The sequence below is a fragment of the Dyadobacter sp. BE31 genome (genome assembly GCF_031457695.1).
Taxonomy (GTDB): Bacteria; Bacteroidota; Bacteroidia; order Cytophagales; family Spirosomataceae; genus Dyadobacter.
The window spans coordinates 173,015-634,387 of record NZ_JAVDXA010000003.1; the positions used below are offsets into that span (position 1 = coordinate 173,015).

The 461,373-nt window shown below is 50.4% G+C and carries 398 protein-coding genes and 1 tRNA gene (2 of these 399 only partly in view); 213 read left to right on the forward strand and 186 right to left on the reverse strand.

Annotated features, from left to right (window positions below; translation table 11 throughout):
- The 3 genes from J2Y43_RS16420 to J2Y43_RS16430 form a co-directional block, all read left to right on the forward strand.
- Positions 1-6, forward strand: the 3' portion of a protein-coding gene (locus tag J2Y43_RS16420) for an MBOAT family O-acyltransferase (protein ID WP_309984590.1). It extends 1,398 nt beyond the left edge of the window; 6 of the gene's 1,404 nt are visible here — the last part of the coding sequence; its start codon lies beyond the left edge, outside the window; its stop codon occupies positions 4-6.
- Between the two features lie 3 nt (positions 7-9).
- Positions 10-1,098, forward strand: coding sequence for a hypothetical protein (locus J2Y43_RS16425; protein WP_309984592.1), 1,089 nt, complete (start codon positions 10-12; stop codon positions 1,096-1,098).
- Between the two features lie 97 nt (positions 1,099-1,195).
- Complete coding sequence (locus J2Y43_RS16430; protein ID WP_309984594.1) at positions 1,196-2,359, forward strand: AI-2E family transporter; 1,164 nt, start codon at positions 1,196-1,198, stop codon at positions 2,357-2,359.
- A 59-nt stretch (positions 2,360-2,418) separates the two neighbouring features.
- Here the strand turns inward: J2Y43_RS16430 and J2Y43_RS16435 are convergent, their stop codons facing one another.
- Entirely contained in the window at positions 2,419-3,432 is a 1,014-nt protein-coding gene (locus J2Y43_RS16435; protein ID WP_309984596.1) for a ScyD/ScyE family protein, read from the reverse strand.
- Between the two features lie 166 nt (positions 3,433-3,598).
- Here J2Y43_RS16435 and J2Y43_RS16440 point away from each other — a divergent pair, with 166 nt between their 5' ends.
- Both J2Y43_RS16440 and fdhA read left to right on the forward strand, forming a co-directional pair.
- The gene (locus J2Y43_RS16440) at positions 3,599-4,177 is read left to right on the forward strand and encodes a class I SAM-dependent methyltransferase (RefSeq protein ID WP_309984598.1); all 579 of its coding nucleotides are present in this window, start codon (positions 3,599-3,601) and stop codon (positions 4,175-4,177) included.
- Between the two features lie 179 nt (positions 4,178-4,356).
- The gene (gene fdhA / locus J2Y43_RS16445) at positions 4,357-5,544 is read left to right on the forward strand and encodes a formaldehyde dehydrogenase, glutathione-independent (protein ID WP_223404073.1); all 1,188 of its coding nucleotides are present in this window, start codon (positions 4,357-4,359) and stop codon (positions 5,542-5,544) included.
- 91 nt (positions 5,545-5,635) lie between these two features.
- Here fdhA and J2Y43_RS16450 read toward each other — a convergent pair whose 3' ends face one another.
- From J2Y43_RS16450 to J2Y43_RS16475, 6 genes are all read right to left on the reverse strand, one after another.
- Positions 5,636-6,529, reverse strand: coding sequence for a Nif3-like dinuclear metal center hexameric protein (locus tag J2Y43_RS16450; protein WP_309984600.1), 894 nt, complete (start codon positions 6,527-6,529; stop codon positions 5,636-5,638).
- 254 nt (positions 6,530-6,783) lie between these two features.
- Entirely contained in the window at positions 6,784-9,480 is a 2,697-nt protein-coding gene (locus J2Y43_RS16455) for an ABC transporter permease (RefSeq protein ID WP_309984602.1), read from the reverse strand.
- Positions 9,473-12,103, reverse strand: a complete 2,631-nt coding sequence (locus J2Y43_RS16460; RefSeq protein ID WP_309984604.1) for an ABC transporter permease — start codon at positions 12,101-12,103, stop codon at positions 9,473-9,475. Before J2Y43_RS16460 ends, J2Y43_RS16455 begins: the two co-directional genes overlap by 8 nt.
- On the reverse strand, positions 12,096-14,720 hold the full coding sequence (locus J2Y43_RS16465) for an ABC transporter permease (protein ID WP_309984606.1): 2,625 nt from the start codon (positions 14,718-14,720) through the stop codon (positions 12,096-12,098). Before J2Y43_RS16465 ends, J2Y43_RS16460 begins: the two co-directional genes overlap by 8 nt.
- 3 nt (positions 14,721-14,723) lie before the next feature.
- The gene (locus J2Y43_RS16470) at positions 14,724-15,044 is read right to left on the reverse strand and encodes a helix-turn-helix transcriptional regulator (protein WP_309984608.1); all 321 of its coding nucleotides are present in this window, start codon (positions 15,042-15,044) and stop codon (positions 14,724-14,726) included.
- A 155-nt stretch (positions 15,045-15,199) separates the two neighbouring features.
- Positions 15,200-19,495 (reverse strand): T9SS type A sorting domain-containing protein, encoded by a 4,296-nt coding sequence (locus J2Y43_RS16475; protein ID WP_309984610.1) that lies wholly within the window; start codon positions 19,493-19,495, stop codon positions 15,200-15,202.
- Positions 19,496-19,562: 67 nt separating this feature from the next.
- Between J2Y43_RS16475 and J2Y43_RS16480 the strand changes: the two genes are divergently transcribed.
- The 5 genes from J2Y43_RS16480 to J2Y43_RS16500 all read left to right on the forward strand — a co-directional run bounded on the left by J2Y43_RS16480 (position 19,563) and on the right by J2Y43_RS16500 (position 25,409).
- Positions 19,563-20,456, forward strand: a complete 894-nt coding sequence (locus J2Y43_RS16480) for a LysR substrate-binding domain-containing protein (RefSeq protein ID WP_309984612.1) — start codon at positions 19,563-19,565, stop codon at positions 20,454-20,456.
- A 116-nt stretch (positions 20,457-20,572) separates the two neighbouring features.
- On the forward strand, positions 20,573-23,215 hold the full coding sequence (locus J2Y43_RS16485) for a c-type cytochrome (protein WP_309984614.1): 2,643 nt from the start codon (positions 20,573-20,575) through the stop codon (positions 23,213-23,215).
- A 372-nt stretch (positions 23,216-23,587) separates the two neighbouring features.
- Positions 23,588-24,331: a HEAT repeat domain-containing protein gene (locus tag J2Y43_RS16490; protein WP_309984616.1), complete on the forward strand. Its 744-nt coding sequence runs from the start codon at positions 23,588-23,590 to the stop codon at positions 24,329-24,331.
- Positions 24,332-24,342: 11 nt separating this feature from the next.
- Positions 24,343-24,966, forward strand: a complete 624-nt coding sequence (locus J2Y43_RS16495) for a hypothetical protein (RefSeq protein ID WP_309984618.1) — start codon at positions 24,343-24,345, stop codon at positions 24,964-24,966.
- An 86-nt stretch (positions 24,967-25,052) separates the two neighbouring features.
- Positions 25,053-25,409: a nuclear transport factor 2 family protein gene (locus J2Y43_RS16500; RefSeq protein WP_309984621.1), complete on the forward strand. Its 357-nt coding sequence runs from the start codon at positions 25,053-25,055 to the stop codon at positions 25,407-25,409.
- Positions 25,410-25,421: 12 nt separating this feature from the next.
- On the opposite strand, the gene J2Y43_RS16505 is transcribed toward J2Y43_RS16500, so the two are convergent.
- Together J2Y43_RS16505 and J2Y43_RS16510 are read right to left on the reverse strand one after the other, a co-directional pair.
- A complete protein-coding gene (locus J2Y43_RS16505) occupies positions 25,422-25,760 on the reverse strand; it encodes a hypothetical protein (protein WP_309984623.1) in 339 nt (112 codons plus the stop codon).
- A gap of 69 nt (positions 25,761-25,829) precedes the next feature.
- On the reverse strand, positions 25,830-26,696 hold the full coding sequence (locus tag J2Y43_RS16510; protein ID WP_309984625.1) for an AraC family transcriptional regulator: 867 nt from the start codon (positions 26,694-26,696) through the stop codon (positions 25,830-25,832).
- A 99-nt stretch (positions 26,697-26,795) separates the two neighbouring features.
- On the opposite strand from J2Y43_RS16510, the gene J2Y43_RS16515 reads away from it, so the two are divergent.
- Entirely contained in the window at positions 26,796-27,797 is a 1,002-nt protein-coding gene (locus J2Y43_RS16515; RefSeq protein WP_309984627.1) for a zinc-binding dehydrogenase, read from the forward strand.
- A gap of 128 nt (positions 27,798-27,925) precedes the next feature.
- Here J2Y43_RS16515 and J2Y43_RS16520 read toward each other — a convergent pair whose 3' ends face one another.
- Together J2Y43_RS16520 and J2Y43_RS16525 are read right to left on the reverse strand one after the other, a co-directional pair.
- Positions 27,926-29,059 (reverse strand): family 16 glycoside hydrolase, encoded by a 1,134-nt coding sequence (locus J2Y43_RS16520; RefSeq protein ID WP_309984629.1) that lies wholly within the window; start codon positions 29,057-29,059, stop codon positions 27,926-27,928.
- Positions 29,060-29,088: 29 nt separating this feature from the next.
- Entirely contained in the window at positions 29,089-30,105 is a 1,017-nt protein-coding gene (locus tag J2Y43_RS16525) for a hypothetical protein (RefSeq protein ID WP_309984631.1), read from the reverse strand.
- A gap of 139 nt (positions 30,106-30,244) precedes the next feature.
- On the opposite strand from J2Y43_RS16525, the gene J2Y43_RS16530 reads away from it, so the two are divergent.
- Positions 30,245-31,510, forward strand: a complete 1,266-nt coding sequence (locus tag J2Y43_RS16530) for a hypothetical protein (RefSeq protein WP_309984633.1) — start codon at positions 30,245-30,247, stop codon at positions 31,508-31,510.
- A 33-nt stretch (positions 31,511-31,543) separates the two neighbouring features.
- On the opposite strand, the gene J2Y43_RS16535 is transcribed toward J2Y43_RS16530, so the two are convergent.
- Genes J2Y43_RS16535 through J2Y43_RS16545 form a run of 3 tightly spaced genes read right to left on the reverse strand, consistent with a single transcriptional unit; the run spans position 31,544 to position 34,819 of the window.
- Positions 31,544-32,635, reverse strand: coding sequence for an Ig-like domain-containing protein (locus J2Y43_RS16535; RefSeq protein WP_309984635.1), 1,092 nt, complete (start codon positions 32,633-32,635; stop codon positions 31,544-31,546).
- Between the two features lie 34 nt (positions 32,636-32,669).
- Entirely contained in the window at positions 32,670-33,347 is a 678-nt protein-coding gene (locus tag J2Y43_RS16540; protein WP_309984637.1) for a hypothetical protein, read from the reverse strand.
- Positions 33,348-33,400: 53 nt separating this feature from the next.
- On the reverse strand, positions 33,401-34,819 hold the full coding sequence (locus J2Y43_RS16545) for a hypothetical protein (protein ID WP_309984639.1): 1,419 nt from the start codon (positions 34,817-34,819) through the stop codon (positions 33,401-33,403).
- 196 nt (positions 34,820-35,015) lie between these two features.
- Between J2Y43_RS16545 and J2Y43_RS16550 the strand changes: the two genes are divergently transcribed.
- Positions 35,016-35,801 (forward strand): HipA family kinase, encoded by a 786-nt coding sequence (locus J2Y43_RS16550; protein WP_309984641.1) that lies wholly within the window; start codon positions 35,016-35,018, stop codon positions 35,799-35,801.
- A complete protein-coding gene (locus J2Y43_RS16555) occupies positions 35,791-36,177 on the forward strand; it encodes a DUF3037 domain-containing protein (protein WP_309984643.1) in 387 nt (128 codons plus the stop codon). The genes J2Y43_RS16550 and J2Y43_RS16555 overlap by 11 nt, the downstream gene beginning before the upstream one ends.
- A gap of 4 nt (positions 36,178-36,181) precedes the next feature.
- Here J2Y43_RS16555 and J2Y43_RS16560 read toward each other — a convergent pair whose 3' ends face one another.
- The gene (locus J2Y43_RS16560) at positions 36,182-36,937 is read right to left on the reverse strand and encodes a LytTR family DNA-binding domain-containing protein (RefSeq protein WP_309984645.1); all 756 of its coding nucleotides are present in this window, start codon (positions 36,935-36,937) and stop codon (positions 36,182-36,184) included.
- Between the two features lie 46 nt (positions 36,938-36,983).
- The gene (locus tag J2Y43_RS16565) at positions 36,984-40,562 is read right to left on the reverse strand and encodes a histidine kinase (protein WP_309984647.1); all 3,579 of its coding nucleotides are present in this window, start codon (positions 40,560-40,562) and stop codon (positions 36,984-36,986) included.
- Between the two features lie 275 nt (positions 40,563-40,837).
- On the opposite strand from J2Y43_RS16565, the gene J2Y43_RS16570 reads away from it, so the two are divergent.
- The 7 genes from J2Y43_RS16570 (at position 40,838) to J2Y43_RS16600 (ending at position 47,590) form a co-directional block, all read left to right on the forward strand.
- A complete protein-coding gene (locus J2Y43_RS16570) occupies positions 40,838-41,122 on the forward strand; it encodes a hypothetical protein (protein ID WP_309984649.1) in 285 nt (94 codons plus the stop codon).
- Positions 41,123-41,444: 322 nt separating this feature from the next.
- Positions 41,445-43,610, forward strand: coding sequence for a hypothetical protein (locus J2Y43_RS16575; protein ID WP_309984651.1), 2,166 nt, complete (start codon positions 41,445-41,447; stop codon positions 43,608-43,610).
- Between the two features lie 14 nt (positions 43,611-43,624).
- The gene (locus J2Y43_RS16580; protein WP_309984653.1) at positions 43,625-44,830 is read left to right on the forward strand and encodes a T9SS type A sorting domain-containing protein; all 1,206 of its coding nucleotides are present in this window, start codon (positions 43,625-43,627) and stop codon (positions 44,828-44,830) included.
- Between the two features lie 120 nt (positions 44,831-44,950).
- The gene (locus tag J2Y43_RS16585) at positions 44,951-45,328 is read left to right on the forward strand and encodes a hypothetical protein (RefSeq protein WP_309984656.1); all 378 of its coding nucleotides are present in this window, start codon (positions 44,951-44,953) and stop codon (positions 45,326-45,328) included.
- Positions 45,329-45,959: 631 nt separating this feature from the next.
- Positions 45,960-46,337: a response regulator gene (locus tag J2Y43_RS16590; protein WP_309984657.1), complete on the forward strand. Its 378-nt coding sequence runs from the start codon at positions 45,960-45,962 to the stop codon at positions 46,335-46,337.
- Positions 46,338-46,512: 175 nt separating this feature from the next.
- Complete coding sequence (locus J2Y43_RS16595; protein WP_309984659.1) at positions 46,513-46,983, forward strand: hypothetical protein; 471 nt, start codon at positions 46,513-46,515, stop codon at positions 46,981-46,983.
- A gap of 22 nt (positions 46,984-47,005) precedes the next feature.
- Positions 47,006-47,590, forward strand: coding sequence for a DUF4202 domain-containing protein (locus tag J2Y43_RS16600; RefSeq protein WP_309984661.1), 585 nt, complete (start codon positions 47,006-47,008; stop codon positions 47,588-47,590).
- 79 nt (positions 47,591-47,669) lie between these two features.
- On the opposite strand, the gene J2Y43_RS16605 is transcribed toward J2Y43_RS16600, so the two are convergent.
- Positions 47,670-49,529 carry a von Willebrand factor type A domain-containing protein gene (locus J2Y43_RS16605; RefSeq protein ID WP_309984664.1) on the reverse strand — a complete coding sequence of 620 codons (1,860 nt, stop codon included), beginning with the start codon at positions 49,527-49,529 and terminating at the stop codon, positions 47,670-47,672.
- A 134-nt stretch (positions 49,530-49,663) separates the two neighbouring features.
- Here J2Y43_RS16605 and J2Y43_RS16610 point away from each other — a divergent pair, with 134 nt between their 5' ends.
- From J2Y43_RS16610 to J2Y43_RS16625, 4 genes are all read left to right on the forward strand, one after another.
- Positions 49,664-50,254 carry a sigma-70 family RNA polymerase sigma factor gene (locus J2Y43_RS16610; protein WP_309984665.1) on the forward strand — a complete coding sequence of 197 codons (591 nt, stop codon included), beginning with the start codon at positions 49,664-49,666 and terminating at the stop codon, positions 50,252-50,254.
- Complete coding sequence (locus tag J2Y43_RS16615; protein WP_309984667.1) at positions 50,241-51,266, forward strand: hypothetical protein; 1,026 nt, start codon at positions 50,241-50,243, stop codon at positions 51,264-51,266. The genes J2Y43_RS16610 and J2Y43_RS16615 overlap by 14 nt, the downstream gene beginning before the upstream one ends.
- A gap of 340 nt (positions 51,267-51,606) precedes the next feature.
- On the forward strand, positions 51,607-51,996 hold the full coding sequence (locus J2Y43_RS16620) for a response regulator transcription factor (RefSeq protein WP_309984669.1): 390 nt from the start codon (positions 51,607-51,609) through the stop codon (positions 51,994-51,996).
- Positions 51,997-52,010: 14 nt separating this feature from the next.
- Positions 52,011-53,222 carry a sugar transferase gene (locus J2Y43_RS16625; RefSeq protein ID WP_309984671.1) on the forward strand — a complete coding sequence of 404 codons (1,212 nt, stop codon included), beginning with the start codon at positions 52,011-52,013 and terminating at the stop codon, positions 53,220-53,222.
- Between the two features lie 16 nt (positions 53,223-53,238).
- Here J2Y43_RS16625 and J2Y43_RS16630 read toward each other — a convergent pair whose 3' ends face one another.
- On the reverse strand, positions 53,239-53,799 hold the full coding sequence (locus tag J2Y43_RS16630) for an acyltransferase (protein WP_309984673.1): 561 nt from the start codon (positions 53,797-53,799) through the stop codon (positions 53,239-53,241).
- A gap of 158 nt (positions 53,800-53,957) precedes the next feature.
- Between J2Y43_RS16630 and J2Y43_RS16635 the strand changes: the two genes are divergently transcribed.
- From J2Y43_RS16635 to J2Y43_RS16665, 7 genes are read left to right on the forward strand one after another with little or no spacing between them, the layout of a single operon-like run.
- A complete protein-coding gene (locus J2Y43_RS16635; protein WP_309984675.1) occupies positions 53,958-54,635 on the forward strand; it encodes a TolC family protein in 678 nt (225 codons plus the stop codon).
- Positions 54,632-56,812 carry a lipopolysaccharide biosynthesis protein gene (locus tag J2Y43_RS16640; protein ID WP_309984677.1) on the forward strand — a complete coding sequence of 727 codons (2,181 nt, stop codon included), beginning with the start codon at positions 54,632-54,634 and terminating at the stop codon, positions 56,810-56,812. Before J2Y43_RS16635 ends, J2Y43_RS16640 begins: the two co-directional genes overlap by 4 nt.
- Complete coding sequence (locus J2Y43_RS16645) at positions 56,809-57,981, forward strand: glycosyltransferase (RefSeq protein WP_309984679.1); 1,173 nt, start codon at positions 56,809-56,811, stop codon at positions 57,979-57,981. Before J2Y43_RS16640 ends, J2Y43_RS16645 begins: the two co-directional genes overlap by 4 nt.
- Before the next feature lie 12 nt (positions 57,982-57,993).
- Positions 57,994-58,140 carry a hypothetical protein gene (locus tag J2Y43_RS16650; RefSeq protein WP_170118753.1) on the forward strand — a complete coding sequence of 49 codons (147 nt, stop codon included), beginning with the start codon at positions 57,994-57,996 and terminating at the stop codon, positions 58,138-58,140.
- Positions 58,140-59,606 carry an O-antigen ligase family protein gene (locus tag J2Y43_RS16655; RefSeq protein WP_309984681.1) on the forward strand — a complete coding sequence of 489 codons (1,467 nt, stop codon included), beginning with the start codon at positions 58,140-58,142 and terminating at the stop codon, positions 59,604-59,606. The genes J2Y43_RS16650 and J2Y43_RS16655 overlap by 1 nt, the downstream gene beginning before the upstream one ends.
- Before the next feature lie 17 nt (positions 59,607-59,623).
- Positions 59,624-60,481 carry a beta-1,6-N-acetylglucosaminyltransferase gene (locus J2Y43_RS16660; RefSeq protein WP_309984683.1) on the forward strand — a complete coding sequence of 286 codons (858 nt, stop codon included), beginning with the start codon at positions 59,624-59,626 and terminating at the stop codon, positions 60,479-60,481.
- A gap of 53 nt (positions 60,482-60,534) precedes the next feature.
- Positions 60,535-61,707, forward strand: a complete 1,173-nt coding sequence (locus J2Y43_RS16665; protein WP_309984686.1) for a glycosyltransferase — start codon at positions 60,535-60,537, stop codon at positions 61,705-61,707.
- On the opposite strand, the gene J2Y43_RS16670 is transcribed toward J2Y43_RS16665, so the two are convergent.
- The 4 genes from J2Y43_RS16670 to J2Y43_RS16685 form a co-directional block, all read right to left on the reverse strand.
- Positions 61,694-64,303 carry a response regulator gene (locus tag J2Y43_RS16670; protein WP_309984688.1) on the reverse strand — a complete coding sequence of 870 codons (2,610 nt, stop codon included), beginning with the start codon at positions 64,301-64,303 and terminating at the stop codon, positions 61,694-61,696. The genes J2Y43_RS16665 and J2Y43_RS16670 overlap by 14 nt on opposite strands.
- A gap of 63 nt (positions 64,304-64,366) precedes the next feature.
- Positions 64,367-65,134, reverse strand: a complete 768-nt coding sequence (locus J2Y43_RS16675; protein WP_309984691.1) for a glycosyltransferase — start codon at positions 65,132-65,134, stop codon at positions 64,367-64,369.
- A 9-nt stretch (positions 65,135-65,143) separates the two neighbouring features.
- The gene (locus tag J2Y43_RS16680) at positions 65,144-65,920 is read right to left on the reverse strand and encodes a glycosyltransferase (RefSeq protein ID WP_309986663.1); all 777 of its coding nucleotides are present in this window, start codon (positions 65,918-65,920) and stop codon (positions 65,144-65,146) included.
- Between the two features lie 4 nt (positions 65,921-65,924).
- Entirely contained in the window at positions 65,925-66,791 is an 867-nt protein-coding gene (locus J2Y43_RS16685; RefSeq protein WP_309984693.1) for a glycosyltransferase family 2 protein, read from the reverse strand.
- 157 nt (positions 66,792-66,948) lie between these two features.
- Here J2Y43_RS16685 and J2Y43_RS16690 point away from each other — a divergent pair, with 157 nt between their 5' ends.
- Both J2Y43_RS16690 and J2Y43_RS16695 read left to right on the forward strand, forming a co-directional pair.
- On the forward strand, positions 66,949-68,298 hold the full coding sequence (locus J2Y43_RS16690) for a lipopolysaccharide biosynthesis protein (protein WP_309984695.1): 1,350 nt from the start codon (positions 66,949-66,951) through the stop codon (positions 68,296-68,298).
- Positions 68,299-68,464: 166 nt separating this feature from the next.
- Complete coding sequence (locus J2Y43_RS16695; protein ID WP_309984697.1) at positions 68,465-69,676, forward strand: glycosyltransferase; 1,212 nt, start codon at positions 68,465-68,467, stop codon at positions 69,674-69,676.
- Between the two features lie 116 nt (positions 69,677-69,792).
- Here the strand turns inward: J2Y43_RS16695 and J2Y43_RS16700 are convergent, their stop codons facing one another.
- The 5 genes from J2Y43_RS16700 to J2Y43_RS16720 are packed head-to-tail and all read right to left on the reverse strand — an operon-like array spanning position 69,793 to position 73,525.
- Complete coding sequence (locus tag J2Y43_RS16700) at positions 69,793-70,911, reverse strand: acyltransferase (RefSeq protein WP_309984699.1); 1,119 nt, start codon at positions 70,909-70,911, stop codon at positions 69,793-69,795.
- Positions 70,908-71,483, reverse strand: coding sequence for an anti-sigma regulatory factor (locus J2Y43_RS16705; protein ID WP_309984701.1), 576 nt, complete (start codon positions 71,481-71,483; stop codon positions 70,908-70,910). Before J2Y43_RS16705 ends, J2Y43_RS16700 begins: the two co-directional genes overlap by 4 nt.
- A 3-nt stretch (positions 71,484-71,486) precedes the next feature.
- Positions 71,487-71,825, reverse strand: a complete 339-nt coding sequence (locus J2Y43_RS16710; RefSeq protein ID WP_106595091.1) for an STAS domain-containing protein — start codon at positions 71,823-71,825, stop codon at positions 71,487-71,489.
- Positions 71,826-71,831: 6 nt separating this feature from the next.
- On the reverse strand, positions 71,832-72,989 hold the full coding sequence (locus J2Y43_RS16715) for a response regulator (RefSeq protein ID WP_309984703.1): 1,158 nt from the start codon (positions 72,987-72,989) through the stop codon (positions 71,832-71,834).
- Positions 72,986-73,525 carry a hypothetical protein gene (locus J2Y43_RS16720; RefSeq protein ID WP_309984706.1) on the reverse strand — a complete coding sequence of 180 codons (540 nt, stop codon included), beginning with the start codon at positions 73,523-73,525 and terminating at the stop codon, positions 72,986-72,988. Before J2Y43_RS16720 ends, J2Y43_RS16715 begins: the two co-directional genes overlap by 4 nt.
- A gap of 183 nt (positions 73,526-73,708) precedes the next feature.
- On the opposite strand from J2Y43_RS16720, the gene J2Y43_RS16725 reads away from it, so the two are divergent.
- Positions 73,709-74,626: a glycosyltransferase family 2 protein gene (locus J2Y43_RS16725; protein WP_309984708.1), complete on the forward strand. Its 918-nt coding sequence runs from the start codon at positions 73,709-73,711 to the stop codon at positions 74,624-74,626.
- Positions 74,627-74,629: 3 nt separating this feature from the next.
- Positions 74,630-75,802 carry a glycosyltransferase family 2 protein gene (locus tag J2Y43_RS16730; protein ID WP_309984710.1) on the forward strand — a complete coding sequence of 391 codons (1,173 nt, stop codon included), beginning with the start codon at positions 74,630-74,632 and terminating at the stop codon, positions 75,800-75,802.
- A gap of 36 nt (positions 75,803-75,838) precedes the next feature.
- Here J2Y43_RS16730 and J2Y43_RS16735 read toward each other — a convergent pair whose 3' ends face one another.
- From J2Y43_RS16735 to apaG, 11 genes are all read right to left on the reverse strand, one after another.
- The gene (locus J2Y43_RS16735) at positions 75,839-76,207 is read right to left on the reverse strand and encodes an Hpt domain-containing protein (protein WP_309984712.1); all 369 of its coding nucleotides are present in this window, start codon (positions 76,205-76,207) and stop codon (positions 75,839-75,841) included.
- A gap of 104 nt (positions 76,208-76,311) precedes the next feature.
- On the reverse strand, positions 76,312-77,337 hold the full coding sequence (locus tag J2Y43_RS16740) for an MlaD family protein (RefSeq protein ID WP_309984714.1): 1,026 nt from the start codon (positions 77,335-77,337) through the stop codon (positions 76,312-76,314).
- A 2-nt stretch (positions 77,338-77,339) separates the two neighbouring features.
- Complete coding sequence (locus J2Y43_RS16745; RefSeq protein WP_309984715.1) at positions 77,340-78,104, reverse strand: ATP-binding cassette domain-containing protein; 765 nt, start codon at positions 78,102-78,104, stop codon at positions 77,340-77,342.
- Position 78,105: 1 nt separating this feature from the next.
- Positions 78,106-78,894: an ABC transporter permease gene (locus tag J2Y43_RS16750; RefSeq protein ID WP_223404177.1), complete on the reverse strand. Its 789-nt coding sequence runs from the start codon at positions 78,892-78,894 to the stop codon at positions 78,106-78,108.
- Positions 78,895-78,923: 29 nt separating this feature from the next.
- On the reverse strand, positions 78,924-79,691 hold the full coding sequence (locus J2Y43_RS16755) for an EcsC family protein (protein ID WP_309984717.1): 768 nt from the start codon (positions 79,689-79,691) through the stop codon (positions 78,924-78,926).
- Positions 79,692-79,910: 219 nt separating this feature from the next.
- A complete protein-coding gene (locus J2Y43_RS16760; RefSeq protein ID WP_309984719.1) occupies positions 79,911-81,890 on the reverse strand; it encodes a sialate O-acetylesterase in 1,980 nt (659 codons plus the stop codon).
- Positions 81,891-81,961: 71 nt separating this feature from the next.
- Positions 81,962-82,960, reverse strand: a complete 999-nt coding sequence (locus tag J2Y43_RS16765) for a glycoside hydrolase family 43 protein (protein ID WP_309984721.1) — start codon at positions 82,958-82,960, stop codon at positions 81,962-81,964.
- 57 nt (positions 82,961-83,017) lie between these two features.
- Positions 83,018-84,160, reverse strand: coding sequence for a hypothetical protein (locus J2Y43_RS16770; protein WP_309984723.1), 1,143 nt, complete (start codon positions 84,158-84,160; stop codon positions 83,018-83,020).
- Entirely contained in the window at positions 84,157-85,137 is a 981-nt protein-coding gene (locus J2Y43_RS16775; protein ID WP_309984725.1) for a DUF2157 domain-containing protein, read from the reverse strand. Before J2Y43_RS16775 ends, J2Y43_RS16770 begins: the two co-directional genes overlap by 4 nt.
- A 108-nt stretch (positions 85,138-85,245) precedes the next feature.
- A complete protein-coding gene (locus tag J2Y43_RS16780; RefSeq protein ID WP_309984728.1) occupies positions 85,246-86,022 on the reverse strand; it encodes a class I SAM-dependent methyltransferase in 777 nt (258 codons plus the stop codon).
- 41 nt (positions 86,023-86,063) lie between these two features.
- The gene (gene apaG, locus J2Y43_RS16785) at positions 86,064-86,450 is read right to left on the reverse strand and encodes a Co2+/Mg2+ efflux protein ApaG (protein WP_090386807.1); all 387 of its coding nucleotides are present in this window, start codon (positions 86,448-86,450) and stop codon (positions 86,064-86,066) included.
- A 107-nt stretch (positions 86,451-86,557) separates the two neighbouring features.
- On the opposite strand from apaG, the gene ung reads away from it, so the two are divergent.
- Positions 86,558-87,223: a uracil-DNA glycosylase gene (gene ung, locus J2Y43_RS16790; protein ID WP_223404189.1), complete on the forward strand. Its 666-nt coding sequence runs from the start codon at positions 86,558-86,560 to the stop codon at positions 87,221-87,223.
- 70 nt (positions 87,224-87,293) lie between these two features.
- On the opposite strand, the gene J2Y43_RS16795 is transcribed toward ung, so the two are convergent.
- Positions 87,294-87,698, reverse strand: a complete 405-nt coding sequence (locus J2Y43_RS16795) for a Dabb family protein (protein WP_309984733.1) — start codon at positions 87,696-87,698, stop codon at positions 87,294-87,296.
- 346 nt (positions 87,699-88,044) lie between these two features.
- Here J2Y43_RS16795 and J2Y43_RS16800 point away from each other — a divergent pair, with 346 nt between their 5' ends.
- A complete protein-coding gene (locus tag J2Y43_RS16800) occupies positions 88,045-89,079 on the forward strand; it encodes a zinc dependent phospholipase C family protein (RefSeq protein ID WP_309984735.1) in 1,035 nt (344 codons plus the stop codon).
- Positions 89,080-89,116: 37 nt separating this feature from the next.
- On the opposite strand, the gene J2Y43_RS16805 is transcribed toward J2Y43_RS16800, so the two are convergent.
- The 3 genes from J2Y43_RS16805 to ald all read right to left on the reverse strand — a co-directional run bounded on the left by J2Y43_RS16805 (position 89,117) and on the right by ald (position 93,038).
- Entirely contained in the window at positions 89,117-89,641 is a 525-nt protein-coding gene (locus J2Y43_RS16805) for a DinB family protein (RefSeq protein ID WP_309984737.1), read from the reverse strand.
- Between the two features lie 65 nt (positions 89,642-89,706).
- On the reverse strand, positions 89,707-91,485 hold the full coding sequence (locus J2Y43_RS16810) for a DEAD/DEAH box helicase (protein ID WP_309984739.1): 1,779 nt from the start codon (positions 91,483-91,485) through the stop codon (positions 89,707-89,709).
- Positions 91,486-91,925: 440 nt separating this feature from the next.
- Positions 91,926-93,038: an alanine dehydrogenase gene (gene ald, locus J2Y43_RS16815; RefSeq protein ID WP_309984742.1), complete on the reverse strand. Its 1,113-nt coding sequence runs from the start codon at positions 93,036-93,038 to the stop codon at positions 91,926-91,928.
- A gap of 173 nt (positions 93,039-93,211) precedes the next feature.
- Here ald and J2Y43_RS16820 point away from each other — a divergent pair, with 173 nt between their 5' ends.
- The 8 genes from J2Y43_RS16820 (at position 93,212) to lepB (J2Y43_RS16855) (ending at position 100,590) form a co-directional block, all read left to right on the forward strand.
- Positions 93,212-93,673, forward strand: coding sequence for an Lrp/AsnC family transcriptional regulator (locus J2Y43_RS16820; RefSeq protein ID WP_106595107.1), 462 nt, complete (start codon positions 93,212-93,214; stop codon positions 93,671-93,673).
- Between the two features lie 66 nt (positions 93,674-93,739).
- A complete protein-coding gene (locus tag J2Y43_RS16825; RefSeq protein WP_309984744.1) occupies positions 93,740-94,762 on the forward strand; it encodes an SPASM domain-containing protein in 1,023 nt (340 codons plus the stop codon).
- Positions 94,763-94,926: 164 nt separating this feature from the next.
- Positions 94,927-95,712, forward strand: coding sequence for a ParA family protein (locus J2Y43_RS16830; protein ID WP_223404203.1), 786 nt, complete (start codon positions 94,927-94,929; stop codon positions 95,710-95,712).
- A gap of 21 nt (positions 95,713-95,733) precedes the next feature.
- On the forward strand, positions 95,734-96,651 hold the full coding sequence (locus tag J2Y43_RS16835) for a ParB/RepB/Spo0J family partition protein (RefSeq protein ID WP_309984746.1): 918 nt from the start codon (positions 95,734-95,736) through the stop codon (positions 96,649-96,651).
- 3 nt (positions 96,652-96,654) lie between these two features.
- A complete protein-coding gene (locus J2Y43_RS16840; protein WP_309984748.1) occupies positions 96,655-97,350 on the forward strand; it encodes a DUF5683 domain-containing protein in 696 nt (231 codons plus the stop codon).
- A 34-nt stretch (positions 97,351-97,384) separates the two neighbouring features.
- Positions 97,385-98,098 carry a 4-hydroxy-tetrahydrodipicolinate reductase gene (gene dapB, locus J2Y43_RS16845; protein WP_309984749.1) on the forward strand — a complete coding sequence of 238 codons (714 nt, stop codon included), beginning with the start codon at positions 97,385-97,387 and terminating at the stop codon, positions 98,096-98,098.
- Positions 98,099-98,122: 24 nt separating this feature from the next.
- Positions 98,123-99,259, forward strand: a complete 1,137-nt coding sequence (gene lepB / locus J2Y43_RS16850) for a signal peptidase I (protein WP_309984751.1) — start codon at positions 98,123-98,125, stop codon at positions 99,257-99,259.
- A gap of 152 nt (positions 99,260-99,411) precedes the next feature.
- Positions 99,412-100,590 carry a signal peptidase I gene (gene lepB, locus J2Y43_RS16855; RefSeq protein ID WP_309984753.1) on the forward strand — a complete coding sequence of 393 codons (1,179 nt, stop codon included), beginning with the start codon at positions 99,412-99,414 and terminating at the stop codon, positions 100,588-100,590.
- Positions 100,591-100,704: 114 nt separating this feature from the next.
- On the opposite strand, the gene J2Y43_RS16860 is transcribed toward lepB (J2Y43_RS16855), so the two are convergent.
- A complete protein-coding gene (locus J2Y43_RS16860; RefSeq protein ID WP_309984756.1) occupies positions 100,705-102,528 on the reverse strand; it encodes an alpha-amylase family glycosyl hydrolase in 1,824 nt (607 codons plus the stop codon).
- Positions 102,529-102,635: 107 nt separating this feature from the next.
- On the opposite strand from J2Y43_RS16860, the gene dprA reads away from it, so the two are divergent.
- Complete coding sequence (gene dprA / locus J2Y43_RS16865; protein WP_309984759.1) at positions 102,636-103,763, forward strand: DNA-processing protein DprA; 1,128 nt, start codon at positions 102,636-102,638, stop codon at positions 103,761-103,763.
- Positions 103,764-103,767: 4 nt separating this feature from the next.
- Positions 103,768-104,397, forward strand: coding sequence for an ATP-binding protein (locus J2Y43_RS16870; protein WP_309984761.1), 630 nt, complete (start codon positions 103,768-103,770; stop codon positions 104,395-104,397).
- 58 nt (positions 104,398-104,455) lie between these two features.
- On the opposite strand, the gene J2Y43_RS16875 is transcribed toward J2Y43_RS16870, so the two are convergent.
- Complete coding sequence (locus J2Y43_RS16875) at positions 104,456-104,884, reverse strand: peptidylprolyl isomerase (RefSeq protein ID WP_309984764.1); 429 nt, start codon at positions 104,882-104,884, stop codon at positions 104,456-104,458.
- Between the two features lie 69 nt (positions 104,885-104,953).
- Complete coding sequence (proS, locus tag J2Y43_RS16880) at positions 104,954-106,429, reverse strand: proline--tRNA ligase (RefSeq protein WP_309984766.1); 1,476 nt, start codon at positions 106,427-106,429, stop codon at positions 104,954-104,956.
- Between the two features lie 190 nt (positions 106,430-106,619).
- Here proS and J2Y43_RS16885 point away from each other — a divergent pair, with 190 nt between their 5' ends.
- Entirely contained in the window at positions 106,620-107,888 is a 1,269-nt protein-coding gene (locus J2Y43_RS16885) for a hypothetical protein (protein WP_309984768.1), read from the forward strand.
- 103 nt (positions 107,889-107,991) lie between these two features.
- The gene (locus J2Y43_RS16890; RefSeq protein WP_309984770.1) at positions 107,992-109,551 is read left to right on the forward strand and encodes a hypothetical protein; all 1,560 of its coding nucleotides are present in this window, start codon (positions 107,992-107,994) and stop codon (positions 109,549-109,551) included.
- Between the two features lie 56 nt (positions 109,552-109,607).
- Here the strand turns inward: J2Y43_RS16890 and J2Y43_RS16895 are convergent, their stop codons facing one another.
- Genes J2Y43_RS16895 through J2Y43_RS16905 form a run of 3 tightly spaced genes read right to left on the reverse strand, consistent with a single transcriptional unit; the run spans position 109,608 to position 111,861 of the window.
- The gene (locus J2Y43_RS16895; RefSeq protein WP_309984772.1) at positions 109,608-110,111 is read right to left on the reverse strand and encodes a shikimate kinase; all 504 of its coding nucleotides are present in this window, start codon (positions 110,109-110,111) and stop codon (positions 109,608-109,610) included.
- A 22-nt stretch (positions 110,112-110,133) separates the two neighbouring features.
- Positions 110,134-111,225 (reverse strand): BT_3928 family protein, encoded by a 1,092-nt coding sequence (locus J2Y43_RS16900; RefSeq protein ID WP_309984774.1) that lies wholly within the window; start codon positions 111,223-111,225, stop codon positions 110,134-110,136.
- A 33-nt stretch (positions 111,226-111,258) separates the two neighbouring features.
- Positions 111,259-111,861, reverse strand: coding sequence for a DUF1599 domain-containing protein (locus tag J2Y43_RS16905; RefSeq protein WP_409014438.1), 603 nt, complete (start codon positions 111,859-111,861; stop codon positions 111,259-111,261).
- A gap of 27 nt (positions 111,862-111,888) precedes the next feature.
- On the opposite strand from J2Y43_RS16905, the gene folP reads away from it, so the two are divergent.
- The 5 genes from folP (at position 111,889) to J2Y43_RS16930 (ending at position 117,143) form a co-directional block, all read left to right on the forward strand.
- Positions 111,889-112,740, forward strand: a complete 852-nt coding sequence (gene folP / locus J2Y43_RS16910) for a dihydropteroate synthase (protein ID WP_309984776.1) — start codon at positions 111,889-111,891, stop codon at positions 112,738-112,740.
- Positions 112,741-112,777: 37 nt separating this feature from the next.
- The gene (gene cdaA / locus J2Y43_RS16915) at positions 112,778-113,581 is read left to right on the forward strand and encodes a diadenylate cyclase CdaA (protein WP_223404235.1); all 804 of its coding nucleotides are present in this window, start codon (positions 112,778-112,780) and stop codon (positions 113,579-113,581) included.
- Positions 113,582-113,684: 103 nt separating this feature from the next.
- A complete protein-coding gene (gene rpsT / locus J2Y43_RS16920) occupies positions 113,685-113,948 on the forward strand; it encodes a 30S ribosomal protein S20 (protein WP_019944067.1) in 264 nt (87 codons plus the stop codon).
- A 168-nt stretch (positions 113,949-114,116) separates the two neighbouring features.
- Positions 114,117-115,391 carry a WD40 repeat domain-containing protein gene (locus J2Y43_RS16925; RefSeq protein ID WP_309984781.1) on the forward strand — a complete coding sequence of 425 codons (1,275 nt, stop codon included), beginning with the start codon at positions 114,117-114,119 and terminating at the stop codon, positions 115,389-115,391.
- Between the two features lie 138 nt (positions 115,392-115,529).
- A complete protein-coding gene (locus J2Y43_RS16930) occupies positions 115,530-117,143 on the forward strand; it encodes an ABC-F family ATP-binding cassette domain-containing protein (RefSeq protein ID WP_106595128.1) in 1,614 nt (537 codons plus the stop codon).
- 81 nt (positions 117,144-117,224) lie between these two features.
- Here J2Y43_RS16930 and J2Y43_RS16935 read toward each other — a convergent pair whose 3' ends face one another.
- The 4 genes from J2Y43_RS16935 to J2Y43_RS16950 form a co-directional block, all read right to left on the reverse strand.
- A complete protein-coding gene (locus tag J2Y43_RS16935) occupies positions 117,225-117,956 on the reverse strand; it encodes a methyltransferase domain-containing protein (protein ID WP_309984783.1) in 732 nt (243 codons plus the stop codon).
- A 62-nt stretch (positions 117,957-118,018) separates the two neighbouring features.
- The gene (locus J2Y43_RS16940) at positions 118,019-119,461 is read right to left on the reverse strand and encodes a T9SS type A sorting domain-containing protein (RefSeq protein WP_309984786.1); all 1,443 of its coding nucleotides are present in this window, start codon (positions 119,459-119,461) and stop codon (positions 118,019-118,021) included.
- 190 nt (positions 119,462-119,651) lie between these two features.
- Positions 119,652-120,287, reverse strand: coding sequence for a gluconate 2-dehydrogenase subunit 3 family protein (locus J2Y43_RS16945; protein ID WP_309984788.1), 636 nt, complete (start codon positions 120,285-120,287; stop codon positions 119,652-119,654).
- A 29-nt stretch (positions 120,288-120,316) separates the two neighbouring features.
- Positions 120,317-122,056, reverse strand: a complete 1,740-nt coding sequence (locus tag J2Y43_RS16950) for a GMC family oxidoreductase (protein ID WP_309984790.1) — start codon at positions 122,054-122,056, stop codon at positions 120,317-120,319.
- Positions 122,057-122,226: 170 nt separating this feature from the next.
- On the opposite strand from J2Y43_RS16950, the gene J2Y43_RS16955 reads away from it, so the two are divergent.
- A complete protein-coding gene (locus J2Y43_RS16955) occupies positions 122,227-123,180 on the forward strand; it encodes an L-threonylcarbamoyladenylate synthase (RefSeq protein ID WP_309984792.1) in 954 nt (317 codons plus the stop codon).
- Positions 123,181-123,186: 6 nt separating this feature from the next.
- Here J2Y43_RS16955 and J2Y43_RS16960 read toward each other — a convergent pair whose 3' ends face one another.
- Positions 123,187-124,614, reverse strand: a complete 1,428-nt coding sequence (locus tag J2Y43_RS16960) for an AAA family ATPase (protein ID WP_309984794.1) — start codon at positions 124,612-124,614, stop codon at positions 123,187-123,189.
- Positions 124,615-124,770: 156 nt separating this feature from the next.
- Here J2Y43_RS16960 and J2Y43_RS16965 point away from each other — a divergent pair, with 156 nt between their 5' ends.
- The 4 genes from J2Y43_RS16965 to coaD all read left to right on the forward strand — a co-directional run bounded on the left by J2Y43_RS16965 (position 124,771) and on the right by coaD (position 127,249).
- Positions 124,771-125,193, forward strand: a complete 423-nt coding sequence (locus tag J2Y43_RS16965) for a CBS domain-containing protein (protein ID WP_409014459.1) — start codon at positions 124,771-124,773, stop codon at positions 125,191-125,193.
- 75 nt (positions 125,194-125,268) lie between these two features.
- Entirely contained in the window at positions 125,269-125,814 is a 546-nt protein-coding gene (locus J2Y43_RS16970; RefSeq protein ID WP_309984800.1) for an NUDIX domain-containing protein, read from the forward strand.
- A 36-nt stretch (positions 125,815-125,850) separates the two neighbouring features.
- Positions 125,851-126,756, forward strand: a complete 906-nt coding sequence (locus tag J2Y43_RS16975) for a DUF3822 family protein (RefSeq protein WP_309984802.1) — start codon at positions 125,851-125,853, stop codon at positions 126,754-126,756.
- 10 nt (positions 126,757-126,766) lie between these two features.
- Positions 126,767-127,249, forward strand: a complete 483-nt coding sequence (gene coaD, locus J2Y43_RS16980) for a pantetheine-phosphate adenylyltransferase (protein WP_309984805.1) — start codon at positions 126,767-126,769, stop codon at positions 127,247-127,249.
- A 17-nt stretch (positions 127,250-127,266) separates the two neighbouring features.
- On the opposite strand, the gene J2Y43_RS16985 is transcribed toward coaD, so the two are convergent.
- Positions 127,267-127,956, reverse strand: coding sequence for an NUDIX domain-containing protein (locus J2Y43_RS16985; protein ID WP_309984807.1), 690 nt, complete (start codon positions 127,954-127,956; stop codon positions 127,267-127,269).
- 101 nt (positions 127,957-128,057) lie between these two features.
- Here J2Y43_RS16985 and J2Y43_RS16990 point away from each other — a divergent pair, with 101 nt between their 5' ends.
- Together J2Y43_RS16990 and pyrE are read left to right on the forward strand one after the other, a co-directional pair.
- Positions 128,058-129,362, forward strand: a complete 1,305-nt coding sequence (locus tag J2Y43_RS16990) for a hemolysin family protein (RefSeq protein WP_309984809.1) — start codon at positions 128,058-128,060, stop codon at positions 129,360-129,362.
- Between the two features lie 2 nt (positions 129,363-129,364).
- Complete coding sequence (gene pyrE, locus J2Y43_RS16995) at positions 129,365-130,006, forward strand: orotate phosphoribosyltransferase (protein ID WP_309984811.1); 642 nt, start codon at positions 129,365-129,367, stop codon at positions 130,004-130,006.
- A gap of 83 nt (positions 130,007-130,089) precedes the next feature.
- Here the strand turns inward: pyrE and J2Y43_RS17000 are convergent, their stop codons facing one another.
- Complete coding sequence (locus J2Y43_RS17000; protein ID WP_309984813.1) at positions 130,090-131,112, reverse strand: aldo/keto reductase; 1,023 nt, start codon at positions 131,110-131,112, stop codon at positions 130,090-130,092.
- 142 nt (positions 131,113-131,254) lie between these two features.
- Between J2Y43_RS17000 and ppk1 the strand changes: the two genes are divergently transcribed.
- Both ppk1 and J2Y43_RS17010 read left to right on the forward strand, forming a co-directional pair.
- On the forward strand, positions 131,255-133,354 hold the full coding sequence (ppk1, locus tag J2Y43_RS17005) for a polyphosphate kinase 1 (RefSeq protein WP_309984815.1): 2,100 nt from the start codon (positions 131,255-131,257) through the stop codon (positions 133,352-133,354).
- Between the two features lie 206 nt (positions 133,355-133,560).
- Positions 133,561-134,154 (forward strand): TetR/AcrR family transcriptional regulator, encoded by a 594-nt coding sequence (locus tag J2Y43_RS17010; RefSeq protein ID WP_223404271.1) that lies wholly within the window; start codon positions 133,561-133,563, stop codon positions 134,152-134,154.
- On the opposite strand, the gene epsC is transcribed toward J2Y43_RS17010, so the two are convergent.
- A complete protein-coding gene (gene epsC, locus J2Y43_RS17015; protein ID WP_309984817.1) occupies positions 134,147-134,980 on the reverse strand; it encodes a serine O-acetyltransferase EpsC in 834 nt (277 codons plus the stop codon). The two genes, J2Y43_RS17010 and epsC, sit on opposite strands and share 8 nt — an antisense overlap.
- A gap of 196 nt (positions 134,981-135,176) precedes the next feature.
- On the opposite strand from epsC, the gene J2Y43_RS17020 reads away from it, so the two are divergent.
- Positions 135,177-136,088, forward strand: coding sequence for an alpha/beta fold hydrolase (locus J2Y43_RS17020; protein ID WP_309984819.1), 912 nt, complete (start codon positions 135,177-135,179; stop codon positions 136,086-136,088).
- Between the two features lie 164 nt (positions 136,089-136,252).
- On the opposite strand, the gene J2Y43_RS17025 is transcribed toward J2Y43_RS17020, so the two are convergent.
- Both J2Y43_RS17025 and J2Y43_RS17030 read right to left on the reverse strand, forming a co-directional pair.
- Positions 136,253-137,353, reverse strand: a complete 1,101-nt coding sequence (locus J2Y43_RS17025) for a T9SS type A sorting domain-containing protein (RefSeq protein ID WP_309984822.1) — start codon at positions 137,351-137,353, stop codon at positions 136,253-136,255.
- Between the two features lie 91 nt (positions 137,354-137,444).
- Entirely contained in the window at positions 137,445-138,530 is a 1,086-nt protein-coding gene (locus tag J2Y43_RS17030; protein ID WP_309984825.1) for an isoaspartyl peptidase/L-asparaginase, read from the reverse strand.
- Positions 138,531-138,710: 180 nt separating this feature from the next.
- Here J2Y43_RS17030 and J2Y43_RS17035 point away from each other — a divergent pair, with 180 nt between their 5' ends.
- The gene (locus J2Y43_RS17035; protein WP_309984827.1) at positions 138,711-140,576 is read left to right on the forward strand and encodes a sugar-binding domain-containing protein; all 1,866 of its coding nucleotides are present in this window, start codon (positions 138,711-138,713) and stop codon (positions 140,574-140,576) included.
- A 94-nt stretch (positions 140,577-140,670) separates the two neighbouring features.
- On the opposite strand, the gene J2Y43_RS17040 is transcribed toward J2Y43_RS17035, so the two are convergent.
- From J2Y43_RS17040 to J2Y43_RS17075, 8 genes are all read right to left on the reverse strand, one after another.
- Entirely contained in the window at positions 140,671-142,944 is a 2,274-nt protein-coding gene (locus tag J2Y43_RS17040) for an NADP-dependent malic enzyme (RefSeq protein WP_309984829.1), read from the reverse strand.
- Positions 142,945-143,058: 114 nt separating this feature from the next.
- The gene (locus J2Y43_RS17045; protein ID WP_223404285.1) at positions 143,059-144,249 is read right to left on the reverse strand and encodes an MraY family glycosyltransferase; all 1,191 of its coding nucleotides are present in this window, start codon (positions 144,247-144,249) and stop codon (positions 143,059-143,061) included.
- Positions 144,250-144,398: 149 nt separating this feature from the next.
- The gene (locus tag J2Y43_RS17050) at positions 144,399-145,142 is read right to left on the reverse strand and encodes a glycosyltransferase family 2 protein (protein ID WP_309984832.1); all 744 of its coding nucleotides are present in this window, start codon (positions 145,140-145,142) and stop codon (positions 144,399-144,401) included.
- Positions 145,139-145,705: a putative colanic acid biosynthesis acetyltransferase gene (locus tag J2Y43_RS17055; protein ID WP_309984835.1), complete on the reverse strand. Its 567-nt coding sequence runs from the start codon at positions 145,703-145,705 to the stop codon at positions 145,139-145,141. The genes J2Y43_RS17050 and J2Y43_RS17055 overlap by 4 nt, the downstream gene beginning before the upstream one ends.
- The gene (locus J2Y43_RS17060; RefSeq protein WP_309984837.1) at positions 145,662-146,588 is read right to left on the reverse strand and encodes a glycosyltransferase family 2 protein; all 927 of its coding nucleotides are present in this window, start codon (positions 146,586-146,588) and stop codon (positions 145,662-145,664) included. Before J2Y43_RS17060 ends, J2Y43_RS17055 begins: the two co-directional genes overlap by 44 nt.
- Before the next feature lie 64 nt (positions 146,589-146,652).
- Positions 146,653-147,807, reverse strand: coding sequence for a glycosyltransferase (locus J2Y43_RS17065; RefSeq protein WP_309984839.1), 1,155 nt, complete (start codon positions 147,805-147,807; stop codon positions 146,653-146,655).
- Positions 147,808-147,848: 41 nt separating this feature from the next.
- On the reverse strand, positions 147,849-149,003 hold the full coding sequence (locus J2Y43_RS17070; protein ID WP_309984841.1) for a glycosyltransferase: 1,155 nt from the start codon (positions 149,001-149,003) through the stop codon (positions 147,849-147,851).
- Entirely contained in the window at positions 149,000-150,043 is a 1,044-nt protein-coding gene (locus J2Y43_RS17075) for a hypothetical protein (protein ID WP_309984844.1), read from the reverse strand. Before J2Y43_RS17075 ends, J2Y43_RS17070 begins: the two co-directional genes overlap by 4 nt.
- A gap of 285 nt (positions 150,044-150,328) precedes the next feature.
- On the opposite strand from J2Y43_RS17075, the gene J2Y43_RS17080 reads away from it, so the two are divergent.
- On the forward strand, positions 150,329-151,207 hold the full coding sequence (locus tag J2Y43_RS17080) for an alpha/beta hydrolase (protein ID WP_309984846.1): 879 nt from the start codon (positions 150,329-150,331) through the stop codon (positions 151,205-151,207).
- A 56-nt stretch (positions 151,208-151,263) separates the two neighbouring features.
- Here J2Y43_RS17080 and J2Y43_RS17085 read toward each other — a convergent pair whose 3' ends face one another.
- From J2Y43_RS17085 to J2Y43_RS17105, 5 genes are read right to left on the reverse strand one after another with little or no spacing between them, the layout of a single operon-like run.
- On the reverse strand, positions 151,264-151,632 hold the full coding sequence (locus J2Y43_RS17085; protein ID WP_309984849.1) for a VOC family protein: 369 nt from the start codon (positions 151,630-151,632) through the stop codon (positions 151,264-151,266).
- A 27-nt stretch (positions 151,633-151,659) separates the two neighbouring features.
- Positions 151,660-152,169, reverse strand: a complete 510-nt coding sequence (locus J2Y43_RS17090; protein ID WP_309984850.1) for a cupin — start codon at positions 152,167-152,169, stop codon at positions 151,660-151,662.
- A 19-nt stretch (positions 152,170-152,188) separates the two neighbouring features.
- Entirely contained in the window at positions 152,189-152,776 is a 588-nt protein-coding gene (locus J2Y43_RS17095) for a nucleotidyl transferase AbiEii/AbiGii toxin family protein (protein WP_309984852.1), read from the reverse strand.
- Positions 152,773-153,081: a DUF6922 domain-containing protein gene (locus J2Y43_RS17100; RefSeq protein WP_309984854.1), complete on the reverse strand. Its 309-nt coding sequence runs from the start codon at positions 153,079-153,081 to the stop codon at positions 152,773-152,775. The genes J2Y43_RS17095 and J2Y43_RS17100 overlap by 4 nt, the downstream gene beginning before the upstream one ends.
- A 7-nt stretch (positions 153,082-153,088) precedes the next feature.
- Complete coding sequence (locus J2Y43_RS17105) at positions 153,089-154,432, reverse strand: amidohydrolase family protein (RefSeq protein ID WP_309984856.1); 1,344 nt, start codon at positions 154,430-154,432, stop codon at positions 153,089-153,091.
- 115 nt (positions 154,433-154,547) lie between these two features.
- On the opposite strand from J2Y43_RS17105, the gene J2Y43_RS17110 reads away from it, so the two are divergent.
- Together J2Y43_RS17110 and J2Y43_RS17115 are read left to right on the forward strand one after the other, a co-directional pair.
- Complete coding sequence (locus tag J2Y43_RS17110) at positions 154,548-154,724, forward strand: DUF6496 domain-containing protein (protein ID WP_012779878.1); 177 nt, start codon at positions 154,548-154,550, stop codon at positions 154,722-154,724.
- Between the two features lie 203 nt (positions 154,725-154,927).
- Entirely contained in the window at positions 154,928-158,806 is a 3,879-nt protein-coding gene (locus J2Y43_RS17115) for a PAS domain S-box protein (protein WP_309984860.1), read from the forward strand.
- On the opposite strand, the gene J2Y43_RS17120 is transcribed toward J2Y43_RS17115, so the two are convergent.
- Positions 158,803-159,660: an SDR family oxidoreductase gene (locus J2Y43_RS17120; protein ID WP_309984862.1), complete on the reverse strand. Its 858-nt coding sequence runs from the start codon at positions 159,658-159,660 to the stop codon at positions 158,803-158,805. The two genes, J2Y43_RS17115 and J2Y43_RS17120, sit on opposite strands and share 4 nt — an antisense overlap.
- A 228-nt stretch (positions 159,661-159,888) precedes the next feature.
- On the opposite strand from J2Y43_RS17120, the gene J2Y43_RS17125 reads away from it, so the two are divergent.
- From J2Y43_RS17125 to J2Y43_RS17140, 4 genes are read left to right on the forward strand one after another with little or no spacing between them, the layout of a single operon-like run.
- Positions 159,889-161,160, forward strand: coding sequence for an NAD(P)/FAD-dependent oxidoreductase (locus J2Y43_RS17125; RefSeq protein ID WP_309984864.1), 1,272 nt, complete (start codon positions 159,889-159,891; stop codon positions 161,158-161,160).
- A 46-nt stretch (positions 161,161-161,206) separates the two neighbouring features.
- Entirely contained in the window at positions 161,207-162,109 is a 903-nt protein-coding gene (locus tag J2Y43_RS17130; RefSeq protein WP_309984866.1) for a CorA family divalent cation transporter, read from the forward strand.
- 55 nt (positions 162,110-162,164) lie between these two features.
- Positions 162,165-163,622, forward strand: coding sequence for a fibronectin type III domain-containing protein (locus J2Y43_RS17135; protein ID WP_309984868.1), 1,458 nt, complete (start codon positions 162,165-162,167; stop codon positions 163,620-163,622).
- 29 nt (positions 163,623-163,651) lie between these two features.
- Positions 163,652-164,794: a glycoside hydrolase family 18 protein gene (locus J2Y43_RS17140; protein ID WP_309984870.1), complete on the forward strand. Its 1,143-nt coding sequence runs from the start codon at positions 163,652-163,654 to the stop codon at positions 164,792-164,794.
- Here the strand turns inward: J2Y43_RS17140 and J2Y43_RS17145 are convergent.
- Positions 164,791-168,192 carry an SNF2-related protein gene (locus J2Y43_RS17145; RefSeq protein ID WP_309984872.1) on the reverse strand — a complete coding sequence of 1,134 codons (3,402 nt, stop codon included), beginning with the start codon at positions 168,190-168,192 and terminating at the stop codon, positions 164,791-164,793. The two genes, J2Y43_RS17140 and J2Y43_RS17145, sit on opposite strands and share 4 nt — an antisense overlap.
- 58 nt (positions 168,193-168,250) lie before the next feature.
- On the opposite strand from J2Y43_RS17145, the gene J2Y43_RS17150 reads away from it, so the two are divergent.
- The 3 genes from J2Y43_RS17150 to J2Y43_RS17160 all read left to right on the forward strand — a co-directional run bounded on the left by J2Y43_RS17150 (position 168,251) and on the right by J2Y43_RS17160 (position 171,814).
- Positions 168,251-169,132, forward strand: coding sequence for a DUF481 domain-containing protein (locus J2Y43_RS17150; RefSeq protein WP_309984874.1), 882 nt, complete (start codon positions 168,251-168,253; stop codon positions 169,130-169,132).
- A 118-nt stretch (positions 169,133-169,250) separates the two neighbouring features.
- Complete coding sequence (locus tag J2Y43_RS17155; protein ID WP_309984876.1) at positions 169,251-170,414, forward strand: Gfo/Idh/MocA family oxidoreductase; 1,164 nt, start codon at positions 169,251-169,253, stop codon at positions 170,412-170,414.
- Positions 170,415-170,458: 44 nt separating this feature from the next.
- Complete coding sequence (locus J2Y43_RS17160) at positions 170,459-171,814, forward strand: amidohydrolase family protein (RefSeq protein WP_309984877.1); 1,356 nt, start codon at positions 170,459-170,461, stop codon at positions 171,812-171,814.
- Here the strand turns inward: J2Y43_RS17160 and J2Y43_RS17165 are convergent, their stop codons facing one another.
- Positions 171,815-172,564 carry an SDR family oxidoreductase gene (locus tag J2Y43_RS17165; RefSeq protein WP_309984879.1) on the reverse strand — a complete coding sequence of 250 codons (750 nt, stop codon included), beginning with the start codon at positions 172,562-172,564 and terminating at the stop codon, positions 171,815-171,817.
- A 2-nt stretch (positions 172,565-172,566) separates the two neighbouring features.
- Complete coding sequence (locus J2Y43_RS17170) at positions 172,567-173,412, reverse strand: aldo/keto reductase (protein WP_309984881.1); 846 nt, start codon at positions 173,410-173,412, stop codon at positions 172,567-172,569.
- A gap of 190 nt (positions 173,413-173,602) precedes the next feature.
- Between J2Y43_RS17170 and J2Y43_RS17175 the strand changes: the two genes are divergently transcribed.
- Positions 173,603-173,845, forward strand: a complete 243-nt coding sequence (locus J2Y43_RS17175) for a transcriptional regulator (protein WP_309984884.1) — start codon at positions 173,603-173,605, stop codon at positions 173,843-173,845.
- A 2-nt stretch (positions 173,846-173,847) separates the two neighbouring features.
- Here the strand turns inward: J2Y43_RS17175 and J2Y43_RS17180 are convergent, their stop codons facing one another.
- A complete protein-coding gene (locus tag J2Y43_RS17180) occupies positions 173,848-175,974 on the reverse strand; it encodes a DNA topoisomerase 3 (RefSeq protein WP_309984886.1) in 2,127 nt (708 codons plus the stop codon).
- 589 nt (positions 175,975-176,563) lie between these two features.
- Here J2Y43_RS17180 and J2Y43_RS17185 point away from each other — a divergent pair.
- The gene (locus J2Y43_RS17185) at positions 176,564-176,818 is read left to right on the forward strand and encodes a hypothetical protein (RefSeq protein ID WP_309984888.1); all 255 of its coding nucleotides are present in this window, start codon (positions 176,564-176,566) and stop codon (positions 176,816-176,818) included.
- 115 nt (positions 176,819-176,933) lie between these two features.
- Positions 176,934-177,905 (forward strand): Fic family protein, encoded by a 972-nt coding sequence (locus J2Y43_RS17190; protein WP_309984890.1) that lies wholly within the window; start codon positions 176,934-176,936, stop codon positions 177,903-177,905.
- Between the two features lie 51 nt (positions 177,906-177,956).
- Here the strand turns inward: J2Y43_RS17190 and J2Y43_RS17195 are convergent, their stop codons facing one another.
- Positions 177,957-181,640, reverse strand: a complete 3,684-nt coding sequence (locus tag J2Y43_RS17195; protein ID WP_309984892.1) for a BamA/TamA family outer membrane protein — start codon at positions 181,638-181,640, stop codon at positions 177,957-177,959.
- Positions 181,641-181,781: 141 nt separating this feature from the next.
- Between J2Y43_RS17195 and J2Y43_RS17200 the strand changes: the two genes are divergently transcribed.
- The 4 genes from J2Y43_RS17200 (at position 181,782) to J2Y43_RS17215 (ending at position 185,412) form a co-directional block, all read left to right on the forward strand.
- Complete coding sequence (locus J2Y43_RS17200) at positions 181,782-182,501, forward strand: response regulator transcription factor (RefSeq protein WP_409014439.1); 720 nt, start codon at positions 181,782-181,784, stop codon at positions 182,499-182,501.
- On the forward strand, positions 182,485-183,846 hold the full coding sequence (locus J2Y43_RS17205) for a HAMP domain-containing sensor histidine kinase (protein ID WP_309984894.1): 1,362 nt from the start codon (positions 182,485-182,487) through the stop codon (positions 183,844-183,846). Before J2Y43_RS17200 ends, J2Y43_RS17205 begins: the two co-directional genes overlap by 17 nt.
- A 153-nt stretch (positions 183,847-183,999) precedes the next feature.
- Positions 184,000-184,452 carry a hypothetical protein gene (locus J2Y43_RS17210; protein WP_309984896.1) on the forward strand — a complete coding sequence of 151 codons (453 nt, stop codon included), beginning with the start codon at positions 184,000-184,002 and terminating at the stop codon, positions 184,450-184,452.
- A gap of 51 nt (positions 184,453-184,503) precedes the next feature.
- Positions 184,504-185,412 (forward strand): bestrophin family protein, encoded by a 909-nt coding sequence (locus J2Y43_RS17215; protein WP_223404346.1) that lies wholly within the window; start codon positions 184,504-184,506, stop codon positions 185,410-185,412.
- A 156-nt stretch (positions 185,413-185,568) separates the two neighbouring features.
- On the opposite strand, the gene J2Y43_RS17220 is transcribed toward J2Y43_RS17215, so the two are convergent.
- Positions 185,569-186,456, reverse strand: a complete 888-nt coding sequence (locus J2Y43_RS17220) for a hypothetical protein (RefSeq protein ID WP_309984900.1) — start codon at positions 186,454-186,456, stop codon at positions 185,569-185,571.
- A 180-nt stretch (positions 186,457-186,636) separates the two neighbouring features.
- Here J2Y43_RS17220 and J2Y43_RS17225 point away from each other — a divergent pair, with 180 nt between their 5' ends.
- Positions 186,637-190,494 (forward strand): PVC-type heme-binding CxxCH protein, encoded by a 3,858-nt coding sequence (locus J2Y43_RS17225; protein WP_309984902.1) that lies wholly within the window; start codon positions 186,637-186,639, stop codon positions 190,492-190,494.
- A gap of 488 nt (positions 190,495-190,982) precedes the next feature.
- On the opposite strand, the gene J2Y43_RS17230 is transcribed toward J2Y43_RS17225, so the two are convergent.
- A complete protein-coding gene (locus tag J2Y43_RS17230) occupies positions 190,983-191,210 on the reverse strand; it encodes a hypothetical protein (protein WP_223404352.1) in 228 nt (75 codons plus the stop codon).
- Positions 191,211-191,282: 72 nt separating this feature from the next.
- Positions 191,283-191,867 carry a YdeI/OmpD-associated family protein gene (locus J2Y43_RS17235; RefSeq protein WP_309984906.1) on the reverse strand — a complete coding sequence of 195 codons (585 nt, stop codon included), beginning with the start codon at positions 191,865-191,867 and terminating at the stop codon, positions 191,283-191,285.
- Positions 191,868-192,041: 174 nt separating this feature from the next.
- Between J2Y43_RS17235 and J2Y43_RS17240 the strand changes: the two genes are divergently transcribed.
- The 4 genes from J2Y43_RS17240 (at position 192,042) to J2Y43_RS17250 (ending at position 194,945) form a co-directional block, all read left to right on the forward strand.
- The gene (locus tag J2Y43_RS17240; protein ID WP_309984908.1) at positions 192,042-192,242 is read left to right on the forward strand and encodes a hypothetical protein; all 201 of its coding nucleotides are present in this window, start codon (positions 192,042-192,044) and stop codon (positions 192,240-192,242) included.
- On the forward strand, positions 192,220-192,492 hold the full coding sequence (locus tag J2Y43_RS33605; protein WP_409014440.1) for a putative toxin-antitoxin system toxin component, PIN family: 273 nt from the start codon (positions 192,220-192,222) through the stop codon (positions 192,490-192,492). The genes J2Y43_RS17240 and J2Y43_RS33605 overlap by 23 nt, the downstream gene beginning before the upstream one ends.
- 292 nt (positions 192,493-192,784) lie before the next feature.
- Positions 192,785-193,909 carry a redoxin domain-containing protein gene (locus tag J2Y43_RS17245; RefSeq protein WP_309984911.1) on the forward strand — a complete coding sequence of 375 codons (1,125 nt, stop codon included), beginning with the start codon at positions 192,785-192,787 and terminating at the stop codon, positions 193,907-193,909.
- Between the two features lie 28 nt (positions 193,910-193,937).
- Positions 193,938-194,945, forward strand: coding sequence for a TIM barrel protein (locus tag J2Y43_RS17250; protein ID WP_309984913.1), 1,008 nt, complete (start codon positions 193,938-193,940; stop codon positions 194,943-194,945).
- Between the two features lie 309 nt (positions 194,946-195,254).
- Here J2Y43_RS17250 and J2Y43_RS17255 read toward each other — a convergent pair whose 3' ends face one another.
- Positions 195,255-195,476 (reverse strand): DUF2080 family transposase-associated protein, encoded by a 222-nt coding sequence (locus J2Y43_RS17255; RefSeq protein WP_309984916.1) that lies wholly within the window; start codon positions 195,474-195,476, stop codon positions 195,255-195,257.
- Between the two features lie 86 nt (positions 195,477-195,562).
- On the opposite strand from J2Y43_RS17255, the gene J2Y43_RS17260 reads away from it, so the two are divergent.
- The 3 genes from J2Y43_RS17260 to J2Y43_RS17270 all read left to right on the forward strand — a co-directional run bounded on the left by J2Y43_RS17260 (position 195,563) and on the right by J2Y43_RS17270 (position 199,287).
- Positions 195,563-195,943: a BlaI/MecI/CopY family transcriptional regulator gene (locus tag J2Y43_RS17260; RefSeq protein ID WP_309984919.1), complete on the forward strand. Its 381-nt coding sequence runs from the start codon at positions 195,563-195,565 to the stop codon at positions 195,941-195,943.
- A gap of 27 nt (positions 195,944-195,970) precedes the next feature.
- Positions 195,971-198,025 carry a M56 family metallopeptidase gene (locus J2Y43_RS17265; RefSeq protein ID WP_309984921.1) on the forward strand — a complete coding sequence of 685 codons (2,055 nt, stop codon included), beginning with the start codon at positions 195,971-195,973 and terminating at the stop codon, positions 198,023-198,025.
- An 80-nt stretch (positions 198,026-198,105) separates the two neighbouring features.
- Entirely contained in the window at positions 198,106-199,287 is a 1,182-nt protein-coding gene (locus J2Y43_RS17270) for a cellulase family glycosylhydrolase (protein ID WP_309984923.1), read from the forward strand.
- 1 nt (position 199,288) lies between these two features.
- Here J2Y43_RS17270 and J2Y43_RS17275 read toward each other — a convergent pair whose 3' ends face one another.
- Positions 199,289-199,786 carry a VOC family protein gene (locus tag J2Y43_RS17275; protein WP_309984925.1) on the reverse strand — a complete coding sequence of 166 codons (498 nt, stop codon included), beginning with the start codon at positions 199,784-199,786 and terminating at the stop codon, positions 199,289-199,291.
- Between the two features lie 106 nt (positions 199,787-199,892).
- Between J2Y43_RS17275 and J2Y43_RS17280 the strand changes: the two genes are divergently transcribed.
- Entirely contained in the window at positions 199,893-200,810 is a 918-nt protein-coding gene (locus J2Y43_RS17280) for a sugar phosphate isomerase/epimerase family protein (RefSeq protein WP_309984927.1), read from the forward strand.
- A gap of 32 nt (positions 200,811-200,842) precedes the next feature.
- On the opposite strand, the gene J2Y43_RS17285 is transcribed toward J2Y43_RS17280, so the two are convergent.
- The gene (locus J2Y43_RS17285; RefSeq protein ID WP_309984929.1) at positions 200,843-201,844 is read right to left on the reverse strand and encodes a phosphotransferase; all 1,002 of its coding nucleotides are present in this window, start codon (positions 201,842-201,844) and stop codon (positions 200,843-200,845) included.
- Positions 201,845-201,873: 29 nt separating this feature from the next.
- Between J2Y43_RS17285 and J2Y43_RS17290 the strand changes: the two genes are divergently transcribed.
- A complete protein-coding gene (locus tag J2Y43_RS17290) occupies positions 201,874-202,212 on the forward strand; it encodes a GNAT family N-acetyltransferase (RefSeq protein WP_106595193.1) in 339 nt (112 codons plus the stop codon).
- 11 nt (positions 202,213-202,223) lie between these two features.
- On the opposite strand, the gene J2Y43_RS17295 is transcribed toward J2Y43_RS17290, so the two are convergent.
- Positions 202,224-204,626, reverse strand: a complete 2,403-nt coding sequence (locus J2Y43_RS17295) for a PAS domain-containing protein (RefSeq protein ID WP_309984932.1) — start codon at positions 204,624-204,626, stop codon at positions 202,224-202,226.
- A gap of 182 nt (positions 204,627-204,808) precedes the next feature.
- On the opposite strand from J2Y43_RS17295, the gene J2Y43_RS17300 reads away from it, so the two are divergent.
- On the forward strand, positions 204,809-205,450 hold the full coding sequence (locus J2Y43_RS17300) for a DUF1080 domain-containing protein (RefSeq protein ID WP_309984934.1): 642 nt from the start codon (positions 204,809-204,811) through the stop codon (positions 205,448-205,450).
- A gap of 45 nt (positions 205,451-205,495) precedes the next feature.
- Here J2Y43_RS17300 and J2Y43_RS17305 read toward each other — a convergent pair whose 3' ends face one another.
- Entirely contained in the window at positions 205,496-205,978 is a 483-nt protein-coding gene (locus tag J2Y43_RS17305) for a DinB family protein (protein WP_309984935.1), read from the reverse strand.
- Positions 205,979-206,106: 128 nt separating this feature from the next.
- Between J2Y43_RS17305 and J2Y43_RS17310 the strand changes: the two genes are divergently transcribed.
- The 10 genes from J2Y43_RS17310 (at position 206,107) to J2Y43_RS17355 (ending at position 219,465) form a co-directional block, all read left to right on the forward strand.
- Positions 206,107-207,486 carry a Gfo/Idh/MocA family oxidoreductase gene (locus tag J2Y43_RS17310; RefSeq protein WP_309984937.1) on the forward strand — a complete coding sequence of 460 codons (1,380 nt, stop codon included), beginning with the start codon at positions 206,107-206,109 and terminating at the stop codon, positions 207,484-207,486.
- Between the two features lie 76 nt (positions 207,487-207,562).
- On the forward strand, positions 207,563-208,423 hold the full coding sequence (locus J2Y43_RS17315; protein ID WP_309984939.1) for an alpha/beta hydrolase-fold protein: 861 nt from the start codon (positions 207,563-207,565) through the stop codon (positions 208,421-208,423).
- A 5-nt stretch (positions 208,424-208,428) separates the two neighbouring features.
- Positions 208,429-209,214: a glucose 1-dehydrogenase gene (locus J2Y43_RS17320; protein ID WP_309984941.1), complete on the forward strand. Its 786-nt coding sequence runs from the start codon at positions 208,429-208,431 to the stop codon at positions 209,212-209,214.
- Between the two features lie 566 nt (positions 209,215-209,780).
- Positions 209,781-213,020 (forward strand): TonB-dependent receptor, encoded by a 3,240-nt coding sequence (locus J2Y43_RS17325; protein WP_309984943.1) that lies wholly within the window; start codon positions 209,781-209,783, stop codon positions 213,018-213,020.
- Positions 213,021-213,030: 10 nt separating this feature from the next.
- A complete protein-coding gene (locus tag J2Y43_RS17330; protein WP_309984945.1) occupies positions 213,031-214,911 on the forward strand; it encodes a RagB/SusD family nutrient uptake outer membrane protein in 1,881 nt (626 codons plus the stop codon).
- 250 nt (positions 214,912-215,161) lie between these two features.
- On the forward strand, positions 215,162-215,506 hold the full coding sequence (locus tag J2Y43_RS17335; protein WP_309984947.1) for a hypothetical protein: 345 nt from the start codon (positions 215,162-215,164) through the stop codon (positions 215,504-215,506).
- Positions 215,507-215,620: 114 nt separating this feature from the next.
- Positions 215,621-217,333, forward strand: coding sequence for a PQQ-dependent sugar dehydrogenase (locus J2Y43_RS17340; protein WP_309984949.1), 1,713 nt, complete (start codon positions 215,621-215,623; stop codon positions 217,331-217,333).
- 112 nt (positions 217,334-217,445) lie between these two features.
- Positions 217,446-217,808 carry a hypothetical protein gene (locus J2Y43_RS17345; protein WP_309984950.1) on the forward strand — a complete coding sequence of 121 codons (363 nt, stop codon included), beginning with the start codon at positions 217,446-217,448 and terminating at the stop codon, positions 217,806-217,808.
- Between the two features lie 36 nt (positions 217,809-217,844).
- Positions 217,845-218,549, forward strand: coding sequence for a hypothetical protein (locus tag J2Y43_RS17350; RefSeq protein WP_309984952.1), 705 nt, complete (start codon positions 217,845-217,847; stop codon positions 218,547-218,549).
- Between the two features lie 13 nt (positions 218,550-218,562).
- Positions 218,563-219,465 (forward strand): hypothetical protein, encoded by a 903-nt coding sequence (locus J2Y43_RS17355; protein ID WP_309984954.1) that lies wholly within the window; start codon positions 218,563-218,565, stop codon positions 219,463-219,465.
- 6 nt (positions 219,466-219,471) lie between these two features.
- On the opposite strand, the gene J2Y43_RS17360 is transcribed toward J2Y43_RS17355, so the two are convergent.
- On the reverse strand, positions 219,472-220,197 hold the full coding sequence (locus J2Y43_RS17360; protein ID WP_223404412.1) for an esterase family protein: 726 nt from the start codon (positions 220,195-220,197) through the stop codon (positions 219,472-219,474).
- A 15-nt stretch (positions 220,198-220,212) separates the two neighbouring features.
- Positions 220,213-220,830 (reverse strand): GDSL-type esterase/lipase family protein, encoded by a 618-nt coding sequence (locus J2Y43_RS17365; RefSeq protein ID WP_309984957.1) that lies wholly within the window; start codon positions 220,828-220,830, stop codon positions 220,213-220,215.
- A 222-nt stretch (positions 220,831-221,052) separates the two neighbouring features.
- Between J2Y43_RS17365 and J2Y43_RS17370 the strand changes: the two genes are divergently transcribed.
- Together J2Y43_RS17370 and J2Y43_RS17375 are read left to right on the forward strand one after the other, a co-directional pair.
- Positions 221,053-221,475 (forward strand): hypothetical protein, encoded by a 423-nt coding sequence (locus J2Y43_RS17370; protein WP_223404417.1) that lies wholly within the window; start codon positions 221,053-221,055, stop codon positions 221,473-221,475.
- A gap of 135 nt (positions 221,476-221,610) precedes the next feature.
- Positions 221,611-222,543: an aldo/keto reductase gene (locus tag J2Y43_RS17375; RefSeq protein ID WP_309984960.1), complete on the forward strand. Its 933-nt coding sequence runs from the start codon at positions 221,611-221,613 to the stop codon at positions 222,541-222,543.
- On the opposite strand, the gene J2Y43_RS17380 is transcribed toward J2Y43_RS17375, so the two are convergent.
- A complete protein-coding gene (locus tag J2Y43_RS17380) occupies positions 222,544-224,673 on the reverse strand; it encodes a PQQ-binding-like beta-propeller repeat protein (RefSeq protein WP_309984962.1) in 2,130 nt (709 codons plus the stop codon). It abuts the gene before it with no gap.
- Between the two features lie 32 nt (positions 224,674-224,705).
- Positions 224,706-226,661, reverse strand: coding sequence for a sialate O-acetylesterase (locus tag J2Y43_RS17385; RefSeq protein ID WP_309984964.1), 1,956 nt, complete (start codon positions 226,659-226,661; stop codon positions 224,706-224,708).
- 129 nt (positions 226,662-226,790) lie between these two features.
- On the opposite strand from J2Y43_RS17385, the gene J2Y43_RS17390 reads away from it, so the two are divergent.
- Positions 226,791-227,720 carry a glycosyltransferase gene (locus J2Y43_RS17390; protein WP_309984966.1) on the forward strand — a complete coding sequence of 310 codons (930 nt, stop codon included), beginning with the start codon at positions 226,791-226,793 and terminating at the stop codon, positions 227,718-227,720.
- Here the strand turns inward: J2Y43_RS17390 and J2Y43_RS17395 are convergent.
- Genes J2Y43_RS17395 through J2Y43_RS17405 form a run of 3 tightly spaced genes read right to left on the reverse strand, consistent with a single transcriptional unit; the run spans position 227,635 to position 231,439 of the window.
- The gene (locus J2Y43_RS17395) at positions 227,635-228,681 is read right to left on the reverse strand and encodes a glycosyltransferase family 2 protein (RefSeq protein ID WP_309984968.1); all 1,047 of its coding nucleotides are present in this window, start codon (positions 228,679-228,681) and stop codon (positions 227,635-227,637) included. The two genes, J2Y43_RS17390 and J2Y43_RS17395, sit on opposite strands and share 86 nt — an antisense overlap.
- Positions 228,682-228,688: 7 nt before the next feature.
- Positions 228,689-229,615, reverse strand: coding sequence for a glycosyltransferase family 2 protein (locus J2Y43_RS17400; RefSeq protein WP_309984970.1), 927 nt, complete (start codon positions 229,613-229,615; stop codon positions 228,689-228,691).
- On the reverse strand, positions 229,616-231,439 hold the full coding sequence (locus J2Y43_RS17405; protein WP_309984972.1) for an ABC transporter ATP-binding protein: 1,824 nt from the start codon (positions 231,437-231,439) through the stop codon (positions 229,616-229,618).
- A 252-nt stretch (positions 231,440-231,691) separates the two neighbouring features.
- Between J2Y43_RS17405 and J2Y43_RS17410 the strand changes: the two genes are divergently transcribed.
- Positions 231,692-232,876: a putative sensor domain DACNV-containing protein gene (locus J2Y43_RS17410; RefSeq protein ID WP_309984974.1), complete on the forward strand. Its 1,185-nt coding sequence runs from the start codon at positions 231,692-231,694 to the stop codon at positions 232,874-232,876.
- Here J2Y43_RS17410 and dinB read toward each other — a convergent pair.
- Positions 232,871-233,989, reverse strand: coding sequence for a DNA polymerase IV (gene dinB, locus J2Y43_RS17415; protein ID WP_309984977.1), 1,119 nt, complete (start codon positions 233,987-233,989; stop codon positions 232,871-232,873). The genes J2Y43_RS17410 and dinB overlap by 6 nt on opposite strands.
- A 165-nt stretch (positions 233,990-234,154) precedes the next feature.
- On the opposite strand from dinB, the gene J2Y43_RS17420 reads away from it, so the two are divergent.
- Positions 234,155-236,296, forward strand: a complete 2,142-nt coding sequence (locus tag J2Y43_RS17420) for a M43 family zinc metalloprotease (protein WP_309984979.1) — start codon at positions 234,155-234,157, stop codon at positions 236,294-236,296.
- Between the two features lie 88 nt (positions 236,297-236,384).
- Here J2Y43_RS17420 and J2Y43_RS17425 read toward each other — a convergent pair whose 3' ends face one another.
- Positions 236,385-236,780 carry a hypothetical protein gene (locus J2Y43_RS17425; protein WP_223404439.1) on the reverse strand — a complete coding sequence of 132 codons (396 nt, stop codon included), beginning with the start codon at positions 236,778-236,780 and terminating at the stop codon, positions 236,385-236,387.
- Between the two features lie 366 nt (positions 236,781-237,146).
- Between J2Y43_RS17425 and J2Y43_RS17430 the strand changes: the two genes are divergently transcribed.
- From J2Y43_RS17430 to J2Y43_RS17445, 4 genes are read left to right on the forward strand one after another with little or no spacing between them, the layout of a single operon-like run.
- Positions 237,147-240,671 carry a SusC/RagA family TonB-linked outer membrane protein gene (locus J2Y43_RS17430; protein ID WP_309984980.1) on the forward strand — a complete coding sequence of 1,175 codons (3,525 nt, stop codon included), beginning with the start codon at positions 237,147-237,149 and terminating at the stop codon, positions 240,669-240,671.
- A 23-nt stretch (positions 240,672-240,694) separates the two neighbouring features.
- Entirely contained in the window at positions 240,695-242,284 is a 1,590-nt protein-coding gene (locus J2Y43_RS17435) for a RagB/SusD family nutrient uptake outer membrane protein (RefSeq protein ID WP_309984982.1), read from the forward strand.
- Between the two features lie 48 nt (positions 242,285-242,332).
- Positions 242,333-243,085 (forward strand): 5'-nucleotidase, encoded by a 753-nt coding sequence (locus tag J2Y43_RS17440; RefSeq protein WP_309984984.1) that lies wholly within the window; start codon positions 242,333-242,335, stop codon positions 243,083-243,085.
- On the forward strand, positions 243,060-244,004 hold the full coding sequence (locus tag J2Y43_RS17445; RefSeq protein ID WP_309984986.1) for a metallophosphatase: 945 nt from the start codon (positions 243,060-243,062) through the stop codon (positions 244,002-244,004). The genes J2Y43_RS17440 and J2Y43_RS17445 overlap by 26 nt, the downstream gene beginning before the upstream one ends.
- A gap of 207 nt (positions 244,005-244,211) precedes the next feature.
- Here the strand turns inward: J2Y43_RS17445 and J2Y43_RS17450 are convergent, their stop codons facing one another.
- The 3 genes from J2Y43_RS17450 to J2Y43_RS17460 form a co-directional block, all read right to left on the reverse strand.
- On the reverse strand, positions 244,212-245,825 hold the full coding sequence (locus J2Y43_RS17450; RefSeq protein ID WP_309984988.1) for a Na+/H+ antiporter: 1,614 nt from the start codon (positions 245,823-245,825) through the stop codon (positions 244,212-244,214).
- A 20-nt stretch (positions 245,826-245,845) separates the two neighbouring features.
- Complete coding sequence (locus J2Y43_RS17455) at positions 245,846-247,171, reverse strand: cytochrome P450 (protein WP_309984990.1); 1,326 nt, start codon at positions 247,169-247,171, stop codon at positions 245,846-245,848.
- A 102-nt stretch (positions 247,172-247,273) separates the two neighbouring features.
- A complete protein-coding gene (locus J2Y43_RS17460; protein ID WP_309984992.1) occupies positions 247,274-247,753 on the reverse strand; it encodes a DNA starvation/stationary phase protection protein in 480 nt (159 codons plus the stop codon).
- A 235-nt stretch (positions 247,754-247,988) separates the two neighbouring features.
- Here J2Y43_RS17460 and J2Y43_RS17465 point away from each other — a divergent pair, with 235 nt between their 5' ends.
- The 3 genes from J2Y43_RS17465 to J2Y43_RS17475 all read left to right on the forward strand — a co-directional run bounded on the left by J2Y43_RS17465 (position 247,989) and on the right by J2Y43_RS17475 (position 251,839).
- On the forward strand, positions 247,989-248,642 hold the full coding sequence (locus J2Y43_RS17465) for a lipid-binding SYLF domain-containing protein (protein ID WP_309984994.1): 654 nt from the start codon (positions 247,989-247,991) through the stop codon (positions 248,640-248,642).
- A gap of 8 nt (positions 248,643-248,650) precedes the next feature.
- A complete protein-coding gene (locus J2Y43_RS17470; protein ID WP_309984996.1) occupies positions 248,651-248,866 on the forward strand; it encodes a KTSC domain-containing protein in 216 nt (71 codons plus the stop codon).
- 426 nt (positions 248,867-249,292) lie between these two features.
- Positions 249,293-251,839 carry a TonB-dependent receptor domain-containing protein gene (locus J2Y43_RS17475; RefSeq protein ID WP_309984998.1) on the forward strand — a complete coding sequence of 849 codons (2,547 nt, stop codon included), beginning with the start codon at positions 249,293-249,295 and terminating at the stop codon, positions 251,837-251,839.
- 102 nt (positions 251,840-251,941) lie between these two features.
- On the opposite strand, the gene J2Y43_RS17480 is transcribed toward J2Y43_RS17475, so the two are convergent.
- Both J2Y43_RS17480 and J2Y43_RS17485 read right to left on the reverse strand, forming a co-directional pair.
- Positions 251,942-253,654: a GMC family oxidoreductase gene (locus J2Y43_RS17480; RefSeq protein ID WP_309985001.1), complete on the reverse strand. Its 1,713-nt coding sequence runs from the start codon at positions 253,652-253,654 to the stop codon at positions 251,942-251,944.
- A gap of 182 nt (positions 253,655-253,836) precedes the next feature.
- Positions 253,837-255,015, reverse strand: coding sequence for an alpha/beta hydrolase-fold protein (locus J2Y43_RS17485; protein WP_309985003.1), 1,179 nt, complete (start codon positions 255,013-255,015; stop codon positions 253,837-253,839).
- A gap of 178 nt (positions 255,016-255,193) precedes the next feature.
- Between J2Y43_RS17485 and J2Y43_RS17490 the strand changes: the two genes are divergently transcribed.
- Positions 255,194-255,880, forward strand: coding sequence for a hypothetical protein (locus J2Y43_RS17490; RefSeq protein ID WP_309985005.1), 687 nt, complete (start codon positions 255,194-255,196; stop codon positions 255,878-255,880).
- Between the two features lie 431 nt (positions 255,881-256,311).
- Here the strand turns inward: J2Y43_RS17490 and J2Y43_RS17495 are convergent, their stop codons facing one another.
- The 3 genes from J2Y43_RS17495 to J2Y43_RS17505 all read right to left on the reverse strand — a co-directional run bounded on the left by J2Y43_RS17495 (position 256,312) and on the right by J2Y43_RS17505 (position 261,632).
- The gene (locus J2Y43_RS17495) at positions 256,312-257,826 is read right to left on the reverse strand and encodes a DUF1501 domain-containing protein (protein ID WP_309985007.1); all 1,515 of its coding nucleotides are present in this window, start codon (positions 257,824-257,826) and stop codon (positions 256,312-256,314) included.
- Between the two features lie 2 nt (positions 257,827-257,828).
- A complete protein-coding gene (locus J2Y43_RS17500) occupies positions 257,829-261,053 on the reverse strand; it encodes a DUF1553 domain-containing protein (protein ID WP_309985009.1) in 3,225 nt (1,074 codons plus the stop codon).
- A gap of 351 nt (positions 261,054-261,404) precedes the next feature.
- The gene (locus J2Y43_RS17505; protein WP_309985011.1) at positions 261,405-261,632 is read right to left on the reverse strand and encodes a hypothetical protein; all 228 of its coding nucleotides are present in this window, start codon (positions 261,630-261,632) and stop codon (positions 261,405-261,407) included.
- A gap of 305 nt (positions 261,633-261,937) precedes the next feature.
- Between J2Y43_RS17505 and J2Y43_RS17510 the strand changes: the two genes are divergently transcribed.
- Positions 261,938-262,783: a neutral zinc metallopeptidase gene (locus tag J2Y43_RS17510; RefSeq protein WP_309985013.1), complete on the forward strand. Its 846-nt coding sequence runs from the start codon at positions 261,938-261,940 to the stop codon at positions 262,781-262,783.
- A gap of 10 nt (positions 262,784-262,793) precedes the next feature.
- Here J2Y43_RS17510 and J2Y43_RS17515 read toward each other — a convergent pair whose 3' ends face one another.
- Positions 262,794-263,024 (reverse strand): DUF4287 domain-containing protein, encoded by a 231-nt coding sequence (locus J2Y43_RS17515; protein ID WP_309985015.1) that lies wholly within the window; start codon positions 263,022-263,024, stop codon positions 262,794-262,796.
- 129 nt (positions 263,025-263,153) lie between these two features.
- Here J2Y43_RS17515 and J2Y43_RS17520 point away from each other — a divergent pair, with 129 nt between their 5' ends.
- From J2Y43_RS17520 to J2Y43_RS17560, 9 genes are all read left to right on the forward strand, one after another.
- On the forward strand, positions 263,154-263,534 hold the full coding sequence (locus tag J2Y43_RS17520) for a response regulator (protein ID WP_309985017.1): 381 nt from the start codon (positions 263,154-263,156) through the stop codon (positions 263,532-263,534).
- A gap of 54 nt (positions 263,535-263,588) precedes the next feature.
- Positions 263,589-265,295: a PAS domain-containing protein gene (locus J2Y43_RS17525; protein ID WP_309985020.1), complete on the forward strand. Its 1,707-nt coding sequence runs from the start codon at positions 263,589-263,591 to the stop codon at positions 265,293-265,295.
- Between the two features lie 98 nt (positions 265,296-265,393).
- On the forward strand, positions 265,394-268,657 hold the full coding sequence (locus J2Y43_RS17530; protein WP_309985022.1) for a SusC/RagA family TonB-linked outer membrane protein: 3,264 nt from the start codon (positions 265,394-265,396) through the stop codon (positions 268,655-268,657).
- A gap of 21 nt (positions 268,658-268,678) precedes the next feature.
- Positions 268,679-270,121, forward strand: coding sequence for a SusD/RagB family nutrient-binding outer membrane lipoprotein (locus J2Y43_RS17535; RefSeq protein WP_309985024.1), 1,443 nt, complete (start codon positions 268,679-268,681; stop codon positions 270,119-270,121).
- A 120-nt stretch (positions 270,122-270,241) separates the two neighbouring features.
- Complete coding sequence (locus J2Y43_RS17540) at positions 270,242-270,502, forward strand: hypothetical protein (RefSeq protein ID WP_309985027.1); 261 nt, start codon at positions 270,242-270,244, stop codon at positions 270,500-270,502.
- Between the two features lie 19 nt (positions 270,503-270,521).
- On the forward strand, positions 270,522-271,781 hold the full coding sequence (locus tag J2Y43_RS17545; protein WP_309985030.1) for a hypothetical protein: 1,260 nt from the start codon (positions 270,522-270,524) through the stop codon (positions 271,779-271,781).
- A 157-nt stretch (positions 271,782-271,938) separates the two neighbouring features.
- On the forward strand, positions 271,939-272,892 hold the full coding sequence (locus tag J2Y43_RS17550; RefSeq protein WP_309985032.1) for an alpha/beta hydrolase: 954 nt from the start codon (positions 271,939-271,941) through the stop codon (positions 272,890-272,892).
- 180 nt (positions 272,893-273,072) lie between these two features.
- Positions 273,073-273,288 (forward strand): hypothetical protein, encoded by a 216-nt coding sequence (locus J2Y43_RS17555; RefSeq protein WP_309985034.1) that lies wholly within the window; start codon positions 273,073-273,075, stop codon positions 273,286-273,288.
- A gap of 108 nt (positions 273,289-273,396) precedes the next feature.
- Positions 273,397-273,648, forward strand: coding sequence for a hypothetical protein (locus tag J2Y43_RS17560; RefSeq protein ID WP_309985035.1), 252 nt, complete (start codon positions 273,397-273,399; stop codon positions 273,646-273,648).
- 46 nt (positions 273,649-273,694) lie between these two features.
- Here the strand turns inward: J2Y43_RS17560 and J2Y43_RS17565 are convergent, their stop codons facing one another.
- A complete protein-coding gene (locus J2Y43_RS17565) occupies positions 273,695-274,735 on the reverse strand; it encodes an NAD(P)-dependent alcohol dehydrogenase (RefSeq protein WP_309985037.1) in 1,041 nt (346 codons plus the stop codon).
- 447 nt (positions 274,736-275,182) lie between these two features.
- On the opposite strand from J2Y43_RS17565, the gene J2Y43_RS17570 reads away from it, so the two are divergent.
- From J2Y43_RS17570 to J2Y43_RS17600, 7 genes are all read left to right on the forward strand, one after another.
- Positions 275,183-276,019: a DUF6268 family outer membrane beta-barrel protein gene (locus J2Y43_RS17570; RefSeq protein ID WP_309985039.1), complete on the forward strand. Its 837-nt coding sequence runs from the start codon at positions 275,183-275,185 to the stop codon at positions 276,017-276,019.
- Between the two features lie 90 nt (positions 276,020-276,109).
- Complete coding sequence (locus tag J2Y43_RS17575; RefSeq protein WP_309985041.1) at positions 276,110-277,405, forward strand: esterase-like activity of phytase family protein; 1,296 nt, start codon at positions 276,110-276,112, stop codon at positions 277,403-277,405.
- A 12-nt stretch (positions 277,406-277,417) separates the two neighbouring features.
- Positions 277,418-277,573, forward strand: a complete 156-nt coding sequence (locus J2Y43_RS17580) for a hypothetical protein (RefSeq protein WP_309985042.1) — start codon at positions 277,418-277,420, stop codon at positions 277,571-277,573.
- 167 nt (positions 277,574-277,740) lie between these two features.
- A complete protein-coding gene (locus J2Y43_RS17585; protein ID WP_309985044.1) occupies positions 277,741-281,073 on the forward strand; it encodes a TonB-dependent receptor in 3,333 nt (1,110 codons plus the stop codon).
- 12 nt (positions 281,074-281,085) lie between these two features.
- Positions 281,086-282,627, forward strand: a complete 1,542-nt coding sequence (locus J2Y43_RS17590; RefSeq protein WP_309985046.1) for a RagB/SusD family nutrient uptake outer membrane protein — start codon at positions 281,086-281,088, stop codon at positions 282,625-282,627.
- A gap of 98 nt (positions 282,628-282,725) precedes the next feature.
- The gene (locus tag J2Y43_RS17595; RefSeq protein WP_309985049.1) at positions 282,726-283,298 is read left to right on the forward strand and encodes a Crp/Fnr family transcriptional regulator; all 573 of its coding nucleotides are present in this window, start codon (positions 282,726-282,728) and stop codon (positions 283,296-283,298) included.
- A gap of 78 nt (positions 283,299-283,376) precedes the next feature.
- Positions 283,377-284,117, forward strand: a complete 741-nt coding sequence (locus tag J2Y43_RS17600; RefSeq protein ID WP_309985051.1) for an SDR family oxidoreductase — start codon at positions 283,377-283,379, stop codon at positions 284,115-284,117.
- Between the two features lie 20 nt (positions 284,118-284,137).
- Here J2Y43_RS17600 and J2Y43_RS17605 read toward each other — a convergent pair whose 3' ends face one another.
- A complete protein-coding gene (locus J2Y43_RS17605) occupies positions 284,138-284,896 on the reverse strand; it encodes a DeoR/GlpR family DNA-binding transcription regulator (protein ID WP_309985053.1) in 759 nt (252 codons plus the stop codon).
- Positions 284,897-285,039: 143 nt separating this feature from the next.
- Here J2Y43_RS17605 and J2Y43_RS17610 point away from each other — a divergent pair, with 143 nt between their 5' ends.
- Positions 285,040-285,405: a DUF4406 domain-containing protein gene (locus tag J2Y43_RS17610; RefSeq protein ID WP_309985055.1), complete on the forward strand. Its 366-nt coding sequence runs from the start codon at positions 285,040-285,042 to the stop codon at positions 285,403-285,405.
- On the opposite strand, the gene J2Y43_RS17615 is transcribed toward J2Y43_RS17610, so the two are convergent.
- Complete coding sequence (locus tag J2Y43_RS17615) at positions 285,406-286,605, reverse strand: HAMP domain-containing sensor histidine kinase (RefSeq protein WP_309985058.1); 1,200 nt, start codon at positions 286,603-286,605, stop codon at positions 285,406-285,408.
- A 255-nt stretch (positions 286,606-286,860) separates the two neighbouring features.
- On the reverse strand, positions 286,861-289,278 hold the full coding sequence (locus tag J2Y43_RS17620; protein WP_309985060.1) for an outer membrane beta-barrel family protein: 2,418 nt from the start codon (positions 289,276-289,278) through the stop codon (positions 286,861-286,863).
- A 120-nt stretch (positions 289,279-289,398) separates the two neighbouring features.
- Between J2Y43_RS17620 and J2Y43_RS17625 the strand changes: the two genes are divergently transcribed.
- Positions 289,399-293,181: a two-component regulator propeller domain-containing protein gene (locus J2Y43_RS17625; protein WP_309985062.1), complete on the forward strand. Its 3,783-nt coding sequence runs from the start codon at positions 289,399-289,401 to the stop codon at positions 293,179-293,181.
- A gap of 278 nt (positions 293,182-293,459) precedes the next feature.
- On the opposite strand, the gene ytxJ is transcribed toward J2Y43_RS17625, so the two are convergent.
- Entirely contained in the window at positions 293,460-293,792 is a 333-nt protein-coding gene (ytxJ, locus tag J2Y43_RS17630) for a bacillithiol system redox-active protein YtxJ (protein WP_309985064.1), read from the reverse strand.
- Positions 293,793-294,009: 217 nt separating this feature from the next.
- On the opposite strand from ytxJ, the gene J2Y43_RS33610 reads away from it, so the two are divergent.
- Positions 294,010-294,174, forward strand: a complete 165-nt coding sequence (locus J2Y43_RS33610) for a hypothetical protein (RefSeq protein WP_409014460.1) — start codon at positions 294,010-294,012, stop codon at positions 294,172-294,174.
- Here J2Y43_RS33610 and J2Y43_RS17635 read toward each other — a convergent pair.
- Positions 294,143-295,069, reverse strand: coding sequence for a trypsin-like peptidase domain-containing protein (locus J2Y43_RS17635; RefSeq protein WP_309985066.1), 927 nt, complete (start codon positions 295,067-295,069; stop codon positions 294,143-294,145). The genes J2Y43_RS33610 and J2Y43_RS17635 overlap by 32 nt on opposite strands.
- 111 nt (positions 295,070-295,180) lie before the next feature.
- Positions 295,181-296,137: an NADP-dependent oxidoreductase gene (locus J2Y43_RS17640; protein ID WP_309985068.1), complete on the reverse strand. Its 957-nt coding sequence runs from the start codon at positions 296,135-296,137 to the stop codon at positions 295,181-295,183.
- A 95-nt stretch (positions 296,138-296,232) separates the two neighbouring features.
- On the opposite strand from J2Y43_RS17640, the gene J2Y43_RS17645 reads away from it, so the two are divergent.
- Complete coding sequence (locus J2Y43_RS17645) at positions 296,233-297,093, forward strand: AraC family transcriptional regulator (RefSeq protein WP_309985070.1); 861 nt, start codon at positions 296,233-296,235, stop codon at positions 297,091-297,093.
- Between the two features lie 7 nt (positions 297,094-297,100).
- Here the strand turns inward: J2Y43_RS17645 and J2Y43_RS17650 are convergent, their stop codons facing one another.
- On the reverse strand, positions 297,101-299,101 hold the full coding sequence (locus J2Y43_RS17650; protein WP_309985072.1) for a T9SS type A sorting domain-containing protein: 2,001 nt from the start codon (positions 299,099-299,101) through the stop codon (positions 297,101-297,103).
- A 239-nt stretch (positions 299,102-299,340) separates the two neighbouring features.
- Between J2Y43_RS17650 and J2Y43_RS17655 the strand changes: the two genes are divergently transcribed.
- From J2Y43_RS17655 to J2Y43_RS17685, 7 genes are all read left to right on the forward strand, one after another.
- Complete coding sequence (locus J2Y43_RS17655) at positions 299,341-299,727, forward strand: DUF2958 domain-containing protein (protein WP_309985075.1); 387 nt, start codon at positions 299,341-299,343, stop codon at positions 299,725-299,727.
- A 105-nt stretch (positions 299,728-299,832) separates the two neighbouring features.
- Positions 299,833-300,771: a ring-cleaving dioxygenase gene (locus J2Y43_RS17660; protein ID WP_309985077.1), complete on the forward strand. Its 939-nt coding sequence runs from the start codon at positions 299,833-299,835 to the stop codon at positions 300,769-300,771.
- Positions 300,772-300,988: 217 nt separating this feature from the next.
- The gene (locus J2Y43_RS17665) at positions 300,989-301,612 is read left to right on the forward strand and encodes a dienelactone hydrolase family protein (protein WP_309985079.1); all 624 of its coding nucleotides are present in this window, start codon (positions 300,989-300,991) and stop codon (positions 301,610-301,612) included.
- Between the two features lie 2 nt (positions 301,613-301,614).
- Complete coding sequence (locus tag J2Y43_RS17670; RefSeq protein WP_309985081.1) at positions 301,615-302,331, forward strand: pirin family protein; 717 nt, start codon at positions 301,615-301,617, stop codon at positions 302,329-302,331.
- 26 nt (positions 302,332-302,357) lie between these two features.
- Complete coding sequence (locus tag J2Y43_RS17675) at positions 302,358-302,663, forward strand: response regulator receiver protein (RefSeq protein WP_309985083.1); 306 nt, start codon at positions 302,358-302,360, stop codon at positions 302,661-302,663.
- Between the two features lie 11 nt (positions 302,664-302,674).
- Positions 302,675-303,256, forward strand: coding sequence for a Crp/Fnr family transcriptional regulator (locus tag J2Y43_RS17680; RefSeq protein ID WP_223404542.1), 582 nt, complete (start codon positions 302,675-302,677; stop codon positions 303,254-303,256).
- A 144-nt stretch (positions 303,257-303,400) separates the two neighbouring features.
- Positions 303,401-303,862, forward strand: a complete 462-nt coding sequence (locus J2Y43_RS17685) for a PA2169 family four-helix-bundle protein (RefSeq protein WP_309985086.1) — start codon at positions 303,401-303,403, stop codon at positions 303,860-303,862.
- 89 nt (positions 303,863-303,951) lie between these two features.
- Here the strand turns inward: J2Y43_RS17685 and J2Y43_RS17690 are convergent, their stop codons facing one another.
- Entirely contained in the window at positions 303,952-304,206 is a 255-nt protein-coding gene (locus tag J2Y43_RS17690; protein WP_309985088.1) for a hypothetical protein, read from the reverse strand.
- Between the two features lie 68 nt (positions 304,207-304,274).
- Positions 304,275-304,667: a hypothetical protein gene (locus J2Y43_RS17695; protein WP_309985090.1), complete on the reverse strand. Its 393-nt coding sequence runs from the start codon at positions 304,665-304,667 to the stop codon at positions 304,275-304,277.
- A 300-nt stretch (positions 304,668-304,967) separates the two neighbouring features.
- On the opposite strand from J2Y43_RS17695, the gene J2Y43_RS17700 reads away from it, so the two are divergent.
- The 8 genes from J2Y43_RS17700 to J2Y43_RS17735 all read left to right on the forward strand — a co-directional run bounded on the left by J2Y43_RS17700 (position 304,968) and on the right by J2Y43_RS17735 (position 317,272).
- Entirely contained in the window at positions 304,968-305,339 is a 372-nt protein-coding gene (locus J2Y43_RS17700; protein WP_309985091.1) for a hypothetical protein, read from the forward strand.
- Between the two features lie 328 nt (positions 305,340-305,667).
- Positions 305,668-306,468 carry a glycerophosphodiester phosphodiesterase family protein gene (locus J2Y43_RS17705; protein ID WP_309985092.1) on the forward strand — a complete coding sequence of 267 codons (801 nt, stop codon included), beginning with the start codon at positions 305,668-305,670 and terminating at the stop codon, positions 306,466-306,468.
- An 86-nt stretch (positions 306,469-306,554) separates the two neighbouring features.
- Positions 306,555-307,109 carry a sigma-70 family RNA polymerase sigma factor gene (locus J2Y43_RS17710; RefSeq protein WP_309985094.1) on the forward strand — a complete coding sequence of 185 codons (555 nt, stop codon included), beginning with the start codon at positions 306,555-306,557 and terminating at the stop codon, positions 307,107-307,109.
- A 20-nt stretch (positions 307,110-307,129) separates the two neighbouring features.
- A complete protein-coding gene (locus J2Y43_RS17715; protein ID WP_309985096.1) occupies positions 307,130-308,131 on the forward strand; it encodes a FecR domain-containing protein in 1,002 nt (333 codons plus the stop codon).
- 119 nt (positions 308,132-308,250) lie between these two features.
- Complete coding sequence (locus tag J2Y43_RS17720; RefSeq protein ID WP_309985098.1) at positions 308,251-311,688, forward strand: TonB-dependent receptor; 3,438 nt, start codon at positions 308,251-308,253, stop codon at positions 311,686-311,688.
- Between the two features lie 35 nt (positions 311,689-311,723).
- Positions 311,724-313,166: a RagB/SusD family nutrient uptake outer membrane protein gene (locus J2Y43_RS17725; protein ID WP_309985100.1), complete on the forward strand. Its 1,443-nt coding sequence runs from the start codon at positions 311,724-311,726 to the stop codon at positions 313,164-313,166.
- Between the two features lie 92 nt (positions 313,167-313,258).
- Positions 313,259-313,723, forward strand: coding sequence for a hypothetical protein (locus tag J2Y43_RS17730; protein WP_309985103.1), 465 nt, complete (start codon positions 313,259-313,261; stop codon positions 313,721-313,723).
- A 12-nt stretch (positions 313,724-313,735) separates the two neighbouring features.
- Complete coding sequence (locus J2Y43_RS17735) at positions 313,736-317,272, forward strand: VCBS repeat-containing protein (protein WP_309985106.1); 3,537 nt, start codon at positions 313,736-313,738, stop codon at positions 317,270-317,272.
- 217 nt (positions 317,273-317,489) lie between these two features.
- Here the strand turns inward: J2Y43_RS17735 and J2Y43_RS17740 are convergent, their stop codons facing one another.
- Positions 317,490-318,929 carry a glycoside hydrolase family 30 beta sandwich domain-containing protein gene (locus J2Y43_RS17740; protein ID WP_309985108.1) on the reverse strand — a complete coding sequence of 480 codons (1,440 nt, stop codon included), beginning with the start codon at positions 318,927-318,929 and terminating at the stop codon, positions 317,490-317,492.
- A 251-nt stretch (positions 318,930-319,180) separates the two neighbouring features.
- On the opposite strand from J2Y43_RS17740, the gene J2Y43_RS17745 reads away from it, so the two are divergent.
- Entirely contained in the window at positions 319,181-322,180 is a 3,000-nt protein-coding gene (locus tag J2Y43_RS17745; protein ID WP_309985110.1) for a triple tyrosine motif-containing protein, read from the forward strand.
- 39 nt (positions 322,181-322,219) lie between these two features.
- Here the strand turns inward: J2Y43_RS17745 and J2Y43_RS17750 are convergent, their stop codons facing one another.
- The 4 genes from J2Y43_RS17750 to J2Y43_RS17765 all read right to left on the reverse strand — a co-directional run bounded on the left by J2Y43_RS17750 (position 322,220) and on the right by J2Y43_RS17765 (position 330,647).
- Positions 322,220-323,749 (reverse strand): RagB/SusD family nutrient uptake outer membrane protein, encoded by a 1,530-nt coding sequence (locus tag J2Y43_RS17750; RefSeq protein ID WP_309985112.1) that lies wholly within the window; start codon positions 323,747-323,749, stop codon positions 322,220-322,222.
- Positions 323,750-323,767: 18 nt separating this feature from the next.
- Positions 323,768-326,878: a TonB-dependent receptor gene (locus J2Y43_RS17755; RefSeq protein WP_310226571.1), complete on the reverse strand. Its 3,111-nt coding sequence runs from the start codon at positions 326,876-326,878 to the stop codon at positions 323,768-323,770.
- Between the two features lie 248 nt (positions 326,879-327,126).
- A complete protein-coding gene (ligD, locus tag J2Y43_RS17760) occupies positions 327,127-329,853 on the reverse strand; it encodes a DNA ligase D (RefSeq protein WP_309985116.1) in 2,727 nt (908 codons plus the stop codon).
- A 32-nt stretch (positions 329,854-329,885) separates the two neighbouring features.
- Complete coding sequence (locus J2Y43_RS17765) at positions 329,886-330,647, reverse strand: DUF72 domain-containing protein (protein ID WP_309985118.1); 762 nt, start codon at positions 330,645-330,647, stop codon at positions 329,886-329,888.
- A gap of 164 nt (positions 330,648-330,811) precedes the next feature.
- Between J2Y43_RS17765 and J2Y43_RS17770 the strand changes: the two genes are divergently transcribed.
- From J2Y43_RS17770 to J2Y43_RS17790, 5 genes are all read left to right on the forward strand, one after another.
- Complete coding sequence (locus J2Y43_RS17770) at positions 330,812-332,212, forward strand: ATP-binding protein (RefSeq protein WP_309985120.1); 1,401 nt, start codon at positions 330,812-330,814, stop codon at positions 332,210-332,212.
- A gap of 35 nt (positions 332,213-332,247) precedes the next feature.
- A complete protein-coding gene (locus J2Y43_RS17775) occupies positions 332,248-333,909 on the forward strand; it encodes a response regulator (RefSeq protein ID WP_223404578.1) in 1,662 nt (553 codons plus the stop codon).
- A complete protein-coding gene (locus tag J2Y43_RS17780; protein ID WP_309985124.1) occupies positions 333,909-334,178 on the forward strand; it encodes a UBP-type zinc finger domain-containing protein in 270 nt (89 codons plus the stop codon). The genes J2Y43_RS17775 and J2Y43_RS17780 overlap by 1 nt, the downstream gene beginning before the upstream one ends.
- A gap of 196 nt (positions 334,179-334,374) precedes the next feature.
- On the forward strand, positions 334,375-335,283 hold the full coding sequence (locus J2Y43_RS17785; RefSeq protein WP_309985126.1) for a helix-turn-helix transcriptional regulator: 909 nt from the start codon (positions 334,375-334,377) through the stop codon (positions 335,281-335,283).
- A 92-nt stretch (positions 335,284-335,375) separates the two neighbouring features.
- Positions 335,376-336,140: an SDR family oxidoreductase gene (locus J2Y43_RS17790; protein WP_309986670.1), complete on the forward strand. Its 765-nt coding sequence runs from the start codon at positions 335,376-335,378 to the stop codon at positions 336,138-336,140.
- Positions 336,141-336,195: 55 nt separating this feature from the next.
- Here J2Y43_RS17790 and J2Y43_RS17795 read toward each other — a convergent pair whose 3' ends face one another.
- Positions 336,196-336,819 carry a YceI family protein gene (locus J2Y43_RS17795; RefSeq protein ID WP_309985128.1) on the reverse strand — a complete coding sequence of 208 codons (624 nt, stop codon included), beginning with the start codon at positions 336,817-336,819 and terminating at the stop codon, positions 336,196-336,198.
- 188 nt (positions 336,820-337,007) lie between these two features.
- On the opposite strand from J2Y43_RS17795, the gene J2Y43_RS17800 reads away from it, so the two are divergent.
- The 5 genes from J2Y43_RS17800 to kdpB all read left to right on the forward strand — a co-directional run bounded on the left by J2Y43_RS17800 (position 337,008) and on the right by kdpB (position 342,923).
- Positions 337,008-337,433, forward strand: coding sequence for a response regulator (locus J2Y43_RS17800; RefSeq protein WP_309985129.1), 426 nt, complete (start codon positions 337,008-337,010; stop codon positions 337,431-337,433).
- 41 nt (positions 337,434-337,474) lie between these two features.
- A complete protein-coding gene (locus tag J2Y43_RS17805; protein WP_309985132.1) occupies positions 337,475-338,812 on the forward strand; it encodes a sigma-54 dependent transcriptional regulator in 1,338 nt (445 codons plus the stop codon).
- 272 nt (positions 338,813-339,084) lie between these two features.
- Positions 339,085-339,162: a potassium-transporting ATPase subunit F gene (locus J2Y43_RS33615; protein ID WP_090379866.1), complete on the forward strand. Its 78-nt coding sequence runs from the start codon at positions 339,085-339,087 to the stop codon at positions 339,160-339,162.
- Positions 339,163-339,177: 15 nt separating this feature from the next.
- Entirely contained in the window at positions 339,178-340,866 is a 1,689-nt protein-coding gene (gene kdpA / locus J2Y43_RS17810) for a potassium-transporting ATPase subunit KdpA (protein ID WP_309985134.1), read from the forward strand.
- Between the two features lie 17 nt (positions 340,867-340,883).
- Positions 340,884-342,923, forward strand: a complete 2,040-nt coding sequence (kdpB, locus tag J2Y43_RS17815) for a potassium-transporting ATPase subunit KdpB (RefSeq protein WP_309985136.1) — start codon at positions 340,884-340,886, stop codon at positions 342,921-342,923.
- A gap of 2 nt (positions 342,924-342,925) precedes the next feature.
- Here the strand turns inward: kdpB and J2Y43_RS17820 are convergent, their stop codons facing one another.
- Complete coding sequence (locus J2Y43_RS17820; RefSeq protein ID WP_309985138.1) at positions 342,926-343,162, reverse strand: hypothetical protein; 237 nt, start codon at positions 343,160-343,162, stop codon at positions 342,926-342,928.
- Positions 343,163-343,200: 38 nt separating this feature from the next.
- Between J2Y43_RS17820 and J2Y43_RS17825 the strand changes: the two genes are divergently transcribed.
- The 5 genes from J2Y43_RS17825 (at position 343,201) to J2Y43_RS17845 (ending at position 348,337) form a co-directional block, all read left to right on the forward strand.
- Entirely contained in the window at positions 343,201-343,761 is a 561-nt protein-coding gene (locus tag J2Y43_RS17825; protein ID WP_309985140.1) for a K(+)-transporting ATPase subunit C, read from the forward strand.
- Between the two features lie 89 nt (positions 343,762-343,850).
- The gene (locus tag J2Y43_RS17830) at positions 343,851-344,948 is read left to right on the forward strand and encodes a porin (protein ID WP_309985142.1); all 1,098 of its coding nucleotides are present in this window, start codon (positions 343,851-343,853) and stop codon (positions 344,946-344,948) included.
- A gap of 51 nt (positions 344,949-344,999) precedes the next feature.
- The gene (locus tag J2Y43_RS17835; RefSeq protein WP_309985144.1) at positions 345,000-345,365 is read left to right on the forward strand and encodes a hypothetical protein; all 366 of its coding nucleotides are present in this window, start codon (positions 345,000-345,002) and stop codon (positions 345,363-345,365) included.
- Positions 345,366-345,486: 121 nt separating this feature from the next.
- Entirely contained in the window at positions 345,487-346,602 is a 1,116-nt protein-coding gene (locus J2Y43_RS17840) for a universal stress protein (RefSeq protein ID WP_309985146.1), read from the forward strand.
- A gap of 1 nt (position 346,603) precedes the next feature.
- Positions 346,604-348,337, forward strand: a complete 1,734-nt coding sequence (locus J2Y43_RS17845; RefSeq protein WP_309985148.1) for an ATP-binding protein — start codon at positions 346,604-346,606, stop codon at positions 348,335-348,337.
- A 6-nt stretch (positions 348,338-348,343) separates the two neighbouring features.
- Here J2Y43_RS17845 and J2Y43_RS17850 read toward each other — a convergent pair whose 3' ends face one another.
- Positions 348,344-350,233, reverse strand: coding sequence for a CocE/NonD family hydrolase (locus J2Y43_RS17850; RefSeq protein ID WP_309985150.1), 1,890 nt, complete (start codon positions 350,231-350,233; stop codon positions 348,344-348,346).
- A gap of 227 nt (positions 350,234-350,460) precedes the next feature.
- Between J2Y43_RS17850 and J2Y43_RS17855 the strand changes: the two genes are divergently transcribed.
- Entirely contained in the window at positions 350,461-350,868 is a 408-nt protein-coding gene (locus tag J2Y43_RS17855) for a hypothetical protein (RefSeq protein ID WP_309985152.1), read from the forward strand.
- 349 nt (positions 350,869-351,217) lie between these two features.
- The gene (locus J2Y43_RS17860; RefSeq protein ID WP_309985154.1) at positions 351,218-353,560 is read left to right on the forward strand and encodes a T9SS type A sorting domain-containing protein; all 2,343 of its coding nucleotides are present in this window, start codon (positions 351,218-351,220) and stop codon (positions 353,558-353,560) included.
- 3 nt (positions 353,561-353,563) lie between these two features.
- On the opposite strand, the gene J2Y43_RS17865 is transcribed toward J2Y43_RS17860, so the two are convergent.
- The gene (locus J2Y43_RS17865) at positions 353,564-355,675 is read right to left on the reverse strand and encodes a metallophosphoesterase (RefSeq protein ID WP_309985156.1); all 2,112 of its coding nucleotides are present in this window, start codon (positions 355,673-355,675) and stop codon (positions 353,564-353,566) included.
- Positions 355,672-357,453, reverse strand: a complete 1,782-nt coding sequence (locus tag J2Y43_RS17870; protein WP_309985158.1) for a cytochrome c peroxidase — start codon at positions 357,451-357,453, stop codon at positions 355,672-355,674. The genes J2Y43_RS17865 and J2Y43_RS17870 overlap by 4 nt, the downstream gene beginning before the upstream one ends.
- Before the next feature lie 100 nt (positions 357,454-357,553).
- Here J2Y43_RS17870 and J2Y43_RS17875 point away from each other — a divergent pair, with 100 nt between their 5' ends.
- Positions 357,554-358,426 carry a helix-turn-helix transcriptional regulator gene (locus tag J2Y43_RS17875; protein ID WP_309985160.1) on the forward strand — a complete coding sequence of 291 codons (873 nt, stop codon included), beginning with the start codon at positions 357,554-357,556 and terminating at the stop codon, positions 358,424-358,426.
- Positions 358,427-358,431: 5 nt separating this feature from the next.
- Here the strand turns inward: J2Y43_RS17875 and J2Y43_RS17880 are convergent, their stop codons facing one another.
- The 7 genes from J2Y43_RS17880 to J2Y43_RS17910 all read right to left on the reverse strand — a co-directional run bounded on the left by J2Y43_RS17880 (position 358,432) and on the right by J2Y43_RS17910 (position 366,784).
- A complete protein-coding gene (locus J2Y43_RS17880; RefSeq protein ID WP_309985163.1) occupies positions 358,432-358,812 on the reverse strand; it encodes a DUF983 domain-containing protein in 381 nt (126 codons plus the stop codon).
- 103 nt (positions 358,813-358,915) lie between these two features.
- Positions 358,916-359,497 (reverse strand): chemotaxis protein CheB, encoded by a 582-nt coding sequence (locus J2Y43_RS17885; RefSeq protein ID WP_309985165.1) that lies wholly within the window; start codon positions 359,495-359,497, stop codon positions 358,916-358,918.
- Complete coding sequence (locus J2Y43_RS17890) at positions 359,479-360,288, reverse strand: protein-glutamate O-methyltransferase CheR (protein WP_309985167.1); 810 nt, start codon at positions 360,286-360,288, stop codon at positions 359,479-359,481. The genes J2Y43_RS17885 and J2Y43_RS17890 overlap by 19 nt, the downstream gene beginning before the upstream one ends.
- A gap of 4 nt (positions 360,289-360,292) precedes the next feature.
- Positions 360,293-360,658, reverse strand: coding sequence for a response regulator (locus tag J2Y43_RS17895; protein ID WP_223407870.1), 366 nt, complete (start codon positions 360,656-360,658; stop codon positions 360,293-360,295).
- Between the two features lie 8 nt (positions 360,659-360,666).
- Positions 360,667-364,269 (reverse strand): response regulator, encoded by a 3,603-nt coding sequence (locus tag J2Y43_RS17900; RefSeq protein ID WP_309985169.1) that lies wholly within the window; start codon positions 364,267-364,269, stop codon positions 360,667-360,669.
- Positions 364,270-364,278: 9 nt separating this feature from the next.
- Entirely contained in the window at positions 364,279-365,877 is a 1,599-nt protein-coding gene (locus J2Y43_RS17905; RefSeq protein ID WP_309985171.1) for a response regulator, read from the reverse strand.
- 334 nt (positions 365,878-366,211) lie between these two features.
- Complete coding sequence (locus J2Y43_RS17910) at positions 366,212-366,784, reverse strand: hypothetical protein (RefSeq protein WP_309985173.1); 573 nt, start codon at positions 366,782-366,784, stop codon at positions 366,212-366,214.
- Positions 366,785-367,109: 325 nt separating this feature from the next.
- Here J2Y43_RS17910 and J2Y43_RS17915 point away from each other — a divergent pair, with 325 nt between their 5' ends.
- Both J2Y43_RS17915 and J2Y43_RS17920 read left to right on the forward strand, forming a co-directional pair.
- Positions 367,110-367,361 carry a type II toxin-antitoxin system Phd/YefM family antitoxin gene (locus J2Y43_RS17915; RefSeq protein WP_309985175.1) on the forward strand — a complete coding sequence of 84 codons (252 nt, stop codon included), beginning with the start codon at positions 367,110-367,112 and terminating at the stop codon, positions 367,359-367,361.
- 91 nt (positions 367,362-367,452) lie between these two features.
- A complete protein-coding gene (locus tag J2Y43_RS17920; protein ID WP_309986672.1) occupies positions 367,453-367,629 on the forward strand; it encodes a Txe/YoeB family addiction module toxin in 177 nt (58 codons plus the stop codon).
- A gap of 377 nt (positions 367,630-368,006) precedes the next feature.
- Here the strand turns inward: J2Y43_RS17920 and J2Y43_RS17925 are convergent, their stop codons facing one another.
- From J2Y43_RS17925 to J2Y43_RS17935, 3 genes are all read right to left on the reverse strand, one after another.
- Entirely contained in the window at positions 368,007-369,170 is a 1,164-nt protein-coding gene (locus tag J2Y43_RS17925) for a THUMP domain-containing protein (protein WP_309985177.1), read from the reverse strand.
- 135 nt (positions 369,171-369,305) lie between these two features.
- Positions 369,306-370,214 carry an NAD(P)/FAD-dependent oxidoreductase gene (locus J2Y43_RS17930; RefSeq protein ID WP_309985179.1) on the reverse strand — a complete coding sequence of 303 codons (909 nt, stop codon included), beginning with the start codon at positions 370,212-370,214 and terminating at the stop codon, positions 369,306-369,308.
- A 51-nt stretch (positions 370,215-370,265) separates the two neighbouring features.
- Entirely contained in the window at positions 370,266-370,820 is a 555-nt protein-coding gene (locus J2Y43_RS17935; protein WP_309985182.1) for a hypothetical protein, read from the reverse strand.
- A gap of 177 nt (positions 370,821-370,997) precedes the next feature.
- Here J2Y43_RS17935 and J2Y43_RS17940 point away from each other — a divergent pair, with 177 nt between their 5' ends.
- Complete coding sequence (locus tag J2Y43_RS17940) at positions 370,998-372,023, forward strand: hypothetical protein (protein WP_309985184.1); 1,026 nt, start codon at positions 370,998-371,000, stop codon at positions 372,021-372,023.
- 65 nt (positions 372,024-372,088) lie between these two features.
- Here J2Y43_RS17940 and J2Y43_RS17945 read toward each other — a convergent pair whose 3' ends face one another.
- The 3 genes from J2Y43_RS17945 to surE (J2Y43_RS17955) form a co-directional block, all read right to left on the reverse strand.
- The gene (locus J2Y43_RS17945; RefSeq protein ID WP_309985187.1) at positions 372,089-374,410 is read right to left on the reverse strand and encodes a c-type cytochrome; all 2,322 of its coding nucleotides are present in this window, start codon (positions 374,408-374,410) and stop codon (positions 372,089-372,091) included.
- Between the two features lie 48 nt (positions 374,411-374,458).
- Complete coding sequence (locus J2Y43_RS17950) at positions 374,459-375,757, reverse strand: MFS transporter (RefSeq protein ID WP_309985189.1); 1,299 nt, start codon at positions 375,755-375,757, stop codon at positions 374,459-374,461.
- Positions 375,758-375,983: 226 nt separating this feature from the next.
- A complete protein-coding gene (gene surE / locus J2Y43_RS17955; protein ID WP_223407897.1) occupies positions 375,984-376,718 on the reverse strand; it encodes a 5'/3'-nucleotidase SurE in 735 nt (244 codons plus the stop codon).
- Positions 376,719-376,802: 84 nt separating this feature from the next.
- Between surE (J2Y43_RS17955) and J2Y43_RS17960 the strand changes: the two genes are divergently transcribed.
- The 3 genes from J2Y43_RS17960 (at position 376,803) to J2Y43_RS17970 (ending at position 379,146) form a co-directional block, all read left to right on the forward strand.
- Positions 376,803-377,705 (forward strand): diacylglycerol kinase family protein, encoded by a 903-nt coding sequence (locus J2Y43_RS17960; RefSeq protein ID WP_309985192.1) that lies wholly within the window; start codon positions 376,803-376,805, stop codon positions 377,703-377,705.
- Positions 377,706-377,815: 110 nt separating this feature from the next.
- Positions 377,816-378,820, forward strand: a complete 1,005-nt coding sequence (locus tag J2Y43_RS17965; RefSeq protein ID WP_309985195.1) for an NAD(P)/FAD-dependent oxidoreductase — start codon at positions 377,816-377,818, stop codon at positions 378,818-378,820.
- Between the two features lie 2 nt (positions 378,821-378,822).
- Positions 378,823-379,146 carry a 2Fe-2S iron-sulfur cluster-binding protein gene (locus J2Y43_RS17970; RefSeq protein WP_309985197.1) on the forward strand — a complete coding sequence of 108 codons (324 nt, stop codon included), beginning with the start codon at positions 378,823-378,825 and terminating at the stop codon, positions 379,144-379,146.
- Positions 379,147-379,219: 73 nt separating this feature from the next.
- On the opposite strand, the gene J2Y43_RS17975 is transcribed toward J2Y43_RS17970, so the two are convergent.
- Both J2Y43_RS17975 and J2Y43_RS17980 read right to left on the reverse strand, forming a co-directional pair.
- Positions 379,220-379,921, reverse strand: a complete 702-nt coding sequence (locus J2Y43_RS17975; protein WP_309985199.1) for an SGNH/GDSL hydrolase family protein — start codon at positions 379,919-379,921, stop codon at positions 379,220-379,222.
- A 52-nt stretch (positions 379,922-379,973) separates the two neighbouring features.
- On the reverse strand, positions 379,974-380,795 hold the full coding sequence (locus J2Y43_RS17980; RefSeq protein ID WP_309985201.1) for a maleylpyruvate isomerase N-terminal domain-containing protein: 822 nt from the start codon (positions 380,793-380,795) through the stop codon (positions 379,974-379,976).
- A gap of 106 nt (positions 380,796-380,901) precedes the next feature.
- Here J2Y43_RS17980 and J2Y43_RS17985 point away from each other — a divergent pair, with 106 nt between their 5' ends.
- Positions 380,902-381,624, forward strand: a complete 723-nt coding sequence (locus J2Y43_RS17985; RefSeq protein ID WP_309985203.1) for a peptidase — start codon at positions 380,902-380,904, stop codon at positions 381,622-381,624.
- Between the two features lie 96 nt (positions 381,625-381,720).
- Here J2Y43_RS17985 and J2Y43_RS17990 read toward each other — a convergent pair whose 3' ends face one another.
- From J2Y43_RS17990 to pdxA, 7 genes are all read right to left on the reverse strand, one after another.
- A complete protein-coding gene (locus tag J2Y43_RS17990; RefSeq protein ID WP_309985205.1) occupies positions 381,721-383,103 on the reverse strand; it encodes a M28 family peptidase in 1,383 nt (460 codons plus the stop codon).
- Between the two features lie 102 nt (positions 383,104-383,205).
- Positions 383,206-385,527, reverse strand: a complete 2,322-nt coding sequence (locus J2Y43_RS17995; RefSeq protein ID WP_309985208.1) for an MMPL family transporter — start codon at positions 385,525-385,527, stop codon at positions 383,206-383,208.
- Positions 385,528-385,598: 71 nt separating this feature from the next.
- Entirely contained in the window at positions 385,599-386,783 is a 1,185-nt protein-coding gene (locus J2Y43_RS18000; RefSeq protein WP_309985210.1) for an SAM-dependent methyltransferase, read from the reverse strand.
- Between the two features lie 72 nt (positions 386,784-386,855).
- Positions 386,856-388,658 (reverse strand): sensor histidine kinase, encoded by a 1,803-nt coding sequence (locus J2Y43_RS18005; protein ID WP_309985213.1) that lies wholly within the window; start codon positions 388,656-388,658, stop codon positions 386,856-386,858.
- A 70-nt stretch (positions 388,659-388,728) separates the two neighbouring features.
- Entirely contained in the window at positions 388,729-389,352 is a 624-nt protein-coding gene (locus J2Y43_RS18010; protein WP_309985215.1) for a DNA-3-methyladenine glycosylase, read from the reverse strand.
- A complete protein-coding gene (locus tag J2Y43_RS18015; protein ID WP_309985217.1) occupies positions 389,352-390,239 on the reverse strand; it encodes a YicC/YloC family endoribonuclease in 888 nt (295 codons plus the stop codon). Before J2Y43_RS18015 ends, J2Y43_RS18010 begins: the two co-directional genes overlap by 1 nt.
- Before the next feature lie 137 nt (positions 390,240-390,376).
- Entirely contained in the window at positions 390,377-391,483 is a 1,107-nt protein-coding gene (gene pdxA, locus J2Y43_RS18020) for a 4-hydroxythreonine-4-phosphate dehydrogenase PdxA (RefSeq protein WP_309985219.1), read from the reverse strand.
- A gap of 8 nt (positions 391,484-391,491) precedes the next feature.
- Here pdxA and J2Y43_RS18025 point away from each other — a divergent pair, with 8 nt between their 5' ends.
- Complete coding sequence (locus tag J2Y43_RS18025) at positions 391,492-392,505, forward strand: 2-hydroxyacid dehydrogenase (protein WP_309985221.1); 1,014 nt, start codon at positions 391,492-391,494, stop codon at positions 392,503-392,505.
- 60 nt (positions 392,506-392,565) lie between these two features.
- On the opposite strand, the gene J2Y43_RS18030 is transcribed toward J2Y43_RS18025, so the two are convergent.
- From J2Y43_RS18030 to J2Y43_RS18050, 6 genes are read right to left on the reverse strand one after another with little or no spacing between them, the layout of a single operon-like run.
- Positions 392,566-393,132, reverse strand: coding sequence for a 50S ribosomal protein L25/general stress protein Ctc (locus J2Y43_RS18030; protein WP_309985223.1), 567 nt, complete (start codon positions 393,130-393,132; stop codon positions 392,566-392,568).
- Between the two features lie 35 nt (positions 393,133-393,167).
- Positions 393,168-394,112: a ribose-phosphate pyrophosphokinase gene (locus tag J2Y43_RS18035; RefSeq protein ID WP_106595328.1), complete on the reverse strand. Its 945-nt coding sequence runs from the start codon at positions 394,110-394,112 to the stop codon at positions 393,168-393,170.
- A 38-nt stretch (positions 394,113-394,150) separates the two neighbouring features.
- Positions 394,151-394,729, reverse strand: a complete 579-nt coding sequence (locus J2Y43_RS18040) for a phosphatase PAP2 family protein (protein WP_309985226.1) — start codon at positions 394,727-394,729, stop codon at positions 394,151-394,153.
- The gene (gene trpS / locus J2Y43_RS18045; protein ID WP_309985228.1) at positions 394,726-395,703 is read right to left on the reverse strand and encodes a tryptophan--tRNA ligase; all 978 of its coding nucleotides are present in this window, start codon (positions 395,701-395,703) and stop codon (positions 394,726-394,728) included. The genes J2Y43_RS18040 and trpS overlap by 4 nt, the downstream gene beginning before the upstream one ends.
- A gap of 16 nt (positions 395,704-395,719) precedes the next feature.
- A complete protein-coding gene (locus J2Y43_RS33620; RefSeq protein ID WP_409014443.1) occupies positions 395,720-396,013 on the reverse strand; it encodes a type II toxin-antitoxin system RelE/ParE family toxin in 294 nt (97 codons plus the stop codon).
- Entirely contained in the window at positions 396,010-396,231 is a 222-nt protein-coding gene (locus J2Y43_RS18050) for a hypothetical protein (RefSeq protein WP_309985230.1), read from the reverse strand. The genes J2Y43_RS33620 and J2Y43_RS18050 overlap by 4 nt, the downstream gene beginning before the upstream one ends.
- Positions 396,232-396,347: 116 nt before the next feature.
- Between J2Y43_RS18050 and J2Y43_RS18055 the strand changes: the two genes are divergently transcribed.
- From J2Y43_RS18055 to J2Y43_RS18070, 5 genes are all read left to right on the forward strand, one after another.
- A complete protein-coding gene (locus J2Y43_RS18055; RefSeq protein WP_223407935.1) occupies positions 396,348-397,019 on the forward strand; it encodes a DUF2461 domain-containing protein in 672 nt (223 codons plus the stop codon).
- Between the two features lie 49 nt (positions 397,020-397,068).
- Positions 397,069-400,719, forward strand: a complete 3,651-nt coding sequence (gene dnaE / locus J2Y43_RS18060; RefSeq protein WP_309985233.1) for a DNA polymerase III subunit alpha — start codon at positions 397,069-397,071, stop codon at positions 400,717-400,719.
- 85 nt (positions 400,720-400,804) lie between these two features.
- A complete protein-coding gene (gene trxA, locus J2Y43_RS18065) occupies positions 400,805-401,137 on the forward strand; it encodes a thioredoxin (RefSeq protein ID WP_090157505.1) in 333 nt (110 codons plus the stop codon).
- 109 nt (positions 401,138-401,246) lie between these two features.
- A complete protein-coding gene (locus tag J2Y43_RS33625; RefSeq protein WP_409014444.1) occupies positions 401,247-401,429 on the forward strand; it encodes a type II toxin-antitoxin system HicA family toxin in 183 nt (60 codons plus the stop codon).
- 7 nt (positions 401,430-401,436) lie between these two features.
- Entirely contained in the window at positions 401,437-401,832 is a 396-nt protein-coding gene (locus J2Y43_RS18070; RefSeq protein WP_309985238.1) for a helix-turn-helix transcriptional regulator, read from the forward strand.
- A 207-nt stretch (positions 401,833-402,039) separates the two neighbouring features.
- On the opposite strand, the gene J2Y43_RS18075 is transcribed toward J2Y43_RS18070, so the two are convergent.
- The 9 genes from J2Y43_RS18075 to J2Y43_RS18115 form a co-directional block, all read right to left on the reverse strand.
- Entirely contained in the window at positions 402,040-402,798 is a 759-nt protein-coding gene (locus J2Y43_RS18075) for a hypothetical protein (RefSeq protein ID WP_309985240.1), read from the reverse strand.
- Between the two features lie 16 nt (positions 402,799-402,814).
- Entirely contained in the window at positions 402,815-403,411 is a 597-nt protein-coding gene (locus J2Y43_RS18080; protein WP_309985242.1) for a Crp/Fnr family transcriptional regulator, read from the reverse strand.
- Positions 403,404-404,282, reverse strand: coding sequence for an aldose 1-epimerase family protein (locus tag J2Y43_RS18085; RefSeq protein ID WP_309985244.1), 879 nt, complete (start codon positions 404,280-404,282; stop codon positions 403,404-403,406). Before J2Y43_RS18085 ends, J2Y43_RS18080 begins: the two co-directional genes overlap by 8 nt.
- 23 nt (positions 404,283-404,305) lie before the next feature.
- Positions 404,306-405,517, reverse strand: a complete 1,212-nt coding sequence (locus tag J2Y43_RS18090) for an aminotransferase class III-fold pyridoxal phosphate-dependent enzyme (RefSeq protein WP_309985245.1) — start codon at positions 405,515-405,517, stop codon at positions 404,306-404,308.
- A gap of 1 nt (position 405,518) precedes the next feature.
- On the reverse strand, positions 405,519-406,712 hold the full coding sequence (locus J2Y43_RS18095) for a hypothetical protein (protein ID WP_309985247.1): 1,194 nt from the start codon (positions 406,710-406,712) through the stop codon (positions 405,519-405,521).
- Positions 406,705-407,547 carry a glutamine amidotransferase-related protein gene (locus J2Y43_RS18100; RefSeq protein WP_309985249.1) on the reverse strand — a complete coding sequence of 281 codons (843 nt, stop codon included), beginning with the start codon at positions 407,545-407,547 and terminating at the stop codon, positions 406,705-406,707. Before J2Y43_RS18100 ends, J2Y43_RS18095 begins: the two co-directional genes overlap by 8 nt.
- 122 nt (positions 407,548-407,669) lie before the next feature.
- Positions 407,670-408,770, reverse strand: coding sequence for a carboxylate-amine ligase (locus J2Y43_RS18105; protein WP_309985250.1), 1,101 nt, complete (start codon positions 408,768-408,770; stop codon positions 407,670-407,672).
- A 27-nt stretch (positions 408,771-408,797) separates the two neighbouring features.
- Positions 408,798-410,129: a glutathione synthase gene (locus tag J2Y43_RS18110; protein ID WP_309985252.1), complete on the reverse strand. Its 1,332-nt coding sequence runs from the start codon at positions 410,127-410,129 to the stop codon at positions 408,798-408,800.
- Positions 410,130-410,155: 26 nt separating this feature from the next.
- Positions 410,156-410,869 carry an alpha/beta fold hydrolase gene (locus tag J2Y43_RS18115; protein WP_309985254.1) on the reverse strand — a complete coding sequence of 238 codons (714 nt, stop codon included), beginning with the start codon at positions 410,867-410,869 and terminating at the stop codon, positions 410,156-410,158.
- A 151-nt stretch (positions 410,870-411,020) separates the two neighbouring features.
- Here J2Y43_RS18115 and J2Y43_RS18120 point away from each other — a divergent pair, with 151 nt between their 5' ends.
- Positions 411,021-411,791: an alpha/beta hydrolase-fold protein gene (locus J2Y43_RS18120; protein WP_309985256.1), complete on the forward strand. Its 771-nt coding sequence runs from the start codon at positions 411,021-411,023 to the stop codon at positions 411,789-411,791.
- Here the strand turns inward: J2Y43_RS18120 and J2Y43_RS18125 are convergent.
- On the reverse strand, positions 411,788-412,813 hold the full coding sequence (locus J2Y43_RS18125) for an acyl-CoA reductase (RefSeq protein WP_309985258.1): 1,026 nt from the start codon (positions 412,811-412,813) through the stop codon (positions 411,788-411,790). The two genes, J2Y43_RS18120 and J2Y43_RS18125, sit on opposite strands and share 4 nt — an antisense overlap.
- Before the next feature lie 129 nt (positions 412,814-412,942).
- Here J2Y43_RS18125 and J2Y43_RS18130 point away from each other — a divergent pair, with 129 nt between their 5' ends.
- From J2Y43_RS18130 to J2Y43_RS18140, 3 genes are all read left to right on the forward strand, one after another.
- Positions 412,943-413,290 carry a 4Fe-4S binding protein gene (locus J2Y43_RS18130; protein ID WP_083769031.1) on the forward strand — a complete coding sequence of 116 codons (348 nt, stop codon included), beginning with the start codon at positions 412,943-412,945 and terminating at the stop codon, positions 413,288-413,290.
- Positions 413,291-413,636: 346 nt separating this feature from the next.
- A complete protein-coding gene (locus J2Y43_RS18135) occupies positions 413,637-414,833 on the forward strand; it encodes a porin (protein WP_409014446.1) in 1,197 nt (398 codons plus the stop codon).
- A 60-nt stretch (positions 414,834-414,893) separates the two neighbouring features.
- Complete coding sequence (locus J2Y43_RS18140; RefSeq protein ID WP_309985261.1) at positions 414,894-416,213, forward strand: ammonium transporter; 1,320 nt, start codon at positions 414,894-414,896, stop codon at positions 416,211-416,213.
- Between the two features lie 199 nt (positions 416,214-416,412).
- Here the strand turns inward: J2Y43_RS18140 and mtaB are convergent, their stop codons facing one another.
- Together mtaB and J2Y43_RS18150 are read right to left on the reverse strand one after the other, a co-directional pair.
- Entirely contained in the window at positions 416,413-417,741 is a 1,329-nt protein-coding gene (gene mtaB, locus J2Y43_RS18145) for a tRNA (N(6)-L-threonylcarbamoyladenosine(37)-C(2))-methylthiotransferase MtaB (protein WP_309985264.1), read from the reverse strand.
- Between the two features lie 36 nt (positions 417,742-417,777).
- Positions 417,778-419,613, reverse strand: coding sequence for an LTA synthase family protein (locus J2Y43_RS18150; RefSeq protein ID WP_309985267.1), 1,836 nt, complete (start codon positions 419,611-419,613; stop codon positions 417,778-417,780).
- A gap of 148 nt (positions 419,614-419,761) precedes the next feature.
- On the opposite strand from J2Y43_RS18150, the gene J2Y43_RS18155 reads away from it, so the two are divergent.
- Together J2Y43_RS18155 and J2Y43_RS18160 are read left to right on the forward strand one after the other, a co-directional pair.
- Positions 419,762-421,948 (forward strand): glutamine synthetase III, encoded by a 2,187-nt coding sequence (locus tag J2Y43_RS18155; protein ID WP_309985269.1) that lies wholly within the window; start codon positions 419,762-419,764, stop codon positions 421,946-421,948.
- A 30-nt stretch (positions 421,949-421,978) separates the two neighbouring features.
- Positions 421,979-422,530, forward strand: coding sequence for a hypothetical protein (locus J2Y43_RS18160; protein ID WP_309985271.1), 552 nt, complete (start codon positions 421,979-421,981; stop codon positions 422,528-422,530).
- Between the two features lie 128 nt (positions 422,531-422,658).
- Here the strand turns inward: J2Y43_RS18160 and J2Y43_RS18165 are convergent, their stop codons facing one another.
- A complete protein-coding gene (locus J2Y43_RS18165; protein WP_309985273.1) occupies positions 422,659-423,669 on the reverse strand; it encodes a glutamine synthetase beta-grasp domain-containing protein in 1,011 nt (336 codons plus the stop codon).
- A gap of 394 nt (positions 423,670-424,063) precedes the next feature.
- Between J2Y43_RS18165 and J2Y43_RS18170 the strand changes: the two genes are divergently transcribed.
- From J2Y43_RS18170 to J2Y43_RS18180, 3 genes are all read left to right on the forward strand, one after another.
- Positions 424,064-424,771 carry an RsmE family RNA methyltransferase gene (locus J2Y43_RS18170; protein WP_309985275.1) on the forward strand — a complete coding sequence of 236 codons (708 nt, stop codon included), beginning with the start codon at positions 424,064-424,066 and terminating at the stop codon, positions 424,769-424,771.
- A 166-nt stretch (positions 424,772-424,937) separates the two neighbouring features.
- On the forward strand, positions 424,938-425,597 hold the full coding sequence (locus J2Y43_RS18175; RefSeq protein WP_309985277.1) for a DUF4159 domain-containing protein: 660 nt from the start codon (positions 424,938-424,940) through the stop codon (positions 425,595-425,597).
- Between the two features lie 131 nt (positions 425,598-425,728).
- Positions 425,729-426,475: an acyl-CoA desaturase gene (locus J2Y43_RS18180; RefSeq protein WP_223407981.1), complete on the forward strand. Its 747-nt coding sequence runs from the start codon at positions 425,729-425,731 to the stop codon at positions 426,473-426,475.
- 418 nt (positions 426,476-426,893) lie between these two features.
- Here the strand turns inward: J2Y43_RS18180 and J2Y43_RS18185 are convergent, their stop codons facing one another.
- The 5 genes from J2Y43_RS18185 to J2Y43_RS18205 all read right to left on the reverse strand — a co-directional run bounded on the left by J2Y43_RS18185 (position 426,894) and on the right by J2Y43_RS18205 (position 432,124).
- Positions 426,894-428,276, reverse strand: a complete 1,383-nt coding sequence (locus tag J2Y43_RS18185) for a HAMP domain-containing sensor histidine kinase (RefSeq protein ID WP_223407983.1) — start codon at positions 428,274-428,276, stop codon at positions 426,894-426,896.
- 3 nt (positions 428,277-428,279) lie between these two features.
- Entirely contained in the window at positions 428,280-428,957 is a 678-nt protein-coding gene (locus J2Y43_RS18190; protein WP_309985281.1) for a response regulator transcription factor, read from the reverse strand.
- Complete coding sequence (locus tag J2Y43_RS18195; RefSeq protein WP_223407987.1) at positions 428,954-429,487, reverse strand: 5' nucleotidase, NT5C type; 534 nt, start codon at positions 429,485-429,487, stop codon at positions 428,954-428,956. The genes J2Y43_RS18190 and J2Y43_RS18195 overlap by 4 nt, the downstream gene beginning before the upstream one ends.
- The gene (locus J2Y43_RS18200) at positions 429,487-430,788 is read right to left on the reverse strand and encodes a dihydrolipoamide acetyltransferase family protein (RefSeq protein ID WP_309985283.1); all 1,302 of its coding nucleotides are present in this window, start codon (positions 430,786-430,788) and stop codon (positions 429,487-429,489) included. Before J2Y43_RS18200 ends, J2Y43_RS18195 begins: the two co-directional genes overlap by 1 nt.
- Before the next feature lie 64 nt (positions 430,789-430,852).
- On the reverse strand, positions 430,853-432,124 hold the full coding sequence (locus J2Y43_RS18205; RefSeq protein WP_309985285.1) for a competence/damage-inducible protein A: 1,272 nt from the start codon (positions 432,122-432,124) through the stop codon (positions 430,853-430,855).
- A gap of 107 nt (positions 432,125-432,231) precedes the next feature.
- Between J2Y43_RS18205 and J2Y43_RS18210 the strand changes: the two genes are divergently transcribed.
- Together J2Y43_RS18210 and gldC are read left to right on the forward strand one after the other, a co-directional pair.
- Positions 432,232-432,957 carry a DUF4197 domain-containing protein gene (locus tag J2Y43_RS18210; RefSeq protein WP_309985287.1) on the forward strand — a complete coding sequence of 242 codons (726 nt, stop codon included), beginning with the start codon at positions 432,232-432,234 and terminating at the stop codon, positions 432,955-432,957.
- Positions 432,958-432,991: 34 nt separating this feature from the next.
- Positions 432,992-433,333 (forward strand): gliding motility protein GldC, encoded by a 342-nt coding sequence (gene gldC, locus J2Y43_RS18215; protein ID WP_106595357.1) that lies wholly within the window; start codon positions 432,992-432,994, stop codon positions 433,331-433,333.
- Between the two features lie 33 nt (positions 433,334-433,366).
- Here the strand turns inward: gldC and J2Y43_RS18220 are convergent, their stop codons facing one another.
- The 3 genes from J2Y43_RS18220 to ispG are packed head-to-tail and all read right to left on the reverse strand — an operon-like array spanning position 433,367 to position 435,914.
- Complete coding sequence (locus tag J2Y43_RS18220) at positions 433,367-433,726, reverse strand: MmcQ/YjbR family DNA-binding protein (RefSeq protein ID WP_309985289.1); 360 nt, start codon at positions 433,724-433,726, stop codon at positions 433,367-433,369.
- Entirely contained in the window at positions 433,723-433,902 is a 180-nt protein-coding gene (locus J2Y43_RS18225; RefSeq protein ID WP_090379576.1) for a DUF6728 family protein, read from the reverse strand. Before J2Y43_RS18225 ends, J2Y43_RS18220 begins: the two co-directional genes overlap by 4 nt.
- Before the next feature lie 8 nt (positions 433,903-433,910).
- Positions 433,911-435,914 carry a (E)-4-hydroxy-3-methylbut-2-enyl-diphosphate synthase gene (gene ispG / locus J2Y43_RS18230; RefSeq protein WP_309985292.1) on the reverse strand — a complete coding sequence of 668 codons (2,004 nt, stop codon included), beginning with the start codon at positions 435,912-435,914 and terminating at the stop codon, positions 433,911-433,913.
- A gap of 316 nt (positions 435,915-436,230) precedes the next feature.
- On the opposite strand from ispG, the gene J2Y43_RS18235 reads away from it, so the two are divergent.
- The 3 genes from J2Y43_RS18235 to J2Y43_RS18245 are packed head-to-tail and all read left to right on the forward strand — an operon-like array spanning position 436,231 to position 438,478.
- Positions 436,231-436,959, forward strand: a complete 729-nt coding sequence (locus tag J2Y43_RS18235; protein WP_309985294.1) for a hypothetical protein — start codon at positions 436,231-436,233, stop codon at positions 436,957-436,959.
- A 24-nt stretch (positions 436,960-436,983) separates the two neighbouring features.
- Positions 436,984-437,388, forward strand: coding sequence for a hypothetical protein (locus tag J2Y43_RS18240; protein ID WP_309985296.1), 405 nt, complete (start codon positions 436,984-436,986; stop codon positions 437,386-437,388).
- A 4-nt stretch (positions 437,389-437,392) separates the two neighbouring features.
- Positions 437,393-438,478 carry a T9SS type A sorting domain-containing protein gene (locus J2Y43_RS18245; RefSeq protein WP_309985299.1) on the forward strand — a complete coding sequence of 362 codons (1,086 nt, stop codon included), beginning with the start codon at positions 437,393-437,395 and terminating at the stop codon, positions 438,476-438,478.
- 22 nt (positions 438,479-438,500) lie between these two features.
- Here J2Y43_RS18245 and J2Y43_RS18250 read toward each other — a convergent pair whose 3' ends face one another.
- Genes J2Y43_RS18250 through J2Y43_RS18260 form a run of 3 tightly spaced genes read right to left on the reverse strand, consistent with a single transcriptional unit; the run spans position 438,501 to position 442,227 of the window.
- Positions 438,501-439,583 carry a galactokinase family protein gene (locus J2Y43_RS18250; protein WP_309985301.1) on the reverse strand — a complete coding sequence of 361 codons (1,083 nt, stop codon included), beginning with the start codon at positions 439,581-439,583 and terminating at the stop codon, positions 438,501-438,503.
- 6 nt (positions 439,584-439,589) lie between these two features.
- Positions 439,590-440,816: a sugar MFS transporter gene (locus J2Y43_RS18255; protein WP_309985304.1), complete on the reverse strand. Its 1,227-nt coding sequence runs from the start codon at positions 440,814-440,816 to the stop codon at positions 439,590-439,592.
- Between the two features lie 58 nt (positions 440,817-440,874).
- Entirely contained in the window at positions 440,875-442,227 is a 1,353-nt protein-coding gene (locus J2Y43_RS18260) for a Gfo/Idh/MocA family oxidoreductase (protein ID WP_309985306.1), read from the reverse strand.
- A 305-nt stretch (positions 442,228-442,532) separates the two neighbouring features.
- On the opposite strand from J2Y43_RS18260, the gene J2Y43_RS18265 reads away from it, so the two are divergent.
- Both J2Y43_RS18265 and folE read left to right on the forward strand, forming a co-directional pair.
- Complete coding sequence (locus tag J2Y43_RS18265; protein ID WP_223408017.1) at positions 442,533-442,949, forward strand: 6-carboxytetrahydropterin synthase; 417 nt, start codon at positions 442,533-442,535, stop codon at positions 442,947-442,949.
- Complete coding sequence (gene folE, locus J2Y43_RS18270; RefSeq protein ID WP_309985311.1) at positions 442,909-443,598, forward strand: GTP cyclohydrolase I FolE; 690 nt, start codon at positions 442,909-442,911, stop codon at positions 443,596-443,598. Before J2Y43_RS18265 ends, folE begins: the two co-directional genes overlap by 41 nt.
- A gap of 110 nt (positions 443,599-443,708) precedes the next feature.
- On the opposite strand, the gene J2Y43_RS18275 is transcribed toward folE, so the two are convergent.
- Together J2Y43_RS18275 and J2Y43_RS18280 are read right to left on the reverse strand one after the other, a co-directional pair.
- Positions 443,709-444,632 carry a sugar phosphate isomerase/epimerase family protein gene (locus tag J2Y43_RS18275; RefSeq protein ID WP_309985313.1) on the reverse strand — a complete coding sequence of 308 codons (924 nt, stop codon included), beginning with the start codon at positions 444,630-444,632 and terminating at the stop codon, positions 443,709-443,711.
- Positions 444,633-444,658: 26 nt separating this feature from the next.
- Positions 444,659-445,672 carry a cation diffusion facilitator family transporter gene (locus tag J2Y43_RS18280; RefSeq protein WP_309985315.1) on the reverse strand — a complete coding sequence of 338 codons (1,014 nt, stop codon included), beginning with the start codon at positions 445,670-445,672 and terminating at the stop codon, positions 444,659-444,661.
- Positions 445,673-445,710: 38 nt separating this feature from the next.
- On the opposite strand from J2Y43_RS18280, the gene J2Y43_RS18285 reads away from it, so the two are divergent.
- Together J2Y43_RS18285 and J2Y43_RS18290 are read left to right on the forward strand one after the other, a co-directional pair.
- Positions 445,711-446,265 carry an NUDIX hydrolase gene (locus J2Y43_RS18285; RefSeq protein ID WP_223408026.1) on the forward strand — a complete coding sequence of 185 codons (555 nt, stop codon included), beginning with the start codon at positions 445,711-445,713 and terminating at the stop codon, positions 446,263-446,265.
- A 1-nt stretch (position 446,266) separates the two neighbouring features.
- Positions 446,267-446,881, forward strand: coding sequence for a LysE family translocator (locus J2Y43_RS18290; protein WP_309985317.1), 615 nt, complete (start codon positions 446,267-446,269; stop codon positions 446,879-446,881).
- Positions 446,882-446,883: 2 nt separating this feature from the next.
- On the opposite strand, the gene J2Y43_RS18295 is transcribed toward J2Y43_RS18290, so the two are convergent.
- Positions 446,884-448,452, reverse strand: coding sequence for a GH3 auxin-responsive promoter family protein (locus J2Y43_RS18295; protein ID WP_309985319.1), 1,569 nt, complete (start codon positions 448,450-448,452; stop codon positions 446,884-446,886).
- Positions 448,453-448,466: 14 nt separating this feature from the next.
- Positions 448,467-449,234: a 5'/3'-nucleotidase SurE gene (gene surE / locus J2Y43_RS18300; protein ID WP_106595373.1), complete on the reverse strand. Its 768-nt coding sequence runs from the start codon at positions 449,232-449,234 to the stop codon at positions 448,467-448,469.
- A gap of 119 nt (positions 449,235-449,353) precedes the next feature.
- On the opposite strand from surE (J2Y43_RS18300), the gene J2Y43_RS18305 reads away from it, so the two are divergent.
- Positions 449,354-449,848, forward strand: a complete 495-nt coding sequence (locus J2Y43_RS18305) for a GNAT family N-acetyltransferase (RefSeq protein WP_309985322.1) — start codon at positions 449,354-449,356, stop codon at positions 449,846-449,848.
- 5 nt (positions 449,849-449,853) lie between these two features.
- On the opposite strand, the gene J2Y43_RS18310 is transcribed toward J2Y43_RS18305, so the two are convergent.
- Positions 449,854-450,840: a rhodanese-related sulfurtransferase gene (locus J2Y43_RS18310; RefSeq protein ID WP_309985324.1), complete on the reverse strand. Its 987-nt coding sequence runs from the start codon at positions 450,838-450,840 to the stop codon at positions 449,854-449,856.
- 154 nt (positions 450,841-450,994) lie between these two features.
- Here J2Y43_RS18310 and J2Y43_RS18315 point away from each other — a divergent pair, with 154 nt between their 5' ends.
- Entirely contained in the window at positions 450,995-451,609 is a 615-nt protein-coding gene (locus tag J2Y43_RS18315; protein WP_309985326.1) for a deoxynucleoside kinase, read from the forward strand.
- An 8-nt stretch (positions 451,610-451,617) separates the two neighbouring features.
- On the opposite strand, the gene J2Y43_RS18320 is transcribed toward J2Y43_RS18315, so the two are convergent.
- Positions 451,618-452,088, reverse strand: coding sequence for a hypothetical protein (locus J2Y43_RS18320; protein ID WP_309985329.1), 471 nt, complete (start codon positions 452,086-452,088; stop codon positions 451,618-451,620).
- Between the two features lie 159 nt (positions 452,089-452,247).
- Here J2Y43_RS18320 and J2Y43_RS18325 point away from each other — a divergent pair, with 159 nt between their 5' ends.
- A complete protein-coding gene (locus J2Y43_RS18325; RefSeq protein WP_223408042.1) occupies positions 452,248-452,457 on the forward strand; it encodes a hypothetical protein in 210 nt (69 codons plus the stop codon).
- The gene (locus J2Y43_RS18330) at positions 452,448-452,816 is read left to right on the forward strand and encodes a hypothetical protein (RefSeq protein WP_309985332.1); all 369 of its coding nucleotides are present in this window, start codon (positions 452,448-452,450) and stop codon (positions 452,814-452,816) included. The genes J2Y43_RS18325 and J2Y43_RS18330 overlap by 10 nt, the downstream gene beginning before the upstream one ends.
- On the opposite strand, the gene J2Y43_RS18335 is transcribed toward J2Y43_RS18330, so the two are convergent.
- Positions 452,817-453,152, reverse strand: coding sequence for a helix-turn-helix transcriptional regulator (locus tag J2Y43_RS18335; protein ID WP_309985334.1), 336 nt, complete (start codon positions 453,150-453,152; stop codon positions 452,817-452,819).
- Between the two features lie 185 nt (positions 453,153-453,337).
- Between J2Y43_RS18335 and J2Y43_RS18340 the strand changes: the two genes are divergently transcribed.
- Positions 453,338-453,598, forward strand: coding sequence for a hypothetical protein (locus tag J2Y43_RS18340; RefSeq protein ID WP_309985336.1), 261 nt, complete (start codon positions 453,338-453,340; stop codon positions 453,596-453,598).
- A 75-nt stretch (positions 453,599-453,673) separates the two neighbouring features.
- Here J2Y43_RS18340 and J2Y43_RS18345 read toward each other — a convergent pair.
- From J2Y43_RS18345 to J2Y43_RS18355, 3 genes are all read right to left on the reverse strand, one after another.
- Positions 453,674-453,757 (reverse strand) — tRNA-Leu (locus tag J2Y43_RS18345).
- A 287-nt stretch (positions 453,758-454,044) separates the two neighbouring features.
- Positions 454,045-455,745, reverse strand: coding sequence for a selenocysteine synthase (locus tag J2Y43_RS18350; RefSeq protein ID WP_309985339.1), 1,701 nt, complete (start codon positions 455,743-455,745; stop codon positions 454,045-454,047).
- Positions 455,746-455,951: 206 nt separating this feature from the next.
- Positions 455,952-457,289, reverse strand: coding sequence for an amidohydrolase/deacetylase family metallohydrolase (locus J2Y43_RS18355; RefSeq protein ID WP_309985341.1), 1,338 nt, complete (start codon positions 457,287-457,289; stop codon positions 455,952-455,954).
- Between the two features lie 196 nt (positions 457,290-457,485).
- Here J2Y43_RS18355 and J2Y43_RS18360 point away from each other — a divergent pair, with 196 nt between their 5' ends.
- The 5 genes from J2Y43_RS18360 to J2Y43_RS18380 all read left to right on the forward strand — a co-directional run bounded on the left by J2Y43_RS18360 (position 457,486) and on the right by J2Y43_RS18380 (position 461,337).
- Positions 457,486-457,716 carry a hypothetical protein gene (locus tag J2Y43_RS18360; RefSeq protein ID WP_309985343.1) on the forward strand — a complete coding sequence of 77 codons (231 nt, stop codon included), beginning with the start codon at positions 457,486-457,488 and terminating at the stop codon, positions 457,714-457,716.
- An 87-nt stretch (positions 457,717-457,803) separates the two neighbouring features.
- Positions 457,804-458,358, forward strand: coding sequence for a dihydrofolate reductase family protein (locus J2Y43_RS18365; protein ID WP_309985345.1), 555 nt, complete (start codon positions 457,804-457,806; stop codon positions 458,356-458,358).
- 159 nt (positions 458,359-458,517) lie between these two features.
- On the forward strand, positions 458,518-459,729 hold the full coding sequence (locus J2Y43_RS18370; RefSeq protein ID WP_309985347.1) for an acyltransferase: 1,212 nt from the start codon (positions 458,518-458,520) through the stop codon (positions 459,727-459,729).
- A 35-nt stretch (positions 459,730-459,764) separates the two neighbouring features.
- A complete protein-coding gene (locus tag J2Y43_RS18375) occupies positions 459,765-460,118 on the forward strand; it encodes a YciI family protein (RefSeq protein ID WP_309985349.1) in 354 nt (117 codons plus the stop codon).
- A complete protein-coding gene (locus J2Y43_RS18380; protein WP_309985351.1) occupies positions 460,108-461,337 on the forward strand; it encodes a DUF6596 domain-containing protein in 1,230 nt (409 codons plus the stop codon). The genes J2Y43_RS18375 and J2Y43_RS18380 overlap by 11 nt, the downstream gene beginning before the upstream one ends.
- A gap of 10 nt (positions 461,338-461,347) precedes the next feature.
- Here J2Y43_RS18380 and J2Y43_RS18385 read toward each other — a convergent pair whose 3' ends face one another.
- Positions 461,348-461,373 carry the 3' portion of a WG repeat-containing protein gene (locus J2Y43_RS18385; protein ID WP_309985353.1) on the reverse strand. Its footprint extends 1,324 nt past the window's final position, so the window shows 26 of its 1,350 coding nt (coding positions 1,325-1,350); the start codon falls outside the window, past its right edge; the stop codon is at positions 461,348-461,350.

Consider the following 461,373-nt stretch of genomic DNA (forward strand, 5'->3'; position numbering starts at 1 on the left):
TTTTGAAATATGAAAACTCTGTTTTCCGGTCTGCGTATTGCCATCATGCTGGTGTCGGGTATCGTACTCTGGATAGGGCTGTCTGATCGACTGCAGCGTAAATTGTATTCCCGCGGCTTCATTCCGGATCAATACCGCTTCGGCGATCTCTATAATATTACCAATTTGGAGCAATTCAAGGAAACGCATTGGGCGGAAGCCGACGGCCTCGATGAAAACGACAAGCCGCGAATCCGGTCAAATAATGTGGACCTGTACACGATCGGCGATAGCTTCACCACCATGGATACCAGTTTTTATGCCGGCCGCCGCAACCACCACATCTGGCTCGGTACCGGTGTGGATACAGTGGCCCTTGACCCGGAAGTACATTCCATTCTGGTGATCGAGGTGATTGAAAGAACAATCCAGGAACGTTTGCGCGAGCATTATGCAGAACTTTATATCGATCGCGGGTTTCAGATTCGAGGCAAAAACCGGCCGGTTACCAATGCAGCCTCCAACACCGGCCGCAGTTTTTGGGGGAATACTTTAAACCGTCAGATCAACGAGCGATTGGAATTCCTGCTGTTCAATTCCGAGGCCGCATTGAAATGCAAGGAAGTGAAAGCCGGGATGATGCTTTCCTGGTTCGGTCGCACGCATCCGGGCTCGCTCATTTCGCGCGACAGGCAGTTCCTGTTCTATGAAATCGAAGCCGATCCGCAAAGCATACTATCCCCATTTACGCCGCTCACCAATGCCGATATCGACAGCGTCGTCATCAATATGAACCGCATTCGCGCGCATTACCTGCGTGCGGGTTTTGCTGAGGTATACTTTTGCCTCATTCCCAATAAAGTGACGGTGTGTGAGCCGGAACGTCACCCACACAACCGCCAGATCGCCCGGATAGAACAAAACCCGCACCTGAAAGCCCCGCTGTTAACATTGAGCAGGCAGCTCCGGCATCATCCCGAATGGTACCACAAAAGCGACGGCCACTGGAACGCAAGCGGAAAACGCCTGTGGTTGAAATATGTTAATGATATGGTTATGAGGTGGTCTACTACTCTTCGCTCACGGCGTCGCGGACGCAATCCTGTGGAGCAGAAATGATCTGGAAATCGGGTGCGTTCAAGTTAGTGTCCGGCACGCTTATTGATGGTAGTTTGCTAAGCGTTAAGCTGCGCAGATCATCCATCAAACCGTATTTATGGGATTATTTTTCAAAAGCCGCAAACATGCTCCTGCACCCGAGTTGCCCGATTGGCTTTCGGTGCGGGATGGTTTTCCTTTTTACATCAAAGCGCCGATGGTGCTCATCGGACTTTATCTGTTTTTTTACATTCTCAACCAGTTGCAAGAGATCATCGTCCCATTCGCATTTGCCGGGCTGATCGCCGTGTTGCTCAACCCCGTCTACAACCGATTTCAGAAATGGAAGTTCAATAAGATCCTCGCCATCGTGCTTACGATTTTCATCGCCGTTCTCGTGGTGGCTGGTATCATGTTCTTTCTTTCGTCTCAGATCGTCCAGTTCGGTGATATGATTCCACAATTGGAAAAAAAGACGATTAAGCTGCTGGGAAATTTGCAGGAATGGCTTTCATCAACATTCGGTATTTCGACCGAAAAACAGATGAGCATGCTCGACGAGGCAATCAACAACAGCCGCACATATGTGGGCAAGACGGTGAACACGCTTTTTGGTATTATCAGCTTTTTTGTACTTATACCGCTCTACATCTTCCTGCTGTTGTTTTACAAGCCGTTGATCCTGAACTTTATATTTGAGGTTTTTGATGAAAATAACTCGGAGCAAGTAGCTGAAATTTTGCAGGAAACCAAGGGCGCAGTTCAAAGTTATATTGTAGGGCTGATGATCGAAACGACGATCGTTGCTACGCTGAACTCCATCGCGTTGCTCATCCTGGGTGTGCCGTACGCCTTGCTGCTGGGCGTGATTGGCGCGATCCTGAACCTGATCCCTTACATTGGCGGTATTATCGCCATTGCATTGCCGGTGCTGATCTCGTTCATTACCAAGGACGGATACACTACACCGTTACTGATTATCGGTGCTTATACGGTGATCCAGTTTCTGGATAACAACATCATTGTGCCCCGTGTAGTGTCTTCCAAAGTGTCTGTCAATGCATTGATTTCCATTTTGGTCGTGCTGCTTGGCGGCACACTCTGGGGTGTGAGCGGGATGTTTTTGTCGATCCCGTTCGTGGCGGTGCTGAAAATCATTTTCGATCGCATCGACGAGCTGAAACCGTGGGGGAAACTGCTGGGCGACACCATGCCCGATGATCCGCCCGCCAAGGTGGTGAATCCGAATGAGGCCGAGGACAAGGAACGAACATTGTTCTGAAAACAAATAGGCGAGCATTCGTTCGAATGCCCGCCTATTTGTTTGAAACACATGGTAAATCAATAATCCAGTTTCTTGATCGTACCATCGCCAAGGCTGAGAACGTAGAATGTGCGGTCGCCCCAGCGTTTGATGTCAGTCGGTCTGTCGAGCCCGCTGAACAGCACGGTCCCGTCCTCGTTCAGTACCGAACCGGTATTGGCTTTGAAACCCGGTGGATTGCCCGGACCACCCGGAGGCATTGTGAAGTCGGCGTAATGTAGTAGGAGCGGCTTGTTGTTGACAGTCAGAGTCAAATGGGTAAGGGTCGTAAAGCCGGATTTGTAAGGAACCATCACGCCACTGGTATTCACTTGATAAATATTTGCTGCGCCCGGCGAGAACGGAAAGCCGGTAAGACTGCTGAGTACGAATTGAGTACCATCAAATACGATACCGGTAGGAACCGGATCCCTGTTGGGCGCTACTGGCGGGAAAGTGGTGAACAGGCTGAGCGTGTGTGTGTCCTTATCGCGCTTGATGACCGCGTTGGCGCCAGCGTCGGCAATGTAAAGGTGCCCATCAGGCCCTTTGGTCAGGCTGAAAGCGTTGGAGTTGTTGTCAAACGTAAGATTGAGGGTTGATACATAGGCCCTGATATTCTCTTTGGGGATCGTATTCTTGTCAATAGGCGGATTTCCTGAGGCAAAACCAGACACGTCGATAATATAGAGAAAGCCTTCCACACCATGAAGCAGATATATTGTGCCGTTTTCATAATATAAATGGCTGATGCCCTCCACATTGCCCTGGTTGAAAATGGATTGAAAACCTGCCACAACGGTGGTCTTGACACCCTGGGGCGTGATCATTACCAATGCGCCGTCGTTAATCCCGGTACCGCCTTCGGTAACCCAGAAACGCCCTTGTTCGTCGATTACCATTCCGATGGGCGCACGCAGCCCGTTAACAAAGGGTGAAACGGCGAACTGGGTGGGTTCCGGAACCGGCTCGCCGTGGTCGGTACAGGCGTCGATGGCGACCAGGCCCGCCATCAGTGCAAATGCAATTAAAGAGAGGAAATGCTTTTTCATCGCGGTTGAGTTTTGAGTGGATGTGTAGAAAAGCAATGGTAGAAGTTGTGGGCAAAAGTAGAAGTTGGCTCCACTTTACTATTGTATAAATGCGTCATTATCAATGGAATTTAGTAAGCGGTAAAGTTTGTAACTTGCAATCCAGATATCCACCACCAAACCGCTCATGAATCAGGACATTCGCCAGCCGTTACCGGCCGCTTACCTTTCCATTGACGAGGCTACCAAAGCCTCAGGTTTCACAATGGCTTCCGACATTTACACCTGCTCATTGCTCAAAACCCTGGCCGCTTCCAAACCCGGCGGCAAGTTCCTCGAACTCGGCACAGGCACGGGCCTTTCTACCGCCTGGATACTGGACGGGATGGACGCACATGCCACGCTTGTATCGATTGATAACGATGCCCGCTTCCTTGAAATCGCTGAAAACCACCTCGGCGGCGACCCGCGCCTTACCCTGGTGCACACCGACGGTGAAGATTGGGTGAATGCGCACCTGGGCGAGCGGTACGACTACATTTTTGCCGACACCTGGCATGGGAAATACCTTATGCTCGACCAAGTGCTCAACATGCTCAATCCCGGCGCATTTTACATCATCGACGACATGCTGCCCCAGCCCAACTGGCCGGAAGGACACGATCAGAAAGCATTGAAGCTCATCGAATACCTCGATAGCCGTTTGGATCTGTCTGTTACCAAACAAGTGTGGGCGACGGGCATTCTCCTCGCCGTGAAATACTGATTGCTAGCATTCTTTCCAATCATTCCCTGAAATCACCCTCTGGCTCAATCGGAGGGTGATTTGTAACTTTTTATGGTTTGTGTAGGAGTAAATTAAGGGTTTCGCGCGCTTGACTTTGATAATTGTAAGATGATCTTGTAATGATCAAAGATTGAGTACTAACCCTTAAATCTTAGCTTATGTGCCAAAACCATGGAGTAGCTTACATCCGGCCCGGTGAGGTCGAAGTGCAGGAGATCGAGTACCCGAAACTCGCGCTGGGTAACCGCAAGTGCGAGCATGGGGTAATCCTGAAAATTGTTTCCACCAACATTTGCGGCAGCGACCAGCACATGGTCCGTGGGCGCACCACCGCTCCGGCCGGGCTAGTGTTGGGGCATGAGATCACCGGTATTGTGATCGAAGCCGGCAGCGACGTCGAATTTATTAAAGTCGGCGACCTGGTGTCCGTACCTTTTAATATTGCCTGCGGCCGATGCCGTAATTGCAAGGAGGGTAAAACCGGCATTTGCCTCAACGTAAACCCCTCGCGCCCGGGCGCTGCATACGGGTATGTGGACATGGGCGGCTGGGTAGGCGGGCAGGCCGAGTACGTAATGGTGCCCTATGCCGATTTCAACCTCCTGAAATTCCCCGATAAAGACCAGGGAATGGCCTACATCAAGGACCTCACCCTGCTTTCCGATATTTTCCCGACAGGCTACCATGGTGCCGTTACCGCCGGAGTAGGGCCCGGCTCGATCGTGTATGTAGCAGGCGCGGGCCCGGTGGGTCTGGCGTGCGCAGCCTCGTGCCACCTGCTCGGAGCCGCGGTCGTGATCGTCGGTGATATGATTCCCGAACGCCTTGCGCAGGCCGCCAGCTTCGGCTGTGAAGTAATCGACCTGACCAAGGATACGCCATTGGAACAAGCAATCGCTGAGATCATAGGCGTACCGGAAGTGGATTGTTTTGTGGATTGTGTCGGCTTCGAAGCCCGCGGTCACGGAGCCCACGCTGTGGAAGAGCGCCCGGCCACAGTACTCAATACTGCCATGGCCGTTACCCGCGCCGGCGGCGCTATTGGTATCCCGGGCCTTTATGTCACCGGCGACCCAGGCGCCCGCGATTCAGCCGCGAAAGAAGGTAGCCTCAGTATACGCATAGGTCTTGGTTGGGCCAAGTCGCACTCATTCTACACCGGCCAATGCCCCGTGATGAAGTACCATCGTAACCTGATGAATGCGATTCTCTATGACAAAATTAAGATCGCCAAGGCAGTGAATGTAGAGGTGATTACATTGCAAGACGCGCCGAGAGGCTATGCCGATTTTGATAAGGGTGCGGCTAAGAAGTTTGTGATTGACCCGCATGGGATGATTGTTTGATTTCGCAAGTGATATAATGGCGGCGGCTCCTGACTTCTTTTTTTGATTCAGGAGCCGCTGCTGCTGCTGTGGCGGCAGGTGCAGCGCATCGCTAGATCCATTGAAACGGATCCCCCGACGCCACGTGCGTCATTTTGAGCCCTGCAAGTTTTGGCTGCAACCACTCCACAAAATACTCCATTCCCGGCTCTTCGCTCACGGCGTGTCCCAGCACGATTAATGCCATTTTCGAGCCTAGCAGTCGCCCGTCGCGGGCATATTCTACGCCTTCCCATTCCGGCGTTTCGCCTACGATGAGCACGTCCGGCTTTTCTGCAACCGCCACAGATACTTGCCGTTGGCCGCCGGCTGCACCGGGCATAATGGCCAGCTTGGAGCAGGGTTGGCTCAGATCGCCGACGACACGAAGTTTCTGAATGCCGAGTTTGGTTTTGAGATGTTTCACCAAATCGCCTAATGTGGTAGCGGGTATGGTCAACGCCGGTGTTTCGTTTTTGTAGTACTGCGTCCAACCGGCTTTTTTAACCACGCCATAGCGGATTGCATCCGGTTTGAGGGAATGGCAGTAGTCGTGGAAACGCCAGACGGTGATTTTGTGCTTTTCGAGCAGGGCCTGCTTCTTTTTGACCACGTCGTTGCCCTTTGCCCAGTCCGGATCGTCACGGTGGTTGTAGAAGGTTGGTTCGTGGGCGATGATGAAGTTGGCTTTCAGCTTGGCGGCCTGCTCGATGACCGTCGCCGTGGCGAACATCGTGGTGACAATGCCTGTCACAGTCTGGTCGGCGCTTCCGGATTTGATGGTGTCGACCGTGTCCGGGATCGGTTTCAGATTACCTTCTTTGAGGATCAGATCGATGATCTGCTGAACAGTATAGGATTTGGGTGCTGCACCGAAGAGCATTTCAGGTGTCAGGAATGTGAATGCGCCGCCGGATAATGCGGCCTGGCCGAGGAAGCGGCGACGGTTGGGATCGGATGTGGTCATAAGTGGTCAGGAGTAGTCGGGAATGGTCAAGTTTAGTCGGGAACGGTCAGGCGTTGTTAGGGGTAGTCAAGTGTTGTCAAGTATTGTCAGAGGTAGTCAAGTGTTGTCAGGAATGGATCATTGATTGAATACTACGTAGATTTTACCCAATATAAAATAATAATAACCATTTCTGACCACTCCTGGCCATTTCTGACCACTCTTGACCACTGCTGACTCCTCCTAGACCACACCTGACCACGTATGTCATCAGCCTATTCGCTCCTGAGCGATTTCACCGGGTTCATCAATGCCGCGCGGATGCTCTGAAAGCTTACCGATACGAATGCGATAGCGATGGATAATGCTGCGGCAATCACAAACATCCACCATTCGATTTCAACCCGGTAAGCGAAGTCGTTGAGCCAAAATGCTACGCCGTACCAGGCAATGGGCGCTCCGATGAGGACAGCGAGGAGCACCAGTTTGAGAAAATCTTTGGAAAGCAGCGCTACAATGCCTGAAACGGTGGCACCCAGGACTTTTCGAACGCCTATTTCCTTCGTGCGCTGCGCGATGGTGTAGGACGAGAGCCCGAAAATACCGAGTGAGGCGATGAGCACCGCCAGCAGCGAGAAGAAGCTGGAAATCTGGCCGAAAATGCGGTCGTCTTTGTATTGCTCGTCGAAACGTTGGTTCATGAAAAAGTAATTGAAACTGTTGCCGGGGAAAAATTCGTCGTACTTTTTGCGCACCATAGCAATGCTCTGCGCGGGGTTTGAAGCACTAATTTTTACCGAAATAAATCCGGACAACGTATAAAAAGGTGCAAACACGATGGGCTCGATGCTGTGTTTCAGGGATTGCTGGTGAAAGTCGCTGACAACACCCACAATGTCCCATTCTTTGTTATTGAATACGAATTTCTGCCCGGCAGCGTCGGCGGCATTCTCGAAACCCAGCAGCTTTGCCGCCGATTCGTTCAGAATTGCATTTTTTACTTTGTCGCCGATCGGGTTGGAGTCGGTGGGAAGGAAGTTGCGGCCGGCAAGAAGCGGAATTTTGTAGGTTTCAAAAAAGTCGGCGTCGATAGACATTCGGTTGAATGTAACGCCTTTGGGGTCATTGGAGCCGACACGCCGGAAATTGAAACTGCGGCTCAGCCGGTTGCCGAACACACTTCCCGAGGCGCTTGCCATTTGTACCGATGGTATGCGTTCGAGCTCGGTTTTGAAGCTGTTGATCCGGTCGATGGACGTGGAATCCCAGCGTGTTAGCTCTGGCCCGCGCATCACAAGTACCTGGTCCATATCAAAACCCAGTTTCTCTTCGCGCATGAACTGGATTTGTTTAAAAACGATGAATGTACCCACAATCAGGACCATCGAAGCCGTGTACTGGAATACCACAAGCGATTGCCTTACCCATATCCCCTTGACCGAACGTTTGAAAGAGCCTTTCAAAACCTGTACGGCTTTGAATGAGGACAATGCAAATGCCGGATAAAAGCCCGACAGCAGAATGCCGAAAAGGAAAATACCTGCCACTGCTAGCGCAAAAACAGGGCCTCCGTATCCTGAGCCCGTCAGCAGGGCGAACGACAGCGGCTTTTCAATCAATTTGTTCAGTACAGGTTGTAATAGTAATGTCAACACAATGCCGAGAGCCAGTCCCACGATGTTGAGCACGAGGGATTCGGACATAAATTGGCTGATGAGCTGCCCCTTGGTTGCGCCGGCAACTTTGCGGACGCCTACCTCACGTGCGCGTTCGAGCGACCGCGCAGTGGCGAGATTAATGTAGTTGATCCAGGCAATGAGCAGGATAAATACAGCGATAATGAGCATCGTCAAGACTGCTTTCCCATTGCTGACCTGCCCGATTTCATATTCATAATTCGAAAACAGGTGCGCTTTACTAAGCGGTTGCAGGAAGAATTGCTCTACGCTGCCCGAGATCTTATTGCCCTGAAAATGCCGGTCGCTGAATGCAGGCAATTTTTTGGTCAATACAGCCGCATCGGCGCCAGGCCGCAGTTTGACATAATGCCAGACGTCGGAGCTCTCCCAGCTGTTTCTGATCCACTCGCCCCACGTCTGCGGAAGCGTTGCAAAGGACATCAGCACGCCATGCTGTAAATGGGACGCCGCCGGAAAATCCTTCATAATGCCGGTGATCTGGTAGGGCCTGGTGTCAAGGTCGACTACAATGGGTTTCCCGATGAGCGCCGCATAATCGGCCGGAGTCGCGTTGAAAATCCGTTTGGCATTGGTTTCCGAAATAACAATGGAATACGGCGCTTTCAGCGCGGTTTGGAAATCACCGGCCACGAGTGGAAATGTGAAAAATGATAGAAAACGCTCGTCGGTATAGACACCTTTTTCTGCAAATATGCGGCGATCCTTTTGCAGGCTGAATGTGCCTGGATTGGCCATGGTCGTATAGGTTTCGACTTCGTTGAAATCGCTGGCCATGGCAGCCGCTACCGCTGGGTAGGTGATTGTGCCGTGCTGGATCAGTTTACCCTGCTGGAAACGATCGTTGGTGACGCGATAAATGCGCTCGAAGTCCCGGTTGAACCTGTCAAAGCTCAGCTCGAAGCTCACGTATTGCAGGATCATCAGACATGCGGTGATACCGGCGACCAGTCCGGTAATGTTCATGGCGGAAAATCCCTTATTTTTCCACATGTTACGCAGGGCGATTTTAAAATAATTACGGATCATAGTGGTTCGAAAAACAGATGGTTGTGGGAATTTCGGAGCCTCTTTTCTGAGCGCGAAAGGCCTGGCGAGACTGAAAACGTCACGCACATAGCGGGCACGTGCATGCTTTAAGCCGTACACGCGTCTACGTTGCGCGAAAAGCTCGTGGAGGTCGCCTTCGAGCTCTTCCAACAAATGCGGCGCACAGAACAACCGCAATAATCGGCCCGGCCAGCGCGGGGGCTGGATGTTTGAAAGATCATTCACTTCGCAGACTTTTTACAGGGTTCATCAATGCGGCGCGAATACTCTGGAAACTGATGGTAGCCAGGGCAACGAACGTGGAAAACAATCCTGCCGCGACGAAGATCCACGCACGGATATCCGTTTTGTAGGCAAAACCTTCCAGCCAGCGGTGCATGGCAAACCATGATAGCGGCGCGGCAATCACGAATGCAATACCCACCAGTTGAAGGAAGTCTTTAGACAGTAAACCCACAATGCTGGCTGCCGAAGCGCCCATCACTTTACGTACACCAATCTCCTTCGTGCGCTGAACGGTCGAGAAAGATGCCAGTCCGAGCAGACCAAGGCAGGAAATGACGATTGCAAGCACCGCAAAATGGATGAAAAGCTCCTGAAAGCGAACATCTGTGCGGTATTGGCGGTCGTAAAACTCATCAAGGAAAAAGTAACTGAACGGACGCTCGGGCCGCTGGATTTTCCACTGGGCTTCAATGGCTTCCAATGTTTGGTGTACTCGGTTTCCATTCATCTTAACAGACAGCCAATTGCCGTTCCAGGCGTCGAGCAGGCGGAAGGTGAGAGGTCTTACTTTTTCACGTAAAGATTTGAAATTGAAATCCTTCACCACGCCGATGATGATGCCCTCGCGGTCCCACTGGCTGAATTTTTTGCCTATCGCCTGCTCGGGCGAAGCGTAGCCCAGCAGTTTTGCAGCTGCTTCGTTAATAACCAGTGCTTTGGTGCTATCGGTGGTAAACTCATTCGAAAACGGCCTCCCGGCCACCAGTGTCAATCCATACTGAGGGATAAAGTCAAAATCGACCTGGTACACATCCAATGTAGCCACCTGCATTTCGCCCTGGCTGTTCTCGATCTTTGAATGAGCATCCGAGTTTTCGCCACCCGGCACCGATGACGATGCGGCCACCGACCTTACCCCATTCAAATGCTGCAACGCGGCCTTCAATGCCTGGCGAGCGCTGCCTGTGCCCGAGGGAATTATCAGCGTTTGGTCTTTGGAAAAGCCCAACTCGTGACTGCGCATATAATTGACCTGCGTGTAAACGATCATCGTGCCGATAATCAATGCGATGGAAATGGCAAATTGCACGGTCACAAGTCCTTTTCTCAGAAAGTTGCCCTTCCCACTTGTCGTAAATTTGCCTTTCAGTACTTTCACCGGCTCGAACGACGATAGTACCAACGCCGGATAAATACCCGAAGCCAGCCCTATTAGCAACGAGGCCCCAAACAAAATTCCCACAAACGGCAGCTCATCCGAGATGCCATTGCTGATCGTTTTGCCCGAAAGTCCGTTGAAAAGCGGGATTAATGCGGCCGAAAGTAAGACGGCAAAAACAAAACTGAGTGAAGACATCAATAACGATTCGGAAATAAATTGGCGCGCCAATGCACTTTTTGCCGCGCCAATCGCCTTGCGCACCCCTACCTCACGGGCGCGCTCCAGCGAGCGGGCGGTGGTGAGGTTCACGAAATTGATGCAAGCAATAAGCAGGATAAAGACGGCGATAATAGTGAACGTGTAGATATTAGTGAGGTTACCCGATTGCTCAGCTTCGCGATCGGAATGGAGGTAAATGTCCAGAAGTGGTTCGAGAACGAATGCGAACGATACTTTTTCCCGCCGGAGGAAAGTGCCGACGTGCCTTTCGAGAAATGCCGGAAATTTGCTGGCAAGTACTGCCGGATCAGTGCCGGGTTTCAATAACAGGTAGGTAGTGGTGCCAAAATTCGCCCATTCCTCATTTACTGCGGTGTTATAGTGCCGGGTGTGGGTGGTCATGGAAATAAAAATATCGCCATTGATCTGGGAGTTGACGGGGGGCTCGCGGATAATGCCTGTCACCTGTGCGGCGTCCCCGGCGTCACCGACGAGCAGCGTCTGACCCATTGGGTCGCTTTCTCCGAAATATTTTTTGGCGGTGCTTTCGGTGAGTACCACGCTGAATGGCGCTTGCAATGCGGTTTTAGGGTTGCCTTGCAGGAGTTCTAAATCAAATATCTGAAAAAGCGATGAATCGGCGAGGATGGTTTGCGTTTCATTGAATTTCAGATCTCCCTTGCGGAAAAGATAGTTCTCCTTGCTAATGCGGGTAAATGCTTCTATGTCGGGGAAATCGTTTTGCAGGTTCGGTCCGAATGGCCAGGAACTGATGCTGTAGTGCAGGGTGCCGCCACTGTACCCGATATCGGTGGAGAGCCGGTAAATGCGGTCGGCCTTTTTGTTGAATGCATCATAGGTAAGCTCGAAATGTACGTATAAGGCAATGAGAAAGCAGGCCGTCATACCGGCAGACAATCCCATCAAATTAATCATCGAGAACATTTTGTGCTTCGCCAGGTTGCGGAAAGCGATTTTGAAGTAACTGCGGATCATGGCTGTATGGATGAATGCAGGTTTGGGATATTTTCCGGTTTCTTTTTTCCATGCAAAAGGGCGCATCAGACTAAACACGTCGCGGATATAGCGCCTGCGCGCCTCACGTATTCCGTAGGTACGCAGGCGCTGCGCAAAGAGTTCGAGCAGATCCCCCTCGAGCTCGATGACCAGATGCCGGGCGCAAAATGCACGCAGGAGCTGTGTCGCCCATTTGGGCGGTTCGCCGTGGGGCCTGTTATTCACTTCGCAGACTTTTTACAGGGTTCATCAATGCGGCGCGAATACTCTGGAAACTGATGGTAGCCAGGGCAACAAAGGTGGAAAGCAATCCTGCCGCGACAAAGATCCACGCACGGATATCCGTTTTGTAGGCAAAACCTTCCAGCCAGCGGTGCATGGCAAACCATGATAGCGGCGCGGCAATCACGAATGCAATACCTACCAGTTGAAGGAAGTCTTTAGATAATAAGCCCACGATGCTTGCTGCCGAAGCGCCCATGACCTTCCTGACACCGATCTCCTTTGTACGTTGAATGGTGGAGTAGGAGGCAAGGCCCAGCAGCCCCAAGCAGGATATGAAGATCGCCAATGCGGCAAAATTCAGAAACAGCGCTTCAAAACGCTCGTCGGCACGGTACTGCCGGTCGTAGAACTCGTCGAGGAAATAATAGATGAACGGCTTGTCGGGATTAGCCTGTTTCCATTGATTTTCAATCGCTGAAACGGTTTGTTTCACATCGCCGCCGTCGATTTTGACGGAGAGCAGATTTCCATTCCAAAAATCAGTAATGCGGAAAGTCAGTGGTTTGATATTTTCCTGTAATGATTTGAAATGGAAATCCCCGACCACGCCAATGATCACCCCTTTCCGGCCCCATTGCTCGAACTTTTTGCCTACGGCCTCCCCGGCCGAACGGTAACCGAGTACTTTTGCCGTCGCTTCATTGATCATCAGCGATTGAGTACTGTCGGTCGAATATGCTTTGGAGAATGCCCGCCCGGCTACTACCTTCAATCCGTATTGCCGGATAAAATCGAAATCCACGCGGTAGACGTCCAGGTTACCGGCCTGCATTTCGCCGCTGATATTTTCGACTTTCGAATATGCCTGCGGGGTCCAGCTTCCGGGTACGGCGGCCGAGGCCGCTGCCGATCGCACGCCAGCAAAATTCAGAATGGATGCCTTGAAAGCATCGCGGTCGCGGCCGGTACCTGCCTGAACAACCAGCATCTGGTCTTTGGTAAAGCCCAGCTCGTGGCTTCGCATGAAGTCGAGCTGCGTGTATACGACGATGGTGGCGATGATCATGACGATGGAAATAGCAAACTGCACCGTTACCAGGCCTTTTCGAAGCATAACCCCCTTGATGCTCGTTGTAAAACGGCCTTTCAGTACTTTCACGGGCTCGAAAGAGGAAAGAACAAATGCGGGGTAAATACCTGCTGTTGTTCCAACCAAGGCCGCGATGACCAACCCCATCGCAACAAAAGGTAATTCATGTATAATTCCTTTGCTGACCTGTTTACCGGCCAATGCATTGAAAAATGGCAGCAACGCAGCTGCAATGGCCATGGATAACACAAATGCGATCATGCACATCAGTGCCGATTCGGTGATGAACTGCCTCGCCAAAGCACTTTTGGGAGCGCCCACTGCCTTGCGCATACCCACTTCCCGCGCCCGCTCCACCGAACGCGCGGTGGTAAGGTTCACGAAGTTAATGCAGGCAATGACCATAATGAAAAAGGCTACGGCGCTGAAAATATAGAGGTTATCAACATTGCCCGATTCATCTGCCGGACGTGTCGAGTGCAGATAAATGTCCCTTAGCGGTTCGAGGCTCAGGCTGATCTGCATTTGCTGTTCGGCCATCATTTTCCCGGCATGGTTTTGAACAAATGCAGGAAATTTCCTTTCCATTGCAGTCGCCACTGTACCTGGTTTGAGCAGTACATACGCGATAGCGCCGAAGCTGCCCCACTCGCGCTCGATGTTTTTATCCTGATGAGCGGTGTAAGTACTCATCGAGACGAAAATGTCACCTTTGATTTGCGAGTTTGCCGGCGGGTCCTGCATCACACCGGTAACCTGTGCCGGCTCACTAGGATCGCCCAGCATCAGTGTCTGGCCCACCGGATCGGCGTCGGCGAAGTATTTCCGGGCGGCCGTTTCGGTCAAAACAAGGCTCAGTGGAGCCACCAGGGCAGTTTTGGGATTGCCTTTCAGCAATTTTAAGTCAAAAACACGAAAGAGGGTCGAATCAGCAAGCACCGTGTTTTCCTCAATGAATTTGAGGTCACCCTTCCGAATCAGCGTTTCTTCTTTTTGTACCCGTACAAAAGCCTCCACTTCGGGAAAATCATTTTGCATATTGGAGGCCATTGCCCACGGGCTGATCGCGTAGCGCAGCGTTTCGGAACTGGTTTTAATATCCGCTGCGACGCGGTAAATGCGGTCGGCTTTTTGGTTGAAAGTATCATAGGTCAACTCGAAATGCACGTACAATGCAATGAGAAAGCAGGCCGTCATGCCCGCCGATAGTCCCAGTACATTAATTATGGAGAACATTTTGTGCTTCGCAAGGTTGCGGAATGCGATTTTGAAATGGTTGCGAATCATGGCTGGCTGGATTAATGCGGGTTGGGGATATTTTTCTCGTTTTTCTTTCATGGCGAAAGGCTGCATCAGCGAAACCACATCACGCACGTAACGCCGGCGGGCTTCACGTATTCCGTAAGCGCGTACGCGCTGCGCGAAGAGTTCAAGCAGATCGCCTTCGAGCTCGTTTACCAGGTGTGGCGCGCAGAACCAATGCAGCAGGCGTGCGGCCCATTTGGGCGGTTGAATGGGGGCTTTCATGGCTCAGGCAGGTTTGGGAATAGCGTTCCACATGCGGTTACGGATCTCACGGATATTGTCGAGTGCTTTCGTACCGGCCATCGTCACGGTGAAAAATCGTTTGCTCCTCCCGCCCCGCTCGGCCGTGGCCCCACCCAGGCGTGACGACAGCAGGCCTTTCTCTTCCAACCGGTGCAATGCGGCATGTACGGCACCGAGGTTCACTGAGCGGCCCATTTGCTGTTCGATCTCGTTGGTAATCGAGGCGCCGTAGGCATCCCCGGCCAATATCGCAACGGCCAGCAGCACTACCTCCTCAAACTCTCCCAGATAGGTTCCTTTCATAAGGCTTTTATTATTTCTGTAAATGTATAACAAATGGCGTGCCTGATATGTAGTGTATTGATTTTGAGAAATATATATAAAATTTAAAGCAAAAAATGTCCGCATTCGGACATTGGTCATGCCGGATGCGGACAGTAGCGGATGTTTTGAAATGGCTATTGGCGGATAATCCTGAATGTACTTTTCTGCGGTCCCGATTCCACATTCAGCAGCAAAATGCCCGACGGATGTTTACGGAGGTCTAGATGCAGTGTTTCGTCGGTGGTGTGAAACGAAGCGAGCAGCTTGCCGGAGATATCAGACAAATGCACGTAGTGTTTTCCACGTTTTCCAAAATTCACTGTCACGAATTCCCTGGTTGGGTTTGGAAATGCTATCATGGCAGGCAAGGCCGGTTCGGTAGCAGTAATCAATTCAATCGTTACGGAAGCTGGCGCCAGTACCTGCCCCGGGCCGCAGCCGTTGCTCACGCTACGCAGCGTGTAAACTTCGCCAGGGGCCGGGCTATGCAATGATATGGAGTCGTTTGTTGCTAACAGATGAGCATTAAAGGTGGATTTTGAAGTGGCATAATTGATTTGCCAGGGACTGTCACCGGTAAGGATGACGGCCGCTCGCGGAATAGCATTTCCTTGTTGATACACCTTGTCGGTTGCAAATCGCACAGTTGGCTTGTAGCGTAGGGCGAGCGGATTGCGGAAATCAGCAACCGCCACATCGGGATCCGTGGCGATGACGCGAACCCGGTAACCGTCCGAACGGGCCATGCCGCCTGGTATGATGGCAGTAAGCGGCGATGCGGATCCTGTGGTGGGCAATGTTTTGAAATTCAGTCCAATGGAATCAGAAAGTTGTACAAGGAATTTATTGGATGAAGAAAATGTCCCGATGCTAGTAAAGTAGACCTGGACGGTATCTGTTGTACAGAGGAAATTATACTGGCGTACCGAATTCCATTTTGTGACCTCCACCGATTTCGCAGAAGCCGGATTGACGGTAACAGTAGCGCCTTCGCCGACGATCGTACCGCTGCCGCACTGGTTGTTCGCCGACACGATCTGATAATGTGTAGTGACCTGAGGAGCTACCATGATCGCACTGCCGATGTTACCTGAGGGGGCGTACTCACCCGAAACTCCATTTGAAAGAGTGTAACGGATAGTCTGTCCCTGCGAACCATTCAGCGACCTGATAACCAGATTGGTTTGTCCGCCCGGATTAATGGTGGTATTGCCAAGTAGCGTCAGGCGCGGTTTCTGATCGATTATAATAAATGCGTCCGTCTGTATTTTGTATTTCTGAATGTTACCTCTCAGGATGTAAAAGCCGGATTCGAGCCCTTGCGGTAGCTGAAAATAAGGTGTTCCCTGCGGAGCGCGGGTGGAATCGAGACGGATCGTTTCGTTTGTGCTGATGTTGATCAGGGAGAAACGGATATAATCGTCGGAAATATCGAAATCGCCTTGCAAAACATAGGAGAAGGTGAAACCCTGTTCCACGCAAAGCGTATTTGCGAATGTTTGCATCGTAAGCTTGGGTAGAACCTTGTAGCTCACCGCGGCTGGTACCGGGCCGTATCCGCAAGAGTTGCTGATAGATTTGATAGCGAATGTTCCGCTCTTGAACGGATAAATTGAGGTAGAGAACTTGTTCTGATTGCTATTGTAATCGTACAGGCCGTCAGCAACAATCCATTGCGGCACAGTTCCGGTAGTCTCTATATCGAATCGCATCTGCCGGCCGGCTTCAACTTCGAACGGGCCGCTCCCCGGGTAAGAAACCGAGGTAATGGTGGCCGTCGGGGCGCTTCCAATGTCCAGACTAAAACTGTTCGAAAAGACGCCATCAGAGGATATTACACGCATGTAGTAATTGCCTGCCGCGTAGTCGGCCGGGACGTGGTATTCGGCTACGCGCGAGGTGGTATTTGAGCCGGCATCGGTGAAAGTGGCATTGTCTTTGGATATTTGAAGTTTAAAAGTGGTGGAAACCAGGGTCGTGTCCATTACTTCAAAGGGTACCCTGATGGTACTTCCTGTGCAAATGAGCATATGCCAGTTTTCCGATGGAACGATGACACGATAACGATCCACGAAAATATTGGCGGGAAGATTGATATTCTGCACTCCACAGGCCGATCGGATCGACTTTACTACGAAGTGATTGGCGCCATGCTTCACATTTACCGAAAACCTGGAACTGTACCAATTGCCATCCAAAATGACGGAATGGTCCTGCTTGCCATCCGAATAGGTGAGCGACCACGGTGTTCCTCCCAGGTGGCTGAGCTCCATGTCGACGGCCTTTGAACCGGCACCTGATAAGCTTGTCCTATCTGAATAAGCCAGCCGCAGATTGTAGAAGGGGTAATAGGTTTCAAGGTTAACCTGTTCGCTGGCTACCCCCGTTTTCTTGGAAACCACCTTGATATAATAGGAGGCCGTGCCCGAACTGATATTCCCTTGTTCGTCGTAAGGTATCGGAACTTTTATTTTTCCGGCTTTTGTAACCGTTTTGATGGTCTGAAACTCACAGCAACTGCTCGATTTGTTGAGCTGGATCATAAATTCATCATCGTCGGGAAACTGCCCGGTGGTTCCGATTTCCATATCCAGGGTGTCGCCATAGCAGGCAGGATATTTGATAGAGGTAGCGACGATGGTCAACTTAGAAGGGGATTCATCCAGCACCTTTACATTTAGGGGCGTTGGTGAGTCGTTGGAAAAGCAGCTGTTACTGATTGACTTCAATGCATATTGTCCCGATTTAGTGATGTAAAAATTCCCATAACCAATATCATTGTAAATGTTGGAAATCCATGAGGTGCCATAAGCTGCGTTTAAAGAATAGGGGCCTCCTCCCTTGTAATTAAAAGCAAATGAGTGAACCGCAGGAATGGGAACCTCTCTATTCGGTTCTGTCCATACCACCTCAGGTTTTCCCTGTATCGTAACATCTGTAAACAAGTTGGATTCCAGACGCGGATTTTCAGAGATAAGCTGAAAAGAAAATGACTTCTGCCGCCAAATACGAATGGGGGACTTTGACCAAATATCTGGGATCTTGAATTCCATTTCCGATCCCACACGCTGCGCTGGAACAATGACGGTGTCAAGAGGGGACCGAATTTTCATGGAGTAACGTGCATTTGCCGGAAGGTCGACATTTGCCGAGAAGGGCAGGCGGACCGTTGCCCCTTCGCAGTACGGCGCGGTGATGTCACGTTTCGGTAATATCAGGCCGGAAGGAACCGTCGCTACCACTTTGTTTTGTGACAAGGCCGCAGCGGCGCAGCTGGACTGAATGGCTTTAATGGTATACTCGGTAGTCGCGGTCGGGTATGTTTTGAGGTCATGATTTCTGATCTGCCCTACATCACTGACGCCCGGTATTTTGGTGCCATCGCTCAGGACAATAGTGTATGGATCCGGGCCAATATACCGGACGGTAATATCGAAGCCGTCGCCCGCAAGCACTTTATTGCTGGTTGAGGTAATTTCGGCAAAAGGTTTGGGATGAATCCACAGGTAGACGGCACCTGCTTCGCCCACGGTGCCGGGATTTTGTGTCATTACCGACACAGTAAACACCTTTCTGGTCACCAGCGAAATGTTCTCAGGAATAGTTGCCAGCAATTCCCCGTCTTTCAGTGTGGCTTGAGCATAATACTTTTTGGCATTCGCAGGCGACCCGGAATCCACGGATTCTGTGAGCCTTACGGTGTAGCTTGTACCATCATTCAATTTACCGTTATCTGCCGAAAACCGAACCCTGATCTGTGAGCCGGGACATGCAGCCCGCGGCGTAATGAGGGTCGTCTGGATCGACACGGGGTTTACGTACACCCTCGCTGCGCCGCTGACGGTCATGGCTCCGCATACATTCTCGGCATGCGCAATGGTGTAATTGACTGATTTTTCGGGATACAGGCGACGAATTTGCTGGAACGCCGCATCACGGTCAGCGTTGAAACTTACCTTGCTGCTGTCATTGAGCGTTACAATGCCGGACGAAGTGCTGTTTGCATTCAGGTAGAATGAAAATTCCTTGTACTGGTTGATAGTATCGCTTAGCGCGGGGGAAATCGTTACTTGGCCTTTCGTGTGAAAATAGGTGGCATAGCTCCAGTTACTGGTTATTGCAGGTGACGATGCGGTAATCTGGACCTCCTGGCTGTTGCCCGTGCTTCGTAAGTTTTCGGGCAGGGAGACTTCGAATTTGCCGTTTTTTAAAACGGCGGGAAACTCTGTCACCTCAGCCTGGTAAGATTTTCTGATGCGGGCTTTGAATACATTGTCTTTGCCAAATGTACCGCTAACCGTGGCGTCGATTTTTAAGGTCGGATCTGCACAACGATCACCATCGATAGAAATATTGATAGTAGGGGATTGGGCTAAAGAATGGAAGGTGACTGAGAAAAAGATAAACAGTGCAACGTAAAATCGATTCATTAGAGGTAGTTTGCTATTGGAATTGCAAGTAAAGATTCAAATCTACAACTAATTTTATACGGGATATATGGTTTTTGACTTTCGGTTACAAGTTTTCCAGACCGTCGCCCGCCGGTTGAGCTTTACCAAAGCCGCCGCCGAGCTTTTCATTACACAGCCTGCGGTGACAAAGCATATTCATGAGCTGGAAAATCAGTTAAAAACCAAATTGTTCGAGCGGAATGGTGCCAAAATCAGCCTGACGCCCGCAGGAGCAATACTGCTGCATCATGCCGAGCAGATTTTCGATATTTACAGAAACCTGGAATTTGAAATCAACAGTCTTTCGCAGCGGAATAGCGGTAAACTAAGACTGGGGGCCAGCACGACGGCGGCGCAATATATCCTGCCACCGATTCTGGCCGCATTTCACCGCAAGTTTCACAATATCGAGGTTACACTTACAACCAAAAACACCGAGGAGATCGAGCAAGCATTGCAGCACAAGGAGATCGATTTGGGCGTGATCGAAGGCTTCTCCAAGAATGCTGCCATTAAGTATACCGAGTTTTTGAACGATGAAATCGTGCTTGTGGCCAATAGCAAAAATCCGCTGGCGGCTACGGGCGTGGTGAATGCGGGGCAGCTGCGCGGCATTCCGTTGCTGCTCCGTGAACCGGGTTCGGGCACGCTCGAAGTGATCTCGCATGCCCTGAAGTCGATCGGACTGGGGCTGGGCGATTTGAATGTGGAAATGCAGCTGAGCAGCAGCGAGAGCATGAAATTGTATATCCTGCATTCGGATAGTATGGCGTTCATTTCGGTGCACGCAGTATTGAAGGAGTTACAGAGCAAGGAATGCCGCATTGTCGATGTGGAAGGGCTGTCGATTAATCGCCACTTCCATTTCACTACTTTGCATGGTCAGCAGGAGGCGTTACCGGAGCTTTTCATGCGCTTCGCGCTTTACCAAAGAAAATAGACGGCTATATTGCGTGTTTTACGAGTAGTTCTGATCTGCATCCTATTTTAAGCATCTGTGTACTGTACCAATCAACGCTTGATGAAAGTGTTGAAATTATTTTTGTTAAACTATTTATGTTAAAAATCACATTAAGCGTCTCGGCGTTCCTACTTATGCTATGGTCGACGACGGGCACCCTTCAAAAAGAGGAAAGATCCGAACCCCGGAATCTGGCCAAAGCCGACTCCCTTCCTAACGCTGCCGCATGGCCGGCAGAACTGAATGTAACGCATTTTGCAGGGCACGATCTTACGCCAAGTCCGGCCTGTTTGGCTGTGGCACCTACCGGTGAGGTATTCGTTGGGGTCGATATGATCGGCTCCCTGGGAAAAACACCCGGAAAAGGTAGCATTGTGCGCCTTGTTGACGCGGATAATGACGGTAAAGTAGACCAGCACACCACATTTGCAATGCTGGATAACCCGCGGGGGATTATTGCGCAGGGAGACCAGGTGTTTGTTTTGCATACTACTTTCTCCAAAGAAACCGGAAAGGCTTCCGGAATGGATCTGGTGGTGCTGGAAGACAAAAACCACGACGGGGTAGCAGACGGACCGGCCAAGCCGTTAGTAGAAAATATATGTTCGCCAAAGTTCCTCCAAAGCCGTGGTACCGACCATGCTACCAATGGTATCCGCATGGGTATCGACGGGTGGATCTATATTGCCGTGGGTGACTTCGGTTTCCACGACGCGCTCGACCGCTCGGGCAAGAAAATGACCCAATTGGGGGGCGGTATCGTTCGGGTACGCCCCGATGGTACCGAAATGGAGGTTTATACCCACGGATTACGTAACATTTACGATGTGGCGATTGACCCTTACATGAATATCTTCACCCGCGACAACACCAACGACGGCGGCGGCTGGAACATCCGTTTCAGTAACCAGATCCAGTCGGGGGAATACGGTTACCCGGTGCTGTTCAAGAATTTTACCGAAGAAATCATCCCTGCGTTGATCGACCTCGGAGGAGGTTCGGGAACAGGTTCGCTCTTTATGGACGATCCAACCTGGCCGGCCAAATACAACCGCGTACCGATGATGGCCGACTGGGGCCGCAGCCAGGTGTACGTGCACCGCGTGACGCCGGATGGTCCTACTTTCCAGCAGAAAGAGGAGGAATTTATCAAGCTTTCACAGGTTACCGACCTTGATATCGATGCTTCGGGACGTGTTTACCTGGCGGCATGGGATGGCGCGGGATATTCGGGTAACCCGGGTAAAGGCTTTATTTCCCGTGCAGTACCACAGGGATGGCAGTACAAGGAATTCAAAGACATCAGCAAATCGTCGGTGAAGCAGCTGGCGGCATTGCTGCGGTCGGAAAGTGCTGTGCAGCGTCTGGCGGCGCAGCAAGAGTTGCTGAAACGCCCGGCAAAGGATGCGGCAAAAGCGGCATGGACTGTTGCCGAGGACAAGAAAGCCCCTTTGTATGTACGTGTGGCGGGTATGTACACCTACGCGCAGGCCTCCGGCCAGGACGGTATTGATAACCTTGCCAAACTGGCGTCCGAAAGTGATATGCGTGAACATGCATTGCGCGCATTGGCCGATCGTAAGCCATATGTAGCCAAAGTGCCGGTAGAGCCGTTCCTGAAAGCGCTCGAAAATGGTAATGCGCGGGAGAAACTCGCTGCGGCAATCGGGTTGGGCCGTTTGGGCAGACCGGAAGGCGCGGCAGCATTGCTGAAAGTGAAAGTGCCGGGTTCATTTGTAGCACCCGTCAAAGGTAGCGAAGGACCCCACGCAACACCGAACTCGGCTATCGTAACTCCGCACATTGCGGTCCGCGCGCTTGTGGCGCTAAATGCGGTAGACGCGTGCGTGAAAGCAATCGGCACGGAAAACTCCACGATCGCATTGTGGGCGCTGCGTTACATGCACGATCCAAAGGCCGTCGACGGCTTAATAACTGCCTATGGTAAAACCAGCGATAAGGTGTTGAAAGAGCAAATCCTGACGACATTAGGAAGAATCTACAAAAAAGAAGCTGATTACGACGGTTCCTGGTGGTGGAGCACCCGTCCGGATACGCATGGTCCTTATTATAAGGCCGTTGAATGGGAGTCGTCGGCGAAGGTCAAGGACTTTTTGACGAAAGAATTTAACGCTTCAAGCGACAAGCAATTCTTCGCCGACCTGAATGAGCGCAACCGAATGGGTATTAGCGAGTTCGGTGGGGAAGAAGTGGTGGCTGCCAAAGAGGAAGTGAAAGTCGACCTGGAAAAGATCCGCAATAAGAAAGGACAGGTGGGGGAGTCGTCGATTGAGGATGTGATGCTGGCCATCGCGAAAATCCAGGGCGATCCGGCCACAGGACGGAAGCTGTTCACCAAACAGGGTTGCGTAGCGTGTCACAGTCTGAGCCGCAGCGAGGTAATGAAGGGACCATTCATGGGCCAGATCGGCTCGATCATGAACCGCGAGCAGATCGCTGAGTCGATTTTGAAACCCAATGCGTCCATTTCTCAGGGCTTTGCTTCGGTGATGATCACTACCAAAGGCGATAAAACTTATATGGGTTTTGTTTCGGAAGAGTCCGCCGAAAAGCTGGTGATCCGTGACATTACCGGTCAGGTGAATACCATTAAAGTAGCCAACATCACTTCGCGCAAGGAAATGGAAACATCGATGATGCCTCCGGGGCTGGCCAATGAGCTGTCCTATGAAGAGTTTGCCTCACTGATTACTTTCCTGTCACAGCAGAAGAAATAGATGGCACGTGAATAGCTAAAAGCCGGCCCGCGATTTCACGGGCCGGCTTTCTTTTTTGGACAAAACCAAGGTTGCAATTTTGAAGATTTTGGGTGCTAAAAGTGCAAAATGGCGCTTTTCTGACGAATTTTTATGCGTTCGTGCCCATTTTTTTGCAGAATCTACAATTTTTGCGATAAATTAGTAGTCTGATAGAAGTAATTTGTAGTTGTTAAGTTGATTAATATTTGCACCCATCGTCTCTTACTCAACGTTTGTTTATACAGCATCCCCCGGCAGGCCCACTTTCGCCGGGGATTTTTTTGACCAGCTTCTTCGAGTCCCGTGGCATTTTATGATTTATCAAAGTCCGAAAGAGCCGATCGCGTACGCGTGATCAAAGGTGAAATTAAGGATGCATTGCTAAGCTATAGTCTTCAAAAATCACATGTATGCTATTCAGATGAGGATACCTATATACGGAAATCGGCCTACCTGGTAACGGGACGGCTGTATTCAGAGGACGCCACCCTGCGCCCGGCAATCCTTGCGATGCTTTTCAAATTCATGTCCGATCCGGATTTTAAAGTCAGACAAACGGTGATTAATGCTGCTGGTGAAATCGGTAAACAGGATTTCGAAGGAGTTCGATTCTATTTCGACGAAGGATTGAAAGACCCGCACCATTCGCCGAGGAATGCCGTGATTGGCTCGGTGAAAAAAATGGGAGAGGTAAACCCCGAGGCGGTTCTTGCTTGGGCGAGGGAATATCTGCACCACGAAGACAAGGAAATCCGAAGGGAAATCTGCCATGGTATAGAACTACGAGGCCGCAAATATCCCGAAGACATTCTGCCGTTATTGGCCGAGCTCCAACACGACCACACCTCACGCGTACGCAATACGCTCGTGCATGTGATCGGGCAGATTGCCTACAAAAAAGGTTGCCTTGCCAAAGTACTCGCACATCTGGAAAGCTGGGAGAACCGCCCGCTGGTCGACGCCGCACTCGAAGAAATTATTGATGTACATCACCGTTATCGTAACTTCACAGCGCTTACTCAGGCAGAGGCGATCACACTAATCGATGCGCATTATCCCGATCGTAAGCGTAAAAGTGGTAGAGTGGCGAATTAACACGAAAGATTATGACCGTAATATCCCGACTTGCGACGTCGTTGGGCCGTCGCGATGAAGTGCCTAATCAGGACTTGGCGATTGAAATTGCTGCAAATGCTGATGATAAGGCAGTCGCTGAGCTGGTCGAAAATCTGAGCCATAGAAGTAAGGATGTCCGCCATGATTGCATGAAGGTCCTTTATGAAATAGGTGAGCGGAACCCATCGTTGATAGCGTCTTACGCGGATCAATTTGCCGCGTTGCTCGACAGCAAGGACAACCGCATGCAATGGGGCGCTATGACGGCCCTGAATACCATTGTGCATGAAAACCCGGAGATTGCATTTGCCGCAATCCCACAACTCGCCGCGGTCGCCGGCAAGGGCTCGGTTATCACTCGCGATAATTTTGTCGCTATTCTGATCAAACTCAGTGGCATTCCTGCCTACGCAGACCAAGCGCTTTCCTTGCTGAATGAGCAAATGCTAAGCTGCCCATCCAACCAGCTGCCGATGTACGCTGAAAATGCGCTACCGGTGATTGGCGGTGTTCAAAAGGCAACATTCGTGAAAACGCTTACCAGCCGCCTGGGTGATTTCGAAAAAGAATCAAAACGTAAACGCGTGGAGAAGGTTTTGAAAAGGCTTGGGTAGTACGATAAACTGGACTAACTGGGACGTTGGATGCTACCCTCTGGCATCATTTTCGCTGGCGTTGCTCTCAACAACTAGATGTAACCATGGAACAAATAAATAGGCATTTGGGTATGGTAGAAAGTGCGGTAACGGTATCCGCTTTTCTGAAAGCATTGAACAATAGTGACTTCGAGGAAGCGGGAGAGCTGATGGACGAAAACGTGAAGTTCGAGGGAGTGCTTGGGAATGTGGAAGGAAGGAACGAATACGTCAGGCAAATGGCGAAAATGAAGCTACGCTATGATGTGAAGAATTTGCTCTACGATGAGCACTTCGTTTCGGTTCTTTATGAGATCGATATGGGCGCTAAGAAAGTGCTCACCTCCGGCTGGTACGAAGTGCGTGACGGTAAAATCACGCACATTCGTGTGATTTTCGATCCGAGGCCTGTTTTGTCTTAAGTGCCTGAGGACTTATGGTTTCTTAATAACAGTCCTTTTGCGCTTTACTGTGTAGGAGGTGGCAGTGTCTGCCTGAGGCCGGCCGGTGCTGCTGCGATTGCCATCGATGCTGCCCGATGAGTTGATGGTGCCGTTATCATTCAGTATCGGGCCCGTTTCGGCGTTGGCCGAATCTTTCAGAATAGCATTCAGATCGGACGAATCGGCAGTCTTTACCTGGTGTCTTTTCGTTTTGCGCTGATATTTCTGTTCATGTCTTGAAGATCGCGTCGATGCGTCGCCGGATTGTGCGAACCCCCAGGCGGGAATAGTCAGCAAAAGGGCCATTAAGAGCGTTTTAGGCAGTTTCATGGAAAGAGTGTCTTTTCGTTTGATGATTTGATTTTCACCTCAAATACCGTTCCAGAACCATATTAGAATCTACACCGCCCCTGCCACCCGGTGCTTGCGGCGGAATTCGCCCAGGCTCATTCCCTTACTCTTTTTGAAGAACCGGTTGAGGTGGCTTTCGTCGGTGAATGAAAGTTCGGACGCGATTTCGTTCATACGCATGTCGCTATGGAGCAATCTGGTTTCTACGAGCTTTACCCTCGAATTGACGATGTATTCCTGCATTGTTTCATTGGTGTGTTTCTTAAAATACCTTCCCAGGTAGGATTCCGATATCCCAAAGTGGCTGCTGATGCGGGCGGCCTTGATCTTTTCAGGGTGATAAATGTTGGCCTGGATGTATTGCAGGATGTCAATAGCCTTTTCCTCGCTGCATTCGGTGATTTTCTCGGGCAGGTACATAGCGATGTTGCGGGCTACGAGGATAATCATCGTATTGATGTATTGCCTGATAAGCTCCTGGTTGTACATGTCGCGGTTGACGTACTCGCGGATTATTGCTTCCACCAGCGGCTTGACAATGCTCTTGTCTGTCTGGTTTTTGAGAATGCACCCGGGTTGGTGGCTGGCATTCTGTAAGATAAATTCCAGCCTTTGAAGCAGGTCTTCCCTATGCGACGCGCTTACAAGCGACGTATTCCGTTTGATATACACATCGTTGAAACGGATAAAAACAAACTTGGTGGTTGTCTGAATGTCGAAGGAGTGGGTGTCTTCGGGTGTGAGCAGAAACATATGGCCGGCATTGTACCGGAAAGTATGCTGGTTGATCTCTTGCACACCGGTACCTTCCATAATGTAGATTAATTCAAAAAAGTTATGCTGGTGCGTTGGTTTGGGGCATTCGTTGAGCTCTTTGTAGATAATTTCGAAGGGCTCGTGAAGATTTTCTTTCATCGCTGTGAGAAGTGTACCGGATTTTGGAAAAATTGTACTGTAAAACTACCTGAAAATCGGTACAAATTTGCATTGTCAAACACAAAATCATTGTAGTTCATGAAAGCAACATTTTTGACCGATACAAATGCTCCGCTCATTATCAAAGAAGTGGAAACGCCTGTTCCTGGCACGGATCAGGTGCTTGTTAAACTGGCCTATTCCTCGCTGAACCATCGAGATGTATGGATTCAGAAAGGGCAATATGCCGGGCCGAAAGCAGGGCTCATCCTGGGTTCCGACGGCCTGGGTACTGTGGTCGAAACCGGAGCTAATGCAGACCCCGCCTGGATCGGGAAGGCGGTAATCATCAATCCCAGCCACGATTGGGGGGATAACCCGGCGGCATTTGGCGACCAGTTCAAAATCCTGGGCAATCCCGAGCCCGGCACCTTTGCCGAATACATTGCCGTAGACGAGCGGTATATTCACGAGAAGCCGGGGCACCTTACCGACGCAGAAGCGGCAGCGCTGCCACTAGCAGGCATTACCACCTACCGTGCCTTGTTTACGCGGGCTGCGCTGCAACCCGGCGAGCAGATATTGATCACCGGCATAGGCGCGGGTACGGCTTTGCTGGCCTTGCAATACGCGATCGCAGCGGGTGCGAAAGTGTATGTAACTTCCGGCTCGCAAGACAAGATTGAGAGAGCCAAAGCGCTTGGCGCGACCGATGGTTTTAACTACAAGGAAGAAAACTGGTTCCAGAAAGCGAAACAGGCAACAGGCGGATTCGACGTCGTGCTGGACAGCGCCTCGGGCAAGGGATTTGGGAACCTGATCGAGACGGTGAAGCCCGGCGGCAGGATCGTGTTTTTTGGCGGAACCGACGGCCCGATCGGTAACATTATCCCGAACAAGGTGTATTGGAGAAACCTGTCGATCCTCGGTACGACGATGGGAACATTGCAGGAGTTTCGGGATATGCTCGAGTTTACTGCCAGGCATCAGGTTAAACCCATTGTGGACAAAGTCTATCCCTCATTGGCTGACGCGCAGCAAGCTTTCGATTACATGCACGAAGGCAAGCAGTTTGGTAAAATTGTGCTGAAAAATCAGTAAGGAGGAAAGGGAGAATGGAGGAAAGGGAGGATGGAGGAAAGGGAGAAAAAACAATCAATGACTCAATGACTAAATCCTCCTCCATCCTCCATCCTCCTTTCCTCCCCTTCCTCCCTTTTTTCCACTTTTTACTCGACCGTAATTCCGGTCATATCTTCGAGGCGCGCTATTAATGCCCATCCGTAGAAATCGTTGGCCAGCGCTATCGTGAGCTCGTTTTTGCCTGCTTTGAAGGGGACGACAAATGAGGTGTTTTCAATAGAGCATCTACCGGCGGGTTCTTTCATGATGGGCGCTGCAAAAGTGTTTTTGTCAACATACAGATAGCGGCCGTTGAGAAATACCCACACATCGTCGCTGAAACCCATTGCCATCTTCTTCTTCTGGTCGGTTTTGGAAATGATATTAACCTTCATCCACACTACGCGGCGCTCCTTGCTCATCCCGAATTTACGGGTAAGGTTGATCATACCCCTTCTTTCCGCCCAGATCGGCTCCCACATCGTTTCAGCTTTGGGCGCCTGGTCGAGGCTGAAATCCACGTTTTTGGGAAGTACAGCTGGCTCGCTGATCTGCCATTTGCGCAAGTAGCGGGGGTCGTGCGCGACCGGGTCTGTGCCTTCGTAAGCGGGAAGCCCCTCTGTTTGTCCGGGTTTGATCACCAGATTTGAAACAATCCCTTCGCCTTCAAATGCCAGGGTACCCTCAGTGACATTGCCTTCCATTCTGGGTACTTCCATCGTAGGGCGCTGCGTATCGTTCACAAATACCCGCAGTTGGTGCCCCGAAGCGATCAGCTTCACGTGGTTCCAGGTTTTATTCTGGAAATTGGCTTTTCCCTGATATTGCGGCAGCAGGTCCCACAGGTTGACCCCGTCGATGGCAGGCGAATATTGCACAGCTTCGATGGCCGTAGAATCACCCGCCAGCTGCGTGCGGAAGTAGAACAGTTCCGTTTCCTTACTATCCTTATACCTGAAATAGAAGGACGAGAACCGCTGATCGGTGGGAATGTAGTCGAACTCGATGGTGCCGTTGGAAAACTTCGTGTTTTTTAAAACAACCTGGCCTGGTTTGGGAAGTATCTTCAATGCGGGTCGTCCCTCGTGGGTTAAAAACTCTGCATTGGCGCCAGGCGCGTCCCAATTTTCGGCGGTAAGGGTTACCCAGATGCTGGGGGCTTTTTCGGCGGTTTTAGCTTTCTTTTGACCAAATACAGTAAAAGTAATGCCGCAGAGAGCAGCTAGAATTAATTTTTTCATGGCTAATAATGCAAACGTGTTAAAGGAGCCTATTTTTTGAAAATGCCGGCGTTGAGCTCTTCTCCGGCTGAATTGGGTAGTGGATGAAGATAATCGTGTGGTAAACCCTTGGTCGCGACTTCGCTGAGCAGCAGCTTGCCCGTGCGTGAGACGTTTTCTTGGGAATGTGCATTACTGTCGGCCGGTACTGCGCCGTTAGAGCCATAATAACCCATTTCGTGCTGCATCCTGGAAAAAAGGCAGTTTTTGAAGCGATATTTCGGGTATGTCTTTTCCGCTCGAAGCCACAGATATTCAGAGTCGGCAACAATGTTGTTTTCGAATACGAACGGCTCATGGAAAGTCCCAAACCAAATGGCCGACTCATAAGCGCCGACTATGATCGAGTTTTTGAGCGAAAAGTCCCTGATCGCCATAAAAAGCAGCAGTGCGTTCTTGGTACCATAAAAAACACAATGGTCGACGTGAATGCCCGCGCCGTGCGCCCAAATGCTCCCCTGAATGGGCGTTGAATTACGCTCTCCAATGAAATAGCATTGCGAAACGTCCAGTCCGGTCAATGTCGAATCCTTGCGGCTCACGGGATAATAGTACTGCACTTCCGGATTGCCATTGCCAATAAATTTCAGTCCACGGATACGCACATGGTCGGCTGCCACCAGCAACCCGACCGCGTGCTGGAACTGCGTTTTGTTGTTGTTCGCCGATATCGATTGGATAACTGGCATTTGTCCGGGCTTCCAATCTGCGTCATCCGGCATGGAAGTCGCTTCGATTGTGAGCCACGCTTCCTCGGTATTGCGCTTGTCGATCACCACCTGATCGCCCAACGTGTAAAGCCCCGGCGCAATCTTGATGGTAACGCTTTCACCCGGTGTGAATGCCTTGGCCAGTTCAACGGCCCGCTGCAACGTGGCCACCGGTGTTGCGACTTTACCATCAGCTGCATCGCTGCCTGTGCCTGCGTTGACATAAACCGTTTGTGCTTGCAGCAGGCGAACAGCGAGCAATAATATAATGGACAATAAATAGCTTAATTTGTGCATCTTTTAAATATTTGTTGGTCGTTTAGAGTACGCGGCCAGCCGGCTGGTTGCTTTGTTACTTCAAACATAATGAGGCCGCGTTGAACGCCGTTTTCAAGTTCTGTTCAAATTTTGTCAAGTTTTATCACGCTCATCCACAATGGTTTCTGAAATAAATGAATTGCAGCGTTGCAAGGCGGTCATTGAAGATAAGCTGGGCTGGGGCCCGGCCGACAGCTGGCAGACGGTCGATTTCGAGAACCTGAGCGAGCTGATCTTGAAAGAGACCGGTGTGTCGCTCAGTACGAGCACGCTCCGGCGCATATGGGGCAGGACAGAGTATAATCATCTGCCGAGCGGAACGACACTGAATACCCTGGCGCGCTTCGCAGGCGCGAGCGACTGGCGTGCATTTGTAAAGCAAAATAAGGCCATTACCGCCGAGCCAGACGAGCAGCATCTACCGGCGGCCGCACCTCAGAAAACGGGGAGATGGAAGAAGCTGGCATGGATCGCGTCTGCGGTAGTGGCGGTTATTCTAGCCGGTACGTTCGCATTCGATAAAGGAGAGCCGCAATTGGAAAAAAGTGCCTACACTTTCGAAAGCCGCTCGGTAACACGTGGTATTCCCAATTCCGTCATATTTACCTATGATGCATCTGCTTCACCGACCGATTCTGTGTTTATCCAGCAATCCTGGGACGATACCCGGCGAGTACTTGTTGATAAAAATCTCCATAAGCATACCTCGGTGTATTACGAGCCCGGCAGTTATAAAGCCAAATTAGTGATCGGGGACCAGATCGTGAAGGAGCATAAGCTGCTCGTGGGAACCGATGGCTGGTCTGCATTGATCGACCAACCCAAAATGCCGGTTTATTTGAAAAACGAAGAATTTCTCCATGCAGACGGCATCGGAACGAGTACTAAATCGATTGAGCAGAAAAATATCGCGTTGCAACCCGAGCCGCCTTTAATTAAGTATTTCAATGTCGGTAATTTCGAACCGGTGGCGCTCAATGATTTTTCTTTTTCAACCGAAATCAAAAACGAATACAATGAAGGTGCGGCAGCCTGCCAGCTGAGCTATATTTCTTTGCTTACCGATGATGCGCCGATTGTGATACCATTGTCGGCGAAAGGGTGTGTTTCGGACCTCTATCTGATGAGTTTGGATGACTACGTGTCCGGCAAAAAGGCGGATCTGTCGGCGCTGGGAGTTGATTTTTCGGATTGGGTGCGTGTATCGTGCGCGGTCTCCGGCGGTAGGGTCCGCTATGCTATCAATAACAGGCCGGCTTTTGAATTCCCTATTCCGAATCGCCCGATCAGGATACTCGGCCTGGCGTTTGGCTTCCGTGGCACCGGCTCGGTTCGGAATGTCAGCCTACGGTCGGGCAGTAAACTGGTTTTCGAAGCACCGTGAAAATCAAAGCCCCGGCACGAGCCAGGGCCTGATTTAATTATGCATCAACTTGAATATCTTGACAGCTCCGTCGGCCTGTTCGAAATGAATGTAGTACATCCCGATTGGGAACTGTTGCATGCTAATCGTAAAAGCAGGCGATGTGACAGGCTGTGAGAGCCTCACAATTCCGGAATGGCTAATTACCCTTACATTGTCCACCTTGCGGTTACGGATTACAATGCGTAGCAGATCGTCGACAGGGTTAGGGTAAACTTCTGCCCACGAAAACTCGGGAAAGCTCACCGAACGGATACCGCTGAATGCAAAGCTGCCATCGGCGTCAACCATTTTTAACCGGTAGTAATTCAATCCCGGTTCGGGGATGCTGTCGGTGAAAGTGTAGTTCAGCGTTGTATTACTTTCAAATGCTGCATCCGTCGTGCCGATCACGCGCCAGACCCGAACGTCGGTACTGCGCTGCATATCGAAATGGGCACTGTTGAGCTCTTCGGTAGTTCGCCATTCGAGCAATGCTGTGACTTCTTTTTTCTCCACATCGAAATACGCCAACGTTACGGGCAGCGGGTCGGAAACGATATCGACTTTAACTTGCGCAACGTTCGAAAGCTGCCCGGCTTGGTCGCTTACAGTATAGCCGATTGTCACACGGCCTTTGAAATCACTATCAGGGGTATACGTTATCAGTCCGTTCGCGCTTGCGACTGTGCCCGAGGCCGGACTTTGCACGACCACGAGCGAGGCCGGGTTGAATGCCGAGCATTCAGAAAGGTCGTTTTTCAGCACATCGATCACCAGCGGCGTATTTACTTTTCCCATCGCAATATCATCGACTGCCGAGGGTTTGTGATGTTTGACCACGATATAAACCGACTCCCCGGATTCGCAGCCATCGGCATTGACGCCTATTGCTTTATAGGTGCCCTCATTTTTCACGAGCAACTCGGCCGTAGACGTTCCTGTGATTACCTGATTATCCAGAAACCATTCGTAACGTACCGCGCCGGTAGATTCCGCCCTGATCCGCAATGTGGCATCCTTGCACATGAATACTTTCCTGGCCGGGCTTTGCGCGGAGGCCCGGCCGGAAAACAGAAGCATCCATATGAAAACGTAATAGCGCATGACTGCCGCTTTTTGCTTTTTTAGTTCAACCAAGCTAGTTAAGTGTGATGGCAGGGACGGTCGGTACCGGCAGGTTATGCAGGATTTCTTTCGTTCCACCGGTCACAGAGCCAGTTAGTTTCGAAGCCGTAGCAATAAAATCACCCGTGGTAGGAAGCACATAGCTGACGAGTGCGCTGTATGTGCCAGCGTCGGTAACATTCAGGGTCGAGCCCGTTTGGCCGCTGATCACCGATCCGCCTTTGCTCCATGCAAACGGGGAGATTGTTACGCCGTACGTATCCAGGCCGGTTGTAGCCGAGACCGTCGCTGACAAGGTTGCGGCTACTGATTTATCCGTACAGAAATTCTCTTTGTCGGCCGTAATGCTTACAGTGAGGGTAGGGAGGACGATAATCGTGTGTTCCACCACATTGGACAAACAGCCATCAAGCACTTCAATAACGCCTAGCGTGATTTTGTGAATGCTGGGTGAACCAACGGCATCCGAGAAAGTGTGGGTGAGTACTCCGCCACTAGCTTGGTCGAGCGTTTCGATAACCTGACCGGCACCGGGATCGAGTGTCCACAGGTATTGGTAGAAATTGGAACCGGCCGCAGGCGATAGCGAGAACGATTGCCCGTTCACTACATAGTAAGTGCCGGCTTTGGAAACTTGCGTCGCGCAGGAGAAGAATGCAACTGCAAGGAGGGTGGTAAACAGTTTTTTCATGATGGTAATGATAAAAATGAACAGTTATAAAGGATGGTTTGAATTCTGAGTAATCAGGGATTGAGTGCCACGCCTGGTGAAACTGGTGGGCTCGACACGGCTATATCCACTCTCTTGCGGGGGGAGGCAATACATCCGGAGCCCGACTTGGTTATATCTACATAATAGGAGATTGTGCCAGGTGTTGTGAGGCCGCTGGCTGTCCAGTTTTGTGTGGTAGAAACAGCCGTGGTGCCGTGCGCTGTGGTATACCATGTGTACGAAAAGCTGCCGATTCCCGAGATGCCCAATTGGGGCGCCAGGGCCGATAATGCTGCCGTGCCGATATTGCTGCAAGCTTTTGGGGCTGTGGCGGTCGGTACATCGGGTGAGCGCCTCACATCGTGGATGTTCAGGCCATTGCTGCCAAGTCCTGCGCCGAGCGCGCCGATGTTGAGATCGAGCTCAACTCTGTCAAATATCACCGAGGTGCCGCCTGCACTTTTGGGGGCAAAATAGAAAGCAACCTGGTTGTTGTTGCCGCCCAGAAGCCCCAGTAAGTCAGCATCCAACAGCGCGTTGACTAGCGTAGAAGTCCCGACCGGCGTGCTGCCGTTGTAGGCTTGCAATGTAATACCCGAAGCCAGGTTCACGGCCAGGAACGACCCGCTTTGCGAGAGGATAACCCGCACCGCGTCGGCATTGTTGGACACCCCATTGAAAAAGAATGATTGTTTAATATGGCCGCTCACCAAGGCCACACCTGTGGAGACAAACGAGGATTTGGAATTCAGGTCATTATCAATGGCATTTCCGGCGTTCACTACATCGAAGCTTCCCAGTGTAAGGCCGGAATAATCCTTGGTGGACACATTGGGACTACCGCAATCCGCCACGTTGAAAGGATAGGGATTGGATGTATTAGTGGCTCCCGGCCCGTAGAAGGCATAATATACCTGCAACGTGTTGGTGCCGAGTGCGACAGGTGACGATAGTTTAGTTTTTATGTACTTAAATGTGGCAGTCGGCGTAATGGCCAGAAAAACGGAGCCATCAGGTGTGTAGTAGGTCTTATAGTCGGTTGACTGAACGCTTACCAGCACCCCATTTTTGTCGAGCGCGGTAAGCTCCACGCCCCCGCCGAGCAATGCGCTGGTATTATTGTTGGTACGCACGTACACAGTCACAGGAGCGCCGGTACTGGCCGTGACTTCCGCGGGGAATTCGAGCTGAATCCACGCCGAGGAAGTTCCCACCGTACTCGTGGCCGTGAGCAGTGCATAATTGTTGTTAGGTTTGATATTCCCGGCCACGTTTCTGGCATTGTCGGGGTTGGCCACCGAGAAACTCCCGGTCAGGCCACCTCCTGAGGCGGAGCCACCGTTAGTTTGCTTATCGGGATATACCGCATTGGAGGGTTGCGCATTGCAAAAAGGCACAAATCCTCCACAGCAGACCAGGGCCAGCAGTAGTTTCAGGTAGAATTTTGTCAAATGATAAGGAAGGTTTCGTGTTTGGTAACTAGTTCTACAAATTTAACAGGAGCGATGATATATCCAAATTATTTCTACAAAATGAAAGCGTGGAATTAATATAAATATCTTTTCACCTCTGCCTGAGGGTTGCATCTGCTGAAAAAGAGCTCAAAATGACTAACTTCGCCGCTTTCAACAGACTTAGCTGCTTCCAGTGAACAACGATTTTTTCAGCCTGCGAACCGTGAATGTGCTTCGCTACCTGACCCCACTCCGGGAAGGTGGTTCGCTTCCCGCTATTGCGGAGGCCGATGACGACTTTCTTTACGTACTGAAATTCAGAGGGGCCGGGCAGGGTACCAAAGCATTGATTTCTGAACTGATAGGAGGGGAGCTGGCTCGTTTCCTGGGACTTAAAGTGCCCGAAATCGTGTTCGCGAACCTTGATGAAGGCTTCGGAAGGACTGAACCCGACGAGGAAATACAGGATTTGCTGAAAGCGAGCACCGGTCTCAATCTTGCAATGCATTACCTGTCGGGCGCGATCACATTTGACCCGGTTGTGACCAAGGTGGAACCACGGCTGGCGTCCGAGATTGTCTGGCTCGACAGCTTTCTTACGAATGTGGACCGTACCGCCCGCAATACAAATATGCTCATGTGGCATAGGGAACTCTGGCTGATTGACCATGGTGCAGCGCTTTATTTTCATCATTCATGGCAGAACTGGGGGGAACAGGCGAAAAGGCCATTTGCCCAAATAAAGGACCATGTGCTCCTGCGAAGCGCGTCCATGCTGGAAGAGGTGAATGATGAATTCAGCGAACGGTTGGCTGGTGGTATTATTCCGGCTGTCGTGTCTCTTATTCCCGACGATTGGTTATTGAAGGACTCACCGTTTGAATCTGCCGATGAGCACCGGCAGGCCTACATTTCTTATTTGCAGGCCCGCCTGTCAGCATCTGAAGTCTTTGTGAAAGGAGCCCGGGATGCCAGATAGACTTTTATACGAATATGCGGTTTTGCGCATTGTTCCGCGCGTAGAACGGGAGGAGTTCATGAACGTGGGCATTGTGTTATATTGCCCTTCGCGTGGTTTTCTTGCATGTATTTCGGAAGTCGACAGGGATCGTATGAGCGCCTTCGCACGCGAGACCGATTTAGCCGAGGTGGAAGATTATCTCAGCGCATTCAGGCAAATCTGCGAGGGTAACCGGCAATGCGGAAGCCCCATTGCTGCACTGCCCGCTGCATCGCGCTTCCGGTGGCTTACCGCCACACGCAGCACCATTTTGCAGACGTCCAAAGTACATCCGGGCTTTTGTACAGATCCCGAAGATACATTGAAGCGAATTTTCGAGCAGCAAGTAAAATAGAATATCATTTCAGTTTCAGGTATTGCTGCACAAGCTCCTTTTTGCGGCGTGAAATCTCGATCCGCGAACCGTCGGAAAGCAGCAGGAACTGGTTATTATGCGTTACTTGCTTGATGTACTTGGGGTTCACGAGGTGTGATTTGTGTGTGCGGATGAAATTGAATTCCCCTAGCATCTCGTCGAAGTGTTTCAGGGTTTTGCTGGCAAGAAATGGCCGTTTCCCAACCAGGTGAATGGCTGTATAGTTCTTGTCGGCTTCCAATCTCAGGATTTCGTCTAGTGTAAAAAAGAAAACACCCTCGCTGGATGGTACCGCCAGCCGGAATTCCCTGATATTCTTCTTCTCGATGTTATGGACCAGGTTGTCGTACAGCTGCTGGGTATCCTGTTTCGGTTTAGCTTTTACTTTTTCGATATGGCGATCGACGGCCGTTTGTAGTTCTTCCGGGTCGACCGGTTTCAGCAGATAATCCAATGCGCTGAACCGGATCGCCTGAATGGCATATTGATTGAACGCCGTAGTAAACACGATGTCGTAAGGCGGGTTTTTACGAGCCAGCAAAAACTCGAAGCCATTCTGGTGGGGCATTTCCACGTCCAGGAAAACGATATCGGGCTGGAAGCCGTCCAGCACTTTCAGGGCTTCTTCAACCGATTCCGCATGCCGGACGTCGAATTCCTGCGAAACCGAATTGCTGAGGTAATGATTCAGAACATTGCGTGCCTTCTGTTCGTCATCGATGATTAGTGTTTTAAGCATAGTTCGGGGATATTTATGGTGTAAGATGGGTGTTTAAAGTGCTAAATCAGGTATGTTCCAGTGATGTGGAGAGTTCGATCACGATGACGGTGCCGGTGGCAACGTCGTTGGGATCATATTTGTCGACGATTTCCACCGAAGCATGCTGGCCTTGCCGGTCTATCAGCATGAGGCGGTCTTTGGCAATTTGCAAGCCTTTGGATTTGTGCCGTTTGGTGGTGGCATTACGCTCTTTGATTTCAAAGGACTTCTTTCGTCCGATTCCATTATCATCGATCGTACATCTGAATATTTCTTCATCAATGCGCTCAAAGGCGATTTTCAATTCGCGGTAACCATTTTTGTGCATCAGCCCATGCCAGATGGCATTTTCGACGTACGGTTGCAACAGCATCGAAGGCAAAAGTATATCGTCCGCTTCCAGGTCGTCGTCAATATCGATGGTATACACGAAACTCTGTTCGAACCGCATTTGTTCGAGTTCCAGGTATAGTTGAAGTACGTTTTTCTCCTCCTCGATCGACACAAGGTTCCGGTCGGAATTGTTGAGCACCATCCGGAAGAGCTTCGAGAATTTGTTGAGATACTTGCTGGCCTCTCCGTATTTCTGCGTGACAATGCACTCCTGGATGCTATTGAGACAGTTGAATACGAAATGCGGGTTCATCTGTGCCCGTAAAGCCATCAGCTGGCTCTCCGCCAGCATCCGGTTGATTTCAAGTAGCATAATCTCCTTCCTGGCTGCTTCCTCTTCTGCCTGTGCTTCGGCGATTTTATTCGCATTTATGGAAGCGATCGTCACTAACGTGCGCGCCTGCTCCTCCGTGAAGAAGTTCTTTTTGGTGTGTTCGGAGTCCAGCACGCCGATGAGCTTTCCTTCATGGAGAATTGGGACTGCGATTTCGGAGAACTTATTGGCATCCTGTCGTATGTACCTGGGGTCGCGCGAGGTGTCAGGTATAATTAATGTCTTTTTGATTTTGGCCGCTACGCCAACGATGCCTTCTCCCAATTCGAGCTCCAAGGGGTTCACGATTTCATTTTCGATCAAGCCCTTTGACCCATATGTAGCTTTCTGAATCAGCTTTTGTTTATCGGCGTCCCATAGAAAAACAGTACAGTCCTCAAAGTGCAGCTGCGCCGTACAGCTGCGGACAATGTCCCAGCATATTTCGTTAACAGAGTTTTCACCATACACCGAGTTCACAAAGTACTCGATTGTTTTGGCAAGTCCCCGTTTATGTTTCCGGTTTAAGTAGCTGTTGTAAGTCAGGTAAAGAAACGCTCCTGATACGCAACCTACCAACAATAGGAACCACCAGCTCTGCCACCAATAGGGCAATATTCGAATTCTCACCGTCGCAACCTGATTCATCCACCGCTCGTGCTCGTCTGTACTCCGGACTTTGAAAACGTAATCACCAGCCGGAAGGCTGTTGTAGCTAACTGTCATACTCCTGCCCGCATTCACCCAATCATCATCAACACCTGTGAGCTTGTAACTGTACTGCAACGACGGGACGTCCCGATGTTTTATGGAAGCATATTGGAATGTGATAAAATCCCTTTCAGGTGGTAGAACGAACGATGTCGGGAGGAAGTCGGAAATTTCTTCTCCCAAAACTCTCACAGAGGTAATATGCGGGGGCTTTTTAACAGGTATCCGGGCAAACTTCATGGGATCTATTACAACAATGTGATCCAGCATCGCGGCATAGATATGATCCGGTGTAGCCAACACGTAATTCCAGTAGTCTTGCAACGTCTTACCCAGGTTGATGCGGACGCGTGTCACTTTCTTGGTATTCGGGAAAAAGAACAGTAACCCGCTCGGGCCGGCCGCCCATATGGCTCCGCGTTTGTCCAGTGCAATGCTATTGATTTGTGTTGTGACAAATCCGTTTCGCGGCGTCAGGCTGTCAATATACTGGCCTTGGTCGTTAAGTTTATATAGCCCGCGCTCCCAGACCGCCGCCCACCAGTTCCCGGCCCGGTCTTCAAGAAGCTGCATGGCGTGGAAGCTGTTCTTGTCGGGAACAGGAATAACAGAAAATCGCTGAGTCCGCTCAGAAAAGCGGACAATACCCTCGCCTTTAATGGCGAACAGGATATCACCATTGCGCAGTTTTAGCGCACTCCGGCAAAATTTGTAATTGAAGTGGCCAAACCGGTCGTCGGTCCCATCGAACCGGTCACAGATATTCGTCTTGGGGTCGAACCTGTACAGTGCGTCCTTAAAGACCTGGAACCAAACTCTTCCCTGGTTATCAATGACCACGAAATTGCCGGGAGAGAAAGCTTTGGGGAGCTTGCTGTGCGTAAACCTGCGGAGTTCTTTATCGCCGTTGCGAAGGCTGTACAAGCCTCCGTCCCCGCCAAACCACCATGTCCCTGCTGAATAGGCGCAGCCCGAAAATCTGTTTCTTAAAAGTACTTCTTTTGATGCGATGTATTGTTTGAAGATCTTTTCTCTTTCGGTAAACAGCACAATTCCGTCTTCTTTCATGGCCAGAATAGTATCACCCCTGGCTGCCAACGTGTTATTGCTCGCAAAATTCACCTGAAGAAAGAATGGCCTGCTGGGCAATCGGTAAACGGTCTCAAATGGATTGTTGTAAGTCAGTTTGCTCAGCCCGTTTAATGTGGCGAACCAGAGATCTTTTTCATCGTCCTCGATAATGTGGTAAAAGAATCCGTAGCCGATGGAAAACGCATCATCCTGACTGTAAAATAGCTTACGGATAGGTTTTCCCGGTTCTTTCATATAAGCTGCATACATCCAGGTCGAAATCCACAGTCTGTTCTGGCTATCAACAAAGAGGTAATTGGCGCCATCGGTGGAGCGGACATTATCCAGATAGAGGTAGGAAGTGTCACTCGCGATGTCGGGCTTGGAGAAGTGGAGCGAGAAACCGGCGCTTGTGCTGTACCATAAATTGGCATCTTTGTCGAGCGCAATGGCTGTCACCCATTTTTTCTTTAAGATCGGCCATTGGTGCGGGTTATCGGTGCTGTCATAGACTGCCTTGTTCTTGAAATCGATGAAAAAGCATTGATAACCACCCACCCAGAATCCCTTTCTTCTGGCGTCCCAGCAAAAAGCGCTCTCAGCCGCAAAAGAAAGGTCTTGGCCGGACATGCGTTCGGCCCACGGAAGCAAATCCGTCAATTTCCACATTTTCGCGCCGTCGTAGATAAAGATTTCGGAGCGACAGATAAACCAGAGCCTGTGCTCCCCATCTTCTTTAACTGAAAGGATAGGCTTACCTGCAAGCGGCTTCCAGCGTTCGTCGGCCCTGTATTTCCCGGTTGCCTTGTTGAAGAGTTTCAGGCCGCGTGAAGTGGCGACGAGCAAATTATTGCTTCCGTCTATCGGGAGAATGCATTTCACATCCACATGACGGTCCGTCCGCAGGTCGTCGTAGTACTTGATAGTGTTCCCATCGAAACGGTTAAGCCCATTCGCTGTGCCGATCCAAAGAAACCCATCCGGATCTTTATATAAGCAATGGACATCTTTTGCGCTGAGCCCGTCTTCCTCTCTAAGATTCTGAAAGACAAACTGCGCTTCGGACGTAAATGACCAAAGTAAGCAAACGAGCCAAGTAAGCTGATTATGACGCATGTAAGGGATGGATTTTTCGCAGGTTATGTAAGGTAACCATAAGAAAAATCAAAGTAAATATTGATGAATAAAAGGTAGGTACGAGTTGATTAACGGAAATCTGGCTGCTGCCGGCACTCGTCAAACCCCTTTTTAAGGCAGCCCAACTAATTTGACCATTCAATCAATGATAGCTCACCGTTCACACATCCTATTTTTATTACCTGCCCATCTGGACAACATTTGTTTAAGACACCAGTGGTAACCTAACCATTCATCAAAAACGAACTATCGTCATGGGACTCTATCTGACAGGCCTTCTAATCGATTGCGCCGCGGTACTCGCGGTGGGCAGCTACTACTTATATTATATAGTCATGAAGAGAGAGCCCGACGAACCCCGGCATTATTTCTGGATCGTAATGATCTCGATCGGCGTCGTCGTCTTAGCCTCCATATACTACATATATATAGGAGATCTGACCACGGCATCCATCCTCGCATGGGTGATGGCCGTACCGGTCGTGATCACAGCCATCTTTATCGTGCTCATCATCATATTCCGCCCCAACTGGAATTAGACGCGCCATCGGCTCCGCATCATAATTGTTATAGGGTATAAAGTTAAGCAACGCCGCGGCAATTTTGCCGCGGCGTTCTTTTTCGAAATGTAAATCAATAATGCAGTTTCTATTGATAATTACGGTCTTCGAATTACAGATTTTACAAAAAATACCGATGGTTTTTTAATCGCTACCAGTTACTCATCGGATTCTTTTTGGGAGGGATGGTGGATGTAGATTTGAATCAATAATTTAAATGAAGCCGAAATTGAATCGCCCGAATTATCATGTGTAGAGCCGCGATTGTGTAAAGTGTATTCAATTAAAATGCAATATAATTATGAAAAAGTATCTGCTATCCTTCACACTATTACTGGTGAAATTATTGCTGAGCAGCACGTTTACGTTTGCCCAATTTTTTCCGGAGACCGTTAATGATCCTTGTGACAATTGTGCGCCTTCGGGTTACTCGGTTGTTTCTGGGATGCCGTCAGTTTCAAATGTTACATCAAAAGGTGGGCAGTTCCCATGGAGGAACCAGCAAGGATCAGTTATCCAACTACCCTCGCCCGCTTCTGTATCCCAAGGTTATACAACAGTTGACTCCGACTCTCCACAATATGGTACATTCCTTACCTTACTAAGCGGCCCTGTCGGAAAAGATAAAGTTGAATTTATTGTCTCTGGGTTTATTCCCGGAATGCAATACACAATGGAGTATGCAGTTTCCTCATCCCGGACGCTGTCGACAAATTTTGGTTCTTCTGCAACTTTACAGATTGGAAGCGTGGGGCCTGTCCCGACTTTATTAGCAACCAGTAAAACGGATTTCGGCAGCAATGTAAATCAATGGCTTAAAAAATTCGTTCAATTCACCCCTACCACTACCGAAGTTTCCTTCGCGTTATCCGGAAACACAGATATAGGATCGGGGTTTGTAAACTTCGATATCTGGACCAAACCACTGCATTGCATTCTGCCGAAGGACAAGCAAGTTGTTTTGACTAGTACTCAGGTGAATACAAGGTTTCCGGGGCCGTACAAAACCGTTGATTTAGGGACTACTGTTGATACGGGCTCAATGCCCGTCGGCGCAAGTGTAGTATGGAAATTAACTAATTCAATCAATGGCGCAATCATCCCAAATACACCGGATGGTACGTTTGTCACTCCCGGAGAATATTACGCATTCTACTATCACGTTGCCAATACTTGTTATGCTCTCGAATCAGTAGTCTCCACAGCTGAGGTGACGGTGAATTATGTACCTACCCAGGTACCTCTCAAATTGGGTGGTACGCTCACGATAAAGTGTCCGGACTCAACTTATAGCCTTATTAATAAATTGGTTAATCCTGCGGATGCAGGCATTGTAAAGTGGTTTAATAATAATAAGCACTTAGGTCAGCCAATAGAGAATGCAATAATTAGCCAATCCGGCACTTATTACCCATTTTATTATAGCAATTCGACGGGAGCATTCTCAGTAGCCACGTCAACGTCATTTGTCACAGTTAATTTTGAAACCCCTTGCTGCAAAGCAGGTAAGGACCAAGTAGCAGTGCAGCCCAGTTCAATAACAAACACCTGTCCATCTATGACAGCAGATTTAACGACGACCGTCGCCAACGTTCCTCTTAACACTCAACTTGTATGGTTTAATAATCCCGCGCACACGGGCAATGCCGTAAGCAATGCTTCGGCGGTGGGGGCAGGGACTTACTATGCTTTCTTTTACGATCCTGTACTAAACTGCTATAACACAGACAACTCAACAGCACAAGTGAAGGTTACAACCACGCTCTGTGCCAGCAACGTTCAACTTAGCCTTAAAGCTGCCCTGCAAGGCGCCATATCGGGAGGGGCTCTGAAAATGAAAAATGATTTGCAGACGTATGGCGGAACTGGGCTCCTCCCGACAAGCGCTCCGTATGCTGCTTCCAGTTCCTATCCAAGCATCAACAACCCCGCGGGAGCCGTTGGTGAAGTGGTTGACTGGGTTTTTGTGGAAATCCGAAGCGGTTCATCACCTCAAACTGTGTTGCAGTCGAAAAGCCTCCTGCTCAAACCGAACGGAAGTATTGTAGACAGGAATGGACTCCCCACGACATTTAACCCTCAATCTGAATCCGTCAGAGTGGTAGTGAAGCATCGCAATCACCTGGCAATCATGAGCAACCCCATTCCGAATTTTAGCGCTGGTTCCACGCTTAACTACGACTTTACAACTGCGCTTTCGCAAGCATCCAATGCATTCGGCGATCCTCCTCAAATGGTTCAGAAGAATGGAATATGGTGCATGTGGGTAGGTGACATAAATTCAAATCAGGACTTAATAATTGACGCCTCCGATTTCAATGATGTGTATGAAGTTAACAAAGTAGCGCCGTTCGATGTCTATTCAATTGCTGATTTGAATATGGATGGTATCGTCGACGCTAGCGACTATAACTTGGAATACTTTAATAATGTAGTAGCACCATATTCTTCACTTATTAACTATTAAATCGAACACCCTGTATGAAAAAAATCTCTAAAATTGTAATTGGTTTGTTGTGCATGAATTTAACATCAGAATTTTGTGCAGCACAGACAACTCCAATCGACAACGTTGCCCCTGGACCGCATATATTGGTTGAAACCCGAAACTTCGTGGTAACCAACAGTCCAAGTGGCTCCATGTCACCAACCACGTTGAAATTCGATCTATACATGTCTGCGAGCCAGGCTTATGTTAACTATCTGGTCGCAAATGGGACAGAGTTTGGCTTCCAAAGTGGAGATGTAGCTTTTGATCTTGACTTTGGTACTGATGGGACAACAGTCTACACGTTGCCAATCGGCTGGCAGGCTGTCAAAACAAATAATCAGCTTAGTGACATACAAGCTCCACAAAATTTAGCTCCTGGGACTCTCCCAGCTGGTTACGATACAAGATTTAAATTTACACCGATTAGAACAATGCAATCGGATCCGTTTACTACAACGCCTACGCATGTAGCCACCGCTACGATGTCATGGCCAGCAGGAACTATTATCGGGACACCCGGTACAGGCTCAGGTGCAAAAATACAGTTACGCTGTGCTGCCTCCGGTTTCGGAACGGGCGGAACGGGATCCAAATGGGGGGATTTAAATGGCAATAGTGCGAACACGATAGGCCCAAGTTCGACTCTTGCAACGCCATTACCCGTAAAGTTGGTAAACTTCTCTGCCGTCCGTGAAGGAAACACTGCTACGTTGACGTGGTCAACATCCGAGGAGTCAAACAGTGACTACTTCGAAGTGCAGCGTAGCGCAGATAGCAAAGTTTGGGAAAAGTTGAAAACTGTTGCCGCAAAAGGAGAAAGTTCGGTGGAGGTACATTACTCGGCAGTGGATGACAGCCCGATGAACGGCAACAACTTCTATCGCCTCAAAATGATTGACAAAGACGGGACCTTCGCACTTAGCAAGATTCGGAATGTTGAATTTGAGTTCAAAACAGGATATACGCTCTTCCCGAATCCGGTGAGTGACAAACTCAATTTCAAATCGACAGAAGACTGGAACACAGTAGCCAGTATTAAAATATACAATGCACAAGGCGTTGAAGTATATACATCACCGTCAGTGCCGGTGAAAGAGGTTGATGTCAAGAATCTTCCCTCTGGCACCTATGTAGTGAAACTTTCGCGTAAACAAAGTCGACAATCTCAGAGCTATAAGGTTGTGATAGCCCGATAGTATAGGATTGTGTGTAAGTAATTGGTTCAGGCTGATAGCGTGAGTGCCTTTTCCTTCCCTGTTCACTTTGAGGCACCACGCTGTCACTGAATTCTATCTTCAACATTTACTTCGTTACAAATGAGAACTGGATTTTTATTAACCTTATTCATAGTATCGTTTACGACCGCTTGTCAGAAGGATAAAGAATGTGTTCCGCCACCTTTGGCACAGCAAATTATAAATAGTTGGAATGCTAAATTGGTTTCGGAGAAAGATAAATCACAAGAAATGACATTTAAGAGTGACGGAACTCTGAAAGAGAGCAAAGGTTTGATATTTGGAGCATATGGAAATCCAACTTGCAATTGGGAACTTGATCAAGACCTTGTGATATTAAATGCGAGGTTTTCTAATGGAAATATCGAAAGATATGAATGCTCGGTAATTAGCAGAAGTTGTGATCAGATTATTTTGGATGTTGAGGGGCTTGATCAAATGGAATTAAATAAAAAATAAATAAATTATCGATATGAAAAAAATACTATTAATAGGTTTAGTAATAACGGCAGTTACTTCTATCATTGTAGTTAACTTGTATTCGTCAAAGCCAAAACCTATTTATTGAAGATAAACCAACGCTTCGGTTTAATATATTTTTTACTCAATTCGTGCATAAAGATGAAACATCGTATTCAGCGTTGGCTTGGGTTGTTCTACCTGGTTATACTGAAGAACAAAATTAAGTACTTCTAATAGCCTGTGGAGCTCTATCATTAAGTGTGTGTTAGTGCATATTCCGAACGCCGTTTTGTGCGTTCGGAATTTTTTGTTTATCTTTTACATTCAGTAGCCCCTTCTGTCAGATCTCACCACTCAACGATAGCCGTGCAATAGGCCGATGAAGAAATAAGGCACTGACCGCTCGCGGGCAATTGATTGTACTATCCGGCATATGTGACCGAATTTGTACTAAAACCATGGCTCGGCGAAAGTATTAAGTCATATTTGCCGATTTTTCAGTTAGATTTAGAACCTTTGTAGCTTATTTGCGACAACTATTTCTACAAAAACAATAGTATGTAGAGTAGGAAGAATCCAGTTGTCTTGGGTTGTTGTGTGATATTCTGTACCCTTCTCTTACTAGAAAATGGAATTTATTATCGTAGACGACAGTGTTTTCGATCAGTTTACCCAGGAAAAGCTGCTGCTCAAAAGTGGTTTGACCGAAACGGTAAGGACGTTTAGCTCAGCGCAGCAGGCGATAGAATACCTCCGTACCCAGGACTCGGACATGCCTGATACGGTGATCCTGCTCGATCTTCAAATGCCTGGGCTCAACGGCTTTGAATTCACCGAGCAGTATGGCCAATTACCTAAGGCGGTCCGAAAGCGGATTCGCCTGTTTATGATTTCGTCTACCGTAGATGTTTCCGACATCGAACAAGCCGAGGCCAATCCCTACATTATCCAGCTTTTGCCCAAGCCCCTTGAAATACCGCTGCTCAGAGAGCTTCTCAAATCATAATGCTTTTCTACCGCCGTCAATTCCATTAGGCATTTTACATCAGGACTTCGAACGTCCGGTCTGCTACTTTCACAGGTTTCTACGCCTTGGCTGGTGATAAAATTCCCGCGACTTAAATCGAAAGTCCGGTGAGGTTGTGGCTATATTTGCGCCTAGCCATTAACCAGAGATCATCATGCCTTTCCGGAGATTCTTCGTTTTTGTACTCCTTGCTTTTACAACCGCTTTGGCCAGCTCCTGCAACCGTCCCGCCGGCACGCCACAAGAGGCAGCCGATTTGCTTACCGCCGTTTCTCAATGGAAAATCGAGGAAATTGTTGTCAACGACGCAGTTACTTTCAAGGATGGTAAAATGACGCAGCAATTCGGCGGCATCGATTTTCAGCGGTACATGGAAACTGTCCAGGTGAAAAAGGGCGGCGTTTTTTCCGGAGTTTTCAAGGGAGAGGCCACACCTTTTTTGCTCAAATGGCAGGTCAACGAAAGCGATATTACGATTGGCGCGCCGGAAGGAAACGGCAAAGGAGCATGGACGGTGCGGCCAGATGATGTCCGAAAAGGATCTTTCGTCATGAAAACACAAAGCACCGCCTACGATTATCCGCGAATGACTACCATTGCCCTGAAATTCAAGGCGGCACCATAACATTTACCTATACTAAATCACCATGAGCAAGCTCGACAAGGCTTTTGAACTTTTTGACGACTACAATAAACGCTCTCCCGAGCGTGTCGTGTGGGAAAATGTGGAATATCCTATTGAATATTTCTATGCGCTCAAACTCTACGAGTGGGTTACGAAGCTGGACCCGGAGGCGGACGAAAGCCTGCTTCTGGCATCGAGGTGCCAGCATATCGGGCGCTGGGAAATTGCGCGCAAAAGTTATCCGGATGGCCGCGTAGGTTATCTCAAATGGCGTAGCGACCTGTCAAAGTACCACGCGGGCATCGCTGCCGAAATTCTTGCCAGCGTAGGTTACGATGAGGAGGTGATCAACCGCGTAAAGCAGATCGTCCTTAAACAGCGCCTCAAAAGCGATACCGACGTGCAGACCATGGAAAACGCCCTCTGCCTCGTTTTTCTTCAATATCAATACGACGACCTGATCGCCAAAATGACCGAGGAGAAAATGATCGAGATCCTCCGCAAAACCTGGGGCAAAATGAGCGATCCCGGCAGGGAAGCAGCTTTGTCTTTACAGTACAGCAATGTCGGTAGGGATCTGATATTGAAGGCGCTCAAAGAAGATTGACGTTAAGTTAATATATAGTCTCAGCCAGTAATGTCAGCGAAAAAGCCAGGTGGAAGTCTACCTGGCTTTTTCGCTTATTTCATTTATGGGCCGTTTCCTGCGAACCATCCAGGCTTTGCGCAGTTTTTACCAATTGCACAAACTCAGAGCGATACCCTTCATTGTCCTTCCCGAATGCGCCTCGGGCGCGCTGGATCACATCCGCATAGGTGGCTTTCCCCTTGTATTCAGAGCCCCGCAATAGCAAACCAAACTCCGCTACGGCGCTGGCAAAGCGCAGATTTTCAGAGCATTTTTCAAAGGCAACAGATGTGGCTTTTACCGGCAGATCGAAAAGAATGCTCTTTTCACTTTCCGGCTTTTTGTACCGGACTTTGACAGTCATCATTTCATCGCCGTTGCCGGTTGTGTTCGCATTATTCTGCTGGTATTTCAAAGGATGGGTTGCGCCGGTGTATGAACTGTGGACGTCTTTGGGCACAATTTCATAAATGGCCGTAACGATGTGCCCCGAGCCCATATCACCGGCATCTTTCTTGTCATCATTGAATTCGTCGTTACGTAATGCGCGGTTTTCGTAGCCAATCAGGCGGTAGGCCTGTACATACCCAGGGTTAAACTCGATCTGGATCTTCACATCCTTGGCGACGGTAAACAGCGTACCACCAAATTCCTGTACAAATTCCTTTCGAGCCTCCTGAATGTTGTCGATGTAAGCATAATTGCCGTTGCCCTTGTCGGCCAGGGTTTCTACATGGCTGTCTTTGTAGTTACCCATTCCAAAACCCATTATGCTGAGGAAAATACCGGCCCTGCGTTTTTCCTCGATCAGTTTTTGTAACTCTGATTCGTTGGAAATGCCCACATTGAAATCACCATCGGTGGCAAGGATCACACGGTTGTTACCTTTCGGCAGAAAGTACTTTCTGGCCAAATCATAAGCGAGCTCTATGCCTTCGCCACCTGCTGTCGAGCCGCCTGCTTCCAGTTTGTCGAGCGCGTCTTTAATCACTTTCTTCTCGCTTCCGGCAGTTGGCGGCAATACCAACCCCGCAGAACCGGCGTATGTTACGATCGAGATTTTGTCTTCCGCACGCAACTGGTCCACGAGTAGTTTGAAGGCTTGTTTGAGTAGCGGAAGTTTGTTCGGGTCGCTCATAGAGCCGGATACGTCGATCAGGAAAACCAGGTTGGAGGCAGGCAGGTTTTCGGTGGATACGGTTTTGGCCTGTAATCCGATGTGCACCAGTTTCAAGCCCGGATTCCAGGGAGAGTCGGTGGTTTCGGCAGTGATGGCCAGAGGGTGCTCGCCGGTAGGTTGCGGATAGTCATAATCAAAATAATTGATCATCTCCTCGATCCTGACAGCGTCTTCGGGTGGCATTTGGCCGTTGTTCAGGAAACGGCGCACATTACTGTATGCGGCGCGGTCGACGTCGACGGAGAATGTGGTCACGGGCTGCTGGCCGACGGACAAGAAGCCGTTCTCGTTAATCGGTTTGTAACTTTCCGTAGCAACCGGTATTTGCGTGACAGTTCCCGAAAACGTCGAAGGTGCGGCGGCAACCCGGTTGAAAACCAGCGACTTTTCCACGCGCCCGGGTTGACTAGGATGCACTAATTCTTGATCTGCTATTTCTTCTGTTCTCAGCGTGTGGGTTAAAATGACATTCAAAACAGAATCTGAGGTGAGGGGCATTGTCAAAGTTTTATACCCGATTTTTTTGAACATCAACGCCCTGGCCAGCTTGGACACTTGAATCGAAAAACGGCCGCCGTGGTCGGTTACCGTGCTGGCGCCGCTGCCCTGGATAGTGACGTTCACGCCCGCTACGGGTAAGTTTGAGCCGTCTGTAACAGTACCTTTGATGATGCGGTCGGGCAACAATGCAAAGGCACTCAAAAAGACAGCTAACAGAATGATTACTCTTGTTTTCATGGTTTTCGGATTTTGATATTTATCCGCTGGATGCGCGCCGGCAGGTAATTCCATAAAAGTTCTTAAGTTTTTTTTATGGAATTTTGATTAACCCGCATCCAGTAACAAGAAGGCGGAAAAGACTCCCCACGCACGTGAAATTTTTGAAATTCTTTCAGGGTAAGGTAAACGAACCGGTACCGGAAGCCGAGCGGCTTGCGGAGTACCGGCGCCGTGGCGATGTTGCGCTATTGGGAGGGTTGTACGAGCCTTACATGGATATGGTTTTTGGAGTCTGCTTTAAATACCTGCGCGATGAAGAGGAATGCAAAGATGCCGTCATGCAGATCTTCGAGAAATTGGTCTTGGATTTACGGCAGCACGAAGTTTCGAATTTCAAAAGCTGGCTGCATAGCGTCGCGCGGAACCACTGCCTGATGAAGCTCAGGATGGCGCGGGCGACGGCAGGGCAGGAGGAAGCCGATGAACAGGCACAAGAGCTGGAAGTTGAAGCAGACATCGGCGATGATGCATTTATGCTGAACGGGCAGTTGGATGCGTTGGATGAATGCCTTCAAAAGCTCACAAATGAACAGCGGCTGAGCATCGAGTTGTTTTACTTGCAAGATAAATGCTACCGCGATATTGCCGGACAAACCGGTTTTGACATAGGTAGGGTCAAAAGTTATATTCAGAATGGAAAGCGGAAGTTGAAAATCTGCATCGAAAGCAATGGCAGCTACTAACGATCACACACCGGATTTCGAAGATTTCGAACGCTATTGTAGCGGCGAAATGCCGCCGGCTGAACAGCGTTTGCTGGAAGGGAGGATGCTCGCCGAGCCCTTGTTAGCAGAGGCTTATGATGGATTCCTGGCGTGGCGAGAGCGTGACGGCCGCATGGCGGACACCCGCGCAGAACTGAGGGAGCGCTTAAATGCGCGCGTGAGGCGCGCCGACCGGAACACATTGCCGCTATGGGCTTATGCGTCGGCCGCCTCGGTGTTGCTTGCGGTGTTCAGTTACTGGTTTGTGTTTTTGCGCGACCAGCCGGAGGCACTGCAAAAACCTTCGATTGCTGTGAAACGCGAGGAAATAAAGTCTCTGCCGGCTGCGATCGTACCGAAGTCCCCAGCGGAGTCTGCGTCAGTTTTGAGCAGCGCCCCACTAAATGCCCCCCATTCCAATGCAACATCCAAACCGAAAACAACATTGACACCCTCCGGCCTTGCCGATGCGAAGGTGCAGCAAGAGGAGAACGAAATTGCATTGGAAGATTCTTCCCCAATTAAAACGGAGGAGATTCAGGCGGTGCCACAGCCTTCTCAGGTTTTGGTGATGCCCAGTGCCGCTCAGGCCGTCGGTAGGTCCGTGGCAGGCCGCGAGAAAATGGAGCGCGAAAAGGCCGATACGCAATATCTGGTTGCTTCAAAGCCAGTGTCTGCCAATGCTAAAACTTACACTGTAACTGTTCCTGGCGATACAATGCCGGCTGCGCCTGCCCTGGGGTGGGCCGACTACCGTACCTACCTCGAAAAGAATACGGGCTCTGCTTCTACAACCGGACAAATAGTGGTGACATTCTCCGTCAGTTCCACAGGCACATTGTCCGATTTTGTAACCAATGGCCCCGAGCAGCTTTACAAAGAAGCAATCCGCATTATCAGTAGTGGCCCCGCCTGGGCGCCCGCCCGCAGGAGAGGGATTCCCGTAACATCGCGGGCCGAGATACGACTTCAATTTAGGCAAGCACAATAATTCTGTCCAAATCAGACGGTTAACCGGTTACTTGTAGAAGTAATTTTAAAATATTTCCAAAATTGGACGTTTATTTTTTGCGATCTACGCCACAGTATTTAATTTTACTACAAGCTCTTGACTACTCATCTCTTGATTTTTTACTAAATCTGAACTTGTAATTTTTCCCAATAGTGCTTCGTGTCCATTTCCTGACCTGGTTCTGTCCGATGCGCTGGTGGGTGATACAATTTTTTGGTTTAAATTTTGTTATGGCAAGTATTATGACTAATTCTACGAAATAATTACCTGCTGTTTTAAACAGTAATATACCGAATATTTGCCCACTTATACTCAACCCATGGACAATAGAAAAAGTCTGTTGATTATAGACGACGAACCCAGCATTACTAAAATACTGGAACATTTTCTTAAGAAGGACTTTGATGTGGTGATCAAAAGCGACGGCTCGGAGGGAATGCTGTGGCTCGAAGAGGGTAATCAGGCTGATCTCATCATTGCGGACCTCCATATGCCGAACCTGAGTGGAAAAGAGTTCCTGAAAGTAGCCAAGGCGAGTAATCTGTATTCGGAGATTCCCATTATCATTCTTTCAGGTTCCGACGAAAGCAGCGAGCGCATTCAATGCCTGAATCTCGGTGCCGACGATTTTATGGTCAAGCCGTTCAACCCAATGGAGGTGCACGCGAAGATCAACGCCGTATTGCGGCGCAGTAAACGCTTCTCTTAAAAGATGACGATATCATGGAACTGGCCGGCACAACGACAGAAACGGTAACGGCAGGCAAGACCTACGTTGCCCAGTTCAGGGTTATTTATGTCCACCACAATTTTCAGGAATACCTCCGTTTTACCGAGCGCTTCGAGGAATATCTTCAGGTGGAGTATTTCGATACCCCCTCCGGTGCATTAGGTGCATTAAAGGAGAACTATCCCGCGGACGTGATCGTCGCGCACGATGGAAGCGGCGGTGTGGAGCTGCTCGACACGATCCGGAACAGTGCCGGCTTCGGTAATATCCCATTCGTGTTGCTGGTCGACAGACTTTCCCGCCAGGCTATCGATTTAGCGCGGGCCAAGCATGCCGACGATGTTTTTTCGGCCAATTTCGATGATGGGGATCTTATTACCCGTATCAAATACTTCAAAAAAAGGCAGTGGTACGTGGCCAATAAGGCCTCGCAGAAAATCGGCTCCCAGGGGCATAAGACGCCCCTTTGGAAACGGGCGATTGATGTTGCTGCGACAGGTACGGCTGTCATTCTTCTGTTACCGGTGTTCATTATCGTGGCGATCCTGATCAAGCTGGACTCGAAGGGGCCGGTCTTTTATAAATCCAAAAGGGTAGGGAGCGGCTACAAGATTTTCGATCTGTACAAATTCAGAACCATGCGCACCGACGCCGACCAGCTAATCCGGAAAATGGCCGCATTGAATATGTATTCCAAAGCCGAGCCGGCTGTCCAGATCGAAACGCAGGGGCTTTGCGACGATTGCCTCGCTGGAAATCAATGCAAAAGCCTGCTCTTCCATGACGGTAAGGAGATTTGCGAAAAGCTTTACCAATTCCAGAAGGATCAGAAGGCGGCATTCATGAAATTTCAGAACGACCCGCGCATCACACGCCTGGGAAGCTTCCTGAGAAATTCGAGCATTGATGAGCTCCCGCAGTTGATCAACATTCTCAAAGGCGATATGTCGCTGGTGGGTAACCGCCCGCTGCCTTTGTACGAAGCAGAAAAAATGACCACCGACGATAAAATCCTGCGTTTTGCGGGGCCTGCGGGCCTTACCGGCCTGTGGCAGGTGACCAAACGCGGCAAGGGTAAGTCTGACATGACCGAGGAGGAGCGTACGCAGCTCGATATTACCTATGCCCGCGAATTTTCGTTTAAAATGGATATGGAAATCATCCTGAAAACATTCCCCGCGCTGTTGCAGTCGGAGAATGTGTGATGGCGCAAAACGTATGTCAGGACGCTTTCACCCAGTCTTTGTATTCGGGATCGTATTTTTTGATGACACGTGCGGGGTTTCCCACGGCAACCGAATAAGGCGGGACATCTTTGGTAACCACGGCCCCGGCGGCAATTACCGAATGCCGGCCGATGGTAACACCCGCGGTGACTACCGCATTGGCCCCGATCCAGCATTCGTCTTCAATGACGATGGGTGCCACGCTGACGCCCTGCATGTGAATCGGCTGCTGAATATCCTGATAGTTGTGATTCAGGCCGCTGGCAACAATATGCTGTGCCAGAATCACATCGTTGCCGATCGTAACCGGACCGATAATGACGTTTCCCAGGCCGACAAGCGAGTTGGCGCCAATACTTACAGCCCCCACACCATTATTAATTGTACTGAAATCCTCGATCATCGAATTGTCGCCGATCGAAAAAGGATTGAAAGGCAGCACGTCCATCCTTACCCACCGACGGACGATGACATTTTTGCCCCTTTTATGAAAGAAACGGTTCAAAAATATCCGGACCCAGAGCCTTGGACGAGCCTGATTAGTTGGGATCAGCATCCAGTGGACAATTTTTTTTAGCCCCGGACTATTCCGGATTTGGGCGGATAACGACATTTTGCCTAGATTAGTAAGATGTAGTAATATTTTTACCAAAAGTATTTTGTATTGCCGCAAAGTCAAGCGAAACCGATTTTAAATAAATTTTTTGTCCTTATATGCCGATAAAACATGCCGCTTTTGGGCTCTTGCTTTTTTTGACGTTCCAAAGCGCCCGTGCTCAGGAATCTTTGAGCAAAGACGTGGACTACGCGTACCTGGATAAGTTGATAGCCGTATGCAAGGCCAATTATCCCAAAATCAAGATGTATCAGGCGCATATCAGTGCCGCCGAAACGAGCGTCAAAAAGGCGAAACTATCGTATTTCGACATTTTCAACTTCTCGTATCTGTACGTTCCCAAGAATGATCGTGCGACGCCGGTATCGGCCTCGTTCCCTTTTACTTATCAATTTGGTTTTTTCGTCAATATAGGGGCCATCCTGCAAAAGCCGGCCATGGTGAAGCAGGCAAAGAGCGAGCTCGCCTCGGCGGAGTACGACAAGCAGTCGTTTGATTTGAACATGGAAGCGGAGGTGAAGAAGAGATATTTCACTTATATCCAGAAAAAGGCGGTCTACCGGGTACGCTCCAATGCGGCGCTCGACGTCGAAAGCATGCTCGAAAACGTAAAAAAACGCTTTGTAATGGGGCAGGAGACGCTGGAAAAATACAACCAGGTGCTGGTGATGCAGACCGATCACGCGCAGAATCTGCTGAATACCGAAAGCGAGGTTTTGATTGCGAAAAGCAGTCTGGAAGAATTGTTAGGACAAAAATTAGAAGATATCAAATGACGGAGGTTGTACAGTTTTTAAGATTACTGCAAAGGAATAAGATCACTCTCATACTGGTTCCGCTGATCACCGTTATTGTCTGCTACTTTCTCGTGCGGCGGTTGCCGGACACCTACGAGTCGCATGCGCGCATCGCGACCGGGTTGGTTGATAAGACCGATCAGGTGGTAACCCGCGCCAAAGACGAGCAGGATCAGCAGATTGCGCGTAAATTCGAGAGCCTGATTCAGGTCATGCGATTGAAAAGAACACTCGATCAGGTGTCCTATCGTTTGATTTTGAATGACTTAAAAGGATTGAAGGACTCGACCTGGCGCGAGCCCGTCCGTGAGCTGGAAGAAATGAGCAAGGCAGATAAAGCGAAGGCCGTTGCCCTGATTACCCAAAAATACCAGAAACACGAAGAGCTGTTTTTGTGGAAACAGGAAGAGAAAAAGCTGAACGATATCATTGTGGAAATGGGCTATGGTGCCAATACGCTCCGTGAGAAGCTCATCATTTACCGCACAGGTGTGAGCGACTACATCGACGTCGAATTCGAAGCCGAGCACCCCGACCTGGCCGCATACGTGATCAACACGCTCGCGCAGGAGTTTATTTCCGATAACTCTTCTCGCGTGGTGGGCAACAATAAGAAGACAATTGACTTCCTGGCCAGTTTCATGCAGCAAAAGCTGCAAGCCTTGAATGACCGGATGAATACGCTGAAAAACTTCAAAATACAAAACAGGGTATTGAATCTTAACGAGCAGGCGAAGAGTATTTACGGGCAAATGGCCGATTTCGAAACACGCCGTCAGATTGCCCAAAAGGACATTATTGCTTACACGGCCGCTATCGGTAATATCGACAGACGCTTTAATCCGACCGAGCGGAAGTATTTCGAAAGCGCATTGACGGACATTAACCAGAAGATCATCGCTACCAAAAGCAACCTGAAAGCGCTGAACGAACGCTACATTCTGAGCAATTTCGACAACCGCATGAAATTCAGCCTGGATTCGCTGCGGAGTCGGCTTTCGGAGGAAATCAATGAAGCCACCGATAAATATGCCTACAACCCGATGGTGGTGAAGCAGGATCTGGTGACACAGAAGCTGAGCATGGAAATATCGCTGGAACTGGCGAAAAACAGCGTGGCATCGATCCAGGGCGAGCTCGACCGCCTGAACCGCAAGTTCGACGGGCTGGTGCCGAACGAGGCCAGGATTCAGGAATACGAGACCTCCATAGACATTGCAAGCAAGGAGTACATCGAAGCTTTACAGCGCTACAATGAGGCCAGTCTCGAATTTAGCTTTCCCATATACCTGCGCCTGATCGAGCGCGCGATGCCCGGCGAGGTGCAGGCTTCCAAGAAAATGGTGCTGGTGATCCTGTCCGGGGTGATCAGTTTCACATTCTGCGTTTTTGTGTTCTTTATTCTTTTCTACCTCGACAAATCGATCCGGTACCCGCTGCAACTCGCCAACGAAACAGGCAAGCCTGTGCTTGGTTACCTGAATGCGCTCGATAAGGATTCGAACCTGAGCCTTTCAGGTATGAATACGTCTGACGACAAGTCCGTAAGGCTTTACAAGAATCTGGTGCGATCGATCCGGTACGAGCTCGATAATGAAATGAGTGATCCGAAGATCATCGCTGTTACCAGCCTTGGTTATGGAGTAGGCAAAACCCCATTTGTGATCGCATTGGCCTGGGCATTCTCGAAGATTAACAAGACGGTGCTCATTATAGATGGAAATTTCGCCCAGCCGGACATTTCCAAGCTGAACCCGGACAGCACGCCGTTTGAAAATTTTGTCAAATCCAATAACCTGCCGGAACCGACGCCCGGGCAGATTACAATCCTAGGCGCCAAGACCGGCGATATTTCTGTGCTCGAACTGGCCGATGAAAAAGTGATCGGCCAGCGTTTGCAGGCGCTGAAAACTCGTTTCGACATTATTCTGATTGAAACCGATTCATTGCGTGCGATGAACAGGGCCAAGGAATGGGTGTCGTTCTCGGATCTGGTTGTTGCCGTTTTCGCCGCGGGTCGTTCCATTGGATCGGAGGATCAATCCAAAATACAATACCTTGATGGCTTGAACGGAAAATTTGCAGGCTGGGTGCTTACCAATACCGAAAGCATTCCCGAACAGGCCGGAAAAGTGGCTAAACCGGTAGAAGTATGAAAATCCTGGAATGGATAGGACTGGCGATTCAGGCGGCGATCGGGTACAACCTCGTATTTCCGGTGTTTCTGCTGTTGATTTACGGTTTGAGAAAGGTTGTAACATCCCGCCGGCCTGCTACCGGCGGCGGGCTTCCCGATTACGGCATTATTGTGACGGCCTACGAGTATACCGCGCAATTGCCAGCCGTGGTGGGCTCGCTGCTGCAATTGAATTACGACCGCTACCATGTTTATGTGGTTGCCGATAAATGCGACATCAGTAATCTGCGTTTCCCGACGGATAAAGTGCTGCTGCTCCGTCCGGAGGAAGTTCTCGGAAGCAATACCCGTTCGCATTTTTATGCCATCCGCCGGTTCGTCCGTCCCCACACGCACCTGACGATCATCGACAGCGACAACCTCACCGATCCCCAATATCTGAACGAGCTTAACGTCTATTTCAACCGGGGTTATGAGGCGGTGCAGGGCGTGAGAGAGGCCAAAAACCTGGATACTACCTACGCTTGCCTGGATGCTGCGCGCGATATTTACTACCATTTCTACGATGGGAAAGTCCTTTTCGGCGCTGGCTCGTCGGCTACCCTGGCAGGGTCGGGGATGGCATTCAGCACGGCACTGTATGAGAAAGTGCTCGGGCAGCTGGACGTTACTGGTGCGGGTTTCGACAAGGTGCTGCAAGAAGGGATTGTCAGCCGCGGTTACCGCATTGCATTCGCCGAGAAGGCGATTGTTTATGATGAAAAGACGACGGGCTCCGACCAGTTGGTCAAGCAACGTGCCCGGTGGATCAACACATGGTTCAAGTATTTTGCCTACGGATTTAAAATCCTGTTCAAGGGCATTGCCCGTTTCAGTCTCAACCAGGTACTTTTCGGATTGGTATTGCTGCGGCCGCCTTTGTTCATATTCCTGCTGCTTTCGGTATTTTTTATGCTGCTCAATCTGCTGATCGCGCCGGTGTTATCATTGGTATGGCTGATCGGTCTGGTAGTTTTTGTACTCGGTTTTTACATTTCGCTGAAAAGCTCGCCCACCGATCCGAAGATCTACCAATCGCTAGTGAATATTCCGAAATTCATGTTCTATCAGCTCACAGCGCTGGTGAACGCGCGCCGTGCGAACAAGATTTCGGTAGCTACACGACAGGAGGACAAGACTCAGGGTTAACGCTCGGCTATTATGAAAATTTATCCGGATAAAAAGGTCAGCGAGCGGAAACGGGGCTTCAACGAGCTTACGCCCATGCAGCAAAAAATACGCCAGGCAGCACTATTGCTCGCTTTGGTAAGCGTATTTATCTGGTTTTTCAAAATCCTGTTTTTTTAGTGGAAAACATTCAGATTCATCTTCCCGGGAAAAGCAGCGAAGGGTTGGGCCGCGTGGAAAGATTGCGCGCGCTCTTCGATCGCAAACTCACGGGGCTGCTTATTTTGCTGTTAATATCGGTTGCACTCGGGGCGCTGATCGCTTACCAGGGTATTATCGCCGGGGTAGGCATTTTGGCGCTGATGTTTGGACCGCCTATCGTGTATGGCATCGTGGCATTTCCCGAATTCGGGATTACCGTGCTGCTCCTGTTAGCCTATTTGCTGTTTTTTGTAGGGCGGCTCGGCGTGAATTTCCCGCTTGGGACCGTCATGGATGGTATTCAGGGGCTGCTGATCCTCGGTTTTTTCATTCACCAGAAACGAAGGCCCAACTGGAAAGTTTTCAAAGGGCCTATCAGCGTGATGATCCTGATCTGGATCGTTTACAACCTGATTCAGGTGGCCAATCCATCGGCTGAGTCGCGACTGGCCTGGGTGTACACCATTCGTGCGGTGGCGATCGTGATGCTGACCTACTTTGTTTTCATGTACCAGATCCGCACTATTCAGTTCTTGCGATTTTTGCTCAAACTCTGGCTCGGACTGGCGCTATTCGCCGCCTTGTATGCTTACAAGCAGGAATATATCGGTTTCTCCGCGGCGGAGCAGGCCTGGCTCGACTCGGAAGGCGTTGCCGACCTGCTTTTTATCTCCGGGCACTGGCGAAAGTTCTCCATCTTCTCCGATCCGGTCGCATTCTCCTACAACATGGTGGTGAGTAGTATTATCTGTATCGCATTGCTGACCTTCGTGAAGAAAACCTGGCAGAAAGTAGTACTGGCCATGATGATCGCGCTGTTTTTCTCGTCGATGCTGTTCTCGGGTACACGCGGCGCGTATGTGCTCATACCCGCGGCGATGGTGCTTTTTGTGATTTTGCGGATCAACCGGCAAGTACTCATCTTCTCGGGTGTTGCCGCTTTGTTTTTTGTATTCCTGATTTTCGTACCTACCACCAATTCCAACATCGTCCGCTTCCAGACGGCTTTTAAACCGAACGACGATATTTCGTTCCAGGCTCGGAAAAACAACCAGAAGCGGATTCAACCTTACATTCTCACGCACCCGATCGGGGGCGGACTGGGTGCTACGGGCGCGTGGGGGCAGCGGTTCGCGCCGCAATCGTACCTGGCTAATTTCCCTCCTGACAGCGGGTATGTCCGCATTGCGGTGGAGCTGGGCTCGGTAGGCCTTTTCCTGTTCTGTTTGCTGATGTTCTTTATTTTAAGAGAAGGTATCAACAACTATTTCCTGATCAGGAACCCCGAGCTGAAAACCTATTGTCTGGCGATGCTGTTGGTGGTGTTTGCCTATAATGTCGGCAATTACCCCCAGGAAGCGCTGGTGCAATTTCCTTCGAATATCTATTTCTACCTGGCAGCAGCCATTATTAATATCACCCGCATTCTCGACGAGCGGGAATAGAAAGCGAACCACAGCGTATGAAAATCGCTCACCTGATACTTGCACATGCGGCACCGGAGCAGCTGTCGAAGCTCATCGGCTCGCTCGAACACCGGGATGCATGGTTTTTTGTTCATCTCGACGGGAAAGCGGATATCCGGACATTTCCCTTTTTGCAGGACCGCGAGCGGGTAGTACTTGTGCCTGATCGTGTGGATGTCGGCTGGGGTGCGTACAGTATTGTCGAAGCCACGCTCCGAGGGTTTCAGGCTGTCGTAAATTCGGGTATTGATTTTGGATATGTAAACCTGCTCAGCGGTGCCGATTATCCGCTGCGGTCTCCATTGGAAATCCATGATTTTTTCGCGCGGAATAACGGGAAGAACTTCATGGAATACTGTTCCGTCCACAATGAATGGACGGAAGCGATTCCGAGATTGACCGAATACCACCTTACCAATTACAATTTCCCGGGCAAATACCTGGTGCAGAAATGGGTGAACAGGCTGCTACCCATGCGCAAAATGCCCGCCGGGCTCGAACCGGTAGGACGCTCGCAGTGGATGAGCCTGACACTGGATGCAGTGCGTTACATATTGGAGTATCTGGACGGTCACCCAGTGGTTAAGAAGTTTTTCAAGCTCACCTGGGCTCCTGATGAGATTATATTTCAAACCATTTTGTATAATTCCCCATTCCGCTCCTCGCTCGTGAACGATAATTTGAGGTATATTGACTGGTCGAAAGGCCAGGCGAGCCCGAAAGTACTCACAGAGGAGGACCTGGAACATATGTGGGCATCAGGAAAACTGTTTGCCCGTAAGTTCGATCTTACGCAGTTTCCGGCGGTGATCGGCGAGCTCGACAGAAAAATTCAGGATCATCATTATAAGTAACCGAATCTCAACGAGGGTGGGGACCTTTGACCCCACACATTACCTACTGCAATATGGATATTGTCATTACGGGGCAACAGGCCTGGGACGTGGAAATCGGGAGTAACTGCAAGAACATCGCCCTGGAATTCAGCAAAAACCACAGGGTATTGTACGTCAATTCCCCTCTCGACCGCATTAGCCTGCTCAAAAATGCCGGGGATCCTAAAATCGCGAAACGCAAAAATGTGGTTTCCGGCAAGGCCGACGGCCTGGAAGAGGTGCAGCAAAACCTGTGGGTGTTGTATCCCGACAAAATGATTGAGTCGATCAACTGGCTGCCGGAAATGCTGTTTGATATTTTAAATAAGAGGAATAATCAGCTCTTCGCGGGATCGATTGCCCGTGCAGCGAAGCGGCTGGGCTTTACGGACTATATTCATTTCAACGACAATGATATGTTCCGCAGCTTTTTCCTGAAAGACCTGCTCAAACCGCGCCTGTCTGTTTACTACTCCCGCGATTACATGCTGGCAGTCGATTACTGGCGCAAGCATGGCGCTCGGCTGGAACCGCAGTTGATCGCTAAAAGTGACATTTGCGTAGCCAATTCCACCTATCTGGCCAATTACTGCGCCAAATACAATCCGCGCTCGTTTTACGTCGGGCAAGGTTGCGACCTGGACATTTTCATGGCTGGAAACCAGGCTCCCGAGCCCGCGGACATAGGCGCGATCGCCCGCCCGCGTATCGGATACGTGGGAGCGCTGCAAAGCATCCGCCTGGACATGGAACTACTGGAATATATTGCACAGCAGCGCCCCGACTGGAATATCGTGCTGGTAGGACCGGAAGACAATGAGTTTCTACAAAGCAGCCTGCACAAGCTCTCCAACGTGACCTTCACCGGCTCCCGCAACATTGCCGACCTGCCGGCTTATATCAATGCATTCGACGTGTGTGTGAACCCGCAGCTGCTTAATGAGGTCACGATCGGTAATTATCCCCGCAAAATCGATGAATACCTCGCAGTAGGCAAGCCGGTGGTTGCTACTGCCACGGATGCCATGAGCGTATTCGCCGACCATGTGTATCTCGGAAAGGGAAAAGAAGACTACGTGCGGCTGATTGAGCTTGCGTTGACTGAAAATTCGGAAGCGCGCACCGAAGCACGGCGTGCATTTGCGAGCTCACATACCTGGGAAAACAGCGTAGAAGAGATCTACAATGCCATTAAAGCAGTTTAAGCTGCGTTAAACCCGTTTCCGCTTCTGCTTTCAAATCGATCAGCCTCTGGTTCAGATCGTCGGTCCATTTGCCCTGTTTCAGGGTTGCTTCAAGTTCCTTGTACTGGTTGGCAGTATTGAGCAGCCCGACCGAGAATAATGAAGAGCGGAATTTATGGATAGCCTGACGGAGTCGTTCCAGATCGTTGGCCTGAGATGCCTCGCCGATGCTTTTGAGTTGTATCTGGCTGTCTTTTTCGAACATTGCGATCAGCTCGTCGCGTAATTCCTGATCACCTCCGGTGATTTCGGCGAGATAGTCGAGATTTAGGATAGAGTCTGTCATTTTAGTTTGAGAAGGTTGCTGAGTAAAATTTGGAGGTTGAGGTGTTTCGTAATGCTCTTTGTTTCCAAGATGTGCGATGGTATATAAAAGTTCACTTTCCTTAAATGGTTTAGAAATATAGCTGTTGGCGCCGATACTGAGGCATTCTTCTTTCTCACCGACCATCGCATGAGCGGTCATGGTGATGATCGGGATGGTGGTGGAAATGGTCCGGCGAATCTCTTTAATTGCCGTGTAGCCGTCCATCACCGGCATTTGAATATCCATTAAAACCAAATCGAAGGTACCTTCCCGCAGCTTGTCGAGTGCTTCCTGGCCATTGTTTACGATTGTCAGAGGGATATTCAGTCTCTCGAAAATAGCTTTCAGGAGCTTCTGGTTAAGTGAGTTATCTTCCGCCGCCAGAATGTGCAGGGCTGTGACGGAAGCGGTAACATCGATCTCTTTTTCCAGCTCTTCTTCCAGTTCGGCCTCTTTGACAATCCTGAATGGAAAATCCATCGTGAAAACCGTACCCTTGCCCAGCTCGCTTTCGAGGTTCAGGGTTCCCTCAAAAAGTTGTACCAGCGATTTTACAATGCTCAGTCCCAGACCGGTTCCGCCAAATACCCGGGTGGTGCTTTCGGTAGCCTGCACGAAGCGGTTGAATACTTCTTTCAGTTTATCCTTGGGAATGCCGACGCCTGTGTCCACTACCCTGAAACGGATATTCTGCACCTCGTTTACCGGCTCGCCGATCGGTTCGACGTGCAACTTCACACTGCCGCGCTCTGTAAATTTGACGGCGTTGCCGCATACATTGAGCAATATCTGCGTAAGCCTCAACTTATCGGTTTCAATGAACTCGGGCAGCCCGTCTTCGAGCACGGCTTCGTAGGCAATGCCCTTCTCCACGGCGCGGTGGTGCATAATCGCCGAAATCGAGTCAGCCAGTTCGTGGATCGAAACGGGCGTTTTTTCGAGATGGATCTGCCCGGCTTCGATCTTGGAGAAATCCAGGATGTCGTTGATCAGTTCCAGCAGGTTTTTGCCGGCATACTGAATGTAGCCTACATATTCGAGACTTTTGGGGTCGGTAACCTCGCCCAGGAGCAGGTTCGTAAACCCGATGATCGCATTCAGAGGTGTCCTGATCTCGTGGCTGACATTGGAAAGGAATATGTCCTTCACGCGTACCGATTTCTCGGCCAGAATGCGCGCTTTTTCAAGCGTTGCCTCGTAATTAGCCCGCTCTGTAATGTCCCTGAAAACCGTAATGGCGCTTTTGATCTGCCCATCAAGGCCGATTACCGGTTGCACGCTCGTTTCGAGGTGGTAAATTTTATCATTCTTGACAAGGTCAATCTTGTTGCCGGCAAGTTTTTCGCCTTGCAATGCCCTGGCAACCGGCAAAGTGTCGGCCGAAAACCGGACGTGGTACCGTGTCGGATCGAGGAGTTTGATGCGTGTGACCTGCTCTTCGAGCGTTTCGGGGCGTTCGCCAGCTACACCCAGGATTTCCCGTCCTGATTCATTCAAAAGCTCGATTTTCCTTTCACTATTGATAACCATCACGCCGTCTGGAATGGCTTCCAGGTATTGGCTCATTGTGCGCTCCCTCTCCTTGATTTCCTTCTGGAACTGGCGTTGCTTGCGTTTGTCGAGGTTCAGGAACACAATGGAAAGGATGGTAAGAATGAACCCCACGGCGCCCGTCAGCAAAATGAAAAGGACCGAATTCTGCTGGGTATCGGAAACCAGCTTGCGCCGCTGGTCCATATTGTTTTTCTCATAATCCTCTATCTCGTTGATCTTGCGCGTCAGCAAATTGTTGAGCCGGATGCCTTCGCCCTCCTGTATTTTGGTAAAAGCCTGCTCGGTGCCCTGGGTGCGGTAAATGCTGATCACATTCTGCGAATAGAGCACGATCTGGCTGGATATTTCAAGCAGGTCTTTAACGCGCTTGGTCTGGATATCGTCGTCCTTTACGAGGTTGAAGAGCGTGTCGGTAATGCCTACGAGCTGGACCTTTTTGTTGTAGTTGTCTGTCAGCAGGTCGTTGTTCTGCGTGATCAGGTACCCGCGCATGTTCGACTGAAAATCCTTCGTTACCAGCCCGAAGTTGGCCGTCTGGTTCAGTACGCCGATCGTGACGTTCAGCCGCTCGTTGTTTAGCGAGAGGTCGCGGACATTTTTGTAAGTAAAATACTGGGAACCGAAGATCATCGCCAGTCCAAGGTAAATGCTCGCGTAATACCATCTGAATGAGTCATTTGTTATACGGGTTGGCATATCTTAGGAGTGGAAACGTTGGGTTTTTGTGGCACCAAGATCGGAATAAACCGAGACTATATTTCAGGTCAGGTAATCAAAATTAAATTTCAGGTGGCGGTATAGGTCGCGGATTTGTTTCACAGGAAACCGGTCGGTCTGCCGCCAGTTTTCGCGCGACATGGTACTGGGTTCGGATTCCGAGTTTTTCTGTACAAACAGTCCGGTATAATCCTTGTAAAAATAGGCCTTGCCATGGTTTTTGAGGAAAGACATCATCATACTGTACTCGGTGAAGTCACCTTTCCGGCCTTCAATATACCTTCCGAATTTCTCAAAAAAACTGCTCCTGCGCAGGTGCGGGTGGTCGCTGTAAGCATAAAACTTGCGGTAACCCGGTTTCCATACTTTGAAATCCATTTCGTAATAGCCGTTGCGGGGGTTTTTCAAATAGGGGTATTCAAAATAGGCGTAGAACCTCACCACATCGTTTTCGGGTTTTTCTCGCATAATGTCCAGCGCGTTGGTAAAGCTTTCCGGGAAAATGGCGGTAGGCGTGAAATCTTCCTGCACGTACAGGGTTAGAGGCGTTAGAACGGCATCCTGGCCTTTGTTGATATTATTACCCAAGCCCCTGTTCTGAGGCGTTGTAATGAGCCTGAACTCATGCTTTTTCTGTAATTGAAGCAAGTAGTCGATATGTTCGGGTTTGCTGCCGTCGTCGGACACGACAATGTCGCCGAACGCGCAGCCCAACGCTTCAAATGAAAGGAGCAACTGTTCCAGCGACTGGCTCCGGTTGTAATGGGTAATGAGCAGTGTCACCTCCCCGAAGAAATATTCCTTGTTCATGTGGGCAGTCTATTTCATGAAAACCAGGTCCAGCGTATTTTTCAGCCAGCGATAACGGAGGTAGCCCAGCCGGGCAAGCTTCACCAGTGGGTTCTCGCTCAGTTTCCAGTCGGCACGCTCCATGGTACTGGGTTCGTCGGAGGAGTTTCGTTGGTAAAATAATTGGGTGAAGTCGTTGTAAAACAACCCTTTCCCCTTTTTCTGTAAAAAGCTGACAGCCATTTTGTATTCTGTCAGATCGCCTTTAATGCCTTCGGGATAACGGCCAAACTTTTGCAGGAACGTGCTCCGGCGCAAATGCGGGTGGTCGCTGTAATAGTAGAATTTCAAATGGTTCATGTCCCAGAACCGGTATACCATTTCGGAATAACCCTTCTTGAAAGGTTTCAGGGTAGGGTAGGCGAAGTAGGCGTAAAACCGCACAATGTCCCATTTGGGATCCTCGCGCATGAATGTGAGCGCATCCTGGAAATGCTCCGGGAAAATGTCGGAAGGCTGGAAATCCTCCTGCACATATAAGGTATATTCCGATTGCACCGCATCCTGGCCTTTATTGATATTGTTGCCCAGCCCACGATTTTTCGGCGTGGTAACGAGCCGGAACCGGAAGCGGCCGGCGAGCGCCTGCACCTTTTCGAGGTGTTCGGGTTTGCTGCCATCGTCCGAAACCACAATATCCGCAAACTGGCAGCCGAGCGATTCGAATGTCGCCAGCAGCCGTTCGAGCGAGCCGCTGCGGTTGTAATGGGTGATCAGCAAGGTCGTATCGGGGAAATGGTGCTGCATCATATTACGAGAGATAGTCACGCATGCCTTGCAGTTGTCGCTTGGCCCGATTGAAGAATGCTTTGGAAATGCTGCCGTCGTCGAGCAAACGGCGCGGCGAGGTGAAAACCGTTGCTTTGGAGCTGGTAACCTGTTTCAGTTCACCTTCTTTTTTGAGGTTCAGAGCCATGCGGCCGTCTTCGGCCTCGTTCTGGAAATCACTTCCCACGATATTGGCATACACCCGCGAGCCACTCACCTTGAATCCGCCGGTTCTGCGGCCTACCTCAGTTACAAATCCCATATTAAAGCCGTAGACATTCAGGTATTCGCGGTTTTTCTTCCGGATCTGGATCATCAGGCCGGCAAACTTTTCGTAAAGCCAAAGACCTGTACGTCCATGCCCGGCAGGTGGCATGAATGCGTAATTTCCGTAAACACCGGTAATATCCGCGTTTTTTGCCATCGGTTCCACCATCAGGTCGATCCAGTCTGGCGGATAGAAGGTGTCGGAATCAGCGCAGAGGTGGAATTTGCCGCGCGCATGGTCGAGGCCCATTTGCCGGGCAAAAGGTGTTCCCTGGACAGTTTGCAGGTAATTCCGTACGCCCAGCGTATCGAGGACCTTCTGTGTGCCGTCGGTAGAGTTGTTGTTGACGACGATGATCTCGACTTTGTACCGCGTGTTGCTCGCCGAAAGCGACGACAGGGTCCGATAGATGTTGTTCTCCTCATTCCAGGCCGGAATGACCACCGAGACTTCCGGGGTTTCATCCTTGAACCGGCTGATCCGCTCCCGTAAGGCCTGAATTTCGCCTTCGGTAAGGTCTGCGAAGCGCTTGTTTGTAAAAAGGTGCGGTAAAATCCATTTAGGTAAGCCCAATAAGCTCATATTCTGGCAATCAGTAGGTTTTGTACATCTTCACAATCAAGCTGGCCCATGCGGCGGGCAGTTGGGAGGAAAGTTAAAACATTATTCCTGCTTTGCGCAAAAATATTGTAAAATTACTTCGCATATTGCGTTTGGTTCCAATCTTGCCCACGACCTGATGGCCTTTCAGCTTTTACAGAAATTAAGGAACAAACATTTTCTTTCACTGGCCGGAAACGGTATTATGTCTGTGCTAGGGATGCTCAATATGATCATCCTGTACCGCGCATTGCCTGTGGCGAGTATAGGGATGTGGGTGTTCTTTTTGTCGATATTACTCCTGGTCGACACATTCCGGTCGGGTTTCCTGACCACGGCTTTCATTAAGTTCTACGCGGGCGCCAACGACGCCCGAAAGCGCGAGGTGGTAGGTTCTGCCTGGTTTATTGGCGGTGCCATCACAGGCATTCTGGCGCTGATCAACATTCCGGCATTCCTGTTTTCGGATTGGTTTAAAAACCCTTCGGTGGTATTGTTCGTCGAATGGTTCGGCATTATTTACATCGCCTCGCTGCCGTATTTCATTGCTTCCTGTGTAGTGCAGGCCGAGCAGCGGTTCGACCAATTACTTTGTATCCGTTTTCTGAGCCAGGGGTTTTTCATCCTTTTTGTGATGGTGATGGCATTTACCAAAACCGCAAATCTGCAAAACATCATCTATGCCTATTTGGGGGGAGCGGCGCTTACAAGCATTTTTACGATCGTTATGGGCTGGTCCAAGCTCGCCAATTTCAAGGACCGCACCACCGAATGCATTAAGGAAATATTCCATTTTGGTAAATTCTCGGTAGGTACCACATTGAGTTCCAATCTCTTCGGAACATCCAATACCATGATCATCAACTTCATGCTCGGCCCGGCTGCATTGGCGGTGTTCAATCTGGGGCAGCGGCTGATGGAGATCATCGAAATACCGCTCCGCAGCTTCGCCGCCACGGGCATGCCCGAGCTCTCGGCCGCCTACAATGAAGGCAACCGGCCCAAGGTGATCGACACGATGAAACGTTACGCGGGGCTTATCACCATGGCATTGTTACCGGCCTGCATTGGTGCGGTAATCCTGGCCGACGTCGCGATTCATATTATAGGAGGGGAGAAATACATCAATTCCGAGGCCGCCAACATCATGCGCTTGTACATGACCTTCGCGCTCCTGTACCCGCTCGACCGCTTTTTTGCGCTGACACTCGACGTTATCCATCAGCCTAAAATCAATTTTATCAAGGTACTGATCATGCTTGCGGGCAGTGTTATCGCCTCTGTGAGCGGTATTTATCTTACCGGCAGCATTTACGGCGTGGCGATTGCCGGCGTGGTGCCAACGCTCATTGGTGTGGGGATCGGATACTGGGGACTCAACCGTTTTCAGCCTTTCAGCATTCTCAGCGTATTCACGACGGGCTATGCCGAGGCCGTTAACCTGGCCAGGGTGTGGTGGGGAAAGCTGATGGTTCACAAGGCACAATAGTGGATCATACTGGATAGGTGTTGCGTCTGGGCTATTGATGCGATACGGAAAATGGCTGCGGAAGGCGCACTATTGGTTTGCGGATATATTGTAAAAATTTCTAAATTACCACAGCGCCCGGCTCCGGGCCGACGATCTGCCGTAAATCTACCAATACGCCTTGCCAATGAAACTGAAAGGACATCAGATCATTATCTTTGGCCTATCCCGGTTTGACGCACCTATTGAAGCCGCTAATTACACGACAGCCAAGCTGCTCGCGCGGGAGAATGAGGTGTACTATATCGAGAATCCATTGACGCTGGGGGACTTTTTCAGGCTTCGCAAAAAGCCTGAATACCAGTTGCGCAAGGGGCATTTTTCGCTCACCCGCCATTCGATGATCGAAACCGACATTCCTAATCTGAAAGTTATCATTCCGCCGATATTGCTGCCGGCCGACTTCCTTCCGGAAAACGGGATGTTTCGTACTATATTGAAATTCAACGAGCTTTTGATCCGTACCAAGTTGAAAAGCATTCTCCAAGCGTACAAGATCAGGGATTATATTTTTATCAACTCATCCAACTTCCATTACCCTACGGTTACCGATGGTCTGATGCCCAGGCTGAAAGTGTACCACCGCCTCGATCCGGTGCTCCCGTTTAACCTGCGGCATGGGGTGGTTTCCGAGGATATTCTGGTCAAACAGAGCGATGTGGTGATTTGCAGCAGCAAGAAGGCATACAAGGAAAAGAAAAGGCAAAACCCGTACAGCTATTTTGTGGCCAACGCCGCCGACCTGGGCCATAGCAGCAAGGCGTTAAATCCGCGTTTGCCGGTCAACCCGGCTATTGCCGCATTGAAAAAGCCCGTAGTCGGTTATCTGGGGGCGATCGAGCGGCAGCTGGATTATGATTTGCTGCAAAAGGTCATATTGTCCAACCCCGACAAGAGCTTCGCATTCGTAGGCCCGGTTTCCAGAGAATTCGTGCCCGATTGGTTTTTTACCGCCGAAAACGTGCATTTCTCCGGCCCGGTCGACCACGAAGATATGCCGGCGGTGATCAAGGGTTTCGATGTGGCGCTGATTCCGTTCAAAAAGGATGAAGAAAATAGCAGTATTTTTCCGTTGAATCTCTTCGAATACCTGGGAGCAGGCAAGCCGGTGGTGGCCACCGACTTTAACCCGGATTTAAAAGAGCTTTCCAAAGGCGCGGTGAAGTTCTGCGAAAATGCCGGAGGTTTTTCGCAGGCCATTACCACAGCATTACAAACCGACGATGCGGAGCAACGTAAAACGCGGGTGACGATTGCCGCAGAAAATACTTGGGAAAGCCGCGTTGATGCCATTGGCGACATCATCTATTACCACCTCGAAGAGGTGATTCAGCCTTGATAGTTGCTGATCGCTAGATACTGACGATGGACTACCGACCACCGACCGCCGACGGCTGACGGCTGACGGCTGACCGCCGACGATAGACCATGGTTGGCGGTCTGCTGGTCGATGGTCTATCGTCTATGGTCGGCCGTCAGCGGTCGGCGGTCACTTCTCGATTTGTACTGAAAGCGCATTTCGATGTGCTTGTATGTCCATGCCGAGACGAAATAGATGAGTATGAAGTTGAAAACGAAGAGGTAGGAATAGGCTTCGGGCGGGAATTTCAATATGCGGATGAACAGCACGTTGAAAAGACTGATCAACAGGGCGTGCGTCATGTAGATCGAGTAGGAGTATTGTCCGAGCTTGTGCAGCAGCTTCACACTTTTGAATGCTTTTGAAATGATGCCTTTCTCAAATGAAAAGGTATAAATGCAAATGAAGAACAGTATTTCAAAAATAGCGCCCCAGGGCTTCATGACCTCGCCGTTGTAAATGCTGAGGGTGATCAGGGTAAGCGATAGGATCTCGCTGATTGAAAACAATACGGGCGACCATTCACGTACCCGCATATGCGTGTTGCTGAAAAGATTAAAGCAAAGTACACCTGTGAAAAAACCGAGTATACCCCGCAAAAAGCCGTAATCGAAGCTGTAATTGATCTGAAAACTGTTGGATACCGACCAGAGCGCGGTGAGTGACACGACGATCATCAGCCCATACCAGGCGTTTCGGCTGCGGAACTGGTTGCTGCGGTGAATGTAAACGACCAGGCTTCCGAAAACAAGGTAAGCCATCATTTCAGCGCTGATAGACCAGCTCGGGATGTTCCAGCTGACGTCCTTTACGCCCGGTACCGGGGTGGAGTTGACCAGGAAAAGCGACGTGAAAAAAGTGTAGATATTGTTCGCCGGGTTCACCAGGTTGTTCACCTTAATGTACGGGCTGAGCATGTTTTTAGCTACTTCCATTCCTACAAATGCCAGGAGCATTACCAAATGCAGCGGATAAATGCGGTAAACGCGTTTTTTCAGAAACAACCTGAACTGCGCCCAATCGGCCAGCGACTGGTAACTGTACGCGATCACAAACCCGCTGAGGACAAAAAAGAAGTCCACGAACATATCCGAATTCTCAACGAAACGGTTGTTCAGAACGGGCGTATTGGCAAATGGCCCCAGGTGGAACAGGAAAACGAGTGAAGCAAACAGGCCCCGAAAAATATCCAGAACTTCGAAGCGGTGTTTCATGGGAGTGGCTGGTTGAAATAGAATGTGCTGATAAACCGGTTGAGGCCTGTGTCGGGCTCGTGCTCGTAGGCGAATTCGTCGGAAGCCTTGGTCATAATGAGCAGCCCGAAATGCTCGCTGGTATCCGATAGCAACGCGGGCATTTCCAGCTCGGCGAGTTGTTCGATGAAGAATATCGCCCGGCCCGTCTCGTCGGTGCGCACGCAGAGCGAATCCATGCCATTGTGGTAAATAGGGAAATCCAGCGGCCGTACCATTTCTTCCAGCGGCCACATAATCTTTTTCTTATCCTGGCCGGTAAGCACGAGCGGCTTGCCGTAATCTTCTTTTTCGAGGATGACTGCATCCATCGTCAGCCCGATTTTGAGCACCGATTCCCGCTCTCCCGAATGCTTCACGGCATTGGTAAGCAGCTCCATGATGACCCATTTGATTTTGGCCATCAGGTCATCGTGAAGCGGGGAATTGCCCGTCTTTTGCCGGATGTGGTCGAGGCACAGCTGCAGCGTGCCCGGAATACCCTCCCGGTTACTTTTGAAAACTATCGTGATCTGATCCGAATCCTCCCTCATAAACTAGCTAAGTGTTCCCAGCGCCTCTTCATAGTCGTTAAATATCCTGAATACCTTGTCCATCCGGATGAGCGTGAGCAGGTTCTTCACATCCGGCTTCAGAGAGACCAGGTAAATATCGACGTTGCGCGGCATGGCGTATTTCAATGCGACTACCAGGCTGCCCAGAAATGAGCTGTCGATGTAGTTCACGTTTTCAAAACTGACGATCACCAGCCGCACACCGTTGCCGATGATTGTGATCATTTCCTCCTTGAATGCTTCTGCATTGGAGAGGCTGGCCTCTTCCGGTAAAATCGTGGCCTGTACCACGCGATTTAATTCCTCAACTTTCAGTATCATAAAGGGCTATTGTTTTTCTATAAAAATGATGCTCGCATCATCCATTTGGTTACTATCGTCGATCAGGTCAAGCACATGCTGCCTGATCAGCCCGAAACTGTCGGGCGTGCCGAGATACGGGGTTATTTTCTCTACAAAAAACGGGTAGTCGCTTTTCTTTGAGCCGTTGGATGGAATATCGATCATGCCGTCGGTGAAAATGGCGAGCTGATCGCCCCGCTTCATGGTCATTACCTGCTTGTCGTAAAGGCCGTCTTCCAGCAAGCCCAGCAGCAGCCCGGTGGACTGGATGGTGGAAGTGCTTCCCGTCTCGCGGGAGAAGCTCACAAGCGGAAGATCGCCCGCACCTGTATAATGCACTTCGCCGGTGTGCGTGTCGAGCAGCAAAAGCGAAAGGCTCGACAGGATATTCTGCAAGCTTTCGTCGAGGTAAATCAACTTGTTGATCTTTTGTACGATGGTCACTAGATCAAAATCCTGGTCGAGCACGCAGAAGCGGATCGCAGCGCGGATGTAGCTCAGAAAGCCGAATGTGAAGAACCAGGCTTTCCACTTCTTACCCATGATATCGCCTAGAAATGCGAAGCAGAAACGGCTGTCGGCCTGCACGAAATCGATGAAATCACCACCGGGATAGCCACGGTAACCCTTGTGCCAATAGAAAATACGGTAACCGGTAACGGCCGGCGCATGCGTCGGGATTGATTTGACATTGAGCGTTTCAGCAGCGACCTTCAATTCCCTTACCGACCTTAGGTGTTCGTTTTCAAGGGTTTTGATGATGTTGTTGAGCTTGGTGATAATTACCGGGATCGGCGTTTCCTTGTTGATGAAGTCCAACGCGGACATATTCAGACCTTCCAGCACCAGCTTGTTGTCGGTAAACGAAGTCAGGAAAACGAACGGTATATCACTGATATTCGGATTGAGCAACACGGCCTGCCTGAAATCGAAACCGTTCATTTCGGGCATGTCGTAGTCGGACAGGATCAGGTCCGGGGTTTCCACGAGCAGCATGTTCAACGCCTCGGTTGCCGATTCGCAGAGCACGCAGTTGTATCCTGCTTTCAATAGGGCATGTTCGATAACCTTGCGGAAAAGCAGGTTATCCTCCACGAGCAGGATCTTTTTGACGGTAGTTTGCGGCTCGACGAAACTGATCATTTTTTGTTGAAGTTTAATACAAACAAAAGGACTCCACCAAAAATAATCAGCAGCGAGACAAGGTCCATGATTGTGACGCCGTCATTGATATTGAAATAGTAAACCGTAAAAAGCTCGAAACTGGGCGGTGCTGGCATGATGATCATCGCAAATCCGACGATGATCAGCAGGATCGCCAACACGAACATCACACCTCTCTGCACGATTCCGCTTCGCTTGGGTGTATTGATCCGGCTGTCGAACTGGTTTTCGGCCAGAAGCTTTTCGAGACCTTCGAGGAGCTCTTCGCGAGAAAGGTTGTTGTCCTGATCCAGCTCCCTGAATGGCGCCAGCTTTTTCTGAGTAGCCGCCGAGCGCTGGAATGCATCCGCGATCTCCTTCTGGTAATGTTTTGAAAGGTGCGTGTCGACATCAGCCTGCTCAATCGCTTCGATCAGCTCGCTAACCTTCTTTTCCAGTCGGGCAATATCCTGTCCCTGAGGACTGGATAGATTAGAGCCGGATTCTTGGTTGTTGAGCTTACGGTTGAGTTGCACGCTGGGATAGTTTTTTCGTAAGAAAGGCCGTCAGGAACGCATTCAGGATGTTTTTTGTAAAAAACCGCGATCATTCCCGGATTTTGGTTAAAGCTATGTTTTTATTGTTAAATTTGAAATAGTTCTACAAATCAATAAAAATATTCCTTTGTTTTCGGCAACCCGAACGGCCCAGTTTTGCGCATGAAAAAAGTGTCCATCGTAACGGTGAATTTCAATCAGCCGAAGGTTACCGAAGACTTATTGAAATCGCTGGCGGAGGTGAATACCTATCCGGGTCTGGAAATCATCGTCGTCGACAATGGGAGCAAAGCAAACCCCGTGCCTGAATGGCAGGAGCGGTATACGGAAATCATTTTTGTTCGTTCGGAGCTTAATACCGGCTTTGCAGGAGGGAACAATATCGGCCTGGCGCAGGCCACGGGCGACTACCTTTTCCTGATCAACAATGATACCGAGGTCACCGCAGACCTGATCGGTAAGCTGGTGGACACCATGGAGGCCAACCCGAAAATCGGCATGATTTCTCCCAAAATCCATTACTTCGATCAGCCCGGTATGCTGCAATACACCGGCTACACCCCAATGAACTACTACACCTGCCGTAATGCATGCATAGGGCAGTTCGAGCAGGATCGGGGGCAGTACGATTTTCTCTCCGGCCCGACCGGCTACGCACATGGCGCTGCGATGATGATCAGCCGCGAAGCCTGGCAGAAAGCGGGTGGAATGGCCGAAAACTATTTCCTTTATTACGAGGAGCTTGACTGGTGCGAACGCATCAAACGGGCAGGATATGAAGTCCACGTGAACCTTGATGCGTTGATTTACCACAAGGAATCGGTATCAGTAGGCAAACGGACTGCCTTGAAGGAGTTTTTTATGAACCGTAACCGCATTTTATTCATCCGAAAAAATGCGCCCGGTTTCAGGTTCTTCGTGTTCTGCTGCTATTTTATGCTGGCGGTGGTTCCCCGGAATATTATTCAGTATATCAAAAACAAAGAATACGGTTTCATCCCTGTTTTTTGGAGCGCCATCACCTGGCATTTCAAAAATGATCCCGATAGCACAAACCTAGGCTTCCCGTTGACCCGCTGATTTATGGAAATACTTTTCTGGCTCAGTCTGTTTATTGTTTTCTACACATTCCTCGGTTACGGCATCGTGCTGTACATACTCGTCCGCATTCGCAGGGCATTCAAAGGAAAGAGGCTGGCTCCCGGGATGGATCAGGATTTTCCGACACTTACGTTGGTGATCGCGGCTTATAATGAGGAGAGTATTATAGAGGAAAAAATCGCGAATACGCTGCAACTCTCATACCCCGCTGGTAAGCTGAGCCTTATTTTCGTCACCGACGGCTCCTCCGACCGCACCCCCCATCTGGTGGCCAATTACCCTCAGATCAAGCTCATGCACACACCTGTGCGCAGCGGCAAGATCCTGGCGATGCACCGCGCCATGGATGAGGTAGATACGGAGGTGGTTGTTTTCACCGACGCCAACACGTTTTTGAACAAGGAGGCATTGCTGCTGATCGCAAGGCACTATGCCGATGCCAAAGTGGGGGCAGTCTCCGGGGAAAAGCGGGTGATGCAGGATGCATTGTCGGATGCCACGGCGGGCGAGGGATTTTATTGGAAATACGAGTCGACACTCAAAAAGTGGGATTCTGAGCTGTACTCCGTGGTAGGGGCGGCAGGGGAGCTATTCAGCGTCCGGCGGTCGCTGTACCGCTCGGTGGAACCCGATACGATCCTGGACGACTTTATGATTTCCATGCAAATAGCCGAACAGGGGTATCGCATTGTTTACGAGCCAGATGCTTATGCTTCCGAGCTGTCGTCGGAGAATATCAAAGAGGAACTGAAAAGAAAGGTGCGCATCGCGGCGGGCGGGATCCAGTCGATCCTGCGGTTGCAGAAATTGATGAACCCGTTCCACGATCCGCTGCTTTCCTTCCAATACATCAGCCACCGCGTGCTCCGTTGGACGGTGACCCCGTTTCTGATGATACTGGCATTAGCTCTCAATATATTAATTGTAATCCAATCCGGCGGTGTGCTTTACCAACTTCTGCTGGCTGGACAGGTCGGATTTTACGGGCTCGCTTTGGCAGGCTGGATACTCGAAACGCGGAAGATCAAGGTGAAAGCGCTTTTTGTACCTTACTACTTTTGTATGATGAACTATGCCGTGCTGGCTGGTATCAGGCGGTATTTCAAAGGTTCGCAAAGCGCGGCATGGGAGAAATCCAAAAGAAAAAGCGCATAGCCTCAGACTATGCGCTCATTCATTCCTTCAATTAATTTAGAGTTGTTTCAGCCGTTCGGATTCCGATTCAAGAATAGGGATCAGTTCTTCGATCTCCACTGAAATGTTATGGTACATTTCCAGTAGTTGTTCAACGGGATCGTCGTTCTTAATGGCCTTTTCGAGCACTTCTACCTTCGGACGCACGTGCGTCAGGCCGGTCATCGTGAACGAAGGTTTTAATCCGTGCACGATACTGGCCGATTCTTTGAGGTCGCCCGATTCGAGTGCACCTTGTAAGGACTGCCAGCGAGGCACAGAGTCGCTCAGAAATGCATCAAAAATCATGTACAGGATTACAGGATCTTCTCCGTAGGCCTGGTCGATGTAGGCAAGGTCCAGGGCGGGGTTGAGTTGTAAGGCCATCGTTTTGTGTTAAAGTTTTTGCAGAAGCTCAATTAGTGGGATTGGTAAGGTATTATTCGAAGAAATACTTCGACAATATAACCGCTTTCTGCAAAACTATCACATTATTGTTGGTTCTCCTGCTCTTTTATCTCTTCTTTGGCCGGCTGCTTGGCGTCCTCCTTTGCATTCTGCCGGGCTTTTTTGCGGAAATACCTGCGGAAAAGGAAGTTGGAGCGAAGCGCAGTCATATTTTCGTCCAGTTTTTCGGTAGTGCTTTCGAGGTTTTTCAGCGTTTCTTTCAGGTTTGCAGCTGTTGCTTCGTCGTGTAGTAGTACGCCCAACGGGCTGGTTTTGTTCGAGTTAAGGTCTGCGCTGGCCGTTTTGAGGTTATTAACCATCACATTGGCCGAGGAGACGGTTTCGTTCAGGCGTGCGATTGTCCCGCGCAGGTCTTTCATGATCACCGTGTCGGTGGCGAAATCGTTGGCCAGACCTCCTTTTTCGTTCAGTTTGGAGGTATAACCGGCCAACGAGGCGGTCAATGCTTGTGCATTTACAGACGCTTTTTTCATCGCACCCAGGGTCTGGTCCAGGTCGTTGTAAAGCCGCTCGTCGTTTAGCAGCATCCCTACGGTGCCTTTTCCGGCCAGGATATTCTTGCTGATCGTCTTGAATGCGCTGGTAATGCCCAGCAAATTCTTGTTGTTTTCCGAAAGCACAGCCAGCATTTCTTCCGTACTCTCTATTTTTTCGACCGCTATTTCATCACCGTCCTCAATGGAAGGCACTTTTTGCGTACCACCGTAAATGACGATGATTTTGTTGCCGATCAGACCGTCAGTGCTCACTTTTGCCTTGGCATTCTTACGGACAAACTCCTGTGATTTTTCCTCGATGTTCAGCATTACCTCCACTTTGGAATTGGCCAGGAAGCGGATGCTTTTTACGGTCCCGATCTTCACCCCGGAGTACCAGATGTTGTTTCCGATTTTCAACCCGTTCACATCGTCAAAAATGGATTTGACGGTAATGGCCGAGGAAAAAACCTTTTTCATACTCCCGATCGTGAGTATCCCCACCACGAAAATGAGAATGCCGATGATGACGAAAAGGCCTACGTTAATGGATCGTTTGGTTGATGTTGCCATTATTACTGAATAAAATTATAGTCGTAAAAACTCTTGATCCGCTCTTCGTCGGTATCAAATACTTCTTCAAAAGTGCCTGTTTTCAGAAACTTGCCGTCAAGCAGCATCGCTATGCGATCGCCTGTCTCCCGCGCGCACGTGAGGTCGTGTGTGATGATGATCGAAGTCGTTTGGTATTTCTCCTTCACTTCGTTGATCAGCTGGTTGATTTCCAGACAGGTGATCGGGTCCAGCCCGGCTGTCGGCTCGTCGTAGAGCATGATTTCCGGTTTCAGTATGAGCGTCCGGGCGATACCGATCCGCTTGCGCTGGCCGCCTGAGAGCTCTGCCGGCACCTGATTAATCGTTTGCAGCAGGCCCACCGCGTCGAGCACGTATTCCACCTGCTCGTCGATCTCCGCGCGCGTGAGGTTCGGAATGTTGCGTACGAGCGGGAATTCAAGGTTTTCGCGGACCGTCATGCTATCGTATAACGCGCTGTTTTGAAACGAAAACCCGATTTTAAGACGCAAATCGCGCAGATCGTTGCCTTCCAGCCGGGAGACTTCCTTGCCAAGTACGATACAATCACCGCGGTCTTGTTTGAGCAAACCCACCATAATCTTGATCAGTACCGATTTCCCGGTTCCCGACCGGCCCAGCACGACCATATTTTCACCTTTGTTCACAGTAAGGTCCACGCCCTGCAATACATGCAGATCGCCGAATGACTTATACAGGTCGCGTACCTCGATAACCGGCTCGCCGGGTTTGAAATCTTCTTCCATTTTAGATTCTGAAATAATTGGATACCTGTACGATGATCACCTCCTCAATGAAAATGAGGAACATAGAGGTCACCACCGCTGAGTTGGCCGCCTTACCGACACCCTCGGTACCTTTGCTGGCGTTATAACCCTGGTAGCTGCCCACGATCCCGATCGTGAACCCGTATGCAATCGCCTTTGCGACCGACGTCCAGATGTCCAGGAACGTGATCTGCTCGAATGCGTTCTCGAAGAAGGCGATGAAACTTGTTCCTTCATTCAATGTCACGTTCAAGAACGCGCCGAGCAAGCTGACGAGCGCGCAGTAGAACATCAGCACGGGGATGGCTATCGTGCAGGCCAGCACCCGGGTTACCACCAGAAATTTGAATGGGTTAACGGCCGAAACCTCCATCGCATCGATCTGCTCGGTAACACGCATCGATCCCAGCTCGGCGCCGATGCTCGATCCGATCTTACCCGCACTGATGAGCGCGGTTACCAGCGGCGCCAGCGCACGCACAATCGCGATCGCTACCAGCGACGGCAGCCAGGAAGTAGCCCCGAATTCGGACAATGACGGACGCGATTGTTTGGTGAACACCATTCCGGTAATGAATCCGGTGAGGCTGATCAGGAGCAAGGACCGGTTTCCGATCGCATAGCATTGCCGGACAATCTCCTGGAATTCCATCCGGCCCCGGAAAACCTCGCGGAAAAAACGGATGAAGAAAACATACGCATTATAAACCGCCAGTAAGGCATTGTCCAGATTCTTGCCGTATACAAATTGCTTTTTTTTAGCGCTCATTCAATCGGTACAATTGTATTAAACTTTATTTATCGGGCGGTTGTGGTCAGCGCGCCCGTAAGTCCCAGCATTCGTTCTTCAAACCATCGCATCCGATAGGCGTTCATCGCGTTTTTGCCGAGTTGGTCCAGCAGCCGGTAGTTGACGATCACACCGACCGCCGCCCCGATTCCCGGGATCAGCTGAGCCATTTTTGCCAGGTCGATGTAGTCGCGGTATTCCTGCTGGAATGTCTTCCAGTTGAACTCGTGAATGTCCGCTGGAAGGTCCTTGCTGCGTAAATCCCATTGGATCATTCGCGAAAACACCTCTTGCCGGCCTTTCTGGCTCGAAAACGTCAGTTGAAAAATATGGAGTATAAAAAGCCGTTCCCTATAATCGTTGATCGGCCTTCCGTACAATGCTGCAATCTCGAAAAGTAGTTTGATTTTAATGCCTATCAGGATAGGAAATTCTGCCAATGCGAGCCAAAAACCTCCCGCGCCGGTAATACCTCCCTCCGCAGCCCCGGCCTTTTTATAAAATTCGATCTTTTTGCGAACCGCTGTTTCCATTTCTTCCAGCGAGGCGCCCGGGATAGATTGCGTGGTGGTATATTCGGCCCCGGTGAGCACGCCGCGCACCATTTGTTTGATGGTACCGGTGATCACGTCATGGATTTTGTCGGGAATGATGTCGTTGATTTTATCCTGAAATCTCTTGGAGGTCCTGTCGATAAAATTCGGCCGCTTCTGCATTTTCAGCTGCCACTTGGTCAATTCAGGTTTTATCTGCTCTTCATAACTGTTGATGTGCATATCGTTCAGGGCTATTGTCGGACAGGATAGAGAAACGTTGGCCTTTGCTACCGGATAGCAAAAATCATTCCATTATCGTATAAAGTCAAAAGCAGCTGTAAGAATTCCCGGAATGGAGGGCCGCTCGGGGAATTACCGATGGACGGTCGGGAAGATGTGCAGGTGGTTGCCTCTGTCCGGGAGCCCAATACTAACAACGCTTACTATTATATGTTCAAATTATCTGACCCATAGTTTTTTAGTGAAAAATTTGCCATTCGATTCAAACCGGATTAAATGCATTCCCGAAACTTGCTTTGGGACTGTGAATGAGGACTTCGCACTGCCCGAGATCTTTCGGTTCGCTAAAAACTGACCATTCAGGCTAATCAGTCTGATCATGCCTGTTTGCGGCCTGTCAAAACGAATCGTTACCTCGTCACCACGAAGGGTGGGATTTGGAAAAATGTCAAAAGGTGCGTTCTGGTCTTGTTCTACACCTAATACCAATGTGGGTGCTACTTCTGCGTAGGCGGGCATGGATTCGGCTGCGTCGTTAATGGCTATCAGCCTGTACAGGATAGGGGCCGCGGATTCCCCCGGTTGGTCAAGCCACTCCACAGTACTGCCGGCTACCCGCGCCACGAGGGCATAAGCAGTTGCATCGCCCATCTTACGTTCCAGAATATAGCCTTTCGCGCCGGAAACCGGCTGCCACGAAAGCCTGATGTTACTTTTTTCTCCGTTGAGAGCGGTCAGGCTGGTTGCCGGTAATGCGCTGGCAATGGGCACATCAAAGAAGGTAAATGCGCGCATGCCCTTCGCATTGGTAATGTATGGCCCCGTGAAAGGGTAGTAAGAGCTCTCTTTTTCGAGATAGGGCGGCAGATAGTTGAGCGTTGCAGCGTTTTGCGCAGCTCTCAGGTCCAGGGTAACCCGGTTACCTTCCGCTTTTCCGCTTGTTACTCCTCCTGATTGGTGATCGAGGTAGAAGAAGTCTTTCAAATCCAGTACTTGCCCGCCCTGATGTTTGTAGGGTTCGGGGTATTTCAATTCCTGGCCTTCGTCGAACACGAGCGTCAGGCTCTTCTTTTCCGCAGAATTGTAAAATGCCTTTCTGAGGTTGGGGGAGGCGATATTGACCGTATCGCTGGATGCGTAAAAGTCGCGGAGCATCAGGCGCGAAAGCTCGGTACCGCTTTGCCTGTTGCCTTCGCGGTTGTAGTGCAGGCCATCGAAACCGGTGGTACCGACAGTTGCGATACTCGTAATGTCGGGATAGATAGCCGCAAGCCGTCGTTGGTAATCCCGTATCAGAACGCCGATGAGCGAAGGGTGGTAAATAATGTCGATCTGGAAAACATACAGCTTTTGCAGGCTTGGGAAATCCATTTTCAGGTTTTTGCGCAAAACATCGAAATGTCCTTCCCAATTACCTCCCTCGCCGTAAGCCTCACTTTCGCCTTGTCTGAAAATGTAAGCCTTCACCGCGTGGGCGACGCCCGCCTTTCGCGTGCGGTAGAGCATTCTGCCATAGCCGTTGTTGAAATCAGTAGGGTTGCTTTCGGTGCGCTGTGAATGCGAATAGGCGGAAGACCAGTGGTAGCCTGCATTGATAAGGCAGTTGGGGATCCCCGATTTTTCCATGAGCTGCTTTTGGATTTCAAAACCCATGGTCCCCACGCCATTGTTGTAGGAATGCATGTTGGAAAGCGTCCAGAGCGTGTCCGCTTCTTTATAAGTTTCAGTATTGAGCGTGCCAGTGATCTTTCCAAAAGTCCGGCAAAACATGCTTGTGTCGCCCTCGCCGAAAAAACCGGTCGAATTGGATTGGCCCGACAATATATAAACGTCGCCGCTCACCACGCGGGTGCGGGTAACAAGCAGCGACGAGTCGGCATCCTTGCAAAGGAAAACCTTGAAATCATAATTCGCACGTTCGGCTTTGATACTCGCTTCCGTGCTGAAAGTGCCTTTGGTGTTGGCTCCGTACTGAATGCCCGCCCGCCGGTATTGATAGGGCTGGCCGTTGCGTAATACCTGTACCGAGACATACTTCCAATCCGGCGCTTCTACCACACCAGCTATGGGCACGTGCGCCTGGCTTGCGGCATCGCGCGGGTAAAGCTGGTAATCCTGCGGCAACTTGCCGAACGATACCGGGTTGAAACGCTGAGCATTGGAAAAAGTAACCGACAATAGCGTTAGAGCAAATGACAACAAGCAGTGTGTGGCGGCTCTTTGAGAGATCCTACCAGGGAGGAGAGTTTTCAGCACAGGGTTTAGTTAGTTTATTTTAATCGAACAGGTTTGACCCCTTCACGCGTGATTTTCACTGGGTTGATCATCCCTTTTTCATCGAAGGACATGACGTCTATACAAGTTTCGCGGTGGTTGCCGTCTGTTTCGGTCAATGGGCGGCGGTGGTACACAATATACCATTCATCCTTACCCGGAATCTGAATCACCGAGTGGTGGCCGGCGCCGGTCGCTACCGCGGGATCCTGTTGCAGGATTTTACCTACACGCTTGAACGGCCCGAAGGGCGAATCGGCAATGGCGTAGGCCACAGAATAGTTAGGACCTGTCCAGCCGCCTTCCGACCACATGAAGTAGTATTTACCATTGCGGATAAACATGAACGGCCCTTCTACATAGCCTTCCGGTGTGATTTCACGGAATGTTTTGCCGTCTTCGAAAGGAATGAAACCGGTAAAATCGCTTTTCAGTTTAGCGACATTGCAATGCTTCCAGCCACCATAAAACAAGTAATGCTGGCCGTCTTTGTCTTTGAAAACAAACTGGTCGATAGGCTGGGCACCATTGTGGAACTTGTCGATGAGCGGTTTGCCCAGGTAATCCTTGAATGGGCCCTCGGGGCTGTCGGCGACAGCTACGCCGATACCTCCTTTTTCATTGTCGTTCTGAATATCGTTGGCCCCGAAAAACAGGTAGTATTTTTTATCCTTTTCGATGATCGACGGTGCCCACATGGCGCGCTTGGCCCACTTCACGGCCGATGTGTCGATGATACTCGGGTGTTTTTCCCAGGTTACCAGGTCTTTGGACGAAAACGCATCCATATGTACCTGTTTGTTGTAGGGAGCGGAGTAGGTGGGGTAGATCCAGTATGTCTTATTGAAAATGATACCTTCGGGATCGGCATACCAGCCGGGGAAGACGGGATTGCCACTTGTCGGCTGGGCGGCGGTCGGCTGGGCGGCAGTCCGCTGGGCGAAGGAATGGTAGTAGCAAATGGTTAGGAGTGTTAAGGCAAGCAATTTTTTCATGATCAAAGTTTCGGTGATTGGTAATGTAACCGCTGCAAGATCCAAATTTTTGTTCAATTAATAACCCTCGCCAGCGCCTCCTCCGCCGAATGTACCACCTCCGAATTCGAGCCCCGGGCTGGTCGGCGTTACCCCAAGTTCCTGGGCAGCAATGACCGCTTGCAGGTTTTCAAGGCTGTTTTTACGGTTTTGCTCGTCGGAAATACCGTGTTTAGCCGTATGCAGATATTTGATCAGCATTATAGCCGTTGCGATCATGAGCGTACCCCCGAGCACGAGCTCCTGTGAGGCTGTCAGTACCCCGAAATAATGTACATAGGTATAAGCAGAGAATGCAAAGGCTATTAATCCGATGATAAACAGAATGCGGTCTGCCTTTTTTAACCCAAAGAATACATAGCAGACCGGGATGATAAATGTAAAAAAGTAGAACAAGGGGGCGAATGCGATTTGTGGAGCTACCGACACGTTCAGGCCATTGATCAGCGCATTCAGCTCTCTAACCACCAGGTAATTCCCGCCGAGATAGAAGGTGACCAACGCCAGCACTTCGAAGATCTGGCGGCATTCGTGGTAATAGATGTCTTTGTTTTTTCGGACCAGCGCATAAATCAACGCTGCTAGCACCATCACCGCAAACGGCAGCAGGGCTTTGCCAAGCGGGAACTTCATCATCAACTCGGCCATAATCGTGAATATCAACCCAAAAATCACGACCGGACCCAGCAGATCGGCGTAACGCAGGGTAGCAGGGACGATGATAGCCAGCGCTATCAGGCAATAGGCCCAAACCGGTGCGTGCTCAAAAAGCAGGAACACAGGCACCATTGCCGCCGTAATGGCCGCATACAGCAATGCATTATCGACACCAGAATGGAAGAGGTTTTTGGTTTTGATTAAATATTCCAGCATGAATACGAAGCATGCGCAGCAGATCAGGCTAAGCGTTGAAAACCCTACTTCGGAACTGGTGTCATAAATAAACAGCGAGAGGAAGCCCACAAAAAACGAGCAAGCGACTACGCCGAAAAGGAAGAGTCCGATTTTGACAAATATGCCGGGGCGGTAAAATTTCTCGGCAAAGTGCGCCTTTACCTCCTCTTCCTGTTCACTGGTGAGAAGATTTTTTGATTTCCATGCTGCTGCCTGGCGATGAACATACAGGTTTTCGACCCAGGTTTGGTTGTATGCCTTTTTCATTTTTTGATCGCCGGTTTGATTCCAAGGAATTTTTTAAAGTTCAGCAGGAAGTAAATCACGCCGATGCTTGAAAAGAAGAAGTAGAATATGCCTAACCCAAATGCGGCGTCAGGCCCGAGGTTATCAAAAATGGTGTAGGTGATAATGCTATACCCATACACCGTTCCCATCAGCAGGAACAGTAGCGATTGCGCATGCCGCGCGCGATGGATAAAGAAGTAGCAAAGTCCGATGCCGATGAAAAAATAGAGGATTTTAGGGCCATGGCTAAACAACCCGATCTGCGCCGCGATGCAGGCCAGGTTGCCGCCCATCAGCATGTAGGTGAATGCAAAGTGTTTTTTTACATTCTGCGTTTCCGAAATCCAGCCGACCACCGTGAGCACGCACCCGAGCGCGATAGCGGGCATGATCAGCCTGCCGTCTGAAAAGTCGTTATCGGCCAATACGGAAAGCGGGGCGATCGTAAGCCCGAGCCATGAGGCCAGCCCCGTGATGGCCATCGATAAGGCACCGCGGTGATCGAAACGGTAGGCGCAGAGAAAAAAGGCGACGGTAGGAATAATCACGGCCAGCCCGTACCGCGTGCCGAAAAGGTTGTACTGATATTGCAGATAACCTTCAAGCGCCAAAAATGTGGAACAGCCCAGCAGCAGCACGTAATCGATCAGCTTGTTGGGATTTTCGACTTTTTCACGCGAGTAGGGGAGGCTGTTTTTATAAGTGTAGTAAAAACAACCGGCGGTAATGAGCGCTATGACTGCTATGATCGCCTGATGACCGATCGTGTCGATATTCTCATAGATAAGGATCCCGGCGCCGGAGCTGAAAAACAGGATACCCAGGTAGAGTACAGATCGTAGTTCCCAGTGAATGGAAAATGCCTTTTCGCTTTCAAAAGAAGCGACGTTGTCGGCCTGCTGGTCAGAGATAATCCCCTTGCTTACCAGGGAATTAAGGATGGATTTTGTTGTCATGGAAGCTGAGACGAGGGAAAGTAAAGTTAGCAAACTTTGCCATGAACCGCGCTTCGCTTCGCTTTTTGAATTATTTAAAGGGGCATCGGAATATTTAACGGTACAATATTAAAAGCGCAGGGTGAAATCCTCCTTTACCTGCTCGCTGCGGAAGAATACAAGTCCTATCCAGAACAGATCGACTGTGACCGTCACGCGCGGATGCGCTTTGATGTACTGCCAGGCTTTTGTCATTTCCTCCGACCAGTAGATGTCGTCAAAAATGAACAACGAGCCGTTCTGAGCATGCGGAAGGCATTGTTCGAAATAGCGTACAGTAGGCTCGTAACGGTGGTTGGCGTCGAAATAAGCGAAATCGATCGGTTGGTTGAGTTTTTCCAGGCGTTTGGGAAGCGTTTCGTCGATATTGCCCAGCACGACTTCGATATTATCGGCATGCTGGCGCTCGAAATGCTGCCGGGCCTTTCCGGCCGTTTGCGGACAGCCTTCGAAGGTGATCAGCTGAGCATCGGGCTTTGCTTTCGACATATATAATGTAGTAAGCCCGAGCGAGGTGCCGAGTTCGAGAATGGTCGCCGGTTGAAAACGCCGGATGAGCCGGTAAAAAAGCCGGCCGAATTTGGCGGGCTTTTCTGCATTTTTCGCGATCGTACTGATTTTGCGCAGGTTTGATTTGTTCACACGAGAGCCCGCGCCCAGGTCGAGAATCTCGATTTGCTCATCGGAGCGCAGCAATTCCTTACGCAGTGAACGGATGGCTTCATATTCGGGATTGTCGTCCTTCCGGACGGCGATCACATTGTTATAAAGCTCGAAAAGGAATGGGGAATGAATGGAATGCTCGTTTCCGGAGCGCAAAAGGTACTTGATATAAGCAGCAATCAATGCAATGGAGTTTTAAAAGAGGCCGTTGCCCGGCCGGTGATTTAGTTGAGGCGATAGGGTGCTACCAGCGAAAACGCGGGGATAACGACGCGGAACTGCCGTCCGTCGAGCACCCGTTCCATCAGGTAAGTGCCGGCCATTTTGCCCATGTCGGTACGCAGGTTGCATCCCGAAACGTAGTCGTGCACATCGCCTGGTTCCAACACAGGTTGCAGCCCCACGATACCTGCTCCTTCCACTTCGCGCACGGTCCCGTTGGCGTCGTAAATCAGCCAATGCCTTCTCAAGAGCTTGACAGTATGCTCACTATGGTTTTCAATCAGGATCTTGTACGTAAATACAAAATGATCCTGACCCGGATTAGAATAGTCGGGCTGATATTCCGTCAAAACGGTGACTTTGACACCATCTGTAACTTTGGAAACCATATAGATCGAGGGTGTTGGAAAGTATTAAGAACGAAAATAGTAATCAATTGCTGATAAAACCAAATCAAAAAACACATAATTTGGTTTTCCAAAACAAATTCAACAGCATGGATGTAAAAATTGAGCAGTCGTGGAAAGAGCGGCTCGCCCCTGAGTTTGAGAAGCCTTATTTCGCCTCGCTCACGGCTTTTGTAAGGGAAGAGTACCAGACCAAACAGATATTTCCGCCTGCCAAGCAGATATTCAACGCATTCAATTATTGCAGCTTCGACGAGTGTAAGGTGGTGATCCTTGGGCAGGACCCCTACCACGGTCCCGGCCAGGCACATGGCCTTTGCTTTTCGGTCAACGACGGTGTTCGGATGCCGCCGTCGCTGATCAATATCTTTAAGGAGATCCAGCAAGACCTGGGCAAGCCATTTCCACAATCGGGTAACCTCGAACGCTGGGCGAAGCAGGGCGTGCTGCTTTTGAATGCGACACTAACTGTGCAGGCGGCAGCGGCAGGCTCGCACCAGGGTAAGGGCTGGGAGCGGTTTACGGATGCGGTGATCAAATGTATTTCCGACGAAAAGAGTAACGTCGTTTTCATGCTCTGGGGCAGGTATGCGCAGGAGAAGGGGGCGGTGATCGATGCTTCGAAGCATTATGTATTGAAGGCCAAGCACCCATCGCCGATGTCGGCCAATGGCGGCGGCTGGTTTGGTACCAAGCATTTCAGCAAAGCCAACCAATATCTGGAAAGCAAGGGACTCGACCCGATTAACTGGTAATCGTGCAAATAAAAAGAGAGCCGGGATACCCGGCTCTCTTTAAGATTTTCACTCCTATTACTATTATTAATTATTTCTCGATGTTGGAATTCATCTCCAACACCTTGTCCCAGTGACCTTCGTTGGCCTTCACAAATGCCAATCTGTCGGCATTCAATGTGTATTCCTGGGCAGCTTCGTTGGTGCGGAAAGTCAGGTAGTGAATCACGTCAAATTGTTCACTGGTGTTATCCGACTTCTGCACATGTCCAGCCGAATAGGCTACGACATCTTTTACAGCTTTCTTCATTGTCGCAAAATCGCGCAGGTGTTTTTCAACTTCCTGAGGAGTTGTACCGGGTTTAAACTTGATACAAACCACTCGCTGAATTTCGGCTGGCTTATGAGGTACATAAGCACCGTAAATGATCAGCATAAATACGCAAAGCGCGAAAATAGGGACTAAATATCCTAATGTTTTATTTCTCGTTCTCATTATAGCAAATTCAATAAATGCAATTATCTATTTCTCTTGCTACAAAGGTAAAACTTTAATCGATTATTGTATTATTTGGATATTAAATATAAATAATTTTGAAAATTTAATATTTAAGAAAAGAAACATCCTCCCAAAATCTACTTTCCAAAATAATATTCTGAGCATAAGTTTTTGTAAAATTTTCTATTAATGCTGTCCCTCAGCTAGCTACGGGCGCCGTTCGGATGCGAAAATTGGCCGTTTGGGAAAAACAAGTTTCAAAAAGGCCCGTTTATGTTACCTTTTTTTGTAAATGACGTCTCAATAGGTGTAAAAACTGTTATAAACACCTTCCGAAGATTGTATGGCGTCATTTGTTCTTTTAGCGCAGAAAAAACCTGAAAAAAATCGGTTTTTTTTCAAAAATGCATTGAATTTCAGCTTGCTCGCCCTGCTTTTGCTCCCTGCAAGCGGCGAAAAAGGCCATTGGGGTTTCTGGGCACACAAGCGGATCAACCGTTTGGCCATTTACAGGCTGCCGGTTGAAATGCAGGTATTCTATAAAAAGTACATGGATTACCTATCGGAGAATGCCGTCAATCCCGACAAGCGGCGGTATGCCGTGGTAGGGGAAGCGGAGCGGCACTTTATCGACCTGGATGTTTACGGTGACAGCGCGCTTGCCGTGCTTCCCATACATTGGCAGGCCGCAGTGCAGAAAATAGGAGAGGATAGCCTGCGTAAACACGGTGTTGTGCCTTGGTATGTTCAAACTGCCGCTTCCCAGCTCACAGCCGCATTCAAAGACAAGAATGTTTCCCGCATTCTCCGTGTTTCGGCGGACATCGGCCATTACATTGCCGACGCCCATGTGCCGCTGCATACCACGCGGAACTATAACGGCCAGCTTACAGGCCAGGAAGGTATTCACGGTTTCTGGGAATCAAGGCTGCCGGAGCTGTTTGCGGAAGATTATGATATGTGGCTGGGGCCGGTAGTCTACCGGAAAGACATTGCGCACGACATTTGGAGAGCTGTCGCGGACTCGCACGCTGCCATGGATTCGGTACTGCTGTTCGAAAAGCAACTAACAGAAGGTTTGAAGGCTGACAAAAAGTACAGTTTCGAGCTGCGGAACAACGTGCTTACCCGAATGCATTCGCGCGAATTTTCTGAAAAGTACCACCGGATGCTAGCCGGGCAAGTGGAGCGGAGAATGCGGGCTTCGGTGCAGATGGTGGGTGATATTTGGTACACGTGCTGGATCGACGCCGGACAACCGGATCTGGGCGTGCTGGCCAGCGTGGCGCCCGACGATGCGGAGAAAAATGCAGAAGCCGCCGAAGAGCAAAGCTGGTTACAGCGGCTTTTGCATGTGCGGCCGGAGCCGGAAAATTAAATGCGGTGCGATCGCTGCTAAGCGGTGATTCCAAGTATTAATCGGCATGATTGGTCATCAATACCTTGGCAGTCACGAGCAGTTGGCCTACATGCCGCTGCGTGTGCTCGGCCGCATGGAAAAGCAGCCCCAAATGTGTGGAAGGTACCATCGCACGGCCCACGTAGCGTATTTCGGTTAAGGTATCCGGATTCGTTTCGCGGAGTTGTTTCAACGCTTTATCGAGCTGGCTGCTGAACTGGTCCAGCAGATGATTATATGTACAATCCTCCATCGGCTCCTGCCCTTCGCTTTTCAGAAATACCATTTGGCTTTCGCTAAGCGATTCCTCGCGTGCATACGTGAACAGGCGATCGAGCACGCCTGCGAGGTGCTGTAAATGGAAGCCTACCGAGGCTACATTGGCCGGTTTTTCCCAAAGTAGTTTGGATGGGAATGTGTTGGCGAATATGCCCAGTTCTTCACGCGCCTGTAACAATGCATGCGCAACGGGTTGGAGCAGGTCGGGTATTTCGGGAAGCGGCCCGCGGAGCCATACTTCGAGTTGGTCGTTATTTTGCATGGCTGAAAATAAACGAAAAAGGGGCCTTTTTACAAGCCCCTTTTCGCACTAATTGTTGTCAGAATTTATTTTGCAATGTCGATCTGTACCGGCTTGCCTTTGATGGTGTTGCCATCCATCGCACGCAATACCGCGCGTGCGTCGCGCTCAGGTACGTCTACGAACGTGAATTTGTCATAAATGTCGATCGCACCGATGGTTTTACCCGGAATGTTGGCTTCGCCTGCGATAGCGCCCACGATGTCTTTCGGCATAATGTGGTCTTTGCGGCCAAGGCTCAGAAACAAGCGGGTCATACCAGCCTCGGGAGCCGATTGACGACGCTCGCCACGGTCACCTCTTTCGCCGCGGTCACCGCGCTCGCCACGAGGTGCATAACGGTCGCCACCGCGATCTCCGCCGAAACGGCTGCCGCCTTCACGACGGTCGCCAAAGCGGCCGCCTTCACGGCGATCACCGCGACCAAAACGGTCACTGCCGCCTTCGCGACGGTCACTGCGACGCTCTTCCCATGCGAGGTTGCTGTCGGAGTATTCGTTTTTCTGAACGCCCATGATCTGCTTCGCCATCGCGCCTACAATTTGCTCGGTAGTAAAACCGCTGTGGTGCAGCATTTCGAGTACGTCGTTGTACAGTTCTTCGTCGTTGCTTTCTTTGATAGAGTTCGAAATATTCTCTACAAAACGAGCCTTACGAACGCCTACGATGTCTTCGAATGAAGGAATAACCCCTTTTTCGATTTTTACTTTCGTATAACCTTCAATCGATTTCAGACGGTATTTTTCGTCACGGGCTACGAGTGAGAACGCCTTACCCGACATCCCCGCGCGGCCTGTACGACCGATACGGTGTACGTAATATTCTTCGTCCATCGGGATGTCGTAGTTGATCACGCCATCCAGGCCGCTTACGTCGATACCGCGTGCCGCAACGTCAGTAGCAACAAGGATAGTAGTAACACCGGCCTTGAATTTGCTCATTACATTGCTGCGCTGCTGCTGGCGCAGGTCACCGTGGATACCTTCGGAAGCATAACCGCGCAATTGCAGGTCTTCTACGATCTCGTCCACTTTGCGTTTGGTATTACAGAACACCAAAAGGGACTTAATGTGGTGCATATCGATCAGACGGGTCATTACTTCGACTTTCGCCTGTGGTTTCACCTCGAAATAAACCTGCTCGATATTCTGGTTGGTCAGCTCGTTACGAACGACTTTGATCAATGTAGGATCGTTCAGGAAGCGCTTGGTGATCGACATGATCGGCTTCGACATGGTTGCCGAGAAAAGGATCGTCTGACGCTCTTCCGGCATATCGGCCAGGATGCTCTCGATGTCCTCACGGAAGCCCATATCGAGCATTTCGTCAGCCTCGTCGAGTACCATCATGCGTACTTCGTCGAATTTCAGGGTGCGGCGCTCCATGTGGTCCATGACGCGGCCCGGAGTTCCTACTACTATATGTACCCCTTTTTTCAAAGAGCGGATCTGACGGTCGATCGAATCGCCACCGTAGATGGCTTCGATGCGCACGCCACGCATAAATTTGGACAGACGGCCGAGTTCTTCCGATACCTGCACCGCTAGTTCACGGGTAGGGCAAAGGATCAGGGCTTGTACTGCATTAACAGATGGATCTATTCTTTCCAGCACGGGAATACCGAATGCCGCAGTTTTACCGGTACCGGTCTGAGCCTGACCAATTACGTCAGAACCCTGCAAAACTGCCGGGATTCCCTGTGCCTGTATCGGTGAGGGTTTTTCAAAACCCATTTCTTGCAAGGCTTTCAGGATGTTTTCGTTGAGTCCAAGCTCTTCGAAAGTTTGAAAAGTTTCAGTAGTCATTCTATTGCTTTTAGTATTAATTCTTGATTTGAACGGTTGGTCCGGTCTGAGAGGCAATTGGGCAAATAACATAATGATCCTGCGGGACAAGCCCAACACATGCATTAGTCCCGATGAAATCGGACCACATTACCGGCATTCCGGTTTATTTCGTAAAAAATTGAAAGGGATTGCACAAAGCCCACCACTAACCATCCGTGGGGCTCTGCGTGTGAACGGTAGGTCCAGCCGGGACAAATTTTGAGGCTGGCAGGTGATCTATAATGTACTAGACCGTTTATGAGCAGAGAAGCGAACGGATGTTCCTTCAAATTGTGACGCAAAAGTAAGAACAATAATTGGTAATCGCAACGGTTTAAAGAAAGTAATTGTAATATTTTTAGAAAACAAAAACCCGGCGCATTAAAAATGGCCGGGTTTATCTAGTCAGGTTTGCTGATTCAGAATAATTCCTTGACGTCCGTATAAGGCAAATGCCATGCTTCGGCAACACCTTTAAATACTACTTTTCCGTGAACGACATTTAATCCCTTGCGCAGCTCCTCGTTGGTCGAGCAAGCTTGTTTCCAGCCCTGGTTGGCCAGTTGCAATGCGTAGGGGAGGGTTGCGTTGGTGAGTGCCAATGTGGAGGTATAAGGCACCGCGCCGGGCATGTTGGCCACACAATAATGTACGACGCCGTCCACTTCGTAGATCGGATCTTCGTGTGTGGTAGCTTTCGAAGTTTCAAAGCATCCGCCCTGGTCGATGGCCACGTCCACCATCACCGTGCCGGGCTTCATCAGTTTGAGCATATCGCGGGTAATGAGTGACGGTGCTTTCGCGCCGGGGATCAGCACGCCGCCGATGATCAGGTTCGCACCCTGGATCAGCTCGCGGATATTGTATTCATTGGACATAACCGTGTCCACGTTCGCAGGCATAATGTCTTCCAGGTAGCGCAGTCGCGCCAGACTGATGTCCATGATCGTTACATTTGCTCCTAATCCGGCTGCCATCTTCGCGGACTGTGTGCCCACAATCCCGCCGCCGAGTACCAGTACATTCGCCGGTTTTACACCGGCTACGCCGCCCAGCAGGATACCGAAGCCACCCATCGGTTTTTCAAGGTATTTGGCCCCTTCCTGGATCGCCATGCGACCTGCTACCTCGCTCATCGGAACGAGCAATGGAAGGCTTCTGTCTGTTTTTTCGACTGTTTCGTATGCGAGGCAAACTGCTTTGCGCTCGATCATCGCGTGGGTGAGGGGCTCGGAGGAAGCGAAGTGGAAGTAAGTGAAAAGGAGCTGGTTTTCTTTAATTAGTGGGTATTCACTGGCAATAGGCTCTTTTACCTTTATAATCATTTCGGCAATGCCGTAAACTTCTTCTATTGTTGGGAGAATGCTGGCGCCTGCTTGTGTGTATTGCTCGTCGGTAAACCCGCTGCCTTTGCCCGCTTCTGCCTGCACGTACACCGTGTGTCCGTGCTTACGTAGCTCTGTGACTCCTGCGGGCGTTAAAGCTACCCGGTTCTCGTTGTTCTTGATTTCTTTAGGGACACCAATGATCATCGGTATGTGCAGTGTTTATAGTTTAGATTAATGGGTCCAAAATTAATTTTTGGCAGAAAAACATACTATAAGGGCCAGAAAAGACAGAAAAGAAAACTATTTTTGATCTCATTGATAAGAAAAATTTCTGCCGGTAACGCCCACAGCCTATACACAGCCACAAAAAATACTTTATGCAACCCGACCAGACCGACCGCAAAATCCTAGACCTGTTGCAGCAGAACGCCCAAATGACGATCAAAGAGATCGCTAGTAAGATCAATTTGTCGGTCACACCCGTGCACGAACGCATCCGGAAGCTTGAAAAAGAGGGTTTTATCGACAAATATGTGTGCTTGCTGAACCGGCGGAAATTGGGGAAAAGCCTGGTAGTGTATTGTAATGTGACACTCGATAAGCAGCGGAAAGAGAGCTTCGAGGACTTCAACCAGGCCATTGTAAAAATGCCCGAAGTGCTGGAATGCTCGGTCGTTTCGGGTAACTTCGATTACATGCTCAAAGTGGTCGTCGAGGACGGCGAGGCTTACAATCAGTTTTACCAGCATAAACTTTCTGCCCTGTCGAGCGTGTTACACATCAGCAGTTATTTCGTAATTTCCGAGATCAAGTACACCACCGGAATCGCTGTATTGTAATTATCAACGCTATTTAAACTGATCATCAGGCCGGTAGGCGCGCGCTGATCGCTGAATGCACAGCATATGAACAAGAATTTTAAGGATGGTCTGAACCTGATGTCGAAAGTGACGCCGAGGCGTGCCTGGAATGCGATGCAGATATTGGGGAGCTATTTTTATTCCAAAATGACGGGTAACCCCGTTCATTGGGGAATGCCGATCGCCATTTCTTTCGAACCGACCACTTCCTGTAACCTCCGTTGCCCGGAATGCCCCAGCGGCCTTCGCTCATTTACGCGGCCGACGGGTATGATGGAGGAAAAGTTGTATAAAAGAACCATTGACGAGCTTGCGGATACTTTATTATACCTGATATTCTATTTCCAGGGTGAGCCGTATCTTCATCCGAAATTCTTCGAACTCGTGCAGTATGCGCATAAAAAAGGCATTTACACTGCCACTTCCACCAACGCGCATTACCTCACCGACGAGAAGGCGCGTAAAACCGTCGAATCGGGCCTGGATCGCCTGATCATTTCCATTGACGGAACTACCCAGGACGTTTACCAGCAATACCGCGTCGGTGGAAACCTGGAAAAAGTACTGGAAGGAACACGCAACATCATTAAATGGAAGAAGGAGCTCAAATCCGCCACTCCGCATGTGATATTCCAGTTCCTGGTCGTGAAGCCGAACGAGCACCAGATCGAGGACGTGAAAAAACTGGCGGAGGAAATGGGCGTGGACGAAGTGGGTCTGAAAACGGCTCAGATTTACGACTATGAAGAGGGCTCGGATTTGATCCCTACTATCGAAAAATACTCCCGCTACCAGGCTCAGGCGGACGGTAAGTATTCCATCAAAAACAAATTCGTAGACCACTGCTGGAAAATGTGGCACTCGTGCGTGATCACTTGGGACGGTGCGGTTGTGCCTTGCTGTTTCGACAAGGACGCCGAGTACAAGCTGGGCGATATGAAAACTTCGACTTTCCGCCAGCTCTGGAAGGGAAAGAAGTACCGCGATTTCCGGGCTTCGCTGATCCGATCCCGTTCAGAGATAGAGATGTGCAAGAACTGTACGGAGGGAACGCAGGTGTGGGCGTGAAACATTCGCCTTTTTTCAGTCCAAATTATTTTTAATTAAATAATAATATCATTTAAATATCTCATTTTCAATTACTTTGGTGTTTTATTTAAAACTCCGTGGAACATTTTTTGGTAGATTGCCCCGAATAATAGAAATTTGACATTGGTAACTCAAATGAATACATGGGCAAAGTAATTGCAATTGCAAACCAAAAGGGAGGCGTAGGGAAAACCACCACTGCTATTAACCTTGCGGCCAGTTTGGCCGCGCTAGAATTCCGCACACTCATCATCGACGCTGACCCTCAGGCCAATTCAACCTCGGGACTTGGATTTAATCCGCAGGAGATGGAAAACAGCATTTACGAATGCATGGTGGAGCAGGCGAAGACTTCCGAAATTATCCTGCAAACCGATTTTCCTAACCTGGAATTGCTGCCGTCGCACATCGACCTGGTAGGGGCGGAAATCGAGATGATCAACCTCAAAAACCGGGAACACCGGATGAAGGACGCTATTGAAGAGGTCCGTAATGAGTACGACTTCATCATCATCGACTGCTCGCCTTCACTCGGCCTCATCACGATCAACAGCCTTACCGCCGCCGACTCGGTGATTATTCCCGTGCAATGCGAGTATTTTGCATTGGAGGGGTTGGGTAAACTGTTGAATACCATTACAATTATCCAGTCGAGACTGAATACCAACCTGATCATCGAGGGCATCCTGCTCACGATGTACGACCTCCGCCTGCGTCTGTCCAACCAGGTGGTGACCGAGGTTACCAATCACTTCGAATCTCTTGTTTTCAATACCATTATCCCTCGTAACGTACGTATCAGTGAGGCGCCGAGCTTCGGGATTCCTGTGATGGCGCAGGATTCGGACAGCAAAGGGGCTGTTAGCTACCTGAACCTTGCAAGAGAGATTCTCAGTAAAAACGGTTTGCTCTCCGACAGGGTAAACTGATCACGATAGTACGAACAGGCAATGGAGAATAGCAGCAAGACGAAAAAAATGACCGGACTGGGAAGAGGATTAGGCGCTCTTCTGCAAGACTCCGAGAAAATCAATACGCCCAGGTCCAACACACGTATTTCGCCGGCCGAAATCATCGGTTCGATGAACGAGATCGACGTAAGTCAGATCGAAGCGAACCCTTACCAGCCGCGGACGAAGTTCGACCAGGAGTCACTGGAAGAACTCGCCGACTCAATCCGCGTCCAGGGGATTATCCAGCCGATTACCGTGCGGCAGCTTTCCGAGGACTCCTATCAGTTGATTTCGGGAGAGCGTCGTTTGCAGGCGTCCCGTTCACTGGGCCTGACCACCATTCCCGCATACATCCGCACGGCCAACGACCAGCAGATGCTGGAAATGGCGCTGATCGAGAACATTCAGCGCGAGAACCTGAATGCGATCGAAATCGCATTGAGCTACCAGCGGCTGATTCTCGAATGCAGCCTGAAACAGGAAGAACTCGGTGCGCGCGTGGGCAAGAACCGCACGACCGTCAACAACTATATCCGTCTGCTCAAACTGCCGCCTGTGATCCAGGCTTCCTTGCGCGACGACAAGATCAGTATGGGCCACGCCCGGGCATTGATCACGATCAACAGCGATCAGAGCCAATTGAAAATTTTCAACCAGATTATCGAAGAGGGATGGTCGGTGAGGAAGGTAGAGGACGAGGTACGGAAGCTCGGAATGATGAGCAATATCCCCGTTGAGTCGAAAAAACAGCCGACAATTAATCAGGAAATAAAGTCGTTACAGTTCCAGCTTTCGTCCTTTTTCGGGGCAAAAGTGTCTGTTAAGAGCAATGAGCAGCATAAAGGCGAGATCAAGATCCCTTTCGGCTCTCAGGATGAACTGAAAAAGATTTTAGAAACACTGAAATTCAAATAAACGTTGAAAAACTGGGTATTGTTAGGGTTGATTTTGCTGGTTTCGAGTCGGATTTCAGCACAGACAGAGGGTAAAAAGGATAGTCTGAAAACCGAAAAATTGCCGGCTGTCGCATTGGACAGCACTACTCTGGCCCAGGCAGATTCGTTAAAAAACGTTAAAAAGAAGTGGATGCCGGTGCCGAAAACGGCTACCAAGCTGGCATTGATACCGGGTGCCGGGCAGATTTACAACCGTGATTACTGGAAGGCGCCTATCGTCTACCTGGCGTTCGGAGGAGGGCTTTATACCTATTACCTGAATACGATCAAATACCACGATTTTCTCGATGCGTATAAGTCGTTTTATGTGCTGGATAAGAGCGATCCGAATTACGGCAAGCGCAAAAAGGAGCTGGCTAGCGACGATGCCACTGTGAATGTGAGGGTCAGAAACCTATTGAATACGAGCAGCGAGTACCGGGATGCGACACACAGCCAGATTGTCCGCCAGAAGAATTACTGGCGCCGGAACCGCGGTTTTGCCATTATCGTAACGGGCCTGATTTACACGCTGTCGATCATTGAAGCCAATGTGGCGGCGCATTTGAAGACATTCGACCTTTCGGACGATCTGTCTTTGAACATAAGCCCGAAACTGAACCAGCCCGCCATGCAGACCCCGACGCCGGGTTTGCGTATGGTTTTTAATTTTAAGTGATTTAAAAGAGTACTGATTTTCAAATAACAGATTAATGAGAATACTATTACTGGGGTACGGAAAGATGGGGAAGACGATCGAACAGATTGCCATTGAAAGAGGGCATTCGATCGTAGGGAAAATTGATGTGCAAAACCGTGCGGATATGGAGAAGCTTCAAACTGCTGACGTAGATGTAGCCATCGAATTCAGTTCACCAGAGTCCGCATTTGAAAATATCATCTATTGCCTCAAAAAAGGCTGGCCGATCGTGTGCGGTACCACAGGCTGGCTCGACCGCCGCACAGAGGTGGAGGCGCTTTGCAAGGCTCAGTCGGGTTCGTTTTTCTACGCTTCCAATTACAGCATCGGCGTTAACCTGTTCTTCCGGCTCAACCGCATGCTGGCGCGCCTGATGAACGGGCACGAGTACCAGAGCTCGATGACCGAGATTCATCATATTCATAAGCTCGACGCGCCAAGCGGCACGGCTATTACGCTTGCGGAAGGCATTATCGAGGAAATGGGGAATGTCGACGGGTGGAAGCTGGCTCCTGAAAATGAAGAAGGTTACCTGCAAATCCTGGCCGAACGCCGCGGTGAAGTGCCTGGTACCCATATTGTTCGCTATGAGTCGGAAGTCGATACCATCGAAATATCCCACACAGCCCACAACCGCCAGGGTTTTGCGCTTGGAGCGGTGGTGGCTGCCGAATGGCTTCCTGGCAAATTCGGGGTGTTCGGGATGAATGACCTCCTCAAAATTTAAAGTATTCTAACTATCAATCATCGCATGGCTGTTAATAAAGAGTTGACTTCCAGTTCAGTTGAGTCCAAAAAGAAGAAGTCACCGGCAAGGGAATGGTTTGACTCCATTCTATTCGCGGTAGTAGCGGCAACGCTGATCCGCTGGCTGTTTTTTGAAGCATTTACCATCCCAACGCCATCGATGGAGAACAGCCTGCTTGTGGGCGATTTCCTTTTCGTGAGCAAGCTGCATTACGGAACCCGCACGCCCAAAACGCCATTGCAGGTGCCGCTTACCCACCAGACGATCTGGGGAACCAACATTCCTTCGTACACAAGCCTGATCCAACTGCCGCAATACCGTCTGCCGGGTTTCAGCGAGGTGAAACGGGGCGATGTGGTGGTGTTCAACTATCCTCCCGAATTGCAGCATCCGGTTGATTTGAAAACCAATTATATCAAACGCTGCGTCGGTATTCCGGGCGATAAGGTAGAAGTGCGTGATTTGCAGGTCTATGCAAATGGACAAGCCATGGAGAATCCTCCCAGAATGGAGAATGAGTACTTCGTGGCTACTACCACCGCAGTGAATGAAGAAAAAGTGTTCCGCGACAACGGTATTTCGGAATTCAACTCTTTTACCGACGGCGAGAATGATACGATCAAAGGGAATGAGCAAATGGGCTACCTGGTTTTCACCACTACCGAGATTGCTGCGAAGCTTAAAACTTATGACTTTGTGAAAAGCATTACGCTAGTGAAAACGGACAACGGTATCACTGAGCCGATGTTATACCCTAATTCGTCGCTTTTTAAATGGAATCGCGATAATTATGGGCCCATTACCGTTCCGAAAGAGGGTATGACCGTGCAGCTGACACCTGAAAATGTGGCGATGTACGGCCCTGTTATCAAAAACTACGAGGACAATGAAGATGTAGTGGTCGAAGAAAAATCAGTGAAAATAGGTGGCAAGGCCATTACCAGCTACACCTTCAAGCAGGACTATTATTTTATGATGGGGGATAATCGCCATAACTCAGCCGATTCTCGCTATTGGGGCTTTGTTCCGATGGACCACATCGTGGGTAAGGCGGTGTTCGTATGGATGTCAATCGATCCGAACCCGACCAGCTTCTTCAACAAGATTCGTTGGAGCCGCATTTTCAGGGTGATTAACTAGGCATTTTGAAATGGCCATTAGGCAAGGGAAGGATCTGACGGTCTTTCCCTTTCTTTTTAATATTATATATAAATTAATATTATATACTTATTGTAGAGTTATGGAGATTAACGGTATATTGCGTTGTAAATGCTTCGCTAACCGATACTTCCATGTCCGTTGCAGAAATACTCTTAAAGCCCACAAACACCCCGAAAAAGAAGTCGGCCTTCCGCGAATGGTTCGACTCGGTATTATTTGCCGTGGTTGCGGCCACATTGATCCGCTGGCTGTTTTTCAGCGCATTTGTAATCCCCACGCCTTCGATGGAGAACAGTCTGCTGGTGGGCGATTACCTGTTTGTGAGCAGGCTGCATTATGGCACAACCACGCCCATTACACCGTTGCAGGTGCCGCTCACGCACCAGACAATATGGGGCACGAGCATTCCTTCCTATCTCGACTGGATCCGGCTGCCGCAATACCGCCTGCCAGGTTTTACCGATATTAAGAATGGCGATGTGGTGGTGTTTTACCTGCCGGTCGAGCACCCTGATATGTACCAGAAATATAGTCGGGTACTTCCTGATTTGCATCCTCACCCGACGGATCTGCGATCCAACTACATTAAACGCTGCGTGGGTATTCCCGGCGATAAACTGGAAGTAAGGCTCGGGCAGGTCTATGTGAACGGACGCGCGCAGGCGTCGCCCGTACGTATGCAGAATGAGTATTTTGTTTCGGTGAAAACGGCTGTGAATGAGGAAAATGTGTTCCGCAAGAACGGGATTGTAGACTATGCTCAGTTTACTGAAACATTCGGAGATAGCATCCCGGCGAACGACGAGGCTGGGTATGTGGTGAAGACGACCGCCGCATTGGCGGAAAAGCTTAAAACCTATGATTTCGTGAAGAGGGTACAGCCCGTACTGATGGAAAAAGGCCTGAAAGAGTCATACCTGTTTCCGTCCAGTGATGCAATCGATTGGAATAAGGATAATTATGGCCCCATTGCGGTGCCGAAGGCGGGGATGACCGTACCACTCACAGAGGTCAACATTGCGCTTTATGGCGATATCATCCGGAATTTCGACGGTAATGAAAATGTCGTTGTAGAAAAGGAGAGAATCACGATTGGCGGCAAGCAGATTGCCAGCTATACATTCAAGCAGGATTACTATTTCATGATGGGGGATAATCGCCACGATTCGGCCGACTCGCGTTATTGGGGGTTCGTTCCCAAAGATCACATTGTAGGAAAAGCGGGTTTCGTGTGGATGTCCATCGATCCAAACCCGACGAGCTTCGTGAAAAAAATCCGCTGGGACCGTATTTTCAGAAGCATAAATTAAAGGGATGAAGGAGGAAAGGGAGGATGGATAAAAGGGAGGATGGGAGGATGGAGTAAGGGACTCAATTTTCCCTTTACTCCCCTTCCTTCATCCTCCCTTTCCTCCCTTTAAAAATTACTCCTCCTGCGAAAAGATCAAAGCTGAGTAGGGCGGGATTTGCAGGGATGCGAACTGTCCGCAGCCGTCCATTTCGCCGTCCATGGTATCGATATCGAAGACGCCCAGATTCGAGAAATCCGCGTCGTAATATTCGTTGTCGCTGTTCAGCCGCAGGTGCCATTTGCCAGGCCGCGGGAACCCGACTTTGTAATCGGAAAACGTTTCGGTCGAAAAGTTAAATGCAACTACGACGCTGTCTTTGGGCCCGCCTTCGTCCCAGCGGTGCATGACGATCACTTTTTTCTCATTGTCTTGCCTGATTATACCGACGTTCTGCCCTTGGAGGCCCTTGGTTACACCAAACCAGTTTCTACGGATGTGGATCATGTCACGGTGTAATGCTGCGAAGCCGCTGAATTTTTCAAGCCTTGACCAGTCGATCGGATCGCTATCCGAAAACCATTTGTCTTCCAGCAATGGCTGTCCCTGAAATATCATAGGGATACCAGGCGAGGTAAGCACCAGCGCCACGCCCAGCGCCGCCCGTTTTTTGGAATACCAGTTATTGACATCGCCATCGGCGATTTCCTCTGCCACGCGCGCCTGGCCGTTAGCTACTTCGTCGTGTGATTCGGTGTAGATAATGCGCTGAAAAGCATCGTCATTGTAGCGATTGGTAATAGCTGCCACGACGCTGTCCATATTGCGGTCCTGGTCGTTGGCTGTGATAATGGCCTCGCGGATCGAATGCACAAACTCCGCATCCCATTGAGAGCCGTACCCCAAACCACCATTTTCGACCGAATTGGTGATGAAATCCAGTGAATGCATGTCCTCGGCAATGGTAATACAGTTGCCGCAGCTGTCGCGGATATCCTTGTTGATCCACTGCATGAGCGAAATGCCTTCGGCGATATCGTCGCCCGGGTTACCGTTGGCCTTTACATTTCTTATGTAAGGAACCATGTCCATGCGCAGGCCGTCGACGCGGTAATCGCGCAGCCACATCAGGGCATTGTCGTGGATGTACTGCCGCACTTCGCCGCGGCCGTAGTCTGGGCGGGTATTGCCCCAGGGCGTTTCAGAGCGCCAGTCGTTATAGAAATAAATACCTCCGCCATCGTTCTCCTGCCAGCCGTCGAACTGCCAGAGATCAAGGTCCGACGGGCCGAAGTGATTGTACACCACATCGAGGATTACCGCGATACCGGCCTCGTGTGCGGCTTTCACAAATGCCTTCAAGCCATCCGGGCCGCCATAGTCGGATTCGATAGCAAACGGATTGGCCGGGTTATACCCCCACGATCTCGAACCGGGAAACTCCGAGCAAGGCATTAGCTCCACGGCATTGAAACCCATGTCTTTTAAATAATTAATGCGCTCAATTGCCGTGTAAAATGTGCCGACCTGCCCTTGTTCTTTCACATGGAAAGTGCCTACATGGAGCTCGTAGATAACCAGTTCATGCCAGCCGGGCATTTGAAAAGTTACGTCATGCCAGTCGAAAGATTCGTGGTTGTAAACGATGCAGTTGCCAGCCGAATTGGTCATTTTTAAAGCATAGGGGTCATTTCGGTGCAACTCCCCGGCAGGAGTTTTGATAACGTATTTGTATTCATCCCCTTCCTTGGAATTTTCAACCAGCGCGCCCCACATGCCGTTCTCTTCGGGTTGCAGCGGAGTAGCGGAGGTATCCCAGTCGTTGAAACTTCCCGTGACCGAAACGCTTTCGGCGTGCGGCGCCCATACGCGGTAATACACTCCTTCGGGATGGCAGGTAGCGCCCATGCCTTCGTAATGTTGTTCGGTTTCGGCTACTTCGGTTTCGAGGTTTTCCATATAGCGGTTTTCAGATTATTGTTTATTTTTGAAATAGACTGTTGACGTATACTCGCAAAATGCATGCCAGGCGTCGGCAAGCACCAACTCAACCTACACACTATAATATGCAACCATCCTCAGACGCAGAGAAAACCTGCATCCTTGCACTCATGCACACGCCCGGAATCGGGGCTGTGACGATCCGCCAGCTCATCAGTTACTGTGGCAGCGCTTCCCAGGTTTTTCAGGCGGATTACAAAAAGCTCATCAAAATCCCGGGGATCGGCGACAAAATCGTGAAGGCGGTTTTGGCAAAAAACGCGCTGGAACTGGCGGAAAGAGAGCTCGCGCAATGCCGGAAAACCGGAACGCAACTACTTTTTTTCAATGAGCCGGAATACCCCGCGCGCCTGCGGCCGCTTTACGACGCGCCCATTGCCTTGTATGCCAAAGGCAATACTGACTTTAACTGGCCGCGTACGGTGGGGATCGTGGGCACGCGGAATATTAGTGACTACGGCAAGGCCGTGACGGAAAATATCATTCGGGAGCTGGTACCCTATCAGCCGCTTGTGGTCAGCGGGCTGGCCTATGGTGTGGATATCACTGCACACCGGCATTGCCTGCGCAACAACCTGGCTACACTGGGGGTTATGGCGAGCGGGCTGGATGTGATCTACCCGGCCGTGCATCAGCGTACCGCTTTTGAAATGCAGGACAATGGCGGGATCGTCACGGAAAGTGCATTGGGGACCAAGCCGGATTTTATGAGATTTCCCGCCCGGAACCGAATTATTGCGGGGCTCAGTGATGTTACCATAGTAGTGGAATCGGGGCGGACGGGCGGGAGCCTTATCACCGTTGAATTTGCACAGAACTACCACCGGGAGGTGTTCGCAGTGCCGGGCGCTATCCATGAACCGCAATCAGAGGGCTGTAACTTCCTGATCCGCGATCATAAGGCTTCGATTTTTACATCGGTGGCGGATATGGCGGCGGCCCTGGGTTGGGGCGAGGGAATGCCGGACGTCGCGCAGGCGGGTGCTTGTGACCAGGCGGTATTAACTTTCGAGGGTTTTACCCAGGACGAGGGCCAGGTGCTTTCGCTGTTAAAGCAACGGGGAGCGATGCAAATCGACGAGCTCGCGTGGCAATCGGGGATTCATTTAAACCGCCTGGCTACGTTGCTGCTGAACCTCGAATTCCAGGGGATGGTCCGGTCGATGCCGGGCAAGAAATACGGGTTGATTTAAATGCATGGATAAGAGTATCATTCAGTTAATTAAGGAAGGGGAGGGGCTCACCATTGAGTTCAAGAGGACAATAGACAGTCCCTTTAAAATTGCCAAAACCATTGTTTCTTTCGCCAATACCTCCGGGGGCAATCTGCTGATTGGCGTGGCCGATCATGGCGCCATTATGGGCGTGCAATCGGAACTGCGGGAGTTGCAAAAGCTTGAAAAGGCGCTCGTGAAGCTGATCGAACCAGAGCTGGTGGTCCAGATCAAGACCGAGAATCTGGACAGCAAGAAGGTATTACGGGTGACCGTTAATGAAAGCGAAGACAAGCCGCATCACGCATTGAATGAGAAGGGCGAACGCATTATTTACATTCGTGTGAAGGATAAAAGCATGCCTATTCCGAGACTGTTGCTTTACAATGGGGCCGATACTGAAACGGAGAAGCTTCTGGCAACGCGCCACGTAAAGACATTGATCACCTACCTGAAAGAAACGGACTCGGTCACGGCCAAGGTGTTTTCCAAAATCATCAATATCTCCGAAAAAAGAGCTGAACGGATGTTGCAGGACCTGGCAGCGCGCCAGATTTTGCTTAAACTATCCAGAGGAAAGCCTGAAAGTTTTAGTTTGAAATGGCACGAATGAAAAACGCGGCTGGCATCCGTAGCTCCGGTCGCCAGCCGCGTTCGGACGAATGGGTTGATTAGTTGATACCTACCAATTCCAGTTCAAAAATAAGATCCTGACCTGCCAACGGGTGGTTAGCATCCAGTACCACGTAAGTTTCAGTTACTTCTCTTACAACAACCGGGATAACCTGGCCGCCGTCCTGATGCATATTCAGTGTACCGCCGATTTCCAGAGGAATATCAGCCGGGATCTGCGCGCGGTCGAATTGGATGATCATTTCATCATTTACCGGGCCATATGCTTCTGCGTTCGGGATATGGATGGTCTTTTTTGCGCCGATTTCCATGCCCGTCACACCATCGTCAAATCCTTTGATCACCTGTCCGCTTCCCAATGTGAAGCTCAAAGGCTCACGTCCTTCGGAGGAATCAAAAAGTTGTCCGTCCGGCAGGGTACCTTTGTAATGTACCTGCACTTTGTCACCAGCCTTTGCCTGACTCATAATTCTATATTTAGATGGTTTGAAAAAGCATTCGTGAATATTTTCTTCACGAATGGATGAGAATGAAAATTAGTATGCCCGGGCAAATACCACACGCCCTTTCGACGGCTTACCCGAGTAAATGCAAACGCCCTCTTCCGCTTCCTGGTTGAGAGGAATACAGCGGATGGTCGCTTTCGTTTCTTCCTTGATCTTCTCTTCGGTCTCGGAAGTGCCGTCCCAGTGAGCGAGGATAAACCCGCCTTTGGTATCGAGGATATTGTTGAATTCTTCGAAAGAATCTACTTTATGGGTATTCTCTTCGCGGAATGTAAGTGCTTTCTTGTAGATAGACTCCTGAATGTCGTCGAGCAGATTTTGCACATAAGCTGCAATCCCTTCCACCGAAACCGTTTCCTTGGTTTTTGTATCGCGGCGGGCTACTTCTACTGTACCGTTTTCGAGGTCGCGGCCGCCCATCGCCAACCGCACGGGAACGCCTTTCAATTCATATTCAGCAAATTTGAAACCTGGCTTCGCATTATCGCTGCTGTCGTATTTGACACTGATACCCAGCTTTTTCAAATCCTTGGTGATTTCCGCTACCTTTTCAGAAATCTGCGCAAGCTGCTCGTCATTACGATAAATAGGAACGATCACCACCTGGATAGGTGCCAGTTTGGGAGGTAATACAAGGCCGGCGTCGTCGGAATGCGCCATGATGAGCGCACCCATCAGGCGCGTACTTACGCCCCATGACGTTCCCCAAACGTAATCCAGCTTGCCTTCCTTATCCTGGAATTTTACGTCGAATGCATTCGCGAAGTTCTGGCCCAGGAAGTGGGAAGTACCGGCTTGCAATGCTTTTCCGTCCTGCATCATCGCTTCGATACAATAGGTATCTTCCGCACCCGCGAAACGTTCGTTAGCTGTTTTCACCCCTTTGATAACGGGTACTGCCATCCATTCCTCGGCAAACTGCGCGTATACTTCCAGCATTTGTTTGGTTTCGGCTACCGCTTCCTGCGCTGTTGCGTGCGCCGTGTGGCCTTCCTGCCAGAGGAACTCAGCTGTACGAAGGAACAGGCGCGTACGCATTTCCCAACGCACTACGTTTGCCCATTGGTTGATGAGCAGCGGAAGATCACGGTAGGACTGGATCCAGTTCTTATAAGTGCTCCAGATGACCGTTTCCGAAGTCGGGCGCACGATCAGTTCTTCTTCCAGTTTCGCCTCCGGGTCAACGACCACGCCCTTGCCGTTTGGGTCGTTTTTGAGGCGGTAATGTGTCACAACGGCGCATTCCTTCGCAAATCCTTCCACGTGTGAAGCCTCCTTGCTCAGGTACGATTTCGGGATGAAAAGCGGGAAATAGGCATTGGTATGGCCTGTTTCTTTGAACATGTCATCCAGCGCTCGCTGCATTTTTTCCCAGATAGAGTATCCGTACGGTTTGATCACCATACAACCTCTTACCGGTGAGTTTTCGGCCAGGTCGGCGCGTTTCACTAATTCATTGTACCATTCGGAGTAGTTTTCACTTCGTGTTGGCAAGGCTTTACTCATTACTTTGTATTATTTTGGAATTGAAATGGAGTATTACGTTAATCCAGGCCTGTTTTTCAAGGGAGTTGCAAAGATAGTTTTTTATGTTAACTTTGGAATTAATGTATAGTTACGGACGTTTACTTCATAGGGAGAATGCGTTTTTATACCTATATTAGCAACAAACTTTTAATCCTTAAAAGCCATGAGTATGTTCAATAAAGCAAAATATTTGTCTTTGCTGGTGCTGTTGGGAGCTTGGGGATGTACTTCAAATCAGTATGCATCACGCTCGGGTGGTGGCTATGACGATCTCTACGGGGGAAACTCCGGCGGAGGCCTCGCATTGGCAGACCGGGGAGGTGATCAGGAAGTATCCCGTTCGGGCAATCCGGACTATACCTACACAGGTAACAATTCCGAAAACGGCACAGCAGACTATTACGACGAAAATTATCTTTCATCCAGAGCCGTAAAACGTCAGGTTTCGACAGATGTAGGCTATAATGCCGGCTTTGTCGACGGCTACAATGCAGCGAATTTTAATAGCCCTTATTACGGTGGTTTAGGCTCGTACTGGCCTGGCAGCTATGCAGGCCTGTCGCTCAACTTCGGTTACGGCGGTTTCAGAATGCGTCCTTCTTTCGGGTTCGGCTTCGGATCGATGATGGGATATTCTCCATGGGGTTATTCGCCATGGGGCTACGGAAGCATGCTGAGCTATGGTTATGATCCGTTTTACAGCCCGTGGGGGTATAGTCCATGGGGTTATAATAGCATGTACGGCTGGGGTGGAGGCTACTACGATGGCTTCTACGGTGGTTACGGCTATTCACCATGGGCTTACAGCCGTCCGGTGATCGTGATCAACAATTCGGACAGAGGTTATACCAGAACTTACGGCCCGCGCGTAGTGGATGCAAGCAGGAACCGCAGCAGCGAGCGTTACAACTCTAACTTTGTAAACTCCTCACGTAACCGTTCTGAAACTGCTACAAGAGGAAGTCGCGATGGTGGCCGGGTGATCTCGGGCGATACATATTCATCACCAAGATCTGGCCGCGGTAATGCAGTGGCAAATGGCGGAAGAACCAGCGGTGAATCCTCCTACGGTTCACGTGTGGTGGATGCCGGCGGCGGTAACGTGTATTACTCACGTCCGCGTTCGGCCAATTCGAGCAACTACTCTTCCGAAAGTGGAAACAACAATGGCGCAAGCTACTATTCGTCTCCGCGTTCTTCGAGAGGTTCTTCTTCCTCGTCTTACAGCGCACCAACATACAGTACGCCAACGAGAACTCAAGACTACGGAACGCCTAGCAGAAGCTATTCGAACCAGAGAAGCGAATCATACAGCGCACCGACCAGGACTTATAGCCAGCCGTCGTATAGCGCCCCTTCAAGAAGTTACAGCGCCCCATCCAGCGGTGGCGGCGGTGGCGGCGGAAGTTCAAGCCGCTCTTCGAGAGGTCCAAGATAATTTACAACTATCCTGAAAAAGAGATAGTCATGTCAAACCCTGCAAGATGTCATAATTTTGCAGGGTTTTCGTTTAAATTGTATTGAAATAAGTATCAACCGCCATGTCGAAAACATCCTCAGGAATTGCGCTCCTCTTTTCGCTGCTCACTTCATCAGCGACATTCGCACAATACGCTACCGACGCACTTCGCTATTCAGAAATCAACCAGAACGGATCCGCACGCTTTCAGGCGCTGGGCGGAAACCATGCTGCCATTGGCGCTGACGCCAGCTCTATTTACGGAAACCCGGCAGGCTTGGGATTCTATAATCGTTCGGAATTTACGTTGAGTCCGGCCGTGACGATTGCCGGCACGAAAGCTAACTACCTCGGCAACGAAGACAAGCAAAGCAGTAGTCTGTTTAATATTCCGCAGGCTTCGGTCGTGTTTGCGAGCCAGCCGGGATTTCAGCGGAAATGGAAGCGGTCGTCATTCGGGGTTTCTTTTTCCCGCCAGCAATCATTCCAGAACGGTTACCTGTATGGCGGCCGCAACAACAACAGCGCCTATATTGATAATGTATTGGAGACGGTCAACAACGCGAACCCTCCCTACACTATCAAGGAACTGGAAGACGGTCTGAAAAACGACGCCGCGGGCAATCCGATCGCCAATTCGATTCCGGTAGCCTACTACCAGATGTACCTGATCAACCCTACAACTGCTTCCGGACCTCCGTTTGCTGCGATCGACGGGCAAAGCGTGGTGGATCAGTCGGGTGACTTTACTTCCAAAGGAGCCACATCGCAATGGACATTCGCTTACGCGGGCAACCTGGACGATAAATTTTACCTAGGGGGAAATATCGGGTTCAGCAGGATTAAATATGACTATTCTTCACGGTTTAGCGATGACTATATCAACAGTCCTTCACTGACCTACATTGATCAGTTTGAGGATTTTACAGTTCGTGGTAACGGGTTCAATGCCTCGCTGGGTGCTATTTACAAGTTCAATCCGATGTTCCAGATCGGTGGAACGCTGATCAGCCCGACCATCAGCGCGATTAAGGAAACTTACAGCCAAAGCGTAGCTGCGGGCTTCGTGGGCGGGAAGGTGAAAGATGGCAATGGAAACCTAATTACACCACCATACAGCTCACTTCCCATTGCAGCAAATGATTTTGAATACACACTAATTGGTCCGATGCGTGGTAATTTGGGAGGTACGGTGTTTTTTCAAAACAAGGGGTTCCTGACCGCTACAATTGAATATGTGGGTTATAGCGGCATGCGGGCAACGACGAGCTTTCTGGATGCCGACGGTAACCGCACCTTCAAGAATGATACGAAGGCGGAAATCAAAGACACGTTCCGTAATACCGTCAATTTCCGATTGGGCGGGGAGGTTAGGGCTAATATTTTCCGTGCGCGCATAGGTGGCGCTTACATTGCAGATCCTTATCTTGACCGGACGGACGGCATCGATCGAAGCAAGCTATTGTTTTCGGCGGGTGTCGGCGTGCGCACCGATCGCTTTTTTGTGGATTTGACCGGAACATTTACCACTTACAAATCTGCTTATACACCTTATTATCTGAACAACCCGAACAACTATGCATCAGTAGAGATCACCAACAGGCCGGTTAATGTGATGTTGACAGGCGGAGTATTTTTCTGATACTGTTTTTGGCTCGGTTATAACTGAAAAAACCTGCTTAGCGCAGGTTTTTTCAGTTATAACAAAGGCGTAAGCACTTCCAGTAAGTGACTGACGTCTATTTCGCCCCTTAGTGTAAAATCTGCTTGTGTGTAATAGGGCAGCCTGTCGGTAATGCGGTTTTGCAGCGTGTCGACCAGCGAGGTGGCGCCGGAGAGAATAGGGCGGTCGTCTTTGCCGTGGTTTTCGATCCTTCTTGCAAGGTCTTCGGCCGGGACATCCAGGAAAATGCTGACGCCCATTTTTTTAATCACCTCCATATTGTCGAAAAAACAGGGCGTGCCGCCGCCTGAGGCGAGTACAATACCTTTTTGTGTGGAGGTTTCCTTCAAAATCCGGCTTTCGACTTCCCGGAAATAGGTTTCCCCTTGCTGCGAAAAAATGGCGGAAATCTCCATGCCCTGGTCTTTCTCGATCAGCTTGTCAAGGTCTACGAACTGGTAATTCAATGCACGCGCAAGTTTTTTGCCGAGCGTAGTTTTGCCGGAAGACATCATCCCGACGAGTATTACATTCTTCATTTAATATTGGGTGTCAGTCACATTATTTGACAAGGCTCAACACTTCTTCGGCAGTCGGAGTGTCGTTGTAATGCCATTTGCCTTTCACAATGCCGTCTTTCAAAAGCCACAGGCCGGGGTTGGAGCGCGAAATGGTTTTCAAAACTGTCGCGTCTACATAATAGTACGGCGCAGTGAGCTGGTGCTGCGAGAGGAAGTTCTCGATATCGGCGCTGTTTCCGGAAGTGAGGATGACCGGCTCCACGCCTTTGTTTTTCACAGCATTGATCAGCTTATTGATATCCGGCAATGCGGCGGTATTAATGTCTGTAAGGCTTTTAATGATCAGGAATAGCTTTTTGCCCTGGAAAGTTCCTTCCGTGAAATCACCCGCATCATTCCAGACCTTGTAATCCGTGATTTTCGGTTTCGCGTCCTCATTCAGCACCACCATTTCTTTGAATTTCAGCGTAGTATCACTCGGATATTGCTCATATTCCAGTGTTTTGCCGTCCTTTTCAAATATATACTGATATCGCAGGGGCTCGGAAGGCTTCATTTGCGCGGGAATGCTCGCGCCTACACGATAAGGCAACAGATCAATGATCGGTAAATGGCGAAGTGAGTAAATGGCCACACCGAGAGAAACCAGTGTCGAAATAACAACAACAATACCGGTAGGGTAGGATTTGAACTTCTTTCGGTAATATACGATCACCAGGATTAGCACCAGTAGGAATATATCCTTACCAAACGAGGTCCACGGCGTGAGCTTAATCGCCGCGCCGAAGCAGCCGCAATCGGTCACTTTGTTGAAATAGGCCGAATAGAATGTCAGGAATGTAAAGAAAACGATGATCGCCAGCAGCAGCCAGGATATGGTTTTCGGCTTGTAAGCAACCAGTAATGCGATGCCCAGAACAACCTCCGCTGTGCACAGAAAAACCGAAAAATACAGCGCCAGCGGCACCAGAGCCATAAAGAAATCATGCAATGCAGGAAGATCGGTCGCGAAGACCTCGAAATATTCTTCCAGCTTGTACTGTGTCCCGATCGGGTCGTTCAGCTTGATGATTCCGGAGAAAATGAACAATAATCCTACTACGACTCGTGAGATCTGGGCAAAGATTTTCATTGCAAACTGGACGGCGGTTTGGGTGTGTCTTTGTTAGTTGGTCTGTAAGGCATTCGATTTAATCAGACAGAACACCGAATAGTTGATAATATCCTGGTATCCGGCTTTTACGCCTTCGGAAACGAGTGTAAGGCCTTGATTGTCTTCGATTTGCTTGATCCTTAGCAGTTTCATGAGAATGATGTCTGTCATGGAGCTTACACGCATGTCGCGCCACGCCTCGCCATAGTCATGGTTTTTATTAAACAACAATTCCTTCACTTCGTTCACCTGAGAATTGTAAAGAATTGTTAATGCTGAATCGTCGATGTTCTGACTTTGCTCTGTGGCGGCGATCTGGATCAGCGCCATCACGCAATAATTGATGATTCCGATGAATTCGGACGACACGTCCTCATTGACTTTCTGTACACCCTTGTCCTGGATGGTGCGGATGCGCTGGGCCTTGATGAAGATCTGATCGGTAATCGAAGGGAGCCGAAGGATACGCCAGGATGTTCCGTAGTCCTTGTTTTTTTTTGTAAAAAGATCTTGGCAATACTGAATGATTTCCTGATATTCCGATTCTGTGGATTTCACTGTTTCAAATGAGTTAGAGACTTTCAGACGGTAGGAAGAGAATGCTTTGATATTCATTCCTTTGCCTGTTTTTGAAAAGAATTTATGTTGCAAGTTAGTAAAAAAACGCTCAATATCCGGGGCACGCTGCTCGATCTGTCTACGCCCGCGGTAATGGGGATTATCAATATCACGCCCGACTCTTTTTACTCAGGAAGCCGGGTCGCTGCGACGGAAGAGATCGTCGAAAAGGCCGGTCAGATGCTGTCGGAAGGCGCTGGTATGATCGATATCGGCGGTTACTCCACACGTCCGGGCGCACGGGAGGTGAGCGCAGAGGAGGAGGGCGACCGCATCGAATCCGCCGTGGAGCCATTAGCTAAATTTTTCCCCAACCTGATCATTTCTGTCGATACCTTTCGGGCCGAAGTAGCCGAAAGGGGCATTCGCAAAGGCGCACATATTATAAATGATGTCGCCGGCGGAACGCTCGACGACGCCATGTTCGAGACCGTCGCCCGACTGCGCGTGCCGTACATATTAATGCACATGCGCGGGACACCGCAAACGATGAACAGTCTGACCGACTACGAACGCCTCGTGCCGGATATTCTCACAGATTTAAGGCAGAAAGTCGCCGTGTTGCAAAGCAAGGGAGTCGCCGACCTGATCATCGATCCGGGGTTCGGATTTGCGAAGACCATCGCGCAGAATTTTGAGCTGATGCGCGAGCTGAAACAGTTCCAGTTGCTAGGGTACCCGGTGCTGGTGGGCATTTCGCGCAAGACGACAATCTACAAAACCTTGCATATTTCGCCCGAAGAAGCGTTAAATGGTACAACGGTGCTCAACACGCTGGCATTGGAGCGCGGAGCGTCGATCCTGCGTGTGCACGATGTGAAACCTGCCGTGGAAGCGGTAAAACTGTGGATGGCCGCAGGTAACTATCCGAATTAAAATAGTAATTTAGTCGCTGTAAAATATCACCTTTCGTATGCGTGTGGGTTTTCTGAACATCAATTGGGCTGATATCCTGGATGTTTTTTTAGTGTCCATTCTTCTTTATCAGGTATATACCCTAGTTCGGGGAAGTATTGCAAGCAGGGTTTTTCTCGGGTATTTGTTCGTTTACGTCTTCTATCTGGTGGTCAAAGGGCTTGGTTTGGGGTTGCTTACAGCTATCCTGCAATACTTCATGGGTGTCGGTGCTGTGGCGTTGATCGTGATTTTCCAGCAGGAGATCCGGCGTTTTCTGCTCATTATCGGCAAATCGACGATTTATACCAACAATGGTTTCCTCAAAAAGATTATCGGCAATTCGATGCGCGACTTTAAGGTGAAAAACCTGAAAGAGGTGATCGACGCGAGTAAAACCATCGCCGCAAACTTTACGGGAGCATTGATCGTGCTCAACAAGCGCGATGATCTGGGTAAATATGTGGAAACCGGTGAAATGCTGGATGCGCGCGTTTCCAAGCCGTTGCTGGTGTCGCTTTTCAATCAATACAGCGAGCTGCATGATGGCGCGGTAATCATCGTGGACGGCGTGCTAAAAGCGGCACGATGTGTGTTGCCCGTTGCGGACGGCGTGGATGTGCCTTCATCATTGGGCTTCCGCCACCGGGCGGCCATGGGTATGAGCGAGGCTACGGACGCGATCGTGATCGTGATTTCGGAACAGACCGGTAAAATATCGTTAGCCGTTGAAGGCGAGCTGCACAGCAATATCCCCTACAACGAGCTGGAATCGCGGATCGAAGAGTACCTGGCCTCGGACGTGCAGCGCATGCCGAAGTAGGTTTATTTTAATTAAAATATATTTTGGAAGGAAATTTGGCGTTTTGGGAAGCAATTTCTATTTTTGCAGACCGAAATGAGAAATAGAAAAATATTCATTACCAATGGCAAATCATAAATCAGCTTTAAAAAGAATCCGCGCCAACGAAACTAAGCGTTTGCGTAATCGTTACCAGCACAAGACTACCCGTTCATACATCAAGAAATTGCGTGAGACGACTGATAAGGCAGTAGCTGTTGAAGTTTACAAAACTGTATCTTCAATGTTGGATCGTTTGGCAAAGAAAAATATCATCCACAAGAAGAAAGCTTCCAATCAGAAGTCTAAACTGGCGAAATTCGTCAACGGACTTGCTGTTGCAGCGTAATTTTTACTTCCTGTGACCCGAAACCCCGGCAAATGCTTGCCGGGGTTTTTCTTTTTATTGTATATTGCGCATTCTGAAAAGAACCTTGCACGGGTATAAACACTCCTGCAAGGTTCTTTTGGTGTAAGCTCAAATTGTTCAAACCACCTAAAACTTAAATTCTTTTCCATGAAGAAAGTTGCATTATTTGCTGGTTTGGCTGCGTTGGGAAGCATCCCTGCGATAGCCCAATCACCCATCACCTTCAATGCCCGTGGTCTGGTTGTAGTGTCCGATGCCGATCTGGCAGCTTCCGCATTGGTTGATGGTAAGCTATTAAGAGACAACACATCAAAAGACCAGCTTACTACCATCAAATTCCCAATAGAACGGGGTAGTAAAGGCCTGGGAAGTGCGCTGGTGTCGAATTCAGCGCTGGGATACTCCAAAACGCTGGCCGTGTCGCCGACCGGGACGCTTGCATTTGTACTGGAAAACCGGATCAGACCGGAGGATGGTGTAGGGGAATACAAAGACATTTCAAAGGAATTTCCGGTCGGAGAGAAGCTGTTTGTAGTTGATATCAGCAATCTGGCGGCGCCGAAAGCCAAGTTTGGCTTTCCTGTTGGTAAAAAGCCGACTTCGATCGACGTCAACAAGAACGAGCTGATTCTTGCGACTAACGATACCGGCAAGGAACTCGTGTTCATTGAGGCCGGCCCGGACGGCAAGCCGGCGCGTTTTTTGAACCTGCCATCCGCATTGGACAGCACTAACCGCATTGTAGACATTTCGTGGCACCCGTCCGGCGATTTCATCGCGTTCAGCCTTGATAATTCCAATGAAGTAGGTTTGTACAAAGTGATCCGCGAGGCCGGAAAGCTCAAAAATGTGGAAATGGTAGGAAAGCCTGTGAAAGTGGGCGTAGATCCTACTTTCGGTAGATTTACGGCTGATGGCAAACATTACCTCGTTCTCGACGCCAAAGGCCCGCAGGGCAAAGGTGCTGGCGAAGGCGAGGTATTTGTGGTCGACTTCTCGATGGACGGTGCGGTTGAGCACAAAGTGGCAGGCCAGGCGCCGGTTGGTTTGAATACCGGCTCGTTCGCGTTGAGCCCTGATGGTACGTTGCTCGTGACGGCCAACGCAGGCAAGAGCGGCTCGCCGTGGGCAGAAGCAGGGGCGGGCTCAGGCGCGTCGCTATCATTATATAAGGTAGCCAACACCGGCGCACTGACCAAAGTTACGGACTATCCATTCGACGGCATCTATCCTCAGAGCGTAGCCTTCGATAAAGACGGCTCGAATCTGGCGGTTTCCGTGTTTGAATACCTCGAATACGGCAGCGGCAATGGCGGTGTGGAATTTTGGTCGGTGACCAAGGGCGATACCCCGGCGTTGAAAAAGCAGGGGGCGAAAGTCAGCGTGGCCAAGGGTGCGCACACCTTGCGTGTGATCCCCTGATTGTGCGAAATCTCAAATTTTAATAGGCAGGCCGGTTTGTTACCGGCCTGTTTTGTTTGCATTTAGTTTGCCCAAGGATGCTAAATCGGCCTGATTTTCGTAATTTTGCGGTCTCATTCATAAATAATCAATTTACAGATGATTACGGTTCAGAACGTATCGCTGCGATACGGTAAAAGGGTATTGTTCGACGAAGTAAATATAAAGTTTGTCCCTGGTAACTGCTATGGCGTGATCGGCGCTAACGGAGCCGGGAAATCCACTTTTTTGAAGATTCTTTCAGGCGAAATTGAGCCGCAAACGGGTAATGTAAGCATGAACCCGGGCGAGCGCATGACGTTCCTGAAACAGGACCAGTTCGAGTTCGATGCGTACACTGTGATGGACACGGTAATCCTCGGCCACGAGCGTCTTTATAAAGTAATGAAGGAGCGTGAAGCCATTTACGCGAAAGAGGATTTTACAGACGAAGACGGTGAGAAAGCCGCCGACCTGGAAGCAGAATTTGCGGATTTGAACGGTTGGGAAGCTGAAACCGAAGCCGCGCAGCTTTTGAGCGGTCTCGGTTTAGGCGAAGAGCTGCACCATTCACTAATGGGCGATTTGAATGCGAACGATAAAGTACGCGTCCTGCTCGCACAAGCGCTTTTCGGTAATCCTGATGTGCTCCTGCTCGATGAGCCTACCAACAACCTTGACGTTGAAACGGTATTGTGGCTCGAAAACTTCCTCGCAGATTTCAAAAATACGGTGATCGTGGTTTCTCACGACCGTCACTTCCTCGATGAAGTTTGTACGCATGTGGTGGACATCGATTTCAGCAAAGTTCAGTTGTTCTCCGGTAACTATTCATTCTGGTACCAGTCCAGCCAGCTGGCATTGAAGCAGCGCCAGGATGCCAACAAGAAGGCGGAAGACAAGCGCAAGGAATTGGAAGATTTCATCCGCCGTTTTAGCGCGAATGCTTCGAAATCAAAACAAGCTACTTCCCGCGCCAAATTGCTCGAAAAACTGACTGTTGATGATATTAAGCCATCTTCCCGGAAGTATCCCTACATCGCATTCAAATCCGAGCGTGAGGTGGGTGACCAGATTTTGCGCGTAGAGGGCCTTTCTAAAACTGCCGAGGATGGTACCAAGCTGTTCGACAACATTAGCTTCACCGTCAATAAAGGTGATAAAATCGCATTCGTGAGCCGGAATGTGCTGGCGATCAGCGCATTGTTTGATATTGTAAGTGAAGTGGATAAGGCCGATAAAGGTGATTTCACCTGGGGCGTTACCATTACGAAATCTTATTTCCCGAAAGACCCGGGACAGTTCTTCGATGTGGATTTGAACCTGGTTGACTGGCTGCGCCAATATTCCGATGAGAAGGACGAAAGCTTTATCCGCGGTTTCCTGGGCCGTATGCTTTTCTCCGGTGAAGAGTCGTTGAAAAAGGCGAAAGTGCTTTCGGGAGGTGAAAAAGTACGCTGTATGCTCTCACGCACGATGCTCTCGGGCGCCAATGCACTCGTGCTCGATGACCCTACCAACCACCTCGACCTCGAATCGATCACCGCACTAAACAACGGCCTGATCGATTTCACAGGATGCTTGTTGTTCTATTCCCACGACCACCAGTTCGTGGAAACCGTAGCGAACCGCATTATCGAGATCGGACCAAAAGGAATCCTCGACAAGTTGATGACGTACGACGAGTTCCTGACCGACGAGACAGTGAAGCAGCAGCGTCAGAAACTGTATTGATTTTCGGTTAAATCATTAAAAAGAGAGCCCCGTTTCGGTTTTGAAACGGGGCTCTCTTTTTACATAGGGTATGTGGTGAACCTAAAAGATTGAGAGCTGCTTCTCCGTTTTTTGGGTCAAAACCGCGTAGGAACTCGGCTTGATACCCCGCAGATAAGGTACCATGCTGAGGATCGCAAACTTGATTTTTGTGATGTAGTAGGCGGAGTTTTTCTTTTTAAACATGAGCTGCAACACTTCATCGTCATACAGGTAGTTGATATCCCTGATCACTTCAAAGTTTTCGGACTTCAATAAAAACCTGAACAGTGACGGCGTGTAAATGTTAATGTGGCCGTAAGAGAGAAAGTGGTCCAATTTCCTGTCCACGTAAAAGGAGAAGTCTATCGGTACCTCAAAAATCTGGTGCTTCGATACCCGCTTAATTTCTCTCAACAGTATCCGCTCGTGCTCCACATGCTCCAATACGTGGGAGCAGATGACCAGGTCAAAATGATTGTCAGGATAGGGAATTTTGTATCCGTCAAAGAGGAGAATACTTTTGAGGTTCTTGATATTCTTGGATTTGATCAGCTCAATGCCGCTTTCGGAAATTTCAATGCAATTCAGATCGTCGCAAAAATTCCATTGGGATAGCCAGCTTAGAATGCTTCCCTCACCAGCGCCTACTTCCAGCACATTTTTGAACCGGATCGATTTGGAGAGCTCCACGATGTTAAGCGCTTTGTAACGAGCCCCTGTGTTACGCCATTTTACGGAATTTTCATCATATTGGTTTGAATATGAATCCTTTATATTATCGGATAATTGCATGTGGCCGAATGCGGATTTTGTTTTAAAGTGTGCAAAATAAATGAATCGAATCCAGAAGTTTTCTAGTCATTAGCTACTAAAATCTTAAATACTTCGGAGCCGACAGTGAGAAAGTAGATTCCGTCCTGTAATGATTCAGTTGATATCTCCTTTTCCGGAAGCACGGAAGATGCCATGACCGTAACGCCTTGCCCGTTTTTAATGCTATACGGCTGGTTCTGATTTTGAGCACGGATAGTCAGATGGCCGCGAGAGGGGTTCGGATATACCGCGACAACCTGCTCCTTGCTCTGTACAACGATTATTTTAGAATAGGTGGAAGTTCCATCCCAGTCAATCTGTTTGAGGCGGTAGTAAGTTAATGAATGCGGAGCCGGGTCGGTAAATGAATAGTTTAATGCTTGCCAGCTATCCGTATTACCCTCCACAAAGCCAATTTTTTGGAACAACTTGCTATTTGAACTCTTTTCTATCTCAAAGCCTTTGTTGTTGATTTCAGAGGCTGTTACCCATTTGAGTACATTCCCCTCTATTTTACTTTCACCTGAAAAACTAACCAGCTCGACGGGTAATGTAGCGCATTCGGTTGCTAATTCACCTAAGGAATTACAGCCCGGTGCATTTGAAGTCACGTTGAAAGGTGTTGAATTTGCTTTCAGGATTAAGCAAATGGGGCGGATTGCGCATTCGGATAGGTTCGTGTTGTTCTGAATCTGGACTTGCCCCGCCCGTTCGAGGCTGTCCAGGCCGGTTAGCGATGTAAGGGCATTGTTATTGGTGATGTTTAAATAGTCACCGATGCTTTTTAGTCTGCTGAGGCCCTGCAAATTAGTCAGCAGCGGATTGTAGCCAATGTAGAGATAGCCTGTTGTATTTGTCAGTGAGTTCAGACCGTCGAGGTTCGGTAACTTGTCATTCAAGGCTATCGAAATTGAGCTGGCGGTGGTGATGTTACGAAGACCTGATAAACTTTCCAACTTTGGATTAGCACCCACTGATAAGAAATAGGTGACGGAAGTGATTTTATTAAATACTTCAACACTTGTTAGGACCGGATTATAAACGACCCTGAGATAACTCCCTACATATGAAAGGGATTGTAAGCCCGAGAGATCTGTAAGCGATTGATTCCCATCTATATCAATCCCATCGTAAATGTTGGTGAGGGCACCGAGTCCGTCAACATTTGAAAGGAGGGAGTTGTTATTGATCGTAAGACGACCATTTATGTCCGTCAACGCGCCCAACCCATTCATGTTTGGAAGTGTTGGATTGTTAACTATCGTCACATCGCCAATAACACGGGTTATATTAGAGAGTCCGTTCAAATTTGTAATGTCGGCGCCAGTAATCGTCACACTTCCTAAAATTGTCTTGCACCCGGGATTTTGAATCTTGAAATTATCAAGCTGTTGCTGGCTTGTGAAATCGGAGACGTCGCAGGATTGAGCATTGGCGTATTGAGAAAAAAAGCAAATTGAAATTAGCAGATAAAGTTTTTTCATTTAGTGGGTCGGCGATGTGTAAGTTAATTGATTGCTAAACTAGTAACTTTAAGATACCATCTTGCGACCAGCGCCTAAAATAATATTAGAAAGGCCACTAATTTGCCTGCTGAGATAAATCGGGCTTATAACAAAACAGCCCCGCTTCAATAGAAACGGGGCTGTTTTGTTTGGTATGAAAACAAAGTGCTTAATCGTAGCTCAAACCATATTGCTTCAACACATCTTCGGGAACACCTTCCCAGACATTCGGCGTGTTGCCTTTGTAGCCAAGATCAGCGATACCGATTTTGGAAGTGTAAAAGCCGGAAGCTGTCAGGTTGCGCATCATATTGAAGAATGCAACACCCTGGCTGTGGATTGGCTTCGCTTTTTGAGGATAGGCGATATCGTCGATGATCTGGATCTGCTGCGCCTTGGTGGCTAATGTAAATCCTTTGCCGAAACGGCTGATCGACTCTCTTTCGAGCCATCTCAAACCTCCGCGCAATGGCGTCTGATGTTGCGGCATGTCTTTCACGATGAAGTCGATAAACTCCACCACACCTGCCTGGGACGCGCTGGCCGAAGTGGCGTCGGCCGGAATGATAATGTCCACCAAAACTTTGATCGTCGCTAGTTCGGCCATTGTCAGAAATTTCTCTTTCGCAATTTTGGCATCGCGAATGGCCTCCTCCTTTGTTCTTCCTCCCGGAATTTTAAGCGGGGTTTCCGGCGGGGTTTGCGTTTCGAGGTCCCGCTGTTCGGCAAGGGCCACCTGGGGGCTCAATGCGGCTAACCCCAACGAGCTCAGGGTTAATGACTTTAATGAATCTCTGCGTTTCATATGCTTATGATTTGAACAGGGTTCAAATGTTAGATATTTTTCTGTTTAACCTGATTGATAATGTACTCCGAAGCACGCATCGAGAGCGCGAGAATCGTCCAGGTCGGGTTTTTATCAGCCTGCGACACGAACGAACCACCGTCGACTACAAATACGTTTTTAGCGTCGTGAGCCTGTGAGAACTTGTTCAACGCCGACGTTTTCGGATCGTCACCCATACGCACGGTTCCTACTTCGTGGATGATCCGTCCTGGAGCCGCCAGCCCGTAGTTGGTATCCGCGCCCGGCTTGGTACCGTTCGCTACACCTCCCAGTGCATGGATGATCTCTTCGAAAGTATCATGCATGTGTTTCGCCTGTTTGATTTCGTAATCGGACCATTTGTAATGGAAACGCAGTACCGGAATACCGAATTTATCCACCACATTCGGGTCGATTTCGCAGTAGTTGTTATAATCGGGCACCGCTTCACCGCGTCCTGCCATACCGATGTTTGCACCATAGAAACGGCGGTAATCCTCTTTCAGTGACGCACCGTAACCTCCCGCCTCTTTCATCACACCCGCTTTGGTCGGATACTTACCATTCAGGTTTTCGATACCTGAACCGAACCCGTAGCTCGGCATTCCCATCCCGCCGCCGTACTCGATGTGGTAACCACGCGGGAAGTCGAGTTTTTTGTTGTCGAGCCACCAAGGAGTGTACACGTGCATACCGCCTACACCGTCCTCGTTGTAACGCTTGCGGTCCATCAGGTGGGGTAGGAATGCGCCGCGTGAAGCACCCGTTGAGTCGTGGAGGTAACGACCTACCACGCCGCTGGAATTCGCCAGACCATTCTGGTGACGGGCCGATTTCGAGTTCAGCAACAAGCGTGAAGATTCTGCGGCCGAAGCGGCGAGTACCACCACTTTCGCTTTGATGGTATGCTCGGTGAGTTTCTCACGGTCAATGTACGAAACGCCGGTTGCCAGTCCTGTTGAAGGGTCGGTCAACACCTCGCGGCACATCGCATTGTTGATCAAGGTTACGTTACCGGTTTTAATCGCAGGAATACACAATACCGACGATGATGAGAAATCCGCATAGGCCTGGCACGCGCGTGAGCACTGGCTGCAATAGAAACAAACGCCGCGCTGGTCATTGATAGGCTTGGTAAGGATCGAAAGACGTGACGGGATCACAGGAATGTTCGCCTTTTTACCTGCCTGTTTGAGGAAAAGCTCGTGCAGGCGTGGCTTCGGCGGAGGAAGGAAAATGCCGTCCGGTTCGTTATCAAGGCCCTCTACGGTCCCGAAAACGCCGATCAGCTTGTCTACCTGATCATAATAAGGTTTTACATCGTCGTAGCTGATCGGCCAGTCGTCGCCAAGGCCGTCGATGCTCTTACGTTTGAAGTCTTTCGGGCCGAAACGAAGGGAAATACGTCCCCAGTGGTTGGTACGGCCTCCGAGCATACGGGACCTGAACCAGTCAAATTGCGTTCCGTTTTTGTGTGTATAGGGTTCTCCCTCGATTTCCCATCCACCCCAGGCTGCATCGAAATCACCGAAAGGGCGGTGGGTACTTGCGCCACGACGTGGCGATTCGTAAGGCCATTTCAGCTGAGTAATGTATTTTGGATCGGCAGGGTCGAAATACCCACCTGCTTCCAAAAGAGCCACCTTGGCACCCGCTTTGGCAAGTTGATAAGCTGCCATTCCGCCTCCCGCACCCGAGCCGATGATCGCGACGTCGAAAACGGTAGGTTGTTCTTTGATTTGAAACATAGTAAAGGGTTGTTTAGATAGTACTATTTAACCAATAAATATAAACACGTATCAGGTAACGCAGCGCCAAGTTTCCGACATTCCAGAGTTATTTAAAAACAATCTAAATGCGGATATTCGGATTTCTTCCGCGCCGCCGTATTTTTGTATTCTAAAAACAGAATTATATTTTGGCAGTTACCGGCAGCGACCTTCGCGTCGCAAAAGAATTTCTGATAAAAGGCGAATTAGTAGCCATTCCTACCGAAACCGTTTACGGGCTGGCGGGCAATGCATTGAACGAAAAAGCGGTACTTTCTATTTTCGAAGCAAAGAACCGGCCCGCGTTCGACCCACTCATTATCCATACTGATTCCATCGAGAAAGCGGCTATTTACGTGTCGGACATCCCCGAAAAGGCGCGTGTGCTGGCTAGCCGCTTCTGGCCCGGGCCGCTGACTTTGCTCTTACCTAAAAAGGATATTGTACCCGATCTGGTGACTTCGGGGCTCGATACAGTGGCGGTACGGATTCCCAATCATCCGCTTACACTCGAACTGCTGAGCCAGCTCAGCTTCCCGCTTGCAGCGCCAAGCGCCAACCCCTTTGGCTACATCAGCCCGACCAAACCCGAGCATGTAGCGCAGCAACTCGGTGACCGCATTCCTTATATTCTCGACGGCGGCGAATGTGAAGTTGGGATTGAATCCACGATTTTGGGTTTCGAGAACGATGAAACGATCGTGTACCGGCTGGGCGGGCTCGATATCAATGAAATCGAGTCGCTGATCGGGCCGGTCGCGCTGATGCCGCATTCCACCTCCGATCCTAAGGCGCCGGGCATGCTCAAAAGCCATTATGCCCCCCGAAAGCCGCTGCATTTGTACAGAAGGGATGAGATCGTGCCTGGTGACGCGGAAACGGGATACCTGATGTTTGATAAATACCTCGAAGGAGCCGACAGGAAATACCAGCGTTTGCTCAGCCCGAATCGTGATTTGAAAGAAGCTGCGCATAACCTTTTCGCATACCTGCGGGAGCTGGATGCATTGCCCGTTTCGGAAATCAAAGCGGAATTGGTGCCTTCCAGTGGGCTGGGCCTGGCCATCAACGACCGCCTGCAACGCGCTTCGGTGCCTGCCTGATAGCGGTTATTTGAAAAATTGCTGGTGGAAATTCATCAGGAAAACCTCGTCGGTGGCGCGGGTAATGGCCGTATAAAGCCACCTGACGAACTCGGCGTTGATTTGCTCCTCGGGTAAATATCCCTGATCGATAAAAACCGCGCTCCACTGGCCGCCCTGCGCCTTGTGACATGTGAGCGCGTAGGCGAACTTTACCTGCAATGCATTCAGATACGGATCTTTTCGCAATGCTTCGACGCGGTCTTTTTTGGATTTGATATAAAAATAGTCCTGCTGGACGCTCTCGTAGAGCTTCTTATTGTCTTCCGCGGACATCGATGCCGACGGTGAATGTAGCGTATCCAGGAAAATCTTCGCGTCGAACTCGGGTTGCTTTTCGTAGTCAGTCAGCCTTAATGTCACGTCGGCGAACCGGAAGCCGTGCATTTCCTGGGTTTTGCGGATTTTCAGAAGCTCCACAAAATCGCCGTTGGCGATGAAGCCGGCGGGGGAGTCTTCATCGAGGATATTGTAATTGTTTCTTACGACCATCAGCCGGTCACCGGCATCGAGCTCGTCTTCCGAAAAGTTAATGACCCTGCGAATGTATTCATTGTACTGAACGGCCGCTTTGTTGGATCGGGTCAGAATAATCGAGTTCTCAGTACCATATTTATCGTAAGCATATCGCAGTCCCTCCTCCAATTTCTCGCCCGTCATTTTGAAAACATCGCGGTAGGAACGGGTAGTAATATGAATATCGGCCGCCTCGGCACCGAGTTGGTTGCGCAACTGGGTAGCATTGAAAAGAATGCCGGACTGCTCGTCCTGGCGCATGACCTCCTTTAATTCTTCTTGGAAAACAGACATATAGAATGTCCTTTCCAGGTAATCACCGTCCAGTGCGGGGCTCAGTTCTTTTCCGACGGGAGGTAGCTGGGCAGTGTCGCCGACGAGCATCAGCTTGTTGCCAGGGTTTTCAAATACAAATTCCACCAGGTCGGCCAGCAGGCTGCGGCTTCCGAAATCCGCGTCGTCGGTGATCATCGAAGCCTCGTCGACGATGAACAGGGTGTTGTCGTGGTAATTTTTCTGGCGCTGGAAAGTTAATGTGCCTGAAAACGCATCGGCTGTCTGCTTGTAGATCTTCTTGTGGATCGTAAGCGCGATCTTTTCGGAGTAGCCCGACATCACCTTTGCCGCCCGGCCTGTGGGTGCCAGCAGCACCGACTTATAGCCGAAGTGTTTCAACACCTTAATGAGCGTGCTGATGATCGTCGTTTTACCGGTTCCCGCGTAACCTTTGAGCAAAAAACAGTCCCTGTAACGTTCAAGGCCCTTCTCTTCAATCAGAAAATCATTGGTCTTCTCGAAGAAACGAAGCTGACCGTCAGTGGGCCTGAAAGGGAATTGTCTGCGCAGTAATTGGGAAGGCAAAAGTTTGTCGGTGTCCATGGAACGAATCTAACGCAAGGATTTCGATTATCAAAAACCGATTTTTTAACAAAATAATACTCATATTTTATTGGACTTTATTAGGTCAAATCCATATATTAGACTCCCTTATCTGAAAATCCCCAAACCTAAACATCTATGCTGGTACAACATGTAATGGGCAACAAGCCTGTCAATGCGATTTGGTCGGTTACGCAGGACAACACAGTGTTTGAGGCTCTGGAACTCATGGCCGAGAAGAACATTGGGGCAGTTTTGGTACTTGAAGATAATGAATTGATCGGCATCTTTTCCGAGCGCGACTATGCACGCAAAGTGATTTTGCAGGGGCGCGGTTCGAGGGACACGCTGATCCGCGATGTAATGACCAGCAAGGTGATTACCGTGGAGACGGACGAGAAGATCGAGCAATGTATGCAGATTATGTCGGACAAGCACATCCGCCACTTGCCTGTGAACCGCGACGGCCAGCTGGTAGGCATTATTTCGATCAACGACATCGTTTCCGCGATCATACACGAGCAGAAAGAGCATATTAATACGCTCGAAAGCTATATTTCCGGAAGTCCGTACTCCTGATCCTTCTTTCGTTTTCAGGCAGAATAGCCATTTTACCGCCCGTAACCGCCCTGCCGGAAGCGGGGAGGTAGAATTATGTCTTGCCTATTCTGGTCGGATGGTTATCTTTGCCCGTTCAAAAAACAGGTTTTGCAAGCGCTAAATGCAGACATAGGGACTATTTACGGAGGCTCCGTGCGTGTGCGCGTGTGCGGGATCTGCGTGCACGAGGGCCGCATTCTGCTTGTGAACCAGGCGCTCTATGGACCCGCCGGCGTATTTTGGGCGCCTCCCGGCGGTGGCGTCTATTTCGGCGAAACAGCAGCGCACGCACTGGTCCGTGAGTTCCGCGAAGAAACGGGCCTGGACGTCGTGGTTGGAGAGTTGCTATTTGTCAATGAGCATATTGCAGACCCGCTGCACGCGGTTGAGCTGTTTTTTGAAATCAAATCCTTTGAGGGAACCCTGATGTCGGGTTTCGACCCGGAGCTGGCAGCAGACGGGCAGATTATCCGTGAGGTCCGTTTTTTGAGCTGGGAAGAAATCACCACTTTCAAACCGGAGCAGCGGCACCGCATCCTAAATATCGCAGGCTCGCTGGCAGGAATTTTTGAACTCAACAAGTATATTTCCGGAAACTAACACCGGCATAAACATTAAACAACACCACCTAACGACGTGGCAAATTCTGAAAACCAGTTAATAGAAGTTATTCCGACGCTGTTGGTAGGAGATAATTCCTTCGATGCGGCCAGTATTCCGCTTTGTACGCTCTGTATCGAGCTCGACGAGCGACGTATCCGCTTTTGCATCGTGAGGGACGAGAATATGGAATGCATCTGGCTGGAAGACTATTTTTTTGAGAATGCGCTCACGCCCACGGAAATTTTCGAACGGCTGAAACGGATTTTCAGTGGACACCTGTCCTGGTCGTCCAATAACTGGAACAATGTCCGAGTGACAGTGAATTCGCATGCTTTCACGCTGGTGCCGAATGTTTTGTTCCAACCTGAATCGGCCTACGAATACCTTTCTTTTGCATTGGGCAACCCGGTTTCGAAGCATGAAAAAGTGCTTTGGCATGATTTGCCGCTTGTGCACGCGCAGAACGTTTTCAGCGTTCAGGAGCTTTGGTATGACTGGGTTGTGAACCATTTCAGCTCGTCGACGGTCACATTCTATCATCTTACGAGCGCGCTGGCGATAGGCTCCCTGGTGAACCATGTGGAGCACCAGGAAATGCGCATGATGTCGTTGTATTTTGAAAAAGACCATTTCACCCTGGTGGTGAGCGAAAGCCAGCAGTTGCTGCTTTGCAACCGCTTTAAATATGCTCAGGTTCAGGAGCTTGCTTACATTATCCTGTTCACATTGAGCCAGCTGAATATCCTGCCGGAGGAAATCAAGGTGCTTTGCTACGGAGAAATCGCGCCGACGTCGGAATCTTACCAGGAGCTTTCAAGGTTTTTCCCGAACTTGCATATGGGTACCCGGCCGACAACGCTGAAATACAGCCCGCAATGTGCGGAGGTACCCGGTCACCGGTATTTCGGATTGTTCAATACTTATCTCATTTCCTCCTAAAACGCCTCCTATGACTCGTATCGCATTATTTCCGGGATCTTTCGATCCGTTCACCAAAGGGCATGAGGATATTGTCCTGCGCGGGCTGAGGCTGTTTGATGAGGTCGTTATAGGGATCGGTAACAATGCTACCAAAAAGCGTTATTTCCCGCTGGAAGTGATGAAGGAGATGATCGAAAAGACGTTCTCTTCTGAGCCGAATGTGAAAGTGATTACCTACGACGACCTGACGGCCCATACTGCCCGGGAGCTGGGCGCGAGGTTTCTGTTGAGGGGACTGCGGAACACGACCGATTTTGAATATGAGAACGGCATTTCACAGGTAAACCGGTATTTATACGAAGAGATCGAGACCGTCTTTCTGATCACATCGCCCAGTCTGGCACCGATCAGTTCGAGCATTATCCGCGACCTGCACCGCTACGGACAGGCCGTGGACAATTTTCTTCCCTATTCATTATCCGAACTGAAAAAGGCTGAGCAGAACATCTGAGTGCCCTGAGCGCGGTTTCAGGATTCTTTCAGGTTGTGGATCTTATTCAGGCTGTCGACCACGTAGCGGATCGAGCTGTATGATTGTATGAGCAACGGTTTTACATCCGAAGGCTCGTACCAATCCAGCTTCTCGATCTGCTCTTCGGCTTGCGGGCTCATTTGAGAATCGTCGAGACAATCGAGCAGGTACCATTTCGTGCGTTTCAGGATGCGGCTGTTATTCAGCGTGTAGGTATGCCAGGTAGTACATATTTTGTCGCGGATCAAGGCTTTTACACCGGTTTCCTCTTCGATTTCGCGGATAGCGGCCACTTTGGAATTTTCGCCTTTGTCGAGCTTGCCTTTCGGTAAATCCCACATTTTGCGGCGGTACATGAAGAGCCATTTGCCATCTTTCACCACCACGCCGCCTGCGGCCTTGATCACCTTGTACTGTGCCTTGATTTTGTCCTCAACCTCCGATTTTTCACGGGTAGCCATCGTGATCGAAAGCATGTCTTTCGGAAATTCCTTTTCGAGCATCTGGATCACCTGAATCGCGCTGGTAGTAGTGGAATTCAGGAACAGGACGTGACCTGTCAGCATGCTTCTCTGCAACTTTTCCAGCCTGAGATCTACGATATGTTCAAAACGCGATGTTTCGGCGGCAGACAACTGATTGGTCCGTACAATTCTGACTGGACGGTCGTCGAAAAAAATGATCATTTTGGAATGGGTACGTGAATGGATCGCAAAATTAAGTAAAGAGTTTAGTTTAGGCAGAGATTATTATTGATAAATTTGTATTTGTAACAACTAAACAGTTCTTGGAACTCCTTATAATTCTACTGCTGGTGCTGCTCAATGGCCTTTTTTCCATGTCTGAGATAGCACTGGTTTCTTCCCGAAAATCGCGACTGGAAGCAGCAGCCAAGAATGGCGATTCGAGCGCGAAAGCAGCATTAAACCTCGCGAATTCACCTACCAAATTTCTTTCCACCGTTCAGATCGGCATTACGCTCATCGGTTTGCTGACCGGTATGTACAGTGGCGACAATATTACCGCCGATTTTGAGCAAATAATTTCCCGCGTACCTGCGCTGGTGCCTTACGCACATTCGCTCGCCGTGGGTACAGTACTGGTGGTGATTACCTATTTGTCGCTTGTGCTGGGTGAGCTGGTGCCTAAACGCATCGGGATGTCCAACCCCGAAGCGATTTCAAAGGTAATGGCCACGCCAATGAACCTGCTTTCAAAGGTAACCGCGCCGTTCATCGCTTTGCTGGGTTTTTCCAGTGACTTGATCATCCGTGTTTTGAATATCAAACAAAGTGAGAATGCGGTGACCGAGGAGGAAATCAAAAGCCTGATCCAGGAAGGGACTTCGGGCGGCGTATTCGAGGAGATCGAGCAGGAAATCGTGCATAATGTGTTCCAGCTCGGCGACCGCAAGGTGACCTCGCTGATGACCAACCGGCAGGAAATCGTCTGGCTCGACCTGGAAGATACCGTCGAAGAGAACAAAGCTAAGATCCTCGACGCGCGCCACTCCATTTACCCGGTTTGCCGGGGTAATGTCGACGACGTGGTGGGGTTGGTATACGTTAAAGATCTGATTGCAACTGATCTCGAAGTACAAATGGCGCATTTGAATGCTATTGTGCGCGATCCGGTTTACCTGCCGGAAAGTAACCGGGCTTACCAGGCGCTCGAAAAGTTCAAGGAGCAGCGCGTGTATTACGGCATTATCGTGGACGAATACGGCGGTACGCTCGGTGTGGTGACCATGCATGATATTATGGATGCATTGGTGGGCGACATTTCCGAGGATATCGAGGAGGCATCGGAAATCGTGAAGCGCGAGGACGGTAGCTACCTCATCGATGCACAGCTACCATTCGACGATTTTATTCAGTATTTCAATATCAGTATCCAGGAAGCCGAGCGCCGGGAGCTGGTGGGCTTTAATACACTCGGTGGTTTTGTGCTGCACGTTCTGGAAAACATTCCCCAAACCGGCGAGAAGTTCAATTGGAGGCATTTCGAATTCGAGGTCATCGATATGGATCGCAGCCGCATAGATAAGCTTTTAGTAACCAACCATAATAAACAGGAAGAATCCGAAGATTAATAATGTCGAACGATCTGGATATTACCAAACGAATCGCCGAGCTGCTATTGGAAGCGCAGGCCATCAAACTCAGTCCCGCAAAGCCGTTCCAATGGAGTTCAGGCTGGTTTTCACCGATTTATTGTGACAACCGCGTGGCATTGTCGTACCCTGATACCCGCACCTTTATCAAAAAGGCGCTGGCTGAGCTGATCCGTGCGAAATATCCTAACGCGCAGGCGGTGGTAGGCGTTGCAACCGGCGGTATTGCGCAGGGTGCATTGGTAGCCGACCTGCTTGAATTGCCCTTCGCGTACGTACGTCCTGAGCCTAAAAAGCACGGAATGGGCAACCAGATCGAAGGCAGATTGGAAAAAGGACAGTCGGTGGTGATCGTAGAAGACCTGATCTCGACCGGTGGAAGCTCGCTGAAAACGGTTGACGCGCTCCGCGAAGCCGGTATTGAAGTCGCCGGGATGGTGGCGATATTTACCTACGGTTTCCAGGTTGCAACCGACAATTTCACCGCTAAAAGTGTACAGCTTGACACGATCAGCAATTACAACGCATTGATCGAGGTTGCATTGGAGCATAATTACATCGACGCTTCGCAACTTGAAAGCCTCGCCGAATGGAGAGTTGCGCCGGAGCAGTGGGGGAAGTAAATAAACTTCGGCTATCGGCAATCGGCCGTCGGCTTTAAACTATTCGGAAGCCGAAAGCCGACGGCCGATCGCCGAAGTACACTCTACCCTCTATGATTATCAAGGCTTTCGTACAGTCCGCCAAATGCTTCTTCTTTTACTCCGTCGGATTTCAGGAATTCGTGCGGGAAGCCCAGTTCAATTTTACTAACCTCATGTAGTTTTTGCAGGGCTTCCTCCGGGAGGCGGAAGTCGAGGCAGCCGAGGGAATCCACAAGCTGGCTCTCTTTGGAGGCGCCGATGATCGGGATCATGACCTGATCGCGATGACGCGTCCAGTTGATTGCCACTTGCGCCGGAGTTACGCCAAGTTCTGCTGCAACGTCCACCACTGTTTGGGCAATAAGGCTGCTGTGGTCACTTCTGCGGGTGCTATGGTCGGGCACGCGGCCGGACTCACCTCGCAGGTACTTGCCCGTCAGAGCGCCGCCGCCGATCGCCCCCCAGGGCGTTACGGCAAGGTCCAGGGCTTTTGCCATGGGCAGCAGGTCGCGCTCGGGCGTACGTTGCAGGAGAGAGTATTCGAACTGAATGGCCGCAAAGGCGTTCCAGCCGCGGAAATCGGCAATGGTGTTGGCTTGCGAGACAATCCAGGCCGGTGTATCGGAAATACCGATGTAATGCACGAGCCCGCGTGTGACCAGGTCGTCCAGGCCACGCATTACTTCTTCGGCAGGTGTGGTGTTGTCCCACATATGAACCCACAGGAGATCAATGTACTCGGTATTGAGGCGTTTGAGGCTTGATGTTACCGAGCGCATCATGTTTTTACGGTGGTTACCGGCGAAATTCAGATCGTCGTTACGGTCTTTGAGCGTGAATTTGGTGGCTAGTACCCAGTGGTCGCGGTCGCTTTCGATGAATTCGCCCACATATTTTTCCGAGGTGCCCTCGGTATACCGGTTCGCGGTGTCGATAAAATTGCCGCCTGCGTTGGCGAAGGCCTCGAAAATCTTAAAGCTTTCATGCTTGTCCGCTCCCCAGCCCCATTCTTTTCCGAACGTCATAGCTCCAAGGCAAACTTCCGATACCCGTAAACCCGAGCGGCCTAATAATTGATAACGCATAGTGATTTAATGATAATTTTAATTGAGGATATAGCTTCGTAAGCTTAGCTGACAACGGTGGTTTTTGTATCGCAAAGTTATACCCTTACCCGCCAAATGTATTTATATTGTACCAAATTTTGGATCTTTTACACCACACTCAATGATCGACGTTGCCTATCCTTACTTTGATACCAATCTCAGTTGGCTTTCGAACAATTACAGGTTGCTGCTGGAAGCAAATGACGAAACGGTACCGGTAAGGGAGCGGTTGCGATTTCTGGGCATTTACGCCTACCAGACGAAGGAATTCTACCGCGTACGCATCCCAAACCTGCTCGCAATGGGGGAGGTCAGCAACGACATCCGTTCCAAACTGAATATTTTTCCCGAGTCGCTGCTCGAACACGTATATGAAACGGTTGAAAACCAGCTCCGTGAATTCAACGATATTCTGATATCCGGGATCCTGCCCACACTGCTCGAACAGGGCGTGCATCTGTATTACCGCGAAGCATTCGTGTCCGAACATGCCGCATTTGTGAGGCGTTTTTTTCTCGATAAGCTGTTTCGCTATTTGCAGCCGGTGTTCCTCGACAGCCGCCGCACGCTTAAAACACCGGCTTTTGAATCCAAGCAATTATACCTGATCGTGCGCATGCAGCACCGGGAAGATGCCGAAGAAGATTGGTATGCGTCGGTGAATGTGCCAACCGAGCCTTACGGTCGTTTTCTGGAACTGCCCGAGTGGGAGGGAAAGCGCCACGTAGCATTTTTGGAGGATGTGATCCGCGAAAACCTGCCGGTGCTGTTTCCGGGCTATAATATCCTGGAAAGCTATGCATTAAGGGTCGAAAGGGAGACCGAGCTGACGATCGAGGACGAATACCCGATGCAGGTTGCACAACGTATTCTGAAACAGCTTGAAAAGCGCAATTTTGTGCAGCCATCCCAGTACTTCTATGAATCGGGAATGCCGCTGTACGTCAGGGAATATCTGGTAGGAAAGGTCTCGATCCCGATGAACGACTTCCATGAACGCGGTGATTACCTGTTCATGCAGGATCTTGCCAAATTTCCGGTACTATCCAGGCGGCTCGACTATCCCTATCAGCGGCCGGTTCAGAATCCTGAGTTCGAGGAAACGAAGTCGGTTTTCGAGGCCATTCAACGGGCCGATCAGATGCTGCATTTGCCCTACCAGTCCTACGAACCGATTGTGCGGTTTTTCAATGAGGCAGCTGTGGACCCTCACGTGCGCGAGATCCATGTTTCGCTGTATAAGATTAGTCCTAATTCATTTATACTGAACTCGTTGATCAGCGCCTCCAAAAACGGGAAGCGTGTCACGACATATGTGGAACTGAATACCAAACTGGATATCCAGGAGAACCTGCAATGGTCGAAAAAGATGCGCGATGCAGGGGTGAAGATCCTGCTGAGCGTGCCTGGCCTGAAAGTACATGCGAAAATGGCGCTGGTGAAGCGCAAGGTGCACAAAGGGTGGGAGCGTTACGCATTTCTCGGTACCGGCGGTTTCTACCGGCTGACCAGCCGTGAGATCGTCGATCACGCGCTGCTTACCTCACATCGTGAACTGACCAATGAGCTGGAACTGCTTTTCGGGTACTTATCTACGCAGGATGAGCCAAAGAAGTACAAATACCTTCCATTCAATACTTTACAGGTCACGCAGTTCAACCTTCAAAAGCGGCTGCTCGACCTGATGGACCGCGAGATCGCCAATTGTAATGCCGGGCTCAAATCGTTTATTACCATTAAAATCAACCAGTTGCAGGACCACATCCTGATCGATAAGCTTTATCAGGCTGGTCAGGCGGGCGTACCCGTGCATGTGATCGTAAGCGAGAGCTGCGGGCTGATCTCCGGCCTGCCGTCTATCAGCGACAACATCGTGGTGAGCAGGCATGTCGACCGGTATATTGAAAACACACGGATATTCCATTTTGGCAACCGTGGGAACGACGAGATTTACGTCACATCCTGCGACTGGACACACCGGAATTTGCACCGGCGGATAGACATTTGCTTCCCGATTCTGGACGAAACATTGAAAAATCAAATGCGGACTGTACTGAGGAACTACATGAATGACAACCAGAAATCGGTGAGGCTGGATCTGTATCAGAACAATTTGCGCATTGCCGACGATGCACGGGGGAAACTGCGCGCGCAGGAAGCAAATTACCGGTTAGTGGAGAAAATTGAGCGAAACGGGCCCTCGCGACGTTCAGAAATATAAGCTTTCCAACGGCTTAAAAAAATTTTATCAGCATTAAATTTCTGAATCGGCTGTCAGATTTAATGGACGGCATTTGTAGAAAAGGTAAAGAAATTTCGAAGGACTTTTTTCGTTGTCACCGCTTGCATGGTCTTGAAGTGTAAGGGGTATATCATTATATTTGAAAACATATCATTCTGAATCAATCCTAAAAGACATTTTTAAGCATGGGAATAGTAGAGCGAAGAGAGCGGCTTAGAATACAGGTACGCTCAGACATCGTGAAGACAGCCAAGGATATAGCCCGCGAGGATGGCTGGACGGCTGTTTCGATTCGCAAAATTGCTGATGTGATTGAATACAGCCCGCCTATTCTCTACGAGTATTTTGAAAGTAAAGACAAGCTCCTGGAAGCCATCAGAATGGAAGGTTTCGACTATTTGCAGACGGAGTTTGTGAAAATAAAAGGGCATTTCAGCAATCCCCAGAAACAGCTTGTGGAGGTTGCGCAGACAATCTGGCATTTTGCGGTCGAGAACCCGGAAGTTTTCCAGGTAATGTTCAATCTCGAAGGGGCCTATTGCGATTCGAAGAAAGCCTATTCGCAGGCGATGAGCATCAAGGACAATCCCGTTTGGGAAATGATCGCAAGTCTTCGCCCGAAGTCGGGGGAGCTCGTTACCAAAACATATTATGAGTGGTGGTGCCTTACCTTCGGGTTTATCAGCATTACCATGACCACCCAGCCTCGTTACGCATTTCCACAGGCGGAGCCCGTGTATATGGAAGGCATCCGGAGATTCATCCGGAGCATTATGTAACAGAAGGCGAAGAATGTTGGCGTATCTCTATTTTACTTTGGTGATAAACCAGTGAATATGGAGGTACGCTTTTCGTTAGCCAGGCATTTCCGCCGATGATCGAGTCATGGCCGATCACGGTTTCACCTCCCAGGATAGTCGCATTGGCATACACCACCACATTATCTTCAATTGTAGGGTGCCGCTTGTGTGATGCGAGCGACTTCGAAACGTGCGTCGCGCCGAGCGTAACACCCTGATAGAGCTTCACATTATTGCCAATATGGGTCGTTTCACCGATCACAACCCCTGTGCCGTGGTCGATGAAGAACGAATGGCCTATGGTCGCGTTCGGGTGAATGTCGATGCCCGTCTGGCTGTGCGCAAACTCCGTGAGCATACGTGGGAGCAATGGGATGCCGCTCTTGGCAAAAGAATGCGCAAAGCGGTAGGTAGCAATGGCCATAAACCCAGGGTACACCGAAATCACCTCCTCGATGCTTACCGAAGCCGGATCGTTGTCGGTAATGGATTTGGCATCGGTGAGCAGCGCCTCATAAATACCGGGGATTTGTGTAAACACTTCGTCCAGTATTTCCTCTGTATCGCGTTCTAGCTGAGGCAAGAGCGGTTGCAGCATGCAGTCCAGATCGTGGCGCAAATCGGCATATTTCATAGCCAAATCCTTGGCCGGGCAGCTCGGGCAATCCTTGCTGATCGGGAAGAGGAAATTGATCAGGTTCTGGATAAATTTCCCGGCGTCCTGCCTTGAAGGCAGCTTGTACCGGTATTTTTCGTTCTGCGCGGACAGGCGCTCAAAGAAAAGTGCTTGCTGGGTGGCTGTCATTAAAATAGAGGTTAACCTATACCGTTAAACCATTGCTGGCATTGCTTTTGAGTATCAAACAACGAAATGCACCGAAAAATTTTGAGAGTGGCATCTTCTTTTTTAAAAAGGCCATTTATCAGTTTTTTCTCCCGATAAAATCGTATATTGAAATATCCTGTGAATTTAGGAAATAAGGCAAGATTCTTTACGGCGTATGTTAAGTTTTAAATTACTTCGTTCGGCTATCCTGTTCCTTTCCTTATCCGTTTCACTGAGCTCCTGCTTTTCGCGGTACATTATTTCAGCCAAGGAAGTGCGGAGGCATTATGCTGATAAGAAGGTCAAGCCGAAGGAAATCTTCATCAAGAACGACACACTTTCTCTCTCGCTGGCCAGCATGGGGCCCGATACGCTTCCGATGCTGCTGCTCATTCATGGTGCCCCCGGATCGCTATGGGGTTACATGAATCTGATGGACGATGAGGACCTGCAAAAGCACTTTCATATTGTTTCGGTCGATAGGGTAGGCTATGGCAAGTCCCGGCTCAAAAAACGGCGTTATGTGACCTCGATCGAAACTCAGGCCAATGCATTGCTTCCCGTGCTTTCGCTCAATAAAAGTGACCAGAAAGTGATCATCCTGGGCAGGTCCTACGGTGCTCCCATTGCCGCCAGGCTAACCTCGCTGGCGCCCGACAAGGTGAAAGAACTTATTATGGTATCACCGGTAATCGACCCCGAAACGGAGCGGTTCTTTTGGTTCTCCAAATGGGGGAGGATGAGTTTTGTGCAGCTTTTCCTGCCTGCGGCTTTTAATGCAGCTACTGCCGAGAAATACAGTCACGCCGCCGAGTTACGTAAAATGCTGCCGGTTTGGGAGCAGCTCAGCGTGCCCACGACAGTGATTCAGGGGGGCAACGACTGGATCGCCGACCCGACCAACATCGATTTTGCTAAAAAACACATCAAGAGCAAACGCGCCCAGTATATATTCCTATACAATGCGGGCCATATGATTACCTTTTCTCATGCGTCGATGATCAAGGAAATGCTGCTGAAAAGCAGGTTATTTCAGGATAAGATCACCGCATTGGAGCCGAAGGGCGAGGGAATGGAACGCGAATAGGTTACTATCAAATGGGCATTCAAGAAGAAAGCGGCAGGTCACAGGACCTGCCGCTTTTCTATTTAATAATTAACCTATGGTAATACGTGAAATTGCATTTCACCTAAAACAACTATATTCCATAGGACGATATTCAGGCCGGGTACCATTACAAGCAGGCCGCATTATCTCAATACTTTTTGCGTCACGGAGTCTTTCGTATTGCTTGCGCGGATCAGGTACATGCCTCGCGCGAGGTTACGCATATCAAATACTTCCTGAACGGATATTTCTGGCGTTTTGCTGGCGATTTCCGTCAGAATGCGGCCATTCATATCGATTAGCTGCAAACGAATGACATCCCGCTGTTTGCTGTACGCTTTAACCGTCACGAAATTCTCGGTAGGAACCGGGTAGGCCTGAACGGCCATTGAAACTTCCGAAGAAGAAACAACGGGCGTTGAAGTGATTACACCGCCGTATTCCGACGATTCGTAGGGCGGTACTTCAACTGTATCTCCGGGTCTGTCGGTCACGGTAACCATTCCCTCGCGATAACTTTCGGAAATTTTGATACCGTCGCGCCATTCGGTTACCACCATGGCAAAAAGGTAATTACCAACCACTTCTGGCGCAGTCCATACCAGCTTTTTCTGCGCGGCATCTACCTTGAATGTTCCGGTGGCACTCACTTCATTCGGGAACCGGTAGCTGTGATCGAGCATCCGAACGCCGCAGGTGCCAGGTGAGGGCCGGCTCAGCCGCACTACCCTCACGCCCATGCTGTCGTTGTCGGCGATGATTGGTTTAAGGTCAATGGAAAAAACCTGGCGAACACCCGCTTCAAATTCAAGATCGGGCAGTACCGGCGTTGAATTGGCCGACTGCGTGTCAATCACCGTCCACAGGAACTGCGAGGTCAGCCCGGCCTGTGGTAAGTTCAGGATTTGATTCGTTCGGGTGTCAAGGGCCGTCGAAATCTGATAAATGCCTGCGGCAGGATAGGTGTAATTGAGCTGATATTCGCCTACGGACACGCCCTTGGAAATGGCCGTCATTGAAAGGCGGGATGCTTCTTTGACGGCCCCGTCGCCCATACAAATGGTAACGGAATTTAGTGCCTCGGCCGCACTTTGGCCGGTTTGGGTATCCAGGTAAATCTTTACTCTGATATCATAGGTCTGGCCCGACAGATGCCTTGCCAGGATTTCCCCGCCTCGCAGGTGCGACGCATGGGCGTACGCAGAAAGCAGGACCAGTAAGAGAATGCGGTAAACTGATTTCATATAGAGGAAAAAGAAGCCGTGAGGTTACATAGTATATATGTTCAAAACGCGCAGAGGACGTGTTTTTGTATGGCTTCCTGAAAACAAACTGCTAGTCCTTATAAATCAATATTTCACGTTTGCCGTCACTTTTGATGTAGCCGCGGTACATTCCCTCACTATTGAATGGCATCGCCACGTTGCCGTTCCGGTCGACAGCGATAATACCCCCTTCGCCACCTCTCTCTACCAGCTTTTTCATCACCACTTCGTTGGCAGCATCTTTCAGGGAGAGTCCTTTGTATTCCATCAACGCAGAAACATCGTGCGCTACTACCGAACGGATGAAGTACTCGCCATGACCTGTTGCCGACACTGCGCAGGTTGCATTGTTGGCGTAAGTGCCGGCGCCGATGATCGGCGCGTCACCGATACGGCCGTACCGCTTGTTGGTCATGCCGCCGGTAGAAGTCCCCGCCGCCAGGTTGCCATATTTATCCAATGCCACACAGCCCACCGTTCCGAACTTTTTGCCTTCGGTGAAAATCAAATCTTCCCCGGAGCGAAACCCGGTCTTAGGCTCTTTTTTTAAGGAGGAAGGGCCTTTTCCCTTTCCTCCATTCTCCCTACTATTATGGTCCAACTCGGTTTTCTCCTGCGCTTTGGCGCGCTCCAATGCTTTGTATCGCGCTTCGGTATAGAAATACGATGGATCTACGATTTCCAGCCCTTTTTCTTTGGCAAATTGTTCAGCACCCTTGCCGGCCATCATCACATGCACCGACTGGTCCATGACCGCGATAGCGGCTGAAATCGGGTTTTTGATGGTCGTAACGCCGGCTACCGCACCTGCTTTCAGTGTTTTGCCCTCCATAATGGCCGCATCCAGCTCATTTTTGCCTTCGTTGGTAAACACAGCACCCTTGCCGGCATTGAAAAGCGGAGAATCCTCCATTACATGAATGGCCGCTTCGACGGCCTGTACGCTGGTACCGCCCTTTTTGAGTACTTCATAGCCTTTCTGCAATGCCAGGTCGAGTCCCTCGCGGTAGGCCTTTTCGCGTTCAGGGCTCATGTTTGCGCGTGTAATGGTGCCCGCGCCACCGTGTATGACGAGCGTGATCTTGTCTGAAAAATCCTGCGCGAATGCAGCAAAGCAAGAGCAGGTAATCAGCAGGATAAGGGAAAGCTTTTTCATGAAATAGTAATTTGAGTGATGATTTCAAATCTAGTAACTAAAATCCTATATCCCTATCGGGCTGATAATGGGTGGGGTAGGTATTGCATGCGCGAAAAGCGCGTTTTTTTAGCAGTAGAGCACATTCTGGTGTTACTTTTGGTAGTTCTGATTAAAATTTATTTAAAAAACCGAAAACTGATGAAAAAAGTAGTGCTCAGCCTGGGAGTTCTTCTGGGCAGCCTGTATGGTCCGGCCTATGCGCAGCAAACTGCTGACTGGAAGTATGTGCAAGGCAAGATCGTAACGCCGTGGGCGGAAAAAGTGGTGGCCGCCAACCCGCTTCCAGAATACCCCCGTCCGCAAATGACACGCCCCAACTGGCAAAATATCAATGGCCTGTGGAACTATGCCATCGTTCCCCAAAGTGCCGGCGACACCAAGCCTTCTGCCTTCGATGGTAAGATATTAGTCCCGTTTGCCGTTGAATCCGCATTGTCGGGCGTAGGTAAAACGGTGGGCAAGGATAGCGTTCTCTGGTACCAACGCTTAATCGATTTTGCACCAAAATTGAAAGACCAACGTGTGCTGATCCATTTCGGTGCCGTTGACTGGAAAGCAGAAGTATTTGTGAACGGTAAACCCGCCGGAAGCCACCAGGGTGGATACGATCCGTTCAGCTTCGATATCACCGACTTGCTCGTGAAGAAAAAGCAGCAGGAGATCGTCGTGAAAGTGTGGGATCCGAGCAGCGACGGCCCTCAGCCGCGTGGTAAGCAAATCAAGAATCCGCACGGGATCTGGTACACGCCGGTAACCGGAATCTGGCAGACGGTTTGGCTGGAAACTGTTGCGACCAGCCATATCACCAGCGTTACCCCAGTCGCCGATATTGATAAGCAGACGCTTACCGTAAATACAGCGGTTGCCAGTGCAGGAGCAGCTGATAAGGTGAAAATTACCGCATGGGATGGTGTGAATAAAGTGGCTGAACAGGAAGTAGCGCCTAACCAGCCTGCTATACTGAATATCAGTGATGCGAAACTCTGGTCACCGGATGCACCTAACCTTTACAATCTGACCGTAACGCTTACCCGCAACGGAAAGCCGGTCGATGAGGTGAAAAGCTACGCTGCCATGCGTAAAATCGGCGTGCAGGTGGACGAAAACGGCATTCAGCGCATGACCCTGAATAACAAGTTCTTGTTCCAATACGGTCCGCTCGACCAAGGCTGGTGGCCTGACGGCCTTTACACAGCGCCTACTGACGAGGCATTGAAGTTCGATATCCTGAAAACGAAGGAAATGGGCTTTAATATGATCCGCAAGCACGTGAAAGTGGAACCTGCCAGATGGTACCGCTATTGCGATGAGCTTGGAATGCTTGTATGGCAGGATATGCCGAGCGGCGACCTGGGTAACAACTGGGAAATGCGCCCGGGCATTACAGGTAACGAAACCGACAAAAAGCGTACGCCGGAATCTGAGAACATTTACAAAACAGAATGGAAGGCAATTATGGATGCCAACCGTTTCTTCCCATCGATCGTCGTTTGGGTGCCGTTCAATGAAGCATGGGGGCAGTTTAAGACAGCCGAAATCACTAATTGGACCATGCAATACGATCCCTCGCGTCTCGTAAACAGCGCCAGCGGCGGTAACTTCGAGCCGGTAGGGCATATCATCGATTTACACAACTATCCGGCGCCTGTAATGCCGCGTCCGGATCTGTTCGGTCAGAAGCAAATCATCGTTTTGGGAGAATTTGGTGGCCTTGGCTTGCCGGTGGACCAGCACGTTTGGCAGCAGAAAGATAACTGGGGTTATCAGAGCTTCAAAAATCAGGAGGAGCTCTACAACCGTTACGCGACGTTCATCGACCGCTTCGAGCCTTTGATCAAAAAAGGCCTTTCAGCAGCGGTTTACACGCAGACTACGGACGTGGAAGTGGAAACCAATGGTTTGATGACTTATGATCGCAAGGTGATCAAGTTCCCTGAGACCAAGTTGAAGCAGATCCATTCGAAGCTTTACGACCCTTCATTTGTGAAGTTGAGGGGTAAATGATGATTGACCGCCGACCATAGACCGCCGATTCTGTCTTCTTGAAATCGGCCGTCAGCGGTCAGTGGTCGGCGGTCATTTTAAAAAAATCGGCCGTCTATTTCCCTTTCATCTGTGCTTCCACAACGGCAATCGCCACCATGTTTACGATCTCCCGTACCGAGCTACCCAATTGCAACACGTGTACCGGCTTTTTGAGGCCGAGAAGGATTGGTCCGATGGTTTCGAGTTCCGCAGCTTCTTTCAGCAGGTTGTAAGCGATGTTGCTGGCCGAAAGGTTAGGGAATATCAAGGTATTCGCGCCGCCGTCGACAAGGTCGCTGAACGGGTGATTTTCCTTCAATAATGTGGTATTGAATGCGAGGTGCGCCTGTAATTCGCCTTCCACGATCATCGATGGGTTGCGTTTTTTCAGGATCGCGGTCGCATCCCGCATTTTTTCGGCGTCGGCACCTTTGGCGCTGCCGTAGTTGGCATAGGTCACCAATGCAATGCGCGGCTGGATATTGAAGCGCTCCACGGCTTTGGCGGTCAGCTCGGTAATTTCCACGATATCATCGACGGTCGGATCGAGGTTAACGGTCGTGTCGGAGAAGAACAACGGGCCTTTCGGTGTGAGCAAAATGTACATACCGGCCACTTTGTTGACGCCTTCCTGTTTGCCGATCACTTGCAGCGCAGGGCGGATCGTGTCGGGGTAAGTTCTGGTCAGACCGGATATGAATGCATCCGCTTCGCCAGTCTCGACCATCATCGAGCCGAAATAGCTTTTGAAATACATCGTGCGACGTGCTTCAATCGGTGTGAGGCCTTTTCTCTGCCGTTTTTCGAACAGTTTTGCTGCATACTTTTCAATCATCGGATCGCTTTCCGGAGCACGTGGGTCGATGATCGACACATCGGCCAGGTCGAGCTTGCTTTCGCGGATCAAATGCTGAATGGTTTCCTTGTTACCGAGCAGGATGGGCGTTGCGATACCCTCGTCGCGCACCTGCTGGGCCGCACGCAGTACCTGGATGTTCTCCGCATCTGCAAAAACGACCTTTTTAGGAGCGAGCTTCGCTTTGTTGAGGATCACGCGCGAAATCTGCTCGTTGCGCCCCAGACGGCTCGAAAGCTCCTGCTCGTAAGCGTCCCAATCAGTGATTACCTTTCGAGCCACGCCGGTTTCAATGGCTGCTTTCGCCACAGCGGGTGCTACGGTTGTGAGCAGGCGAGGATCCACCGGTTTTGGGATAATATAATTTTTACCAAAAACGATATTTGTCTCATTGTAAGCGAGGTTGACGATGTCAGGCACCGGTTTCTTGGCAAGATCGGCCAATGCATGTACCGCTGCGAGTTTCATTTCCTCGTTGATTTCCGTCGCGCGTACGTCGAGCGCTCCCCTGAATATGTATGGGAAGCCGAGGACGTTGTTCACCTGGTTCGGATAATCGGAACGGCCGGTGGCCATAATCACGTCTTCGCGTGCTGCTACGGCGTCCGGATAAGGGATTTCAGGATTCGGGTTAGCCATTGCCAGTACGATCGGATCTTTTGCCATGGATTTCACCATTTCCTTCGAAACGATATCAGCCGTCGAAAGTCCCAGGAACAGGTCGGCGCCTACCATCGCTTCTTCCAGCGATCCATATGCTTTGTCGGTAGCGAATTGCTTTTTCATATCCGACAAATCCGTCCGGCCATTGTGGATGTGGCCTTTGGTGTCGAACATCGCGATGTTCTTTGGACTAGCACCCAATGCGAGGTACAGTTTCGTACACGATACCGCGGAAGCGCCGGCACCGGACACCACTACGCGGATGTCTTCGATCTTTTTGTCGACGAGCACCAATGCATTCAGCATAGCCGCGGCACTGATGATTGCCGTTCCGTGCTGGTCGTCGTGCATGACGGGGATATTGAGCTCTTTTTTAAGTCGGGCTTCAATATCAAAACACTCAGGGGCCTTTATGTCTTCGAGGTTGACGCCTCCGAAAGTAGGTTCGAGGATTTTGACCGTTCTGACAAACTCGTCCACATCCTTGGTGTTGAGTTCTATGTCAAAAACGTCGATATCCGCATATATTTTGAAGAGCAGCCCTTTACCTTCCATGACGGGTTTGGAAGCTTCCGGTCCGATATCACCCAAACCAAGTACGGCGGTCCCGTTGCTGATAACAGCTACCAAATTGCCCTTGGCGGTGTATTGATACGCATTTTCTACATTATCCGCGATTTCCAGGCAGGGCTCTGCCACGCCGGGCGAATAGGCAAGCGAAAGGTCGCGTTGGGTACTCGTTTCTTTGGTGGGGATAACCTGTATTTTTCCTGGCCTACCCTTGGAATGGTAGTATAGCGCGTCTTCTTTTCTAATCTTTTTGTTCATACCTAGTTGACGATGTTTCGTGCAAGGTACAAACAATCGGTTCACCGCAATGAATTCTCAGAAGGTATTCGTGAGAATTTCATCATGGTTTTTTGAGACGCGCGGTTACACTATTTATTGGAAAGTAGAGAGGTCGTCGTCGGCTAATGATGGGCTATTGACCAATTTTTTACGCTCTTTCACAGAAGCAATGCGTTTTTTGAGAAAATAGGCAAACACCATGTACAATCCGAACATTCCGATGTAAATGTACAGCGAAGCAGTATTGGTAATGTCGCCGTGGAATGTGAAAAACAATGCGGTATTCACGATCGTCACCATCCAGAGTGTGAACGATGCCCAGAAGTGGTTCAGACCGTTGTCGATCAGAATATGGTGCATGTGGTTGCGGTCGGCCACGAATGGCGAGCCACCTTTGAAAATTCGGACAATGAAAACGCGCAGGGTATCGAAGATCGGTACAATCAGGAGCACCATGACGATGATCGGCGCGTTGAAATAGGCGTTAGGATCGTGCAGATAACCTACATTCAGCGAGAGGAATTCCACCGCGAAGATCGAAAGCAGATAGCCGACGATCAGCGATCCGGTATCGCCCATGAAAATCTTGCTGGTTTTGGAAAAATTGAAGCGAAGGAAACCGAGCAATGACCCCGACATCGCAAATGCAAGGCAGCCGAAAGAGAAATGGTCGTTGGCGATGAACCATATCCCGAACCCGAGGCCGGCGATGAGGCTGATACCGCCCGCCAGGCCATCGATCCCGTCGATGAGATTGATCGCGTTGATAATCGCGATGAATATGAAAACGGTAAGTGGAATGCTGATGAAATCCGAAACGCCGTGAATGCCGAAGATGCCGTAGAAGTTATCGACTTTGAAGTTGCCCATCGCGACGAGGATCAGCGACGCGAAAATCTGGATAATGAGCTTCTTGGTCGGGTCTACCGCGAGAATGTCGTCCTTAATTCCGAGGAAGAAAAGGATGATCACACCGGTCATGGCCAGGCTGATCAGGTTCGAATCGAGGATGTTCTCTGAATGCGGCCACAGGAAGTAGGCGATCAGCGTGGCTGCGAATATGGCAATACCGCCCAAAGTAGGCGTTTCCGTCTCATGTGAACTTCTGAAACCCGGCTTTGCAGTCAAATGCAGCAGGTTGGAGAGGTTAATGATGATGGGTATCGAAATGATCGAAAGAAAGCATCCGATCAAAAATGAGAGAAGGCATTGATAAATGTCGTGGTGGACAAGCGTATTGACGTTTCCTTCGGTCAATATTTGCAGAGGTAGTTGTAGTTCCATGAGCTTGTCAAAATTAGGAAGTGCGTTGAGGGCGGATTGAAAAATCCAAATCAAATGTCGAAATATAAACCAATAAATTAAATATGCAAATGCCTGAATATCAAAATATTTACTATCTGGTTTAAGGTACTTAAGTTGACTTCCGGACCCTAAATAAATTGTATAATTTTTCTCAAAGGTTTTAACCACAAAGTATAAAACCGGGGTTTCAAATTGTTGATTTTCCAGGCCAGCCGGTCGTTCTGGTTGGCCGCGATACGGTTCTTGAGTGTGCTGTTGCTAACCCCGCCGGCCCGCATTTTCACGAGGACTTTGGGTAAGTAAGCAAGCCTGATGTTTTCGCGATGTACAAAGCGAAGCATCAGTTCGTAATCTGCTGCGCTTCCCAAATCGAGGCGGAAGTGCCCGTGTGTGTTGTAGACCTCTTTTCTGACGAAAAAAGTAGGGTGTGGCGGCATCCATCCATTCAAAAACGCGCCAACCTTGTATGCACCAGAGACCCATTTTCTGCGTACTAGCGTTGCATCATTCGCATCAATATATTCCAGATCGCCATAGGAAGCGTCGGCGTTGCTGGATGCCAGCACCTCCGCCACATCGCTGACTACCGACGGGTATGCGTAAAAATCGTCGGCATTCAGGATCCCTATCACGTCACCGGTTGCTAATTGTATGCCTTTGTTCATGGCATCATAGATACCGGCATCGGGTTCACTCAAAAAACGGGCGATTTTGTCACCGTACGACCGCACAATGTCTTGGGTACCATCCTTGGAGTTTCCATCCACGATAATGTACTCGATGTCCGGGTAGTCCTGTCCGAGAACCGATTCAATGCTGTGGCGAATCGTCGCCGCGCCGTTATATACAACTGTAAGTATGCTTACTTTCAACTGGTTATTGTTCTTGTTTTAATATATTTCGCAGGGTTTCCCTGGTAAATTCCATAAGGCTCCATATGGCTTGTGGCCACCGATCCGACAGTCAGCAGCGCGTGTGAGCCAACATTTACCCCCGGGCAGACCGTCGCCTGCGCGCCGATCCATGAGCCTGCGCCAAGCGTTATGGGCTTCACAATCAGGTCAAAAGTGCTTTTTCTGTAATTATGGTTGCCCGTCAGAAGCATCGCTCCCTGCGACAGGCACGCATTTGATTCAATAGTCACCAATGTGAGGTTGTCGATCCACACATTTTCGCCGATCCATACGTGGTCGCCTATCTGCAGAAACCACGGGTATTTCACATTCACTTTGGGCTTGATCACCACTCCTTTGCCGATCTTCGCGCCGAACAGCCGCAGCAGCGCCACCTTGAATGCAGACGGGTAGGGAATGTGTGTATGGATGAACAGCCGGTTCAGTAAATACCAGATCACCAGCTTCGGATAACCGCCCGGATTGTACCAATCGTTGTTATAAACGGACAGATTGGTTTGGGTTTCTGAGGTCTTTTCCATATTCCGTCCTGAAATGTGATATAATAGCTTCCTTGTCGCGTCCTACCCGGTGATACACTTCGTAAATCTTGGCATCCACCAGGAAGCGGTACCAAAACCCCTGTAAAACGTGCCATATGAGCCCCTTTGTTCCATCCAGGAAACCTAATTTGACAAAATACCTGTATGTAAAGTAGATAAATGGCCTCGTAAACAGCGGCATATTAGCATACTTGATTTTCAGGAAACGCGTACGTTGTTCCTGAGTACCCCAGAAGCTCGGTTCGACAGTTTCCTTGTTATCAAAGTTATATTTAATGTTCAATAGGTCTATGACCTCCCGGATTGCGTAATTGTTATGCTTCTGCGTCCACCAGGTGAGGTTGTTGAGCGTATGATCGACGATATCGTGCTGCAATTGAGCGGTGGTGCCGCTGCTGAGTTTGATATGTTCGTCCATCCACAGTTCCTCACAAATCCCCAGCCCACGCCGCCACACGCGCAGGAGCCAGATCGGGTAGTACCCGCCACGGCGGATCCATTTTTCCATGAAAATCACCCTGCGTTTCACGTAAAGTCCCGAAACATTCTCCGGCACTTGCGAGAGCGAGTTGTTTAGTTCCTGGGCAAGCTCCGGCGTAATGTACTCGTCCGCATCCATGCGCATGAGCCATTGAGTCTGGAAAGGGTTGTTCCGGATGCCGAAATTGAACTGGAAAGCATAGGAAACCCAGGGATTTTGCACCACGGTAGCGCCAAGGCCTTCGGCAATCGCGACGGTATCGTCGGTGGAAAACGAATCGACGATGAAAATTTTATCGGTAACCTGTAACAGGCTTTGAATGCACCGGCCGATGTGCTTGGATTCGTTGTGCGTTAAAATGATGACGGATAAATCGATCATATTCGGATTAAAACAGACCTGTATCTGGGTGCCTGTCAGCGGTTACATTCGGGGGTAAATGTAGTTACTTTTTTTGAACTTTCTTGTATTCTTCCAATAACTGGTTGGCAACCACACGAATGTCGAAATTTTCGGTTACCATCCTGTAAGCTCGATTTGCGATGTCTTCCGCGTAAGGCTTGTCTTGTAATATTTTAAGAAGCCCATTCGCAACGCCATCGCTGGTCAGCGGGGTCAGGTAAGCTGCATCGTAGCGTGCAATGTAGTCGCCAAAGCCTACGCGGTCGGACACGAGTGCGGGCACGCCCGAGGTCATCGCTTCCAGCACTGCGATCGAAAAACCTTCGGAATAGGAGGGGGAAACGAACAGATCCGCGTCGGCCAATGCCTCTTTTTTGATCGTGTCTGTCAGCATTCCCACCAGTTTAATGCGGCCTTCGAGGTTATGCTTGCGGATGAACTCTTCGGTTTCGGCTTGATAGCCGTCGTCGGGGCCGGCCAGTATCAACTGTGCATTCGGTAGTTGTTCGTGAACCTTTTGAAATGCGGGCAACAGCAGGTCGAGGCCCTTTTTAATATTCAATCTTGCCAGGAACAGCACCATCTGCTGGTCGGGCGAAATGCCGTGTTTGGCCCTGAAAATACCTTTGGCGGGTAGATTAGCCCGGTTATACTCGTCGAGTTTCATTCCGTTGGGCACGATCACCATATTTTTCGGGCGGTAACCCAGGTAGCGGATCACGTCCTCTTCCTCGTCGGTGTTATTGATCTGGATCAGATCGGCTTTACCAAGCAGCCTTTTTTGGTATAACAAAGTCACCAGGTCCTTCTTCCATTTACTATGCGCGACCGCCCATTTGTCGAGCAGGCCGTGGATAGTGATGACTTTAACCGCCTTTGAGGGGATCAGGAACGGCGCCAGGCTACCGAAATGCCAGATTCCGTGCATATGTACGACGTCGTACTCGTGGATGTGCTTTTTCAGGTATTTGTACAATTCGACGGAGAACTCCCGGTAAAAGTTGCTCACGGGCGTCGTACGCGCGACCGCGATCAGGCGCGCCCCCTCGGGCACGGGGTACATTTTCTCGCCGGGGGTCATCGGGCTCAGGATATCGACCTGGTGGCCTTGCTTGACGACCTCGGTGGTGTGGTCGTAGATAATGCGGGCCGGGCCTCCGATCGCCCATGTATATGCACAAATATTCAGTATTCGCATGCTTGGGTTTTAATGTATAGTTGTGTTCGTTATGCTTCCTGTCATCGGGTGGCCAGGTCGCGGTACGTTTCGGCCATTTGCGCGGCCACCGGGCCGGACGCGAATGGAGCGATCAATTTCAAAGATTCCTGCCCCATTCCGGTAATACGGCCGGGGTTTTGGATGAAAAACGTTAGATGCTTTTCCAGATCGGCTTGCTGAGTGTGATTAAATGTAAATCCGTTCACGCCATTCCGCACCAGATCGTCGGTGCATCCGCAGGTATCAGACACGATGACGGGCATCCCGCACACCATCGCCTCATTCACTACCAACCCCCATGGCTCCGACTTGCTGGGTAACACCAGCACATCGCTTTGCGCCAGCCAGCCCGGCACCTGGTACCAGGGAAATCCCCCTGCGAAAATGACCTTGCCGGTAATGCCCAGGTCGTTTACCAGCTTTTCCAGAATCTCCTTTTCGGGGCCGCCTCCTACTAAAAGCAGCTGCCAGCCGGCGCCGGTTTGTTTCACAGTATCAGCAAATGCGCGGATTAGCATATCCAGATTTTTTTCCGGTGCGAGTCTCCCCACGTAGATAAATTTCCTCGAAATGGCCCTGGCAGCCGTATCAAGCCCTTTTTTTGCCTCATCGTACCGCTGGCGGACCACCTGCTCATCGATTACCGCCGCATTACGCACTCTGATAGCGCTTTTCGCGACGCCGAGACTTTCCAGGTATTCGGCCGATGTTTTGCCAAAGCAAAAAAAAGCATGGGCGCGGCCCACGATTACTTTCTTGATTGCTTCCTTCCAGCCGGAACGGTTATGGTCTGCCGAAGACGACTCCGAAGAAATCACCACTTTCACGCCTTTTGCACGTGCAAAAAACGTGAGCAGCACCTGTGCCCAGTCGAAATAGCCTGTGATATTAAGGACGTCGGGCTGGTACTCATTAAATACCCTGAAAAGCGCTTTACGCCGTTCGCCGAAGCTTACCTGGTCGAGGCTGCGCTCGAAAAGGACCTTATAAGGGTAATCGTAAATGATCGTATCGTCATTTTGCATGACTTTCCGGCTCGCCTCGTACAATGCGATCTGCGCAACAAGCAACTCGTCGGCGGGATTGGCCCGCTTCATAGCGAGGTGGATCTCACTGAAAAGCTTTGATTTGTAATGCGCCCATAATTGGTTGTGAACAATCATTACACGCATCATTTCCGAAGGTTAAGGTATTCCTGAAACAATGGGTACAGATTGTCGGCCAGGAAAACCTGCCCGTCGCTGTTGAAATGCACGACGTCCATCTTCCGGTAGCGTGCCTTCGAAACACCGAACTGGAACTCGTCGATCAACCTGATGTTCTTTTCTTTGGCAAATGCGATGATCTCCTGACCCTGGTCATTGAAATGGCCGAGATCGATCTCGGAAATTTCGGGGTGCAAGTAAATAAACATCGGGATATTCTGCTGTTTGGCGATTTCATAAAGCTGCTCATACCCCGGATTGAATATCAGGCCCGGCTTGCGGATACCCGCCTCGTTAAGCTTCTTGGCTTCCACGGTGTCCTCAACCGCTTTGGCGTCGGCTGCGACGTGCGCGCTGTCGGTCACGTCGGGCTTCACAATGGCAATATGCTCTTCCTTTTTCTCCGCTTCCGGCGTCAGGAAAAGGGTATCCAGGAAATAAAAGAACATCCAGCGGTACCGGTCCCAAAGTTCATAGAGCGCTACTTTATATTGTTTGTCGGGCCATCCGGGATCGACACCCACCGGGCTCTGGTGGGACATAATGTCGTGGGCATCGTGGCTGCTCGTCACCAGGCAAATCAGTTTGGCCTTGAAAGTTCCGTATTTTTTCAGGTAAGCGGCGATATTGTCCGGCCCCCACGATCCGGCGGAGATGTTCAGCACGCGCACGCGTTTGTTGAAATCCTTTAAAAAACGTTTTTCGAGCAGGGTGGAGGCAATGCTATCCTGGTCGGTGAGGCTCCCGCCATTGACAACCGAATCTCCAATGAGCAATATAACGAGGCTGTCGGTAGGCAGCACTTCCTCGTTGCGCATGGAGAGGCTGTTGGTACGCAGCACCTGACCGAACCGTTTTACGTCCTGGTTAGGCGCATATATATATTCAAAATCAGGATCCGATACGTAGAGCGGCGAATTACAAAAGCCATATTTTACCCTTAATACAACCTCGGTAATCCCCGCAAGAATGACAATAGCAATTAAAAAACCGTAAACAAACTTTAACATCAAGTGAACGTCTTCTGCGTCGAAAGTGACTGCAAATTTAGGATTACTTTTTCCATTTACTGCTTTTTCAGTTTTCGTTAACTAAATAAGTCGGTATTTAATCTGCCATCACTCGGCTGCTGACCTTCCTCCCCGGTGTTCATATACATCCCCAATGGCCACTCCAATAGGGACAATGCCGGAATAGCCCAAAGCATTTTGTTTTCAATGACCATCACCTGGCACAGGTCTTGATCAGGGTGTGGTTTCAGTTTTGTATTAATCAAAACCTAAAAACGAAACATCATGGGATTTATAGAATCAAAAACGGGCATTAACGCGGAGCCGGTAAAGCTCTTTGTACAAGAAGTCGGGCAGGGCAAACCCGTCGTGTTCGTTTCCGGCTGGCCGCTTAGCCATGAAATGTGGGAGTACCAGTTCAATGTTTTGCCCAAACACGGGATTAGCTGCATTGGCTACGACCGACGGGGCTTTGGCAAATCGGACAAGCCGTGGAGCGGCTACGACTACGACACGCTGGCCGCAGACCTTAAATCGGTGATCGATTCGCTGGGTTTGGAGGATGTGACCCTCGTCGGATTTTCGATGGGAGGAGGTGAAGTAGTGCGCTACCTGAGCAAATATGGCAGCGGCAAAGTTTCGAAAGCCGTCCTGATCAGTACCGTGCTTCCTTATATGCTCAAAACCGACGACAATCCCGACGGCGTGCCGCAGGACCTGTTTGATGGATTTGTGAAAGATATAGAAGACGACCGGCCGAAGTTTCTGGCCGGCTTTGCCAAAGATTTTTATGGAAATGCATTTCTGAACAATGCCGTTAGCGACGAACTGCTGCAATGGCACAGTATGCTGGCTTTGCAGGGTTCAGGGCGTGCTACTACGCAGTGTATCCGCAGTTTCAGTGCTACCGATTTTCGCAACGAAATATCGCTGCTGGATGTACCTGTGCTCATTATTCACGGAGAGGATGATAAGACGGTGCCCGTTCATGTAAGCAGCGAGCGTACGTCCCAAATGCTGCCGGGAGCCGAATATATTGTGTACGAAAGTGCGCCGCATGGCCTGTTCGTCACACATAAGGAGCGCTTGAATGAGAACCTGATCCAGTTCATCAACCAGGAAGTTGTGACGATCAGTAATCCGTACACCGACATTTCGACCTAGTATCGAAAAACCGGTTGTAATCATGCAGGGGCGATACCAATGGTTCGCCCCTGCTTTTATGCGATCATTTCGATCAGTTCAATGCGGTTTCCAAATGGGTCGCGGAAAGAGAAGCGGTTGCGGTCGGGGATTTTGCTATCGTTTTTAATGGTAATGCTGTGCTTTTCAAGCAATGCCCTGGCTTCTTCCAGATTGTCCACCTCAAATGCCGGATGACGCTGCGAAATAGCGTGCACGTCTTCGGCCCGGATATGTAACTGGATATCGCCGATTTGGTACCATATTGCGCCGTGAGGCAGTGGGTAGCCCAGGTCAGTAAGTTCTTCAAGGCCCAATACCCCGCCATAAAATTCCCGCGCCTGCTGCTCGGTGCCCGGCGGGATACAGAGCATAATATGGTCGAGTCTTTTGAATTTAATGTTCATCACCAGGAGTGTTTTTGCGCATCAAATCTAGCGCCATATTTTGGATAAACCTTTCTCGACGCCCCAAATCGGGTCAAAGAGTGGAATGGGAACCTTACTGATATTTTCCAACGCACGTGGCCGGTCACCGGGCTCACCGCGGAGAATGTCATAGTCGCGGCCATCGGGATAAGCGCCTACTACGGCGAAATCCGCCGATGCTTCCAGTTTCTTATGGCCGACCCCGGCAGGTATTACCAGCACATCGCCTGCTGTCACGTGCAGCTTGTCACCACGCTCGCCGCCCATATGCAGCAATGCGCTGCCCGCGTATACGCCCAGGACTTCATGGGTGATGCTATGGTAATGGTGATAGGGAAATACGCCATTTCGCCACGAATTAGTCCAATTGTTCTCAGCAAAGCGCTTTTCAAGCCAGGCCGCGCCTTCCTGGCCATTGCCCGTGAAAGCGCCATGGTAAACGAGCAGCGGATATTTGCTGTTGGGAATGCTGCCATCGTCCTCGAACTGGTATGTGCGGGGTTGTGTGATGTTCATGGTTTGCAGTGTGTTAAGGTTATTCCAAAATGCTCCGCGTGTAATCCCTGATATGATCCCGCAGGTTTTCCTTTACTTCCAACCAGGTGATGTTTAACAAATCAATGGGATCCTGTTGAGGATCGGCGTCCTCGAAGTACACAAGTGACCGTACAACTTGGGCGGGATCACTTGAAGGATATTTGAGCACATAAAAGTGAATCATTTCTTTCACACTAAAATGCTTTAAAAGCGCGTGTACATCCCAAAAGTCTTTTTTTGCACCCCTGCCCGCCACGGCTCCAAGCTTCATCGCGATGACATCGGGCAGCGAAGCAAAACGTATGCCATCGAAGTTTTCAGCCTCCGAGATTTCTGGATACTGATGTCGGATTAGGTCCGTTTTTATGCCGTTGATTTGATATAACAATGTCTGATTACGAGCGCTTAGTTCGATGGCATTCGGACATGCTTCGGCGATAGCATCCTTAACTTCGATCAGATTAAACGCGCTGGTTGTGAACAAGTCGATATCCACCGAAATACGGTGGCCGAGCCGTAATGCGAGGTTTGTTCCGCCTACAAGGGAAAAGGCAGCCAATTCAGGCAATGCCAGGAGTCGCCTCAAAAGTTCCAGGGTTGGTTCCGCGACTGTCTCCGAGTGTAACATTTAAAATCGTTTATATGGAGGTCGAATGCGACACAAATGAAATTGAGAACATCCTTTTTCAGATAGGCAGCAAAAACGATCCTTTCCTTGAACCGATTGACGCCATAAAACCGGACTATTTTTATAAAGTCGTCCCAGGTGCCGTAATTGGCGACTTTTTCCATTACAAATAAGTCCTTTTCCTGGAAATCGATTTGGTCGAAATCGACGTCCCAAAATGCGGTTCTGGATATTGTCGGCTTAGTCATCAAAGAGTTTTCCATTTAGCTGTCAGTTTTTTACAGGCCCTTTACTCACCTCTTTCCCTTCCTTCCAAACGGATTCGATCTTTCTTGTGTTCCGGATGTCGTCGAAAGGATTGGCAGAGAGGATGAGCAGGTCGGCTTTTTTGCCCCTTTCTAGGGTACCTTTTTCCTGATCGATGTACAACGCCGCGGCCGCATTACGCGTGCTGATGGTGATGGCTTGCGCGGGCGTAAGACCGGCTTTGACCATCAATTCCATTTCCAAATGCTCCGTAAATCCCTGGGTACGAACTGGAAATGCGCCGGAGTCGGTGCCGAGGGCTACTTTGATGCCTGCGTCATGGATTTTCTTCAAATTGACCATCGCCGTTTTAAATGCGGCCATATTGCGCTGGTAATCGGGCGAATTCCTGATTTTTTCTCCATAAGCCTTATCGGTGATCATTTCGAAAACACCGGGTTCGAGCGAGGCTTTGAAAAATGCGTCGTTGATCCAGTCGGGATTGCCGGCGTAGACAAACTGGTATTCGTCCAGGGACAGGGTGGGAATATAGGTCACGTTTTTCTGCTTCATTTTGGTCAGCAGGTCCTGGTCAACCTCTTTGTCGCGGATGCTGTGGGCGATAATGTCTATGCCTGCTTCGGTGAGCTTGCGGGCGTCTTCGACGTAGAAAAGGTGTGCCGCTACGCGGATATTGCGTTTGTGCGCCTCGCGGATAATGGCCTGATAAATTTCCGGTTTCATTTTTTGTGCATTACCGCCATGGTCATCGACCCAGATTTTCACGACCGTAGGTTTCACGGCAGCCAGCTTCTCCATCATTGCCGGCACCTCTTCGGGCGTGTTGGGGCGCAGCAACAGGTTCATCCACGAGCCGGGGTTCGGGTCGGGCGTATTGAAACCGTAGCCTGCGGAATACAGCCTCGCGCCCGGAAGCAACCCTGCTTGGGTGGAGTCGATCAGCCCGTTGAATATCATTGGACGGTCTGTGCCCATGGCCAAAACGGCGGTCACGCCATAATCCTCGTATTTTTTGAGGTGCCGCAGCAGATTTTCGCGGGTGTAATTGTCGGCTGAGGAGGTCGTTCCTTTGAGCGTTCCCACGTGTGCGTGTGCGCAGATGAGCGAAGGCATGACGGTCTTGCCGCTCAAATCGATCTCGCGCGCGCCGTCGGTTTTAATACCTTTTTGAATGGCGGTGATCAGCCCGCCGGTGATCAGGATATCGGTTTGCGTGCGCGGTGCAGAGCCAGTCCCGTCAATTACCGTGGCGTTTTTGAGCAGGATCGAACCGGCATTTTGAGCCAATACCCCCGCAGAGCACAGGGCGATGGACATTTGAAATAGCAATAGTAATTTCTTCATCATTTATGGATTTAGGATTCAAATTGCCAACCGGTGGATTGGTACGTATTTTGATAGTAAAAAGCCGCGCCGGCCAGGTGCGAAAATTAAAAAACATCAACACCTAAAAAATAATATCATGGCTAAATATTCGAAAAAAGCTGGTGAAAAGGTGGAAGAGGCCTTACATGAGCAAAAAGAAGGAAAACTAAAATCCGGTTCGGGAAAGAAGGTAACTTCCAAAAAGCAAGCCATCGCCATTGGCTTATCCGAAGCCCGTAAAGAAGGAGCGAAGGTCCCGAAAAAGAAAGATTAACAGCGTGTTAGGAAAAAGCCCTTCTTTCGTAGTCCGGAAAGGGGCCTTTTTTGTAAATAATATAAAGTGAAAGATGCCGGCGCAGAATTTGCTTTGTATTATGATAAATTAATTCCTGCGCTGGTTTTTACTCCTTAAAATAGTTGAATAACTGCTATATTGTACGGATACTACTGACGTTTCTAATTGTAAGTTTTTTGAAAATGAATGACCTGAGGAAGGAGCTCTTGAAGCTGCTGCAAAAGGATGAACGTGTTTTCGACTTTATCCAGGACTCGGCCACAGACGGATTACTCATATGGAAGTATTCAAATCCGGAAGATTGCTGGGCTGACAAGAAATTGCAGCAAACGATCGCATCCGGTCCGGGGTTTCAGGAAGGTAACGATATACCCGCTTCGCTTTTTGAAAATGCTTCCTTTTCATTCCATATAAAGAATGTATGCGCGGGCCTTCCCGAAAGCCGCGAACCGCGCCACGGTACTGTAAGAATCCCTCGCGATAACGTACACGGATTACGGTTGGCTGTAACTTCTATTTACGCATTTGCCGAACCGCACGGTTGGCTCGTTTTGTCGGGCTTTCAACGGGACACATTGTTGCCCGACCTACCGGGATTGATCACCAGTACAGAGCTGTATCAGTCGTTTCTGAATAGCAACGCGATTTATGTGACGAGCATCGATCTGGAAGGAAACTACAAGTATGTCAACGATCATTTCTGCGAATTTTACGGGCTGGAGCGAAATGCGATCATCGGCCAATCGTCGCTCAGGGGCGTTGTGGCGGAGGATATCGAGAAATGCCTGCAAGTCGGTGAGCAGTGCTTTGTGAATCCGGGGACGCCTCAGCCGGTAGTCCTGCGCAAGTACTCAACGCTCGACGGCGTGAAAACGACGCAGTGGGAATTTACCGGGATTGCCGACGAAAACGGGGTGGTGGAGGAAATACTATGCATTGGCTACGACATTACCCAGCAGCTCAAAGTGCAGGAAGACCTCTCTGTGCTGGTATCCAATATGCAGGATGTCCTGTTCACGATCTCTCCCGGGGGCGTTTTCAGTTATGTATCGCCAAGTTGGACGTCGATGTACGGGCATACTGTTGAGGAAACCGTTGGGAGGCCGTTCACCGAATTTATCCATCCCGACGATTTTCATATCTGTTTCGAGGCTTTGCGCATTACCACGGAAACCGGTGTGCCCGTGCCGGGTGGTGTGGAACACCGGATCAGGCACAAGGATGGGTCGTGGTCGTGGAGCAATACCAGTGCCAATATCGATCCGGTGAGCAAGGAGATCATTCTGACAAGCCACGACATTACGGAGCTGCGAAACTCCCGTGAGCGTCTCAAAGAGTTGGCCATTGTTGCCTCCAACACCACAGATTATATTGTTATAACAGACAGCAAAGGGTATATAACATGGGTTAACAAGGCCTACGAAACACACACCGGTTACGAACGGAAGGAGGTCAAGGGGATGAGCCCGCTGGTTTTACTGCGCGGGCCAGAGACCGATCCCGATACCCTCGACCGGATTTTGCTGCAATGCAAAGAGAAGCAGGTTGTGCGGGAGGAAGTGCTTTGCTATACCAAGGCCGGGGTAAGCTATTGGGTTGATCTCAAAGTAACACCTGTTTTCGATGACTACGGTAACTGCACCCATTTCATAGCCGTGGAAAGAGACATTACCGCCCGCAAAGCGGCAGACCAGGAACTCAGGCGGATCAAGGACATCCAGGAACAGACCAACAGTGTGGCGCGCGTAGGAGGGTGGGAGCTGTACCCGCGCACGGGTGAGCTGTATTGGTCGCCTACCACCAAGGAAATCCACGAAGTGCCGCAGGATTATGTGCCCAATACCGATACGGCCATCCATTTTTATAAAGAAGGATACAGCAGGGATGTGATCACCAGGGCTGTGGCCGCGGGGCTCGCCGATGGAACGCCCTGGGATAGTGAACTACAATTGGTAACGGCCAAAGGCAATGAATTGTGGGTCAGATCGATCGGGAAGGCCGAAATGGTGGATGGCGTATGCGTTAGGGTTTACGGGGCGTTTCAGGATATCACGCACCGAAAGCAGGCGGAAATGGATATCAAGAACTCGGAAGTCAAATTCCGGACTTTGTACGATTCCACGAGCGACGCGGTGATCCTTTTTGACCATACAGGCTACCTGGATTGTAATGAAGCCGCGTTGAAAATGTTTGGGATTGATTCTGTGGAGATGTTTCGGCAAATGCCCATGGGCGACTTGTCGGGCTTGAATGAGCCAGGCATGGAGGAACATAGGAATGAGGGCAAGCGGCACGTGCAAATGGTCTACGAAAAAGGCACACACAATTTCGAATGGAAATACAAGCGCTTCGGCGAGTCGAAGGAGTCGTTTATTGCGGAGGTTTTGCTTAACCTGATGAAAATTAACGACTCGGAGATTATTCAGGCGGTGATCCGGGACATTACGTTGCGGAAACGTGCAGAGCTCGAACTGCTCGAGGCCAGGGAACATGCGGAAGCGGCCAGTAAGCTGAAATCGGAATTTTTGGCTAATATGAGCCATGAAATCCGTACGCCGCTGAATGGCGTGGTCGGGTTTACCGACTTGCTGATGAAGACGAATCTGGACGAGACCCAGCAGCAATACATGTCGATGGTCTTTCAGTCGGCCAATTCGCTGATGGACATTATCAACGACATTCTTGACTTCTCTAAGATAGAGGCGGGCAAGCTCGAACTGACCCCGGAGAAAACCGATCTTTTGGAAATTTGCGGCCAGGTGGCCGATATGGTAACTTACCAGGCGCAGCAAAAGCACCTGGAAATGCTGCTCAATATCCCTGCCGACATTCCGCAGTTTGTCTGGTGTGATTCGGTGCGGTTGCGGCAAATCCTGGTGAATTTGCTCAGCAATGCCGTCAAATTTACGAGCCGGGGCGAGATCGAGCTGAAAATTGAATTGTTGCAAAAGGTAAGCGGCCTGGACTACACATTCCGGTTCTCGGTCCGCGATACCGGCATTGGTATTGATCCTCAAAATCAGCGCCGTATTTTCGAGGCATTTTCACAGGAAGATTCCTCTACCACGAAGCGGTTTGGCGGTACGGGACTGGGCCTTACGATTTCCAATAGCCTGCTGGGGCTGATGGACAGCCGCCTGCAACTGGTGAGCAAGCTCGAAAACGGCAGTACTTTCTTTTTCGACGTCACATTCCGGGCTATCGAAGGTGAAGACCGGTTTGACTGGGAGAATGTGGAGCAGATCGAAAATGTGCTGGTCGTGGACGATAATCTTCATAATGGCCAGATTTTGAAGGATATGCTGGCCAACAAGCGCATCGCGGCTGATTATATCCGAAGCGGAGAGGAAGCTTATGAAAGGCTCGCCGGCGGCAAAACATATGATGTGATATTGATGGATTGTCAAATGCCCGGATGGGACGGGATCGAAACGATCCGCATGCTGCGGAAACTGGAAGGCAAGGCAGCCCATCAACCTGTGATATTGCTGAACGATTCGTTCGACGAAGAGGCGCTGAGTGATTTTGGTAACGAATTGGATATCAGGTGCTTTTTGGTGAAACCAGTTAAAATACAGCAGCTTTTTCATGCGCTTTCCCATCTCGGGCTCAAAGCCAAAGCCCCGGAAAAGCCTGCAAAAATAGTGGCACAGGAAAAATTATCCGAAGAAACTTACGAACCAGGCGACGTGAAAATACTCATAGCGGAAGATCACAAGATCAATATGCTGCTGGTCAAATCAATGCTGGGTAAAATATTGCCCGGCAGCGAGCTGATCGAGGCGGCCAACGGGAGGGAAGCGATCGAAGCATTCCGCAGGACCAGGCCCGATATCGTTTTTATGGACATCCAAATGCCGGAGATGAACGGGTACGAAGCCACGCGCGAGATCAGACAGGCGGGTAGCCCGCACGTACCGATCATCGCGCTTACGGCCGGTACCGTCGTGGGGGAGCGTGAAAAGTGCATCGAAGCCGGTATGGACGATTATCTGACCAAACCGGTTTTGAAGGAGACGCTCGAAGCGGCGGTCCGGAGGTGGCTTCAAAGGACGGATTAGCCGTTCACGACCTGTCCGCCGTTCGGGTGCAATACCTGCCCGCTCATGTAGGAGGCGTCCTCGCTGGCCAGGAATACGTAGCACGTGGCCACCTCGCAGGGCTGGCCCGGGCGCTTGAACGGCGTGTCTTTACCAAATTTTTTCACCCGCTCCGAATCAAAAGTGGAGGGGATGAGCGGCGTCCAGATCGGTCCCGGCGCGACCGCGTTCACCCGGATGCCCTTTTCAGCCAAATTATCTGCCAGCGACCGTGTGTAGGCTACAATTGCCCCTTTGGTAGATGAATAATCCAGCAACGAAGGATTGCCGTGATAAGCTGTGATGGATGTGGTGTTGATGATAGTGTCTCCCTGCTGTAAATGCGATAATGCCGCTTGCGTGAAGTAGAAAAAGGAGAAGATGTTCGTCGCAAAGGTATTGTTCAGCTGATCCGGTGAAATCTGGTCGACGCTTTCTTTTGGATGCTGCTCGGCCGCATTGTTGACAAGGATATTCAGTTTCCCGAACTCGTTGACCACGCGGCTTACTGCTTCCCTGCAAAATGCCTCGCTGCGGATGTCGCCCTGAATGAGCAGGCAACTTTTTCCTTCGGCTTCGACCATGGACCTGGTATCGGCCGCGTCCTGACTCTCATCGAGGTAAACAATGGCCACGTCGGCGCCTTCTCGCGCGAAATGTACTGCCACCGAGCGGCCAATGCCGCTATCGCCACCGGTAATGAGGGCCGTTTTACCTTCCAGTTTGCCGCTGCCGCGGTAGTTCTCGCGGATCACGACCGGCGCCGGATCCATGATTTCTTCTATGCCAGGCTGTGCGCTTTGCGTCTGCCCGCGGGTGTCTATATCGAAACTCATAATGCTTAAATGTTTTTTTGATGCGGCTCATCGTCAAAAAGGATATGCCAACGGCCGGCGTGGGTCGAAAGCACGGGCTGCTGCTGGAAATGAGTAAAGATTTTCACAGTGTAGTGTATGTGTTTGGACCGCAAAAGCCTGTTTTGATGCTTGGAAAGGCGATCGGCATGGTTATTAATACAAGCACGCGATACGGCCGCAAATGTTGGCCGCCAAACGTATCGTGCTATGGATTCGAAAAAGGTGGTGATCATAGGCGGAGGTTTCGGGGGGATTAACCTCGCCCAGAAGCTAGCCCGGAATAAGTCGTTTCAAATTGTGCTGGTGGATAAGAACAACTACAATTTCTTTCCGCCATTGCTGTATCAGGTTGCGACCGGTTTTCTGGAAGCTTCCAATATCAGTTATCCGTTCCGCAAGTTTTTTCAGGACAAATCCAATCTCCGGTTTAGTCTGGGAGGCTTTGAAAAGGTTTTTCCGGAAGAAAAGAAGGTAGCGACCGAAAGCGGCGATATCTACTACGACTACCTTGTATTCGCCACTGGTACGGAAAGCAATTATTTTGGCATGGAGAACGTCCGGAAAAACGCGGTACCGATGAAAACCGTGCAGGATGCGCTCGCGTTGCGGAATCACATCCTGAGACTGAAAGAAAAAGCCACCAAAGAAACCGACACCGAGGTCCGTAAAAAGCTGCTATCCATTGTGGTGGCCGGCGCAGGGCCGACGGGCGTGGAAGTTTCGGGAATGCTGGCGGAAATGCATAAGAGTATTTTTAAAAAGGATTATCCTGAACTGAAAAGGGAAGAAGTACAAATCTATCTCGTCGATGCGCTGCCCGTGGTATTGAATCCTATGAGCAAAAAATCGCAGGAGGAAACGCTTGCAGAGCTGAAAGGCCTGGGAATAGAGGTGCTGCTGGATCATGCAGTGAAAGATTATGACAATGGAATCGTCACATTCGCTAACGGCAATACCATCGAAACCGAAACGCTGATCTGGACCTCGGGTGTGACTGCTACTGCATTGCCCGGCTTGCCCGAGGAAGTTTTCGGCAAAGGCCGGCGTGTGCTGGTGGACGCCTACAACCGTGTGAAAGGTTTTGAGGATATTTTTGCCATTGGCGATGTGTGTTTGATGACCTCCGATTCGGAATTTCCGAATGGGCATCCACAACTCGCCCAGGTAGCCATCCAGCAGGGAAAGAACCTGGCACATAATCTGTCGCAGTGGCAGGAAGGGCGTTTGCCCAGGGCATTTGAATATAACGATAAAGGCACGATGGCGATCATCGGCGTCAATAAGGCTGTGGCCGATTTGCCGGGCTTGCATTTCAAGGGCTTTATCGCTTATTTTCTGTGGTTGGTAGTGCATTTGTTTTCACTGATCCGCTACCGGAACCAGGTGAAAACCCTTTACAACTGGATGGTTGCATTCTTCACAAGGGACCAATCCCTGCGTTTTATCCTCGATTCGAAGCCGGAGAAGCCTGTGCATTGACCCTATCTATTCAGTTGACCATCATGAATTTTAGCCGCATTTCTTTATGATCAAGACAATTGCCGACCCTTCCCAATACCCGTTCGAATGGCTTGATGTGACGGACCCCGGCGAGGAGGAGGTAAGGCGGCTCACGGAAAAATATGGCTTACACGCCTCGTCCATCAAGGACTGGCTGCAACCCGACCATTTGCCGAAATATGAAGATGTAGGCAGCTATGTGTTTATTATTTTCAGAATGCACAGCGAGAAAGTGGGGACCGAGGCCGATACCGTCACCGAGCTGACCGACAAGCTGGCGATTTTCATGACTAAGGAGAGGGTCATCACCATGCACAAAAAGGATTGGGGCGCCCCGGAAGTGATCCGGGAAGAGCAGGTCGACCAGCATTCGTGCGAGGATACGGTACATCTGGTGAATGAGATCATCAAAAGCTGCATTGCGACCTACGAGGCGCCGTCGCTGAAACTGACCAAGGATATTGAATACTATGAGGAAAACATGTTCCTCAAAAACCGTAAAGCATCGCTTTTGAAGGGTTTGTATTACCTCAGAAGAAGGGTGGAAGTTACACGGCGCATTCTGATGCTTTCCCACGAAATTGTGGATAAAATAGATGCGCCGGGCCATTCCAACACCTACACCCGCGACACGCGTGACCTGTATGTGAAGCTGCACAATATTTATGACACGCTGTTTGAAAATATGAACCACCTGGTGATGGTCTATTTCTCGATTTCCTCGCAGCGTACCAATGAGATTGTGCGCGTGCTCACGGTGTTTTCAGTCTTTTTTATGCCGCTTACGTTTATCGTCGGTATATATGGCATGAACTTCGATTTTATGCCTGAATTGCGACTGAAATGGGGTTATCCGGGCGTTATGATCCTGATGGGCGGGATTACTTTCGGGATTTATGTGTGGTTTAAACGGCGCGGATGGCTGTAAGGGGTAGCATAAATGCATTTAACCTCTATTTTTGCCTCCCTATTGTCCTGAATTTATGAACCGAACCTTTACCAGACACGCATTTCCGTCGTTAGCATTATTTTGCATTGCGCTTTTGTTTCCCCGCGCCATTTTCGCCGCTATCCCAAAAGCGCCGGCCACGCTCGTTGCAGTAGCAGCTTCCGGAAGCCAGATTAACCTCGGATGGCTGGACCTTGCGACGGACGAAACCGGTTTTGAAGTGGAGCAATCTACGGATGGGACCAGGTTTGTAAAAATTGCCGATCTGGCGGCCAATACCATCACTTATCAGGATAAATCGCTGAAATCGGCCACCAAATACTGGTACCGGGTGCGCGCTAAGAATGCTTCCGGGGCGTCGGCTTATTCCAATGTCGCCAATGCCACAACGCTGGTAATCATCACTATTCCAAAGGCACCCTCTGCACTTGTTGCCAACGTGGCCTCTTCCACGCAGATCAATTTGAGCTGGACGGATAACGCGGGCGATGAAACAGGCTTTGAACTCGAACGCTCAACGGATGCATTGTCATTTACCAAAATCGCCGACCTCGGCCCGAATGTGACGACCTACCAGCACACCGGCCTCGCGCCCGCAACACGCTACTGGTACCGTGTGCTCGCGAAAAATACCGCCGGGAAATCGGGTTATTCCAATATTGCCAACGCGACTACACAGGACGTAGCGCCTAACCCGCCTTCGGGCCTGACCGCGGTGGCTGTTTCGGCTTCTCAAATTGACCTGAAATGGGTCGATAATGCCAACAACGAAAGCGGTTATCAGGTTGAGCGTTCACAGAATGGGGCTGCTTTTACGAAAATTGCCGACCTCCCCGCCAATGTGACCGGCTATCAGAGTACCGGTCTGGCTGCTGCGACAAGTTATTCCTACCGTGTCCGGGCAGTAAATGCAGTTGGAGCGTCGGCATACAGCAATACCGGTTCGGCCAAAACGCAGAATGTTCCCCTGCCCGACGCGCCCACAAACCTTACGGCCGTGCCTACCGCCCCAGACCTGATCCAGCTGCGTTGGGCGAAACCCACGGGCAATGCCACCGAAATCGTGATCGAACGTGCGAAAGGCGAAGGTAACTTTGTCCAAATAGGCAAAGTTGCAGCGGCAGTGCTGCAATATGAGGACCGAGCCGAGCTCGAAGCTGCCGATTATTTCTACCGCATTAAGGCTGTGAATGCAGGGGGGGAATCGCCTTACAGCCTGCTCGCGATCGTGCGCGCGACTTCCATCATTACAGCAGTGGAAACCCCGCATGACCAGCATTTGATTTACATGGCAGGGCGGACGCTCGTTGTCGATCTTAACCGTGCAGTAGGGGCGTGGGTGTCGGTTTATGACCTTGCCGGGCGGGCACATCAGGTGAGGAAAATCAGCCGGGAAGGGCGGATAGACCTCAGCGGGCTTCCGGCGGGCGTTTATGTGGTTGTAACCGATATGGGTAAGGAAGTAATATCGAAGCGAATATTCCTTTATTGATATATCCTGAACCTAAATTACTGACCTCTATGAAATGCTGTTTTTTGAAGCCGTTTTCGGGCTTCTCCTGCATGGCACTTGCCCTGTGCCTGCTCATTTCCGGTGCCGTTTCGGCGCAAAAGAAGAAAAAATACATTGTAAACGCCTACGTAGGCGGGTTCCGCGGGCTTGTGAATGTGGAAGAAATTGATGCGGAAAAGCTCACGCACATTAACTATGCATTTGTAAATGTGCAGGACAGCCTGGCCGTCCTTACCAACCTCGCCACCGATTCCACCAATTTCAGGAAGCTGAATGGGCTTAAAAAGAAAAATCCGGACCTGAAAATCGTGATCTCGATCGGCGGATGGGCGTGGAGCGAGAACTTCTCGGATGCGGTGCTGACAGAATCTTCGAGGTTGAAATTTGCGAAATCCAGCGTCGACATCGTACGCCAATATGATCTGGACGGTGTGGATATCGATTGGGAATATCCCGGTATGCGCGGCGAGGAAGGCAACATCTTCCGGCCGGAAGACAAGCAGAATTTTACCCTGATGTTCAAAGCGATCCGTGAGGAATTGAATTTGCTCGAAAAAGAGAAGGGCAAAAAGTACCTGCTCACCACGGCTGTGGGTGGTTCGAAATCGTTTATCGAGCATACCGAAATGGCCCTCGCGCAGGTGTACCTCGACTACGTGCTGATCATGACCTACGACTACGGCGGCCGCAACGGCACGGTCGGCCACCATACCAACTTGTATGACTACGATCCATCCGGCGAAGGCTCATCCGCCGACCGCTCGGTGAAGAATTTTATTGCCGCGGGCGTGCCTGCGAGCAAGATCGGGCTCGGAGCGGCCTTCTACGGCAAAGGCTGGGAAGCCGAAACCGCCGACAATCACGGATTAGGTGCAAAACGCGTAAAATCGGTGCAGGGAGGCGGCTATACCAAACTGAAAGACACGACGATCAATCAGAATGGCTATAAAAAGTATTATGATAAAAAGGCCAAAGCCCCGTACCTGTTCAACGACTCCACCAAAGTGCTCATTACCTACGAAGACGAGAAGTCGGTGAAGGGGAAATGCAAGTATGTGAAAAAGAACAAGCTGGCAGGCATATTCTTCTGGGAGTATTTCAATGATCCGAAAGAATACCTGATCAACGAAATCCACAAAAATCTCGACTAGCGCGCGACCAGCCGCAGCAGATCATCCCTGGTCAGTGATTTGAGAATATCAGAATCTGTTTTGATCAGATCATTGGCCAGGTCCTTTTTCGTTTCCTGCAATTCCATGATTTTTTCTTCGATCGTGTCCGGGCAAATGAGCCGCACGGCGATCACATGCTTGTCCTGCCCGATACGGTGAGAGCGGTCGATGGCCTGGTTTTCAACGGCCGGATTCCACCACGGATCGATCAGGTACACATAGTCGGCTTCGGTGAGGTTGAGACCGGTACCGCCGGCTTTCAGCGAGATCAGAAAAACGCGCACGTCGGGGTTGGTCTGGAAGTTCTCCACCTTCGCCGCCCTGTCGCGCGACTGGCCCGTAAGGTATTCGTACCCGATGCCGCGGCTTTCCAGTTCAGGGCGGATCAGGTCGAGCATGGACACGAACTGCGAGAAAATCAGGATCTTATGCTGCGTCGCTTTACTTTCGATCTGCTCCACAAGCGTGTCGACTTTGGCAGAAGCATTGCCGTAAAACTTTTCGTCGCGGAGCAATGCGGGCGAATCGCATATCTGACGCAACTTGGTAAGTCCTTGCAATACATGCAGTTGGGAGCGTTTGATGTCGCCTTCGCTGGTGGTGTTGAGGTAAATGTAAAATTCCAGTTCGTACGCATTATACACGCGCCGCTGTTCTTCGCCCATTTCGCAGTAGATCACCATTTCCGTTTTTTCGGGAAGCTCCGAAGCCACTTGCTGCTTGGTGCGCCGCAGTATAAACGGATTCACCCGCTTTTGCAGTTCCGCGGCCCGCTCGGCGTCCTTGAAACGGTCGATAGGCGCCGAGAAATGGTTGCGGAACTGCGTTTTGTTGCCCAGCAGGCCGGGGCAGGCGAACGAAAGCTGTCCGTACAAATCGAAAGTATTGTTCTCCACCGGCGTACCGGTCATCACAATGCGGTTGCGCGCATTGAGCAGTCTCACGGCTTTATAGCGCTGTGATTCAGGATTTTTGATGGCTTGCGATTCGTCGAGGACGATGTAGTTGAAATGGTATTTCTTTAAAAAATTCACATCCGAAAGCAGCGTACCGTAGGAGGTGAGGATGATTTCGTAATTGTCAAAATCGCTAATTTCCTTCACGCGGTCGGCACCGTAAATGGTCAGCATCCGGATGTCCGGCGCGAACTTAGCGACCTCGGCCTGCCAGTTGAAAACCAGCGAGGTAGGCACGATGACGAGGTTCGTGTTCCGTACCTGTTTTTTTCTTTGCAATAAAATGAATGCGATGATCTGCAAGGTTTTACCCAGACCCATATCGTCCGCCAGGCAGCCGCCGAAATTGAAATCATCGAGGAAATTGAGCCAGTTGAGCCCCTGTTTTTGATATCCGCGCAGGCTTGCTTTCAGCTTTTTGGGCACTGGTACCGGCTTGATCGCATCGAAATCCGTGAATTTGGACTCGTAAAATGCGATCTGCTCCTGCGCCTCGCGGTCGAGCATTTCGGCGTCGTACATGTCGTGCACAGCCGCGAAACTAATTTTCGGCGTATGAATTTCCTCGCCCACGATCTCGCCGACTTCGAAGAACCGGGCAAATTTTTCAAGCCATTGTTCCGGTAAAATACCCAATGTGCCGTCGCTGAGTTCGACATATTTATTGCGGTTTTTGGCGGCCTTATGCAGGTTTTTGAGCGTCACTTTCTGCGAACCGAACTGCACCGTAGCGGTGGTATTGAACCAGTTAATGCCGCTATTGACGTGGATCGAAACCTTTGCCTTGTTTGCATTGAGGCGGTTTTTGGTGAGCTGATTAAAACCAAGAATGGTAATGCCCTGATTTTTCCATTCGTCGAATGCATCGGGAAACCAGTTTTCGTCCAGGAACCGGGCGCGGTGCAGGTAAAAGAAATGCTTGTCCTCAATACCCTCTGCAAGCTGGTACTCGAAATCCGGGTGCTGGCGCATCATGGCGGCCATATAGCGGAGCTCCTCCTCTTCGTCACGCTTTACCATGAACGGATTACCATGTCCGTCTACCGAATAAATGTCGTTTTTGGAGTAGAGCGGCACTTCTACGCTGCCGTACCTTACCACCGGCGTGATGAGCACGTAATTGCCGAAATCTTCCAGGTAAATGATCTTTTCCACGCGCCCGTCGAAGCCCTGTTCCTCGCGCTGCGCAGGCGTAGCGGGCTTTACGTACGTGTACGATATGCGTATGCGCGGGGGAAGTTTGGCGAGCAGGTTCTGGCGAAAGTCCTCGAATTTGGTTTCGTGGATGTAAATGCGCTGGTTGTGCTGTCTGAAAAAATGCAGCACTTTCAGAATGTCTTCGCTTTCAATCAGGTGCAGCGAATCTTTGTACAAGACAAAATAATCGTAGCGGATCTCCACATTTTCGATGTCAAGGTGGACGCTATCGATGATCAGCTGGCCGGAAATGCGGAAAAACGGGTCCTTTTTATCGATCACCAAATGCACGTCCACATCCGACTGCGCGAGTTTCACGGGTACCAGCGAGGCTGCATTCACGTTGTCGGATACCAGTGGGGCATGGTAGTAAAAATCCAGTTTTTCAGGATTTTTGAGCACTGCACGCAGGCCGGCGAGGTCGGTTTCCGGGTTTTTCTTCCTGAAATTATTGCTGAACGACGCAATTGCCGTGTAAAATCGCGACAGGTCGTGGTCCTGCGTTTTCCAGAGCTGCTCCAACGGATTGAGCTGCACGAACGGGTTTTTCAGCTTGCCGTCGCGCGTCACCGGCGCATCATACATTTCCAGGAAAAAGTGGTCGTAGTACTTGTTAAGGCCGATCGCGACGATCGTGCGGGTGTTGGCGTCGGCGGGTTTGGCCTCGGGTAAATGCCGCGCCGGATCCGTAAAAAGCTGGTCCTGCATAGCCGAAACAGCCGCCTGGTTGATCGGGATAAGCTCCTTGATCAGCGGCAGCACACGCAACTCCCGGTTGACGTATTCAATCGTAAAGTATTGGTTCAGATCTGGTTCGGCTTCCATGCCGTAGTCGGCGGCGAGAGCGCGGAGGCGGTCGTTACGGATGTTTTTGTCGAAAAACGCGCGGAAATCCCTGCGGTTCATAATGTTGTACAGCACCTGCACCTGGTGTTCACAAAGCTTTCGTTTGGGACGGCTGCATTCGCAGTAGAGGTTCACCATGCGGTCGTTCTGCTTCACCACCACCTTGAAAGCCTCGCCGCCCCACTGAATGCGGAATGCGGCATAATCCACCACCATATCGTCGGGCTGGATCTCGAAATAACCCCGGCGCTCGGTAGCGGGCATGTCGGCGCTGTGGTTGAGAATGTGTGTGGTGGAGAGCTCGGCGAGGTTAAAATCCAGGAAAATATAGTTGTGCTGGCTCGGCGCGGCTCCCACGGCTGGTTCATCCTTTTTCATAAAGCAAATTAACAACTGCGGGTACGTTTGGCACCATTATTTTGCAAAATTTGCGTTAATGAAAAATCTGACCTGCTTCCGTTTCTTCACGTTTACCACCTTTTTGTTCCTGCTGATATCGGCCTCGGCGCGGGCGCAGGACGTCAAACCCGACACTTTGAAAGTACTTCCGGCCGATTCGGTCGCCGTTCCGAAGCCGGACACGACAAACCTGAAATTGCTCCCGGCCGACTCGGTAGCTACGACCATGCCCGATACGATCGTCCAGCCGCCGCGTGTGTTGGTCGATACCATTCGTTACCGGCTCATCGGCGACGGTAATTTTACAAGAGGAAATGTAAACCGGAGCCTAATGGTCCTGCGTGCCGAACTGATTTTCAGCGGGCCGGTGATCAACATCGCTACCAACCCGCGGTTTACCTACGGAAAGCAGAATGGTGTCCTGGCCGAGCGCGACAGTTATGTGGATCTTTTCGTAGATGTTTTCAAAAAGCGCAAAACCTATGTTTTCGGCCTGGCTGCGTTGGAAACCAGTAACCTGCGGCGCATCGACCTGCGGCAGATGGCCGGCGCGGGGATAGGGTACCGGGTGATCAAAACGAAGTCCCACGACCTGAGCCTGACCGACGCGCTGCTCTACGAATCGACCAACTTTTTTGAAAAAGCCACGGTAACAACTGTGCGTAACTCATTTAGAATCAAGGGTAAGCATTCGTTTTTATCGGATAAATTCCGGTTCAATCACCTGACATTCATCCAGCCTGCATTGAACGACCTGTCGAACATGCGCTGGAATACGATCCTCTCGGCGGAAATGCCGCTCAACAGATGGGTGACGCTGCGGACGAGTTTTGAAAACTCCTACGAGAGTGTGGTAGAGGTAGGCCGCAAGCGCACCGACTCACGCATTACTTTTGGGATTTCGGTAGGAAATAAATAGACGATTCCGATACTGCGGTTGTAAGGGAAAGAGGCGTAGAATACTGTCCATATCACCAGCACATTATATCTGTCCAAAATGTGCTTTACTAAGTATTCACTACATTCCAAATCGAGCAATGAGAGACCAACAGGACAATCGCCGTGACTTCCTGCGCAATTCGCTTTATTCAGCCGCCGGCCTGGCGATGTTTCCGCAACTGACCCCCAATGCATACGGGTCCATCAAAACCGTCGTAGCCGAGCAGCCTTTTATACCGGTAGCACCGTCCCGGATCAAGTTTGCGGTGATCGGGATGAACCACGGCCATATTTATGGGCAGGTGGAGGCGGTGACGCGTGGCGGTGGTGAGCTGGTTTCTTTTTTTGCCAAAGAAGCGGACCTCGCTGCCGCATTTGCCAAACGCTACCCGAATGCGAAACAAGCTAAATCGGAAGCGGAAATCCTCGACGATAAATCGATTCAACTCGTGCTCAGCTCGGGCATACCTGACGAGCGAGGTCCCCTGGGCGTTCGCGTGATGAAGGCGGGCAAGGACTATATGGTGGACAAACCGGGCCTTACCACACTCGAACAGCTTGCCGAAGTCCGTAAAGTGCAGAAAGAAACCAAGCGTATTTATTCGATCATGTACAGCGAGCGGCTCGAAAACCGCGCGACGGTGAAGGCAGGCGAATTGGTGAAGCAAGGCATTATCGGCAAAGTGGTGCAGACGATCGGCCTTGGTCCTCACCGGATGAATGCGAACACGCGCCCAGAATGGTTTTTTGACAAAAAGCGTTTCGGCGGTATCATATGCGATATTGCTTCTCACCAGTTTGATCAGTATTTGTTTTTTACCAACTCCACCAAAGCACAGATAGTGGCCTCTCAGGTAGGTAACGTCAATCACCCGCAGTATCCCAAATTTGAGGACTTCGGTGATGCAATGCTGCGCGGGAATGGAGGCTCGGGCTATATTCGTGTAGACTGGTTCTCACCCGACGGCCTGAAAACCTGGGGCGACGGGCGCCTTACCGTGCTTGGTACCGAAGGTTTTATCGAGATCCGTAAGAATATCGATATCGGAGGCCGCGAAGGCGGTAACCACCTTTTTGTGGTGAATAATAAAGAAACAACCTATGTGGATTGCAGCCAGGTGGAACTGCCTTACGGCCGCCAACTGGTGGACGACGTGCTTAACCGTACGGAAACGGCCATGTCGCAGGAGCATTGCTTCCTGGCAACGGAACTATGCTTGAAAGCGCAGAAAAACGCGCAGAATGTTTCGACTGTGAGCTAATGCAACGCTCCCGTTCCTGATCACTTTTAAACACTACACAAACTATGATACGCAGACTGATTTTCATTTTCGGATTAATGGGCGCCCATGCTGCTTTTGCGCAGGGGCCGGTCAGCAACGTCGACCGTGATATTGTCTTCAAATCGGTGAATGTGATCCCGATGGACCGCGAGACGGTTTTAAAGGATCAGACGGTGGTGGTCAGGAACGGAAAAGTTGTTTCCATTGGTAATAGCGCAAAAGCCGCCGCAAATGCGTTGGTGGTAGATGCCAAAGGCAAATACCTCATGCCGGGTTGGTCGGAAATGCACGCGCACGTGCCTGCGATCGAGGATTTCGGGCCGATGAAGGATGTGCTGACGCTTTACCTGGCCAACGGCATTACAACTATCCGCGGAATGCTCGGTAATGCCAAGCATCTCGAACTGCGCGAGAAAGTGCGGAGCGGGGAAGTGCTGGGACCGAATTTCTACACTACCGGCCCCGCATTCAGCGGACAAACTGTGAAAACGGCCGCCCGTGGCATCGAAATGGTGAAGGAGGAAAAAGCGGCGGGGTACGATTACCTGAAACTGCTGCCCGGACTGACCAAAGAGACCTTCCCGGGTATTGCCAAGACCTCCAAAGAGCTGGGTATCGGAATGGTAGGTCACGTTTCGTTCGCCGTCGGAGTTTGGGCGGCCATCGATGCCGGGTATTCTTCCATTGACCACCTCGATGGTTTCGTGGAAGCCATTGTGCCCGGTACCGACACACTCGCCGAGCAGGAAACCGGTCTTTTCGGCACCTGGATCGCCTATGCTGCCGATACTACCCGTATTCCGAAGCTAATCAAGGGTTTGAAGGATAAAAACATCCGGGTAGTGCCCACGCAGGCCATTGCCGAGCGCTGGCTTTCGCCGTTGCCCGCATCGGCCTATGAAAATGACCCGGAATGGAAGTATATGACTGCCAAAGAAAAGGAGAACTGGCTGAATGCGAAGAGCAGTTATGTCAATAACCCCAAATTCAACAAAGAACGAGCGGAGGCATTTGTGAATATCCGCCGCAAACTGATTTTGGCTTGCCAGAGAGGCGGCGTGCAGCTCATGCTCGGATGTGATGCGCCACAGGTACTGAATGTGCCCGGGTTTGCTACCCATCATGAATTGAAATACCTCGTAGACGCCGGACTGACGCCTTACGAGGCATTGAAAACGGGTACTGTGAATGTGGCGAGCTACCTGAACAAACCCGATTCAGGCTCGATCAAGGCCGGCAATGTGTCCGATCTGGTGTTACTTGCCGCCAATCCGCTGGAAAACATCGGCAATACCAAAACCATCGAAGGCGTGATGATCGGTACGAAATGGCTCCCGAAAAGCTTCCTGGACAGCGAGTTGAAAAAGATCGAAAAGTAACTATTCTTCGTAAATCATTTTGCGCGTCATACCGCCGTCGATGATCAGGTTCGTGCCGGTGATGAAATCATTTTCAGGATTGGTCAGATACAGGCACGCTCTGGCAATGTCGTCGGGCTTACCAACGCGGCCGGCCGGGTGCTGGGCGTGATCCGAGGCTTTTAATTGGCTGTAATCGCCCGTTTCGATCCATCCGGGGCTGATCGCGTTCACACTAATGTGATCGGGACCGAGCGAGATAGCCATTGCGTGTGTTAATGCCAGGATCCCGCCTTTCGAAGCCGCATATGCCTCCGTGTTGGGCTCGGACATGAGCGCCCGTGTGGACGCGATGTTCACGATCGCGCCCCTGCCTTGCGTACGCATAACCCGCGCGGCCTCACGTGCGCAAAGAAAACTTCCTCGCAAGTTGGTGTTCAATACATAGTCCCAATCGTCCACAGCCAGGTCATAGGGGGATTGACTACGGCCCAAACCGGCATTGTTGATCAGCACGTCTATTCTTCCGAACGATGTCTTTACCTGTTCGATACCCGTCACGATTTCGTCGGGATTGGTCAAATCGATGACCAGGGAACTGGATACGAAGCCTTCCTTTTCAATTGTTTTCTGAATAACCCGCAGCCCGTTCGGGTCGCGGTCCCATAATGCTACGCTCGCCCCTTTTCGGGCATAATAGGTAGCTACGACGCTACCGATGCCGTTTCCGGCACCGGTTACAATCACTACTTTGTTTTGATAGTCGCTCATGATCAGGATAATGCTTTGAAATCCGCTTCGGACAACCGGATGTTTCCTCCCTGCAAGTTTTCTTCCAAATGTTTCAGCGAGCTCGTGCCGGGGATCAGCAGGATATTCGGGGCGCGTTGCAGCAGCCAGGCCAATGCGATCTGCGCCGTAGTAGCGTGGTGCTTCTCTGCGATACCCGAAATTTTGTGTTTCAATTTCTCGGGTCCCGACGCGAGCGGGTACCACGGTATGAAGGCCATTCCGCGTGCCAGCGTGTAATCCAGCACATCTTCCCACCGCCGGTTACCGAGGTTATACAGGTTTTGAACCGAGACGATCGGTATTGTCTTCTCCGCCCGTTTGACCTGATCCACATCTACTTCGGATAATCCGACATGCCGGATTTTGCCCGCTTTCACGGCATCTACTACCGGGCCAAGCGTTTCTTCGACCGGGAAGCGGGAGTCGATGCGGTGCAGTTGCCACAGGTCGATCACATCTTTTTTCAATCTTTTAAGGCTTCCGTCAATGGCCTGCCGGATATGCTCGGGATGCCCATTCACACGCCATTGGTTCGGCCCGGTGCGCTCAAAGCCGCCTTTTGTAGCTATGAGCAGGTCATCGGGATAAGGCGAGAGCGCATCAGCTATGAGCACTTCGTTGGTATGCGGGCCGTAGGAATCGGCGGTATCTATAAAATTGACGCCCGCGTCAACCGCGGCGCGAAGCACATTTTTGGCATTCTCGCGGTCGGGTGCGTCGCCCCAAACTCCCTGGCCGGTTAGTTGCATACCGCCATAACCCAGGCGGTTGATCTCTATTTCTCCGCCGATTCTGAACGTACCGGCTTGTTGATGATCGTTATTCATATTGGTTTGTAGTTAAAAGTCACCGCATAAGAAACTGTCGAATGTAGCTTTTCATTCAAGGCAGGAGGGACGAGGAGCATACTCATTTTTCACAAAGCAAATCTCACGCCAGGGCATAAGGGTGGACTTTTGGTCGAAATCTTTGGCACGGTTTTGTTCTTTTTGGCATAAAACCAAACATCATCAACAAATGGAAACGACAGTATTTGAAGCCCGCGCCAGGGAATTGGTCGACGATATTAAAGAGATTGTCAAAGTGAAGGGAATCAACCTGACAGACGCGCTCGAAGAAGCCGGTATCTCGCGGAAATCGTCTGACAAAATACTGAATAAAGGGGTAATGCCTACGCTATCCGAATTTCTTGCTTTGTGCCAGATATCGGGCATCACTTTTCACTTGCCTTATGTGGAAACGACCAACAGCCCGATGTAGCGCTACCCGACTTCAAAATTGAAGTCGCCATTCATCACCAGGCGCGCGTCGATCAGGTCGGGGCTGCCTGGGATCTGGAGACCTTTGATTTTGGCGGTTTTGCCTTTGCTGAGCAGCTCGAAAATGTGCTTGTCGGTCAATTTTTTGCCCAGGAATTCAAAGGGTATCTTAAAACCGCAGGCCTGGAAATTGCTGCATCCGTAGGCTGTTTTGCCTTTCTTTAAAAGGTGCTCCTTGCATTTGGGGCAATGCAGGGTTTCAATTGAAACCTCTTCTTTCGGCTCGCGGGGCTTGCGCTCTTTTTTGGGTTTTTCTTCTTTTTCAGCAACTGCCGGTGCTTCCTCGATAATGGTAATGGACCGCGCGCGCTCATTTTTGACTTCGTGCGTAAGCTTCACCACCATTTCAATCAGCTCCTGCTTGAAAGTATCCATCGCATATTCGCCTTTTTCGATCAATCGGAGCTTGCGTTCCCAATGCCCTGTTAACTCGGCGCTTTTGAGCAGTTCGTTTTGAATGGTATCGATCAGGTCGATGCCGGTTTGCGTGGCAAATACATTCTTCTTCTTTTTTTCGATGTATTTGCGTTTGAAGAGCGTTTCAATGATGTTGGCCCGTGTCGAGGGGCGGCCTATGCCGTTGTCCTTCATAAGTTCGCGCATTTCCTCGTCTTCGACCTGTTTTCCGGCGGTTTCCATCGCGCGCAGCAAAGTTGCCTCGGTGTAGGCCTTTGGCGGGGAAGTTTTGCCCTGATGCACGCGGGGCTCGTGCGGGCCACGTTCGCCTACTTCGAAAATCGGCATTACTTTTTCCTCTTCCGCCTCTTTTTTGGAGGCATTATCATTGACGTACAACTCCCGCCAGCCCAATTCGAGGATTTGTTTGCCGGTAGCTTTAAATTCGACTTGCCCGACCATTCCCAGCACGGTGGTGTTGGATACCTTACATTCAGGATAAAAAACGGCGATAAAACGTCTGGCGATCAGGTCGTAAATGCGTTTTTCATCCTGGCCGATATGCACCGGTAACACGCCGGTTGGGATAATCGCGTGGTGATCGGTTACCTTCTTGTCGTCGAAAACATTCTTCGATTTGGGGATCGGCAAATTGGCAAGCAGTGGCGCTGTGAACTGGCTATAATAGGTCAGCTCGCGCAGGATGCCCTCTACTTTCGGGTGCAAGTCTTCTGAAAGGTAGGTAGTATCAACCCGGGGGTAGGTAACGAACTTCTTTTCGTAAAGATTTTGGATGTGTTTTAAGGTATCCTCTGCCGAGTAGCCATACTTTTTATTTGCCTCAACCTGTAAGGAGGTGAGGTCAAAAAGCCTCGGATTGCCTTCCTTGCCTTCCTTTTTCTCAAATGCGGTTACTTCAAAATCGTGCTGTTGCAGGTAGGCAAGGCCTTTATTGGCTTTTTCGACATTCTTAATGCGGTCGATAGTCGCGGTAAATTCCGTTTCGCGGTAAATGGTTTTCAGTTCCCAATACTCCTCCGAAACAAATGCATCGATTTCCTTTTGTCGCTGGACGATCAGCGCCAGGGTAGGGGTCTGCACGCGGCCGATGGACAGTACTGCTTTCCCTCCACCGAATTTCTTGGTAAAAAGGCGGGTTGCATTCATGCCGAGCAGCCAGTCGCCTATTGCGCGTGCGCTGCCGGCTGCGTACAGGTTGTCGTACTGGCTGCCCTCGCGGAGTTTGTCGAAACCCTCCCGGATAGCCTGTTCGGTGAGGGATGAAATCCACAGCCGCTTGACGGGCACCGTACATTTCGCTTTCAGCAGCACCCAACGCTGGATCAGCTCGCCTTCCTGGCCCGCATCTCCGCAGTTGATCACCTCTTCACAGTTGCGCACAAGGTTTTCGATTACGCCGAACTGCCGTATGGCACCTTCATTGTCTATGAGTTTGATCCCGAAACTGGAAGGGATCATGGGCAGGTCTTCCAGCCGCCATGATTTCCAGCGTTCGGTGTAGTCGTGTGGTTCTTTTAATGTGCAGAAATGGCCGAAAGTCCAGGTAACCTGGTAGCCGTTACCCTCGTAATAGCCGTCGCGGCGCTGGCCGGCGCCGATCACTGCTGCAATATCTTTGGCTACGCTGGGTTTTTCCGCAATGCAAACTTTCATAGGTTCCTTTCCACGATCGCTTTTTTTACGACCGGCATGTCTGTTGTCGTTCCCTTTGAGGGGGTGCAAAGATGGTCAATTTTGTCCAGACTTCCCGCCGCCGCCGACCCGATTTGCCTGCCTACCGACCGACGAAAGGGCATGTGAACGGCCAATTTTGACCGAACAATCAATCGGGCAAAAAAAAAATCAAAAAAATTTCAAAAAAATTTCGTGGTTTTTGGTTTCTGTGAGGCAAATCTTCGGTGATTTTGGGTATTGGTAGAATCCACTCCAAATATAATTTGGTTTTGATTGGTTGGTTTAGAATAAAATGGAAGTGTTTGGTGGTGCTTAACAATAAGGTAACATAAGCACCCGGCGGTACGAAATCTTATGGGGACGAAAAAATGAAAATCCGCTGATTTTTAGATTTTGAATCTTTGAATAGTTATATAGTTTAGGCTTGTTTTAAGCCCGTTTTTGTCAGTTGATAGTGTTGTATTATTTTGTTAGCAAATGCTCTGAACGTTTGTTTTCAGAATATTGTATTATATTTGTACTCGAAATACGATTGAGAACACAAGGAAAACATAAAACACTATTAACAATGAAAAATGCAAAAAACCTGCTAGCCGTTGCTTTGGTAGCAATCACTAGCGCAGCTTATGCCAACAACAATTCTACATATACAGTTGAAGAAAAAACCAAAGTAGCAGTTGTTAACAACACATTGCCTGCTGCGGCACCAGTTCTGGACAGCCCTGCACCGCAAAAAGTGAAAAATACGCCTGACACCAATTATAGCGCAGCTCAGAAAGCCGCTATCGTAGGCCTCCAATTGAAAAGTGTAACTACGAAGTAAGTGATTGAACCTCATGGGGTTCGGTTAAGATTGATTGATGGTTTTAAAAAGGGAGAAATTTTTCTCCCTTTTTTTGTGGCTGAATGCTTAATATCGGATAGGATGTAAAAAGTAAATGTCCGATATTAGTAGAATGTTTGAAATAGACCTCACTGATATGCTCGAAATGCAGCCCGTATTCGACCGGCTGTATGAAAAACGCGACCAGATCAAAAACAGTCGCCCTATTCCTGCTTCAGCGCTTGCAAAGATCAGGGAGGGGCTCGCCTTGGAATGGACCTATAACAGCAACAGCATCGAGGGTAACACGCTTAGTTTGAGAGAAACGCAGCTGGTGTTGCAGGAGGGCATTACTATTAAAGGCAAATCGTTGCGGGAGCATTTTGAGGCGCACAACCACGAGAAGGCGATCCAGTACCTGTATGGGCTAGTAAGCCCGGATTATGCCATGCGGAGTATCGATATACTCTCGTTGCATGGGCTGGTACTGCGGTCTATCGAGGATGATTTTGCGGGGCGCATACGCGATGCAGGCGTGCGCATTGTAGGCGCGAACTTTACACCGCCCAACGCGCGAAAAGTGCCGGATCTGCTCGATGAGCTGATCGGATTCACGAATGAGAATCCATTGGGGTTAAATGATATTCAATTGGCGACGGTTTTTCACCATCGGCTGGTTTGGATACATCCGTTTTTCGACGGGAATGGGCGGACAGTGCGGCTGGCGATGAATCTCCTGCTGATGCGCGCTGGATTTCCGCCTGCGATTATTCTCAAAAATGACAGGAAGAAATACTATGAGGCCCTCAACCAGGCCAATAAGGGGTCGTATCAGAAGCTGGGGCTTTTGATGACGCAGGCTTTGGAGCGCAGCCTGAATATCTATTTGAATGCATTGCCGGGGTATGAGTATGAATATGAACCGATTGTGCGCATTGTGGAAGAGCCGGAAGTGCCCTATGGGCAGGAGTATGTGAGCCTGCTGGCGCGCCAGGGGAAGATCGATGCTTACAAGGAGGGGAATGTTTGGTACACTACGCGGGAGGCGGTGAAAGATTATGTGGAAAATCGGAAGCGGAAGCGCTGACGGCCAGAGGCCCTGAAAATAGTAGGGGCGAAGCAGGAGCTTCGCCCTATTTTACCTGAAAAAGCTACCGATCGAGATCATTAATAGAAGCGACTCTTCTTTGGATGTTCCTGCGCTGATATTGAATGCAAATTGCTCGCGGAATGGAGTGATATAAAAGCCGCCGCCATATCCCTGGTGCCAGTAATTGGCGCTGCCTGGGTCGTTTTTTGCCCAAACTCTTCCCACATCATAAAATGCCCGTATGCCCATTTTAAGCGGAACAAAGGTATTACGGGTTTCGGTGAGCTGCCAGCGGAGCTCGGTGTTGAGGAAGCCCTTCGATTCCCCGGTGAAGCGGTTGCGTTTGAAACCGCGGAGGTCGTTGAGCTGGCCGAGCGAGAACAGTTTGTAAAATGGCAGCTGGCCTTTTGCAATACCGCCACCCAACCGGAGGCCCAAGGTGAGTGGGTTTTTGCTATGGTTGGATAAGTATTGTTCCATTTCAAGTTCCGAAATCGAGGCCAGGTCGTTGCGGGATTGTGAAACATGGCCGGCCTGCTGGGTTAGCTGTAAGCGAAAGCCGCGTTCGGGTAATGCGGCACGATCGCGGAAATCGAGGTTAAGAATACCTTTGACGAAGATCAAATGCAATTGCTCTACACCGAAAATATCCGGGTGGTCGGCGAGGTAGCTGTTGTTTCTCTGAATGCCTTCGGCGAGCTCGTAGCTTCCCGTCACCTCGATTTTGCTCTGTTTCCAGAACTGGCGGAGCAGACCGGCCGATACGGCGAACGAGTTGTACTGAGTGCGGTAGTAGTTGGAAGGCAGATCGTTGTTTTTGGGCGTATCGTTACCTACCCCGAAGAAAAAGTTGTAATTGAGCGGCCGTGAGAGCGTCACCTGAGAAATGCCATCCCATTTGCCCAACAGCTGCCGGAACTGGTTGTTATAGCTGAACTCATAATTCCCTTTCACGCTCACCGATGCGCTGAGCGAATGTTTCGCGGCAAAGTCGGGCTTGCCGAAGCGCTGGCGGGTGAAGGTAACCCCACCATGGACGGCGGAACCTACGAACGGGTTATAAGTAAGCAATGCAATGGGCAGGTAGGTGTTGTATTTGAATGCATTGCGGTCGTATTCGTAATAACGGTCGTCGACGGGCTTCACCTCACGTGCTTCCGTGCCAAGTTCATGGTGCGGATTGGCATCTTTTTCATAAATGAGGGTTTGTTTGCTTCCTTTACTTACATCGGACCGGTCGGAAATGTAATCGTTGCCGCTTCCGCTGATAATGCGCACGAGGATCGATCTGCCGGATTTTCCCTCAATATCGAAAACGTCGTCGCCGCCCAGCCCGTTCAGCCTGATCTCGCGCGTTTCTGCCGGGTCGAAAACGCGGTGGTAATAGGTTTTGGAAGTATCGGCCTGCTGGCTCTGTTTGAAAACGTCATAGACAGTAACCGTCACCCGCCCATTCCATTCTCGCACTACCTTGAAATATTCAGCCTTGTTGGATCCGACCACGTCCACTTCCCTTGCCAGTAGTGCGTAATATTCAGCGGCATACTTTTGCAGGTCGCCAATGCGTGCTTTCAGTTTTCGCTCGATTTCGCGGCCGTCCTTTTCATAAATCTCGGAAGGCATGTTGTGTACAGCTGCGGCAATGTCCTGCTCTTGAATAGCATGCTGGATTTCCCCGGCAGCTTTTATCCAGTCCGATTTCGTGAGTTCACTGCCCACGAAGCGGTCGAGGTGGCGGGCTTGCCACATGAGGCTGCGGAGGCCGTGAATGCGTTTGGCGAAGTTCTCACCATTAGGCATGCCCCATTCGCGGTCGGCGAGCCAGGGAATGATGCCGTCCCAGCGCGAGAATGCGTGGTCGCGGTCGCGTGGGATAGGACGATACAGCTCCCCGCCGGCGGTTTTGTAGCCTGCCCATTTCCAGTTGTCTTCGTGCTTGCTCCAATCGCCGATCCAAAGGTCGAACATGCGTGCCCGGGCGAACTCTGCCTTGTCGACGCGGTTGTCGTGATCATGGTAGAGTTTGTTGAACAGTTTGAAACTCTTTTCAATGTCTTTGGCACCCGCAAATACTTTCGGTTTAGAGATTTTATCGGTCGGGCGCTCTTCCAGCATACCGAAAAGGTTACCGTATTGCTCTTTGAAACCACCCAATTTGTTGTCTTTGGGTAATACAAACAATTCAGGGCTGGCATGCAGGATACCGATCTTGTCGAGCAGGGGCGCTACTGCCATTGCGCCGTAGGGCTGCTGGGTAGAGGTCTGGTCTTTGAGTACCTGTGATACGACGGTCCCGCGCAGCTCATATGCGAGCGCACGGAAAGGGTCCTTGTCAACCGAACGGAAAACATATTCCTTTCCATTGCCTGCGACGAGTTTCAGGGAGGTTGTCTGCCGGCCGCCGCCTTTTCCGGCGATGACCAGCCCGCCGAAGGTCGTGTCCATGTCGAGATAAGGGACTTTGACAGGTATTGTCCAGGAGTCGCGGTAGTGCTTTCCAAACCATTTTTCCTTGAAGCGCTTGCTGGCATATTCACTGCCCGCTGCGACGGTTGCCAGCTCCGGGCGCGGCGTGTCCATTTTGTCGGAAGGCTTGATTACCGGGTTGCAGGGCTGGAAAAGCGTGTTGGTAATGCCTTTGCCGGCATTTTCGCAAGCCGACGCGAAAATCGGGCCGTTTTCCTTTTCCGAAACCTGAGCGCCCGTCACCAGCCAGTGCCGATAGCCTACCAGGCCATTTGAAGAATAGGTTATTTCAACAAAACCGGCTGATGATGAAGCTAATGCGGCCTTCTTGCTATGCGCGACGAATGACCCACCGGCGACCCCTCCGCTGTTAATGAAGAAGTTGTTATCCTTCCGCACGACCGACTGGTTGCGCTCGTGGCCCGAAGCAAGGATCACCGAGCTGTAATCCTGCAACACACCATTCACTTTATAGCGATACAAGCCCAGGTTGGCGTTCGAAATGTCGCGGCTCGTACCGATATTCTGCCTGAAACCGACCAACGCATTGCCTACCAGCGGAGGAGAGAAATAGGATGCCGCCGAAAATCTCCCGCCATAATTTCCCAGCGATTCGACCGGGAAATGGGAGAGTATAAGCACGTTTTTATCGGTTGTTTCATCGAGAATGCCTTCCAATTCTTCCACAAAATTATCGGTATCGGCGATGGAGCAGGCGTCGGAGGAGGGTTTGGGCTTGTCATGCGGGTGGTTCCACCATTGGGAGTTGATCACCACCACTTCGAGCATCGGGAAAGAAACCGTCCACGGGCCTGGGCAACCGCGGCCGAGAAATAGCTGAAAACGCTGGTGTTTTTCGCGGTCGAGCGCTTTTTCCAGTGCTATGATCCGTTGCCAGCCGTCCTTGCCGGAGTTGAGCCATTCGCGGTCTCCCTGGTTGAGGAGCATATGCAGCTCAGGGTTGCGGTCCAGTAGCGCATTGGCCTTCCTTTTCCATTCAGCGACCTGTTCGGTGGTCATTTGCTCGGGAAAGGAGTCGCCGTTAAATACCCAGAGCAATGGCCCCGGTTTGGTAGCGAGGTAATTTTCGATAATCGGAAAAATGTCGGCAGGATTTTCAAAGTCGGCTGTGTTACCTGTGAGTATCACTTTGAAATCGGTGGCGTGCAGATTGCAGGCAGTCAAAATGATAAACAGAACGGACGCAGCGAGGCGTTTTGAGCAGATTCTGAGCCTGTTAGGGGCGTGTAGTAGAAGTGTAGTCAAGGTATGGGAACGTTGCGTGTGAAAAGAATGACAATTTAATAGTAATCCCTGCGGATTGAAATGGTGCGAAGCACGGAAATGTTGGAAAAATGTATTGCCACAAGGTTTTTTTATACCTTACACTTTAAAACCTCTATTGCAATGCCGTTTTCCAAGCTACCCATGAAGCTCTTGCTCATCGAAGATGAGCCTAACGTGATATCCCTGATCCAGCGCAGCCTTACCGCCAATGGCCACGAGATCACGATCGCCATGGACGGGCAATCGGGGCTGCAAATGGCATTACAGCACCAGTTCGACGTGATTATTCTCGACTTGATGATCCCGATTATTAACGGCATGGAGGTGTGCCGGCGGGCGCGGCAAGCGCAGGTTACCACGCCGATCCTGATGCTGACTGCCCTGGGTACGACCGAGAACATCGTATCGGGCCTGGATGCAGGGGCAGACGATTACATGACCAAGCCTTTCAAACTGGCAGAGCTGGAAGCGCGGCTTCGCTCGCTTATCCGTAGGGGCAAGGAGCCGGAAAAGGAGAAAAACGATAAAATACTGACGCTAGGAGACCTCGTGCTCGACAAGGTAACGAAGACGGTTAAACGCGGAGGCCAGCCGATTGAGCTGACGGCCACTGAATTCCGCCTTTTGGAATACCTCCTTTCCAACACCAACCGTGTGCTGAACAGAATGGAAATCCTGGAAAATGTGTGGGATATTAATTTCAACCTAGGGACGAATGTCGTGGATGTGTATATCAATTATCTCCGGAAAAAAATCGATAAAAATCACGATATCAAGCTGATACACACTGTGTTCGGAATGGGGTATGTGGTCCGTCAGTCGTATGAAGATACAAAATAAGATCGCCCTGATTTTTACGGCATTGTCGGCCGGCATTATCTTGGCATTGAGCGTATTCGTCTACTTTTTTGCTTCTGAAAGCATTGCCACGAGCTTTTTCCATCGCCTCGAAGTGCGTTCGGACATCGTGGGGCATGCGGCATTGCAGGACAACAAATCACTCACATCCATCTATTACGATATCAAGGAGCGGCACCTGGGTAGTTTGCCTTACGAAAAACACCGCATTTTGCCTGGCCAGCCCGATGAAGCGACCAAAAAACGGCTTGCATTGCCGTCGTCATTTTACGAACCGTTCCAAAACGATATTCCGGCCAGGTTTTTCAACCATGATACTTCTTATGTGGTGCTTCGTGTCGCGCGTGAGAACCGGCAAGTAATGGTGGTGTCGTCGGCACTCGACACTTACGGCATGCAGGAAATGACTAACCTGAAAAACCTGCTGCTGATCGGTTTTTTCATCGCGATGGTTTTTGTGTTCACATTCGGGAAGCTGTTTTCTAATGAGATCTTCAAACCGATCCGCCGCATTATCCGCAATGTGAAGGGTATTAATGCCCACAACCTGCATCAGCGGCTGGTGGTAGAGCCAACGGACGATGATGTGGAGGCGCTTTCAAGGACTTTCAACGACATGCTCGACAGGCTGGAAGTGACTTTTGAAATGCAGAATAATTTCGTCAGCAATGCCTCGCACGAGTTCCGCACACCGTTGACGGTTGTGAGTGGTGAAGCCGAGCTGGGCATGTCGATGCCCGGGCTGCCTGATGCGGCAAAGGAATCGTTTCTGAATATTTACAAGGAGGTCGAGAAGCTCGAACACCTGACCAACAGCATGCTTAGCCTCGCTCAAACCGGTTTTGACGGCAAGAAAGAACAATGGGAAGAGGTGCGGATCGACGAACTGATCCTTTCCGTAAAGGAAGCCGCCGACCGTATCATCCCCGAGAACCAGGTGGCAATCGATTTCGACAACCTGCCCGACGATGAATGCAAGCTCACCGTGAACGGAAACTTGGCATTGCTGAAAGCCGCTTTTTCCAACATTGTGCTCAACAGCTGTAAATACTCCGACAACAAGCCGGTGACCGTTAAGATCAGCGCCGACAATAAATACGTGATCGTGGAGATCACCGACCAGGGCATTGGAATTCCCGACCGCGAAATAGGGCAGATATTCGTGCCTTTTTTCAGGGCTTCCAACACAGCTCCATACAAGGGTTACGGAATAGGTTTGCCGCTGACTCACAATATCATACGCATGCACCAGGGCAAGGCCGATGTGCACAGCCGCGTGGGGGAAGGGACGCGTTTCACCACGTATTTGCCTTTCAAGTATTTTTGAGTACTCTTATCTGATTTTAATATTCTTACTTCATTCTAATAAGTCTCTCACTACATTATAATGCAGCTCTTAAGCAGGGCTAATCTCTTGGCCGTAACATTGCATTGTTGATTGATTATCAACGCATTGTTAACTTAAACAGACGGCATTTATATGAGAACAGTGGTGATACCAACGGACTTTACAAATGAAGGCATTCAGATTGCCGAGGCCATTGTGAGAGATATCCGCGACGAGGTGCGCGTGGTTTTCACACATCTTTTCCACGTGGCCGACGACATCCAGGACCTGCTCTTTTCTACATACCGCGAAAAAGAATATGAACTCGTTCCGGAGGAGTTCTGGCAGGAATGCAGAATGCTGAAAGATACCTATCCGGACGTGGCCAGCATCAAGATCGACTTCTTCTACGGCAACAAACTCGCGCTCCTGAAAAATTTTCTTGAATACTACGAAACGGATTACATCGCTTATTCCGAGCAGTATGGCATTCCCAAACTGACCCGAAGCAGTCTGGACGCGTTGCCAGTCCTGAAAAAGACGGGCTACACGATGATCAACGCGGATATGGTGCGGGCTACGTCGCTCGCCGACAGCTACCGCTAAGGTACTTTGGTTTGACTATGAGATTGTGAAAAAGGTAAATATCAGTGAACTATGCTTCTCAAAAAGAATATCCCCATCCGCTATATTTTTGGCAAAATCAAATATGAAATCCTGTTCGTGACGATCTACGGCATTGCTATCGAGGTCATTTACCAGAACTTTCATATTACCAATATTTCGATTCCGATGACGGTACACAGCGTACTGGGAACGATTATCTCGCTCCTGCTGGCATTCCGTTCCAACCAGGCTTACGACCGCTGGTGGGAGGCCCGGATCGTGTGGGGCGCTATCGTGAACGACTCCCGCACATTTGCGCGGCAGATCCTTTCATTGATGGAGGACCCATTGGATCCCGACCGGATCGACGGCTTCAAGAAGCGGATGATCAAGCGGCAGATCGCCTGGTGTTACGCATTGGGCAAGGGGCTTCGGCGCGACGATCCGATGCCGATGGTGAGCAAGTTCGTATCCGAGGAAGAATTGGAATACCTCAAAGACTTTGATAACAAGCACGTTGGGCTCGTACAGCTGCATGCGCGTGATTTGAATAATGCGTTGAAACAGGGTTGGTTGAATCCCTACCAGCAAGTGGAGCTCGATCAGACGCTCACACGCTTGTGCGATCACATGGGTAAGTCGGAGCGGATCAAGAATACGGTATTCCCGTCGACTTACAGCCTTTACATTCATTTGGCATTACACTTCTTCATCCTTCTGTTGCCGTTTGGGCTCGTGCAGCTTTTCGGTTTCCTGATGGTGCCGGTACTGGTGGTGATTACCGCATGTTTCTTCCTGATCGAAAAAATGGCTATCCATTTGCAGGATCCGTTCGAGAACAAGCCGACCGACACGCCTGTGCTGTCTATCTCGCGGAATATCGAGCGTGATTTGAAACAGATGATGCGCGACAAGCACGTGCCACAGGCTTTCCAGCCCGAGAAGTTTTACATTTTGTAAGGATGGTGCGAAGCGGGAGCTTCGCACCCGCTATTCGCAGGCCTCCGGCCGGTCAGTTACCGTTTAATGATCGCTTTTCGGTACTGGCCGGCCGGAGGCCTGCGAATAGTATGCACGAAGCCTTAGCTTCGCGCCAGCGGCGCCGAGGCGCCGCTGCTATTTTCGCTTCATACCATTATGAATATCGACCAGGATATGATGGTCATCCCGCACCCAGTTGCCGCTCTGGTATTTCTTGTGTTTGGCTGTAAAGAGATAATCCTCAAACATATCGTAGGCCTTGTGTGCCTCTTCTACGGAATAGAACGATCCCAGCCAGGTGGCCGGGATTTTATCTTTTTTAACCACTCCAACCCCCACATTGTAGAGCTTTACAATACCCTGGGAAAACTCCATGGAAATATAATTCTGCTCTCTGATTTGCGCACTGCTGAGAATCGATGCCGTATGGGCCAGATAGTTGAGCAGCCTTGCGCGGATCTGCACCTCATTTTCCGATTTCGCGGGTTTGATGCGCCACCAGTTGTTTTTCCCAAAGTAGGGATCCTCCTGGAAACGCATCAGTTTATGGCCGTACTCGATCAGTGAGACGCTTTCGTTGGGTGAAAACTCGAAGTTGACGAGCCGCATTCCGTTATCGGCATACGAAAAGAACACGCCTATTTCTTCGGTTTTGCGGTTCGAAGTGAGGAAAATGGTGTGGGCTACGCTATCAAAATCCCATTTCCCGGCGGTGTATTCGCCTGCCGTACCCACTCTGGTGAAGGTACTGTCGGGGAAAAATGAGATCAGCATATTGTGTTTATCGCCCGACTCGTATTGCCTCAACGGTCGTCCGTCGGGTTGAACGACTCCCTGCTCCGTGGTACTCACACCGGAGATCCGCCAGGTACCCAGCATGTTTGCGGGTTTGGGTTTAATGCGGTCTTCCATCAACTCGCGTGGCCGGTGTGCGGGCCGTTTGGAGCCGGTGCGGTAAATGATCCCGTGATTATGCATCATGGTGATCGTAATGAAGAGGATGAAGAGTTTCAGGGATGTCATGGCGCGGCTGTTGGTGGGGGTTGTATTACCCTCAAGTTAGGTATTTTCTGTGAATCAAATTGAAGTAAACAAGTAGGAACATGAAATATTGAGTAATTCCGGGGGACTTTTTACTTATGACCGCATATCGGGATGGTCATACTGCATCCGTATTTAATCCTAAACCCAGGACTTCTGCTCATGAACTTGCTCAGGTTGCTACCGCTGCTGTTTGCTTTTTTATTATTTGGATTTGAAGATGATTTCAACCGACCCGCAACCGAATACGCGGTGCCTCGTGCTGCTGACACGCCGCTGCGTGCCGTGCAGGACGCCAAAGGTGAAACTATCAGCATTTTCAGGGGTAATGAGGCCAAACCGATATTGACGCAGAATGCAAAGCCCGATTTTAGGCCCTACCTGCACCCGCTCGTTGCACCCGATGGAAAGGGTACGCTCACCGAATACAGCCCGGGCCACCACAAGCACCAGACGGGCATTTACTGGGGCTACACCCGCGTGAATGGGCGTGACTATTTCCACCACCCGAGCGATGGCTACTGGAAAAAAGTATCGGCCAGTGTGATCGAAGCAAAAGGTACGGAAGTGAAATGGCAGACCGTCTACAACCTGCTCGATTCCACCGGCACGGCCGTGCTGACCGAGACACAAAATTGGTCGATGCGCGTGAAAGACGGGAAATACCTCCTCGACCTGGAATGGAACGGCGAGGCCCAGACCGACGTGACAATCGGCAAATACGACTACGGCGGCCTTTTTGTGCGTATGCCATGGAAAGAGGGCATTAAAGGCGCGGTGATGAATGCGGCCCGCCAGAAAAACGAAAAGGCGGAGGGGCAAGCCGCCATGTGGGTGGATATCGGTATGCAGGTCGAAGGTCGTAACGACTTGGCGCACATTGCGATTCTGGACCACCCATCCAACAAAGGTTATCCGCAAACCTGGCGTGTGGACGGGCAGCTGGGCGCCGGCCCCGCGCGCGCACGTAAGGGTGACTGGCATATCAAAAAGGGAGAAACCGAGATCATTAAGCATGAACTGGTGGTTTATACAGGTGATTTCAAGGATGTTGAGCTAAATAAAACGTTTGGCGAATTCATAGGTAACACGGGACAGTACAACACTACGGCCCTGTGGGCATTAGCGCAGAAGGAGGGAAGGGAGGCCAAGTTTCTGAGTGCGCAGGAGGCAGTAGCGGCAATGACGGTCAAGGAAGGCTATCAGGTCAATGCATATGCTTCCGAACCGATGATGACCCAGCCAATGGCATTCTGCTGGGACGACCGCGGCCGGATGTGGATTGCGGAGAACAAAGACTACGAATCGCGCGGCAAGGGCTTTTCCAAAGCCGGTACCAGCCGCATTCTGATCCTGGAAGATACCGATCACGACGGTGTGGCCGATAGCAAGAAGGTATTTATGGAAGGCATTGCATTTCCGGCAGCATTGGCGGTCGGCTTTGGCGGGGTGTTCGTAGGAGCACCGCCTAACCTGCTTTTTGTACCCGATAAAAACGGCGACGACAAGGCCGATGTGGACGATATCGAAGTGCGCCTGACAGGCTGGGGCATTCGCGACCGCCACGAAACGCTCAATAGCTTTCATTGGGGCCCGGATGGCTGGCTCTACGGCTTGCAGGGCTTCGCGACCCCCTCCAAAGTGGGTAAGCCGGTTGGAAAAGGTAAACTATACCGGCATAACGATGCATTTCCCGAGAATATCGAGGTGGAGGATGGTGTAGATATCAATGGCGGCGTGTGGCGGTACCATCCTACAAAACGCAAATTCGAGGTGGTGGCCCACGGGTTCAGTAATCCCTGGGGCATTGATTACGATGCAAAAGGGCAGCTGTTTATTACAGCCTGTGTGATCCCGCATTTGTGGCACGTGGTGCCGGGTGGCATCTACCACCGGCAGGGCGGGCAGCATTTCAATCCTTACGTGTATAATGATATCAAAACCATTGCCGATCACAGTCACCGCTCGGCTCATGGCGGCGCGCGCATTTACCTTTCCGATGCATTTCCGGCCTCGGAGCGCGGCAAGATATTCATGGCTAACATTCACGAACACGGCATTCTTTCTGACCAGCTCGTGCCGAAAGGTTCAGGCTTTTCGGGCAAGCACAGCGACGATTTTTTGATGGCTAACAATGCCCAATGGGTCGGATTCAGCATGGAAATAGGGCCGGAGGGCGGCATTTACATCCTCGACTGGCATGACGCCGACATTTGCGGCTCCGACGTATTGAACTCCGAAACCGGCCGGATTTTCAGGGTTATGCCTAAAAACTCCCTCGCCGAAGACTGGAAAGGCCGCTACGACGATCTCAACAAACTTTCGGACGCGGCGCTCGCCGCATTGCAAACCAGCAAAAGTGAATGGCACGCTCGCCGCGCCCGCGTGATTTTGCAAAGCAGGGCGGCGACAGGTAAGATTTCACAAGATGCGGTGGCAAAATTGAACGCATTATATCAATCCAAAGACAACGCCGACAACCGCCTTCGCGCCATGTGGGCTTTAAAAGTGACTGATAACCTGAGTAACGCGGCATTAAAACAGGCGCTTTCCGACGCGGATGCCCATGTGCGCGCCTGGGCGATCCAGTTCCTGTGTGAAGATGCACAACCGGGGGCGGACGTTACCGGGCAGTTTGCGCAAATGGCGGTAAGCGATCCGTCGCCTGTCGTGCGGCTCTACCTGGCGTCGGCTCTGCAACGAGTGGATGCGAATGCGAAATGGGCTATTGCCAAAGGCTTGCTTACGCACGCGGAAGATGCGCAGGACCACAATCTTCCCAAAATGACCTGGTTTGGGATCGAGCCGTTGGTAAAGGATAATGCTGCCAAAGCGTTGGAACTGGCCGCGGGGAGTAAGGTTCCGATGGTAACCCAGTTTATAGCAAGAAGATTGGTAGATGCAGATCAAATCAATATGCTGGTGGCGAATGCCGGCAAATCGACGGCGAGCAGGGCCGACATTCTCACTGGTATGCGCGACGGTCTCGAAGGCCGGACCGACATTAAAACGCCTGAAAACTGGAACGCGGTTTACGCTAAATTGAAACAGGCAGACAAGCCCACCGCCCAACTTGCCGCCGACCTGGGCCGTCATTTCGGTGACACCGAATCGGCAAAAACCGCGTTGGCGACATTGAAAAACAAATCCGCCGCGTTGGCAGAGCGTCAAAAGGCCCTGCGATCCCTCGCCGCGCGCCAGCGCCCCGAGCTTGCGGCTGAACTTCCTGCATTGCTGAACGACAATGCATTGCGCCTCGATGCGATCCGCGCCGTAGCCGGATACGACAGCGAGCCGCTGGCCAAGCAGCTCATCGATGCCTATCCGAAATTCAATGCACAGGAAAAATCAGAAGCCGTACAAACCCTTGCTTCGCGACCGAAATCGGGCTGGCTCCTTACCCAAGCCATTTCGAAGAATGTAATTCCTAAAAAGGATGTACCCACCTACGTAGCGCGCCAGCTCCGGCGCGTGGTTGGCAGCGGTTTCGTGGAAGTATGGGGGCCTATTGACCACGTCGCATTCGACGAAAAAGCTTACAAAAAATACCGTACCCTACTCTCGGACAAAGCCGTAGCCGGCGCCAGCAAGACCCAGGGGCGCCTCGTGTTCCAGCGCACCTGCGCTCCCTGCCACAAGCTGTACGGTGAAGGCGGCATCATCGGTCCCGAGCTCACCGGCTCCAACCGCGCCAACCTCGACTACCTCCTGGGCAACATCCTCGACCCGAGCGGTGAAATCCAGGACGACTATAAAATGGTGGTCATCACCACCCGCGACGGGCGCACATACGTAGGCAACGTGGCCAAAGAAACCGACCGGCAGCTCACATTGCGCATCGTGGGGCAAGATGCTGTATTAATAAACAAATCCGACATTCAAACCCGCGAGGTAACCCCATCATCGATGATGCCGACGGGGTTGCTGGATAATCTTTCTGAGAAGGAGGTGACGGAATTGATTGCGTATTTGCGGACAACGACGCAGGTGCCGTTGACGAAGACCAGCGGAGGAAAATAAACAAAGCAAAAGGCGCGAAGCTCCGGCTTCGTGCCCACTATTCGCAGGCCTCTGGCCGGCCAGATATGCGATGATGAATTTTGTTTTCTTTGTAATGAACTTCCCGGCCATAGGCGAGGCAAATCGAATCCTCGGATTCGAAGGGTGTTTGTTGATTCATAAAAAGTACGTTTAGGATGAAAAAAATGCCCTGTCTTAGGTGTCCTGACATGTACTTTATGCCTGGGGGCTTTCGCGGGACCCACACCATAACAGGGCAATGCTTGTAAGGTTTTCATTTGCGAGAAGTACATTCAGGAGGGTGCATATTGGCTGTTAGTGATTCCAAATGCAAGTAATTTCTTAGGCACTTTCCAAATAGCACCGAAGAAGATATGAGTGGTCGTTACTGGTAAACTTCCGATGAGCTACCTTAAAGCCTGCCTGGTTTCAAGATAGTCGTCCACCGCTTCCTTCATTCCTCGATTCAATTCTTCCCTGCGGTATTCCTATTCCTCATCCTCGACTCCTTCAAAATAATTCAAAACCGTCATCAATGGCAACGTGGTTTTATCCGCCGCGTTCGACATCTGAATCACCGCCCGGTCGATGGAGTTGGGATCGAAGCCTGAGAAATAGCCTTCAATGACTTCACCCGGCCGGAGTTGGTAGGAGATGGCCTTGTTGAGGTATTTAGAAGCACGTTTTTGCAGGCCGGTAAGTTGTGGGGCGGACATATTGATATCAGTTTGCATGGTCAGTGAATGCGGGCATTCATGCTAGCAAAGGCATCAAAGACGAAAAAAGTTTCAGCGCGGGTGATTCGCCCGTTCGTTGCGCGCAGCCATTTCGACGGATTGCACAATGCGTTTTTCGCGCGTTTCGGGCCTTTTAGCATTCAATATCCATTCCAGAATCAGTCTTTTGGAGGAAGGGGCGAACTTTGCGAAGTTTTCAAATGCTGCCTTATTCGCGTCGAAAGCTAGCTGCAAATCGTCGGGTATCAATGCATTACCGGCGGTTTCGAGGGCATCCCAGGCACCCGTTTCCTTTGCAAGGTCGATCATCGCCTGGCCTTCGGCGCACATCAGGCCCGCTTCGGTCATACGATCGGCGCGCTCTTTGTTCACAATGCTCCACTTGCTTTTCGGATTGCGTTTCGTGAATGTAAGGTAAAAGCTCTCTGCGTCGCGCTTGATGGCCTTGCTATCAATCCAGCCATAACACAATGCGTGCTCGATCGATTCTTTGTAGCCGATGCTGGGCGTGGGGCTGTTTTTGTGGTAGATGATCAGGAATACGGCATCTTTTTTCGCGCCGTTTTTGGCTAGCCACGCGCGCCATTCCTTATGGCTAGGGGCAGTCATCGCTTCGATACCGTTTTTAGTTTCCATGGATGCCGGATTTGGTTTAAGGTTTATACAAAACTAAATGGGGTGCGTGACAGCCGTATGTCAGCAGGTTTTCCGCGGGTTGTAAAAAAGCTTGCCATTTGCTCAACCGTTTGAAAATCGGATTTTTATACTAAACGCTGAAAATTTAAATTTAGAAAACAATCACATTGAGTCATGGATCACAAAAACGTTACCAGATCATTTCATAGAGTTTCTGAGCGAAAAGAGCTCGTTCAAGACCGGGATGCTTTTCTAAAAGAAATGGACCGGCTTTTTGAAGAACTGGATGCAGAGCTTCCGGATATCGAAATGTCCGAAGACGAAATTCAAGCTGAAATAAACGCATACAGGGATGAGAAAAGGCGCAAAGGTTAAAATTGTTTTGGACGCCAATTGGTATGTTTCTGCTTGCATTAATAGAAAATCGCGTCGCACACTATATCAACATATTCTTAAAAACACCGGGATTAAGGCCTACTACTCAGAGGAACTTCTCGCGGAGTTTGCTGATGTTATTTCCCGGGTCAAATTCAGGAAGTACGTGACATTGGAGCAGGCTACGCGCCTTAAAACCATTGTACTAAAATTTGTAATAAAGTACATATTGATTCCCAGCCTTCCGTAGTGAGAGATGTTTGCGACAACTATCTGCTTGGCTTGTGCGAATCGTGTCGGGCACATTATCTGGTCTCTGGTGACCGGGATCTTCTTGTTCTGAAAAGCCATAAAGCTGCATCGATCTTGACTATGAGGCAGTTCATTCAAATCGCTGGCATTTTGTAGTGCCTAGAAACGATCGGGCATTGAAATGGCCCCTCCCTTTTTAATGAGCCGAATTTCAATAGTACAAAACCAGTAATTTATTGCAATGCGCCCGCTTTTGGTTTAAATTCATAACTCAACCAAAAACCAGAGCTATGCGCGCGTTTCAGAAACTGATTTTTGCTATTGTATTGTGTGTCAATGCGGTGGGTGCGTTTTCTGCCGACCAGCCCGAAACTTTGAAAATAGGCGCCCAGGCGCCGGATTTTAACCTGCTGGGTGTCGACGGCAAGCGGTATTCACTCAAAAGCTTTGCGGGCGCGGACATCCTTGCGATCGTGTTTACCTGCAATCACTGCCCGACCGCGCAGGCGTATGAGGAGCGTATCAAAAAGCTTACGGCCGATTACAAAGCCAAAAAGGTTGCGGTGGTGGCGATATCTTCCAACGATCCGAAGGCGATCCTGCTCGATGAGCTTGGTTATACCGATATGAGCGATACCTACGACGAAATGAAGATCCGGGCGAAGGATATGGCTTACAATTTTCCTTACCTCTACGACGGCGATGACCAGAAGATCGCGTTGGCATACGGCCCCGTTGCTACACCACATATTTTCATTTTCGACAAGGCCAGAAAACTACAATACAACGGCCGGATCGACGATGTGGAGAAGCCTACGGGCACGCCGAAAAACCTGGACGCGAAAAACGCCATTGAGGCATTGCTGGCCGGAAAACCGGTTCCCGTACCTACTACCAAGACCTTCGGCTGCTCGATGAAATGGGCGTCGAAAGAAGATAACGTGAAGAAAGAACAAACAGCCTGGGCAAAAGAGCCCGTGACGCTAGAGACAATCGACGAACCAGGGTTGAAAGAGCTGATCCAGAACAAATCGGACAAACTGCGACTCATTAATGTGTGGGCGACCTGGTGCGGGCCGTGTGTAACCGAGTTCCCGGACTTCATGGTGATGCACCACATGTACCGCCGCCGCGATTTTGAATTTATCTCGATCAGTGCGGATAATCCCGATAAAAAAGACAAGGTGCTGAAATTCCTGCAAGGCAAGTTTGCCTCTAATAAAAACTATATTTTTAATATCGAGGACAAATACAAGCTCATCGAAGCGGTAGATTCGAAATGGCAGGGCGCTTTACCCTATACCATACTTGTAGAACCAGGCGGCAAGATCGTCTATTCGCAGCAAGGGCCGATCGACCCCGCGAAAATGAAGAAGCTGATCGTGGAGAACAAGTATGTCGGACGGTACTACTAAACGATATTCAAACAACCAATCTGACTTTATGGAAGACCTGGACATTTCAAGACGCCGTTTTCTGGGCACGTCGGCCCTTGCGGCGGCGGGTTTCGTGATGGCGCGCACGCCTATCTTCGGCGCACCAGCTTACATTAAAAAGCTCGGCAAACCCAATTCGCTGTTCAATGGCGTGCAGGTAGGGGCCATTACCTATTCATGGAGGAGCCTGCCCGGCGGCGCGGAGGACATTTTGAAATACTGCATTGAAACCAATATCAGCGCCATCGAGCTGATGGGACCCACCGGCGAGTCGTTTGCAGGAGCGCCGGAAGCCCCACCGCGCCCCAACCTCGCGCCCGGCCCGGATGGCAAGCGCCCTGAAATGACGGACGAGCAAAAAGCCATTCAGAAGGAGTATGCGACCAAGATGGCCGAATGGCGTGCGAAAGTGTCGATGGATAAGTTCGTACAGCTTCGTAAAATGTACAACAATGCCGGTGTGAGCATTTACGGTTTCAAACCCAACGCATTGAATGCGAACAGTACCGATGCGGAAGTGGATTATGCATTCCGTGCGGCGAAAGCACTAGGCGCTAACCAGGCGAATGTAGAGCTGCCGAACGATCCTGCGCAAACGAAGCGCCTCGGTGACATTGCCGCTAAAAACAAGGTCTATTGCGGCTACCATGGGCACACGCAGCAAACCCCGACCTGGTGGGACACTGCATTAAGCCAGTCGAAATACAATGCGATGAACTTCGATATGGGGCATTACGTCGCTGCGGGCTTTGATCCGTTCCCGTTGCTCGAAGCTAAGCACGACCATATTGTGAGCATGCACGTAAAGGACCGCAAAAACAAGGAACACGGCGGTGCCAACGTAGTATGGGGCCAGGGCGACACGCCGATAGTCGCTGTCCTTGAAATGATGCGAGCAAAAAAATACAAGTTCCCTGCGACGATCGAGCTCGAATACGAGATCCCGGCAGGTTCGGATGCATTGAAGGAAACCGCTAAATGCGTCGAATTCGCACGCAAGGCGCTGGGCGCGTAAGTTAATTTTGATATTATAAAACGGGTCGTGAAGCAATGCGCTTCACGACCCGTTTTGTTTTCAGGAAGAACGGCAGTTGCGATGGAACTCTGCATGAGTTACGCAAGACCACCCAGGCCATATAAGCATTGGCTAACAGGCCTGTAAAAACGGATTGATGATCGTCAATTTTCTTTTGCATACATTACCCACTTCCACCAATACCTGTGCATTGACATAGGGGATATTTGCGATCAGCGCTTCGGCTGTATCGTGTTTTTCCTGATGATTGTCTAAAGGTAAATGATGATATTGGAATCCAGAAAAGCGTTACTCAAAGTCATTAGCTTCGTTTCGATCAAATTTAAATTTTGACATATCGATCCGAGGAAACTTTGAGTACTTTTCATGAATTTCCTCCAAAGACGCAGCCTTCCGAGGTTTTTCTCTTCTTTCAATCACCGCGGTAACCTTTACATTCTTCCCAATAAAATCAGCAGGAAGCTCGATCGTCACCGAAGTAGTCTTTGGAGTGACGTTTTTCGTGAACATGATAGTGTGATTTTGCTTAAACAAATCTAAAAATTTTCTACTAAAAATTTTTTCGTACGAAATTTTTCCTACCTTTGAAAAGTTGAATGAAAAACGAAAGAATGGAACCGACAAAATCAGAATTGGAAATACTGCAGGTGCTTTGGGAGCATGGGCCGTCGACGGTGCGGTTTGTGAATGATAAGCTCAATGAAGAGAAGCGCGCGGTGCAGTATTCCTCTACCTTGAAGCTGATGCAGATCATGGCCGAGAAAGGCATCGTGATCCGCGACGAGAGCAGTATGAAGCATATTTACAGCCCTGCCGAGCCGGAGGACAAAACCAAGTCGGCATTGCTGGAACGCTTTGTAGACTCCATGTACAGAGGATCGGCTTCGAGCCTGGTTATGCAGCTTTTCGGTAACAAGAATACCTCTGCCGAGGAACTCAGCGAGATCAAGGATTTCCTGAAAAAACTGGATCAGTAATCACCACACCATTTCAATCCGCTAGCCATGAATTGGAATATCATTGATCAGCCGATTGCCCATGAGTGGGTTCGCGCGCTCTGCCTCACATTAATGCATTCGCTCTGGCAGGGACTTGTGGCCGCTATCGGGGCCGGGATCATCCTGCTTTGTACGCGTAAAAGCAAGCCCGCATTCCGCTATAATTTGCTGGCGCTCGTAATGCTGCTGTTTGTCGTCGGAACGGTGCTGACATTCAATCTGATGATAAGGGATAGTGGGGAAATCTCCGGTTCGGTGGTCGTTTTCTCCAAAGAATGGGGCGTTCCGACAACTTTTCAACACGCTGGCGATATTGCACTCGCGACTGCGGAAACGGATTGGATAATGAAGATAATGGCATTTTTCAACGCAAATGCACAAGTGATCGTAGCTGGCTGGTTCCTGGTTTTTGTGTTAAAATCAATACTGGCAGCGAGCGGCTTGTTGTACCTGAGAAAGGTCGCGCAGCAGGTTTCAACCCCGGAAATGAAATGGATCGTTCGGTTTTACGAGCTGGCCGAAAGGATGCGGATCGGACAGGAAGTGGAGCTACGCGAATCGGCGCAGGTGGCGGTACCGCTGGTGATCGGTTTTTTGAAGCCGGTGGTACTCGTGCCGCTCGGTATGCTGGCCAATCTACCGGCCGCCCAGGTGGAAGCCATTTTGCTGCATGAACTGGCGCACATCCGCCGCCGCGACTATTTGATCAACCTCGTACAGATATTCTGTGAAAATGTCTTTTTCTTCAATCCGGCTGTCTGGTGGATTTCCAGGCTGATCCGCGAAGAACGCGAGCATTGCTGCGACGATCTGGCGATCAGCGTCATGCAGAACAAAACATCGTTCATTCACGCGCTCGTCTCGTTTCAGGAGTATAATCAGTCGCGGCCGGCATTTGAAATGGCTTTTTCTAAAAAGCGTAACCATTTGCTGGACAGGATCAAACGCATTGTCAATAACAATAATAAATCACTAGATGCCATGGAAAAACTATTTGTAACATTCAGTCTGGCGGCGGCGATTGCGCTGTCGGCAGCCACCACGCCGGAGAAGCCGGTAACAGCCGGGAAAGCGCCTGCCGTGAAGGAAGTCCGGCTTAATGAGGTGAAACCGTTGTTAGGAGAGGTCAAGGCAGTACCATCGCCCAAAGCGCAAAATTCCTTCATACAGGAACCGGATACACTTCCGAAAAAGAAACTGCGGTCGGAAGGAATGGAAATACATTCCGCTAACGTGTATATGCCGCAGCAGGGAATCAGTACGTATAATGTTACACGTAACAATAAGCAGTACGAGATTGTGAAGCGGAACGGCAAGATTATCTCGCTCTTTGTCGACGATCAGGAAATAGCAGCGGAAAATTATGCGAAATACCAGCCGGAGATCGATAAAATCATGGTCGAGGTGAAAGCGCAGCACGAACTTGCCGAGAAACAGCGTGAAGAGGCCCAGGAGATGCGTAAGATCGCCGAAGAGCAGCGTCGGGTGGCCGAGAAGCAACGCGAAGAGGCCCAAGTGATGCGCCTGGAAGCTGAAAAGCAACGGGAACATGCCAGCCAGATGCGCCTGGATGCCAAGAAGCATCAGGAGTATGCAGATCAAATGCGCGTGAATGCGAATGCCAATCACGATCAGCTAGCCAAGGTGAGGGGAGAGGCCGAAAAAATGCGCGAGGCTGCGGAAGATATGCGCAAACAGGCCGAACTGATGCGCCGCGAAGCTGAGAAGCAACGGGAGCACGCCGACGAGCAGCGTGTGCAAGCCGAAGGGCAACGCAAACAAGCCGAAGAAATGCGGCGCGAGGCCGAAAAACAGCGCGAAGTTTATATGAAACGCCAGGAAGCTGTGATTGAAGAACTGACGGGTGCGGGGTTGGTGAAGGATAAGGATGAGCTGTCATTCAAACTGAGCGACGACGAGTTGATCGTCAACGGTGAAAAGCAATCCGCGGATTTGCACCAGAAGCTGAAAGCCAAATACCTGAATGACGGCGGCGACAAAAAATCGACCATGTACTACAACTATAACGGCAGATCAGGATATTCGACCAGGGCACGCTAGACTTGCCGTCGGCTATCATCAGTAAAACCGTTGCAGGAACGTGTTTAGTAGGAAGTTACCACGAACAACTTTCGAACGGCATGCATCGCAGGACATTTATCAAAAATTCATCCATTGCAATAGCCGGGACCGCATTAGCACCCGGTTTTGCTGTTTCAAACCTGGTTCTGGCGAGTCGGGTTAACCCGGGAGGGGCTGTTCCCGGGCAGTTTGCACAGAACAAACTGCCCAAATGGAAAGGCTTCAACCTGCTCGATTTCTTTGCTCCTGATCCGGCAAAAGGGCGTAAGGCAACTACCGAAGAGCAGTTTAAATGGATGGCCGACTGGGGTTTCGACTTTGTGCGTATCCCGATGGCCTATCCGGCCTACCTGAAATTCGACCGCAGTCGCAATATCACACCGGAAGAAGTCTACCAGATCGACGAGCAAGCCGTGGAGCGCATCGACAAGCTCGTAGCTGCCGCGCACAAACACAACATACACGTAAGCCTGAACCTGCACCGTGCGCCAGGGTACTGCGTTAATGCAGGTTTTAATGAGCCCTACAACCTTTGGACCGACCAGAAAGCGCTCGACGCATTCTGTTTTCACTGGAATATGTGGGCCAAAAGGTATAAGAATACCTCTCAGAAACGCATTAGTTTCGACTTACTTAATGAACCGAGCATGCGCGCCGATATGAACGACCAACATTCCAAACGGTCGTCGGTACCAGGCGATGTGTACCGGAAAATGGCGATCGCCGCGTCGGCGGCTATCAGAAAAGAGAATCCGGGCCATTTGATCATTGCCGACGGCAACGACGTAGGCACCTCTGTAATCCCCGAGCTGGCCGACCTTGACATCGCTCAAAGCTGCCGCGGGTACCATCCGGGCATTATCTCCCACTATAAAGCGCCCTGGGCCATGAAAGACCCCGATAATGCGCCGGAACCTAAATGGCCTGGACAGGTAGGAGACCAATATCTGAGCCGCGCAATGCTGGAAAAGTTCTACAAGCCCTGGATCGAGCTCGTCGGTAAGGGCGTAGGTGTACACTGCGGGGAATGCGGCTGCTGGAATAAGACGCCCCACGATGTTTTCCTGGCGTGGTTCAATGATGTGCTCGATATCCTTTCGTCCAACGGTATCGGCTTCTCATTATGGGAGTTCGCCGGAGATTTCGGCGTACTCGATTCACGGCGCGAAGACGTAGCCTACGAAGACTGGCACGGACATAAGCTGGACCGTAAGTTACTGACGCTGTTGATGAAGTATTGAGCTACTTATTCAACTCGGCGAGTAATCCCGGGATATTCAAGCTCTTCGTATACATTTCAATCGAGCCGTCGGGCAGGTATTGCCATTGGTCCTGAGGGCGGTCCCAATAGAGTTCGACGCCGTTGCCGTCGGGATCGTTCAGGTATAACGCCTCCGAAACACCGTGGTCGCTGGCGCCGGTGAGGGGATAATTGGCTTTCAAAAGGCGATTCAATGCAACGGCCAGGTCTTTCCGGGTAGGGTAGAGAATGGCCGTGTGGAACAAGCCGACGCCGTGGGCCGATGCGGGAGGCGCGCCTTTGCTGTACCAGGTGTTGAGCCCGATGTGGTGGTGATAACCACCGGCTGAAATGAACACCGCCTGGGTACCGTAGCGGGTGGTGATTTCGAAGCCCAGCAGGCCGCAATAGAAGTCAATGGCACGATCGAGATCGGCTACTTTGAGGTGGACATGGCCAATTTTCGTTTGGGCGGGTATGATATAGTTATCTGGTTCCATAGGAGGTAGAATGCGGTTTGTAAACAATCAATTTACATTCATTTGCGGTAAAAAATTCCGGGGGGCCGCTTTACAGTTAAATCAGTTAACCATTCAGGACATATTAATGAACCGCCGAGAAGCATTATCCTCGATCGCTGCCGTGAGCGCAGCAGGCATTGTTCCCGCCGAAGCCGCCAAAACCAAAGCTCAGCCATTTATTTATTCGCTCAATATGAGCACGCTGCGCGGGCAGAAACTCGGTTTCCGCAAGGAACTGGAAGTAGCGGCGAAGGCAGGTTATGGTTCTGTCGAGATCTGGATCAGCACTTTACAGGACTATCTTAAAGGCGGAGGCACGTTGCAGGAAGCTAAACGCATGATCGGTGATCTCGGGTTGAAAGTGGAGGATGCGATCGGCTTTGCGACCTGGATCGTGGACGACGAAACGGCACGTGCCAAGGCGTTGGACCAGCTGAAAGGTGAAATGGAGCAGCTAGCTGCCATTGGCTGCCCACGTGTGGCGGCCCCGCCCATGGGCGCCACCACCGGCGCTTCGCTTGATCTTGCCCGTGTAGCTGAGCGTTACCGTGCCATCCTTGAACTGGGCGACAAAACCGGCGTGGTACCGCATCTGGAACTATGGGGCTTCTCTAAAAACCTCAGTCGGGTGGGAGAGATACTGTATGTGGCGGTCGAATCGGGCCATCCCTCGGCGCGGTTGCTCATGGATGTATACCATTTGCACAAAGGTGGCTCCGGAATGGATGCCATTAAGGATGTAGGCAAGCCGTTGATCGAGATTTTCCACGTGAACGATTATCCCAAGACACCGCCGCGTGAGCAGATTACCGACGCGGACCGTGTATACGTGGGCGACGGTATTGCGCCTTGGAAAAATGTGATTCAAAGCCTCAAAAATCCCGAAAAGCCTATTATCCTGTCGTTTGAAGTATTTAATAAAGATTATTGGGCCCAGGATGCACTGGAGGTAGCCAAAACGAGCCTTGTGAAAATGAAGAAGATCGTCGAGGCGGCAGTATAGAAGAGCACAGGCCGGCGTTAAGCCGGCCTTTTTTATGAAATCAGCTTTTGCCCGAGCTGGTGATAGTCAAAGTATTTTCTGAGCAACAGGTTGATGAATCTTTTCAGATAAATTTCATTCAAAAAAACATTCGACCAGTTGTCGTACCGCTGCGACTGAATGCCCAGGTAAAAGAAATAGAGGCAGATTCCAAGCATGGGGATCAATCGTTTTTCTTCATCGCTCACGGGCGTAACCGACTCGTAGCCTTTCAGGAATTGCTCCGTTTTTAGTTCGCGTTCGGCATCATCTTTTTCCGTGGAGTGGATTTGGAGCATGTAATAGGCCATATCAAGGCATAACCAGCCGTTTCCGCAAAAGTCGAAATCGAAGAAAGTGATGCCCCCATCGGTTGTGACATTCATATTATCAAACCAGAGATCGAGATGGACGGCACCTTTTCGCAGCTGAGTTCGATCCGCATTCTGCAATTCACCGATGAGGTATTCCTGCACCGTTTTCATGTATTGCATTTCCTCGGTGTCGGCGGGCAGAAACTTGCTTAGTTGCCCAAGGGAGTCGATCAGCAACTCTTTTTCGGTGTAGGCCACGCGTTGCAGCGGGAAGTCTTTGGCCAGTAAATGCATTTCGGCCATGAGCTTTCCCACGCGATAATGCGTTTCCGAGTCGAAATTGAGCACCTTCTCACCTTCGGCAAAGGAGAATAGTACACCAAAACGCTCGCCTTCGGGCGCCTGGAAAGTATGTATGAATGCGTTGGCGAGGTCGGCAATGGGGTAGGAAACCGACACGCCATTTTGGCGCAAATACTCCAATAGGCGCAGTTCCTCCGAAATTTCCGTCCAGGTCCTCCATTGGAAACTGTAAACGCGGAAAATGTAACGTTTGTCCGAAGCGACGATCAGGTAAGTATCGCTGATTCCGGTTTTCAAGATCCGGCATTCAACCTGTTGTTCAGGGAAATAGTGCTTTTGAATAAAATCCCCCAGGTGAACGGGCGAAAGATTGGAATTCGAGACGGGGAAGATGTTCATGGCGTAAAGGCGATAGGGGCGGCAAAATTATGGATATATTTGCCTTGAACGTAACGCACTTTAAACAAAAATTTATGGCAGAGATCAAATTCAAGCTGGATAATCGCCGCCGCGGAGCTTTTTATGTGGAGGAAGATGGCAAACAGGTGGGTGAAATGGTGATCGGGTTAAGCGAAACCACATTGACCGTGTACCATACCGAGGTGGACCCGGCGATGGAAGGCCGCGGGCTGGCACGCAAAATGCTCGACGCGATGGTTGCCTATGCGCGTGAGCACGGGTTGCAGGTGCTGCCCCTGTGTGAATACGTGCACGGACAGTTCCGTCGTCATCCCGAGGAATTTGCAGATATCTGGCAAAAGCGATAATTCAGGCCGCCTCAGCGCGGTTGCGGGAGGTACACAATGAACGTGGCGCCCTTGCCTGGCTGGCTTTGGGCGGTAATATGGCCATGGTGGTTTTGCACCACCTTTTTACACAAAGCCAGGCCAATGCCCGAGCCCGAGAACTCGCTCCGCCCGTGCAGCCGCTGGAACATCTGGAAAATGCGGTCGAGGTAAATTTCGTCGAAGCCGATACCGTTGTCGATCACTTCGAGGCGGATGTAGGAATGATCCGGCAAAAGTTTTGGCAAAGTCGCCTTCTCAGCTGCGGTCACGGGCCGGTACGACAGCCTGACGATCGATTGTTGGTCAGGCAGCCGGTATTTGATCGCATTGCTGATCAGGTTTTGCATAAGCTGTGCAAGCTGCGAGCCATTTCCCCAGACAACGGGCAGGTCTTCAACGATGATATCGGTCTTTTGCTCCTGAATCGAAATTTCCAGGTCGGCCAGCACCGAATGCACGATCTCGCCCAGCCGCACTTCGTCGAATTCGCCCTCGCGCGTAGTCAGGCGCGAGTAGGCGAGCAGGTCGTCGATCATCGCTGACATTCTTTTTGATGCGTCCTGAATGCGGTTCAGCATATATTTGCCATTATCGTCGAGCTTTTCGGCGTAGGTCGAAAGCAGGCGTGAGCCGAACGACTGGATTTTCCGGAGCGGCTCCTGCATGTCGTGGCTGGCGGCATAAGCGAACTGTTGAAGGTTGTTATTGGAATTGACCAGTTCGATATTGGCCTGGTGCAACTCATCCGTGCGCTGGCCGACGCGCCTTTCCAGCTCGCTGGCCAGCTGCCGGTACCGTTCTTCACTCTGTTCGAGCTCCTGCCGGGATATCACCTGCTCGGTCACGTCCACGGCCATGTCCAGGATGGCATATACTTCGCCCTTTGAATTTTTTAGCGGCTTGTAGGTGTAATCGTAGTAGAATGTTTGCAGCCGGCCATCCACTACCAGGTCGGCCTTCGCCCCCTGTTCCGAATGCGCTTCGCCTGTTTTGTAAATACGGTCGAGGATGTCCAGAAAAGGCTGGCCTTCGAGCTCCGGCAATGCGTCCCGAAGCGGCTTGCCTATTACCGAGCGCCCCTTTCCCCACACTTTAAGCATTGCCTCGTTGGGAATATCGATCACCATATCTTCCCCGACAAACAATGCGGTAGCCACCGGTGCCTGTTCGATCAGGGTCCGTAGATGTTCTTCATTCACTTTCAGCCGCTGTTCCGATTCAATGCGGTCGGTGATGTCCATGACAATGCCGGACAGCGAAATGGCCTTGCCCATGCTGTCATACAAGTACCGCCCCAGTACCCGTACCCAATGCACGGAAGAGTTGTTCCAGATAAACCGCGCCTCGTACCGCAGTTCTCCGTTGTCCGCTGCTTCGGCGTAGGCTTGGTTGCGGATATCGACATCATCGGGATGGAGACTTGCGAGAAGAATATCCCGCGTCATATTGGCCGCCTCGCTACCGGTGATGATCCGCGCCATGGTGGGGGAGTAGATAATCTCGTTAGTGGCCAGGTCTACCATAAAAGATCCCGCTCCGGAGCCCTCGATGGTCATGGCTGCCTGTTGGTCGGCCCAGGCGATTTTCTCCTGGCCGGTAACCTCTGCCGTAATTTCGCGCGAGATGCCCGAGAAGCGATAGGGTGTGCCGGCCTGATCGAAATATGCCTGGCCGGTGCAATGCAACCAGCGGAGTTTGCGGTCGCTGGCGCCGATAACCCGGTAGCGGATATCGTAAAGAGATCTCACCGACGGATCGAGCGCGCGTTCGATGGATTCAATTACCCGGGCGCGGTCGTCGGGGTGGATAAATCGGACCAGGCTTTCATAATGCATTTCCGCATCGGCGGGATAGCCGTAGAGTTCTTTGCAGCGGTCGTTGAACAATGCCGTCCGATCGGCGGGGTTGAGGTTCCAGGTGCCGAGCTGGGCTGCCTGCATGGCGAATCGCAGACTCTCTTCGCTCTCCTCCCTTGCTTTATCTGATCGGAGCTGCTGGGAGATATCCATCATCGAGCCCACCATACGCACAGGCTTGCCTCCGCCCTGGATCGTGTATCCACGGTCGTGCACGTGCGCATACGAGCCGTCGGCCCGCCGGAACCGGTAGAAATTCGACCAGTTGCTTTCACCTTTATCGATGACCTGGTAAATCTTTTTCACCACCTGCTCCTGATCATCGGGATGAATGCGGTCGAACCAGGAGTTGGGCCCGCTTTCGATATCCTCGGGACGGTACCCGAAAATTTCCTGCATGCCCTCGTTCCACCATACCGTTCCTCTCGCCAGGTCCCAATCCCAGATCACGTCATGGGTAGCTTTTGCCACAAGTTTAAACCGCTCGATCGCCAGCAGCAGATCGTTCATAGGCTCGTTCAGGGTAGTATTACTCATTGATAAAAACTTGCTCAGGTTTACGTATGCGGCATTCAGAGGCAGTCACACGTTGTAAAAGTACGGATATTAGGTTAAAAGCAATGGTGGGTTACTTGCGGCGTCCGTCCAAGTAAAAATCTTCCCGAAATCGCTTTAACCTTCATCAGAAAAAAGCATACTAGCACTAAACCGACCGTGCCATGAGGAAACTACCATTCTACTTTGCCTGCGCTGCTTCTTTGGCCTTCGCCGGTTGTATCATGATCCAGCCTTCCAGGAAGCAGGTTTCGCTATTCGACGGAAAAACTTTCCGGGGATGGGAAGGAGACACGGTCAAAACCTGGAAAATCGAAAACGGCAGCATTGCCGGCGGCTCGCTGGAAGAGACAGTGCCCCATAACGAATTCCTATGTACGCGTAAGGAGTATTCTAATTTTATATTGAAGGTTAAATTTAAACTGACGGGCCATGAAGGTTTTATCAATACGGGCGTCCAGTTCCATAGCGTACGGCTGCAAAATCCGCCATACGAAATGACGGGCTATCAGGCCGACCTGGGTGATAAATATTGGGCGAGCCTTTACGATGAATCGAGACGGAATAAGACGCTGATTGCGCCCGACTCTGCATTGGTCGGGAAAATCGTGAAGCGGAACGATTGGAACAATTATGAAGTGCACAGCCGGAACGGCCACATCCAGCTTTTCCTGAACGGGACAAAAACGGTGGATTATACCGAACCTGATAAGTCCATTCCGCAAAAAGGGCTGATCGGCCTGCAAATTCACGGGGGAGGAAAAGCCAAGGTGTTTTATAAAGATATTATGATCGAAGAACTATAACGCAAAACCGGCGGCACCCCGGGAGCCGCCGGTTTTGTAATGTCGTTATTTCCAGATGCCCAACAACCGCCGGGCTACGACAATCTCCGCCAGGTGATAGGAGTTATGATCGGCGATCAGCATAGCTTCGCGAACGATATTCTGCCCGCTACCCCAGGGCAACGGACTGAAAAGGTCCTTGTTTTCATTTTGCAACAGCCGGAAAAAGCGTTGCTGGTCGTCGTTGATTTCCTTCACACTTTCTTCCCATTGCTGGTCACTTACGCTGTCGGTTGGCTCGGGCCAGTATTCGTCCGGCCAGATGAGCGTTTTGTAGTCCTTTGAGATCGAAAAATCGACAATATCCTTCTGAGCGATCCGGATATGCTCCATGAGCTGCCAGATACTGTACGGCAGGTTGTCGGGGATTACGGTGCGCAGGTGGGCCGGTATGCCGGCAAGCGCTTCATCGAGGGTAACGTGTGCATTTCCTCCCCTGATGAGGTCAGTCAGTTCATTAATCAGTTTTTTTCGCTGGTCGGCGTGCATGGAACGTTAGTTATTAGTAGGGTGGGGAATTCATCGGCAAAATGTACATATTTTTGATTTACCTGCGCAACAAATCCCGAATTGATTAAATTGGGAAGTCATCTTCTTAAACCTTTGAAATTCTTCAAATGAAGCCTAATCGCCGTAATTTTCTCAAAAATGTAACAGCTGCGTCTGCACTGTTAGCCACGGAAAGCATTGCCAAGCCTTTTCACATTATCAAGGACCTCAAAAAAATCAGTCCCAACGATAAGATCCGTTTCGCAACGATCGGAATGGGCATCCAGGGGCACAGCGACACCAAGGCTGCGCTGCGCAGCTCCCAGGACGTCGAGTTCGTAGCCGCCGCCGATCTGTACGATGGCCGCCTCACACGCGTGAAGGAGCTTTACGGAAAGGACATTTTCACAACGCGCGACTACCGCCAGATCCTGGAAAGAAAGGATATCGACGCCGTCCTCGTTGTAACGCCCGACCATTGGCATGACCACATTACCAAAGCCGCATTGCAGGCCGGTAAGAATGTGTACTGCGAAAAACCGATGGTACACCATATCAATGAGGGCCTGTCGGTGATCGAGGCCTGGAAGAAGTCCGGCAAAACGATGCAGGTTGGCAGCCAACGGATCAGCTCGGCTTCGTTTAAAGAGGCTAAGCGCCTTTTCCAGGCGGGTGAAATCGGCGAGATCAACTATGTCGAGTCCAATAACGACCGTTTCAATGCCATTGGCGCATGGAACTACTCCATTCCGACCGACGCCTCGCCGAGTACCGTGGATTGGGATACCTATCTCGGCGACGCGCCCAAGCGAGCATTCGATGCGAAGCGCTTTTTCCGTTGGAGAAACTACCAGGATTATGGTACCGGCGTGGGCGGGGATCTTTTTGTGCACCTTATCACCGGTGTGCATTTTGTGACCAATTCGCTTGGTCCCGAGCGCGTGATGTCGTCCGGCGAGCTTAGCTACTGGAAAGACGGCCGCGATGTGCCCGATGTGCTGGTGTCTATCCTGGATTACCCCAAAACCGATATTCATGCGAATTTCCAGATGGTGCTCCGTGTGAACTTTGCGAATGCGGGTGCTATTGCCAACAATACCCGTATCATCGGCACCGAGGGCCAGATTGAATTTACCGAAAACAACCTGGTACTCACCAAAAAGAAACTGCCGAAAGCGCCCGGCATGGGAGGCTACGACAGCTTCAATACCTTCTCGGAAGCGCAGCAAAAGGAGTTTAAGAAACAATACGATGCCCAGTACCCGGAAGATACCCGGAAAGCGGAACCCGTGAAAGAAGTGCGGTTCGAAGCCCCGAAAGAGGACGATGCGCATGCTAACCATTTCAGGGATTTCTTCGAAAACGTGAAGAAAGGCAGTGTGGGAACGGTCGAAGACCCGGTATTCGGCTTTCGCGCAGCAGCCCCGGTGCTGGCGTGTAATGAAAGCTATTTCAGCAAAAAGATCGTCCATTGGGACCCTGTCGCAATGAAAATGAAGAAGAAATAAAAACCTTCATACCGGGCGGGAGATGCACAACATCTCCCGCTTTTGTTATTTCAACCCAAATCCAACTGTTTCTGGTATGAAGATCATTTCTACGATCGCTTTGGCTGCCATGCTGGCCATCCCGGCGCTTGCCCAGACGGGGAAGGTGCTCGATAACCTGTCGTTGCCCTCCAAGTTGCTCAAATCCGAAAGGAGGTTTGCCGTTTACCTGCCGCCCGATTACGCGACTTCCGAGCGGAGCTACCCCGTAATGTACCTGCTGCATGGCGCCGGCGACGATCACACGGGTTGGGTACAGTTTGGCGAAGTGCTGCACATTGCCGACAAAGCGATTGCCGAAGGCAAGGCCACGCCGATGATTATAGTCATGCCGGATGCGAACACGGGTAGGAGAGGGTATTTCAATGATGTGAAGGGCGACTGGAACTACGAGGACTTTTTCTTCACCGAGCTGATGCCTTACGTCGAGAAGAAATTCCGCATTAAAGGTGAAAAGCGTTTCAGGGCTATTGCCGGGCTCTCAATGGGCGGCGGCGGGAGCTTTATGTACGCATTGCACCACCCCGAGCTGTTTTCGTCGGCCTGTCCGCTCAGCGCATCCACCGGCCCGATTACCCTGGACGATGCCAAAAAGAACCTGATCAGAAACAACCCGAATATCGCCGATTCGACAGTCGAGAGATATTATAACCGGCACAGCGCGCTGGCGTTGATCAGCAACATCGCCGAAGATCAGAAAAAGGCGGTTCGCTGGTATATCGATTGCGGAGATGATGACTTTCTGTACGAAGGGAATAGCCTCGTTCACATTGCATTACGTAAAAAAGAAGTGCCGCATGAGTTCCGTGTACGTGAGGGCGGGCACACATGGACCTACTGGCGCGAGTCATTGCCGGAGGTGCTGGCATTTGTTTCCCAGGCATTTCACCAGTATTGATCGCCATGGTACAGGACGTTTTACCAGGCATCAAGCAGTTTGACCTTACCGGAAAGGTCGCCATTGTCACGGGAGGCTCGAAGGGCCTTGGGCTGGCGATGGCGGCTGGTCTGGCTTCCGCGGGCTGTGCTATTTTGTTGGTCAACCGGAGCGCGGTCGACGGTGAACGGAGTGCCGCTGAGCTGTGCATTTCTTTCGGTACGCGCGTGCTTTCCTACGCTGCGGATATTACCCGTGAAGAGCAGGTGCATGCAATGGTCGCTTTTGCGCTGGAAAGTTTCGGGAAGATCGACATTCTCATCAACAGTGCCGGGATCAATATCCGCGGCCCGATCGACGAGTTGTCTACGGCCGATTTTAAGCACGTGATGGATGTGAACGTAACCGGCACGTGGCTGGCATGCCGGGCTGTTGCGCCGCATATGAAAGCGCAGCACAGTGGCCGCATAATCAACCTGGCGAGTACGCTGGGACTTGTGGGGCTTGCCAACCGCACACCCTACACAGCCAGCAAAGGGGCCATCGTGCAAATGACCCGCGCACTGGCGTTGGAGCTCGCACCTTACGACATCATGGTGAACGCCATATGTCCCGGCCCGTTCCTGACCGAGATGAATATTCCGATCGCCGAGAGTGACGATGCCCGTGACATTATCCTAGGTGCAACCGCGCTCCGTCGATGGGGGCATCTGCATGAAATTCAGGGTGCTGCCATATTTCTGGCCAGCGACGCGGCCAGCTACATGGTGGGTTCCATCCTCACCGTCGATGGCGGATGGACGGCCCGTTAATCGTTTTTTAATCTTATAAAATATAATTTTTAAAAGATTTGATCGTTTACGCACACGCATTTGCGGGCGAAGCTGCAAAAATCAGGTAAGTTTCTGCAAAATTGTTATTACTATCTTATAAATGCCGTTTCCATGCAATGGGGGCGGTTTTTTGTTGCCCATCCAACTAGTTGCTGCGTATAGAGGCCGGTTACGAGTATACGTTAAGTAACTAGTGGTTATTTTTCAAGAAAACATATTCAGAAAGCAGGAATGCTTGTTTATGTAAATAATTTCATATCTTTTTGTACATCCGGTTACTCATACAGTCCGCCTCGGTACTGCCGGATTACGAAATATAACATTTTCGAGTTTAGCTCCCCTGTCAAGTACAAATAAATCGCCCACCGGTTACGAGCGATATTTTAGAAATAGGATTTTAGAAATTATAAGTAAGACAAATTGTGTATGGTAGACACTTCTCTGACTTGTTGAAAAACAAGGGCTTATGCATGAAACCCAGTTGTAATATCTTTTCATTTTTTTATAATTTTTTTAACTATCTACTATCTATCTATACTTAATCTATGATGATTTCTGAACGGGAAAAGTACCGTAGCCTAACGCGGTATTTTTACTCCCTTCTGTTGACCTTACTGGTCATGACTGGTGCGTACGCTCAGGACGTAACGGTGAAGGGAAAAGTGAATGATGAGCAGGGGCAGGGACTGCCCGGAGTGAGCGTCCTGGTAAAAGGGACATCGACAGGTACGGTAACGGACATCGAGGGTAACTATACTGTGAATGCGCCGGGTACGGCAACGCTCGTGTTTTCTTTCATCGGGTACATTACACAGGAGATCCCGCTGGGCAATAAAACCAGCCTGGATGTGAAAATGGCAACGGATACCAAAGCATTAGACGAGGTCGTGGTCGTGGGTTATGGTACTGCCAAGAAAGCAACCCTGACCGGTTCGGTGACTGCCGTGAAAGGTGCAGAGCTTCAAAAAGCGCCTTCAACTAACCTCTCCAACACATTGGGCGGTCGCTTGCCGGGTGTTTCTGCGGTACAAGCGAGCGGTGAGCCAGGTTACGACGGCTCGGCGATCCGTATCCGCGGTACCAACTCCCTCGGTAACAGCAATGCGCTGATCGTGGTGGATGGTGTGCCTAACCGTTCCGGTGGTCTCGACCGTTTGAACCCGGCCGACATTGAGAGTATTTCGGTACTGAAAGATGCCGCTGCGGCGATTTACGGTTCGCGTGCGGGTAACGGGGTAATCCTGATCACCACGAAACGCGGAAAGAGCGGTAAACCACAGCTTTCTTACGACCTCAACCTGGGGATAGCCCAGCCAACCCGCACACCGCAGATGTCGAATGCAGCGGAGTATGCGACTATCCGTAACGAATTGCAGATCTACGACAACCTGCCCGTAGGACAATGGCAGGGTGCATTGCAAGGATTTAATACCAATGGCGCGTATACCCGTACCGACAACGGAAACGTGCTGAATGCGGTGTTTACCCCAACCGACATTCAGAAATTCCGCGACGGTTCCGATCCGCTGACCCACCCTAACACCGACTGGTATGGCGCGGTAATCCGCAACTGGTCGCCGCAGCAGCGCCACAACCTGCAATTAACGGGCGGTAGCGAGAATATCAAGTACCTTGCTTCATTGGGTTATATCAACCAGGATGGTAACTATGTGAACTCCGCGACAGGTTACAAGCAGTACGACATGCGTGTGAACCTCGATACGAAGATCAACAAATACGTAACTGCTAAGCTGGGCGTGGTTATGCGTGAGGAGTTCCGCCGCTTCCCCAACGGGGGTGGCGCGGGCGATATCTTCCGTATGCTCATGCGCGGAAAGCCTACCGAAATCGCGATCTGGCCTGACGGACGCCCTGGGCCCGATATCGAGAACGGACAGAACCCGGCCGTTATCACAACCAACACGACCGGCTATAACAACGACAAGCGTGACTATATTCAGACCAACGGCCAGCTGGACATCGATGTGCCTGGTGTACCGGGCTTGAAAGTGACAGCAATGGCGGCTATTGATAAGCAAATGCGTCGTCAGAAGTCGTTCCAGAAGCCATGGACGCTTTATTACTGGGATAAAAAGACCTACGAAGCAGATGGCACGACTCCCTTGCTGACAGGAACTGTGCGTTCGACATTCAACGATCCGCGTTTGACAGAAACTTCTTCGCAGGAGCTTTCGATCCAATTGACCGGCCAGGCTTCTTACGAGAAGACATTCGGCTCACACAGCTTCAATGCAATGGTAGGTGCGCAGCGCGAGACTGTTGATGCCGACGGTTTCTTCGCTTACCGCCGCTATTTCATCTCTCCGGTTGTAGACCAGCTTTTTGCGGGTGGTACGCCTGAGCAGAACATCGGTAACTCGGGTACCAACAATGGTGATTTGTACAAACGCGCACGTTTGAGCTACTTTGGTCGCGTGGGCTACAACTTTAAAGAGAAATACCTCGCCGAGTTCCTGTGGCGTGCGGATGGTTCTTACGTGTTCCCGAAACAAGGCCGTTTCGGTTTCTTCCCGGGGGTATCGGCCGGTTGGCGTATTTCAGAAGAAGGCTTCTGGAAAAACAATATCCACTTCGTGAACAACGTGAAATTGCGTGCTTCGTGGGGACAAATGGGTGCTGAGCCGTACTTGCTCGGTACCGAAAACCTGGCCGAATACCAATACCTGAATACGATGGGCTTCGGTACTTACATCGTGAACGATCAGGTGGTAAAAACGCTGCTTGAATCGCGCGTGGCGAACAATAACTTTACCTGGGAGGTAGCCAACAACTCCAACTTCGGTATTGAAGGTACTTTGTGGAAGGACCGTATCGCATTTGAAATCGACTACTTTGTTAACAACCGTTCGAAAATCCTGATCCCGATGACGGGTTCAACGCCTTCGTCGGCAGGTATCGACGGCAAGCTTCCTCCTGTAAACCTGGGTAAGCTGCAAAACAAAGGTTTTGAATTCAAGATTAGCTACGATGGCTCTGTCGACAACTTTACCTACTCGGTGGGTGTGAATGGTGGTTATGCTAAAAACACAATCAAATACTGGAACGAAACGCCGGGTATTCCTTCTTATCAGACGACTACCGGCCGCCCTTACCAGGCGTTCCTTGCATACCAATATGACGGTGTTTTCCGCGACCAAGCTGAAATCGATGCCAATACAATCAATTACTCCGGTATTACAGGTACGCTTCGTCCGGGCGACATGAAGTTCAAGGATGTAAACAATGATGGTAAAATCACCAAGGATGATATGGTCCGTTCGGAAAAAACCAACCGTCCGCAATTCACCGGTGGTGTAAACATCAACCTCGGCTACAAAGCATTTGACCTGACGATCCTGTTCCAGGGCGCTGCGGGTGGTTTGCAATATGTAGGCCAGACCGAATCGGGTGACATTGGTAACTATTTGAAATACGCTTACGACCACCGCTGGACGATCGACAACCCAAGCTCGACAGACCCGCGTTTGGCTAACCGTAACAATACCTACTATACCAACCTCACCAACGCGGATTCACCAGGGGCAAACACTTATTACCTGAAAAGCAACAATTACCTGCGTTTGAAAAACATCGAGCTGGGTTATAACCTGCCTTCGGAAATCGGTTCGAAAATCGGTGTAGGTAACCTGCGTGTGTATGTAAACGGATTGAACCTGTTCACGATCGACAAGATCAAGATCTGGGACCCGGAAGCGACTTCTACCAACGGACAATACTATCCGCAGTCGCGAGTTCTTAATGCAGGTGTACGTGTAACTTTCTAAGACTTTAAAAATGAAACTGAGTTATAAAAATTGGATTTTTCTGGCGGCGCTGGCCACAACCGGGCTGGTGTCGTGCGACACTGACTTTTTGGATGTAACGCCTCCCATCGAAATTCCTACCGATGAGGTCTGGAAAGACGGTGCATTGGCCGAAGGATTTGTGACAGGTATTTACCAGGGTTTGCAGCAAGGCGGTTTCAGCGAACAAATGCTTGCCTCGCTGAGTGACGAAGCGGTATTTACCCACACGGGCCGGAATATCAACACGGTGAACGAAGGTAGTTTGAGCCCCTCCAACCTTGGCTGGGTGGATGATACCTACGGATGGGGGCCTATGTACACCCGTATCCGCGCCGCCAACCAGGCGATCCAGGAGTTGCCGAAGTCTACTTTCACGGACCAGACTTTGAAAGACCGCTTGAAAGGGGAGGCACACTTCCTGCGTGCTTACTACTATCAGCAGTTGGTGCGCTACTACGGTTCGGTGCCTCTGGTCACCAAAGTATATGCATTGAATGAAGATTATTCTGTAACCCGGAACACCTTCGAGGAGTGTGTGAAGTTTATCGTGGCCGATTGCGATAGCGCCGCTGCATTGCTGAAAGGCAAGGCAGATCAGAAAGGACGTGCTTCGGAAGTGTCTGCATTGGCGCTGAAATCGCGGATTTTGTTGTACGCTGCGAGCGACCTGCACGATGTTCCCACTGCCAAAGCGAAGTCCGCATTGTTTGCTGCCTATCCAAATCCCGAGTTCCTGGGCTACACCAGCGGCGACCGCAAGGCACGTTGGACAGCCGCACAGGCTGCTGCGAAAGCTGCATTGGACCTGAAAGCAGGCTACAAACTTAACCTGACAGCTCCTGTTACCGCTGCGCAAGGTAAGATCAACTACATTTCCATGGCCATGGCCGGATACAGCGCCGATAAAACGCTGGATGCTTCCGGTGGAGACGACATCATTTTTGGTCGTTATTTCACAGCCAGCCAGACATCGGATGGTGCGCGCCAGACCGGTTTGAACAATGGCCCTAACGGCTACCACAACTGGGCTGGTAATACGCCGATCGGTTTGCTCGTGGATGACTATGAAATGATGGATGGAACCCCATTCGCATGGACCAACCCTACGCACAAAGCTAATCCTTACGCGAACCGCGATCCACGTTTCTACGCGACTGTGATGTATGATGGTGCCAACTGGAAACCGCGTCCTTCCGATGCGAAAGACCCCGCTAACCAGATTCAGACCGGTTCTTATGATTTGCTTGACGAAAAAGGTACATTATTCAACCGCAAAGGATTGGATACCCGCAGCAGCACAATCGAAGACTGGAACGGTAGCCGTACCGGTTACTATATGCGCAAGTTCATCGATCCGAACCCTGCATTGTACGACAACACCGACCGTCAGAACATTCCATGGCCGTTCTTCCGCGTAACCGAGGTGGTATTCAACTACATCGAGGCGAGCATTGAATTGGGCCAGGATGCGGTTGCATTGGAGTGGTTGAACAAGATCCGTTTCCGCGCGGGTATGCCAGCCTTGAAAGTTTCGGGCGCTGCTTTGAAAGAAGCTTACCGTCATGAAAAACGCATTGAAATGGCTTACGAAGAGCAGCGCTACCACGATGCACGTCGCTGGATGATCGCTCCGACCACTTTGGGCCGTTCGTTGCAGTTCATTACCGTAATCGGTAAGTTCAAGCCAGGTAAGTCGATGAAAGAGCCGTATCACTACGATCCGACCGTTTACGATTATACCTACACTCCGACGGAGGATAAATCGCATGAGAACCGTACGTGGGTAGACAAGATGTATTTCCGTCCGTTCAGCCGCGACGAAATCAACCGTAATGCGAAACTGGTTCAAAATCCTGGTTACGACAAGTAACAGGTGAGAAGCAAACCATTTGATCACTGCCCGTGCTGTTACAGTACGGGCAGTTTTCGTTATTGAGGGTTTTTGAAGACAAATTCCCACAAAACGTGGATTTAGGTAAACACTATTAAACTAATAGGATATTTGTAATCTACTCAAAATCAATAAATTGTAAATTTTGGCATAATCCTGTTGACACAAATGGGCACAGTGCGAATGCACGAGGTCAAAAACATTAATAGTTGTCTAAAAAACAAGGATTATGAAAAAGCTAGTAGTATCGGCATTTGCCCTGGCGCTCATCTCGTTTACTTCCGTTCAGGCCCAGACGTCCAGTCAGGCGACGGCTGATCATTCAGCACATCAGGAAGCGGTGGCACAGAAAACAACGAAGGCAGACCAAAAGGAGAAAGTGGCCGTGAAAACGGAAGATCTGCCCGAAGGAATTCAGAAGACAATCAAAAGCGACGACTTTAAAGGCTGGACGGTGAAGAAGGCATTTCTGGTAACCGAGCCCGACAAAGCCCAGTATTATGAATTACAAGTAGCGAACGGCAAGGAAAATGCCCTCGTGAAACTCGATAAAGACGGAAGAAATGTAGGATAACCATAGTATTCCTTCATTATTCAGTGACTGAGCCGGAGCGATCCGGCTTTTTTTGTTTCCGGGTCGGTTGCTAACTTTAACGTCATATTTGAGAAATACCTAACCCGTTACTGAATGACCTTAGTTCTACGTTCTGTTTGCTGCATTGCCGCAGCTTCATTCCTCCTGTTTAACTGCGCGGGCAGAAAACAATCCACGCCAGCCAGCAGCCAGCTTGCCAGTACTGATTCACAGGGCAAAGAGCTTTTTACCACACATTGTGTCTCGTGCCATGCCATGGAACAGGAGGAGATCGGCCCGCGCCTGGGTGGTGTTACCGGCGTGCTTTCGGAAAAAGAGCTGGTTGCATTCATTAAAAATCCCAACCATGCGATCGAATCGGGTAATGCACGGGCTGTGAGCCTGTCGAAGCGCTATAAGATGATTATGCCGCCCTTTGATTTTTTGAAGGACGAAGAAATCCGGTCGATCCTCGGGTACATTGCTTCGGAGACGAAAGCGCGCAACATAGCACCGCTCGAAGTTAAAATAGACACGGCTTCGAATGCCCGCCTGGCGCAGCCGGTGATTAAAACGGGGCTGAGGATAGAGCTGGAAAACTTCGTAACGATCCCACCATCCAGCGATAAAATGCCCCGCACGCGTATCGCGAACATGCGCCCGCACCCGTCGCAGGACGGTACGCTGTACGTGAGCGATCAGCGAGGCCTGATTTACCGGATCAACGGAAAGGATGTAACCACTTTCGTCGACCTGAGGAATGAGATTGAGGATTTCGTCAATGAACCGGGCCTGGGTACCGGCCTGGGCAGTTTCGCATTCCATCCGGATTACCTCAGTAACGGTTTGATTTATATTACCCACACGGAGGCTCCCAAAGGAAAGCGTGCCGATTACGTTTATAACGACTCCATCAAGGTCGCCTTACAATGGGTAGTTTCCGAGTGGAAGATCGACGATGTCAAAAGCCAGGTTTTTAAAGGAAAAAGAAGAGAGCTGCTCCGCATCAATGTGCCTAATGTGGTGCACGGCACGCAGGACATCGGTTTCAACCCCGATGCCGCGAAAGGAGACAAGGATTATGGCTTATTATATATAGGTACCGGCGACGGCGGCTCGACGATCAGTAAATATCCCCAGCTTTGCCACAGCCTGCATTCGCTGCTCGGTACGATTATCCGCATCGATCCGCTGGGAAATAATAGCAAGAACGGGCATTACGGCATTCCGGCTGATAATCCGTTCGTAGACGAGAAGGGCGACATTTATAAGGAGATATATGCCTATGGTTTCCGTAACCCGCACCGTCTGGCGTGGCATGGCGGAAGGCTGTTCAGCGCGGAAGTGGGCGAATCCAATTTTGAAGAGGTGAATGTGATCGTGAAAGGCGGCGATTATGGCTGGAATGTGCGGGAAGGGAATTTTGGTATATCTTCCAAAGACCTTAAAAATGTGTATCCGGTGCCGGCGACCGAGAGCGGCAAGTTCGAAAAGCCCTTTTTGCAGTACGATCATATCGACGGGAATGCCATCAGCGGCGGCTACGTGTATGAAGGCCCGATAGCGGCTTTGAAGCATAAGTACATCTTCGGGGATATTGTCAACGGCCGTATTTTTTATGGTACGATCGATCCCCAATTGACTGACAACTCGGTGTATGAGCTAACGATCGTCCGCGATGGAAAGGATACCAATCTGGTTGAAATGTCGGGTTCGAAGCGGGTCGATATACGCATTGAATACAACCGCTATACGGGGGAACTGTACATCATGACTAAAAGCGACGGTAAGATCCGCCGGGTAAGCAAGGCATATACGTTAAATTAGCCGCAAGGGCGCTAAATAGTCTGCGACTGCCGATAAATAATTGAATTGTCCTGATTTTCAATGGGCGTTGTTTCTTTGCAACCCTCACTAAACGAAAATCAGGACATCTGTTATGGCCAATGTTAAAACTGTACTCGACCAATGGTCGGTAAAAGACCTCGAAGACAATTCCAGCATTAATGTACTCGTGGAAAGCTGCACGGAGCTCGGTAACAATGCACAGCCGGGCATACAGATTATATGCATGGGGCATTACATCACCTACGAACCCAATATCGTAGAGCAATGGGCTTACAAAGCCGGTAAAGAAGGCGTTACGGAATATTTGCTTGAAGACAAATCCTGGACTTACCACGAAGATCAGTATGTGAAATATTTCCTGGTGCTGGGCAGCCCGCTCAAAGCGCGCATTATCGTGAAAACGCGCAGCTCGAAGCCCAATGTAAGGGAGTATGACCTCCCTTTTGAAGTCTGACGCGGAGTATCACTCACACATACACACCTACCTGAAATGATCAAGTTTACTTACCTCGCATTGCTGGGTATTTTCTGCATAATCCTATTGATTACGGTAGTTTACTACCTCCTGAAACCCGCCCCCGCCGGCGACAGCTCGGTGGGGTGGGCGCTCGGGATATTGTACCTGGCCGGGCTGCTTGGCGTAGTGCTTCTGGCGGCCCTGTTCTGGAAAAATAGAACCATCGGGCTGGTGATTCTCTGTATTCCGATGCTATTTTTTCTGTGGCCGGCCATCCAGCGGGGAGCAACAGATGTGTACGCCTGGTTTCCAACTCAAAAGCGCAGCCCGCTCACATTGCATATCGTCAACAACACGCCGGCGCTCGTCAATGTGAAGCTCGAATGCTGGTTCGATACACAGAGCGAAGTGCAGCAGACCCTCTACAAAACACTGGAATTTACTTCAAAACCATTTGCTGTTGATCAGCATGTGCTCGCGGATTATGATGTGCAGCTGCTTTCATCGAAATCCGCATTTGTACGGCTGGTATTCTTCGAATGCTTGCAGCAAAGTGGAAACGGCTACTCATATGTCCGCGAAGTGCAGCCGTGCATGCAGTATCACGATGTGCCGGTTGAGGACTTCCGGGTGAAGGATTACCTGATCGCCATTGACGGGGAAAAGAACTCGGAAGCATTTCAGGATGAAATAAAGAGATTGAAAGCAGATAGTCTTTATACGAACGGTGTGTTCTGAAAACCAGAGTTTTATGAAGTTGACCTTATCGAAAGTAATACCCTCGCCGCTGGATACGCAATTGCAGCTGACACATGCGCTGGAAAGTACCGGCTCCTTTTTAATGGCCGATCGCTGGAAAATACTGCTTCTCCGCCCGAATGGCGCCATGGACCTGATATGGCAAACCACCGACGAGGATATTGCCTATAAATGGAGAGGCTTTTTCGACGACAGACTCACCGATTCAGTTTACGATGAAATTAGGCAACTGCCAAATGGTTTCCGGTTGCTCCCCAAAGAAGATTACCAGCGAATGGAGGCGTCGGACTTATATAAAAAAGCCAGCACGCTGCCGCTACTTTATGAGGCGCATGACGGCACGTGGCTCGCCTTTGCAGGAAAGAAAATCGCGGTAATTAAGTGGGTGGCAGGGCATGCCGGCGAACATGCCATCACGAAGACCAAAGGCAAAGACCCGATTTGCCGGGCTTTGCATCCCCAGCAAAACCTGATTGTCTACGGAACCAATCACGGAGAACTCTTCGCACAGCCATTTGATCAGAACGGGTTTGGCAAAACGATCAAAATCAGTGAGCTTCCCAACATATGCTATCAAATAGCTTTTTCCGGCGACGGCAAAAGATTGTTCGTTGGAGGCTTGGGCTACATTAAAATGTTCGAATACGACAGCAAAAGTTTTACCGAAATGGCTTCTATCTCTTCAGCGCTCAGGTCGTTCGAACTCGCGGAGGATTACCTGGTGCTTAACAAAGGAATGCACGGCATCGATGTCATAAAAGTGACGGACAGGCTGCAAAGGATCGACTCAATGGACTTGCCGTTTTCGATCGACAAAATGCTCTCGCTAGGTCCGCAAAGGACCTTTCTACTTACTTCCGGGTCGACGAACGAATGGGCGTTGCTGAACTGGTAGGCGTAACTACAAGTAAATCTTGACCATCTCCCGCCAGTACCTTGGCCGGTGGGCTTCATCGTCCCAAATGTAAAACTGGTGCGGCACGTTGAGCTGGTGGAGTGAATCGCTTAGGTGGCGGTTATTGTCCAGAAAAGTATCCTCGCGCCCGATCACGAGCGTGATTTCCATTCCCCTCAGTTGTTGAAGCAACTTGGGGTCTGAAATGCCCGGTACAAAGTGATTGGGCATGTTATAATAGATATTTTCATCAAAATACCCGTCGAAGAGGTCGGCGAAATAGGGAAGCGCCTGCGTGAGATCGTAGCGGGCGCTCATGCCTACTACTTTTGTGAAAATGTTGGGATGCTTGAAGGCGATATTCACTGCATGGTATCCGCCGAGGCTGCAACCTGCGGCTATAAGCTCGCGCTTTTTGTTCTGCGTCCGGATGAACGGGATTACTTCTTCGAGAATGTACTTTTCGTATTGTATGTGGCGGGCAATGCGTAAAGGAGGAGGGGAGTCGGAGTAAAAACTTTCGCTGTCGATACTGTCGACGCAGTAAACCTGTATGAAACCGGCATCGATCTTCTCTTTCATCGCGTCGATCACCCGCCAGTTTTCGAAATCGTAAAAATGGGCTGAGCGCGTCGGGAAAAATATGACAGGAGTTCCCGATTGACCAAATACAAGCATTTCCATCGACTTACCCAAAATCGGACTAAACCACTTGTGGTACGCTCTTTCCATGACGAAGAGGTTTGTTTAAGAAGTTTTTTGAAGTGCCCCGTTAACGGCATATATGTTTTCACTGATCACTTTCTTCCAAATTGCATAGCCATCTGCGCTCAAATGCAGCCCGTCCGCTTCGAAAAGTGACTTGCGCGGGTAGCCCTGGTAGTTCACCATCAGCGGGAAAATATCAACGTAATGCTGATTCGGATCTTTTTCGGTCTCCTCGCGGATCAGCTCGTTGGCAGCCCTGATCGACGTGATGATGTCCCACCGTTGCAAGCTCGGCTTTATCGACACAAAAAAGCAGGGAATATCGCCGAAACGTCCCCGAACCAGTGCAACAAGCTGGCGGTAAAACAGCAGCACCTCCGTAGGGTGCCGGCCGTCGCCCAGGTCGTTGTCGCCGGCGTAGATGACAATGCGCGCAGGGGCCGTTACGGTGGTCATAATACGTTCGAAGAACCAAACGCAAGCCGCCAGCGTGGAGCCTCCGAAACCCAGGTTAACCGGTTTAAATTCCGCGAAATCCTCGTATAAGCTCGTCCACAATGTAAAGCTTGAACTTCCGTAGAAGATCGTATCAGGCTCATAGTTTAATGTGGACCGTTCTTTTTCGACTCTTTGTACTTCCTCTTCGTACCAGACCATATTTTCCTGATTTTCGGTATCTCGCTGATTTTGGGTGTTTAACCGTAAAAATAAGTACGGGAAATTAACATATGGTTAAATAATGGTCATGGGAATGAGAATTATCAAATAATCGGGCCAATCGTCGTCGGAATACTACAAGAAATATAATTTTTTATAAATCGGTTACAACCATCGGCCGCTGTTCGGTTTCTCTGCATTATAATTCAAACTACTATTGGCATGAAAAGAACGATTTTACTCGCATTAATCTGTTTTGCAGCTATTTCCTGCGACAAAAAGGACGACGCCGCACCTCAGGCTGATCTGAATCCAACCAGCCTGACCTATCAGAAGGCAGCAACGGTTCGTACTTCGGGCAGCGATCTGAAAGTGGAGCTCAAAGAGGTGACCGACAGCCGCTGCCCGGTGAACGCCAACTGCGTTTCGATGGGAAGTGCGAAATTGGTGCTCGCGATCTCCGACGCTTCGAACCAGGTGAGTGTGGATTTCGAATTCAAGGGTGATTCCAAAAACCAACAGGGTTTCAAGCTGGGAGGAACAGAGTACGTACTGACCATCTCGGAGGTGCTTCCTTATCCGGAACTTCCAAAATCACCCAAGCTGGAAGATTACAAGATTGGAGTATCCATCGAAAAAAAGTAATAGATTCAGATTTGGTGTGAAGTGCAGCAAAAGGAGTCAGGAGTATCCTGGCTCCTTTTCTCATTTTTGGCGTTTCAGGTGCTCCCAATGCGATTTGTTCGTAACTTGAACACTTCTAAACCCATTAACCAGCCAATGAAGCATAATTTTTCAAGACGGGAGGCGCTTGCCGGACTGGCTGCCGCCGGTGCCGGACTGGCATTAAGCCCGTTTTCTTCCTCAGCCCATAACGATCTCAAAATGATACTGGAAAGGAAAATCCCGTCAACCGGCGAACGTCTGCCGGTAGTTGGCCTGGGCTCCTGGCAGCAATTCGACGTTGGAGCCGGCGCTTCTGAGCGTGGGCCGTTGAAAGAGGTATTGCAAAAAATGCAGGAAATGGGTGGCAAACTCATCGATGCTTCCCCTATGTACGGGCGCGCCGAGCAGGTAATCGGTGACCTGACCACGGATTTGAAGCTGAACGAGCAATTTTTCTTTGCCACAAAGGTATGGACAACCGGCAAGCAGGAGGGGATCGACCAGATGACTGCTTCGTTGCGGAAAATGAGGCGCAAAAAGATCGATCTGATGCAGGTGCACAACTTGCAGGATTGGGAAACACACCTTAAAACGCTCCGCGACTGGAAAACTGCCGGAAAGGTTCGTTATATCGGAATTACCCATTATACCGATGCCTCCCACACGCGCCTGGAACAGATCGTGAAATCGGAAAATATTGATTTTGTACAATTCAACTATTCCATACGCTCGCGGAACGCGGAGAAAAGCCTGCTAAAAGCGGCCAAAGACAAAGGCGTGGCCGTGATCATCAATGAGCCGTTTGAGCAGGGCGCATTGTTCCGGGCGGTAAAAGGGAAGGAGTTGCCTGCGTGGGCGGGTGATTATGATATCAAAAGTTGGGCGCAGTTTTTTCTGAAATACATTATCAGCAATGATGCCGTCACCTGCGTGATACCAGGTACTTCTGATGTGAAGCACCTGGTAGACAATCTGGGCGCCGGTGAAGGGCGCTTGCCCGACGAAACGGCCCGAAAGAAAATGCGCGAGTGGATGGCAGGAATTTGATTATTCCAACGCGAAAGCCACATATTGGTTACCCTTTTTGGTGCCCAGCTTGGTACCGCCACAGGCAATCACCACATACTGCTTTCCATTGACCTCATAGGTAGCGGGTGTAGCAAATCCGGCAGCCGGCAATTGAGTTTCCCAGAGCAATTTGCCGGTTTTTTTATCAAATGCTCTGAACTTCTCGTCTTTTGTAGCAGCGATAAAAAGCAACCCGCTGGCCGTTACAACGGGCCCGCCATAGTTTTCGGTGCCGGTGGTGGGAACGCCTTTGGCTTTGAGCGATTCCACTTCACCAAATGGTATTTTCCAAAGAAACTTGCCGGTGTTCAAATCGATCGCATTGAGCGTGCCCCAAGGCGGTGAAATCGCAGGCAGGCCGTTGGCATCCAGGAACTTGTTGTAGCCGGTGCTTTGATATGGCAGATAGACCTTCTTCGAAGCAGCCGTTTCCGAGGCGGCCTCCACTTTTTCGTCACCAAACAGGAACGAAACCAAAGCCTGCTTTTCGTCGGACGTCAGCATCGTAAAACCGGGCATCATACCCTTACCGGAGCTTACCAGCTGGTTCACAAATGCCTTGTCGCGGCGTGTGCCGATGTCCACAAGCGACGGATAGCCGCTTTTGGCATTACCTTTCCTTTGAGGCCCGTGGCAGGTCACGCAATAGGTGGTATAAACCTTTTCACCGGGACTCAGGTTGGATAGTTCGCTTTCTTTCGGCGTGTCTTTCATCGTCAGAATCCAAGCCATTTCATTGCTGTTCACATACAAGATTCCCTCGTTGGGATCAGCAGCTGCGCCACCCCATTCCGCGCCGCCGTCGAAGCCGGGCAGGATTATCGTGCCTTCTTTGCTTGGCGCGGCGAAAAGCGCCTTTTTGTATCCTTTGAATTTGATTTTCAACGAGTCGCGATCAGGTGCGTGAACGCTGATGTCATTCTCGGTGAGGGTGTAAGCCTGCCGTGCGTAAGGAGCCGGCTTGCTTGGTACGGGCTGCGCCGGCCAGGGATATTCACCGGGCAATGCGTCTTTTGGTGCGGTAACTTCCTTGATCGGGAACAACGGCTTGCCCGTCACCCGGTCGAACAGGAATACGTAACCCTGTTTGCTGACCTGCGCCACCGCGTCGATCTTGCGGGGTTTGCCGTCTGGCCCGGTTTGCGTGACGGTAATCAGGTTGGGAGGTGCGGGAAGGTCGCGGTCCCAGAGGTCGTGATGCATGGTCTGGAAATGCCAGAGGCGCTTGCCGGTGCGCGCATCGAGTGCGAGCAGGCAGTTGGCAAACAGGTTAGCTCCCTTGCGCTTACCGCCGTAAAAATCGTAACCTGCCGATCCGGTAGGTACATATAAAATGCCGCGCTTACGGTCGATAGCTGTACCTGCCCAGTTATTCGCTGCGCCGGTGAAAGTGTTTTTGTAGGCGTCGGGAGGGAATGTTTCATAACCAAACTCGCCGGGATAGGGGATGGTATGAAACGTCCATACGAGCTTACCCGTGCGCACATTGAACGCCCGCAGGTCGCCTGGGGCCGCGTCGGACTCTTCCGAAAGCCTCAATGGCATAATAATCAGATCCTCGAAGATTGTGCCCGGCGTGTTGGAAACCATGTATTTGCTTTTGGCAGTTTCAGGCAGCCCGGTATGCAGGTCGATGCGTCCGTTGTCACCGAAACGCTCGATCACCTTCCCCGTGCGTGCGTCGAGCGCGTACAGGTATGAGCCCATCGCGTGCATGATGCGTTTGTCGTCTCCATCCTCCCAATAGGTAAGGCCACGGCTGGTATTGGAGCCGTTTTTAGATTTATCGCCGAACACCCAGAGCTGCTTGCCGGTAGCCGCGTCGAGCGCGAAGGCCTGCACGGTGGCAGTAACTCCATACAGCACGCCATTCACGATGATCGGGTTCACTTGCGTTTGCCCAGAGTCGGGCATGGACCAGGTCCAGGCGACTTTCAGGTTTTTGACATTATCCTTATTGATCTGCGTCAACGGCGAGAAATGGTTTCGGTCGGGGCCACCGAGGTACTCACGCCACTCGCGTTGGTCGTCGTTTTGGTCAGAAATTGTTTGTGCGCCAGCCAGTATCAAGGCAAGGCCGCCAATACACCACGATAAGGGTTTTAACATATAAACTGCAAAAATCAGATGTATAAAGGAGGTTATTCAAAACGGGCATTTACGGTAAGGCCCGGCCAGGAATCGGTACGGAATGCGCTGGCGGGAAAGCCGTCGGCATTGTACAGGTTGGCGTCTTCCGGCGCATCCGACCACGCGTAGCGCACGGCGACCGGCTTGCTCACATCCGGGCTGGAAACGATCACTTTATTTCCCTGGATCTCCGCCTTGGCATAATGGAAAACCTTGTCATCGCCGGCGATCTCAAAGCCTTTCAAATATCCGTAGCGATCTTTGACAGTGAGGCCATTCTCTGCGTTTTTAAATGAAATAACGGCCTTACTGCCCTGCACCTGCAACTGGTCATAAAGTGGAGAAGTGTACGGGATGTTCTGGCCGTAATCCTGCTTCAATGCCTGGGTTGCCAGGCGGTGCGCTACGTCCTGTTTGTTGGTCGGGTGAATGTCGAGAGGGTTACCCACGTCGGTAGAAACGGCCATACCGGTTTTGGGCAGGCTGAGTGTCATATTTTGAGCTTCGCGGAGTTCGGCCCAGTTGCTTCCTTTGTTGCTGTCACGATCTACACCGAAACTCGATAATTGCACCCAATAGAACGAGAATTCATCATTCCAAAGTTTACGCCAGTCGTTGATCATAAGCGGAAACGATTGGCGGTATTGGTAAGCGCGGCCTGCATTGCTTTCGCCTTGGTACCAAAGCGCTCCGCGTATGCCAAACGGTAGCAAAGGCACGATCATCGCATTGTAAATAGTGGTACCCACATTGTTCATCAGGTGTGCGTACTCGTGTTTTTCCGCGAATGCGGGCATCAGGTACCAGTCCTTGGCGAGGCTGGTTTTGCGGCTACCGTCTTCCACGTAGAGGTCGTTGGCCGAGCCCATCAATCCCGGGCCAAACCATGAGGCACTCACCATATTGCCTGTTTTGAGTATCAGGATATTTTTGCCTTCCTTCCAGGTACCCGCGGGTAGCTGGATTTTCCGCGCACCTTTCGCAGCTCCTTCATGGACGGGCTTACCATTGATATACACCTCGACCGGCCCGTCGTTTTCAGCCAACGACAGGGTAGTCTGTTTCCCAACCCAATCAGAAGCAATCGATATTTCTTTGGCCATATAACCTTTGCCGCGGAAACCCATTAGTCCCTTCCAGTCCCATTGTCCCACGCCGTCCGCGGTTTTTTGCCAGCTAGTGAAATCCACGTCAGGCGAAATGTATTTCTTTTCATCCTCCCAGGTCGGGTCGTAGGACGCGTTTTTGAAAAGCTGTTTTTTGAGCTTCTTATCCATTATGGCATCCGCTTCCTGCCATGTTTTGGGCAGGTTTTGCGCGTAGGAACGCAGTTCGTCATTGCCGAGCATGGCTTCCTTGCTGATCCAGCCTTCTATTTGCGAACCTCCCCACGACGAATGCAGAAGGCCGATCGGTACATGCAGTTTTTGATAGAGTTCGCGGGCAAAAAAGAAACCCACTGCGGTGAAGCCGCCGACCGTCTCTGCGTTGGCTACTTTCCATTCTCCGGCTGTCAAATCTTGCTCGGGTTGAAGCGTTACCACGTGGTCGACGCGGAAATGGCGAATTTGCGGAAACTCGGCATTTTTGCGCTCCTCTTCATAATTTTTTGCCGCCGAAACAGGCCATTCCATATTCGACTGCCCCGAGCAAAGCCATACTTCGCCGATTAGCACATCGTTCACGGTCGCATTCCCCGATTTGCCGCTTACTTGCAACGAATGCGGCCCGCCGGCTTCCAATGCTTTGAACCTCACAAGCCATTTGCCGGATGCATCCGCTTTCGCATCCATGGATTGTCCCGCCAATGTCACCTTCACTTTTTCACCGGGTTTGGCCCACCCCCACACGGGAATCGGCTTTTGGCGTTGGAGCACTACATGATCGGAAAAAAGGCGGGCGAATTTGATTTGGGCAAACGACGGCGTCGCGCAGGCGAGGAGCAGCAGTATCAGTATTCGTTTCATCGAAAGGCAAAGTTGATTTTTGGTTACCTATAAATGCCTAAGGAAGTCATATTCTACTGAAATAATGGGTTGCTCGCGTTCGGTTTGTTGAATTTGGCCTTATTTTTAGCCGTAATTCAAGTATAAGCCATGATTTCCATCGTTATTTGCTCGGCCGATCAGACCGAGTTGTCCAAAGTTTCTGAGAATATCCACGATACCGTTGGCATTCCCCATGAAATAATCGCGATTGACAACCGTGAAGCAAGGTGCGGGATTTGCGACGTTTACAATGAGGGAGCAAAGAAAGCCAGGTTCGATCTGGTGTGTTTCATGCACGAGGACATTGAAATCAGGACTGAAAATTGGGGAAGCGTCGTTAAGCATATCTTTGAGAGTGACCCGGATATTGGCATTGTGGGAGTAGCCGGGGGCGGTTACAAATCCCTAGCGCCTGCGGGCTGGTATCAGCTGGAATTCCATTCGGAAGAAAGGTCGTATCAGAATGTTCTTCAGGGCTACAAGTTTGATGACAAGCAGGAAATTCATGCTTATCATAACCCGCGCAATGAGCGGCTGAGCCGGGTGGTCTGCGTGGATGGTCTTTGGTTTTGTACGCGGCGCGATATAGCCCTCCGATTTCCATTTGACGGCAAAGTGCTTACCGGCTTTCACGGGTATGACCTAGATTTCTGCCTGAGCGTATTTCCGCATTACAAGATCATGGTGACCTATGAGGTGCTGATGAAGCATGCCTCAGAAGGGAATTTTAACAGGCAATGGTTGGACCACATCCTGAAACTGCACAAAAAATGGAGTTACGCCTTGCCGCTGACGACATCCGTCATGCGGGGCAATGAAATGTACGATATCGAAAAAAGGTCATTTGAGAGGCTCATAGAGCAAATGATGCGCTGGAAGTATAGCTACTGGAAAATTCAGACGATGCTCTGGCACAGCGCCAAGACGAAGCAGATGTCCACCCGCGTGGTTTTTAAGGCTTTTCGTCACCTTTTGAAATTACATCTACATATTCTTCCCTTTCCGGACGGGCAAAGAAACGGGCCCACAACAGCTTAGCACGCAAACCCCAGATCTGCCGGTACACGAATGCTGTTTTCTTCGACTTTTTGTAAACCGGAATGTAGTAGAGCTGTTCGTAATTATCCCGGATAATGCCCGCGTATTCAAATGAAAAGAACGATTCAAGCCGCGCTTCGAATAAAGCACGGAGCCTGTCGAGAAAGGGTTGGTCGCGGTTTTTTTTGAACGAGGCACATTGCTGTACCCATTTCAGGTCCCGACGCAACTTCTTGATGTCGCGGTTTTCGTGGTAATTCTTCCGGATTTTCTTCCGCTTGTTGAGAATGTCGGTGGACGTAGTCGTATGCTGGCGGTATCTGACCAGCGTTTCCGGGATCACCTCAATGCTGCCCAGGTTGGCAGCTACATAGGCAATCCAATGGTCGTGAAAATGATCCGGATTGAATGGCAGGAACTCGTCGCGCAGGTCGCGTTTGAAGAGAATGCTGTGTCCCGAGACGCAATTGAAATACAAAAAAACCTTGGGATCATCGCCCCGGTAGAGGTGGATAATGTCTGACATCTTCCGTTTCCAGGTCATTTGCCGCCCCTGCTCGTCCATAAACGCCGAATCGTGGTAAATCAGCAAATGCTCCCCGATACCCGCTACCTGTTTGCTGATTTTTTCCAGGTCCCAGATATCATCCTGGTCGCACAGCGCGATGTATTCGCCTTCACACAGGCCAATCGCCTTTTCGAAATTCTTTACATAACCCAGGTTGGCCTCGTTTTCTAAGATCCTGAAAAACGGGTACCGCTCCTGGTAGCTGCGCACGATCTCGCGGGAGCGATCCTTGCTGCCGTCGTCGACAACCACAATTTCGATGTTCGGGTAAGTTTGGTTTACGAGCGAATCAAGCTGTTCTTGGAGGTATTTTTCGCCATTGTAAACACACAATGCGATCGAAACGAGCGGGTAGGGTGTGCCGGGAATATCGGAATCGGGTTGGTTGTTCACTTTACTGTTATTTTTTTGCTTTTACGCCCCATGCTTTTCTGAGCGCATAAAAAAACTTGCTGGTGTCCGGTTTCTTCAAAATCCGGAGCAGTGTGTCGCGGTGTTTCCAGACGAGGATTCCAAATTTTGCATTGAAAAAGCCATCGTTACGCCTGATACTCTGATTGTACAATGCATCGATCAGCCCTTGTGCCTTGCCTGTACACTGCTGTGCACAAAGCCGGAGCCACTCACTTTCCCTTTCCAGTTCAAGCACTTTTTGATCGGTACTCCTGGCCACCGTTTTCAATGCGAGTATATCGGTGTTGTTGCTGGAATGCTGGCGGTATTGCACGAGTGCCTCCGGTACAAAATCGATGCTGCCAAGGCAGGCTGCATTGAATGCCAGCCATTGGTCGTAATGAAAGCGTTCAGGGAAAGGCAGTGATTTTTGCAATACCTGCTTTTTCATCAAAATACTATGGCCCGATACGCAGTTCAAAAACAGGAACACTTCGGGCGCATTGCCGCGGTAGAAGCTCAGCTTGTCGGAAATGCGCCGGTTCATTGACCGGCCCCCGGCGTCTATAAACTCCGAATCGTGGTAAACCAATGTATGGTCGCCGATGAGGCGTACCTGCTTTTCAAGTTTTTCCCGTTGCCAGATGTCGTCCTGGTCACAAATCGCGATCAGCTCGCTCCGGCAGAGACCCAGCGCCTTTTCAAAATTCTTGTTGTAACCAAGGTTTTGCTCGTTGTAATGCAACCTGATGCGGACGTCCCTTTCCGCATATTCTTCCAAAATGGAACGTGTGGCGTCAGTCGAAAAATCATCCACTACCACCAGCTCCCACTGGGTATATCGTTGTGCAATTACCGAATCCAGCTGCTCCCGGAGAAATGCGCTGCCATTGTAGGTACACAAGGCAATGGATATCAGCGGCGGGTTTTCCATTTACACATCGGTGAATTGCTGCATATCGATCAGGCGCTTGTACAGCCCGTCTTTCGCGATGAGCTCTGTGTGGCTGCCTTGTTCGATGATCTTGCCTTCTTCCAGCACCAGGATCGTGTCCGCGCTCTGAATTGTGCTCAGGCGGTGTGCGATCACAAGCGATGTCCGGTTTTTCATCAGGTTGTTCAATGCTTCCTGTACCAGTTTTTCCGATTCGGTATCCAGGGCCGAGGTCGCCTCATCCAGGAGCATGATCGGCGGGTTCTTCAACACGGCCCGGGCAATGCAGATGCGCTGCTTTTGTCCACCTGAAAGCTTCATCCCCCGGTCTCCTATATTGCTGTAATAGCCCTCCTCGGTTCCCATTATAAATTCATGTGCATTGGCAATCCGGGCTGCTGCCTCCACCTGCTCCATGGTGGCGTCCGGGCTTCCGAAAGCGATATTCTGAAAAATCGTGTCATTGAATAGCATCGATTCCTGGTTCACAAGCCCGAACATCGACCACAGCGATTCCTGTTTGATGTGCCGTACATCCACGCCGTCTATCAGTACATGGCCTTCTGCCGTATCGATAAACCGGGGAAGCAGGTCCATCAGTGTCGATTTTCCGCCGCCGGAAGGCCCTACCAATGCAACTGTTTTGCCTTTTGGAATGGTCACATTAATGGATTGCAGGACAGGCCGCGAAGGGTAGGAGAACGAGACGTTTTCCAGCCGGATGGAATCCTTAAAATTCCGCATATCCACCGCATCCGGTGCGTCACGGATCTCCGGCTTTTCGTCGATCAGTTCGAGCACGCGCTCGCCTGCGGCTATGCCCGCGTGAATGGTGCTGAAAGAGTCAGTCAGTGCTTTCGCAGGGCGCATTACCTGCGAGAAAATGCCGATGTAGGCGACGAATTTGGACACGTCGAGGTCCGAATTGTTATCGATGATAAGCGAGCCGCCGTACAGTACGATAATCGCAACCATGCTGACACCCAAAAATTCGGAAACCGGCGAGCTGAGCTGCTGGCGTTTGGCCATTTTGCGCCCGAGGTCGGAATAGCGGATGTTTTCCTTATGGAATTTGTCTTTGATAGCCTCAGTGGCATTGAACGCCTTGATGATCTTGATGCCGGTAAGGGCTTCATCGAGGTAGCTGATCATGAGCCCGAAGTAATGCTGGGCCAGGGCAGCCTGCTGTTTCAGCCTTTTCACGATTTTTGAAATGAGGAAAGCGGAAATAGGGATCACCAGGATGGCAAAGAAGGTCAGTTTGGCCGACGTAGCGAAAAGCATAAATACATAAGCAAGCAACTGCATCGGCTCCTTAAACACTACCTGTAAAGTACTTGTAACCGAAAATTGTACGACTCCCACGTCGGATGCGATCTTAGAGATAATATCCCCTTTGCGCTGGTTGCTGAAATAGCCCACATGCAAGTCCATTACATTGTCGAACACTTGTTTGCGCAAATTCAGCAGGGTGTGGATCCGGAGGTTTTCCATGATCCGCTGCGAGAAATATCTGAAGATATTCGAAAGCAGCACAGAGCCGACGATTACCGCACATACGACCTGTAACGCGCCGTGTGGCCCGAAAGCCAGGTTAGCCTGCTGCGCATAATAGTTGAGCATGCCCGTGGGGTCAAGCCAGCCGTTTTCCGGCCTGGGGTCCGCTTGCCCGCCCTGGTTAAGAAAAAGCGTATTCAGGAGCGGCGCCAGTAGGGCCAGGTTTAATGTATTGAATACTACTCCCAGCAGGGTACAAATGATGTAAGGGACAGCAAAACGGGCAATCGGTTGAGCAAAAGATAATAATCTGAGGTACGTTTTCATTCTTAGATAATGGCATACTCGCCGTACGCCGGAAGTAAAAAAAACCGAAACCGGGTTTTTCGGATTAACGCGCAAATTAACGCTTATCTGGCGAAACAACTGTCCGTGACTTCAATTAATTCCCGGCAGGCCGCCGGTTAGTACGATGCCACGGTTACGGGAAAGGTTGGAAGCCGCAGGAAAAAAGCCGACAATGAGCGCGGAGCCCAACTTTTTAAAACAAGTCGTTGTTCAAAAGTAAACCGCCAGACAATGATTACGAATTCCGATATATTTTCAATTGAAACAGGAGACACCGTGCCTGTAACTACCTATAAGGCAGCCCGCTCGGTTGCCGGGCTTGTTGCGAGCCATTTCGAGCGGCACCACGAGGCGGTATCCAAGTATTACGAACAGGAACTCGCGCCCCGTCCCGACGCCCGCATTATCGAAACGATCATCGATACGACGTTCTGGGCGAGCCTGCGCCGCGAGGAGGGGCGCTCGCCGAAAGTATCCATCGCCTACCTGCCGCCGGAAGCCGCCGAACACCCGCTGGTGTTTGCTGAGAAACTCGCGCTGACAGCCAACGTGCTCACCAAGCTCGCACCCGCGGTGGAGCGCTCGGGCATCCACCTGGGCGTGTGGCTCGAAGACGGCGAGCTGCGTATTTGGGGTACCACACGGGTGATTCCCGGATTGTGCTTCGTACTGGAAGTGATCGAGCCGGGAATGCTGGTAGTGAAGCATCGCAGGGTAGAGGGCTTTGGTAAATTCGTGAACGTCGCGGTGCTCAAAGGCGATCAGGTGAAGATCGTCAACGAGGAGAGCCGTAAAGTGAAGGACTGCCCTTCGCTGATCAACTCGCTGATGGGGTTTTCGTCGACGACATTATGGAGTGACTATCCCAATTTGCTTGTGCAGCTCGCGGCGTCGATGCGCAGCCATGAGCGCGGCGGTATATTGCTCGTGGTTCCCAAAGGCAAGGACCGCTGGCGCGAATCGATCATCCACCCGATTACCTATGACGTGCAGCCGCCATTTTCCGAATTGGCCGACCTGCACCGCAAATATGTGGAGGATCCTAACCCCATTACCTGGCAAAACCAGTTCAGTTCTGCGGTGCACAATATGGCCGGCCTCACAGCCGTGGACGGCGCGACGATCATTAACGACCGTTACGAACTACTCGCATTCGGGGCCAAAATCGGCCGGGCGCAGGATGCCAAACCGGTTGAAGAAATCCTGATTACCGAACCGATCATAGGCAATACGGCGATGGTGGTGCATCCGGTACAGAACGGCGGCACGCGGCATTTGTCGGCGGCGCAGTTTGTGTACGACCAGCGCGATTCGATAGCGCTCGTGGCCTCGCAGGATGGCCGTTTCACCATATTCTCCTGGTCGAAATGCGAAAACATGGTGCAGGCACACCGGGTGGACGCGCTGCTGCTATGACCCGAACGGGAAGAGTTCCAGCTGCTCAGGGTCTTTGTATTTCCGCGATTTGACCTCAGGCTCATGAAAGTTAGATAGGGAGATCCCGAGCAGCCGCACAGCTTTTTCTTCCAGATCGAGCTTTTCTAGCAACTGCTTAGCGGTGTCGGTAATCATGTCGAGGTCGCCGACGGGGTGGGCGAAGGAATGGTTGCGGGTTATTTGGGTAAAATCACTGAATTTGACTTTCAATGTTACCGTTCGGCCTTTCAACTGGTTCTTTTCGAGCCGGTTGGCGACGGTGATGCCGATGCGGTCGAGCTCCTTGTTCATTTCATCCAAGGTGGTGAGGTCGTAAGTGAAGGTGTCTTCGGCGCCGAGCGATTTGGTTTCGCGGTGGGTTTGTACCTCCCGGTCGTCGATCCCGCGTACGATTTTGTAAAAGAAATGCCCTGTTTTTCCAAAATGGCCCACCAGCTCATCCTCTGATAGTTTTTTGAGGTCCGCGCCTGTAAACAGCTGCATTCCCTTCATTTTGTCGGCAGTAACCTTTCCCACGCCATGAAACTTTTCGACCGGCAGCTGGTCCATGAAGCTTTCAATTTTAGACGGCCCAATGAATTTTAAACCATCCGGCTTGTTGATGTCGGAAGCGATTTTGGCTACAAATTTATTGACAGACACCCCTGCCGACGCGGTGAGGTTCAGTTCTTCTTTAATGGATTTCTTGATCTGCTTCGCAATTTCCAATGCCGAACCGATGCCCATTTTGTCCTCGGTGACATCCAGGTAAGCCTCGTCCAGCGAAAGCGGCTCGATCAGGTCTGTATAGCGGGAAAAAATCTCGCGGATACTTCTGGAAACGGATTTATACACCTCAAATCTGGGATGCACGAAGATGATCTGCGGGCACAACTGAATGGCCTGCCGCGAAGGCATCGCCGACCGCACCCCAAACTTACGTGCCTCGTAGCTTGCCGTGGCCACCACGCCCCGGCCGGTAGGGGAGCCGCCGACGGCCAGCGGTTTGCCGCGGTATTCGGGGAAATCGCGCTGCTCCACCGAGGCATAGAATGCATCCATGTCGATATGGATGATCTTGCGGATGGGTTTGCTAGCGGGCGTTTCCTGCATGGAAATGGCAATTTTTCTGGTTATAGGTGTACCCTCCAATTAAAAACAAATTAAATAATATTGCATTCGCATCAGGAGGCACTTTTTTTTCGTAGTAGGTGAATAAATCCGCAGTCAGTCTGTAACTAGCGGGCCGATTCTTTACTCATGTCCCCAGAAAATTCGATGCGACATACTATACTCCTGTTCAAATACATTCTTGCAATCCTTCTTTTGGTCCGTATTGGCTCCGGCGTTGCGCAGGCGCAGGACCGTTGCGCGTCGATGGACCTCCTCCAAAAACGCTTCACCGAAAAGCCCGCACTTAAACTAATGTTCGACCAGCGTGAGCTGCGTCTGAAACAGCTCATCAACGAAAGAATAGCTTCCGGGAAGTCGATGCGGACGACCGGCCTGGTCACGATCCCAGTCGTGTTCCACGTCGTGCTTAGCCGTCAGTCGATGGTGACAGACGCGCAGCTCATGGCCCAGCTCGATACCATTAACAAGGATTACGCAGGAACCAACGCCGGGGCGGACAAGGTTCCTTCCTATTTCAAATCGCTTTTCGGACAGTCGGGCATTCAGTTTTGCCTCGCGCAGCGCACACCCAACGACGCGCCCTCGACCGGGATCATGCGTTACACTACCACACGCAATTCATTTGACTACACCACTAACCAGGTGAAGCACGCCGAATCGGGCGGCGCGGATGCCTGGGACACCGATAAATACCTCAATATCTGGATTTGCGACCTGTCGGGCTCCACGCTGGGCTACGCTACCTTCCCGGATGACGGTGTAAAAGACGAGCAGGGCGTGGCGATCGACTACGCGTCGCTGCCGGGCGGAAGCGCTACCGGTTTCAACCAGGGAAAAACATTGACCCATGAAATAGGCCATTATTTTAATCTGTTCCACATTTGGGGAGATGATAATGGCTCCTGCTCCGGTACGGATCAGGTGGATGACACCCCCAACCAGAGTAACAGCACGACCTCCTGCCAGACGGGCATCGTTACCGATCGCTGTACCACCACTTCGCCGGGCATTATGTACCAGAACTACATGGATTACACGCCTGATGCCTGTTTGTTAATGTTTACCAAAATGCAGGTTGCAAGAATGGAAACGGCGTTCAGTACGTATCGTTCGCTGCTGGCGCTTTCCAATGGCTGCACGCCGGTGGATGTGAAGAAAAAGGATGCTTCCCTGAAAGCGATCCGCCAACCTGCACAACGCATTTGTTCCAACTCGCTCACACCGCAGATCACCTTGGTGAACAAGGGCAGTGAAACGCTAACGTCAGTGACGATCCACGTCGCAATTGATAATGGAGCCGGGCAGAATTACAACTGGACTGGTTCGCTGGCCACTTACGCCGAAGCAACCGTGACTCTACCGGCCATGACCACTTTGGAAGGCAACCATGTGCTGAGCATTACCACGTTGAATCCAAACGGCGCGGCGGATGAGGATACTTCCAACGATGCTTTGAGCCTGGATTTTATCTACTATGAGCCATTCGCCGCTCCTGTGAAGGAAGGATTTGAGGGACTCTTCACCCCGCAGGGCTGGGATATCGTGAATGAAGACGGTGGCTCGACCTGGGAAAAAACAACTTCCGCATCCAAAACGGGCAGTGCCTCGGTTAAAATAGGAAACTTTGACAACCAGGTGGTGGGACAACGCGATTACCTGCGTTCGCCGACGGTACGTATTGCCGGAGTCGACTCTGCATTTGTATCGTTTCAGGTAGCCGCCGCGACTTACACCAATGCTTCGGCACAGGGTAATGTATGGGATACTTTGCAGGTGCTTATTAGTACAGATTGCGGACAGACTTACACAAGTGTCTACAAGAAATGGGGATCCAGCTTAATCACCCGCAGCACGGCCACTCGAACCGCGTTTACGCCGGGCGTGAACGAATGGAGGCGCGAAGAGATCAATATCGGCAGTTTCATTGGCCAGGGCGAAATCCTCGTCGCATTCCTGAATACCAATGGCAACGAGAATGATATTTACCTCGACGATATCAATATCCGCACTGTGACCGTGAATCCCAACCTGAAAGAGGCGGGCTTCCTGGTGACACCGAACCCGACGAGCGGACAGGTGTCGGTGCAGTTTTATCCGCATCCCGAGAAACTGAAATCCGTCTCGATTTATAATGTTGGCGGGCAGAAAATCAGGGAGATCGTCATTACCGGTGAAGTGGCTTCCAATGTTTACAACTTCGATCTGACGACCTACCCATCGGGACTGTATGTGGTCAAAGCGGAGTTTGAAGACCGTGTTCTGACGAAGAAGATTGTGAAGAATTAAGGTAAAAAAGTCAGGAAGTCATTAGGTCATTTGTTGATTTAATACAATATGACCTAACAACTTCCTGACTATTAATGACTACTAGTGACTAATATATCCTTTTAACCACCACCTTGCTATTCGTCTGCGAAATGGCAAACTCCCTGGCATTTTCATTCGGTGGTGCGATAAAAATCTGCTTTTTCTTCTTGCCATCGGTGTTTACCCAGTTGGCTGAATAAATCTCCGGGAGCTGGCCGGTGTAGATCGGGTGATGGTCGGAGTACATGAACACTTCCTCCTGTTCGTAAGCCAGTTCGAGATCGCTGCCCTCGATCACATCACAGATGATCTTCAACCCGCCTGCCTCGTCGTCTACCAGACCTTTGATCCGGGCTTTCCCGTAAAAAGGATCTTCTTCAAATTCCCAACGGATGTAGTATTCGATTACGTTTCCGATCTGAGACTCAATGTAGTCGGCAGTTAGCAGTTGTTCCTGGCGCATGGTCGAAGTTGGTTTTTTACACTCCTTAAAACTAGGCAAAATTCAATCCCGCCCCGTGTGGGCGTTTTGACAAATGTAATCGTAAGCAGGATGTTTCCAAAAATAATAGGACGCGTTTCATAGATATTTGAAAAATTACGATCAAGTAGACATTTGCATTACAGCAAGCCATTGGGAAGGCTTCGTTCATATAGCTGCATAGGTTAGTTATATAGATTTAATTCTAAATTGATTTGTAGAAATTTTTATAACCTCGCGAGTGACTGTTTTATCACCTGGGGGAACATAGCGGTATGGTTTTTGTCGGGCACTGGCTAATCAACATAATTTTCCGGGGCATGGTCCCGTCACTTAGCCAAGATTGATATGAGAAAAACTCAACGAGTCAATGAGCCTGTACCCTGTTCGGTCCCGCTCATTTTCCTGAGGATCGGTTTCTTCCTGTTACTGTTCTCGGGCCCGATATCCCGAAGCCACGCACAGCAGACCGGGCCGGATTCAAGCCGAAAGAACAAGCCCGATACGCTCACCAACCCGGTCCAGAAACCTGATCCAGCATCAGCCCGACCGGCCTCCGATACCCTCCCCAAGCCTCGAAATACCACCGATTCTGCTTCCAAATCCTCCTCCTCACCTCTGGTGAAACCCTCGCAGAACTTCGACCCGCTGGCCAAGCCGGCTCCTCAGAAAGATTCATTGAATAAACCCGACAGCACTGCCAAGCCGGCCCAGACTGGCAATGCAAACGCGACCCAACCGGTACAGAGTGCCGCACCGGATTCCGCCACGGCGCAGAAACCAGCGGGAACCACGGACGCCGGTCCCGGCGCGCGTGACATCAAAGGGGTGGTGAAAGACGAAAAAGGTGCAGGAATGCCCGGGGTGGCGGTTTTGGTGAAAGGGACTCAGATTCAGGCCATTACCGAACCAGACGGCTCTTTCCAGATGAAAGTTCCTGCCCAGGGCGGCATATTGGTGTATAGCTTCGTCGGTTTTACAACCAAGGAAGTGCCTATCACCGGCCTTAGTACCTACAATACGCAGCTCATTCCCGAAGCCAAGGCATTGAAAGAAGTGGTAGTGGTAGGATACGGGGCGCAGAGCAAGCGCGACCTGGCGAGTTCCACCTCGCGGGTGGCTTCGCAGGAATATAAGTCAGCGGTGATCAACACGATCGACCAGGCGATTCAGGGGCGGGCTACCGGTGTTCAGGTCGTGGAAAGCTCGGGCGAGCCGGGCGCTTCTGCGGTGGTGAGGATACGCGGTAACAACTCGCTGAGCGGGAACAATGAGCCGCTGTACGTGATCGATGGTTTCCCGATGCCGCCTTACCGCGAGGCGGGGACCAATTTCTATGGCTCCTACACGCAAAACGGCTTGTACGGTATCAACCCGAACGATATTGAAAGCATGGAAATTCTCAAAGATGCTTCTGCGACAGCCATTTACGGATCTCGCGGAGCAAATGGGGTGATCCTGATCACGACGAAATCGGGCAGGCGCGGAGAGGGCCGTGTGGAACTCGTCAACAAAACTTCGTTCGGCCGGGTCGCTAATCCGATCCGGATGATGAACTCGCGGCAGTATGCGGAAGTGATCAACGAAAGTTTCCGCGTTACCAACCGCAATCCGCCGTTCGAAAACCTGGATAGCGCCATGACGAATACGGATTGGGTGGACGCCATTACACAGCCGAGTTTCCGGCAGGATATTACGTTGAGCCTTTCGGGTGGCAGCCCCAAGTCGTCGTACTACATTTCGGGTAACTATCTCAAAGACAAAGGGACGATTATCAATTCAAACAACGACCGGGCGAGCTTACGCGTTAATGTGAACAATGAAATCAATAACTGGTACACCGTCAAAGGGCAGCTTTCCTTTTCCCGTCAGAAAACCAACCGCGCGGTAACTGCCTCGCGTGCGTGGCCGAGCTCGGGCGGGCTCATGGACGGCTTGCGCGCAGCGCCTACGCTGGAACTCGATTACCTGGGCAACAATAGTTTAGGTATTCCCAACTACCAGGGCTATTACTTTTCCAATCCCTACAATGAGCTGATGGCGAAAACCGATGTGACGCAGAGCGATTATTCCATCCTCAACATCGAGAACTACTTCAAAATCGCCAATGGGCTGCAACTGGTAGTAAGCCTGGCAGGCAACCAGAACCTCACACGCCGCAAGGTATTCCTGCCGCCGTCGACGGCCGAGGGAAATCAGGTGAAAGGGAAGGGGAGCAACAATACGGCCAACACGTACAGCTACAACTTCAACTCCTATCTCCAATACGAGAAGACTTTCCGAAAGAACCATTACCTGAACACAACCCTGGGTGTGGAATATAACGACCAGACTGTTGAATTCCTCAACACCAACTCGTCGGGCTTCGATGTGCCGTTTTTCGGCGTCGACAACATCGGTAGCGCCTCATCGCAGGTGATCGGATCATTCAAAGAGAAGCGCATTCTGCAATCGGGCTTCCTGCGCGCGAACTACTCTTTCAAGAGCAGGTATGTGCTGAATGCCTCGGTGCGCGCGGATGGAGCCTCGGCATTTGCGGCCAACAAGAAGTACGGGATTTTTCCGGCTGTGGCGCTCGCATGGAACCTCGATCAGGAGGAATTTATGAAGGGGGTGACCTTCATTTCGAATACCAAATTCCGCGCTTCGTACGGCGAAACGGGTAGCCAGGCTATTGCACCTTACTCGTCGCTCTCGCTGTACAGCGCGGGCTTCTACGAAATGGGGCCGGGTGGCGACGGCGCCGTGATCAATACGGGAATCTTCCCGAATACGATTGCCAATCCGAACCTTTCCTGGGAGCGGACGAGGCAGTTCAACGTCGGGGTGGATTTTAATGCAGCCAAGGACCGGATCGTGCTCAGTTTCGATTACTACAACAAAGTCACGTCCGATCTCCTGCAACCGCGCAAGGTACCTACACAAGCGGGCGTGGGAACCATCATCGACAACTACGGAACCATGCGGAATCGCGGTGTGGAGCTGAGTATTCAGGGCAATATCATTCAGAAGAAGAATGTGACCTATTCGACGCGCGTCAACATTTCGAGAAACGTGAATACGCTGGTGAACCTCGGCGACCGCACCCAACCCGATTACGTGAGTATCAACGGCAACTTGCTGGGTGGTGTTTCGGGTATCCTGATTCCCGGGCAGGAAGTAGGGCAGTTCTTTGGATACCGGGTGGACGGCCTGAGCCAGAAGGACGATTTCGACGCCAACGGCAACCCGAAATTCGCGACGTTCGAAGGCCCGGCGCCTGCCGGATCAAAAGGAAACCCGCTTTATGGTGCCTGGAAATACTCGGACATTAATGGCGATGGCATTATTACCGCCGACGACCGCGTGGTGCTCGGCAAATCCACACCGGATTTCACGTTCGGATGGAGCCACGACTTCACCTGGAAAAACTTCGCGGTGAATGCATTGTTTACTGGTTCTGTCGGAAACGATGTGCTCAACCTCACGCGGTTCTACATCAGCAATGGCGTGGTAGATTACGGTGGGGTGGGGTTCAACCAGTCGGAAGAATGGTTCCAGCATCGCTATACGGATGCCAAGCCACATAACAACCCGAAATATCCGGGTGTGCAGCGTGGGATCGCCTCAGGAGATATTAACTCGGTGATGTTGGAAGACGGCAGTTTTGCCCGCCTGAAAATGCTCACTGTTTCTTACACGTTCCCGAAACTCGGCCCGATCCAGAACCCGCGCCTCTTTGTGACGGGTACCAATCTGTGGACCTTGACCAACTACTCCGGTTTCGACCCCGAAGTAAGCTCCTATGCGCAGTCGCTGCTGCAACAAGGCATCGACTACGGTGCATACCCCGCGCAGCGGTCGTATACGATCGGGTTTTCCTGCAATTTCTAGTGTTGACCAATGTATCTGAAAACATGAAAATACATATCAAGATATCCGTAATCCTGTTGGCTCTGCTGGGCATTGCGTCCTGTAAGGATAATCTCGACGAGTCGCCCTATTCCTCGCTGGGCAAGGATGTGGCATTCAAGGACGAGGACGGCCTGAACCAGGCGACGATTGGCGTGTACCAGGCGTGGACTACCACCGACCATTCCGATATTTATAACCGCTTCGTACTGACCGAATCCGGCCACCGGTATGCGACGGCGGGCATTCTCGGCTCCGGCGCCGATCCTTACTACCGTTTTGCGCATACCCCGGTGTCGGGTGCGTTCGAGTCGGTGTGGGCCCGGTTTTACAAGATTATTTACCGTGCAAATACTGTGATTGATAATGCCAAGCTGGCGGTTCCCGGTGAGGAAGAAGAAGCCGACCCTTACATTGCAGAGGCGCGTGTGCTGCGGGCGTATGCTTATTTCAACCTCGTGAGATTGTTTGGCGGCGTGCCGCTGATATTGAAGGAGATCGGGTCATTTGAAGAAAAAGACCTCATTTTCGCGCCCCGTGCAACCGATGCAGAAGTGTACGACGCCATCCTGGCCGATCTGGCATTTGCCGAAACCATCCTTCCGGATTCGCGTGGCGGGGCGGAGCTGGGGCGTGTCTCTGCCGGCACAGTGAAGGCATTAATGGGTAAAGTGTACCTGACAATGGCCGGCAAGCCTTTGAACAGGACGGAAAACTATCAAAAAGCGATCGAAAAACTGAGCGAGCTCGTGGGAGCGGTGAATGAGGAAAAGTATGATATGGAGCTGCTTCCGAACTTCGCCGATGTATTTGCGCTAGCCAATGAACGTAACCGTGAAATCGTGCTGTCGTTCGGTTATTTTGTGAACCCTTCTAACCAGAACGGAAACATACTCCCGTTCCACTTGTTCCCCTCGGGCCTGGTGAATGGCGATGAGCAGACCAACTACGGTTTGACCTATGATTATTACAAACTGTTTGATAAAACTGACACGCGCCGCGATTACACGCTGGTTTCGCGCTATGCATTCACAGGGGGCGCCCGCGCAGGAGCCGAGCCTGGCGACAGCATTATTTACGATCCTGCGACCTCGCATTATATGAACCAGCGGACCAAACAGCCGTTTTCGCATGACGATTTTAAATATGGTATCGCCTTCGGAAAGCTTGCCCGGGAAGCCCGCCCGGCCGGAGCGCCAGTGCAGGGGTACAGCTCGGACCTGATCGAAATGCGGTTTTCGGATGTGCTGCTGATGCTCGCCGAAGCATCGGTGGAAACCGGCAAAACCGCGGATGCGCTTCCGCTGCTCAACCGCGTCCGCGCCCGTGCGAAGGCGGCACCTTCCAAGGCCGCTGGTGTAGCCGCATTGCGCACGGCTATTCGCACCGAACGCCGGCTGGAACTGAGCGGGGAGTTTAATACCGTGTTCGATATCCGACGCTGGGGGACGTTGCAGGAAGAAATCGCCGCGATGAGCGACGACCAGATCATCGACAACGTGCTGGTGCCCTATTCGCCGCGTCTCGAACTTTATCCTATACCGCAGTCGCAGATCGACGCCAACCCAAATCTGCGCCAGAATGACGGCTGGTAGCGGGAAATCCGGAGTTTCAGATGTAATTTCAGGTTTTTAAATTACGCTATGAAAACTCCTTTCCGACTGGGTGCGGTATTCCTCGCAGGCCTCGGCCTGATGGCTTCCTGCCAGAAGCATCTTACCGTTTCCAAAAGCGAATACAAACAGTACGGCATCGACCAGCAGGTCGGTGCCGATTCTGCTATTATCCGGTACTATCAGCCGTATAAGGATAAAATGCAGGCCGAGATGAACCGGGTAGTAGGGCAGACCGAAGTGGCGCTCACCAAGCCCTCAAACCCCGAGACGCTCATGGGCAATTTCTTCGCCGATGCCATGCTCAAAGAAGGTTTGAAGAAAGACCCTACCATCCAATTCACGCTCGCAACGAAAGGTGGCCTGCGTACCACATTCCCGAAAGGTAATATCACGGTTTCCCATGTTTTCGAACTTATGCCATTTGAAAATGAGATGGTGGTGCTGAAACTGTCGGGACCCAACGTGCAGCAGGTGATTGATTTTATTGCTAAAAAGGATGGTGAACCCGTGGCTGGTATCCGCATGAAAATCAGGGATAACAAAGCCTACGACGTGACCATCGGCGGCGAGCCGTTCGACATTAATAAAACCTACAACCTGCTCACCTACGACTACCTTGCCGACGGCGGCGACGAGCTGGAATGCCTTCGTAATCCACTTGAACGCCGGGAAATCAACCAGAAGGTTAGGGAAGCATTGTTTGAAAATATCAGTGACCTGACGCGTCAGGGTAAGAAAATAACCGCTCAGCTCGATGGAAGAATTGTTTCAGATCAATAGGAGGGATTTCCTCAGAAAGGGCGGCCTCGCTGCCGCTGCATTGGGTTTGGGTTCTGTGCCGGCCTTCGCCAGACGCGATTCGGTTGTGCAGCTTACCATTCTCCACACCAACGATGTGCACAGCCGCATCGACCCATTTCCGATGGATGGCTCGCGTAATCAGGGACTTGGAGGCGTAGCACGCCGCGCCGCATTGGTGAAGCAAATACGTACCGAGCAGCCCAATGTACTTCTGCTCGACGCTGGCGATGTTTTTCAGGGAACTCCGTACTTTAATTTGTATGGCGGCGAGCTCGAATTGACGATTATGAGCCAGATGGGCTACGATGCGGCGACCATGGGTAACCATGATTTCGACAACAGTATTGCCGGTTTTGCGAAGCAGCTTCCGCACGCCAATTTCCCGTTCCTGGCCAGTAACTATGATTTCAATAACACCGAACTGAAAGGCAAAACACAACCTTACAAGGTATTTAAAAAGCAGGGACTGAAAATCGGTGTTTTCGGGGTTTGTATCGAGCTGGAAGGATTGGTAAACAAAAAGAATTACCTCGAAACCGTGTACCTTGACCCGATCGCGAAAGCTAACGAAATGGCTTCATTGCTTAAAAACGAACAACGTTGCGACTTCGTGATCTGCCTTTCGCATTTGGGATACAAATACAAGGAAAATAAAGTGTCAGATCAGATCCTGGCCAAATCCACACGGAATATCGACCTCATCATCGGCGGCCATACTCATTCGTTCATGAAGGAACCTGAAAATATTCTGAACCTGGATGGCAAGGTAACGGCCATCAACCAAGTCGGTTTTGCAGGCATTAACCTGGGGCGGCTGGATTACTTCTTCGATCGCGAACGTGGCGGGCAGAAGATGGTCTCCGCGGTGTTGCCGGTACACGAACACGTGTTAGGGTAACGCATGGCCGGGAGCGGTCATTAATGGTCAGGAGTAGTCAGGAATAGTCAAGAGTAGTCAGGTGTGGTCAGGAGTTGTCAAGAGTTGTCAGGTGTTGTCATGAGTGGTCATTAATGGTCAGGAGTAGTCATTCATAGTTGCAATAGGTAAAACAACACCTGGCTATTCCTGACCACACCTGGCAAATATTCCCCTTTCCAATGCGATTCACTCAATATGCAAAAACTGCTGCCGTACCTTCTCTTCTTCCAGGTCAAGCTGGGCGAGGTGTTGGCGGATGATTTCCTCTTCGTAAGTTTCTTTTTTATTGAACTGGTGCAGGATCTGGCGTTTGTGGTCGAGGAGCTCCTTGTTGATTTCCTGGAACCGACCAATGTAGGCGTGCCCCTCCGCGCTCACTTCCGAGTCGCGTACGTGTTCGAGAAATCCAATGTCGCTTTCCAGCTTGGATTTGAGGCTTTGCAAAAGCTCGTTGTCACCGATTTCGTGAGCATATTTTGTATTGAGCAGATTCAGCGAAGCCGCAGAGAGTTTCCTGCGGATGATCACATCCTGCTCCTGGGCCGAAATGGAGTAATCCCTTTCTTCCAGTTTCATCAGCCGGACGAGGGCGGGTAGGGTAAGCCCCTGGAAAACAAGGGTTACCAATATCACTACGAAAGTGATAAAAAGGATCATGTTCCGCTCGGGGAATGGCTGCCCGTTGTCGAGCAGCAACGGAATGGAAAGCGCTGAGGCAAGGGAAACCACGCCGCGCATGCCCGCCCAGCCAAAGATAAACGGCATTCGGATTCCGGGGCTGCTGTCGGCCGTGCGGACGAAGCGGCTGATAAACACGGTGAAAATAGATGCACCCAACGTGCTTGCAATGCGGGTAACAATTACAACCACCGAAATGATCAGCCCATACTTAATGGCCTCGCCGAGCGACGCTTCACCAAAGCCCTGGGTAATGACAGGCAGTTCGAGCCCGATGAGCATGAAGACAATGCCGTTCAGCACAAAACCGACCGTCGACCATACGTTGATGCCCTGAATGCGGCTCAGATGGCTCAAAATGCTGTGCTGGTTACGGGAAAGAAAGAGGCCTCCGGTGACGACGGCAATCACACCCGAAAAATGAAATTCCTCGGCCGCGATATACATGGCATAGGGCGCTACGAATGTCAGGATGGTGTCGATGCTCGGAGTAGTGGGAAGCCAGCGCAGGATCGCGTAAAAGATGAGCGCAATGCCCAGGCCGATGGCAAACCCCATGCCGATGACCAGGAAAAAGCTGCCTATCGCTTCGGTAAGGACAAAACTGCCCGAAGCAACGGCTACCAAAGCGAACCGGAACACGATCAACGACGATGCGTCGTTCAGTAAACTTTCGCCTTCGGCAATGGTAATGAGGCGCTTGGGTACTTTTACATTTTGCAGAATGGAAGTGGTCGCCACGGCATCGGGCGGTGAAATGATGCCGCCCAACAGGAAGCCTAGCGCGAGCGTGAACCCGGGTATGACCGCCTGCGATACGTACGCGATCACGCACGAGGTGAATATCACGATGATGAATGCAAATGAGCCGATCACGCGCCGCCATTTCCAGAAATCTTTCCACGAGGTTTGCCAGGCTGCTTCATAGAGCAGCGGCGGAAGGAAAATCAGAAATATCAACTGGGGATCGATCTCTACCGGCGGCAGGCCGGGAATGAGGCTTAGTACGAGCCCGCCGAGAACGAGTACAATCGGGTATGCGATTTTGATCCTTTGCGCCAGCATGACCAGGAACATGATCACAACCACCAGCGAAAGGTAGAGAATAATGGATTCGTGCATAAAATTCGTTCAGTGTCGGCTTATCGGATGTACAATTTAATACCGTTGGTCGATTTTAAAACAATTTGCGGATGCATTCCCACACTGGAACCGGGCTCGCGCACAAAGTCGAAGCGCTTGACCAGTGCTGCCAGTACAAGCTGCATTTCCATCAGGGCAAATTGCTGCCCGATACAAATCCGAGGCCCGGCGCCGAATGGCAGATAGTTGAATTTCGCCCGGTTTTTAACGATTTCGGTCTGGAAATTCTCCGGGTCGAATGCCGTAGGATTTTCCCAAAGATTAGGGTTGCGGTGCAGCTCGAAGATCGACATGAATACCGAACTGCCCTTTGGAATACCATACCCTTCGATCTCCTGATCGACCGTGCTCTCGCGCGTCATCGTCCATGCGGGCGGGTAGAGGCGAAGGCCTTCCTCGACAACCTGGCGGGTGTAGGGCATTTGAATGAGCTGTTCGAAGCCGGGTACTATGTCGAAAATTTCACTTTCCTTCCGTACCTTCTCCACGATCTCCGGCTGGGCCGAGAGTTCCCACAATAGCCAGCTCAGGCCGGTCGCCGAGGTCTCGTGCCCGGCCGCAAACATGGTAATGGCCTCGTCGCGGATTTGTTCGTCGTTCATTTGCTCGCCGGTTTCCTCGTCGGCGCTGTCAAGCAGTAGTTGGAGGAGGTCGTTGGGCGTCTCGCCTGACGAGCGGCGTTTGCGAATAAAATCGTAAACGAGGCTGTTGAAATATGCCAGGTCGGATTTGAAGCGCCGGTCCTCACCATTGATAGCCATCAGCGGCAGGCGATAAGGCTTGCGTACGCGTGTGACCAGGTAGGTTTGTGTACGGCTTACCTGTTTGTAAATCTGCTCCTTATCTTCGGTATTCATATTTCCGAACAGCGTTTTGAGCGCTATGTCGGACGTAATGCCCATCATTTTGGCATCGATATCGACGGCCGCTTTGCCGCGGAATTGTTCCAGCTCATCGATGAATGCGGCGGTGAGTTCGCCCATCGTGTTAAACAGATCCAGCAAGCGTTCGCGGTGGAAAGCGGGTTGCACGAGCCTCCTTTGCCTTAGCCAAAAATCGCCGTCGCTGATCACGAGCCCGTTCCCGAGCACGGGCCGGAGCATTTTGACCGAATTTCCCTTCCTGAAATTCTTATGGTGCTGTTGCAGCACATGTCGGAAAAAGGCGGGGTCACGCGTGACGATGAATTCCCTGAATAACCGGATCTTGAACGTATCACCGCATTCGTCGAAGCCCTGCCGTAAAAAACGCAGCGGATCGCGCGCAAAGCGGATCGCAGAGAGCAAGGGGATCGGGCCGATCTTGAATTCGGGAATAGGGCGCATGATGGTGTTTGATGGGAATCAATGCAAATAAACTATTCCGGAATGTATAAAAAAAGCCGCGCTCTATTCCAGGACGCGGCTTGGGGTGTGCATAGGTTTCATTTATTTCTTTCCGGCGAACGAGCGCAGCATCCAGGTGTTCTTCTCTTTGAACTGCATGAAACGGTTCACCATATCGTTGGTGCCGTCGTCGCCGGCTTCCTCGGTGGCGGTGAGCAGCTCGCGTTCAAGGCTAATGAGTTTGCTGAAATCGTCGAGCACGGCGTCCACCATATCGAGGTCTTTCATACCGATGGTGTTGATCTCCTTAATTTCCGATTCGTTGATGTAGTCTGCAAAACGGCTGTGCGGCGGCTTGCCCAAGGTCAGGACGCGCTCTGCGATTTCATCGATCGTTTCCTGCGCATTGGTGTACAATTCTTCGAATTTCGCATGCAGGGTAAAAAAGTTTTGACCTTTGATGTTCCAGTGGCAGCCTCTCAGTTTCTGGTAATGGATATGATAGTTGGCGAGGTAGTCATTCAACAGGTCCACAACGGGTTTTACGTCGGTTTCGCTCAGACTGATTGCTTTGGCATCCATAATACATAGGGTTGGGATTGACATTGTTTCCGGTAATTCTGTCATCAAAATCATACCAACGGATCAGAAATGACGCAGTGCAGCGTTAAAAGTTGCGAACGACGGCTTGTCGGCGTCCGAATGCGGGTTTCTGTTGTCAGAATACCGCTTTCAAGGGCAGACAGGCACGATCCTTGAGGTGCTTTTTTATATCCATTAATTCCATCCATTTATGTTCCTCAACAATTTGAAAACCATGAAAACGCAGGCGCTTCTTTTGATGAGCCTGGCAATCACAGCCCCTTCTTTCGCACAGAATAAAGAAGAAGAAAGGATAAACGCCGCCACCGCGGTACTGAGTGATTTCAACGGCATACAGATCCCGGCACAGCTGATCGAAGCCTCCAAAGGCATCATCATCATTCCGAGGATGATTAATGGCGGGCTGATTGTCGGTGGTAAGCACGGAAAAGGCCTCGCGATGGTGAAACGCGAAGACGGCGAGTGGAGCGACCCGGTGTTTGTGACCATCACAGGCGGCAGCGTAGGAGCGCAGATCGGCGTGCAAGCGGTGGACCTTGTACTAGTATTTAAAAGCGATAAAACGCTGATGAACATCGAAAAAGGCGACTATACCCTCGGCGGTGACGTATCGGTAGCGGCCGGGCCAGTCAGCAAAAACGCCTCCGCAACGACCGATTACAAACTGGAAGCGGAAGTATATTCCTATTCGCGCGCTAAGGGCCTTTTCGCCGGTGTGACCGTAAATGGCGCGATGCTCGATGTCGACGTCAGGGCGAATACCGGCCTGTACGGCAGCAAGGCCACCGTCCAATCTATTTTTACGGATTCAAACATTTCATCCAAGGCGATCGACGACCTCCGAGAAAAGCTGGATGATTTCAACTAAATGCCGCTATGCCATCCACAGTCGTTGCACAGATGATCTACAACGAGGAGAAGCAGACATTACGCATCGTATATGTTTCGGGGATGGTGTATGATTACAAAAACGTTCCCTGGGAAGTGTACCAGGCGATGAAAACCTCGGGCTCGAAGGGGACGTTTTTGAATAAGCATATTAAGGGGAATTTTGAGTTTGAGAAGGTGGAACGATCGAATAATCATGAATAGTCATTGGTGGTCAGGAATAGTCATTTGTTGTGTTTAAAACAAAACCTGACAACTCTTGACAATACCTGACTATTCAATCATTTATAATGCCGTCAGGCATGTAATATCGGTAGCTATCGTCTCCATAAATCCTTTAATGCCCTTGGGCATGCAACTTTTGTGCATTGTAACGGGCGGGATGCCGTTTGTTATGTTGTTACATCCCTGACGGGATTTCGCCAATCCGATTATCGAAAATTGCTACCGATGTTGTATCGCTACGCGATTGGGCTGCGTGGTGATACAACATTGGTTTGCGGTTCCAGATCTGTTCTTTTGAGCTCTTCAATCCAACTTTACAAAAAATGAGTGCACCGGTACAGTGGGCCAGCGCAATTTTTCTTTTACTTTGCGATATTTCCGCTTGGATATAACGATTGGTATTGCATGAAGTACCTGTTTACTACGCTGATTTTTACATTTCCGATCATTTGCCAGGCTCAAAGCCAGCCCGACACCTTGAAAGCGCGTTCGCTCGATGAGGTGGTGGTGACGGCTTCGCGGGTGATCGAAAGCATTCTCGTGTCGCCGGTGAGCGTGCAGAAGGTGAGTGCCAAAGCTACGGCGCTGTCGCCCGCATTGTCGTTTTTCGATGCTTTGGAAAACGTACAGGGCGTGCATATGATCACCCCTTCGATGGGTTTCAAGGTGTTGAATGCGAGAGGCTTTTCGAATACGACCAACGTGCGTTTCGCACAGCTCACCGACGGGATGGACGTGCAATCGCCGCATATCGGCGGGGCTATTGGCAATGCGCTCGGGCCTACGGACCTGGATATCGCCAGCATCGAGATATTGCCCGGTACCGCTTCTGCATTGTATGGGATGAACACCGTAAATGGCCTTGCCAATTTTTTTACCAAGAATCCATTCAATTCCGAGGGACTGTCGATTCAGCAGAAAACGGCCCTCAATCACCTAAGCGACAGCCATAGCAGGGCCAGGCCGTTTACCGAAACTACGCTTCGTTTTGCCAAAGTTGTCACGCCCAGGCTGGCATTTAAAATCAATGGCGCATTCACAAAAGGTTACGACTGGATCGCCTCCGACCAGACCGAACTGAATGGTAATGCCAACAGCAGCACGCAGCTTTTCGGTGCGGACAACCCGGCCAGCGACCCTGTGAATAAATACGGCAATGAAAGCTCCAACCGGAAGACCGTTACACTCGGAGGCAAGCGCTATGTGGTGAGCCGAACGGGCTATCAGGAAGCCGAGGTAGTAGATTACAATTTGCAGAACATCAAAGGCGACTTAGGCCTCTACTACAAAGTGGCGCCCGGGGCAATGCTGACTTACACGTATCATTTTGGTCTTCTTGACAATGTATACCAGCGCGCCAACCGGTTCCGGCTCGAAAATTACCTCGTACAGCAGCATGGTATTCAGTATCAGTCGGCGTCGGTGCAGGCCAAACTGTATGTCAATTCCGAGAATACCGGCCGCTCGTATAATTTGCGCTCGATGGCCGAGAATCTGGACCGCAGCTATAAATCCGATACCGACTGGTATGCCGATTTCACCAGGGGCTTCAACAATGCCATCACCGGTGGGGACGCGGTAGCCAATGCAATGCGGCAGGCACGCGCCACGGCGGATGCGGGACGGTATCTGCCTGGCACGGATGCCTTCAATACCCAGCTGCGCAAGTTGCAGGACATCAATAACTGGGACGCGGGCGCCGCATTGCGCGTGAAAGCGGATTTTGTGCACGCCGAAGTGCAGGTAAGCCTCACCGAAAAGTACCTCAAAGCCTGGAAGGACGAATACGAGCTCGATATCCTCCTCGGTGCCGACCACCGGACCTACATCATCGTGCCCGACGGCAATTATTTCGTGAACCCCGAGCCCGGAAAGGATGGCAAAAACATTACCTACTGCAAAACAGGTGGGTATGTTTCCCTGAATAAAGGTCTGTTTCAGAAAAAATTACGGCTTGGTGTTGTCCTGAGGGCAGATAAGAACAACTATTTCAAGACGACATTTAACCCACGGTTATCGGCCGTTTACAGCCCCGTACACGACCACAATGTCCGGGTTTCGTTCCAGACGGGCTACCGCTTTCCAAGCATTTTTGAAGCATATAGCAATGTCAACAGCGGCGGCGTGAAGCGGGTAGGAGGGTTGCCGGTGATGTCGCAGGGCATTTTCGAGAATGCGTGGCTGGCCAATTCCATTACCAGTTTCCAGCAGGCGGTTTTGAGTGATATCAACCAGAGCGGTCTCGCGCAGGATGCCGCGATTGAGAAGAATAAGGGTTTGCTCAAAAAGAACCCTTACACCTACGTGAAACCGGAGCATACCAAAACCTGGGAAGCCGGCTATAAGGGGCTTTTCCTCGATCGGGCATTGTTTGTGAATGCGGATTTATATTTCAACCGGTACAGCAATTTTATCGCGCAGGCCAACATGAACGTACCGGTATCGACCGATGCATCCATTATCCCGCATGACCTGTACGACAAGGCCCGCCAGGCGCAATACCGCATGTATACCAACTCCCGCTCGATCATTAACAACTACGGTTTCAGCGTGGGGCTGAGCTATCAGCTGGAAAAGAAATGGGTGTTCGGGGTGAACACGACATTTGCCAAGCTGAAAAACGCCGAAAATCAGGACGGCCTCGAAGACGGTTTCAATACCCCGAAATGGATGTGGAATGGCTCAGTCTCGCGCACTAACCTGCTCGATAACCTAGACGCCACGGTTTCTTACAAATGGCAGTCGGGCTACTACTCGCAGACGTTCCTCGTCACCGGCAACGTGCCGTCATACAGCAGCCTCGACGCGCAGCTGACCTACCGCCTGCCAATGCTCAAAAGCCTTGTCAAAGTGGGCGCCAGCAATTTGCTGAACAAATATTACGTCTCTTTCCTCGGCGGGCCGTCGGTTGGGGGAATGTATTATGTGACGCTCGCTTTTAATGTGCAGTAGGTTATTGTGTAAATGGTCAGGTGTTGTCAAGAGTAGTCAGACATTGTTTTATCTATTGCAACTATCAGCGACTACTCCTGACAACACCTGACTATTCTTTCATCAAATGTTCCCTTTCCGCATTTCCGCCACGGCATAATCCGCCGCCCGCGCTGTAAGCGCCATGTAGGTCAGCGATGGGTTTTGTGTGGCGGTGGAGGTCATGCACGCGCCGTCGGTCACGAATACGTTCGGTACCTGGTGCATCTGATTCCATTTGTTGAGCACCGAAGTTTTGGCGTCCTTGCCCATTCTGGCACCGCCCATCTCGTGGTTTTCGCTGCCGGGATTACGGTGCGTGTCGGTGGTTTTGATGTTTTTAAAACCGGCCTTATCGAGCATTTCGCTGAGTTCGGTGTAAAAATCCTTCACCATTTTCATGTCGTTGTCGTCGAACGACACATTCATGCGCAGTTGCGGAATTCCCCAGTCGTCTTTCAGGCTGTCGTGCAGCGTCACAAAGTTGGACTCTTTGGTAACGACCTCGCCCATCATTTGGGCACCCAGCGACCAGCCGCTTTCATCCGGCGCAAAAAGACTGGCTTTCAGCGATTCGCCCAGGCCGTCGTTTGCATTCCCGACTTTGGATGCTGAAAATGAGGCCGCATATCCGCGGAGGAAATCGGTTTCCTGCTTGAAAACGTTGCGGAACCGGGGAATGTAAGCGCCGTTCGGGCGACGTCCGTCGGTAGTGCGGTCGTGGAAACCGTCGAAATCGGCTGTAACGCGGCCGCGGTAATTGTGGAAACCGATGAACTTACCCAGCACGCCGCTATCGTTGCCCAGCCCGTTCGGGAAGCGGCTTGATTTGGAGTTGAGTAAGATCAGGTTCGTGTTAATGGCTGAGGCATTAATGAATATTATTTTGGCATAATACTCGGTCATTTCCTTTGTCTGCGCATCTACCACGCACACACCCGTAGCACGTTTTTTCTTTTCGTCATAAATCACCGAATGTACCACCGAATGGGGCCGCAATGTGAGATTGCCTGTCTTTTCGGCCCAGGGTAATGTGGCCGCATTGGTACTGAAATACCCGCCGAACGGGCAGCCTCGCTGGCACATATTGCGGTGCTGGCATTTGGCGCGGCCTTGCTGGGTGTGAATCGGCTGCGGGTCGGTGATATGCGCGGCCCGACCGATGATTACGGGTCGCGTGCCTTTGTAGTTTTTCGCGGTTTGATCGCTGAAATGCTTTTCTACGCAGCTCATTTCGTGCGGCGGCAGGAACTCGCCATCCGGAAGCTGCGGCAGGCCATCCTTATTGCCGGAAATCCCCGCAAACTTTTCCACATAGCTGTACCAAGGCGCAATGTCCTTGTAGCGGATCGGCCAATCGGTGGCGAAGCCGTCGCGCGCCGGGCCCTCGAAGTCGTAGTCCGACCACCTCTGCGTTTGCCGTGCCCACAGCAGCGAGCGGCCGCCTACCTGGTAACCGCGCATCCAACTGAACGGCTGGTCCTGTACATAGGGATGTTCATAATCCTTCACCACGAAATGCATGGCATCTTCGCGGAAAATATAATGCTTGCTGGCCATTGGACTTGCCTCCCGGACTGCCAACGGGGGGAACCCGCGATGCTCGAACTCCCAGGGCATCATATTCGTGGTGGGGTAATCTACGATATGCTTCACGTCGCGCCCGCGTTCGAGCACGAGGGTTTTCAATCCTTTTTCGGTTAATTCTTTCGCCGCCCAGCCGCCGCTGATCCCGGTTCCCACAACAATGGCGTCGAAAGTCTGCGCCTTAGTGGCGTCGATATTGAAATAGCTCATACTTTAATGAGTGAATGACTGAATAGGTTGATTTTTGGAGGGGTATTTATAGTCAGGTGTTGTCAGGTATTGTTTTAATTGTTGCTACTAATGACCACTCATAACTACAAATGGCTACACCTGACCACAAATGGCTACCCTTGACTATACCTGACTATTCTTGACTACACCGGACTATTCACTTATTTAAACAAATTCGGAAGCAACTTATCGTGTAGCAGCAATCGCCAGGTACCCCAATCGTGTGCGCCTTCGCCGCCGATGAAATAATCGTGTTTGACGCCAACTTTATCCAAAGCGGCATGCGTTGCGGCGGATCTTTTTCCTACAAAATCCAGTTCTCCGCTGCCCAATCCCACCAGCAGGTAATCTACTTTGTCCTTGATTTTAGGATCGCTGAAAAATGAGGGGTTTAATTTCTCGGGTTCCAGGTCGCCCGCGCTCAATATGCCGAAAGAACTGAACAAATCTATCGCCTTGAAACCCACGGCTTCGGTATGCCTGCCACCCATCGAAAGTCCGGAAATGGCACGTCCTTTCCGGTCTTTCACAGTGCTGTAATGCGTATCTACGAAAGGTACAATCTGTTTGCGCAGCTCTTCCTCAAACAACTTGTAGGTTTTTTCGAGGTGCTTGGGATCATTGCGGTGAATGACCTGGTTGTTGGGCATGGCAATGATCATCGGCACGATTTTCCCTTCCGCCAGCAGGTTATCCGCAATCAGGTCGGCGCGTCCGTCGAGTGTCCAGCCCGAAGCCAGCTCTCCGCTGCCGCCCAACAGGTACAGTACCGGGTATTTCTTCCTGGGATCATAGCCAGGCGGTGTGTACACCAACATTTCCCGCTCGCCATTCAGGACATTGGAATGATAAATATGCCTTGTGACGCTGCCGTGCGGCACAGGGCGTGCATCGTAATAAGCGGGCCCACTCCCGTGCACGACGAGGTTGCTGTACCCGGGCTGGTTAGAAGCGCCTGTAAGTGTATTGTTCGGGTCGGCCACCGCCACACCGTCGATCAGGAAGCGGTACACGTAGATATTCGGCGTTACCGGCCCCACCGTCAGCGTCCAGAGCCCTTCGGCATCTTTTGTAAAAGGGATATTGGTTTTGCTTTTCAATGCGAGCAGCATCGGCCCGCCCGTCAGCTCGACCTTCTGCGCATCGGGCGCTTTGAGCCGGAATGTTACAGTATGATCGTCTTTCACCTCGGGGGAAATGACATTCCCACCGTAAGGCACCAGCTGTTCGGTGTTTTTCTGTGGAGCCCAGTCGAGGTTCACATTCGCTTGCTGGGCTGTCGCGAACAGCGGCGCCGCCAGCAGGGAAGAAATAATGAGGTATTGTTTCAAGGGTTTCATCAGGAGTTACATTTCGAAAGAAAGACGAGGAAATGGGTGGGATACTCTACAACGGAGGGAGTGATTTTGCCGATTGCATATTCAAAAGCGCCAGTTGAGAATCGTATATAGTGGGGCGGTCGAGATGGATGTAATATGCCTGAGAAATAGGTTTATTCATCATCCAAACTTAGTACTAATGAAAAAGTTTTTACTTCTCTGTCTGCTGATGCCGTCGGTTATGGGCAATGCACAAGTTGTCAAGAACTGGAATCTGGGTGTTTCCGGATCGACGGGGAGAAGCTACTACAATAGAAAATACTACGATCAGCCAGATCTGCCACCAGGAAGAATAGCGAAACTAAAATCCAATTATTTGTGGGGAGGAGCTATTTGGGCAGAAAAATATCTGAATCGCCACGTCGCTGCAATTGGAGAACTTCGCTATACCGAAATAGATGTTCCGAATAACACGCTCTGCGAGTGCAGCTACACGGGAGCCGCAATTTTGCAGGACGAGAAACATTACTGGGGTTCCGTGGGAGTGGGACTGAGATATTATTTAAATCCAAAGTCGCCGGTCTCTTTGTTCTTCGACGCAAAGGCCGATGCCGACTGGCTGATCGTCGCGAAGGAAAAGATCAATAATAAAACGTACAATCGTTGGAATGCAATGGGATATTCACAGCTGGCGCCGAGTTTGTCGTTTGGTTTGGGTTCCAAATGGAAAAGGTTGGCGGTAAGTTTCGGAGTATACAGCAATGTGGCCCGTACGATGGTCAGGGACGTGGGTGTGCACAACAAAGTGCATTACGGAATGAAAACCGGTTTAATGTCCAGAGGTTTCTTTGCAAAAACCTCAATTACCGTATTCAGATTACGCTAACGAGCTGATAGATGAAATTTGCATTAGTACTTTCGATAGGAATTTTTGCCCCGTGTTTGTATTCGCCTGCAAGTGCTCAGCATAAGCGAGGTATGGACTTAGGTTTATCCGCTTCAAGCGGCAGAACGTTCTATGACAAAAAATACTATGATCAACCGCAGTTAGCCTCAGGTTGGGAGACAAATTTTAAAACAAACTATCGATGGTCGGCAGGTGCGTGGGGGGAAAAGCATCTAAACTCACATTTTTCGACCCTGACTGAGTTTCGGTTCAAATTGTCTATCCAATCAAAACAGACTTTTTCGGTAAAGGCTTTTTTATAAGAACCTCGTTCGTAATGGTCAAACTTAAATAACCCGATCAACCGGATTTCGCTAAACCAGCAAGGTTACCTCGGTGTCGCAGTCGGCGTAAATTTGAAAAACAATGCCTCACGCCAGAATATCCTTTACGAGTTTGCCGTGAACATCGGTTAACCGGAAGCGCCTGCCCTGGAATTTGTAGGTGAGCCGTTCGTGATCGACGCCCATTAAATGCAGTAGGGTAGCGTGAAAGTCGTGAACGTGTACGGGGTCTTTGATGATATTGTAGCTGAAATCGTCAGTTTCTCCGTAGCTGATACCGGATTTGACGCCGGCACCGGCCATCCACATTGTGAAGCAGCGCGGGTGATGGTCACGGCCGTAATCGGTCGCGCTGAGCTTGCCTTGCGAATAAACGGTCCTGCCGAATTCTCCGCCCCAGATCACGAGCGTGTCGTCGAGTAAGCCGCGGCGTTTGAGGTCCATGATCAATGCGCCGGTGGCCTGGTCGGTGGCTTTGCATTGCTGGGCAATAGCCTTTGGCAGGCCACCATGCTGGTCCCAGCCCTGGTGGTATAGCTGTACAAACTTGACGTCCTTTTCCAGCAACTTACGCGCGAGCAGGCAGTTGGCCGCGTAGGTGCCCGGGTCACGGCTGTCGGGGCCGTAGAGTTCAAAAACATCATCGGGCTCGGCGGAGGTGTCCATCACATCGGGCACGGAGGTTTGCATGCGGAAGGCCATTTCATACTGTGCAATGCGGTTGTTGATCTCCGGATCGCCGTAAGTATCATTTTGAAGCTGGTTTAGTTTGGAAAGGTAATCGAGCATTTCTTTCCGGTCGTGGCCGTCGTAACCTTCCGGATTGTTCAGGAAAAGCACCGGGTCCTTGCCCGAACGGAACTGCACGCCCTGGTGCCGCGATTCGAGAAAACCGTTGCCCCACAGGCGCGCGTAAAGCGGTTGATCTTTCGGGGCATTTTTGGAAACCAGTACAATGAAAATGGGCAGGTTGTTGTTGTCGGTACCGAGCCCATAGCTCACCCATGAGCCGATAGACGGCCTGCCAGGAAGCTGGTTGCCCGTCTGAAAAAAGGTAATGGCGGGGTCGTGGTTGATGGCTTCGGAATAAATGGATTTGACAATGCAAAGGTCATCGACCACCTTGGCCGTATAAGGCAGTAGCTCGCTTACCCAGGTGTTGGTTTTGCCATGCTGGTTGAAACCGTAAATAGACGGAGCCATGGGCAATACGCTCTGGCTGGCGCTCATTCCCGTAAGCCGCTGGCCTTTCCGGACAGAATCGGGCAGGTTTTGGCCTGCCATCCGGATCAGTTTGGGTTTATAATCAAATGTTTCGAACTGAGATGGCCCGCCGGCCATGAACAAATACACCACGCGTTTAGCTTTGGGCGCGATGTGCGGCAATGCTTTGAGTATCTCGGATTCAAGGTCACCCTGACTTATCGCAGCTTGCCGCGATGCCGAGCCATACAATTTATCGAGCCCGAAAAGCGACCCTACGGCCATCGCACCCAGTCCGAGGGAAGTTTGGGTAAGGAAGCGGCGGCGATCCAGTTTCCGGTGAAGCTCGTTGAACTCGGGCGTATGCATGCGGAACTCTTCTTCGTGGTGGTGCTGCATGGTTATCTTTTGGTTAAGGCGGCGTCTGAATTGAGAATGGTACTCGCTACTACGCTGTTGGCGGCAAGCAATGCGGGATCGAGCGTTTTATCGGCCATATGCTGGCCGGTACGCAGCCAACCCACGGCCTTTTTGGGATCTTTCCGGAACTTGCCTTCTTCCACTTTTCGCAATGTCAGCAGCAGGTCTACCTCTTTCACAGGCGGTTTGCGGCCCGTAAGCTTGCGGTAGGCAGTTATGATGGACTGGCGTGCGTCGGGAATGCGGGTCATTTGCTCGCCCAGCACATGCATGGCTTCCACAAATGTGGGATCGTTGAGAGTTACCAGGGCTTGCAATGGCGTATTCGTTTTTTGCCTGCGAACCACACAGAAGCTCCGCGAAGTAGCATCGAATGTCGCCAGCGTGGGGTTCGGTACCGAGCGTTTCACGATCACGTACAGGCTCCGGCGGTATACCGCATCGCCCGAATCGGGCGTGTAAGTGGTGTTGTTGATCGACCATAACCCCTCCGGTTGGTAAGGTTTCACACTCGCGCCACCGATTCTGGCATTCATCAATCCGCTTGCCATCAATGCATTGTCGCGGATCATTTCGGCCGACATACGGTTGGCAGGCCCGCGTGCGTACAGTCGGTTTTCGGGGTCGCGCTCGCGTACGTCCTTGCTCGTGCGGGAGTCCTGGCGATAGGTGGCCGACATCACGATCAGTTTATTCAGTTTTTTTACGTCCCAGTCTGATTCTCGGAAGGTAACAGCCAGCCAGTCGAGCAATTCGGGGTGCGTAGGCAGCTCGCCCTGATTACCGAAGTCCTCGGTCGTTTTGACAAGTCCGGTACCGAAGAAATTCTGCCAATAGCGGTTCACCGCCACGCGGGCGGTCAGCGGGTTATCCGCGTGTGTGAGCCATTGCGCAAGCCCGTAACGGTTTTTGGGTAAGTTTTTAGGGTATTCCAAAATCGAGGCTGGCGTAGAGGGGAACACTTTTTCGCCCAATGCGTCATAATTCCCGCGAAGCAGGATGTGTGCCTGCTTGGGTTTCGGCATTTCCTGCATCACCATTAGCTCGCGGATATGTTCGGTAGAATCCGAGAGTTGTGTGCGGGCCTCGCGCAAGGCTATGCGTGCCTTGGCGGTGGCGGGATCGACGGCAGAAATATAATAGCTTTTCAATGCAGCGGTTTCCGACCAAGATAGCTGCGCGGCATTCTTCGGTCCCATGGTCGCCCACGACGACTTGCGGGCGAGTATCGCCGCTTCAAATGGTGTGAGCTCGCGATTGTAGACGGTCACGTCATCGACTTGTGCATTTTTTAACCCAAAACCACGCCACCACGCCCCGATCTGCAAGCCGGGCTGAACGGAAGATTTAAACAAGATATCCTTCGTCAGTTGATCCATGGTCGTTTCCATCGCGGCTTCCTGCCCATTGATATACAACCTGAATCCGGCCGCTTTGGAAGAACCGTCATAAGTGACCGCCAGCTGCACCCATTGGTCTTTCGGAATAGGTTGCTTGCTCACCCTGGTGAGCGCGTCCGAGGGGGCGGTATGCGCCATATTCAGTTCGAGGCGGTCGTTTTTAAGGTATAAATGATAGCCACGGAAGTTGTAGAGGCGTTCCGCCTGGCTTTTGTGAAAGATCACGCCTTCATGCAGTTCTTTGGGGATGTTTACCCAAATCCCCACGCTGAACGGCTCCGATTTCCGGAACACACCGTTCTGTCCGAGGTCGAGGTACACATCGCCGTCGAGCAGTAGCGATTTGCCGTCGGACTTTGCTGCAAATACCGGGTCGCCGCCCGGAGAGCCGGCTTCCCGCTTCATTACGCCTGTTTCTTTGGCATTTACCGCGTTGCGCAGCGAGCCGTTTTCAAAAGTGTAATAGGCTTGCAAACCGGCCGTAGGAAGTGTCTCTTTCGCCAGGTTCCGGTATTTTCCGTCATTAATCCATTGCTTAAAACCGGTTTCCGCCTGGCGCTGGGTGGCTGTAAGCTGCCGCTCTTCGGTTTTGATCCTGGTTTGGATAAACCGGAGCGTTTGTTCCTGTTCGGCGGTCGGCAACAGCATGGTAGGGGTGGGTAATGCGTCGTCCCACGATATTTGTCCGGCTTCTTTTACATTATTGAAGAAGCTGAACAGCTCGTAATAGTTTTTCTGCGAAATGGGGTCGTACTTATGGTCATGGCACTTGGCGCATCCTACCGAGAGGCCGAGGAATGCATCGCCGAAGGTGTTGGTGCGGTCGACGACATATTCGGTCTGAAATTCTTCTTCGATAATGCCGCCCTCCATGTTCTGCTGGTGGTTGCGGTTGAATGCGGTGGCGATGCGCATGTCCTTCGTAGGGTTGGGCATCAGGTCGCCGGCCAGTTGCCAGTGGATGAACTGGTCGTAATGCATGTTTTTGTTGAATGCATTGATCACCCAGTCGCGATAGGGCGACATATCCCTTAGCCTGTCGACCGTGTAGCCATGCGAATCGGCAAAACGCGCCAGATCGAGCCAGTCTACCGCCATTTTTTCGCCATAATGCGGGGAGGCGAGCAGCCTGTCGACTTGCTTTTCGTAGGCATTTGCCGAATTGTCTTTTAAAAACGCATCTGTTTCTGCCAGCGTGGGTGGCAGCCCGGTAAGGTCGAGCGAAACGCGGCGGAGCAGTATTTCTTTCTCGGCTTGGGCCGATGGTTGCAGTTTTTCCTCTTCCAGTTTTTTAAATACAAAATGGTCGATCGGGTTAATCGCCCGGTCATCGTGCTGCGTGTCAGGTATATCTGCCTTTTCGGGTTTTACGAATGCCCAATGCGGCTTGTATTCGGCGCCCTCGTCGATCCACCGGATAAGAATCGCTTTCTCACGCGCGGAGAGGCTCAGGTGCGACTCAGGCGTAGGCATGACGTAATCCGGATCGGAGGAGATGATACGATGGAAAAATTCGCTATCGGCCAGGTCGCCGGGATCGATGGCGGCCAGTCCCGAATTTTTGGAGACTTTATGAAATGCGGATTCAGCCATGTCCAGTCGCAAGCCGCCTTTTTGCTTCGCTTTATCCGGCCCGTGGCAGGCAAAGCATTTGTCGGAGAGCACGGGTTTTACGTGTTGGTTGTAATCCAGCTTTTCGGGCAGCGCTTTCATTGCAACCTCTACATCCTCGGGCAGTTTGGGGGAACAGGAGAAGAAATGCCCGGTCAGCAACACCCACAGAATGAAAAACTTAATATGCTTCATGCTCAATGATACCCGTTTGATCTCTTTCGGCTTCCTGGTTGAAAAAATAGCAAAAGCCGTCGGCCGTGTCGTTATACGCTTTTTTGCAGATGTTTTGTTCAGGGATCGTGCCGGCCTGGTTTTGAGGGACTGAAATTGTGACCCTGATTGCGTGCAGTGTTATTGATTTTGTGCAAAAATACGAAGAATTAGTTCAATAAGATGGTGGCGTATTGACGTAATGTGATACTCCGTTTGCGTAGCCTTTGGGGTAGGCTTCAATGATTTGGCCGGAAGGCCGTGAAGAAGGAGAATAAGTAAAGAAGAAAAAAGAGGAACGTCAGTAGTTGAGTACTTGCAGCAGCCGACAGCCTACTGCTGTGCAACGGCCGCGGGGTCGTTGTTTCGGATGGACACGCGAATGTCCTCGATCTGGTGGTGGGCAAGCCAGCGCCTGAAGTCCAGTGCATGTTCTGGCTGGTGGTGGATGATCGCCCCGTTGGTCAGCATCAGCGTGAAGGTGCTGTACGCCTGAAGAAACTTGCAGACCTCTTTGGAGTGATATTCGAATCCGGCAAAGTAAGGTTTAGTGTAAGACATAGGCCGATTTAATTAACTTCTAGTTGCCTAAATTTAAATACATCGTCTCTCGGACGAAGAATTTATTGAGTAATGTTTCGGAATTACTTATTTAACGGCTTTACAAGTTATTGTATGGAGAAAATCCTTTACGGAATATGCATATTGTAGACTTTATCGACAATACTTGTACAGCAGAGCGTCCCGTGTAAAATTATCGCGGCACACCTCTTTTCATGGCTGGCATTATTTCTATATTTGAGTGCCCAGGGTTCGGAAACCCAGGCCGTATTAAATTCTATTTTAAACCTAAATACATCAACAACATGCGTTGGCAGGATTTACGCAGAAGCAGCAACGTGGAAGACCGCCGTGGAATGTCGGGCGGGGGCAAAGTTGCATTGGGAGGCATCGGGGTGATCATCGTGGTTGCTATCGGGCTGCTTACCGGTCAGGACCCGCAGGAAATACTTTCGAATATCCAGGGCGCCCAAACCGAACAGGCCGAAACCCGGCAGGCGGGGCCACGCCCGGACGACAAGACGGCGGATTTTGTGTCGGCGGTGTTGGGAAGTACCGAGGATGTTTGGACGCAGATTTACGCACAGAACAATGCCGAGTACGAAAAGCCGGTATTGCAGATGTTTTCGAATGCCACACAAAGTGCTTGCGGCGGGGCTTCCTCGGCCATGGGGCCATTCTATTGCCCGGCCGATCATAAAGTTTACATTGATCTTACCTTTTGCGACGAGTTGCGCGACCGGTTCAACGCCCCCGGTGAATTTGCAGTCGCGTATGTGGTGGCGCACGAGGTGGGGCACCACGTGCAGAACCTGATGGGTATTTCGCAGCAGGTACAGGAACAGCGCAGCAGGCTGAGCGAGGCCGATTATAACAAGCTGTCGGTCAAACTGGAATTACAGGCCGATTTCCTCGCAGGTGTGTGGGCTAACCACGCCAACCAGATGAATAAAATCCTCGAACCCGGTGACCTGGAATCCGCGCTTACCGCCGCCAATGCCATCGGTGACGACAAGCTCCAAAAGGAATCACAGGGTTACGTGGTGCCCGACGCTTTCACGCATGGTACCTCGCAGCAACGGATGTATTGGTTCAAGAAAGGTTTTGAAACCGGCGATCTCGCGCAGGGACGTTTCCAGGATATCCGGTAAATTGGGCCTGTTAGTCGCTGTTTTCGTCTTTAATGCCTTTCAATAAAGCATAAATGGCCATGGCATGTCCCTGGCCGAGGTCATAATCCGTTTTAAGCCATTGAACAATATCGCCAGCCTTCGTGCTGGCTTTTAATTGCCCGTCGGCTGTGAAGCCTTTTTGCTCGGCCAGCTTCCGGAAATCGTCCGGGCCTTTGCCGGTTTTGGCGAGGATGGTTTTGAGGTATCCCTGGAATGACATATGGTTTTCGGTTGGTTTAAGAAATTAGAGGCGCAAAATATAGGGTATATTAAAATTCACCGCAAAAGTTTACTTGGTTTAGGTACTGTTGTAATATAATTTGCAAAGATTTTTTACACTTCTTATTAAATGCTCTATCAGAATATTCTTCTCATCGATGATGATGAAGATGATCAGGAGATATTCCTGACTGCCCTTGAAACTACCCGAAAGCCGGTCCGCTGCACTGTACTGGACAGCGCCAGGAAGGCATTAAACCAGATTCACCGCGGCGAACTTGAAGCCGACCTGATCTTTCTGGACCTTAATATGCCCCTGATGAACGGGCAGCAGTTTTTAGCGGAGATCAAAAAAGACGAAAAACTTCGCAAAATTCCGATAATAATTCTGTCCACTTCTTCCAATGCCGCCACGGCTATGCAGGTAAAACAGCTGGGGGCGTGCCATTTTTTTACAAAACCGGACCGTTTTGAAGATCTGGTGGCGATTCTCGACGAAGTACTGGTATAGCCTGCCAAGCCTGGCGCGATTATAGTAGGGGCATCTGCATATTCATTCATCGATATGGATTTACGTAGGCCCAAAGACAACCAGTTTTTTCATTTTATTCAGGGAGGCGGCGAAATGGGCGCTCTGACGCGCTCGTTCGACTGGTCTCAAACGCCGATCGGTCCGCCGGAGCAGTGGCAGCAAAGCTTGCGGACGACCCTGGGTATTGTTCTGCATTCGGCGTTTCCGATGTTCCTTTTCTGGGGCGAGGATCTGATCTGCTTTTATAATGACGCGTTTCGCCCGAGCCTGGGTGCCGAAGGCAAACATCCGGCGCTGGGGAAGAAAGGCGAGGAGGTATGGCCGGAAATCTGGGACTTTATCGGCCCGCTGCTCAGCAAAGTGATGACAAGCGGAGAGCCGGTGTGGTTTGAAGACGAACTGGTGCCGTTTTTCAGGAACGGCAGGATCGAAGATATTTACTGGACGTTCAGTTACAGCCCTGTTTACGACGATAGCGGACAGGTCAACGGCGTGTTTGTGACCTGTACCGAGACCACCCAGAAAGTGATGATATTCAACCGGCTGCAAGAATCCGAGCGGCGTTTTCAAAACCTGGTGGCCGAGGCTACGGTGGGGATAATCGTACTCATCGGGAAGGATATGATCGTGGAGATTGTCAACGATGCCTACGGGCAGCTCGTCGGGCGCTCGCGCGAGGAGCTGCTCGGGAAGCCGCTTTTTTCTGTGATCCCGGAAACCGAGCCCGATTTCAGGAACGTTCTCGAGGAGGTTAGAACAACGGGCGAGCCGATCCATCTCAGCGAACATCCCTATTTCGTGCTGGTAAATGGCGAGAGAAAGGAAGGTTTCCTGAACCTGGTGTATCAGCCTTACCGGGACGACGACGGCAAAGTACATGGGGTAATGATCCTTTGCCATGATGTGACGCCGCAGGTGGTTGCGAAATTAAAAATGGAGGAGATCGTAGCCGAGCGCACGCGAGAGCTCGCCGCCGCGAACCGCCATTTGCAGCGTTCCAATGCGGAACTGGCCCAATTTGCCTATATTGCCTCGCACGACTTGCAGGAGCCGGTGCGGAAAGTGGCCACATTTACACAATTGCTGGAAGCCGAGCTAGGCGGTACGACCGATCGCCAGCGCAGTTACCTGGACAAAATTAAAAACGCATCGTCGCGAATGCTGCTGCTGATCCGTGACGTGCTTACTTTCTCGCAACTGGCCCGGGATTCAGACCTGGTTACCCAAGTCGATCTGGGCGTAGTACTCGATAACATTGTGGACGACCTCGAATTATTGATTGATCAGAAACACGCGTCGGTCGCCTACGAGGGGCTTCCTGTGGTGGAGGCAGTCCCGTTGCAGATGGCGCAGCTCTTCGGGAACCTTATTTCCAATGCATTAAAGTTCACCAAAAGCGGGGTGGACCCGGTTATCACTGTCTCGGCAGAGAAATTGGATAAAGCGGGATTGAAATCATACCCGATGCTCGATGCCCGATGTGCCTATCACCATTTGCAGGTCAGCGACAACGGTATCGGTTTTGAGCAGCTTTACGCCGAACAGATTTTCGAGATTTTTCAGCGTCTGCACGGCAAGAAGGATTTTGAAGGGACGGGTATTGGACTGGCGATGTGTAAAAAGATCCTTCAAAACCACCATGGACACATTTACGCCACTTCCTCCGAAGGCCAGGGTGCCACTTTTCATATTCTGATACCTGAAAACCAGGCCTGTTTTGCCGATTCGTCGACAATTTAAGCCCAGTCGTCGATTTCCTTCATCTTCGTCAAGTACCCATCAGTATACGTATTTCGATTTCGCCTTTAAAGAATATTTAATCTTTAAATTTTACAAGTATGGCGCAATCGATACGAAGTTGTTTATCGGTCTTACTGGCCGTGCTGTTTTGTTCATATGAAGCAGCCGGGCAGGAAAGACGTGTGAAAGGAAAGGTGACAGATGAATCCAACGCGGGTATACCGGGTGTGAGCGTGCTCGTGAAGGGAACCAACAGCGGTACGAATACCGATGCGGATGGGAATTTCAGTATCGCGCTGCCTGCCGGCAGCCATGTGCTTACGGTGTCCTCGATCGGACACGTGACCCAGGACGTTAACGTACCCGCTGGAACGACCGAGGTGACTGTCAAGTTGAAAGCGGATGTCAAAAGCCTCGGAGAGGTGGTGGTAACTGCATTGGGGGTGCAGCGCAGCACGCGGAATGTCGGTTATGCTGTGCAGCAGATCGACGGCGGCGGCATTCAGGAAGCCCGGGAAGTGAATTATATCAACTCGTTACAGGGGAAATTAGCCGGTGTGCAGATCGGCGGGAACAGCGGCTCGATGGGCGGCTCGTCGCGGGTGACGATCCGGGGGTTGAAATCCATTTCGGGTAACAATAATGCATTGTTTATCGTCGACGGTGTGCCGATGGCGAACATGAACCTGAACTCGTACGGCGTTACGGGCGGGCAGGGGACAGGCGGCGGCGGTTATGATTATGGTAACCCGGCACAGCTCATCAATCCCAATGATGTGGAGAATATTTCGGTACTGAAAGGCGCTGCTGCAACGGCACTTTACGGTAGTCGAGGGCAGAACGGAGTGATTTACATTACCACTAAAACAGGCAAGGGCTCCGGTAAGCTATCTTTGAATTATGACCTGAATATCCAGGCCGACCAGGTCTCGCTTCTGCCCAAATTTCAGAACCTTTACGGAGGCGGCGGAAGTTCGAGTTTTACGAAGTTGTATGTCAATCAGAACCCGTCGGGCTTCCTGCCGGGCGGCGGAACTTACGATGATGGCGACGGCAAAGGCCGCTACGACCTCATTCCCGACTATGGTACCGACGAATCGTGGGGGCCGAAGATGGAGGGGCAGCTGGTGCGGCATTACTGGTCGTGGGATCAGGACCGGAATAACCCGAATTTTGGTAAAACGGCACCGTGGAGCCCACATCCCGACAATGCGAAGGATTTTTTCAAAACCGGCGTTACATTCTCGAATAACCTCTCGGTGGCGAGCAGCGGCGACAATGGCTCGATCCGCTTTTCGGCCGGGCAGACCAAGCAGAACTTCATTTACCCGGGCAGTAACCTGAGCCGCTTTTTTATCAGCCTGAATACGGTTTATAAATTCACCGACAAGTTCACATTCAGTGGGGGCATCAACTACGTGAATGACCATTCCAAAGGCCGGCCGGGAACGGGTTTCTTCGGCAATAACCCGATGTTGTTTTACGTGATGTTCGGGCAGCGGCAGATTGACGACGCTTACCTGCGCAACTACAAATATGCCGACGGCACCGAGCAATCTTGGAACCGCACAGCATGGAATATCCAGAAGCCTGCATTTACCCAGAATCCCTACTGGAACCAGTATGAAAACTATAATACTGACCAGAATAACCGGTATTTCGGCAATGCAGGCCTTACTTACAAGCTCACCGACTGGCTCTCAGCCGACGTCCGTGTTTTCTCCGACTACCTCAATCACCTCGACGAGGTCAGGAGTGCGAAAGGCTTTTTTGTAGGGTCCTATGCCAAACGGGTGGTGATTAATAATGAAAACAATTACCAGGGAACACTGAACGTGAACAAAAGCTTTGCCGACTCGAAATTCACGCTGGAAGCAGTGGCCGGGGGCAATATCTTGCGGATCAAATCGAGTATCGACGCCGGAACTACCAACGGCGGGCTGCAAAATCCGATGGTGTATGTACTGCAAAATTCGGTGACGCCTGCGACGGTTTCCAATGCGTACGGGAACAAGCAGATCAATTCGGTTTTCGGTTCGGTGACATTGGGTTATAACAAATACCTGTTCCTCACGGCGACCGGCCGTAACGACTGGGCTTCAACCTTGAAGCAGACGGGCAATTATTCCTATTTCTATCCGTCGGTGTCGGGCTCGTTCATTTTCTCCGACCTTATCACCGGTGCCAAATGGCTCACGCTCGGGAAGGCGCGCCTGTCATATGCACGCGTGGGTAACGATGCCGATCCGTATTCGGTGTCAAGGTATTACGATTACGTGGCGCCATTTGATACTTATCCCTTGCAAAGCACTTCGGATAAGCTTTTCAATAGCAGGCTGAAACCGGAGCTGTCGTCGGAAACGGAAGCGGGCGTGGATTTTAAATTCTTCAATGACCGCCTCGGTGCGAATTTTACTTATTACAATCGCAAGACCAAAAACCAGATCTGGAACGTGCAGATACCTTCCGAAAGTGGATTTACTACCAAAGTCGTGAATGGCGGAACGGTGCAGAATAAAGGTATCGAGCTCACATTGTCCGCTACACCTGTGCAAACTACCAATTTCAGCTGGCGGGTAGGGCTTAATTTTTCCAAGAACAAGAACATTGTGCTTGATCTGAACAGTACCGGCGACAACATTGCGGGCATTGAACGGTTCATTATCGGTACCGAACGCCGTACGAACAAGGTATCGATGGTAGCGCAGAAAGGAATGTCGCTCGGCACCATGCTGGGCACGGATTACGTGTACGATTCCAAAGGCAACAAAACCGTGGCCGACAACGGGACTTACAATGTGACGCCCACGCCGGTGATCATCGGGGACGCCAATCCGGATTTTATTGGCGGCCTTTCAAATATGCTGAGCTACAAGAATTTTTATCTCTCGGCATTGGTGGATTTTCAAAAGGGGGGTGATTTCTTTTCCTATACCAACTTGTACGGAAACAAATCGGGCATGCTGAAAGAAACAGCAGAGAATGGTATCCGCGAAAACGGCCTGGTGAACCCGGGCGTAAAGGCGGATGGCTCGCCTAACGATATCGTGGTAGCTGCGCGGACGCATTTCAATGCCGATGGCGGTAACCGCATCAGCAAGGCCAATCTCTACGACGGCAGCTACATTTACCTGCGTGAGGTGCGGCTGGGCTGGTACCTGCCCGACAGCTGGGCGCAAAAAATCCGTATGCAGGCATTGCGCGTGACGCTCACCGGACGCAACCTCTGGCTGATCAAAAGCAATGCGCCGAACGTCGACCCGGCCAACATTACCAATTCCATCAGCAACCAGATCGGTTTTGAAGGCGGTGCATTGCCGGCCGTACGCAGCTACGGCGTGAACCTGAATGTTACTTTCTGACCCGGTTTTAAATCGATTGATATGAAAAACAAGATATTACTATTGATCGCTATCCTGATGGGTTTCACTGGGTGCGACAACTTCGAATCGCTGAATACCGACCCGGCGCGGTCGAGTGAGACTCAACCGGAATTTCTGCTTTCCAATGCCGAAAAGCGTGCGAGCGACCTGATGTACGATTCCTATTTCAACGGGCGGATCGGGATGGAGCTTTCGCAGTACTGGATGGGGACCGACAAGACTTCCGACGGGCGTTTCCTGTTCACCAATGACGGCCTCTGGGCAGGGCTTTATGCCGGCCCGCTAATGGATTTGAAAGAGATCAGCAACTATTACGACCGTCATCCCGCCGAAAAAAGCGCACATACCCTGGCTGTGGCTGAAATCCTGAAAGCCTGGATTTTTCATGTACTGACCGATGTGTATATCGATATTCCTTACACGCAGGCATTGCAGGGCGAGAATATTCCACAGCCGGTGTTCGATCAGGGAAAAGATGTGTATACTGCGTTACTCGGCTCTCTGAAAACGCAGATCGATGTGCTTTCCGGAACCTCTTCCGGTGTGATACGCGGTGATATTATTGCTAAGGGCGACGCGCAGCAGTGGATCAGGATCGCGAATGCATTACGGATGCGCATTGCCATGCGTATGGCCGATGCCGCGCCGGCGGAAGCGAAGTCGGTTATTGAGGATGCTGCCAAGAATACGCTGACCGGCACTGCCCAGGATGTGTTTTTTCCATACAATGTGGCTACTACGACCAACCGCTTTCCCTATAATGATGTGGAGCGCCCGCTGGTGGAATTCGCAGTTACATCTACGCTGGTGGAATACCTGCAATCGGTGAATGACCCGCGTTTGCCGGTTTTTGCACGTCCTGACGAGACCAATGGCAAGTACATCGGCAAAGTGTATGGTACCGAAGCCAATTCGCCGACGATGATCGGTCTTTCGAAGCCGGGCGTGATCGCTTACAGCGGCTCGGCGAAGGGTTATTTGATCACTTTTGCGGAAGTAGCATTTATCAAAGCGGAGGCTGCGGCGCGCGGAATGAATGTGGGGAGCGACACACCTGAAACACTGTACAATGAGGCAGTGAAGGCATCGATGGCGCAATGGGGTATCACCGACGCGAAAGCGGTGGAGGCTTACCTGAGAGCAGTACCCTATACGGCGGGCGCCTGGAAAAATGTGATCGGTACGCAGAAATGGATCGCTATGTATATGCAGGGGCTGCAATCGTGGCTGGAACGCCTGCGGCTGGATCCGAAAAAGCCCGATGGCACCGCGCTGTTTATCCCGCCAGCGTCGGGTAGCCTCGATCCGGACGTTACCGATGTGCCCAAACGGTTGAAATACCCCAGCAACACACGCGCCAGCAATGCACAAAACAGTGAGAGCGCTGCCAAGCGGATAGGCGGTGATACTCAGGCGGTGAAGAACTGGTGGGACGTCCACTGAAAATTAAGATTTTGTTAAAGCATCCTCTATCTTGATTCGGCTCCTTACCTTTGGCGCCGAATTAAGTTTGGATGTGAGATGACGCACGAAAAAATATTTGTTTTAGAAACCGGAAGAGCCGTGAAAGTAAAAGTAGAGGGCGTACTAGCCGACGACCTCTCGAAAGTAAGTATCCAGGTCGATGTTTTGATTAAAGATCCGAAGGAAGAGGAGTTTAGGCCGCCCATCGGGCTAACGCACCCGAAGTACTGGAAATTGAAAAATCTGGAACCTGAGAAGGCCAGTGCGCTGCAAATCCAGTACAGCGGCGTGCACCGTAAGCAAATCAGGAAAACGATCCGGGAATTTGATAAATTACATGCTTTGGAGGTACAAGATTAACCCCTTTTCAGTAAGCTGAATGAGATACACCACTATTGTAAAAACAGGCCTGGCCATTCTTTGGCTGGGCTTCAATGCACCCGTCGCTTCCGCGCAAACGGTCGGCCAGCCGCTGCCTGCCTGGCAGGAGGGCGAAATGGATATTCACCATATCAACACCGGTATGGGTAATGCGACGTTCATGATCCTGCCCGACGGGACCACGTTTCTGGTCGACGCAGGTGCGCTCGATCCTACGGAGGCGCGCACGCAAAGCCCGCGTAACACGAAGGCCAGACCCAATGCCGGGCGTCAGCCCGGTGAATGGATCGCACGGTATATCCGGAAGGTTTCCAAAGCGCCGGTAGTGGATTATGCGCTGATGACCCATTTTCATGATGACCATATGGGAACGCCTACATCGGTTTCCAAACGGTCGGAGCAGGGCAAATATGCTTTGGCGGGCATTACTGAGGTGGCCGAGTTTGTGCCGGTGAAAAAGATCATCGACCGCGGCTGGCCCGATTATTCCTATCCGCAACCATCGACGGATACCATGGTACGAAATTACCGGGCGTTCCTGGAATGGCAGGTGAAGAACAGAGGGTTGCGTGTAGAGGTAAGCGTTCCGGGTAGAAACGACCAGATCGTGTTGCTGCATGATCCTCAGAAATACAAAAATCTGTTTGAGGTACGGAATATTTCGGCCAACGGTGAAATCTGGACAGGCGTGGGCACAACCACCCGGAAGTATTTTCCCGAATTGAAAGACCTGAAACCTGAGCAATATCCGAGTGAAAATATGTGCAGCATTGCCACCCGGGTCAGCTACGGGAAGTTCGATTACTTTACAGGAGGCGATACGCCGGGCGTTTTGCAACCGGCCGTCCCTGCCTGGCATGATGTAGAGACGCCGGTAGCGAAAGCCGTGGGCCCTGTGGATGTTCATATTCTTGACCACCATGGTAACCGGGATTCGCAAAACGATTTCCTGTTGGGCGCATTGCGGCCCCGCGTGTTGGTAATACCGGTCTGGTCGTCGGACCACCCCGGGCACGATGTGCTCGACCGCATTTACTCGCAACGAATTTACCAGGGCGAGCGGGACGTATTTGCGACCGATATGCTGGAAGCCAATAAGCTGGTGATCGGCGAGCTGCTGAACCGTTTGAAAAGCGACAGCGGCCATGTGGTTGTGCGGGTGGTAAATGGGGGAGGTAGTTACCGCGTTTTTGTGCTGGACGACCGGGACGAGCAGCTCAAAGTCAAATCCATTCACGGGCCGTATACCTCCCGTTAAAAGGAAAGCCGGAAGCGTTTTCCGGCTTTTGGTATTTAAAATGCTGCCTTGTCTATTTCAAGCGCAGTTTGGCCGATTTGGGCGTGATCCCGATTTCCCGTGCTGGTATGTGAACCTACTTTTGACCCGTCAATCATTCACATACCAAACAAATAAAATGATGAAAATCAACACGGGTGTTTCCTTTAAATCTGTACTTTTTTCCGCTTTACTCGCATTCGGGCTTATTTCCTGCAACAATGATGAGGCCTCTGGCAACCAACCGGTACCGGTACCGGTGGATTACCATCTGACAGCTAAAACGCAATTTGTGGAAGCGGGAGGCGTGAAATATGCCTATCGTATTTTGGGCGACCAGGCGGGTATTCCGCTGGTATTGCTGGCGTCGCTCGGCAGCTCAATGGACGACTGGGATCCGGCCATTACCAATGGGCTGGCGCAGAAATATAAAGTGATATTGTTCGACAACCGGGGCGTAGGAAGTTCCACGGGACAGGTGCCTGCTACGATTGCGGAAATGGCGACCGACGCCGTTGGGTTTATAAAGGCAATGGGCCTTACAAAAGTAAATTTGATGGGTTTTTCGATGGGGGGCTTCATTACCCAGCAAATCCTGTTCACCGAACCGGCGTTGGTCCATAAAGCCATTCTGACGGGCACCGGGCCGAAGGGAAGCGAAGGGCTTGCAAATCTGCCGAACATCATCGCATCGACTGCCAACCTTACCCCCGAAGAAACCTTCCTGAGGTTCGGATTCACCCAATCGGAAGCAAGCCTGACCGCGGGGAAAGCATCTTACCAGCGCATTCAGCAACGGAAAACCGATCGTGACCAACCTTTGAGCCAACAAGCCGGTGGCGCGCAGCTGACGGCGGTACTAGCCTGGGCGAAGCCTGCTCCCAATGCATTGAATGAGCTGAAAGCCATTCAGCAGCCGGTGCTGTATGTGCAAGGTAAAAATGATGTACCCGTGCCGGTGATCAATGCCATTTATGCCTCGCAGAGTATCCCTAACGCGAATCTGGTGGTATACCCCGACGCGGGCCATGCCGCATTCTGCCAGTACGCCGGTCGGTTCGTGCAGGAAGCGGTTGATTTTCTGGCACAGTAAAAGCTATTACATCACTTTCGAAGTAGGTGCCGTTCGGACATTTTCCGGGCGGCACTTTTGCTTATAAACAGCTACTTAGGTCCCCGCAGGATAAACGGTATTTTATTTGCTTTGAAATCGGGAAACGGAGCAATACATTTGGTTGAAACAAAGGTAATTAATCAACTAAACGACATTTTTATGGGCCCGATAAATTATGAAGAGTTGACCAATTATTTTTCCTGGGCCGTGCTGATTGGAACAGGTAGCTGGGGGGTATATTCAGTTGTCAAGGCCTTCTCCATATTTTTCAAGGATGAAGTTACATTCTATAATCCTGAGAATGGCAAGACGATCACATTCAGAAAACATCCCCCCAAAGATTTTGACAAAGAAATGTTAGATTTTTGGAAATAAATGCAATTACAGAAGAGCAGGAAAAGGAGCCCGGTCAATAAAGCTAACAATACTGTTACTGCGGTTGCCTCCTTTTATTCCACACTATTTCTTCAACTTCCAGAATTCGTGTTCAAAGGAGTTATCTCCGTTTGTGCGCCCGTTTTCGGGTATCTTACATTCATTGCCTGGAAATTATTGAGTGCGCATGGGCGTCTGGCTTATTACGAATATGAAGCCAAAAAACACATTACTGAGCTGGAAATCGAGAAAGTGAAACCGGGATTATGTAGTGAGGACGTTCGGGAGATCGAATTGAGAATCAAGAATTACAGGAATGCCATTCACGAGCGGAGAATGATTGTACTGGAAGGAATATGATGAGTTTTTGCAACCCCGGCACCGTTCCGGCACCGGGGAGGGAATCTTACAAAGTAGCCATATCAATCACAAACCGGTACCGTACGTCGCCTTTGAGCATGCGCGCGTAGGAAGCGGTGATGTCTTTGATGTCGATCAGCTCGATGTCGGATACGATGTTATACTCGGCACAGAAATCAAGCATTTCCTGCGTTTCGGCAATGCCTCCGATACCCGAACCCGCCATGCTCCGGCGGCCGGTCAGCAGCGAGAATGGCTGCACAGAGTAGGGTTCAGTGGGCACACCTACATTGATGAGCGTTCCGTTCGTGCGAAGCAGTGATAAGTAAAGATCCATATCGTGCACGGCAGAAACCGTGTCGAGGATGAAATCGAAGCTGCCTTTCACGGCTTTTACCTGCTCAGGATCGGAGGTAACTACGAAATGATGTGCACCAAGGTCTTTTGCGGCCTGCTCCTTGGAAGCAGAGGTACTAAGCACAGTTACCTCGGCACCAAATGCAACACCGAATTTTACACCCATATGGCCAAGGCCGCCGAGGCCGAGTACCGCCAGCTTGTGGCCTTTGCCTACTTTCCAGTGGCGCAGCGGGGAATAGGTAGTGATGCCCGCGCACAGCAATGGAGCGGTGGCAGCCAAGGGCAGTTTGTCAGAAACCGAGAGTACAAATTCTTCGCGCACGACAATGGTATTGGAATAACCACCATAGGTAGGCACTCCGCTGCGGTCCAGGTTATTGTAAGTTTGGGTATTACCTTCGAGGCAGTACTGTTCCAGACCGTCCTTGCAGTTTTCGCAAACCTGGCACGAATCGACCATACAGCCTACACCGGCGAGGTCGCCCGCTTTGAATTTCTTCACGTGCGCGCCTACCTGCACGACTTTTCCGACAATTTCATGGCCGGGTACCATCGGGAAAACGCCTGGAAACCATTCGTCCTTGATCTGGTGAAGATCGGAGTGGCAGACGCCGCAATAGTGGATTTCGATCTGAACGTCGTGCGGGCCGACGTCCCTTCTTTCAAATTCCCACGGAGCCAGATCGGTCTCCGGTGTTTGGGCTGCGTATGCTTTTGCTTGTATCATGTCAGAAAAAGGGGTTTAATACGGTCACAAAATTAGCAGGCAGTTTTCTATCGGGATTAATACTTTCAAATCAATGCTTATAGTTTTCAAACAATGCCTTTTGCGGCTCTGTTTTCGCCTACTTTCTTTTTCGTGAGTTGTGCTGATGCGTTCCCTCTCATTAAAAGAAACAGCGTTCGTATATCTGAAATGATGCGCGATTCGTTTATTAAATCATGTTAGCCAGACGTATATATGTAATGCGTTCCCGCGTGTATTCCGCTGCGGAACTTAATTTATACATTGCTGCGTTACCGGCTCATAGCGAGTAATTTAGTGCAACTTAGAACTATTACAACCATTTACAGGCGAAGTATGCAATTTCGGAAGCCGGAGGCATTTGCGTTTTTCTTATCCTTGTGGGGCATAAGCTTGGTATGTTGTGCCCAGAAGCCCGGTTTGCCGGGTATGGCTCCGTCCAAATGGATTACCTTTCGCACGACGCACGCGCCGGGGAAGGTTTACCGCTTCGCGAACGGAGGCACCAAGACTTTCACCAACGAGGAAATGTATGTGAGGGCATGGTTGCCAGTACTCAATAAAAAGAACTTCGCGGTGGTTCTCGGTCCCAATTACCGGGCGGAGCAGCTTGAATTCAAGAGCAGCGGCGAGAATCCGGCCAAAAAGTTCGAAGGGTGGAACCTGCGCACGTTTGCATTGGACCTCAACTCGTTTGTGAGGCTGGATAGCACTTCCTGGATTTTGCTGACCTCGCACATCAACAAGACGGGGAATTTCGCGATGCTATCCGCCAAGGAAATTCCGCTGAACTACACCGTTTCAGCTTCCTATTTGAAAAGGACCTCTCCTAACAAGGAAATCGGTGCGGGGATCATTTTCAACAAAAGCTACAAATTGACCTTCCTGCCGGTTTTTGTCTTTAACTACAACCTCTCGGAGAAAGAAGGCATCGAAATTATGCTGCCCAAGAAAATGGCCTGGCGGCATAACCTTTCGCCCAACGACCGGCTCTATTTCAAAGCCGAGGCCGTTACGCGGACGTATTACCTTAACCGTGTAGCCGAAGGCACGCCCGACGTATGCCGCAGGATTGATGTCGATATGGGCATTTCTTATAACCGCAAATTCGGGAATTTTGCCGGCGTGGAGGTGTTTGGCGGTTACCGCAAGAACATTTCCAATAAGATGGTGCAAGATGCCGTTCCCGTACGCACTTCGGGGTTGGCAGCCACGGTCGAATTTTACGTTCAACCGCCCAGTTTCAGGGGTAAATCGCGGAAATAGGGCTTAACAATATGTTGATTTGAAGCACAGGGAATTAACTTTTGGGTAAAATCGGCCGGTGTAGTTTTACGCAAACTAACCTGGACAAAGATGAAACCCTTTTTACTTTCCCTTATTTGGACAGCCGCGGCCGTCGCGATATTGAATAGCTGCACAGACCACGGTCTTCCCAATGAAACTTATCCCGACAAGGCCGAAGCGCAGAGTCCGACGGTCGTGACCCAGGTCGGTAATGTAAAAGTATACAATGGTGGTTTCGGGTCGGCTGTGGCGCAGGACCCGAACGATCATATGGCATTTTACCTGCTCACCGACCGCGGTTCCAATATCGATGGTACGGTTGCCGATTCCAAAGTATTCGCCGATCCGGGCTTTGCGCCGCAAATCGGCAAGTTCCGGCTGATCGGCGACCAACTGGTGCTGGAAAAAACCATTGAGTTGAAAAACGAAAGCGGGGCTAAACTGAGCGGCCTCCCTAACCCTCCCGGATTCGGTTACACCGGAGAACTGGCGCTGGACGTTAACAACAATACGCTGCCTAACAGCATCGACGGGCTGGATTCAGAAGGCCTGGCGCTCGCGAAGGATGGAACGTTTTGGGTGAGCGATGAATATGGGCCGCATATCGTCCATTTCGATGCGAACGGCAAGACAATCGAGCGGATCAATCCATTTGGCAGCGGCGCAGGCGGCCGTAAAATCCCGCTGGTTTTTGCCAAAAGACGTCCGAACCGCGGAATGGAAGGGCTTACCATCACGCCCGATGGTAAAACGCTCGTCGGTATCATGCAATTCCCGCTGTACAATCCGTCCGCGTCGGATGTGTCGGGCTCGCTGGTGACGCGTATCCTTAGCTTCGACATTGCTACCGGCGCCAGTAAGGAGTATGTGTATCTCATCGACCGCGCGAATTTGCAGGCGAACAGCGAAATTGTGGCGATAGACAACACGACTTTCCTAGTGCTCGAACGCGACGGTGAATATGCTACCAATGCCAACCGCGCAACAGTAATCAAAAAAGTGTATAAAATCGACCTGGGTAATGCCACCGATATTTCCGATCCGGCCAACGGCGTGAGCGGCAAGTTGTACGGTGGACTCACCGTAGAACAGTTGAAAACCGACGCTAACCTGTCTGCGAATGGTATCAAACCCGTAACCAAGACGCTTGTAGCGGATTTGATGACTGATATTCCAATGCTTTATCCCCACGATAAAGCCGAAGGTATTGCGATTATCAATTCCACCACCATTGCTATTTCCAACGACGACGACTTCGGCGTAGTGGGCGTGGGCGGGGCGTATGCACAGAAAATCCTGCCGGCAACCGGCGTGGTGGATCGCAACACGATCTATTTCGTAAAGCTGAAACAGCCTCTTTGGTAACAATCCAGATTTTTGCTGGAAAAAGGCGAGCAGGTAGTACTTCATTCGGTGGATATCGATAAAGCCGACGAGCTGGAAGGTTTCACACTCAGGGGTAGTTCTTCGAAAGACATCGCGGTGAGGTCCTCCCGCAAAAGCAATGTGCATCAGGTGCGCGTAAGCTGGTAATCGGTCACTTCTGATTCTTGAAAATTTTACATTTTCATAATAAACACGTTCGATTCACTTAATAGTCCAAAAATACTTTTGCGCTCGATTTTTGAGCGCGAAGTAGATGGGTTTAAAAGTGAATCGCAGCGTGTTTTCTTGTTTTTGTTAAATTTTTTAAAACTATTATGAAGAAACTGATACTGCCAATTGTTCCGTTGGTAATGACAGGTATCCTGGTTTTCAGTCCGGGCAGGCATGCAGTGGCTTCCGGTAAAGGCCGGATGATGTTTGAAAGGCCGGCCCGCGCATTGACCGTGACGGGTAAGGTAGTGGACGAAACCGGTCAGCCGTTGCTCGGTGTGACGGTTTTGGAAAAAGGGACCAACAAAGGTACTGTAACCGACGCTGCGGGTACGTTTTCGATTGACGCCGGCTCAGGCGCTACGTTGGTTTTTTCATTTGTGGGCTTCATCGCACAGGAAGTGGTGGTTTCGGGCAATGCGCCGCTGGCCGTTACTTTGAAAGAGAATGCGATGATGCTGAACGAGTTTGTGGCGGTAGGTTACTCGACGATGCGCAAAAGCGATCTTACCGGCGCTATTTCCAGCGTTAAGGCAAAGGAGTTGAACCTCAGTACGCCTACTGTCGGGCAGGCATTGGTAGGTAAAGTGGCTGGTGTGCAGATCTCGCAGGTGAGCGGCGCGCCTTACGTGGGCACGAAGATCCGCGTGCGTGGTGTGGGTTCGGTGAACGCGAGCTCAGACCCGTTGTACGTGATTGACGGCTACCCGGCTGGTAACGATGTTTTCATTAATCCGAATGATATCGAATCGATCGACATCCTCAAAGATGCGGCGTCGGCTGCCATTTATGGCTCCCGCGCTGCGGGTGGGGTGGTGTTGATCACGACCAAAAGAGGTAAGGAAGGTAAAGGCCGGCTGGAATATGAATACCAGTTTGGCGTGAACCAGCTCAGCAAAAAGGTCGATCTTTTGAATGCTTCCGAATTTGGACAACTGATGATCGACGGCCGCAATGCGAGCTACCGCGACCTGATGGTGAATGCAGGCAAAACCTGGAACGACGGCATGTACTCCGACGACAATGCAACCCGTATCAAAAACGTGGGTAATGCAGGCTCTGTGAGTATCCCGACCGATCTCTACGATTTCGCGAACCAGAAGCTCATCACTCCGAAATACAATACCGACTGGCAGGATGAACTTTACCGTAATGCACCGGTGCACCGTCATAATGTCTCGTTTTCGGGCGGGAAGAATGGCCTGCGGTATGCGATCAGCGGTGGGCAGCTCAATCAGCAGGGAATTATCCTGAGCACCGGCCAGCACCGGACCAACTTCCGGACGAACCTGGATGCTGATGTGAACAAAAAGCTGAAAGTAGGTGCGAACCTTGCATTTACCTATAACACCAACCGTGAGGTGCAGGAAGGCCGTTTCGACAAAGGGCCGATCCTTGGTGCATTGATCTACATGCCGATTTTCAAAGCATACAATGATGATGGAAGTCTCGCGAAAAACGAAGCTGCCTCATTGAGCTCGGCTTATGGCTATCAATCGATCGAAAACCCGGTAGCATTGGCGACCGAAACGCATATCAACCGCAGAGGTCAGCGTGGTACGTTTAGCGGCTTTGCGACTTATGAGATCATTCCCGACCTGAATTTCAAGGTTAACCTGGGTTTGCAGACTTACAATGAGAAATACGAATTTTATTCTCCTACCAGCCTGAGTAGCGGTGCAAACCCTCCGGGGTCGCCCCAAGCGATTGCCGCAGCGAATGCGGTATCGCAGATGACCACGCAAATGGACAAGCTTGCGGAGTTTACATTGAACTACAAAAAGCAGCTCGGTAAGCACAGTATCGATGGTTTGGTGGGCTATACGGTGCAGGAAAACAACCGTGACATCGTTTCGGTAACCGCCCGCGGGTTCTCTAATGACCGCATCGAGGAAATTACCGGAAAGGGTGCAGACGCAACCCTTTTCGCGCTGAATACCGGAACCGACCAAACCGGCAAAGTGAACTGGACGCTGCTTTCCTACCTGGCGCGGGCGGCATACAATTATGATGGCAAGTATTATCTGACAGCCACTTTCCGTACCGATGGTTCGTCGCGTTTCGGCCCTAATAACCGCTGGGGGAACTTCCCGTCGGTGTCTGCCGGCTGGAATATTTCAAATGAGGAATTCTACAAAAATGCATTAGGCAATACTTCTACACTTAAACTGCGTGCAAGCTGGGGATTGAGCGGTAATAACAACATCGGTAATTACAACTTCCTCCAAACAATGGCGGCTCCCGGCGGTGTGGTATACGGAAACGGTTCTGTCAATACCGCATTGTGGGCGACGGGTATCAAAGACCTGAACCTGGGCTGGGAATCGACCTCGCAGTACAACTTCGGTGCCGACCTGGGCTTGTTTAACGATCGTTTGTCGATCATGGCGAACTACTACATCAGCCGCTCGTTCAACCTGTTGTTCAACCAGCCGCTGTCGGCCATTTCCGGTGCTTCCACGATTTTGACTAACCTGAGAAATTCGAAAGTACAGAACAAGGGTATCGACCTTCAAGTGGACGCCCGTGTGATCTCCACCAAAGATTTTGACCTGAATGTAGCCGGTAACATTTCGGTGAACCGCAACAAAGTGCTCGATATGGGAGGCGCCAGTACGATCATTACCAACGGTGCCGAGCGCTCGTACCTGACGCACATCACGCAGGAGGGCCAGCCGATCGGTATGTTCTATGGTTTCAAGGTGAAAGGAATGGTGCGCGAGAAGGATATGGAGAATATTGCTGCTGATAATGCGGTTTACAATTCTTCCACGCAGTCGTTCCCGGCTGGCTACCAGCTCAAAGGGCCGGCGCGCTCTACGGCTTCTACCAACCCGCTTCGCCCTGGTGACCTGTATTTCGAAGACGTGAACAATGATGGTGTTGTAAACGATGCCGACAAGCGGGTGATCGGTTCGCCGCATGCGAAATTCACTTACGGTTTCGCGATTACGGCCAGCTATAAAAGCTTCGATTTCAGTTCGTCATTCAACGGAACTTATGGCAACAAGGTACTCGACGGACAGGACTACTACCTCTACAATATGGAGGGTTCGGGTAACCAGTATGCCAAAGTGGCGAACCGTTACCGTTCGGAGTCGCAACCGGGCGATGGGCATGTGTACCGCGCCTCACGCGGGGGGACGCAAAGCAACAGCACACGTTTGTCGACCTTCTATTTGCAGGACGGCTCATTTCTAAGATGTACCAACCTGACGTTGGGCTACAACATGAACAGCATCGGCAGCCTGACCAACAATGCCATCAGTGCATTGCGTGTGTACGTAGGTGTGGACAATGCTTTCACTTTGACCAAATACCTGGGCTACAACCCTGAGGTGGATTACAACAACGGGGCCAACCTGACGCCGGGTGTCGACTACGGAAAATACCCGCTCGTGCGTGCCTACAACATCGGTGCCCGTATTACATTTTAAGCAGCAGAAGAGATGATCAAGCGTAAATACATTTTCAATACATTGTTTTCAGCATTTGGATTGGTGGCTCTTGCAGGGTGTTCCAGCGATTTCCTCGATCAGGAAAACCCGAATGCGGTGTCGGCGCCCACTTTCTACCGGACGCAAGACGACGTGGCCCTGGCCGTGAACGGTATCTACAACTCGCTCCGCGATGGCAACGGTATCGGGGAAAACAGCGGGCTGTTCAGTGAGGAACGGTCGGATAATACCGGGCGTAACGATAACCAGTCGAATGCGGGCGAGCCGTTCCAGTTCAACGACTTTTCGCTTTTGCCCAGCAACACTTACCTGAAAAGCCACTGGCTGACGCTGTTCCAGATGGTAACGCGTTGCAACCAGGTGCTGGCGGGTATCGAGCGTGTAACTTTCACCGACGCTAACCTAAAAGAGCAGTACAAAGCCGAAGCGAAATTCATCCGCGCATTGACCTACTTCCACCTTGTGCGCAAATGGGGCGATGTGCCTTTGGTTACGAAAGAACTGCTCAGCACCGACGAGGTAACGGCCGCTACCTTTCGCGAGAAACAGGCTGTGGTGTACAACCAGATTGTACAAGACCTGAAAGACGCCGTAGCTTCGACGCTACCAGACAAACAGACTGCGAATACCAAGGGTAAAGTCACCAAAAATGCCGCCAATGCATTGCTGGGTCAGGTGTACCTCACTATGGCGACTACCCTGGGTACGGCAGACCGTACCGCTAACCTGAACGAGGCAAAAAAATACCTGACGGCTTCCTACAACCTGCGCTCGTTCGGCGAGTTGAAGGAAGTTCCTTATGCGGATGTGTTCGATGTGGCTAAGAAGTCGACAAATCCGGAGACTATTTTTCAGGTGGTGAACAAGCAGGGCGATATCAATTTCTCGTCTTCGATCGCACGCAACAACCAAGCCAAAGGAGAGACGATCAACTCATTGTTCGCATCGTCGGGTTCGGGTGGTAATGTTACGCCTGACCTCGTGCAGGATTATGAGGAAGGTGATGTGAGAAAAGACTTTTCGATCAAATTTGCCAACGATCCGATCGTGAAGGACTATTTCATTACCAAATACCGTGACGCCAGCTCGGCAGCGACAACCAACGGCTACGGCGGCAACGACTGGATTCTGATCCGCTACGCCGACGTGATCCTGATGCTCGCCGAAGTGCATATGCAACTGGGCGACGAGCCGACGGCAATCGGGTTCCTCGACCAGGTCCGTGAGCGTGCGGGCCTGCCTAAATATGCAGTTTCCAAAGCCAATGCCGAATACGCAGCCAAATATCCAACCTTGAAACTCGCTATCCTCCACGAACGCCGCGCGGAGCTTGCATTCGAAAACCATCGCTGGTTCGACTTGCTGCGCTTCTTTACGACCGACGAGCTGGTGGCTTATTTCAAAAGCAAAAAGCAGGAGAATTTCGGTATCGCGAAACTCAGCAACTTTGGCAAAAAAGATCGTTACTATCCGATCCCGTTTGACGAAACCAAACTGAACCCGGAGAAAATGTACCAGAACGAAGGTTACTAAAACCTGAACCGGACTATCACTAAGCCCTGTGCCGGAAAAGCGCAGGGCTTTTTGTTTTGAAGCATATTATATTTGAAATGATATTCTAAAAAAGCACCATGCCGCAACGCCTGATTTCGATCCTCCAACTCACGCACGCGATCCCTTCCTCGGACCAGGAAACGATCCTGAATGCATTTAAGATGCGGCAGTTCCGGGAGGGTGATGTGCTATTCAAAGGCGGGAAGATTTGCCAGGAAATGTTTTTTGTACTGACTGGCGTGCTGCGCATTATGGTCACCAATGAGAAAGGCAACGAGGTAACGCATTACTTTTTGAAGGAAAATCAGTTTTGCACGATCCTGAATAGCTTTAACAACCACGTGACTGCGCACGAGAGCATTTGCGCCGCCTGCAACGTGCAGGTACTGAGTATTACCAAAGCCGATTTGTGGGCGCTTTACACGCGCGTGCCTTACCTGAAAGCGGTGATAGACACGATCACTAACCAGACGCTGCTGGAAAAGATCCAAATCCGTAATGCGTATCTCGGTCAGGATTCGGCTATGCGGTACCAGCAATTTCTCGCGCGCCAGGCCGATATCGCCACACGCGTGCCGCTTTCCGACGTTGCCTCTTACCTTGGCATTACGCCGCAGTCGCTTAGCCGCATTCGGAAAAATTTGCGCTGAAAACCGTTTTTACCATTTGTTAAGTGCTTTGGCAGCCCGCTAAGGCAGATTTGCATTGTCAAAAACAAATCAGTACAAATGGAAACTTCGAATTCAGCATTTTCCCTCAATGGTAAAAGAGTGGTGCTCCTGGGTGGCAGCTCGGGATTGGGGCTGGCTACGGCCAAGGCGGCAGCCGCAGAAGGCGCAAATGTGATCATCGTGTCGAGCAATGCGGCGCGGGTGCAAAATGCCGTAGCGGAATTGCCCGGTAACGGCTTCGGTATGCAATGCAACCTTTCCGATGAAGCATCCGTAATGCAACTATTTAAAGAAATCGGCACGTTGGATCACCTCGTTTTCACAGCTGGCGAAAGCCTTTTGTTAAGTAAAATCGCCGACACGGAAGTTGCTACTGCCCGCGCATTTTTCGATCTCCGTTATTGGGGCGCATTCATGGCGGTTAAATATGCGGCGCCCAGGATCAATGCGGGCGGCTCGATCGTGCTCACAGGCGGGATCGTGAGTGCGCGCCCGAATGCGGGCTGGTCCATAGGCGCGAGCATTTGCGCAGCGATGGACGGTTTTACGCGTTCTATGGCCGTAGAGCTGGCACCGGTACGCGTGAATCTGGTTTCGCCCGGTGTGATCCGTACGAATTTATGGTCGTCGATGGCCGAAACAGAGCGTGATGCATTCTACGGGCAGGTCGCGGCTGCGTTACCGGTGCGCCACATAGGTGAGGCCGAACAGGTGGCGCAAACTTATATTTACCTTATGAAACAGCCTTTTGCCACCGGGCAAATCCTCGTTACCGATGGCGGCGCCGTGCTCGTTTGATCAACCCGTGATCTTACAATTCAACCCGCGATCTCCACATGCAACCCGTTTTGCTGCAATGCGGTTGTTTTTGCGGCGTCGGCACCAGCATCTGTAATGAGGGTGTGAATGGCAGAAAGCTCAGCAAACTTTACATAACTGTCCCTGCCGATTTTGGTAGCGTCGCAAAGCAGCATTACCTGCCCCGCATTGCGGATAAATGCGGTCGTGATGGTCGATTCGTGTTCGCTGTGCGCGGTAAGGCCGTTTTCTGCGGACAGGCCATCCACGCCGATGAATGCTTTGTTTGCGTGGTAGCCATTGATATGCTGAACGGCTTTATCGCCATGAACAGCTTTTCGCGCCTTGTTAAGTTCCCCGCCGATCAGGTTGATCTGGATCGAAGCCACATCGATGAGTTCAGCCAGAACAGGCAGTGAATTGGTAATCACGCGAATGCTTTTCTTCTTCAAAAAACGACACATCTGAAACACGGTACTGCCGCAGTCGAGGAAGATAATGTCGCCATCCTGCACGTAAGAGGCTGCTCTTTCCGCGATCCGCTCTTTAACGGGGCTATTCACACCCGATTTTTCCGAAAACCCGGTCAGTATCGGGTTTTCGATTTTCATCGCGCCTCCGTGCGTGCGCAGGAGCAATCCTTCCTCTGCAATATCTCCCAGGTCGCGGCGTATCGTTGCCGGTGATGCGTCCAGAATTTCGGCCAGTTCGAATACGGTGAGGCTTTCGGCATCGTCCAGCGCGGCGAGAATTTTTTTCTTACGTTCTTGAAAGTTCATCGTAAATAGTTACTTTTGATCAATATTAATCAAAAACGATTAATATTGATCAATGATATCAGCTGTAAATGGCACTAATGCGCGTCAAAAGTAGCATATCTGATCATTTTTAATAAAATCATTTCACTTAAATCCCATTAGCCATGCGTGGATTAATGATCCTGGTTGCCGGGCCGTACCGGTCGGGGACGAATGACGACCCCGCTTTAATGCGTAAAAACCTCGATAAGCTCGAATCGGTTACGTTGCAGCTGTTCCGTGCCGGGCATTTGCCGGTAATCGGGGAATGGGTGGCGTTGCCGCTACTCAAACTGGCAGGCTCCAAAGCGCCGGGCGATGCGCCTTATGAAGAAATTTTGTACCCGGTAGCCGGGCGCCTTTTGCAGAAATGCGATGCCATTCTCAGATTGGAAGGGGAATCAAAAGGGGCCGACGAAGACATCAGAATCGGCCGGGAGCGGGGGTTGCAGATTTACTATAACCTCGCCGATGTGCCCGGTTGCGGGTGATCAGAGCAGATTGGGCTGGCGCGCTTTGTTTTTGTCGAACATCGGTACCGAAATGTAGAAACAAGTTCCGGATCCCGGGATGCTTTCCAGCCAGATTTTTCCCTTCTGGGCCTTGATGAATTCCATGCAGAGCATCAGGCCCAGACCAACGCCTTTCTCGTTATTAGTACCGAAGGTCGATTCGACATTGAGCGAAAATACCGACTGCTGCTTTTCCCATGACATCCCAATGCCGTCGTCCTGCACGGAAATAAGGCAGTTGTTGCCCTGCGCTTCGGTTTTTACCATAATATGACCGCCCACACCGGTGAACTTGATGGCATTCCCTACGATGTTCCGCAGGATGAGTTGCATCATGTCGCTATCGGCATAAATGCTGGCGGAAGGATCGAAATAATAATCCAGGGTGATGTTTTTCCGGGCCGCAATGTTGCGTTCCAGGTTCATCGTGGGTTCAAAAAGCGATTGCACGTTCAGGTATTCCAGGTGCGCCGAGACCCCGTGCAGCTGCGATTTGGACCAGTCCAGCAGCTTTGAAAGCATGGCCAGCGTGTTTTTGGTCGAGTTGAGGAGTTCGTTTTCGATGTCGAGCTTTTGTTCTTCTTCCAGCTCGTGTTGGGTAAGCAATTCCAGGAAGTTTTGGATGCTGGCCAGCGGCGAGCGCAAATCGTGTGCGACAATGGACATCAGTTTATTTTTCTCCGCATTCAGCTTTTCGAGCTCTTCATTCTGCTTGACGATCTGAACGTTCTGCAATTCGATCGCCTTCGATTTTTCGAGGGTGGACAGCTTTTCGCTTTCATAACTTCCCCTGATGTAATGAATGCAGAAATAGGTGATCGCCGCAACCACCGCGTAGGCCGACATGTGGTCGACAAACCGGTTGGATCGCGTGGTGTACGTATCCGGCACCAAGTGAGGATAATAGAACTCAATGAGATTCAGGATGATCAGCACCGTGACGTTGATCGGGATCCACACTTTATACTGATCGGCAGGGCTGATGGCGATGCTGAGCAGCAGGAAAAGCAGAAAGAACAGGTCGGTAGGCCCGAGCAGGCCTGAGTTGAGGAAATAGTTGACCAGGAAAAGCGACAGACCAACAATATTAGCTATCAATGTACTGATACTGACCATATTCTTGAAGCGGGACGCATAGTACAGCGCCACCGTGATCAGCAACACGATAAGACTGGCCAAGGCTATTTTTGGCAGTCCTATCGCATAGTTGAACGGTACATTATAAAGCAGTGCAAAGGTTGATATCAGGCATACCGAATGGAATATGCGGGCATTCATCGGGAACACTGACGGGTCACCGGATAAATTGATCCATGTCCGATAGATTGAATCTTTGAGAGGCAAGATGTGTAGGGTTTCTTTCCTACAAATATAACGTACGCATTTTCATTAAACACAAGTAGAATTAATATTAATTGGCGTGTGGAGATCTATTTAACCTTTGATGCGGTTCAGCTCATCTTCCGAACCGGATCTTCTGCTGCGCGCCGCCTTGATCTCCTTGCTTCCAAAACGGTAATTGAAGGTAATGCGCAGCATCTGGCCTTCAAAACGGAACCGGAGGCGCGTTTCGATGCCCGCATATGCCGACGTGTACCCGCCGCGTGCGGTGTGAAAAATGTCGCTGAATGTTGCTTTCAAACTGGCATTATCCTTCCAGAATTTCTTTTGAACACCAATGTCCACCATCCCCATTTGCCAGTTGTAATCGATACGGCGGTAGGGCGAGTTGTACCAGCCCGACAGCTCGATCGTCCAACTGTTTTTAAGCTTGAAAGTGTTCTGGCCGTTGAGGTTGAATGCGGTCGTCCGGTTGTTGACCACCACACCATTATCCAGCGCGGCCTTCCAGAGGTTGTGGTACCCGCTGATATTGAAATTGAGCTCCCACCATTTTGTGATCGGCGTGGTAATGCTCATATCCAGGCTGAAACCCTGCGAATAATCGAGGTTTTCAGTGATAAAGTAGGTGCGGCTGCTATCGTAGGGAATGCGCAGGCCCACAACCGGGAACCTGGTGCGCCGGTACCCGAACGAAGTCGTGAGTATGCCCTTGTAGACGTGCGAGAGCTTGAAACTGTTGGCGTATTCGGGTTTGAGGAACGGGTTTCCTTTGGAATAAACGAGCTCATCAACACGGTATTCGAAAGGGTTGAGGTTCTGATAACTCGGGCGGTTGATACGGCGACTGTAATTGAGGTTCCAGGTGTGGTTTTTGGACGCCCGGAATGAAATAGCACCACTTGGAAAGAAGCTCAGATAGGTCGTATCGACTTTATCCAGGTCGTTATGTTTGTAGCTCGTCAGGTCGCCCAGCGATTTGGTGTGTTCGGCGCGGAGCCCGGCTTGCAGGTCCCATTTTTTACCAAGGGAAATATTGTAGTTGACATAAGCGGCATACACGCGTTCAAGGTATTTGAAGCGGTTGCTGCGGTTGGTGTCGATCACTTCAACATTTTGTAAAACATTGAAGAAATTGAATGTATTGTCCGATTTTACATCCGACAGTTTCACGCCATACCCAAGTTTTCCCTTCCTGAATGGCTGTTCATAGTCGATTTTGAAGGATTTAATGGTAATATCCACGGGTGTTTTCGAAACGTAATTCCGTTCGATAGGCTCGTTGCCGGTTGTCTGAAAATGGTATTTGTTGGGCTGGTAACTGATCCCGCGTGAAGAGAACCGGCCGTAATCGGCATCGATGTTCAGTTCATGCCCGGTGGTGTCGGCATAGCGGTAATTTACGTTCACATTCAGGTTTTTGTTTTTCTCCGGGTTGGATGTCCGCGACGACAGAATGAGCGAGTCGGCAGTCAGATTGTTGCGTTTGCTGATGAAAGTCTCGCTCTCTCCGCCACCGTTGTGATTGCTGATGCGGCCATTGGCACTGAAACCCAGGGTATTTTTGGAATTGATAAAATAATCGGCCCCGATTTTGGCGCTGTGCGTCGTGTCGCGCCAGATGCCATGCCATAATTTATTGTAGGCTACATTGTTGAGGATCTGGTCGTCGTAAGTCGTATTATGCCATGCTCCCTGGTTGAAGCCGTAGTTACCGAACACGTTGAGCTTCTTGTCGCGATGGTTCAGGTTCAGCGATGCATTGTATTTAGGTGTTATCCCAAACATGCCCCCCAGGCTCACATTGCCGTTGGTACCCAGCTTGGCATTTTTCTTAAGACGGATATTGATAATGCCGAGGTCACCCGCCGCGTCGAATTTAGCCGAAGGGTTCGTGATGATTTCAATCGCTTCGATGTCAGCCGAATTCATGCTTTTTAACGTGGAGGCAAGGTCTTTTCCTGCTAATGGAGAAGGACGGCCGTCGATATAAATGCGGACGCCCGTTTTGCCCCGTACCAGGATATTTTCATCCCTGTCGACCTGCACGCCTGGGGATCGTTGCAGGAGATCGAGCGCGTTGGAGCCAGTAGCATTAATGCTCGCTTCCACGTTGAACACCATCCGGTCGTTTTTGACCTCTATGAGTGGTTTGATGCCGGTTACCTTCACCTCATTCAGCTGTTTCGCCTCGGGTAACATGGAAACGGCGGGCAGCTTCACATCCTGGCCGGCTACATCGAACACGGCCGAATGGTACATTTGCTGGCCTACCGCCGAAATGCGGACAAAATACTTGCCATCGGGTATACCGCTGATCTTGAATGAGCCCTGTTCGTCGGCGACGTCGGCTTTTACAAGGGTGGAGTCTTTGGATTGGTTAATGGAAACCGCGGCAAATCCGACGGTCTCATTTTGTTGATTTTTGACAAGGCCGCTTACTGTGAACGTCTGGGCGAAACCGGCAAAGGGAAGTCCATAAATTAGCAGGCTGAGTAGTGTTTTTTTCATAAATGGCTAATATTCGTATAGTCCAAAGAGTAAGAATTGGTCTGGATGTTGCATTGGGTCATAATTTTTCTACATTTAAACCGACAATCGACGTTTCCAATCAGAATTGATGAAAGTGCCATGAAGGCAATATTTTGCAGGGTTGTGCTGCTTTACATCCTATGCTTTCAGCAGGTTTTCGCACAGGAATTGACGCCCAGGTTCAGGCGGCTTACCACCGACCAGGGACTTTCCCAGAGCCATGTGAGCGCAATCCTGAAAGGCCGCAGGGGTTTCATGTGGTTCGCTACCGAGGACGGGCTCAACCGGTTTGACGGCTATAAATACACGCATTACAAACACGATCCGGGCAATCCGGCTTCTATCCACGACAGCTTTGTATTATCGCTGCTGGAAGACGAGGAGGGAAAATTGTGGGTAGGTACTTCCACGGGCCTGGACCGGCACGACCGGGCTACGGACAGCTTTCTGCATTATCCGCATCCGCGACGCGATCTGGCCATTAACACCATTTTTCGGGATAGTCGTAACCGCTTCTGGCTGGGCACCGACCAGGGCCTTTACCTGTTCGACCGGAGCCGCGGTACTTACCAGCTGTTCAGGTACCCGGGGAGGGATGCGGGGTCGGGAAATGCATTTGTGACCAGTATTGCAGAGGGGAAGGGCTACGTGCTGTGGGTTGGTACGGAAAAAGGGCTGTTTAAGCTAGATGTGAAATCGGGTGTTTTCGCGGCTTACGAGCACGGCGCGCACGCAAGCGCCGGGCGTACGAGCGCGGGCGGGGCCGGCGATGCGCTTAAATCCGACTGGATCAAAGTGCTGCGTTATGACCGGAGGGGAAATTTATGGGTAGGAACGCATGGCGGAGGTGTGTCGGTCATCGGTCCGTCGGGGACCATTGTAAAGCATTTTGAACACAAGGCCGCCGATCCGTGGAGCCTGGCGCACAATGATGTGCTTTCCATGGCCGAGGACGGCAGCGGCAAGCTATGGATTGGTACGGAGAATGGGGGTATCAGCATTTATGATCCGGCGACGGACCGTTTTTTTTCCGTGCGTAACAACCCTGACGACCGCTATTCGCTCAGCAACAATTCGGTATACGCGATTTACCATGATAATGCGGAGAATATGTGGATTGGCACCTATGCCGGTGGTGTGTCGTTTCTGCCCAAGTTCGGTCCGAAATTCGAATCTCACCGTCGGATGATCAGTAATCCCAACAGCCTGAGTAATAATGCGGTGCTTGCCATTTGCGGCGACAGTACGAGCGACGACATCTGGATCGGGACTGATGGGGGAGGGCTTAACAGATTCAACCGTAAAACGAAGAACTTTACATTTTACAGGCATCGGGAAGGCGACCCTCGCTCGATTTCGAACGACTATGTGATTTCCGTGATATGGATCGCCAGGGACGTGCTTGCGCTGGGTTTTCACAATGGCGGCTTCGATTTCCTGAATGTTAGAACGGGTGCGATTGAGCACCATTTGCCGGAAGAAGGCAATCCAAATAGCCTTTCAATTGCCGACGTGAACAACATGATGCGGGACCGCGACGGGAATCTCTGGATCGGTACCTGGAAGGGCGGGCTCAATTTTTACGATGTCAAAACCAAAGCCTTTACGCATTACCAGCACGATATCACCGATCCGGCGAGCATCAGCGGCGACATTATTACCACTATTTTTCAGGATAAAAAGGGGAATATCTGGGTAGGGACGTTTAACGGCCTCGACTTGCTGTTGCCCGGCCGCAACGGCTTCAAACATTTCCGCAGCCGGCCCAACGATCCGTCGAGTATTTCCCACAACAAAGTACAATCGATCCTGGAAGCGGAAAATGGCGATCTCTGGATAGGCACGGTGGGTGGCGGATTTTGCTATTTCGATCAGAAAAAGCAGCGGTTCAAGTCATTCCGGGAAAAGGACGGGCTTGCAAGTAATGTGGTATTTGGAATCCAGAAAGACAGTAAGAACAATCTTTGGCTTAGTACTAACAAGGGTATTTCCAAGTTTAACCTGCTGACCAATACCTTTCGAAATTACGGTATTGCCGATGGCCTGCCGGGCAATGAGTTTCGGGACAATTCCCGGTTTCAGACGGCCGACGGGCAGATGTACTTTGGGGGGATCAACGGTTTCATCAGTTTCTATCCCGACAGCCTGCGCTACAATGATTTCGTGCCGCCTGTGTACATCACAGATTTTCAGATATTTAACAAGCAGGTCGTCACAGGGGGCAGTGACAACATCCTCAAACAGCAGATCAGCGAGGCCAAAACGATCACTATTCGTCATGATCAGTCGGTGATCACCTTCGAATTCGCGGCATTGAGCTATACCGTCGCCGAAAAGAACCAGTATGCCTATATGCTGGAAGGCTTCGACAAAAGCTGGAATTACAGCGGCAACAAACGCACTGCCACCTACACCAACCTCGACCCTGGCACTTACACATTCAGGGTAAAGGGCTCCAACAACGATGGGTTATGGAATGAGAAGGGGGTCGCCATAGAACTGATTATCGAGCCGCCGTTCTGGCTTACCTGGTGGTTCCGGCTGTTGACCGTCGGACTGATAGCGGCACTGATTTTGGCCCTGTATCAGATCCGGACCTACACGATCCGTAAGCAAAAGCGGGTCCTCGAACAGCAGATACAGGAGCGGACCAAACAACTCGAACGCGCGATTGGGGAACAGCAACTGGCAGTGGAAAAGGCTGAGTTGGCTAACAGGGCCAAAAGTGCATTTCTGGCCACTATGAGCCATGAAATCAGGACGCCGATGAACGGGGTGATCGGCCTCGCTTCGCTGCTTGCCGAGACTGAACTGACCGAAGAGCAGCGAGATTTCACCAGATCCATACAGACGTCCGGACGGGATTTGCTGAATGTGATCAACGACATTCTCGATGTTTCCAAAATTGAATCGGGCAATATGGAGCTCGAAGAAAAAGAATTTGGCCTGAAAGCCTGCATTGGTGAAGTAATGGACCTTTTCCGAGCAAAAACTGCCACTCAACCGCTCAACCTGACGTTGAAAATCGAGGAAAATGTGCCGTCCCGCATTGTCGGCGACCGGTTGAGGCTCGGCCAGATCGTGACGAACCTGGTAGGCAACGCGGTTAAATTCACGCCCAGGGGAGAGGTACGTGTGCACGTGTATGTGATCGGGCAGGAGGGTGAGAAGGCCAAACTGGGGTTTGAGATTACCGACACCGGCATTGGGATCGCGGAGGATAAGCTGGACAAATTATTCAAACCGTTTTCACAAGTAGATTCGTCCACGACACGGCAGTATGGAGGCACCGGCCTCGGTTTGGTGATCTGTGAAAAGCTGACCGCGCTCATGGGGGGCGATATCGAGGTCAAAAGCGAGTTGCACAAGGGCAGCAGCTTCCGTTTTTGGATCGCAGCCAAAGTTGCTCCGGATCGGCAGGAACACCAGGAAGCCAAGCCTGGAAGCGACGATGCTGAAAAGAAGCTTCATTCCGATTTTGCAAGCCGGCATCCGATGACGATCCTCGTGGCGGAGGACAATAAAGTGAACCAGATCGTGATCATGAACACGTTAAGCAAGCTCGGTTACCAGGCCGATCTGGCGCATAATGGCCTGGAAGTGCTCGATCAGGTACAGAAAATCGATTATGATGTTATTCTGATGGATATGCAAATGCCGAAAATGGACGGTCTGGAAGCTACCCGGCAAATCAGGGCACAGCATACCACGCATCCATTTATCATCGCCATGACCGCCAATGCATTGCAGCAGGACAAAGAGAAGTGTTTTGAGGCAGGAATGGACGATTACCTTAGCAAGCCGGTTATCCTGGACGATCTGGTGGTGCTGCTCCAAAAATGGGCGGCCCGCCTGGAACCGCGTGCCTCGGGAAATGCATAGTACCCACGATTTTAAAATTCTGGTAAAACAAGAAGAGCAGCTTTGGGGCTGCTCTTTTGCGTCTGTTTGTGATGAAGTGTTAATAAGCTTTGACGGTAATCTGCCTGATACAAAATCTATACCATCTTTTCGAAGGAGATCGAACTGTGCAGCCCGTCATAGTTCCTGTTTGTTGATAGCACAAATATAATGGAATATTTCCTAATGAATGGATATAATCCACAAAAATATTTTCAACTTAGACCTGCTCAGCTATTTTGGGCCAGCCAACTTCGATTTCAGTTTAAGGAAGCCAGTGAATCCCGCAGCGAAACGTCTTCGTGCGACGCGTCGTAAACGCACTGCCCGCCCTTCACGACCAGGATCTGGGGAGATTCGTGCACAACACCAAAGTTGCTGGCGATAGCCTGGGATTCCTTGCGGTTTTGGATCACGTCCACAATGTAAATGGGTATCTGAATGTCGGTAGCGGCGTTTACTTCCGATTTGAGCTGCCGGTAAGCCATCAGGCTGGTTGCGCAACGGGGGCTGTGTTTGTAAATAATGGAGTAATCTGCCGATTGATAAATACTATCTACTTCTTCTTCACTACTAATAGTAATCCAGTTCATAACCTGTTAAAATATTTCGTCAAACTATTTGCAACAGGTTACACAACACACAAAACGTAGTTTTTCATTCCATCGAAATTGAAAAAGTGCTCTCAGGGCATCTCGAAGCACAAATCAGAAGTTTTGCCCCATCGCGAAAATTGGACGCGCTGCTCGGAAACCGTTTGATTTTTGAGTTTGTAGAAGTCTGTTACCAAAGCTGAACCTCGCCGAAATGATGGGCTGCTCGCCCCAGTACATTGGCAAAACCCTGAAAGGCTCAGAAAACCTCACTTTACAAACCATCTGTAAAATGGAAAAGGTGCTTCAAATCAAATTGATTGAAACACCTTATAGCCAATTACGAGATGCTAAACCTTCTTCTCAACCGGAACAACAATAAAGTTGAGCAGTTCCGTGTGCCGGATCACCGAAATGTCGGTAATGCGAAGGATGTCGCGCGTTGTGAGCGCCTTGAACAGTTCATTGGAATTGCGGACAGGCTTGCCGTTGAATGAGACGATAATGTCGCCCTCCATCAGCTGCGACCGCGACGCAGGAGTGTTCGGTTCAATGTGCGTGATGAAGATGCCCTCGTGGTTTGGAAGCTTGTGGTGCTGACGAACGCGTTCGTTTAGCGGGACATCCTGTAATTGGACGCCCAAATATGCCTTGAATACCTTGCCGTCGCGGATAAGTTGTCGTGCAATCTCCTTCGCCGTATTGATATCCACGGAAAAGCTCAACCCCTGGGCACCTTGAATGACAGCCGTGTTTACGCCAATCACCTCTCCATCGGTGTTGATCATCGGGCCGCCGGAGTTGCCCGGATTCAGCGCCGCGTCCGACTGTATTACATTGTCGACAAACCGCCCCGACTGCGTTTGCAAAGTCCGGCCGAGCGCACTCACTACGCCCGTAGTGACCGTATGCTGGTAGCCGTAGGGGTTGCCGATCGCAATCACGAACTGTCCGATCTGCAACGCACCCGAATCGCCAAGTTTGGCTACCGAATAACCCTGCGTGTATATTTTCAGGATAGCGAGGTCGGTGTCCGGGTCTTTGCCTACGAGCGTTGCTTCAATCTCGTTCTCGTTCAAAAGGCTCACCATAATTTTCTCCGCGCCGTCGACTACGTGACTGTTGGTGAAAATGAGGCCATCAGAAGAGAATATGAACCCCGAGCCGGAGCCTGCCGGCCGTATTTTTCCATTGACTGTCTTGAATATATCGATTTTTACAACGGCATTTTTGATCTGATCAACTGCGCCGATGATCATGCTTGAAAAGGTATCCATAGCTACTGGGTATCGTTTTGGTAAAACCCGTTCAAAAAGCTATCCAGCCGGCTTTTAAATGCCAAAGTGGCGCGCGCCGAAGTACAGCACGACAAAAGGGCATGATACATGCTAAGGCAGGCTGACCACAATCTTGCCAATGGTTTTTCCGGTCTCTATTTCGTCATGGGCTTTGGTGATGTCTTCAAACGCATAGGTAGCTGAAACATGCGACCGCACTTCCCCGGACCTGAGTAACGCCGCAACCCGCCCCATATCCTCGCCGCTCGAACTTACATTAAGCGTGTGGGCATATACTTTTTTCGCCCGCACTTTCTGAATCAGCTTTTCATCCGTGAATGGCACGAGGAGTGCGATGAGACGGCCACCTTCTTTCACAGCATCTAACGATCGGAATATGTGATCGCCAAAGAGCGAATCGATCACAATGTCGGCGTCCTGCACAATGTCTTCGAACTGAGTGGCGGTGTAGTCGATGAATTCGTCTGCACCGAGGCCGAGAATGAAGTCCTTTTTGGCTGCGGAGCCCGTGCCGATAACGTAAGCACCAAAGTGTTTGGCGATTTGCACGGCGTAATGTCCGACGCCCCCGCCAGCCCGGTGAATCAATACCTTTTCACCTGTTTTCACTTTTCCATAAGTAACCAGGGCCTGCCAGGCGGTAAGCGCGGCCAGGGTCGCGGCAGCGGCCTCTTCATGCGAAATGTTGCCCGGCTTCAATGCGAGCTGGTCTGCGGGAGCGGCCACGTATTCGGCGTATGCCTTACCATGTCCCCGAAAGTTGACCATCCCAAATACCTCGTCGCCCGGTTTCCATTGGGTGACCGCCTTGCCTAAGGCTTCGACCACCCCCGAAATGTCCCAGCCGATAATAACCGGTTCGCCGGGCTGCGGTTGGAGGAACATTTCCAGGGCGAACGGATGGGTTCTTACAAATGCGTCGACCGGGTTGATTCCGATTGCCTTGACGCGTACCAGTACTTCATTTTCCTTGATTGCCGGCGTAGGTATTTCGGTGAATATCAGGTTTTCAGTCCCTCCGTTGCTTGCTAATGTGATGGCTTTCATGATTTGCAATTGTTTGATTTGATGTCTGCAAATTTCGCGGGCCGGTCACTTTTGTGAGTTGTAAAAATTTGGGTTAAATCGGTACCTTTGCGGGTATGCGCATCCATCATATCCATCAGCCTTTCGATGTCCTGCTAGTGACAGTCGACGAATGTCCGATCAAGGAGCATAAGAATACGTTCATCGAACTGGTATATATGTTTGATGGTACGGGGACATACCATATCAACCAGAATGAGTTCCGGTACCAGAAGGAAAACCTGTTTTTAGCAATGCCTATGGATTTGCATTATACCAAGGTAAAGGAGACTACGGCATTTATGTTTATTCGGTTTAATAATATCTATCTGAATGCGCAGAAGGCCCGCGATGAGTATAGTAACCTGGGTGACTGGATCCATAAATTGGAATATATTTTTCATAACAATAATCACCTGCAAGGCTGCATTCTTCGGAACCAGCATGATAAGCCGCTGGTAAGAGCATTGATGGAGGCCATCAGGCAGGAATATGCCAACCGGCAAACGCTGCATAAAGAGCTTGTCCAGCAGCTACTGAACACCTTGCTCACGGTGGTTGCACGGAATATTACCACCCATATTCCCGAAAAGACACAACTGGCGCAAAACACCTCTCTGGACATTATTCATTATATCCACCAGAATATTTACAACCCGGACCTGCTTCGGGCTGAGCGCATCGCTTCCCATTTCAATATCTCGCTGAATTACCTCAGTGAGTATTTCAAAAAGCACACGCACGAAACGTTGCAGCAGTACATCATCAACTATAAAATTGCATTGGTGGAAATAAGGCTGAAACACAGCGACATGCGTATTAATGAAATAGCTGCCGAACTGGGTTTTACAGACGACAGCCATCTCATCAAGACTTTCAGGAAGCACCGTGGGATGAGCCCGCTCGAATACCGGCGAGAGGCTTTGGTCCTGGTGTAGGGGAATTTTATTTTACAATTTTCAGCTCGCGGCCGTCCACGGAAACTACATACAGCCCTTTTGGGAGGTTAGCGATGTTCAAGCGAACGGCTTTTTCTCCGGTTTGGGCACTTTGCACCAGTTTACCCGCGCTGTTAAAAATATCAATACGATTCAATGCCTGAGCGGATTCCACGGTGATCAAATCTGCGGCAGGGTTAGGGAAAACACGTACTGTCTCATTTCCATTGACGCGCACGCTCACAATGCGCGTGAAGTCGGTCCGGCCATCCGCATCAACCTGCTTCAAGCGATAATAATAGGTGCCTTTTGAAAGAAATTCATCTTCATACTGATAAAAAGAGCTGTTTCGGGTGTTACCCATGGCATTGACGGTTTTGACGGTCGCAAATGTCCGGGAGTCACTGCTCCGCTGCACTTCGAAGTGTGATGCGTTCACCTCGGAAGCCGTCGACCAGTCGAGGGTTACCCGCCCGGTAATGCCCATGCGGGCGCTGAAAGATTGCCACGTGACAGGCAGCGGGGTTGACAGTACATTCAATGCAGGCGAGAAAACGGTGTTGCGGTTGGAATCAATCACTTTAAGTTTATACAAACCAGCCCCGACCGTCCATTGCTGGGAAGTGCTTTGTACCTGGTTGCAATCGCCGAAGTTGAGCCAGTTGTATTGGTAGCCACCCGGCAAAGAAGGGCCCGTGAATGTAACCTGCGAGCTGCCCTGTACGCTGGCCGCGTCGACTGCCGGTGGGGGCGTCGCGGCATATGGATTGGATTGGGCGAGGAAATCGGGCGTAATCTTGTCGGCCCAGAGGCCGGCAAGGAAAACCAATCCTGAATAGATTTGTCCGTCGGGAGAAGGATTGATGCCATCCCCGCGAAAATGTACTTCATCGTGACGGTACTCAATGCTATAATACGGATCGGTTTCCGGGCCCTGGAATACGTGCGGATAGAGCCCATCGTTGTTGATCAGTTCGTTCTGCGCATTGACCACATTGGCCGAAACGCGTGTGGAGCCGTTGACGGTAAACCGCGAAGCACGTGCGACAACCCAGCCCAGATTGGGCTTGCCGGTAACGTTGCGGCTCGCGTTGACCACATCCCAAAGCGCCGATAAGTAACGGTTGTAAGTGTTGTCGCCTGGCTGTTCAAGGTAATTGTCGGATTCGCCCTGGTGCCATAAAACGGCCCTTACACCCAATTGAGCAATGTAATAGTTCAACGCAAGCCGTAAATGCCCGAATGGCAGGCCCGCCGGGAAAGTGTAGCCGAATGCACTGGTAGTTACGCCGTTGGGATCAATGGTTTGTTTCCAGTTGTCGACCCCGGTGCTCGACCAGCCACCGTTGAATATCATCACGGGCACGTGCAGTTTCTCGTAAATTTTGTCACCAAAAGAACCCCAGCACCACGCATAGTTACCAAATGGCGCCGTTTTTACGTTCGCATCGAGATGTACAAACTCAGGGCAGGGTAGCTGGACATTTGAATAAGGGGTAATGGTCGATGTTCCCGGATCCACATTCTGGAAATTGACGCTGTTGACCTGATCATGGGCAGCGGGAGGGCCGTTTGGATTGGCGTCGCCGCCTGTTGCATTAGACTGGCCTGCCACAACGAACACCTCGCCCACGCCTACACGCGCGAGCGTCGCGATCGACGACGTACCGCCGCCATTTGCCACACCCCGCGCTTCCAACTGGTACCAGCCACCTTTTAAATGTACGGAACCCAAAAACTGGCCTTGTGAAATCTGGTCATCGAGCGTTACCCAGCCTCCGCCTGCCGGAAATGCCTCACCCTCACCGGGTACGCGGGGCGTAAGCCGCACCTCGATCTTCTGGTAAGGCTGCGTGATATACCCTCCTATATATACGTCGGCTTCATTGGCGTTGTTGCGCTGAAAAACCGCCCTTTCGGATGGGAAAGTTACTACAACCTGCGAGAAGGTTCTGTGTGAGGTGATTAGAACTAATACTAGAGCAAGGAGTGGTAGTTTTCTTTTCATAAGTTACTTTTTACGATAGATGGATAGCGTTAATGTGATTTGAAACAGAATTTAAAATGCCAAAAGCAGCCTCTACATTCCTATCAGGAGTGCATACTCAGTTTCCGATAAGTTGTGGAAGGACTATTCTCATCGAAATTTAGGCAAATAAGTGATGCGAAATACAGCTGCGGCAGATACCATTTATTTTATGGTGCCCCGGCGCTTCGGCACCCGGACAAAACCTCTAAATTTGCCCCATGTCAAAAATGATCCCACAAAACCTGATTGAAATAATGGTCCACAATGCGCAAGAGGTACAAAACCAGCTTGCGAAGGATCATGCGCCTGTTGTGAAGCTGCATTCCAAATATGGCAAGGCCATTTGGCTGCTTTCTGAACTCGATCCTGTTAATAATATCGCTTTCGGGCTTTGCGACCTGGGGCAGGGCAATCCGGAGCTGAGTTACGTGTCGCTGTCGGATCTTGCAAGCCTCAAACATGCGCGCCTGAAAGTGCCCATGGTAGAAGCCGACCCTGCCTTCGACGGGAAATATCCGATGAGCGTGTACCTGAAAGCGGCCAAAGCGGCCGGTAGGGTAGTGGAGGAAGACGCTGTGCTGAGTTTGATGAGCCCGCTCGAATAATTTTCTCATTTCCGTTTTTCTTGTCCTAGTTCAATGCCTTGCCCCTACCCGGGGATATACCTTTGTATCATCAAAAACAAAGAAACATCTTAACTGAACAAGACAATGGAAAATACAATCAACGGCATCCACCACATTACAGCGATCGCTGGTGACGCTAAAACCAACTACGATTTTTATACAAGGGTATTAGGCCTTAGAATGGTGAAAAAAACCGTCAATTTTGACGATCCTAATACATATCACTTTTATTACGGCGACGAAAACGGTACGCCGGGTTCGATCCTGACTTTCTTCCCCTGGGGTAATCAGATCCCTGCCGGACGCCGCGGAACCCGCCAGGCTACCGAAATCGGATATTCGGTGCCCGAAGGCAGCCTGGATTTTTGGTTGAAAAGATTGGAGGCCAATAAAATCACTTATAACAAACCTGCCGAGAAATTCGGGGAGCAATATCTGACCTTCCTGGATCCCGATGGTTTGAAATTTGAACTGACGGTCCCAAAAGTTACCGATAACCGTATTCCATGGACTACTTCGGAAGTAGGAGCCGAATATGCGACCCGTGGCTTCCATAATGTGACGATCACAACGAACAACATCGAAGAGACCGCCAAAGTATTGACCGACATCTTCGGTTACCGCCTGGCCGAACAGCATGTAAATCGCTTCCGGTTTGTGACCGACGCGATTGAGAATGCAAATATCGTCGACCTGGTGGAAGCTCCTGGTGAAAGAGCGGGTCATGTGGCCAAAGGTTCGGTTCATCACATTGCATTCCGTGTTGCGAATGATGATATTCTGATGGAGTTCCGCAAAAAAGTACTGGATGCCGGTTTGCAGATCACCGATAAAATCGACAGAAACTACTTCTACTCGCTCTATTTCCGCGAACCGGGAGGTGTTCTGTTCGAGATCGCAAGTGATAACCCAGGCTTTGCAACCGACGAAACTGTGGAACAACTCGGCTCCGGTTTGATGCTGCCTCCTCAGTACGAGCCTCGCAGAGAGCAGATCGTCAAAGTGTTGCCGGTACTTAATTAATGAATGGTCATATGTAGTCATTTGTAGTCAGGTATTGTCATTTGTAGTCAGGTATTGTCAGGTGTGGTCAAGTGTTGTCAAGTGTGATCAAGTGTTGTCAACTACACCCAAAGATTTTCGACCATTTAATAATGAACAACAATACCTGAATACGAATGACAACTCCTAACAACGCCCGACCATTCACTCATTCAAAATTCACTCACTCGAAATTCCCATGTACACCCATAGCAAACAATTCATCACAAGCGGGATACCCATCCAGCAGGCCAAAAAAGCGATCGTTATGCTGCATGGCCGGGGTGCGACTGCCGCTGATATTATTTCCCTTCAAAGGGTTTTGAATCTGAGCGATTTTGCAATTTACGCGCCGCAGGCCACGAACAATAGCTGGTATCCTTACAGTTTCATGGCGCCGGTTACGCAAAACCAGCCTGCATTGGATTCGGCATTGACATTGGTAGGAGATGTGGTAGCGGAAATAGAGGCCGCGGGAATCCCAGCCGATCAGATTTATTTCGCCGGTTTTTCGCAGGGAGCTTGTCTTACACTGGAATATACCTCGCGCAATGCCCGTAAGTATGGGGGAATCATTGCTTTTACAGGCGGGTTGGTAGGCAAGGAGTTGGACATCGACAACTATAACGGCGATTTCAAACAGACGCCAGTGTTTATTTCAACTGGTAACCCCGACCCACACGTGCCTGTATCGCGGGTGCAGGAGAGCGTGACCATCCTCGAAGATATGAATGCGACGGTTAACCAGGTGATTTACCCGGGCCGGCCACACACGATTTCGGGAGAGGAGATCCAATTGGTGAACAACACGATTTTGAAGTAATCATGAAAAATTCCGTATTGCACCCGGCCTCGTCGCGCTTTTACGCGGACCACGGATGGCTCCAAAGCGCACAGACTTTCAGTTTTCACGGAAATTATGATCCTCAGCGCATCCAATTTGGTGCGTTGAGGGTTTTAAACGACGATACTGTCAACGGCGGTAAGGGCTTCGGGCGGCACCCGCACGATAACATGGAGATCATTTCGATCCCGCTGGAAGGTACGCTGGAACACCAGGACAGCATAGGTAATGTGGCGGTGATCCGTCGGGGAGAGATTCAGGTCATGAGCGCCGGTACCGGCGTTTATCATACCGAATTTAATAAGGATCCCGAAGAGCCTGTGACGTTTTTGCAAATATGGTTATATCCCAAAAAACTGAATGTGGCGCCACGCTACGACCAGATGGAATATGCTTCCGGCGACCGACATAACCGTTTTCAGCAAATCCTGTCACCGGATCCCAACGACGACGGCGTGTGGATCAATCAGGACGCCTGGTTCCATTTGGCTGAGTTGGATGCCGGTTTTGAAACCCGGTACCAGCTGAAAAAGGAAGGAAACGGTGTGTATGTGTTCGTGATTGATGGGAAAGTGGAGGTGAATGGACAGCTGCTTTCGACGCGTGACGGCTATGGTTTCTGGCCGGAGACTGCGGTCTCGTTGAAAGCGGTGGAGAAAAGTGCTCTGCTTGTGATCGAGGTTCCTGAAAAGTGGTAGAATATGAACTTGAATTGATCGGTAATATGTCGAAAATCAATATTCTGGCAGTAGCCAACCATCCCGAAATCCTGGAAACGATTATCCGGCTGATCAACCAAAATGAGCCCTGGCACGGGATACCTGCCGGTTCTTTGGAAGAAGCGGAGGAAGTACTTCGCTTAAATTCGGTCGATTTAGTACTTTTGGGGGTCGGGGTAGATGAGGAAACGGGTGGGAAAATCACATCTCTTTGCCAATCCATCGATCCGCGGATCGTCTGCTTGCGTCATTTCGGAGGCGGCAGCGGTTTATTATATTCAGAGATCCGGCATGCGTTAGCCGGTGGCTAATCCATTAACCGATGATGTTTGAGAAGATCAACAGCTACGCACTGAGGTGCTTGCCATTTACCCCACAAGACCTCGAATTTTTCGATTCGTTACTGCAATTTAAAACATACTCCAAAAAGACCTTCCTCTTACAGCAGGGGGAGGTTTGTCAGTTTGAGGCCTATATTCTCAAAGGTTGTATCCGCACCTATTTTATCGATAGCGCAGGGGCAGAGGTGACACTGCAATTTGCGGTGGAAGATTGGTGGGTAAGTGATATTACCAGTTTTCATAACCAGACTCCGAGTCACGTTTACATTGAAACGCTCGAAGACTGCGAAGTGCTCATTCTTACGCCTGAAACCAAGGAGAAGTTACTGGCGACCGTCCCTGGTTTCGAACGGATGTTCCGGCTCATGGTACAGCGAAACCTCGCACAAACGCAAGAGCGGTTGTTCAGGACCATTTCTACCAGCGCCGTCGAGAAGTACCTCGATTTCCTCGCCCGATACCCTGCCATCCCCCAGCGTGTCCCGCAGCATTACATCGCGTCATACCTTGGTTTTTCTCCGGAGTTTCTGAGCAAGGTGCGAAGGAAACTAAGCGAAAAATAGCTTACCCGAATTATCAAGCGGCTGATTGCCTGCATATACGGCGCAAAAACATCCACAAATTACTGCGTTGACAGCGCTTGTTTGCACGAAAGCGGTTTGGAACAATAGTTTTTAGGAATGCCGCATCACTAATCATGAACAATCATGGCAAATGCAGCAATCATAGAAACATTGAATGACTTGATACTGATCAACAACGACCGCATTGCTGGCTACGAAAAGGCCTATGACGAGACGGACACCGCCGACACCGACCTTCGGTCGGTTTACAACAGCCTGGCCAACCATAGCCGCGACAACGTGCAAGAATTGAGCAGTGAAGTTACCGCATTAGGCGGCGAACCAGCGACAGGCACAATGGTCTCAGGCAAATTATACCGGGTTTGGATGGATGTTCGGGCGGCATTCAGCAGTGATGGCCGCAAAACTTCGCTGGAAAATTCGGAATTCGGGGAGGACGCCGCGCAGAAAGCATATAATTCGGCGCTCGAATCGGATGAGCTGACGCCCGAGCTTCGCGCACTGATCACGCGTCAGAAAGCTACGCTGAAAAGTGGCCACGATACGATCAAACGACTGCGCGATGCGGAAAATGCTTATCACTAAAAATCAGATTACAGTTTATCAGCAAATAAGGGAGGCCGGCAAATCGCCGGCCTCCCTTATTAATAGGCCTATTGAAAAAATGATACCCATCATGCCCGGCCTTTTGCGTCCCAGTGATCCTTGATCACTTGGCCCGCCGTATCGCGGGCGATAACCCTGGTGAATCGGTCGCCCGTAATACGCCCATTTTCATTGCGGTGGCCGATAAAGAGCACCACAGGATTACCTTCCTTGTCTGTACGAAAAGTAAGGTCGTATTTCCCAAACTTCCTGTCGATCGTGCTTTCGGGCTCGTAGCGCTTGGAAAGCTCTTTTAATAGCTTGTCTCCGATTTTCATCATCATTCGCATTGCCGGTATTTCTTATCAATTACCTGATCGTCCGGGCACTTTCAGGCCGATCAGGGACTTAATCATTGCTTGTAGGTTGTAATGAGTATTTCAGAATCCGCTACCGCCTTGATCGAATGTGCCAGGTGAGCGTGGAAGGTCATCATTTGGCCGGCTGTGGTGTAAAATACACGTCCTTCCGTTTCGACCTTCAGTTCCCCGGTCAGCACCTGGAATGTAAGGGCTTCGTCAATCGAATGGTCGTTAACCATCGCACCCGATTTCAGGATGGCGATCACGATCGTAATTTTGTCTGATTTGTATACGGTAATAGCGTTCCGGTCATTTTTTGCCCAGGATTTTTCCGATCTGAGCTGTTCAAGGTAGGTAGGAATATCGCTGAACACATATGGCGCATCCAGGATACGGTCACCCTCAGGGCGGTTTCCGGTCGAGTGGTTGGATTTGATTTCCATTGACATGGTGAATAAGGTGTTGATCAATAGATTTTAGGACGCAGGAAAATCATGCCATTATGATATTAATAATTATTTTAATAAATTTTATAAAAAAATCCTGTTAAAGCAATCCTTCGTCCTACTTCGTCCAGGTGCAGAATCGCCTCACCTGAATTGCTTTTTACCATGAAATATTTGGCTCAAACAAATGACTTTTGCCTTTTGATCACAAGATCGACCGTTGAATAAATGAAATGGTACTTTTTTTAGAGTTATTCCATTATTTTTGGGCATCACACTCTTAACTAAAATTTAGCTGTGGAATTTAATAACAGGGAAATCGGCGCTACACTTATTCTGGTCTGCATGGTAGCTTTTTGGACTTTATCGTCTATTCGCAGGCGGATCGAAGAAGAGAGAAAGAAGAAGATTCTCAAACAAGGCGTTCAGGCGAACGCTACCGTTCTGGCCATTCGGCCGACGGGCGAATACCTCAACAATCTGCCCGAATTTCAGGTGCAGGTGAAGGTAAAACCAAAAGCTGGTAATGATTTTGTAACGGAGATGCGGGAGGTTCTTCCATTTGCCAAATACGACTCTCTCCGCAAAGGCACGCAAGTACTCGTTAAATATGACCCCGAATACTACAAAAGAGCGATTTTCCTGCAAATGGCAGAGACAATGATTTAATTTCTGACTTCACTGATCTTCATAAGAAAAGGGCCGTAAGGCCCTTTTTTGTTTTGATTGCCGGGAGTACTAACATTAAGTGTGTGCATAGTGCATTACGAATAGGTGTGTGTGACAGCCCGTGAATGTGTATAGTAGTTCAGACTGATTGATACAAATCAAACACCTAAAATTGACCTTCCCAAAGTTGTTGAATGAGAGGCTGACAAGAATTATCAATCGGCAAATCAAATGCCGATTAGCCCGTTTTTGCGGACTTTATGTTATTGTTAAGGATGTTTTCCAAAGCTCGGCCCGTGATACCTTTGCAATCTCAAAAAGATCTCCCATGAAGCAACTTCTCTCTCTCGTTCTCGCCTTTGTTCCGGTAATGTACTCCGCCAACGTATACGGCCAGGGTAAGACGGTCGCTCTGATCGCCCACCGGGGCGGGGTAGTGGACAGCACTTTTACGGAAAATGGGCTGCCGGCGTTGAAGGAGGCTGTGCGCCAGGGCTACAAGATGGTCGAAACCGATATGCGGGTAACGGCCGACGGTGTTTTGATCGCCAACCACGATGCTGATTTTAACCGGTTCTATGGCGATCCGCGTAAAGTGACGGAGACGAAATGGGAGCACGCCCGCGCATTGACGAGCAAGCTCGATGGCAATCATCCCATGCTCCTCGAAGAGGTGTTCAGATTTTGTGCTGAAAATAAAATGGCCATCATGCTCGATAATAAGATTGCCGGGATGGACTCCGCACTCTTCTCCGGGCTGACCGCCATGCTGGACCGGTACCACCTTCGCAAAACGGCTATCATGATCGGTACCGATGAATCCACGGAGTTTTTTACAGGCAAGGTACGGCTAAGCTGCTCCCGGAAGCAGCTGGAAGAAAACATGAAGAAGCCAGGCTATCATGCGGATCATTACTACCTGTTCGAAAGGCCGGCCAACCTCAGGCAGGAGGACGTAGCGTGGGCACGGAAGCACAGCATCCGCGTTGTGGCGGCGATCAACAAATACCATTACCGTAAATCAGCCGACATGATGGCCGACGCGAAAAAGGATTGCGAGCGCATGCTCGCGTACGGCGTGACCGAATTTCAAATCGATTCGGAGTTCCGGCAATTCCTGCTGAAATAATTTTTCTCAAAAAAATGATAAATCGTTTTAGGGATTGACGGAAGTTGTTTGACTATACATTCAGATCCGAGTAAAGGAGCACCCTGATGACTAAAATTCTAACCGATGAACAGCTGGTAACGCAGCTCCGCGAAGGCAACAAGCGTGCTTTTGAGGAGATCTACGACCGTTACTGGTATAAACTGTTCTGTATTTCCTATCATCAGGTGGGATCGCGGGAGGAATCGGAGGAACTGGTGCATGATATATTCGAGAGCCTGTGGAACAGACGCTCGGATACCGAAATCCGGAACCTGGCAACATACCTGGTGATAGCGATGAAATACCGGGTGACGAATTTCATCAAGTCACAGATTACCTGGCGGCGATATCAGGAATACTTGATTTTGAATAAAATTCAGGAAACCTACTCGACAGACGATATTGTGCAGTTTTCGGATCTTTCACGCGCGGTGGACGAGGTGATGCGCAAGCTGCCGGAGAAGACCAGCCGGGTGTTCCAGTTGAGCCGGTTCGAGAACCGCCCCGTGAAAGACATTGCCGAGGAGCTGAACATTTCCGAAAAAGCGGTGGAATACCATATTACCAAATCATTAAAAGCATTGAGAGAAAATCTCTGGATGTATTATTCCAGCAACTAAACCTATACACGCCTCCGCAAATGACACCCGAAAGTTACGACCAACTGATACAAAAATATATTGCCGGTGAAACCACGGCGGAAGAGGACTTGCGGGTGGAACAATACCTGCAAGAGAATCCGGCGGAAGACTCCGAAGTGCTGCTGTCAGAAAAAGACGAGATCGGCCAGCGCATTCGTCAGAAGCTTCTGGCCACTACGACGAGAAAGCCCGTCAAAATAGGCTGGTGGACGGCTGCCGCTGCGTCGGTGGCGCTGCTGGCAGGGGTGTTCTGGTACAATGCCCCCAAACGGACTGCCTATTTCCCTGCATTGAGCTCGATCTGGACCTGGAACGACGATGGCGAAGGTTTTGCGGTAAGTAATACCTCGCACAAACCCCAGCGGCTCACGTTGGAGGATGGGAGCGTAGTAATCCTGCAACCCAACAGCCGGATCAGCTATCCCGAGCATTTCGGAGAACGTAAAAGAACGGTGTACCTGCACGGCGAGGCCTTTTTTCAGGTAAAGAGAGATGTGACCAAGCCTTTTATCGTTTCGACGGAAAATCTGGCAACGCAGGTTTTGGGAACGAGTTTCAATGTGAAATCTTACGATGGCGCCGGCTCGATCGAGGTGCAGGTGGCCACCGGGCGTGTTTCCGTTTACGAAACTTCCGAAAGCAAGACGGCCAGCAAAAACGGTTTCATACTGACCCCAAACCAGAAAGTGGTATTCGATAAGGAATCGCGGAAAATGGAACTGGGCATTGTGAAGAACCCCGTGGCTGTTAAACCGGCCGAGGCGGGCGTGCGGTTTGAGTTTGCCGAAATACCCGCCATGGATGTGCTGGCATTGCTGGAAAAGACCTATGGTATTGATATTGTCGTGGAAGGCGATGTTTTGCGAAACTGTCTTTTCACGGGTGACCTTAATGAACTGCCGATGTTCGATCAGCTTGATCTGATCTGCAAGGCCGTGAATGCAGAGTACGAACGCCGCGGCGCTTCGCTGTTTATTTCGGGCGAAGGGTGCGGCAACTGATGGAGAAAGAAAAAGCAAGCCGGCCATGCGCTAACATGTCCGGCCGTTTTGAATACCCTTCCTGGCAGAAGGATACTGTTTGTTTTTGAGTTGTTCAGTTCACAAAAACCTTTAAAATTATGCATAAAAAAATACCCTACAAAAGGGTTGTTTACAAAGTCATGAGTACTACCGCTAAACAACTTTTGCTTGCTTTGATATGCTGCGGGATCTCCATGGCGCACGGCGTTTATAGCCAGGAGTTGCTGAACAAGGAGATTTCACTGAAAGTCGAGTCGTTGGAAATCAGGCAGGTATTGCGCCAGATTGAAAAGCAGGCCGACGTCAAATTTGTATACAGCTCGGGCAGTATCCAGGGCAGGAGTACAGTGGCAGCAAAGCAGCTTCAGGGTTCGCTGAACCGCGTACTCGACCAGCTGCTCACGCCCCTCAATGTGTCTTACGAGGTGGTGGGTAATTCGAGGATATTGCTGAGAAAAAAGAACGACCCGCAAAGCGCAGCGCCCTTTAACGCCAGAACCGCGGGTATGATAGCCGATCGGACGATTACCGGCAAGGTAGTGGACGAGAAAGGCGACGGCTTGCCGGGCGTGAATATCCTCATTGTAGGCAGCCAGCAAGGCACCACATCCGACCAAAATGGTCAGTACCAGCTCACTGTGCCGGATAATGGCGTCACGCTCCGTTTTTCGTTCATTGGTTATGTGAGTCAGGATGCGGTGGTGGCCAACAGCTCCGTGATCAACATCACCATGGCTCCTGATGTGAGCGCATTGAAAGAAGTGGTGGTGGTAGGTTACGGAACGCAAGAGAAAAAGGATGTAACGGGTGCGGTGTCGTCGGTGAAAGGTTCTGATTTTCAAAATCTTCCGTCGGGTGGTGCGCAGCAGGCATTGCAGGGCCGTGCGGCGGGTGTGAACGTGATCCGTAACGGCGGTGCGCCGGGCGATGCGGGTACGATCCAGATACGCGGTTTCGGTACGGTGAACAACGCCGACCCGCTGGTGGTGATCGACGGCGTTCCGACCGGTTCAATGAACGACGTGAACCCGAATGATATCGAATCCATTGAAATCCTGAAAGATGCGTCGGCATCCGCTATTTACGGAACGCGTGCGGCAAACGGGGTGGTGATCATCACGACCAAGCGTGGTACTTTCGATAACCCCATTAGTGTAACATTGAATGGCTATGCCGGTATCAGCAACCGCATTAAAACCCTTGATATGCTGGAAGCGCCTGATCTGGCGGCGTTGAAACGCGAAGCCTACAAGAACGACGGCTTGCCTGTACCACCGATTTGGGATGATGCCCAATACCAAACCCAGAAAACCAACTGGCAGGACGCATTGCTCAAACAAGGCGTTACCCAAAACTACGATGCGGCGATCCGTGGCGGCGGCAAATACTCGTCGTTTTCCATTTCGGGTGGTTATTATAATGAAAAGGGTATTATCGGGAAATCCTATTACAAGCGGTACACATTCCGCGTCAACTCGGATCACAAGATCGGATCGAGGCTGAAAATAGGACAGAACCTTCAATTCACGAATACGCATAATACATCGCCCAACACGACTTCTTCGCAGACCGGTTTGCTTTGGAGCGCTATCCGTTTCCATCCCGGCCTTCCGATCCGCAATGCTGATGGTTCTTACAGTTCAACCAAGGGTATAGGAGCATTCGGGGATATTAACAACCCCATTTTTACGGTCGATACGCAGGATCAGAACAATATCCGCAACCGCATTTTGGGTAGCCTCACCGGCGAGCTGGAATTGTTGAAAGGCTTGAAACTGCGCGCCAACCTGGCTATGGACGCGACCTTTTCCGAAAGCACGAATTTTGATGTAAAAATAAACGATCAGTTCCGCACCAATTCCTACAACCAGCTGGATCTGACGCACGGTAAGTATTGGTCGTTTTTGCAGGAGTATTTTCTTTCTTATGACAAAAAATTCGGTGCGCACAGCCTGAACCTCGTGGGTGGTTATACTTCCCAGACGTTCAACAGCATTTCTTCCAGGCAACGTGGCCGCGATTTCGCGAGCGAGGATCCCACGCTACGCTACCTGCAATATGCGGGAACAATCGTATCGGTGGCGGGCGAAGACGGTAACCGCAGCTACGACGCGCTGGCGTCGTGGTTTGGCCGCGCCAATTACTCGCTCATGGACCGCTACCTGCTGACGGCCACATTCCGTGCAGATGGTTCTTCCAAATTCGCACCGGGCAATCGCTGGGGGTACTTCCCTGCATTCTCGTTGGGATGGAGATTGTCGGAAGAGGACTTCTTCAAAAACGCATTGCCGGTGTTCAGCAACTTCAAGCTAACGGGTGGCTGGGGGCAGCTGGGTAACCAAAACGTGAACTCGCTGCAATACCTGGCGTTGATCAACTCGTCGTACCGCTATGCATTGGGTGCGGGCGGCACGCAAAACCCGATCTCGGGTGCTGCGCAAAGCCGTCTGGCCAATTTGCAGATAGGTTGGGAAACTGCCGAAATGAGCAATTTCGGTGTGGAAGCAGGACTTTGGAAGAATGCATTGTATTTGTCAGTGAACTACTTCATCAAGGATACCAAGAAGATGCTGCTGGCGCCGCCGTCTATCGGAACGATTGGTACCTCCATTATTCCTGACCAGAACATCGGTCAGCTGCGCAACAAGGGGGTGGAAATCGAGGCGTCTTACCGCCATTCATTCGGCGACCTGACCCTGAACCTGAGCGGTAATGCTACATTGATCAAAAACCGCATTACCCAACTCGCCACGCCAGGCGGCTTCCTCGCTTCGCAGCTGTATGGCCGCGGGCAGCAGGAGATCGTGCGCACGTATGAGAACAATCCTTATGGTACGTTCTATGGCTATAAAACGAATGGTCTGTACCAAAGCCAGGCTGAAATCGACGGGGACCCTAACATTGCCAACGATTCGCGCAAAACCAACGGGCAGATCCACCCAGGTGACGTTCGCTTCCTGGATTTGAATGGCGACGGCATTGTTGACGACAAGGACCGGACGATCATCGGAAGCCCTCAGCCTAAGATCAATTATGGTTTGAATGCAGGGCTGAACTACAAAGGATTTGATTTTAACTTGTTCTTCGTTGGTGTAGGTGGTGTTTCGATCTTCAATGCCGACCGTATGCAGGGCCTGGATGCGAGCTATTCTTTCAATTTGTATCAAGAGGCAACCGAGCGCTGGAACGGTGCGGGTACCAGCAATACTGTGCCGCGCCTGAGCATCGATAACCCGAACCGTAACTTCCGTCCTTCCGACCTGTTTATCGAGAAAGGGGATTTCTTCCGCCTGAAAAACTTCACATTGGGCTATACCATCCCTAAAACCGTGATCGAGAAAGTGAAATTGACCCAGGCGAGGATTTACGTTACCGGACAGAACGTGTTTACACTGACCAAATACACCGGTCTGAACCCCGAGCTGGGTTATGTAGGCGGAGACAAAGCAGCAGGATTGTACAATCAGCTGAATGTCGACTACGCGCAGTACCCCCAGGCACGCACCTGGACGATCGGCGCAACTTTGTCCTTTTAATCTCAATCCACACCAGCTCCCAAAGAGAACCCGATATGAAAAAGATATATGTAATGGCCGGATGGCTTTTCCTGATGGCCGCAACCAGTTGTAACGACGACCTGCTCGACAGCACGCCTTACGGACAGGTTACCTCCCAGCAGTTCTGGCGCAATGGCGACGACGTGGTGGCTGCCACCAACGCCATTTACGCTCCGTTGCTGAATGAAGACGGCTTCGCCCACACCGAATATACTTTCGATAACTGCTCCGACGATATGAACCGCGCTGGCGACCACTCCGACGAGACTTCGCTCGAAATGTTCACATTCGATGCGGCCAATTCGCACATTCTGGCAACGTGGTCGACTAAATATGAGGTGATTTCACGGGCTAATGCCGTGCTGATCAACGCCCCGAAAGTGACGATGGACGAGGCATTGCGTAACCGCAGCATGGGTGAGGCGTATTTCCTTCGCGGATTTGTATACTGGCGTCTTTCGCTGATCTACGGCGAAGTGCCTATTATTCTCGAAGATGATGCATTGAAAAATAACTATAACAAACCGAAAGCAACCCTTGCCGAGGTACGTGCGCAGGCTGAATCGGATTTCCAGAAGGCAGCTGCGCTGCTGCCGGTGAGCTATGACGATGCGCAGTCGGGCCGCGTAACACAGGGTTCTGCGAACGGGTTCCTTACCAAATTGTATGTATACCAGGAAAACTGGGCGAAAGCGATCGAGTTCGGACAGAAAGTGATCGGTAATGCGGCTTACAAGCTGGCAGGCAACTACAACGATAACTTCCAGCTCGTGACCGAAAACAACCCGGAAATCCTGTTCTCGCTGCAATATGAAACCGGCTGGACGACCGATAACTCCCCAACCTTCTACCACACGCCGCAGGCATTCGGAGGATGGGGATTCCATGAGCCGATCGAAGATCTCGTGCAGGAGTTTGAAAAAGGGGATCCGCGCCGCTCTTACTCCATTTATAGTCCCGGCGACAAAGTTACCCGCGGTTCGGCAGGAACTACTACTTTCGAGGCGAATATGACCCGCGTAACCGGCTATTCATTCCGTAAGTACACCAGCTTTACCGATGCCGGCGACATGAGCCAAAGCCTGAATGCCCCTTTCCTGCGTTCGGCGGATGTATATCTGCTTGTAGCTGAGGCGAAAATCCGTTCAGGCCAAAGTGGTGATACCGAGCTCAATGCTGTGCGGAAACGCGCGGGACTGGCTGCTAAAACAGGTGCAAAAATGGCCGACATCATGCACGAACGCCGCGTGGAGCTAGCCGGCGAAAACGAGCGTCACCAGGATTTGATGCGTTGGGACAAAGCGGGGCTGATCGACATTGCAGCACATTACAAGATCGCCCGCGGGCCATTTAAACCAAGCCGCAATTTCATCAAACCCAAACACTACTACTTCCCGCTTCCGCAACGCGAGGTGGATTTGAGTAATGGGGTTTTGAAGCAGAACGTTAATTATTAATGATTGAATGAATACTCAGTGGGTCAGGAATTGTCATTTATTGAAGTAATTTATTTACAATTCCTGACCATCATGACCATTCCTGACCATCAATGACCACAGTACGCTCCTTCCTGATTGTCATCGTTCTGCTCTACGCTGCCTTCGCTTGCCAAACCCGTGAGCACCAACTCACCGGCGTGTGGCGCACGGACTCGATCAGCAACTTTGTGAATGGGTTCAGTTTTACCAATAATGCATTCGACGAGCATTGGTCGACGTTCGAGTACGGCGAGGATGGGGTAATGATTGAGCGAAAAAAGGAGAAGTTTAGGACTTACCGTTACCAGCTTCCGACCGCTGATTCGCTCGTCTATACCGATTCGACCGGTCACCGGTTGAGCGGGTTTAAGATCGTGAAATTATCGGATGAACATTTGATATTAAAAAAAGCGCAGAAGCCTTACCTTCCCGGAAAAAATCAGGAGCTGTATGAAGTCCGGTTTTTTACCAAAATCCACGCCGCGCCTGCCGCAGGGGCACCTGCCGCAGGGGCTCCTGCCGAAGGGGCGCAGTAACTGCATTCGCCCATGATTCGCCCGCTATCCCTGTTTATTTGTATTGCCTGGCTGACCGGAGCCTGTACTTCCAAGAAAGACGATCAAAAGCTGTTCGAACTGCTTTCTCCGGACGAAACCGGTATTCATTTCAATAACCGGCTCCACGAGGACGACCAGCTCAACATTCTCACCTACGAATATTTCTATAACGGCGGCGGGGTAGGTGCAGGTGATATCAACAATGATGGGCTTACCGACTTGTTTTTCACCGGCAATATGTCCGAGAGCAAGTTGTATATCAACAAAAGCAAGGATCAGCATATTGAATTTGAGGATATTACCGCGAAATCGGGCATTGAGATACCGGAAGGCTGGGCAAGGGGTGTGGCTACGGTGGATATCAATGCGGACGGCTTCCTGGACATTTACGTTTGCCGTGCCGGACCTGCACAAGCGGGCAAGCTATCGAACCTGCTCTTCATCAATCAGAAAAACAACACATTTAAGGAAGAAGCCAGCGCATACGGGCTGGATTACAGCGGTAACACCACGCAGGCCGCATTCTTCGATTACGACCATGACGGCGACCTGGATGCTTACCTCGTCACCAATGTGATGAATATGCGCGGGCCGAACAACATCCGCGCGAAAATCAGCGACGGTTCCTCCGCCAATGCCGACCGCCTTTTCCGCAACAACGGAAACGGCACATTCACCGACGTCTCGAAAGAGTCGGGGATCCTCGAAGAGGGTTATGGGCTGGGTATTGCGGTTACCGACGTGAACAACGACGGCTGGCCGGATATCTACATTTCCAATGACTATGTGTCCAATGACTTGCTCTACATCAACCAACAGAACGGGACATTTAAAAATGAAATAGCCGCTTATTTCAAACACCAGAGCTACTCGGCGATGGGGAACGATGCCGCCGACATCGATAACGATGGGCTCGTCGACTTCATTACCGTGGACATGCTGCCCGAAGACCCGGTTCGCCGTAAGAATATGTTCGGGCTGATGAATTACGACCGGCATTTGTCGGAACTGCGAATGGGTTATGAGCCGCAATTCATGCGGAATACATTGCAGCACAACGAAGGCAGAATTCCGGGGCAAAACCGGCCCGCATTTAGTGAAATAGGGCGGTATGCAGGTGTGGAAGCCACCGACTGGAGCTGGGGCGCATTGTTTGCGGACTACGACAACGACGGTTTCCGTGACCTGATGATCACCAACGGCTATCCCAAAGACATTACCAACCGTGATTTCGTGATTTACCGCATGGCAGAATACGAAATGCAAATACGCTCAGGCAATGACGATAGCCGCAAGCTGGCCGAAGCATTGAAAAAAGTGGAAGGTGCCCACGTGCCCAACTACCTTTTTGCCAACAATCACGACCTGACATTCACCAACAAATCAGCCGATTGGGGCTTCGATATTCCCTCATTTTCGAATGGCGCCGTTTATGCCGACTTCGACAATGATGGTGACCTGGACGTAGCGATGAACAACATCGACCGCGAAGCGTTTTTGTATGAAAACCATTCGGAGCGGAAGCACGACCAGCATTCACTGACAGTCAAATTGAAAGGCCGGGCGCTGAACCGTGATGGTTTTGGAGCGAAAATCTGGCTTTGGACAACCAACGGTAAGCAATATGCCGAGCATTCGCCTTACCGCGGCTACCAGTCGACGACGGAACCGAACCGCGAGCATTTCGGCCTCGGCAACGCGGCGCAAATAGATAGCCTGTCGATCATTTGGCCCGATTCCCGGATTCAGGTATTAAAGAATGTGAAAGCTGGTCAGATACTCGAACTGGATCACGCAAATGCAACGCGTAATACGCCCGTAAATGGCGCGGCCGCTAATGCAAGCAGCCCTCTGTTTGGGGCATTGCAAAGCAGTGGTATTGATTTTCAGCACAAAGATGATCTTTACATTGATTTCAAAATACAGCCGCTTTTGCCCCATTTGTTATCCCAAAACGGTCCCGGCATTGCCGTGGCCGATGTGAATGGCGATGGCCTCGATGATTTTTATGTAGGAGGGGCATTCAACCAGTCGGGCCGCGTTTTTGTGCAGGATAAGCAGCAGCGTTTCACTTCGAAAGCACTGGTTGCCGGCCAGAAATATGAGGAGGACATGGGCACGCTTTTCTTCGACGCCGATGGGGATGGTGACCAGGATTTGTATGTTGTGAGCGGGAGTAATGAGTTTGAAGCGGGTTCCCGGTATTACCAGGACAGGCTTTATACTAATGATGGGAAGGGAAACTTTAAATTAAATGTCGGGGCTTTGCCGCCACTTTCTGCCAGCGGTTCCACGGTAAATGCAGCGGATTTCGACCGCGACGGCGACCTTGATCTTTTTGTAGGCGGCAGGCTTTCTCCCGGTGCGTATCCGATGCCTGGTGAAAGCTATTTGCTCCGGAATGACGGCGGTAAGTTTGTGGAAGTAACACAGCAGATGTGTCCTGAAATCCAGAACATCGGCATGGTAACCACCGCATTATGGACCGATTTTGACCGGGACGGCTGGGTGGACCTGATCGTTGCCGGCGAATGGATGCCCGTTGTTTTCTATAAAAATAAACAAGGTAAGTTAGTCGACGTGAGCGCGCAGACGGGCCTGAAAAGCACCACGGGCTGGTGGAACAGCATTGTTTCCGGCGACTTCGACGAGGATGGCGACACCGACTACGTGTTGGGCAATGTAGGCCTCAATAGCGAAGGAAAGCCTTCGGTCGGCAAGCCGCTGACGTTGCTCGCCAAGGATTTTGACAAAAGCGGAACGATGGACCCTGTAATGGCCCGTTACATCGGCGACGACCTGTACCCCGTGCACCCACGCGATGAAATGACAAGCCAGATGAACTTCCTCAAAAAGCGGTTCATCTATTATGCCGATTATTCCAAAGCCAAAATCCTAGACGTTTTCAAGCCGGAAGAGCTTAAAGATGCCCGCCAACTGGTTTGCGAGACTATGCAATCGGTGATGCTTGAAAATAGGGGCGGTGGGAAGTTTGTATTGAAATACCTGCCCCCGGCCGCCCAAATGGGTACCGTATACGGCCTGCTAGCCAATGATTTCAACTACGATGGGCATTTGGATCTGATGCTGTCCGGCAACAGCCACGCTACGGAATCGATCAGCGGAAGGCTCGACGGGTTGAATGGATTGTTAATGACGGGCGATGGAAAGGGCGGATTTAAACCGCTGCATCCTGCGCAAAGCGGCATTTTCGTCCCCGGCGACGCGAAGGGAATGGCGGGGGTGCAGTTAGCTAACGGCCGGCCAATGGTTGTGGCAGCGCAAAATAATGGCCCGCTCCTGGCATTTGCCGGTGCGGTTGAAGATAAAATGCTTTATATCAAACCGATGACGCAGGATGCAATGCTGGTAGCGACTTACGCCGATGGCCGGTCTAAGCGCTTTGAATTAGCGTACGGTTCGGGCTATTTATCGCAATCCGGGCGAAATGTGGCATTGCGGCGCGAGGGATTGAAAAAAGTTGTAATTACCGATTTTCACGGACGTGCGAGGGAGATGGCGCTTTAGGGAGAGCGTTTTACTTGCTGTTGCATCCCTGACGGGATTCCTGAAAATTCCCTGGACATGTTTTTGCTACCAATATTACATCGCTACGCGATTGCGCGCTCACCCAAATGCCGTTAGGCATGTAATATTGGTAGCGCCTGGCACCCCTATGACTCCTCAAAAATGCCGTTAGGCATGCAACAACAGGTACGTTGCGCTAAAACGTCACCTCAGACGCCTACCAGACGAACGTTCCAACAGAACCGGCTTTCAAACGTGTTACCACAAAATTCCCGCCATCCTGAATGGTAAATTTCTTTTCCGCGTCGGAATCGTTCAGGACGATCAAAACCTTCTTGCCGTCCGGCCGCAGGAATGCCACGTTCAGCATTTGCTCGTCGGGGTTTCTTCCAATTGTCGCATTGGTACCCGAACCGATCCGTACTGAGGCAGGGACCACGAATTTGGAGGCATGCGCCACCACGTAGTAGGCTGCATTGCGCGTCACATTGTCGCCGTCGATCGTCACGCCGCCCAGGCAGCGGTCACAGCCGCCGCGGTCGGTGAAGGGGCGGTTTTGCGGGTTGCTGCTCAGGTTCCATTCCAGCACGGTGCGAGCCCAGTTGCGCGTGGCGCCGATGGTCAGGTTCTTGATATGGTTTGGAAAGTCTTTTTCAAAATTACCCGGCGCGCCCATCCATTGCTCGGTAAAATAGAGGTGCCTGTCGGGATGCGCGTCGTGGACTTTCGATAAGGCATCAATGGTGCCGCCGTAGAGGTGGAATGCCGATCCATTCACATATTTCTTCGCTTCCGGGTCGTCCAGGATCGAGATCGGATATTCGGGTTTATCGGCATTATGGTCGTAAACGATAATCTTTGTGGAGATTTTGGCCTTTTCAAATGCAGGTCCTAAATGGTCCTTCACAAAAACAGCCTGGTCCTTGGCGAGCATCAGCAAACTGGGGTTGTTGCCCGGGTGTAAAGGCTCATTCTGCACGGTGATAGCATCGATACGGATGCCTTCCTTTTGCATATCCTGAATGTAGCGCACAAAATATTTAGCATAGGCATCGTACCATTCCGGTTTAAGGCTACCGCCGCGCGTGTCGCCGTTGTCCTTCATCCATACCGGCGGCGACCAGGGCGAACCGAGGATTTTCAGTTTCGGATTAATGGCTAATATCTCTTTCAAAATGGGGACCACATCGTTGCGGTCGGGGCCGAGGTCGAAATGCTTCATTTCCGGGTCGGTTTGGCCCTGGGGAATGTCATCGTAGGAAAATACCGTCTCATTCAGGTCGGAGGCGCCGATGCTTACGCGCAAGTAAGCCATACCTATCCCATTTCCGGCAGTCGAAAAAAGCTCTTTCAGCAATGCGGCCCGGGCACTTTCGCTCATGCCCATTAAGTGCTGAGCGCTGCCGCCGGTAAGCGTAAACCCGAAACCGTCGATTTCCTGAAATTTCTTCTTCGTGTTGATACTGACGACCGGCACTTCGACGGCGGTGTTCTTGCCCAACTTTTGAAACGGCAGGCCGGACTGCTGCTGAAACAGTGCCGATTTATCCAGATTCGTGAGCCAGAAATCGACCTTTTTCGACTGCCCGAATGCGACCAGGCCGGTTAGGAGGTAAATGCTGAGCGGCAATGCAGGTTTAGGATTGAAGAATTTCATGCTTTTAAGTTTAGAGCTTCAAAGTTTAAGAATTCAGAATTAGCCAATCGATAGTTTAGGATTGAAAGTCCATGAGCGTCTTTTTAACAAACTTATGAACTTTGAACGCTCGACTCACAGATTCCTTAAGTCCAAAACTCATATTGAAATACACTGAAAATAATGTAATATATTGCGAGTTCAAATGTAGGGCAACCTGCACAACAATGCGCATCGGTAGCTACTACATTACTACAACAACCTGACAAAAATTGCGAAATAGATACCCTGGCGCGATTCCTCACTACGTCAATCCTCACATCGGGGTACTGCAATGCAGGTATATGACACGCGTAGCGATCCTGCTTTTTCTTTTACTGTTTATTCGGCAGCTGCATGCGCAGAATACCATCGGCTTGCCCGAAGTGGTTAACTATTCCAAGCAAACCTACCACGCCGGAACCCAGAACTGGGCGATCCGCCAGGGCCGGAACGGCATGATGTATTTTGCCAACAACGAGGGCCTGCTCACGTTCGATGGCATTTACTGGCGGACCTATCCTTTACCCAACAAAACCAAAGTCCGGTCGCTGGAAATTGGTGCGGATAATCGCATTTACATCGGCGGCGAGAACGAATTCGGCTATTTCACGCCCGATCAGCGCGGGGCCTTGCATTATGTGTCGCTGCGTAACCTCGTACACGAGCGCGACCGTGGTTTTGCAGACATCTGGAATGTTGCCGTGCACAATGGGAGCGTGTTTTTCAGGGCCAGCAACCGCATTTTCGTGTATGAAGACAATGCAGTGAGCGTATTCAACGGCGGTTCGCACTGGCGCTTCCTGGGGGTCTGTAATGGCATTACCGTAGCTCAGGATGCTGCCAGCGGCTTGTTGCGGTACGACAACGGGCGCTGGATTCCCTGGATCACAGCGGGCGAGCTGCCCTCCGAATACCTTACTACGAGCTTACTGCCTGTGGATAAGGCTACATCACTGCTCGTGACGATGGACGCAGGTCTCTTCCGGCTCACCGGCGATCGGGCTACCCGCTTGCAATCCGCATTTATCGATCAGGTTAAAGGCGAGCGGATATATGCGGCTACGCGGGTGAACGACAAGCTGATAGCCCTTGCGACGAGCCTGGGCGGATGTTACATCATCACCAACGAGGGCGAGTTTGTGCACCGCTTCGCCCGGGCCGACGGTTTACAGAACAATAATGTGCTGAGCGTTTTCCGTGATCAGGACAAAAACCTGTGGCTGGGGTTAGACAATGGCATCGACTTCATTGCTTATGACAACGCCATTAAAACCATGTACCCCGCCGCTACCAAAGACGAAGCGGGTTATGCCTCGGTGATTTACAGGGGCAAGCTGTATGTAGGCACTTCCAACGGGTTGTATTCGGTGCCGGTGGGGGAGTTCAGCGACCTGAGTTACGTCAAAGGCACATTTACCTACGTGGAGCATTCGCGCGGTCAGGTATGGGGGTTGTCCGAGATCAACGGGCGGTTGCTGATGGCGCACCACGAAGGTATTTTCGAGGTGGAGGGTAACCAGGCCCGGCCGATCGAAAGTAGAAACGGCTTCTGGGGCTTTTTGCCGCTCTCACGCATCTACCCGGTTAAAAAGGTAGCAGTGGGGAATTATAACGGGATCAATTTTCTGGAATATGACGGAAGCACATTCCGGCCTTCGGGCGCTGTTGCCGGCTTTGACGTCGCCTCCCGCTTCTTGTGTACGGATGCGCGGGAGGAAAACGTGATCTGGACTTCGCATCCTTACCGTGGGGTGTACAGGGTAAGGATGTCTGACGACGGAAAATCGCAGGCCCGCCTGTACACGCACAAGGACGGGCTACCGCTTTCGCTGAACAACAATTACATATACAAGGTCAAAAACAAGATCCTCGTCGCTACGGAGAAGGGCATTTACGAATATAATGCAGCTACGAACCGGTTCGCGGCTTCGGTCTATTATAATGGTATTTTTCAGAACCTCGGCGTGCGCTATCTGAAAGAAGATCAGGCTGGTAACGTCTGGTTTGTGCGTGGAAAGGAATTGGGTGTGGTGGACATGAGTACCGGTAGTCCGAAAATCATCTTCCTTCCCGAGATCAATCACAAAATGGTCTCCGGTTTCGAATACATCCACCCTTTAAATGAAGAGAATATCCTCATAGGCGGCGAGAAAGGTATTTACCATATCAATTTCAAAAAATACAAGCAGAACAAGAGCCATATCAGCGTGCAAATCAGCGCAATGCGCTCGTTCGGTACGGATTCGCTGCTTTTTGGCGGGTATTTCGGTGAGGTGAATGAGGTGAAAGGGCAGTCCGACAACCAGGTACCCCGTGTGGCAAACCGCTTGAATTCAGTGGGATTTGAATTTTCATCCACGTTGTTCAGCCAGCAATCCAGCATTGAATATGCCTATTTCCTGGAAGGTTTTGACAGCAATTGGTCGAACTGGTCGGCGCGCAGCTCAAAGGAATATACGCATTTGCCGCCAGGACATTACACATTTAAAGTGAAGGCGCGCAACAACTTCGGCAGTGAATCGGAGATTGCGGGTTACTCATTTGTGATCCTGCCGCCCTGGTACCAGACGATCTGGGCATACCTCGGTTACGGGCTGCTGGTACTCGGTTTGGCGTGGCTGTTTTACAAATGGCAGGAAAAACGCTTCTTGCAACAGCAGCAGAAGCATTTGGAAGAACAAAGGCGACTACAATACCTGCACCAGTTGGAGCTCGAAAAGAACGAAAAGGAGATCATTAAACTCAAAAATGAGAAGCTGGAAGCCGAAATTCTGCATAAAAACACCGATCTGGCGACCTCAGCCATGCATTTGGTGCAAAAGGCGGAGCTGCTTTCCAAGCTCAAAACGGATCTGGTTAAAATTACCAAAAGCGCCGAGGATGATAAGATTAACGACGACCTGAAAAAGATGATCAAGGTCGTGGGCGATGAAAATAAGGTGGATAAGGACTGGGGTCAGTTCTCCAAACATTTCGATAGCGTGCACAGCAATTTTCTCATTGCATTGAAAGAGAAATATCCGAACCTGACGGCCAATGAGCTGAAAATGAGTGCCTACCTGCGCATGAACCTGTCCAGTAAGGAAATCGCGCAGCTCATGAACATTTCGCTGAGAGGGGTGGAGGTAAGCCGCTACCGCTTGCGCAAGAAGCTACAACTGCCTACCGAGGTGAATATGTTCAACTTCTTTCTCGGGTTTCATATCGACGAGTCAAAAGAAAAGGCTTAGAGCAATGCTCCAAGCCTTTCTGATCTGGGTAGGAACTTGCTACCTTGTTCCGCCCCATTCTTTACTCTGCTCGATTTTCGTGTTTTCCAGTTCCAGCAAAGGAATCGGAAGAATTTCATGCTTGCCGGCTACGAAGCCTTTTGAGCCCAGCACGGCAGGCGCATCACCCCAGCGCACGAGGTCCATCCAGCGATGGCCTTCGCCGGCGAGTTCGAGACGGCGTTCTTTTTTAATGTTTTCAAATGTGGCGGCCACCGGTTTCAGGCCTACACGGGCGCGTACCGCATTCAGGAGCGCAGCTGCACGTGTGAGGTCGCCCGCGCCGCGTACGAGGGCTTCGGCTTCCAGCAAATAGGTGTCGGCCAGGCGGGTATCGTACATATTCTGCGGGAAGTTCAGCTCGGGGGCACCCGCGCCTGTCCAGCGGTCGGATTGGCGTCCCGCGAATTTTTCGAGGAAATAGCCCGTGTTCATATAACCTTTCTCATAGCTCACAGCGCCCGCTTTTTCGAGGCTGTCGAGGTTGGCAATGGTCGCTTTGTAACGTGGATCGAAGTGGATCGCTTCGAACAGCGACGGCGTTACCGGCAGGAAGCTCCACCCGGAAACGTAGTCCGGTGCGGTATCCGACTTGCGGTTATAGCCGCGCGGACCGGTTATGATGTTCATCACATTACCCTCGGTACACGACACGCAGCTCCATCCTCCGGCTGAGGTGTTGGTGTAGGAAAGCTCAAAAATGGATTCGCTGTTGAACTTGTTTTTGGTCTTGAATAGATCGCCGAAATTGTCGAGCAGTTTGTAGCCATAGGCATTGTTACCACCCGGTGTGCCATTCACCTTCGCCAGTTCCTGCGCAGCCTGCGCGAATTTGTTTTGATACAAATATACTTTACCCAAAATCGCATGCGCAGCGCCTTGTCCCACACGCCCGCCTTCCGTTGCCACATTAATGGTAACCGGCAGATCAGCAATAGCTTCCGACAAATCCTTTTCGATCTGAGCATATACCTCGGCCGGGGTGGCTTGCAACACATCGTACATTTCCTGCGTGGAAATAGTGCGCGTGAATAGCGGCACATTCTTGAACAGCCTCACGAGCTCGAAATAGAAATACCCGCGCAGGAACTTCGCTTCGGCCGTGTAGCGCTTTTTCAAGGTCTCATCCATCGGTACCCCAGGAAGTTTTTCGAGAATGGCATTCGTCCGGAACACGCCCGAAAAACCTTTTCTCCATAATTCTCCCTGTGGTCCGGTGGTCGGGTTTAGGGTATAGTTGGAAATGACCTGGAAATCCATAATATCGCTCGGGCCGCCGCCACCTGCAAAGTGGTCGTCGGAAGCCGCATTCATCGTGGCAATCGTGGAAACGTAGCCGTTACCCTGCCAACCCACCACGTCGTAGGCCGCCACAAGTCCGTTGAATGCCTCTTCCTGGTTGCGGTAATAGTTCGCTTCGAGGTTTAAGCCCTTGGGTTTCACGTCGAGGAAGCTGTCGGAGCAGGACATGAGCTGCAAACCGGCGGTAAATGCCAGGGCAGCCACGAATTTGTTATATCTCAATTTCATCTTATTCGTATTAATCAATTAAAAACCAATGTTCAAACCTACCATGAAGCTGCGCGCTTGGGGGTAAATGCCCTTGTCGATGCTGAGCACGCTTCCGCCGATCTCCGGATCATAGCCGGTGTATTTGGTGAGGGTAAACAGGTTCTGGCTCATTACATACACACGTGCCTTTTTCATCGCCACTTTGCTGATGATCGCTGCCGGCAGCGAGTAGCCGATTTGCAGCGTTTTCAGACGGAAGAAATCGCCTTTTTCCAGGTAGAAGCTCGACGGGTTCTGGAAGTTTTTGTTCGGGTCGCCATTCACGATGCGTGGGAAGGTGGTGGAAGTACCCGGGCCTGTCCAGCGGTCGAGGGCGTCGGTTTGCCAGTTGGCATTGGCGATATCCAGGCGGCGGAGGCCCTGGAAGATCTGGTTGCCTGCCACGCCTTGTCCGAATACGACAATGTCGAAACCTTTGTAAGCTGCATTCAAAGTCAAGCCATAGTTCCATTTCGGAGTAGGGTTGCCGATGAACGTGCGGTCGGTTTCGGTGATCACCCCGTCGCCATTCAGGTCGGCCCATTTGAAATCACCCGGCTTTGCATTCGGCTGGATTTTCTTACCCTCGGAGGAAACGTGCGAATCCACTTCTTCCTGCGTCTGGAAAATACCCTGGTTTACATACCCAAAGAACGAGCCGATCGGCTGCCCCACCTGGGTGCGCGTAATCGGGGGCGCTCCCTGAAAGCTTGCGCCGCCCGACAAATACTGCACACCATTACCTAGGTTTGTTACTTCATTCTTGATATAGGAAACGTTTCCGTTTACGGAGAAGTCAACTTGTCCGAGGCGTTTGCGGAAGCCCAGTTCCAATTCAACCCCCGTGTTTTTCATGTCGGCAATGTTGGCAGCCGGGTTCGAAATTGCGCCTACGTAACCCGGGATGCGCGGGTTTTGCAGAATGTCCTTGGTCGCTTTTTTAAACCACTCGAAAGTCACATTCACATTGTTGAAGATCGTCGCGTCGAAGCCGATGTTGGTCTGGCTCGTCTGTTCCCATTTCAAATCCGGGTTAGCCGGTGCATTGGGGCTGTAACCGATGATATAGCTACCCGAGGTACCGATGGTGTAGTTACGGCCGCTGCCAATGGTCGAAAGGTATGCAAAGTCGCCGATGCCATCATTACCTACCACACCGTAACCTCCGCGGAATTTGAGGAAGTTAACCGCATTGTTGGTCGGGAAGAAAGCTTCGCGCGAGAGCACCCAGCCCAAAGAGAACGATGGGAAGATACCGTACTTGTGGTTCGAACCGAAGCGGGAAGAGCCGTCGCGGCGTACAAGCGCCTGCACGAGGTATTTCTCGTCAAAATCATAGTTCAAGCGGGCGAAAAGCGAGCTTACGGTGTGTTTTGCTCCTTCGGAACCGTCGGAATTACGCTGATCGGCCGGTACTTTGAAGTTCAGGGAAGCATCGTCGAAGTTGTCGGCCGGGACGTTGAAGAACGTCACACTCGTCATTCTTGTGTTATTATCCAGGTACGCGCCTTGGCCCAAAAGCACATTCACATTATGCAGGCCGATAGGGCGGGTATAGGAAATCGTATTTTCCAGATTGTAGTCGAAACGGCGGTTGTTGGTGCGGTTGAAGCTCGTCTGCGAGTTGACCGAAGCCGCATTCAACCAAGAAATAGGCGTGAAGCTCTCGTTGCCCCAAAATGCCAGCTTGCTACCGATGGTCGATTTCAGTTGCAGGCCTTTGATCGGCTCGGCCATCAGGTAAGCATTGCCCACGACGTTGTCGGACCAGCTGTAATTGCCCAAACGGGTTTGGATATACGCAAGCGGGTTGCTCATTTCCTGGCCTACTGCCTGGGAAATACCGTAAGGGTTACCATTCGCATCGCGACGGATGCCTTTGTTGGTGTAGGGCGCTGCATTGGCTACCGCGGGATCCGTGATGACCGCCAGTGTAATAGGGTCGAGGTTAATGGCAGAGCTCAATGGGCCGCCGAACTCGCTGTTGGTATTACCCAATCCTACCGATTTATCGTGCGCATAACCCAGGTTCTGGCCGAATGTGAGCCATTTCGCCAGCTTATGTTCCGAGTTCAAACGGATGCTCGTCCTTTTGTATTTAGAAATGTCGGTCGCTACGATACCTTCCTGGTTGAGGTAACCCAATGAAAGATAGAATGTTGACTTGTCGGAGCCGCCGCTGATGCTCAGCTCGTGGTTCTGGCGTTTCGCACTGTTGTTGAAGATCAACGACTGCCAGTCGGTACCCTTGCCGAACGCCGCAGGATTAGCGTATGGAGCCGGCTGGCCTGCATTGACGGCCGCTTCGTTACGGATCGTCGCATATTGGGTAGCATCCAGCAGGTCGAGTTTGCGTGCCGGAGCCTGCACACCGATGTAGCCGTTGTAATTCACGCGGATACCGCCTGCCTTACCTTTTTTGGTGGTGACCAAAATCACCCCAGCGGCCGCGCGGGCACCGTAAATAGCCTGGGAGGCGGCGTCTTTCAGTACTTCAATCGACTCAATGTCGGACTGGTTCAGGTATCCGATACCACCGTTGTCGACCACCACGCCGTCCACCACATACAATGGATCGTTGTTGTTCAGCGTCGTGACCCCGCGTACACGGACGGTAGCGGCCGAACCCGGCTGACCGGAGTTTGAAGCGATTGTAAGGCCGGAAGTCCGGCCTTGCAACGCTTCTTCCAAACGGTTAATCGGCATTGACTGTAAGTCGGCGGCTTTCACGCTCGAAATAGCGCCCGTAACGACGCTTTTCTTTTGCGCACCATAGCCTACCACTACTACTTCATTGAGGTTATCGATGGATTCTTCGAGTTCAAAGTTGATTTCGGATTGGTTGCCGACGGGGATTTTCTGGGTGATCATCCCGATGAAACTGGCTACTAGTACGGAGTTGGGTTGCACCTCGATCGAGTAATTACCGGTTGCGTCGGTGATTGTCGCATAGTTGGTGCCTTCTACTACCACGGTGGCGCCTACCAGCTCTTCGCCCTTTGTTTTGACAGACACTTTGCCCTTTATTACCCGGCTTTGGGCTAAGGCGGTCTGTACCAGGCCATATAGCATCAGCACACTACATAATAGTACAATTTTTCTGCTCATAAATTTTAGTATTAAAATTAGTAGAAGTGGCAAATGACCTTTGCCCAATTAATTATTGAAAAAGTAATACTTGCGTATCGCTGACAAAGGTAGAGGCACAAAGAGGCAGCTACGCAGCAAAGCATTACTACATTACTACCTCATATTGCACAAGTGAAATGTTTTCACGGAAAAATCACCCCTACATTACTACTACAATGAGGGGTTGGGTGGTTATTTATTGACAAAAAGTAGGAGGATTTTGACTTTTAGCTGGTAGTCACATCCATTTTGCCGATCACTTCTTCGAGGTCGATACCCTCGCCTAAAACCGGTTTGAAAAGGTCGCCTTCGCGCTGAATACGTTCCATCGCATTTAAAATCGTAAAGTCTTTCAGTTGTAATCCCTTCTTTACCTCTTCCCAATACAGGGGCATAGATACGGTAGCGCCGGGTTTGGGCCGAACCGAGTAGGGCGCGGCGAGCGTGGCTTTGGGGCGATTTTGAAGGTAATCGATGTAGAGTTTGCCTTTGCGGTTTTTGGTGAGGCGCTCCACGCTGGTGAAATCAGGAAGCTGCTGTTGTACCTGGCCTGCCACCCATTCGGCGAAGAGCTGGCATTGGTCGTAGCTGTACCGGGCGCCGAGCGGAATGTAAATATGCAAGCCGGTGGAGCCGGATGTTTTGCAATAAGAAGGCACGCTAAGCGAATCCAGGAGGCCTTTGATCGCCTGGGCAGTTTCGATCACTTGCTCGAATGTATTGCCGGTGTCGGGATCGAGGTCGAGCAGGCACCAGTCGGGGTTGTCGGGTGTTTCTACGCGGCTATTCCATGGATTGACGTCGATGGCGCCCAGGTTAGCCATATAGAGCAATGTGGCCTCGTCGTTGCAGAGCATGAAGTTTTTGTGCTCGCCCTCGGATACATATGGAGTTGTCTCAATCCAGTCGGGTACTTTGCCGGTGACGTCTTTCTGGTAAAAGCTTTTACCTTTAATGCCGTTTGGAAAGCGGTTGAGCGACAGCGGACGGTTTTCGAGGTAGGGCAAAATGAATGGCGCCACCTGGTAATAGTAGTTGATGAGCTCGCGTTTCCGGATTTTATCGTCAGGCCAGTAGAGTTTACCCAAATTTGAGAACTTCACCTCGTGTCCGTTGATTTTCCGCACCTGGGTTTCCTCTTTTGGGTTCAAAAGCGTCTTTCTTTTGGCTTTGGCAGGCTTTCTGATGATCTCTTTCCCTGTGTCCTCCGTCTCGTCCACGATTTCGTCCGCAGGTTTCTCCACTTCCCGCACCACTTCTTTTGCCGATTTGTCCTCCCGCATTCCCTCAAACGACGGGTGCCTGAACACGCCATCCTGCGTGATTTCGGTAAAACTGATCTCGCAAACGAGCTCGGGTTTCAGCCAGGTTGCATTCGCGTGCGGCGGGTTGGGGCGGAAGCGCGAGGGTTTATTGTAGTCGGGTGTTTCTTTAAACGGGCTCTTTTTGGTAATTAATGGTTTGAAAAGCGCCATCATTTCCTTCTGCTGTTTTTCCTTGAAACCCGTGCCCACTTTGCCGACATAATGCAGCTCGCCTTTATCATAAGCCGCAAGCAGCAATGCACTGAACAGTTTGGAGGAACCCTCGTTCAAGGTATAGCCCGCAATAATCACCTCTTGCCGCTTGTTGATCTTGATTTTCAGCCAGTCGCGCGTGCGAATGCCCGGGTAATATTCACTGTCTGATTTCTTGGCCATTATGCCTTCGAGGCCCATTTTTTGCGCTGCTTCAAAAAACGCTTTGCCATCGGCTTCTACGCTGTAACCCAGTTGGACAGGACTGTTTTCATCCACGATGCTTTGTAAAATGGCTTTCCGTTCGCTCAGCGGCAAATGAATGAGGCTCTTGCCCTCCATCCAGAGAATGTCGAATGCGTAGTACACCAGTTCGCCATCGGCCTCACTCCGCCAGTTTTGCAATGCATTGAAATCGGAGAGCCCCTTTTCGTTGATCACTACAATTTCCCCATCGATAACTGCATCGATCTTCCATTCCTGCAATTGCTGGTAAATCGGGTAAAACTTGTCGTTGAACGATTTCCTGTTGCGCGATTGCAGGCTTACCTCGCCTTTGTTCAGGTAGGCTAGTGCCCGGTACCCATCCCATTTGACCTCATATTCCCAGCCGGGATCGTCAAACGGCCCGTCGACCAGCGTGGCCAGCATGGGCTGCATATCATCCGGAAACTTTTGGTTCTTACCCTTTTTCAGAATGGCTGTTATGTCGACGTCCGGACTTTTTTTTTCCGTCGCTGCATCTTCCGCCGGATCTTTGGCCTCGGCTTTCGCGGATTTCGATTTAACCGAGCTTTTTGCCGGCTTCTTCTCTTCGTGATTGCTTTCCCAAACTGCATCACCGGCTTTTTCGATTCCATCTAAAGTCCTGCGGGAGACCGCTGAGCGGTCTTTTTCGGTAATGTCGTCTTCGGAAGCATATTTGTCGCGATGCTTAATGAGCAGCCACGCATTCTCTTCCATGCCTTTGGTTTTCACCAGAGCATATTCACCCTTCAATTTTTTGCCATTCAGCCGCACCTTCAAAGAGCCCGAATACAGTTCTTTCAACGCGAGTTTCTCCTGCGCTTTTTTGCCTTTAACACCTGTCAACTGGCCGTTCTTTTCTTCCAAAGGCTCATATGTGCCGAAATCCCAGACCATCACCGTTCCGGCGCCGTAGTTTCCTTCCGGAATAATACCTTCGAAATCCTTGTAATCGTACGGATGGTCTTCCACCATCATCGCCAGCCGCTTCACCGAAGGGTCCGTCGACGGCCCTTTCGGTACCGCCCAGCTTTTGAGTACCCCGCCCATTTCCAGTCTGAAATCGTAATGCAGGCGGGTGGCGTCGTGTTTTTGTATCACGAAAATGAGCTCGTCTTTGGCAGCTTTGCCGCCTTTGGGCTCGGGAGTTCTGTCGAAGGAACGTTTTTCGTTGTATTTGGTAAGGCTCATGGCGGCGATGCGGTTAGTGAGTGATGGAATTTTCAACGTGCCGGCTCGTGGATCTTGGCGTCGACGAATCCTTGCAGCTTTTTAGCGTTGTGAAGCGCGTATCCGCCGACGTCGTTGTTAAAAAACGCCCAAACTTCGTGTCCATCCTCGGCCCAGGTAGCAAACTTTTCGGCATAATCTTCCAGAATATCGTCGGAGTAGGAAGAGCTGTACAGCGAGGTCGGTCCGTGGAAACGCAGGTAGACGTCTTTGGCGGTGATTTCTTCGTGGTATGGGAACCGGTCGGCCTGCGAGAAAACCAGGGTAATGCGATATTTTTTCATCAGCCGAATGCTTTCCTCCGAAAACCACGACGGGTGCCGCACTTCGAGCGCGAAACGGAAGCCTTTGTATTGGATGGTTTCTTCATAAAACGCTTCGGCTGTGTCGGCGTGGTACCGCGAATTGGCGGGCAGTTGAACGAGCACCGGACCAAGGCGCTTTTTAAAAGGACCGAAAACACTGAAAAACCGCTCCAAGGGTTCCTTCGGATCGTGGAGCTTCTTCAAATGGCTCAGGTACCGGCTCATTTTGGGACAAAAGCGGAAATCTTCCGGCACCGTATCGATCCATTTCGCGACGATCTCCAAGGTGGGCATTTTGTAGAAGCTGTTGTTGATCTCCGAAACGGCGAAATGCCGGGCATAAAATGTCAGGTAGTCCGCAGGCTTTACCGTCTCGGGGTAGAAAATGCCTTTCCAATGTTTGTAGCTCCAACCTGAGGTGCCGATGTGTATCTTTCGCTCCACTTTCATTATCAGTTCGTTGTGGAGCCAATTAGAGCAATAATCGTACCGAAGGGTAATTAGTACTGTCCTGACGGGTAGTGACCGATGTTCGGGTGTAAATCTTAAAAACGCTGCATTAATGCCGATTTATTTCGAAATTGGCCGCATTGATCATAAACACTGTTTCTATCATGAAGGATATCGGCGTAAAGGATTTGCAGGCCATCGAGGTTTTTCGCGAAGTACCGGAAGACCAGCTGCAATGGATGATAGATCGCAGCCAACATTATGAATTGCGGGAAGGCGATATGATGATACGGCCGGGAGAACCGCTGGTGGGCACACATGTCATTTTTTCGGGCCGGATCGAGCTGTACCGGCTTCAAAACAATACCAAACAGATTATCGCCGAACTCTTGCCCGGCACCGTCACGGGCGCTCTGCCGTTTTCGCGCGGAAAATTAGCCATTGCTTACGGGGTGTGCCTCGAAACGGCTCAGTTGATGACTTTTCCGAAAGAGTTACTGCGGGAACTCGTGACCTCGCATTACGAACTTACGCAGGCGCTCGTGATCGTGATGACGTCGCGCGTACGGGAATTCACTGAACTCGAACAGCAGAATGAGAAGATGATGGCGCTGGGCAAGCTTTCGGCCGGGCTCGCACATGAGCTGAACAACCCCGCGGCGGCAATCGTGCGCAGTTCGGCGTCGTTGAAAGAACATTTGCTCATGCAGCCCGATTCGTTCAAATCGCTGCTTTCGATCCATTTATCGCACGAGGAGATCGACCTTTTAAATAGTAAAATGATAAGTTTGCTCAACAACTCCAACCGCCCGGTGTTGTCGATGATGAAACGCTCGGAGAAGGAGGACGAAATCCTCGACTGGCTCGACCTGAACAATATCGACGGATGCGAAGACATTGCGGATAACCTCGTGGAATTCGGGGTAGGGGAAGCCGACCTGGAAATGCTGAAAAGCAAAATCAACCACGATGACCTTTCGCCCGTACTGACTTGGATCAACAATAGCCTGACGACCGAGCGCATGGTGGCCGATATTCAGGAGGCTTCCAAACGCATTGCCGAGCTGGTTGGCTCCGTGAAAACCTTCACGCATATGGACCGCGGCGGCGAGCGCGAGTACGTGGATATCCACGTGGGCATTCGCAACACGCTCATTATGCTGAATTACAAGCTAAAAAAGGGCAATATTAAGGTCACGGAGGACTTTGACCTGACTTTACCGCCCGTCAAAGCGATGGTAGGCGAGCTGAACCAGGTGTGGACAAACCTGATCGACAATGCGATCGACGCGCTTGAAAATCAGCCGGAAGCGGAGCTGACGCTCATTACCCGTCGCGATAAGGAATTTGTGAAAGTGACCGTGTGCGATAATGGCCCGGGTGTTCCGGCCGAGATACGTTCCAAGATCTTCGATCCGTTTTTTACGACCAAGTCGGTAGGAAAAGGCACCGGCCTGGGCCTCGACGTCGTGAACCGGATCGTGCGCCAGCATCGGGGTACCGTAACGCTGCATTCACAAACCGGACGTACCGAGTTTGTGGTATGTTTCCCGTTTAATGGATAATTTTAATTCTCAACTCATATTTAAAGGAGGCTCTCATGGCTTTGCCCATTATATTTTCGATTGACGACGATCCGCAGGTGCTCCGGGCGATCAGCCGCGACCTGAAATCCCACTACCGCGAAAAATACAGGATATTGAGCACTACATCCGTAGCCGAGGCAATGGAAAGCCTGCTCGAATTGCAGAACCGCGGCGACGAGGTGGCGATGTTTATCTCCGATCAGCGGATGCCTGAAATGCAGGGCGTGGATTTCCTTCAAAAGGCGATGAAAATGTTTCCTTTCGCTAAAAGGGTACTGCTCACGGCCTATTCGGATACGGAAGCGGCCATTAAGGCGATCAACGACGTGCAGCTCGATTATTATTTGATGAAACCCTGGGACCCGCCGGAGGAAAAACTGTACCCGGCGATCGATGAGCTGCTCCGCGACTGGCAGGGCAACTACCGCCCCGACTTCAAGGGTATTAAAGTGATAGGTTATCAATTTTCGCCCAAGGCGCACGAAATCAAGGACTTTTTGGCGGGTAATCTGGTGCCTTACCTGTGGCTGGATGCGGAATCGAACGAAACCGGCAGGCAGATTTCCCAAAGTAACAACCTGTGCCCGGTCGATTTTCCGGTAGTGATTTTTGAGGATGGTTCATTGCTCAAAACGCCGTCGCTGATCGACATTGCAGAGCGCATTGGCTTGAATCCCAAGACGAAACAGCAGATTTACGATGTGGTGATTATCGGTGCGGGCCCGGCAGGGCTGGCGGCTTCGGTATATGGCGCCTCGGAGGGTTTAAGTACTTTGTTGATCGAGCGGAAAGCGCCTGGCGGACAGGCTGGTACGAGCTCCCGCATTGAAAATTATCTCGGCTTTCCGACGGGTTTGAGCGGTGCAGAGCTTACGCGGCGTGCGATCACGCAGGCGACACGCTTCGGGACCGAATTCCTTTCACCCCAGTTTGTGAAAGAGATTAAGTTAAAGGACAAATATAAAACTGTGGTGCTAGGCGACGGCAGCGAGGTAAATGCAAAGGCCGTCGTGATTACAACGGGGGTCGACTACCGGAAGCTGGATACTCGTGGCGTAGAGGATTTTACGGGAAAAGGCATTTACTACGGCGCGGCCAGCACCGAGGCCAGCTCATGCGGAAACAAGGATGTGTACGTGCTGGGTGGAGGTAATTCGGCCGGACAGGCGGCGATGTACCTGTCGAAGTTTGCGCGCAATGTGTATATCCTGATCAGGAGAAATGACCTGACGTCGTCCATGTCGTCGTACCTGATCGACCAGATCGCCGGTACGGAGAATATTAGCGTGCTGGGTTGCACGGAAATTGTGGAAGCGCAGGGCGACGGCCATCTTGAAAGCCTGAAACTCGTGGATTTGAATACAAGCGAGGAGCGCACCGTTCCCGCTGACGCACTTTTCATTTTCATTGGCGCAAAGCCCTATACGGAATGGGTAGGCCTTGAAATCATTAAAAACAAGAAGGGTTTCATCGAGACGGGCCGCGAAATGAAGAATTACGAAAATTTCAAGGAAGTTTGGAAAGCCGACCGCGATCCCTATCTGCTTGAAACGAGCTCGCCGGGCATTTTTGCCGCGGGCGATGTGCGCGCGGGCGCGATGAACCGCGTCACGTCGGCGGTAGGCGAGGGGTCGATGTCGATCAGTTTTGTTCACCAATATCTAAGCGAAGTATAATGAGCCAGGTTTGTAAGCATATAGAAGATATTCAGGAGATCAAGGTCGCCGACGAGCTGGTTTGCGAGGAATGTAAGAAAGTAGACGGATGGTGGGTGCATTTGCGCACCTGCCAGACCTGCGGCGCCACCTTATGCTGCGATAGCTCGCCTTCCAAGCACATGACCAAGCATTTTCATCGCACCGGCCACCCCGTCGCTTCTTCAGCCGAGCCGGGGGAGAAGTGGTTGTGGTGTTATAAGGATGAAGCGTTTGTGGAGTATGACTGAAATTTGAATGAGTGAATGTAGTCAGGTATAGTCAAGTGTAGTCAAGTTTTGTCAGGTATTGTTCTCTCTAAACTCATCTCAATTCATGACCACCCCTGACCCAATGACTATTTTATTCATTCATTCATTCATTCATTCATTCATTCATTCAGTCAGTCATTCAGTCATTCACAATTGAATTTCGTAACTTTGTCCTATGACGAAATCCGCGACGATCGAGCAGTTTTACAAGGACACTTCCATGCTCATACCTGCACAGGTTCAAAAGGAGGTTGGGCATTTCAATATTTTCAGGACGGACGAGCTGTACCGTGTGGCGGCGAAAAACAGGGTAATGCCCTACAACCGCCGGGCCTATTATAAAATCAGCCTGATTATCGGTCGCAACAGGGCGGAGTATGCGGACAAAGTAATTGATATAGAACATAATGCATTACTTTTTGCGACGCCGCTGATTCCCTATAGTTATGTGCCGCAGGACGAAAATCAGGCGGGTTTCTTCTGCATTTTCTCCGAGGATTTTCTCACGCAGGACAACAGCGGCGTTCGTTTACGCGAGCTACCTGTTTTTAAACCGGGCGGTAACCCGATCTTTTTCCTCAACGACGAGCAGATCGAGGATATCAAATACATTTTCAGAAAGATGTTTCGGGAAATCGAGTCGGACTATGCCTACAAGTATGATTTGCTGCGCAATTATGTAATTGAGCTCATTCATTTCGGGCAGAAGTTGCAGCCTGCAACCTCACTTTTTACCGAAACCAATGCCTATAAACGCGTTTCATCGCTTTTCATCGAGCTGCTCGAACGCCAGTTTCCGGTAGAGCCACCGCATCAGAAGCTGAATTTGCGTTCAGCCAAGGATTATGCCGACCAGCTTTCGATCCATGTCAATTATCTCAACAAGGTTTTGAAGGAAATTACCGGCAAAACTACTACCGAGCTCATTACAGAGCGCATTATCAAGGAATCCAAGGTCCTTTTGAAGCACACCGACTGGAATGTGTCGGAGATCGCATACAGCCTGGGTTTCGAAGAGGCTTCGCATTTTAATAACCTTTTCAAGAAGCACACCGCGTTAAGTCCGCGTGCATTCAGGGCCTAGATTTGAATTTCGTAAGTTTTGATTTGAAAGCCGCAAATCCGTCAGATTAGCGCCCGGTACCTTTGTTCCATCAATTTTAAACAGCAAAAATGATGGAATCAGTAAGTAAAATAGCATTGGTAACCGGCGGCAGCCGTGGTTTAGGGAAAAATATGGCGCTGCGCCTGGCGGAGAAAGGAAACGACGTGATCATCGTTTACCGCAGCAAGGCGCAGGAAGCAGCCGAGGTAGTAGCGGCCATAGAGGCCTTGGGACAGAAAGCGGCAGCCATTCAGCTGGATACCGCGGATGTAAAGTCCTTCGATCATTTCTTTACCCAAGTTTCAGGTATTCTGAAAGACAAATGGAACCGCGTTTCTTTCGATTTTCTGATCAATAATGCGGGTATCAGCCGCCCTTCTCTATTTCCTGAAACCAGTGAGCAGGATTTTGATGATCTGATGAACGTACATTTAAAAGGCGTTTATTTCCTTTCGCAAAAGGCATTACCGCTCCTCGCAGACGGCGGACGGATCGTGAACCTCTCCACAGGCCTCGCGCGCTTCTCTACGCCCGGTTACGCGGCCTACGCATCCATGAAGGGTGCGATCGACACGCTCACCCGTTACATGGCCAAAGAATTGGGCAGCCGCGGCATTACCGTGAATGCGCTGGCGCCGGGCGCGATTTATACCGATTTCAACAGCGAGTCGTTCGACAGCCACCCGGGCATGACCGACTTTATCAGCAGCATTACGGCGCTGGGGCGTGTGGGCGAGCCCAACGATATTGGCGGCGTGGTGGCGTTCCTGTGTTCGGAGGACGCGCGCTGGATTACCGGTCAGCGGATCGAAGTTTCGGGGGGAATGTTCCTCTAAAACTGAAAAGCCGCCGCAGATCTGCGGCGGCTTGGTGTGTACAGGTCTCTCTCAGTTAGCTTTTGTTGCCAGAGAGTTTCAGATGGACCTCGATACCCGGTTTGATGGACGCATCGTCCGGCAGGCCGGGTTCTGTGGCATAAGTCATGCCCCATAGTGTGCGATCGAACGTCGTGATTGCCTCTAATTTGAAGGAGTCGCCGTTCAGATCGATCCGGGCAGGGAATGTGACCGGATTACTCTTGCCTAACAGTGTTAAATGACCTGTCACCTCGAAATTTGCGCCGGAAACCACACCAGCCTCGGTTCCCGTATAGGGTGCTACGCTCATGATTTCAAAAGTGACGTTCGGATGGAGCGCCATATTGAAGAAATCGGGGCTTTGCAGGTGGTGTACCAGTTGGTGTTTCAACTCGTCGGTAGGCAGGTTCAGGTTGACAATCGATGAAAGCGGGAGCGTGAATGCCCCGCTTTTTACTTTTCCTCCTTCGATCACCAGGCTGTTGCTTTCCACGTCGAGTGTACCTTCATTGAAGTAACCCGTTTTGAGGTAACCTTTCCACTCCGCTACCGAAGTTTCGTCGAGATGGTAGTTGGTTGCGCCAACAGGAGCATCATGGTCGGTGCAGCTTGTGAACATCGCTGCCACTGTTAACAGTGTTAGAAGTTGTTTTTTCATGGTTTGATTTGTTTTCATGGCTGATTTTGATTCTGATGCAAAACTAAGGGCCGGCTCCCTGCCGGAGCCTACGCGGGACGGATGAAAAACTACGCGCGGCGGATTTTGACACAATTCGGGGCCGATTGGTATTGGAAGCATTTATTGCTTTATTTGCAACGAGGATTTTAGTCATTAAGCTACGGGCAATGTCAATCAGAGGACCCATTATTTCGATCGAAGACGACGCCGATGATCAGTTTCTAATTAAAAGCGTGGTTGAGGAGCTCGATATTCCCAACGAGCTTTTGTTTTTCAGTAACGGCGTTGAAGCCCTGCTTTACCTCGAAACCACCCGCGACCAGCCATTCCTGATCATTTGCGATATCAACATGCCCGTCATGAACGGCCTGGAACTCCGCGAGCGGATCGATAAAAACGAGTACTTGCGCAAGAAATCGATCCCGTTCGTTTTTCTGAGCACGGCGGATAACCCGCTGGTAATCGAAACCGCCTATGAATCGACCATTCAGGGTTTTTTCAAAAAGGAGAATAGCTTCGAAGAACTGAAAGCAAGGATCAGGGTGATGTACGACTATTGGGCCTATTGCCTGCATCCTAATTATTATCATTGACTTTTAACCAAGGGTTTACTCCCCTGGCTTTGGCCTGCGCTATGAAAAAAATACTAATCGTCGACGACGAGGAAAAACTGCGTGGCCTGATGGCCCGCGTGATCAAGCTGGAAGGCTTTGAGGTGATCGAAGCGGGGGATATTAAAACGGCCTGGAAAAAGCTCGACCAGTCGGATATCGATGTGGTACTTTGTGATGTGAAGCTGCCGGACGGGAATGGCGTGGAATTTTCGAAAGCCTTGAAGGAGAAATACCCTCTGCTGGAAGTGATCCTGCTGACGGCCTACGGAAACATTCCCGACGGTGTGCAGGCAATCAAAAACGGTGCATTCGATTACATTACCAAGGGCGACGACAACAATAAGATCATTCCGCTGTTGTACAAAGCCATTGAAAAAACGGAACTAAACCGCCGGGTGGTCAGTCTGGAAAAGCAACTGGGCGAGAGGCGGTCATTTGATGCTATTATCGGCAAATCCAAAAACCTGCTGGCCTGCATCGACCTCGCACGCCGCGTGGCGCCCACGGACACGACAGTGCTCCTGCTGGGCGAAACAGGTACGGGTAAGGAGGTGTTCGCGCAGTCTATTCACCAGGCCAGCAACCGGGGTAAAAAGTCGTTTGTGGCCATCAACTGCTCGGCATTTGGGAAGGACTTGCTGGAAAGCGAGATGTTCGGGCATAAGGCAGGCGCATTCACAGGTGCTGTGCGCGACAAAAAGGGGCTTTTCGAAGAAGCGAATAACGGTACCATTTTCCTCGATGAGATAGGGGAACTGGCGCCGGAGTTACAGGCCAAGTTGCTGCGTGTGCTCGAATCGGGAGAATTTATCAAGATAGGGGAAACCCATCCTACCAAAGTGAATGTGCGGGTGATTGCCGCTACGCACCGCGATTTACCCAAGCAAATAGAAGCGGGCGAATTCCGCAGCGATCTTTTTTACCGGCTTTCGGTTTTCCAGATCACATTGCCCGCGTTACGGGAGCGCACCGCCGACATAGCCGCGCTTGCGAACAGTTTTGCCACGCAGTTTGCATTGAAAACCAACAAGAAGATTACTGCGCTTTCGCCGGGCTTTATTCAGGCTTTGGAAAAGAACCCCTGGAACGGCAATATCCGCGAGCTTAAAAATGTGATCGAACGGAGCGTGATCCTCACCGACGGCCCGGTGCTGGATATCGAGAGCCTGCCATTTGAAATGCAGCATCCAAGGCAGGACGGCGGTAAAAACATGTCGGCATTTTCGCTGGCGAGCTCCGAAAAACTGCATTTGCAAAAAGTCCTTAATTACACCAACGGCAATAAAGCCGAAGCCGCAAGGCTCCTCGAAATAGGTATCGCTACGCTCTACCGCAAGATCGACGAGTACAAACTCTGATTGCACACAATAGTGCCAGCATTTCCATTCTGATAAAAAAGCTTATCATTTTGATAAGCTTTTTTCATGCTCGAAAAATCATTTTCAAAGCATCTGATTGTAAATCAGCACCTTGCCGTCGACTTGAGTCGACGGAATAGGAGTTGCTATATGCTGTCATGAGTTTATAAAAATTTTAGAAATCATGACAACACTCCTTCTTCTGGCAGCCGGCGCACTAAGCTTCGCCCTGTTTTACAAAACCGTTCACTATTTCGAAAAGATCTGAAATCATGCTCGCGCTATTCATCGTCTCGATCCTGGTCTTCGTGTACATGTGCTATGTGCTCGTGAAGCCTGAAAAATTCTAAAAAACACCCAATCCAATGAACACTGAATTATTTGGTATAATCGCATTATTCGTCGGTACGGTCGCCCTGGCAGTGCCGTTCGGTAAATACATTGCGAAAGTATATGGAGGAGAAAAAACACTCTTCGATCCCGTTTTTGGCCCTTTGGAAAAAGGGTTTTACCGTTTGAGCGGTATCCGCCCGAATGTAGAGATGAACTGGAAACAGCATTTGTTCGCATTGCTGACGATCAACATGGTGTGGTTCTTCCTGGGCATGTTTGTGCTGATGAACCAGGGCTGGCTCCCGCTCAATCCGGATGGTAACCCGTCGCAATCTGCTGATCTGGCATTTAATACGGCCATTTCGTTCGTCGTCAACTGTAACTTGCAACACTATTCGGGCGAAACGGGCATGAGCTATCTTGGGCAGCTGTTTCTGATGTTCCTGCAATTCGTAACCGCAGGCACGGGTATGGCCGCCGCGGCCGTCGTGATCATCGCCCTCAAAGAGCGCACAACCGACAAGCTGGGCAATTTTTACGATCTTTTTGTAAAATCCTGCACCCGCATTCTCCTGCCCGTTTCATTTGTGATTGCATTGGTCCTGCTAGCCAACGGTACGCCGATGACATTCAACGGCAAAGACACCATGTACACCATGCAGGGCGATACCGTCCAGGTTTCGACCGGCCCGGTGGCTGCATTCGTGCCGATCAAACACGTGGGTACCAATGGTGGTGGCTTTTTTGGGGCTAACTCGGCGCACCCGCTGGAAAACCCTACATACACAACCAATATGACCGAAATGTTCGGGCAGATGATCATCCCGCTGGCGATGATTTTTGCATTGGGTTACTATGTAAGAAGAAAGAGGTTGTCTTGGATGATCTTCGGTGTGATGACGCTCGGCTTTTTGCTGTTGACCATCCCGACGATCGTCACCGAGCTGCACGGCAACCCTAAAATCGCACAAATGGGTGTAGATATGGGCTCGGGCGCGATGGAAGGGAAAGAGACCAGGTTTGGTACCACTGCCTCTGCATTTTGGAGTATAGCCACCACCGTTATCTCCACGGGGTCTGTCAACTCCATGCACGACAGCTTCATGCCCGTCTCCGGGTTGACCCAAATGCTGTCCATGATGACCAACGCATTTTACGGCGGCGCGGGTGCGGGGATTCTTAACTTTTACATATTCATAATCCTGGCCGTGTTTATCAGTGGTTTGATGGTGGGCCGTACGCCTGAATTGATGGGGAAAAAGATTGAAGCACGGGAGATGAAGATCGCGATGATCGTTGCCTTGCTGCACCCGCTGCTAATCCTGGCCGCTACCGCATTGGGTGTTTCGATGCCCGAACTGACGGCCGGCACGTTAAATAACCCAAGCTTCCACGGGTTTAGCGAGATGCTGTACGAATATACTTCCTCGGCCGCCAACAACGGTAGTGGTTTCGAGGGCCTGGGCGATAATACGCCGTGGTGGAACATCAGCTGCGGTATCGTGCTCATCCTTTCACGGTTTATCCCGATTATCGGCCCGGTAGCCATTGCGGGTATTCTCGCATCCAAAAAGCACGTCCCTGAAAGCGCCGGAACGCTCAAAACCGATACGGGCACATTCGGTATCATGGTGTTCGCCGTGATCGTGATCATCACCGCATTATCCTTCTTTCCCGCATTGACCCTCGGGCCGATCGCCGAATATTTTTCAATGCAATAATTAAAAGAATAGCAGAAATGAAAGCTCAAAATACATCCCTCTTCCAGGGAGACCTCGTACGGGAAGCGCTGGCGCAATCTTTTGTGAAGCTCAACCCCCGGATCATGTTCCGCAACCCGGTGATGTTCACCGTCTGGATCGGTACGTTTGTCATGCTGATCGTGAATATCTGGGTCATATCCGGTGAAAAGTCGCAGGGTAGCATAGTTTACAACATCGTGATATTCCTGATCCTTTTGCTTACCCTCCTGTTTGCCAATTTCGCCGAAGCCATTGCCGAAGCACGTGGTAAAGCACAGGCCAACAGCCTGCGTAAGACCCGCGAGGAGACACCTGCCAAATGGATCCAGACTGTGGGTGAAATGTATGTCAATGAAATTAAAGTCGTTCCTTCCTCTCAGCTACGCAAGGGCCACATTTTCCTGTGCGAAGCCGGTGATATCATCCCTACCGACGGTGAGATCATTGAAGGGCTTGCGACCATCGACGAAAGCGCTATTACAGGCGAGTCCGCGCCCGTGATCCGGGAGGCAGGTGGCGACAAAAGCAGCGTCACCGGCGGTACCAAAGTCCTTTCCGACCGTATTAAGGTAAAAGTAACCACCGAACCGGGCGAAAGTTTTCTCGACAAAATGATCGCACTCGTAGAAGGCGCCAGCCGCCAGAAAACACCGAACGAGATTGCATTGACGATCCTGCTGGCCGGTTTTACGCTGGTATTCATCATTGTGTGCATCACATTGAAACCCTTCGGTGATTTCGCTAACACGCCCATCACCATTGCCGCATTCATTTCGCTGTTCGTTTGCCTTATCCCGACCACCATCGGTGGCTTGCTCTCGGCCATCGGTATTGCCGGTATGGACCGTGCATTGCGTGCCAATGTAATCACCAAAAGTGGTAAAGCCGTGGAAACGGCGGGTGATATCGACACTTTGCTGCTTGACAAAACCGGTACGATCACCATCGGGAACCGCAAAGCGACCAATTTCTGGCCTGCAAATGGCATCGATAAAAGCTACTTCATCAAAGCAGCTGCATTGAGCTCTATCGCTGACGAAACGCCTGAAGGCAAATCGATTATTGAACTGGCTGATCTGCATCCTGACCAGCTACGCGTCGAAAACCCGACGTTCATCGAGTTCACCGCTGAAACGCGAAGCTCCGGCGTGAACTTCCTGGACACGCGCATTCGCAAGGGCGCGTCGGACGCGATCCGTAAACTGAGCGAGAAAGCAGGCAATGCATTTCCGGCCGATATCGCGGAGAAAGTGCGGGACATTTCGAGCAATGGCGGTACGCCGTTGGTAGTGGCTGAAAATGAGGTGGTAATCGGGGTGATTGAGTTGCAGGATATTATCAAGCCCGGCATTCAGGAACGTTTCGAAAGGCTTCGTAAAATGGGCGTAAAAACCGTGATGGTAACCGGCGACAATCCGCTAACAGCCAAATTTATCGCCGAAAAAGCCGGGGTCGACGACTACATTGCCGAAGCCAAGCCCGAGGACAAAATGAATTATATCAAAGCCGAGCAGCAAAAAGGGAAACTGGTGGCCATGATGGGCGACGGTACCAACGACGCACCTGCCCTCGCGCAAGCCGATGTAGGTGTAGCCATGAACTCCGGTACCCAAGCCGCGAAAGAAGCCGGTAACATGGTCGACCTGGACAACGACCCGACCAAATTGATCGAAATCGTCGAAATAGGCAAGCAATTGCTTATGACGCGCGGTACGCTCACGACATTCAGCATCGCCAACGACGTCGCCAAATACTTCGCCATTGTGCCTGCGCTATTCATCGCATCCATTCCGGCCCTGCAAGGCCTCAACATCATGCGCCTCCATACACCCGAAAGCGCAATTTTGTCGGCGATCATCTTTAATGCCGTCATTATTCCACTGCTTATTCCATTAGCGTTGAAAGGGGTTGCGTACAAACCCATCGGGGCCAGTGCACTGCTGAGACGGAACTTGCTGATTTACGGATTGGGCGGGGTGCTGGTGCCTTTTGTAGGGATTAAGGCGATTGATTTGATTGTGAGTGTTTGGTTTTAGAATTATTGCTCGTAATCTCTGCTGAGAGTGACCACATTACCTTTTTCTAAATTGTCAATGGCATTCTCTAAACGGGAAAAATATTCTTCACGGGTTTCCTCGCGAAGGATGCCTTTGGATGAATGTTCACTAATGCTGATTGTGATCTCAGAGTTTTCTTTCCCACGAATCAATCCCTTGATCTTCTCGATCAATTCATCCGTGAATTCCGAAGATTGAATCTTTAACACAGCGTCCATAACATTTGTTTTTTCTCAAAAATAAAAATTTCAAAACCATGAAACAACACATTCTCCCAGCGATCCGGTTGACGATCGTGACGCTGATATTCTTCTCAGGCGTGTATACGCTGGTGATTTTGGGCGTGGCCCAGCTCTTTCCCAACCGGGGCAAAGGTGAGGTGATCGAACAAAATGGCAAACGGTATTATGCCAATATCGGGCAGTCGTTTACCGATGACAAGTACTTCAACTCGCGGCCTTCCGCGGTGGGCTATAATGCTGCCGGCAGCGGTGGTAGCAACAAAGGTCCTTCCAACGAGGAGTACCTGGGCGTGGTGCAGGCCCGCATAGATACATTCCTGGTGCATAACCCCGGTGTGAAAAAGGCGAATATCCCCGTGGAGCTGGTGACGGCGAGCGGTAGCGGGCTTGACCCCGATATTTCTGAAAAAGCGGCATTGGTGCAGGTAGAACGCATAGCCAAGCTACGCAACGTACCGACGCAGCAACTGCAACAGCTAGTGAAAGAGCATATTAACGGACCGTTACTTGGGTTGTTTGGCCCGGCGAAAATCAACGTGCTGAAACTGAACCTTGCGCTTGATCAACTGAAATAGCCCATTAAAACGCCGCCCGTTTCCAGTGCCGTCGCAGCGGGCTGCGCTTGTTCTTACCGCGCGGCTATGATTGAACAGCTTACCTTTTTATGAAAACCTTGATTTTAAGTGCGCTTGCCATTGCCTCCGTTTCACACGCCAATGCCCAGGATTCGGTCGCTGTGGGTACTAACACATCGCCATTCGCGGTGAGCGCTTATGTGGAGTCGTATTACCTGCACGATTTCCGTAAGAACGACAACCATACGATGCCCGGTTTTATTTATAACCACAACCGCACCGGCGAGGTGAACCTGAACCTGGCGTTTCTGAAGGGCTCATACACGGGCGACCGCGTGCGTGCGAACCTCGCAATGGCGGCCGGTACTTATGTGAATGCGAACTACGCCGCGGAACCAGGTGTGTTGAAAAACGTATTCGAAGCAAATGCGGGCGTGAAGATTGCAAAAAATCATAACCTCTGGCTCGACGCGGGTATTATGCCGTCGCATATCGGTTTTGAGAGCGCGATCGGGAAGGATAACTGGGCTCTGACGCGCAGTTTAGTAGCAGAAAATACGCCCTATTTCGAAACCGGCGTAAAATTGGGATATACCAGCCAGGATTCGAAATGGTACCTCGCGGCGACCTATCTCAATGGCTGGCAGCGCATTCAACGGGTAGATGGCAACTCGACGCCCGCATTCGGGACACAGGTGACTTTTAAGCCCACCGCCGCTGTAACGCTGAATTACAGCACATTCATCGGCAGCGACAAGCCGGATAGCACACGGCAAATGCGGTATTACCACAACATTTACGGGGTATTCCAGCTATCGGATAAATGGGGCCTTACCACTGGCTTCGACATTGGCAGCGAACAGAAAGCGAAAGGCAGCAGCGCCTACAACACGGTTTACGTGCCGGTGATGATCCTGCGTTTTTCGCCTTCTTCGAAAATCAATATTGCTGCCAGAGGCGAGTACTACCATGATAAAAACGGTGTGATTATCGCCACAGGCACAGACAATGGCTTCCAGACATTCGGAACGTCGCTCAACTTCGATTATCATATCTCCCCGCAGGTCATGTGGCGCATCGAGGCGCGTAACCTCGCCAGCCGCGATGCGATATTCAATGGCAAGGGCAATGATTTATCCAAAAACAAAACCTACCTGACCACCGCGTTGACCTTTGCATTAAACTGAACATCAGCCGGACGGGACTCGTCCTTGTCCGGTTTCTAACCCCATATAACCATGTTTACCCAGTTACAAATCATCAACCTGCTCAGAAATGAACTTCCTGTCGTGGCCGGAGCGGATTGCGCGGCAGTATCAGCACATACTTTCAATTCTATCCATTCATCAATCCATTACCTGTCGGCTTGCACGAAAAACACGATGGAACACCGGCATTTCCGGGCGGCGCGAAGCTGTTTCGGCCTTGCGGAAAAAGTGTACCGCGAAGGCGACGCGATGGTGAAGCTGCTGATCGAGAATGTGTTTGTGTATGCCAATGTGTGGACGAAAACCAGAAACGCGCCCTCGCCGCTGCCTGCGGACATCGTTCCCGATGTTTTATATAAAATCCATTTGAAACAACTCAACGTTAGTAGCTGCTAGGAGGGCTATAAGCTATAAGCTGTAAGCTATAAGCTATAAGCTTACGGCCTACTACTTATAGCTTACGGCTTACAGCTTACGGCTTACAACTAATAAACCCGCAACTCTCAACTCAAAAAAAATGGAAACCAGCGCCGAACATTTCCTGGAACTGATCAAAAAGTCGAGGAGGGGCAAATTCAAGATATACATCGGAATGAGCGCCGGGGTAGGCAAGACCTACCGCATGTTGCAGGAAGCCCATGCGCTCCTGCGTACGGGCATCGACGTGAAGATTGGCTATATCGAAACCCACAACCGCAAAGAAACCCACGAGCTGCTGGAAGGGTTACCGGTGATCCCGCGGCGGCAGCTGTTTTACAAAGGGAAGGAGCTGGAAGAGTTCGATGTGCAGGCAGTGATTACCCTCCGGCCGGAGGTGGTGATCGTGGATGAACTGGCGCATTCCAATATCGAGGGGAGTAAAAATGCCAAGCGGTGGCAGGATGTGCTGGATATTCTCGAAGCGGGGATCAACGTGATTTCGGCGGTGAATATCCAGCATATCGAAAGCCTGAACCAGGAAGTGCGGGAGATTACCGGCGTGGAAGTGGCCGAGCGCATTCCCGACAAGGTACTGGGCCTGGCCGACGAGGTGGTGAATATCGATCTCACCGCCGACGAGCTCATTACCCGTTTGAAAGAAGGGAAGATTTACCGGGAGGAGAAGATACAGGCTGCTTTACAGAACTTCTTCAAACCGCAGCACATTCTCCAACTCCGCGAACTGGCGCTGAAAGAAGTGGCTTCCCAAGTGGAGCGGAAAGTGGAAAGCGAAATCCAGCCAGGTATGGCGCTCAAACACGAGCGTTTTCTGGCGTGCATTAGCAGCAACGAAAAGACGGCCCGCAATGTGATCCGCAAAACAGCGCGACTGGCCAATTACTACCATAGCAGCTGGTTTTTGCTGTACGTGCAAACGCCCGGCGAGTCGGCGAGCAGGATCGGACTGGCGAAGCAGCGGCATTTGATCAACAATTTCAAACTGGCCACCGAGCTGGGTGGGAATGTGATCAAAATGGAGAGCGGCAGCATTGCCAAAACGATCGTGGAAGTGGCCGAAAAGAACAAGATCACGACCATATGCATAGGGAAGCCGCATTTGAACCTTTTCAAGGTGATTCTGGCCACGAATGTGTTCAACGGGCTTTTAAATAAAATGTCTTCTTCCGACATTGACCTCGTAATACTTTCCTGAAATGAAAATCAAAACCAAACTGAGGATGGGTATAGGCCTGCTTTTCGCCATGATCACGGTGCTCGCCGTGGTGGGGATCAGGCAGGTGAGCCTGCTTTCGGCCGACTCGCGCAATATCCTCATCGCCAATCATAACTCGCTGGAATACACACGGCAGATGCTCCGTGCACTCGACGAGCTGGAAGTGCACGCAGGGGCGTTGGATGTATTTAAAAAGAACCTCGAAGCCCAGCAGAAGAATATCACGGAAATCGGGGAGAAAGAACTTACCGCTCAGCTGGCAGGCCATTTTGAAATACTGAAAGCCAATGTGCGTGACAAGGAAACCGTGGATCTGATCCGAAATGATGCGCTGGAAATCATGAGTATTAACCTCGACGCCATCAACCGGAAAAGCCACATTGCGAGCCAAACGTCCAAAAGCTCGATGGTGTGGATCGGGATCACAGGCACATTGTGCTTCATTGTGGCGTTCACATTGTTCGTGAATTTGCCTGGCAACATTGCCAACCCGATCCGCGAGCTCACGGAAAGTATCCGGCAGATTGCCAACGAGAACTATACCGAACGGGTGCATTTCGGGAGCCGCGACGAATACGGGCAACTGGCGCAGTCGTTCAATACCATGGCTGAGAAGCTGGAAGAGTATAACAGCAGTAATCTGGCCAGGCTGATGATCGAGAAAAAGCGGGTGGAGACGCTGATCGACAACATGCACGACCCGGTAATAGGCCTCGATGAAAACCGGAAGGTGATATTTGCCAATGAAGTGGCCCGGAAGGTAACCGGATTGCAGGCATCCGAGCTCGTAGGCCGCAATGCCGCGGAAATTGCATTGCACAACGACCTCGTCCGCTCGCTGGTGAAAGACCTTTTCGAACCGCAGGCGAAGGCCAATGGGCAAAGTGCTGCCATGAAAATCTACGCCGACGACAAGGAAAGCTATTTCGAAAAGGAATACGTCGATATTTCCATCGTCCCAACCGGTGAGCAACAGCCCCGCTCGATCGGGCACGTGATCATTCTGCGTAATGTGACGCCGTACAAAGAGCTGGATTTTGCCAAAACGAATTTCATCGCCAACGTCTCGCACGAGCTTAAAACGCCTATTTCTTCCATTAAAATAACCCTCGACCTGCTTCGTAACGAACGGGTAGGCGATACCAACGAGGAACAGCGCAGCCTGCTCGACAGCATCCGCGAGGACGCCGACCGCCTGTTGAAAATCACCGGCGAACTGCTGAACATTACCCAGGTGGAAAGCGGTAAAATACAGCTCAATATCGCAGGCAGTTCGCCGCGCGAAATCGTGCAATATGCCATCGCAGCCAACGAAACCCAGGCCGAAAGCCGGGATATCCGCCTCCAAATCGAGGATCATGGCGTGCAATCCAGCATACTGGCCGATTCGGAGAAAACCGCTTGGGTGCTTACCAACCTGGTTTCGAATGCGATCCGCTATTCCTACGACCATTCCAGCATCCGCATTATCCTGGAAGAAGACGCGCAAACAGTGCGCATTGCCGTTGCCGACAGCGGCCAGGGTATTTCACAGGAATACAAGGATAAGATTTTTGACCGCTATTTCCGGGTGCCGGGCTCTACCAAAGAGGGTACCGGCCTGGGCCTCGCGATCAGCCGCGAATTCATGGAAGCCCAGGACGGTACGCTTACCGTTGAAAGCGAGCTGGGAGCAGGGAGCACTTTCACTATTGCATTGAAAAAACTCGCCTGACGCGCGCTACTCGACCACCCGCACGCCCACGTACGAGGATGCCTGGCCCGAGAGGTAAACCCGGTGTGTTGCCTTCTGGAAATCGGATGCATTGGCTTTGTAAATATTTACAAACTTCTGCGGGTTGCGGTCCACGAGCGGGAACCACGAGCTTTGCACCTGCACCATGATTCTGTGCCCCTTTTTGAAACGGTGCGCGGCATCCTGCATATCGAATTTCACATTTTCGATCTTGCCGGGCGTCATAGGCTCGGGCTTCGAGAAGCTTTTCCGGAATTTGGCGCGCATTACCTCGCCGCGGATCAGCAGCTGGAAGCCTCCCATTTTCATATTTGGATTAACAGGGCTGTCGTTCGGCGCGTCGCCGGGGTAAACATCGATGAGTTTTACTACGAAATCGGCGTCGGTGCCCGTGGTGGACACGAAAAGATCGGCAAATACATTACCGGAAATGGTTAGGTCTTCTTTCAAAACTTCTGACTCGTACACGAGCACATCCGGGCGCGAGGCGGCGAAGCGTTGGTCTTCATACATAAAATCGCTGCCCCGGATAATGCGGATTTCCGAAGTGTACGGTACGGGTTTGTCGGGGTCGCTGAGGTATTGATGGAACGCCGGTTTTGCGCCTACTTGCATGGTAGTCATTGTGGGCGAGAACGATAATGTGCCGTCCGGATGCAGGTAGAGCTTTTTCTCCACGGTGTTTTTCGGCGGCCACTGGTCGTATTTGCGCCATTCGTTTGCACCCGTTTCGAAAATGTAGGCTTTCGGGAGGTTAGGATCGGGCTGGTCTTTCAGGTAATGATTGAAAACCGGGAGCTCGATTTCCTTTTGGTAAAATGTGCTGGTTTTGGCACCAAAGCGGATATTTCCGAGCGATTCCCCCGTGCCGCGCGCCCAGCCGCCGTGAATCCACGGGCCCATAATGAGCCAGTTGGGTGTTTGCGGGTTTTGGGAGGAAACGGCCTGATACGTTTTCAGCGGCCCGTACAAATCTTCCTGGTCGAACCAGCCTCCCACGACCATCACGGCCGGTTTGACATTCTTCAAATGCGGCACCGGCGTGCGCGCTTTCCAGAAATCGTTGTAGGTTTCATTTTCCATCATCTGGTTCCAGATGCGGTTCTGCCCTTTGAAAATCTGTTCGTTGAAGTTTTTCAGCGGACCCATTTTCTTGTAAAACTCGTAGGAATCCGGCGTGCCGTATGCTGCATATTGCGGCGAGGCCTTGGGCGTGGGTACAGGCCGCGGTGCGCCATAAGAGGACAGGAATGCAAATGTGCCCATCAGGAAAAATGCGCCGTTGTGGTGCCGGTCGTCGCCCATGAACCAGTCGGTAACCGGTGCCTGCGGCGAAGCGATTTTCAGTGCCGGATGCGCGTCCACGGCTGTCATGGTAGCGTAGTACCCTGGTGCCGAAATGCCCCAGGTGCCCACTTTGCCATTATTTCCCTCGATGTTTTGAATGAGCCATTCGATCGTATCGTAAGTGTCGGAGCTTTCGTCGATATCCGTTTTACCTTTTTTGACAGGGATAAACGGACGGTAAGCTTCGAAATCGCCCTCCGACATTAGTTTGCCTCTTACATCCTGGTATACAATAATATAACCCTCCCGCGCAAAGAGCATGCTCGGCCCGAGCGAGGTTTTGTATAAACTTTCACCGTATGGTGCCACACTGTACGGCGTGCGGTTGAGCAGGATAGGGTAGGTTTTGCTTTTTGAAATATCCTTCGGCAGATAAATGGAGGTGAAAAGCTTCACACCGTCGCGCATCGGTATCTGCCGCTCGATTTTGGTATAGTGTTCGCGGATGTAGAGGGAATCTTCTTTTGGGGTGGTTTGCGCGTGTACGTTCGCGCCCATGAGGATGGCCAAAAAGAGGAATAGCGTCATGCACGGCTGCTTCATGAACCGGCAAATCAAGGAGTGAAGTAAGTTTGTTTTCAAGACGGTTACAGGATTTGTTTGAGCCAATTTAATATAAAACACCTTACAATCGCAGCAGAACGCCTTTTTCGTAGCTTGTACTTTGCCCACGCACCGCCGCTCATCACATCGCTGTTGCAGATTTAAAATCAGTACTGTATATTGCATAGTACCTTGTAAAACAATTTTTAGCTATGAAAATGAAATTACTACTGATCTGTCAAATGGTTGTGCTCGCTATGCTGGTGTCCTGCAACAACAACGGGGATGTGAGCATTGCCGTCAAGGATGAAGACGATTACTACCGTTTCAGGGCGCAATTCGATGATAACCTGTCGGCTGATGTGAGCAGGTTTCTGAACGACCAGCTTTCGACGGTGCGGATCGATCCGGAGAAGGACTCTAAAATTATTACCGTATTGCCGGACCAGACCAGGATCACCGTAGAATCGTCGCCAGGTGAGGTGATGATTTACCTCGACAAGGATGAAAACAGCCGCGATGCTTACCACCGCATCAAAAACCTTTGCGAAGGCGTGAAGGACGTTATTCTCAAACACAACAGGAACAATACCCGCCTGGAAAACTCCCGTTCAAACTAGACCGCTGACCGGAAATTTTCACTTTTCAAGTATTGTCAGGTGTGGTCAGGTATTGTCAAGTGTAGTCACGTATTGTCGAGTGTGGTCATGTGTTGTCAAGTGTAGTTGGGTATTGTCAAGCGTAGTCACGTATTGTCAAGTCTGGTCGAAGTCGCATTAGCTTAGAGTAACTGACCATTGCTGACCACACCTGATCATATCTGACAATACCTGACCATTGCTGACCACACCCGACAATACCTGCCGGTACATAAATTTAAAACTAATACTACGGACAAGGGTTTGTGTTTCAAAGGTTTTTAGCTATAATCGCCTGAAAATCTTTTAGTAAACACAAACCCTTCTTTTTGTGAAAAAATTCTACCTCCTGCTGGTGGCATTGCTGCCATTTGCCGTACTCGCACAATGTCCCACCGACCTCGTTATCAGCGACCAGGCGACGCTCGATAATTTTGTTACCAACAATCCGGGCTGCGTGAACCTGCCGGGAGATCTCACGATCGAAGGGGCTGATATCGCGGATCTTAGCACGCTAAATTCGCTTACGAGCGTGGGCGGGAGTATTACCGTCCGAAACAACCCGTTGCTGACCACGCTTGCAGGCCTGGATAACATTGCTTCGGTCGGTTCTTCGGTAAAAATATATGGTAACCCGTTATTGGAAAGCCTTACGGGGCTCGAAGGGCTTACCGCAGTGACGGGTAGCATGGTGATCGATTCCAATGTTGTTCTGAAAGATGTCGCGGGAATCAAGAACATCGTTTCCATAGGCGATTCACTGGTAATAGCGGAGAGTGATTCGTTGAAGTCGATCGCCGACCTTACGATCACCTCGGTAGGTTCAGTGGTAGAAATATACGATAACCCGGTTTTGGAAAGCCTCGCAGGGCTCGGAGGGCTCACCATTGTGCCCGGAGACCTGATTATCGATGGGAACCTGATACTTAAAAACCTGGCGGGGATCGGGAACATCGGCGCGGTGGGCGGTTCGCTGATCATCGGTACGACCGACTCTTTGACCTCCATCAACGATCTCACGATTGCTTCGGTCGCCAACTCGGTCCGCGTTGGTTTTAATACGAACCTTGCCTCGCTTGCCGGGCTGGAAAGCATTACGCAGATTAACGGCGACCTCGAAATCACGAATAACTATTCGATCAAGAACCTGGCGGGCCTGAATGGCCTCAGTTCGGTAGGAGGTAACACTTACATCGATTTCAATGACAGCCTGCTGAACTTGCAAGGCATTAATCAGTTGACTTCGATCGGAGGCGAGCTCTTTCTGGAATACAACTTGTTTCTTCAAAACCTGGGCGGACTCAATCAGCTGACTTCCATTGGCAGCCATCTCACGATTGGCGACAGTGATAGCCTGACGACCATTTCTGCATTGAGTAGCCTTTCTTCCATTGGCGGCGGTTTGTATTTGTATGCCAATGCTTCTCTAACGACCCTGGATGGCTTGCAGAACGTGCCGTCGCTTGGCAACGAGTTGGTGATCACGCTCAATGGGGCGTTGGAAAACCTCGACGGGCTGAATGGACTTACCTCTGTTGGAAGTCTGGGGGTGCAGATCGCCCTCAATTTTGCATTGCAAAATCTGGACGGGCTATCCTCGCTGGCATCCATCGACGGCGATTTGGCGCTGATTTATAACTTTTCATTGACGAGCCTTGCAGGCCTGAGTAATCTCCAGGCGCTCGGACAGGAGGGGACCCTGGTAGTGGCTATGAACCTTTTACTGCCTGATTTGCAGGGCTTAACCGGTCTGACGACGGTCGATCGCCTCTTTGTGGAAGCAAACCCGAGCCTCAAATCGTTGGCCGGTTTGAATAACCTCACTTCGATAACAGATTCTTTGTCAATAACTCATAATGATAGTTTGGCTACCCTTAGTGGCCTTGCCGCGCTGCAAAGCATCGGTGGGGGCTTGTTGCTGGCAGAGGACTCACTTTTGACAAGCCTCGACGGTTTGACTAACCTCAACAGCATTGGCGGCACCATTACCATTGCCGATAATGCAGTGCTGGAAACCTGCGCTACCGCTAAATTCTGCGCGATACTCAAAACCAAAACGGCAGACCAGGTGCTGATCGAGAACAACCTCGGCGATTGCGAGACGCGGGAGGCAGTGGATGCGGCCTGTGTGGCGCTGCCGGTGACGCTGATCGCATTTACGGCGAAAAAGGAAGGTCGAACGGCGGTACTTGAATGGTCGACGAGCGCGGAAACGAACAGCGACTATTTTGAAATACAACAAAGCAATGGCAAGTCGTGGGTGGTAGTAGGTAAAAAGACCGCCGCAGGAGAGAGTGCCGTGGTAAAACCTTATACTTTCACCCATTCTAACCCACAGAAAGGCGGCAACTTGTATCGCCTCAAAATGGTTGATAAAGACAAAACTTTCGCATTCAGCAGCATTCAGGCGGTGCGGTTCGATGACCTGCCGGTGTTTGAAATCTATCCGAATCCTGTGGCAGCAAGCCTTGTCGTTCGTTCTGCGGATGGCGCCATCAAGGAAATTGCATTGTATAACACCGCCGGCCAATGTGTCGTCATCAAATCGATCGATACGACGGCCTTACCTGAGCCGACAACCATTGATACGAGCCAATTGCCTGGCGGAATGTATGTGGCAAAAGTCGCTTACGCCGACGGCGCCGTGCATACGGGCAGGTTTGTCAAGAAATAATCCTTATTGAATCGCCAATTTCTTGACTGTGCTCCTGCCATTGATGCTCACTTTCAGGAAGTAGATACCGGTGGTGAGCTGGGTGGGCAGGAATACGGCGGGTGTCTGGCTGATCGTCATCTTGCGACTGCTCAATGTCCTGCCCGAAACGTCCGTCAGCGTCAGTTCTGCTATTTGCGTCGTTTGTCCGGTGGTACGGATCTGCATTTGACTGGCTGATGATGGGTTTGGGATGATCTCTATTTCAAGCGAGAGGTTAGGTTCACTCGCAAGCACAATTTCGAAAAGGGAAACTTTCATGATGGGGGTGTAAAGCAACCGCCCATCCGCTGCCGTAGCGACGACGCGGTAGTAATATTGCGTGTTCACGGGCAAAGTCGGGCTGTCCTGATCCTCGAACATGTAATTCTTATTCTGTTGGGAATTCGGGCCGCCCGCTACTTTCGCTATTTGTGTAAAGTTCTGTGCGTCGGTAGACCGCTGGACGGCAAAATACGCAAGCTCGTTTTCGGTACTCGTGGTCCAGGTGAGTGTTACCAGGTTCTTCTCGTCCTTTTTTGCATTGAATCCTATGAATGTGGCAGGATCAGGTTTGGGAGCCGGTACTTTTATGTGAAAAACATCCTGAATGCAGTTTTGCCCGTCCTTTACCGTGTAGTCGGTACTTTCCGTTGGTTTGACTGAGATAGCCCTTGTTTTTGAGCCATTGCTCCATACGTAATCACCCACGAATGACGCTTTCAGTTCAATGGACTGATCGCGGGCGATTTCCTGGGTAGTTTCCTTATTCACCCCCTTTTCCATCGTGAATTTGTCGCGGATTACGCCGTCGGCGGCAATCCATTTCAGATCCAGCCGGTTGCCTTCCACTTCGAGCATAAGCCCTCCGCCATGCTCGGCGTCGGAGTGGTACATGGCTTTGTGAGGAAAGTCGGGTTTGGGATTGCCCAGTTGTCCGCCGGAACCGGCTACCACATACACCGTTCCCCGGCTTTGAGGGGCGTTTTTGATGTAGGGGCAGGAGTTGTCGGAGCCGTCGTAACGCGCAGAAGAGGCATCAATGACATGCTTGGATGCGTCGAAAGTGTTGCTGTACCCGTAATGCCCGCCCATCAGGCGCGAGCGCTCGTACACGTGGCTATGCCCGCAAATGATCAGGTCCACGCCCAGGCGTTCGAGAATGCGGATAAAATTCTGGCGGATCGCCGTCATTTCCGGATCGCCATCCGATTCACGCGAGCCTTTCGAATAGGGTGGGTGGTGCCAGTAAGCCACTACCCAATCCTTGTTTTTGTTGGCTGCGAGGTCTTTTTTTATCCATTGCACCTGCCTGCCGAGCGTATCGTAAAGCCGCGTCGCATTATCTTCCCGGCCGTACGAATCGAGCGAGAGGAAATGGACATTGCCGTAGTCGAATGCGTAAAACGCCTCCGTACCGGAAGGCTCGCCGCCGGCCTCGCCCTTGGTGGGCATCGTGAACACATCGTAGTAAGGTATCTGATGGTCGTCCTGCCGGGCCGGATTGTCGTTATCGTAATCGTGGTTGCCCGGAGAAGGGAATAGCGGATACGTTTTAAGCAGGTTATCCTTATACCGGTTGAAAAAATTGGACTGGTACTCGGCATCGCGGCCAAACGAATAGGCATTATCTCCAAGCAAAAGCCACGCATTCATGTAGTTGGAGCCGAGATAATCCATCATTCTTGCCCGTACTTCGTCTTGTATAATGGAGTTTGTGCCGCAGTCGCCCAGTAGCCCGAAACGATATTTTCCCGGTTTGCCGGCCACGGCAGCAGTCTGGAAATAGTTGTGGTCGCCCGTCTGCAAAACTGAGCTTTGCGAACCAATAGAATAGTAATAGCGCGTTTCCGCTTGCAGACCGGTGATTTTCACTTCATGTTCGGTAACAGGGGTATTGTCGGCAAAAGTCTGGCCAAGCGATTGCGAGCTGCTCCCGATCTTCACGACAGATTCCGAAGGCTTATCCGTGCGCCACCGGATCACTATGCTCGTAGGCGTGGCCACTTGCAGGTAAGGCCCGCGCAGGAGCGTACCTTGCGCGTGGGCGGCGATAAATGCGAAGAACAGAAGAAAGGTGAGTAAATATGTTTTCATAGACGGTCGGTGAGCGAATGTAAAAAGGCAATGAGATCGGATTTTTCCTCTTCCGATAGATTAAGCGGTGTAGCGGGCAGCGTTTGGTCGGGGATAGCGAGGCCCAGGCCGACGCCACCTCCTTTATCGTAAAACTCCACGACTTTTTCGAGGCTTCCCAAAGCGCCGTTGTGCATGTAGGGCGCGGTCACGGCGGCGTTGCGGACAGTAGGTGTTTTAAATGCCCCGCGGTAATAGGGGGTAGGGCGGGTTTCGAAGCGCCCCTGGTCGGGATCCGTTTTCGGGTGAAGTAAATCATCCGACGCGGTGGTTCCCAGTATTTCAAACTCCGTGAGGGTATACGTGGGCGGGATCAGCCCATTGAAAAGTGGGGCAAAATGGCACGTGCCGCATTGCGCTTTGCCCATAAACAGGTTGAAACCCTTCACCTGATGATCCGTCAATGCCGTTCGGTCGCCTGCAATATACCTGTCAAAATCCGAATTAAAGGGCTGTAACGTGCGTACATAGGCCGCGATGGCTTTGTAGATGATGGTGTCGTTTAATGCCTTCCGGCTTGGGGACACCTTTCGGATCAGGCGGCGATACTGCCGCTCCCTGGCGAATTTTCGGATCATCTCGGCCGGTTTACCGTTCATTTCGAGGCTGTCGTGAATCACGGTGCGGATCTGCTCTTCCAGCGTTCTCGCCCGCCCGTCCCAGAACTGCGCGTGTTGGAACGAACTATATAATAATGACGGTGCATTACGCCGCACCGCCTGGCCGGGGTGAATGCCGATGCTGCGGGGCAGGCCGTCGGTGAAATGCAAGGCGGGGTTATGGCAGGAGGCGCAGCTTCGGGTGCCGTTGGACGACAAACGCGTCTCGAAAAACAGCTTCTCCCCGAAATCAGTCAATGCAGAATCTCCTTTGTCCCCGCCCAAAGCGGTTTGGGTAAATGCTCCGGGTCTGAAAATATTTTTAGTATTATAATTCAAAACGCCTTTCTCGTTGATTACCAACTCCATTCCGGAGATCATGCTGCCCAAATGTTCTTGGAGGGGTAATGCATGATGGATGAGAAAATGCAGGCGGTCGAAGTGGTCGAAGTCGTCGCCTTTTGCGAGCGCTGCCTCAGCCCCGGCGAGAAGATCGCCGAGTACGTGTTTCTGTGAAGATTGAATATATGGTTTTAAAACTCCATCGATTGTTTGAAGGGAAACCAGTGCCTCATTGATCCCGCTTTTTAGCAAAGGCGCATCGAACCCGCTGATGCTTAACGTCATAACACGTACCAGTTCGAGGCGTACGCTTTCCAGCACCTGTGCGTCGGAGGCTTCAAAATTGTAGAGCAATGCGGGCAGATCTTCCGCGGACGTTTCGAGAAACCGGCACTGTCGCAGCATCTCCTGCTTATATAAACCGGGATTGTCGAAAAGCAGCGCTTCGATGTATTGCAGCCCGGTAGGGGCTCCGTATTCCAGGTGCGGCTCCTCGATTTCGTTCTTGGGGGGGCGGTTGTAAATACGGGAAGAGGTAAAAAAGAAATAGTCGAGGAAAAAGGCGATCCGTTTGTAGGCCAGGCGCGCGTTTTTCAGCTTTTCTTTGGCTTGTTCAATGCTTTGAGTATGGGTAGAGTCAATTTTTTCGATCGCAATGCGCATTTCTTTCACACTCGCTGCAAAGGCTATGGCATCGACGCGATAGTGATCGGTGCAGTTTTGCACGCCGATCGTTTCCCGCTCAGGCGCGGCGGCGAGCAGTAACAGCGCAAAACACAATGCAAGGGCTTTCCACATCGGGAAAAAGGGTTTTGGGAAACTTCCGCAAGATACAGAACAGGTGGCAAATCACGAATAAGCGTTAAATTGCCGGCCCTGACCCAATTTCCGAATTGCCATGCACGGTTCATTTCCCCGGCTCGACATCGGCCCGCTTTCCGAATACCGCGAAGACCATATCATGATCGCGCGCTTTTCGGATTACGTCCACGAACACCAGAGCCTTATTTTTCCGCACCGCCACAGTTTCTATCACCTGGTACTTTTCACCGAAGGCAGTGGCCGGCACACCATTGATTTTCACCATTTCCAGGCTAAGCCTTATCAAATCTATTTCATGATCCCCGGGCAAGTGCATACCTGGGATTTTGAGGGAGATATGGAAGGGTACGTGGTCAATTTCTCGGATTCCTTTTTCAAATCCTTCCTGCTGCAACCGGAATACCTCGATTCGTTCTCATTTCTCGATCAGGACAGCAGCAACAATGTGCTGACGCTCTCCGAATCGGTTCGTGCACATGTTTGCAGATTGTTCGAGGAATTGCTCAGTCAAAATGCCCGTGCAAGTGCCTTGCGTGATGATATGGTACGCGTTTTACTCCTCCAAATCTTCCTGATCATCGAACAGAGCGACTCGGTGGACCGGAAAAAGAATGCTGAGAAAGGGAAGAACGCGACAGTCCGGAATTTCATGCGCCTGATCGACAAGCATTACGATCGCCTGAGGTTGCCTGGCCAATATGCCGAGATGCTGAATGTGACGCCCAATCACCTGAATGCGTTATGCAAGGAGCACGTGGGAATGCAGGCGGGAGAGCTGATCCGCAACCGGATCGTTTTGGAGGCAAAGAGGCTGTTGATCAACCTCGATCTGACGGTGTCAGAAATCGCTTACAAGCTGAATTTTAACGACAACTCCTATTTTACCAAGTTCTTCCGGAAAGAAACCGGCATGACGCCGGAAGATTTCCGGAAGAGCCCGGCCTTGTAAATTTTTTATGCCCGTCCTTCGGAAGAGACCGGCTTAATGAACAACGCAAGCCAAGTACGGCGCGCCATGCGGTAAAAGAGCGGCGTCAGGATCACGAGGATCGGGATGATGCTTACCAGAAAATAGTCGAGGTATTCTCTGAAAAAGTTGACGAAAATCAGGAAATAAATTACCATGAATGCCACGTAAAGTGCATAGCTGATGTACAACGCACCCTGATAAAAGCCGGGTTCAGGTACGAAATCCGCGCCGCAGTTGGGGCAATGGCGGTTCATCTTGTCGAAATTCCGCAGGTTATAGGCGCTTTTGGTAATGAAAAAGTCACCCTTGCCGCATTGGGGGCATTTGTTGAATAAAACGCTGTATATTTTATTGGGCTTTGCCATGATCTTACTGTTTTAAACTCAATACAAATTTCTTCAATAGCCCGTTTAAAAAGAAAGACTGAATCTCGCTTTTATGGTAGAAATCAACGATCGGTTGGAGAAACTATGTCAATGAGTTAATGAAAGCAGCCATTTCGATGGTGTCGAACACATGGTCGATAGGCAGGTGGGTGAGGGCATAATGCGGCATGAAGGGCATTTGTGCGGTGTCGGGATTCTGAACGACGGCCATGCCTCCGGCTTGCTTCACGGCCGTGAGACCGCTGGTACCATCCTCATTGGCGCCCGAGAGCAATATCGCTACAAGCCCCGGCCCGTAAACCTCCGCGGCGGACTCGAACGTGACGTCGATGCTGGGCCGGCTGAAATTGATTTTTTCGGAGTAGTCCAGCGAAAAGGTACGGTTATGCTCGATAAGCAAATGGTAATCGGCAGGAGCGAGGTAGATTGTCCCGGGAATAACCGGTTCTTTGTCTTCAACCTCCTGGGTTGGATTTAATGTCTTGGAAGCCAGTAGTTCAGATAAGGTCGAATCACCGGAATTGCGCCGGTGTAGTACCAGCGCCACGGGAAACGGCAGACCGGCGCGCAGCAAAGGAAGTAGCCTGAACAGTACTTCCAGACTTCCGGCCGAACCTCCGATGAGCAGGAGTTCGCAAGAATGGTTCAAATGATTTTCTTCCATATTTTCTCCCGGTTCAGTTGCTTGAACTTGTGTTGTACAGCCGAGAATTTCAGGGTTTCTTTCGTTCCGAGTGCAAGGTAACCCAATGTACCCAGACTTGCATCGAAGAGTTTCAGTACCCTGTCCTGCAATTCCTTGTCAAAGTAAATCAACACGTTGCGGCACAAGATAAGGTCGAATTCATTAAAAGAGCTGTCCGAGACGAGGTTATGTGTCGAGATAATGATCTTTTCCGAAAGTTCGCTGTCAAACTTCGCCTGCCCGTATTGGGCAGTATAGTAGCTGGAAAAATCCGCCGTGCCACCTGATGAAATGTAGCTTTCGGAGTACTGTTTCATCAGTGCCAGCGGAAATATGCCTTTTCTGACCTTTTCGAGCACGCTCGGATTGAGGTCGGTCGCGTACAGCAGCGAGCGCCGGAGTAGGTTGGCCTCTTTAAGCAGGATCGCCATCGAATATACCTCTTCGCCGGTAGAGCAGCCAGCGTGCCAGATACGGATGAACGGCTTGGTACCCAATACCGGAAGTACCTCTTCGCGAAGCGACTTGTAAAATGCCGGGTCGCGGAACATTTCCGTCACATTCACCGTCACTTCTTCCACGAACCGTTTGAGGTACGACGGATCGTTGCGGACACGGTAGCGCAGCTCGGCGAAGCTTGGGAATTTATCGAGTGAGCATAGCCGGACAATCCTGCGCTTCAGCGAAGCGCGCGAGTACCGCGTGAAATCATATCCGTAGAGATCGAACAGGTCGTTTAGCAAAAGGTCGATGTCTTCCTCTTCCATCATGGCATCAGATGTTACCAAGTATCTTCAACAGCTTGTCTACATCGATCGGTTTGGAAATATAATCGTTGGCGCCGGCATCGAGGCATTTTTCGCGGTCGCCCACCATCGCTTGTGCAGTGACGGCGATTACCGGCACCGATTGCCTGTTTTCCAGGTCCTTGATGAGCGGAATGGCCTCATAACCATCCATTTCGGGCATCATCATGTCGATCAGCACGGCGTCTACCGGTTCACTGGTTCGCAGGATGTCGAGCGCCTCCACGGCGGCGGAGCAGGAAATGCAGTCGAAACCCTTCGATTTAAGGGTTGCCCTGAGCGCGAAGATGTTGCGGGCGTCGTCATCGACGATCATGATCTTTTTCTTTTCCATTGTGAGGGTCAGGATTTTTCATAAAGCCACACGCGGAGCAGCGACATGAGCTGGTCGATATCCACAGGTTTTGTAATATAGTCAGAAGCGCCGGCATTAATGCATTTTTCGCGGTCGCCGGTCATGGCTTTGGCTGTAACGGCGATCACGGGCAGGTTGCGCCATTGCGGGTTTTCACGAATGCGTTTCGCGGTTTCGTAGCCGTCCATCTGAGGCATCATCATATCAAGCAACACCACATCCACTTCCGGGTTTTCGTGGAGCTTTTGTAATGCTTCTTTGCCGTCCAGTGCCGTCAGGACATTCATTTTGTAGTTTTCCAAGGATTTGGAAAGCGAGAAAATATTCCGGACGTCGTCATCGGCTATGAGCACTGTTTTGTTGTTCAAAATCTCTCCCAGGCCGCCGAGCTTGCCCGGATCCGTGCCCTGGCGCGCATTTTTCTTGTTCTCTTCCACTACGTGCAGGAACAGCGATACTTCGTCGAGCATGCGCTGGTAGGAATGCGCGGTTTTGACGATGATAGAATCGGCATACTGCTTGATCCGCAGCTCTTCGGTCATGGACAGGCTCTTGCCCGTGAAAATAATGATCGGCACGTGCTCAAAGCCGGGGTTCTTCTTCGCTTCTTCGAGCATATCGTAGGCTTTTTTATCGGGAATACCCATATCCAGGATCACGCAATCGACCTCGTTGTTCGAGAGCGCGCTGACGCCTTCGTTGATATCGCTTTTCAGCTCCGAATGAATGTCGAACGTACCCAGGTAATAAGCCAGCGCTTTGGCGTGCATCGAATTGTCCTCGACGATGAGTACTTTTTTCGATTTCTTACTGATCACATATTCGATTTTCCGGAAAATTTCATCCATCTTCTCGACCGCCACAGGCTTGTCAATGAAGTCGATCGCACCCTTTTGCAAGCTTTCGTTCTTCATCCGGTGCGACGACATGATGTGTACCGGAATGTGCCGTGTTTCAGGATCGTTTTTGAGCTGGTCCATTACTTCCCATCCGCTCACCACCGGCAGCTGAATGTCGAGCAGGATACCCATGGGCCGGAATGTTCGAGCCAATTCAAGGCCCTCATCGCCGCGTACGGCCACAATGCCCTTGTAGCCCTGTTTGCGGGTGTAATCCAGGAGTGATTTGGCAAAAAACGTATCGTCCTCGACGATCAGGATCGTTTTGGAGGCATCGTTTACGGTGGAGCGGTCGTCGGGGATACTTTCGGGAATGACGGTGCTGACAAACCGGTTTTGTGCCGCAGACGATGGTTTAGCAGCAATATCCTCCTGGTAGGTGCCGAAGAAATTGGCCGTCTCCGGTTCGGAACTGCCATATGCCGGTCCGATAGGCACAAAAAGCGTGAACTCGCTGCCCTGGCCGGGTACGCTTGTGAGTGATATTTCTCCGCCCAGGAGTTTGGCCAGTTCGCGGCTGATCGACAGCCCCAGCCCGGTGCCGCCATATTTCCGCTTGGTGGAGCCGTCGGCCTGTTGGAATGCTTCGAAAATATGCTGTTGTTTTTCGGGCGGAACGCCTATTCCCGTGTCACGCACGACGAAGCAAAGTACTTTATCGTTTCCGTCATTCAGCTTGATGGAAATGTCAACCGACCCCTGTGCGGTGAATTTCAACGCGTTGGATATCAAGTTTCTAAGAATTTGTTCTATCCGCATTTTGTCGATTTCGATCACCGACGGCACGTCTTTCGCGACGGTAACCGAAAAATCGAGTCCCTTTTCCCTTGCAATCGGAGCGAAAAGCCCCTTCATATCATCGCAAATCTCTTTCACCGACACCGTTACATATTCGAGCTCCATTTTACCAGCCTCGATTTTTGACAGGTCGAGGATTTCGTCGATCAGGCCCAGCAAGCCATTACCCGAAGACTGTATCACCGTCGCATACTCGATCTGATCGCTGGTCAGGTTCTTGTCATCATTTTCGGCAAGGAGGCGGCTCAACAGCAGGATCGAATTCAGCGGTGTACGAAGTTCGTGCGACATATTGGCGAGGAACTCGGATTTGTACCGGGTAGTCAGTTCCAATTCTTCTGCCTTCTTCTGTATTTCCAAGTTCTTTTCTTCCAGCAGGCCGCTCCGCTCTTCCAGTTCCTCATTGGTTTGCTGCAACTCCTCCTGCTGCACGCGCAGCTCTTCCTCGGATGCCTGCAATTTTTGCGACTGCGCTTCGAGCTCTGCATTCAGGTTTTCGAGCTCATTGTGCTGGGTTTGCAGTTCCTCGGCCTGGGCCTGGGTTTCTTCCAGGAAGTTTTGAAGCTTCACATAATCTATCGCGGAATTTACGCCACTGGCGATTGTTTCCAGGTTTTCTTCCAGGAAACGCATGGTAAGGTCTTCCGGAGCTTTCAGGAAACCAAGCTCTATCACGCCTATGCACTCATACGAATACACGAGCGGGAGGATTGCGAGTGCGGTGGGGGTGGTTTCACCGAGGCTGGATGTTACTTTAAGGTAGTCCGCAGGTACGTCGTGGACGAGCAGGGGCTTCTTTGTGTCGATGACCTGCCCGCACAATCCTTGTCCCGGTACGAGGGTCTCGGGTACATTTTGCGCCGCAAAGCAGCCGGTAAGCCGGAAACTCCAGTCGGTATCGATAATGTAAATCGTCCCCAGACTCGCGCCGGAATAGGCAGTGAGCGTGTTGATGAGGTTTGCCGACAGCTTTTTGAGTACCCGTTCACCACGGATCGCGTCGTTGATTTTTACTTCACCGGCCTGCAACCAGTTTTGAATGTGCAGGTCGTTGAAAGTTTGTTCCAGCGAGCTGGTCATTTTGTTCAGAGCAACTGAAATCCGGCCGAGCTCATCGTCGTTTTCATCCGAGCTGCGGGCGGCATAATCGCCCTCCGATACTCTTTGGGCAACCTTTTCGATGTGCCCGATCCGACGGCTTGTTTCAGCATATTTTTCCTCGTCGAGCTGCTGTTGAGCAATTCGTTTGCCGATATCCGCACGAATGCGCAGGTACGAAGAGATGGTGATCAGGATCGATATCAACGCGGCTACAACTACGAGAATGGGCGTGTATTTAATGTAGATTTGCTGTTGTTCGAGGCGTTCTGCCAACATGGTGCTTTCCTCTTCCTTGATCCGCTCGGTGCTGAGCCGCAGGTCGTCCATGATCTTTTTTCCCCGCACCATTTCCCGCAAACGAGAGTCGGTATCGAGCAGGAAGTTGGGGTTCTTTTTGGCCATGTCGATGATGTTCTGCATCTGGCCGAACTTGGCTTCATAAAGCGCCTTTACCTCGCGAAGGTTTTTCTGCTGAACGGGATTGTCGGCCGTAAGCTCAACCAGATTGTTGTAGCTGTCGGTGGTTTTTTCGTAGGCGCCGTTGTAAGGATCGAGAAATTGCGGATCCGAGGTCACCAGGTAGCCCCGCTGGCCGGTTTCCGCATCTTTCATGTGCGACATAATAGCCTCCGCCTCGATGAGCACTTCATTGGTATGGTTGACCAGCTCGGAATTGTTAATCAGTTTCTGTGTGCTGTAATAGGATGCCAAAAGGCTGAAAAACAGGAGCAGAATGGAGAAGGAGAATACGATCTGTAATTGCTGGACGATCGAATTGGAAATTTTCTTCATAAATGGGCGTCAGCTAAATGTCGGTTTAATGGCTGTCAATGCGTGTTCCTGCACGAACGGAAGTATCAAAATGAATTCGGAACCATGGTTTTCGGTGCTGTGGGCGGAAATAAGGCCATTATGCTTGTCCATGATTTTCTTAGCGATAGCCAGGCCGATCCCCGTCCCCTCGTAAGCATTGATGTTGTTGAGCCGCTGGAAAATGACAAATATGCGGTCCAGGAACTTCTCGTCGAAACCAATGCCATTGTCGGCGATGATAATCCTGCAATAGGGGCCCTCGGAAGATACCGGGCTGGAAAGATCCTTTTCTGCGATGATCTCGCAACGGATATCGATGGCCGGCGGCACATCGGGTCTGGAAAATTTCAGTGCATTGCTGATCAGGTTCTGAAATACCTGGCGGATCTGGCTGGGGATAGTTTCTACCACCGGCAGCTTATCTTTCCGGAAGCTGGCTTTCTTTTCCCGGATGGTTTCATCGAAATCGGCGAGCAGCTCATCCACCAGCGCATTCAGGTCGGTAGGCTGGAAATAGGCGGTCACCGAGAGCCGCGAATAATCGAGCAAATCGCTGATCAGGCGAGACATCCTGGCCGAGGAGCTGATCGACCGGTTGAGGTAAGAGATCGCCTCTTCATTGCCGGATAGGTATTTGTCTTTAATTAAATGGCTGAAAGTCTGAATTTTGCGAAGCGGTTCTTTCAAATCGTGGGATACCACCCAGGCGAATTGCTGCAATTCGTGGTTCGTCGTTTCAAGTTCCGAGTTTTTATCGACCAGCTCTTTGGTGCGAAGCTCAACTTTGTGTTCGAGCAACTCATTGGCCATTTTTTGCTGGTGAATATCGGTAAATGTACCTACCCAGCGTACAATGGCGCCGTTTTGCAGAACAGGGATGATTTTAAGCAGAAAATACTTGTAGTCCTCAGAATCCAGCTGCCGCAACCGGGCCTCTCCCGAAAATTCCAGGCCATTCAGGAAATATTCATTCCAACGCGTGTAGGTATGGTCGTCGGGGTGAGTTTCCGGGAATGTGCGGGCATCGGTGGCGTATTGGAACCAATGTTTGTTGACATACTCGATTTTGCCGTCGTTACGGATCGTAAATGCGATCTGCGGCAGCGATTCAAGAATGAAACGGAGCTCGTCCATCCGGATAGCGAGTTCCTCCTGCGCATGTTTGCGGATATCGATTTCATGCCGGAGCGATTCCTGAATGGCTTTGAGTTCCTGCTGCTGTTCGAAAAGCCGGTAGAACGTTTTTACTTTCAGCAGCAGAATATCAGGGTCGACGGGTTTGGTGAGGTAATCGATACCGCCTGAGGTATAGCCTTTTGTGATGAATTTCTTCTCTGTGTTGACCGCCGAAAGGAAGATAATGGGCGTGTCTTTCGCCTTCCCGAAACCCGCGATTGCCTCCGCCACTTCGAAGCCGTCCATGCCCGGCATTTGTACATCGAGAATGATCACCGAGTAGGTTTTATTGAGCACCTTTTTCAATGCTTCCTCACCCGACTCGGCAGTGTCGGTGTTGAAATTGTGGAGTTCCAGGATTTTTTTAAGCGGTAGAATATTTTCCGGCCTGTCGTCGACAATAAGAATCATGGTTTTGGGTAAAGTAGGCAGTAATCAGGTATTGGGCGAATGTCGGGCGTCGGCCACCGGCTTTCGGAACACCGGAATCTATATACGGTTGTCTCGTTGAAACACAAAATTTTCTAGTGTGTGTACAAGTGTTGCCGTGTGTGTAGTAGGAGGTTCATACAAAAATTGTACCAGTAACAGCCTCTGAGGGCTGTTTTTCGTAATGACCTGTAAGAAAGAAAGAAGTGACCGGTGGTTGCGCTACGTAAGCCGGTTGAAAACTGTGCTCCGAGGCGCGGTTGGGGAATTTTCGCCCGGGTATGAGCGGCGTTTTGGGATATGGTTTGCGCCAAGCCTATAAACTTCTGATCTTAATCCGAATGTCGTGGGGGGCAACCTCGTCGCCGCCGAAGTAGGGGAGCAGCTTGTAGGCAACGCCCACACCGCCCGAGCAGTGGCGTGGCATCACGGTTTCGATTCCGTGATAGGTAAACACATAAGTATTCTCGCGGATATCGATCCGGAAGCTCGTGATCTCGTTCAACTCGGCTGTGCCTAGCTCGCGTTCCTGGCGGACGCCATTCACATATATGTACGCGTAAATGCGTAGCGCACCCTCGCGCCAGTTCCAGCCGAAGCGTGCGCTGTTGTTTTGGTGCTGCGAGCTGCAATCTGAGAAACCGTAAAGCTTGTTGATGTCGTGCTGGTTTTCGGGAACGTTCGTTTTGTAAATACAGCTGCTATCGAACAGCGCCTGAAAACGCATGGACGAAGCGGAGAAAAGGGTATTCAAGTTCCGCTCGACTTCGTGATTGCCGGCCTTGATATCGTAAGTAATAAAATCGTCCCCAAAACTCGGCGTATTGCCGATCCAGTCACAGGAAACAGCGCTGATCAGGAGGGTAAGCGCCATCAGATATCGTTTCATCGGTTCTGGTTTTTAGTGTAAATATCGGTCTACCGACCGAAATTCAGCATAGGAACGTACAATCGGGCCGAAAATTGGATGAACAATGGCCGGCGAAGGTATTTTTGAAGCAAAAATATAGTGTCATATCTACATATTCAGTGAGCAAGACTGCTGCATTGGTGCTTTATTCAAAGGCAACAATTTTGGAATCAATATGACAAGACAGCATGGGATAACCTGGGGAGTTGCTGGGAATTGAGACCGTGAGAGTATGTTAGCCGTGGTAAATGAAATTAATTGTGTGTAAATTGTGTATCAAATTGGTACATAAGAATCAAAAGCGATGCTTGTGATCAGCTCCCGCGAATTCCGCGACAATCAAAAAAAATATATGGATCTCGCCGATAATAACCAGCAGGTCATCATACAGAGAGGGAAGGGAAAAGCCTATGCCTTGACACCGGTGAGTGAAAGGGACCGTTACTTCATGGACCCAGAAGTTATGGCCGAGATCAGGGAAGGAATAGAGCAGTACCGTGCCGGGAAAACCACAAAAGTCGATAAGACGGATCTAGATCAACTGCTTGGATTATGAGTTATCAGCTTGCTTTCACTGACAAGGCGTTGGAAGGGATTGAAAAGCTGAAAAAGTCAGGGAACAAGCTGCGCTCATAAAACTTCGTAAACTGCTCGACGAGCTCACTGAACATCCGTACACTGGTACCGGGCAGCCGGAGCAGTTGAAGTACGATATGGCGGGTCTCTGGTCGCGAAGGATTAACCAAGAACATCGCCTCGTGTACGCCGTCAATGAAAACGAGATAACCGTTACAGTAATTTCTGCCAAAGGACATTATAAATAAGCACAAAAAAAACGAAGTCCGGATGTTCGTTTCATGCGGACTTCGTTCCAACTTAGGAACCATTTAATAAGGTGCGTTGAATGCTACCTTTGCTGTTTTCCCAGACTGTGATTCTCTTTTTGGTTGCTGGTAATATGATTACCTTTTACCATTTCTTCCTCACGATGTCTGCTATCCAGATTGTCTTTGTTTTCAGGCCTGTTCCGGACCTGGCCTTGCGGCATGGTTCCTGAACTTTGTGACTGTTTCATGACAACTTTTCTAAATGGTTATGTCTTATATGATCTAAATAATGGTTATGTCTTATATGATCTAAATATTGTGCCAAAGTGAGCAGGTGCGATGCCAGGTTTTGGGATTGCTTCTCAAATTCGAGACTATACCCTTCTTGAACCTTCGTAAAGTTCGTATTCCAGCAGCCTGCAATCGATTTTACCGGAATAAAACTCGATTCTGCGTTTGGCTTTGAGACCTATTTTCTTGGCCAGGTCGAGGTTTCCGGTGAACACATATCCGTAATATCCTCCACACTTCTGTTTCATAAAATCACCAATCCGTCCATAAGTTTCTTCAAGTTCGCTGATTTCGCCGAGGCGCTCACCATACTCCGGATTCACGAAGAACACGCCCTTGTTATCCTGCGGCACTTCGGTGTCCGCAAAATCGCAGAGCCCGAACTCGATCATATCGGCTACGCCGGCTGCGATTGCGTTCTTTTTGGCATTGGTGACCGCATTCTCATCGTAATCCGTGGCAATTATGCGCATTTTAGGCGCTTCGATGATCTGCGCTTCCAGGTTATCCTGCGCGCTGAAATACACTTCCTCGTCGTAGCCGAGCAAATGCATGAATGAGTAATTGTCTCTGAAAAGCCCGGGGCGACTGTTGGTGGCGATCAACGCAGCTTCGATCGCGAGCGTACCCGAGCCGCACATTGGATTGATAAATGCCGAATTGCGGTTCCATTGGCTGGCCAGGATCGTCGCCGAGGCGAGGGCTTCGAGCATCGGAGCCTTGCCGGGGATTTTGCGGTAGCCGTGCCGCGCCACCGTTTCGCCGGAAGTATCGATGAAGATTTCAGCGCGATCGTCCTTCCAGAACAAATGCACTACGGCTCCTTTCAGCTCCGAGCCGGTCGACGGCCTTGCGCCCTTTTTGTCACGGAGCCTGTCCACGATGGCGTCCTTCACACGCAGGTTCGCAAACATGGTGTTGTTCACTGTCGCGGTCATCACATTGCTGGTAACCGAGAAATACGCGTCGTCGGCCAGGATATTCTCCCATTGCATTTTGGACAAAAACCGGTACACATCGTCGGGATGCTGGGCGCTGAATGTGCCCAGGCTGTAAAGCACCTGACTTGCGCAATAGAGGTTCAGGTTCAGTTTAATGCAGTCGTTGACCGTACCCCGCAGCCGGACGCCGGTAGCAAATGTCTCTTCCACCCGGTAGCCCAATGCCGCCACCTCTTTTTCGAGGAACGGCGCGAGGCGTTTGTAACAGGTAATGATAATGGGGGCGGTTGTTTTGAATAGGGACATTGTTTTTAGGCTTTAAGCTTTAGGCTGTAAGCTATAAGCTGTATACTGTGAGCTATCAGCATATTCCCTGTGGCTTACAGCTTAAAGCCTATTGCTTATAGCATCCTGCAAATCTACCATATTGCAACACGTCAATCAGTACTCTTCATTGATTAATTCATGATTGAGCCTTGCGCCGGCGGTTGTCCCCGCGGCCATGGCGCCTGTTAACCCTCTGAATGCGCCGCTGTTATCGCCGGCGGCGTAAATGCCGGCAACTGTCGTTTTTTGTGATTCATCCACTTTGATAAAGCCCTGCGGATTGAGCTCGCAACCCAGTTGTTCCGGTATCAGCGAATGTTGAACGAACGCAGGGCGATGGTAAAGCGCGGTGATGTGGCGGGTCGTACCGTCGGTCAGGCGAAGCGATTTCAGGTAACCGTCTTCGTGGTCCATTGCGGCAATGGGCTGCTCCACGATCTCCGCGCCGAATGCGAGCATTTTTTCGCATGCTGCTCCATCGAATGTGGCCGGGCCGTTGGTGTAGAGGGTCAGGTCGGCGGTCCAGTTTCGGATCATTTTGAGGTATTCCAATGCCATCTCCCCGTTCATGAGAACCCCGGTGCGGGCGTCGCTGTACTCGTAACCGTGGCAATAGGGGCAATGGATCGCGCTGATACCCCAGCTCTCGGCGAAGCCCGGGATGTCGGGCATGATGTCGCGGATGCCGGTGGTGAAAATCAGCTTTTTAGCTTGCACTGGATGTTTTTCATCCACCATGACTGTGAATGCGCCATCCGCGCCTGTTACCTGCGTGACCAGGCCTGCGCGCATTTGCACGGTCGGGTAGGCGAGCACCTGCTCCCGTGCGAGCGCGGAGATTTCTGCCGGCGTCTTCCCGTCGTGGGTAATGAGGTTGTGCGAATGCGGCGTCTGGCGGTTGCAGGGTTTGCCGCTGTCGATGATGATTACCTTACGTCGGGCACGGCCCAATGTCATGGCGGCGGAGAGCCCGGCGTAGCTGCCGCCGATAATCGCGACGTCGAATAGTTGTTGATCAGTCATAATTGAAATATATGAATGTCTCAAAAATGAGACATGGTTGGATAAAAAATTTTAGATACCTATTCCCTTGCTAAATGAAAACCATGCAAGCTCCCGTGCCTCTGCGCGGCCGAGCGTCCCTTTTTGCTGCGAGTTAATGAACACCATCACCACGCTTTGGAAGAAATTGTGGATCCAGTCGACGGTCATGCCCTGGTTAATTACGCCCTCGGTGAGCAGTAATTGCAGGTTACCTTTCCAAAGCTCGAATGTGTGGTCATATTTGGAGCACGCTTCATCGGCGGTCTGGTGTTTATGGTCATGGAGTGTATGTAATTTATGCAAAAAAGTATTTTTGGAACCGCAATCAAGCCCGGCATAAAACATGGCTTCGAGCCGCTCCCGGGGATTTTCAGTCGTATTATATGCATTGAACATCGCCACCGCACACGCCCTGCGGATTTCCTTCTGGCATTTGTCCATCAGCTCCTTCCGGTCCTTGAAATACCGGTGCAGAGTCCTGCGTGTTACCTGCGCCTGATCCGCCACTTTTTCCAGCGGTGCAGATAGGTCCTCATTGAAAATCAGGATCGCAGCTTCGATAATACTTTGCTCGGTATCTTTCATGATATTGCAAAGGTAGTGAAATGTCTCATATTTGTGACATTCTATTGAAGAATTTAAATGATTGATGCTTCGATTAATCATTGGTACGGGACGTGCGCTAATCTCTTTCTTTGGTGGAAGTCTTTAAAGTTTATGTTGGTCAAGGTATTAATTATTGACTTGAACCAACGACGACTTATGATCTCAGATTTCTCGCATTATGCCAGTGAGCTTGAATTGATTGTGGAGGATAGCAAGGCTATTGTGCCATGTATGTCTTTCAATTTGTATATGGACGGCACGGACAAAGATGGCGTATTGAATTTTTATGACAGAACGCGGCAGGCACTGTCCGGATTTTTGACCCATTATTTGACCGATTCTATGGCGCGTCGAGCGAAAATAAACTTGCGATCGGAAAATCTGGTGCCTAATCTTATGAGGAAGTTGTCGGCGAGTAAGATTCATTACATTGCATTCAGTGGTTGCGGGGAAAGGGATAGTGTTAGTGAAGCAAGCATTGAGTTCAGCATTTTTGGATGGCCGCCTCCGAGTGATCAAATGCTTGCCCAACGACGAGCGAATTGGCGAGTACTACATCAACGAGGGGGAGACTTGTTTTTGCCGATGACTAAAGTGCGTGTAACGTTGCCCCTGGATCATTCTTTAAGCCGGGATCCCGACACTCTTTTAGAATGGGTGTCAGGGTTTTCATTGGTAAAGGACGGTAACTTTCTTTTTGGAAGTTGTGGCTTGGGAGTCAACTATGACGAGTATACCGGATCGTCGATCGTTCGGCCTTTGATGATGCAAAAGCTAGCTGATATCTGCACCAAGTATCAAGGTACAGAATGGAGTTTGCCCGCTGAATTTGAAAGAAGGTTGTTTCAGTGGAGTCCTGAGGAAGACGATATTATACCCCAAATTCCAAGAGTCTCGTGGCTAACTTTGCTAGGCCCGGAGTGTCAGAAATTTTTGAGAAAAAAGGATATTACGCTTGAAGATCGCCTAGACAAGTCGCGCGTAAAATTGTATTCGATAGGGGCATCGTTTATTCTTCGGGCAGGTAGAGAGCCGGCTTACGGAGGTGCATTCGGCAATGATGTTATTTCCTGCTACCGTCACATAGCAGAAGTGCTGATGCCATTGCAAATGCCACCAGATGTGCATCCCGTGGCCGATCGTGAGTATTCCTGGATGAGAAGATGGCAATATTTCTTGTAGGAAATTGAACGAAAAAAAAGACGCCCCTATCGAGGCGTCTTTCATTCATCATCAACAACATACCATCAAATGCCGTTTAGCTCGGCTTCGGTGAATGCCTTTTCGCGGCCGGTGAGTTTCGTGCGGACTTTGGTTACTTCTTCGGTGGTCACCTTGTCGGCGTTGTTGCGCCACGAGCGGCGTATGAAGCTGAGCAACTGTGCGATGTCTTCGTTGGGCATGTCCTTGTCGTAGCCGATGCCTGGCATATCGCCGCTTACTTCGGGTGTCTGGTACACGTGGCCATTCACTTTTACGGGGCCGGTGAGGCCGAAAAGGACGATGGAAATGAGTTTGTCTTTATTACCCGTCACCCATTCGGACTGGTTCAATGGCGGTGCGAGCGATTTCACGCCGCCGCCGTCGGCACCATGGCAGGTCTGGCACACAGAAGTGAACAATGCTTCACCTTTGGGAAATTCCTTTTTCAGCATTTCGGGGTTGCGGTTGCCTTGCGCGCTGCGGACCGCGGTTACTACGCGGGTCAGTTGCTTGTTGATCAGTGCATTCTGATCGGATACAGAAGCAGAAATGGCACTTTGGAAGCTTTCTTCCTGATCCTGCAAGTTGCTGATAATGGCGTCGGACACGTACCGGCTGTTAGGATATTTGGCAGCCAGCTTGTTGAGCAGTCCTCGGGATGCGTTCTGGTCAAACTTCTCGATGCTTTTGGCAAGGAGCGCAATGTAAGGCGCCGAGAGGGTATCGCCCGAATCGGCGATGCCGTCAAATGCGGTAGCAAATTGCTGGTAAGAGGTTGGCGTGATCGCCGCCGTAGACGCATAGAGCCCTTGCGCGCGGAACGTCCAGGCCGACTGCCGGATCCAGCTTAGCGCCTCTTCCGGTTTCAGGGAATTCAAGCCTTCGAGCGTCCACAATGCGTGGATGGCCAGCAACGGATCGGCTGTTTGTTTGATCGCCTCCCGAAGCGCCGGTACGGTCTGGTTGTATTTCCCGTCGATCAGCTTTTGCTGCGCGCGGTCGCGCACCCAGCCGTTGGGGTGGCCAAGCAGTTTCACCAATTCCTGCGCGCCATCCGGGATGGTTACCGGTTTGGGGCTCGTACCTTTCGGAACGATCTTGTAAATGCGGCCGGCCGAAAGGGGCTGCGTAAGGTCACGTTTGCCGATCTGATCTTTCAGGTACGGTGTCAGGTAGGTTTTGTGCTGGATGATGCCGCGGTACATGTCGAGCACGAACATGCTGCCGTCAGGGGCGTTGTAGAGGCTCACCGGACGGAAACGCTCGTCGGTGCTGGCGAGGAACTCCTTGCCTTTGTAAGCAATATCCCCTTTTACGATGTAGCCTTTTTCGTTGAGAAAATCACGTTTGATCAGGTTCGCGGAAGGCTCCGGTACGAATGCATTGAAATCGTAGTTTTTGCCAAACAGGTCACCACGGTAAATAACGGGTGCAGCGGCAGCTGTAAACTCATTCAGGCGCAGGCTGTCGTCGAGCACATTCTTCATGTAGCCGCGGTTCACACCCGGTGTAGCGTGGAGCGGGTACACTTTATTGTTGGCCACCGATTTCTCATTGTAACCGGCAACGCCCCGCTGGTTCTTGTTCCATGCACCAAGGCCGGCAGGGAAATAGTCGCCAAGGAGATTTTGGGAATTGTTGTTGTAATAAAGCCTGCCGTAGTTGTCCTGGCAAATGCCCCATTGACCACGGAAGTGGGTATGTTCGATCACCCATTTGCCTCCCACATGGCGGTAGCGCTTGTCGGACTTGGCATTATAAATCCAGTTGTCCATTGCACGGAGCAGGCCATTGGGCTGGTGCTCCACGTTGCCGCCCTCGGTGTATTTAGGATCCACGAGCGTCTTTTTGACCACCTGGTCGTTTTTCAGCTCATAAAACCAAAGGTTGGTCGGTTCGGCTACGAGTATGCCGTTTTCGATCAGGCAAATTGCGCGCGGAAGCACGAGCGAGTCGATCACCACTTTGCGGTCGTCATAAACGCCGTCCTTGTTCTTGTCATCGAGGATCACGATGTTGCCGTTGGGGATGTCTTCGCCGGTACCGACGGTGTCGGGCATGTAGCCTACCATCTCCACGACCCACATTCTGGCTTTATCATCGAACTGCATAGCCACAGGCGCACTCACAAGCGGCTCGGCGGCAACGAGTTTGACCTCAAAACCATCCTCTATCACCATTTTGTCAATGGTTTCGGAGGCGGGAATGAAAGGAGATTTTCCGGCAGTAGAGGCAGGTTTTTCTTCTTTCGCAACGGTTGTCGTGGCGGAAGAGGTGGTTTGCTGACTGGTCTGCTTGTTGGTTTTACAGTATACCAACATCGACGAAACAGCCAGGATAAAAAGGGGATAACGGTACTTCTTCATCAGAATGCTATGCTAGCAATATTAACAGCTTGGTGATTTTTCAGGAGATCAGTTGTTTAACGATTCTTCCACCGGTTTCATATTGGACGTGAGGAAATGGATGGCAAGCCAGGCAATGATGTAGGCGAGCCCGCAAACGATGAACAGGATGTTGTAACCTGCGCCGATATTTCCTACGCCTTTATAATGGTCGAGCAATGCGCCGACCAGCAGCGGGAAGAATGTGGAGCCGAGGGAACCGGCCATACCGCCGATACCTACCACCGAGCTCACGGCGCGTTTCGGGAAAATATCGGAAACGATCGTGAAGATGTTCGCGCTCCATGCCTGGTGCGCGGCGGTAGCGATGGCAATAATGCCTACGACGGTCCAGATATCCGTTGCGAATTGGGCAAGGATAATCGGCATCACGGCGAAAGCCATGATCAGCAATGTGGTTTTGCGGGCGCGGAGCGGCGTCCAGCCCTTTTTGATCAGGTACGACGACAGGTAACCGCCGCCAATGCTACCGAATGTGGTCGCCGTGTAAACGATCGCCAAATGCATGCTTGGTTTTTTTAGATCCAATGCAAATGTGGTAGCGAAATAGGATGGCAGCCAGAACAGGAAGAACCACCAAACGGGGTCGGTGAGGAACTTGCCGATAATGAACACCCACGTTTGCGGCAGTCTGATCAATTTGGTCCAGTGAATGGTCTTTTGATTCTCGCCGTCGCCGGCTTCGTTATCACTATGGATGAAAGCATATTCTTCCGCACCCAGTTTCTTGTGGCGGGACGGGATTTCGTACATCAGCCACCAGAATATCAGCCATACAAAGCCGATCGCACCCGTGATCAGGAATGCGCCCTGCCAGCTGTAAGTGCTAAGCAGCCAGGGTACGAGAATAGGAGCCGCCACTGCGCCGATACTCGTACCGGAGTTGAAAATACCGGTTGCAAGTGCACGTTCGCGTTTGGGGAACCATTCCGCGGTCGCTTTTACGGCGGCAGGGAAGTTACCGGCTTCGCCAAGGCCTAATACGGCACGGACAGCACCGAAGCCGAATGTGCTTTTGACAAACGCGTGCGCTACCGCAGCGACACTCCAGATGATAATGGAAACGGCATAACCGAGCTTCGAGCCGATCTTGTCGATGATGTTACCGAACACGATATAACCGGCGGCGTAACAGCCTGCGAATACCATTACGATGTTCGCATAATCGCTTTCGGTCCAATTGAATTCTGTTTCGAGGGTCGGTTTTAGTAATCCAAGAATCTGTCTGTCGATGTAGTTGATGGTGGTTGCAAAAAAGAGTAATGCGCAAATAACCCAGCGATAGTTGCCAATATTGGTTTGTTTCATGATGGGGAAAAACTGATTTCTTGGATTCAGGAATTTGTAAAAATACGTCTGTCTTGGGGATAAGACTACATTTTTCCCATTCTACCCCTTAACGATTTTGCAAAAGACTTTCACAAAAAAGATCCCGCGCCTGGTTGGGGCGCGGGATCAGGGATATAGAAGGAACGTTTCGTAGATAATTCACTAACCAACTTTGTTTTCAAAGTGGCGGTGCGGCCGAATTTACTTATGTGATGGGATAGGCTAGCTGCGCCTTCATGAGCTCCGCTTCGTTGGTCAGGTCGAGGCGAAGGGGTGTGATGGAGACGAACTGATTTTCAATGGCCCAGCGGTCGGTACCTTCCTCGGCGGGTTCCAGCGGTACCACAGTAAACCAGTAATGCTTGCGGCCCATCGGGTCGAGTGCCGGGACGATATTGTTGTCGTACAGCCGCACCGATTGTCGCGTCCAGCGCACTCCTTTCGGGTCGTGCGGGAAATTGACATTCACCAGATTCAGGTGTGGGTTCTTGAAAAGCAGGTCCAGCGCTTTTTCCACAAACGGATCGAGTTTCTCGAAATCGGGTTCGACGTCGGTAGGCGTACTCAATGCGATGCCTTTGATCCCGAACAGCACTGCCTGCTTGGCTGCTGCGAGCGTGCCCGAATGCCACATTGCATTCCCCAGGTTAGGCCCCAGGTTGATGCCCGAAAGCACCACGTCGGGTTTGTCCCACAGGTGTTGCCCCAATGCCACGCAGTCGGCAGGTGTGCCATTTACGCGGTAGGCATCGATACCCTCAAATTCGATCGGGGACTTTTTATAGGAAAGCGGCCTGGACGCCGTAATAGCGTGGCCCATAGAGGATTGTTCCACATCCGGGGCCACTATTTTAACCTCCCCGAACCGCGAGGCGATTTTGGCAAGTGCCGCAAGGCCCGGGCTATATATTCCATCGTCGTTCGTTACCAGGATTTTCATAACGTATAGCGTTTTCAGGTGGTTATTAATAAAATTATGCCTGGTATGTTTTTTATAAAACCGGGATATGCTATACATCCAGATATGAAAAAAACGACCCTTTTACACAACCCGACAGCCGGGGATAATGACTTTTCCAAAAAAGAACTGGTCAAACTGATTAAGAAAGAAGGTTTCGAATGCACCTATTCGTCCGTGAAGGAGGAAGGTTGGGATACTTTCGAAAATAACACCGACTTCCTGATTGTGGCCGGTGGAGACGGAACCGTAAGGCGCGCCGCGAAAGCGCTCATGAAACGCAAGCGGCTCGACAAGCAATTTCCGCTGGCCCTGTTGCCGCACGGGACTGCCAACAATATTGCCACCGCATTGCAGATCGAGGGGCATCCAAAGGAGATTATTCCGCATTGGCACCATTTCCGCCTCAAACCGTTCGATATCGGCCGCGTACATGGCGTGGGCGAGGACCTGTTTTTCCTGGAAGCATTTGGCTATGGTATTTTCCCTCGGCTGATGAAGGTAATGAGCAAAATAGAGAGCGATATTGGTGACACCGCCGAAGAAAAGCTGAAAGCGGCCCGCGCCGTGCTGCTCGAAATCGTGCAAAGCTATGAAGCCAGGCCCTGTACGATTGTCGCCGACGGTGTGGAGCATTCGGGTAATTACATTATGGTAGAAATCATGAATATCCGCTCCATCGGCCCAAACCTGGTGCTCGCGGGAGAGGCCGATCCGGGCGACGGGATGCTTGATGTAGTGATGGTTTTGGAACAAAGCCGCAGCAAGTTCGAGTCGTTTCTGCTCAGCCGCATTAATCATGAGGACAAAGAATTCAGTTTTTCAACGATTCGCGCCCGGAAAGTGAAGATTTTCTGGGACGGGAAAGACGGGCATATCGACGATGAACGGTTGAAAATCGAGGTGCCGGTGGAAGTGGAGATCGAAATACTGCCTGATATGCTGCAATTTATGGTTACCGAAGGTTGAGTCCATAACTTTTGGTTATAGCGGATAACCAATTGTGATTGGCGAACGATGTGAATGAGTACTACTTTTGGAACATCAAATTTTTCCAAAGTTCTCATTCACATTGAATTATGATTCACACAGACATTTGCATTATAGGGGCCGGGCCAGTGGGGCTCTTCGCGGTTTTCGAGGCTGGACTACTCAAAATGCGTTGCCATCTCATCGATGCGCTGCCCGTAGTAGGCGGCCAGCTTGCTGAAATTTATCCCCAAAAACCCATTTACGATATTCCCGGCGCGCCGGCCATCATTGCCGAAGATCTTGTAAACAACCTCATGAAGCAGATCGAGGAGTTCAAACCGGGGTTCACATTGGGCGAAAGGGTGGAAGCGCTCGAAAAGCAGGACGACGGCAGCTATATTGTCCGCACCAACGAAGGAACCGACGTGCATTGCCAGGTGGTGGTGATAGCGGCAGGACTCGGCAGCTTTGAACCTCGGAAACCGGCCGTAGAGCAACTGGAATACTTTGAAGGGAAAGGCGTGCATTATATGGTGAAAAAGCCGGAGCAGTTCCGGGGACGGAACGTGGTGCTGGCCGGTGGCGGTGATTCCGCGCTCGACTGGACGATCTTCCTGGCCGATATCGCTTCCCGCGTCACGCTCGTACACCGGGGCGATACGTTTCGTGGCGCGCCGGATTCGGCCGAAAAAGTGTACGATCTGGCCGGAAAGGGTAAGATCGACCTCATTCTGCAAGCTCAGGTGAACAAGCTGGGAGGTAACGGAGTGCTCAAAGAGGTTTCTATTTTAGGAAATGACAAATCGATCACCACCATTCCCACCGACGATTTCATTCCGCTTTTTGGCCTCAGTCCGAAACTTGGCCCTATTGCCGACTGGAACCTGGGCGTCGAGAAATCGGCGGTGATCGTGGATACCTTCGACTACTCCACGAATGTCGAGCGCATTTACGCGATCGGCGATATCAACACCTATCCGGGTAAGCTGAAACTCATTTTGTGCGGTTTTCACGAAGCGGCCATTATGATGCAGAGTGCATTTAAGTACGTTTACCCCGATCAGAAATTAAGTTTCAAGTATACCACTGTTAACGGTGTTAATCCATTTTAGCCATGATCAATATATTCATAGAGAATGATTTAGGAGAGCGACAGGCACTGGAAGTCCCCACCGATATGGGTTTCAACCTGATGGAGATCCTCAAAGCATACGAATACGATATCCAGGCAACTTGCGGGGGAATGGCGCTTTGCGCGACCTGCCACATCGAAGTGCTGGGAGGCGGGGAAAAGCTGCCGGAATGCAACGACCAGGAACTCGATACGCTCGATACGCTGCCGAATGCCGACGGTAACAGCAGGCTCTCGTGCCAGCTCCGGCCGTCCGACGAAATGGACGGGTTAGTGTTTCGCCTGAAAGCCTTGCAGGAAGCTTGAAATAAGGTTATTAGAATTTTGGAACAATAGTACATAAACCTCCGCTGGCGATGCAGCGGAGGTTTTTAGTATATCAAAACAGCTGTTTGACGCGCGAAAGGGCTTCATTGACCCACAGCCGGTACATTTTGCCGGAGAAATGCAGCTGATCGCCGGCGATCATCGACGGGTCGTTCAGAGCGGTGCGGGAAATGCCGGTGATGTCTATGAAAACGACTTTCAGTTTGTCGCATTCGTCTTTTCCGATGGCGTTGAAGCTGTCTATTTCTGCGGCGATGTGATCGCGGTTGCCTTCGCCCATAGCGGTTACACCCCAATCCGGAATGGAGAGCACGAACACATTCCCCGCATCGTCGCCTGCGTAGGCGATCGATTTCTGCAAAAGCTGGCGAAATTCGACCCTGTACTCCTCCTTATTTCTACCCTGGTACTGGTTGTTGACCCCGATCAACAGCGATACCAGGTCGAATGTACCCTCAGCTGGGCTTTGCTCCAATGCATCGAGCAGGTTACGTGTGGTCCAGCCCGTTCGTGCGATGATTTGTGGAGTGGCAATCGGCTTTCCTGCCTTTTTCAGCTCGTCGGCCAATATCACAGGCCAGCGCTCATCCGGCGCGACACTCTGTCCGATGGTATAGGAATCGCCCAGCGCCAGGTAATGCGGCTTGCTCCTTTCATCGGGTGTTTCCGGACCTGCCGAAGCGGACGGCCCCGGACTCTGGCTGCCACCGCACGCCAGCATGCAGAACAGGACCGCAATTTGATACAGTTTCATACCCCATATACTGTTTGCGGCCGATTTTGGATCGAAACGCAGTTGATTTTACTCAGGCCATCACTGCAATCAGGCTTAATGTAATGCCTGCAAGTTCCTTATTGCCGGTTAAATGGGCTTTGGCCAATGCTTCATCGGGTTTGATGGCTTTGGTAAAAAGCTTCCAGGCTGTGTCGGCATCGAGCTGCACGGATGCTTCCGGGGCGGTTTCGGAGGTTTCGTCGATGATCCAGCCATTTTCTGTTTTAACTAAAAACCATTCAAATACCTCTTCCAGCGCAATGCCTATGCGCACGGCGGTACCTTCGGGTGCTTGCGTGTGCCTGTACGTATGCGGGAGCCCGCGCAGGAAGGTTTCGATGAGCGGGCGGAAGAGCCGCGGAGTCATAATGCCGGGCCTGTTTACTGCGTCGCGGATCTGTTGCTGGTGGTGCCATTTTTCGGTGTATTCGCGGGCGATGTGGAACCAGTTTTTAGAAACGGTTTCACCGGCCCAGGACACCGAAAAGATCGCGTCGGCTTGCAGGTCCTGCTGCTGCATGATTTGCGAATATTGCTTACCAGTGCTTTCCAGGAACTCGGTAAGCAGGGTAGGGCTTATTCGTTTGGAAGCTTTTACCCAATCCGCATTCAACTGGTTCAGATAAGCTACCAGATCGTCATAGCTGTTGATTTCCCGGTCGGGCGCTGTGAAATGGCCGTCGCGGTACATGGAGATCACGCGGATGTTGCCGTCGAGCAAATGCGCGGCGACGTCGCGGACTCTCCACAGGCGGGCGACGGTCGGTTTTTCCCAGTCTTCGGGCGTAAGGGATCTGAGCAATGCAATGAGGTGTTCGTCGAGCTCGGCAAACAGGTGAATGGTGTGAATCATGGCGGTGGTATGGACTTGTTTGGCCTTAAATATCGATGAAAAAGGGATTTGTTGTGATGTTCAGGATGTGATTTGGTATTTTTGGGCTGGTTCAAAGTGCAGAAAAATGACTTATTGCTTAGGAATAAAAGTGAAAGAGGGACTTGTAGCCCTGGCCGATACGCGGATCACCGCAGGTACCAATACCACCACCAAAAAGAAGATGTACGTCACCCAGCAAGACAACTACTCGTTGTTCATCATGACCAGCGGGTTGCGGTCCGTACGCGACAAAGCGGTGCATTATTTTGAAGAACTGATCAGCGAAGGCGTCGTTTACAACAAGCTTTACAAGGCTGTCAATGCATTCGGCGAGCAGATTAAGCGGGTCGCCGAGGAGGATAAGGCAAGCCTGGAAAGGTCAGGCCTGAAATTCAACCTTAATACCATCGTGGGCGGTCAGTTGAAAGACGACAAGGAACACAAGCTGTTTCTTCTTTACTCGGAAGGCAACTGGGTGGAACTCGACGAGGGCTCCCCGTACGTGATCATCGGTAACTCCGGTCAGGGAAAAGCCATATTGAACCGTGTGCTCAATGAAAACTCGACGATGAAGCAGGCGCTGAAAGCCGGGTTTCTCTCATTCGACTCCACGCGCGTGAGCAACAACGATGTCGATTTCCCGATCGATGTAGTGTTGTACAAAAAGGACAGCTTTTCCATTGCCGAACATCGTTACGAGCAAAAGGACATGGAAGAGATATCGAGAATCTGGGCCGAAAAGCTTAAACAGGCGCTGGACGACATCCCCGAGGATTGGATGGACAAAACCTTCGAAAAAATGCCATAAACACAAAAGGGGACGAAAAGTCCCCTTTATTATTGAGGGCCAGCGGCCCGGCACATTTCCCATCCAGGGACTTTAGTCCCTGGGGCAAGGACAGGCTTAAAGGCCATATTTGTCGATCAGGTACAGCATAGAGGCCATCGCAGCAGCGCCGAGTTCCAGCTCGCGTTTGCTTACGGTCTCAAACTTATCGTTAGCGGCATGGTGGTAATCGAAATACCGCTGCGTATCGGGCATTAACCCCAGCAGCACCGTACCCTGCTGCGCCAGCGGCCCGATATCCGCACCTCCGCCGCCAGGCCCCAGCTCATGCACGCCATAAGCCGCAAAGAGCTTCGTCCATTGCTGTATTTTGGCTTTTTGCTCCGGCGTACCTACAATCCCGAAGCCGCGTGGTGAAAACCCTCCGTGGTCGGATTCAATGGCCGCGATATGGGTTTCGTTCCTGGACTTAGCAGAATCGGCGTAAGTTACGCCGCCTTTCATCCCATTCTCCTCGTTCATGAACATCACCGCGCGAAGCGTGTTATTAGGCTGGTAACCCAAGGCTTTCAGGATCCGCACCGCTTCGATGGACTGTACGCAGCCAGAGCCGTCGTCGTGCGCGCCCTGGGCGAAATCCCACGAATCGAGGTGGCCGCCTACGGCAATGTATTTGTTCGGGCTGGTTTTTCCCTTCAATTCGCCGATCACATTATGCGAAGCGGCGTCGGGAAGCGTTTCGCAATTCTGTTCGAAATAGAATTCGGTATCGGGGTTTTCTTTCAGTGTGTTGGTCAATAATTCTGCGCCGTTCGTGCTGATGGCCGCTGCCGGGATCATTGGCGCACCGCTCGCGTAGCGCATGCTGCCCGTATGTGGGAAATCGTCGAGGCGGGTTGTCATGGAACGGGTAATGGAACCTATCGCACCCAGCTTGGCGGCCTCGCTCGCACCCGCGGCTCGCTGTTCCACCGCACCCGCGTAGGCTTCGAATGTATTGATCTTGGTAGGGTCCATCGGGCGGTTAAAGAACACGATTTTACCCTTCACTTTCTCAGTGCCCAGGTCGCGAAGCTGCTGGAAGCTCTTAACTTCAACTATTTTAGCCTTGATGCCGCCCTTCGGCGTGGCGATGGAACCACCCAATGCTGCTATCGGAACTTCTATTTTCTGTTTGTAGGTGATAATGTGCGCTTTCTCTTTCGCACCGCGTACCCAATGCGGTACCATCACATTTTGCAGAAAGACATTGTCGAAATGCTCGCCTTCCATCACCGATTTGGTATACACGACAGCCTTCGCAGCCCCGTCCGAACCACTTAGCCTCGGGCCGACTTGCTGTGTGAGGTGCCGTAGCCATTCGTACGATTGGCCTTCCCCGAGCGCGGTATCGTAAATTTTACGAATAAAGATAGAGTCGGCCTGGAAGTCGGTTTGGGCCGAAACAGGAAGCGCTATCCCCGTAATGGAAAGGGACAGCGCGGTAAAGAATTTTTTCATGCAGTAACGGGAGTTTTGGAAGTTTATGAGTTGATAGTTTATGAGTTTAAAGCAAACATAGTTAAACTTTGGACTCATAACCTCATAAACATTAAACTCCATTTAGCTCGGCTTCACATTTTTCCCCTGCCGTTTGGCAATGGAGAGCAATAATGCCGGCAAGAGGATCAGATTGGTGCACATGGCCACCAGCAAGGTGATCGATACCATCACACCCATTGCCGCCGTTCCGCCGAAGCTGGACGCCGCGAAAATAGAAAAACCACAGAACAGGATCACCGCCGTGTAGATCATACTCAAACCAGTCCCAAAAATAGATGCCGTTACCGCTTTCGACGGGGTCAGGCCCTTTTTGTACAGCTCCTCCCGGTAGCGTGTCAGGAAGTAAACCGTCCCGTCGGACGCGATACCGAACGTAATGCTGAAAATGAGGATCGTCGTCGGTTTGAAATAAATATCGAAATAGCCCATAATTCCGGCCGTCAATGCAAGCGGGATCAGGCAGGGGAGTTTCGAAAGCAGGATAATAGGGATGGAGCGGAATAGCGCCATGCCCACAATCGCGATCAGAACGATCGCAATGAGCAGGCTCTCATACAAATTGCTGAGCAGGTAATCGTTGCTTTTCAGGAACACCAGACTGTGGCCGGTAAGGCCTACCTTGTATTGCTCAGGACTAAAAATCGAATCGACTTTCGGGCGGATGCGGCCCATCAGCTCCTTAATGCGCTCGGAACCGACATCGGCCATTTGGAAACTAACCCTGGTAACGCTTTTGTCCTCGTTCAGAAAGGAAGTCAGCTGCTTGGCCGCGCCTTGCTGGCTTTGCAGGTACGGGGCCATTTTGTTCAGTTCCAGCACGCCGGGCAGCGCATAATATTTAGCATCGCCGCCGCGGTAACCCTGGTAAAGGAATTTGGATGCCTCCACAATGGAAACCGGTTTGGAAAATTCAGGGAACTTGGCCATTTCATTCTGCAAAGCCTTGATCTTGTACAAAGTCTTGGCCTGGTCCGCGAAAACCCCGTTTGGTTGCTGAGTATTGATCATTACCTCGAAAGGCAATACACCATTGAAGTTCTTCTCAAAAAAGCGGAGGTCTGTATACACGACATCCTTTTTAGGCAAATCATCCACCACATAACCGATCGTCTTGATCTTCGTCATACCGAATGCCGAAACGACGATCAACACCACCATGGCAATGTAAATCTCTTTCCGGCGATTGTGCACCAGGTTGTTCACCATCCTGAGGAACCCGAATGCCCATTTTCCTTCGAGGTGTTTCAAGTGGCGCGGCTTAGGCGTGCTCATGTAATGCAGGGTAATGGGCAGCAGCACAAGGCAAAGTACGTAGGTGACCATCACGCTGATGGCTGCCACCACGCCAAACTCGACCAGCAAAATGCTGTTTGTGAAATAGAACACCCCAAAACCAATCGCCGTGGTCATGTTCGCCAGGAATGTCGACAACCCGATTTGCCGGATCATTTCGCGCAGCGCCTCGTCCTTGTTATTATGGGATACCAGTTCTGCCTGGTATTTGTTGATCAGGAACACGCAGTTGGGTACACCGATCACAATGAGCAGCGGAGGAATAAGGCCAGTCAGCGCGGTGATTTTGTAATTAAATAAATGCAAAATCCCCACGGAGAACACCACACCAATGAGCACCACTACAATGGAGAGCAAAGTAAGGCGGAACGAGCGAAAGAAGGCCCAGAGAATGAGCAAAGTGACGAATACCGCCAAACCCATGAAAAGCTCCATCTCGCCGGAGATCTTCTTCATATTCACGGTCCGAATGTAAGGCATCCCGGAATAATGCAGATCGGTATTGTATTTGGTGGCGAACGTTTCGGACATTTTTTCAATGTCGTCGACGATCGTCAGGCGGCGTTTCGAATTGAGCTCCTTGTCGTTGAAGGTGATGACGATGAGCGTCGCATTGGTTTTATTATTGAGTACCAATCCTTCGTAAATGGGCAGATTGGCAATCTCTTTTTTAATGCTGTCGGCCTCCGCCTGGGTGTTGGGGATATCGCGGATAACCGGGGAAAAATCGAAACGGGTGAGACTGTCGTTGCGGGCGATTTTGTAGACGTTGGCCAGCGAAAGAACATTCTTGATCCCCTCCGTCTCCTTAATTTGCTGCGAGAGTTTGCACCAGTCGCGGAATTTGTTGATCTCGAAAAGCTGCGGGTCCTGCCAGCCGATCACCATGACACTGCCGTCTTCGCCGAAAAGCTTGCGGAAGTCCTGGTATTCTTTCTCTACGGGGTCGTTAGAGGGCAGGATGCGTGCGAAATTGTAGGAGAGTTCAATTTTGCCGGCTTCATAGGCCATGAAGACCGTCGATACTAACACTAATGCAACCCACAAAAGCCGGTAGCGGATGATGTAAGTTGCTATTTTATTCCACATAATTAATTATTCAGTTCACAAAAAGTTGCAAATATAGCTACTACGAAGGGAAAAGGGGCATTTTTGAGGCTTCAAATGCCCGTCAATCTTTCAAGGTGATGGTATTCAATGCCAAAGAACCGCTTGGCTTCCCGGATCTTTTCGAGCGCTGCCGCTTGTGATTTTTCGGTTCTTTTGCCCTTCGTTCCCACTATCAGGACGTTTTTGGGCGTATGGGCGTCGGAAATAAATTCGAATACCTTCGTCTTGTAGCCGAAATATTCCAGCACCAGTGCGCGGATACCATCGGTTACCATTTCCGCCTGTCTTTCCAGGAAAATACCGTGCCGCGTGAGGAAGCTCACGTCGTTTTCCGTTTTGTGTTTCTCGATTTGCCTGCGGATTTGTTTGTGGCAGCAGGGCGCGACCACGATCAGGTCGGATTCAGCCTGAATGCCTTTGAATATCGCATCATCGGTGGCAGTGTCGCAGGCATGGAGCGCGATGAGGATATTCGTGCCGGCAGCGTCGAACTGGTCAATCGTACCTTCCCGGAACGATAGCCCCCCGAACCCAGCGTTTTGGGCGATCCGATTGCATAATGTCACCAGATCCTCCCGAAATTCGATACCGGTTACTTCCGGTGCGAGTTTCAGCACATTTTTGAGGTAATCGTACAGGGCAAATGTGAGGTAACCCTTGCCCGAGCCCATATCCGCCACCCTGACCGCATTTCCGGGATTAATTTCCCTGATCAGGCTGCTCAGAATGTCGATATAGTGGTTGATCTGCCGGTATTTGTCCTGTGCATTATGAAACACATTGCCCTGCTGGTCGGTAATTTTCAGATCGAACAGGTAACCTTTGCCATTCGATGAAATGAGCCGGTTTTTGTTCTTGTCGTGGCTCAGCGAGGGCGTATCCCGGTTGGCGACGGCTTTTTTCTTCAAGGTTGCCTTGCCGCTCGGGTGCATTTCAAGAAGCACGTCGGAATCGGTCATTTGCAAAGTCGCAACGCGGAAATCGCTTCCGAGCCATTGCGCAAGCATCCCGGTCACCTCCTCGTACGTGTGGTTTTTGGTGATATCGCGGGTTTTGTGGCGATAGGTAAGGCTGAGCCGAGGCTCTTTCTTGATGAGGACTTTCTTGATGTAGATGTTTTTCAGGCTTTCATCGGCGCCGTGGTAGTTGCCGAGCGAGAGTTTGACGAACGAGTCGTTGCGGAGACTATTCTCGCTCTCAGCAATGAATTCCTGAGCCTTTTCGGTAATATTCATGAGGGTGCTTCAATCTTTTCTATAAAAGGTAACGACCAAATGTGCCGTTACAGTCTCATTACACTGGGAAAATCACTTGATGATCACTTTCGGGATCTCGATTTCGACGCGAATGCCGTTTTGGTCCTCGCTGTGGATGTGTATTTTACCATGCAGACTTTCCACGCGGCTTTTGATGTTTCTTAATCCGACTCCCTGCCTGCTGGGTTCTATCATCCCGGTGCCGTTATCGCTCACCACGAGGATAATCGTTTTGAGGTTTTCGGTCAGATCTACGGATGCCTCGGTGGCGCCGGAGTGTTTGATAATGTTGTTGGTCAATTCCAATACAATGCTATAAAGTTCAAACTCGATCTTGTTGTTGAGCCGGTTATTCATTCCCTTCTGGTTGAAAGCGAATGCGATATTCTTGTTTTCATTCAGTTTGCTGATGAGCCGGTGCAGGGCCATGATCAGGCCATGCTCTTCGAGCTCGGCCGGCATGAGGTTGTGCGAGAGGCTCCTTACTTCCTTGTAGGCGGCACCTACCATCTGGTGTACACTTTCGTAGATCTTTTGTTCTTCTTCGGAAAGGACTTTTTTATCAATTCCGTACAAATACCAGTTGAGCGACGCCAATGTGCCACCCAGATGATCGTGCAGTTCGGCCGCGACACGTTTTCGCTCGATCGTCTGCCCTTCGATGAGTGCGGCCTGTATTTCGGCGTTTTTCCTGCGAAGCTTTTTGTTATTAAACCAAAGGAAGATCGCAAACAGGATTACGAGGCAGGAAAAGCCGATCAGGAACCGCTGTACTGTGCGCTGCTCGCTGATAATTTTCTGCTGAATTTCGGAGTCCATCAGCTTGTTATCGTACATCAGCTGGTACATCGTATACTGGCGCTTGATCGTCTCGTCATGGATCATCCGTCGTGTGTAGTTCACTGCCTGGCTGTAATTGAGCGCCACATCATACATCTCTTTTGCCTTGTAGGAACGGGAAAGCGTTACGAGCGCCCAGTTGGTTTGCTGGGTCGAATGGTATATTTTGGAATAGGTCAATGCCCTGAGGCCGGCTTCAATGGATTCATCGTATTTTTTCTGATAGTAGTAAATATTGCTGAGGTCGTTCAGGCAGTTCAGCTCTCCATATCGATTCTGTATTTTCCGGAACAGCGCAATGCTTTGCAAAACGTATTTTTCGGCCTCGGAATAGTTGGCTGTGCGCACTTTCATGTAGCCGATACTTTGCAGAACCGTAGCGCGGCCCCAGTCGGAATTCATTTTGTCGAACATCTTATATGACTGGTCGTACAGCTTCGCCGCTATATCGTACCTACTTTTTTCGCGGTAGCAGTTGCCCAGGTTCTCGATGCTCAATGCGAGCGAGCTGTCGGCTTTCAGTTGGGTAAAAATCTGTATGGCATGCTCGTAATTGATCCGGGAAGAGTCCCATTGGCGGTATTCAGAGTAGCTCTCACCCAGGAACCTTTTGCCGTGGGCAGTGAACATAGGCATTTTCAACTGTTTTGAGAGGGTAATCGTTTCATTGGAAAGCTCCCTCAGAACGTCGTAGCTGCCGTCCAGCAAATAATACGTGCTCAGCAGGTTGTAGGCGAGGAGTTTCCCTTTTGCCCATTGGTGTTTTTGCGAAAGCCTCAGTACATGTTTGGAATAGAACATCGATTTTTCCGCATCCTGAAACAGATACTCGGAAGCAAGCCTGTGGTATTTGTGGATGAGGACGGTATCTTCGGCAAAGCCTTCCTGCGGCTTGGATTCCACCACCTCGGTACTTCTTTTTGGCTCGTTGCCCTGGCCGATGGAGGTGCATTGACTGAAAGAGAGGATACACCCTAACGAGAAGAGGAGAATTAGTTTGTAGAATTCATTCATATAACACTGATCTCTTGTGAGTTAGGTGCGTAGCGGGTTGTCGAAGGCTGGTTTAATAAGGCACGTGGAGTTAGCCTTTACTTACAAAAATATTGTCTTTTATGTAATATCTGTAAGGAAGTTCGCGGCCGACATTAATGCCGATGCGTGGTCCGCTTGTAATCGCCTGAGGAGCAGTGAGTGGCGCGCGGAGATACAACGCTTCGCCGGTGAGCAGGGTAGCATTGTGTTTGTTTCGTTCAATGCCCATGGCTTGCACCAGTTTGCCGGGGCCGCGGCAAAGTTCTTTGAGCGCGACCTTACCGGTGGGGGACATACCGGGTGTTTTCCCGGGCCGAAGCAGCCTGCGCATTTCCATGAGTTCGATGCCGGCCGTAGGCTGCAATGCTCGGATCAGCACCGCTTCCCCGGTGCCTTCCGCATTGCTGACAATATTGAAGCATTGGTACATCCCGTAAATCAGGTACACATATACCGTGCCGGCGATGCCATACATCGGCTCGGTACGCGCGGTACGCCGGTTGAATGCATGGCACGCGGGATCGTCCTGCAAATAGGCTTCCGTTTCGACGATTATGCCGCTCGTGAGGCCATCCGGGCTTTCATGCACCAGTTCGCAGCCGAGCAATTTCTGCGCGAGCGTTCGGGTATCATAATCGGAAAAGAAGGAAAGAGGAAGCTTCTCTCCGGGCATCAGATAATGTTCATCGTTTGCTCCTTGATTTTTTCGAGCTCGTCCTTCATCTGCACTACCAGGTGTTGGATGGTGGCGTCGTTGGCTTTCGAGCCGATGGTATTGATCTCCCGGCCGATCTCTTGCGCGATGAAATTGAGCTTTTTACCATTGCTTTCCGAAGCTTTCATCGTTTCGGTGAAATAGGTAAGGTGGTTGGCCAAACGGATCTTCTCTTCGGAAATATCGAATTTCTCGACATAATAGATCAGCTCCTGCTCGAAGCGGTTCGGATCGAAATTGTCGTCGGTCAGCAGATCCCTTACCTGCTTTTCGAGGCGCTCGCGAACGGCCGGAATGCGGGTTTTGTCCTGTTCGGCCACCTGGTCGAGGAGGTTCTGGATAGTTGCGATGTATTCGGCGAATTTGTCGGCGGTCATGCGGCCTTCCTGCTCACGGAAAACAGAGCATTTGCGGAGTGCTTCCATTACGGCGACCTTGATCTGCGACCAGTCATTCTCCTTGCTGGATTCGTCCACCGTTTCGTTGTTGTAGGCATTCGGCATTTGCAATGCAATGCGCAGCAGCTCGGTGGTGTCAGGTGCGAAGCCCAGCGAACCCGCCGTTTCCGACAAGTCCTGGTAGTAAGCGCTTACCAACGGGCGGTTCACGGACGTGGAAGCGACGGCTTTACCAACGGGCTGTACGGTCAATGTAAATTCGACCTTACCACGTTCGAGCGACTGGGTAATGAGGTTACGGATTTCGATCTCCCTTTCGGAATAGTTGCGCGGTACGCGGCAGTAAATATCCAGGAATTTGGAGTTCAATGTCTTGATTTCCACTGTGACATTGATCGATTCGGATTCGATGTTGGATACACCGTATCCGGTCATTGATTTGAGCATAATGATGTGCGTTGGTTCCGGTTGGGGAACGGGTTGATGCTTGTTTCGACGGCCGACGGCTGACCGCCGATTGCTATTTTTTTAAAATACCGCTGACACATTTCGACTGTCGGCCGTCTGCCGTCGGCGGTCAATAACTAATTAAATCGCTGCTTCCCACCCGATTTTGCGGGGTGCTGACTCTCAGAAGGTTGTGGCTTCGAGATCAATGCATTTTTTTCCATATCTGCATTGAAAATACGGAACCTCGATACGTCACAGGCCAGGTACAGCGCTTGGAGCAATGAGCCGGGCTCTGCCAGGTTTTTGCCTGCAATATTGTAGGCCGTACCGTGGTCGGGCGAGGTGCGTACGGCCGAAAGTCCGGCGGTAAAATTCACCCCTTCGTTGAACGAAAGTGTTTTGAATGGGATCAGGCCCTGGTCGTGGTACATAGCCAGCACGGCATCGTACTGGCGGTAAGTACCTGCCGCGAAGAAGCCGTCGGCAGGGAAGGGCCCTACTACTAAGTTCCCTTTTTCTTTAAACTGCTTGATCACCGGTTGGATGATTTCGATTTCCTCCGAACCGAGCAAACCGTTCTCGCCAGCGTGCGGGTTGAGGCCCAGCACGGCCAGTTTAGGTTTTTTAATACCAAAATCGCCTTTCAACGACTGCAAAATCTGCTCAATCTTGGCAGTGAGTTTTTCCGCCGTGATGTGATCGCGCACGTTTTGCAGGGGCATATGGCCCGTGAGTACGCCCACACGCAGGTCGCCTGCGACCATGAACATCAGTGCATCATCTTTGCCGAATGTTTCGGCGAGGTATTCGGTATGGCCGGGGAATTTGAAATCGTCGTTCTGGATATTGTCCTTATTGATCGGGCCCGTAACGAGGGCCTGGATTTTCCCTTCTTTGAGATCTTCGACGGCACGCTTCAACGATGCAAAAGAACCCTGACCTGCTTCGGCGGTGATTTTTCCAGGCTGTATTTCGGTCTGATGGTCGTGCCAGCAGGTGATGACGTTCGTGAGTTTATGGTTGGCCTGCTCGGGTTTCTGGATGCCGTGCAGGTTCCAGTCTTTCATTTCAAGCAGGTTGCGGTACTGGTTCAATACTCTCAGGGAGCCGTAAATGATTGGTGTGCACAATTTTGATAACTGGTTCCCCTCTAATGCTTTAAGGATTACTTCCGGGCCAATTCCGTTATAATCGCCTATTGTGATCCCGATGACCGGTTTATCACTGTGTTGTTCGCTCATGTAGGTAAATGCTGTTCTATGTGTTCTCCTGCGTAATTCTGTATTACTTTTGCCGAACGGTTCAACCGGCAAGTTACAAAAAATCCTGTGCTACTATGAAAATCCTGATCGCAGACTCCATGCATCCGTCATTATTCGAGATGCTGGATGAGCAAAAGTGGGAATATGATTACCATCCTGAATACAAAAGAGAAGACATAAAGAACGCATTGCCCGGTTACGACGGGCTGATGATCCGCAGCAAGACGTTTCTGGATCGTGAAATGCTCGAAAATGCGAGCAAATTGCGCTTCATCGCGCGCGCCGGCGCAGGCCTCGATCTGATCGACCTGGACGTGGCGAAAGAACTGAACATCGAAGTGTTTCACGCCGGTACGGGTAATCGTGACGCGGTGGCAGAACAGGCCCTGGGGATGTTACTGGCGCTTTTTAACAACATTCTGCGTGCCGACAGGCAAGTACGGAACGGTATCTGGGACCGTGAGGGCAATAGGGGAGTGGAGCTGATGGGGAAGACCGTCGGCCTGATCGGTTACGGAAACAATGGATCGGCTACTGCCAGGAGATTGAGCGGTTTTGGCTGCAAAGTACTTGCGTATGATAAATACCGTGACAATTACGGCGACGCATTTGCGACCGAATCGTCAATAGAGGAAATCCAGCGCGAAGCCGACATCCTCAGCTTGCATATTCCATTGACCGATATTACCCGTTATCTCGTTGATGACGAATTTATTAGCGGCTTCGCCAAGCCATTTTATTTAATGAACTTATCCAGAGGTGAGGTGGTGAAATTAAAGGCGGTTACCGGGGCTTTGGAAAGCGGCAAAATCAAAGGCGCTTGCTTGGATGTGCTTGAAAATGAAAAGATAGGGAAACTAACCGCCGAGCAGCAGGAAGTTTTTGACTATTTGTGTGCGTCGGATCGTGTGGTACTTACTCCGCACATCGGTGGCTGGACGCATGAAAGCTATGTCCGGATCAACAAAGTGTTGGTTGAACAAATCCGGAACTGGCTATAAACAAATATGCCGACCAATGGTCGGCACGTTTGCATCTATTAGCCATGAAAAATAAAATACTTACTTGCCAAGTGTACCGCGAAGCGCACGTGGGATTTCAACTGATGCGATCGGGTTGCTTGCCGCTGTCAATATAACAAAATTTTCAGCTTTGAGTGCACCAACCTTCACAGATTTTCCTAAATCTAGTTCAGTCACATCAACATTTACATAGTCAGGGATGTTATCCGCAAGACCCTGTACGCGCAATTTACGCAATTTTTGGTTCATTTTACCACCTTTCATTACCCCTGCAGATGTACCGGTCAATTTGATAGGTACTTCAACTTTAATTTCTTTTCCGGGTAAGATTTGCAGAAAATCCGCGTGGATCAACGCATCGTTTACCGGGTGGTATTGTGTTTCCTGAAGAATCGCATTGTACTCGGTACCTTCGATGTTCAGTGTAACGTTAAAAATATCCGGTGTGAAAAGCAATTCACGGAACAACATAGCTGGTGCATAGAAATGCACTTGTTCAGCACCTCCGTACAGCACAGATGGAACATAACCCTGAGCGCGCAAGTTTTGTGATTCCACCTTGCCGAGATTCGCTCTTTTAAACCCTACAATCTCAAGACTTTTCATACGAATTTTTATAAGAAAGTTAAATAAAAGAAAATTTACTGAGAATTTATAAACAATGAACTAATAGATTCGTGATCGCGGATCCGACCTATTGCCTTTGCAAAAATTTCTGCAACAGACAGTACGCGGATTTTTTCATTCTGTTGCTTAAGAGGAATAGTATCTGTTACTATCAGCTCTTCAAGCACCGAGTTGGCAATGTTTTCATGCGCCTTGCCCGACATAATCGCGTGGGTACTGATCGCCCGCACGGACGTCGCACCTTTTTCCATGATAATCTCGGCTGCCTTGCAAAGCGTACCACCCGTGTCGATCAGGTCGTCTACCAGCACTACGTCCATCCCTTCCACATCTCCGATCACCTGCATGCTCGCGATTTCATTGGCGCGTTTCCGGTGCTTGTCACACAGGATCATGTCCGCATTCAGAAATTTGGCGAAATTCCGTGCACGTGCAGCGCCGCCTACGTCAGGCGATGCGATCAGCAGATTTTTAAGGTTCAGGGATTTGATATAAGGAACAAAAATCGAAGTTCCTTCGAGGTGGTCGACAGGCAGGTCTAAAAAGCCCTGGATCTGTCCGGCGTGTAAGTCTATGGTCATTACGCGGTCAACTCCCACTGCCGTAAGGAGGTTCGCAACGACTTTCGCTGCGATAGCCACGCGTGGCTTGTCCTTTCTGTCTTGTCTGGCGTAGCCGAAATAAGGGATTACCACCGTCACATAATGTGCCGAAGCACGACGGGCAGCATCCACCATCAGCAACAGCTCCATCAGGTTATCGGCAGGAGGGAATGTAGATTGAATGAGAAAAACATCACAACCCCTGATCGACTCCTCGAAACTTGGCGACAGCTCACCATCGCTGAATTTCCGTAACGTGTAGCCTCCCAGTTCCTTACCATAATACCTGGCAATGTCTTTGGCCAAATATTCGGACTGACTCCCCGAAAATATTTTTACTGTATTGAATGAACCCATGGCCAAACTAAAATTTGCGCAAAATTAAATAAAACCAGTTAATTAAGATAGTATCTTTTTAAAAAAATATAATAAATCTGCACAACACAGTATCCGACCAGCAATCCGACGAGCGCTCCAACGAGGATGTCGAGCGGGTAATGCACCCCCACATATACGCGGCTATATGCGTAAACGACCGCCCAGAGGAACAAAAAGGCCATTTGCGGTACCTTATTTTTCAGCAGGCTGAACCACGCGATTGCCAATGCAAAACTCGTCGACGCGTGTGATGAAGCGAAGCCATACAAACCGCCGCAATCGGTGACGTGGTGCATTACGGTGGTGATCGTGGGATCGTGGCAGGGCCTTAACCTCAAAAAGTAGGGCTTCATAAACCCGGAAGTAACCTTGTCGGCCACGACGACTGCCAGTACCACGGCAATCACTATGAAGCCGCCTTTTTTCCAGCCTTCCGCGCGGATTGTCAATGCGATCAGCAGAATGTACAACGGGACCCAGGTGAATTTATAGGTCACCCAGTACATCACCGTGTCGAGCCAGGGTGTGTGGTGGCCATTGAGCCATAAAAACAGCTCCTGGTCGGCGCGTACTATGCTATGTACCGCATCCGTCATGAACTGAAACCGAGCACTTTTCTGACTTTGCCGATTGTTTCCCGAGCGATTTCCCGCGCTTTGGCTTCGCCTTCCACAAGAATGCCTTCCAGTTCCTCCGTATTTTCCATATAATAGTTGAAAATGCGGCGTGGCTCCGCGAATACCTCCATAAAGCATTCAAAAAGCGCCTGCTTGGCATGCCCATAGCCGTAGCCGCCGTTCAGGTAGTTCTGACGCATGGTTTCGATATCCGACTCTTTTGCGACCAGGCTGTAAAGCTGGAACGTAATGTCGTTATCTGGATCTTTGGGCTCTTCGAGTTGCTTCGAGTCGGAAAGGATCTTTTTTGTGACCTTTTTCAGCTCATTCTCCGGCAGGAAGATATCGATGTAATTGTGGTACGACTTGCTCATTTTCTGGCCGTCGAGTCCAGGGATCGTCATGATGCGCTCGTCGATCTTCGGCTCGGGCAGCACCAGAATATCTTCACCCGCCAGAATATTGAAGCGGTTGGCAATGTCCTTGCTCATTTCAAGATGCTGCTTCTGGTCTTTGCCTACGGGGATGATATTGGCATTATAAAGCAGAATATCGGCCGCTTGTAGTACCGGATAGGTGAAAAGCCCCGCATTCACATCCGCCAGTTTCTCCGACTTATCTTTAAAAGAAGTCGCGTTCGCGAGCATCGGGAAAGGCGTGAAGCAGTTGAGGTACCAGTTAAGCTCGGTATGCTCTTGCACCCGCGACTGGCGCCAGAAAACATTTTTTTTGTAGTCGAATCCGAATGCGAGCCAGGTTGCTGCAATCGCACGGACATACTCGCCACGTTCCGCGCCGTTTTTCAGCGTCGTGAGCGAATGCAGGTCGGCAATGAAGAAAAAGGATTCGTTCTGAGGATTTTTAGAGAGTTCGATCGCAGGTTTGATGGCTCCCAGGATGTTACCCAGGTGAGGTCGCCCGCTGCTTTGAATGCCTGTTAGGATTCTGGCCATTTATTACTATTGATACTTAGTTACGTGTTGTTGGTTTGCGACGGTTGTCCCAAAATGAAAGCAAAACAATATGATCTTTCTTCACTTTGTAAAACAATGAACATTGCTTGGTAACAAAACCTTTACGCAGGCCGGACCTCGATCGGGAGGCCTCGTACATGAGCGGAAATACCGCTATCTGTTTCAGGACATCTCTGGTTTTCCTGATAAATTTTCTGACTTCTTTTTCGGACCAATTGGTTTCCAAGTGTGTGATAATGTCGGTAAAGCTTTTTTCTGCCTTCGCCGTCCAGCGAATAGGCATATTCATAGATACCTGCTGAATTTTTGCATTACCTCTTCGTGAGATTTGGTCTGGCCTGCCTCAGATTGCTTCAAACCTTCGTCGATGCTATCTTTCACATGATCAGGGAGATCATCCCAGAAATCGGTGTATTCCAACTTCTTCTGTATTTCTTCCCAATCCTTCATGGAGATGTAAACACCAGTTCTTTCTCCCTTCTCATTCGACAAATACTGCACATTCATAGCTTTCAACAGGTTAGCGATTCTAGATGAACTTTGCCCTTAACTACTTCCCAAAATTCGTTAAATTGAACCAGAAAACGTAGTAAATTTGAATTTTATACCTTCACCAACACAACATGGATTCTAAAACGCTGCACTTTCTCAGTCAATTAGCCGAAAACAATAACAGGGAGTGGTTCCAGGAAAATAAGAAACTTTATGAAGCCGCGAAAGCGGATATGGAAAAGCTGGTCGGGTTCCTGATCACAGAGGTAGGGAAGTTTGAGGACCTCGGAAATGTCCAAGTGAAGGATTGTATGCTGCGCATTTACCGGGATGTCCGGTTTTCGAAAAACAAAGACCCTTATAAGAAGAACCTGGCTGCGGGCATCGGTCCGGGTGGGAAGAGTTCGGGTAAAATTGACTACTACCTGCAAGTACAGCCCGGTGACCAAACGTTCCTGGGCGGTGGCATGTGGGAGGTGACGACCGAGCAGCTGGCCCGCTTCCGTCAGGAGATCGATTACAATGCGCATGAGCTGAAATCGATCATCGAGGAAAAGGAATTTCATAGTTATTTTCCTGAAATTCATGGAGAAAGCCTGAAAACGGTACCTAAGGGTTATTCCAAAGATCACCCGGAAATAGCGCTGCTGAAACGCAAGCAGCTTTTCTTCATGCACCGTTACACCGATAAAGAGGTGGCTTCCAAAGACTTCGGTAACCTAGTTTTGAAAGGCATTCAATTGCTGAAACCCTTTACCGATTATATGAATTATGTATTGTACGAAGAAGCGGAGGAGCATTGATCCGACACGTTGATTGACAAGCCCGAATACCCATTACAACCCAGTAAATATGCAATTTTCACATTTGCACTGTCACACGCAGTTCTCGCTGCTCGATGGTGCTGCCGATATTAAAAAGCTGTTCAAAAAAGCCAAGGAGGACAATATGCCCGCTGTCGCCATCACCGACCATGGTAATATGTTCGGGGTGTTCGAGTTTGTGGCCGAGGGGAATAAGCAAGGTATCAAGCCGATCGTCGGTTGCGAATTTTATGTGGTAGAGGACCGGCATGTTCGGCAGTTTACCAAGGACAAAAAGGACGTCCGTTTTCACCAGCTGTTGCTTGCCAAAGACGAGATAGGTTATAAAAATCTCGTGAAAATGTGCTCGCTGGGCTTCATTGAGGGCATGTATGGTAAATACCCGCGGATCGACAAGGAGCTGATCGTGCAGTACCATCAAGGGCTGATCGCCACTACTTGTTGTATTGGTGCTATGATTCCGAAAACAATCATCCGCCAGGGCGAAGAGGCTGCGGAAAAGGAGTTCCGGTGGTGGCTGGATCTGTTCGGGGACGATTTTTACGTGGAATTGCAGCGCCACGACATTCGTGATCAATACATTGTGAATGAGGTGCTTATCAAATTCGCAAGAAAGTATAATGTAAAGATCATCTGCTCGAACGACTCGCATTATGTGGATCGTGAGGATTGGAACGCGCACGATATCCTGCTCTGTATCAACACGGGAGACAAACAAAGCACGCCTTCGGCCAAGGATTTCGATGATGAAAAGGGTATTCCGAAAGGCTCGCGCTTCGCATTCTATAATGACCAGTTTTATTTCAAAAATACGAGCGAAATGCTGCAACTGTTCAACGACCTGCCCGAGTCGCTGGACAATACCAACGAGATTGTAGATAAAATTAAAACGCTGGATCTGCGGAAAGACATTCTGCTCCCCAACTTCCCGATTCCCGACGAGTTCAAAACGCATACATTGTCGGAAATGGTAGGTAAAAAGGAGCTTACCGCCGATGTACTGAACCAGTGGGAGTATCTCCGGCACCTTACATTCGAGGGCGCGCGGAAGAAATACGAAGTGGTAACGCCTGAAATCGAGGAGCGGCTCAACTTTGAGCTGCAAACGATCCGGAACATGGGTTTCCCGGGTTACTTCCTCATTGTGGCGGATTTTATTGACGCAGGACGTAAAATGGGCGTATTCATCGGTCCGGGGCGTGGTTCCGCTGCGGGCTCCGCGGTGGCGTACGCAATCGGGATCACGAACATCGACCCGGTTAAGTACGACCTGCTTTTTGAGCGTTTCCTCAACCCCGACCGTATCTCCATGCCCGATATCGATACCGACTTCGACGACGACGGCCGTCAGAAAGTGATCGATTATGTGGTGAAAAAATATGGCTACAACCAGGTAGCGCAGATCGTTACTTACGGTACGATGGCTGCCAAATCGGCGATCAAGGACGTAGCGCGGGTAATGGACCTGCCATTGCCTGACGCGAACATGCTCGCGAAGCTCGTGCCTGACAAGCCAACTTACAACATGACGCTGAACCGGATTTTTACAGCGCCATTGGAGGGAGAGGGCAGTCTGATGAAGAAGGAAGGTATTTCGCCCGACGAGTTGGAGAATGTGAAGCGAATGCGCGCCATTGCACTGGGCAACGATTTGCAGGCCAGTGTTTTGCAAGAGGCGCGCAGGCTCGAAGGTACCGTGCGGAACACCGGTATCCACGCGGCCGGTATCATCATTGCGCCGAGCGATCTCACCGAAATCATTCCGGTAAGTACCTCCAAAGACTCCGACTTTTTGATTACCCAATATCAAGGAAAAATCATCGAGGATGCTGGCGTAATTAAGATGGACTTCTTGGGGCTTCGAAACCTTTCGATTATCAAGGAAGCCCTCAGAATGATCAAGAATAACCACGGGGTAGATATTGTGATCGACGACGTGCCGCTTGACGATCCGAAAGTTTTTGAATTGTTCCAGCGCGGCGAAACCAACGCGATATTCCAGTTCGAATCCGATGGGATGAAGAAGTACATGCGCGACCTCATCCCTGATCGTTTCGAGCACTTGATCGCGATGAACGCATTGTATCGTCCGGGCCCGATTGCGTACATCCCTAACTTCATCCGCCGGAAGAATGGGCAGGAAGAAGTGACTTATGACTTGCCGGAGCTGGAAGAATATCTGGCTGATACTTATGGTATTACCGTGTACCAGGAGCAGGTAATGCTTTTGTCGCAGAAGCTCGCGGGCTTTACGAAAGGCCAGGCGGATACGCTGCGGAAAGCGATGGGTAAGAAGCAGATCGAGACGCTGAACAAGCTCAAAGGCGACTTCATGAAGGGAGGTACCGAAAAGGGCCTCGACGCGAAGAAGTTGGAGAAAATATGGACTGACTGGGAAGCATTTGCGTCCTACGCGTTCAACAAATCCCACTCTACGTGCTATGCATTCGTAGCTTACCAGACGGCCTATCTCAAAGCGCATTATCCCGCTGAATACATGGCGGCGGTATTGACGAGCTCGCTGGGCAGTATCGACAAGATCACATTCTTCATGGAGGAATGTAAAAACCTCGGCTTGCCGGTTCTGGGCCCGGATATCAATGAATCGGAGCGACAGTTTAGCGTAAACAAAAAAGGCGAGATCCGTTTCGGGCTCGCGGGAGTGAAAGGGAGCGGAGATGCAGCCGTCGAATCGATTATAGAGGAGCGCGCCAAAGGCGGCCCGTTCCAGGATGTATTCGACTTTATGACGCGCGTGAATCTTCGCACCGTAAATAAAAAGACCTTGGAAAGCCTTGCCTACGCGGGAGCGTTCGATTGCTTTACGGACTACCACCGCGCACAATATTTCACCGCCGAACAAGGGGAAACGGGTACATTCATCGAAAAGCTGATCCGTTATGCCAACAACTACCACGCGGAAAAATCATCGGCGCAAGCATCACTTTTCGGTATGCTGGGCGACAGCGGTTCCACTTTGGCCAAACCCAAAGCAGCCGATATATCGCCCTGGGACGACCTCGCCAAGCTGCGCTACGAGCAGGAAGTGGTAGGTTTTTACATCTCGGGTCACCCGTTGGATACATTCCGCACCGAGCTGGACAATTTCTGCACTTGCACGGTCGACAAAGTACTGGAAATCCACGATGGCGAACGCGCACCGCGGTATTATGGCAAGGAAATCAACGTGGCGGGCATTGTCACGAGCGCGCAGGAAAGGATGTCGAAGAACGGCAGTCTTTTTATGATCTTCAAAATCGAAGACTATCAGGGTGCAATGGAAATGCTGATCGGCGGAGAGGATTATATCCGGTTTAAGAATTATCTGCAAGTGGGGCAGTTCTTGTACATTAAAGGCAAAGTGCAGAATCGCTGGAAGCAGGAAGATCAGTTTGAATTCAAAATCTCGCAGATACAACTCTTGCCGGAGATCATGGAGAAAATGTGCAGGAAAATCAAAATCAACCTTACACTCGACCAGATCGACGCACAATTTATTCACGTGCTCAATGATACGTTCGGAAGCTACCCCGGCGGATGCCAGGTAAGCATGACAGTGAAGGATCCCGAGTCGCACCTGGAAGTAGAAATGTTATCTCGCGGTTACCGCGTAGCGCCTAGTAATGAGCTGTTTAAGGTGTTAAGGGGCTCCCTGGGCGTGAAATTCTCCCTAAACTGATTTGTATTAAATTAAACAAGGAACTTTTAAATAGTAATATTCCTTATTAACCCAGATTGATAAATAACATTTAGACACTTAAAACATGGGAAAAGCACTTGAAATTACCGATAGCACCTTCGACGAATTGATCCAGGGCGATAAACCAGTACTAGTTGACTTCTGGGCTGAGTGGTGTGGGCCTTGTAAGATGATTGGTCCGGTTGTGGAGCAACTTGCTGGTGAATACGATGGTAAAGCAGTTATCGGTAAAATGGATGTGGATATGAACTCTTCGGTACCAGCAAAATTCGGTATCCGCAGTATCCCTACGCTGATGATCTTCAAAGGCGGCCAGTTGGTAGATAAAGTAGTAGGCGTTGTTCCAAAAACAACCCTTGAAGATAAATTGAATGCACAGATCGAGGCGACCGTTTGATAATCGCTGATTTGTGAAAGAGTTAAAAGCCCCAGTGATGGGGCTTTTTTGTTTGTACACCTTTGTGAAGGGTATATAATTATCTACCTTTAATCACTATATTCACACTATGAAATACTCGGAATTTCATCGCATTATCCGGCGTAACGGATGGATTCTTGCTAGGACGCGAGGCAGTCACTATCTGTACACGAAAGGCCGCGTAACCTATTGCGTGCCCTACCATTCTTCTAAGGAAATGAATGAAGGTTTGAGAAAGAGAATCATTAAGGAAATGAACTTGATCATCTAATAAAGCTATGAAAAGAATCAGGATATTGATCGAAAGGGGGAAAGACGGGTATAGTGCTTATGCCGAGAACGTCAAAAAAATTTATGGGATCGGAGATACTGTGCAGGATGTCAAAAAAAATGTCTTTGAATGCATTGAAATCGTCAAGTCATTTGATGATAAGAACGTGCCGGCAGCATTGAAAGGCGAATACGAAATAGTCTGGAAATTCGATGTGGAAAGTCTTTTAGAATATTACAAAGGCATTTTCAGCCAAACAGGTATTGCCCGGTTGACTGGCATAAATGAAAAGCAACTGAACCATTATGCCTCGGGGTTGAAAAAGCCACGTCCTGCGCAGGCGAAGAAGATCGAGAATGCTCTGCATAAACTGGGCGGGGAATTGCTGGCTATTGAATTGTAATAGACGGATTTTCCGTCGATTCGCAAATTCATATTCGTTGTTGCATGCCTACGGCATTCGTAGGTTTCTCATATGCGGTGGCTGCACTACCAATATTACATGCCTAGCGGCATTTGGCAACACGAATAGAAGCGAATGCCTCTCGGACAATCAAAGCGCCAGGTCGCGTAGCGACGTAATATAGGTAGCAACAAAAGGGGACCGCGTTTATCGAAAATCCGGTAGGGATGCAACATTTCCGCCGGTCAATTTCAATATAGCCACAACATGCGAAAAAAACACTGCCGGCACAATGAACGCGGGGAGCAAAACGTACGGCGCTTTCAGCAACCCGACATTGGGCTGATCGAATGCAAATTGCTGGAAAGGCGTCGGAGCTGAAAGAATGGCGTGAACGACAATGTTGAACAGCAACGCGAGGCACACAATATTCCACATAAGCAATCCTTTACTACTGATAATGCCTTTGCGATAGGCCAGCCAAACCAGCGGCGCGGTAATACCCGACAAAATATCGGGGTTACTGCCTTCAAATGTCATTAGTGTTGGAATTTCCCCCATTTGAAAGAGGTAAAACAGCGCAAGCTCGACCGCAATTCTGGTCGTATGAAGTAAAGTAAGGTACTTCAATGAGCTTGTTTCCGTCAGCATTCTGCGCTGAAAAATAGCCAGATAGGCGATGAAAATCATCGGTGGGCCGATAGCCCATGCTAAATGCGGTGGTATACTTGTAGTGTCAAGATAAAAGCCATTGATGCTGAGCAGAATTTGCGCCGGTAGCCATATTAAGGCGAGAATCCACATGAATTTTGCTGCGTTTATGGCCTTGTAAAGCAAAATTAATGTCGCCGTGACGATGGCGACAAACAATGCGGAAGGTAATAAGTGGTTGGTGTCCATGGCGGTTGATTTGATTTCAACACGAAGTAAATCGATCGCCGGTCGAAGATTCTTGCCAAATGGCAACTAATCGCGTGGCCCGTTATTTTCCGGCAATTTCCTTTCTAATTCTGCTAAGTGAAGTGTCGGTGATGCCGAGGTAGGAGGCTATCGTGCGTAGCGGAGCGTGCTGGAAAATGTCTGGGTTCGTTTGAAGCAATTGTAAATAGCGGGCTTCGGCCGTTTCGGTAATTGTCGATAGCATGCGGGACTTCAAATTCGAGAAGCCGCGAACGAGAATGCTCCGGCCAAATTCGCGGAACTCGGGCAAGGCATGGAACAGTTCATTAAGCGTCGCGTACGTGATCGCGATGCCCGCGCAGGGCATGAGCGCCTGGATATTCTCGTGCGAGGGAATGCGATGGAAGAACGAGGTTATTTCAAATACAAGCTGTTGCGGACCATGAAAGCCCGTAGTAATGTCGTTGCCATCGGGGGTCATGGCAAAGGACCGCATGTATCCTTCGGTCAGAAACAGGTATTCATTAGAAATGGAGCCCTCTTTTAGCAGAAAATCACCCTTGCCCAGCCTGAGCGGGTAGAACCGCTCGGCAACATCGGACGCCATTTTCAGCGGCATCGGATAAGCTTTGGTAATAAAATCGACCAGTTTGGAACGCTCCTGCGAGAGGCTATTCATTGATTTCAATCGCAAAACTCGCCTCGAACGTACCCCCCGCTTCCAGTTTCAGAATCCCTTCTTTCGTTTCAAAATTCTGGTCGGAGTCCGCATTGTCGGCGATGCCGAGCCAGGGTTCGATGCACACGAAATGGCCGCCTGGTTTTGCCCAGATGCCGAGGTAGGGAAAATCTTTATAGTAAACCGTAACCACCTGTCCGGATTTGGTACTTCTGAGGCTTACTTGTTTAGAAATCAAGTGCTTGAATATCAATGCATCGTTGTCGAACAGATGGCTGTTCAGGTGCAGCACATTGGTATGTTCGAGAACGGGCTTGGTGGTGTTTCCTACAAGTCCGTTCTTTTCGAGTAACCAGGTCGAATCGTTTTCAATCGCTTCGAATTCAAGGTAGTAATCCTCATAAACTTCATCCTCATGCAAAGGACATTTGAATGCGGGATGCCCGCCGAGAGAAAACAGCATTTCGGAGCTGCCGTGGTTGATGACCTTGTGATCGACTACGACCTTCTTGCCATCCAACCGATAGGTAATTTGAAATTCAAATTCAAACGGGTAAATAACCAGCGTTTCTTCGCTGTATTTTAGTGTAAATGTAAGACTGTCAGTTGTTTGATTCGTTAGTTTTACATTTGCATTGTTGCGTACCATGCCGTGGCGTGGTACCGCATATTCACTGCCATTATATTTTACAAACCCATTTTTGATAGCCCCGATCACCGGGAAAAGTACCGGTGCGTAGCTGGCCCAAACTGCCGGATCGGCGTTCCAAAGGAAATCTTTGCCCGTTACGGTCGACTGGATCTGGCAGAGTTCGGCGCCGGTTTCCTGCACCGCGATTTTCAAATGGTCGTTTTGAATGGAGAAGTTCATATCGTTCAAGAATTCAATATCATTCAGGAATTCAGCACATTAAGAATGGTAGCGCATGCTTCCCGAATTTGTTCCTCGTTAATGGTAAGCGGGGGGGCAATGCGCATGGAATTATCGCAAAACAGGAACCAATCGGTCACGACGCCCAATTCGATACAGCGATCGATGGTCGCTTTCAGTTTTTCGAAAGATGCCATTTCTGCCGCAAGCATAAGGCCTTTTCCTCGGATTTCCTTGATTTCCGGATGAATTAACAGTGATTTAAACAACTCACCTTTCGCAATGGCCGCTTCGGAAAGACGCTCGTCGATTGTCACCTGTAATGCGGCCAAGGATGCCGCGCAACTCACGGGATGCCCGCCAAAAGTAGTAATATGTCCCAGTATTGGATTGGTTTTCAATGCTTTCATGATTTGCTGAGAAGCCATGAAAGCCCCGATCGGCATGCCGCCACCCATTCCTTTGGCACTCAGTAGAATATCGGGATAAATGCCGTATTGCTCAAATGCCCAGAAACTTCCAGTACGCCCGAAGCCCGTTTGAATTTCATCCAAAATGAGCAACGTGCCAGTTTCGGTGCATTTACGGCGCAATGCAACGAGGTAATCCGCCTCGGGCAGGCGTACGCCCGACTCCCCGCCGATCACTTCAATCACAACGGCGGCAGTTTGATCCGTAATTTTTTCCAAATCAGGCAAATGCCCGTGCCGTATGTGCTTTATCCCCGGCAGCAATGGACGGAAATTCCGCTTGAAAAACTCCGCGCCAGCCAGGCTCAATGCGCCCTGGGTGGCGCCATGATAGGCATTATAGCAGGAAATAAATTCTCGCCGTTTGGTAAACCGCTTCGCCAGCTTCATCGCGCCTTCCACCGCTTCGGTGCCCGAATTGGTGAAATAGACGTTATCGATTAGTCCGAAAGGCGAGGGGGCAGTGGCATCGAGCCGCAGCGTGTCTGCCAGTGCCTTCGCCAATTGTACTTGCGCGCTCTGCACATATTCGCCATATACGAGCAGGTGCATGTGCTTATCCAGCTGCGCGTGAATGGCTTCGAGTACTTTTGGATGCCGGTGGCCGACGTTGCTGACACCAATGCCGGAAATGAGATCCATGTAAGACTTGCCATCCGGACCGTACATATATATGCCCTCGGCCTTTTCAATTTCAAGGGCAAGCGGGAAATCGGAAGTTTGCGCCAGATGGTCGAAAAAGTGCTGGCGATGTGAGATATGCATTCTAATGTTCAAAAAAACTGGCGCTGCCGCCTACCCAGGTGAAATCCTTGTTATACCGGACGCCGATCATTTCGCCCCGGCTTAGCCGGCTGAGACTGATCAGTAGTTCGGGCTTTTCGGCATTGTCGGACCAGCCGTACATCATGCGGATTTCGCATTTCACGAGGCCGTCGGGTGCCTGGATCACCGGTTCATAAGCGACTTTTCGCTGCAATATATAATTTTCCGGTTCGGCGATCGCTTCCAGATCCGCTTTTGTGAGGTGTAGTTGTACCCCGGTACCTGCGAACGAGAACAGCGGTTTCAATACATAATTTTGCAGATCCGATGGGAAATTGCCCTCGTAGTCACTCAGGAAACGTGTTTCGGGCACAAATTCGCCGTTCAAAAAGGGCATCGCAAACTTGCTGATCCTAAAAAACCAGTTAGGATGTCCAACCCATTGTACGTCGACGTCGTCGGTGAAATGGTAGCTTGTCTGTAAGTTGGGATAGTTGAACAGGTCGTCGAAAATCAGGCGGTTGTAAATGCGTCTGACCCGGATTTTCCTGCCATCCCTTTCGTAATACAACTCCCTGCCCTCGCGGATTAGTTGGGTATAACAAATGGCTTTAATACCCAGCATTTGCTCCGTTACTGCAAAATCAATCCTCGTTTTCTGCTTTTCAGGGAAGATTTCAAGGAGAATAACATTTTCAGGCTGTTCGTCGCCAAGGATCAATGCTTTTAGTTTGGCTACATATTCGTCCAGGGAATCGGTATCAAACAGATATTCGAAAGCGGCGTGAACGTCAAAAAACTTCCTGAATGTCTCCGACAGGAACGCCTGATACCCGAATATGGAAGGAAATCCTTGTAATTCAATCAGCTGCGGTACGAGTTCACCGGCTGCATTCCGGCAAATGGCATAATCGATAGCCAGGAACGAAGTATGCGCATTTTCGCCTGGTACATACTGGTTGGACGGTACGGCGCGGTCGGTTTTTGCACGGAAATCCGGCGATTGTAATGTGCCGATGATTTCGTTCGATGCACGTAGAATTTTTTCTTTCAATTCCCTGGGTACAAAAACGGGAGTTTCTGCAACCCTGAAATCCAGTTGGCCGGGAAACGCCGAACTGAGTGATTCGACAAATTCCTCGTATCCTTTCTCCGTGAAGGAGCCATTGAACGCTTCCCGGGCTTGCTTATGCATAGGCTGTCTGGAACGTTTTGTTGAATGCGTTTTTCAAAAATGTGGGGATAATGACGGCCTCTGTCATAGAAATCTTGTCGGGATCGTTCAAATGCTCGATCATCTCGCTGTACTTTTGCTCGCCGTGCGCTTTGATAATGGCTTCCTTTTTGTCTTCTTTTAAAAAGTAGCGAAGCATCCCTTCCGCGTCGGCTTCGGGATGAAACTGCGTACCTACTATCTCGTTGGAGAACCGGATCGCCATTACCGCGCGTTCAAGCGGCACATGCGGGCGAATTTTTTCGAGACAAAGCAGTTTAGCTCCCAATGCATCGAATGCAAACTGGTTGGGCTGGGTAACCTGGAAATCACGCGAATCGACGATCCAGAACGGGTCGCTCAATGCATTCAGCAGCGGATCCTTGCGACCGGCTGACGTTTTGTGTACCGGAAATGTACCAAAGGAAGTTTTACGCCGCTTGCTCACGGCGGCCAATTCCCAGTGAATGCAGGCCATTTGAAAAGAATGGCAGATCAGGAACAAATGCTTTTTGATGCGGTTTTGGCGGTTCGCATTGTACACGAGTATTTTATCCAGGAAGCCAAAGAATTTCTTTTCCCAGGCCTCGCCAACCGGCGCAGGATTGCCCGGCCCGCCGGTAGAAATGTATGCATCGAAATCCATTCCCGGCACTTCGAGTTTTTGTCTTACGTCAAAAACAGAGAATTCAACGGGCACGCTTTCCTGCTCTCCGAATGCGGCGATGATTTTTTTGATGCATCGCATTCCCTCGTTGGGGTGGCCGTTGTACATGTCCAGGATCGCAATCCGGAAATGCTTTTCATGAGTGGTCATTTTAGTCGGTGGCCGGTTCGTGTCAGTGAAACTGGCCTTTAAGTTATAGAATCGGGTAACCTGTTTTAAACAAATGTGTTCCTGATTAGTTCGGGTTTTGAGCTAAAAGTATGATTTAATTCTTAGCAAATTCCGATTTTGGTTTCCGAAACAATATAATCTACAACTGCATTCAAGCTACCGGTTTCCTCGAAAACGGCCAGCTGGCGGTCGGCGCCGGTACCCATTTCGAGGATCTGGTGAATGTATTCTATCTCCTTGCGGCTGCCAAGCTCGTCGACCACGTCGTCGATGAATTCCAGCAGCTCGTGAATCAATATCTTATACTCCACTTCCTCCTGTTTCCCGAAATCGATCAGTTTGCTGCTGATACCATACCGCGCGGCGCGCCATTTGTTTTCGTTGATGAGCATCCGCCGGTAGGGACGGAAGCTCAGGTTCTGGCTGTGCAGCTTGTGAATTTTGGCCACAAGTGCCTGCATAATTGCCGCCAGGCAAATCGTCTCGTCCGTACGCATGGGCACGTCGCACATGCGAAACTCGATGGTATTGAAAAACGGATGCAAGCGGATATCCCACCAGATTTTCTTGCCATTGTCGATGCAATTGGTTTTGATCAACAGGGCAAGGTACTCGTCATATTCTGCTGCACTTGAAAAGAAATCAGGAATGCCGGTTCTGGGGAATTTATCGAAAACCTTCGAGCGGTACGATTTGAAGCCCGTATTACGCCCACACCAAAATGGCGAGTTGGTCGACAGTGCATAAATATGCGGCAGGAAATACCTTACCGCATTCATGATCTGGATTCCTTCGTTACGGCTCTCGATGCCCACATGTACGTGCAGCCCAAAAATGAGGTTGCCTCGTGCCACGTCGCGCATTTCGTCGATGATCTGGTCATAACGTGGATCGTCGGTAATGAGTTGGTCTACCCAGTCGGCGAACGGGTGCGTACCGGCGGCGGCGACGCGCAGGTCCTGTTTTTCAGCCAGATCGAGGATCATTTTGCGGAGGTAGGTCACTTCCTCGCGCGCTTCCTGAATGTTATGGCAGATATTCGTCCCCACTTCCACCACAGCCTGGTGCATTTCGGCCTTCACGCGCTCCTTTAATGTTATTTTCCCGTCTTCAACCAGCTTTGACATATGCGACCGCAGATTTCTCGTAACCGGGTCGATGGTCTGAAATTCTTCTTCAATTCCCAGGGTGAATGTTGCCATAATGTAAAAGCGGCTGATTTTAATTCGTCAGGATTTCTTCAACTTCGAGTTTTTGGCTGGCGCTTTGGTCGCGGCTGCCTTGGTAGTCGGGATTTTGGGCTCCGCAGGCTCCGCCGCGGCAATCGGTTCGGTAACGATAGCGCCCAGGGACTTGGCAGGTTTCTTAGGCGCTACCGCTTTCACCTTTACTTCCGTGGCCGAAGGAGTGGCCTCCTTTACCGGCTTGGCTGGCGCAGGTTTAGCCGCTTTGGCGGGAGCTGTGGTTTTTGCCGGAGCCTTCGCTGCCGCAGGTGCTTTTTCAGCTGTTTTGGCAGGTTTTGCGGGCGCTTTTACTTTGGCAGGCTCAGCAGGTTTGGCAGCGGGCGCCGGAGTTTCGGGTGCCGCTTCGGCTTGTGTTACTGCTGGAATACCATTGACTGCCTGATTAATGAATGTGCCCCAGGTAAGGTTAATCTGCCCCGGAACCTGTGATTTCGCCCTTTCGATGGCCATATTGGCCGCGGCTTCCACCACCCATTCAAAATTATCCCTGCCTACCGAGTAAATATCGGCATCGGGTGCAGGGTTGCAGAAGTCGATGGCATAAGGAATGCCGCCGCGCACGGCAAATTCTACCGTATTGAAATCATAGCCCAATGCGACATTCAGTTTCAATGTATAATCCTTAATCGTTTCGAGCAGTTTCTCGCGCTCTTCGCCCTGGGCTTTCAAATCGGCGGCATAGCGTAAGTGGTGCGGGTTGCGGGGTTCGTACGGCATTACCAGTACGTCCTTCTGGCCGATGCAATAGCAGCGCACGTAATCGTCGAACACGATTTCTTCCTGCAACATCATTACCAACTGGCCTGTTTCCTCGTGTTTGATCCACATATCCTGCGGGTTCACCACGCGGTATACGCTCTTCCAGCCGCCGCCGTCGTGCGGCTTCATGTACGCCGGGAAGCCCACATATTGAAATATCTCTTCCCAGGCCATCGGGAATGCGAGGTTGCGAAACGAGGTTTCAGTGGTATTGTCAGGACGTTGTTTGGAAGGCAACAGTACCGTTTTTGGCACAGGTATGCCCAGTTTTTCCGCCAACGCATTGTTGAAGAATTTCTCGTCGGCGCTCCACCAGAACGGGTTATTGATCACGGCAGTGCCAGTCAACGCGGCATTCTTCAAAAAGGAACGGTAAAAAGGCACGTCCTGCGAAATGCGGTCGATGATCACGGCATATTCGTTCGGGGCGGCTTGTATAACTTTATCGATGGTGACGGCTTCTGCAATAATGCCGTCTTCACCTTTGCTGTTGACTCTTTCGATAAACGCGTTCGGGAAGGTGTTTTCCATTCCAAACAGGATTCCAATCTTTTTCATATTCAGGTTTTGAGTTGTGTTCTTGACTATTGCAATACAATGCGCGACAGGTAATCGGGAAACATTTTGTTCCAGAGCGGCCAGTCGTGCTTTTCCCAGCCGCGGATATCGAGCCAGTGTTCAATGCCGTTGTTGTTGAGGATGTTGGACATCCGCAGGTTGCTATCCAGGCAAATATCCCAGTCGGAAGTGCCCAGTACGATTTTCATATGGCCGAACCGCCAGCCCTGCTCATTGGGCATAAAATCGACGGGATTATTGAAATACACCGTGTCATCATAAAAGCCGTTCAGAAAACCGCGGATATCGAACGCGCCGCTCATGCTTACAAGGTAAGCCACCTGGTCGGGATGGCGGAAGGCGAAATTAGCGGCATGGAAACCGCCAAAACTGCAACCCGCGACGCCGATCTTGCCAACATTGCATTCGTTCCTTATATAAGGTACGAGCTCGTTGGTCAGGAACTTGTCGTATTGAATGTGGTTCTTGACGCGGTACTCCGGGTTGAGATGCTTCCCGTACCACGAATCGGCATCGATCGTGTCAACGCAGTAGATCTTGTACTTGCCGGACTCCACCAGCCATCGTACGGATTCAATCAGTCCCATATCCTTGGCCTGGTAGTACCGGCCAAGCGTCGTCGGGAAGAGCAAAATAGGATAGCCCCAGCTGCCGAAAACAAGCATCTCCACGTCCTTGTCGAGATGATGAGAGTAGTATTTAATGTGCTTCTCTTCCAAACAAAGACGGTTTATAGTTGATAAATGAAATATACAAAACAAATCATAGGAAGCAAATTATTAACTTTCGGGTTTTATTTTCATCCATAGCCGAGCATTTGCAGTGAATCCAGCCAAGCCTTCCGTTCCCGTAATACCCGTTGAAATAGCCTTGCATTCAGCCTCCCTCGGGCGGGATGTGACTGTGACGGTATTGCTTCCGCCGGGCTTTTCGGCCTCGGAAACCTATCCGCTGGTGCTTTTTAATGATGGTCAGGATTTTGAAGCATTGCAAATGGCGGAAACTGCGGCTGTATTGCAATCTGCGGGAAGGATCGCTGCGTGCGTGATCGCGGGTATACACGCTAACGACGCACGCATATACGAGTATGGGACCGCACGCCAGCCCGACTATGCAGGCCGCGGCGACAAGGCGGGCCTTACCACATCATTTGTTTTGGAAGAACTGGTGCCGTACCTGGCAGATCATTATCGTACCGTAACCACAGGCATTACCTATGCGGGTTTCTCGCTGGGAGGGTTAATGGCGCTGGATGCGGTTTGGAACTACCCGGCTGTATTTTCGAACGCGGGCATCTTCTCGGGCTCGCTTTGGTGGCGGCAAAGAGCGTTGAATGAGGGGTATGCCGAAAGCGACCGGATTATGCACCGGCAAATACGCGATACCGAACATACCGCACCGCTGAACTTCTGGTTTCAATGCGGGACCTGGGACGAGTACGACGACCGTGACGGCGATGGCGTGATCGATTCTATTCAGGATACGCTGGAATGCATTGCCGAGCTGGAACGGAAAGGGTATGGCTGGGGCCGGGAGATTCGCTACGTGGAGGTGAAAGAAGGAATGCACAATCCCGGTACATGGGCAAAGGCCCTCCCTGATTTTCTTGTGTGGGTATCAGGAAGGGCCGGGACGCACTAGGCTATTTCCGCCAGAAAGGCCATCGTGTCGATGCCATCGGCGTAATCCGAAAGGCCGGGCGCTTGTGCGGCGCCGAATGGTAATGCTTCCGGTAAAAGCAGTTGCGGGCTAGCCACTACGCATTGGATCTTTTCCTCCGATTCCCGCAATAATGCTTTTAGCTCTTCAATCGAATCGTAAGGCTGGTAATGCAGCACGCTGATGGGCGAAACCAGGGCTTCGCTCTCGGTCGCGAGCAAAAAGCCGTTGTCCGAATGCGCGATGCGGTTTACGAGGTAAATAGATTTGTTGTACTCGTAATTGTTGAAATACTTGTGGTGGTGCACGTAGTCGTCCGTCATCTCTTCGATCGCCTGGTAAAACCCGGTAAAATCATATCCCGACGGAACAAATACCTTGGAGACATTGCGGCAGCCAAGCCCGAAGTATTGCAGGATATCAGTCGCTAACGCCCGGAGTTCCTCACGTGTTTCATTTCCTGTGAGCGCTGCCACCGAAGTCCGGTTTTTGCGTATAATGTTCGGCTTTTTGGCAAAATAATAGTGGAAATAGCGGGCCGTATTGTCGCTCCCGGTAGCGATGTAGGCGTCGGAGTCATTCAACCTTTCCACAAAGTGAATGTATTCCTTGAACTCCGGCTCGATTTCGATCAGCTGAGCGAGCAGGGCACGGATCAGCAGCGGGTCGTCGGAGCTGGGTTTGGCAAGTAACACATGTCCGCTCACGAGCACGCAAAGGGCGTCGTGGAAGCCCACTGCCGGAATGTTACCGGCCATTACCACACCTATTTTACGCGATTGTGCGGGTTCTGGGTAGCTTTCGGCCCAGCTTTTCAGCTTTTCCTCATTCAAATAATGTTCGGCAATCGCGTTTAGCGACAGCCTCACATTGGTGGGGGTAAACCAGTTGTTCCTGCTTTTGGCGCCCGCAACCCATTCCGCGATCGTTTCCTCGTTTGCCGCGTCGCCGATGAACTGGCCCAGACGGATGAATGCATTTATTCTCCGAATTCTTGATATCATTCTACTCTGACTCTAAAAAGTTAAATGGCAAGTGCCGTTTTTATTTTTCTGATTGTTGGGAAACTATAAATAGTTATATTTGTTACCCAATACAGAAGAATAGCAACAAATATAAACAATCCGGCGACTATGGCTATAATGATAACCGATGAATGCATAAATTGTGGGGCGTGTGAGCCAGAATGCCCGAATACAGCAATTTATGAGGGAGGTGTAGAATGGACTTGGGGAGATGGAACGAGTTTAGATGAAGTGGACTTCGGTGATGGCACCATCGTAAGTGGCAAAGAAAAGCAGTCCCCTGTTTCCGACGAATTTTACTATATAGTTACAGATAAATGTACCGAGTGCGTTGGTTTCCATGAAGAGCCTCAATGCGCCGCTGTTTGCCCGGTAGATTGCTGCGTGCCCGATCCCGACAACGAGGAGGAGGAAGAAACACTGCTTGCCAAAAAAGCATGGATGCACGGTGAATAAGCCCTGCTGAACATAAAAAATGCAAAGCCTGCTACACAGCAGGCTTTTTTTGTGCCCATCCGGTTCTGGAAATGGCATTATAATAATAAAATTTCTTAATAATTACAACGGGTTATTTTGAAGAAAATTCTGTTTTGTGGTGCATATGCAGAATTTTCCATTTTTATCAAAAATTGTGATTTTGACTATTTTGTGTTTCAAAAACGATAAAAAACATGATAAAAATCAGAAAATTGGATTTTTTGATATAAATTTCACCTATATTATTTGATAAATATAATTTAAGTACAATATTTGATCCAGTAATGCAGCCGGAGAGTAATATTAACTTAAACAGAATATAATTATGAAAAAAGTCTATTGCACAGTATTATCTTTGATGGTTCCTTTTTTGGGTTTTGCGAAGTCGGAAGAAGATAAAAAGGCAGTGAAGGCCGATACTGCGGTGGTAACAGAGGCTAAGGACGAGGAGGAGGCCAAAGGAGCGTTCGCTTTCTCAGGCTATCTGGATTCCTATTACATGGCTAATTTCAACAAACCTGCATCCCGCTCCAATATGGGTGCCACCAACGCACGGGTGTTCGACCAGAAATCAGGCCAGTTCTCGCTGGGTTTGGTTCAGGCGAAAGTTGCTTATACCAACGCCAAGTCGGAAGCAGTTGTTGACCTTACTTTTGGACCTAACGCCAATTTAGGTAACTATGGCAATGCGTTGTTCAACACTGCGCTCGCTATCAAGCAGGCATATTTTACATACAAATTCACCGACAAGTTCTCGATGACAGCAGGACAGTTCGGAACGCATATCGGGTATGAAGTGATCGACGCACCGGCCAACTTCAACTACTCGCTTTCTAACCTGTTCAACAACGGACCTTTCTACCATGCCGGTTTGAAAGCGACCTACGCATTCTCCGACAAAGCATCTTTGATGGTGGGTGTTGTGAACAACGTGGATGGTCTGGGCGACAACAACCGCGCGAAAGGCATTATCAGCCAGCTGTACTTCAAGCCGGTTAACAACTGGAACGTTTACCTGAACTATATCGGAAGCAACGAAGCGAATACGGATTCACTGGGCAAGCAGCCGGATGGTTTTTACCAGGTGTTCGACATTACGACGAGCTTCCAGGTAACTGAAAAGTTCCTCCTGGGTCTGAATGCCGCATACGGATCTCAAAAAGGGGACTATCAAGGCCTGGGTGGTCCGGTTGATACCGAATCATGGGGTGGTTTTGCAGTGTATGCCAACACGGCTATCACAGATAACTTCGGAATCGGTGCACGCTACGAGTATTTCAACAACGACAATGGTGTGCGCGGTTTGCTGACTCCTGCCGGCACAGGTACCAAAGTGAACTCGGTTACACTGACAGGTAATATCAATCTCGCGGACGGACACATTCTGGTTAAACCTGAGTTCCGCCTCGACGCATATCCTAAGCAAAAAGGCGGCGAAGCGCAGCAGTTCCAGGATTCAGACGGCGGATGGACTAAAAACAGCCAAACCACTTTCGGACTCGCATTCATTTACAAATTCTGATACAACAGCATTTCACACGAATACCTTCTTAATCTAATACAATAACAATAATTTACTACAATGGAAAAACGTAACTTTATCCCACTGATTATCCTCCTGGTAATCAGCATCCTCGGTGCCTTCGTCCCCAATGTTCCGACACAGATTGTGACGGAGGGCATCAATTCCGGCGATACCGCATGGATGCTGGTATCATCCGCGTTGGTATTGCTTATGACCCCCGGTCTTGCGTACTTCTACGGAGGAATGGTCAACACCAAAAACGTCATTTCCACGATGCTCCAGAGCTTCATCGCAATGGGAGTAATCAGTGTGGTGTGGGTAGTTTGCGGTTTCAGTCTTGCGTTTGGTGAGGATATCGGTGGTTTCATCGGCAATCCAACCACGCACTTTATGTTCAAAGGTGTATTGGACGGCCCGATTTGGGGAACCATTCCTTTCGCTTTGTTCGCAATGTTCCAGTTGAAGTTCGCGGTAATCACTCCTGCGCTTGTAACCGGCTCGATGGCTGAGCGTATCAACTTCCGCTCTTACGTTCTTTTCATTATCCTTTTCTGTGTGTTTATCTACACTCCGCTTTGCCACATGACATGGCATGCAGACGGTATCCTTTTCAAAATGGGGGTACTTGACTTCGCCGGTGGTACTGTTGTTCACATGTCGGCCGGTTGGGCTGCATTCGCTGGTGCATTGTACCTGAAACGCCGCAAGTCGCTCCTCGAAGATCACGTGCTTCCTCCTGCAAACATTCCATTCGTATTGTTGGGTACAGGTTTGCTTTGGTTCGGATGGTTTGGTTTCAACGCCGGTTCTGCTCTGACAGCCTCTCCATTGGCGGTTTCAGCTTTCGCTACTACTAACACTGCTGCCGGTGCTGCTGGTTTGGCCTGGGTTCTTTTCGATGCTGCAAGAGGCAAAAAAGTTTCTGCACTTGGTTTCTGTATCGGTGCCGTAGTTGGTTTGGTTGCTATCACACCTGCTGCTGGTTTCGTAACGGTTCCTGCATCGTTGTTCATCGGTACTATCGCTGCGATCACTTCTAACTACATCGCTCACCTGCGTACACGCTCTACTTTGGACGATACACTCGACGTATTCCCTTGCCACGGTGTAGGTGGTATGGTAGGTATGCTCATGACCGGTATCTTCGCAACGAGCGGTGTTAACTCACTGGTAGTAGACCAAGGTCTTGCATTCGGCGAAACCAAACTGTTCATCAACCACGTAATTGCCCTGGTAGGTGTATCGGTATTCGCATTCGTTGGTTCCTTCCTGCTGCTTAAAATCACTGACCTGATCCTGCCACTTCGCGTATCTGAGCAAGATGAGAAAGCAGGTCTCGATGTGAGCCAGCACGACGAATTTCTTGTAGAGGCTTAATCTAAACTATAAGAATAAATGAAGAAGCCCGGCCAAATGGTCGGGCTTTCTGTTTTTCCAGATTCTAAAATTCCGAGATCCCTTTCTCCCTAAATCCCCGGGTGAAAACCCGGGGCAAAGGATTTTTTTTAGTCCCTTGCCGTCGACTTAAGTCGACGGTACTAGAATAGATTTTAGATTGAAAATTGATTCTTGAATTCTAGTGAATCAATATTTCTTCTTGAATTTCGGTAACTTCCATCAATCCCTCCGCATTAATGTGATCATACCGCACTTCCTTGGTCTCATTAATCAGTAACGGATCATATTTCACGGCCACGCGCACGTAGTTGCCTGTAAACCCGAGCATTTGCCCATTTTGCACTTCATCTTCAAAAAGCACTTTCCCTTCCTTTCCGATCTGGCTTTCATAGAAGAACCGTTTCTTTTTATCTGAAAGAATATGCAGCATTTTAGAGCGCTCGGCCCGTTCCGCTTTCGGAACAACAGGCCGAATGGCTAATGCGGTAGTGTTTTCCCTTTCTGAATAGGTAAACACATGCAAGTAGGAAACTTCCAGCTCATTCAAAAAGTGGTAAGTTTCTTCGAAAAGCTCTTTTGTTTCGCCGGCATGGCCTACGATCACGTCCACACCAATGCAGCAATCCGGCATCAGCGATTTGATTTTCGCGACGCGTTCGGCGTATAATTCGCGTTTGTAGCGGCGCTTCATCAGACCCAGGACTTTGTTGGACCCCGATTGCAACGGAATATGGAAATGCGGGGCAAAACGTTTGGATTGCGCTACAAATTCGATGATCTCGTCGGTAAGCAGGTTGGGTTCGATGGAAGAAATTCGGAAGCGTTCGATGCCTTCCACTTCGTCCAATGCTTTGATCAGGTCGAGGAAAGTTTCTTCGCGAACGCCATTCCGCAGACCGAAATCACCGATGTTTACACCTGTGAGTACGATTTCCTTCACATCACGCGCGGCGATGTCGCGGGCTGCCTTCACGATATTTTCGATACTGTCGGACCGGCTCTTCCCGCGTGCGAGCGGGATCGTGCAATAAGCGCAGGGGTAGTCGCAGCCGTCCTGCACTTTCAGGAACGTGCGGGTGCGGTCGTTGAGCGAGTAGGAGGTGTGGTATTCCACCGCATTGTCGATCGTCGAGGCGATTACCTGTGCAGGCTGGCCGGATGGTGCTTTTTCAAAGGTGTCGATCAGTTCCACCAACCGGAATTTTTCGGCAGCACCCAAAACGGCGTCCACGCCCGGTATTTCCGAAATCTCTTTCGGTTTCAGCTGCGCATAGCAACCGATGATCGCCACGTAACCGTCGGCATTGATCTTCTGGGCCTCGCGCACGATTTTGCGGCATTTCTTGTCCGCATTTTCGGTGACCGAGCAGGTGTTGATGATAAAAATATCCGGGTTTTCGTTGAATTCCACTTTGGTATAACCCTTATCCTCGAACATCCGTCCGATAGAAGAGCTTTCGGAGTAATTCAGCTTGCACCCTAATGTATAGAAAGCGACTTTTTTCATTGTTTTTAAATATCCTGCAAAATTACACCTTTATTATCAACGCTTTAAATAATCTCCAAAAGAAGATTGCAGGTAAGCCTTGCTAAGGTCTTCTTCCTGTGGTAATAAAGCGCCGCTTTTCTCGGTGATATTCCCTCCGATGTTGTCCCTGACAATAAAGCCGTCGGGACGCATCCAGCCGAGGCCATTGTTGAAGGCGAAGTAGGCAAAATCCTGCCGACCCTTTTTGAAAATGTCGTTACTCCATGCAAAAGTTCCGGAAGGAAGGTGCATTTGGTTCAAAATGGTAGCGGCGAGATCTGTTTGCGATGCGAGCGTGTCTACGCGCGAAGGCTCGGTCGCGAGCGCGCCGCCGAGCCAAAGCATCGGAATATGGAACTCCGAAGGCTTGTCTTTCCGTGTCTCGGGCAACGGGTGGCCATGGTCGGCGATGATGACCACGAGCGTGTTTTTCCACCATGGCTTGGTTTGGGCCTCGCGGAGGAATGCACCGAGGGACTCGTCGGTATAATGCAATGCGTTCAGGAACAAGTGCTCGGGATCGTTGCCGGCAATGACGGTTTTAGTGGGCACTTCGAATGGTTCATGACTGCTTAATGTAAACATCGTGGTGAAAAACGGCTGCTTTTCCTGGTCGAGGTCATGCATTAACCGTTTGAAAACCACATGATCGTGCGCGCCCCATTTAGAATTCATGTCTTTGGAATCGAAATCGTTGATATCGACGATCCGGTCGAAACCCTGTTGGAGGAAATAGGATTTCATATTGGCAAACTCGGTTTCGCCCCCGTAGTAGAAGGATGTTTGCCAGCCGTTGGTTTTGAAAATCGTTGGCAGCGACGGCAGCGAGGCGGTTTTTTTGGGTATTTTAATGATGGAAGTGGTAGGCTGGGCCGGGTAACCACTCAGAATGGCCACCATTCCTTTGTCGCTGCGGTTACCGCTTGCATATACATTAGTAAAGAGAAGGCCTTCTTTCGCAATCTGATCAAATTGCGGGGTGATGTTTTTTAAACCACCGAGTGAGCCCACGGCCTTTGCTGTGAAACTCTCCCAGATAATCACCAGCACATTTTTCTTGCCCACCGTGTCGATAACCTGTTGCGTTCCGCCAATGCGGCTGTAAAGGCTTGTTACCTTCCTGCTTGCCTCGGTGTCATCCGCATATTTGAACGGATTCTCATCGGAATAGGCCTCATTCAATACCGAGCGCATGTAGTTCCAGGGCACATTCACAGCCGCATAGTTCGCGAAGCTCTTATCGCTGAAAAACACCGCGCTCTCATTCATCGGCGCCAGTTGGAAGCCGCCGCGGATCGGAACGATGAGGCTACCGGCAATGACGAGAAAGAGTGGTATCGTGTATAGTAGCGGCGATGGCCGGAATGAGGCGGTAGTGCGCCGGATAATAGTTTGCAATACCCGGTTGATGAGGAAAATCAATACAATCAGCAGCAGAATCAACTGCCACACCGGGGCCGCGCCCATCGAAGCGAATGCTTCGGCCGGTGTTTCGAGGTAATGCAGGGAGGTAGCGTCGATGCGGAAGCCCCAGGCGCGGAACAGTTCGAGGTCAACGACCGTGAGCAGGGTGATCAGCGACACGATAATAGCGGTGTAAACCGATAGCGTCTTCCGGTACCAGTCCCAACGCTGACCGGTGAACATCAGTAATAATGTAGGAATTGCCAGTATATAGCTTGCGAAGGAAATATCCATCGGCAGGCCATGGCCAGCGCTTGCTACCCACAGCGAAGAGGGAAGTTCGAGTGCTTTTTTATAATGATATGCCAGGAAAATAACCCGGAAAAACTGGAAGATTAGGACCCAGGCCAGCCCGTACAAGGCAACAAATTCAAGTCTTTTACGCATTGGTATCTTTGAACAATTTGCAAAGTTCTTAAAAATGCGCTAACCTGTGGTAACCGTTGGACAGCTAATGTGAAAATCTGGAAAGGTTTTGTGGTTCGTATCGGTAAATAAATAATTTTGGGGAGAATTAATATAAATCAATAAATACATGACGTTTCGTTCCAAAGCTTTTGAGATCGCGCAAGGCCGCGTCTCGCCTGTTTTGACCCCTCCCACAGAAAAAGTAGCCGACCTTTATGGCAGCAATACATTCAGTGATGATGTGATGAAGACCCTGCTTTCGGCAGAGGCATATACCAAGATTTCCAATTCGATCCGCTCCGGTTCGACGATCGACCGGGAAGTAGCCGAAGAAGTGGCAGCAGCCATGAAATCTTGGGCCATTTCCAAAGGCGCGACCCACTATACGCACTGGTTCCAGCCATTGACGGGAACAACCGCCGAGAAACACGACTCGTTTTTTGACCTTACAATAGATGGAAAAGCGGTAGAGAAATTCAAAGGCAGCGCGTTGGTGCAGCAGGAGCCGGATGCTTCCTCGTTCCCGAGCGGAGGCTTGCGCGCGACATTCGAGGCGCGGGGCTATACGGGCTGGGATCCGAGCTCGCCGGCGTTTTTGATGGACAATGGCGCAGGTGGTAAGACCTTGTGTATCCCGTCCGTATTCATTTCCTACAATGGTGAGGCGCTGGATTACAAAGCGCCGCTTTTGCGCTCGCTCATGACGCTCGACAAAGCCGCGACCGGCGTTTGCCAGTTTTTCAACCGCGATGTTTCCAAGGTTACGCCTACGCTCGGAATCGAGCAGGAGTATTTTCTGGTTGATAAGGCATTGTATTACGCCCGCCCCGATTTGCTGATGGCAGGCCGGACGGTTTTCGGGCATAACCCGGCCCGCGGCCAGCAGCTCGACGACCACTATTTTGGGTCCATTTCACCGCGTGTGAATGCGTTCATGGTAGATTTTGAGTTCGAAGCATTGAAATTGGGTATTCCGGTTCGTACCCGCCACAACGAGGTAGCGCCCGGCCAGTTCGAATGTGCGCCGACTTTTGAAGAGGTGAATCTGGCCATCGACCACAATGCATTGCTGATGGATTTAATGCAGAAGATCGGTGACAAGCATAACTTCCAGGTACTTTTTCACGAAAAGCCGTTTGCGGGCATTAACGGAAGCGGAAAGCACAACAACTGGTCGCTTTCGACGGATACGGGCATTAACCTGCTTGCTCCGACCTCAAAGCCGAAAGAAAACCTGCGCTTCCTGACGTTCCTGATGAATGTCGTGAAAGCTGTGCACGATCATGCCGATTTGCTGCGCGCGTCCATCTCGTCCGCAGGTAACGAGCATCGCCTGGGCGCGAACGAGGCACCGCCGTCGATCGTATCGGTGTTCCTGGGAGGCGACCTTACCAACATGCTGGAAGAGCTCGTGAGCAAAGGAGAGATCACGCTTGAAAAAGGCGAGAACTTCTACTATAAACTGGGTATCTCCCGCATTCCGAACCTCCAACGCGACAATACCGACCGTAACCGCACGTCGCCATTCTGTTTTACCGGCAACAAATTCGAATACCGCGCTGTGGGGAGCTCTCAGAACAGCGCTTCGCCGATGATTATCCTGAATACGATCGTCGCAAATCAACTGCTCGAATTCAAACGCGAAATGGACGAGCGGCTGGCAGCAGGAGAAGAAAAGAAAGTGGCGACCGTGGAGATTCTGAAACGCTACTACCTCGAATCCAAAAACATCCTTTTTGAAGGAAACGGATATTCTGATGAATGGATCGAAGAAGCGGCAAAACGAGGATTGAGCAATATCCGCGAGACTTTCGATGCATTATATGCTTACAAAACAGATAAAACCGTTGCCGTTTTTGAAAGAACAGGCGTTTTGAGCTCACGCGAGCTGCACGCGCGTTACGAGATCGAGTTGGAAAATTATGTAAAGAAATTGCAGATCGAGTCGCGCGTGATCGGCGACCTGGCATTGAACCACATCGTGTCTACGGTGGTGAAGTACCAGTTCAAACTCGCGCAAACGGCCCGCTCGCTGACCGACCTCGAAATGCTCGAAGAAGCCGAGCCGATCAAGGAAATTATCCGCGACATTTCTTCGCACGTGGTGGTGATCAAGAAGCTGGTGCATGAAATGACCGAAAGCCGCAAGAAGGCTAACAATATCGAAGAGCTTTTCGAGCGTGCGAAATGCTATGGTTCGGAGGTGAAGGGGCATTTTGACGAGATCCGTTATCACGTCGATAAACTGGAATTGTTGATCGATGATGAGGACTGGCCATTGGCTAAGTACCGCGAAATGCTATTTTTGGAGTAGTTTTACAATTGAATCAAACAACAGAAGAATATGAATCCCGGATTTGATCCAGAAGAAATCGCGCAGCTCAAAGCCGAATGCAAGGCCGAAAATTCGAACTTTATATATGTAGAGGACGAATTTGAGGATGAAGGCGACAATAACGAGCATGCACACGTGCAGTTTGTCGGTACTTACAAAGATCAGGAAGTCATTTACGACGCGCTGGTTTACACTTTGCGCCTGCACCACTCAACGCTCGTATATGACGAGGCGCTGGAACGGTTGAAAAAGGAAATGCCGGGTTATTTGTCGCCGGATGAGCGCCCGGCCAACTACAAGATATCCGATGAGCAGGAAGACGAAGCAGAATTGCTGTTGACCGAGTTCATCGAGGAAATCGAAGAAGGAGAGGAGATTACCGTCCGCGAGCATATCGAAATAGACGATCAGTTTGAATACGGCGTGGGGCTGGAAGTGGGTTTGAATAAAACGGAGATCGACGAAGAAGTGATCAGCGACTTTATAAAGGCTTACACCGCAGGTAATGTACAACTTGATCCGACCTTGTACTCGTTCACCGGTAGTGAAGAGGAAGATTGATCAAACAGGATAGCAACAGGAAAGCGTCTTTTAACCGAAGGCGCTTTTTTTATGCATGATCAGTTTTGACAAACAAAAAACGGCCACCTTTTGGGATGGCCGTTTTGCAAAATATGTCGTTCTGCGGATTAGATAGCAGATTTAACAGTCTTGATGATACGAGCTGCCACTTTGTAAGGATCAGCAGCAGAGTTTGGACGACGGTCTTCAAGGTATCCGCTCCATCCTTTTTGAGGAACCATAACTGGGATACGGATAGAAGCACCACGGTCGGAAACGCCGTAGCTGAAATCGTGGATAGAAGCAGTTTCGTGCTTTCCTGTCAGACGGAGGTGGTTGTCAGCACCGTAAACTTCGATGTGCTCTTTCACTACCGGACGAAATGCTTCGCAAATTTTATCGAAAGTAGCTTTGCTGCCAGCAGTTCTCAAAACACCGTTTGAGAAGTTAGCGTGCATACCTGAACCGTTCCAGTCAAGATCGCCAAGCGGCTTGCAGTGCCAGTTGATAGATACACCGTATTTCTCACCGATTCTTTCGAGGAGGTAGCGGCCCAACCAGATTTGGTCACCAGCTTCTTTCGCACCTTTTGCGAAGATCTGGAATTCCCACTGACCAGCAGCAACTTCTGCATTGATACCTTCTACGTTCAGGCCTGCATCGAGGCAAACGTCAAGGTGCTCTTCGATGATCTCACGACCGAAAGCGTTTTTCGCGCCTACTGAGCAGTAGTATGGTCCTTGTGGAGCTGGGTAGCCATTTGCAGGGAAGCCCAGGGGTTTGTTGGTTTCGTTATCCCAAAGGAAATATTCTTGTTCAAATCCGAACCAGAAGTCGTTATCGTCGTCTTCGATAGTTGCGCGACCGTTTGATTCGTGAGGAGTTCCGTCAGCGTTCAATACCTCGCACATTACCAGGTAGCCATTCTTACGCTGTGGATCAGGAATAATGTAAACCGGTTTCAGCAAACAGTCGGAAGAACCGCCGGGAGCCTGCTCAGTTGACGAGCCATCAAACGACCACATTGCGCAATCTTCCAGTTTTCCACTAAAATCGTTTTCAATTTTGGTTTTGCTGCGTAAACTTTGGGTCGGCTTGTAGCCATCCAACCAAATATATTCCAGCTTGGACTTTGACATAATAGTACTAGATAAAGTGGTGACGAATAATTATAACGGCACAATATTAATGCAAAAATGTATTTACAAAAAATAAATGTTAGGAAAAATTAACCATCCACAGAATATTATTGTGTTCGTGGTAGTATTGTCAGTAAAAAATGTACTATTCTAATAAAATGACGTGGCTTCAAAAAGTAACGTTTCGTGGGAATTTTTTGCTAAAAAGTCTGAAACAGGTTGAAAATATGCCTTTGCAAACATAAAATACCGAGAATATCCAATAAACTGTCATTTTTGAATCCGCCGTCTGATAGAATTCTGCGGGGATTGTAAATTTTGTGCTGTTGCCGATATTTTGTATATTTTTGAAGGCTTCAGCGGTATTTGCTCACATTATCACAATATTGGAAAAATGCATTTGTTTTACCAGCCTGACCCTCACGTTTTTGAACTCGACGAGGAGGAAGCAAGGCACAGTTCGAAGGTTTTGAGGCTGGGTTCCGGCGATATGATTTATGTCACAGACGGCAAGGGATTGCTACAAAAATGCCGGCTCAACATTCAGGGGCGAAAAGTAGGTTACGAAGTGATAGAATCCAAAATGACGGAGCGAAGAAATTTCGCCGTCAATATGGCGATCGCGCCCACGCGTAAGGCCGAGCGCAACGAATGGATGGTAGAGAAAATGACCGAAATAGGCGTGGAGCGCATTGACTTCGTGGTGACCGAGCATACCAACCCGGAGACGTTGAACCGCGTGGTGAACCTGACGAGGCTGAACCGCATCGCCGCTGCTGCCATGAAGCAGTCGCAGCAATATTATATGCCTGTCATTACAGTAAATAACAAGTACGAGCCGTTTATTAAAAACGTGGGCGATACCGTCAGGCTGATCGCCTATGTTCCGGAACAAAATACGGTGGAACACGTTTTCAGTAAAATAAAGAAGGGTAACGACACGACGCTACTAATCGGCCCGGAAGGCGATTTCAGCCCCAAGGAAGTGGAACTGGCGCTGGAAAGCGGTTTCGAAACAGTGTCGCTGGGTCCAACCAGGCTCCGTACCGAAACAGCTGCGGTTGCAGGATGCCATGCGATTAACCTGGCGCAGGTTTTGTAATGTTGAATGATTGAATGACTGAATAGGTTTCTAGTCATTGGGTTAGAAGTGGTCATGAAATTGTCAGGTAGAGTTAAACAACACCTGACCATCCCTGACCACACCTAACTTTCATTAAGCCATTCACTCATTCAATCAATCATTCATTCACTCATTCAATCATTATATGAACACCCGCCTCGTTATTATCGCCTTAATAATCAGCACTTCGATTGCTTCATTCGGGCAATCGTCGTTAAAGATCGCCAAGCTGAAATATGGCGGCGGCGGGGACTGGTATGCCAATAAAACATCGCTGCCGAACCTGATCAAGTTCTGTAACGCGGAGTTGAAAATGAATATCAATCCGGTAGAAGACGTGGTGGAAGTAGGCAGTCCGGATATTTTCTCATATCCCTTTGTGCATATGACCGGGCATGGGAACGTCGTTTTTAGCGATGCCGAGGCATTAAACCTGCGGAATTACCTGCTTTCTGGTGGTTTTCTGCATGTGGACGATAACTACGGCCTCGACCAGTTTATCCGTCGCGAAATGAAGAAAGTCTTTCCCGAACTCTCATTCGTAGAGCTTCCGTATGACCACCAGGTTTATCATATGAAGTACAACTTCCCCGACGGCCTGCCAAAAGTACACGAGCACGACGGCAAGCAGCCCCAGGGCTTCGGGTTGATCTGGCAGGGGAGGCTGATTTGCTATTACAGCTACGAAACCGACCTCGGCAACGGCTGGGAGGACCAAAGCGTGTACAACGATCCTGAGGAAATGCGCCGTAAGGCGTTGCAAATGGGAGCGAATCTGCTTAGCTACGCTTTCATGATCGAGTAGGGTTGGAGCAGGCTCGGGTGTGGGTAAAGCCTATGGCTATATTCCAAATTTAGTTTGGGAAATTTCGGTTTTCTAACCTTTGGCACTTACTTTTGTGCAAAGTTTAGCATATTATCATTTTCCGCCATTCCATGTATATAGTTCTGATTGTATTTGTTGTACATTGGTATTTGTCACTGTTCTGTCAAACCTTTTTCCTGCACCGCTATTCCGCTCATAAGATGTTCATAATGAGCAAGCCGTGGGAACGGTTCTTCTATTTGCTTACCTATCTTTCACAAGGTTCTTCCTACCTGAGCCCACGTGCCTATGCGATCCTGCACCGCATGCACCACGCGTTCAGCGACACCGATAAAGACCCGCATTCACCGCATCATACCAAAAACGTGTTCACGATGATGTGGGAGACCAAAAACATTTACAATGCCGTATTGAACCGTAAACGCGCGGTCGAAACACGTTTCGAGCGTAACTACCCTGAATGGAATTTTGTGGAAAAGCTGGGTGACTCCTGGATTTCGAGAGCGGGCTGGGGTGTGTTGTATATTGTATTCTACGTGCTGGCATACATTTACCTGGATATGCACTGGGCGTTCTTCTTCCTGTTGCCGATCCACTTCCTGATGGGCCCTATCCACGGTGCGATCGTTAACTGGAGCGGACACAAATACGGTTACCAGAACTTCGATAACGACGATAAGTCTAAAAACTCCCTGATCTTCGACTTCCTGATGATGGGCGAGCTTTTCCAGAACAACCACCACAAACGCCCGAATTCGATCAACTTCGGTTCCAAGTGGTTCGAGGTTGACCCGACTTACCCGGTGATCAAGCTGCTGAATAAGTTAAAGATTATCGAAATCCGAAAGAAGCACTAATGCATGATGTTCTGATCGCATTGTAGTCAGAAGTGGTCAGGTGCGGTTAAGGGTTGTCATTTGTAGTCAGGGATTGTCATTGATAGTCATTGATAGAATGGGAGGAGAAATTGGTCAGTCGGCCGGTTTCTCCTCTCTTTTTGTATCAATCACCACATCTGACCATACCTGACTACAACTGACAACATTTGACTCTCAATGACCATACCTGACAACACCTGACCACATTTGACAATACCTGACCACAAATGACAAAAAAAAATTGGCAGGCGTGAGAGACACCTGCCAAGTTTGCTTATTAACACCACAAAAAATGAAATCCTTTGAATGGTCGGTTAGCGAAGTAGTATCGCCCTGTCGACATTACAAATAAGATCAACAATACTTAGAAAGGCGTTAATAATAAGTTAGAATTTCCTTAGAGACGTAAAAAAGTTAAGCGAAACGTCGTGCCTTTCGGAACGTTGGATTGAATGCTGATGCTGCCGTTGTGCAGCTTTACAATGCGCTCGACGAGCGAGAGGCCGATGCCGTAACCTTTGATATTCGCGGTATTGTCGCTGCGGTAGAATGGCTGGAAAACTAAGCTCTTGTCCTTGTCGGGAATCCCCTTGCCATTGTCTGAAAACGTTAGCCCGAGCTGTCCGCGAGAGGGAAGCAGGCATACATTCACCGCATTGTCGTCCGAGAATTTGCAGGCATTGTCCATCAGGTTCAGGAATGCGGTTTTGAGCAGCGTCGAATTGCCTGTGATTTCGAGCCAGGTATCGTCCTCCGGAAGTTCGTCGAAATTGAGCTGAATATTGTACGCAGGGTTGGCCTGGGCAAGGTTCATGCGGCAGTCGAGCAGCAGATCGTCCACGCGGATCAGCTCGGTAAGCAGGTCGCGCTGGTCTTCGCTGACTTTCGCGAGTTCCAGTAAAGTATTAGAAAGCTGGCCGAGCTCCTGAATATCTTCCAGTACCGAGCGGATCGTCATCTGGTACTCGGCCGGGTTGCGCTCTTTAAGCATGCTCACTTCCAGTTGCGACTTGATCTTCGTCAGCGGATTTTTCAATTCGTGCGATACGTTTGCGACGAAAATTTTCTGCATTTGAAAGGCCGTTTCAATGCGGTCGAGCAGTTTATTGAAAGTGATCGTCAACCGCCCGATTTCGTCTTTCTGGTTGGGTACATTGAGGCGTGTATCGAGTTTTTGGGGCAAAATGCCTTCCACCGCATTCATAACCTTCGAAATAGGCCGTAATGCACGTTTAGAAAATATCCAGCCCACGATTGCTACCACGAATGTCACGACGAGGTAGAGCACGGTAAGCAGCGTTTTGAGGTTGGAAAGGTTTGCCTGTCCGTACAAGTCCTTGGCACCGAGCATTACCACTGCTTTGTTGAAGGGATATTTGTAATAAAGTCCTACCACTTTATAATCGCCGTCGTCGTAGCGGATCTGGCCTGCTTTGCGGATTTCGTCGAGCCAGTAGTTGGAAACGTGGAGCGCTTTGAGCTGCGGGGTGGTGGAGTTGCTGTAAATGAGCCGGTTCTTTTCGTCGAAAATGAAGATATTCTCGTCGTAGATCAGGTCGCGATTGGTTTCGTCCAGGGCTTTGAGCACTTCCGCATTGATGAGCGGCACCTGTACTTTCAGCAATAGCTCGGCCTGTGACTTCGCTTTCGAGCGCAACCGGTCGTAAAAGTCCTCGGTAACATTATAGTAGGTAAAAAAATAGACAGCCAGAAAGGTGACCAGCAAAATACCGCTTACCAGCAAGGAAAACTGAACCGTAAGTCGGGTGCGTATTTGCATAGCTTATTCTACTTTGAGCACATAACCCATTCCAAATTGTGTGTGGATGAGTTTCACGGGATAATCTTTGTCGATCTTCTTGCGAAGATAATTTACATATACTTCAATGACATTGGTACCGGTGTCAAAACCGATGTCCCAGACCTGCTCGGCGATCTCGACTTTTGAGATAACCCTTCCCTGGTTACGGATCAGGTACACGAGCAAGTTGAACTCCCGCGCCGTCAGATTGATCTTATTCCCCGAACGATAAACGGTTTTGGCATCCAGCGAAACCTCCAAATCGGCAAAGCGTAGCACCTGAGCAGTATGCGATACGGTCGATCCGCGCTTTGTGAGAGCGCGTACGCGTGCGAGGAGTTCTTTAAATTCAAATGGTTTGACGAGGTAATCGTCTGCGCCGGCATCGAGGCCCGTTACTTTGTCGTCCGTCGATCCTAATGCAGTGAGCATGAGGATCGGCGTCTCGTCGCCCCAGCTGCGGATTTCGCGGCAAAGCTCTATTCCATTAATACCGGGAATGATAATGTCGCTGATAATCAGTTGGTAAACATTGCTGCGGGCGAGCTGCTTGCCGATGAGCCCGTCGTAGGCAATATCTACTTCATATCCATTCTCTTCCAGTCCTTGTCGTATCGACTGCAATGTTTTGGGCTCGTCCTCTATCAGTAACAGTTTCATACGCTATGCAAGAATAGTTCCGACACTTCCTTCCAGCTCGAAACGCGCTTGTAGGCCGTTTCACGGAGGTTGTGCGGGGATGAAAAAAGAATGCCTTTCCCTTTGAACGCCGCCAGGTTACGTACGTGATCGTCGATCAGGTAATCGGACTGGATAATGCTTTTATACCCGCAGAAAACCACATTGGTCCACGGGATAAATGGAAAGTGTTTTTTGAGCCAATCGAACTTATCACGGAATGAATTCGGGAATTCCATGCAGGCTGTCGCCACGAACAGCTCGTAGTATTTCGAAAGTTGGTGAACCGTTTCGATTGCTCCTTCTTTTACCTGGATATCCGCGAAAAAGCCCGGCGTGTCCATGATTTTGTGCAACTTCGAGAGTTGCTTTGGATGCAATAATTCTCTCAAACCTTTGGTCTGGAAATCCTCGCGGTGCAATGTGGTCGAAAAATCGGCGAGGACAATGTCGACCAGCTTTTCGTGGGTATTCGCCAGCACATCGTCCATGTCGAGGGTCAATCTCAGCATCAGATTATAGTTCGGCTAATGTCGAAGTTTTCGAGGTAATCGTTCACGCGTTTCAGGAACAGGCCGCCCAGCGAGCCGTCTACCACGCGGTGGTCGTACGAGTGCGAGACGAACATCATGCTCCGGATACCGATCAGGTCGCCCTGAGAGGTTTCTATCACGGCCGGTTTCTTTTTAATGGCGCCGAATGCCATAATCGCCACTTGCGGCTGCACAATTATCGGCGTGCCCATCAGGTTCGCGAATGCACCGATATTCGAAACGGTGTAAGTACCTCCGGCCAGGTCATCGGCTTTCAGGCGGTTTTCCCGCGCGCGCTTGGCGAGATCGTTCACCTTGCGGGCGAGGCCGGGCAGGTCATAACGGTCTGCATTGTGAATCACCGGCACGATCAGGTTACCGTCCGGCAATGCCACGGCCATTCCTATATTAATATCTTTCTTCTTGATGATCTTGTCGCCCTCCACCGAAATGTTGATCAGCGGGTAATCCTTAATGGCTTTCACCACCGCTTCGATCAGGATAGGGGTGAAGGTGATGCTGTCGCCGGTTTTCCTGCGATATTCCGCCTTCACGTGCTCGCGCCAGCCTACCACCGGCGTCATATCGGTTTCGATAAATGAGGTAACGTGCGCCGAAATCCGCTTCGATTCTACCATTCGCTGTGAAATCATCTTCCGCATGCGGTCCATTTCGATGATCTCATTACTGCCGTTCAGTGAAGTGGCCGGTGCAGGGGCCATCGCAGCCCCTTTTTTGCGACGATGCTCAACATAAGAGAGGATGTCGTCCTTCGTAACCCTGTTTTCGAGGCCGGTTCCCTTAATTACCTTCAATTCATCCACCGGAATTTGTTCCTCCCTCGCAATGCTCAGCACGAGCGGCGAATAGAACGCGTTAACCGCGGAATTCGCAGGGGCATATTCATAAACCGGCTCGGGCGTTCTGCTCGCAGCCGTTTGGAAATCCTTTTCAAGTGCGGCTACCGATGCAGCTATCTCTGCCTCTTCTTCCACACCCACCAGCACAGGAGCACCTGCATCCTGGGCAACCACATCATCGGCCACCTCAATTTGCGCCACAGCACTGCCGATCGGCACTACGTCGTCGACTTTGACGAGCCATTTGGTGAGTGTTCCCTCGTATGGGCAAGGTACTTCGGTATCTACTTTATCGGTAGCCACTTCCAGGATGGAGTCATCGATACGCACCTTTGCACCTTCTTCTGCAAGCAGGTGTAGTACGGTGCATTCCATGATGCTTTCCCCCATAGGAGGCATTACCATTTCAACTATTTTCATAAATGGTGTTTTTTCGAAGGTAAGGAAAACATGCTTTCGTTACCTCTTTGGTCCTGATCTTCGTTTACCCTTTTACCGCGAGAGAAGTTTTTAAAATGGTTTTTCTCAGCAGATTGAGTGCGTAAGAGCAGGTTAGTTCTATATTGATTTTTCTGTTGTTCCGTAGTGTCAGGAGCTGGGTAAATGTCTCCTCCGGCGTCGCGCAGGCGATCCATACCGTACCCACCGGCTTTTCCGGCGTGCCGCCATCGGGGCCGGCAATACCGGTTGTGGAAATAGCGAATGTCGTATTCAATACACGCCTTGCACCTTCGGCCATTTCACGGGCAGTTTGCTCGCTCACTGCGCCATAGGCTTCAAGCGTTTCGCGTGATACGCCGAGCACACTCATTTTTACTTCATTGCTGTAACTTACCACCGAGCCTTCGTAGTAACGCGATGAGCCCGGAATACTCGTGATCTGGTTGGCCACATACCCGCCCGTACAGCTTTCCGCGGTCCCGACGGTTGCATTATGGCTCATGAGCAATGCCCCGATCACCGTTTCCAGTTCATCCGAATCATAACCGAATACATACTCTTCGATCAGCGGGAGTACCAATGCAACCTGCTCGTCCAGTTGTTTGTCCAACACAGCCTGATCCGTTCCTGTGCCGGTAAGCCGGAGCTTCACCTGGCCGAAATGCGGGAGATAGGCGAGCTTGATATGCTCCGGCAATGCATCTTCCCAGGCGGAAATCTTTTCGGCCAAAAACGACTCGCCGATACCGATCGTGCGGATTTGTTTATGCTGGATAATATGGGTCGAAAACCGCGCTTTCAATCTCGGCAGGATCTCGAACTCCATTAAATTCTTCATTTCGAAAGGCACACCGGGCAGCGAAACGTAAATGACCCCATCCTTTTCGAACCACATGCCCGGGGCCGTCCCCCAAAGGTTCGGGATGTAGGTGGCATTTTTGGGGAGTGCCGCCTGCTGGGTGTTCATTTCGGTCATAGCGCGACCGCGTTTCGCGAAAAACTCGGTCACTAATGCAAGAGCCTCCTGGTTAATTTCAAGTTCGGTGCCGAAGTACTCGCAGAAAGTGTGCTTGGTAATATCGTCGCGCGTGGGCCCAAGGCCGCCTGTTACGATCACGACGCTCACCCGCTGGCTCGCCTGCGTGAGCGCGTCGAGAATATCCTGCTTATTGTCACCAACGGATGTTTTCCTTGCCGGACGGATACCGATGTCAGTGAGTTGGGTGCCAATCCATTGTGTATTCGTGTCGACGATCTGACCAAAAAGAATCTCGTCACCGATCGTGATTATTTCAGCCCTGGCAGAGGAAATCATAGATTGAGAACAGGTTAAATGGGACCGTTATTTTCCCAAAAATAAGTAAAATTAATCGTTATTGAGTACGTTTGAACCGTAGTGAAATATTAACAAACTCTATTGTAATGAAATACAAAATCCTTTCGTTAACGCTGTTTTGGCTCATTTTAGGACACGCATCATATGCTCAGTTCAACCTCGGAAAGCTGCTCGGGAAGGGCAGTGGAAAGAGTGGCGGACTCAGTGAGAATGAGATTGTTCTGGGCTTGAAAGAGGCATTGAACGTAGGCATCAGCAACGGTTCGGAGTCGGCATCCAAGGTGGACGGGTTCTTCAAAAACGAACTGATCAAGATAGCTGTACCACCGGAAGCGCAGAAAGTCGCGGACGCATTGCGCAAAATGGGTCTCGGCGCCGAGGTCGATAAATTTACATTATCCCTTAACCGCGCTGCTGAGGATGCCGCCAAGAAATCCAAACCAATTTTCGTGAAAGCGATTACTTCAATGACGGTGCCTGACGCGCTGAGTATTCTGAAAGGCCAGGACGATGCCGCCACGCAGTATTTGAAGAAATCGACGAACGACGAGCTATTCAAGACGTTTTTCCCGGTTGTCGACAGTACATTGAACCTCAATAAGGCGACTGAATATTACGCCGACATCGTTAAAACCTACAATCAGCTCCCGTTGGTCAAAAAGGTGAACCCCGATTTGAAGCAATACGCGACCCAAAAGACCATCGACGGCCTCTACGTGCTGATTGCGCAGGAGGAAAAGAAAATTCGCGAAAATCCGGGTGCCCGGGTGACCGATTTGCTGAAAAAAGTGTTCAAGCAGGCAGGCAAGTGAGTTTTGCTTACTTTTGTAAAAATTAACACCTAATATGAAAAAGTCAGAAATACATTTTACCGTTGAACTTGACGAAAAAAATATACCGGAAAAGATCTTTTGGGACGCGACCGACAACCCGAACGAGGGTATCAACGACACGCGTGCGATCGCGATCGGTGTGTGGGACCATTACCACCGCGGAACGCTGAAGATCGACCTGTGGACCAAGGATATGGAGGTTTTTGAAATGAAGCGCTTCTATATCGAGCTCATGAGCGGTATCGCGGATACCCTGCTGACGGCCACCAACGACCGCGGCATGGCGGATATGATTGAAGGGGTTTGCGACACGTTGAGCAAGCGCCTGGATGAAGAAATGAAGGCAGCTAAATAGCAAAAAAAGAGCGGTGAGAGCCGCTCTTTTTCGTTATTCCATATTCTTCAATTCTTCCTTCGTTTTCTTCGGCAAACTCGCTGCAACCAAGTCGTAGGAATCCTTCACCCAGCTGAAGAGCTCGTCGCTGGGAATACTTCCCGTGACGTACACGGTGTTCCAATGCTTTTTATTCATGTGGTATCCCGGTTTTACATCGGGATATTTTTCCCTTAGCTCCTCGGCCTTTTCCGGGTCGCATTTCGCATTGAACTGATGCTGCAGAGAATCCAGCGGCGTAAGCAGAAAAACTTTCCCCATTACTTTAAAAACCAATGTATCCGGACCAAACGGCAGTTCTTCCGTTACACCGGGCAATTTCAGGCAGTATTCTCGCAGCGTTTCGAGATTCATCGTGTTAAGGCTCTGACAATCATGATAATGACACAAATCAGGAACATGACGATCGAGATACGGTTGATCCCGTGCATCATGCGCAAGTTGAACGAATCGGGGTTATTAGGGTCGCGTTTTTTGAAGACGCGGATGAAGTAGGAAAATACTTCGCCCAGTTGAAAGTACTTTTTCATTGTATTGTTTAAACCAAAATTTCACGTTCTTCCGGCTCAATCCACCGGCCATCTTCCCGGATCAGCTCGATCAGCTCTTCCACCGCTTTGGACGAATGCACCGACCGTTTGATCACTTCCTGCCCGCGGTACAACGCAATCTTGTCCTTGCCCATACCCACGTAGCCGTAATCCGCATCGGCCATTTCACCGGGGCCGTTCACGATACAGCCCATAATGCCGATTTTTACACCTTTCAAATGCTCTGTATGCTTACGGATCATTGCCGTCGTTTCCTGTAAATCAAACAATGTACGTCCGCAGGAAGGGCAGGAGATATATTCCGTTTTCGACATCCGGGTGCGCGCCGCCTGCAAAATACCGAATGCAATGCTGTTATAGGAAGCGGCTGCTTTCAGCTTGTCCGCGTGCGTCGTGTCTTCCGCAAATAAAGGCGAAAGTAGCGTTCCGTCACCGAAGCCGTCCACCAGCAAACCACCGATGTCTGTTGCGGAATGTAATGTCAGCTTGTCGCCGAGATCCGTTTCGTAGCTCCGGTTAATGATTACCGGCGTTTTGACGTGGAGCTCCGTCAGTTTATAGAAGAACCTCCGCATTTCCGGCATCGCATGCGCATTGCCCGTGTGCAGCACAAGTACGACGTTGTTTTTGCCTGAAATGCCGTTCAGAAATGCCTCGTCGAAAGAATGGATGTCGCCTTTGATAAAATTCAGCCCGGAGGAACTCTCTTTCGCGGGATTCCATTCCGAAACATCGAAAAGCGGGAATTTAATGTGCTTTTCATCGTGTACCAGCCATTGCGGATAATCAAGAATCTCGCGCAGGCCATTCGGCAGCATGAAAGGCACCGGTTTTTGGCCTGTGTAAATGAAGTCGGCCCCCTGGTCGTTCATGGCCCATTTATCAGGGACCGGCAGGAAAAAGTGGCCGATGCTTTTGAGGTCATCCAGTTGTCCAACTTCGATGTTCGAATAATCGGCGATCACACGCGGCACATTCAGATGGCCGATGTTGTAAACCTCCCGGGTATCACGACGCGTATATTGAAATGGGTTGATCGGACAATGGTCGATCGGTTCGATAGGCGTATGCGCAGCGCGCGATGTGTACCGTTCGATCAATGCTCGGGCCACGGGGGCTTCTTTTTCCGGCGCTTCGGTCAGTGAAACGCGTACCGTATCACCCAAACCGTCTTCCAGCAAAGTCCCGATTCCTACCGCCGATTTAATGCGGCCGTCCTCCGCCTCTCCGGCCTCGGTAACGCCCAAATGCAGTGGATAAGGTTTCAAACCTTCCTCATCCAGCCTTTGTACCAACAGGCGGTAAGCTTCCACCATCACCTGCGTATTGCTGGACTTCATCGACAGCGCGATGTTGAAATAATTGAATTCTTCGCAAATCCGCAGAAATTCCAGCGCAGACTCTACCATTCCCAGCGGCGTATCGCCGTAACGGCTCAGAATGCGGTCCGAAAGCGAGCCGTGGTTGGTGCCAATGCGCATGGCAGTGCCGTATTCCTTGCAGATTTTAACGAGGGGAATAAACTTCTCCCGGATCCTTTCCAACTCGGCAGCGTAGGAAGCGTCGGTGTAATCGATTACCTCGAAACGCTTGCGGTCGGCATAGTTACCGGGGTTAATGCGCACCTTCTCGACAATGCGGGCGGCCAGTTCGGCGGCATTGGGGGTGAAATGTATATCGGCGATGAGCGGCACCTGAATGCCCAGCTTACGCAGTCCGTTGCGAATATTTTCCAGATTCTGGGCCTCCTTCACGCTCGGCGCGGTGATGCGCACATACTCGCACCCCGATTCCACCATCCGGATCACCTCGTCGATCGAGCCCTGCGTATCCATCGTATCGACAGTCGTCATGGATTGCACGCGGATCGGGTAATCGGAGCCCATCGGCAGATCGCCGATATGAATGGAGATCGTCTTGCGCCGTTCATAGGCGGTCAGCGACGGGCAGTAAATATTGGTTTTTTGTTCAGAAGGTGTGATCACGGTCATTGAATGGTCATATCGACAAAGGTCTTAAAACTAAAACACAATTGGAATGCCAATGGTGCATTTTTCAATTTTCGTTGACGGCTTTGTAACCGTTGCATTTCAGAGTCGTAGGCTTTCTATATAACGGCCGCTTGTACATCAATCCCTGCCAGACACACATCCCAAATTAAATAGTTATGTTTTGTATTTGAAAAGTTAAATATTTGTCACGCCAGGCCCCGCCAGTCTACGGCAAATCAATAGCTCAACTTTCCGGTTTTTTCGCCCAAATGAGGGCGACACCTGCATGTATCATTTATCATGTAACCAGAGCTATATGGAAAAAATCGGTTTATGCCTGATCATCACTTTGCTTTCATCCGGCCTGTCCGCGCAAACACCCTTGCAATGGAATTATCCCTGCAAGCCGGGAACCGAATGCTGGAACGCGCTCACATCCGTCGAGGAGCGGCAGATTGCCTGTCAGATTACGGGATTGGATTTGAAGACGCTGACTACGGAGGAGTTGCTGCTGATTACGATGGAGCATCCGTTTTTTCGGAGTTATGTCGCGCATGACAGCCCGCTTGAAGGGTTGGGGTTCGCGTTGGAAGGATTCAATGGGTTCGAGGAGTTTAGGAAGCGGCCTGATGCGATGAAGGCTGCCTGCAATGTCTATTTCAGGGAGGATTTCAGTCGAATCAAGGCTATGGCCGACAGTGCTGAAATGGGTGCCTATTCTCTCAAATGGATAGGGGTGGAGCTGATAATGTGTGATGATGCGCTTTTAAGTCAAATGTCCTCACAGGAGAAAATTGACTTTTTGAAGCGGCTGCATGCACAGTTACGCATTAAGCAACGGTATCGGGATGTGTTTGGAGGCATTTCGGATGCGGTGAGTGCTTACATCTTTGATAAGGTGATGCATTCGATGGGCGATCGGGTGTTGGAAAGCCATTATGAGGCGGAGCGTATGAAGGGGTTTCGGGAGCGATTGATTTTGCGGGATCCGCGTCAAATCGAATTGTTGCTGGACAAGTTTACGGAGTATGTTAAAAATCATTGAGTTGTACTAACAAAATCAAAAGTCATGAAAGCATTTACATCATTCGATGCGTGGTATAATGTGCTTGTAATGAGGCTTGTTGCCTTAGTCGTAATTGGACTTCCATTGATTGGCGGATCTTGTACGAAAGCTGAAATTAAGGAATACGAAATCGGAGAATCGTGCTTTACAAAAGAATCGCTTGAAACAGTGCCTTGGGTAAAAGATCAGCTGGCTTTTTTCCAGGTTCCCAAGCAGGGACCATTGCGGGTCGCTGTGTATCAGTATCGAGATGAGTATTACCTCGCTTTTGAAAATCCGTCACTTTCATCGCCCATGTCTTACATATTTAATTGTGATGGGAAGACGATTGGTGAAGTGAGCATTCACTATAACGAGTTCTATGGGCAGAATAAATTGATGACAGTATTATTGGAAGCAAAATATTGATCCCATGAAACATTTTTTAGCATACACATTTCTTATCGGATTCCTGGCTACAAAGACCAATGGCCAGGTAAATACTCCGAACGGTGTGCAGGTGCCACCCGCCGCATTATTCGCATACCTCGATGCATGGCCAAACACAAATGCTCAGCTGCAATCGTTTCAAAATGATATTCAAAATGGGTTTTATGGGGCTAGTTGTGTTGTGTTGAATGACTACACCCGGCAGTACAACTGCCATGGTTACGCATGGCACGTTTCGACAGGTGGAAACAAAATTGGTATCGATCAGGTAACCCATGGAGGAGTTACGCCCTACGTATCTGGGGTGAACCCGAGCTATACTCAGACCATCTATAATGGAACTCAGGGTAAACTTCGCGTTCGATATTCTGGTGACCACTCAGCCGTAACCACTTATGATGCAGGTAAATATATTTCGAAATGGGGTGCAGGACCGCTGGTTAAGCATAATGCAAATGATGTTATGCCAGGTTATGGCGTACCATCCAGCTACTGGACCTGCAAATACGCTCCGCCACTAACCAGTGTTTACCTCGACGGCAAGCTGATTTCCGGAAGTTTCCAGAACACCACCTGGGGTGCGCACAATATGCAAATCTTCTGGGGACTAGATCCGGATACCGGGCCTACGTTTAGTTCAACCGCCGCGAGTACCATTATCAACAACCAAAGTTCTGGGACTGTAAATTTTACATTCAATGGCCCCTCCAATAACGGCGGACTGTCAATCGCATTCTGCGGGGCACCGCGGTACTCGTTTACATTCTTCAAGTCAAGCAGCGCTAAAATGCAGATATATCCCAATCCGGTTCAGGATGACGAGACCATTACAGTATCGTCAGAATCCGAAGTGGATGTACAAGCGGTGAATCTGGATAATAAGGTTAATAGGATAATAAAAATAAGCCTTCTTGACGATCGGCAGCGGGTTTTATACAACTATTTACCGAATGCGGAAGGAAACCTGACGACCGTCAAATTAAGTGCAGTCTTGAAAGGGACCTATTTGTTAAAGGCAACTTTCGAGGATGGGACGGTACAGACGAAGCGAGTTGTAGTGGAGAAATGAGCGACAAAGCGCCCCGGATCGATTATCCTTCAATCCGGGTGCCTTCGTCAACAGTAATGATATAACTTTTGCCGCCCTCGCGCTCGATGGCAGCGGCTACTTCCTCTGCGTGTGTAGGCGCGTAGGCAAACATGCAGCCGCCTCCGCCTGAGCCGTTGATTTTGCCGCCTAATGCGCCGGCACCGAGTGCGGCGTTCATCATGCGTTCGATTTTCGGGGTGGAAGTACGCTTGTGGTCGCGGAGGTTCTGATAATGCTTATACAGCAGGCCGCCGAATTGCTTATCGAAATTCACGCTCGCATGGTCCTCCGCGCTGTCGATCAGTAATGCTTTACCTTCGACGAGGATGTCACGGTCTTCGATGTTGGCTTTCAATAGACCCAGCTGATCGGTAGAAAGTATGGATTTGTAATCGCTTACTTTTTCGATCGGTGTGGTAAAGATGGAAAAAGACGGGTCGTAATCGGTGACGATCCTGATTACATCTTCCATTCCGTACCGGCAACGGGCAATGATACCCAACGTGTCTTTGGGTTCCAGAGAATCGCCGAGGACAAATGTTCCGAGCTTGGGAGTCAATGCTTCTACCTTGATAACCGGTGTTGATTCGAGGTAAATGACATTACCAATGGCAGTGGAATAGTTATCCATCATGCCGCCAGGCTCGCCGAATTCCAGTACTTCGGCTGCATTGGCGATTTCTCCAAGTTCCTTTTTTGAAAAATTGAGTGGTTTGTCGCTCAGCTGGTCCAGAAACTTTGCCCACGAAACGATCAGCGCCGAAGAGCTGGATGTCCCCGAATTGATGGGAATATTGCCGTGAATCGTTGCTTCAAAGCCTTTCGAGAATGTTAATCCCTTTCTTTTGACAACGTTAATCGTGCTGCGGAAATAATCGCGCGGCTTGATGTAAGGAAAAGTCGTGTCGAGAGAGAATTCTTCTTGGGTGCCCAGATCGGGCAAATGCAATATTATTTTTTGATCATCGCGATAACCGCCGTCAACGCTAATCCTACGCGATATGGCCGCTGCGATCACGGGGAGCCCCAGGTAATCCTGATGTTCCCCGAAAAAGCAAATGCGGCCGGGAGTTGAAATCCTCATTGTGAACTACCAGCTTTTCTTTTTGTGGCCTATGTAGCCGAAATACAGCATATAAATGTAAAGTGGAACCAAAATCCAGTAGGCTTTCTGCGTACTGCCGATCGAGTCGGCGATGCTTCCGTACACCAAAGGTAATACCGCGCCGCCGGAAATACCCATTACGAGCAATGCAGATGCGATTTTTGTGAATTTGCCCAATCCACTCAACGCCAACGGCCACAATGCAGGCCAGATCACCGCGTTGGCAAAACCGAGGATTGCAATGCAAAGCACGGAAGTAAAGCCGGTTGAATTGACGGCGATTACCGTGACTATCAAGCCAAGGATCGCGGAGAATTTGAGGTAAGCTTGTTGCGATACATATTTAGGAATCAACACGATACCCAACACATACCCGAACATCATACCATATAATGTATAAGTACCGAACAAACGGGCCTCTTCTTCCGGGAAGCCCAGCGATACGCCGTAGCTGATGATGGTGTCACCCGCGATCACCTCCGCACCTACGTAGCAGAACAATGCCAATACACCCAAAACAAGGTTAGGGAATTGCAGAACACTGGTTTTCTGGACCGCAACCTGTTGTGCAGCCAGTGGTGCGTCATCCTCTTCCTCTTCGCTTACTTCCACGAGTCCTTTCGACATTCTGATAATGATCGCCAGGGCAACCAGCACAACGGTTAGTACGAGGTAAGGCATTGCTACCTTGTCCAGCTCCGACTTCGGATCGGCGGAGGAGGCACCTGCGAGCAGCAGTTTTCCAAAAATAATCTGGCTGAAAATACCCGCGGTTTTATTGGCAATACCCATGATACTGATCCGCTGGGCAGCACTTTCGCGCGGGCCGAGGATGGTAGCGTAGGGGTTCGAGGCCGTTTGCAGTACAGTAAGCCCGATACCAATCGTGAACAAACCAGCCAGAAACAGCGGGTATGAGGCCATTTCCGCAGCCGGGATGAATATGGCTGTTCCTAATGCCATCACGATGAGGGCAAGTGACATACCGTTTTTAAAACCGGTTTTTTTCAAAACCATTGAACACGGTATGGCCATAACGGTGTAAGAAATGAAAAACGCGAACGTAACCAGGTAGGAACTGGTGTTGTCGAGGGTAAATGCTTTTTTGAAGAAGGTGATCAGTGTTCCGTTAACCCATGTGACGAAACCCATCACAAAGAATAGAATGCCGATAATGAAGAGGGGACCCAGGTAACTGTTCTTTTTGCTCATTTAAGTCTTATTTGAAAAAGGTTGTTCAGGTTATTATGTATTTGGTTTGTTATAATACTCAATATTCGTCATTCAGGCCAAAAATCCGCTGATTTGTTCGCCATTTTCCCCTGGTAAAATCCGGAATCTCAACGGGCGAGCTCCCGCGGGCGATGGAGAGTTCGGACAATGGGCTGATGGCGCTCCACACAGCTGCGTCGTAAACGTCGATCGGCGGAGCGGTTTTACGCTTGATAGCTTCCACAAACCCGCGGAGGACGAAATAGTCGATACCTCCGTGTCCTGCATTCTCTGCTTCTTTGGCATATTTGGCCCAAAGGGGGTGATCGTTTTTGTCGAGATAAGGTTTATCAGGTTCGCCGATGTGCTCTTTGGGTGATACGCCTTCGAGGTAAATCGTGTGGCCGTCGTTCATCCAAATGCCTTCGGTTCCCTGCGCGCGGAACGCGAGCGAGTAGGGGCGAGGCGAGTTGGTATCATGGATGAGCACGATGTTTTCGCCATTATAGCATTGGATCATCGTGGTGACGATATCCCCCAGCTTGAAATTCACTTTCGCATTGGGATGATCCTTGCCGCCGTGGTCTACCACATATTTGTGCAAACCGCGTGATTTGGTGGCTATGGACGTCAGGTGCGTAAAGCAGTTGCCCCGGTTGATATCGAGCCAATGCGCTACCGGGCCGAGGCCGTGGGTCGGGTATAGGTCGCCGTTGCGGTCGACCGAATGTTGGGTCCGCCATTTAGCTTCCGAAAACCCTTTTGCACCAAATTCGACGCCGTGGCCTTCATTGCTTGTGCCGGTATTGAACTTGATACCCCGCAAATCGTGCTGGTAACCGCAATGCGCATAGGTCATTTCGCCAAACATGCCGGCCCGGATCATTTTGAGAATAGCCATCACATCCCGGCGGTAGCACACGTTTTCAAGGATCATGCAGTGCGAGCCGGTCTTTTCGAAAGTATTGACCAAATCCCAGGATTCCTGCAAAGTCACAGTCGCGGAAACCTCCACAGCCGTATACTTTCCCGCATTCATCGAGGCCAGCGCCATGGGTACGTGCCATTGCCAGGGCGTAGCAATGAGTACACCGTCGAGATCGTCACGCTTGACGAGGTTCATAAAATCCTCCTCGCCTTTGGAATACACCGCCGGTGCTTTACGACCCGCTTTTTTGATTTTATCGAGGGTGATGTTGACGGCCTGGGGATCGATATCACAGATCGCGTTGATTTCCACATCCGGGCGGAACAATGCCTGCTCCACGTGGTTACGGCCCCGCAACCCGACGCCAATAAACCCTAAACGTACATTTTCTGCCGGTTTCTCTTTTTTCAAATTCAGCGATGGAATAATCCCCGCGACGGGCGCGGCCAATGCTGTTTTTTGCAGAAAATCACGTCTATCCATATCAAAATCTGTTGAATGTTAGCGGCACAGTTGGTAAAAGATTATTTGGTCTTACCTGGTCCCGGGCTGCAATTTACACGCAAATGCCGGATTTTTAAATTTTTTTATTAATTAAAAGTTGACTTTGCGGACGCTTTCAGGTAACACTAAATAGGATTGCCGTGAACAATTTGCTAGCTTACAGCGTTTACCCAAAGCAAGAGACTTCTGAGAGCGACTCACAGCATGCTCGAACCCTTAAATGTGTTGGACACAAACTTTGTAACGACATTTAAGGCAAACGAAAATTTTAAGTGGTTTAAAATATGGTGCAAAAGGTGGCGGTGTTCCGGAAGGAGCATTTCAATGCGGCCCATCGTCTTCATAATCCGGCATGGTCGGAAGAAAAGAACGGGGAGGTTTTTGGAAAATGCAATAATCCCAACTTTCACGGACACAATTATGAACTGATCGTGCAGGTGACGGGGCCCGTTGATCCCGAAACCGGTTATGTGATCGACATGAAAGTGTTGAGTGCCATATTGAAGGAATCCGTTATCGACCGGTTCGACCACCGGAACCTGAATCTCGACGTTGAAGAATTCAAAACCCTTAATCCGACCGCAGAAAACATTGCGATCGTTATTTATTCAATTATCAGACCCAAAATTGAAGCAGGTCTTGACCTGAAAATCAGATTATATGAAACAGAACGGAATTTTGTCGAGTATCCAGTCCAGTGAAGCTTTGGACATCGAAGAGGTTGGTGACGATCATTTGTTTTCAGGAATAGATACTCCCCTCCGCAAGGACGCGTTCGCGATGGAGGACGAGCTTAAAATGGAGTTGATCGAAAAGCATTTCCGCCACATTATGGAGATCATGGGTCTCGATCTGACGGACGATAGCCTCAAAGGCACACCGAAAAGGGTTGCGAAAATGTACATCAAAGAGGTATTCAGTGGTCTTGATCCGAAGAATAAGCCGGCGATTGCGCTTTTTGACAATAAATATAAATACAACCAAATGCTGGTTGAGAAGGACATTTCGGTGTTCTCAAATTGCGAGCACCATTTCGTACCAATATACGGCAAGGCGCACGTGGCTTATATTTCGAGCGGAAAGGTGATCGGCTTGTCGAAACTGAACCGCATTGTAGAATACTACTCCAAACGCCCGCAGGTACAGGAGCGGCTTACCGTGCAAATCGCTAACGAGTTAAAAGAGGCATTACAAACGGAAGATGTTGCCGTGGTAATCGACGCGCAGCACATGTGCGTACAGTCACGCGGGATCCGCGACTCGGGCAGCTCGACAGTTACGGCCTATTACGGCGGTAAATTCGAGGAGGAAACGACCAAGAAGGAGTTTTTGGCCTATCTCGGAATGTAAAGCTCAAACAATACCTGACTACGGCTGACTATAAATGACAACACCTGACAAATAGCTTGTCAGGTGTTGTCATTTATAGTCAAGTGTTTCACTTGTCGTTGCAAATGCGATTATACTGTCGGGCCTACGCGTTCGAGGAGTGCTTTGGTCGCCTTGATACCATCGTATTCCGAAAGCTTGCTTCCTTCATACTCGATACCCGCAATGCCTTTGAAGCCGCTTGCCTTCACTACTTTCAGTATTTTAGCGTAGTCGGTTTCGATACAGTTTCCTTTTTCATCGAAATCGTAAGTTTTCGCGCTCACGCCTTTTGCGAATGGCATAAGCTCCTGGGTACCCAGGTAACGGTCGTATGACTCTTCGCAGCCGGTGGAAGAACGTTTGATACAGAAGTTACCGAAATCAGGCAGGGTACCTACGTTTTTCATATTCACCTGCTTCATCACGCCCGACAACCATTTGCCATTCGAAGAAGAACCACCGTGGTTTTCAACGATGACATTAATGCCGGTTTTAGACGCAAATTCGCCCAGTTTGCTCAAACCTTCTACCGCCGCTTTCGCGATTTCTTCGTCCGAGCCTTTACCGAATGCATTCACGCGGATGGTTTTGCAACCGAGGTATTTCGCAGCTTCCACCCATTTGTAGTGGTTTTCAACGGCTTTGTTACGTACCGCAGCGTCGAGTTCGCCCAGGCCGCCTTCTCCGTCAATCATGATCAGGTGGTTGGTCACGCCATTATCTTTCGCTCTTTTCAATAGCTCGGCCAGGTAAGTTTTATCTTCCGCTTTGTCTTTGAAGAACTGGTTTACGTATTCTACGATCGAGATGCCGAACTCTTTTTTAGCGAGTTCAGGGAAATCGAGGTTGGTGATTTTTTTCGCGAAAAGTTCCTTGTGCAATGACCATTCGGCCAGTGAAATGTCAAACCAAAGCTTTTTAGCAGCCGGTTCGGCGAACAGATCAGTGAATGCAGAGGCAGCAAGCGCAGTGGCTCCGGCCTTTTTAAGGAAATCGCGACGAGAAAAGTCCATGATTGGTTAGAATTTAGATTTGATTATTATTCCTGAATATTGATTCTGGCTTCGCGGTACAGCTTCTCGTTTTTGGTGAGCTTGGCTGCGTCCCATTCGATGTCCTGCACGAACGCGTGCTTGCGTACGGGACAATTGTCGATCCTGCAAAAGTAGCAACATTGGTATACGCACGGATCGGCATGGACAAAAATTTCCGTTTCGCCCGGCTGCTGCGCTTTGAGAATGTTCTCGAAATCGTGGATCGTTTCGTGCACTTTTTGCAGTTCCCAGTAGTAGGGTAATGTCAAATGGCAGTCGATATGCAGGTCGGAGCCGTATTGCTGGGCGCGTAGGTTATGGACGTCGATCCATTCATCCTTTTTGTTCTCATTCAACGTGTGAATGACCTTGTCGAGCAGCAATTCATCGCTGGCGTCCATGAGTCCGGCCACCGATTTGCTGACCAATTGCGACCCGCTGTAAGCGAGAAAAAGCCCGAAAAACAGGGAGGCAACGCTGTCGATCCATACATAACCGGTTAACATAATCAACCCAACACTCAAAATAAGCACCACGCTGCTAATGCTGTCCGACATTAAATGTTTCCCGTCGGCTACCAATGCCAGCGAGTTGGCCTTACGCCCCTCGGTGAGCAGCTTATAACCGATCGCGGTGTTAACGAAAATCGTAAAAACAATAAACAGCGAACCTTGTGCCAGGTTTTCGATCGGTGCCGGGTCCATCAGCCTTTTCACGGCTTCCACCACGATGAAAATCGATGCGATGATGATCAATGCGCCTTCAAACCCGGCCGAGAAAAACTCGACTTTGCCGTGTCCGTACGGGTGGTTCCGGTCTTTGGGCTGAGAGGAAAGGTAAACGCTGTAAAACGCAAAACCGCTGGCGATTACGTTGATGATCGATTCCAGGGCGTCGCTCAGGATGGCGTTGGAAGAGGTAATGTAGAATGCAAAAAACTTCAATGCTGTCAGCAGAATGCTGGCCACAAAAGACAGCATGATGAGACGTTGTTTAAGCTTATTTTGGTTTATTTGCATTTGAGATTTGTCAATGAAAGGCCAAAAATACTAAGAAAATGCGGGTTATATCCACTGAAAATAACTGGAAAACACTATCGTCGGAAACCGTTTATGAGAATGCCTGGCTGGAACTCAGTCACCGTGACGTGATTAACCCTTCGGGTAACAAAGGCATTTACGGTTTGGTTAAATTCAAAAACCAGGCGATAGGGGTGATCCCGGTGGACAGCGACAACAACATTTACCTCGTGGGCCAGTACCGTTACGCGATCGACGAATATTCCTGGGAAATCCCGGAAGGCGGCGGGGCGCTCGGCGCCGATCCGCTCGACGCCGCCAAACGCGAGCTGAAAGAGGAAACCGGTCTTCTGGCGAACAAATGGACTAAACTTTCCCGCATTCACACCTCCAACTCGGCAACTAACGAAGAAGGATTCCTCTTCATTGCCGAGGAGCTCACGCAAGACCAGGCCGAGCCGGAAGATACTGAGGATTTGCAAGTGTGGAAATTGCCTTTGAAAGAAGCAGTAGAAATGGTTATGCGCTCCGAAATCACCGATTCGCTTTCGGTAGCTGCCATATTGATGACTGCCAGACTGAAAGGTATCTGATATGCTGCAAGCGTTACTTTACGGCACGCTGACGGGCGTCGCATTGTGTCTTACTTTCGGGACCGTTTTCTTTTCCCTGGTCCAAAATAGCGTAGATAATGGCTATCGAACGGGCATCAAAATCGCGTTCGGCGTGTTTATCTGCGACATTATCTTCGTATTCTTCGCCATTTTCGGGACGGCATTGCTGCCCGATATCCCGCATTTCCAGCAATGGATGGCCGGAGCAGGCGTGGTGTTCCTGATTGCGTTGGGGCTGAGCAATATCATCAAAGGCCAGCCGCAGATCGCCGAACCGCAAACACGTTTTGGAAACTTTCTGTACTATTTCACCACCGGCTTCCTGCTGAACGGGCTGAATCCCGTGAATTTCATCAGTTGGGTGACAATAGCTTCGTACATCCGTACGAACCTGCATTATAACCTTAACCAGGTCATACTATTCTTCGCGGCGAGTGTGATTGCGGTATTTTTGGTGGAAAGCGCCATTGCTGTCTTCGCGCACAGGCTCAAAAAGCTGTTCACACCCAAGGTAGTCACCGTATTTAACAAAGTGACAGGCGTGATTTTTATTCTCATCGCCTGTCAGATTGCTTATACCAATTTTTTGAAGTAGCGTTATTCTTTAACGTAGCCTTCGGTTTTCAGGAAATTTTTCCAATCATTAATCAGATCTTTCTTGAAAACGCGGGGGAATTTGTTCTGTCCGCCGAGCTTGCCTTTGGATTCCATCCAATGGTAGAATGCCTGGTTGGGCAGCACGTTTACAAATACTTCTTTCAACGCGTGACGGCGCTCCACAGCGTAGTCATCATTGAGCTCAGCGAGCTTGGCGTCGAGTTTTTGTTTCAAAACTTCTGCATCTACATTGGATTCTTCCACGCCCACGTACCAATCGTGCGCGAACAGGCTGCCGTGCTCGATGCCGCAAACGGTAAATTCCTTCACCGAAATACCCATTTCACGCGAAACGAGGTCGATCGCCTTGTTCATATTGTCCACCGAAAGGTGCTCGCCGCAGAGGCTGAGGTAATGCTTTGTACGACCGGTAATAACGATTTCGCCGCGCGACTTATCCACGAATTTCAGCGTATCGCCGATCAGGTAACGCCACGCGCCCGAGCAGGTCGAGAGCAGCAACGCATATTCTTTTCCTTCTTCCACCTGGTCGATCATCAGCGTCTCGGGATTATCGAGCATTACGCCGTCGGAATCGAAGTTCTGAGGGGTGAAGGGGATAAATTCAAAGAAAAGTCCATTATCACAGACCAATTCCATCCCTACCGCACCCGGCCGCGACTGGTAGGCGATAAAGCCTTCCGACGCGAGGTAGGTATTGATGTAGGTCATCGGCTTGCCGAGCAGCTTCTCGAAACCTTTGCGGTAAGGCTCAAAAGAAACACCTCCGTGCGCGAAAACCTGCAAATTCGGCCAGATTTCGTGGATGTTTTTTACATTATAATGCGCGATGATCTTTTCGAAAAGCAGCTGGATCCACGCAGGCACGCCTACCACGAAGCCAATGTCCCATTCGCTCGCCACGCGCGTGATCTCTTCCAGTTTCAGGCCCCAGTCGCGCTGCGCTGCGATTTTCTGGCCCGGTTTGTAGTAAGGGCGGAACCAGCGCGGGATCTGCTGGATTTGAATACCGCTCAAATCGCCTGCCAAACTCCCGGTATCATGCGGGTTCAGGTTAGTACTGCCGCTAAGCATCAGAAATCCCTTTTCGTACAAATCAGGCGGGAGGTCCTTGTAATGGCCTAACGACAATATCTGGCGGATACTCGTTTTCTGAATGGCTTTGGTCATGGCCTTCGTCACCGGAATCTGCTTCGAAGCCGCTTCCGATGTTCCCGAGCTCAATGCATAGTATTTAACCGTGCCCGGCCAGCACACGTCCTTATCGCCTTCGAGCGATTTGTGCCACCACTCGTTGAATATCTTGTTGTAATCGTAAACAGGCACCGTGCGCTTGTAGAGCTCGTAAAATGCGCCTTTTTCACCGAAAAGAATGGAGGAGAGCAGTTCGTCGAAATTGTACTTCTCGCCGAACTCGGTATATCTGGCCTTGGCCAGGAGTTTGGCCAAAGTTTTTTTCTGCTGCTGGTGTAAACTTGCCTTGCGGCGGTTGGCAACGATGTTGCTGAAATGGATGCCTTTCTTTAATAAACTGCCTACTAATGCCATAGCTGTTGGTTAAATTACAAATCCCAGGTCGATAGCTTTTTCAACGCTTCATACTCTGTCAGATCATATTGACATGGCACCACTGAGATATAGTTATTATCCAGTGCCCAGACATCGGTATCTTCTTTTTCCGTATCGAAATTGACAAACTCACCGGCCATCCAAAGGTAGCCGCGACCGTTAGGGTCGACGCGGTAGTCGAATTTCTCCTGCCATTTGGCATGCGCCTGGCGGCACACTTTTACGCCTTTCAGCGCCAGGTCTGTTTTGGCAGGAATGTTCACATTCAATGCAATGCCGTTTGGAATACCATTCTTCAAAGCTTCTTCGGTGATCGACTTGATGTAGGGAACGGCGTGGCTGAAATCCGCGTCCTCCCTGAAATCACAAAGCGAAAAACCGATTGCCGGGATGCCTTCGATCGCCGCTTCAATGGCGGCCGACATCGTGCCGGAGTACAACACGCTGATCGAGCTATTGCTGCCATGGTTGATACCGCTTACGACGAGGTCGGGCTTGCGGTCCTGCAACACGTAGTTTTTAGCCAGTTTTACACAATCGGCCGGTGTTCCCGAGCATTCGTATTCCGTCACATCATCAAAAATATGGGTGGAATAAAGCCTGAGCGGTTCACCGATGGTAATGGCATGGCCCATTCCGGATTGCGGGCTGTTGGGAGCGACCACGATCACCTCGCCCAGCGTTTGCATGATTTCAACCAGTGTTCGGATTCCTTTTGACGTTATTCCGTCGTCATTTGTAACTAAAATGAGGGGTTTCATATATTTCTACTGATCGGGTGCTTAGTTGCTTCATGCGATCTGGTCTGCCGGCTCAGTAACATGGTTTTTAAGTGAATAAATATTTAATTGCGCTTTTCAAGCTGCCAAATTTAAGCAATATGCCTTCATTCGCAACACTACAAGCCTCGGTCGGGGACATTCCGACCATCATCGAAATCCAGGAAAAAACATGGGAACCGACTTACCGTGACATCCTTAGCAAGGAGCAGATCGATTTTATGTTCGAAAAAATATATTCTCCCGAATCCCTGACGGACCAGATGCGATCTGGCCAGCAATTCATGATCCTGCTAAGCGACGAGACGCCCACCGGCTTTTCGTCGGTATCGGAAGAAAAGCCGGGAAAGTTCAAATTACATAAAATATATGTGCTTCCCTCCACGCAAGGGACCGGCGCGGGTAAATACCTTCTACACGCAACTGAGAACTACGTGAAATCGCAGGGAGGAACGGTGCTCTCACTGAACGTGAACCGCTATAACAAGGCCAAAACCTTCTACGAAAAAATGGGCTTCCAGGTAGTCGACGAGGTTGATATTCCTATCGGACCTTACTGGATGAACGATTTCGTGCTCGAAAAACCATTGAACTGAACCGGCTAGGCCGATTCAGTTTTCAACGCGAGCTTCATTTTCTTGATATTCTTTTGCTGGCTTTTCAGGCCTTGCAGCGGGTGGTAGTGGTTGCTGTTCACGACGTAATAGCCCGTGCCATCATAGGCGCGTTTGGCGGGATGTGTTTTGCATTCTGCCGAACAGGCGCCTTCCATTTCCCAGCCGCATTTTTCGCAGATCGGTACGTGGTTGTTGCATTCGGCGTTCGCGCAGTTCACCATGCGGTCGGAAGGCTCTTTGCAGATGTAACATTTCGAAATCACCGTCGGGTTTACGCTGTTCACATCTACGGTAATGCGGTTGTCGAACACATAACATTTACCGTCAAAGTTTTCACCGCCTTCTTCCAGGCCGTAGCGTATAATGCCACCGTGCAGCTGGTAAACGTCGGTAAAGCCCTGATCAAGCAGGTAGGCACTCGCTTTCTCGCATTTGATACCGCCGGTGCAATAGGTGATTACTTTCTTATCTTTCAAATGGGCGATCTCATGCACGTGGTCGGGCAGTTCGCGCAGGTTGTGCATATCGAACGTGATCGCACCCTTGAACTTGCCTACTTCGTGCTCATAATCCGAGCGCATATCCACGAGCACCACGTCGGGATCATTCAGCATTGCTTTGAAATCGGCGGGTTCGAGGTGCTTGCCTGTCTGCACGAGGGGATTTACCGGTAGGTCGGAGTTTACGATCTCGTCCTTCACACGCACGTGCAACTTTTGGAATGCAACATGATCCGATTCCTCCACTTTGAATTGAACACCGGCGAAGCGCGCGTCCGAACGGACATAGTTCATATAAGCCTCGCATTGTTCCGGTGTGCCCGAAACCGTGCCGTTCAGGCCCTCGGGCGCCACGATAATGCGGCCCAGGAGGTTGTTCTCCACGCAAAAAAGGTGATGCTCATCGCGGTAAGTGTCGGGATCGGCGATGGGCGTGTAATAATAATATAGTATAACCCGGTAAGGTTTCATAATTAAATTCTTTTCTCCAAATCAGCCGCAAATATACGAATAATGCAAGTTTTAAGAAAATGCCGAAAATCAGTTTTGTAGCTGACCGGTTATCCGTTGAAATACATATTTTTGTGGGCACTCGTTCAATGACTCAACTTCATCCTATCTCCTTATGCACATCGCTATCATTGGTAACATCGGCGCAGGTAAAACTACATTGACCCAAATGCTGGGGGACTATTTTAAATGGGAAGTGATGTATGAGGCGGTCGAAGGAAATCCCTATCTCGCTGATTTTTATATGGATATGGAGCGCTGGGCGTTCAATCTGCAAATTTATTTTTTGAACAACCGCTTCGCTCAGGTCCAGAAAATCCGCGAAACGACTTATTCGACCATCGTTCAGGATCGCACCATTTTCGAAGACGCCTACATTTTTGCCCGTAACCTGTATGAATCCGGCGTACTTACGGACCGCGATTACCAAACTTACCTGCTACTCTTCGAATCCATTATCCGCACCGTTTCCCAACCCGATTTGCTGATTTACCTCAAGGCGGATATTCCGAAGCTGGTGTCGCAGATCAAAAAGCGCGGACGCGAGTTCGAAGCCGACATTTCAACGGAATATCTCACCAATCTCAACCGCTATTACGAGGATTTTGTGCAAAACTATGAGGACGGGAAGATCATCGAAATCGATGTGAACAACATGGATTTCGCGTCGAATCCCGAAGACTTCAACAAAATCGTGGCATTACTGAACAAGGAGTTGTTTTACGTCTGATCGGGCACCTAGTACATGCACGCGATCGCCTTGAGAAGCAACTGGTTCTTTTTGGCATCGACCTTGAATGTCCGCTTGTCGTCGGGCAATAGTATTTCAATCTGCACCGTTCCTTTCATTTTTTCGAGCTCTTTCGGTTCGATCGGAGTGGAAAGGACGAACTCGCTCTGCCAGTTACTGCGGTCGGTGGAGCTGATGGTCGTGTAGAGGGAGAAATTACCTTTCACCGACGAAAACTTGATTTCGGTGAACATCTGAACGTGGTAGACCTGGCCGAATTCGTCATTATGGTAATTTAGGATCCGTTCCTCACCGGTTTTGGCGAGGGTCAGGTATTCTTTAGGCCCGGAAAGCTGGACGATGTGATAGTGGACGATCTTGTGATTCGATGGGCTGGTGGTTTCCTTGCATTGGGCAAAAGATTTACTCACGTCAGCCATCAGTAAGCCGACCACACTGAGCAGGAAAGCGGGCTTCATGCAGAGGGCGTAATTCAACACTTTTCTAGATTTCAGGGTTATTCAAACGTTTGTAAAGATAATTGCCTGATAAGTAGAATGCAATAGGATAATGGGAAAGTTGTATTTTAGGAAAAAGCTGATAGCTTTGTGTTATTACAAACTAAAACGATTTCACACATGCTATTGAACGACATTATCTTCTACATTTCGTGTGTCGGCGTCGCTTTCTTCGTGGGGCGCGGCATTTTTATTCTCATCAAAAAAGCATTCTTCGGAGGCGACATTGTCCTCACCAATCCTCGAACGGGCAAATCTATCGTCCTGGGCAAGCATCATGTAGATGGTCAGGCCAAGAGGCTTTTAGAGGTGCTCGAAGGATGGAAGTAAAAGCCAGAAAACGGCGTAAGAAAAGATCCTTCAAGTACAAGACCGAGACAGTAACCTTTTTATCGACATTCATTATTGGCATCTCACAGCAGTTGCCAGGGTCTTTTCCTCGTGAGACGATTGTGTATCTCGCGGCGCCAGTCTCATATTTTATTCAGTTTATTAGTTTGAAAGTTATTGCAGTAGCCGATCTGGCGGTCGCGACGTATCGCGTCAGGCGTTATGTGAGTGAATTGGAAATGGAGCGGGCATTGCCTGGGAAGACCAGGGGACGGCAGCTTGAAATCGATGTTGAAATTTGTGAATACCGCACCGCATTGCGTGAGCGGCGCATCCGGGAATTGAATCCCAAAAAATGACTACTTTACTCTCCGTTCCTCTGCCAGTTGCTTGTATACCTCTCCGAGTTCATCTTTGAGCTCCCTGATTTTTGCTTCCAGTTTTTCTACTTCGCTTTTATGAACGAGGTCTTTCATGTACATCACAACTTGCGGCTCGCCTTCAAAGCCAAACAGCCAATTGGGATGAATTTCCAGCTCTTTAATTAATATTCCTACTGCGTCAGAAGTGAGTTTTTGATCTCCGGCGAGAACTTTTGAAATTTTGGATGGAGATAAGCCTACAATCTCAGCAAGTTCACTAGTATTTAAGTGGTGTGCTTTCATGATGGCCGCTATTCTTGCAATTTCTATCATTGCTATCGATTCGGTTGTGATATAAATTCCAAATGAAGTTTTATTTTTCCAAATGGAATTTTATATTTACAGTATTGTCTAGGTTAAGCGCAGTATGTAAATATAGTAAAACTGGAAGCATTCCGATGTTCCTGGTGCAAAACCGAGGTGATAAACGTCATCATTTGTTAAGCTAAAACACCACTATGAATTTTAAAATCATTCGGATCCCTGAAACAGCTGTTCAGGTTTGCCTGCATCGCGATCGTAGCGAGGAAGGCGAGGAAATCGTTCGCATCACGTCTTTCATTACAAATGCGCAGCATGCGGAGATTATGTTGGAGCAGGTAGTGACGTTTACCAAGCCAGGAAGTTCGGTTCGTTTTGTGGCAGATTACTCGCTGGCTTCTGCTAAAAGTTTTCTGGAAGAGTCGATGAGCGAAATTGGGATGCTGGCATTTGCATGACCTGGCCCAGCTTCCTATTTGCTTTTTTGGGCATAAAAAAAGTGCGTTGGTTAACTCCAAACGCACTTTTAGATGTGACCAGAAGGAGAGTCGAACTCCTATACCCGAACGGGCACTACCCCCTCAAAGTAGCGTGTCTACCAATTCCACCACCTGGCCGTCAATCGTGATGCAAAAGTAGTATTTAAATCATACGACGCAACAGTTACGCCCTGATTTTTTTAAGAAAAAATCGCGCATTGCGCAAAAAAACCTTCGTATTTGCGCATTTTGGTCGTAGTTTCGTGCCCCGAAAACGGGTTAGTGACCAAAGGATCAGACGGTTCAGCCATTCGGTCGACGAGGGCTCAGAAATATTAAAAATTTTAGATTTAGTAATTAGCATAAAAGCCCTGGCATCGATCCAAGGCTTTTTATGTTAATTACCGTTATGTGAAATCCGGTGACTAGGTCGACAACGGACGGCCGGCAGGGATGTTGATCCGCTGGCGGTTGTTCGGGAAGGTTGCTCGCTTGGCGGTAAACTTCGCATTCACATATTCCACCATATCAATTTCGCCGGTAATGGTGTCGCCCGAAAGTTTTCCATAGAATGTCATCGTCAGGTTGTCGCCCGGCACGCTGTACCGGCTCTGGAAGCGCACTTCGTCGCCATCGATGTTACCGAACAGCTCGCGCGTCGCGAACTCGCCTTTGTGCGTTCCGTACAGGTAGTTGCCGTCCTGCCTTTCGATAAGGAATGTATGCTTGCTGGCGCTGGTGTAAAACTCGATGCTCACATCCCAGCGGCCTGCGATTTCGGCAGCAGGCGCTTTCATGACCGCTTCGGCTTTTGGCGCGCTGCGCTTGCGGGTAAGGATTTCGTAAATGCGCTCCGCCACAATTTTGTCGTTGCCGGGGCCCATCATATAGGCAGCTACGGTAATCGATGTGGTAGGAGGGCCTGATTGTGCCGCCTGGCCTCTGCGGAAACCGGTTCCGACGGCCACACGCGGCTTGGTGGTTTGCAGCTCGTCGGCTACTTCCTGGCCGGTGATATTGAGCTTGGTAGGGTCCCAGGTTATGGTTAATGTCGGTGTGGCATTATCCAATGCACCTTCTGCGGGCTCTTTAATTTCGAGTTTGGCGCTTGGAATGCCGTTCAGTTTCTTGGAAATGTTTTCCAGCCATGATACCCAAGTCCTCATTTCAGCCTTATGGTCACGCGTGGCCCACGCTTCCACGGCTGCGAGCATTCCGATCATTTCTTCGCGGCCCACTTTATTGTTGCGGCAAGGTCCGTGGTGGGGTGCGCTGGCCTGCCATGCCGACATGAGTACATCTTTGCTACCGAGCATCAGACCTGCGCATTGCGGCCCGCGGATTACTTTTCCACCACTATATGCCACTACACTCGCGCCGGCTTGCAAGTGGATGTTTGGGATTGTCAAACGTTCGGCTGCGGCGTCCACCAGCAATGGCACACCGGCAGGTTTGGCGATATCCGCCACGGCCTTCACTGTCCATGGCTCATCACCCGGCATCATGTAGATCATCGCTGTGCGGGGGGTAATGGCCTTTTTGAGCTCTTCAATGGTTTCGACAGTGATGATTTTTACGCCTACGTTACGGATCGCATGGTCATACACGTTGCGCGAGGATCTTGGGATAATCACCTCTGTTTTTTCAAAACCTTCCAGATTGGGAATGCGGATCAGTTTTTCGGGGTTACCACCTGCGATAATGCCCGCGGTTACCTCGTTCATACCCGCCGCACAGCCCGACGATACCATGCCCCATTCGGAGCCGACGATTTCTGAAAGGCGCTGGCCCACACCAAATGCCAGCTCGTCGATCTGTACATTATACTGGCATGCATATTCCATAGCCTGACGAACTTCCGGCAGCTCGATGGATGCTCCGATAATGGTAAATGTCCCCCGGCAGTTGATAATCGGCTCCACACCGATCGACTGATAGATTTGCGGTCCCGGCTTCAACGGTCCGGGTGCTGATACAGCCGCTGCGGCCGGCGCCCCGGAGGATTTCTGAAACCACTTCGGTTTGCTGCTTTCGGCAAAGGCCGCAGACGTGCTGGCCGCCGCGCTCAGAACGCCTCCCGCGAGCGGGATCATGGAAAGATCTTTTAAAAGTTCTCTGCGTTTCATTGGTGTTAAGGTATTTGGGGGTTTGAATGGTTAAAGGGCTTTTCAGGAAATGGTCAGGTGTTGCCAGGTGTTGTCAGGCGTTGTCAGGAAATGGTCAGGTGTTGTCAAGATTAGTCAGGTATTGTCAAGTTTAGTCAGGTGTTGAAGGAAAGATGCCTGATTGGGTTTGGAATACCCTTTTTCCTGAATAAATATCTTCCTTTCAATTACCTGGGACCTGTTCCCGGGGTTTGTGGGCCCTGGTTGGTTGCGGGGCGCTCCGGACGCGGCAGGTTTACGGGCTCCACGCGCGCATTGAGCGTGTACACGATGTTGCCGCCGCGGATGGTCGCTTCGGTTTCGATGCGTTTTTTGCCGGTGATTTTGCCGTCGCGGGCGTAGTAGCCGAAGTTACCGTCGCGCAGGTTCAGTATGGCCACGTCGGCGGGCGAGCCTACGGACAGGTTCCCGAGTTCCTCGCGGCGGATTTCCTGTGCGGGGTTCCAGGTGCTGGCTTTGATCACACTTTTGAAATCCATACCCATTGCCATAAACATGGACATAATGTTGTTCATGTCCTTCATGGCCGAGTTCATGCTGCTCGTGTGCAGATCCGTGCTGATGGAATTAGGATAAAAGCCCTGCTTAATCGCCGGTTGTCCCTGGGAGAAAAGAAAGCTGGCTCCCCCAAAGCCTACATCAAATATCACCCCGCGTTTCTGCGCTTCGATCGCATAAGGTTTCACTTTATTGGTCGATACGTCTACGATAGACTCGCGGCCGCGGCCGCTGTTGTTGCTGTTGCCGCCGAAGCAATGGGTATAAATGTCGCCTTTACGGAATTTTTTTAAATACAATTCTTCCAATGGTAACACCGGGTTGGCACTGCCGAAATCGACCATAATAGGGATGTTGGCAAGCGTACCGGCCTCCAATGCACGGTCGGTGGGCGTCCAGTCGTGACCCACGAAATGCGCCAGCTTTACACCCACGACGTCGTTCGGGTACTTTTTGGCCATTTCAGCAGTTGCCTTTGCGTCCATTTCTTCGAGGCTGTTCTCGAATTTCCCACCTGCCATTCCTTCGCCCACAATGTTCAGGAATGCGAGCACACGGGTTTTGGAAAGGTCGATAGTTTGTTTTTTGAACGTCTCAAAGGTCTTCCAACCGGAACTTCCCGCATCCACGACGGTGGTAACGCCTGAACGGAACGTGAAACCGTCGGCGGGCAGGCCGTTCGGGCCATTGCGGTAGGTGCCTTTGAGGTCGGTACCCCAGAAAAAGTGCACGTGAATGTCGATCAGCCCGGGCGTGACATAGAGCCCTTTGGCATCCACCACCTGCACGGCCTGGCTGGCGTCGATGTTTTTGGCTACGAGGGCGATCTTTCCGTCCTCACCGCCCGGCGTGCCTTCGATGGCCACGTCCATTACGGCGTCGACGTTGTTTTTCGGGTCGATCACATGCCCGCCTTTGATCACAATGCTGTATTTCTTGGTCTGTGACCAGGCCGGCTGGCACAGCATAAAGAGTACCGCCAGGGCTGAAAGGGAGAAAGCTCTCATAATGTTAAGGGTTTAGGATAGATAAATGCTTCTGTACAATGTCCTTGCAAGCAGGCTGCATTCATGATGAGGACACATATTTAATATTAAAACCCCCATCACGGGCCAGTAATTATTTTCGCCATGTACGATATGCCGATAAAAGCAGCAACGGCGCCCTTTTTACGCTGGTATCCAGCCTCAAACACCGGATTTTTTGTTCAGATGTTTACTCTCTGGCCAATGCAAAAAGACTACGTTTTTCATTCGCCGGGGCGAAGTGGTTTATCAGAAATCCAATTTTGCTGCATCCAGCCCATCGACCGGCTGGGACGGTTCCTACCACGGCCAAAAGGCTTCGCCGGCTGTTTATCCCTACAAAATCAGGGTAGAATTGATCAATGGGTCGTTTTTGAACTATAAGGGCGTTGTGAACCTGCTTCGCTGAAAAAAAAGGGATGCGGCTGTCCTGTTTTCGGCATCCCGTTTGTAGTGGGGGTAGTTGAAACAATATTCACCTCAAAAACAGACTACCATGGGAAAGCTCATTGCCTACAATTTCACGACGCTCAATGGTTATTTCAAAGGCCCCGATAACGATATCAGCTGGCATCGGCATGGCGAAGAAGAGAATGGCTTCGCCTCCGACAACCTCGAAGCCAGAGCCACACTGCTCTTCGGCAGGGTAACCTATGAAATGATGGCAAGTTTCTGGCCGACGCCCATGGCCATCGAGAGTATGCCGGAGGTCGCCCAGGGGATGAATGAATCCGAAAAGATCGTATTCTCGACCACCCTCGAAAGCGCCGGTTGGGAGAATACCACGCTCATCAAAGAAGACCTGGTCGACGCCGTTCGAAAACTTAAAGCTATCCCCGGCAAAACCATGACTATCCTGGGCAGCGGGAGCATCATCGCCCAACTCGCCGAAGCGCGCCTGATTGATGAATACCAGTTCATGATCGATCCCGTAGCCATCGGAGAAGGTACGCCCTCATTTCAGGGATTAACGAGGAAACTGGATTTGAAGCTGATCAACCATCGTGTGTTTAGCAGCGGGGTGGTTTTATTGAGCTATGAGGCGATTTGAAATATCTTTCATACAGAGAATTTTTAAAGCAAAGGTGGTGTAATGCTACCTTTGCTATTCCCAATAAATTCAGGCTTCAAAAGAACCCGGAAATAGTTATGTAGTACTATGATGTAACTATATTTGCCTGCTATTACAACTCACCGCCAAACTAATTTTATGAGTAACAATTACCAAAGCCCTCGGGTTGGCTTTCTGGATGGTCTTCGATTTTTATTGGCCTTCTGGGTTTTCGCAGCTCACTACTACACATTAATTGGAGGAAAAGTATATTTTGCATTACCGAAAATTCTGGAAGAAACCTTCAATAGGCCGGTGTATGCGGTAAATGGATTTATGGTTATTACCGGATTTTTAATGACCTATAATTACATTGAAAGGCGATTAAAAGAGCCTTTCAACCAAAGAAGTACTCACATAAAGTTCTGGCAGCGGAGGTTTTTCCGGCTGTACCCGGTTTACATTCTTTGCATAATCGTAGCATTCATAGGTTTTGTGCCGATGGCCGAGATGAACAAGGCCAATCTGATATTCTTCACAGGGAATAGTGTGAGCCAATGGGGGACTGTCAGGTCTACCGTACAGCCCGACGTTGCTGACCTTGTTTCACACGTTTTCATGGTCCACGGCTTGATTCCCCAGTATTATTCCAGCCTTCTTGGCGTTACATGGAGCCTTTCACTGGAAGCTCAGTTTTACATAATCTTTCCGTTTTTGTTTCTGGCAATGTTTTCTAATGCCAGGAAACAGAAGGGTAGGGTGATTATTGGAGTTATCGCTTTTGTGGGAATTGCAATAGTGTCAATGCGAGGTGTAAACTTAGTTTGCAGCAGAATAGGATTCCCGGAGTATAATTTGCCGGCCGTTATTTTGTTTGCAATGCCACTTTTTATGATAGGGATCATTGCGGCAGCCGTAAAGCTCAGGCAAATGCATTTGATTTACCTTATGATTGCCGTTGCGGTGACGATACCTTTCCAATCTATCATGACGGTAGCACTCGTGCTGATCTTGTTGCTTTTCCTGTTTTTGGATGAAATCAGGTTTGCCATTCCGAATTGGTTTTTCAGTATCCTCGATACTTTCCGGACTATACTTTCTTCAAAACTCGCTTCATTTGCAGCTGATATTTCCTATTCGTTCTACCTGGTGCATTCCATGCTGATCGGGATTGTATTACAGATGCTTATCGCTCTCTTTCCTTATTTTTCAAGGATACAAATCGCGGTAATTGGCTTTTTTGCCAACATAGCCGTGAGTGTTTTGCTTAGCTATTTCCTTTTTAAATTCGTGGAGAAGCCATTTATTGAGATCGGCCGGCGGGTAGTTCAAAGGAAGGGGCAAAAGCAAATTGAGTTAGTAAATCAATAGCCGTTTTCTTTCAATCAGAAATTCATAAAAACTCTATGGAAGAATACCTAATCCTCATGCGCCTTGATCTCCTGACAAAGGAAGCGCAGCCTTCTCCCGAGCAAATGCAGGAGTATATGAAGCAGTACCATCATTGGATTAACGGCATTGTGGAGGAAGGGAAATTTGCAGGCGGGAAGGGGCTTTCCACGGAAGGGAAAGTGCTCAAACCCAACAACGTAGTAACCGATGGCCCATATGCCGAAACGAAGGAATCGCTGGCTGGTTTTATCGTGATTCGCGCGGAGAGTTTCGATGATGCCATGCGGCTGGCGGCACAATGCCCCATCCTGAATGGCGATGGGAACAGCGTGGAGGTGAGGAAAATCGTTTCCGTGCATGAACAGTGAACCGCTGATCCCGCATTTGTTCAGGACGGAATACCGGAAGATTGTTTCGGTACTTTGCCGGCATTTCGGTTTCAGGGAAATAGAAGTGGCGGAGGACATTGCCAGCGATACATTTCTGGTGGCAACGCAGGCTTGGGGTATCGAAGGCCCGCCGCCGAACCCCGCGGGCTGGCTCTACAATACCGCTAAAAACAAGGCGAAAAATTACCTGCACCGGCATTCGATCTATGAGGAGCGGGTATTGCCGGAGGTCCGGGCGGGCCTCGGTGAAGACGTGGCTGTCGAGATAGACCTTACACCCGAGAATATTACCGACAGCCAGTTGCAAATGCTCTTTGCGGTGTGTCACCCGGCGATCTCGGAAGAGTCGCAGGTGGGACTGGCGCTGCGCGTGCTTTGCGGATTTGGCATTCAGGAAATTGCGGACGCGTTCCTGACAACGAAAGAAGTCATCAACAAACGACTGACCAGGGCCCGGGAACGGCTTCGGGAGGTCGATATCCGCATCGAAATGCCGGCTCCGGCAGAAATGGATGCGCGGCTCGGACCTGTGCTGACGACCCTCTATTTGCTTTTCAATGAGGGATATTATTCGATGAGCCAGGACCATACGTTGCGGAAGGATGTTTGCCTGGAAGCCATCCGGCTTTGCACGATGCTGATTGAAAACAATGCTACCAATAAGCCGCACGTCAATGCGCTGATGGCGATGATGTGCTTTCACGCCTCGCGGTTCGACGCCCGCACGGATGCTTCGGGCGCGCTGGTGCTGTACGAGGAGCAGGACCCCGACCTATGGAATGCCGATCTGATCAGGAATGGATACGTTTTTCTGCAATCGGCAGCCAGGGGCAACCAGGTTTCGCGGTATCACCTTGAAGCGGGCATCGCATACTGGCACACGCAAAAAGAGGATAGTCCGGAAAAATGGAGCAGCATTGTCTACTACTATGATCAGCTATTGAAACTCAGTTATTCTCCCGTTGCGGCGCTTAACCGGGCGTTTGCCCTATCCAAATGGAAAGGAAAAGCCGAAGCGATACGCGAAACGGAGGCCCTGGCGCTGGAAGGCAATCATTTTTATTTCGCATTGCTGGGCGAACTCTATGATGGAATCGACCGGCAAAAGGCTTTGGAAAACCTGGGCAAAGCATTGCGGCTGGCTAGGACTGCCGCCGACCAGCAGGCGATCCGCAAGCGGATTAAGGCGTTGTCCTGAAATTACGGCCTTATTTTTTGTTGGATATTTTCACCA

What these genes read in the sequence shown, in the direction of transcription:
- J2Y43_RS16425 (WP_309984592.1), top strand. Translation starts at nt 10, where the DNA reads ATGAAAACTCTGTTTTCCGGTCTGCGTATTGCCATCATGCTGGTGTCG.
- J2Y43_RS16430 (WP_309984594.1), top strand. Translation starts at nt 1,196, where the DNA reads ATGGGATTATTTTTCAAAAGCCGCAAACATGCTCCTGCACCCGAGTTG.
- J2Y43_RS16435 (WP_309984596.1), bottom strand. Translation starts at nt 3,432, where the DNA reads ATGAAAAAGCATTTCCTCTCTTTAATTGCATTTGCACTGATGGCGGGC.
- J2Y43_RS16440 (WP_309984598.1), top strand. Translation starts at nt 3,599, where the DNA reads ATGAATCAGGACATTCGCCAGCCGTTACCGGCCGCTTACCTTTCCATT.
- fdhA (WP_223404073.1), top strand. Translation starts at nt 4,357, where the DNA reads ATGTGCCAAAACCATGGAGTAGCTTACATCCGGCCCGGTGAGGTCGAA.
- J2Y43_RS16450 (WP_309984600.1), bottom strand. Translation starts at nt 6,529, where the DNA reads ATGACCACATCCGATCCCAACCGTCGCCGCTTCCTCGGCCAGGCCGCA.
- J2Y43_RS16465 (WP_309984606.1), bottom strand. Translation starts at nt 14,720, where the DNA reads ATGAAAGCCCCCATTCAACCGCCCAAATGGGCCGCACGCCTGCTGCAT.
- J2Y43_RS16470 (WP_309984608.1), bottom strand. Translation starts at nt 15,044, where the DNA reads ATGAAAGGAACCTATCTGGGAGAGTTTGAGGAGGTAGTGCTGCTGGCC.
- J2Y43_RS16475 (WP_309984610.1), bottom strand. Translation starts at nt 19,495, where the DNA reads ATGAATCGATTTTACGTTGCACTGTTTATCTTTTTCTCAGTCACCTTC.
- J2Y43_RS16480 (WP_309984612.1), top strand. Translation starts at nt 19,563, where the DNA reads ATGGTTTTTGACTTTCGGTTACAAGTTTTCCAGACCGTCGCCCGCCGG.
- J2Y43_RS16485 (WP_309984614.1), top strand. Translation starts at nt 20,573, where the DNA reads ATGTTAAAAATCACATTAAGCGTCTCGGCGTTCCTACTTATGCTATGG.
- J2Y43_RS16495 (WP_309984618.1), top strand. Translation starts at nt 24,343, where the DNA reads ATGACCGTAATATCCCGACTTGCGACGTCGTTGGGCCGTCGCGATGAA.
- J2Y43_RS16500 (WP_309984621.1), top strand. Translation starts at nt 25,053, where the DNA reads ATGGAACAAATAAATAGGCATTTGGGTATGGTAGAAAGTGCGGTAACG.
- J2Y43_RS16505 (WP_309984623.1), bottom strand. Translation starts at nt 25,760, where the DNA reads ATGAAACTGCCTAAAACGCTCTTAATGGCCCTTTTGCTGACTATTCCC.
- J2Y43_RS16510 (WP_309984625.1), bottom strand. Translation starts at nt 26,696, where the DNA reads ATGAAAGAAAATCTTCACGAGCCCTTCGAAATTATCTACAAAGAGCTC.
- J2Y43_RS16515 (WP_309984627.1), top strand. Translation starts at nt 26,796, where the DNA reads ATGAAAGCAACATTTTTGACCGATACAAATGCTCCGCTCATTATCAAA.
- J2Y43_RS16520 (WP_309984629.1), bottom strand. Translation starts at nt 29,059, where the DNA reads ATGAAAAAATTAATTCTAGCTGCTCTCTGCGGCATTACTTTTACTGTA.
- J2Y43_RS16525 (WP_309984631.1), bottom strand. Translation starts at nt 30,105, where the DNA reads ATGCACAAATTAAGCTATTTATTGTCCATTATATTATTGCTCGCTGTT.
- J2Y43_RS16530 (WP_309984633.1), top strand. Translation starts at nt 30,245, where the DNA reads ATGGTTTCTGAAATAAATGAATTGCAGCGTTGCAAGGCGGTCATTGAA.
- J2Y43_RS16535 (WP_309984635.1), bottom strand. Translation starts at nt 32,635, where the DNA reads ATGCGCTATTACGTTTTCATATGGATGCTTCTGTTTTCCGGCCGGGCC.
- J2Y43_RS16540 (WP_309984637.1), bottom strand. Translation starts at nt 33,347, where the DNA reads ATGAAAAAACTGTTTACCACCCTCCTTGCAGTTGCATTCTTCTCCTGC.
- J2Y43_RS16555 (WP_309984643.1), top strand. Translation starts at nt 35,791, where the DNA reads ATGCCAGATAGACTTTTATACGAATATGCGGTTTTGCGCATTGTTCCG.
- J2Y43_RS16560 (WP_309984645.1), bottom strand. Translation starts at nt 36,937, where the DNA reads ATGCTTAAAACACTAATCATCGATGACGAACAGAAGGCACGCAATGTT.
- J2Y43_RS16565 (WP_309984647.1), bottom strand. Translation starts at nt 40,562, where the DNA reads ATGCGTCATAATCAGCTTACTTGGCTCGTTTGCTTACTTTGGTCATTT.
- J2Y43_RS16570 (WP_309984649.1), top strand. Translation starts at nt 40,838, where the DNA reads ATGGGACTCTATCTGACAGGCCTTCTAATCGATTGCGCCGCGGTACTC.
- J2Y43_RS16575 (WP_309984651.1), top strand. Translation starts at nt 41,445, where the DNA reads ATGAAAAAGTATCTGCTATCCTTCACACTATTACTGGTGAAATTATTG.
- J2Y43_RS16580 (WP_309984653.1), top strand. Translation starts at nt 43,625, where the DNA reads ATGAAAAAAATCTCTAAAATTGTAATTGGTTTGTTGTGCATGAATTTA.
- J2Y43_RS16585 (WP_309984656.1), top strand. Translation starts at nt 44,951, where the DNA reads ATGAGAACTGGATTTTTATTAACCTTATTCATAGTATCGTTTACGACC.
- J2Y43_RS16590 (WP_309984657.1), top strand. Translation starts at nt 45,960, where the DNA reads ATGGAATTTATTATCGTAGACGACAGTGTTTTCGATCAGTTTACCCAG.
- J2Y43_RS16595 (WP_309984659.1), top strand. Translation starts at nt 46,513, where the DNA reads ATGCCTTTCCGGAGATTCTTCGTTTTTGTACTCCTTGCTTTTACAACC.
- J2Y43_RS16600 (WP_309984661.1), top strand. Translation starts at nt 47,006, where the DNA reads ATGAGCAAGCTCGACAAGGCTTTTGAACTTTTTGACGACTACAATAAA.
- J2Y43_RS16605 (WP_309984664.1), bottom strand. Translation starts at nt 49,529, where the DNA reads ATGAAAACAAGAGTAATCATTCTGTTAGCTGTCTTTTTGAGTGCCTTT.
- J2Y43_RS16615 (WP_309984667.1), top strand. Translation starts at nt 50,241, where the DNA reads ATGGCAGCTACTAACGATCACACACCGGATTTCGAAGATTTCGAACGC.
- J2Y43_RS16620 (WP_309984669.1), top strand. Translation starts at nt 51,607, where the DNA reads ATGGACAATAGAAAAAGTCTGTTGATTATAGACGACGAACCCAGCATT.
- J2Y43_RS16625 (WP_309984671.1), top strand. Translation starts at nt 52,011, where the DNA reads ATGGAACTGGCCGGCACAACGACAGAAACGGTAACGGCAGGCAAGACC.
- J2Y43_RS16630 (WP_309984673.1), bottom strand. Translation starts at nt 53,799, where the DNA reads ATGCTGATCCCAACTAATCAGGCTCGTCCAAGGCTCTGGGTCCGGATA.
- J2Y43_RS16635 (WP_309984675.1), top strand. Translation starts at nt 53,958, where the DNA reads ATGCCGATAAAACATGCCGCTTTTGGGCTCTTGCTTTTTTTGACGTTC.
- J2Y43_RS16640 (WP_309984677.1), top strand. Translation starts at nt 54,632, where the DNA reads ATGACGGAGGTTGTACAGTTTTTAAGATTACTGCAAAGGAATAAGATC.
- J2Y43_RS16645 (WP_309984679.1), top strand. Translation starts at nt 56,809, where the DNA reads ATGAAAATCCTGGAATGGATAGGACTGGCGATTCAGGCGGCGATCGGG.
- J2Y43_RS16650 (WP_170118753.1), top strand. Translation starts at nt 57,994, where the DNA reads ATGAAAATTTATCCGGATAAAAAGGTCAGCGAGCGGAAACGGGGCTTC.
- J2Y43_RS16660 (WP_309984683.1), top strand. Translation starts at nt 59,624, where the DNA reads ATGAAAATCGCTCACCTGATACTTGCACATGCGGCACCGGAGCAGCTG.
- J2Y43_RS16665 (WP_309984686.1), top strand. Translation starts at nt 60,535, where the DNA reads ATGGATATTGTCATTACGGGGCAACAGGCCTGGGACGTGGAAATCGGG.
- J2Y43_RS16670 (WP_309984688.1), bottom strand. Translation starts at nt 64,303, where the DNA reads ATGCCAACCCGTATAACAAATGACTCATTCAGATGGTATTACGCGAGC.
- J2Y43_RS16675 (WP_309984691.1), bottom strand. Translation starts at nt 65,134, where the DNA reads ATGAACAAGGAATATTTCTTCGGGGAGGTGACACTGCTCATTACCCAT.
- J2Y43_RS16680 (WP_309986663.1), bottom strand. Translation starts at nt 65,920, where the DNA reads ATGCAGCACCATTTCCCCGATACGACCTTGCTGATCACCCATTACAAC.
- J2Y43_RS16685 (WP_309984693.1), bottom strand. Translation starts at nt 66,791, where the DNA reads ATGAGCTTATTGGGCTTACCTAAATGGATTTTACCGCACCTTTTTACA.
- J2Y43_RS16690 (WP_309984695.1), top strand. Translation starts at nt 66,949, where the DNA reads ATGGCCTTTCAGCTTTTACAGAAATTAAGGAACAAACATTTTCTTTCA.
- J2Y43_RS16695 (WP_309984697.1), top strand. Translation starts at nt 68,465, where the DNA reads ATGAAACTGAAAGGACATCAGATCATTATCTTTGGCCTATCCCGGTTT.
- J2Y43_RS16700 (WP_309984699.1), bottom strand. Translation starts at nt 70,911, where the DNA reads ATGAAACACCGCTTCGAAGTTCTGGATATTTTTCGGGGCCTGTTTGCT.
- J2Y43_RS16705 (WP_309984701.1), bottom strand. Translation starts at nt 71,483, where the DNA reads ATGAGGGAGGATTCGGATCAGATCACGATAGTTTTCAAAAGTAACCGG.
- J2Y43_RS16710 (WP_106595091.1), bottom strand. Translation starts at nt 71,825, where the DNA reads ATGATACTGAAAGTTGAGGAATTAAATCGCGTGGTACAGGCCACGATT.
- J2Y43_RS16715 (WP_309984703.1), bottom strand. Translation starts at nt 72,989, where the DNA reads ATGATCAGTTTCGTCGAGCCGCAAACTACCGTCAAAAAGATCCTGCTC.
- J2Y43_RS16725 (WP_309984708.1), top strand. Translation starts at nt 73,709, where the DNA reads ATGAAAAAAGTGTCCATCGTAACGGTGAATTTCAATCAGCCGAAGGTT.
- J2Y43_RS16730 (WP_309984710.1), top strand. Translation starts at nt 74,630, where the DNA reads ATGGAAATACTTTTCTGGCTCAGTCTGTTTATTGTTTTCTACACATTC.
- J2Y43_RS16735 (WP_309984712.1), bottom strand. Translation starts at nt 76,207, where the DNA reads ATGGCCTTACAACTCAACCCCGCCCTGGACCTTGCCTACATCGACCAG.
- J2Y43_RS16740 (WP_309984714.1), bottom strand. Translation starts at nt 77,337, where the DNA reads ATGGCAACATCAACCAAACGATCCATTAACGTAGGCCTTTTCGTCATC.
- J2Y43_RS16745 (WP_309984715.1), bottom strand. Translation starts at nt 78,104, where the DNA reads ATGGAAGAAGATTTCAAACCCGGCGAGCCGGTTATCGAGGTACGCGAC.
- J2Y43_RS16750 (WP_223404177.1), bottom strand. Translation starts at nt 78,894, where the DNA reads ATGAGCGCTAAAAAAAAGCAATTTGTATACGGCAAGAATCTGGACAAT.
- J2Y43_RS16755 (WP_309984717.1), bottom strand. Translation starts at nt 79,691, where the DNA reads ATGCACATCAACAGTTATGAAGAGCAGATAAAACCTGAATTGACCAAG.
- J2Y43_RS16765 (WP_309984721.1), bottom strand. Translation starts at nt 82,960, where the DNA reads ATGAAAAAATTGCTTGCCTTAACACTCCTAACCATTTGCTACTACCAT.
- J2Y43_RS16770 (WP_309984723.1), bottom strand. Translation starts at nt 84,160, where the DNA reads ATGAAAAAGGCATACAACCAAACCTGGGTCGAAAACCTGTATGTTCAT.
- J2Y43_RS16775 (WP_309984725.1), bottom strand. Translation starts at nt 85,137, where the DNA reads ATGACAACAAAATCCATCCTTAATTCCCTGGTAAGCAAGGGGATTATC.
- apaG (WP_090386807.1), bottom strand. Translation starts at nt 86,450, where the DNA reads ATGGTTTCCAAAGTTACAGATGGTGTCAAAGTCACCGTTTTGACGGAA.
- ung (WP_223404189.1), top strand. Translation starts at nt 86,558, where the DNA reads ATGGATGTAAAAATTGAGCAGTCGTGGAAAGAGCGGCTCGCCCCTGAG.
- J2Y43_RS16795 (WP_309984733.1), bottom strand. Translation starts at nt 87,698, where the DNA reads ATGAGAACGAGAAATAAAACATTAGGATATTTAGTCCCTATTTTCGCG.
- J2Y43_RS16800 (WP_309984735.1), top strand. Translation starts at nt 88,045, where the DNA reads ATGGCGTCATTTGTTCTTTTAGCGCAGAAAAAACCTGAAAAAAATCGG.
- J2Y43_RS16805 (WP_309984737.1), bottom strand. Translation starts at nt 89,641, where the DNA reads ATGCAAAATAACGACCAACTCGAAGTATGGCTCCGCGGGCCGCTTCCC.
- J2Y43_RS16810 (WP_309984739.1), bottom strand. Translation starts at nt 91,485, where the DNA reads ATGACTACTGAAACTTTTCAAACTTTCGAAGAGCTTGGACTCAACGAA.
- ald (WP_309984742.1), bottom strand. Translation starts at nt 93,038, where the DNA reads ATGATCATTGGTGTCCCTAAAGAAATCAAGAACAACGAGAACCGGGTA.
- J2Y43_RS16820 (WP_106595107.1), top strand. Translation starts at nt 93,212, where the DNA reads ATGCAACCCGACCAGACCGACCGCAAAATCCTAGACCTGTTGCAGCAG.
- J2Y43_RS16825 (WP_309984744.1), top strand. Translation starts at nt 93,740, where the DNA reads ATGAACAAGAATTTTAAGGATGGTCTGAACCTGATGTCGAAAGTGACG.
- J2Y43_RS16830 (WP_223404203.1), top strand. Translation starts at nt 94,927, where the DNA reads ATGGGCAAAGTAATTGCAATTGCAAACCAAAAGGGAGGCGTAGGGAAA.
- J2Y43_RS16835 (WP_309984746.1), top strand. Translation starts at nt 95,734, where the DNA reads ATGGAGAATAGCAGCAAGACGAAAAAAATGACCGGACTGGGAAGAGGA.
- dapB (WP_309984749.1), top strand. Translation starts at nt 97,385, where the DNA reads ATGAGAATACTATTACTGGGGTACGGAAAGATGGGGAAGACGATCGAA.
- lepB (WP_309984751.1), top strand. Translation starts at nt 98,123, where the DNA reads ATGGCTGTTAATAAAGAGTTGACTTCCAGTTCAGTTGAGTCCAAAAAG.
- lepB (WP_309984753.1), top strand. Translation starts at nt 99,412, where the DNA reads ATGTCCGTTGCAGAAATACTCTTAAAGCCCACAAACACCCCGAAAAAG.
- J2Y43_RS16860 (WP_309984756.1), bottom strand. Translation starts at nt 102,528, where the DNA reads ATGGAAAACCTCGAAACCGAAGTAGCCGAAACCGAACAACATTACGAA.
- dprA (WP_309984759.1), top strand. Translation starts at nt 102,636, where the DNA reads ATGCAACCATCCTCAGACGCAGAGAAAACCTGCATCCTTGCACTCATG.
- J2Y43_RS16870 (WP_309984761.1), top strand. Translation starts at nt 103,768, where the DNA reads ATGGATAAGAGTATCATTCAGTTAATTAAGGAAGGGGAGGGGCTCACC.
- J2Y43_RS16875 (WP_309984764.1), bottom strand. Translation starts at nt 104,884, where the DNA reads ATGAGTCAGGCAAAGGCTGGTGACAAAGTGCAGGTACATTACAAAGGT.
- proS (WP_309984766.1), bottom strand. Translation starts at nt 106,429, where the DNA reads ATGAGTAAAGCCTTGCCAACACGAAGTGAAAACTACTCCGAATGGTAC.
- J2Y43_RS16885 (WP_309984768.1), top strand. Translation starts at nt 106,620, where the DNA reads ATGTTCAATAAAGCAAAATATTTGTCTTTGCTGGTGCTGTTGGGAGCT.
- J2Y43_RS16890 (WP_309984770.1), top strand. Translation starts at nt 107,992, where the DNA reads ATGTCGAAAACATCCTCAGGAATTGCGCTCCTCTTTTCGCTGCTCACT.
- J2Y43_RS16895 (WP_309984772.1), bottom strand. Translation starts at nt 110,111, where the DNA reads ATGAAGAATGTAATACTCGTCGGGATGATGTCTTCCGGCAAAACTACG.
- J2Y43_RS16900 (WP_309984774.1), bottom strand. Translation starts at nt 111,225, where the DNA reads ATGAAAATCTTTGCCCAGATCTCACGAGTCGTAGTAGGATTATTGTTC.
- J2Y43_RS16905 (WP_409014438.1), bottom strand. Translation starts at nt 111,861, where the DNA reads ATGAATATCAAAGCATTCTCTTCCTACCGTCTGAAAGTCTCTAACTCA.
- folP (WP_309984776.1), top strand. Translation starts at nt 111,889, where the DNA reads ATGTTGCAAGTTAGTAAAAAAACGCTCAATATCCGGGGCACGCTGCTC.
- cdaA (WP_223404235.1), top strand. Translation starts at nt 112,778, where the DNA reads ATGCGTGTGGGTTTTCTGAACATCAATTGGGCTGATATCCTGGATGTT.
- rpsT (WP_019944067.1), top strand. Translation starts at nt 113,685, where the DNA reads ATGGCAAATCATAAATCAGCTTTAAAAAGAATCCGCGCCAACGAAACT.
- J2Y43_RS16925 (WP_309984781.1), top strand. Translation starts at nt 114,117, where the DNA reads ATGAAGAAAGTTGCATTATTTGCTGGTTTGGCTGCGTTGGGAAGCATC.
- J2Y43_RS16930 (WP_106595128.1), top strand. Translation starts at nt 115,530, where the DNA reads ATGATTACGGTTCAGAACGTATCGCTGCGATACGGTAAAAGGGTATTG.
- J2Y43_RS16935 (WP_309984783.1), bottom strand. Translation starts at nt 117,956, where the DNA reads ATGCAATTATCCGATAATATAAAGGATTCATATTCAAACCAATATGAT.
- J2Y43_RS16940 (WP_309984786.1), bottom strand. Translation starts at nt 119,461, where the DNA reads ATGAAAAAACTTTATCTGCTAATTTCAATTTGCTTTTTTTCTCAATAC.
- J2Y43_RS16945 (WP_309984788.1), bottom strand. Translation starts at nt 120,287, where the DNA reads ATGAAACGCAGAGATTCATTAAAGTCATTAACCCTGAGCTCGTTGGGG.
- J2Y43_RS16950 (WP_309984790.1), bottom strand. Translation starts at nt 122,056, where the DNA reads ATGTTTCAAATCAAAGAACAACCTACCGTTTTCGACGTCGCGATCATC.
- J2Y43_RS16960 (WP_309984794.1), bottom strand. Translation starts at nt 124,614, where the DNA reads ATGGACACCGACAAACTTTTGCCTTCCCAATTACTGCGCAGACAATTC.
- J2Y43_RS16965 (WP_409014459.1), top strand. Translation starts at nt 124,771, where the DNA reads ATGGGCAACAAGCCTGTCAATGCGATTTGGTCGGTTACGCAGGACAAC.
- J2Y43_RS16970 (WP_309984800.1), top strand. Translation starts at nt 125,269, where the DNA reads ATGTCTTGCCTATTCTGGTCGGATGGTTATCTTTGCCCGTTCAAAAAA.
- coaD (WP_309984805.1), top strand. Translation starts at nt 126,767, where the DNA reads ATGACTCGTATCGCATTATTTCCGGGATCTTTCGATCCGTTCACCAAA.
- J2Y43_RS16985 (WP_309984807.1), bottom strand. Translation starts at nt 127,956, where the DNA reads ATGATCATTTTTTTCGACGACCGTCCAGTCAGAATTGTACGGACCAAT.
- pyrE (WP_309984811.1), top strand. Translation starts at nt 129,365, where the DNA reads ATGTCGAACGATCTGGATATTACCAAACGAATCGCCGAGCTGCTATTG.
- J2Y43_RS17000 (WP_309984813.1), bottom strand. Translation starts at nt 131,112, where the DNA reads ATGCGTTATCAATTATTAGGCCGCTCGGGTTTACGGGTATCGGAAGTT.
- ppk1 (WP_309984815.1), top strand. Translation starts at nt 131,255, where the DNA reads ATGATCGACGTTGCCTATCCTTACTTTGATACCAATCTCAGTTGGCTT.
- J2Y43_RS17010 (WP_223404271.1), top strand. Translation starts at nt 133,561, where the DNA reads ATGGGAATAGTAGAGCGAAGAGAGCGGCTTAGAATACAGGTACGCTCA.
- epsC (WP_309984817.1), bottom strand. Translation starts at nt 134,980, where the DNA reads ATGACAGCCACCCAGCAAGCACTTTTCTTTGAGCGCCTGTCCGCGCAG.
- J2Y43_RS17020 (WP_309984819.1), top strand. Translation starts at nt 135,177, where the DNA reads ATGTTAAGTTTTAAATTACTTCGTTCGGCTATCCTGTTCCTTTCCTTA.
- J2Y43_RS17025 (WP_309984822.1), bottom strand. Translation starts at nt 137,353, where the DNA reads ATGAAATCAGTTTACCGCATTCTCTTACTGGTCCTGCTTTCTGCGTAC.
- J2Y43_RS17030 (WP_309984825.1), bottom strand. Translation starts at nt 138,530, where the DNA reads ATGAAAAAGCTTTCCCTTATCCTGCTGATTACCTGCTCTTGCTTTGCT.
- J2Y43_RS17035 (WP_309984827.1), top strand. Translation starts at nt 138,711, where the DNA reads ATGAAAAAAGTAGTGCTCAGCCTGGGAGTTCTTCTGGGCAGCCTGTAT.
- J2Y43_RS17040 (WP_309984829.1), bottom strand. Translation starts at nt 142,944, where the DNA reads ATGAACAAAAAGATTAGAAAAGAAGACGCGCTATACTACCATTCCAAG.
- J2Y43_RS17045 (WP_223404285.1), bottom strand. Translation starts at nt 144,249, where the DNA reads ATGGAACTACAACTACCTCTGCAAATATTGACCGAAGGAAACGTCAAT.
- J2Y43_RS17055 (WP_309984835.1), bottom strand. Translation starts at nt 145,705, where the DNA reads ATGGAAAAGACCTCAGAAACCCAAACCAATCTGTCCGTTTATAACAAC.
- J2Y43_RS17060 (WP_309984837.1), bottom strand. Translation starts at nt 146,588, where the DNA reads ATGATCGATTTATCCGTCATCATTTTAACGCACAACGAATCCAAGCAC.
- J2Y43_RS17065 (WP_309984839.1), bottom strand. Translation starts at nt 147,807, where the DNA reads ATGCGAATACTGAATATTTGTGCATATACATGGGCGATCGGAGGCCCG.
- J2Y43_RS17070 (WP_309984841.1), bottom strand. Translation starts at nt 149,003, where the DNA reads ATGATGCGTGTAATGATTGTTCACAACCAATTATGGGCGCATTACAAA.
- J2Y43_RS17075 (WP_309984844.1), bottom strand. Translation starts at nt 150,043, where the DNA reads ATGTTAAAGTTTGTTTACGGTTTTTTAATTGCTATTGTCATTCTTGCG.
- J2Y43_RS17080 (WP_309984846.1), top strand. Translation starts at nt 150,329, where the DNA reads ATGGGATTTATAGAATCAAAAACGGGCATTAACGCGGAGCCGGTAAAG.
- J2Y43_RS17085 (WP_309984849.1), bottom strand. Translation starts at nt 151,632, where the DNA reads ATGAACATTAAATTCAAAAGACTCGACCATATTATGCTCTGTATCCCG.
- J2Y43_RS17090 (WP_309984850.1), bottom strand. Translation starts at nt 152,169, where the DNA reads ATGAACATCACACAACCCCGCACATACCAGTTCGAGGACGATGGCAGC.
- J2Y43_RS17100 (WP_309984854.1), bottom strand. Translation starts at nt 153,081, where the DNA reads ATGGAAAACTCTTTGATGACTAAGCCGACAATATCCAGAACCGCATTT.
- J2Y43_RS17105 (WP_309984856.1), bottom strand. Translation starts at nt 154,432, where the DNA reads ATGATGAAGAAATTACTATTGCTATTTCAAATGTCCATCGCCCTGTGC.
- J2Y43_RS17110 (WP_012779878.1), top strand. Translation starts at nt 154,548, where the DNA reads ATGGCTAAATATTCGAAAAAAGCTGGTGAAAAGGTGGAAGAGGCCTTA.
- J2Y43_RS17115 (WP_309984860.1), top strand. Translation starts at nt 154,928, where the DNA reads ATGAATGACCTGAGGAAGGAGCTCTTGAAGCTGCTGCAAAAGGATGAA.
- J2Y43_RS17120 (WP_309984862.1), bottom strand. Translation starts at nt 159,660, where the DNA reads ATGAGTTTCGATATAGACACCCGCGGGCAGACGCAAAGCGCACAGCCT.
- J2Y43_RS17125 (WP_309984864.1), top strand. Translation starts at nt 159,889, where the DNA reads ATGGATTCGAAAAAGGTGGTGATCATAGGCGGAGGTTTCGGGGGGATT.
- J2Y43_RS17130 (WP_309984866.1), top strand. Translation starts at nt 161,207, where the DNA reads ATGATCAAGACAATTGCCGACCCTTCCCAATACCCGTTCGAATGGCTT.
- J2Y43_RS17135 (WP_309984868.1), top strand. Translation starts at nt 162,165, where the DNA reads ATGAACCGAACCTTTACCAGACACGCATTTCCGTCGTTAGCATTATTT.
- J2Y43_RS17140 (WP_309984870.1), top strand. Translation starts at nt 163,652, where the DNA reads ATGAAATGCTGTTTTTTGAAGCCGTTTTCGGGCTTCTCCTGCATGGCA.
- J2Y43_RS17145 (WP_309984872.1), bottom strand. Translation starts at nt 168,192, where the DNA reads ATGAAAAAGGATGAACCAGCCGTGGGAGCCGCGCCGAGCCAGCACAAC.
- J2Y43_RS17150 (WP_309984874.1), top strand. Translation starts at nt 168,251, where the DNA reads ATGAAAAATCTGACCTGCTTCCGTTTCTTCACGTTTACCACCTTTTTG.
- J2Y43_RS17155 (WP_309984876.1), top strand. Translation starts at nt 169,251, where the DNA reads ATGAGAGACCAACAGGACAATCGCCGTGACTTCCTGCGCAATTCGCTT.
- J2Y43_RS17160 (WP_309984877.1), top strand. Translation starts at nt 170,459, where the DNA reads ATGATACGCAGACTGATTTTCATTTTCGGATTAATGGGCGCCCATGCT.
- J2Y43_RS17165 (WP_309984879.1), bottom strand. Translation starts at nt 172,564, where the DNA reads ATGAGCGACTATCAAAACAAAGTAGTGATTGTAACCGGTGCCGGAAAC.
- J2Y43_RS17170 (WP_309984881.1), bottom strand. Translation starts at nt 173,412, where the DNA reads ATGAATAACGATCATCAACAAGCCGGTACGTTCAGAATCGGCGGAGAA.
- J2Y43_RS17175 (WP_309984884.1), top strand. Translation starts at nt 173,603, where the DNA reads ATGGAAACGACAGTATTTGAAGCCCGCGCCAGGGAATTGGTCGACGAT.
- J2Y43_RS17180 (WP_309984886.1), bottom strand. Translation starts at nt 175,974, where the DNA reads ATGAAAGTTTGCATTGCGGAAAAACCCAGCGTAGCCAAAGATATTGCA.
- J2Y43_RS17185 (WP_309984888.1), top strand. Translation starts at nt 176,564, where the DNA reads ATGAAAAATGCAAAAAACCTGCTAGCCGTTGCTTTGGTAGCAATCACT.
- J2Y43_RS17190 (WP_309984890.1), top strand. Translation starts at nt 176,934, where the DNA reads ATGTCCGATATTAGTAGAATGTTTGAAATAGACCTCACTGATATGCTC.
- J2Y43_RS17200 (WP_409014439.1), top strand. Translation starts at nt 181,782, where the DNA reads ATGCCGTTTTCCAAGCTACCCATGAAGCTCTTGCTCATCGAAGATGAG.
- J2Y43_RS17205 (WP_309984894.1), top strand. Translation starts at nt 182,485, where the DNA reads ATGAAGATACAAAATAAGATCGCCCTGATTTTTACGGCATTGTCGGCC.
- J2Y43_RS17210 (WP_309984896.1), top strand. Translation starts at nt 184,000, where the DNA reads ATGAGAACAGTGGTGATACCAACGGACTTTACAAATGAAGGCATTCAG.
- J2Y43_RS17215 (WP_223404346.1), top strand. Translation starts at nt 184,504, where the DNA reads ATGCTTCTCAAAAAGAATATCCCCATCCGCTATATTTTTGGCAAAATC.
- J2Y43_RS17220 (WP_309984900.1), bottom strand. Translation starts at nt 186,456, where the DNA reads ATGACATCCCTGAAACTCTTCATCCTCTTCATTACGATCACCATGATG.
- J2Y43_RS17225 (WP_309984902.1), top strand. Translation starts at nt 186,637, where the DNA reads ATGAACTTGCTCAGGTTGCTACCGCTGCTGTTTGCTTTTTTATTATTT.
- J2Y43_RS17230 (WP_223404352.1), bottom strand. Translation starts at nt 191,210, where the DNA reads ATGTCCGCCCCACAACTTACCGGCCTGCAAAAACGTGCTTCTAAATAC.
- J2Y43_RS17235 (WP_309984906.1), bottom strand. Translation starts at nt 191,867, where the DNA reads ATGGAAACTAAAAACGGTATCGAAGCGATGACTGCCCCTAGCCATAAG.
- J2Y43_RS17240 (WP_309984908.1), top strand. Translation starts at nt 192,042, where the DNA reads ATGGATCACAAAAACGTTACCAGATCATTTCATAGAGTTTCTGAGCGA.
- J2Y43_RS33605 (WP_409014440.1), top strand. Translation starts at nt 192,220, where the DNA reads ATGAGAAAAGGCGCAAAGGTTAAAATTGTTTTGGACGCCAATTGGTAT.
- J2Y43_RS17245 (WP_309984911.1), top strand. Translation starts at nt 192,785, where the DNA reads ATGCGCGCGTTTCAGAAACTGATTTTTGCTATTGTATTGTGTGTCAAT.
- J2Y43_RS17250 (WP_309984913.1), top strand. Translation starts at nt 193,938, where the DNA reads ATGGAAGACCTGGACATTTCAAGACGCCGTTTTCTGGGCACGTCGGCC.
- J2Y43_RS17255 (WP_309984916.1), bottom strand. Translation starts at nt 195,476, where the DNA reads ATGTTCACGAAAAACGTCACTCCAAAGACTACTTCGGTGACGATCGAG.
- J2Y43_RS17260 (WP_309984919.1), top strand. Translation starts at nt 195,563, where the DNA reads ATGAAAAACGAAAGAATGGAACCGACAAAATCAGAATTGGAAATACTG.
- J2Y43_RS17265 (WP_309984921.1), top strand. Translation starts at nt 195,971, where the DNA reads ATGAATTGGAATATCATTGATCAGCCGATTGCCCATGAGTGGGTTCGC.
- J2Y43_RS17270 (WP_309984923.1), top strand. Translation starts at nt 198,106, where the DNA reads ATGCATCGCAGGACATTTATCAAAAATTCATCCATTGCAATAGCCGGG.
- J2Y43_RS17275 (WP_309984925.1), bottom strand. Translation starts at nt 199,786, where the DNA reads ATGGAACCAGATAACTATATCATACCCGCCCAAACGAAAATTGGCCAT.
- J2Y43_RS17280 (WP_309984927.1), top strand. Translation starts at nt 199,893, where the DNA reads ATGAACCGCCGAGAAGCATTATCCTCGATCGCTGCCGTGAGCGCAGCA.
- J2Y43_RS17285 (WP_309984929.1), bottom strand. Translation starts at nt 201,844, where the DNA reads ATGAACATCTTCCCCGTCTCGAATTCCAATCTTTCGCCCGTTCACCTG.
- J2Y43_RS17290 (WP_106595193.1), top strand. Translation starts at nt 201,874, where the DNA reads ATGGATATATTTGCCTTGAACGTAACGCACTTTAAACAAAAATTTATG.
- J2Y43_RS17295 (WP_309984932.1), bottom strand. Translation starts at nt 204,626, where the DNA reads ATGAGTAATACTACCCTGAACGAGCCTATGAACGATCTGCTGCTGGCG.
- J2Y43_RS17300 (WP_309984934.1), top strand. Translation starts at nt 204,809, where the DNA reads ATGAGGAAACTACCATTCTACTTTGCCTGCGCTGCTTCTTTGGCCTTC.
- J2Y43_RS17305 (WP_309984935.1), bottom strand. Translation starts at nt 205,978, where the DNA reads ATGCACGCCGACCAGCGAAAAAAACTGATTAATGAACTGACTGACCTC.
- J2Y43_RS17310 (WP_309984937.1), top strand. Translation starts at nt 206,107, where the DNA reads ATGAAGCCTAATCGCCGTAATTTTCTCAAAAATGTAACAGCTGCGTCT.
- J2Y43_RS17315 (WP_309984939.1), top strand. Translation starts at nt 207,563, where the DNA reads ATGAAGATCATTTCTACGATCGCTTTGGCTGCCATGCTGGCCATCCCG.
- J2Y43_RS17320 (WP_309984941.1), top strand. Translation starts at nt 208,429, where the DNA reads ATGGTACAGGACGTTTTACCAGGCATCAAGCAGTTTGACCTTACCGGA.
- J2Y43_RS17325 (WP_309984943.1), top strand. Translation starts at nt 209,781, where the DNA reads ATGATGATTTCTGAACGGGAAAAGTACCGTAGCCTAACGCGGTATTTT.
- J2Y43_RS17330 (WP_309984945.1), top strand. Translation starts at nt 213,031, where the DNA reads ATGAAACTGAGTTATAAAAATTGGATTTTTCTGGCGGCGCTGGCCACA.
- J2Y43_RS17335 (WP_309984947.1), top strand. Translation starts at nt 215,162, where the DNA reads ATGAAAAAGCTAGTAGTATCGGCATTTGCCCTGGCGCTCATCTCGTTT.
- J2Y43_RS17340 (WP_309984949.1), top strand. Translation starts at nt 215,621, where the DNA reads ATGACCTTAGTTCTACGTTCTGTTTGCTGCATTGCCGCAGCTTCATTC.
- J2Y43_RS17345 (WP_309984950.1), top strand. Translation starts at nt 217,446, where the DNA reads ATGGCCAATGTTAAAACTGTACTCGACCAATGGTCGGTAAAAGACCTC.
- J2Y43_RS17350 (WP_309984952.1), top strand. Translation starts at nt 217,845, where the DNA reads ATGATCAAGTTTACTTACCTCGCATTGCTGGGTATTTTCTGCATAATC.
- J2Y43_RS17355 (WP_309984954.1), top strand. Translation starts at nt 218,563, where the DNA reads ATGAAGTTGACCTTATCGAAAGTAATACCCTCGCCGCTGGATACGCAA.
- J2Y43_RS17360 (WP_223404412.1), bottom strand. Translation starts at nt 220,197, where the DNA reads ATGGAAAGAGCGTACCACAAGTGGTTTAGTCCGATTTTGGGTAAGTCG.
- J2Y43_RS17365 (WP_309984957.1), bottom strand. Translation starts at nt 220,830, where the DNA reads ATGGTCTGGTACGAAGAGGAAGTACAAAGAGTCGAAAAAGAACGGTCC.
- J2Y43_RS17370 (WP_223404417.1), top strand. Translation starts at nt 221,053, where the DNA reads ATGAAAAGAACGATTTTACTCGCATTAATCTGTTTTGCAGCTATTTCC.
- J2Y43_RS17375 (WP_309984960.1), top strand. Translation starts at nt 221,611, where the DNA reads ATGAAGCATAATTTTTCAAGACGGGAGGCGCTTGCCGGACTGGCTGCC.
- J2Y43_RS17380 (WP_309984962.1), bottom strand. Translation starts at nt 224,673, where the DNA reads ATGTTAAAACCCTTATCGTGGTGTATTGGCGGCCTTGCCTTGATACTG.
- J2Y43_RS17385 (WP_309984964.1), bottom strand. Translation starts at nt 226,661, where the DNA reads ATGAAACGAATACTGATACTGCTGCTCCTCGCCTGCGCGACGCCGTCG.
- J2Y43_RS17390 (WP_309984966.1), top strand. Translation starts at nt 226,791, where the DNA reads ATGATTTCCATCGTTATTTGCTCGGCCGATCAGACCGAGTTGTCCAAA.
- J2Y43_RS17400 (WP_309984970.1), bottom strand. Translation starts at nt 229,615, where the DNA reads ATGGAAAACCCGCCGCTGATATCCATTGCCTTGTGTACCTACAATGGC.
- J2Y43_RS17405 (WP_309984972.1), bottom strand. Translation starts at nt 231,439, where the DNA reads ATGAAAACGTACCTCAGATTATTATCTTTTGCTCAACCGATTGCCCGT.
- J2Y43_RS17410 (WP_309984974.1), top strand. Translation starts at nt 231,692, where the DNA reads ATGATTACGAATTCCGATATATTTTCAATTGAAACAGGAGACACCGTG.
- dinB (WP_309984977.1), bottom strand. Translation starts at nt 233,989, where the DNA reads ATGCAGGAAACGCCCGCTAGCAAACCCATCCGCAAGATCATCCATATC.
- J2Y43_RS17420 (WP_309984979.1), top strand. Translation starts at nt 234,155, where the DNA reads ATGCGACATACTATACTCCTGTTCAAATACATTCTTGCAATCCTTCTT.
- J2Y43_RS17425 (WP_223404439.1), bottom strand. Translation starts at nt 236,780, where the DNA reads ATGCGCCAGGAACAACTGCTAACTGCCGACTACATTGAGTCTCAGATC.
- J2Y43_RS17430 (WP_309984980.1), top strand. Translation starts at nt 237,147, where the DNA reads ATGAGAAAAACTCAACGAGTCAATGAGCCTGTACCCTGTTCGGTCCCG.
- J2Y43_RS17435 (WP_309984982.1), top strand. Translation starts at nt 240,695, where the DNA reads ATGAAAATACATATCAAGATATCCGTAATCCTGTTGGCTCTGCTGGGC.
- J2Y43_RS17440 (WP_309984984.1), top strand. Translation starts at nt 242,333, where the DNA reads ATGAAAACTCCTTTCCGACTGGGTGCGGTATTCCTCGCAGGCCTCGGC.
- J2Y43_RS17445 (WP_309984986.1), top strand. Translation starts at nt 243,060, where the DNA reads ATGGAAGAATTGTTTCAGATCAATAGGAGGGATTTCCTCAGAAAGGGC.
- J2Y43_RS17450 (WP_309984988.1), bottom strand. Translation starts at nt 245,825, where the DNA reads ATGCACGAATCCATTATTCTCTACCTTTCGCTGGTGGTTGTGATCATG.
- J2Y43_RS17455 (WP_309984990.1), bottom strand. Translation starts at nt 247,171, where the DNA reads ATGCGCCCTATTCCCGAATTCAAGATCGGCCCGATCCCCTTGCTCTCT.
- J2Y43_RS17460 (WP_309984992.1), bottom strand. Translation starts at nt 247,753, where the DNA reads ATGGATGCCAAAGCAATCAGTCTGAGCGAAACCGACGTAAAACCCGTT.
- J2Y43_RS17465 (WP_309984994.1), top strand. Translation starts at nt 247,989, where the DNA reads ATGAAAACGCAGGCGCTTCTTTTGATGAGCCTGGCAATCACAGCCCCT.
- J2Y43_RS17470 (WP_309984996.1), top strand. Translation starts at nt 248,651, where the DNA reads ATGCCATCCACAGTCGTTGCACAGATGATCTACAACGAGGAGAAGCAG.
- J2Y43_RS17475 (WP_309984998.1), top strand. Translation starts at nt 249,293, where the DNA reads ATGAAGTACCTGTTTACTACGCTGATTTTTACATTTCCGATCATTTGC.
- J2Y43_RS17480 (WP_309985001.1), bottom strand. Translation starts at nt 253,654, where the DNA reads ATGAGCTATTTCAATATCGACGCCACTAAGGCGCAGACTTTCGACGCC.
- J2Y43_RS17485 (WP_309985003.1), bottom strand. Translation starts at nt 255,015, where the DNA reads ATGAAACCCTTGAAACAATACCTCATTATTTCTTCCCTGCTGGCGGCG.
- J2Y43_RS17490 (WP_309985005.1), top strand. Translation starts at nt 255,194, where the DNA reads ATGAAAAAGTTTTTACTTCTCTGTCTGCTGATGCCGTCGGTTATGGGC.
- J2Y43_RS17495 (WP_309985007.1), bottom strand. Translation starts at nt 257,826, where the DNA reads ATGCAGCACCACCACGAAGAAGAGTTCCGCATGCATACGCCCGAGTTC.
- J2Y43_RS17500 (WP_309985009.1), bottom strand. Translation starts at nt 261,053, where the DNA reads ATGAAGCATATTAAGTTTTTCATTCTGTGGGTGTTGCTGACCGGGCAT.
- J2Y43_RS17505 (WP_309985011.1), bottom strand. Translation starts at nt 261,632, where the DNA reads ATGTCTTACACTAAACCTTACTTTGCCGGATTCGAATATCACTCCAAA.
- J2Y43_RS17510 (WP_309985013.1), top strand. Translation starts at nt 261,938, where the DNA reads ATGCGTTGGCAGGATTTACGCAGAAGCAGCAACGTGGAAGACCGCCGT.
- J2Y43_RS17515 (WP_309985015.1), bottom strand. Translation starts at nt 263,024, where the DNA reads ATGTCATTCCAGGGATACCTCAAAACCATCCTCGCCAAAACCGGCAAA.
- J2Y43_RS17520 (WP_309985017.1), top strand. Translation starts at nt 263,154, where the DNA reads ATGCTCTATCAGAATATTCTTCTCATCGATGATGATGAAGATGATCAG.
- J2Y43_RS17525 (WP_309985020.1), top strand. Translation starts at nt 263,589, where the DNA reads ATGGATTTACGTAGGCCCAAAGACAACCAGTTTTTTCATTTTATTCAG.
- J2Y43_RS17530 (WP_309985022.1), top strand. Translation starts at nt 265,394, where the DNA reads ATGGCGCAATCGATACGAAGTTGTTTATCGGTCTTACTGGCCGTGCTG.
- J2Y43_RS17535 (WP_309985024.1), top strand. Translation starts at nt 268,679, where the DNA reads ATGAAAAACAAGATATTACTATTGATCGCTATCCTGATGGGTTTCACT.
- J2Y43_RS17545 (WP_309985030.1), top strand. Translation starts at nt 270,522, where the DNA reads ATGAGATACACCACTATTGTAAAAACAGGCCTGGCCATTCTTTGGCTG.
- J2Y43_RS17550 (WP_309985032.1), top strand. Translation starts at nt 271,939, where the DNA reads ATGATGAAAATCAACACGGGTGTTTCCTTTAAATCTGTACTTTTTTCC.
- J2Y43_RS17555 (WP_309985034.1), top strand. Translation starts at nt 273,073, where the DNA reads ATGGGCCCGATAAATTATGAAGAGTTGACCAATTATTTTTCCTGGGCC.
- J2Y43_RS17565 (WP_309985037.1), bottom strand. Translation starts at nt 274,735, where the DNA reads ATGATACAAGCAAAAGCATACGCAGCCCAAACACCGGAGACCGATCTG.
- J2Y43_RS17570 (WP_309985039.1), top strand. Translation starts at nt 275,183, where the DNA reads ATGGCTCCGTCCAAATGGATTACCTTTCGCACGACGCACGCGCCGGGG.
- J2Y43_RS17575 (WP_309985041.1), top strand. Translation starts at nt 276,110, where the DNA reads ATGAAACCCTTTTTACTTTCCCTTATTTGGACAGCCGCGGCCGTCGCG.
- J2Y43_RS17585 (WP_309985044.1), top strand. Translation starts at nt 277,741, where the DNA reads ATGAAGAAACTGATACTGCCAATTGTTCCGTTGGTAATGACAGGTATC.
- J2Y43_RS17590 (WP_309985046.1), top strand. Translation starts at nt 281,086, where the DNA reads ATGATCAAGCGTAAATACATTTTCAATACATTGTTTTCAGCATTTGGA.
- J2Y43_RS17595 (WP_309985049.1), top strand. Translation starts at nt 282,726, where the DNA reads ATGCCGCAACGCCTGATTTCGATCCTCCAACTCACGCACGCGATCCCT.
- J2Y43_RS17600 (WP_309985051.1), top strand. Translation starts at nt 283,377, where the DNA reads ATGGAAACTTCGAATTCAGCATTTTCCCTCAATGGTAAAAGAGTGGTG.
- J2Y43_RS17605 (WP_309985053.1), bottom strand. Translation starts at nt 284,896, where the DNA reads ATGAACTTTCAAGAACGTAAGAAAAAAATTCTCGCCGCGCTGGACGAT.
- J2Y43_RS17610 (WP_309985055.1), top strand. Translation starts at nt 285,040, where the DNA reads ATGCGTGGATTAATGATCCTGGTTGCCGGGCCGTACCGGTCGGGGACG.
- J2Y43_RS17620 (WP_309985060.1), bottom strand. Translation starts at nt 289,278, where the DNA reads ATGAAAAAAACACTACTCAGCCTGCTAATTTATGGACTTCCCTTTGCC.
- J2Y43_RS17625 (WP_309985062.1), top strand. Translation starts at nt 289,399, where the DNA reads ATGAAGGCAATATTTTGCAGGGTTGTGCTGCTTTACATCCTATGCTTT.
- ytxJ (WP_309985064.1), bottom strand. Translation starts at nt 293,792, where the DNA reads ATGAACTGGATTACTATTAGTAGTGAAGAAGAAGTAGATAGTATTTAT.
- J2Y43_RS33610 (WP_409014460.1), top strand. Translation starts at nt 294,010, where the DNA reads ATGGGCTGCTCGCCCCAGTACATTGGCAAAACCCTGAAAGGCTCAGAA.
- J2Y43_RS17635 (WP_309985066.1), bottom strand. Translation starts at nt 295,069, where the DNA reads ATGGATACCTTTTCAAGCATGATCATCGGCGCAGTTGATCAGATCAAA.
- J2Y43_RS17640 (WP_309985068.1), bottom strand. Translation starts at nt 296,137, where the DNA reads ATGAAAGCCATCACATTAGCAAGCAACGGAGGGACTGAAAACCTGATA.
- J2Y43_RS17645 (WP_309985070.1), top strand. Translation starts at nt 296,233, where the DNA reads ATGCGCATCCATCATATCCATCAGCCTTTCGATGTCCTGCTAGTGACA.
- J2Y43_RS17650 (WP_309985072.1), bottom strand. Translation starts at nt 299,101, where the DNA reads ATGAAAAGAAAACTACCACTCCTTGCTCTAGTATTAGTTCTAATCACC.
- J2Y43_RS17655 (WP_309985075.1), top strand. Translation starts at nt 299,341, where the DNA reads ATGTCAAAAATGATCCCACAAAACCTGATTGAAATAATGGTCCACAAT.
- J2Y43_RS17660 (WP_309985077.1), top strand. Translation starts at nt 299,833, where the DNA reads ATGGAAAATACAATCAACGGCATCCACCACATTACAGCGATCGCTGGT.
- J2Y43_RS17665 (WP_309985079.1), top strand. Translation starts at nt 300,989, where the DNA reads ATGTACACCCATAGCAAACAATTCATCACAAGCGGGATACCCATCCAG.
- J2Y43_RS17670 (WP_309985081.1), top strand. Translation starts at nt 301,615, where the DNA reads ATGAAAAATTCCGTATTGCACCCGGCCTCGTCGCGCTTTTACGCGGAC.
- J2Y43_RS17675 (WP_309985083.1), top strand. Translation starts at nt 302,358, where the DNA reads ATGTCGAAAATCAATATTCTGGCAGTAGCCAACCATCCCGAAATCCTG.
- J2Y43_RS17680 (WP_223404542.1), top strand. Translation starts at nt 302,675, where the DNA reads ATGATGTTTGAGAAGATCAACAGCTACGCACTGAGGTGCTTGCCATTT.
- J2Y43_RS17685 (WP_309985086.1), top strand. Translation starts at nt 303,401, where the DNA reads ATGGCAAATGCAGCAATCATAGAAACATTGAATGACTTGATACTGATC.
- J2Y43_RS17690 (WP_309985088.1), bottom strand. Translation starts at nt 304,206, where the DNA reads ATGATGATGAAAATCGGAGACAAGCTATTAAAAGAGCTTTCCAAGCGC.
- J2Y43_RS17695 (WP_309985090.1), bottom strand. Translation starts at nt 304,667, where the DNA reads ATGGAAATCAAATCCAACCACTCGACCGGAAACCGCCCTGAGGGTGAC.
- J2Y43_RS17705 (WP_309985092.1), top strand. Translation starts at nt 305,668, where the DNA reads ATGAAGCAACTTCTCTCTCTCGTTCTCGCCTTTGTTCCGGTAATGTAC.
- J2Y43_RS17710 (WP_309985094.1), top strand. Translation starts at nt 306,555, where the DNA reads ATGACTAAAATTCTAACCGATGAACAGCTGGTAACGCAGCTCCGCGAA.
- J2Y43_RS17715 (WP_309985096.1), top strand. Translation starts at nt 307,130, where the DNA reads ATGACACCCGAAAGTTACGACCAACTGATACAAAAATATATTGCCGGT.
- J2Y43_RS17720 (WP_309985098.1), top strand. Translation starts at nt 308,251, where the DNA reads ATGCATAAAAAAATACCCTACAAAAGGGTTGTTTACAAAGTCATGAGT.
- J2Y43_RS17725 (WP_309985100.1), top strand. Translation starts at nt 311,724, where the DNA reads ATGAAAAAGATATATGTAATGGCCGGATGGCTTTTCCTGATGGCCGCA.
- J2Y43_RS17730 (WP_309985103.1), top strand. Translation starts at nt 313,259, where the DNA reads ATGACCACAGTACGCTCCTTCCTGATTGTCATCGTTCTGCTCTACGCT.
- J2Y43_RS17735 (WP_309985106.1), top strand. Translation starts at nt 313,736, where the DNA reads ATGATTCGCCCGCTATCCCTGTTTATTTGTATTGCCTGGCTGACCGGA.
- J2Y43_RS17740 (WP_309985108.1), bottom strand. Translation starts at nt 318,929, where the DNA reads ATGAAATTCTTCAATCCTAAACCTGCATTGCCGCTCAGCATTTACCTC.
- J2Y43_RS17750 (WP_309985112.1), bottom strand. Translation starts at nt 323,749, where the DNA reads ATGAAATTGAGATATAACAAATTCGTGGCTGCCCTGGCATTTACCGCC.
- J2Y43_RS17755 (WP_310226571.1), bottom strand. Translation starts at nt 326,878, where the DNA reads ATGAGCAGAAAAATTGTACTATTATGTAGTGTGCTGATGCTATATGGC.
- ligD (WP_309985116.1), bottom strand. Translation starts at nt 329,853, where the DNA reads ATGAGCCTTACCAAATACAACGAAAAACGTTCCTTCGACAGAACTCCC.
- J2Y43_RS17765 (WP_309985118.1), bottom strand. Translation starts at nt 330,647, where the DNA reads ATGAAAGTGGAGCGAAAGATACACATCGGCACCTCAGGTTGGAGCTAC.
- J2Y43_RS17770 (WP_309985120.1), top strand. Translation starts at nt 330,812, where the DNA reads ATGAAGGATATCGGCGTAAAGGATTTGCAGGCCATCGAGGTTTTTCGC.
- J2Y43_RS17775 (WP_223404578.1), top strand. Translation starts at nt 332,248, where the DNA reads ATGGCTTTGCCCATTATATTTTCGATTGACGACGATCCGCAGGTGCTC.
- J2Y43_RS17780 (WP_309985124.1), top strand. Translation starts at nt 333,909, where the DNA reads ATGAGCCAGGTTTGTAAGCATATAGAAGATATTCAGGAGATCAAGGTC.
- J2Y43_RS17785 (WP_309985126.1), top strand. Translation starts at nt 334,375, where the DNA reads ATGACGAAATCCGCGACGATCGAGCAGTTTTACAAGGACACTTCCATG.
- J2Y43_RS17790 (WP_309986670.1), top strand. Translation starts at nt 335,376, where the DNA reads ATGGAATCAGTAAGTAAAATAGCATTGGTAACCGGCGGCAGCCGTGGT.
- J2Y43_RS17795 (WP_309985128.1), bottom strand. Translation starts at nt 336,819, where the DNA reads ATGAAAAAACAACTTCTAACACTGTTAACAGTGGCAGCGATGTTCACA.
- J2Y43_RS17800 (WP_309985129.1), top strand. Translation starts at nt 337,008, where the DNA reads ATGTCAATCAGAGGACCCATTATTTCGATCGAAGACGACGCCGATGAT.
- J2Y43_RS17805 (WP_309985132.1), top strand. Translation starts at nt 337,475, where the DNA reads ATGAAAAAAATACTAATCGTCGACGACGAGGAAAAACTGCGTGGCCTG.
- J2Y43_RS33615 (WP_090379866.1), top strand. Translation starts at nt 339,085, where the DNA reads ATGCTCGCGCTATTCATCGTCTCGATCCTGGTCTTCGTGTACATGTGC.
- kdpA (WP_309985134.1), top strand. Translation starts at nt 339,178, where the DNA reads ATGAACACTGAATTATTTGGTATAATCGCATTATTCGTCGGTACGGTC.
- kdpB (WP_309985136.1), top strand. Translation starts at nt 340,884, where the DNA reads ATGAAAGCTCAAAATACATCCCTCTTCCAGGGAGACCTCGTACGGGAA.
- J2Y43_RS17820 (WP_309985138.1), bottom strand. Translation starts at nt 343,162, where the DNA reads ATGGACGCTGTGTTAAAGATTCAATCTTCGGAATTCACGGATGAATTG.
- J2Y43_RS17825 (WP_309985140.1), top strand. Translation starts at nt 343,201, where the DNA reads ATGAAACAACACATTCTCCCAGCGATCCGGTTGACGATCGTGACGCTG.
- J2Y43_RS17830 (WP_309985142.1), top strand. Translation starts at nt 343,851, where the DNA reads ATGAAAACCTTGATTTTAAGTGCGCTTGCCATTGCCTCCGTTTCACAC.
- J2Y43_RS17835 (WP_309985144.1), top strand. Translation starts at nt 345,000, where the DNA reads ATGTTTACCCAGTTACAAATCATCAACCTGCTCAGAAATGAACTTCCT.
- J2Y43_RS17840 (WP_309985146.1), top strand. Translation starts at nt 345,487, where the DNA reads ATGGAAACCAGCGCCGAACATTTCCTGGAACTGATCAAAAAGTCGAGG.
- J2Y43_RS17845 (WP_309985148.1), top strand. Translation starts at nt 346,604, where the DNA reads ATGAAAATCAAAACCAAACTGAGGATGGGTATAGGCCTGCTTTTCGCC.
- J2Y43_RS17850 (WP_309985150.1), bottom strand. Translation starts at nt 350,233, where the DNA reads ATGACGCTATTCCTCTTTTTGGCCATCCTCATGGGCGCGAACGTACAC.
- J2Y43_RS17855 (WP_309985152.1), top strand. Translation starts at nt 350,461, where the DNA reads ATGAAAATGAAATTACTACTGATCTGTCAAATGGTTGTGCTCGCTATG.
- J2Y43_RS17865 (WP_309985156.1), bottom strand. Translation starts at nt 355,675, where the DNA reads ATGAAAACATATTTACTCACCTTTCTTCTGTTCTTCGCATTTATCGCC.
- J2Y43_RS17870 (WP_309985158.1), bottom strand. Translation starts at nt 357,453, where the DNA reads ATGTGGAAAGCCCTTGCATTGTGTTTTGCGCTGTTACTGCTCGCCGCC.
- J2Y43_RS17875 (WP_309985160.1), top strand. Translation starts at nt 357,554, where the DNA reads ATGCACGGTTCATTTCCCCGGCTCGACATCGGCCCGCTTTCCGAATAC.
- J2Y43_RS17880 (WP_309985163.1), bottom strand. Translation starts at nt 358,812, where the DNA reads ATGGCAAAGCCCAATAAAATATACAGCGTTTTATTCAACAAATGCCCC.
- J2Y43_RS17885 (WP_309985165.1), bottom strand. Translation starts at nt 359,497, where the DNA reads ATGGAAGAAAATCATTTGAACCATTCTTGCGAACTCCTGCTCATCGGA.
- J2Y43_RS17890 (WP_309985167.1), bottom strand. Translation starts at nt 360,288, where the DNA reads ATGATGGAAGAGGAAGACATCGACCTTTTGCTAAACGACCTGTTCGAT.
- J2Y43_RS17895 (WP_223407870.1), bottom strand. Translation starts at nt 360,658, where the DNA reads ATGGAAAAGAAAAAGATCATGATCGTCGATGACGACGCCCGCAACATC.
- J2Y43_RS17900 (WP_309985169.1), bottom strand. Translation starts at nt 364,269, where the DNA reads ATGAAGAAAATTTCCAATTCGATCGTCCAGCAATTACAGATCGTATTC.
- J2Y43_RS17905 (WP_309985171.1), bottom strand. Translation starts at nt 365,877, where the DNA reads ATGATTCTTATTGTCGACGACAGGCCGGAAAATATTCTACCGCTTAAA.
- J2Y43_RS17910 (WP_309985173.1), bottom strand. Translation starts at nt 366,784, where the DNA reads ATGAAACGATATCTGATGGCGCTTACCCTCCTGATCAGCGCTGTTTCC.
- J2Y43_RS17915 (WP_309985175.1), top strand. Translation starts at nt 367,110, where the DNA reads ATGCTTGTGATCAGCTCCCGCGAATTCCGCGACAATCAAAAAAAATAT.
- J2Y43_RS17925 (WP_309985177.1), bottom strand. Translation starts at nt 369,170, where the DNA reads ATGTCCCTATTCAAAACAACCGCCCCCATTATCATTACCTGTTACAAA.
- J2Y43_RS17930 (WP_309985179.1), bottom strand. Translation starts at nt 370,214, where the DNA reads ATGACTGATCAACAACTATTCGACGTCGCGATTATCGGCGGCAGCTAC.
- J2Y43_RS17935 (WP_309985182.1), bottom strand. Translation starts at nt 370,820, where the DNA reads ATGAAAGATACCGAGCAAAGTATTATCGAAGCTGCGATCCTGATTTTC.
- J2Y43_RS17940 (WP_309985184.1), top strand. Translation starts at nt 370,998, where the DNA reads ATGATCTCAGATTTCTCGCATTATGCCAGTGAGCTTGAATTGATTGTG.
- J2Y43_RS17945 (WP_309985187.1), bottom strand. Translation starts at nt 374,410, where the DNA reads ATGAAGAAGTACCGTTATCCCCTTTTTATCCTGGCTGTTTCGTCGATG.
- J2Y43_RS17950 (WP_309985189.1), bottom strand. Translation starts at nt 375,757, where the DNA reads ATGAAACAAACCAATATTGGCAACTATCGCTGGGTTATTTGCGCATTA.
- surE (WP_223407897.1), bottom strand. Translation starts at nt 376,718, where the DNA reads ATGAAAATCCTGGTAACGAACGACGATGGAATATATAGCCCGGGCCTT.
- J2Y43_RS17960 (WP_309985192.1), top strand. Translation starts at nt 376,803, where the DNA reads ATGAAAAAAACGACCCTTTTACACAACCCGACAGCCGGGGATAATGAC.
- J2Y43_RS17965 (WP_309985195.1), top strand. Translation starts at nt 377,816, where the DNA reads ATGATTCACACAGACATTTGCATTATAGGGGCCGGGCCAGTGGGGCTC.
- J2Y43_RS17970 (WP_309985197.1), top strand. Translation starts at nt 378,823, where the DNA reads ATGATCAATATATTCATAGAGAATGATTTAGGAGAGCGACAGGCACTG.
- J2Y43_RS17975 (WP_309985199.1), bottom strand. Translation starts at nt 379,921, where the DNA reads ATGAAACTGTATCAAATTGCGGTCCTGTTCTGCATGCTGGCGTGCGGT.
- J2Y43_RS17980 (WP_309985201.1), bottom strand. Translation starts at nt 380,795, where the DNA reads ATGATTCACACCATTCACCTGTTTGCCGAGCTCGACGAACACCTCATT.
- J2Y43_RS17985 (WP_309985203.1), top strand. Translation starts at nt 380,902, where the DNA reads ATGACTTATTGCTTAGGAATAAAAGTGAAAGAGGGACTTGTAGCCCTG.
- J2Y43_RS17990 (WP_309985205.1), bottom strand. Translation starts at nt 383,103, where the DNA reads ATGAAAAAATTCTTTACCGCGCTGTCCCTTTCCATTACGGGGATAGCG.
- J2Y43_RS17995 (WP_309985208.1), bottom strand. Translation starts at nt 385,527, where the DNA reads ATGTGGAATAAAATAGCAACTTACATCATCCGCTACCGGCTTTTGTGG.
- J2Y43_RS18000 (WP_309985210.1), bottom strand. Translation starts at nt 386,783, where the DNA reads ATGAATATTACCGAAAAGGCTCAGGAATTCATTGCTGAGAGCGAGAAT.
- J2Y43_RS18005 (WP_309985213.1), bottom strand. Translation starts at nt 388,658, where the DNA reads ATGAATGAATTCTACAAACTAATTCTCCTCTTCTCGTTAGGGTGTATC.
- J2Y43_RS18010 (WP_309985215.1), bottom strand. Translation starts at nt 389,352, where the DNA reads ATGCCCGGAGAGAAGCTTCCTCTTTCCTTCTTTTCCGATTATGATACC.
- J2Y43_RS18015 (WP_309985217.1), bottom strand. Translation starts at nt 390,239, where the DNA reads ATGCTCAAATCAATGACCGGATACGGTGTATCCAACATCGAATCCGAA.
- pdxA (WP_309985219.1), bottom strand. Translation starts at nt 391,483, where the DNA reads ATGAGCGAACAACACAGTGATAAACCGGTCATCGGGATCACAATAGGC.
- J2Y43_RS18025 (WP_309985221.1), top strand. Translation starts at nt 391,492, where the DNA reads ATGCTGTTCTATGTGTTCTCCTGCGTAATTCTGTATTACTTTTGCCGA.
- J2Y43_RS18030 (WP_309985223.1), bottom strand. Translation starts at nt 393,132, where the DNA reads ATGAAAAGTCTTGAGATTGTAGGGTTTAAAAGAGCGAATCTCGGCAAG.
- J2Y43_RS18035 (WP_106595328.1), bottom strand. Translation starts at nt 394,112, where the DNA reads ATGGGTTCATTCAATACAGTAAAAATATTTTCGGGGAGTCAGTCCGAA.
- J2Y43_RS18040 (WP_309985226.1), bottom strand. Translation starts at nt 394,729, where the DNA reads ATGACGGATGCGGTACATAGCATAGTACGCGCCGACCAGGAGCTGTTT.
- trpS (WP_309985228.1), bottom strand. Translation starts at nt 395,703, where the DNA reads ATGGCCAGAATCCTAACAGGCATTCAAAGCAGCGGGCGACCTCACCTG.
- J2Y43_RS33620 (WP_409014443.1), bottom strand. Translation starts at nt 396,013, where the DNA reads ATGAATATGCCTATTCGCTGGACGGCGAAGGCAGAAAAAAGCTTTACC.
- J2Y43_RS18050 (WP_309985230.1), bottom strand. Translation starts at nt 396,231, where the DNA reads ATGAATGTGCAGTATTTGTCGAATGAGAAGGGAGAAAGAACTGGTGTT.
- J2Y43_RS18055 (WP_223407935.1), top strand. Translation starts at nt 396,348, where the DNA reads ATGGATTCTAAAACGCTGCACTTTCTCAGTCAATTAGCCGAAAACAAT.
- dnaE (WP_309985233.1), top strand. Translation starts at nt 397,069, where the DNA reads ATGCAATTTTCACATTTGCACTGTCACACGCAGTTCTCGCTGCTCGAT.
- trxA (WP_090157505.1), top strand. Translation starts at nt 400,805, where the DNA reads ATGGGAAAAGCACTTGAAATTACCGATAGCACCTTCGACGAATTGATC.
- J2Y43_RS33625 (WP_409014444.1), top strand. Translation starts at nt 401,247, where the DNA reads ATGAAATACTCGGAATTTCATCGCATTATCCGGCGTAACGGATGGATT.
- J2Y43_RS18070 (WP_309985238.1), top strand. Translation starts at nt 401,437, where the DNA reads ATGAAAAGAATCAGGATATTGATCGAAAGGGGGAAAGACGGGTATAGT.
- J2Y43_RS18080 (WP_309985242.1), bottom strand. Translation starts at nt 403,411, where the DNA reads ATGAATAGCCTCTCGCAGGAGCGTTCCAAACTGGTCGATTTTATTACC.
- J2Y43_RS18085 (WP_309985244.1), bottom strand. Translation starts at nt 404,282, where the DNA reads ATGAACTTCTCCATTCAAAACGACCATTTGAAAATCGCGGTGCAGGAA.
- J2Y43_RS18090 (WP_309985245.1), bottom strand. Translation starts at nt 405,517, where the DNA reads ATGCATATCTCACATCGCCAGCACTTTTTCGACCATCTGGCGCAAACT.
- J2Y43_RS18095 (WP_309985247.1), bottom strand. Translation starts at nt 406,712, where the DNA reads ATGCATAAGCAAGCCCGGGAAGCGTTCAATGGCTCCTTCACGGAGAAA.
- J2Y43_RS18100 (WP_309985249.1), bottom strand. Translation starts at nt 407,547, where the DNA reads ATGACCACTCATGAAAAGCATTTCCGGATTGCGATCCTGGACATGTAC.
- J2Y43_RS18105 (WP_309985250.1), bottom strand. Translation starts at nt 408,770, where the DNA reads ATGGCAACATTCACCCTGGGAATTGAAGAAGAATTTCAGACCATCGAC.
- J2Y43_RS18110 (WP_309985252.1), bottom strand. Translation starts at nt 410,129, where the DNA reads ATGAAAAAGATTGGAATCCTGTTTGGAATGGAAAACACCTTCCCGAAC.
- J2Y43_RS18125 (WP_309985258.1), bottom strand. Translation starts at nt 412,813, where the DNA reads ATGATATCAAGAATTCGGAGAATAAATGCATTCATCCGTCTGGGCCAG.
- J2Y43_RS18130 (WP_083769031.1), top strand. Translation starts at nt 412,943, where the DNA reads ATGGCTATAATGATAACCGATGAATGCATAAATTGTGGGGCGTGTGAG.
- J2Y43_RS18135 (WP_409014446.1), top strand. Translation starts at nt 413,637, where the DNA reads ATGAAAAAAGTCTATTGCACAGTATTATCTTTGATGGTTCCTTTTTTG.
- J2Y43_RS18140 (WP_309985261.1), top strand. Translation starts at nt 414,894, where the DNA reads ATGGAAAAACGTAACTTTATCCCACTGATTATCCTCCTGGTAATCAGC.
- mtaB (WP_309985264.1), bottom strand. Translation starts at nt 417,741, where the DNA reads ATGAAAAAAGTCGCTTTCTATACATTAGGGTGCAAGCTGAATTACTCC.
- J2Y43_RS18150 (WP_309985267.1), bottom strand. Translation starts at nt 419,613, where the DNA reads ATGCGTAAAAGACTTGAATTTGTTGCCTTGTACGGGCTGGCCTGGGTC.
- J2Y43_RS18155 (WP_309985269.1), top strand. Translation starts at nt 419,762, where the DNA reads ATGACGTTTCGTTCCAAAGCTTTTGAGATCGCGCAAGGCCGCGTCTCG.
- J2Y43_RS18160 (WP_309985271.1), top strand. Translation starts at nt 421,979, where the DNA reads ATGAATCCCGGATTTGATCCAGAAGAAATCGCGCAGCTCAAAGCCGAA.
- J2Y43_RS18165 (WP_309985273.1), bottom strand. Translation starts at nt 423,669, where the DNA reads ATGTCAAAGTCCAAGCTGGAATATATTTGGTTGGATGGCTACAAGCCG.
- J2Y43_RS18170 (WP_309985275.1), top strand. Translation starts at nt 424,064, where the DNA reads ATGCATTTGTTTTACCAGCCTGACCCTCACGTTTTTGAACTCGACGAG.
- J2Y43_RS18175 (WP_309985277.1), top strand. Translation starts at nt 424,938, where the DNA reads ATGAACACCCGCCTCGTTATTATCGCCTTAATAATCAGCACTTCGATT.
- J2Y43_RS18180 (WP_223407981.1), top strand. Translation starts at nt 425,729, where the DNA reads ATGTATATAGTTCTGATTGTATTTGTTGTACATTGGTATTTGTCACTG.
- J2Y43_RS18185 (WP_223407983.1), bottom strand. Translation starts at nt 428,276, where the DNA reads ATGCAAATACGCACCCGACTTACGGTTCAGTTTTCCTTGCTGGTAAGC.
- J2Y43_RS18190 (WP_309985281.1), bottom strand. Translation starts at nt 428,957, where the DNA reads ATGAAACTGTTACTGATAGAGGACGAGCCCAAAACATTGCAGTCGATA.
- J2Y43_RS18195 (WP_223407987.1), bottom strand. Translation starts at nt 429,487, where the DNA reads ATGCTGAGATTGACCCTCGACATGGACGATGTGCTGGCGAATACCCAC.
- J2Y43_RS18200 (WP_309985283.1), bottom strand. Translation starts at nt 430,788, where the DNA reads ATGAAAATAGTTGAAATGGTAATGCCTCCTATGGGGGAAAGCATCATG.
- J2Y43_RS18205 (WP_309985285.1), bottom strand. Translation starts at nt 432,124, where the DNA reads ATGATTTCCTCTGCCAGGGCTGAAATAATCACGATCGGTGACGAGATT.
- J2Y43_RS18210 (WP_309985287.1), top strand. Translation starts at nt 432,232, where the DNA reads ATGAAATACAAAATCCTTTCGTTAACGCTGTTTTGGCTCATTTTAGGA.
- gldC (WP_106595357.1), top strand. Translation starts at nt 432,992, where the DNA reads ATGAAAAAGTCAGAAATACATTTTACCGTTGAACTTGACGAAAAAAAT.
- J2Y43_RS18220 (WP_309985289.1), bottom strand. Translation starts at nt 433,726, where the DNA reads ATGAATCTCGAAACGCTGCGAGAATACTGCCTGAAATTGCCCGGTGTA.
- J2Y43_RS18225 (WP_090379576.1), bottom strand. Translation starts at nt 433,902, where the DNA reads ATGAAAAAGTACTTTCAACTGGGCGAAGTATTTTCCTACTTCATCCGC.
- ispG (WP_309985292.1), bottom strand. Translation starts at nt 435,914, where the DNA reads ATGACCGTGATCACACCTTCTGAACAAAAAACCAATATTTACTGCCCG.
- J2Y43_RS18235 (WP_309985294.1), top strand. Translation starts at nt 436,231, where the DNA reads ATGGAAAAAATCGGTTTATGCCTGATCATCACTTTGCTTTCATCCGGC.
- J2Y43_RS18240 (WP_309985296.1), top strand. Translation starts at nt 436,984, where the DNA reads ATGAAAGCATTTACATCATTCGATGCGTGGTATAATGTGCTTGTAATG.
- J2Y43_RS18245 (WP_309985299.1), top strand. Translation starts at nt 437,393, where the DNA reads ATGAAACATTTTTTAGCATACACATTTCTTATCGGATTCCTGGCTACA.
- J2Y43_RS18250 (WP_309985301.1), bottom strand. Translation starts at nt 439,583, where the DNA reads ATGAGGATTTCAACTCCCGGCCGCATTTGCTTTTTCGGGGAACATCAG.
- J2Y43_RS18255 (WP_309985304.1), bottom strand. Translation starts at nt 440,816, where the DNA reads ATGAGCAAAAAGAACAGTTACCTGGGTCCCCTCTTCATTATCGGCATT.
- J2Y43_RS18260 (WP_309985306.1), bottom strand. Translation starts at nt 442,227, where the DNA reads ATGGATAGACGTGATTTTCTGCAAAAAACAGCATTGGCCGCGCCCGTC.
- J2Y43_RS18265 (WP_223408017.1), top strand. Translation starts at nt 442,533, where the DNA reads ATGGTGCAAAAGGTGGCGGTGTTCCGGAAGGAGCATTTCAATGCGGCC.
- folE (WP_309985311.1), top strand. Translation starts at nt 442,909, where the DNA reads ATGAAACAGAACGGAATTTTGTCGAGTATCCAGTCCAGTGAAGCTTTG.
- J2Y43_RS18275 (WP_309985313.1), bottom strand. Translation starts at nt 444,632, where the DNA reads ATGGACTTTTCTCGTCGCGATTTCCTTAAAAAGGCCGGAGCCACTGCG.
- J2Y43_RS18280 (WP_309985315.1), bottom strand. Translation starts at nt 445,672, where the DNA reads ATGCAAATAAACCAAAATAAGCTTAAACAACGTCTCATCATGCTGTCT.
- J2Y43_RS18285 (WP_223408026.1), top strand. Translation starts at nt 445,711, where the DNA reads ATGCGGGTTATATCCACTGAAAATAACTGGAAAACACTATCGTCGGAA.
- J2Y43_RS18290 (WP_309985317.1), top strand. Translation starts at nt 446,267, where the DNA reads ATGCTGCAAGCGTTACTTTACGGCACGCTGACGGGCGTCGCATTGTGT.
- J2Y43_RS18295 (WP_309985319.1), bottom strand. Translation starts at nt 448,452, where the DNA reads ATGGCATTAGTAGGCAGTTTATTAAAGAAAGGCATCCATTTCAGCAAC.
- surE (WP_106595373.1), bottom strand. Translation starts at nt 449,234, where the DNA reads ATGAAACCCCTCATTTTAGTTACAAATGACGACGGAATAACGTCAAAA.
- J2Y43_RS18305 (WP_309985322.1), top strand. Translation starts at nt 449,354, where the DNA reads ATGCCTTCATTCGCAACACTACAAGCCTCGGTCGGGGACATTCCGACC.
- J2Y43_RS18310 (WP_309985324.1), bottom strand. Translation starts at nt 450,840, where the DNA reads ATGAAACCTTACCGGGTTATACTATATTATTATTACACGCCCATCGCC.
- J2Y43_RS18315 (WP_309985326.1), top strand. Translation starts at nt 450,995, where the DNA reads ATGCACATCGCTATCATTGGTAACATCGGCGCAGGTAAAACTACATTG.
- J2Y43_RS18320 (WP_309985329.1), bottom strand. Translation starts at nt 452,088, where the DNA reads ATGAAGCCCGCTTTCCTGCTCAGTGTGGTCGGCTTACTGATGGCTGAC.
- J2Y43_RS18325 (WP_223408042.1), top strand. Translation starts at nt 452,248, where the DNA reads ATGCTATTGAACGACATTATCTTCTACATTTCGTGTGTCGGCGTCGCT.
- J2Y43_RS18330 (WP_309985332.1), top strand. Translation starts at nt 452,448, where the DNA reads ATGGAAGTAAAAGCCAGAAAACGGCGTAAGAAAAGATCCTTCAAGTAC.
- J2Y43_RS18335 (WP_309985334.1), bottom strand. Translation starts at nt 453,152, where the DNA reads ATGATAGAAATTGCAAGAATAGCGGCCATCATGAAAGCACACCACTTA.
- J2Y43_RS18340 (WP_309985336.1), top strand. Translation starts at nt 453,338, where the DNA reads ATGAATTTTAAAATCATTCGGATCCCTGAAACAGCTGTTCAGGTTTGC.
- J2Y43_RS18350 (WP_309985339.1), bottom strand. Translation starts at nt 455,745, where the DNA reads ATGAAACGCAGAGAACTTTTAAAAGATCTTTCCATGATCCCGCTCGCG.
- J2Y43_RS18355 (WP_309985341.1), bottom strand. Translation starts at nt 457,289, where the DNA reads ATGAGAGCTTTCTCCCTTTCAGCCCTGGCGGTACTCTTTATGCTGTGC.
- J2Y43_RS18365 (WP_309985345.1), top strand. Translation starts at nt 457,804, where the DNA reads ATGGGAAAGCTCATTGCCTACAATTTCACGACGCTCAATGGTTATTTC.
- J2Y43_RS18370 (WP_309985347.1), top strand. Translation starts at nt 458,518, where the DNA reads ATGAGTAACAATTACCAAAGCCCTCGGGTTGGCTTTCTGGATGGTCTT.
- J2Y43_RS18375 (WP_309985349.1), top strand. Translation starts at nt 459,765, where the DNA reads ATGGAAGAATACCTAATCCTCATGCGCCTTGATCTCCTGACAAAGGAA.
- J2Y43_RS18380 (WP_309985351.1), top strand. Translation starts at nt 460,108, where the DNA reads ATGAACAGTGAACCGCTGATCCCGCATTTGTTCAGGACGGAATACCGG.